Source organism: Acinetobacter defluvii (assembly GCF_001704615.3).
GTDB lineage: Bacteria > Pseudomonadota > Gammaproteobacteria > Pseudomonadales > Moraxellaceae > Acinetobacter > Acinetobacter defluvii.
In genome coordinates this window covers 1-461,373 of record NZ_CP029397.2, presented here as the reverse complement: position 1 = coordinate 461,373, position 461,373 = coordinate 1, and the positions used below count along the sequence as shown (strand labels likewise).

Below are 461,373 nucleotides of genomic sequence, written 5' to 3'. Positions count from 1 at the left end.
CCTGTGATGATATTAAAAGCATTTTTTGCAACCATCTTCAGTGCATTTTTTTGATGTACATCACTTAACAAATCATCAAAATTTTCAGTATTAATGGCTTGTATATTTTGTTGTTTTAAGCGCATGACTTGCTGCGCTAAACGTTGTTCAAGCTGCCAATAACGGTATAAATATAAATACTCATCATTAAAGACAAATGGTGCAACCTGCTGTTGTTGGGCTTGATTTTCTGTAATGAATAATGATTCTAAACCGTGTAAATCTCGATTTTGTTGTTTTAAGCAACTGTCTCCTTGCAAAGAAGCCATCAAAATGTCACTGATTAATTTAAATGAATTTTCATGTATTTTTTCATCTTGGAATTGGGTTTTTAATAGATAATTTGTCCAGTTGCTAACCCATTGAGGTAATTCATTTTCTAAATTTTGACTATTTTCCACACAGTTATCCTCAGAGTTATCTACAAGGTTTTCAACAAACTTATCCACAAACTAGTGCTTTGTTTATATAGAGATTCATTTAAAATATCATGCAATATTGCTAAGTTTATCCTCAGCAAAATAGCCCAATATTGCATCTAATCGAAGAATAAATTCTGAATTTGGTCGCCAATAATGATAGCCTTGTCCTTCTTGCCCATTCATGCCTCTTAAATACAAATAACTTGCCCCACCTAAATGTTGATCAATCTGATAATTTTCTAATTTAACACTGAGGTAACGATGCAATGCCACGAGATACAACGCTGCTTGTAGCCAATAACTGGCAAAACTCATACTCTCCTGAATCGCAGTACTGCTATATTGTTGCTGATCAGCACCTAAGTAGTTACTTTTATAATCGGCAATATGAAATTTCTGACCATCATAAAATACAAGATCAATTTCACCTTTTAAGTAACGTGCAGCAAAAGCGTCCTTAAACTCAGGCATTTGAATATCATACTCAGCAAATAAAGCATGAATCCGTTGAATAGTCAGCACCCGATCTGCCAATGCCAAATGAAATGGAAATTCGGCTAAGCGCTGAGTATGACTGAGTTTTTTAAGTTTAAAATCATCCAAAATCGGTGTGTCTAAGACATCCAGCAACCAATCTTGCATCATCTGAATCAATATAGGTTCAATGTCTTTTTCATCTTGTGGCTCAGCAAATACTTTTTGATATTTCTCAAGCAATTCATTTTTCAGCTTTTGATCTTCATTGGCAAAACGGCGTTTCAGTTCAGTCGTCCATGTCTCTGGATTTTGAAAATCAAGATGTTCAAAAATCTTATGTAAAAATGTTCCCGCCGTTGTTCCCATCGGAAAATTATCTTTAATCCATGCGATCGGTACAGTTGCTTGCTGAGCTGTTTTAATACGAGGATGGATATAGCTTTCATCTTCTGCAACCGCACTGCTCGGCTCTGTCACTGCCAAGGCATCCTGAATTTGCTGACGCGTCAGATGTTGCGCCAAAGCACTAAAACTGGTTTTAGTTCTAGAATAAAAACGCATATTTGGCAGTGGCATTGCCTCGATTGCTTCAAAGTTTTCAATCACTTTGGCTTTAAGCGCAACTGGTCGTTGGGTCAATAAATCTTCTACAACACAACCCACATGCTGAAAAGATTGCGCAGGATGCCCTCGCCAAAATGCTAAGCCTGTAGTTGATTTTCCAGCATCATCTTGCATCATGGCATACACACGATAGCTGGCACGTGTCAGTGCCACATACCAAAGACGATGATGCTCTGCCAACGCACGTTCGTCATGCTGTTGAATCGCCTCAGGTTTTAAAATATTTTTATCATTCACAGCCACAACACGTTGTTGTTCAATCTGTCCTGTTTGGGGATTTAAAGTTTCTTGAGTAGAAAAATTTAAACTTTTATTGGGTTCACGAAAGTCCTTATCCGCACCCAATAAAAATACGATTTTAAACTCCAAACCTTTGGACTGGTGAATGGTCATCAGCTGTACACCTGCATCATTTGACAGTTTACGCTCTAATTCCCATTCTCGTTCCATCGGTGAAGTCAGTTGCTTTAAATACCAATGATAGAGATTTTGTGCGCCTTGATAGCGCTCACTGTGCTGGCTCAACAGTTCAGTTAAATGACGTAAATTCACCACAACACGTTCATTATCACGGCTTTGTTTAGCAACTAAATTTGTCCAAACCTTAAACTTGGTCAAGGCGTATTGCCAAGCTGTTAAAAAGCCTTGTTTTAGCCACATCTCACGGATCAAATCAAATTGTTCAATATAATGACTTAGACCTTCGGCTTTTTGCTCAAGTTTAATCAGTTTTTTTAAGTCAAATCCCATTAAGCGACTCAGTAAAGCCCGTTTGACTTTGGCTTCATCATAAGGATACATAATAGCAGTCAATACTGCGCCAACATCTTGAGCAAGTGCGCTACTAAATACACTTTTTTTAGCAGGTCGATTGGTACGAATCCCTAAAAATGCTAAGGCAGACTGTGCTTTGTCTAAACCATCATGATTTTTAGATAAAATCGCAATATCATTTTCATCTAAAGCCCGATTGCCATTCTTTTCTTGAAAGTAAAGCTCACCCTGAATGGCTTGATTCAGCAAATCCCGAATCTTCCAAGCAACTTGTTCCGCTTCGGTATTTTTATCCTCTAACTGTAACCAACGTAAAGGTGTAGGATTAATCTGTCCATGATCAATCAAGTCTGGATGTGGGCGACTTCCTGCTTGTACTGGCGTATAGAAAACTTGCTCACCAAAATCGGTTTGACGTTGGAATAATGCGTCTATCACTTCAACCAAAGGCTGAACAGAGCGATGATTATAGACCAAATTGTAGGCATTTCCGTCTTTGCCAAACACATCTTGATGTGCTTTTAAAAAGGTCAACATATCGCCACCACGGAAACCATAAATCGCTTGTTTACGGTCACCCACCATGATCATACATCCATTTTTCACCCGACTCGGATGACGCCAAATCTGTGCCAACATATCGTCTTGGTCTTGGTTGGTATCTTGGAACTCGTCCACAAGAATCAAGGGATAACGTGCATGAATAAAACTGGCAAAACGCTGCCCTTGTTCACCTTGTAATGACTCAGCAAGTGTACGAATTTGCTGGGCAAAAGTGGTTTCACCTTTTTGTTGAAGCACTTGTGGCAAACGTTTTTTGACTTCACTTGCCAGATGAAATTGCAAATAACTGTCTAGTGTGTCCAAATCACCACGGAGTTGTGTCAATGCCTCAATAAATTGTTTTAAGTTCAGGATCACCGCATTTTGTTCAAAACTTTGCAGAATATCCTCAGAACATTTATTTAAAACTTTTTTGGTGGTCAACTCACTTAAGGCTTTTAAGGTATCTGCATGTTGTGCGACAAAGATGCTATAGATACCTTGTTGACGAATTGCAGCGATCAAGCGCGGTAGCTGCTCAGTCAAAAGTGACTGTATTCTGCCATGATCTCGCCATTTTTTACCAATGATCTTATGATGTTGCCCATTTTCTAAATAAAAATCAGACAAACTTTCAATCTGGGTTACATCCAGTGTCAATAAATCCTGAACCTCCTGATCAAATTGTGAAAGATCAATGTGTGGCGGCTGGATTTCTTGTAATTTGGCTGAGGTGAAATTCAGACTATTTTCCACTACTGCTACATACACATCTTGAGATTTGAGTTTTTTATTTAAGATTAAATAATCAATCATATTTTGCGGTTGCTTTTGAATCCACTCTCGCAAAACATCGTGAATGAGTTGAAACGTATAACTTTTTGCATCATCGGTAATTTCGGCACGTTCGATCTTGCCACTTTCAAAGGCAAATTCACGTAACAGTTTTTGGCTAAAGCTGTCTAAAGTCCCAACAAATAATTCATCCAACTGATCAATCACCAACTTTAAACGTTCACAGGCATAAGCAGTTTGTGTCGCAAATGTCACTAAAACTTTGGCAAACAGCGGGTCATTTTCTTGAGCAGCTTTAGCAAGAATCTCTTGTTCTGTCAGACTACGACACCCATCAAAATAACGATAAGTTTCCTGTAATCTTGCTCGAATACGGCTTTTTAACTCGGCAGCTGCTTTACGAGTAAAAGTGGTTGCAATCACTTGATTAGGTAAATATTTTTCAAGAAAAATACGCACCATTAAACTTGAAAGTGTATAAGTTTTGCCTGTCCCTGCAGATGCCTCGATCCAATGTAAACCTGCAAACTGCATGTCTGCAATGGGTTGAATGGATACCTTTTTAGGCGCATTTAATTGGTTTTTCGGTGGTGAAACTGGGTGCATAACTTATTCCTCCACCATAAACTGGTATTGATAAATCGGTTGATACAGTACATAGGCAAATTTTTCACAGGCATATTTTAATAATGCAGTTGCATCTTGTTCTTGTAATATAAATTGCCAATCAGAATGTTTTTTACTCCATTCCATATCTTCTAATGCGAATGGTAAAAATGCATCACTTTTATTCCATTCCTTGAGTAAATCAGGCAAGTTTGCAAGTTGCATTTGAGCTTGCTCATCCTCTAACCACTCCAGTGTTTTGCCTTTCTCAGCCAACAATAACAACAATGCCGCAGGCAACACCAAAGGTTCAGATTGTGCATAAGCATATGCTTTAAACCATTCTGCCAAATATGCTTTGGCTTGTTGTGAGCTTACCCCTGTATTGATAATGGTGATATCACTAAACAAAGCGATTCGTTGCAGTTTTGCCGATTGTGCTTCGTCCAAATTGAGATAACTCAACCAAAGTAAATATTCGAGCCAAACTTTAGCACGCCGACTTGCGCGTCCACTCGATGCATTTAGGCTGACCCAATGCTGGGCAAATTGTTGAGGGACACTGATATTCATCACGACATCAACAGAAATACGCCATTGCCGTTGAGTGGTCGCAGTTACACTGTCTGCATATTGTTTTAAACGTGCTTTTAAGTTGTCTTGTTCCATGACACTGATTTGCCAAGCACTATATTGGGCTTTACCAATCGGCAATTGATCTTGTAGTAAACCAAACTGCTCTTTGTCAGTGACAACTTGATTTTTTTGTAAATACTTTTTTTGTAAATAATCACGAATTTGATACCGTGCCAAACCATCCAATACCAAAGGTTCAACTTGTGCAGGCACATCCTGTGACTTTAAATTCTGTACACCCAAAGTTTTTAAATACAACCTCGCAGGAAATACCATGTCCTGAATCCATTGCCCTGCGTCTAAGATCGTCATACTCTCTTGCACCACAGGATAAGGCGTATTTACCCACGCTTCTCGTTGCTCCAAACTTGATGATTGTTGTAAATATTGGGCAACGTTATACCACTGGTCTTGATAACGCACAGCAGTATTTTCCAAAAAGCCTTGTGGCTCAAAAGGTTGTAATGCATGCACATGATAGAGCGAACGAATATTCTCAGGAATTTCAATGCCATTTATACAGACAAGTTCTGGTATCTTTTCTACAGGAAGATTTGAAGTGTGGCTAATCAAAGCGATATGACTAACCAACTCTTGCAAAACGCTAGAAGGATCACGGACTTCCCCATCATTCACATCAAAGCCATTGTAAAATAACCATAAACTGTCCTGCGCCAACAGCAAAGTATCTAAAAATGCACCTTGATCATCCTCTAAACGCGAACGATCGCCCAATTGTGGACGTAATATTTCCATCAAATCAAAAGGAATATGTTGGTTACGTGTTGGAAATTTACCACTGTCCAAATTTAACATGACCACCAATTTATAGGGCAATGGGCGAATTTGCCCAATTTGGCTGAACGTAATATCACCCGTCGGTAAGGTTTGAGCCAATTGTGTGGATAATGCGGTTTGGATTTCTGCCAACACATAAGGTAAAGGCAAATGAATACCTTTTAAATGATTGGCATCTTGTTGTTGATTACCCAAACGCAAATACGAATGTCGCAGCATTTTATGTTGTAGGTTTAAAGCATCGAGTACCACTTTGAGTACTTCAACACCTGTATCAATGAATTTATAGACCTCGACGCTTAATAAATTCAACCATTCTTCAACGGTTTTACTTTGTCCCAGCTCATGCTGAATTATCCAATCCCGATGTGCTGCAAAATCTTGGTAAATTTCAATCAAGATGCCAATTAGTTCAAAATCACTGGAGAGCACATTTTCAAAACTTAAAGTATCCGCAAAAATTTGATGGGTAGGAATGGCGACACCCAAACTCAAACGATCTAAGGCAAATTTAAAACTAAAACGAAAATCTTGATCATCCTCCGTTAAGCTACGTTGTAAATGCGCTGCATCCAAACCTCGTTTAAAACCTGCTTGGATCAAAAGCGCTAATATGCGTTGAGTATTGGCGACATCCAAGCCATAACGCAGTTGTGTCGCTTCTAAATTAATCCAATCTGAAAAATCTTCAACCGTAAAACGCCCTTGTACCCATTCAATACTGCCCAAAACTGCACGCCAAGCATTGTCCACATCCAGCTGAGTGACACCTGCAATTTTTGCAGGTACATGGATACTATCCTGATGCGGAATATGTGGAAATACACTGCGAATCAACGGCTCTATTTCTTTTAAATTTGGCACTAAAACCAAAACATCACTTGGGCGGCGTGGGTGTTCTTTTGTACTTTGTGAAAGCCAATGAATCAACTGCTCTTTTAAAACTTCCAACTGTCTTAAAGAAGAATGACACACATGGATTTGAATCGAATCATCTTGTGGATCTAAAGCATAAGCATGTGTTTCTGGCTCAAGCAAATACAAAATATCAGATTGCAATTTGCTTAGTAGATGACTCGGTTCTTCATTCACAAACGCATCGACCCACTGCCCTTCCTCACCAGAAGAAAGCTGTGACAATAATGAAAAATGATCTCGTGCTTGCTTACCAAAACGGGTCAGCAAAGGATGACGTGACTCACGAATTTCAGCATTAAAATTTAAGGTAAATTCATCAAAAAACCGCTGTACATCGGCATCTGTAGCTTTGGGGTTTTTAGCAATAAAGCGTTCTTTTACTCCCAAGTCATAGCGTTTTTTCCAGTTTGGATCGACACTGTCTGCCCAATATTCTTGAGATGGGTTGTAATGTAAAATAATAACATCTAAGTACTGCCCTAAACGTCTTAAAAAATCCAACTGCTGTGGCGGCAAATCTAACAAAGTAAATACCACTACTTTTTCAGGCAAACACTGTAAGGCTTTGTGACGTTGATCAGGATTATCGAGAATTTCCCAAAACAAATTATCGATCAAACCCATTTCCACAAAATCATCATGAAAAGTATGCACCCACAGCCAACGTTGCCATTGTTCTAGTTCTTGTGCTTGGTTGAGCTGAAAGGCAGAAAGCTGTTGATCCGTTTTAAAAAATTGCTGTTCAATGTTCAACCCACGCCCTTGTCCCCATTGTCCCAGCCAATTGCTTGGACAGGTACACGGCTCAGCACAACCCCGTTGGCATTGCCCACGATAAATCATGTAGTTACTAAACAGCAAAGACACTTGCTCTGCCACCCAATACAACATGCTTTGTTTTTTGAGCTGTTTTTCTAGACCTTGTTCAAGCTGCGCTGCCGCATCATAAATACGTTGAATAATGGGATGAAGTGGATGCTCTGTGGCTAAGGCATTGTCAGGCGTTTGTATAAATTCTTTTAAAGTCTGGTAAATACGCCATTTCATGATCAAGCGTGGCACGTTGGCTTTACCCACACGGTCATCTTCACCGTTTAAAACCTGTTTATAGGCATACCATTGAAAGCCACGGATTCGTTGATGAAACACAGTATTGGCACTCACACCACGCTGCTCAGATAAGCGTTGTGTAAGCCATTCTTGTACTGCAGGGGTTGGCACAATAAAATGTTGTGGCTTTAAAACTGAAAATGGGTCATTCGAAGCGGTACTGGCACTTTGTAAAACACCTTGAACCAATATATCAATCGATTGGCTTTGAATAACATGAATCCCCATATTTCCTCATTTTCTTTATGTAAATAAACACAAAATCATAAACTTTCATTACTATACATCTTAAACACAATATGCCATTTTTACAGTATAGTTCGCACGAAAATGTTCTAAAAAACCAAGCGAATCAGCTTTGGGACAAAATATTATAAACAGTTTGATGGAGAGTTACTTTTTATGAAAATCGACAAAATTCCTGATTCAATCGATCCAAGTTTAAACTTAGAAAATATTCGAGAGGAATGTTTAGCATTGGTTAAAAAACGGGCGTATTTTTCAGCAGGTGCTGCTGTGATCCCGATTCCTTTTTTTGATGTAGTGATTGATGTTGGTATTTTATCGCAGCTAATTCCTGAGATTAATGCACGTTTTGGCTTAGCGCCAGATCAAATCAGTGTATATGATCCAAAAACCAAACAAATTCATTGGAATGAATTACGCAAACGTGGTTTTGAGTTTTCAGGTTTAGTGGTGGCACGTACTGCGGTCAAATCATCTTTAAATAATGTGGCTGCAAAAGTCATTACCAAACAAGTGACCAAGTTTATCCCATTAGGTGGGTCTCTTGTTGCAGCGAGTTTAGGTTATATCGTGATGAAAAAAGTCGCTGAGGCGCATGTGGAAGAATGTTATAAATTAGCAAAAGGGATTCAAAATAAACAAAAAGAGAAAATTGTGAAATATTCTTGATAGATTTATTGAAGCGTGAAAAGCGGATGATAAATCCGCTTTTTTTCATTTTAAAATTTAAAACTTATTTTCCGAGCAACTGAAAATTGATCAGGTACTTGTTTTTTAGGAAAAATACTTAAGTAAACAATATCCAATGGTAAATCAATCTCGCCACTTTGATTTGCTTTTAAAATTGCTGCTCGCTTAGCATATTTTATACAAAATCCATTTGATTGAATTATATTTAAATAGGTATCAAATGAATTATAAATAGTTAGCTTTTCCACTTGGCTATATAACTCAGCACAATCTCTAAAATCTCGAAATAAATCCAAAAATTCAGCATAAGCATGTTGAACTTCGAACGGTAACTCGAAATCACACGTACTCATATCACTTCGACACCATTCTGCTAAATCACCCACTAACCGACCCGTTCTTAATTCTCTAGCATCCAATATTAAATACTCTGTATTAGCTTTGTGGATTGCCGTTTCAATTTCTTCCTGAGTTGGAAATACATGAGCCTTATTAAAACAGTCAATATCACTTGCCTCAAAAGATCTAGCTAATGCTCTACGGGTATCAAAACTTGCAGACACGCCATTTTCCACTCTTTGAATTGTTCGAATATTTAAATTTGATATTTCAGCGAGCTGCTCTTGTGTCCACTTACGAGCATCTCTCAGCACTTTGACTAATATTGCCAATTCATCATTATTAATTATTCTTGCTTGTTGCTGAGTCATAATAGAATCCTACTTGTTAAGAATAATTCATTCTAGCTATACCTTAATATGACTAACACGACAGACACCCGACAGTAATCTGACAACATTACTTAAAATTTCTAAAACCGTCTAAATGTACTTTAAGGATTTATTTAAAGTATCAATCAGCTTTCAATTGTTTTAAAATCGCCTTTAAAATCTCAATCCGAGCAGTATATTTATCATTGGTCGAAATTACATGCCAAGGCGCATAAAAAGTATGTGTACGTTGCAACATATCTGCTGCTGCCTTTAAATAATCATCCCAATGACTCCGATTACGCCAATCATCTTCCGTAATTTTAAAACGCTTATGTGGGGTTTCTTCACGTGCTTTAAAACGTGCCTCTTGTTCATCTTTACTGATGGCAAGCCAAAACTTCACGATTACATACTGGTTATCAGTTAAATCTTTTTCAAAACGATTAATCTCATCATACGCACGTTGCCATTCAACAGGTGAGGCAAAACCTTCGATCCGCTCAACTAAAACTCGTCCATACCACGTGCGATCAAAGATCGAAATCTTTTCATCTTCTAACAGCTTCGTCCAAAAACGCCATAAATAAGGTCGTGCCAATTCATATTTTTCTGGGGCTGCAATGGTATAAATGCCGTATTCGCGTGGGTCTAATTTTTTGACAATACGCTTAATCGCTCCACCTTTCCCTGCTGCATCCATGCCTTCAAAAGTAATAATCACTTTTCGCTCATCAAAACGCATCGCTTCAGCGACTTTTTTCGTGAGTTTCTTTAATTCGGCTTTATATTCATCCTCATCCATCTCCTCTGTAGAAGGTTTGAGTAATTCATTTGGAATTTCAGCTTGTTGCCATTTTTCTTTTACTTGGGTCACATAATTTGGAAGATGTTTTAAATTTTTTAAAATGTATTGAGCAAATTCTTGATCTCGAATTTCTTCATCTTCACAATCAATAATCAGCCAATCATCAGTAAAACGCTGACGTAACTTCTGCACATTGTCATATTGTTTTTTATTTCGCCAATCCAAACCATGTAGTTTATGCCAACGTTGATCTTCAGCATCCATTTTGTCTAAACGTTTTTGTAACGATTTCCAAGACAAATCAAACCAAACTTTAATGACATCAACGTGATTATTTTTTAAATCTTGCTCAAATGCGTTCATTTGTGCCACATAAGCATCAAACAATGTGTCATCCATCGGTGCAGAAACATGCAAAGCTGTTGATAATAAATCACTGTACCAATTGCCAAACATCACCAAAATCTGCCCTTCTGCAGGAATATAGCGCGCATAAGGTTGCCAAAAAGCGCGATCTTTTTGCATCATGTAAGGAGGATCTGCTTTGACACGTAAATAACGTGGATCTACCCATTCACGCAATTGTTTGACTGCCTCACCTTTTCCTGCAAGTTCAATGCCACTGACCAAAATCACCAAACTTTTGGCATTTTTCTGTCCTCGGGTATTTTTCAAAGCATATTGGGCTTCAATCAACGCTACGGAAAGTTGATCTGCATCAACCAGTTCACATGAAGATTCATTTTTTTGCATGAATTCAGCTCTTTTCTTATGTTTTCGTTATACTTTTTCAAGTTTACAAAGATTTTTTGAGGCTGAATACATTTTTTGTATCACTTTTTATAACGTTTAAACCCCGATAAAATTGCGTAAAACGAACAAAATAGAGAAACAACTGACTTAATTTCAGTCACCTTCAAGCAATACCGTCATGGTTGTTCAGATAAACTGTGATTATGATTTTGTTAAATATATGGAAATTGAGTTCATTTATGTCAAAACTCGCAGCACTCGACCAACTTTTAGAAGAATATAAACAGTTTGATTATCATCAAGATCCTCTCCTAAAAAAGCGTCTGCATGAAGCACAAGACTGGCTCAAAGCACGTATTTTAGACACGCATACTGAGTTATTTAATCGCCCAGAAAATAAACTCATGGCAGATTATTTTATTCATCGTTTATATGGTGGACCTGATTTTGATCCTTTGGCAGTCCAAATTGAGCGCTTACTCAAATATGCGCATAAAGCAGAAAAGATCATTCCTGAGAATGCCATTAAAACGGGTTTAAAATCGATTGGGCTTGCAGTATTGGCAATGCAATTAGATGAACAAGTTGCCAAACAACTGCTCAAGGACTACCCTGCCGATCAAAGCATTGATGATGAAATGATGCGTTTGACTCTAATCAAACTAGATCAAGCCGAACAACGTCTGCAACAACTCAGTTTACTTGATGATTTAGGCGTTGCATTGGATAAGTATATGCGTTCATTTTTAATGCATACCGCATTTAAAATGTGCAAAGGCACAGCCCATAAATACAATTTTCAACTGATGTATGAATTTATTGGTGAAGGCTTTGTGGCTATGAAACCGATGAAATCTGCAGCTGATTTTATTCATGCATTTACGCTAAAAGAGCGTGAAATTGTCAATAATGTACATTCAGGACAAGCCAATCCGTTTAGAATATGATAAGGTTTTAGCAACTTAATGACGGCATACACGTCATACTTTTGTATATTATTGATTGTGTCTGTTGCCAGACTTTTAAATTTTGCATGATGGACGCTGTAAAAAGTCACAAAATCTGTCATCATGCAAAAATATGACAAAATTTCTTATTTTTTGTGTTCAGGAGTGACTCGAATGTCGAATGAAAACCAAAAGCCAACCGCACAAAACGAGTCGGCACAAGACACAGACAAAGTAAGTCCATTTTTAACTGAACCATTACCGCAAGGCACACCACAAGGTCAGCAACAATCTTTACAACAACAATTGACCGATACGCCTGTTTCAGGAAGCGTTCCAAAATATAATCTCCCTCGTGGCGCAAATACTGGAAATGTCGGTGCAACCACACATTTCGGTTATCAAACTGTGAGCAGTGAAGATAAAGCTCAAAAGGTAGCGGAAGTTTTCCACTCTGTTGCAAGCAAATACGACATCATGAATGACCTTATGTCATTTGGTATTCATCGTTTATGGAAACGCTTTGCCATCAATATGTCAGGGGTACGTCGTGGTCAACGTGTCCTTGATATTGCTGGTGGTACGGGCGATTTAGCCAAAGTATTTAGCCGTGAAGTTGGTCCGACAGGTCATGTCGTGTTATCCGACATTAACGAATCTATGCTGAATGTTGGACGTGACCGTCTGATTGATGCAGGTTGTACCAATGTTGATTTTGTATTGGCAAATGCAGAAACCCTAGAACCATTTGAAGATAACAGCTTTGACCTGTTAACCATTAGTTTTGGTTTGCGTAATGTGACCGATAAAGATGCTGCATTGGCTGCGATGTATCGTGTACTTAAGCCAGGTGGTCGTTTACTTATTTTAGAGTTTTCAAAACCAGTTTTTGAGCCTTTCTCTAAACTCTATGACTTGTATTCATTCACTGCATTACCAATCATGGGTAAAATCGTCGCAAATGACTCAGAAAGTTATAAATATTTAGCTGAGTCTATTCGCATGCATCCAGACCAACGTACCTTAAAAGGTATGATGGAAAATGCAGGTTTCCAAAATACCGACTACCATAACTTAACAGGTGGTATCGTTGCTGTTCACCGTGGTTTTAAACTTTAATAAGGTAAATAGCCATGTGGTCGATTCTTGCCTTAGGCGCAGTTGAACGATTCATTCATCAGCTCATTGATTTGGATGCTATTACTCGCATTCAACTCAATGCGTTGCAAGGTAAATTATTACGCGTCGTGATCAACTCACCACAACTCTCCGTTGATGTTTTTTTTGATGAAAATAAAGTCCGACTTGAACCGACTGTAACCGGTCAAAGTACAACACCGTCTATCTTTGAACAACGTCCTTTTGATCAACGTCATGTGATCAGTGAAGCCACAGCGACATTACATGTAAAGAATGCGATTGAATTAATTAAATTGCTCATTTCAGATGATGTGGGCAATATTCCTTTGCAAGGTGATTATCATTTATTGCAGGATATTCAACGTATTATCCAACAGGCTGAGCCTGATTTAGCTACACACTTAAGTCCGTGGATTGGTCCTACACTTGCGCATGAACTCGCCAAAATCCAGCTTGCACCAAAGCATTTAAAGCGTTCTTTACAAAGTCATTTATTTTTTGCTGAAGACTTTTTAAAAGAAGATACGGGCTTATTTGCACCTCGCTGGCAAATGGATGATTTGCAACAACATACCCGAACACTTAACCAAAATATTGATCGACTTGAAGCAAAAGTTCAACAGCTTCAAAGCCAACTCAATCAAGAACAAAATTAGGTAAGAGCATTTATGATTCCGCATATTTCCCGATTACTCGAACTGTGGCGCATAGCAGCTCACTATAGACTCGATACATTGGTTCCTGCGGAAGAATTACCTGAAAAAGCCCGTCATGCTTTGTCGATCATTCGCATGCACCCTGCAGCATGGTCAAGCAAAGAGAAAAAAAATCCGCTAAAACTGAAAAAAGCTTTAGAGGAAATGGGGCCTTTGGCCATCAAACTCGGTCAGTTACTTTCGACTCGTCGTGATTTGATTCCACCTGAAATTTTACAGCAATTGGTATTATTACAAGATCGAGTAAAACCTTTTAGTGTCGATGTTGCCAAAACTCGTATTGAAGAATCACTCAAAGCCAACATCAATACCCTATTTGTCCGTTTTGATGAACAACCTTTAGCTGCTGCATCTATTGCCCAAGTGCATACTGCTGCTTTGCATGATGGACGTGAAGTGGTCGTCAAAGTGACTCGACCTGATATTCGCAGTCAAATTTTACAAGATTTTGAAATTTTAGAATGGCTCGGACATACCCTCGAAAAACGTCTTGAAGCTGCACGTGCTTTTCATTTATCTGAAATTATTCAAGATTATCGCCAAGTCATATTAAATGAATTAGATCTGACTTTAGAAGCCGATAATACACGACGTATGCGCCATTACTTCACTGGCTCAAGCATGATGTATGTGCCAGAAGTATATATGGACAGCAAAGATGTCATGGTCGCTGAGCGCATTACGGGTGTGCCGATTTCAGATATTGCAACATTTGAAAAATTGGGAATGAATCGTCAAGACCTTGCTGAAAAAGGTCTAACGATTTTCTTTACCCAAGTATTCCGTGACAACTTTTTCCATGCGGATATGCATCCGGGCAACGTCTTTGTTGAAACGCTCAATCCAAGTCACCCACGTTATATTGCGCTTGACTGCGCCATCATGGGCGAGTTATCGAAACACGATCAGATGACCGTTGCACGCATGTTACTGGCAGTGATGAACAGTGACTTTATGCAACTGATTCAGATTGTACACCAAGCAGGTTGGATTCCACCAGGAACAGATCAAGATGCTTTAGCGCGTGAAATGCGCCGTACTGTAGGTCCAATGGTGTCAAAACCAATGCATGAATTGGACTTTGCAGGGATTTTAATTCAGGTCATGGATATTGCGCGTCGTTTTCATTTAGAAATTCCGCCACAACTGATGTTATTACTCAAAACATTGGTGCACGTTGAAGGTCTAGGCACAGACTTATATCCTGAGTTGGATATTTGGAAACTTGCGAAGCCGATTCTAACAGAATGGGTCAAAGCCCAAATGAATCCACAAAAGAACTTAAAGGAATTAGGACAAAAAATTCCTGATTTACTTTTAGGCGCGCAGGATTTTCCAACACTGCTGATCGACAGTTTAAATGGTCTAAAAAATCAATCTGCTTGGCATGCTAAACAGTTACATGAATTACAAATGATGCGTTTGGAAGTGGAACATCAACAAAAACGCAGTTGGATGTTTGGCAGTATCATGGCAATTTTATTGTCGATTGCGATTATTGCACCGTGGTATATTTCTATTGTTTTGATTATTCTTGCAAGTATTTTAGCCGTTTGGCGGATTGCAAAGTAAATTAAGAAAAGCATCAAAAATCACATCAAAACTGGTGTGATTTTTAAATCAGAAATACAAAGATAATATAATATGGCTACTCATTCTAAAATAAGCATTCTCCATCCTTCCATCCAAACTATCTTAGATGAAATAAAAAAATTTTATAAAGTTACTGACCAACTAAGTTTACCTGTTGTTCAAGAATGGTATTTTCACGACTACGATAAAAAGACTGATACTATTATCGTTTCATGCAACTACAGTATTCATTGGGTTGATATTGTCTTTAATTATCATGATTTAACAGATCCTCTCATTTTTGATTTTTTAATCTATTTATCAAAAAAATATAAGACCATAATTTTACTTGGTTATCTACAAACTACTAGCGCAGATGCACAATTTATAATACTTGAAAATGGAATTATCCAATACAACATTGCACAGTATTTAATTTAAGATAAAATTGTCATGACTCAAAAATTTGGCTTAGAAAATTCTAATCATATTTTTAGGTCGGACTTACCTGAAGTTGGTCAGGCATTTAATTCAGAAATACAAGAATTCTTAGATTTAGATGATTGGAATAACTTTTTTGACAGCTGTACTCGTGAATATACTTTTGACTATTCACCCCATCTCGAAGAATATTTTCATTTATGTTGGTATAAAGAAAGCCCATGACTCCCAAGTCACCTACTGAAACCTCTCGCCATTGTCCAACAATCCCTCACCACTAAAATAAACCAATCCGTTTGAGTGAGTGAACCCATGACCCAAATTCTACAAAAACGCCCTGCTGCATTAACCATCCAAGCAGGCACACTTGCCAAACAACTCATTCAAAAAGAAGGACTACAATCGCATCATGTCGACATGATTCCTGGTGCGGCAGGTGGTCCTAAAGGCATTGGGTTAATGGGTCTAGACCAAGCCATTTTTGGTGATTTCCTACAACGTGCTAAACAACGTCGCTTTTTAATTGGTTCATCGGTGGGTGCATGGCGTTTTGCAAGTCTCATTGCACAAGGTGAGAAAAAAGGCGCAGACCAACTTGCAGAGTTATATATCAATCTGCCTTTTCATAAAGGCATGAAAATCGCTGAGATTGAAAAAATATCACGTGATATGCTGCATGGGATATTAGGCAATCAATCTGAAAAATTAGTCACTCATCCTGATTATCACCTTACGATTATCGCTGCCAAAGCAGCGCATATTTTCCAAAGTGATCAAAAGCTTGCGCTCTATGGTTCATTATTGGGCATCATTGGTAGCAATGTAATTTCACGTAACCACCTCAATAAATTTATGCAACGGGTGATCTGTCAACCTGAACATTTTCCACAATTTAAAATTCAGGATGATGCCTTTAAAACCCATTATGTCAATTTTAATACTGACAATGTCGCAGATTGGCTGATGGCATCGGGCTCGATTCCTGGTGTGACTCCTGCAGTGAAAAATATCGCCGATGCACCACAAGGTGCATACCGTGATGGCGGTTTGATCGACTATCACATCGACTTGCCTTTCGACAGTAAAGGCATTGTTTTATATCCGCATTTTAGCGACAGCATCACCCCAGGTTGGTTCGATAAAATGTTTAAATCACGCAAAGCTAATCCGATCAATCAAGCTCGTACTTTACTACTTTCACCTTCACAAAGCTATTTGGAATCACTGCCTCTAGGACGTTTACCAGACCGCAAAGACTTTGTGATGAAAGGTATATCGGACAGTGAGCGTAAAAAATTATGGCGACAATCTGTAGCTGAAAGCCAACGTATGGGTGATGAATTTTTAGAATTGGTGGAAAAGCAGAATTTTGTAGATGTGATGGTGGATTTGTAAATACAAATTGCTTATTGATGTAATCTTAATTAATCTAAAAATAAAGAAAAATTGAGATTACATTCTCCATGCTGACTATAAATTTAAATGACAATGCATTTTTAATTGACCAACAAGAATTTCAATTTCCTATTTCAATTCAAGAATTAATTGCTGTATTGGGCGAAGCAAATCGTATTTTAAAATATGATCCCAATACAATCTATGTTTGGGATGAATTGGGGATCTCTGCTTATGTCCCACCAGATCAAACGAGTGACTTTATTACAACAACGTTACAACTTACATTTCAACATCAGAATTATGAGCACTCACCAAAACAACCATTCAATGGACAATTTAAATATAAAAATCAAGATGCTATTTCTTATTTTTTTAAACATCCTGAATTACGAATTCCAATATATGAAGGTGATACTCACAAAGCTTTAGTTGCGCACAATATTTCAGCATGGTTTCATGGCGACCTTAAGCAACATCAAATAGATGGAATAAGTTTTTCACATTATGAAGTGCCATCTCCCCCTGAAGTTTTGATATTAGATACTGAATTTAGGCATTTTGAAAAACTATGGAAAGAAGGGATAAGTGCTATTGAACACGTTGTGCCTAAACATAATCGTTACTTCAATCTGAAACACGGTATTCAAAACCAAGATATCACTGATCTGCAATCCATTCATGATATAAAAATGCCAGACATACTCATTAACTTTTATAAAGTGCATAATGTCTATTGGGATGCTGTGACCTCAGTATTTCAATTCAATGTGAATGGTTGGGGCTATGATTTACTGCCTTTTGAAGATATTTATCAACATTGGCAAAATAATGTTGAACTCAATACAGAAGAAAACCTCGACTCCTCAAATTATCCGAATTACGACCCTCGAACAAAAATAAATGATTACACTAACCCTCTTTGGATTCCTTTTGCCGAAGGTCGAAATGGAGACTACTTACTGATAGATTTAGACCCAAATGAAAATGGTATTTATGGTCAAATCATTGAATTACAAAATGAATCATGGCAAAGAAATATTGTAGCAAACTCTTTGGAAGAACTAATTCACAGGACCATTGAACAACTCAAAGAACCAATAACCGAACATTTCAAATTTATTTTAGAGAATGGTTAATTCCCTTATTCATGAATGCTAAAAATTCTCTTCATTTCGCCATCATCGGGGCAGGTACAGCAGGGCTTGCAACTGCAATCCTACTTGCCCAACAAAATATTCATGTCACGATTTTTGAAAAAGCTGAAAAACTCGAACCCGTAGGTGCTGGTTTACTACTACAACCTTCAGGGCTTGCAGTATTTGAACATTTAGGCGTATTAAACGAAGATTTAAAACTTGGTGCAATCGTGACAGGTTTAGAAGGTCAACTCCCCCAATGGTTTTAAATTGGTCGATAGCCATTATGCACAGGCACATCCTGATTTTTACGGTCTTGGCATTCACCGAGCAACCTTATGCTATGTACTTGAACAAAAATGTCGTGAATATCCTGAACTCATCACATGGCAAATGAACACCGATATTCAAAGGCTTGAAGAATCCACTGATGAAAGTTGTGTTGGTGGTACTGTGAATAGTGAAACTTTCGATCAAGCTTTTGATTGTGTGATTATTGCCAATGGTGCGCGAAGTGAACTCAGACCCCAAACGTGGGTCAAAGTCGATCAAGCCTATCCTTGGGGTGCAAAATGGACGATTGTTCCTGAATGCCTAGACTTTGATACCCAAATTCTGCATCAGTTTTATGATCATTCTAAAATCATGATGGGAATACTTCCTACAGGTGCTATTCCAACTCACCCCAATCAACGGCTTTCCAGTGTTTTTTGGAGTTTACCGACAGATCAATTGGAGAATTTTTTACCAAATAATCTAGCTCGTTCAACTTGGCTTAAAGAGGTTTCTAAACGTTGGTCTGCTGTTGTCGATTGGTTAGAACAAGTCATTGTCCAACCTGAAGAAAAGCAACAATGGCTTTCGGCAAATTACCGTGATGTCGTGATGTCAAGGTTTGGGGAAGGACGGATTGGAGTGATTGGAGATGCAGCTCATGCCATGAGTCCACAACTTGGACAAGGTGCAAATATGGCACTTTTAGATGCATGAGCACTTGGACAAGCAGTTCAAAATTCAAGGAAAAATGAAGCTTTAGACTATGCAAAACTTTGGCAAACTTATCATCAACATCGTCAAAGTTCGACTGCATTTTATCAATTTTTGAGTCGTTTACTCACGCCCTTGTATCAATCAGGACATTGGTAGGCGGGTGGATTGCGTGATCTGACATTTTCATGGATGTACCGAATTCCTTACTTCCGTAAAGAAATGGCGATTACCGTTTCAGGCTTAAAATCAGGCATGTTTAGTCAGATGAAGTATGAAGATATTACCCAGATAAAAGAGTATAAAAATGGATATAAATACGAAAGAAACTCTTGAGAAAATATTCCCCCCATTTTCATTGGGCGAGAATAGATCTCTACTTGAATGTGATTTTTATGATACACACTATCGTTATTTTGACCAAATTGATGATGATTACTTATCTGCCGTTGAAATGACAGCAGAAGATTTACTTCTTAAATGGGGCTTTGATTGGCCTGAATTTTACTTACAGGTTGGACTAGAAGCTGCTCGCTCACGCACTAGACCTCTTGAAGGCATTACAACATGGAAAGATATAAGCTATCAATATTTATATTATTTTGGATACAATTGTAGCTTTTTAAGCTCAGAGGGTTATAAATTATTCTTCCCTGCTGCTGTATATCATTTTTTAACAACTGATCAAAATAAAGCTTATATAGATTGGTTCATTTTTAGATTAAACTCGCAATGGGAAAAAGATAATCACGTTTTTAATGATATCCAAAAAGAATTTATCTTTGAATTCGTTAAAGAACACTATAAAGGTTATGTTTCTTGGATTCCTAATAATTAAATAATTTTTAAGATTATCCGCAAATCACTCCAAATCACGTAAACTATAGACCTCTACGTTTCCTACGTAGAGGTCAATTAATTAATTATCTGGTGAAATCCTATGAATAACTTGCAATGGCTCGATGAAGTAAAATTTAACGAACAAGGACTCATTCCTGCTATTGCGCAGCATCATCAAACTGGACGCATTTTGATGGTGGCATGGATGAACCGTGAAGCTCTGCAACTGACTGCTGAAAAAATGCGTGGTGTTTATTTCTCACGTTCACGCAATAAACTGTGGTTTAAAGGTGAAGAATCAGGACATTTCCAAACCGTTTATGAAATCCGTTTAGATTGCGATGCCGATGTGATCGTGTTACAAATTGAACAAGAAGGTGGCATCGCTTGTCATACAGGGCGTGAGTCATGCTTCTATCGTAAACTCACACCAAATGGTTGGGAAATTGTGGATGTCCAACTCAAAGACCCAAATGTGATTTATGCTGATAAAGCCAAACCATCAACAAATCCACATACAATTGCCATGAATGCCTCAGATGCTCAATCTGAACAAGTTGAAGTCTTAAACTACTTAGGCAAAATGATGGCTGAACGTAAAGCTGCCAATCCTGAATCATCATATGTAGCCAAGCTTTATCACAAAGGTTTAAATAAAATTTTAGAAAAAATTGGCGAAGAAAGTTTTGAAACTGTGATTGCGGCGAAAGAATATCAAGCACATGCCAATGAAGACAATAAAAACGATTTAATCTACGAAGTGGCAGATCTTTGGTTCCATACCATTGTGATGTTGGGTTATTTCGACCTTGATGTGCAATTAGTTTTAAATGAATTGGCTCGTCGTCAGGGACTTTCAGGCTTGGTTGAAAAAGCCAATCGCCAACACTAAAAAAATTTTCCAATAAAAAAATAAGCGCTTTATGCGCTTATTTTTGATTCAACATTTTACAAATAAAACTTAACGTTTTTGTTCAATGGCTGCACCTGCACCACCGCCGATTGCACCACCGATTGCTGCACCTGTATTGCCACCGAAGACACCTTTACCAATCGCAGAACCAATCGCACCACCTACACCACTATAGGTTGCATTACGGTTTGAACCATTCGATGTTTTACTCCCAACAGCAGCACCTGCACCACCACCAATTGCAGCACCTGTACCACCACCGACATTGTTCCCCACACCACCACCGATTGCCCCACCTAATGCGGCTGAAGCAACACGTTTATCATTACTCGACATGTTTTCACAGCCTGCTAGCATCAGAGTTGAAAGTGAGGCTACTGCCAATACTGTCATTACTTTTTTCATGTCTTTCTCCATCAGTCCTTTTTAACTGGTTTTATCTTAATCTTATTTCATGGATCGAATCTTAGTGATCTGTTAAGAAACGCAACTTTTCACATATATTTTGTAAAAATAGAGAAATCAAACATAAAAAAGACGCCCTCAGGCGTCTTCTTCATTTTAAATTTTAAATGTATTTCTTAGAAAGTATCTTCATTTAAAGCTTGTGAGAATGCCTGATCAACTTCAGAGAAATCATTTACAAGCTCATGTTCAGCAGCTTCAGCTTCTTGACGACGACGTTCTAAGTGATAAGCCAAACCTGTACCCGCTGGGATCAGACGACCTACAACCACGTTTTCTTTCAAGCCACGTAATTCATCTTCTTTACCTGTTACAGCCGCTTCAGTTAACACACGTGTTGTTTCCTGGAACGATGCAGCAGAGATGAACGAGTCTGTAGAAAGCGATGCTTTGGTGATACCCATCAATTGACGTTCAAACTTCGCAGGGAACTTGTTCTGAGCCAAGATTGCTTGGTTCTCTTGAACAACACGGATGTAATCCACTTGCTCACCTTTGATGAAGCTCGTATCACCACCGTCAGTGATATCAACTTTACGCAACATTTGACGTACGATGACTTCAATGTGCTTATCGTTGATTTTTACACCTTGTAAACGGTATACATCTTGAACTTCATTCACGATGTAATTGGTTAATGCAACTTCACCTTTCAGACGTAAGATGTCATGTGGGTTTTGTGGACCATCAGAAATGGTTTCACCACGATTCACATGCTCGCCTTCAAACACGTTGATTTGACGCCATTTTGGAATCAACTCTTCGTAGATCTCAGAACCATCATCCGGTGTGATCACTAAACGGTTCTTACCTTTGGTTTCTTTACCGAAGCTGACGATACCAGACACTTCTGCAAGGATCGCATGCTCTTTCGGCTTACGTGCTTCGAACAAGTCAGCTACACGTGGCAAACCACCGGTAATATCACGTGTACGTGACGTTTCTTGTGGAACACGACCAATAACATCACCGACACCAATCGTTTCACCATCACGGACAGTTACGATTGTGTTTTGTGGCAAGAAGTAGAACTGTTCTCCGCCATCGGTTGTATCCAACACGATCGCAGGACGTAAATCTTTACCAGATGCAGGACGTGCAGTCACTGGTAAGATTTCAACAGTGGTCATACCTGTTGCATCATCAGTTTTCGAGGTTGCAGTTACACCATCAGCGATTTGACTGAAACGTGCTTTACCCGCAACTTCTGTTACCAATGGATGTGTATGCGGATCCCAAGTTGCAACGATACCCCCCCCCTCTACAGCTTCACCATCTTTAATCAAGATGCTTGCACCATACGGAAGTTTATAACGCTCACGTTCACGACCTAAGTCATCTGCAATACCAATTTCACCTGAACGTGAAACAGATACCAAGTGACCTTTGGCATGTTGTACAGTTTTCACATTATGGAAACGTACTGTACCTTTATTACGCACTTGAACACTATTTGCAGCAGAAGTTCGGCTCGCAGCACCACCGACGTGGAAGGTACGCATGGTTAACTGGGTACCTGGCTCACCAATAGATTGAGCAGCCATTACACCGACAGACTCACCTGGATTCACCAAGTGACCGCGTGCAAGGTCACGACCATAACACTTCGCACATACACCGAAGGTAGATGCACAGCTCACCACTGAACGCACTTTAACTTCATCAACACCAGCATCTTCAAGGTATTGAGCAAGTTTCTCATCAATTAACGTATTACGTGGCAGAATAACATCATCTGAACCTGCTTTTTTCACATCTTCAGCGGTTACACGACCTAATACACGTTGACTTAATGGCTCAATAACATCACCACCTTGAATGAATGGTGTCATGACAAGACCATCATAAGTACCACAATCTGGCTCAGTGATCACTAAGTCTTGTGCCACGTCAACCAAACGACGTGTCAAGTAACCAGAGTTCGCAGTTTTAAGTGCAGTATCTGCCAAACCTTTACGTGCACCATGCGTCGAGATGAAGTACTGAAGTACGGTCAAACCTTCACGGAAGTTTGCTTTAATCGGTGTTTCAATGATCGAACCATCTGGTTTCGCCATCAAACCACGCATACCTGCAAGCTGACGAATCTGTGCTGCCGAACCACGGGCACCAGAGTCAGACATCATGTAGATACTGTTGAATGACTTTTGTTTCTCGTCTTCACCCTGTTTGTTTTTAACAGTGGTAAATGACAAGTTATCCATCATGGCTTTTGCAACTTGGTCGTTGGTACGCGCCCAAATATCGACCACTTTGTTATAACGTTCACCCGCAGTTACGAAACCTTGCTCGAACTGTTGTTCAATTTCACGAACTTCAGTTTCTGCTTTGTCGATAATTGCTTGTTTTTGTGGTGGAATAACCATGTCTTCCATACCGACAGAAACACCTGAACGTGTTGCTTGACGGAAGCCCAAGTACATCAATTGGTCAGCAAAGATAACCGTATCTTTCAAACCGAGTTTACGGTAGCAAGAGTTAATTAACTTAGAAATGTTCTTTTTGGTCATTTCCACATTAATTTGTTGGAAATCCATGCCTTCAGGAACAACTTCCCAAAGTAAGCAACGACCTGGTGTTGTGTCTACAACAATGGTTTGATGCTCACGATTACCATTTTCATCAATTACAGTTTGATGTACACGTGCTTTAACGCGCGCATGCAAATCCACTTGACCTGTTGCCAACGCACGGTTTACCTCATGCGTATCCGCAAACACCATGCCTTCACCTTTGGCATTGATTGCATCACGTGTGATGTAATACAAGCCCAAAACCACGTCCTGAGAAGGTACGATGATCGGCTCACCATTTGCAGGTGATAAGATGTTGTTGGTTGACATCATTAACGCACGTGCTTCTAACTGTGCTTCGAGTGTTAATGGTACGTGTACCGCCATTTGGTCACCATCGAAGTCGGCGTTAAACGCAGCACATACGAGAGGGTGGAGACGGATCGCTTTACCTTCGATCAAGGTCGGTTCAAATGCTTGAAGACCTAGACGGTGAAGTGTTGGCGCACGGTTCAACATGATTGGGTGTTGACGAATCACAGATGCTAGAACGTCCCAAACTTCTGGTGTTTCACGCTCAACCATTTTCTTCGCAGCTTTAATGGTGGTTGCTTGACCTGAAGCTTGTAGTTTCGCAAAGATAAATGGTTTGAACAATTCAAGTGCCATTTTCTTCGGAAGACCACATTGGTGTAAACGTAATGATGGACCTACTGTAATTACCGAACGACCAGAGTAGTCAACACGCTTACCAAGCAAGTTTTGACGGAAACGACCTTGTTTACCTTTGATCATATCTGCCAAAGATTTAAGCGGACGTTTGTTCGAACCAGTAATTGCACGACCACGACGACCGTTATCCAACAATGCATCTACAGACTCTTGTAACATACGTTTTTCGTTACGTACGATAATGTCTGGTGCTGCAAGATCAAGAAGACGTTTCAAACGGTTGTTACGGTTGATCACACGACGATACAAATCGTTCAAGTCAGACGTCGCAAAACGACCACCTTCAAGTGGTACAAGTGGACGAAGATCTGGTGGAAGAACTGGAAGTACAGTTAACACCATCCATTCAGGCTTATTATTTGAATCGTTGAATGCTTCCATCAATTTCAAACGTTTAGAGGCTTTTTTAAGCTTCGTCTCAGACGTTGTATTTGGAATCTCTTCACGAAGACGTGTAATTTCAGCTTCAAGATCGATGTCTTTCAACAAATCTTGAACTGCTTCAGCACCCATTTTCGCGCTGAATTCATCACCGTGTTCTTCTAACGCTGTAAAATACTCTTCATCATTAAGAAGTTGATATTTTTCAAGCGGTGTCATACCCGGATCTGTTACCACATAAGATTCGAAATACAATACACGTTCGATATCACGTAAAGTCATATCTAAAAGCAAGCCAATACGGCTTGGTAATGATTTCAAGAACCAAATATGTGCAACTGGAGATGCAAGCTCAATGTGACCCATACGTTCACGGCGAACTTTCGCAGTTGTTACTTCAACGCCACATTTTTCACAAATGACGCCTTTATATTTCATACGCTTGTATTTACCACACAAGCATTCATAATCTTTGACCGGACCAAAGATTTTGGCACAGAATAAACCATCACGTTCTGGTTTAAACGTACGATAGTTAATTGTCTCAGGTTTTTTAACTTCACCATGAGACCATGACTTAATCATTTCTGGTGACGCAAGACCAATACGGATGCGATCAAACTCTACAGGAGCATGACCGTCTGAATCCGTCTTTTTGCGCATGATATCGAGCAAGTCTTTCAATTTTTTTCTCCGTGTGTTGTGGAGATTTTCACTCTACAACTGGGTCACAAATATTGTTTTTTCACTGACAAATCCCCCTTGCCCCTCTTTATTAAGAGGTGAGAAGCATTGCTTCGCAAGGGAGATTCAATGGAACTAATTAGTCACCATTTTTCAGTTCAATGTTGATACCTAAAGAACGGATCTCTTTGGTCAATACGTTGAACGATTCAGGCATACCTGGGTCCATATAATGGTTACCATCTACAATATTCTTATAGATACGGGTACGACCTTCAACGTCATCCGACTTCACAGTAAGCATTTCTTGAAGTGTATAAGCAGCACCATAAGCCTCAAGTGCCCAAACCTCCATCTCACCGAAACGCTGACCACCGAATTGAGCTTTACCGCCCAATGGTTGTTGTGTAACAAGAGAGTAAGAACCTGTAGAACGCGCATGCATTTTGTCATCAACCAAGTGGTTCAACTTCAGCATATACATGTAACCAACAGTTACTGGACGGTCAAATTGCTCACCTGTACGACCATCATACAATACAGTTTGACCTGTACGTGAAATATTCGCAAGTTCAAGTAAGTCTTTGATTTGACCTTCTTCAGCACCATCAAATACTGGAGTCGCTAAAGGTACACCTTTACGTAAGTTACCTGACAATACCAAGATTTCTTCATCAGTTAAGCTATCAAGATCTTCTTGCTCGCCACCCACTTTGTTATAAATCTTGTCTAAGAACTCACGTAACTCAAGGATCGTACGTTGTTCTTGTAACATCTTGTCAATCTTGTCACCAAGACCTTTGGCAGCCATACCTAAGTGCGTTTCAAGAATCTGACCCACGTTCATACGAGATGGTACGCCAAGCGGGTTCAATACGATATCTACAGGTACACCGTTTGCATCATGTGGCATATCTTCGACAGGCAAGATGTTTGATACAACACCTTTGTTCCCGTGACGACCCGCCATTTTATCACCCGGTTGGATACGACGTTTCACAGCCAAGTACACTTTCACAACTTTCAATACGCCAGTTGTAAGCTCATCACCAGTCGAAAGTTTGCGTTTTTTCTCAGCAAACTTCTCATCAATTTCAAGACTCTTCTCTTTTAAGAATACTTGAATTTGCGTTAAACGCTCTGCAATAGCTTCGTCAACAGGCTGAATTTCAAGAAGATCAACAAGCTCTAAACTAGACAATAAATCTTCAGTGATTTTTTGACCACGTTTAGTGGTACCGCCACCATTTGACTCTTGACCATTCAACAAACGAACAATACGTTCGCGTGCTGCTTCTTCAAAGATTTTGTATTCTTCTTTCAAGTCTTTACGATAAGCATCAAGTTGTGCTTTCTCAATCGCTTGAGCACGCTCATCTTTCTCAATACCATCACGAGTGAAGACTTGAACATCGATAACAGTACCTTTCACACCAGAAGATACACGTAAAGATGAATCTTTTACGTCAGCCGCTTTTTCACCAAAGATTGCACGAAGCAATTTTTCTTCAGGTGTTAATTGCGTTTCACCTTTTGGTGTTACTTTACCTACAAGGATATCGCCTGCGGTAACTTCAGCACCGATGTAAACAATCCCTGATTCGTCAAGTTTAGACAGCGCTGCTTCACCTACGTTAGGAATATCGGCAGTGATTTCTTCTGCACCTAGCTTGGTATCACGTGCAACACATGACAATTCTTGAATGTGAATCGAGGTTAAACGGTCTTCTTGGAGGACACGTTCAGATAATAAGATCGAGTCTTCGTAGTTATAACCATTCCAAGTCATAAATGCGACACGCATGTTTTGACCAAGTGCTAACTCACCACCATCAGTCGATGGACCATCAGCCAGTACATCACCACGACCTACTTTATCACCAAGGCTTACAAGCACTTTTTGGTTAATACAGGTGTTTTGATTTGAGCGGGTGTATTTAATCAAGTTATAGATATCTACACCTGCTTCACCTGCGATCATTTCGTCTTCATTTACACGAATTACCACACGAGAAGCATCCACGTACTCTATACGTCCGCCACGTTTTGCAATCACACATACACCAGAGTCATGCGCTACGTTTGCTTCCATACCCGTACCAACAAGTGGTTTGTCAGCAAGTAAGGTAGGAACAGCCTGACGTTGCATGTTTGAACCCATCAATGCACGGTTGGCATCATCGTGTTCAAGGAATGGAATCAATGATGCTGCTACAGATACAACTTGCTGCGCAGAAACATCCATATGCGTCACTTTTTCAGGAGGCATACGAACAAAATCACCTTGATGACGTACAGATACGAACTCTTCTTGTAAGTTGCCATCTTGATCTACAATGGAGTCGGCTTGTGCAATGACAGTCCCTACTTCTTCAATCGCAGATAAATATTCAACGTCATCTGTTACACGACCATCGACCACTTTACGATATGGTGTTTCCAAGAAACCGAAATTATTACATTTCGCATAAACGGATAGTGAGTTGATCAAACCAATGTTTGGACCCTCAGGAGTCTCAATTGGACATACACGACCATAGTGAGTTTGATGTACGTCACGTACCTCAAAGCCCGCACGTTCACGTGTTAAACCACCAGGACCGAGTGCTGATACACGACGCTTGTGTGTAATTTCAGACAATGGGTTGTTTTGATCCATGAACTGAGACAATTGGCTTGAACCAAAGAATTCTTTGATCGCAGCAGCAACTGGTTTGGCATTGATCAAATCTTGTGGTGACAAATTATCTGTTTCAGCTTGGCTTAAACGTTCTTTTACAGCACGCTCAACACGAACAAGACCTACACGGAATTGGTTTTCTGTCATTTCACCAACAGAACGCACACGACGGTTACCTAAATGGTCAATATCGTCGACTTCGCCTTTACCGTTACGGATTTCAACCAATGTTTTTAATACATCAGTGATATCTTCGTTCGATAAGATACCTTCAACTTCACGTGATTTTTGGTCAGTACCCACTTCATATGGACGACCTAAACGACGATTAAACTTCATACGACCCACTGGCGACAAATCATAACGCTCAGTTGAGAAGAATAAGTTATTGAATAGATTCTCAGCCGCTTCTTTTGTTGGTGGCTCGCCTGGACGCATCACTTTATAGATTTCAACAAGTGCTTCTTCACGACCTGTTGTTGTATCTGCACGTAAAGTATCTGCAACGAATGGACCACGGTCGATATCATTGGTATACAATACGTTAAATTGTTTAACGCCGCCTTCAGCGATTTTTACCATCACTTCATGACTAAGCACTGTATTTGCTGCAATCACTTCACCATCATGCAAAGTAATGTCTTGTGCAACAATACGCTCATACAAGTATTCATCAGGAACAGGGAGCTTAGTTAAACCTGCTGCTTCCATTTGACGTACATGACGTGCATTAATACGCTTGCCCTGTTCAACGATCGCTTTGCCATCATTATCAAGGATATCAAATTGTGCCATTTCACCACGTAGGCGCTCTGGAACAAGGTCAATTTGATAGCTGCCCATATCAAGATATACCGGAACTTTCTCATAGAACATGTCTAGAATTTGTTCATTAGTATAATTCAAGGCACGTAAAACCACAGTCGCAAGCAATTTACGACGACGGTCAATACGGACATAAACTAAATCTTTCGCATCAAATTCAAAGTCTAACCATGAACCACGATAAGGAATAATACGTGCTGAATACAACACTTTACCGCTTGAATGGGTTTTACCTTTATCATGGTCAAAGAATACACCTGGTGAACGATGTAACTGAGATACGATTACACGCTCAGTCCCGTTAATCACAAATGTACCGTTCTCAGTCATGAGTGGCATTTCACCCATGTACACTTCTTGCTCACGAACGTCTTTGATTGATTTCGTTTCACGATCTTTAATGATCAAACGAATTTTTACGCGCATTGGTGCCGCATAAGTTGAGCCGCGAAGAATACATTCACGCACATCAAACTCAGGTTTACCAAGGCTATACTCAACGAATTCTAAAGCAGCATTGCCAGAATAACTTTCTATTGGAAACACTGAACGAAATGCGGCTTGGAGACCGATATCTTCGCGGTTTTTTGGAGTTTTGCCATCTTGTAAGAATGTTCTGTACGAGTCGACTTGGATCGCGAGCAGGTACGGAGCATCCATAACTTGGGGCAATTTACCAAAATTCTTACGGATCCGTTTCTTTTCGGTATATGAGTATGCCATCTGGAGTCCTCGGAAAGTAAACTAAACCCGCCTGCAGAACGGATTTAGAAGGAATTACGCAGGTCGATATGACCACCACCTTTTACAAATGCTGCAATTTTCAGTGGTATAAAACGCTTAACAATATTTTTAAAATGGAAAAATATTGTTAAGCGTTTGATTTTATTTGCTTATTTTTAAAATTGATGATTTTTATATCATTCAATCCAAAATCGAGCCGATTATTGTAACGCAAAAAGGCTGATAGCCCAAGAGCTATCAGCCAATTTGTGGAGTCGATTTTTAAATAATCGACTCCCTAAGCGATTACTTAAGTTTAACTTCAGCACCAGCTTCTTCAAGTTTTTTCTTAAGTTCTTCAGCTTCTTCTTTAGAAACGCCTTCTTTAATTGCAGAAGGAGCGCCTTCAACAAGATCTTTCGCTTCTTTAAGACCAAGACCAGTTGCTTCACGAACTGCTTTAATTACAGCAACTTTGTTCGCACCGAAGCTAGCAAGTTCAACTGTGAATTCTGATTGCTCTTCAGCAGCAGCAGCACCAGCACCTGGAGCAGCAGCTACAGCTACAGCAGCAGCAGATACATTGAATTTTTCTTCGAAAGCAGAAATTAATTCAACAAGTTCAAGAACAGTTTTTTCAGCAACTGCGTTTAGGATTTCTTCGTTAGTTAAAGCCATGAGAGTAACTCCAAATGGATATTGAATGGTGTGTAAATAGATTTAAGCTTATGCAGCTTCTGACTCGTTTTTCTCTTTGAGCGCTGTAATAAGGCGACCCAATTTCGAAATAGGAGCTTGAAGAACGTTTGCAAGCATAGTAAGCGCTTTTTCTTGGTTTGGAAGATTCGCAATCACGCTAACTTCAGCACCTTGATAAACTTTGCCATCAAATGCAGCAGCTTTAAGTTCAAATGCTTTGTTCGTTTTAGCGAATTCTTCAAACAAGCGTGCAGCTGCACCCATGTCATCTTCAGAAGTCGAGAAAGCTAAGATTGTTGGACCAACAAGGTTGTCGCTCAAGATATTAAATTGAGTATCTTGAAGCGCACGTTTCGCCAAAGTATTACGTACAACACGTGTAGCAACACCAAGTTTACGCGCTTCAACACGAAGAGCAGTTAATTGCTCAACAGTTAAACCTTGATAGTCAGCAACAACAGCAGCATACGCAGTTGAAGCAACTTCAGTTACTTCCGCTACGATCTGTTTTTTGTCTTCGATAAGAAGAGCCATTGTAAAACCTCCTAACGGTGATTTATGCATCTACAAAAGATGATGCACTCCCAATTCGTAAATCTTTCGATTTACACGCGGAGGATGAACAAATCACACCACCGCGTCTACTCAGACTGGATTTTTAAGAAGTCACTTCGAAAAGCGACCTCGCCTGAGGTCTTTGACGCTGATAAATATTTATTTATCAATTCAAAGTTCGCCTAAGCTTGCAAAATACGACAGAGCGTTTCTTGCGCAAAATTCAAAGTAGCACTTTGACTTCTACTCAGGGCTTTAAAATTCTTTTATCTCGTCAAATAAGCCAAAACTTATTTAGAAACGTTTGTTACATCAATTGTAAGACCAGGACCCATAGTTGAGCTCAAAGTGATCTTTTGAATGTAGATACCTTTAGAAGTTGCTGGTTTTGCTTTCTTAAGGTCAGCAACAAGTGCTTCAACGTTTGAACGAACAGCTTCAGCAGTAAAACCAACTTGACCGATCGCAGCGTGAATGATACCCGCTTTGTCTACACGGTAACGCGCTTGACCCGCTTTCGCATTTTTAACAGCGTTTGCTACGTCAGGAGTTACAGTACCCACTTTAGGGTTTGGCATTAAGCCACGTGGACCAAGAATCGTACCCAATTTACCAACAACACGCATTGCGTCAGGCGCAGCAATGACTACGTCGAAATCAAGGTTACCCGCTTGGATACTTTCAGCAAGATCATCAAAACCAACAACGTCTGCACCTTCAGCTTTAGCAGCTTCAGCAGCAGCACCTTGTGCAAACACAGCAACACGTACAGTTTTACCAGTACCTGCAGGAAGTGTAGTCGCGCCACGAACAACTTGGTCAGATTTACGAGGATCAACACCTAGATTTACAGCGATATCCAAAGATTCTTTGAATTTTACTGCAGGAAGGCCGTTAAGAACTGCAACTGCTTCTTCCAAAGTGTAAACTTTGTTTGCTTCAATAGCAGCAACAATGGCTTTTTGACGTTTAGTTAACTTTGCCATGTCTTATAGCTCCACTTCCAAGCCCATAGAACGTGCAGAACCAGCGATGGTACGAACACGTGCGTCTAAATCAGCACCAGTTAAATCTGGTTCTTTAGTAGTCGCAATTTCTTCCAATTGAGCACGAGTCAACTTACCAACTTTAGTTTTGTTAGGTACAGCTGAACCTTTTTGGATACCCGCAGCTTTCTTAAGAAGAATCGCAGCAGGTGGAGTTTTCATGATGAATGTGAACGATTTATCGTTGTACACAGTAATCACAACTGGAATTGGCAGACCAGCTTCAACTTTTTGTGTTGCAGCATTGAATTCTTTACAGAATGCCATGATGTTCACACCACGTTGACCTAGTGCAGGACCAATCGGTGGAGATGGATTCGCTTTACCAGCTGGAACTTGCAGCTTGATATAGCCGTCAATCTTCTTAGCCATTATCTATTACCTCTGGGTAGTAACGCCGCTAGGCTCCCCATTTATTCACACAACAAACAGTTTGTTGCGATAATAACAATGCCCGATTAAATCGGGCGCTTTTCAACCACTGAGAGTTAAATTGTTTTTTCGACTTGGCGAAATTCCAATTCCACTTGCGTTGGTCGATTAAACACGTTAATCGTTAAGGTTAAACGTGATTTATCGTATATAACTTCTTCCACCACACCCTTAAAGTCTGTGAATGGACCGTCAATCACCAATAATTCTTCGCCTGGCTCAAACATCGTCTTAGGACGTGGTGCTTCACCCGTATTGCGTACACGTGCAAGAATCGCATCAGCTTCTTTTTGCGTAATCGGTGCAGGTTTTTCTGCTGTACCACCGATGAAACCTAATACTTTTGGACATTCTTTCACGATATGCCAAGTCTCATCATTCATTTCCATTTCAACTAATACATAGCCCGGAAAGAATTTACGCTCTGATTTACGTTTCTTACCATCCTTCATTTCCACTACTTCTTCAGTAGGGACAAGAACTTCACCAAAGCTATCAGCAACAGCGCTACGCTGGATTCGATCATTAAGTGAACGCATCACTTGTTTTTCATAACCAGAATAGGCATGAATAATGTACCAACGTTTCATAGCTCTCTTACCCGATAATAAACTTCATAAACCAACCAATGATGTAGTCAAAACACCACAGAATGATTGCAGCAACTACTACTACCAGCAGGACTTGCCATGAAGTTGTGACTGTTTCATGTTTCGTCGGCCAAGTCACTCGACGTAATTCTAATCGAGCATCTTTCAACAAACGAACAAAGCCTTTGCCTTGATGGGTGGCGTATAATAAACCTAAAGCCACTACGATACAAGCTATAATTACCCCAATACGCACCCAAATACTATTTGCAGGCGCCCAATATGCAGGTAAAAACTGATTTACCAACATTGCACCGACCAACAATACCAATGCGACAATCCATAACACCACATCAAATGGTGTACCAGAACTGACTACTTCAGCAGGGTTATTTCTTTGAGGAATTGGCGCGCCGCCCATTGCGTCACGCGATTTATCATTCGACATTCTTTTACTCGTCGTAGGATTCGCGACTTATTATATGACCAGATCAGTCGGCATCAAGCTTTTTATTTAAAAAATATGGCAGGTCAGGAGGGACTCGAACCCCCAACATTCGGTTTTGGAGACCGACGCTCTACCAATTGAACTACTGACCTATAATACAAACCGAGAATCGTAATCCTCGGTTTGAGATATAATGATTATGCAGTAACTTTAGAAACTACACCAGCACCTACTGTACGACCACCTTCACGAATCGCGAAACGTAGACCTGGGTCCATTGCGATTGGGTGGATCAATTCTACTGACATTTCAACGTTGTCACCAGGCATTACCATTTCAACGCCTTCTTTCAACTGGATTGCACCAGTTACGTCAGTTGTACGGAAATAGAATTGTGGACGGTAACCGTTAAGGAATGGTGTATGGCGACCACCTTCGTCTTTAGAAAGTACATATACTTCTGCGTCGAATTTAGTGTGTGGTTTGATTGAACCTGGTTTAGCCAATACTTGACCACGTTGTACGTCTTCACGTTTAGTACCACGTAGAAGAATACCACAGTTCTCACCCGCACGACCTTCGTCAAGAAGTTTACGGAACATTTCAACGCCAGTTACAGTTGTTTTAACCGTGTCTTTGATACCTACGATTTCAACTTCTTCGCCTACTTTCACAATACCTGATTCAACACGACCAGTGACTACTGTACCACGACCAGAGATAGAGAATACGTCCTCGATTGGCATTAAGAATGCTTTATCGATCGCACGTTCTGGTTCTGGGATGTAAGTGTCAAGTGCTTCAACAAGTTGAAGAACAGCTGGAACACCGTATTGACCGTCTTCACCGTTAAGTGCAGCTAAAGCTGAACCACGGATCACCGGAGTGTCATCACCCGGGAAGTCATAAGTAGAAAGAAGTTCACGAACTTCCATTTCAACCAATTCGATTAACTCTTCATCATCAACGATGTCACATTTGTTTAAGAAAACAATAATGTAAGGTACACCTACTTGACGAGAAAGAAGGATGTGTTCACGAGTTTGTGGCATTGGACCATCAGTCGCTGAACATACAAGGATCGCGCCATCCATTTGAGCAGCACCTGTGATCATGTTTTTAACATAATCGGCGTGTCCTGGGCAGTCTACGTGTGCATAGTGACGGATTGGAGAGTCGTATTCTACGTGAGACGTATTAATTGTAATACCACGTGCTTTTTCTTCTGGTGCAGAGTCAATTGCAGCGTAATCTTTCGCTTCACCGCCAAAAGTTTTTGCACATACAGTTGCAATTGCAGCTGTTAAAGTTGTTTTACCATGGTCAACGTGACCGATTGTGCCCACGTTTACGTGTGGCTTATTACGTTCAAACTTAGCCTTAGCCATGTTTATTTTCCTCGTTTACGTCGAACACAGTTCTAAATACAACCCATCGACATATTGTCTAAAAACCAGACACCCAATACTTGAAAAGCAGACTAATAAGCCTGCTTTTTAAAAATTTTTGTAGATTTCAATCTACTAAACTGTAATCTGGAGCTCTTATCGAGATTTGAACTCGAGACCTCTCCCTTACCAAGGGAGTGCTCTACCACTGAGCTATAAGAGCAATCATCTTCGATTGGAGCGGGAGACGAGGGTCGAACTCGCGACATGTAGCTTGGAAGGCTACCGCTCTACCAACTGAGCTACTCCCGCTTAATGTTGGTATAAACCACTTCAATCAAAGTTAATGGTGGTGAGGGAAGGATTCGAACCTTCGAAACTTTCGTGGCAGAGTTACAGTCTGCTCCCTTTGACCGCTCGGGAACCTCACCAATTACACTTACTTTCAGTGCTGAACCTTTACTACTATATCACAAAACTTTAAGATGGTGCCGGCACACGGATTCGAACTGTGGACCTACTGATTACAAGTCAGTTGCTCTACCAACTGAGCTATGCCGGCGTTTCTTTTGTTTCGTACGTTTCGTATCGGAACGGTGTGCAGTTTAGCAAAAACAAAAATCCTTGCAAGTGTTTTTTTAAAAAAAATTGCGAAAAACCTATAAAATCAATCCATTTGATGATAATTCAACCGCTTTGATCACTGCACGAGCTTTTATTTGGGTTTCATTCCACTCAGATTCGGGATTTGAGTCATAAACTAAGCCAGCTCCAGCCTGTACATAGACCTTATTTTCACGAATTACGCAGGTACGGATCGCAATCGACATGTCCATTTCACCATGCCAGCCTAAATAACCAACAGCACCACCAAAAATTCCACGTTTTACAGGTTCAACTTCGTCAATAATTTCCATTGCACGGATTTTAGGTGCGCCTGAAAGTGTTCCAGCAGGGAAAGTTGCTTTAAAAACATCCAAAGCATCGACATCATCCAACACTTCTCCTTGCACATTCGAAACAATATGCATGACATGCGAGTAACGTTCGATCACCATTTGATCAGTCACTTTGACTTTGCCAATTTTTGAGACACGACCAACGTCATTACGCCCCAAATCAATCAACATTAAATGTTCTGCGATTTCTTTTTCATCAGAAAGTAAATCTTGCTCAAGTGCCAAATCTTCTTCTTTGGTTTTTCCACGTGGGCGTGTACCTGCAAGTGGTCTTACTGTGGCAATACCATTTTCCAAACGGGATAAAATTTCTGGTGACGAACCGACTATATGGAAGGGTTGATTATTTTCTAAAGTCTGCCCTTGTACTAAGAATAAATAGGGTGATGGGTTTAAATGACGCAATGCACGGTAAACTTGTAAAGGCTCACCATCGAAATCCGATACCATGCGATGCCCAGGTACCACTTGCATGACATCGCCTGCACGAATGTATTCTTTGACTTTTTCAATCGAAGCCAAATAACGTTCTTTGCCTGTTAAGGATTCAAAGTGTGGTGCTGTGTGTGTTTTGGCTTGTAAGCTAATCGGTGTTGCCAGCAAAGCTTCTAATTCATCTAATTGTTGCTGTGCTTTTGTATACGCTTCTGCATCATGAACATCTGCATGCACAATTAAAAATAAGGTGTCTTTTAGGTTATCAAATACGATTACTGTTTTAGACAACATCATCCATAGATCAGGCAGCCCTACAGGGTCAGCTTCAGGCATATTGCTTAAACGGGGCTCAATATAGCGCACAGAATCATAACCAAAGTACCCCACCAATCCCCCTGTGAATTTTGGCAACACTGGAATTAAATCATGTGATGGCACTTTAAACTGCGCTTGAAAATCTCGAATGTATTGAAATGGGTCTGAGCAAGCTTGTTGGCTCAACTCACCATTGGCATGTTGAATAGTTAGTTGTCCTGCATTACAAGAGAAAACTGTTGATTCGCCTAAACCAATGATTGAATAGCGTGCCCAATTCTCACCACCCTCTACAGATTCAAATAAATACGCTTGTTTATGATCTTTTATTCGTGCAAACACAGATAGTGGTGTATCTGTATCTGCAAGGCGTTGGCGATAGATAGGAATCAGGTTGTAGCCTGCCGTTTTTAATTGCTCAAATTGATTGAATGTAGTCATCAGGAAATTTTCTCTTTTTCGATTTTACTAAGTTGATTGAAATATGGATTGCACTTAGTGTCGCCATCGAAAAACTTGTTTACTGTTCATTCCTCTTTCCTTTTCATCAATTTATTTTTGCAGGCTCTAGTGTAAGGAGTCACATGATTTTAAGCGAATAATTCCATGACATTATCAATCACTTGTTGTGGCTGACACAATTGAATATCTTCACCATGATTATAGCCATAGCTGAGCACAACACAATCAACCTGCGCACGACGTGCAGCCTCGACATCATTACTTGAATCACCAATCATTAAGGTTTTTTCAGCCGATGATTGATAGCGCTCTATGCAGTAGTTTAACTGTATCGGATCAGGCTTCCGTCGATCAAAGCGATCCCCACCGACCACATCTACAAAGTAATGATCCATCTGTAGTATTTCTAAAATTTTTCGTGCAGGTTGCTCGGGCTTATTGGTCACACAAATCAGTTTCTTATTATTTTGTATTCCCCATTGTAAAAATTCTAAAACACCAGGAAAGGGTTTCGTGTCCACACAAGGATCAGCATTATAAATCTCTAAAAATGTCGCCAAAAGCTGTTGCTGTAAACTTGGATCAACCTCCCCTTTTAAGTAGCGCAAAGTGCTTTCACAAAACAATGCTGTACCTTTTCCAATCCAAATACGCACTTGCGCTTCTGTGACCAAAGGCAATCCTAAACGCTCTAAACTCAGATTCATTGCTCGATATAAGTCAAAGGCAGAGTCAACCAACGTGCCATCCAAATCAAATAAAATAAGTTCTCGTTGATCCAACTTTGCAACATTCATACTTTACATCCAATGATCACTGATAAAACAAAGGCATGCGATTGCATGCCTTGATTGTAAATCGAAAACAAGGCTTATTTAAAAAATAGCCAAGCTATCACTGCTAGAATCACCAAAGCAATGATGGTAATTAAACCGATTTGTGCATTTTTTTGCGTTTCAGCTTCTTTCTCTACACAAACATCAGGTGTTTTAATATCACATGCTTCTGGTGTGCTTGGTGCATGAATATCCACATCTTTTGGAATTGGTGCAGGTTTTGGCACACCGATATGGGTTGGCATACCATCACGAGAGAGTTGAACATTCTCATCTCGTGCAGAAAGCTCAGACATACCTTGCTCATTCATTTGTTGTGCAGCTGTCTTTTCTACATCTTTTTGGTCAATTTCTGAAGTCGCAATCGCTTCTACAGGTTGTATAATTTCTTCTACAACGTCTGGAACAACAACGGTTGATGCCTGTTCAGGCATCACCTCTGCTTGTACAGCAGGAGCATAGACATGAAACTTTAAACTGGCAAATTGAACAATATCATTATCTTTTAATAGTTTTTGATCATCGACACGAACATCATTTACAAATGTACCATTGGATGATTTCAAATCTTGAACCCAAAGTGCATCATCTTTTACTAAAAAAGCAGCATGGCGGCGAGATACTTCAGCCGATTGCAATTGAATTTCTGCATCTTGATGACGACCCACCAACATATCTTTGTTAATGAGGACTTCTTTGCCTTCAAGTTCTGCGCTAATTGCCTTTAATTTCCAAGTCATGATGATCTTCTCATTCTGATTCAAAAACATATTAACATGTGAAATTCAGTTTTTAATAGTACTAACAACCGCACATCACACTGAATCCCACATCATTCCTATATAAAAACTAGTTGCGCTAGAATTTAATTGATCTTTTGTTGCTGAATTTGTGACTGATCTTCCGCTACTGGTGTTGTCACAGCTTGATTTTTACCACCAGAAGGCACTTGCTGATAATTTTGTGGCGCAGGTGCAGGCTGCACTATCTTTGGCTGAGCTTGAGAGTTTGAGGTAAAGGGTAAACGCTGTTGATAGATATCTTCAACTTGAGCAGGCAATTTAGCAAAGTTGCCATCTTTATCCATCGCCAATTGCAAACCATATACTTGATCATAACGCTGCTGCGTTAAACGACGCATATCATTATTGTCATCCACGATGGTTGGATGAATAAAGATCAACAAATTGCGTTTTTGATTGTTGTTATTGTCCGATCGAAATAAACGCCCTAAGCCCGGAATCGCCCCTAAGAAGGGTACAGACTGACGACCTACTGTAGTGTCATCTGAAATTAACCCACCCAAAACGACTGTTTGCCCATGGTCTGCCAATACCGTGGTTTTAATCGCACGCTTACTGGTCACCAAATCTGCTGCTTGACCACGATTATTTTTAACATCAGAAACCTCTTGCTCAACAGCTAGACGCACTGAACCACCCTCTCCGATTTGTGGCGTCACTTTTAAGGTAATCCCGACATCTTTACGTTCAATTGAAGTATAAGGATTTGCAGTACCTCCCGTTGTACTCACCGAACCTGTAACAAAAGGAACGTTTTCACCCACTACGATATAGGCTTCTTCATTGTCCATGGTTACAATAGAGGGAGTAGACAATAGATTAGACTTGGTCTTCTGTTTTAAGGCTTGGATCATCGCACCATAGAGTTTACGTGAACCATTTGCCCCTTCTTTATAGTCACCTAAGATTAAAGATGTACCTGCACCTTGATTACTATTTCCAGCCATTGCAGCACCAATCCCTGCCGCGCCACCTGTTAAATAACCTGCTGCAAGATTTGCCAAACTTGAACCCACATTAGAGAAGTTAATCAAGCCTACACCCGTACTCAAATCTCCCATCGCCCACTGTACACCGAGTTGATCGGTATCACTCCCTTCAATTTCAATAATCGCAGCTTCAATCAAAACTTGTTGACGACGCAGATCTAATTGTTGAATCGCAGTATCAATTTCACGCATAAGTTGCGGTTCAGCTTTTACGATCAGTGCATTTTGGGTACTGTCCGCAATAATACTGACACCATTGGCATTAAAACTACTGATATTGTTTTGGTTGTTATTGGATGAATTACTATTTAAATTAATTGATGAACCTGTAGTACTTGATCCACTTGATGTATTACTGATCGAAGAGCCGCTACTACTGCTATTGGTTAAGCTACTCATTGAAGTATTGCTTGTGCCATTATTATTGTTAGTGCTTGAATTAACTGCTTGTCCTGTGACAAGACCTTGTAAAATTTCAGACAGATTTTTAGCGTTGGCATATTTTAATTTGAATACTTTTAATCCGCCTAACAGATCTGCTGAAGGTACATCCAGCATTTCTACCATATGACGTAAACGCTTACGTGAAGTTGGATCACCTTTTAAGATAATACGATTGGTGCGTTTATCCGCAATAATTCGCACCCGAGAACCTGCAAAATCTTTTGAAGCACCTGTGGCTGCCATAGAGTCGAGTAAAGTAATAATTTCCTCTGCTTGGCTAGACTGCAAAGTAATTGCTTCAATATCATTTTGCCCCGTACCATCTAAGTTACGGATAATGGTTTCAATTTGATAAATATTACTAGCACGATCTGAAACGATTAAAGCATTCGTCCCTTGAATCGCTGCCATATGTGCAAATTGTGGCATTAAAGGACGTAATGCTGGAATCAAATCATTGGGGTTGGTATTTTCAAGCCAAATCACCCGTGTCACGATCTGATCGCCTCGTGCATTATTACGAGGATCATACTGTACACTTGAGTTACGGATATTACTGTCTGGAATTAGGCGAATGGTGTTGCCTGAAGGCACAGCCACCACACCATTGACATTCAACACACCTAAAAATAAGTCATAGACTTCATTTTTATTTAATGGCTTGTTTGAAATCACAGTCACATTGCCACGTACACGAGGATCAACTGCAAAGTTTTTACCTGTGATGTCCGCAACTTCATTAATAAAAGCTGTTAAATCCGCATCACGTAAGTTGATTTTCCACGTTTGTGCATAGCTTGCCGTACTGATAACCGTCATTAAAGGAGCAGCAGCTACGAGAGCCCAGACTGGTCGATGATTCAAAAAAGCCATAACTTATTATCTTTCCTAGTTCTATTTGTAGTTCTGATCACTTACAAACTTTGCTGAATGGTCATCACCTGATCACCACGCTTAATTTCGATTCGTACTTTGCCATCGCGTTTTGCTTGTTCTAGCAGTTGTACATCACTTTGTCCTTGACCTACAGGCTGCCCATTTAAAGAAATAATGCGATCACCTGATCTTAAGCCTAATTTATTACGGAGTGCTGAAGGGGTTTGGTCTGTAACCTCATATCCCTGCCCACCTTGCGTATTGACACCCATATTTTTTAGATATTGATCTTTGTCTTGATTCATTTTCTCAATTGCTTGCGTCAGTGCAGTTTGACTATTACTTGGCGAAGACTCTTGGGTAGGCTGCGCTTGTTGTTGTAGTGGTGCGACACCTGCCGAAGCTGTTGGATTTGGCTCAATCGGCTGATACAAATTACCTAAGCTATTAAATTTCAACTCTCGTGTTGCACCGCTAGCTTGACGTAAAATAACCCGATCCCAATACACTTCCGATAATTGATAACCACTATTTTCAATCTCTTGCCCTACCACAAAACGATCAGCCACTTCATTCACCTTGATCACGGCGGAAGAATTACGGCTTGGATAACCCACCACAACCCCTTGGAGCTGCATAGGAATAGTCTCATCTGCTTGTGCTTGGCTTTGATTCGCTTCATAAAACAGCGCAAAACTTGAAATATTCGGGACTTGGGGTTGTTGTGCCCCTAACTGTACGGTTTCAGGCTGCATCACTTGCGGTGGTGCAATTGTCCACCAAAACATAGCTGCTAATTTCCAACATAACGCCAAAATAAGCAACAACAAAACCACAGGTGCAAGATGATCTAGTTTTTTCCAAGAAATGTGTTCAAATTGTTGTTTAATATTCATCGTTATACCCCACCTTGCAACAAGGGTTGACGACTACTAATCACATAGGTATCCAAACCCGCTTTACCATCATAAGACGGAACATTCAACAAAAAGCGCTGTGTTAATTGGACATCTAACATCATACTGGGATCAAGCGTCAGATTAACCATTTTCTGGCTACGTTGATCTTGGATATCAAAAATAAGTTTTCCAGCTTCATCTTTCAACTGACCATTCAGTGACGGCATATTCATACGATCTTGACGTTGTGCATAGGTGTAAATGAGTTCACCCCCTGCCCATTGTAACTGCCCATCACTATCACTAAAGCCTATGTCTTTTTTAAATTTAAAACTGACATCTTTAAGTTGAATGGCATTGGTAGGCCATTGCCAATCCACAATAGTTTTTAACGTTTCAGGGGCGATTTGTCCTGTCATATTTTTAATCGTAATGCGTTTCCCCAAACCATATGCAGCAACTCCTTTGAGTTGTGTTTGTCCGCTATGGATTTCAATATTTGCACCCGCACGTAATAAAATTAAATCTAAAGGACGCGTGCGCCAAGTGATAGAACCGCGTAAATTGCCTTTATGCCAATCGGCTTGACCTTGCCAAATATTACCGCTGACGTTTTGTAAGCTTTGATTATTTTTATAAAATTTCGAAATTAACCATGTCGCTGGAACTTGTAACAATACAAAAACAAAAAAGGCAATGATGCCAATCATCCACCAAGTTAACTGTTTTGATTTTTTATTCATCTAGCCATACCAACATATTCATTTATTCTTCCATGCAAGATGATGCCCTAGCTACACATTATGCATAATTTTTGAATATCTCCAATTCACTCTTATAAAAAAACCAAGCAGATTTGCTTGGTTTTTGGATTTTATGATCATTGAATGACATTAAGATGAAGATTAGATCAAGAAATCTTCTAATTTTGCACCTTTTTCAATTTCAGCAACTAACCAACGTGGTTGTTTGCCACGCCCTGTCCACGTTTCTGAAGCATTATTCTTATTGCGATAACGTGGTTCTACTGCTTTACGTGTAGTTTTTTTACGTTTGTGTGAACCATACTCAATAAATTGCTCTAAAGTTAAACCTGCGGATTCAGCAATTTCTAAAATTTTATTATAAGCGTCTTCAATTTTTTGATCTTTTTTTGATTCAATCAATGCCTCTGCTTGTGCTGTTAAACGCTCTAACTCTTCTACTGAAAGATTACTAATATCCGGCATCATATTAACTCCATAGTCAATGTAATAATTATTTGAAATAATTCTTGCTTATAATATTTTTAATCATATTAATTAGCAATACTTAACCTTCTACCCACTCACATAAATAAACAAAAAAATAATATAGCCTGCGGCTTTATAAAACCAAATAAAAACACTTAATATTTTAAAATACCTAGGTTTTATTCATTTTAATTTAAATATTTAAGAGCCAAACATAATATAAACTAAATTAAATTTTACGCATTGACTAAAAAAATATTCTATTTCAAATAATTCCCAACCTGACTTTCTAAAGCCATTATTTTTTGTCTTAAACTTTCAGGAATAGCCATTTTTTTCATATTTATTTTATCCACAAAGACAACTACAGCCTCGCCGTCCGCAACGATTTGCTGTTGTTGTTCACTATATAAAACATAATGCATACGAATCGCACTATTTCGCATTTCATCAGTTCGAGTATATATTTTTAATTGATCTGGATAAAAAACGGGTTTTAAATATTTACATTGACTTGAAGCAACCACTGTTAAAGTTTCTTCCGCAAATACATTTAAGGCATCGAAATATTCAATTCTTGCGCTTTCAATATAACGATAATATTGCACATTATTCACATGACCAAATGCATCCATATCACCCCATGCAACTTTTTGTTCATAAATAACTGGATAATGCGATAGTTCAATCATGAATTGTCCTTAAATTTTAAATTTCACAAAATTTGCATCATTTTCAAAAATTGAGTTTAACTGTAAAATCAGTGTCTCATCACCTTTTAAGGTCGATTTAATCCTTAAATAATTCATTAAAATATCATCTGGATATAAAGACAATAATTGTTCAGCTTGCTCAATTTTCCCTGTTGCAGTATAGATATGCCATTTGGCAAAAGCAAAAACAGGCATACCTAAATATTTCTTCTCTAAAGCGTCAATTTGCTGCTCAATATATTCATAATCTGGATTTTGACGCAATAAATGTTGTTGGAACAACAAATAAAATACATCTTGATCAAATTTTTCATTTAATAAATGCAAAGCTAGATTTTGATGCTGTTGCGCCATTTCAGGATAACGAGTTAATAATTTTAACCAGAGCACTTTTATTGCATAAGGCAACATCTCTAAAGAAGGCATTATATTTAAATAGCGCTGCTGAATAAGCTCGTTTTCCTCTAAGCTTGCATTTTCAATTTGAGATAATAATTCAGTTAACCACTGTTGTTTGGCTTCTAAACTTAATAACTTTCCAAATTGAGTAGAATGTAAATACTGAAATGGATATTGAATAGCAAACTCGCCCCATAATGCTTGTAATTTATGTGCATAGGCATCACTGACTTGGTTTAACCAAGGGGAGAGTTGATGTCCATTTAAAAACTCTAAATGAGTCAGTGCGTGTTGGGCTTGATTTTGTGCCAAATGAATTTCTATGCGTTGGATTTCTGCCAACTCAAAAGCAGCAGTTGAACTTTGCTCAAGTATCTTTAATGCTGCTGCATAATCTTGTTGTCTAAACAAAAGACGAGCCTGAACAATTTGTTTTAATAAAGCAGACTGATTAAATATCGTTTCAATAAAATCTTGTTTATCTCGTTCACCTTCTAATAACCAAACCACACCCAGTTGTTCATAAGGATGCAATCGACTAAAGCTTAAGGCATTTTCAATTTTACGACGCTCTCGATTAACATAACGTTTAATCAAATACCAAGTGGCATGTGCAATAAAGCTTAAAATGAGAAAGAAAAACACCATTATCCAAATATTGGTTTGGATTTGTATCGTGTGCCAATAGATATAAATATAGCCCGCCCCTGCGGAATAACTGAACAGACTCAGCAATGCCAATATAATTAAAGCAATAAATCCATACACTAAAACAATTTGCTTCATCTACTCACCCCAATACCGTGGCTGTATTGAGTTTAGGGGCCGTCAAAATTGGTATTTGCTGTATTTTGATTAACTGTTGTTTGAGCTTTTGACTTTTAGCATCAGGTAACTGGTCTAATTGCTGAATCACCAGTTTTAATATATTTTGGTATTCAACATATTCACCACGCAGCAACGCTTGCTGTGCCAAGATAATTCTCAACTGACTTTCTTTTAAAATCAGTCTGCGATTTACCAGTTCTGGAGTGTGCTGATCTACTCGTTGAACCTGAAACCAACGTTGCCAGAAATGCTCAGCATTAGGTTGAGCAGGACTTAAATTTGGATGTTGAATTTCACTGTGAATATCATGGTCGAATTGGTGTAGCACATTATTTAACTGTTGCTGTTGTTCTTGACGTGCTTGACTAAACTTTTGAATACTTTGTATATCTTGTTGAATCGCTTGATGCAAACTTCCTTTAAGTGCTTCTGCTAAATTGTATTGATCAAGATTTTGATTTAGCGAAACCAATTGTTCTAAAGCAAAAATATACTGCTGTTGCTGCAAGGCAAACTTAACCAATTCTAACTGTTGCTTAATAACAGTTGAAGCTTGAATAGTTTGCGTTTCAGGCTGTTTAGGTACAATAGTATTTTGTGTGTTTTTAGCAGGTGTTGCTCTGTTCGCTGTAGGATCTCGCTGTAGTGCGACCACCTGATCATTCAATGTAGCACTTTTTTGCTCACTTTGATGCAAACTATTTTGAATCTCTGTGAGCTGTTTGGATACATGATAAAAGTCATAACTAAGTTTAATCAGCCATGCCATCGCTATAAAAAATAAGAGATAGATAAACTTTTTCATACATTCCTTTGCAATTGCTGAATTTGCTGCAACACTGTGCTGGCTTTTAAATTATCAAGGATGCTGATATTAAAACACATCCCAGCTTTTCTCTTATGTTCTTGCAAAATTTGATACAAACGTTCACCCAATACCAAATAATGACATTGCGGAATCAAGTTTAAATTAGATACATTTAAATCTAGCCAGTTTAACCAGCTCGCCTCACTACTGATGCAAACTACATAAGGCACAGAGAAATCAGACAATATCAACAACATGGCAGTATATTTTTCTAATGTCGTCGCTGGTAAATGGCGCTCATATAAAACAAAGTTTAACACTTCGATCTGACGACTTTGGCAATGTTGCATCATAAACTGACGTCCACCCTCACCACGCCAAAATGCAATTTTTTTTAGATTTTCTCGATTTTCAAAAATACTCAACCCCAACATTCCTTCGGAGGTTTCTACAGCAGGAACTAAACTTTCAATCTGATATTTTTTTAAGGCTTGCGCTGTCGTTTGCCCCACAGCAATCCACTCAATATGCTCTAATTGTGCTAGGTGCAAGCCACTTTGTTGTAAATATTGCATCCCAATTTCAACAGCAGTTGGGCTGACCACCACAATCACATCAGTATCACACAACCGTTGATACAATGTTTGCAATTCTGGCGAAAAGGGACGAGCAGACAACACCAATAAAGGCAATTCAACAACCGCCACCCCTGCCTGTGTCAGACATTGGGTTAATGTCTGAGCACGGTCAGTCGGTCGCGTATTTATAAATAACATTAATCTTGATGATAGAGTGCTTTAAGTAAATCACCTGCACCCAGTGCAAGTAATGCTTTACCGAGTTGTACACCCAATTGCTCAGCTTGATCGGCATGACCTTGAACTTGTTGTACCAATAATGTTTGACCGTCAGGACTCCCGACACGTCCTTCGAGCTGAATGGTTTGACCATCTAAAGTTGCATAACCTGCAATCGGCACTTGGCAACCACCTTCCAAATATGCATTGAAAGCACGCTCTGCACGTACACAGACATTAGTTTCATGATGCATTAAAGGCAGGATCAAATCTAAAACCTCTTGATCATCACGACGGCACTCTAAGCCTAAAGCACCTTGTCCTACCGCAGGTAAACTTATTTCAGGTGCAAGTGTATGACGAATACGCTCATCTAAACCTAAACGCTTTAAACCTGAACTGGCTAAAATAATGGCATCATATTGCCCCGCATCTAGCTTTGATAAACGTGTACCGACATTGCCACGCAGATCAATCACCTCTAAATCTGGACGCTGTTTTAGAACCTGACATTTACGGCGTAAACTTGAAGTACCGAGCTTTGCACCGTGTGGTAGATCTTCAAATTTTTCATACTGATTTGACACAAAAGCATCAAATGGGTCTTCTCGCTCACAGATCACCGCAAGCTCTAAACCCTCAGGTAATTGCATTGGTACATCTTTCATGGAATGTACAGCCAAGTCAGCACGCCCATCCAACAATGCCGCTTCTAACTCTTTAACAAATAACCCTTTTCCACCTATTTTTGCCAATGGCGTATCCAAAATTTTATCGCCCTGTGTCACAAAGGTCACCAACTCCACAGAAATGTGCGGATGAAGTGCTTCTAATCGGTCACGAATGTGTTCTGCTTGCCACATCGCCAGCGGACTTTGTCTGGTCGCTATTTTCAGGGTTTTCATCATTTCAGCTTTGCCAAAGGTTTAAACACTCTAAACTTAACGTCCTGCTCTAAAAATGCAAGTAAATTATGTGAGAAAGTATAACGCAAGCACATTATAAGTTTTGCATACGCTCTCTTAAACTCGGTAAATGTCGGCGACTCACGGCTAATTTTTCACCTAATTCTCGACAACGAACTTGGTATTGCCCAGATGCCACCATTTCCAAACCATCTAAATAATCTAAAGAAATTAAAGCATTACGATGGATACGAATAAATTTATCAGCAAACTCCTGCTCTAAATCTTTTAAAGTTTCATCGATAAGCACGCTGCCATTTTTATGGCGTACAGTGACATATTTTTGATCCGCTAAAAAATAATAAATATTTTCAATGGGTATCAATTCCAGACCACGATAAGTTTTTGCAGCAATTTGCTGTCTTTGCACTTTTTCTTCCATGAGTTCTTTTTTTTCTAAGTTAGTTATTTGGGCTTGAGTTAACTTGGTTAAACTCTCCAATACCGCATTTAAATCGTCTTTCGCGATTGGTTTTAACAAATATCCTTTTGCTTGAGATTGAATCGCCTGTAATGCATGCTCGTCATAAGCTGTGCAAAAAATAATTGCAGGCATTGGGTCAAGTTGACTTAAATGTTTGGCACACTCCAAACCATCCATTTCAGGCATTTGGATATCCAACAAAACCACATCAGGTGCATATTGTGCTGCGAGTTCTAATGCTTGTTGACCATGTTGCGCAGTGGCAACCACATGATGCCCCAATTGCGATACTAACCGTGACAATCGCTCAACTGCTAGAGGCTCATCATCACAAATTAGGATGTCCATTTTCCCTCCTTTTACATCATCATTATTTTAATGTATTCATCACGAATTGTATTACTTATATTGATATTGCATGACTGTGGTAAAACGTCCATTTCCTGCAAAATTTCGAAATTGAACAGAATCCCCAAAGTGCGCATATAAGCGCTGTTTTACATTTTCCAATGCAATACCATGTCCTTCTCTCAAATTCATTCTATCTTGTATAAATGGGTTAGTAATGACTATAGTGACTTGATTTTGCAATATTTCAACCAGTATCCCAATTTTTGCATTGATATGTTTCTTTTCAACCCCATGAAAAATACTGTTTTCAACCAAAGGTTGTAAGGTTAATAGAGGAATTTTGACTTTATGCAACAGCTCGGGTTGTTGAATATTCCATTCAACATTTAAACGCTCTCCCAGTCGAATTTGTTCAATTCCTATGTATTTTTTAGATAATTCAATTTCTTCTGCCAAAGTCACCAGTTTTAATTCTTGAAAACTGACCCGAAATAATTTCGACAAATCAATGAGCATCTGCTCTGCTTTATCAGGATCAATACTAATCAAACTCACCACACTGTTTAAACTGTTAAATAAAAAATGTGGGTGAATACGTGCTTGCATGGCTTGTACACGCGCATTTAATTCGCTGTTTTGTTGTTTAAACCATTGTCCACGCATATAAATATAACGCAGACAAAACGCCCCCAAGAGTGCGCCATAACTCAAATGTAAAATGACATTTTCAAAAACAATATCGCTGCTTAGTTGGCTTAATGAAAAATGCCCCCCCCAGTGTAAGACAATATTTAAAACAACTGTAGTCACCCAAACAATCAACTCAAGCAAAACAAATCCAAAAATTGCAGCTTGGACATCACTCATTTTTTTTAGTATATGTTGAAAAAAATCAATCCATGCCGTAAATGCCAGTAGCACCCAATTAATATATAAAATATATTGCAGCACATGATTCAATTGTAAGTTTGACCATGCCTGTGCCTCAGCCAATGCCAACAGCAAAGCCAAGACATTACTGCCAATAAAAAGCTCAATAAAATATTGCCATTGGCTGATTTTGCTAAAAAAATGTGAGCGATTTTGAGCATTTTGCATATTTAAACCAGTTTCATGTTACTGCATTACGGAAAGTAAGCTTGAATTTGCTATACTCTTTTCCAGTTCTACTGCTTTTTAAATGAGCCGACATGACCACATCTTCTAATTCCTCAAATCCGTCACAAACCCAAACTTCGGGTATGTGGGGCGGTCGTTTTTCTGAAGCAACTGATGCTTTTGTTGCTGAATTTACAGCATCTGTGCAATTTGACCAACGCTTTTATAAACAAGATATTGCAGGTTCAATTGCGCATGCCACCATGCTTGCGAAAGTTGGCGTTTTAACAGAGCAAGAGCGTGATGACATTATCAATGGTCTGAACACAATTAAAGCTGAGATTGAAGCAGGTCAGTTTGAATGGCGCATCGACCTTGAAGATGTGCATATGAATATCGAATCACGCTTGACGCAGCGCATTGGTATTACAGGTAAAAAACTCCATACAGGACGTAGCCGTAATGACCAAGTTGCAACCGACATTCGTCTTTATGTGCGTGATGAAATTGATGAAATCTTAAAATTATTAGAAAAATTACAAAAAGGTATTTTGGCTTTAGCTGCAAAAAATACTGACACCATTATGCCTGGTTTCACCCATTTACAGACGGCTCAGCCTGTGACCTTTGGTCATCATTTGATGGCATGGTTTGAAATGTTGGTGCGTGATTCTGAACGTTTAATCGATTGCCGTAAACGTACCAACCGCATGCCGTTAGGCTCTGCTGCACTTGCTGGCACTACCTACCCGATTGACCGTGCTTATACAGCAGAACTATTAGGCTTTGAAGCAGTTACAGAAAACTCACTTGATGCCGTTTCTGATCGTGACTTTGGTATCGAATTTAATGCTGCTGCATCTCTCATCATGATGCATTTATCACGCATGTCAGAAGAAATGATTTTATGGACATCAGCACAGTTTAAATTTGTGAATATCCCTGATCGTTTCTGTACGGGTTCTTCAATCATGCCACAAAAGAAAAACCCAGATGTACCTGAGTTAATCCGTGGTAAAACGGGTCGCGTATACGGTGACTTAATGAGTCTATTAACACTCATGAAAGGTCAACCACTCGCTTATAATAAAGACAACCAAGAAGACAAAGAACCTTTGTTTGATGCAATTGATACAGTTCGTGGCTCACTCATGGCATTTGCGGACATGATCCCAGCCTTAGTTCCAAATATTGAAATCATGCGTGAAGCAGCACTGCGTGGCTTCTCAACGGCAACAGATTTAGCTGACTACTTGGTTAAAAATGGCGTTGCCTTCCGTGATGCACATGAAATTGTCGGTAAAGCAGTTGCTTTGGGCGTTCAAGAATCTAAAGATTTATCTGAGCTCACCTTAGAACAACTGCAACAATTCTCTGACTTGATCCAAGCGGATGTCTTTGAAAAAGCATTAACTTTAGAAGCCTCAGTAAATGCACGTAACCACATTGGTGGAACTGCGCCTGCACAAGTTGCAGCGGCAATTGAACGTGCCTATACACGTTTAGAAAAACTTTACGCTTAATTTTCTTAATTCAATTTGGAGTATTGATATGTCTCGACAAGTATTTTGCCGTAAATATCAAAAAGAAATGGAAGCTTTAGATTTTGCTCCATTTCCGGGTGCAAAGGGTCAAGAGTTATTTGACACGGTGTCTAAACAAGCTTGGCAAGAATGGCTCAAACATCAAACCACTTTAATTAATGAAAAACGCTTAAATGTGTTTGAAGCAGATGCGAAAAAGTTTCTTGAAGAACAGCGTGAGAAATTCTTCAACAATGATGAATCATTGGAAAAAGCGGAAGGTCTAAAGCCTGAGTAATTTTTAGAGTGCTACGCTAAAAATTACGCAAAACAAGGACAAAGTTCGCGTAGTTTCCAAGATCAAGAAGGAGTCTAAGCAGGCTCCTTTTTAATGCCATAAGAGCACTGCTCCGCTATATTGCAAGACGAGAAGCTCTACCATTTTAAAAAACACATTATGCAATATAACTACACAATGACTTTAATTGAGCTAATTACATGCTGAAATGCAATTTTACATTCAACACACACGAGTCATCATGATTGTTGCATAGTTTTTTCGTATGATAACTACATCAGCTAATGAAACTATTGTTTCCCCAAGGCAATAAACATTAGGTAAATATTCTCCAGAATATTTCTGTTTTCTTTCCTAGATTTTCCCCCAAAAATCTAGGAATTTTTTTGTCTAAAATTTTTATATTGCAGATCTCTGTTTCTATTTAACTAAAATAAAAAAAGCCCTAGTTTTTCACTAAGGCTCTTGTACACAAGTACAAAACTGAAACTTTATTTTCCTTGTACTTTTTCTTCAATTTCTTCAATGTTAGTATGGCGCACATCATATCCTTTTGCCATATAAATCACTTGTTCTGAAATATTTCGCGCATGATCACCAATACGTTCTAAAGAACGCAATACCCACATTACATTGATCACACGACTAATATGACGAGGATCTTCGATCATATAAGTCATCAAGGTACGTGTTGCAGACTGATATTCGCGATCAATATCCGCATCTGCCAATAAAACTTTTAAAGCTTGTTCGGCATCAATTCGTGCAAAGGCATCTAGAGCATCATGAATCATGACACGTACTTGGTTTCCAATATGACGTGTTTCCATATAACCGCGTGGCGACTCCCCTTCTTCACATAGGGTTTGCGCAATACGTGCAATTTTTGCTGCCTCATCCCCAATACGCTCTAAATCAGTATTGGCTTTACTCATCGCAATCACCATGCGTAAATCAATTGCCGCTGGATGGCGACGTGCCAAAATCAAAGTTAAAGCTTCATCAATTTCGCGTTCAAACTGATTTACTGCATTGTCTTGAAACTGCACATCAATGGCAAGGTTCGCATTGGTATCCAATAAGGCATGAATTGCGTTTGCAACTTGTTGTTCAACCAATCCACCCATTGTCATAAATTTTGTATTTACAGCCTGTAAATCTTCATTAAATTGTGAAGAAATATGGTGTCCTAATGCAGGATTATTTGGGCTCAAAGTGTTTACTCCACAACAAGTGAAATGGCATGATAAAGAAGTTGCCATATTTAAGCATACTTATTATGAAGTTTTGATGACAGATTTTAATTGTCGATATAAATGCTTTTATTAGGATACATTTTTGACTAATTTTATCTTGAAAACTTGATACGATGTAACGCATTTAAGCCATAAAGCTACAAAATATTGCATACCTTGATGCAGTTTTAAGTAACAATATGCTTAGTAAAAATCTCTCCCCCCCGTTTATCTCAAATGATCGCATGAATTTAAATTTATTTAATAATCTAAAGTCACTGAGTATCATTGTCAGCGTTTGTGCTGTGCTTTTGGCATGTCAAAAACCTGAACCTGAGATCGTCGTAGAAACCCAAACAACCCCTAAACCTGAAAATGTTCAACCTGATCTCACCTTAATTTGTGAAAATTTAAAACAAGAAATGTTGGCAATGACGCCACAACGCACAACTTTAGCCATTGAACAGGTGAACCAAGACATTCGTTTATGTTTACCTTTAATGGAATGGGCTGAGCAAAAGCAGCTTATAGATCTATCCAATCAGATGTATAAACAATTTTTAACGATTGAGCGCACTCCCTTAGAACAACTTGCCTTTGAAAATTATGCCCTCGACAAATCTGAATATCCTACGATTCAACAGAGCCATTTTGAACAACTAAATATTCGTGATCAATATCTGATTCGTCATCAAGGTCAGGCATATATTGAATTGGTAGATCAAGGACCACAAAATATATATTACCGCCGTCATCCACAATATTTAGCCAAGGTTTTTGCACCTTATTTACCTGAAGCGGAAAAAGTTTTTATTGAACACTTGGCATTACAGAACAGTCATCCATTATTGCAAAATCAAAAACTGAACATTAGCCCCAATGAAATTGTACAGCGGGCAATTTTCTGGGAAAGCTATATCAAAAACTATCCTAAGAGTAGTTATCTTAAAGATGCGCAATATCTAGAACAAAGCTATCGTGCTTTATTATTTAAAGGCACAGAGAACTCCCCTACCTCTGTTCAGTATATTGATCAAAATGACATTTCAACTTCAGTCTGGCTAGAAATTGAAGCATTGGCTCAGCAACAAAATAGCATCTTAGCAAAACAAGCCAATCAGTTTATTCAATATGTCAATATGACACCTGAACAGCGCCTTGAGAAAATAAAGCTACCTGCTGCACAATTGCAGAAAGTTAAAAATGATCCACACCAATTGGCTGTTGCACAGTTAAATCAATTGTTAAATTTAAAAAACATTCACTTGACTGCAAAAAATCGAGATTGCTTTAGCGATTCTATTTGTATTTCGCCTCAAAGCTAAACTAAAAACCCTCATAATTATGAAAGATGAGCTTATCTGGAAGTCAAAAATAAGATATGCTGCTTCTCATATTTAAATAATACATTTTAAAATCAAAGCTTTTATGATGAAAAAAATAGTCTACTGCACGCTCAGTTTTATTGTTTTAGCTGCCTGCCACCAAAAGCCAACTTCAACCGCACAACACCACGAAACCCAACAAAAAGCTAAAGCGGAGCTGATCACTCAAGTAGATTGTTTTGCTGATACCCATGAAATTTTATCTCGAATTAGCCAAGAAAGCTCTATTCAACAGCTTAGCGCTGCCAATACAGCAGTCAAAAAATGCACACCAAAACTGAACAATACACAAATTTATCAACTACTTGAAAGCACAGATCTAATGTATCAACGGTTTTTGACCACAGCTTCAGGCGATGAGTCGATGGAAGGTCTAAATGCCTATGGTTACGCCAAAGCTTATCCTGAAAATGCAAAAGATTTGGGTTATGAAAATGCAGCAATTATCAAGAAAACTTTACCACAACGTGATCAATATTTAATTGATCACATCGGTAAACAATACATTCAATTTTTAGATATTGGTGAAGGTTATTTTGAGCTTAAACAAAATCCCCAATACGCAGTAGATATGTTTGTTCCCTATTTACCCAAAGCCGAAGCGCTGTTCATTCAACGCATGGCAAAGGACAATTCTGATATTTTATATTCTGATGCAGCGATTGCGATTCCTTGGCAAGAACTCGTTGAACGTGCCCTGTTTTGGGAAAAATATATTCAACAATATCCCAAGAGTTATTTTATTCAAGATGCACAATTGTTGTTTAAAGAATACGAATATTTGAGTTTTATGGGTTCAGACAACTCCGATACTTTTGGTTTTGCAAATGGACACTATTTTGTTGAAACTAAAGAGGTCAAACCCGCATTGCTGTGGCTTGCCCAACAACCCCATTCAAAACTCTCTGAAAAAGCAAAGCTTTTTTTAAAGCATACGTCGAACTACTACCCTGATTGGAAACAAGATGAGTATGACAAGCAACGTGATTCGCTGATAACGCTCTTACAATTAACACCCTCTGATTTTCATCGAGATTGTCATCGTGCTGCGTTATGCAAAAATTCTCCTTAAAGCGATTTCGATCAATTTTTTTGAAAATAGCATAAGGTTTAAGCGCAATGGGAAAAATGAAGATGAGCAATAAAATGCGTTTAGTCTATTTATTAGCAATGACTTGTGTAATCACTGCTTGTCAAAAAACAGAAAAACATACTGAGCAAACAGAAGATGCACAAAAAACGACAGCAACTGTTTCTACAAAACAGAATGCCGAACAGCAACTCACAGCCAAATGTCAAAGCCTTAATTTAAAAATCAAGGCATTAACAAACAAATTTGCGCCAAAAAAACTGAATGAATTAAACCAATCCTTAAAAACATGCATTCCCCATGTTGCTTTAGAAAAACGCTATCAATGGATTCAAGACAGTGAACAAATCTATGCCAATTTATTGGCAAAATCTTCTACTGAAGTCTATCAATATATGACCGATACGATTGGCGATCGTGAAGAAATGACTACAGCGTCTAAAAAAGCGTTATATGCCCAACTTAAGCCTGAAGAGCAATATCTTGTGGACCATGCCAAAGCATTATATTTAGAAAAATATTATGTGGGTGAGGGTGAATATACATTTGTACAACATCCGCAATATTATATTGATCTTTTTGTCCCTGATCTTGAAAAAGCTGATCAAATTTATTTCAAACAACTTCGCAAAGAATATACAGGTTCCAATTATATTTTAGATGCAGGACTTGCAATTAGCTTTGATGAGGTCGCACAGCGTTTAATGTTTTGGGAAAATTATCTACAGCATTATCCCAAAGCGCACTATAGTCCCCAAGTAAAAGCACTGATTTCGAGCTATCGTGATGATCTATTTCATGGACATGAAAATACCCGTACACTTTGGTTTGACCAGGACAAAATTGCAGATCATGATGCCTTAAAAGCCATTGAAAAACTTGCTGCCAGCCACTCTTCTAGCAATCAAACGGCACAAAAGTTTTTAAAATTGATTCAAGCAAGTGAAGCACAATGGCAGCAACTGCCGAAACCTTCTCAACCAAATGATGATTATGATACTCCCGAGCAACAGCAGATTCGGGCACAAAGAGCACAGTTACAAGAAAAGATTCAAAATGCGGTTGATCAACTATTAAAAACAAAAGCTTAAAACAAAATACCCTAAAGAATTTTGGCTTAACGTAATTTGATACAACATTCAGCACTATTTCAATCTGATCATGTTAGTATCTGCGTATCGCTTGACGGAGCGCGAGTAATTTCTCGCTGAGATTAGATCAATTTTGCATCTCCTTGCCAAAGTTTAAATCTAAGTACCGTTGAACCTGATCAGGTTAACACCTGCGTAGGAATCAAGCCTCTAAAAACCTTAGCCTTCGTTTATCTATTTATTTGGATTATTTTATTTCAAATCCGTATAGATCAACTGCCACGTTTTTGGTCGTGCTTGATTCGTTGATGTCATTCATAAGGATCATTGCAATGAACCAATTAACGAATCTTTCTTCCCAAGAAATTTCAGCTCAACATGAGCAAGATGCTAAAGATCTCACTCGAATTTTACCTGCATCCCAAAAAATATATATCCAAGGTTCTCGCCCTGATATTCAAGTCCCAATGCGTGAAATTGAACTAACAGATACTCCAACAGGTTTAGGTGGTGAAAAAAATCCACCACTTTGGGTATATGACACATCAGGCGTTTATACCGATCCCAATGTACAGATTGATTTAAATCAAGGCTTACCCAACATCCGAGAAACTTGGATTGCTGAGCGTGCAGACACTGAACGCTTAGACACGCTAACCTCTGCTTTTGGTCAAGAGCGTCTGAAAGACATTCGTACTGCTGAAATCCGTTTTGCACACATCCAAAAGCCTCGTCGTGCCAAAGTGGGCAAAAATGTTACCCAAATGCATTATGCCAAACAAGGGATTATCACCCCTGAAATGGAATACATTGCGATTCGTGAAAACCAACGTCAACGTGAAGGCGTAGATATGCGTCAGCATGCAGGTCAGAACTTTGGCGCACGCAACTTGATGGAAATCACGCCTGAGTTTGTGCGTAAAGAAGTGGCTGAAGGTCGTGCGATTATTCCTGCCAACATTAACCATCCTGAATGTGAGCCGATGATCATTGGACGTAATTTTTTGGTCAAGATTAATGCCAATATTGGTAACTCGGCACTCGGCTCATCTATTGATGAAGAAGTGGCAAAAATGACATGGGCGACCCGTTGGGGCGCAGATACCATCATGGATTTGTCGACTGGTAAAAATATCCATGAAACCCGTGAATGGATTATCCGTAATTCTCCTGTACCCATCGGAACTGTGCCTATTTATCAAGCCTTAGAAAAAGTCGATGGTGTGGCAGAAGATTTAACTTGGGAAATATTCAAAGACACGTTGATCGAGCAAGCCGAACAAGGTGTGGACTATTTTACCATCCATGCAGGCGTGTTACTGCGTTATGTGCCTTTAACTGCGAATCGTTTAACGGGCATTGTCTCTCGGGGTGGTTCAATCATGGCGCAGTGGTGTTTGGCGCATCATGAAGAAAACTTCTTATATACGCATTTTGATGAAATCTGCGAAATCATGAAAGCCTATGACGTTTCATTCAGCTTAGGGGATGGTTTACGTCCAGGGTGTATCCAAGATGCCAATGATGAAGCGCAATTCTCTGAGTTACGCACTTTGGGCGAGTTAACCCATCGTGCTTGGGAACATGATGTACAAGTCATGATCGAAGGACCTGGACATGTGCCTATGCATATGATTAAGGAAAATATGGACTTGCAACTTGAAGTCTGCAAAGAAGCACCTTTCTATACCCTTGGACCTCTCACTACGGATATTGCACCTGGTTATGACCATATTACTTCGGCAATTGGTGCAGCCATGATTGGTTGGTACGGCACAGCAATGCTGTGCTATGTAACCCCGAAAGAGCATTTAGGTTTACCAAACAAGAAAGATGTTAAAGACGGTATTATTACCTATAAAATCGCAGCACATGCCGCAGATCTTGCCAAAGGTCATCCAGGTGCACAAGCTCGCGATAATGCACTTTCCAAAGCTCGCTTCGAGTTCCGTTGGGAAGATCAATTTAACTTAAGCCTTGATCCAGATACAGCTCGCAGCATGCACGATGAAACCATGCCCAAAGAAGCCCATAAATCAGCACATTTTTGTTCCATGTGTGGACCTAAGTTTTGCTCAATGAAGATTACACAAAATGTGCGTGATTATGCACAAAATCAAAATAAAGTTGAGCAAAATACTCAAGTTAATCCTGAGATTGAAGCAGGTCTCGCTGCTATGAAAACGGCGTATCAAGAACATGGGCAAAAGTTGTACCATAAAGTCTAAATTCTGTGAAAAAATGATTTGTCTTTAATCAATTCTCCGTTAGGATGGAACGACTATGTTTCATCCTAACCCTGATTCATGAATATTATCCAACACGCAACTTATTCACACCAAGATGTTGAAGTTCAGTCACGCAAAATCCTTTATTCTGGCTTTATTCAGGTCGAAAAAGTCAGCTTAAGACATCGTTTATTTAATCAAACTGAATATACCTCAGTCATTCAGCGGGAACTCATCCAGCGTAAACAAGCGGCAGGTGTATTGATTTATAGTGATTTACAACAAAAATTTGCTTTAATCGAACAGTTTCGTATAGGTGCTGTAGATGATGAGATCTCACCTTGGCAACTTGAGGTTATTGCGGGGGTATTGGATGGGGATGAGTCACCTGAAAGCTGTGTTCGTAGAGAGAGTTTAGAAGAATCTGGTTGTGAGGTTAAGCAATTACAGCATATTTTCAGTTTTTATCCCTCCGCTGGTGCATGTGATGAGATTTTTCATTTATATACCGCACAAGCGAATTTACCTGAAACTGGGGGAATATTTGGCGTTGCTGATGAAGGTGAAAATATCCAATTACACATTTTAGAGTATGCAGTTTTGGATGAGTTACTTGCAGGTTCACGTTTACGCAATGCCCCCATTATTATTGCATTGCAGTGGCTAAAACAACATATTGCATCGCTGAATATAAGTTAGGAGATCACCATGTCAGCCCATCAGGTAATCTCAAATCCTCACAATCCCATTATTATTCAGATTTCAGACACCCATCTGATGACTGATCCGAATGACAGTTTTATTGGCATCAATCCTGAACAAAATTTTCATGCCGTTATCACGCAAATCTTACAAGAACATTCACATATTGATGCGATTTTGCATACAGGTGATGTTGCACAGCAAGCGACTGTTGAAACCTATCAACGTTACCAAACTTATATGCAAAGCTTAGGGATTCCTTTTTTTCAAATCCCAGGCAATCATGATGATTTGGCAGTGTTTCCGTTCTTAAATTCTCATCCAGAGCCAACTGTGGTGGATTTAGGTGACTGGTGTCTGATTTTGCTAAATAGTGCAGTAAAACATCAAGTCGATGGGTGGATTCAGTCTGAACAATTAGTCCATTTAGAAAAAATCCTCAATACGATCCAAGATAAGTTTGTGATTTTGGCATGTCATCATCATCCATTTGAAATGAAGTCACAGTGGATTGATCAACATAAACTTAAAAATACCGAACAACTCACCCTACTGTTGTCACAATTTACAAATATTAAAGCCGTATTGTTTGGGCATGTACATCAAGAATCAAAAGTACTTTGGGAAAATATTGCATTTTTATCGGTGCCTGCGACATGCGCACAATTTAAACCACGCAGTAATGAGTTTGCATTAGATGATCTGGCACCTGGTTACCGTTATTTACATTTAAAATCCGATGGGCAAATTGAGACAACAATTTATCGCCTCAAAGACTATAATCAAAGTATAAATAGCGAAATTTCAGGTTATTAGCTTTTCATTTTAGTTGTTTTGCTTTAAGTTATTCCTCCTCTAAGGAAGTTTGAGCACAAAATTGAAAACTTCACTGCTTTCATCTTTGTGAAAAAGTCTATATGATGACGACCCCCGATAGCAGCATTCTATCGGTAGCGATAAAAATACTTGCATATCACCATATTTTTTACGTATAAACATACGTATATGATGAGGAATGCCCTTTATGGCGAATGACAACCAAAATCCAGTCTTGGACGAACAAACTGATGTTTTAGACGAAAAGTCTGTAAAACGTGTACGTAAAACCAAGCCAAAAGCAACTGAAGGCGGTAGCACTGCAAGCCTTTTTGGTATTGAGCCTTATCAGCCTAAGAAAAATGAAGAATACATGTCTGAGGGACAACTTGAGCATTTCCGTAGCATTCTACAAGCGTGGAAAGCGGAACTCATGTCGGAAGTGGATCGTACTTTAAACACCATGCAAGATGAGTCTTCTTCTCTGCCTGATGTAAATGACCGTGCAACCCAAGAAGAAGAGTTTGCAATTGAATTACGCACACGTGACCGTGAACGTAAATTGATTCGTAAAATCGAGCAGTCAATCGAAGCCATCAAGAATGATGACTATGGTTTCTGTGAAACCTGTGGTATCGAGATTGGTTTACGTCGTTTAGAAGCACGTCCAACTGCGACTTTATGTATCGACTGCAAAACGCTTGCTGAGATCAAAGAGAAGCAAAATAACGGTTAATGATGACTGTTGAAAGTTTAGCAGCCAAGCATAGCTTGGCTCTTGCGCAGCGGCGAAACAATGTTTCGCTTAATCGCTACTCAGGTCGGTTTGCGCCATCGCCAACCGGCCCTTTGCATTTTGGCTCTTTAATTACGGCAGTAGCCAGTTATTGTGATGCCAAAGCGCACCACGGTCAGTGGATCGTGCGGATTGAAGATACCGATATTCCTCGGATCTATCCCAACAGTGAACAACATATTCTACAATGCTTAGATGCATTTGAATTTGAGTCTGATGTTGAGATTATTTATCAAAAAGAGCGTTTAGACATTTATGACAATGTCATTCAACAACTCAAACAAACAAACTTGGTTTATGCCTGTGAATGTACCCGCAAAATGTTGGGTTCAAATCATGTCTATGTCGGTACTTGTCGGGAAAAGCATTTAAATTTTCAAGACCAAGCCATTCGACTCAAAGTTTCAGATGCATTAATTTGTTTCGAAGATCGTCTTCAAGGTCAGCATTGTTCAAATTTACAACGTGATTTAGGTGATTTTGTTTTAAAACGCCGTGATGGCATTATAAATTATCAACTTGCTGTGGTGGTCGATGATTATCTACAAGGCATAACGCATGTGGTGCGTGGCGCAGATCTTCTAGATAATACTGAACGCCAAATTTGGCTTGGACAATGTCTTGGTTATCCACAACTGAATTATATGCACCTTCCTCTTGCCATGAATGATCAAGGACAAAAACTCTCTAAGCAAAACTTAGCACAAGCCCTCGATATTCAACATGCGCCACAATTGCTCAGACAAGCTATTTTAACACTGGGACAATTACCTATAGATCTAGATCAGCCGCATAAAATGTTGGCTCAGGCAGTCGCTCAATGGGATATTCAACGTATTCCCAAAGGTACACAGATTCAAGGTACTTTTCAGTAACACGGATCAACTGGTTTTAATCAAGAAAAATCCATTATATTGATCGTATCTTGTTTTTATTTGAGCATTTGTATGTTGTTTATTTTTGGAATATCACCGAAAACTGTTAAAACGGATCAAGGGCAATTTGTCTGCCCGATTTGTAAAACGCGCAGTGCTTATGAAATTAAAACGCAGCGTAATTATTTTTCATTATTTTTTATTAAACTTTTTCCAGTATCCAAACCAAGAGAAAGTGCTGTAGTATGTTTAAATTGTGGTACGCATATGCCAAAAATGGTGCTAGACCATTAAGTCATCGCACCATTTCTAAAACAAAGTTTAAGTAAAAACTTAGAAACTTGATTGTTCTCGCGCAGGATTTTTCTGCTGGGTTGTTGCATCAATTTTTAACATTAAACTGATCATTACCGCACACATAATCAATGATGACCCCCCATAACTAATAAATGGCAAGGTAAGACCTTTGGTCGGTAACATTCCCATATTCATGCCTGCATTGACCAAAATCTGCAATAAGAAAATGATGCTAATCCCATACGCCAAATAACCTGCACGTAGGTATTGATGTTTCAAGGCACGATGCGCAATACGAATACAACAAAACAGCATACCAAACGATAAAACCAAAACTGTGGCAATACCAAAGAAACCAAACTCTTCACCTAAAATTGCCAACATAAAGTCAGTATGTGCTTCAGGTAAATATGACATTTTTTGGATACTGTGTCCCAAACCAACCCCTGTCCATTCCCCTCGACCAAATGCCATCAAGGCATTGGAAAGCTGATAACCTGTACCCAGTGGGTCTGCCCAAGGATTAGAAAATGACATCAGTCGTTCATAACGATATGGCTCAAAGATGATCAAGAATACAAATGCACCCACAATCGCACCAAAGGCAATACCAAATTGGATCAAGGGTGCACCCGCCAAGAAAAATACTCCCAACATCGACACCGCAATCACCACCGTTGCCCCTAAATCTGGCTCAGCGATAATTAAACCTACAGTGAGGAGCATGATGATCCCTAAACGAATCAAGCCTTTAATGTTGTTTCTCACCTCTTCAGCACGACGCACCACATAATCAGCGGTAAAAATTGCCATCATGACTTTAGCAATCTCAGTGGCTTGCAAACTAAAACCACCAATACTGATCCATCGGGTTGAACCATTCACCTCTCGTCCAACTACCAATACGGCAAGTAACAAAGCAATCGTAATCAGCCATAAAGGAAAGGTGTTATTAAACCAAACATTCAACGAGACACGATATACACAAAATGCAGCCACTGCTGCAACCACAATCGAAATTGCATGACGAATCACATAATGAAAAGGTGCCTCATGCATCCGTTCTGCATAAGGCATAGATGCCGAAGCGACCATCACTGTACCAATACACAGTAATGAAATGACGCAGAAAATAAGTACATTTCGAGGCGTAATTTCGGTTGGAAGTTTGGGAATCCAACGTTCAAAGACTTCACTAATTTTACTGACCGTTGTCTGAGCTAACCCAGCCATACTGTTATCCTTATGATTCTTTTAGTTTAGTGCATTTACAAATTCTACAAAGCGATGACCACGCTCTGGATAACCTGTAAACATATCAAAACTGGCACATGCAGGCGAGAGTAAAACCACATCATGTGCATGGGTATTTTGTTGGCACAATTCTACCGCTTCTTGTAAAGACTCGGCATGTAAAAGTGTTGTAGTTCCTTCAATGGCTTTTTCGATCATTGAGCGATCCTCACCGATCAATACAGCGACTTTGGCATATTGAGTTAAAGAATCACGTAAAGCAGTAAAATCTTGCCCTTTACCCTGCCCACCTAAAATAATGGCGACTTTACCTGCTTGTGCTTCAATCGCCGCACCTAAACCATCAATTGCAGCTAAAGTTGCACCAATATTGGTACCTTTTGAGTCGTTATAATAACGAACACCCTGCACTTCTTTTACAAATTCACAGCGATGCTCTAACCCCTTAAATGTTTTCAATGTTTCAAGCATTGTCTCTAATGGCAAACCAATCGCTTCCCCCAACGCTAAACATGCCAGAGCATTTGCGACATTGTGTGTACCTTGAATGTACATGTCAGCGCTTTTCAACAAACGCTCACGTCCACGCGCTAGCCAAATGGTACCATCATTGTCTTTTAAAATGCCGTATTGATTGAGATCAGGTGCATTCAAACCAAAGCTTTGCATAGGTGTCACATCAGGTACAAGTGGGCGTGTCAAAGCATCATCACGATTAAACACCACTTTTTTCACGCCTTGGAAAATACGATGTTTTGCAGCATGATAACCAAACATATCGCCATGACGGTCTAAATGGTCTTCACTCATGTTTAAAACTACCGCGACTTCAGCATTTAAGTTTGAAGTCGTTTCGAGCTGAAAACTTGAAAGCTCAAGAATATATACATCAGGATCATCATGGATTAAGTCTAAAGCTGGACGCCCTAAATTACCCCCGACCGCAGCTTTCACACCTGCATCTTGTGCCATTAATCCAATCAAAGTCGTTACCGTACTTTTGGCATTGGATCCCGTAATGGCTACAATCGGTTTATCGGTTGCACGGCGCAAAATCTGTATTTCACTGATCACAGGGATACCTTTGGCAATTGCAGCTTGGATTTCAGGTAGTTTCGGGTCAAGCCCCGGACTGATCACAATTTCTTCAGCTTGTAATAATAATTCTTGATCAAAATGCCCAAAACGGGTTTGTACCTCATTTGGAATCTTGTCATGCCCTGGTGGTACCTCACGTGAGTCAGTTACTGCAACACGATAGCCATGTCCATGTAAAAAATTAACCGCTGAAACACCAGAAATACCTAGTCCAGCAACGACTTTTAAGCCACCACGTTGAATTAACATTATTGTCCCACTCGAAGTAAATTTTGAAACTCGCAAAATGTTAGCACTTTGCCGATTTGAAAGCTTTTTCTGTTTAGGCTTTCTTGAAATTATTTTGTGTCAGGGCGTAAAAAAACAGTCATATAAAACAAAAAAGCCACTCTATAATCAGAATGGCTTTTTTAAACAATTCAACTTTTTATTTCCATTTGACCGCTTGGACTTCAGTTTTTTTGGGTGCTTCAGACTCGCTACTTGAACATCCACAACCACCACAGCCACTCAACATCGCAGGTTGTAACCAATTGGCTAAACGTGTCCAACCTTTGGCTCTACACGCCTGAGAAAGCACCATAAACACTTTATATGCCGTTTTTGGAAATACTTTTTTAAATACAAAAATAGCACTCCAAACCACCAAAGCTGTAATAATCAATAACTCAACCATTTCAGACTCCTTATTCGCTTATAAGCCGAAATAACGTGTCGCAACTTGATAAGTAAAGAATGACATTAAATAAGCCAAACCAAACAAATAAACTGTCATTCCAAACACAGTTCTCAATGAACCTGTTTCACGTTTTACGGTTGCCAAAGTCGCCAAACAATGTGGCGCATAGATAAACCATACCAGCAATGATAAACCAGTTGCCAATGACCAGCTTAGATCCCCCGTCGTAATCAAACTTTCTAAACCTTTTGCCACAGCATCTTCATCAGTTACCGACAAAGCATATACCACACCTAATGACGACACCAATACTTCACGTGCTGCCATTGCAGGAATCAATGCAATACAAATTTGCCAATTAAAACCGAGTGGCGCAAAAATCGGTTGCATGACATGCCCTAACATCCCCGCAAATGAATAATCAATCGCAGGTAAAGTGCCTCCCTCTGGCGGTTGTGGGAAAGTACACAAAAACCAAAGTAAAATAGACAAGGCAAAGATAATGCCACCGACACGTTTTAAGAAAATCTTGGCACGATCAAGCAACCCGATCCAGACACTTTGCAGATCAGGGAAACGATAGCTTGGCAGCTCCATGAGTAAGGCATGTTGTGATTTGTCTTTTTGGAAAAACTTCAGCACAGTCGCAACCAGCAATGCACTGACTATCCCTGCCATATACAAACCAAATAGTACCAAACCTTGTAGATTTAAAAATCCCCACACGGTTGTTGATGGAATAAAAGCAGCAATCAACAACGCATACACAGGTAAGCGTGCTGAACAGGTCATCAAAGGCGCAACCAAAATCGTAACTAAACGATCTCGTGGGTCTTGAATGCTGCGTGTTGCCATAATCCCAGGCACCGCACAGGCAAAACTAGAAAGTAAAGGAATAAATGCCCGACCACTTAAACCCGCTTTAAACATGAGTTTATCGAGTAAGAACGCCGCTCGTGGTAAATAACCAGACTCTTCTAAGACTAAGATAAAAAAGAATAAAATCAAAATTTGTGGCAAGAACACCACGACACCACCAGCACCAGCAATCACACCATCGACAACCAAACTATTCAGTAAGGGTTGGGAAATAACTTGTCCAACTGTTTCACCTAACCAGCCAAAGAAAGCTTCGATCCAGTCCATAAATGGTGCTGCCCAAGCAAATACCGCTTGGAATACGATGAACATCATCACAGCAAGCGTGATCAAGCCCCATACAGGATGCAAAAAAATCTTATCCAGTTTATCAGTGCGTTTGTCTTCATGATCTACAAAAATCACTACATCTTTTAAGATTTGAGTGACTTTCTCATGATTGCTTCCCGTTAAGTTAACATCACTTAATTCAGTACTTGGCTTACGAAACTTCTCTTGATCCAGTGCCGCCATCAGGTTCTCAATGCCTGCATTACGTACTGCAACCGTTTCTACCACAGGAATACCTAAACGCTGAGACAACTTTTCAGAATTGATTTGCATACCACGACGACGGGCTTCGTCCATCATGTTCAGCACAAGTAAAATGGGTTTACCCTGTGCAATGACTTCTAGCACCAAACCCAAATGTAGCTTTAAGTTCGTGGCATCCACCACACACAAGAAAGCATCTTGTGCTTGCTCTTCGGCAATTTTACCCAACACTACATCACGCGTAATTGCTTCATCAGGACTGGTTGCATCTAAACTATAGGTACCAGGCAAATCCAATACACGTACAGCACGCCCAGAAGGTAAATTAAAACTACCGACTTTACGTTCTACTGTTACACCCGCATAGTTCGCTACTTTTTGACGTGTACCTGTCAGATGGTTAAATAAAGACGTTTTACCGCAGTTAGGATTTCCGACCAAAGCAATACGTAAAGTTTCGCTCATGCGGGAACTCCTTCAGTGCTTAAGTCAATTTCAACTTTCTCCGCTTCAACTTTACGTAGCGCAAAACGTGTAAAGCCAATTTGAATAAGGATAGGGTCACCACCAAAAATACCTTTGGTAATTACTTGCACAGTTGTGCCTGGCACAAATCCCAAGGTTTCTAAACGACTCGCAACGAGATCGGTTTGACTTGTATTATCAGCCAATGTTCGATTGACCTTAGTGATAATAGCAGTCTGCTTTACTTTCAATTCTGACAAACGCACTGCAATTGACCCTAAAAAGGAACTGGTATTTGCGCTAATTATACATACAAATGAGAATAATTACCAAGTAAGGTTTGATTACAATTCTCATTTCCCACCCATATTCGACTTCTTGATTTTTTTGGTCTACATTGCCTCAATAGATGAAAAATTTAGCCCCTATTAATCATGCTCAATAAAAAACCACGTACGCCTGCTGCTGTCACCATTCCAGAAAAACTGAGTTTTTTAAATGGGTATAAAGACTATCTCATTGCACAAACTGTGAGTCCACATACACGCAATGCGTATCTTTCCGACCTAATCCAATGCAGTGAATGTTCTAAACACTACCTGCCAGAATGGTCACATGAGGATATTTCCGATGTGATGATTGCGTTAACCAAACAGGGTAAAAGCCCACGCTCTATAGCCCGTTGTCTTTCAGCATTACGTTCATTTTATAAATTTTTACGTGAACAAAAAATCCGCTTAGATAACCCCATGGTGGCGCATAAAACCCCAAAGTTAGGACGTGCCTTGCCAAAAGATTTGTCTGAACAGGATGTCGAAACATTGATTCAAGCCCCTGATTTAAGTACAGCTTTAGGCTTACGTGATCGGGCAATGCTAGAAGTGCTGTATGCCTGCGGTTTACGGGTCAGTGAGTTGCTCAATTTACGTTTAGATTTGATTAATTTAAAGCAAGGCTATTTAAGAATTTTAGGGAAAGGTAATAAAGAACGTTTGGTTCCTTTAGGACAAGTTGCTTGTGAATGGGTCGAACAATATTTAACAGATGCACGCCCACAATTGTATAAATCCTCGACTGATTATTTATTTTTAACCCAACATGGTGGCATCATGAGCCGACAAAACTTTTGGTATGCGATTAAACGCTATGCTTTGCAAGCCAATATTCAAACAGAGCTGTCACCTCACACTTTGAGACATGCTTTTGCTACACATTTACTCAATCATGGTGCAGACTTGCGTGTGGTACAGATGTTACTTGGACACAGTGATTTATCTACGACACAAATTTATACCCATGTGGCACAGGTACGTTTACAACAGCTACATGCACAACATCATCCACGAGCATAATCACTTAACAATGAGGGCAATCTTGATAGCGTTCATTTAGTACCCTTAATCAAGTTTTAAAGTACAAGTGATAATTTTTTGCTATGCTTAGTGATTCAAAATATATTTTCAAAAATCATGCAGAACAACCCAAAGAGTGATTTATGCAATTAAAACGTTCGAAATTGATGCTAGCGTGTATGCTCGCAAGTGGACTTGCGCTCAGTGCTTGTTCAAAATCTCCTGATACAAAAAAAGAGGACACTTTAACAGCGACAGCACCTGCAACGGGCGAAGCATCGAATTTGACTGAACGTAATGCGCAACAACGCCTCATCCAAACCTTACAAGGGCATTTAAAGAAAGCCAACATTGATGCCAAAATTTTAGATGTCAAACCCACTGAAATGCCAAATTTATATTGGGTCAGTTTAGAAGGGATGAGCTCAGTCTATGCTACAGGTGATGGAAAATATTTAATCCAAGGTGATGTGATTCGCTTAGGTGATAAACAACTCAGCAGTATCGGGGATTCATTGCAAGCTGCCGAAAATAAAAAACATTTAGCACAATTAAAAACAGAAGATTTACTGGTCTACCCTGCCAAAGGCAAAACCAAACATGTAATTTATGTCTTTACCGATGCAAGTTGTCCATACTGCCACAAACTGCATGAGCAAATTCCTGCGATCAATGCCAAAGGTATTGAGGTGCGTTATATCGCATGGCCTCGTGGTAAACAATTTATGCCTGCGATGGAAAGTGTCTGGTGTAGTGCCAACCGCCAAGAAGCTTTTGATCAAGCCATTGCGGGAGCGCAACTTCCACCTGCAACGTGTCAAAATCCTGTTCGTGCCCAATACGATCTGGGCTTAAAAATGGGTGTAAATGGTACACCAGCGATTTATAATGCAGAAGGTGAACATATTGGTGCCTATATGACAGCAGATGAGTTAGCTGCTCGCCTTAAATAACCAACATTTATAAGTTAATTTACTATTTTTTATAGCAAAATATAAAGATGCGCCAACCTCTAGAGTCTGGCGCATTTTTTAGCTATGATCTAATCCGAATAAAATTTTTTATATATTTTGGAGTGTGACGTGAAACCAGTACGTCTGGCAATACTCGGTCTTGGAACCGTAGGTGGTGGTGCCCTTAAACTATTACAAGAAAACGCTGCTGAAATTAGACGTCGCACCGGTCGAGAAATTGAAATTACCCATGTCGGTACACGCCGTCCACGTCCTGATTTAAATTTGCCTGCAAGTGTGAAGCAAAGCGCTGATCTACTCGACATCGTGCGTCAACCAGATGTCGATGTTGTTGTTGAAGTTATGGGCGGTATTCACCCTGCTTATGAAGTGATTATGGAAGCCATCAAGCACGGCAAACAAGTTGTGACAGCAAATAAAGCATTGCTCGCTGAACACGGCAATGAACTCTTTAAAGCTGCAGATGATCACTCTGTCCAAATCGCGTATGAAGCTGCTGTTGCAGGCGGTATTCCAATCATCAAAGTCATCCGTGAAGGTTTAGCTGCCAATAAAATCGAATGGCTTGCAGGCATCATTAACGGTACAGGGAACTTTATCCTGACGGAAATGAGTGAAAAAGGTCGTGCTTTTGCAGATGTATTAAAAGAAGCTCAAGAACTCGGTTATGCTGAGGCTGATCCAACGTTTGATGTCGAAGGCATTGATGCTGCACATAAGCTAACTATTTTAGCGTCATGTGCATTTGGTATTCCATTACAGTTTGACAAAGTCTATACCGAAGGCATTACCAAAGTGACGGCACAAGATGTCAAATATGCAGCTGAATTAGGCTATAACATCAAACACTTAGGTATTGCACGTCGCACGCCAAAAGGCATTGAGCTACGAGTACACCCAACCTTAATTCCAGAAGAAGAATTGATCGCTAATGTCAATGGCGTGAAAAATGCAGTCCTTGTCCAAGCCAATGCGGTGGGTCCAACACTGTATTATGGTGCGGGTGCGGGTGCGGGTCCAACAGCTTCTGCTGTGGTTGCGGATGTGGTTGATATCGTTCGTGACATTATCTATACAGAAGATGGCTCAGGTACGATTCCTCAACTGGCATTTGAAGCACTTTCAGATTTACCGATTTTAGAAAGTGATGAAATGACAACAGGTTATTACATCCGCATCAATGCCGAAGACCAAACCGGCGTATTGGCAGATGTCACCACGATTTTAAGTCGTGCAGGCATTAGTATTGATGCCATTATGCAACAGCCTCGTTTGAAAGACTTGATTCCTATTGTGATTTTAACTGACCCAGTAGTTGAATCTAAAATGAACGAAGCTTTGTCTCAAATACAAGCTTTACCAGTGATTCATGGCGAAATCGTACGAATTCGTTTAGAATTGCTTGATAACTAATCGGGTTTTAAATTTTCCTAAAACTCCTCTTATTGCTAAGGGGAGTCATTATGCAAATAAATTCATTGAAAATGCGTAGTTTAGGAAAATTAACAAATATCACTATTTGCTCTACACAACACTTGGAACACCCTCATGTCTAATGCAAATCGCTATACAGGACTTGTTGATCGCTATCGTGACCGCTTACCAGTATCTAAAACTACACGTGCTATCTCGTTAAATGAAGGTAATACGCCGCTCATTAAACTGGACAATATTCCACGTTTGATCGGTAAAAATGTTGAAATCTATGTGAAGTATGAGGGCTTAAACCCGACTGGTTCATTTAAAGACCGTGGTATGACCATGGCTGTAACCAAAGCTGTAGAAGAAGGTTCTAAAGCCATCATCTGTGCATCTACAGGGAATACATCAGCGGCTGCGGCTGCTTATGCTGCACGTGCAGGCATCAAAGCCTTTGTTTTAATCCCAGAAGGCAAAATTGCCATGGGTAAAATGGCGCAATCCATGATGTATGGTGCGGTGACTTTACAAATTCATGGCAACTTCGATGATGGCATGCGCCTGGTAAAAGAAGTTGCTGACCAAGCACCTGTCACCATCGTAAACTCAATCAACCCTTTCCGTTTGCAAGGTCAAAAAACCATTGCTTACGAAATCGTAGATGCTTTAGGTCGTGCGCCAGATTATCACTGCTTGCCAGTAGGTAATGCTGGGAACATCACTGCACACTGGATGGGTTATACCGAAGCTTTAACTGAAAATTTCAGCTTTGAAAAAGACCAAGTGGTTTATGATGCAGAAGCAGATGCTTTCACAGGTCAAACTCCAATAGGTCGTCCAATCATGGTCGGTTACCAAGCATCTGGCGCAGCACCATTCCTACGTGGTGGTCCTGTAGAAAATCCAGAAACTGTTGCAACTGCGATTCGTATCGGTAATCCACAAAGCTTTAACCATGCCAAAGCAGTAGTACGTGATTCAAATGGTTGGTTTGATGAATTGACTGATGCTGAAATCTTAGAAGCACAACGTATGCTTTCAATGTATGAAGGCGTATTCGTTGAACCTGCTTCTGCTGCGTCTATCGGTGGTGCGATCCGTGACATTAAAGCAGGTAAAATTGCTGAAGGTTCTGTGATCGTATGTACTGTGACAGGTAATGGCTTGAAAGACCCTGATACTGCCATCAAACAATGTGAAGATGCAGTGATGTTATCAATTGATGCTGAACTCAACCAAGTTCGTGATTCTATTCTTTCAAATATGTAAAGTTTGAATACATCAACAGAGGATCTCCTCTGTTGATGCTAAAACAATCAGAATAGTAAAAAATTAATAAATATACATATTTATTAAACAAAAAATTAAAGTAATTTAAATAAACTAGGAAAAGAAGAAATGATGTTTAAAAGTTTAATAATAATTTTAACTATGGGGTTATCTGCATGTGTCACAAGACCTTTAACAAATTACCCAACCTATACTGCAGAAAATACCATTTCTATTTCATCCAATGCGATAAGCAAAGCACGATATGGTAAACCTGCAGATAAATCCATTGCAAATTCTCAAGTTTTAATTGGCCCATCTCCGATTAACCCTCCAAATAGCGGTATAGCACCATTAACAAGTTTAATAACTACTATCGCATTTTCAGGCACGGGAGCAAATAAAGGCACTTATAATAAGCTTAATTTTTTAAATTCCTTAAACTTTTCAAATCAGGTGGAAGAAAGAATTAAGCAAAATTTTCCTGAGCAAAATATTCATTTAAAAATTATTCATTCTGATCAACCCGATTTAAAAATAATTCCTTTTGTTTTCATCTCATCTTCGCCAAAAGATTTTTTCTTAGATTTCACTCTAGTATCTGAAATTAAAAATAAAATCAAACTTTATAAATATAGAGATCGTAGTTTCAATAAAGTAGAAGATATCAATGAAGAAAAGTTTAGAGTTATTGCAGACACTGCTTTAAATGAGTTAGTAGAATTACTTGCAATGGATTTAAATAAAGAAATTGATCTTAAAAAGCTTGATCAAAATCTACAAACAAAATGTGAAAAAATATCAGGGAAAACTTGGGGAAAAATAACGCCAATCAATAAAGTTAACTTTTACTTCATAGAAAATAAGAAAAATTATTGTATAGCAGCATTAAAAGACGGTCTTGGAGGTACATTTCCTCAAGTATATATATTTAATCAAAAATTGGCCTCATCTTAAAAAAGAGGCCAAAAATTATTAAATACGTTTCGGTAAATTACTCACCCAATTCAACAAATTGGTAGCATCATTGGTACGAGATTGCGAAGTGCTTGCACCTAATAAGACCACAACCGCAGGACGACTATTTACAGTCGTATGCATCACCACACAGCGACCTGCTTCATTAATATATCCTGTTTTAGAAATATTAATATTCCAACCACCATTACGCACCATCGCATTGGTATTATTGGATTTTAATACACGATAACCCAAGTTAAAGTCATAGTGAGCAGTCGTTGAGAACTGACGAATCAAACCATACTGAGAAGAGGCACTGACTAAAATACCAAGATCACGTGCTGAAGAAACATTACGAGGGTCTAAACCCGTAGACTCTGTGTAATAGGTTGAATGCATTCCAAGTTGACGTGCTTTCGCGTTCATTGCTGCGACAAAAGCAGGACGACCGCCTGGGTAAGTGCGTGCTAAGGCTGCTGCTGCTGGGTTCTCAGACTTCATAAGTGCGAGTAATAACATCTCAGCACGGTTCATGGTATCGCCAACTTTTAAAGTTGAGCTAGAGTTTTTACCGCCTGCACCCGCAAAATCGATGGATTGCAAGGTAATGTCTTCAGACATATTTAAACGTGCATCCGCAGTTACGACCGCAGTCATCAGCTTAGTGATTGACGCAATTGGCAATGCCGTATTGGTATTTTTACTGTATAGCACCTCACCTGTATTGGCATCCATCACCAAAGCAGCACGAGCACTCACAGAAGGCTGATTCAGATAACGATTGGTATCTGTAATTTGAACTGATCGCTGAACTGGAGCAACGTTTGTTGTAGAATAAGATTTGCTAGGAGGAGTAGATAAATAGGTAACAGAACCTGGTGGAGATGGCGCCTCACCTTCATTACTGATTGAAACATCACCATTTAACAATTGGCTTGCATCGTCAGTTGACCAGCTCATAGAAGCACGTTGTGTCCCCCCTGAAGCATTCATCACAAGATCTGCGAAGCTTGCTGAACTCAAACTGAGTAGCACTGCGGCAGACAGGGCATGCATTAACGTTTTTTTAGACTTTTTCACGGTAACTTACTCATTCAGGGAGGCTTTTTGCGCTATTGCTTATTGCCTCAATTATGACTTACATTTATACCTAAACATGACTAATATTGAAGAAACAAATTAGTGACGTCATTGTGCATAAATATTTAAGAAAGATTACGACTAGCATTGCTAATTTTGTTATGGCTTTGCAAGTACTTTTTGCTTTGTGTAACAAAAAAGTTGCTTTTTGCAAAATATAAGGAGGTCTTAGTGATCACGGTTTTAGTGGTAGATGACCATGAATTAGTCCGCACAGGTATTTGTCGCATGCTTGAAGATCAGTCAGATATTCAAGTGATCGGACAAGCTGAATCTGGTGAAGAAGCGATTGCAATCGTTCGTCAGCAACATCCTAATGTGGTGTTATTAGATGTCAATATGCCAGGTATTGGCGGTGTGGAAACAACTCGCCGTTTACTACAAACAGCACCCGAAACGAAAGTCCTAGCAGTCAGTGGTTTAGCAGAAGAACCTTATCCTTCATTATTATTAAAAGCTGGCGCACGCGGTTATATTACAAAAGGCGCACCGATTTCTGAGATGGTGCGAGCGATCAACAAAGTGATGCAAGGGGGTAAGTACTTTAGTGCAGATATTGCCGAACAGCTTGCAAGCTCTTATTTATCAGACAATCAAAGCTCGCCTTTCGATGCTTTGTCTGAACGTGAAATGCAAGTTGCAATGATGGTGGTCAATTGTATTAGTGCGCAAGAGATTTCAGATAAACTTTTTGTCAGTGTCAAAACCGTCAATACCTATCGTTATCGTATTTTTGAAAAATTAGGCATTGATAGCGATGTTAAATTGACTCATTTAGCCATACGTTATGGACTAATCAAACCATAAAATAACATGAAAATGAATACAACGTGGCCTACGACAGCAACAACTTCCTTACAACAAACGATTTATCGTCTAGGCACATTGTATTCCGTTTATCGACTTACTTTAGCCGTATCCTTAGTTCTTATTTTTGTGCTAACTGCTGAGCATAATACTCTTAATTATCCCCACAGTTCTTTATATTTTGATGGTTTAGTCACTTTTATTGTTGTCAGTCTTGCTCAGCTATTACTTCTTAAATTTTTTACTAAATTTATTTCTGAACAACTCTTTGCTATTTTTTTAGTTGATATTTTATTTTTAAGTACCCTGACTTTTGCTTTGGGTGGACCAAGTCTATCCATCAGTCTACTGTTTGTAATCATGGTTTTTTCAGCCAATTTTTTACTCAAAAAAAATGAAGCTTTAATTGTTACTTTAGTTTCTGTTATTGCAGTTATCTATCAGCAATTTGTAGGGAGCTTTTTTGACGCTTCTAATTTAAATAATATTAGTAATAGTGCCTTACTGGCTTTTTTATTTTTTATTGTTTATGGGATTGGTCAAATTTCCATTCAACGCTTTAGAGTGCTTGAAACTATTAATTCCTTACAATCTCTAGAATTACTACAATTACAAAATATTAACCGTTATATTTTAGAGCAAATTGAGCTTGGCTATTTGGTTTTAGATGAAAATTATCGAATTGTGGTGTCTAATCCTGCAGCTTGCTCTTTGATCGGTATTGCCCCCCTCTATGCCTATGCACACGAACAGTATTCTTTAATTAAATTTCAAAAAGAGCTATATGACCTTTTGCAGAATAAATCCTTAGAAGAAGGACAACGCTTTGAGTTTAAATCGAGTCAAAGCCATTATACTGTAGATATCCGAGTCCAAAAGCTGATCGTGCCGCATCAAGCTTTGACTTTACTCACACTAGAAGACTCACAAAAAATTAATCAAAAAGTACAGCAGTTAAAACTGGCGTCTTTAGGACAACTTTCTGCCAGTATTGCGCATGAAATTCGTAATCCTTTGGCAGCAATCGCTCAAGCCAATGAACTTAGCTTAGATGCTGAGCCGGAACAAAGACTCATGCTCAATCAAATGATTGATAAACAAAGTCATCGAATCAATCACATCATTCAACAAACCTTAGACATGGCAAAAAATAAAAAAACCTGTATGTCAGATATTCATTTGGATGTTTTTTTTAAAGATTTATTTAACAATGATTTAAATGATGTAAAAAATCAAATTGCCTTAAGCCTCCCTAAGCCTTTTGTGATTCGATTTGATGACTCACAATTAAGACAAGTGTTAATTAATCTCATACGAAATGCACTCCACCACAATGCACCTGATGCTGATTTTATCCAAATTCTGGTGCATGCAGAGGCTCAACATCTGTATATTGATGTGATAGACTTCGGTGAAGGTATTGCGCGACAAAATCTTGCACAACTCTTCCAACCCTTTTTCACTACGGAAATTAATGGAACTGGATTGGGTTTATATTTATCACAAAGTATTTGTGAAGCAAATCAAGCAAAATTGATTTATATAGAGCAAAAACAAAAAGGGGCATGCTTCAGAATTGAGTGCCTATTGAAAACTTAAGTTAGGTTATTGGGGATATGGCCACAAAACAACCATTGGTTCTACTGGTAGATGATGAACATGACTTGTGCGTACTGATGCAAATGACATTGGCACGAATGGGAATCAAAACCCATATCGCACATCATCTACAACAAGCAAAACTGTTCTTTAGTGAACACAAATACAATGCATGTATTACTGATCTCAATCTTCCTGATGGAAGTGGCTTAGATTTGGTTAAACACGTCACGCAAAATTATCCTAAAGTCCCTATAGCGGTACTTACCGCTTATGGCAACATGGAGATCGCAATTGCCTCACTTAAAGCAGGTGCTTTTGATTTCGTCAATAAACCGATTAATCAACAGCATTTACATCAACTGCTGACCAAAGCTTTACATGTACCTTTGGTCGACTATAGTGAAGATAATTTGCAACTTGAGCATCAACTTTTAATCGGTGAATCTAAACCTATGTTGAAGTTGAAAGACACCATTAAAAAAGTAGCTCGTTCTCAAGCACCTGTTTTTATTTCTGGTGAATCAGGCACAGGTAAAGATGTCGTTGCTCATTTGATCCATAAACTCAGTAACCGCAGTGACAGCCCTTTTGTGGTGATTAATTGTGGCGCAATCTCCGAAGAGCTTATCGAAAGAGAGTTATTTGGCTATGTCAGCCACAGCTTTGCAGGTGCGACCCAAGATAAACTGGGACTGATCCAATCTGCCAATGGTGGTTGTTTATTCCTAGATGAAATTGCTGAGCTTTCCTTAACCACACAAAGTAAATTATTACGTGCTTTACAAGAAAAGAAAATTCGCCCATTAGGCTCTGAACAAGAAATTGATGTAGATTTTCGAATCATTAGCGCCACCAATCAAAACCTGGAAGAACGCGTCCAACAAGGCAAGTTCAGACAAGATTTATTTTTCCGTATTCATGTGATGGACTTACATTTACCGCCTTTACGTGAACGTGGTAAAGATATCCTATTGCTTGCAGAGCATTTTATAAAAAATATTTGTTTAGAATGGGATATTCCAAGCAAAGAGTTAGCCGAAGAAAGTAAACGTTTTTTACAAAACCAAAGCTATGCTGGAAATGTGCGTGAACTACGCAATATGATTGAACGTGCCATTACCTTATGCGATGGTCAGATTATTGGTCTAGAACATTTACAATATTCGCAAAAGCGTAATTTTAGTGCCCCTCTCGTAGAAGCCCCGTTAAACTCAGAAAGCCTTTCTAATACACAAGAAAGCTCTAATCAAATTCCATCTGAAGGCTTAGAACAGTTCTTAGAAAAAGTTGAAAAAGAAGTTTTATTAAATGCCTTAAACCAAACGCATTGGAATAGAACCTTAGCCGCAAAAAAACTCGGCATGACCTTCCGTTCTTTGCGTTATCGTTTGAAAAAATTCGGCTTAGACAGCGAGGATGATTAAGTTTTAACTTACGAAACCTTAATTAACGATGTTTCAATAAAAGTTCAGACACATTATTTAAATATGTGTCTTCTTTCATTTCCAAAGGCCACACATATTCTTGATTTGGTGCAATTCCAGAGCCATCAATCATACTGCCTTTCGGTGTAAAATAATGTGATACTGTCATTTGCAAGGCTGCGCCATTGGGTAATGGGAACAGTTTTTGTACCACCCCCTTACCATAACTTTTCTCACCGATTACCCAAGCACGTTGATGTTCTTTCATCGCTGCAGTAAACACCTCAGCCGCAGATGCTGAACGATTATTAATTAAAATTCCCATTTTAACATTAGGAAATTCATTGCCCGGCAATGCTTGGAATTGTTGATTACCTTCCGAACGGCTTTTAGTAGACACGATCGTGCCTTGATTTAAAAATAAATCAGCCGTTTCTACTGCTGCAGACAGCAATCCACCGGGGTTATTACGCAAATCAATCAGAACAGCTTTTAACCGTGTTGTATCATACTCTTCAAGAAGACGCTTCACTTCATTAGCTGTATCTTGCTGAAAAACTTTAACTTTTAAAACTAAGACTTGATTATGCAACATCACAGGTTCGATATCTGCAATTTCTAATTTTTTGTTGCGTAATAAAGTAATGGCAGGACTTTTGGGATTGAGTTGCAACTGGAAGCTTGAACCGATTGAACCATGTAATAAATCTTCAACCTGTTCGGCATTTAGATTTTTTAGTTCTTGATTATCGATTTTAAAAACACTAAAACCATTTTTAATACCTTGTTTAGTAAGATCTGTATTTTCTTTTAAGTTGCTAATTTGCCATTGATGCGTATGTGAATCAAAAATCAGTTTGAAATCAACCGTTGCCAAATCAGCCTCGGTATATTGAATCAATTGCTTATATTCTTCAGCACTAAGATAACGTGAGTAACGATCTAAACCACTGACCAAACCTTTGATTGCTTGCAAAAACAAAAAATCATCAGACTTTTCCTGTACATAATTATCTTTAACAATGCCATAAATTTGCACAAATTGTTCAATGGACTCGATCGGTACTTCTGCAGTGCTTTGTTCCATTTCATCATCAAAATCTAGCACTGCGGATCGCTCCGCAGCCCAAAGTGAATGGCTTGTACTTGCAAGTAAAGCGCTTAAAACAACACCATATTTCCAAGTTTGAGCCATGCACTTACCTTCTTTATTGATCTTATGTTTAGTGATGTTATGAACTTAACGTAATCAGATTACGCCCTTGCATTTCTTTGGGTGCAGGAATATTCATGAGGTGCAGTAATGTAGGCGCAACATCCGCCAATACACCACCCTCTGCAATCGTCGCCGAGGTTGGACCAACATAAATAAAGGGTACAAGTTCAGTGGTATGTTGTGTATGCACTTGCCCACTGACATAGTCCTGCATTTGTTCCACATTCCCATGATCAGCAGTAATCAGCATGTGACCATGTTTTGCCATCACTGCTTCATATAAGCGACCTAAACTGACATCAACCGCTTCAACTGCTTTCACCGCAGCATCAAATACACCTGTATGACCAACCATATCACCATTGGCATAGTTAACTACCAATAAGTCATACTCACCTGAATTAATCGCAGCCACCAATTGCTCAGTCACTTCTGGCGCACTCATTTCAGGTTGTAGATCATAAGTTGCCACTTTTGGTGAAGGAATTAAAATACGCTTTTCACCAGGATATTCATCTTCACGTCCACCACTAAAGAAGAATGTTACATGCGCATATTTCTCAGTTTCAGCAATACGTAATTGAGTTTTACCAAGTGTAGATAAATATTCACCGATTGAATTTTTTAATTCTTCTGGCATATACGCCACAGGTGCATCAATGGTTGCTTGGTAGCGCGTCAACATCACATATTTAGATAAATTTGGTACAACTTTACGCTCAAAACCAGCAAAGTCTTTTTCAACAAAAGCTTTGGTAATTTCACGGGCACGATCTGCACGGAAATTCATAAATATAACGCTATCACCATCAGCAATTTTAGCAATCTCACCGATGCGTGTTGCTTTGACAAACTCGTCATTTTCATTGGCTGCATAGGCTTGTTCCAAGCCTTCCACTGCAGAGTTTACAACACGAACTGCTTCACCTTCGGTCATTAAACGATAGGCTTGCTCAACACGCTCCCAACGATTATCACGATCCATGGCAAAGTAACGCCCGATCATCGTTGCGATACGACCTTGATTTGGATATTGTGCAAATAAAGCATCCAGCTTTTCTAAAGAAGGCTGTGCGCTACGTGGTGGCGTATCACGACCATCAAGGAAAGCATGTAAATAGACTTTTGCACCACGTTTAAGTGCCAATTCACACATCGCAACAATATGATCTTCATGAGAATGTACGCCACCTTGTGACAATAAACCCATGATATGCACTGCACCACCCGCTGCTTTGGCTTTTTCTACTGCATCAACCAAAACTTCATGTTCAAAGAAATCACCTGTACGAATATCTTTGGTAATGCGGGTAAAATCTTGATACAGCACACGACCTGCGCCCAAGTTCATGTGCCCCACTTCAGAGTTGCCCATTTGTCCATCAGGCAGACCGACATCTTCACCTGAACCAGAAATTAAACTATGCGGATGCTTGTCTTGCATCATGGTTAGATTTGGCGTTTTGGCTGCTAAAAACGCATTATCTTCGACCGCTTCACGATGACCCACACCATCCATGATCACAAGAACGTGAGGGATTTTGCCAGCAGTTGCATCCGTCATGATTTACACTCTTTTCTGTTTACAAATTCATCGGCATATCTTACCTTTTTTTTAGATAAGACTCTATCTTCTATCAATGGCAATAACTTATGTACCATTATTTTTTTAAATGAGAAAGATGATTACCTTGCTCGATATAATAAATAACTGCCTACGCCAAACATCATTACAATTGGTACAAATACAAACCATGCAGGCGATGGTGAATATACCAAACTCGCATAGCCTAAAAAGTCTTGGATATAATAAAAACCAAGTCCCACAAATAAGGCGATCACTAAGCGAAAGCCCATCGACTGTTGACGTAATGGTCCAAAAATAAAAGAGCAAGCAATGAGCACTAATGCTAACAAAGCAAATGGCGAACCGACATTTTGCCAAAATGCCAATAAATACGTTTTTGGTACTTGGCTGTATTGTTCCATATAGCGCATAAAACTGATCAACTGACTTGGTGCTAAGTCTTCAGGATCAATCGTGACCATATGCACATATTTTGGTTGTAATGCCAAAGCTAAATTATGTTGGCTGTCTTGATTGATTGTTGCTCTTCCATCCTCTTGAAGGCGGACTTGTGTAGCTTGAGTCAGATTCCATTGTCCATTTTTGACAAAATTACCTTGCTCAGCATTTAACACGGATTGCATACGATAATCTTGATCAAAATCCACCACTTGTACTTGCTTTAAATTCCCTTTAGAGTTGGCATAGTCAATATAAATAAAACGTTGTCCTTCACGTGACCAATAGCCTTTAACCTCACCTAAAGCGGCTACACTTTTTTTACTTTTAATACTTTTGGCTTGTTCATTGGTATATGGCACTACAAACTGACTCAGCACAAAGGACAAAACGACTAACAACATCGCAGAACGCATCACCCAACCGACAATACGCCACAGACTGATTCCTGACGCTCGCATCACGATCAGCTCACTGTTCGATGCCAAAGTACCCAAACCGAGAACTGCACCAATTAAAGCGGAAATGGGTAAAATTTCATAGAGGTATTTTGGTGCGCCCCACAACACATATTGCAACGCATTCCAAGCACTATAACCTTCTTTTAAATCACCCAATTCACCCAAATAGGTAAATAGAATTTGCAGGACAGATAATACTGCTGTTGCACCCAACATCGCGAGTGCTGTTGTATTGACCACATGCTTGGCGACAATTTTACGTGCTAACATTATGATTTCACTCGCTGAATTTGTTTTTTGATTTTAGGGGCTAATTTTTGTTTACGGGAAAATAATGCAGCAGCAACTGCATAGAATACCAACACCGTAGGATATGCCCATATACCGATTTCATCTTTACTGATACGCGTTTTGATCGCCATCAACGCTACAATCAAACTGGCAAAAATAAGCAATGCTGGAAAAAGTTTTAAATAACGTCCTTGACGTGGACTCACTTCAGACAAAGCGGTTGCTAACATAACCGCCACAATCATGCTAAAAGGGACAAAGATACGCCAACCCAACTCACTGCTCACCACAGGGTCATCTCTATTTTTGAGCAATTTAGAAAATGGCAACGCTTCTACATCAGCACTTTCAAACTTCGCTTCTTTGTCATTTTCCAAACGTAGGCGATAAGACTGAAACTCAGCTTGGGTATATTTGGGTGTGCCTGGATAAATCTCGTAACGACGCCCTTGCAATAAATCTACGACATTGGCAGTATCATCTGCAACTTCAACTCGAGTCGCCTCTTTTGCCAAAATCATGACATCAGGCTTATCTGCTTTTTCTGCACGCTGATAAAAGAAAATGTCTTTTAAATTCTTACGGTCATCTGACAACGACCCTGCATAAATCGTATAGGGTCCTGAAGAAATAAATTCTTTGGGGCGTACCAAATCAAAACCTGTGCGTACTGCTTGTGTGGAGACTAATTTTTCATATTCACGAATTCCCCAAGGCGACATCCAAATCATTAACACACTTTGTACTGCCAAATACACCACAGTAAGCGGAATCAGTAAGCGTGATAACTGAATTTTACTCACGCCACTGCCGTTGAGTACTGCCATTTCATGATCCACATAAAGACGACCAAAAACCAGCATTAAACCAATAAAAAATCCAAGAGGAAGAATTAAAGTCAAAAACTCAGGTAAACGGTAACCAATAATGCTAAATAAAATCGTGGCATCCAAGCGCCCTTGAGCTGCGACACCAAAATACTTGATCAAACGTCCACCCATCATGATCAGGGTGAGCAATGCAACAACAACCAAAGATGTTGAAACAACTTGTTTGACGAGATAACGTCTTATAATCAAGAGAATCTTCCAAAGTGAGTTGGGGGAATAGCGTTTAAGTATTTTACCCGAATGTTAAAAATATAAAACCACATTGAAATTCTATCATTGGTAGTGATTCAATGGTTTAATGTTTTAAAACGTGTTTAAAAGGCATATAGATCGCATATGAAATTAAGTTTAAATACTGCACCAGCCAACAGTAGTACCAGCCAAGCACTTTTTATTTTGGCGAGCACTGAGAACCTAGCAGAACTAAAATCCAACTATCAAATCAATGGTTTAGACAATTTAATCGCAGCAACGCAATTTAAAGCTGGCATAGCTGAAACCCTACCTTTGCTTGGTCAAATTGCGCAAAATCCACATAGTATATTAGTGGGTATTGATAAAGCTGCTGAATTAAAAGCTGCAAAATTAGCAAAAATCGCACAAATTATTATCAAAGCGTCACAAAAAAAATTCAAACAAATCAGTATTGATATTTCCGCTTTGCCAAATGAGTTGCACTATCTATTTGCATTGAGTTTGACACAAGCGGCTTATGGTTACGATGAGTTTAAAAGCAAAAAAAATAATTTTGTCTTGGAACAAATTGAATTGATTGCTGCATCCACAAGTTTAGATGTTGCACAAATCAGTTTGATCGAAGCAGTACAACAAGGTCAAAACTTTGCGCGTGACTTAGGCAACTGCCCTGCAAATATTTGTTTCCCTGAATACTTAGCAGAGCAAGCACGTGCTTTAGCGGCTGAATTCCCCAATGTTTTGAAAGTAACGGTACTTGAAGAACAGCAATTGGCGGATTTGGGCATGCATTCATTCCTCGCTGTGAGCAAAGGTTCAGAACGCCCGGGGCGTGTAATTACCCTTGAATATAAAGCCAACTCTGATCAAGCACCTGTGGTCTTAGTCGGTAAAGGTATTACCTTTGATACAGGCGGTATTTCACTCAAACCAGGCGTCGGTATGGATGAGATGAAGTACGATATGTGCGGTGCTGCTTCAGTACTAGGAACATTGCGTGCTTTATGTGAAGCAAATCTACCTATCCATGTGGTTGGTACCATTGCTGCTGCAGAAAATATGCCATCGGGTCATGCAACACGTCCAGGTGATATTGTCACCACAATGAGTGGACAAACCGTTGAAATTTTAAACACGGATGCAGAAGGTCGTTTGGTACTTTGTGACACACTGACTTATGTAAAACGCTTTAATCCTGCGGTGGTGATCGATATTGCGACCTTAACAGGTGCATGTGTGGTTGCACTCGGTAAAGTGTTAAGTGGTTTATTTACGCCAGATGATGAACTGGCGCAAGAAATCAATGTTGCTGGTGAAGAAAGCTTTGACCGTGTATGGCGCTTACCTGTCATTGATGATTATCAAGAAATGTTGGACTCAAACTTTGCCGATATTGGCAATATCAGTGGTGCAGGTCCACAAGCAGGCGCAATTTTAGCGGCATGTTTCTTAGAACGCTTCACGCGTGAATACCGTTGGGCACATTTAGATGTGGCAGGAACAGCATGGTTATCAGGTGCAGCCAAGGGCTCTACAGGTCGCCCAGTGCCGTTATTAATGCAATTCATTGCCAATCGTGCCAAAGCGAATGGCTAAGATTAGCTTTTATCTGTTTGAAAAAAGCCCAGAACGACGAGTGCAGAGCACTTGTCGTCTCTGCCGTAAAATTTCAAAACAACATGCCAAAATCTGGATTTATTGTGCTGATGTAGACACACAGCAGCAACTTGATGACTTATTATGGGAATTTGACCCTAGTAGTTTCCTTGCACATGGCATTGATCAAGACACAGCACCAATTTGTATTTCTGCCCGTTTACCCAACGCATCTGAGTGGATTGTGTTTAATTTTAACAATCAAGCACTTGAACAGGTAGCACAATTTAGTCACATTATTGAAATCGTTGAAAATGATGAGTTAGCCAAACAACTTGGTCGTGAAAAGTATAAAACATACCGACGTTTAGGCTTTACCCCTCAAACATTTAAACTCTAAAAGTATTTTCAAATCTCAACAAGGAGATGCGTGGTGGCATTAAATGTAGGTCAAGATTTTAAAAAACGTTGGTTGGATGCGCCTGAGGCAGTCCGCCAAACCTATTTAGATGATCTCAATCGCATCTGTGATTTATTAACCCCCGAATCCAATCTCCAAGCATGGCTAGACAATGACAAACGTGCTATGCAAGTGGCACAACTTAAAGTTGAACAAGCCTATGCTGATCTCAAAGCACAATTGATCGAAGAGGCTCGTGTTCGTAAACAATTGGCTTTAGAGAAATCTTTGGCTGAAAAGCGTGCCCTCCAACAACAATATAATCAACAGCTTATAGATGATGAAATACGTCAATTTCAACAACAAACTGTATCTCTTGCAGCCATGCGCGAAGATATTCAAAGTGAAATTATAGAATATACTGCACGCTATACTGAAAATCCAAGCACTCCTGCACCAGATTATGCCAATAATCATTTTAAAGTTGCAGATCATCAGATTATGTCTGAACTTGAAAGTGTACGCTTACGTTTAGAACTTGAAGCAGAAACTTTTATTGAACACGCAGTGCAAGACTTTAGAGCAAAACTTAAAGCAGCCTCAGATGAGGAAATCAAGTATATTCTCAAAAACAGTAAGTTTTCAGACACCTCAGAATAACTCTAGTAGTCATCATTTAAAGTTAAAATGTCATAAAACTGACATATAAATGTCACACCATAGTCATGTTTTAAATATCTTTATGATAAAAAACAGTTTTGGAAATTCTAAACTGAATGACTAGGAAAAATGAATATGTTAAACAAAATCTTTGAGCAAATTGCAGTGCTGGATACTGGTGAAAAGTGGACAGTTTCTGCTCAAGATTTACTGATCAGTCGGGCAGATTTTCATTCTATTTTTGTGTATTTGCTCCGTGAAGCTGAAAAAGGTCTTTTTTCAATTGACCAGCAAACGCCCAAAAATCCATGGTTTGAACAAACAACTTTAACCATCACCAAAAATTAATTTTTATTTTTAACCAAGTTCGATATGTATATTGCGCTTGGTTATATTTTATCTACATAAATTACAACACATCTAGCGTATATGAGATTAAATTACCCGTGCCATAACCAATCCCTAGCAATAAACCAATCCAAATAATCCCGCCAACGATATTGAAAAACATAAAATTACTCATTTTCATCCGCCCAGCCCCTGCAGCAAAAGGCGCAAATGAACGTACAAAAGGAATAAAACGTGCCATCATAATGGTCTTACCGCCATGTTTTAGAAAATAGGCGTTGGTTTTTTCAATATATTCAGGTTTAAAAATTTTAGGATGCTTTTTAAAGAATCGAAAACCCAGTGCTCGCCCTGTATAATAATTAACAATATAGCCTAAAATAGACGCAGCAATCAGCAAAATCCCCATATAGCTCAAATGTACCGCTTCTGCTGTTGAGCACAAAGCACCAATGGCGATCAGCAAACTATCACCCGGTAAAAAGAACATAAAGACTGATCCTGTTTCTGCAAAAATGATCAAAAATAAAATGGCATAAATCCACAAACCATACTGATCAAGCAATACAGGCAATAATTGTTCTATATGCATTAAAAAGTCAATCAATAGAAAACTCTCTGCTAGTGATTCACAAACATACTCATTTTAACGACTGAGCAAAAAATCAAAACAGCCTAAAATTAGGCTGTAAAATACCAGTGTAAGCGAAATTTATTTCAAAAAACCATTTTGTGCTAAAAATTCCATACTGAGTTTTGACTCAGCTTTAACTTCAGCCGCTTTATCACCGAGCAATAGCCGCTCAATATAACGTGCCAAAATATCTACTTCCAAATTTACTTTTGTACCGACTTTCCAAGTGCCAATATTGGTGCGTTCTGCAGTATGCGGAATCAAATTTAAACTGAGAATATTTCCACGTAAATGGTTGATGGTTAAACTAATACCATCTACTGTAATTGAGCCTTTTTCTGCTAAATATTTTGCAATTTCAACAGGTGCTGTCACTTCAAAATACAATGAACGTGCATCACTGCGTACTACAGTAATCTCACCAACAACATCAACATGCCCACTGACGATATGCCCCCCAAAACGTGTGGTTGGCAACATAGCTTTTTCGACATTGACCGCTTGACCTACTTTCCAATCAGCCAAAGTTGAACGATTCAAGCTCTCCCGTGAAACATCTGCAGCGTACCAATTTTCTCCCCAATCAATCACAGTCAGACAAATGCCATTGGTTGCAATCGAATCACCCAAATGCACATCAGACATATCTAAGTCGGTATGAATACGCAAACGCACATCACCGCCTACGCTTTGTAAACTTTCTACTTTACCTAAACTTTCAATAATGCCTGTAAACATGTTTCACCTTTCATTTGGGTTACAGTGCTATTCTAAGCAAGAATGTTATTTAATTCGATCTTTTCTTTGCAACTATGCTTGCTAAGCATTAATTTAAAATATTTATAAGCTGTAGCAATTTCACAATCTATATCGATTCTAGCTACTTTTAAATGCTATCCATTGATTTCTCAACGCAAAAAAGATGCTGTTTTCAAGCATCTCTTTATTTCACCTTACCATAAATCTAACTGGGTACTCACTCCAGAAGTATCTACTCCGCCTAATTCAGCAAAATGATACAACTGGCTGAGTAGTTGACGCAGAGGTGGTCCAGATTTGGCGTGGGTATCGGTAATCACAATAAACTCTAAAACCCGTGCACGCTCAGACTGACGTTGTTTACTAACACGATAACGTGGCACATCTTGGGTTAATAAGGTCACTTTGCCACGTTTTAGATTGGCTTCAAGTAAGTCTTTCGCCTCAATATTACCGTCCGTAGAATAACTGGTTAAAATATAACGCGCATTAATAGTCGACAATAATTTCTCATAGGCTTCTTGTGCATATTTTGAAGAATTATAAGGACTTGGGCGCTCTTTACGCCAAGCACGGTCAATGCCACTCTTAAAACCTTTGGTATCTGGTGTCGGTAAATCGACCTGATCCCATAAAGTTAAAGAGTTTAAAACATGGTAATTACTGCTATACGCATGCTGGTTATAAGGTGGATCAAGATAGGCAACATCTACCTCAAAACCACTCATTTGATTGGCGAGATGCTGTGCATCGACACACCACATTTCAGCCATCGGTGTGTTTTGTTTGGTATCTGAACCAATTTCACAAAAACGGCTGGGCATGAGCCACAATAAAGATTCGATACGTTCCAACGCTGATTGCGTACGCCCTCCCCAACCATGATGGAAGCTTTTAAACACGCCACTGGTATTACTCACAAAACTTGCTGAATAGAGTAATGGCGCAAGTAAGGCACTCATTTCGACATCATCAATTGCGCCTTGTGCTTGCCATGTCGCAATTTGCTGGCGAATCGCATCAATGCGCATGCCATTACGACGCTTGAAGAATAAACGGTCACGACTCGGATCATAAACTTCATCATTTCTCGGACAAAGATTATGTGTCACCCAACCTTTGACTTCAGGCAAACGGTTTAAATAATCAATGGCTTTTTGATAACCGCCTAACTCTTTAAAGGCAGGCGCATCAGTACAGGCTAAAATCGCATGATTCAATGCATGACTATAAGGTTCCCAATCATTAGCGATCACACGGTAACCATTTTGTCGTGCTAAACGTGATACCACGCCACTGCCTGCAAAAAAATCAGCAAAGATCGGAGCTCTTTTGCTTTTACGATGCAAAGTTCCTGTTTGCTCAAGCGCTTCTAAAATCAGATGTAACAATCGGCGTTTATTGCCCAGATAGGGCACAAGTTGATTGAATAGATATTCATCCGTCGTACGGGCAGCGTGGCGACGTTTGTGATATACCGAAGAAGTCTCTGAATTCATACTGACTCTTGCAAAGGAGTTAATCTTAAACGGATGTCTTGACCAAGTTGGATTACATCCTCAAGCTTAAAACGAAGTTGTTGTGACATCTGTTCAAAGTTTGCATTGAACATAGCACGTGCGGATTGACCTAAAAATGTGGGCGCAATATAACTGATGATTTCATCTATCAAGTTTTCTTGTAAAAAAGCAGAGGATAATGTTACACCAGCTTCGACCATCACATCGTAGATTTGAAAATCTTTGAGGGTCTTGAGTAAGTCTGCTAAAGATTGAATCTCTAACTGTACCACACCCAATTGTGCAAGCTCTTGACGAAAAGGCCCCATGACCATCACCGTTTCAGGCTGCTTGAGTATCTGCGCATCTAAAGGTAAACGCCCTTGTCGATCTAAAATTACTCGTTGCGGTTGTACAATATGGTCCATATTTACATCAACCAACTGACGCACATTTAACTGTGGATCGTCAGCTAAAATTGTTTCAATCCCTGTGACCACAGCCCCTGAAATTGCTCGCCAATGTTGTACATCTTGACGAGCTTCGCTACCCGTAATCCATTTTGATTCACCGGATGCCATCGCTGTACGACCATCTAAACTTGAGGCAACCTTCAAACGTACATAAGGCATGCCTGTTGCCATCGCTTTTAAAAAGCCTTTATTTAACGCCTCAGCTTCTGCTTCACAAACGCCCAGTTCAACCTCTATACCTGCATCTTTTAAAATTTGCACACCCTTTCCTGCAACCAAAGGATTTGGGTCTGAACATGCCACCACCACTTTTACCACACCTGCCTCGACCAAACCTTTGGCACAAGGCGGGGTCCGTCCATAGTGTGCACAAGGTTCCAAAGTCACATAAGCAGTTGCCCCTTTCGCCAGTTGCCCTGCTTCACGTAAAGCAAACACTTCCGCATGTGGCTGACCAGCTTTAGGATGAAAACCTGTTCCTACAACTTTTCCATCTTTGACAATCACACAACCAACATTTGGATTTGGACGTGTGGAATATTGCCCCTGTTGTGCAAGTACAATGGCTTGTTGCATCCAATATTGATGCTGTGCATATTGCTCAGAAGAAGTAAGACTCATAATTTTCTCAGACATTGACCATCAATCTTGCTTTTCTTGATCTCGATGTTGCATCAATTCAATTTGACGACGAAATGCTTCCACGTCTTGGAAATCTTGATACACTGACGCAAAACGTACATAAGCGACATGATCGAGTGCAAATAACGACTGCATAACAATTTCCCCAATCGTACGTGAACGTACATCACGCTCTCCCAATCGGCGAATTTTTAGTTGAATGTCACTAAGCACCGTTTCAATCTGTTCTTGAGTCACAGGACGCTTTTGCAAAGCATGCATCAGTGAACGACGCAATTTTGATTCATCAAAGGGCTCACTTTTACCATCCGATTTATTTACCCGCGGCATCACTACTTCATAGGTTTCAAAAGTGGTAAAACGTTCTGCGCATTTAATACATTCACGACGTCGACGGATCTGACAACCTTCGGCTGCCAAACGTGAGTCGATCACTTTACTGTCTGCGGCGTTGCAAAATGGGCAATGCATAGGCGTTGAAAAGACTATATTTGAAGGATTTGTTTTAGTGTATCAAAAAAATGGATGGTTGTTGAGTTTTACGCAATATATAGAAGAAAAACAGCCCAATTGGGCTGTTTTACACAATATATAGTGCTGCTTTGGATAAATGTTATTTTAAGCTTTATTCAATACGTTCGCCATGCTGACTTAAATCCAATCCCATACGTTCATCATCTGTACCCACTCTGATGCCGACCACCAAATCAATGATTTTCAAGATGATAAAAGTCATCACTGCTGAATAAATGATTGTCGCTAAGACACCTTCAACTTGCACCCAAAGTTGATGCATCATATCAGTAGGGACTTTATCACCCATGATAAACTCACTTGCAAATACTGCGGTTAAGATCGCACCGACAATACCGCCGACACCATGTAGACCGAAGGCATCCAAAGAGTCGTCTGCTTTAAGTAAGCGTTTTAAACCTGAAATGCCCCAGAAACATACCACGCCACCGATCAAGCCCATGACCAATGCACCACCGACAGTCACAAAACCTGCTGCAGGCGTGATCACGACTAAGCCTGCAACTGCACCCGATGCTGCACCCAATACTGATGCTTTACCACGAACCAGTTTTTCAACCAATAACCAAGCGAGTGCAGCTGCCGCTGCGGCAACTTGTGTTGTCACCAAAGCATATGCTGCTGAACCATTTGCACCTAATGCAGAACCACCATTGAAACCAAACCAACCGATCCAAATCAAACTTGCACCGAGTACAGTTAAAGTTAAGTTGTGTGGCGCCATTGATTCTTTACCGAGCCCAATACGTTTATCAAGTAAATATGCGGTGACTAAACCTGCCACACCTGAGTTGATATGCACCACCGTACCACCTGCAAAATCAAGCGCACCATCATTCATTAACCAACCACCACCCCATACCCAATGGGCAATCGGCGCATAGACAATCACCACCCAAACCGTAATAAATGCAATATAAGCACTAAATTTCATACGCTCAGCGATAGAACCACTAATAATCGCCACCGTAATAATGGCAAAAGTCATTTGAAAAATTACAAAGAGAATTTCGGGAATAGAGCCACTGAGTGCATCAGTTGTAATGCCAGAAAGCATGACTTTATCTAGACTACCAATAAAGGTATTGCCTTCACTAAATGCTAAGCTATAACCAACCACGACCCAAACAATACTGACAATCGCAGCAGCCAGTAAACTATGTGCCATCGTGCTGAGGACATTTTTTTTACGAACCATTCCTCCGTAAAATAAAGCTAAACCAGGAATAGTCATGAGTAAAACTAAAGCGGTTGATACCAAAATCCAAGCGGTATCACCTGTATTTAGGGTTGGTTTTTGTTCTGTGATTACCGCAACTTCGGTAGGAGTAATATTTTCAGTTGTTGTAAGCGAAGCAGACGATGTAGCAGCATTTGATTCACTCACTGCTGTAGCGGTGGGTTCAGTTACGCTTTCTTCAGCCCACGCAACTGATCCACCAAGGAGTGCGCCAGACAGGCTGAGCGCAAGTAGCATTTTTTTCATTCGTATCCCCCAACCAAGTTTTTCTGAGTTATGTGTTACTCAGCAAACTTCATGCCAAATTAAACAGCATCCGCACCAGTTTCACCTGTACGAATACGAATGACTTGTTCTAGATTAGTGACAAAAATTTTCCCATCACCAATTTTTCCAGTGCTTGCAACACGTGTGATTGATTCAATTACTGAATCTACCATTTCGTCACTGATTGCGATTTCAATTTTTACTTTTGGTAAAAAATCAACGACATATTCAGCACCACGATAAAGTTCAGTATGACCTTTTTGGCGACCAAAACCTTTCACTTCAGTGACGGTGATCCCTTGAACGCCAATTTCAGACAATGCTTCACGGACATCATCTAATTTGAATGGTTTTACAATTGCTGTTACGAGTTTCATGTTGTTTTCCTTCGGCTTTTCTCACCAGTAAGGTTTTATGTTCAATTTTCATGCCAAGATGTCTTAACGGTTGGGGGGAGTTAAGTCACTTTGGATGAAATCGCCTTATCATGGTCTATTTTATACGTTTTCTCAGCGTTTTCACTTGAATAATTTTATATTTGTGATTGATTTTTTGTATTTTATTATTAATTCATCCGATGCAGTTGTGTTAATGCTAGGGTCTACTACAAAGCAATGTTAAACTAAGCCGATTCTTCAAATTTTTGGACATTGCCATGATTGAAACACTATTACAAGCAATTTTGGAACAGGTTGACCAACCCAAGAAAGATTTAGAGCATAATTTACGTGCCTTATTGAATGAAGCAGTGACAAAAATGGATTTAGTGTCCCGAGATGAGCTTGAACGGCAAAAAACTGCACTACAAAATGCCAATAGCCGTTTGGCGGAGTTGCAAGCTCAAGTGAAAACCCTAGAAGCATCGATTCAAAAGTAAAATTAGGCATTTTTGCACAAAAAAAGTGCATAAAAATAATAAAACGATTAAAAATAAAGCGAACTGGAATAATAAAATGTCTTTTGCAAAAATTTATACCCGAGGTTTACTCGGGTTGCATGCGCCACAGATCGAAGTTGAAGTGCATGTCAGTGCAGGTTTACCTTCTTTAACCATTGTGGGCTTGCCTGAAGCTGCGGTCAGAGAAAGTAAAGATCGAGTGCGCTCCGCCATTATTAACAGTGGCTTTCAATTTCCTACCAAACGTTTAACCATTAATTTAGCACCTGCGGATTTACCTAAAGATGGTTCACGCTTAGACTTGCCGATTGCGATGGGTATTTTGATTGCAACAGGGCAAATTCCTGAAAATCAAACAGATGATTTTGAATTTATTGGTGAATTGGCACTCGATGGGCATTTAAGACCAACCACAGGCACATTAACCATTGCGATGGCATGCCAACATGCGCAGCGTCGGTTAATGCTCCCTAAAGAAAATGCTGAAGAAGCAGCACAACTTCCCGATATCGAAGTGTTTGCAGCCTCTCATTTAAAACAAGTCTGTGAGCATTTTACTGAAACTCAAAAAATTGCAGCTACTGAGAATATCAGTTCGATTTTACAACAACACTATAAGTTTGATTTGGCAGATGTGAAGGGGCAAATTCGTCCACGTCGTGCTTTGGAAATTGCAGCAGCAGGTGGACATTCGATTTTATTTAAAGGTCCCCCTGGTACAGGCAAAACCTTATTAGCTTCACGTTTACCCAGTATTTTACCCCCATTAAATCATCAAGAGAATTTGGCAGTAGCGAGTATTTATTCCATCGCCAATTTACAACATCATTTTGGACAACGCCCTTTTCGTGCTCCACATCATACGGCTTCTGCAATTGCTTTGGTCGGTGGTGGTTGTCATTTCTAAAGAACTATGCGACATTACAAACAACTATGCGACAAAAACAATATAAAAGCGAACTCTCCTTACAAAACTATTGAATTTATCACTAACTCTTGAAATAAGTAGTTCTTAAAATTCGAAAGAATAAGTATAAAGTTGTTAAATTAAGAAGTGTATATCACACCTAAAATCTGCCACGTATTTCACTACAAAACCAGCCACTCTTAAAGAGTGGCGATTTCATCAAAAGATCCGATTTTTCTCATCGAGTCTCCACTAATTTCGAATGTATAAGAGTTATGAATAATTCGATCTAAAATTGCATCAGCAATCGTAGGGTCATTAAATTTCTCATACCAAATATCATAAGAGAATTGGCTTGTAATAAGTAAACTGCCTTGCATTGAAAAATTATCAATAAAATCTAATAAAATTCCTTCTACAGCTGATGGAATAGAGGTAAGCCCAAAATCATCAATTATGAGCAAATCAAATGTCATTAATTTTTTGATTAGCTGCTTATCAATTGTATTGTCTACAGCCTTTTCAAATAAGGCAATAAACTCTTAATATTTAAAGAATTTAGTCTTGTAACCTTTCGAGCAAGCTTTAGTTGCAAAAGCACAAGCAAGCCATGTTTTGCCAATACCAGTTGAACCTAATAAATTCATATTTTTGTGATTATGAATCCAAGTGCATATTCCTGCATAAACATACCAGTCATTCCTGTTCGTACCATACCAGTCATTCCTATTCGTGCTATACCACAGCAATCAAAATAATAAAGGATAGAACTGATTTAAAGCTAAACACTAATATTGACTATACTAATCCGAATATCTATTCAAAAGACTGGACTTCACAAATAGATCAGACATACCAGAGTGAAGTAGCATAAAAAATAATTTACAGGCTCTAAAATTCATTCAACCTATGATAGGTTTCATAATCTAACGCTCCTATCTCTGTTGTACCTAGCTTAGGATATCTTCAATGAACTGAATTGAAAATCACTCAAGAATCTCTTGCACTTCAATGTGGAATTGATCGGAGCTATATGGGGCGTATTGAACGTGGTGAGGTCAATCTCACTGTCGAAAAACTTTATGAAATTGCAGAAATACTCAAGATTAATCCTCGAGAGCTATTGCCAACATTAGAGTTTTAATTTTCATCATTTTTTATCGAATATCAAAAGTATCCTTAAAAAAAGGATGCCATTAAAATAAAAATCTATACTTCTTTACTCGAAATTTCTGTTAGACCGCATTAATACAAAGTTTAGACTTTTTCATGAATGAAAAAATGTTGATTGTTGAGTTATCAAATACACCTAAATTTAATAAAATGGTTAATCGAACGTATTTAAAACTAAAAAAATAATGTAGATTACTAAGAAATATAAATTTTTGGTAAAGTTTATGTGGTCTGATATAGAATCAAAGGTAGATTTTTTAAACTAACCTGAGTTCGATCAAAAAAAGAGTAGAAAAAAAGCCCTAAAGTTTGTAACGTATTGGTTCTCAAGACAAAACATTACAACCTAAGGCTTTCTATGGATCATATTACAGAATTATTTTGTCTTTTAGATGATTTTTGCAAAATATTTGATGAATCTTTAGAAAAATCTCTCATTCCACATCAAAATTTAAGGTTACAGAAGTCTGCCCTAAGCTTATCTGAAATCATGACAATCGTGATTTTATTCCACCAATCTGGATTTAGATTCTTTAAATATTTTTATTGTCATATGGTCATTCCTTTTTGGAAATCTGCTTTCCCTAAACTTCTTAGCTATAACCGTTTTGTTGAAATTATGCCTCGTTGCTTGCAAGCACTTAGCTGTTTCTTTAATCAAATTAAAGGAGCAGATACAGGAATTTGTATCATTGATTCAACTAAGCTTGTTGTTTGTCATAATCTTAGAATTAAACGACATCGTGTGTTTAAAGACCTTGCGAATCGTGGAAAAAGTAGTACAGGATGGTTTTACGGTTTTAAATTACATCTTGTGATCAACAACTTAGGAGAGATTATTAATTTAAAAGTCACATCAGCCAATGTTCACGATGTTGCAGTACTTGAGGAGCTTACTTCAGAATTTAAAGGTATCCTGCTTGGTGATAAGGGATATTTAAGTAAAACAAAAAAAGATGCTTTAATCGCAAGAGGGTTAAAATTATTAACACCTTCACGAAAAAATATGAAGCAGAAAGAGTCACAAACATTATTTGAAAAGCAATTATTATCACGACGTGGTTTGATAGAAACAGTGAATGACCAATTAAAAAATTTGCATCAAATAGATCATTCACGTCATCGTTCGGTTAATAATTTTATGGTGAATATTATGTCGGCAGTAGTCGCCTATTGTTTAAATACTAGCAAACCAACTTTTAAAAATTTGATTGCAAACTAATAATATTCATCGAACTCAGGTTAAACTATTCTGAAGCATCAGAAATTATTATTAATGTTCTTCAGAATCCTCAAATGTTACCTATTTCAATAGGTGTATTTGGGTCATGGGGAACTGGTAAATCTACAATCTTAAATCTAATTCAAAACAATCTAGAACATATTGAAAATCATGATGATTATGTAATTATTAGATTTGATGCTTGGTTATATCAAGGTTTTGATGATGCTAGGGCTTCACTATTAGAGGTCATTAATACTGAAATTTCTAAATTAGTTAAACAAGATGAAAAATTATATGAAAAAGCATTAAGTATTGGAAAAAGAATTAATAAATTGCGAGCTTTAGGTTGGGCTGCTGAAGGGACTGCTTTAGCTTTTGGTGTTCCTACATTTGGTCTACTTTCAAAAGCGATTGACTCTATTGGTAATGGAATCAGCGGTAGTGCTGGGGAAGAAGATGCAAAGAATATTACTGATACTATTAATAAAGGAAAAGAAAGCCTAAAAGATATTCTTAATGAGGAAAAAAGCTCAGCACCAAAAGAGATTACGGCTTTAAAAAATGAATTTGAGGATTTGTTGGAATCTTTGAATAAAAAAGTTATTGTTTTTGTTGATAATTTGGACAGATGTCTTCCAAAGCAGACAATTGAGACACTTGAATCTTTAAGACTATTTTTATTCATGAAGAATACAGCTTTTGTTATTGCTGCTGACGAAGAAATGGTTAGATTTGCTGTCAAAGATCATTTTAATGGGATCGATGAAAGGCATATTACTGATTATCTAGATAAACTCATCCAATTTCCCGTAAAAGTACCTCGTATAAGTACTCGAGAAGTACGTGCCTACTTATTTTTGTTATATGCATCAATCCATCCAATATACGGAATCCAGCAAGAAAAATTGGAGAGTCTTCGCAAAGGACTTGAATCAAATCTAAGACTATCTTGGAAAGATGATCCTATTAAGGTTAACGATGCTCTTGCCCTATTAGATGCAAATGCTGTTAGTACACAAAATCTCTCTACTAATTTTTATGTCTCTGACCGTATAGCGCATCTTCTAGCTGAGAATAAATACATTGAGGGTAATCCAAGAATTGTAAAAAGAATGCTTAATGTTATTAGTACGCGTCAAATCATTGCTAGTGCTAGGCAAATGCCAATTGATATTAGTCTAATCACCAAAATGGCATTATTTGAAAGATGTTGTAATTCAAAAAGTATTTCATATCTATACAATTTAATTAACAGTTCCTCAGATGGTAAACCTAAAATTTTAGAAGAGTTAGAAGAATTAACCAATGATATAGATGGTTTTAAAGGAAAACTTCCTAAGGAATGGGAAGATCATTATGATTTTTTACTAAGCTGGTTTGGCTTGGAACCAAAATTCAAAAATGTAAACCTAAGACCATTAGTATATCTAAGTAAAGAAACCGTGCCTTTAAGAACTGTATCAAAAGGGTTATCTAGTGATGGTGAAACTGCTTTTAATACATTATTAAAAATTAGAAATACTTCTTCTAAAGCAGCACCAGAAGCTATAGGTGATATACCTGTAGGTGAAGAAACATTAGTGATGGATCTAATCTTAGGTGAACTAAGTAAACATAATAATTGGGAGTCAAAGCCAAATGGCTTCATGGGAGCATTTTTATTAGCTAAGGAACTTGAAGAGACTAGACCTCAGTTTATAAGTTTTATGAATACAGTCATGGTTGAAAAAACTCCGTGGTTTAATTTAATGATGAAAAAAGAAAGCTGGTTTCCAAAAAGTTAAGGGGGAGATAAATTATGGGAACATCTACATCAAGTAAAGGTCCACATGGTACATCACCGCTCGTTCCTTCATGGGCAGATAGTGATGGTCAAGGACCAGGTAATAATCAATTAGAACAACGTTTCAGAGGATTTAGAGCAGCCTTAGGACAAGCTGCTTCAGCTGGGGGCGGGAATACAAGTGACCTAAAAAAAGCCCTTGGTCATTATGCAAAGAGTGCCACTGGCGGTAAATCTAACGGAGCTAGAAGATTTAGCTCTATGATAGGAGCTGGAGGTAGTTTATTTGATGCCTTAAGGTCTCTACAGTCAGGCTCAGATACTAACTCTTTAAATATTTCAGATTTACAAGGTCAACCTGTAGATGTCGTAATAGATAAAATTATTGATTCTATTATTGACGTCAATGGAGATTCTGAACGTATTAGAGCGGCAATGAATGAAGCTTTAGCAGAGGCTTTAGATGGATTCTCCACATTCGATTTTTCAAAAATTACTGATGATATTATCGTAGATATGATGATTAACTATCTCACCCAATGTATTTTTGAACAAATTATTTTAGATTCTAAAACAGCATTCGATAAAGCGGATACACCAGAAAAAGTAGAAATGATTGAATCAAGCTTATTGGAGTTAATTAAGACATCAGTGGATTTGAATTTCGGAACTCATTTAGAAAACATCAATACACTTAACAAACAAGACATTGAAACAATACAAAAAAATGCTATCCAAGATATTTGGGGTGAATGGGAGGATCACTTAAATGATTGAACTATATTTTGATACTGACACCACTCAACTACCTGCTTTATCAGACAGTTTGATTCCTGTGCATTTATATGGTCCTCCTGCACAAAATGGGGAATATGCAAGTATTGGTCGCCCTTTATTAAATGAAATAAAAAGGATTAAAGAGGATTTAGATGAAACAGCACTAGATTTCTTGACTATAGCAATGGCTATTACAGCAGCCGATACATTTGTTGAGAGAAATAAACAAGCTGAGGATGGATGGTGTCGAGAGTTTAAGCTTTCAATTCCTCTTATCAATCCAAGTGTATGGATTCCGCAAATTGAGTTGTTGAAAGAAATTTTGCACTTTTTGAGTGGTGACTTGTGGCATTTTCAATTTAGGACAGGGAATTTTGTTTGGCCAGATAAGATCAAACGCGGCCGTAAAATACCTTTGGTTGGGCATGACTCTGCATGTCTTTTTTCAGGTGGCTTAGATAGTGCTATTGGTATTATTGATTTAACTTCAAAAAAAATTAATCCAGTGCTAATTAGTCATGCCTATGCTAGGGATAAATCTAAACAAGATAATCTGTATAATTTATTGGGCTTAAAAAATTCAAAATTTCAAGTTATTGCATATCCAAGAAAGGCTGGTGATATTCCAACTGATGTGCAAATGCGTACTAGGAGCTTTAACTTTATTGCTTTCGGTACATTAATCAGTACCGCAATAAGCCAACATTATCAAGCAGGCAAATTAACGACCTTATACGTTCCAGAAAATGGTTTGATTTCAATTAACCCACCCCTTACTCCGCGTCGAATTGGTTCACTGAGCACTAGAACAACGCATCCTCATTATATGAGTTTATTAAACGAATTGTTTCATCGAGTGCATTTACCTGTGATTCTAGATAATCCTTACCAATTTATGACTAAAGGAGAGATGATGAAAAACTGCTCAAATACTATAGTTTTGGAGCAGATAGCTAAAGATACGGTGTCTTGTGGTAAATGGAAAAGGACTGGAATTCAGTGCGGGAAATGCGTTCCATGTATAATAAGGAGAGCTTCGTTCCATTCAGCCGCGATGCCTGATCAAACAGTAAATTATGTTTATAACGATTTGGGTTTAGTAATAAAGGATCCAGACAATCGCGATGATCTTATGTCAATGATTCTAGCTATTAGAAAATTGAAAAAGGTAAAAAATCCTAAAATTTGGATCTCTAAGTCAGGAGCACTGCCTACTGATTTAAAGATCAGAAGGCAAATTTTAGACACAGTGGTTCGAGGATTTAAAGAGGTCGAAGACTATTTAAAGTCACAATCTTTAGGTGTTAATATTTGATTTACCCTTACATTGATTTTCATTGCCATTTAGATTTATATGATGACCCACATGCTGTAGCCAAAGCATGTGGAGATTCTAAAAGCTATATATTATCAGTAACCACAACGCCTAAAGCGTGGTTTGGCACTGATAAACTAACTCGTCATAGTTCAAGAATCAAAACAGCATTGGGTTTACATCCGCAGCTAGCTCATGAACGTTATGACGAACTTGCGCTATTTGATTCATTAGTTAATCAAACTAGATATATTGGTGAAATTGGGCTAGATGGCTCCCCTAACTTTCGAAATCATTGGGAAATCCAAAAAAAGGTTTTCTCACATATTTTGAAAAAAGCCAACAACGAATCACCTAAAATTTTAACCATACATAGTCTTAGAGCAACACGGCCTGTTATAGAACTCCTAAGTGAAAATTTTGATAATGGTATACCAGTGCTACATTGGTTTACAGGCAACCTTTCTGAGTTAAGAGAGGCCTTGAAAGCTGGATGCTGGTTTTCAATAAATGAGCGAATGTTGAAAACAGAAAAAGGGAGACAATTAGTAAAACATATACCTAAAAATATGATCCTTACTGAAACTGATGGTCCTTTTATCGTGAAAACAGGTACACCTTTACTACCAGCTCAGGTTCAACCAGTTATTAATGAGCTTGCAGATATATGGGAAGTCGATGCCAATGAAGTTGCTGCTCAGATCTATGAAAACTTTAAGCATCTCTTAATCAACAATTAATATAGAATGATCATATTTGATGTGCGCTGAGATAACAGGAGACTTTTACTTGGAGCTTCTATGTTACTAAGCTATAAAAGTCCTCTGTTATTTGATTTCGTATCTTAAAATTCAAACCCTTTTAAATTCTGCTTTGATTATAAACAAGCATATTATGACTACAATATTGACCTCATCCCTTCTAACGTTCTAATTATTTATTAGGTACTGTTACGACCTGAATGCTATGTATATTTTGACAATTCTATTTTATATTAGGGAAATACCTGAGTTTGACCGAAAGGTTTTGGAGGTGTTACGGCAACCTTTGGAATCTAGAGAAATTGTCATTTCTAGAGCTTCACGACAAATTACCTTTCCTGCCGATTTTCAACTGATTGCTGCCATGAATCCTTGTCCATGTGGTTATGCGTTTAATCAAGACAGTCGTTGCCAATGTTCAACTGAAGCAATTAAGCGTTATCAAAATCGTATTTCAGGACCATTACTAGACCGTATTGATTTACATATCGATGTGCCGCCTTTAAAAGCACAAGAGTTACAAAGTACAGGAAATGTCGAAAACTCAACAACTGTCAGAGAACGGGTTTTACAAGCGTATCATTTTCAAATCCAACGACAAGGAGTCAGTAATCAAAGTCTGTCACCACAACAACTTGAAGCACATGCCCAGCTCAATACAGCCTCTAAAAATATGTTGGAAATCGCACAACAACGTTTAAATTTATCCGCACGTGCCTACCATCGGATTTTGCGTGTGGCACGTAGTATTGCTGATTTATCTCAAAGTGCTGATATTGAAACTGCACATTTAAGTGAAGCATTGTCTTATCGTCAGCAAGAAGCTTAAACAGAATAAGTAACTTTAAGATTAAAAAATAAAAAATCCCTCCTCTTGTGCAAGAGAGGGATGGAGAAGATATTTTTATTTGCCACTTATTTTTATGATGTTTTTTATTTTTTTGTTCTTAGAATGCTTTGGTTAAAGTAAACACTGTACCTGTTTCCAAGCCTCGTTCAGTTTGATGGTCTAAACCCTCTGTATCAATATTTGTACAGACAGCAGCCAATTCGGCACTTAGACCTTGTACTGATTTAAAAGCGTAATTCACCGCCACTTTCCAGTCGACATAATCATCTGTGCCATCTGCTAAAACTGCTTTATCCATGGTGGTATAGCCTACATTTGCCAAAGCACCAAAACCTGTATCTGCAATCGGTGCAGAATATCCCACATTTACATTCCAGCTTTTACCACCCACGTCTGCCCAGTCATCTGTATAGTTGACATTGGTCAGTAAACTGCTGCCTTTCACCCCAACATCCGCAATAGTCAGTTTGATATATCCTTCCGTCCAGTTAAAATCCTCTGTTGCACTTGGATAGTTATAGACCACCGCCCCAATATCCAAAGTCGATTTAAAGTTATCTGAAATATTTAAAGGAATTAAAACACCTACCGATGGGTCAAGCTCTAAATGTGGTTCAGATACACCAAAATTCACATTTGAACCAAAGGCACTAAAATATACCCCTGTCTTATGTGCTAAAGTAAAACTTGCTTGCACAGCAGGGTCTGACAAGGTTTGCGTCATCCCACGAAAGCGATAATCGCTGGTCACTGCAGCATTACCTGCAAAGCTTAAACCTAATTTTGATAATGTTGTATCTTCAGCCATAGCCATACTTGTGCTTAGTGCCAACATCCCGAATGCTAAAAATTTAGTGGTAAATTGCATGTCTAGTACTCCCCCATCATTCGATGTTTATTTTGCTTAGATTTGTTAACTCATTTGATATTTAGCAATTGCTATGCCAACCTGATTCAAAAGGCGTTATTTATTTTTATAAATTTAAATAAAATAATTATTTTCAAATATTTGAAATAATTAAAAATATAAAATTGAGGCTGTCACTGAGTAATCTTATATTCTGAAGATTCATTTGTAATATTCATATTGAGCATAAAAAATTCATGGAGTATTTATAAAAGCGAGCAAGTGATTATGAGGAAATATTTAATTTTATATTTAAATTACAATTACTTATAAATTTTAAAGTTTAGTTTTTAAATATTGATTTGAAATTCCCCCCTAAAAGTAAAAAAACTGTCACATTTTTAAGCATAATTTAATTTTTCAGTTCTGTAGCGCATAAAAAAAGTGCATTTCCGTTGAGAAATACACTTAATCCAACTATTTTAAAATTTAAAGTTCAAATAATAAATCTGCTTAGAAATGATAATTTAACCCAAAAACCACATGATTATCAAAGTCTTCACCTAAGCGATCTTCACCCCCTAATATATAGTCCAATGATGCAACCACGCTAGATTCGGCAAGGCTTTTGCTCAGCCCAATACGTGCTTCATTAAAAGCAAAGTCTTTAGTTGTTTGGACAATCTCATCATCACGACCGCTGTTGTAAACAGAGCCACCCACAGAGGCATTTAAAATAAAATTTTTAGGCAATGGATGATTATAAGCTGCACTCAAGTACATATCTCCAGCATTACCAAAAGAAGCATCCGCCAGTAGTACAGAGGCAGCAAAAGTGAATTCTTTATAGGCAAGTTCGCCTAACACATCAAAAGCAGTGGTTTTACGTTTATGCGCATCTGCATAAACCGTTCCCCCATGCTGATAGATATATGCTGTGGCTTGTAAGTTATAGCTTAAATCGGCGTTGATTTCGTCCCCATAGGCGATATAAAGATCATGTTCAAAGCCATGCGTACGATTTTCATCTGTTGCATCATAATCAAGCGTTGAGCCCCAATATCCCACACTAACTCCACTTTTATGGGCATACTCTAAAGCTGCCTGGAATGCCACATCATCATTTTCGACTCCACCGCGATAGATATATTTAGACACTGCACCAAAATCGCCAGATAAAATACCATTTGAGGTCACCAATGCGGTATTTTCAGCATAGATTGAAGTAGAAACGAAGCATAACAATGGCAAAGCCATCATGTTTTTGAATGAAAATATTGTCATTTTTGTGGGATATGTACACAGGGAGAAAGAGAGCAAAATTCTACTGCTTTTTACAACTTTTGGTAAATTATTCAATGATTTTTTGATTAAAAGCTATACAGGGCTTGGCATTAAGCCAAAACAAAAATAACAGTCATATTCTTAAAAATAACAAAAAAATTGTTACAAATACTAGTTTTTTTGTAAATAAAATATACAATTCACGCAGTTTAAATATTTTGAAACAAATACAGTAAGAGGCAAGCCGAATGCTAACCCCACATAAACTTACATTAGCAGTGCTCATTCAGGCTGCTCTTCTTTCTTCTGCTTATGCAAGCGAACAAAGCGAAGCAAAAGGCTTTGTCGAAGATGCTGAAGGATCAGTTTTATTCCGTACTGGTTTTATTCATCGTGATAAAAAAAATGGCAATCCAGATCAAAGCTCTTATGCACAGTCTGCTATTGTTGAATTAAATTCTGGTTTTACCCAAGGTGTTGTTGGTTTTGGCGTAAGTGTATTGGGCGATGGCTCAATCAAACTCGGTTCAAATAACAATGCTAACAATAACATGATCCCAAAACACAATGATGGTTCAGCATATGACCATTGGGGACGTGGTGGTGCCAATGTAAAAGCACGTTTCTCTAACACGACTGTTGTTTATGGAACACAAGTGCTTGATTTACCTGTACTTGCAAGCAATACAGGTCGTATGGTTCCTGAATACTTCGAAGGTACATTGCTAAAAAGTCGTGAGATCAAAGGCTTAGAGTTAACCGCTGGTAAATTCACTAAAAATCAAATGTCGGATCAAATCAACAGCGATGGCAATGAATTAGATAGCGCGATCGTTTGGGGTGCAAAATACAAATTTGATGATCAACTCAGTGCAGCGTATTTTGGTTTAGATTCTAAAGATGCTTTAGAACGTCATTATGTTAATGCCAACTATAAACTTCCACTTGCAGACCAAAGTTCTTTAACATTTGACTTTAGTGGTTATCACACAGAGTGGGATAAAGACGCAGACACTTATTCATCTACTATTGGTAATAGCGATGTTGATGGTCGTAGCAATAACATTTGGGCATTATCAAGCGCTTATAACCAAGGACCGCATACTCTAATGTTGGCTTACCAACAAAATACTGGTAACACGGGTTATGACTACAACATGAATGCTGATGGTTTCCAAAGTATTTATCTACCAAACTCATATTTGTCTGACTTCATTGGTAACCATGAAAAATCAGCGCAACTGCAATATAACTTAGACTTCGGTGGTTATGGCGTACCTGGTTTAAATTGGACAACTGCATTTGTTTATGGTTGGGACATTAAAACCAATGGTGTAGATGATGCACAAGAACGTGAATTCTTTAACCAAGTTAAATATACCGTTCAAAATGGTTTTGCTAAAGATGCCAGCTTACGTGTACGTCATTCTTATTACCGTGCAAGCGATGCTTACCAAGACACTTACATTGGTGACACCAATGAATGGCGTTTATTCTTAGATATTCCTGTTAAATTATTTTAATTTTTAGCTCTCTAAAAGACTTAACCCACATTGCGATGTGGGTTTTTTTATCACTGCATAATTTGATATCACAATGTATTTCCCAATAAAAAACAATCTGCTCATTCAAATATTTTTCTTCGAATAACGTCAATATTTTATGATTGGGCTTTTAAAATATGCACGGTCGCAGTACGCCCTGCCACGAAAGCCAAAGAATCATGAGGCACTTCATCCAAGACAATTTTAACAGGCACACGTTGCGCCAAACGTACCCAACTAAAAGTTGGATTTACATTGGCTAATAAACCCGATGAAGTGGTACGTTCACGATCTTCAATTCCTGAGGCAATTCCTTGCACATGACCTTTATATTTTACTGAATCGCCCATTAACTGTACAGAAGCAGGATCACCCAAATGGATCTTATTTAATTTCGTTTCTTCAAAATATCCCACAACATACAACTGCTTACGATCAAGCAAGGCAGCAACTGCTTGCCCCACTTTGACATAATTCCCTGCACGCATATCAAAATTGGATAATGTACCATCGGCTGGTGCAATCACTTCAGCACGATGCATATTTAACTCAGCCAAATGTAAATTACTGGTGGATGCTTCAACCAATGCCTTTTGCTGTTTAATATTGGCTTGTGCTTGCTGAATCGCTGCTTGAAATTGTTGATGCTCTGCATGCGATTGGTCACGTACTGCAAACATTTGATCTTGTTCTTGTTTTGAAATTGCACCATCCATTAAATCAGAATAACGGCGTGCATTTTTATCTGCAAGCTGAAGATTGGCTTGTGACTTAATTAAACTGGCTTGTGCTTGCGCAAGTCCTGCTTCTGCTTCTGCTAAGCCTGATTTGGCTTTGGCTAAATCAGATTTGGCTTGTTCAACATCTAAAGTTTGACGCGCAAGGTCGATTTTAAATAACGGCTGTCCTTTTTTTACGGTCTGATTGTCTTGCACTAAAACTTCAGTAACCAAACCTGCGATATCGGAAGACACCTGAATCACATCTCCACGTATACGCCCATCACGTGTCCAAGGCTCGGCATTATAATAATTCCAAATATGCCTTGCACATAAAATAGCGATAATAACCACAATCACCAAAGAAATAGGTTGTATTATTTTACGTAGATCAAACGTTTTCATTTCAGTTATCCAATCATCAAATTTTAACACACGGTTTAGCCAACAATTTTGAGTAGAACCCAATCTCTCCTTTATGTATTCATGATCTAAATAAACAACCAATGAATGAGCCACAATAAAATCAAATACACAGCGAGATTAAAAATACTCGGTAATGCAATCCAGTCCTGTTCAATCAAACGGTCGGTACCCAAACACACCACTCGCCATACGCCATACGCCATCACCGCTTGGATAAGAAAAATAGGCACGTAAACACCATAAACATTCAGTTCTCCCATTTTTACACTCCAACTAAAATTGCTGAATTTTCAGCAGTTACCGTGGGGATATGACATATACTATTTCGAATATTATTAATAGAAATTTCAATACGATGCCGTATATCTTCATCCCCTAAGCTTTGGGCTTGCTCAAGGATTTGATCGAGTTGTCGCACAATAGAGGTAAATAGTTGCTGATCATTTTTCCCTTTTTCTTTTAAGCCAAACCATTGATTTAAGTATTTTTGTAATTGAAAAATCGAAGCAACTACGGGCGACTCTGTAGAGAGTTTTTTAACCAACTCTTGTAAACGGGTTAAATCAATCACAGCACTCGATTCAATCAAAGCAGCATTAATTTCTGCACTTAAATGTTCAGATTGCACCTGTTTGGTATTTAACACACCGATACGATCCAACATACTCCGCAGATGAATCCGAAAGCCCGTTCCATAATCCATCCAAATGCTTTCTCGTAGCGCTTTATAATGTAATGCCAAAATCCGCTGCACGGCCATATCAGGCGACATGGCACGTACCATATGCACCACACAAATCGAAATAATTGGACCAATGATGGTTCCGAGGGAAAAGTCCAATACTAAATTTGGGTCCATAAAATAATGATTTTGAACATTTGATCCCATCACCGTGCCCATAATCAAAGGTAGACCAAAACCGTTTAAAGGCGGATGCAAAAATAACAATAAACAGAACATTAAAAATGGTGCAAAAACCAATACCAATTCAAAAAATGAACTGACCTGTGGAAATATGCCGAAGGCATAGATAAAAACAAATACCGCTGCTACCGTTGTCGCTTGAATAAACATTTTTAAAGCAGGCACAGGATTATCTAAAAATGTCAAAATACACGCACTGATTGCTGCCATTTCCGCCATCATGAAGCCATATTTCCAACCGCTTAAAATCCAAAAAGCACAAGCAATCAGAATAGTGAGAAAAGCAGAAATACCGCCCCGAATTGCCACGCCATAATCACGATGTAAACTTGGATAAGTGGTTGTCAGACTGACCACAGACTCAGGTAAGTTTGTTTGTCCATTTTGAATAGATTGCCAAATTAAACGTACCGTTTGCACATTTTGGATACAGTGACGAATGTCCATTTTCAAACTCCCCAAAACAATACGCTGCTGTGCTTTGGCATGTTTCACAATCTCATCAAATGTGCGATCAAAATTTGTTGGTAAATGTTTTAATTGATCTTGCTGAATCGTATGATGAGCCTCTAAGAAAGCATCCACCTGTTGATGAAAACGCTGCAAATACTGACGATATCCCAAATCAATTTCATCGAGCTGCTTAATCCTTTCAGACATCGCCACCAAGTTTGCAAGCAACATGGTCATTTGATGGAGTAACTCTTGCAAAGGCTTGGTCATTCCCTTAAGTTTTGATTTTTCATAACTTAAATGAATCGCCATGGTGTGAATATCAGTCGTATCACGAGTAATACTTGCCAATAACTGCGTATAGTTATCCTGATGTTTCGGGTCTGACAAAATCGCATCAAAAACAGTTTTAATATCTTTTAAGCTTTTGCTCACTCGCATTTCCACGACAGGACCAATATTCATAGGAAAAATTGTCGTAGTAACAACAGCACTACACACGACGCCTAGAGAAATTTCGAGGAAACGCCCAAGTGCCATATCAAAGATTGAAACAGTTTCAATATAAAAAACTGCATTAAAACAAATAATAACAGCGGTATAGCCTGCCAACATCGTAATATAACTACGTGGCGTACGATCTAACAAAGATATATACAAACACAGTGCTACCCAGCTCGCCAAAACAAAACTAAATAGCCACGGCGTATTAATCAAATAAGGCGTAACAGCGACAGCAAAACATGCGCCACCTAAAGTCCCCAAAATCCGATAGATACTTTTTGAGGCAGTCATCCCTGAATACGGATTAGCAATCACAAAGACCGTACCCATCGCCCACATCGGATAACTCAAGTTCAATGAAAATGCGATATATAAAGCCAGCATGGCTGCAATAAAGGTTTTAGTTGCAAAAATCCAATCTAATTTATTGGGTCTAAAAGCCAATAACTGTCGAATAAATAACATCATCATCCTTTATTTGCTAAATGCCAGTGAATACGCCTCTCTACGTTTTGTATCAGCCACTCAAGCACCGCTCTATAAAGCCGAGATCATGAGCCTAAATAAGCAAAACGATGATATTGAATTACGAGGAGGGAAAATATGCTTAACACCACGATCAAAATTTAATTAAAAATAAATTCATGATGAGATATTTTTAAAGTTATTTTTTCAAAAAAAATATTTTTAGTCAATAAAAATATCCAATAGCGATAATACACCCATAAATCAAAGATAAATTTATACAAATATCTTGCCTTGTAGGCATAGACTAGATTTCTCTTATATTTTCAAAAAGAGCAGTTTGGCTTTTTAGATAATGAGGCATACTTTTGGCTAAATTTGTGGTGATTTTCTAAATCAAACAGTTTTATGATTAAATTCAATTTTTTTTCATTTTTTTTTGTTATAAAGTAACATGATAAATTTTCTTTTCTGGTCTATAGGTACTAAGTAGGTAATCAATGGCGCTTTCAAGTTTTGGTAAAATTCTCACCGTATTGGATTTATTCTCGGTGTCACGCCCCGTGATTAATGTTGATATTATTTGTGAAGAATTAAATCTATCAAGACCAACAAGTTATAGATATTTAAAAGAACTCGTTTCAGCAGATATTTTACAGCGCTTGAGTGGTACATCAGGAGACTATACCTTAGGTCCTAAAATTGCAGTGATGGATTATATTTCTAGAACGACTGATCCTTTAGTCCAAATCAGCAAACCTTTTATGCAGGAAATTTCTGAACGCACCGAACTGTGCTGCCTACTCACCCAATTGAATGATCATTATTGTATTGATGTGCATCATGAAGTTTATCGCGATGAAACCTTGCTCACCTATGGTCGTGGCTGCCCTCGTCCTGTCTATATGGGTTCATCACCGAAAGTCATCATGGCGCATTTATCAAAACAGCATATTCAAAATTACTACACTCGCTTTCAGACACAACTTGCAGAAGTTGGCTTTGCGGAGAACGAAGATATTTTTATTCAAAAAATGAAGAAAATCAAAAAACAAGGTTACTATTTTTCTCAAGGTGAGCTTGATCCCAATGTGTCTGGCTTGTCAATTCCCATTAAGTTTTCAAGCAAAGAAGCACCTTTGGCTTTAACTGTTTTAGCCTCAAAAAATCGCTTTGATTTTTTAAATTTGCAAAAGTTAATTGAAACGTTACAAGACTCGGCTGAACAAATCGAAAAACGCTATCAAGCCTTGTCTGAAAATGATCAATTGTCTGAATTAAATCCAACTCCGAAGCATTTTCAAGTCAACATTCAAGGTTCTATTTGATAATCGAAAGAAATTTTACAATTTATAAGATTGTAAAATCACCATAATTCTCATAATATGATTTTGTTCTCCAGCAGTTTATCAAGTTAGCGAAATTATTTTTACGGAAATAATTCGCACTCAGAGGGATGCCAGTTGATGTGTCATGAACTGGCATTTTTTATGTCTGTACTAAAACTCATCTGTGCTAAGCATGTCGAAATTTACCTTGTAGACTTTGAAAATCAATTTTGGGTAATTGGCGATTTAGATCATTTGGTGAATAATTCCAACAAGCAATAACAACAGCACCTATAAAATTTCGGAAAATACAACTCATGAATATTTTGATTGTCCATGCTCATCCTGAGCCACTTTCTTTTACCAATTCCCTTAAAAACACTGCGATTGACGTATTACAAAAACTTGGACATGAGGTTGAAGTTTCTGATTTATATGCCATGGGTTTTAATCCTGTGGCATCTGCTGCGGATTTTACTGAACGTGGTAATCCTGATTATTTAAATTATGCTTTGGAACAGCGTCATGCCAGTAAACATCATGTTTTGGCAGATGACATTCAAACTGAGATTGAAAAAGTTCAAAAAGCAGATCTCTTGATTTTAAATTTCCCCATGTATTGGATGTCGATGCCTGCCCTATTAAAAGGTTGGATTGATCGGGTATTTGTGTCAGGTATTTTTTATGGCGGTAAACGTTTTTATAATCATGGCGGCATGGCAGGTAAAAAGGCGATGTTATGTTTCACATTAGGGGGGCGTGATCATATGTTTGGAGAAACTGCGATTCATGGTGCAATGGAAAATATCTTGATTCCGATCCAACGTGGTACTTTGGCTTATGTTGGTTATGAGGTTTTACCGCCATTTATTGCTTATCATGTACCGTATATTTCACAGGAAGCGCGTGAGCAGATGTTGGTCGATTATCGTCAGCATTTACATAATATTGAGCATTTACAACCGATTGAGTTTGCAACTTTAGAACAGTTTGATGACAAGCTTTATCCATTGGCAAAGGGATAAATTTATAACTCAACTTAAGTGAAATACCTCTCTTTTTATAAGAGAGGTTTTTAGATCATTTGAACATTTCACTTTAAATTAATTTGCATAAAAATATCGAAAAGTTAAATTAATCCTCGGTTGTAAAACCTTGGTGGTTTTTGCTAAACAATGTTTCCAATACTGCTGTGTCTGCCCTCGCATGACAATCAATTGTCCACGCTGTAACTGTAAATCGACCTTTGCAGCGGTGGTTTTATGCTTAAAACTAAACTTTCGGGTTGCACCAAAACTTAAAGAGGCAATCACTGTTTCTAAACCACGCTCAGCCATAAAAACAGGCTCATCATCACTGTGCCATCCCATGCCTTGTGTGCCATCATCATATAAATTGGCTAAACAAGTATTAAATGGATGCCCAACCAGCTTCTCAATATGTTGTTTGAGCCGAAATAATGCAGGCTGCCAAATTTGAGCTTGTTTCACCATGCCTGAGTAACGATATTGATAATGCTCATCGCCATACCATGCAACTTTACGTTCCGTTTGGTGATATTGCCCCAAAATAAACACTTCATCCTGTTGCCACGCCAAATGCTGTAAAAAGTAATTTAAATATTTTTGGCTCTGTTCATCATTCAGGATTAAGCCATAATCTTTTACGATGCCGTCATAAGGTAAAACATTTTCATTTTCTTCAGGCTGAAATAGATCTAGATTCATCGCTATTAACCCTATTTTATTATTATATTTTAATGCAATTTCCTTATTCACAATTCAAAACATTGTAGAAGCTTGTGACAAAATGATTTCAGAATTAGACTAAAATCAGCTTCCCAATAAAAACAAGTGTCTATGAATCTTTGGCAGTTATTTCAAAAATTACGTCCTTTTGTCAGTCCCTATCGTTGGTTAGTCATTGCGACATTGCTTTTGACGCTGATTGGCTCACTCACTGCTCAGGTGAATGCCCTCACTTTGCAATACGCAATTGATAGCATCAATAAATTAGTTGAGGCAGGACAAGGACTTAATGCAGGCTGGCATATTCTGATCACTATCACAGTCATTTTATTAGGTAAAGAAATTATTAGTGCAATTGTACAGTTTGGGCAAAAATTTTATGGGGAAAAGCTGCGAATTTTAGTATCACAAGATTTGGCACAAGGTATTATTGAAAAGTTTCTGACTTATCGTTTGGCTTTTTTTAACGATGATAATAACCAAGCAGGTAAATTACAGACCCGTATTGATCGAGGGATTGGCTCACTGACTCGTTTGGTACAAATATTTTTTATTGATATTTTACCGCTATTTACCAGTGCAATTGTCGCTTTGGGACTGATGTACTACGCCAACTTTTGGGTGGGTTTGGTGGCAACCGCAATTGTACCGATTTACTTTTGGCTGACCTATAAACAAGCGCAAAAACTGGGTGGCTGGCGCAGAAATTTACGTGATGGACGAGAAAAGAAAAGTCAGGGCATTTTAGGCATTATCAACTCGATTACCGTGATCAAGTCCTTTAATCGTGAAGCGATTGAGGCGGAAAAGCAGCTCAAACTACAAAAAGAACTCACTGAAAACCAAATGCATACCCGTCAAACCAGTTTTATATTTGACGGTTTAAAAACGTTTATTGAGCAAATTGGTATTGTATTGATCATTATCCTGACCGCTTATTTTGTCTTGGATGGGCAAATGAGTATCGGCATGATCATGTACCATGTGTTGTTGTTTAATAATGTGTCCGCGCCAATTCGTTCATTGCATCGGATTTATGATGAAGTGAATGATGCAATGATTTATTCAGAAAGCTTCTTCAAAATCCTTGAAGCTGATCATGAAATTGAATCAAGCGGTTCACTAAAACCGCAAATTCAAGGCAAATTTTCTTTGGAAAATGTCAACTTCAGCTATCCAAACGGACATCAAGCACTATACGATATTAACATGACCATTCAACCCAATAAAATTACCGCTTTGGTTGGTTTATCGGGTGCAGGTAAGTCAACTTTGATCAGTTTATTGGATAAATTTTATGTGCCTGAATCGGGCTGTATTCGGTTGGATGGGATTGATTTAGAGGATATTGATACACAATACTTACGTGATCATATCGGTTTGGTATTACAAAAAAATCATATTTTCCAAGGCTCTATTTTTGACAATATCCGTTATGGCAAAACCGATGCAACACTTGAAGATGTGATGAATGCAGCGAAAAAAGCATCTATTCATGAGCAGATTTTAAAGCTGCCGCATGCTTACGATGCCGATGCCTTGATGCTGTCAGGTGGGCAACAACAACGCATCGCCTTAGCACGGATGTTCTTGAAAAATCCACCGATTATTTTTCTTGATGAGCCAACTGCAAGTTTGGATGCCATTGCCGCTGAACAAATTAAGCAGAGTTTGGATGAGATCAAACAAGGGCGGACAGTGATTATTATTTCACACAGTTTATCGCAAATTATTGATGCGGATTATACCTATGTCATGAAAGAGGGACGTATTGCAGAACATGGCGAGCATGATGATTTGTATCATCAAGATGGTGTGTATAAAGAGATTTTTGATGCGATGGCAAAGAGTTTAAATATTGAAAAAATCGCCAAGACTTTTGAAGATGATGCAGAGGAAGAAACGCATAGTTAGAGATTATTTTCATATAAATAGCACAATATTCGAGATCAAAAATGATGTTGAGTGACTTTACACGATTGGATGATTCTAAAAATATGCTTGAATGGTTTTCAGAAAATCCATATCAAGACATTCTTGATTCTGTTGAGGATATGTTTGTTCAGCAATCTGCAAGTACACAACTCCTAGAGTTCAAAATCAGCAGTGAACCTGAATGGCTTACAGGTGGAAGATCAAGTGAGGATCCAAATAAAATCATCTTAGTTCGCAGTGGATTTGCTGCTCATTGTGATTTTTCACTGAAAGATGACAGTAGAATATATGATTTAACAGGTATTTTTACATGGGTTGCCACACATTTAGATCAAATTCCAATCACTAAAATGTGGATGGATTTAGATGGGGATATGCAAACTTTTGGAAAAAATGGCGTATTGGCTGAAAGGATTTATGCACTGGACTAAAAAATAGCTCTGTTAAAAAGCCCTTATTTCTAGAAATAAAGGCTTTTTAAATCTGCAATCTATAAGATGATTAAGGCTGTTTTAAATACGGCCAAGCTGCTTTTAAGTAAATAAACATCGACCACAACGTAAGGATGACTGCGGTATACAATAACGCATAAGCAACCAATTCAAGCGGCTGCCAATTCAATAAAAATACTGTGATCGCAATCATCTGAAAAGCGGTTTTGTATTTACCCACCGTTGAAACAGCAACGTTGGTACGTGCACCTAATTCTGCCATCCACTCACGCAGTGCAGACACGGTTATTTCACGGGAAATAATTACAATCGCCGCAAATGCCATCGCAATACTCGGTTTCCATTGCACTAAAACGATTAAAGCTGCAGCTACCATCAACTTATCTGCCACTGGGTCTAAAAAGCGTCCAAATGCAGAAGTTTGATTTAAAGTTCTAGCCAAATAACCATCAAACCAATCTGTCACCGCAGCAATCACAAAAATTGCAGTAAGAATAACATGACGTGTCATGCTACCTTCATGCCCACCGACCCCAATCGCAGGTGGCCAATATGCAATGATTAAAAATACAGGTATTAACGCAATACGTGCCAGCGTCAAGATATTTGGAATATTCAGGATACGACCTGTAGTCATAGACACCGCCAGTAAGTCCCCTATTTGCCTATGAATAAGGCAAACGATCATGTAGAGTGAAGCTCTATTTGTGCTAATACTTTAAACGATTCACATGAAACTGTCGACTAGACAAATACTGTAACAGTTTGTCTTGCTATCGCAATCAGGCGATTTTCTTGATCCCATAAGTAACTATGTTCAGTTGCATAACCATGCTCAGCATGATCTGTGATCACTTGATATTTAAACCAATCATGCAGTTGGTGTTGCAACGGATGAATGAACGTCACCTGCCAAGTTAAACTACTGGCAGGGGCAGGCTGTTTAAACATAGGCAATACGCCTGGTGGCCAAACATCCATTAGGTTCACAATATCAGCAAGGGTCATGCTGCGTTGTGTATGTCGTTCAGGGTCAAAACGACACCAACCCGCAAAATCAGGTTGTTTACTGGCTGTAATCGGATAACTGCCATGTGTCCAAGCCAGTTGGAAATTTTGTACACATTCAGGAAATGGTAAGTACTTCGGAACAATATGGATCTGATCTAATGTTGGAAAATCAGGTATTTGTGGTTGTAAAGCCACCTGAATCTGTGACTCTCGTTGACTGCCAAAACTGGCAATTAAAATACTTTGTACTGCATCATTTTGCCAAAGCCGAACTTCAATGCTGGTGACAGATTTACCTTGACGTAAAATTTCAGCACTTAACCTTACAGGTGCTTGTTCCACAGGTCCAACAAAAGTGATGCTACAGCTTAATAGCTTTTTCAATGGATCGTTGATCGTGACTGTGGCTTTATGAATCAACATGCCCGCAACCAAACCACCAAAAATGGTGCGCCCTTGTAACCATCCTGCTGGTAATTCAATCCATTCTTGCTGTTCGATCTGAGTAAATAAATCCTTTAATGGCATGATCATTCTCATTACATTTTTATTGCTAGACATCTTGCCTATTTAAACTTTAGTTGTGAATGATCAATGACTGTGGAGTCAATGCACTTTATGGCAAATCATTTTTACAATGGTTCTAAATTCAAAATTAAATATTAAGCCTAAGTACACACATACTCAGTATGTACAACACATTCATCCTTACAAGCAAAGGATGAATCGATATGACACAATCATTCACTGCTATTCGCTTCTTAAATGCATCTAATGATCGATAAGTATGACAACTTTACTCATGCAAAACTTTATAAATCGTTCTCGCCATAACTTCGCCTAAGCCTGGAACAAGCTTTAGATCATTTTCGGAGGCTTTTAACACGCCCTGAATCCCACCAAAATGGGTCAACAAATCTCGACGACGCTTTGGCCCCAATCCAGGAATCGCTTCCAATACTGAGCCACCACGACGTTTGTCGCGTTTCGCCCGATGACGTGTAATCGCAAAACGATGCGCTTCATCACGGATTTGTTGAATCAAATGCAAGGCTTTATTGTCCTCAGGCAATTGAATTTTTGTGCCGTCGGTAAAATGCAATGTTTCTAGACCGGGTTTACGTCCCTCGCCTTTGGAAACTCCAAGCATAAAAGCGTCTAAACCAAGATCTTGCATGACTTCCATTGCCATGTGTAACTGTCCTTTCCCACCATCAATTAAAAGCAAGTCAGGCAACATGGCTTTCTTATAACGTCGGGTTAAGGCTTGGCGCATTGCGGCATAATCATCGCCTGCGGTAATGTCATTGATTGCAAACTGACGATAATCCCGCTTCCTTGCCCCCCCTGCATCAAAGACCACACAAGACGCAATCGTCGCCTCACCCATGGTATGGGAAATGTCAAAACACTCAATGCTATCAATTGGACGGGCGCAGACTTTTTCAAGTTGATGAAAACGTTCATTCAACTCTAAATGATTGGCTAATTTACCTTTAATGGCATGCTGAACATTCATTTCAGCAAGTTCTAACCATTCTGCACGTGTTTCTCGAACATTGGGTTTGATTTGAATTTTCTTCTCAAATTGTTGCTGAAATGCCGCCTCTATTTCTTTTCTATTGGGCAAGTCGACATTAATAATCAACTCATTTGGTACTTCATCGGCGACTTGGAAATAAAAATTTGCCATAAAATCAGATAACATTTGCCCAAGATCATCGCCTAGCATGTCTGGAAAATAACTTTTCCCACCCAACATTTTTCCGTTACGTACATGCATGATCTGGACGCAGGTTACTCCAGCTTGATAGGCAATCGCCAAAATATCTGCTTCGCCTTTGACTTTATAAATCGCTTGCTGTGCTTGTACATCACGCAATAACGCCATACGGTCACGATAAAATACTGCTTTTTCAAACTCTAATTTTTCAGCAGCTTGTTCCATCTTTTGAATTAATTCTTGGTTCAGCTCTTTGGTGTCACCATTTAAAAAACGAATCGAATTTTTGACATCTTCTTGATACTCTTCAGGGCTGATGAATCCAACACAAGGTGCAGTACAACGTTTGATTTGGTACTGTAAACATGGGCGCTTACGCTGCGAAAAATAGCTATTTTCACACTGGCGTACGTTAAATAATTTTTGTAAAACCAATAAGGTATCTCGAGCATTATAAGCACTCGGATAAGGTCCAAAAAATTTACCGGTTTGATGTTTACCTTTGCCACGTCCTGATGCGATGCGTGGATAAGGCTGATCCGCAGAAACGAAAATATAAACGTAAGACTTATCGTCTCGAAGCATAATATTGTAAGGTGGGCGATGCAGTTTAATTAGATTTTGTTCAAGTAATAATGCTTCAGTTTCAGAACGCACCACCAAAGTTTCAATATCATAAATTCGAGCAACCAACGCCTGTGTTTTGGGATGCTCTATCGTTTTGACAAAATAACTGGACACACGATTTTTGAGATTTTTGGCTTTGCCAACATATAACAACTCGCCCTCTTTGCCCAGCATTTTATAAACGCCTGGCAAAGTAGTCATATTGGCTAAAATCTTTTCGATATTTTCTCGTGCGTTTTCGTTCACTGTCTGCTTTTTAAACTTTGGAATATATCAGGATGATGTCGTCTGATCATCCTTTTTTCAAGTCTAAGAAAGTGAATTTTAATCTTCAAAAGCTATGAAACTGGTGTATTTAATTTTTCAAAAGGTTTGTTTACCACTTTGTAAGCAGTCTCATTCATCAAATCACACTTTAACTCACTTGTATTAGGTACTTTATTTTCATGACTTGCATAATAAAGTCCCCAGTAATCTTTACCCTCTATGGTCAACTTCGTATTTGGAAAGTCGGTTAAATCTTTATAACGAATCCATGCAACTTTATTCCAAGTCCCTGTATGCTCAACCTCCGCTTGCGTAAATAGTTCAGAATAATCAGAGCTCATATTAAATTGAATATAGTCTTGATTACTCCTCGAAGATAGCAATTGCCAACACATTGAACCTTTTGAAAAGATATCAGCATCCGTTAAGTCTTTAATGCCTAAGAGCCCTGCTAAAATTAAACCACCTGTACTACTGTACATAATCCGTACAGGATTATTGGCATCGTCACGAATCGCTCGACCCGAGACATCAATTTGTTTATACATTTTTGTCAAAATCAACGGCTTTTTAGGATCAAAATTACTCACCGAATATTGTAATTTTTCACCATCAAACGAGGCATTTTCACCCAAAATATACGTTTTTTCATCTATTTGAGGGGGTGAAGTTGTAGAAAGTCCATCCGCTGTCGCATAGTTTTTAGCAATTCCTTCTGTTGATTCATTTTGAACTAAGAGCTTTTTATCTCCATCTAAATGGTACTTTTTAAAACCTATGCCTATTCCTGAACCATTATCAACAAAAGCATACAACATATTTGGTGCATTCTGTTGATTCGCTTGGTCATCTGAGGCATCAGAACCACCTCCACATGCGGTTAATATGAACGAGCTGGTTGCGATCAATACTATTTTTCTCATTATTTGTTCCACATCACTTATTTTTTTAAACATTATTAATGACTATTCTACGCTATAGGTAAAAAATCTAACAAATTAAAGTGTTCCTTGTAACGATCATCTGATTGTTAAAAGCTATTAGTATCAAAAAATAATTTTGCTATGCTGAGCATGTCGATTGCTCCTAGGTTCAACGCTGAATGACTATTGAAAATGCTGCTATCCATTTCGTCAAATCAACCCTGTCAAACCAAACTCAGTCTGAAAAAAATCATTTGATGGGACAACCGCGTTTTCATTTTGAACCTCAAACTGTCATGCAACATTTACGTCAAAAAATTATTGGACAAGATGCAGCACTGAATGAAATAGAAAAAATGTTACACGTGGTCAAAGCAGACTTTTCTGCACCAGACAAACCACTTTCAGTGACGCTGCTACTTGGACCTACAGGCGTAGGAAAAACCGAAACGGTGCGCTTAATTGCCGAAGCAATCTATGGTCGCCCTGATGCTTTTTGCCGAATCGACATGAACACTTTAGCACAAGAGCATTATGCAGCAGCAATCACAGGCGCACCTCCGGGTTATGTCGGCTCCAAAGAAGGTCATAGTTTATTTGATGAAACTGCCATTGCGGGATCACATACTCGCCCTGGAATTATGCTGTTCGATGAACTTGAAAAAGCATCTACCGAAGTGATTCGTGGTGTAATGAATATTTTAGATACCGGAAAATTGACTTTAACCGCAGGTACCAAAAGCATTGATTTTCGTAATTGCATGATCTTTATGACCAGCAATGTTGGGGCACACGCAGCACAGCACTATTTAGAAAAATTACAATTTTTACCGAAGAAATTACAGGATATTTGTTTAAAACGAGTATCGACCCAAACAGTGATTGAAAAGATGATGTATCGTAAATTTGATCCTGAGTTTTTAAATCGGATTGATCGCACTTTACATTACCAAGCCATTCAAGCAGATACCTTACCTCAGCTCGTTGAGATTGAACTCGCAAAACTGAATCAACGTTTGCAACATCAAAAACGCAGTGTGATGCTCACAGAATCAGCAAAAGCTTATTTTTATCAAAAGCATGATATTCGTTTTGGCGCACGTCATTTAGCTCGCAAAATGCGAACTGAGCTTGAACCGATTTTAGCGATTTATTTTTTAAAGCATCCTGAAAAAATGATCCTCAATATAGATGCTGATACAGAAAAATTACTGTTAAAAGACTAAGTCGCTGATAATTTAAAATCGCTTTTTGGATATTTTATAAACAATCCTATGCTAAAAAACGCTCCATTGTTGATGAAAGTTGAATTTCTTCAGTCTATTCCTAATGATTTTCCTTTTTACATCTCTACCCACTCCACTTTAAAAAAACATTACCATTTTTTGCAAGCACCAATCAATATTATTTACTCAAAGAATTGATTGATTCAAAAGGCGATTTTTTAAAAAGTATCTTAAACAGCTCACATTAAAGATAAACAACAAAAAGCGTAGATTGATCGTTTGCAGAGAAATATTTATTTAAAAACATTCTACACAGCCACTTCTATCTTTGAGTTTTTCTGCTGCAATGCTTGATAAAACTTTTGCGGGTTTCGAGGAGAAACTAAAATATATTTGGATTTACCCTCGTTTAAATATTCAATTTTTAAACGATTTAAAGACAATGCAGGAGAAGAAATAGAATGATTCGTTTTACTTATTTTTTCAATATTTACGATAGGAACCCTCCATTTGAACAACAGACAATGAATGGTTAAAGTATTTTCGCCCACGACATAACGTGTATTCAATATAGGCCACCATAGCACTGCAATGGTTATGATATATACTGCGGTATGTTCGGTATATTCTTGCATCGTCCCCTTTGCATACATGGTCACCAAAAGCTGTAATAACAGTCCCGTCATGGCAATAATAAAACCTAAAACCCACCAATCAATTTTACTTCGAAATGTCTGCATGTTGTTTTGCTCTATTCGCATCATCAAATATTTAGTACTGCTATTCTAGCCAAATCCCTTAATATTTTCATGGATTTATTTCAATTCACCTACATTGTTTAAAATAGAAAAAAATGCCCTTTCGGGCATCTTAATCACATGCTCTTGAAGACTTAATTCTTTAAATAACGCTCAAAAATTTCAGAGAAATCGTAATTTTCAATTTCTTTAATACGTTGATTCGCATACTCTTCAACTTGGTGTGAGGTCTGATTGATAATTTCTGGTAAATTTAAAATCACCTGTTCACTCAGCTCACGTAGATTAAACATTTTCTGCACATTTTCGTTGCTTTGCAGCAAGATATTACGCTTACGATTGATCTCTCGACAGGTTTCACCAATTGTAAATAAAGCCTTATACAAATCACGAATTTTTTCGATTTGTTTTTTATCAATATCAATCGAGAAAGTTTGCTCACCCAATTGAAATTTGATTTCTGCATCCAAATCAACTGTGCCCGCCGTTTCAAGCAATACATTTTTGATCGGATGATGTTTATATAAATAACGATATAGCATGCGTTTTTTGCTCATAGCACTTTTACCATCTAAATGCATAAACGCAACATTGGTAAAACAATATTCATCCGTTTTACTTTTGATCACAAAGAAAATTTTTTCATTGTCTTCATGAAAAATATAATCATCAATATCGGTTTTATTAAACTCATGTGGTTCAACAATGACTCCAATATCACTTGTTCCCATGACTTCAGAGGCTAAATTTTTAAACATCTAGAGATTCCATCTTATTGCTTTGTCTTAAAAATTTAGCAGTTTTACATGCTCACTCAAGTTGATAATTGTTATTCATTTATGTTGAATCCGCCATTCATAAAAAAACGCCTTGACAGGCGTTTCAATCATAAAAATGAATTTAGTCAAAAACATAAGGTCGAATAAAAATGAGGAAGAATAGTCCTAACATCAGAAACCATTTTAGAAAGTAGTACAGTGAGCGATTCGTTTTTTTCAATGCTTTGGCTTTAATTCGAACTTGATAAACATAACCAAAGACTTTGTTTAAGCCACCAGTTTGATCACCTGCTTCATTAGGTGAGCTTGCCGCAGTCATGACTTTTTTGCCAAACCAATGATTAAAAGCTTCCATCCAACCTGCAGTTAATGGTCGCTCAACATCTGCAAAGAAAATGATACGATTTTGATCGGTTTTATTTTCAGCATAATGAATATAAGTTTCATCAAATACTACACTTTCACCATCACGCCATGAATACTTTTGACCATCTACATCAATAAAACAACGATCATCGTTTGGAGTCATTAAACCTAAATGGTAACGCAATGAGCCTGCATATGGATCACGATGACGTACTAAACGACTGTCTGGTGCCAGTTCCGTAAACATAGCGGCTTTAATAGTGGGTAATGTTTTCAATAATGCTGTAGTTTTAGGGCAGAGTTCTGACGCAGATGGATGTGCTGAGTCATACCATTTCAGATAAAAACGCTTCCAACCTGTTTTAAAAAATGAGTTAAAACCTAGATCATCATAGCTACTTGAAGCCTTAATACCACCTTGAGCATACAGGGCTTGTGCTTCATCTCGAATCATTTCCCAATTTTCATCTAATACTTTCAAATCTTGAAAATATTGGGTGTCGATATAGGGTTGATTCGGTACTTTCGAAAACATATACATTAGAAAGTTAATTGGTGCGAGCAGCGTAGAATGGTCAAAAAATTGCCGATAAAACGAATGACGCACTGTTCCGCGATTTTGAATATATAGCGCTGAAATCACAAAAATCGCCAATATGATCCATTTAATCATAAGGTACTCTTTTCAAATATTCAGGGGAGTCTTTCATTATAAACCAAGACAGGAGTTCAAAATATTAAACTCAAGGTATATAAATTCTAGCAAAACTAAAACATTAAAATTCAGTTATTTTCTCATAAAAAGAGATTTATCAGTAAGAAAATATGATTAATATTAAACAATTAAAGCTAACAATACAGAATAATTTTAAGGATCAAAATTTATCAGAAATAATTTAGGTTACATATGATGTAGTACACTGTTATCTCTTGGTAATATTTTTTGTTGCCTGTATTGACCTAAATGACCAGTTTACCACTGCAATAAGTACAATACAAAGTTACAAAAATGATTAAACTCCGCTCAAAAAATAAAATAAATATCAATTAAAAACAAAGTCTTAAATTGTAAAAACCCCATCCGCTTTTACTCTAGGCATGCATTACTTATAGCACATTATAAAAAAATTCATGACCCTTGCGTCACGGCTTGATACAACTTGTTAGGTTATTTTTGGATATAGTTATCGTAAGATTAGAGAAGTCGAAATGTGTGTAGAAAAAATACACATGCACTTCAAAACATCAACTTAGAAGTCCTCCAAAAAAAGGAGATCAGGGCATGATCCACGCTGGCAATGCCATTACCGTCCAAATGCTTTCGGACGGAATTGCAGAATTCCGCTTTGACTTACAAGGTGAGTCGGTTAACAAATTCAACCGTGCAACGCTTGAAGACTTTAAAGCTGCTATCGAAGCTGTAAAAAATAACAGCGAAATAAAAGGCTTAATCGTAACAAGTGGCAAATCTACATTTATCGTCGGTGCAGACATCACTGAGTTTGGTGAAAACTTTGCACAAGGCGAACAAGCGATTGTCGATTGGGCAATGCCTGTACACGACATTTTCAATGCTTTTGAAGATTTAGAAATTCCTAAAGTTGCTGCAATCAATGGCATCGCATTAGGCGGTGGTTTTGAAATGTGCCTCGTGTGTGACTACCGTGTCATGTCTGAAGCTGCAACTGTAGGCTTACCTGAAGTTAAACTCGGGATCATTCCTGGTTTCGGTGGTACAGTCCGTTTAAGTCGTGTGATCGGTATCGACAATGCGGTTGAGTGGATTGCAACATCTGCGAACAAACGTCCTGAGGCTGCACTCAAAGATGGTGCTGTAGACGCGGTTGTTGCTGCCGATAAACTACAAGAAGCTGCGATTGACCTTGTAAAACAAGCAATCTCTGGTCGTTTAGACTGGAAAGCAAAACGTCAAGAAAAATTAGAGCCTGTTAAACTTGACATGCTTGAACAAATGATGGCGTTTAACTCATCTAAAGGTGTGGTTCTTGCGAAAGCAAATCCTGCTCAATACCCTGCGCCGAAACTTCTCCTTGATTCACTTCAAGCAGGTGTCAGCCAAAAACGTGATGAAGCGTTAAAAGCTGAAGCTGAAGCATTTGCTAAAGCTGCGGTAACGCCACAAGCAGGTGCATTGATTGGTTTATTCATCAATGACCAAGTTGTGAAAAAAGCATCGAAAAAACATGAAAAAGGTGCGCATCCTGTAAACCAAGCGGCTGTTCTAGGTGCTGGTATCATGGGTGGCGGTATTGCTTACCAAGCGGCGAGCAAAGGCACACCAATCATCATGAAAGACATCGGTAACCCACAACTTGCATTAGGTATGTCTGAAGCGAACAAATTGTTGACTAAACAAGTTGAACGTAAAAAGATGACCCCTGCAAAAATGGGTGAAACGCTTGCACGTATCCGTCCAACTTTAAGCTATGATGAGTTTAAAGAAGTGGACATCGTGATTGAGGCAGTCACTGAAAATCCAAAAATCAAAGAAGCTGTATTGAAAGATACTGAAAGCAAAGTACGTGATAACACGATCATTGCATCTAACACGTCGACGATTTCAATTACGCGTCTTGCAAATGCATTGGCTCGTCCTGAAAACTTCGTCGGTATGCACTTCTTTAACCCAGTGCACATGATGCCACTTGTAGAAGTCATCCGTGGTGAGAAGACTTCTGAAGAAGCAATCGCAACCACTGTTGTTTTAGCGCAAAAAATGGGTAAAACACCAATCGTAGTGAATGACTGCCCAGGCTTCCTTGTAAACCGTGTCTTGTTCCCTTACTTCGGTGCGTTTGACCTTCTTTTGAAAGACGGTGCAGACTTCCAGCAAGTGGATAAAGTGATGGAAAAATTCGGCTGGCCAATGGGTCCTGCATACCTCATCGATGTGGTTGGTATCGACACAGGTGTACACGGCGCAGAAGTGATGGCAGAAGGTTTCCCTGACCGTATGAAGCCAGACTTCAAAGGTGCGATCGATATCATGTATGAAAACAAACGTCTTGGTCAAAAAAATGACGTTGGTTTCTACAAATATGAGTTAGATCGTAAAGGTAAAAAAGCCAAAGTAGTTGATCCAACTGCGTACGAGCTTGTTGCATCTATGGCGACAACTGCAAAACACGAGTTTGATGCTCAAGAAATCATTGACCGTATGATGCTTGCTTTCTGTAACGAAACTGTTCGTTGCTTAGAAGACAACATCGTATCTACTGCTTCTGAAGCAGATATGGCAATGATCATGGGTGTAGGTTTCCCTCCATTCCGTGGTGGTCCATGCCGTTACATCGACCAAACTGGTGTTGCTGAATATGTTGCGCTTTGCGACAAATATGCACACTTAGGTAAGGCTTATGAAGCGCCACAAATGTTGCGTGACATGGCTGCTAACAACAAAAAATTCTACGGTTAAGGAGCAACGTGAATGGCTACTTTAAATCCACGTGACGTTGTCATCGTTGATGGCGTACGTTCTGCAATGGGTAAAACCAAAAACGGTATGTTCCGTAATGTACGTGCTGATAGTATGTCTGCTGAACTCGTACGTGCTTTAGTTGCTCGTAACCAGTTTGATGTCAATGAAGTTGAAGATGTCGTTTGGGGCTGTGTAAACCAAACTTTAGAGCAAGGGATGAACATTGCTCGTAACATCGTGCTTTTAGCGGATCTTCCTAAAACTGTTGGCGGTCAAACGGTTAACCGTCTATGCGGTTCATCTATGCAAGCAATCCACACAGCTGCTGCTCAGATCGCAACTAACCAAGGTGATATTTTCATCATCGGTGGTGTAGAGCATATGGGTCACGTAGGCATGATGCACGGCATTGACCTGAATCCAGAAGCATCTAAGCACTATGCCAAAGCATCGAACATGATGGGCTTAACTGCTGAAATGTTAGGTCGTATGAATGGCATTAGCCGCGAAGAGCAAGACAAGTTTGGTGTTGAATCTCACGTTCGTGCTTGGACTGCAACGCAAGAAGGTCGTTTTAAAAATGAAATCGTGGGTATTGAAGGTCATGATGCGAATGGCTTCAAAATCCTGTGCGATGTGGATGAAGTGATTCGCCCAGATGCAAACTTAGCTGCATTTGAAGCGTTACGTCCTGTGTTTGATCCGAAAGGCGGTACAGTAACAGCTGCAACTTCTTCAGCTTTGTCTGATGGTGCATCTGCAATGTTGCTCATGTCTGCTGAACGTGCACAAGCTTTAGGTCTTAAGCCTCGTGCTGTGATTCGCTCTATGGCAATTGCAGGTTGTGACGCTGCGATCATGGGTTATGGTCCTGTTCCTGCAACGCAAAAAGCACTTAAACGTGCTGGCTTGAGTATGGATGACATCCAAACTATCGAGTTAAACGAAGCGTTTGCTGCGCAAGGTCTTTCTGTCATGAAAGGTCTTAATATTTATGACAAGCAAGACATCATCAATCACAATGGTGGTGCTATTGCTTTAGGTCACCCACTGGGCTGTTCTGGTGCGCGTATCACAACAACTTTATTGAACGTGATGGAACAACAAGATACGCAAATTGGTCTTGCGACCATGTGTATTGGTCTTGGTCAAGGGATCGCGACAATTATCGAACGTGTTTAATTCTTAATTAAATACTGAGATATAAAGAAACCCCGCTGAGTGCGGGGTTTTTTAAATCACGGTAAAACCATCATCATGAAAAGGTTCAAAGCCTTCAGGCCATAAAGTTTTCATTTCACACAAGATTCGAAATTGAGAAGGTGCATCATGATTCACTTTGACTACTGAAAACTCAACGGTTTGATTATTATCAAAGGACAACAATTTTTTTAAATCACGACATAAATAATGTGGTAAATAACCTACCTTAACTTTCTGATCTTTAAGTAGAATCGTAGCATCGGAATCTACACCATTAGAATTATCAAATTGATAATTTAATTCATCTCCTGCACAAATTAGCTTTAAAGACTCCTTTTCATCTACTGTTAGATAATTAATACTACTAATAAAAAATTTTACACAATAATAATTATTATGCTTTTTAGGAATATCAACGATACGAAAATGATCAGTCTTTTTTTCACCACCAGAAATAGCTAATAACTCTAGATAGTCTTTAGAATCAGGAGACAAACCAGACCACTCGAACATACTATCATGTTCGGGTCTACTCTCTGGGATCAATCTATTTTTGAAAAAAGTGAATAACTTCTCTGACTTATATTGTTTCTCCTTATTTTCCATGCTAGGGAAATAAGTAAAATTTTTATGTTCAGCGCCTTTAGTGTAATTAAAGATATATTCAAGTTCAGATTTTTGAGTCAACTTAGCAACTGGATACCACATTCTTGTATCTGCTGTATCCTGCCAAAGTACGAAAACACTTTTCATCATGACATTTTCACCCTAAACATCTTTACTAAACTCTTTATTCAATTGTAATAAATTCTCTTTATTACAAATGATTAATTCCAATGTGAATCTCTTTGCAATATCTGACATTAATTGATCAGGTATTTTATCAATAATACCCCTTATTTGATCAGAATCGATTGATTGCAATTTATCTAACCAAGTTAAAGCAGCCTTCTTCTCTATTAAAGCATATTGCCTAAAAGCTTCAAGTAACTTTAGCCGCTTGCCCGTTAATGGGTCTTGAAATTGTGATTTAGCCTTTCTTACATAATTTGTTACTAGTTGTCCTTTATCTCTACTTTCAAGTCTCAGTTTTCTAGTTTCATCACTCTCATTTCTAGCAAAACCAGCACCATGATCATAACTTGGAGCCAAATGAGTATCACCTTTTGAAGTCATAATCATTCCCCAATTTTCATTATGCCTGTCTTGGTTAGAAATTAGTGCATCAAACATTAGATACCCTACAAAAAAATCACTCGCAGTTTTAATATTCGATAAACTTGAAAAACCTAAAGGCTTTCTCTCAATTTTATCATTCATTACTTTATAAACATGCTCTATATATTGAATATTAGGGTTCTCTACGCCTAATTGTAAAATATGTTCCTGTAGTAACTCATTTCCTGTTGTAAGTGACTCAGAGCGTTGTGCTAAATTCTTATTGATGAAGTTTTTTGTGATAACACCGCGTACCCCTTTATAAATAGCTAATTCATAGTGGGCATGTGGTAGGCTTAATAGTTCAGCAAGTTCACAAGCTATTTTTTCCGCCCAATCTTCACCTAACCGTTCACCTGTACTTGACGTAACACTTTTAAATAAATACTCATCATCCTGATTTACATACCAGAATTTACTCTTAGTACCCAATTGCTCCAAAGAATCTGAATCAAATTCAGAAATATCATATATTGCATATTTAATCTCAACATCTTCCTGCATGATCCCTCTAGATTAATTTTTTAAAGTTAAAAAAAGAAGTAGTTTACGACACAGTTTGTCGTTATAAATAAAATTTCATTCTAATTTTGATTATTAACATAATTTTACTATTTCTCCAAATTAAACAAAAAAGCCAATCAATCGATTGGCTTAAAATTTATCTCAAAACTCCCCTTCAATCTCTTCAGCATTCTGTTTTTTCTTCTGCTCAATCTCTTTATTTAACTTTAAAACATCCTGATACAAAGCATTAAACTGCTTCACTTGAGCATCCTTTTGGAACATGATTTGCCCATTTTCCTTATGCCAATCATTCTCTTTCAATAACACAAACATCTGTTCCGTCTTATCTAAAATTTGCAACTCCACCACAATCAAAGCGCTTTCCTGATCTAACTTTAGATTTTTCTCTAATTTTTCCTGTAAAGGTTGTTGCAACATATGATCAATGTCTAAAGTCTTCACTTTTGCCAAAGCATCTTGCTTATCTGCCAGATTTTGACGTTGATACTGTGTCATGATCCGACGCACCGTTTGTAACATTTGCTCAGTTTCAACGAACTTCTGCTTACGATCAGCATCTAAACGATTCACATCTAAAACGTGATTCCATTTTGCAGCTTCCAAATCCCTTAAATACGTATTACGAGTTTCAATATTATTTAGCCAATAATTTAAAATAAACTCAGACAAAACCTGATAATCCCCACTTAAACGTGCATCATGCACATCCATCGTGACAGGCTTCGACCAATCTTGCGCAACATCATATAAAGTCTGCATTTTTTCAGTCATGACCACATCAAACATTTGCCGTTGTGCCTCACTCTGTTTCAACTGATAATGCTGATAACCCAAATAAGCAACAATCGCTAAAATAACCACAACAACAATGCTCATGATCCGACGCATAAATCTCTCTTTCATAAGGAATAATCATTAGATTAACCTAAATTTTATAAACTGTATAATTTTCATGCACATTTATAGATAAAATAGATAAATCAGTACTCAATCCCAATTCCGTCAATATCTCTCACTAAAAAAGCTTTAAATCCTGAAACGATGAGGCTACCCTCTTACTTAATTAAGCCATTTAAGGAATCCCCATGCGTGTAGATATTTGGTCAGATGTCGTTTGCCCATTTTGTTATATCGGTAAAAAACGCTTAGAAGCCGCAGCACAACAAGCCGAGATCGAACTTGAAATTCATTGGCATAGTTTTGAACTCGATCCTGAAGCTCCAATTCGTCAAGAAATTTCTAACTCTGAGCGCCTTGCACAAAAGTATGGTCGTACATTGGCTGAAGTCGAAGACATGCAACGCAATATTGCAGCGATGGCAAAAGAGGAAGGTATCGAGTTTAATTGGGAAAATGCCAATTCAGGAAATACGTTTAATGCACATCGTATTATTCACCTTGCGCAAAGCAAAGGACTTGGTTCAGAAGCCAAAGAAGCTTTTTTCTATAGCTATATGACACAAGGTTTACCAATTGGTGAGCGGGAAACGATTGAGGATGTCGCTTCACGAATTGGCTTAAATCCTGTTGAAGTCGATGATGTATTGAACTCAGATGAATTTGCAGACTTTGTCAAATTTGACCAAGAAGTTGCGCGTGAACAGCTCAAAGTCACAGGTGTACCTTTCTTTGTATTTGATCAACGTATTGCCCTTGCTGGTGCACAACCACGTGAGGTTTTTATACAAGTACTCGAACAAGCATTATCCACGACGTCAAACCAAGAGCTCGAAAACTCACAAAGCGATATTTGCAATGAGGACAGTTGTGAAATAGTCGATCAAAAATAATCTAACCGTCTATAATCAAAAAAGCCCACAGCATTGTGGGCTTGGCACTCAAGATCATTTTTGACATTGATTCGATTATTCAACCAAGAAACTTACTTTTAAATTCACACGATATTCAGTAATTTTATCCTCTCTTACGATGACTTTTTGTTCGTTGATCCAAGCCCCTTGGACATTTTTTACAGTTTCAGTGACTTTTTGGATACCTGTTTGAATAGCATCTTCAAAACTTTTATTACTGCTTGAGTTTACTTCAACAACTTTTGCTATTGCCATGATTTATACTCACTTTTTATTGGTAAAAACTTATCATAATTGATTATTTTGCTATTTTTAATTCGTTTAAAAAATAAACACTTTTTAGCAACATGATTGTCACATAACTAAAAATATGCCGTCTTTATGTAAAGTTAAATGATGAAACTGTATATTTAGTATGCAATTGATTTTTTTATTAATGTGCTTTTTTTGGTCAGATTACAACAAAATTTTGTTAAATAACAATAACTTTTAAAATAGAGTTTTATAAAAAAATATCGTTAAATCAATTATATTTTTATAATATATATGTAAAATACATTTTCTTATTGCGCCAAAAATGACTTAAATTTGTCAGTTCTCATTATTTGCTTAACTTTGATCCGTATTTTAAAGACTATTCATCGCACGCAAGTTGCTATATTCTATGCGACAGAATTTAGTTAACCAAATTCATGCGCTGTAAGTTTTCTTTTATTTTTCTTATTTTATAAGACTAAAAATCCTCCTTTATGGAGGATTTTTAGTTTCTAAGGTTTTAAAAACAAAAATTGTCCGCTTATTTATTTGTATTCAATTCAATACTTCTCTGCTATTTACAGCTTTGTACATTTTGTTTACGCAGTGCAATTTAGCTTAACCAAAAGGCGGAATAACTTACAGCTAAACTACAGCTTAATCAGTCTATTCCATCTTATGGTAGTTACATCGGTTCATGTGAATAACAATTTCAGCATGAAATTTTTCATCCATTAACGTAGAGAGATATTATGACTGATACAAACCCAAATTCAGAACTATTGACGACAGATTCAAATAATTCTTCCCATACAGAAAATGCCCAGCCCAATAAAAAATCACGTTTCTCACCGACTGTTAAAGGTGCATTAATTGGTGCAGTTGCGGGGAGTATTCTTCCTGTATTTGGCACATTTAGTGGTGCATTGGTGGGTGGTATTGCAGGCAAAGTTTATGAAAAGAAATATTGTCCTCATTCCGCTTAGCTTTTAAAATTTGTACAATCAACCAAACCTCTTCTATCTAAATAGAAGAGGTTTTTTATAGTCTGCATTTCAGTGAAGGTTCTAATTTTGTAATCGACAGGTAAATTGTAAGAAAATATTCATTACTTGCTTGAAAAATCAACTATAATTTCTGTATTCATCCTAATGATCGGACTGAACCCATATTTATATTTTAAATCAAATAGTTGGATACAGAACATTATGGAAAAAATTATATACTCAGTTCCATTTTATAAAAGCTCTATCCTTTTACTTGTTTGTCTAGCGAGTACGTATGGTTATGCGCAAAATACAAACTCAACGACGAGCACAAATACTGCACCAATTTATATCCCTTCGCCACAGTTTGAAGGTGATTTTAATGTATTAGAATATATTCCAAAGTTATTAGATGCCACGCCTACTGTTTTACCAGAAGAATCGGATGAGCCTATTGTCCCTTCTACACAGCAAACAGAAAATGCCACATGGATGGATCAAAAGCAAAAAGGTGTTCGAAATTGGGCGGATCGAACAGCTACTCGTATGAATAATTGGTTTGGTGAAAGCGATCCAAATGATCCAGCGTCAGCCACTTTACGAATTTTGCTCGATAATCGTTGGAATGAACATGATGGTTATGATATCAAACCGCGTATTCGAGGGAAAATAAAATTACCCGCATTAGAAAATCGTCTGAGTCTGGTTTTTGGTGATGACTCCTTAGACAATGAAATAACAAATAATATTGCCATTACCAATGAAAACCCAAGCGGCAATCCAGATAAATCCGTAGATGGTAAACGTATCCGTGATGACAATAGTTCCATTGCATTACGTTGGTCACAGTTATCGAAGAAATTACCTTTTGATGTAGATGCAGACCTTGGTATTCGCTCTGGTGATGATATTTACGCACGCTTAAAAGCAGAGAAAGACTGGCAACTCAGTCATGATTTCACCTTCCATGCTGAGCAAATTTATCGTTATGGCATCGATAGTGAAAATTATCTACGGACAAATTTAGAATTAACCCATGCGCGTCCTAATCAAGCCTTTTTATCTAATCAATTGAATTTAACCTACGCTGATGAGCAAGATGATGATTTAACTTGGGATAATCGTACTTATCGCCAACATCAATTTTTTAAAGGCAACCGCTTTAACTATGGTATTTATACAGGTGGTTTTTATAATAATGACGATTTGCGTTTAAATAGTTGGGGACCCTTTGTTTCTTGGCGTCAACCTTTAGGACGTGAATGGTTTTATATTCAAGGCGATTTAAACTACTTTAATGATCACCGTGAAGACAAAAGTCATTATTTAAGTACTTTAGTCCGTTTAGAAGCATTATTTTAAAGCGTGATTTTAATGATCTGTGGATAAGTAAAGACTTATCCACTCATGTTTTTATGTTATCCACAATTGTATTTTTTTCATCTAATTTTTCAACAAAAAATAACGCCAGCACATAAAAAAGCCCATCGCTCACGACAGGCTCTTTTTCAGCAGCATTGCTTATTTTAACAATAAATTATTAATACGTTTTACATATTCCGCAGGGTCATCAGGTAAACCACCTTCTGCAATCACCGCTTGATCAAAGATCACGTTGGCAAGATCATCAAATTGTGCTGAACCTTCCAATTTTTTTACCAATGGATGCTCTGGATTAATTTCAAGAATCGGTTTTGACTCCGGAACAGCTTGTCCTGCTTGTTTCAACATACGTATCAATTGTGGAGAAAGCTCACCTTCACTGGTCACTAAACATGCAGGAGAATCCACCAAACGTGTCGTTACACGTACTTCTTTGGTTTTGGCTTTAAGTGAATCAGACAATTTTTCAACGACAGGTTTAAACTGCTCTGCAGCTGCTTCAAGTGCTTTCTTCTCTTCAGCATCTTGTAAATCACCAAGATCAACTGCACCTTTTGCCACGTTTTGCATTGGCGTGCCATCAAACTCATGCACGAACTCCATTGCCCATTCATCCACACGATCTGCCATAAGCAAAACTTCGATGCCTTTTTTACGGAACAATTCCAGTTGTGGTGAGTTTTTCGCTGCTACCAAGCTATCTGCCGTCACGTAATAAATGGCTTTTTGCCCTTCTTTCATACGTGCTTTATAAGCTTCTAGTGAAGTCGACACCTCATCATTGGTCGATGTTGCAAAGCGCAATAATTTTAAAATACGTTCACGATTAGCAAAGTCCTCGCCCAAGCCCTCTTTAATTACTGAACCAAATTCAGCATAGAAGGTTTTGAATTTCTCTTGGTCTTTTTCATCTTCTGATTTTGCCAACCCATCCAACATGGTGAGAATACGGCGAGTATTTCCTTCACGAATGGTTTTAACATCACGACTTTCTTGTAAAAGTTCACGGCTAACGTTAAGCGGAAGATCCGCACTATCGACCACACCTTGTACGAAACGCAAATAATTTGGAATCAAGTTATCCGCATCATCCATAATAAAAACACGTTTTACATAGAGTTTAATGCCTGCTTTGGCTTCACGTGTGAAAATATTACCTGGTGCTTTGCTCGGCACATAAAGCAATTGCGTATATTCCGTACTACCTTCGACACGGTTATGCGCCCATGCCAGAGGTGCTTCAAAGTCATGCGTTAAATTTTTGTAGAAATCAACATATTGCTCTTCGCTGATCTCATTTTTGTTACGGGTCCACAACGCACTTGCAGAATTAATCGCTTCCCATTCATCAGTTTTCACATACTGACCGCCTTTAGGCTCTTCACCTTCAGCAACCTCTTCTTCCTGCCATACTTCTTTTTGCATCTCGATTGGCAAGCTGATGTGATCCGAATATTTATTGATGATTTGTTTAACTTTATAAGATTCTAAATATTCAAGTGCATCATCACGTAAATGCAAAATAATGTCTGTACCACGACTCTCTTTGTTGATTTGCTCAACTTCAAAATCACCTGTTCCTGCGCTAATCCAACGTACACCATCAGTCGCTAGTTCACCTGCACGGCGTGATTCTACTGTAATTTTTTCAGCAACGATAAAGCCTGAATAAAAACCTACACCAAACTGACCAATCAACTGTGCATCAGATTTCTGATCGCCAGTGAGTTTGGACATAAAGTCTTTGGTACCCGATTTTGCAATGGTTCCTAGGTTATCAATCGCTTCTTGTTGAGTTAGACCAATCCCATTGTCAGAAATGGTAATCGTCTTTGCCTCTTTATCTAAGCTGACACGGACATGCAAATTTGGATCATTTTCATAATAATCAGGATGGTTAATCCCTTCAAAACGCAATTTATCACATGCATCTGAAGCATTTGAAATCAATTCACGTAGGAAAATTTCAGGGTTTGAATAAAGTGAATGTGTCACCAAATGTAAAAGCTGTGCAACCTCAGCTTGGAAACTATGCTTTTGTGCGCTTTGCTCACTCATAAATCACTCCTTAAACTCATAACACTTTTTTATTGAATGCTTTAGAAATGGAGTGACTTAAGAATATTTCAATAGGATAAACTAAAAAAATTTAAAATGGTCCTTGTTGATAGACACGCTCCATGTATATATCAAGTTTTTGTTGACGCATTTTATAGACATCACTCAAACACGTTACATTGTCTTGGCATTGATCACGTAAACGTAACCATTTGACTTGTTGATCTTGAATCGCACTACGTGTTCCCATGGGCACTAAACGTTTAATGATGTTATAGGTTGTTGCCATTTTGACATCAGCATCATTTAATGTACGATGTTCGCAAATTGCATGTTCTGTTTTGGTTTTTGCATTTTCGCATTTAAAACTTGCTGCATGGACATTTGAAAATAAAAATAAGCCATTTAAAAGCACAGCCATACCTAAAAATTTATTCGTCATTTTCACAGTGCTCTTTTCAAAAGTTATTTGATTAATCATAAGAAACTTCACTGTTTTTGAATATGATTTTTTGTCTCATTCTGGTAATTTTCAACTTAATTTCTTAAGTCTATTTCATAAAAAAACCTCAGATTAATCTGAGGTTTTTAAGGAACAGCTTAATTCTAAAACTTAGAATCTGTAGCTATAACCCAGTGTATATACCATTGGGTCGATATCTAAATCAAATTTACCACCACCTAACTCATCAATTAAAGTCACTTCTGGACTCAATTGTGCATAACGGGCATCAAAGAATACCCCCCAGTTTTTCGCATCAGCAGGTTTAAAGTTCACCCCAATCTGACCTGCAAAACCAAAGTCTTCTTTGACTTTCTTCGCAGCACCAGACTCATCCCATGCAATAAAAGCTGTACCACCGACACCAATATAAGGTGTGAATGGAGAAGAGTTATTCAAATTATATTTAAAAGTTACTGTTGGTGGAAGATGTTTAATTTTTGCAGCTTTATTACCGTCTAATAAAACATCATGACCAATTGGTGCTGCCAATAACACTTCAGCAGAGAATGGAGTTTCACCAAAGATATATTCTACTGAAGGCGTAAATGCGAACTCATGATCGGCTTTCACCACACCTAAAGCTGTATTTGTATCTTGAGTAGGAGAAATAACAGAGCCACCTACTTTTACTTGCCAATCCGCAAAAGATAAAGTTGAAATTCCCATTAAAGAGACTAGAGCAATTTGTTTTAACATTTTAATACCCCAAGTAAAAAATAAACCTTAGCATTATTAAACACAGCATTTAATTATGTTGCAAGTCACATTTTTAAATATTTTGTAATATTATTTTTAAGGTATTGATTATAATTTAATTTTATTTTAAATCATAGTTTACAAGTTGGTTTTAATTCCAACCTAATTACTAAACTTTAATATTGCTTATATTTAATAGTTATATGCTTTTATTATTAAATCATTATATTAATAATGACGACATCTTTGCAAACAATTCTCATTTTTATAAACGAAAAATTGATAAGATGTCATCATGATTTAGAACGTTTTTAGAGATTAAAGTACCATTGCTGCAACCCAACCAAAGATCAATAATGGAATATTAAAGTGTAAAAAGGTAGGAACAACACTGTCTTTCATATGATCATGTTGACCATCCACACCTAAACCCGCTGTCGGTCCTAAAGTTGAATCAGAAGCTGGCGAACCTGCATCCCCTAATGCTGCTGCTGTACCAATAATGGCAATCGTTGCCATTGGACTGAATCCAAATTGGATACATAAAGGCACATAGATAATGGCTAAAATTGGCACAGTAGAGAAGGAAGAACCAATGCCTAAAGTAATCAACAAACCAATCAAAAGCATCAAAATCGCAGCCAGTCCTTTACTGTTACCTATCCACTCAACCGATGCCGCAACTAAGGTAGGAACTTGATTTGTTGCCTCTATCACAGATGCAAAACCTTGTGCTGAGATCATGATAAAACCCACCAAAGCCATCATACGCATACCTGAAACAATGACATCATCTGCCTCATTCCACTTAAAGATACCGGCACAACTTAAGATCGCAACACCCACCAAACCCGCTAAAATCATAGATTCTGAATATAGCTGTACGGACAAGGTGGCGACTATTGCAAACAGTGCCATGATCAATGTAAAAGTTGCAATCTGTGGTTTTCCATCCTGACCTGCTTTGACTTCATCTGCAATTTTTTGTGTTTTATTTTCAACTTGAATGTCTTGATAATGTCTTGGCTTACGATAACTGACAAATAATGCAAATAATAAACCCACAAACATACCCAAGACGGGGATTGCCATTGCTTTTGGAATTTGATCATAAGTAATAGCAAATCCATAAGGTTTACCAAAAGTGTTAATGTTTTGACCTAATATATCATTTAAGAAAATTGCACCAAACCCTACTGGTACTAACATATAGGTTGCACATAAGCCAAAAGTCAACAAACACGCAACAGCCCGACGATCTAAGTTTAAGTGATTAAACACGCTCAATAAGGGGGGAATAAGTACTGGAATAAATGCGATATGCACAGGAATTAAATTTTGTGAAGAAATGGCAGCTAATGCAATGGTAAAGAAAATTACAAACTTCACTGTTTTCTGTGCTGATGCATTGGCATCTGCTTTTAATGCCTTAATAAGTTTGTACGCCAATAAATCAGGTAAGCCTGATTTCGCCAGTGCGACAGCAAAAGCACCTAATACACCATAAGCAAGTGCAATTTTTGCACCACCACCCAAACCATTATTAAAAGCTTCTAAAGTTCCTTGTAACCCAAGCCCTGCCAATAGTCCGCCTGTCATTGCACCTATAATTAAGGCAAAAACCACAGGTACACGAGCTAAAGCTAGTCCAAACATGACTACAATAGCAGCAATAATTGCGATCATAAGATGAGATGAATAGAAAAAGGGGGCATTTTAACAGAGATTCTGGATAAAATTACCCCCTTCTATCGAGTTATTATTCAACTTATTTTTGGGTACATTAACCTTGCTTCTTGTTGGCAAACTCAGCAATATACCTTGCAATTTCTTGTGGACGACTCAATACAGCCCAATGGTTTGCGTCCACTTCGACACGTTCAAAATCCGCCACCCACTTCGGCATCTCATCAATTAGCTCTGGACTGACAAACTTATCACGTTTTAATACCACAGCCTGCACAGGACAAACTGCATGACGCTGGCGAGGTTTGAGCAAACGTGGCGCAAAGTTGGCACGATACAATGCAATTCCATGTTCACCATCTTTAGAAATATTTGGATTTAATGGTAAATCTTTGGTTTTTTCCAATTGACTCAGCACCATGCCCCAACGATCAGGATTAAAGAAATGCCAAATGGTGGGTGCGACTACAGGTAATTGAAAAACTACGATGTACCAAGACTTAAATAATTGTTTAAAAAATTTACTTTTTTCATTTAAAAACTGATCACGCATCCAAAACGCTGCATGGTCTAAACACGGTCCTGATATCGTGGTATAAGATAAAATACGATCTTTGAATTTTGCTTCAGTTACGGATTCCCACGACTGAATCGAACCCCAATCATGCGCTGCCAAATGAAAAGCCCGATTGGGTAATAATTCATTGACGACACATTCTAAGTCCAAAGATAAACGCGGTAAGGCATAATCACGAATACGTTTTGCCACTGAAGACTGCCCTGCACCACGGACATCATAAGTCACAATGTAAAAATCTGTGACTAATTGTTCAATGATCGGTTCCCATACTTCTTGATTATCAGGGTAACCATGCACCAAAACCAAAGCAGGCTTTTCAGGCTTACCCCATGTTTTTGCAAAAATTTTTTGTTGATCTTGCGTTAAAATCCAATGAGTTTGTGCTTGCATTTAAATACCTTTTTTGTTTTCACATTGACTTTGCAATGACTGTACTGTGCATTTTGATCAATGTCACATCACTTTTGATTATTTATTATGAGCTAAAAATATCGAACTAGAATTGACCATGATCAACGTTATCAAGAAACTACAGACAATCCCATTTATCTCTAAATTTTTCCTGAATCATTATTCACCTTATAAAGGTGCAGGGATCGAAATCGAAAAGATTGATCTGAAAAATTATTATGTCCGTGTCAAAATGCCGTTAACGCATAAAAATCAAAACATTGTTGGTACGCATTTTGGCGGTAGTTTGTATTCCATGATTGATCCATTTTATATGCTGATCTTGATGCATCATTTGGGTGATAAATATATTGTTTGGGATAAATCTGCGACTATTCAATTTTTGCTACCAGGACGTAGCACAGTTTTTGCAGACATTCGCTTAGATTTTGCTGAAATTGAACATGTTAAATCTTTAGCTGAAAATTTTGCACCTGTGCATCGCTCTTATATCTTGAATATTTTTGATGAATCCGGCTCAAGAATCGCTGAAGTGCATAAAACCATTTATATTCGCAGAAAGAAACCTCGTGCATTTCAGCGATAACTGCTATTCACCTCAATAAGCTCTTTTCTGTTCGCTCAAAGCTAGGTGAAGTACTCTCATCAAATTTAAGCATTCTTCTTGGTTAATTTTTGCTATGATGGTGTATTCCATTTTTGCATCATTCAAAGAATTTTTAATACTGTGCCTGATATTTTCAAACCCACCTCAGAACAAAATTTTGCAATTGCAGAAGCTCAAAAAGGTCAATCTTTTAAAGTGATTGCTTATGCAGGCACAGGGAAAACCACCACGTTAAAACTGATCAGTGATGCCATGCCACAGCGTCGTGGCATGTATTTGGCATTTAACAAAGCGATTGCCAGTGAAGCACAACATAAATTTCATCGTAATGTCGACTGTCGTACTTTTCACTCTTTGGCGTTTCGCAGCGTTCCACGTGGAGTTACCGATAAGCTTCGCTTGCCACGCTTAAGTCCAAGTTTCATTGCCAAAGAATATCGTTTAGAACCGATCACTCTACGCCGCATGATGGGCGGACGTTATGAAAAATATGTGCTGATGCCAAGTCGCTTGGCGAGTCTTGTTGCCAATGCTGTCAGTTATTTCTGTTCGACTAGCTCGCAGTATCCCGCACCTCGACATATTCAAGCCCCAAACTGGTTACACCCTGATGATGTAGAAAGCTTACAAAAACATCTTTATCCTGCAGTTGAACGACGTTGGTTGGAGTCAATTGATCAAGATCATCAAGCAGGTATTGGACATGATATTTATTTAAAATTATGGGCACTGTCTGATCCAGTTATTCCAGCCGATTATGTGTTGTTTGATGAAGCGCAAGATGCTGACCCGTTGATGCTCGGGATTTTATTGCGTCAACGCAGTACTCAAGTCATCTATGTGGGTGATGCCCACCAACAAATCTATGCGTGGCGTGGTGCAGTCAATGCCATGCAACAAATGCCTTTACCTGAGTCACGTCTGACTACTTCATTTCGTTTTGGTGAGTCTGTTGCCGAAGTTGCCAATAGTTTATTGGGTGCGTTGAATGAAACTGTACCGTTGTTAGGCAACCCTGACTTAAAATCGACTGTGGTCAATAAACCACATACTAAAATGCGTGATGCAATCTTATGCCGTACCAATGCCCGTGCGATGGAATTGCTATTGTCAGGTTTAGTACAAGGTGACAAAGTCAGCTTACAAGCCGACCATGCTCGTTTAAATCGTTTTGTCGATGCCGCAAGTTTGCTTAAACAAGGTAAACGTGTTACCGATGTACCTGAGCTGGCGTGGTTTAATTCTTGGCATGATGTACATGAATATTGTGAAACCAATGATGGGAGTGATATCAAACCTTTAGTTAAACTGGTCGATGATCATGGCACAGATCCACTTAAAAAAGCACTTGCCAAAATCACCCCGATAGAGCAAGCTGATTATGTCATTTCGACTGCCCATAAAGCCAAAGGTTTGGAATGGAATCGGGTACATCTTGAAGATGATTACCAGTTTAAAATCAATGGACTTGAACATAAAATCAGTGATGAAGAGCTGCGCTTATTGTACGTGGCTTGTACCCGTGCCAAAGTAAGTCTAAATATTCATCATATTTATGACCTTATTCAACAGTTAAAAGCCCGTTAACTTTAAGAAATCAAGCGACTGCATAACTTTTAAAACGCTTATTGATATTTGCAGGTATAGTATGAAACTTCTCTCTCTTCATCTGCGTCACGTTTATCATTTTGCAGATTTAAAACTAGAGTTAAACCCAGCCCAGCAGCCACTTACAGTCATTTTAGGTGCGCAGGCTTCAGGTAAGACTGCTATTTTAAAAAGTATTTATCAATCATTAACATGGTTTGCAGCTCGTTTTAAGGACTTACGCACACCTGGCGTAGTCATGTTAGATCAAGACATTATGCAAAATCGCTTACAAGCTAAAATCGATATTGCGATCCAAATTCCGCATGAATTAGGCACATTGCCAGAAAGTAGTGATTCAAATGCACAAGATCATTCAATTTGCTCATGGCAACTCTATAAAACCTTAAATGCCAATGGTATAGGTATCAGTCGCACGGAAATTACTCAGCTTGAACAATTGGTCGCTTTATACTTAAAAGCCATTCAGCAAGACCCTTTACAGGGTTTACCTATGATTGCGTATTATCCTGTAGACCGTTTTATTAATGAAGTTAATTTACTCAATAAAAATAATCCTGCGGTGATGCAAAGTAATGCAGCCTATGAATTAACAGCAATTTCATTCACCACTTTTGCACGTTTTTTTGAATGGTTTCGAGAAATCAGTGACATTGAAAATGCACAAGCAGCGCAGCTATTTCAACAAATTTTACATAAAAGTGAACGCTCAACGCTACCAAGTGATTCAGTTAAAACCGACTCAAATTTTCAAAGCGCTTTGTTGCAAGCGCGTAGTCATTTACATAGCCCAAACCTACAAGCTCTGAAACAAAGTTTAAATACCGTCCTGCCTGAACTCACGGATATTTTTATAGAATATCAACCTAAGCTGCAATTAATGGTGACGTATCAACATAAAACCCAACCTTTTCAACAACTTTCAAATAGTATTAAAAACTGGATCGCTTTGGTTGGGGATATCGTACGGCGCTTATGTTTGCTGAATCCGTTGAGTTTATACCCATGTTTAGAAGGTGATGGAATTTTACTGATTGACCAAATCGATATCGATTTAGATCAAGAACATGCACAACTGATTTTGCCTCGTTTGCATCAGGCTTTTCCACAGCTTCAAATTATTGTGAGTACCTTACATGAATATTTATTTGAATCTGGTGAAAATATACAGTGCTTACAACTTCAGCAACAAAAAATTCAAGAAATTAAACTCGAACAATATCAGGCGGATTTAGAACAGCTTTATATGCGTTTACAAGACCAAGCTTCCGACAATACTGAAGCAGAACACATTGCAGAAGAAAACTTATCTACCGTAGATCAACTCTTTGCTCAATTCCAAACAATGTCAGCACAAGAGCAACAACACTTACGTGCATTATTGCACATTGATGATGACCAAAATTCTCAAAAGTCTGTGTTGTAATCAGATGTATGCGAATGAAGTAAAAGTCTGCTTTTGCCCATTGCAAGAAATACGCATATTTCTCAAATCATGAATATCGCCTTAGTGTCTATTGTCCTAAGAAAAAGTCAGTTCTTGGCGACAGCATATTAAAACTTTACGCTTGTTGAATAATTTTTAAACAAATTTATTGTTGCATAAGACGTATAATCATACGTGTTTGTGCAAAAACTAACAAAATAAATTGATGTTGAACTGCTCATGTAATAAGATGAAAAAATCAATATGAATTAGATTTTTCAATTCATATCGATTTTTCAATCGTTTTATCAAGTTGTGCAATACAACTTATTTTTTTGTTTTTCTAACATATTTTCGGCTTTCAAGATTTAAGTCATTGGATGGTTCTTTGCTTTCCTCAAATCATTGAAAGATAAAATTCACTATAGGTTTCATCACCTATTCACGACAATGGATATACGTGTGCTACCGATTATCATATTGCTACCGCTCATACTCGGCACGACCCTTGTCTCTTGGCTAAAACATGTCTCGCGAGGGGCTACAGCTTTAGGGGCGATTGGAGTCAGTTTAACCAGTTTCATCTTGTTACTGACTCAAGCAAAGCAAGTCGTTCAAGGTTCTGTGATTTCACAAAGTTGGCAATGGTTGCCACAAGTAGGGATTGATTTAAGTTTCCGTCTTGATGCGCTCGGTTTGATTTTCGCTCTGTTGATTACAGGCATCGGTACACTGATTTATATTTACGCTTATTTTTATCTCAGTCCTAAAAACTCTCTCAGTAAGTTATATTTTTTGCTCATGCTGTTTATGGCAGCGATGTTGGGCATTTCATTATCAAATAACCTAATTATTTTACTGGTATTTTGGGAACTCACCAGTATTTCCTCCTTTTTATTGGTGGGTTACTGGAGTAATTATGAAGCAGCGCAACGTGGTTCACGTATGGCGCTGACCATTACAGGCATGGGTGGTTTAGCCATGCTGGGCGGTTTCGTGTTATTGGGACAAGTGACCCAAACTTATCAAATTGACCAAATTTTAACGATGACTGATACCATTCAAAACAGTCATCTATTTGTTCCTATTCTAGTGCTGATTTTGCTGGGTGCATTTACCAAAAGTGCACAATTTCCCTTTCACTTTTGGTTGCCAAATGCCATGGCAGCGCCTACCCCCGTTTCGGCTTATTTGCATTCTGCAACGATGGTTAAAGCAGGGATTTTCCTGTTGGCACGTTTATTACCCATCTTTGTCGGTTCCGCACTGTTTCATAATATTGTGACCAGCATTGGTCTGTTTACCCTATGCATGGCAGCATTTTTTGCCATTTTCAAAGAAGATTTAAAAGGTTTATTGGCTTACTCGACCATCAGCCATTTAGGTTTAATTGTTTGTTTGCTTGGAGTCGGTTCACCGCTTGCAGTTGCCGCAGCCATTTTCCATATCATTAACCATGCCACCTTCAAAGCTGCGTTATTCATGATCGCAGGAATTATTGACCATGAATCTGGTACACGAGATTTAAGAAAACTCAGTGGCTTATGGCAATTATTACCTTTCACTGGCACATTGACCATGATCACGGCTGCTTCGATGGCAGGCGTTCCATTGACTAATGGTTTCTTATCTAAAGAAATGTTCTTTACTGAACTTTTAGCCAATCTTTCTGGGGCTTATGTGGTACTGGCAGCCATCGTTGCTACCTTGGCAGGTTTATTTGCTGTAGCCTATTCAACCCGCTTAGTACATGGCGTATTTTTCGATGGTGATCTGGGCAAAGATGTACCTAATAAAGATGCACATGAACCCCCAATCGGGATGCGTTTTCCTGCGATTTTATTGGCAATTTTATGTATTGCAGTAGGCTTATTACCTGCTCTTTTGGTTGAAAATATTGTCAATGCAGGTACACGTGCAAGCACGCAAATGGCAGACTTTGCTGGGGTGCATTTAGCCATTTGGCATGGTTTAAATTTACCGTTACTGATGAGTGTAATCGCTTTAATCGGCGGTGTGATTTTCTATTTTGCTTTGGCTAAAGGCAGCCGTATCCGAGAAATTGACCTTGATCCAAAACTTGGACGACTGCAAGGTTATTTAATTTTTGAAAATTTTCTCAAATATTTATTACGTTTTGCACAAAAGCTTAAACGTTCCACCGAAACAGGCTCTTTACAAACGTATTTATTTTGGATTGTTGCATTTAGTATTGTCATCGTTGCTACTCCAATATTTAATCAAGGGCTCAGTACAGGAACGCGTGAACTAACCCATGCACCATTTGTTGCCATCGTTTTATGGCTTGTATTGTTCTCTGGCTGCTGGATGATGCTCTGGTTTCACCATGAACGTATCAAAGCAGTTTTGATCAGTGGTGCTGTTGGCTTAGTCGTGACGATGGTTTTTGTGAGTATGTCTGCACCTGATTTGGCATTAACCCAAATCACTGTCGATGTCGTGACCACTGTACTTTTATTAATGAGCTTATCGTTATTGCCACAGCTCACGCCTTATGAATCAAGTCGTACACGGCGTTGGCGTGATGCTATCTTAGCCATCGGCGGTGGTTTAGGGGTGGGTTGGATTGCATGGTTACTTTTAACCCGTGACCATAATTCGATCTCCTGGTTCTTTGCACAGCAGTCAATTCCGTTAGGTGGTGGTTCAAATATCGTCAATGTGATCTTGGTGGATTTCCGTGGCTTCGATACCTTTGGTGAAATAACAGTATTGGGCATCGCTGCGATTGGTGCATTGTGTTTGATGGATGGTATGCGTGCGCACGGGACAACCATGACCCAAGGCTTAACTTTCCGCTTTAACCCTTCACCCTTAATGTTCCGCATGACTGCATCATGGGTATTGCCACTGGCTTTGGTGGTAAGTCTGTATATTTTCCTACGTGGACATAATTTACCTGGTGGTGGCTTTATTGCTGGTTTAATTACCTCAATGGCATTGGTGATTCAATATATCGGTTTGGGGCAAGACAAAGCTGAACAATTATTACGGGCTAAATCAGGTCGATTATATGAAATCTGGATTGGTACAGGTTTAGTAATTGCAGGTTTAACAGGGCTTGCAGCATGGCTGTGGGGACGTCCATTCCTTACTAGTGCACATATTTATGTTGAAACCAGTATTTTCGGTAAATTCCATCTCGCTTCCGCAGCTGCATTTGACTTAGGGGTCTACATCTGTGTAGTGGGTGCAACAATGTTGCTTATTTCAGTTCTTGGCGACTCTCGACATTCAAGTATGTCTGGTCCTGTACCTAAGGAGTAAATCATGATCAGTTTAGAGTTTTTACTCGCTTCTTCTATCGGTTTACTGGTTGCCACTGGCATTTACTTACTGTTACGTGCACGTACTTTCCCTGTGGTTTTAGGTCTAGCCATGATCGGCTATGCGGTGAATCTATTTTTGTTTGCCATGGGCAGGATACATATCAATGCGCCTGCTGTTTTAACAGACCCATCAAAAATCACAGACCCTTTACCACAGGCTTTGGTTTTAACCGCAATTGTGATTGGTTTTGCCACGACTGCTTATATCGTGCAACTTGCTTTACGTAGTCGTTATGAATCAGGAACAGACCATGTGGACTCTAAGGATGAACCGAGTAACTTTGACCCACGTGAGGATACGCCATAATGAGTTTTCTTGATTTTTGGCTGTCTCATACTCCTATTTTCAGCATTTTAATTCCTGCATTTACAGGCTTTATCCTGATTTTATTAGGCAATCCTGGTTCTGGCTCTTTAGCCCATGACTGGCGACAACCTTGGCGACGCAGTATCAGTTTAATTTCTGCAGTGTTGGGTTTTGCCACCGCACTGTACTATCTCTATCAGGCGAATACGGGACAAATCTTTGTTTATCAGCTCAGTGAATGGTCTGCGCCATTTGGGATTGTGTTGGTCTTAGACCGTTTATCCGCTTTAATGTTGGTGTTAACTTATGCACTTGCCACACCGCTACTCTGGTTTGCAAGTAAAGAATGGGATGAACGTGGACGTTATTTCCATGCCATGTCACATCTGTTACTTATGGGTGTGTGTGGGGCGTTCTTAACAGGTGATTTATTTAATTTATTCGTCTTTTTTGAAATTTTGCTCATGGCATCTTATGTCTTATTGTTACATGGGCAAGGGAAAGCACGTTTCCAACTTGGTATTCATTACGTCACCATTAACCTTTTGGCTTCAGCACTGTTTCTGATCGGCTTAGGCATGATTTATGGCAGCGTGGGTAGCCTAAATATGGCAGATGTTGCTCGGATTATTCCCACACTAGAAAATGACCAACATACACTGGCTGTTGCAGGTGGCTTACTGCTGTTTGTCGTCTTTGGTATCAAAGCAGCCATGCTACCTGTCGGTTTTTGGCTACCAAAGACCTATGCAGTTGCAGCAACACCTATTGCCGCATTATTTACCATCATGACCAAAGTCGGAATTTATTCATTTTTAAGGGTCAATGGTACAGTTTTTCAGGATGCATGGGCACAACAAATTTTCAGTAATTATTTATTGCCAATCGGACTGATTACATCACTATATGGTGCAATCGCAGCAATAGGTGCTGAACGTTTAAGACGTTTTGTTGGCTTTATGATTTTATCTTCAGTCGGAACAATTTTAGTTGCGATTGCTTTGCTCAATGAAACTGCATGGTCAGCAGGTTTGTATTACATGGTACACAGCACCATCATCGCTGCATCTTTCTATTTACTCTGTGGCTGGATCACCTCTCAACGTGGCTCATTCAAAGATAATTTGAAAGTTGCACCAAAAATGAAGCAAGAAAAAGCTGTTTCTATTAGCTTTTTTATTATTGCACTCATGATGGCAGGTTTACCGCCTTTTAGCGGTTTCTTAGGTAAAGTTTTGATTTTGCAAGCAACCGCAGGTTCAGCATATCAATTATGGATTATTATCATTGTCTTATTGGTGAGCTTGCTTAGTATCATTGCATTTACCCGTGCAGGCTTCGTGCTGTTTTGGCGAGCAACCACACCTGAAAATAATCCCAAAGAAGAAGCCTTTGCAGCCTATCAACAATTACCTGAAAAAGCACCAGCACGAAATGATAAAACCATTTATCTTTTATTGTTAGGTTTGATTTTGTATGTGGCATGTGCGCAGCCGATTGTGCATTATTTAGAGTTAACAGCGAAACAATTAAAAGATGCAGAACTGTATCAACATAGCATCTTAAAAACGGATGAAAAAAATCAAGTCATTAGCGTACAGCCATTTGATCGCAACTATTTACCAGAAACCAAATATGGTGGCGAAAGTCCTGATGCCAATGCCTACGTTATACCGTATATCGTTTCACCAAAAACATTAGAAGGTGAACATATTTCTGAATACAAACAGCGTCAAATCCAACACCAAGCGCAAGAAGAAACGCCACTTGGTGACAGCAAATTACAGCCAATGGAGCAATAAATGGAAAATAAAGTTTCATTCCTTGACCGTTGTTTTCCCCATCCTTTTGTTTCATTGGTGGTGGCTTTAAGTTGGCTCATGCTTGGGCATAGTTTTGAGCTGTTTGATATTTTCTGTGCGCTACTTTTAGGGCTGATCATTCCTAAATTGGTACAACCTTTTATTGTGCGTACACCGAATATTCAGTGGGTTTTAGCCATAAAACTATTTTTCGTCGTGCTATGGGATATTATTCTATCCAACATTCGTGTAGCAAAACAGGTGCTTGGTCCCACCAAAAACTTACATCCAAAATGGTATCGTGTGCCTTTAGACACAGATCATGAACATGTAAATACTCTGTTGGCGATGATCATTACTACAACGCCAGGCACAGTGACTGCAGGAATTGATCAAGAACGTGGTGATATTTTGGTTCATTCTTTAAGCTCAGACGATCCTGATGCCGAAATCTATGAGATTAAAACACGTTATGAAATGCCTTTAATTGCCATTTTTAATGCAAATCAAGGAGATAACTCATGACTATTTTACCCTTTGCCTTGGGAATTAGTTTATTGGCATTGAGCATTTCCATGTTATTTTGCCTATACCGCTTAATTATTGGACCATCTATCGTTGATCGTTTGTTAGCCTTAGATACTTTATTTTTAAATGCAACCTGTTTGGTGGTAATTTTAGGCATTTATTGGGCAAGTACCAATTTATTTGAAGGTGCATTATTGGTGGCAATGCTGGGTTTTGTCTCAACTGCAGCATTGGCACGTTATTTTACCATTGGTCATGTGATCGATTAGGAGCGAATGATAATGAATATGCAACTCATCATGGAAGTTATCGTATCATTTTTCTTAATTGTGGGTGCATTCTTCCTCTTGGTGGGCGGAATCGGTATGGTTAAATTACCCGATTTATTTATGCGACTGCATGCACCGACCAAATCCAGTACTTTAGGGCTAGGAAGTTTCTTGTTGGCAGCGATGATTTATGCCGCTTTTCAAGGACGTTTTGGTTTTGCAGAATTATTAATTACCCTATTTGCTTTTATTACTGCACCTGTATCGGCAAATTTGATTGCGCAAGCCGCAATTCACTTACGCTTACGTTCAACTTCAGGGGAAGTTCCTGAGGCACTCGATCGTCCACTTCCTTGGCAACGCCAACGTAAACTCAAAAAAATTAAAGATGATACGCTTTGATGCGTTTCATTGATTTTTTAGAATTTCAAACAAAAAGCCAATGATCAACATTGGCTTTTTAAAATCAATTTTTTATATCCAAATTTTAGCTGTACAAGGGTGGATGAGCTTCTTCTTGGAAACTTTCCATATGATATTCATCTGCTAATTTTTCCTTCCAGTATGCCACTATCTTGGTGTAATCAATCTCTGAAGGATGAAAATCTGCTTTGTAATAAGACAAATACTCAGGAATTAATGAAATCAACATTTTTGAAATCATATAAATACCAAAAAGATTTTGTGGCACTTTTGGCAAACTCTTACGCCAATCCTGCATAAACAAACGGGTTGCAGAATAAAACGTTAGACTGGCAAAACCTGTAGTCACATTACGCATCACAGTACGACGCGTTTTATCATCATGATAAATCGTTTGATAAACATCGAAGGCGACTGCACGATGTTCAATTTCTTCAATCGCATGCCAAACCCAAAGTTTAATCGCATCCTCATCTAAGGTTTGCAGTACTTCAGGGTGACGCAAAATATACCCCCCTAACAATGCAGTAAAATGCTCAAAAGCACAGGTTACCGCTAACTGGAGTTTAGGATGAACACTTTTTATAAATGCATCACGACGACCTAACCATGCTTGGAAACTATCGAGATTATAATCATCACGACGCCAAGCATCATTAAACTCGGCATGTGCTTTAGAGTGCATCGCCTCTTGTCCAATAAAAGCCGCAATTTCAGCTTGTAACTTTTCATCCGTAATTTTGTCACGCACATTTCGTACACTGTGAACAAAAAACTGCTCACCAATCGGAAATGTAGAAGAAAGTGCAGTCAATAAATGTGACATCACAGGAGAGTTCGCAAAGAAATGTCTACGAATATTTTTAGGGTTAAAGCTAGGCTTACGTACTTTAATCCCAATCGCTTTTGGGCGGTTTAAATATGATTTTTCTTTCGCCATTTGTGCAACTGTCATCGGGATAATCCTACATTTGTTGGAATTTAAAACTATACTGACAGATCAATTAAAATTGTACATTGCCGAAATGATCACACAATTGACTAAAATGTTAATTCTGTCATTTCAGCCAATTTAGTACTATTTATCTTCTGATGAATAAAAATATAAACCCATGAAAATAAAAAATAATTTACAAATTATTTAGATGAGAATATTTTTACACTTTATCGTACCTTTTATCGTAAAAAAAAAAAACCCGCATCACTGCGGGTCTTGGAAATGGGTCTTTGGAATTTAAACGTTATCGTCCAATCAAACGTCAAGGTAATCCAAAATACCTTCTGCTGCTTGTCGGCCTTCATGGATTGCAGTTACAACCAAATCAGAGCCGCGTACCATGTCACCACCGGCAAAGATTTTCGGATTAGATGTTTGGAATTTATATTGTTGCTGTTCAGCAGCAATCACTCGACCTGAACCATCAAGATTGATATTCGTAGTTGCAAACCAATCTGCCGGCGAAGTACGGAAACCAAAAGCCAGTAACACAGCATCGGCAGGCAAAATTTCTTCTGAACCTGGTACAGGCTCTGGACTACGACGACCACGACTATCAGGCTGACCGAGTTGCGTTGTGATAAATTTCACACCCGTTACTTTACCGTTTTCACCCACGATCTCGGTCGGTTGACGGTTGAATTGGAACTCAACCCCTTCTTCACGTGCGTTGGTCACTTCACGACGCGAACCTGGCATGTTCTCTTCATCACGGCGATACGCACAAACGACTGATTCAGCACCTTGACGAATTGAAGTACGATTACAGTCCATCGCAGTGTCACCACCACCGAGTACAATCACCTTTTTGCCTTCAACACTGATATATTCTGATGGATCTTTTTCCCAACCTTGACAACGGTTAACGTTCGCAATCAGGAAATCAAGTGCATCAACTACCCCATCAAGGTCTTCACCTGCAAAACCGCCTTTCATATAAGTGTATGTTCCCATACCCATGAATACAGCATCATAGTCTGCAAGCAACTGATCAATGGTGATATCTGTACCAATTTCAGTGTTTAAACGGAATTCAACGCCCATGCCTGAAAAAATCTCACGGCGACGTTTCATCACATCTTTTTCCATTTTAAATTCAGGAATACCGAAAGTGAGCAAGCCACCGATTTCAGGACGCTTATCGAATACAACTGGTTTCACACCATTACGCACAAGGATATCTGCACAGCCAAGCCCCGCAGGTCCTGCACCAATGATCGCCACTTTTTTATTTGTCCATTTCACATGAGACATGTCTGGACGCCAGCCTAAAGCGAAAGCGGTGTCATTGATATATTTTTCTGCATTACCAATCGTGACCGCACCAAAACCATCATTTAAGGTACAAGCCCCTTCACATAAACGGTCTTGTGGGCAAACACGACCACACACTTCAGGCAAGGTATTGGTTTGATGGCACAATTCGGCTGCTTGGAAAATACGACCTTCTGCAATCAGCTTTAACCAGTTTGGAATATAGTTATGTACAGGACATTTCCATTCACAATAGGGATTACCACAACCTAAACAACGGTGAGTCTGATTCGCAGCCACTTCCGCAGTAAAAGGTTTATAAATTTCCACAAACTCAGCTTTGCGGACAGCAATATCTTTTTTCTCTGGATCTTGACGTGCTACATCCAGAAATTGAAAGTCATTGTTTAGGCGTTCTGCCATGTCAATCTCCGTGGGTGAGTATGGATAACTTCTTTATCTTGTGTATATCGTCGAAGTTATCCACACCTACCTAAAATTTGAGTCGTAAAAATTATTGTGGATCAGCTTTGGTGGTTTTTAACAAAGTCTGCAAATTGGCAGCTTTTGGTTTCACCAGCCAGAATTTACGGCTATAGAAATCAAACTCATTGCGGATCTTATACGCCCAAGCACTGCCTGTTTCAGTGATATGTTCATCTAAAATGCGAGTTAAGAATTCTTGATGTTCTTCCATCGCTTCAGTCGAAATACGATTGAGTTCAATCAATTCATGATTGTAATGGTCAACAAAGTCATTATCCAAGTCAAGCACATAAGCGAAACCGCCTGTCATCCCTGCACCGAAGTTATGACCCACTTTGCCGAGTACCGTCACGATACCACCCGTCATGTATTCACAGCAGTGATCGCCTGCACCTTCAATTACCGCAAATGCGCCTGAGTTACGTACCGCAAAACGCTCACCTGCTGTACCTGCAGCAAACAATTTACCACCTGTTGCACCATATAAGCAGGTATTACCAATGATTGCCGTTTCTTGCGTTTGGAATGGAGAACCTTTTGGTGGGAAGATCGATACACGACCACCTGCCATGCCTTTACCCACATAGTCGTTGGCATCACCTTCTAGTTTGATATGCAAACCGCCTGCATTCCATACCCCTAGTGACTGACCTGCTGTTCCTTTTAAGTTCATCTTAACAGGATGCGCTTCCATGCTCAGGTTACCATAGCGTTTGGCAATCTCACCTGAAATACGTGCACCAATTGAACGGTCACAGTTACCCACAGTAAAATTAAACTCACCGCCTGTACTTGCTTCGATTGCAGGCAACATTTCAGCTACCATTTTCTCAGCCAAAACACCTTTATCAAAAGGTGCATTACCTTGAACTTGGCAATATTGTGCTTTGCCGTCTGCGGCAGGATGTGATTCCAATAACGCACTGAGATCAAGATGCGCATGTTTCTCAGTTTCGCCCGGTAAAACCTCAAGCAAATCTGTACGACCAATCAAATCTTTTAATGATGCAACACCTAGTGCCGCTAACCATTCACGCGTTTCTTCTGCAATAAAATGGAAGAAATTGATCAGCATTTCAGGTTCACCGATGTAGTGTTCCTGACGCAAATGATCTTGTTGCGTTGCAACACCTGTTGCACAGTTATTTAAATGGCAAATACGCAAGTATTTACAACCTAAAGCAATCATCGGAGTAGAACCAAAACCGAAGCTTTCAGCACCGAGAATCGCTGCTTTCACCACATCAAGACCTGTTTTCAAACCACCATCAGTTTGTACACGCACTTTACCACGTAAGTCATTGACACGAAGCGCTTGGTGCGCCTCGCTCAAACCTAACTCCCATGGTGAACCTGCATGATGAATCGATGATAATGGTGATGCTGCTGTACCCCCGTCATAACCCGAAATGGTAATGAAATCGGCATAGGCTTTTGCTACACCTGCTGCAATCGTACCTACACCTGGTTCAGACACCAGTTTCACCGAGACCATTGCTTGCGGATTGACTTGCTTTAAGTCAAAAATCAATTGTGATAAATCTTCAATTGAGTAAATATCGTGGTGTGGAGGTGGAGAAATCAAGGTTACGCCTGGCACAGAATAACGTAAACGTGCAATTAAGCCATTCACTTTACCACCTGGTAGCTGACCGCCTTCACCTGGTTTTGCACCTTGCGCCACTTTAATCTGCAACACTTCCGCAGACGTTAAGTACGCAGGCGTTACACCGAAACGACCTGATGCAATCTGTTTGATTTTCGAGTTACGAATTGTGCCATAACGTGCAGGGTCTTCACCGCCCTCACCTGAGTTTGAACGACCACCAATGGTGTTCATTGCAATCGCTATCGCCTCATGTGCTTCAGGTGACAATGCACCCAAAGACATACCGGCAGAATCAAAACGTGGCAGAATTTCTTCGACAGATTCAACCGCTTCCAAAGGAATCGAATTGTCTGTTTTCAATTTGAATAAATCACGAATCGTTGCAATCGGACGCTGATTGACCAACTCTGCATATTCTTTAAAGTCTGCATAGTTACCTGAACGTACAGATTTATGCAATGCATTGATCACGTCTGGGTTAAATGCATGATATTCCTTATCAAAAACGAATTTCAGCAAACCACCTTGATCGATCGGCTTACGTGATTTCCACGCAGTTTCAGCGAGTTTTTTCAGATCATTTTCAAGGTCAACAAAAGTCGCTCCTTTGATACGGCTTGGAACGCCTGTGAAGCATTTCGCAACCACTTCATCAGACAAACCGACTGCTTCAAAGAGCTGACCACCACGATAAGACGCAACTGTTGAAATCCCCATTTTAGACAGGACTTTCAACAAACCTTTTTCAATGCCTTTACGGAAATTCGCTTGTGCATGGATTGGATCGCCCAACAACTCACCTTTGGCAATCAAATCATTGATCACGTCATAAGCAAGATATGGATAAATCGCCGTTGCACCAAAGCCTAAGATCACCGCAAATTGATGCGGATCACGTGCAAGCGCAGTTTCAACAATGATGTTGGCATCGGTACGCAAACCCACTTCGATTAAATAGTGGTGAATCGCACCTGTGACCATCGTCGCATTGGCAGGCAAGAAACCTTCACGGATTTTCTTGTCTGAAATCACCAATAATGTTTTGCCATTACGAATCGCTTGTGCAGCCTCTTCACAAATACGTGTAATCGCTGCTTCTAAACCTTCGTTTTCAGCATAGTTCAGGTCAATGTCTGCAATTTCGTAGCCCTTACGACCGAGTGTACGAATTTGGTGCATTTTTGAATTGGACAACACAGGGCTTGAAATGATCAAACGGTCTGCATGTTCAGGACCTTGCTCAAATACATTTTGCTCACGACCTAAACAGGTTTCCAATGACATCACGATCGATTCACGTAATGGATCGATTGGTGGGTTGGTCACTTGGGCAAACTGTTGACGGAAATAATCAGTCACATGACGTACTTGGCGTGACAATACTGCCATTGGCGTATCATCCCCCATTGAACCTACTGCTTCCTGACCGCTTTCAGCGATTGGGCGCAGCAATTGATCACGTTCTTCAAACGTCACCATGAACATTTTTTGTGCAGCTTTTAGCGCATCACCTTTTAAACCTTGATCACATAAATATTCTTCAAGCTCAGGGCTACCTTGCACACGCACTGAATTTTCACGTAACCATTCACGATATGGACGCATTTTTTTCAAGTGGTTGCTGACATCTTTAGTGTCGAGCATTTTGCCTGTAAAGGTATCTACAACGAGAATTTGACCCGGTCCAACACGACCTTTAGACACCACATCTTCAGGCTCATACCCCCAAACACCGATTTCCGATGCAAGTGTGATATAACCATTCTTCGTGATCACCCAACGTGCAGGACGTAAACCGTTACGATCCAACATACAAATCGCATGACGACCATCCTGAATCACCAGACCCGCAGGACCATCCCATGCTTCCATGTGTTTTGAGTTAAACTCATAGAACGCACGCAAGTCAGCATCTAAAGTTTCCACGTTCTGCCAAGCAGGTGGTACGAGCATACGCAAGGCACGGAACAAGTCCATCCCACCGCCAACTAAGATTTCAAGCATATTGTCCATACTTGAAGAATCTGAACCTGTACGGTTAATGATTGGATTCAGCTCAGTCAAACCAGGTAATAATGGGTTTTCAAACTTAGGGGTACGTGCTGCTGCCCAATTACGGTTGGCAGTAATGGTATTGATTTCACCATTGTGTGCCAAATAACGGAACGGCTGCGCCAACGGCCAACGTGGTAAGGTGTTGGTCGAGAAACGCTGATGAAACACCACAATGTGTGATGCTAAACGCTCATCTGCTAAATCTGTATAAAATTCAGCAATGTATGCCGGCATCATTAACCCTTTATAGGTAATGACAGTTGAGCATAGCGTAGTCACATAGAAATATGGGTCGTTACTGATTTGTTGTTCTGCACGACGACGCGCCATAAAAAGTTTACGGTTGAATTCCACTTCGGTCACACCCATTGGGCAATTGACAAAAATTTGCTCAAATGCAGGTAAGGACTGCATCGCAATCGAACCCAACGCATCATTGTTGGTTGGAACCACACGCCAGCCAATGACACGACAACCTTCTTCTTCGATTTCTTTGGTTAGAATTTGTTTTGCATGTGCCGCTAAAGCAGGATCTAAATTTAAAAATACTGTACCAACAGCAAAAATTTCACTCAGGGTAATATCACTGATTTTTTTCGCTTCTTCACGGAAAAATGCTTTTGGCATCGCCAATAATAATCCGCAACCATCACCGGTCTTACCATCTGCCGCAATACCACCACGGTGCGTCATACAACTTAAACTATGAATCGCGGTCTTGACTAAGTCATGACTTGCATCACCCTGCATATGGGCGATCAAACCGAAACCACAGTTATCTTTAAACTCATCAGGTTGGTATAAACCTTGAGCGGGAGCTACAGTATTAGGCGATGGCATGTGCATAGCGTACCCTTCTTTTAACAGAGGCCCATTAGGGCAAATTTCTAATATCTAAAACCAGTGAGCATATGGGCTTATCATTAGTCATACACTTTCGGTTGTTACTACTGCCAGTGTGTTTTAAATTTAATTACAAAAACATTTCTATAATTTGACTTTTGCACTTATTTAAAGCAATACAACTGGTTTAAATCGGACACTAATTCAAATCTCTTGCGCCAAAACAGGGACAATTCACTTAATTAGCACACCAATAAAGCAATAAATATGCCAAAACTTATTTCCATTCACTAAATAAAGTAAATCTTATAAAAATAAAGCTTCTTTAAAAAATTCTTTTTCAATTGGTTTATACAATATCGCACCAACTCTGTGCAAATATTTTTATTTAACTTTAATTTCGCTCTATTTTAGTACCATTTAGTTAAATGGGTCACTAATTTCATTATTACTCGGTTTTCTTTCTGGCATTGGTATTGTATTGGGGTTAGCTGGAGCTGTAGGTGCTGTATTCGTCGTTGGTGTTCTTGTAGTTGCAGGGCGTTTTGGTTCTGTTGTTGTACTTGTGGTACTCCCAGATACTACTGGAGGATTAGGCGTTGAAGAACTGGGTTGAGTTATGCTTCGTGGCTGTTGCACTGTTGGTTTAGGTTGTACAAGCAATGTTTCATCGATGATGGGCAAAGCTGCTGGTTTTAAATTAATTCCATAAAGCCTATTGCCACCTAGCATTTCTTCTGAGCCTAAGTCATTCACTAAACTTGCATATGTCTCTAAGTGAATGACTTGAGGTTGAATCGTGTTTGGTAATTTTAATGTATTCAGTTGTTGTAATGCTGCTTTTGCAAGATCAGCATTTTTATAAACACCATAAGCTATCACATATTGCTCGGGTTGATCTTCTTCGCTTAAACGAAAATAAATCAAATTCTTACGATCTGTTTGTTTCACTAAAAAGCCACGAATTACATCTTCATTTGATGATTTAAATAATTCTACAATGTAGTTTTTCTTATTTTCTTCAAAAAATTTATTTCCTCGAAACTCAGGTTCGTGATTTCCTGATGCAACCACACGTGTCGTCATTTCAAGTGGTCGGACTTCATCCATTAATGCACCAAGATGGGTCGTTGCTGCCACTTTTTCAGGCTGAATCTGTACTTGAGTTTCTTCAATGGGATTGCCGACTTCAACCAGTTCTTTGGTATCGGTCATTGCCCAAAAAATGACTGCTGTAAGAAAACACAGCAATCCTAGAATTAACCAAATATATTGTTGAATATTTTGCCAATTTGAACGAATTGCTGCCATTAACTTAACCTTTTATGCTTGGTTAGCAAGAATTGCTTGTTTCATCAATTCCACATCAAAATCTTTAGTAATTATTGCTTGTCCAAGTTGCTTCATCAACACCAAACGCAACTGACCGTTCAGCACTTTTTTGTCATGAGACATATATGCTAAAAACTCATCAAGTGGAATTTGAGGACATACTATAGGTAATTTTGCACGTTGTATGATTTTTTTTGTACGCGCTAAATCAGCTAGCGAAATCCATCCCATACGCTGAGATAAATCAGCTGCCATCACCATACCTGTTGCAACTGCCTCACCATGCAACCATTCACCATAGCCTAAATAGGACTCAATCGCATGACCAAAAGTATGACCTAAATTTAATAATGCACGCTCACCTTGTTCTTTTTCATCATTGGCAACAATACGTGCTTTATGCGCACATGAACGATAGACCGCTTCCGCCAATAAAGTAGCATCTTGTGCAAGTAAAGCTTCCATATGTTGCTCAAGCCATAGGAGAAACTCCGCATCCCCCAACAAGGCATACTTAATCACTTCCGCTAAACCTGCTGATAACTCACGCGGAGGCAAAGTGCGCAGTTGTGCCATATCTGCTAAAACGACTTGAGGTTGCTGAAAAGCCCCAATCATATTTTTTCCAAGTGGATGATTAATTCCTGTTTTACCACCAACACTCGAGTCTACTTGTGACAATAATGTGGTTGGCACTTGGATAAAATACACACCACGTTGGAAACAAGCAGAAGCAAAGCCCGCCATATCTCCAATGACACCCCCACCCAATGCCAATACAGTTGCATCGCGGTTAAATCCATTTTCCAGCAAAGCATCAAAAATTAAATTTAAGTATTCAATAGTTTTATACTTTTCACCATCTGGCAGAATACAAGTTGCAACTTTTTTACCTAATTTCTCAATTGATTCAACATAATGCTGTAAATACAAAGCCTGTACAGTGGTATTGGTCACCAACATCACCTGCTGCCCTTTAATATAAGGTTCAAGTAATTCTTGAGGTTTTAAGTGACTCCCGATAAAAATAGGATAACGACGATCACCAAGTTCAACATGTAACGTTTGCATGAATACCTATACCTAACCAGCAGTATTAAATAATTTCTTTAGACATAATCAATTGTAAAATGCGTTGCGCTAAATCTCGTGCTGCGCCTTGATTGGTTTCAATAATATAATGGGCAACTTCTCGATATAAAGGATCACGAATATTCAGCAGATCTCTTAATTTTTGCTCAGGATTTTCAACTTGCAATAAAGGACGATTTTTATCCCGATATGTTCTTTGTAATTGAAGCTCAACAGGGGTATATAAGTAAATAACGATTCCACGTTGCTTTAAATATTCTCGATTTACAGCTTGTGTGACTACTCCACCACCTGTAGCAAGTACTAAGTTTTTCTTGGTGGTTAACTCATTAATGACAACGGATTCACGAGTACGAAATCCTTGTTCACCTTCTTTTTCAAAGATCCAAGGAATTGTTGCACCAGTTTTACGCTCAATCTCATGATCACTGTCTAAAAACTCACGACCTAACAGATCCGCCAAGTGTCGACCAACAGTAGTTTTTCCTGCTCCCATGGGCCCTACCAAATATAAATTTGGTAGGGACTCAAACTCTTTGCTTGGCAAGGAGTCACCTATTGAATTGCTTTCATTAAAAGTATATTAATGATTTCTCGCACTGCTGTCATTAATAATTCGAGGTGTTACAAAGATTAACAGCTCTCGTTTATTTTCAATTTTGGCATCATTACGGAATAAACGCCCAATATAGGGTAAGTCACCAAAGAATGGAACTTTCGTTGTTGTATTCTGGGTTTCTTGTTCAAAGATACCACCAAGTACCACTGTTTCACCATTATCCACCAAAACATTGGTATTGATTTCGTTCTTATTCAAAATCACTTCACCATTTGGTGCAGTATCCCCACGAGAGTCACTGCTGATATTCAGTTGCATTTGCACTTTACCATCTGGGGTAATACTCGGTGTTACATCTAAACTCAGCAACGCATCTTTAAACTCAGTGGTCGCTGTTGAGCCGGCAGCAGAGTTCGTAGTGGTGGTATAGGGAATTTGTTGACCTGAAGACACTTTAGCTTTTTGTTTATCTGCGGTCATGACTTTTGGTGTCGAAATTACCTCACCATAACCATCGGCTTGTAATGCCGATAACTCTAGATCCAACATAAAGTCAGACAAGCTAATTAAACCAAAGGCGATTTTACCTGCAGCGTTTGCTACACCCAAATCAACGTTTAAGTTCTGTGGCGTAGTAATTGTATATTTACCGTCATCATCAGGTGTTTTCAATTCCCATAATGTTTCATTACTACCGCCAACAAGTAAGTCATTATTACGTGTTACCCCTTGCGATAGAATCCCCCACTTTACCCCCATTTCTTTTGAAAAGCCTGTCGATGCTCGAACAATGCGCGCCTCAATCATGACTTGCTTGACCGAAACATCGAGTAAATCCACCATTTTTCGGACTTTATCAATATTTTTTGCAGTATCATTGATGATTAAATATTGGTTCGAATATCAGCCACTGCACTACCACGTGAACTCAGCAAGCTTTCTAAGGCTAAGGAGTCAGTGTTGGTTGTTCTATTATTTTCGGCACCTTTTCCATCTCTCGAATCTTCTAAAAGTTTTAATACATCTGCGACTTTGGCATAACTTAACTGGATATATTCAGTTTGAATTGGAGCAAGTTTAATACTTTGCGCAATAGCTTTTGCTTCATCTTCTTCGGATTTAATCAACTCAGGAACAGGTGCAATCCAAATTACATCCCCATTACGGCGCTTATCTAAATTTTTCGTTTTAAGAATAATATCTAGTGCTTGATCCCAAGGAACGTCTTTTAAACGCAGAGTAATATTGCCTTGTACTGAATCGGCAGCAACCATATTCACCCCCGTAAAATCAGCCAATAATTGTAGTACACGACGCACTTCAATATCTTGGAAATCTAGGGAGATTTTCTTACCCGTATAAGATTGACTCGATGAAGGTTTATTTGGACGCGTATCTTCTGGGCGTTTTAGACTAATGGTTAGCTTATCTTCAGCTTGATAAGCCATGTATTCATAGCTGCCTGTAGACTGAATGGTAACCACACCGTTATTACCATCATTATGCGCATCAATCGTTGCCACGGGTGTCGCAAAATCATTGACATTTAAACGACGAATTAGATGCGTTGGGATTTTATTCCCCAATACACGTACGACAACTTTACTGCCTTGTTGCTGTACATCCACAGGAGTATTCACCCCTGCTAAATTAATGCTCACCTGACCTTCACCTTTGCTACCACGTTGGAAGCCGATATCTGCGATACCTTGAGCGGGTTTGGTAACAGTCGGTCCTAAGTTTTCAAGACCACCGTTTTGGTTTGCATTATTTATTTTTAAAATAAATGTATTGCCTTCTACACGCGTTGTAAAAGCACCACTATTATTTAAATTTACAGTTAAGCGTGAGCGCTGTGCATCCGATGCAACATTGACTGAAGATGCCTCTGCGCTTGCTACTGGAATTGATGTTTGTGTTAAACCTTGTTTTGTATCATTAAAGTCCAACACTAAACGAGAAGGTGATTCTAATTGATACGCTTGTGGCTGTGGAGGTAAACCATTGAACATGACACGAATCTCAGTACCTTGTCCTGCTAATTGCATTGGTACTACATTGGTCATTGTCACTTGTGCAGCTGCGGCTTGCATCACCGCAATTGATACTGCTGCCATTGAAAATTGACGTAAATAAGTGTTCATAAATATGCCGTCCCCACCCCAAAAGTTTTTAATGCTCTTTTTCATTTTTATTCCTTCATTCATTCTCAATCTAATTGACCGATCAATACTAGACTTCGTGGTCTTTCGATATAACCGTCTCGCCCATCTGGTACGATCTCTAACAGATCAATTCGGGTTGGAGTGATTGAAATAATTCGCCCCTGATTCATTCCCAAATAGTTTCCTGTTTGCACACGTTCCACTTCTTTATCTGGTGTCTGAATCAGACCAACAATTTTCCCATTATTTGATTTCATACTGCCTTTAAAACTCAAAGTTTCAAGCGCATAACTTTCTAAAGGCTGAGGCTGTCGTGAGAAGTTTGGATAAACACGTTTCCCAGACATAATTTTTAGCTCATTGGCCAATGAACTTGGTAAAAATGGGCTACGCAATTGCTGTGCGGAATAATTAAAACTTGGCACAGGATCAAATGTTGGTGCAGGCTCAATCGGTAAAGGTGGCTGACTACGAATCGCTGCCATTTGCTGATTGACTGCATCAATTCTGGAATCACATCCAACCAATAAAGCAGCAAGAGAAATTCCGCTCATTAACTTAAATAAATTCATGCTTATTTTCTCCCCTTTTTACTTGTTGTTTGTGAAGAGTTATTTGAGCTTGAGGCTGTACCTGTCGTTGCTGCATTTGTACTTTGAGGAACATTCTCTGTTGTTGCTGTTTCAACATCTGTACCAATATAACGATAGGTTTTTGCATTTAAAGTATAATTTACTAAAGGCATATCAGATTTGGCATCCTTTGGTGCTTCAGCTGTAATGGTAAAATCATGCAAGGTAACAATTCGTGGTAAAGCAGCAATGCCACTCACAAAACCACCAAATGAATGATAATCCCCTGTTGCTTCTATTGAAATTGGTTGCTCAATAAAGAATTCTTGCTGCACTTCGTTTTCTAGTTTGATATTTTTAAATTTCAAACCAGAGCTTACGCCAGTCACGTTAATGTCTTCAACCAAACCTGGAATTTCAGTTTCTTTGGGTAGCTGTTCCAATTGTTGATTAAAGTCCATTTGCATTTGTTGTAACTGTGCTTGATATTGCTGAAGATTTCTAAGTTTCGAATCTTTTTCTTTAAACTCATTTAACAACGTTTGCTCTTGTGCACGGGCCGAATCTATCGCATCTAGCTTCGGTTTCATCACAAGAAAATAACCGATCGCACCAACCACGAATAAGATAAATAACCAACAGGTAATCTTGACCGACATTGGCCAACTACCATAGTTATTCATATCTAAGGTATTAAATTGCTGGAAGAATTTATCTACCGTCATTTTTTTCTTTTGTGGTGCATCTTTGACTGAATCTGCTTTTTCAAGATCTAAACGACTCATTTAGCACCCCCATTCGCTTGCGCTTGATCTGCATCAGGTTTCGCAGCCTGTGCAATTTCCCCAATATCAACGCTCACAACAAAACTTCCATAAGATTCTTCAGCGCGTGGCACGACTGAAGTTGCTGGTTTATTTTTATTTTCTTCTGCTGCCAAGAACGAATTCATGAACGCATTTCTATACCACTCAGATGCTTCCAATCCACGCAATAAATCCGCGACAGTGTTTGGACTCTCTGCTTTCCCTTCGATGGTAAATTTATCTCCAGTACGGCTAAATTTAGTGATATACATGGCTGGCGGAACCACACGTACTAACTCATCGACTAAACGTACAGTCACAGGTCGCTGACCTTGTAAACCTTGAATCAACTTCATACGTTCAATAATCGCATTACGCTGTTCTTGTAAACCATCTAGTGTTTTGAGTTGAGTATCTAAGTTTTGATTGGTACTTACAACTAACTGGTTTGCTTGCTCTTGATCTTCTAATCGCTGATTAAAATACATCCAAGCCAACAATACAATGATAAACCCCAATATAGCGATACCAATACTAATCGCAACAAATTGCTTTTTTCGTTGTTCTCTTAGTTCTTCACGCCACGGGAGTAAATTAATCTTTGCCATTAATCAAAACTCCTCATTGCTAAGCCACACGCAACCATTAACGATGGCGCATCATTTTCTATTTTTTTTAGGTCGATTTGGGGTGAAAAACCCATTTGTAAAAATGGGTTTGCTACAGTTACACGATAACCCAGTTTTTGTTGTAATAATTTCGCAAGTCCAGGAATATTCGCATTCCCCCCAGCCAGCAAAATATGATCAATTTCATTAAACTGCGAAGAGGAGAAAAAGAATTGTAGAGATCGTGCTGCTTGTTGAACAACAGCTTCCAAAAATGGCATAAGAACTTCAGTTTCATAGTCATCAGGCAAGGTTCGATCTTTTTTCGCACGACCCGCTTCTTCATAAGACAAACCATAACGGCTTTGTACATCCTGAGTAAGCTGCTTACCACCAAAGACTTGTTCTCGTGTATAGATAATCTGACCATTTTGCATAACTGAAAGCGTAGTCATGGTATGACCAATATCTAAGATACCGACTATATTGGCACCGATGGGTAGCGTATCTGAGAACACTTCAAAAGCACGTTCCATACAATAGCTTTCTGTATCGACCACTTTTGCAGTCAAACCTGTCATCTCAAGCACTTCAACCCGTGCATCGACATTCTCAGTCCGTGTTGCGACAAGAACTACATTCACTCGATTTGGGTTCGGCAGCTTATCAGGTAAAACCTCAAAATCTAGACTCACCTCATCCAATGGAAATGGAATATATTGCTCTGCATCCATACGAATTTGAACTTCGCGCTCATCATCGTTCATGTCTGCATCCATTTCGATGACTTTTTGAATCACCATGGAGTTGGTTACTGCAACAGCCGCATTCATAGATTGGGGATTTGCAATATTCACCGCACGCTCTAAAGCATCTGATACTGCCTCTGGGTTGAGAATATTCTTCTCCACCACACTTCCGTCTAACAATGGACTTAATCCATAGCTTTCCACCCAATAACGACCGTTTTTAACAGAAAGTTCTAATATCTTTACAGAGGTCGAACTAATATCCACCCCTATAAGCCCCTTAGCTTGCTTACGACTGATTCTAAGCACGATTAAATTCCTATTATTTTTATCCCCAAAAAACGTCACAAACTGATTGCAATTGGTCTAAATTTTTTATAGATACAATAAGTCATCTAACAATCTGTTAAATGAAAAGCTATACTGACCATCAATTAGTTTGCTATTAGCTCTTATTAAAACTTACTTGTTATGAAAAAGCTATCTCGTTCAGGGTATGTTCACCCATTTTTTTTGCTGATTATCATTATTTTAATAGCAATCCCGATGGGTTTTTATGGAATGTACCTCTATATTGCACCATCTTTACCAGAAATGGGCTCCTTAAAAAAGGCGCCATTACTTAAGCCTTTGCAAGTATATACTGCGGATAATCAATTAATTGCAGAATATGGGGGTAAGCTTTCTGTCCCTGTCGAGTACAACCAAATACCCAAAAACTTTATTCATGCATTCTTAGCAGCGGAAGATTCATCTTTTTTTGAACATAGCGGTGTAAGTTTTAAAGGTTTAGGACGTGCGGTAAGTGAATCTGTGACTGGCGGTGCACAAACTGGTGGTTCAACCATCACCATGCAGGTTGCAAAAAATTATTACTTGACCCCTGAACGAACATTAAAGAGAAAATTAACAGAAGTTTTTTTAGCAAGAAAAATTGAACAAAATCTATTTAAAGAAGAAATTATGACGCTCTATGTCAATAAAATCTTTTTAGGTAAAAATGCGTATGGTATTGCAGCAGCTGCAAAAATTTATTATGACAAAAGCTTAGATCAGCTCAGCATTGCCCAAATGGCAATGATTGCAGGTTTACCCAAAGCTCCATCAAAATACAACCCAGTGGTCAACCCTGAACGTGCTTTAGAGCGTCGTAACTGGATTTTGGGTCGTATGCTGCAACTAGGGTATATTAACCAAACTCAATATAATAAAGCCGTTGCTGAACCTGTCAGCTTAAGTATGCCTAACCGTGGCATAAATAATAAATTCCCGTATGTGGGTGAAATGGTTCGCTCAGAACTGGTAGAAAAATTTGGTGAGCTCGCAATAGACTCAGGGTACAAGGTCTATACGACGATTGACAGTAAACGCCAGCAATATGCAGAAGACGCTGTACAAAAAGGGCTAGAGGATTATGACCGCCGTCACGGTTGGCGTGGTCCTGAAGCACATGACAAACCACTGAAAGACTTTCTACCTTATGCCAACACCTATCCTGCCGAAGTGGTGAAAGTTTATGCCAATAGCTTTGATGCTTTAATGCAAGATGGCTCTAAAGTGACTGTACCTTGGTCAGGTATGTCATGGGTACGTCCCTATCGTAATGCCAACAGTGTCGGTGGTGGCTTTAGTCGTGCTTCACAAATTGTTAAAGTTAAAGATATTATTCGCTTACGACCAAATGCTGAAAAAACGGCTTGGTCACTGGTTCAAGTGCCGAAAGTTCAAGGACAATTGATTGCGATTAATCCAAATGATGGTGCAATTGAAGCTGTTGTGGGGGGGTATAATTTTTATCAGTCTAAATTTAACCGTGCTTTACAGGGTTGGCGACAACCTGGTTCAACCATTAAACCATTTATCTACGCCTTAGCACTTGAGCGTGGCATGACACCATATAGTATGGTCAATGATAGTCCAATCACAATTGGTCGTTGGACGCCTAAGAACTCTGATGGTCGTTATTTAGGAATGATTCCACTACGCCGAGCTTTGTATTTATCCCGAAATACCGTTTCAGTACGTTTATTGCAAAGTGTGGGTGTAGAGCGTGCACGTCAATTGTTGATGGACTTTGGTTTACAAGAAGATCAAATTCCGCGTAACTTCACCATTGCCCTAGGTACACCGCAAGTATTACCTGTACAAATGGCAACAGGCTATGCAGCCATTGCCAATGGTGGTTATCGCGTACAACCGCATTTCATCAGTCGTATTGAAGATGCCTATGGCAAAACCATCTATGAAGCAAAACCTGAGTATGCATGTATTTCATGCATCAATCAAAAAGGTGATGTAGTTGATGCTGAAGCAAGCACACCAGATGATGAAGTTATTGAAATGACCAATCAAACACTGGAACAAGAAGCTGAATCAACAACTACCAAAGCGTTAAGCAAAGAAGAACAAAGTCAGTACCGCCAAGCACAACGTATCTTAAAATCACAATCTGCTTATGATATGGCTAATATTTTACGTGATGTAATTGTACATGGTACTGGTCGTGCGGCTTTGAAAATTGGTCGTAGTGATATCGGCGGAAAAACAGGAACAACCAATGATGCCAAAGATGCATGGTTTGCTGGCTTTAATGGCAAACTAGTAACCATTGCTTGGGTTGGGTTTGATAAACCTTCAACACTCGGTCGTCGTGAATATGGTGGTATTGCAGCCTTACCAATTTGGACAAACTTTATGGGTAAAGCACTTGAAGGGACACCATCAGCTTGGGTGCATTTTGATAAAAATGCCAAAGATCCTATTTCAAGAGAACAACGTGGTCATATTGCAACAGAAGACACCTCTCAAGCGAAGAAAGATGAATATCGTACCTCACCACCATTAGCACGACCAATTTATCGTCCTGCGCCAGTTACACCTGCACGCAATCCATCAAATGACTTTGATGACTTGCCTGGTGAAAGCAATGATGTGGAAAAAATTCTGAATCCAACCCGTCAAGCGCCTCCTGCAATGAACCGTCCTCAAGCAACGACACCTCGACAAGAACCGCATGATTCTTTAGAAAGCTTGATTAATGAAGTGCAATAAAACTTTTTTTAAATAATCCCAAAAAGAGCGTATTTGATATACGCTCTTTTTATTTATGCATCTTTGTGTGCCAGATATTTTATAAATAGGTCAATCTATTCCAGATATTATTCAAAGCATCGCGCTATCTCATTGATCTAACCAGTTAAAAGGCAAAGGTCTGCTGATTGACTGCTTCAGAAAAATAAAGATTCATTACACATCTTCCATCGGCAAAAAATAAGCTGCATAACGCAGCTTATTTAATCAATCCTATTTTTTAAACAGTATGCCTGTTAGTCATCATCTTGAGGTTTTTGCAATGCAACAATATGAACTTTATCAATCTTATGCCCATCCATCGTGACGACTTCAAACAGATAACCATCCGCTTCAAACTTCACACCATTTTCAGGCAAACGACCTAAATGAAATAAGATATAACCTGAAAGTGTTGAATATTGTTCAGATTCATCGACTAAATCACATCCTAGCAATAAGGAAACATGACGGATATCGGTCGAACCTTCCAGCATTAATGAGCCATCTTCCAAGCTCTCTGCAGCAGCCTCCATTTCATCTTCATCAGGGAATTCACCTGCGATCGCTTCTAATACATCAATCGGGGTTGCAATCCCTTCAATTGAGCCATACTCATTCAGTACAATCGCCATTTGTAGGGGGGCTTGACGGAGTTGTTCCATGACCATGAGTACTTGCGCATTTTCATGCACAATCACAGGTTCACGAAGATGTTTGTCAAAATCCAAAATACCCGTTTCGATATAGTCATTCAGCACTTTATGTGTTGGCACAATCCCTGCGATATTATCAAGTTCGCCATGCGCTAAAATTAACCGTGAATGTGCCATCGACATTAAATTTTCTTTGATTGTCGCTTCATCCTCATCTAAATCTAACCATTCTAATTCTGGACGAGGGGTCATGACTGATTTTACAGGACGCTCAGATAACCCTAAAACACCTTGTACCATCACACTGTGATATGCACTATTTTCAGAGTCAAAAATCTCATCTGCCAACGCTTGTGTCGCCAATACATCTTCAGACTTACTATTTTGACTATCAGAACTTGTTGCCGTTTTGCCCCCCAACATTCGCATTACAGCCGATGCAGTACGGAAGCGCAAATCTGTCGTTGTGACTGTTTTTTCTTGGTTTTTACGCATGGTTTGGTTAAAGAACTCGATCATGACCGAGAAACCAATTGCTGCATATAAATAACCTTTTGGAATATGATAACCAAAGCCTTCAACAATGAGTGAGAAACCAATCATCATCAAGAAACATAGACATAAAATCACGATGGTGGGATGCTTATTTACAAACTCCATCAATGGCTTAGATGCCCACAGCATGATTCCCACAGCAATCACCACAGCAATCATCATGACTGATAGCTCTTTCACCATCCCCACAGCAGTAATCACACTGTCCAAAGAGAACACGGCATCAAGCACGACAATTTGGACAATGACCATCCAAAAAGCCGCATGCACAGGATTTTCTTCTTTAATCGGCCCATGCCCTTCCAACTGTTCACGCAGCTCCATCGTACCTTTGAACAACAGGAAAATACCACCAAACAACAAGATCAAATCTCGTCCTGAAAATGGATGTTCCAAAATATGAAAAAGCGGTTTAGTGAGGGTAATCACCCATGCAATAGACGCTAACAGCACCATACGCATACAGAGTGCTAACATTAAACCGATAATACGTGCTTTATTACGTTGTTCGGGCGGTAGTTTTTCCGCAAGAATGGCAATAAAAACCAGGTTATCAATCCCAAGAACGATTTCTAGAATAACCAGTGTTGCCAAGCCCACCCATGCCGATGGGTCAGACATCCATTCTAAAATCATGATTGTGCCTCCCTATTCAAGAGAGACAATTGACTGCTGAATAAAATAGACGTGAGCTTCAATTGATAGAATGCTTTTGTTATAGGAAAAAAATGTATTATTTCGGAGCGACGACAACCACTACCCATGTTGATTCATTTGTTTGTTGTAAAACAGATTTCAATTATATCAAGACTATTTGGGAATTCATCCTTTTTTTCAAAATCAATAAAAATCTCAGCAAATCGCACGTATTGCAGTGGTTTACATTACAAAACATTGCAAACAAAACATAACTCTATCTCAACTTGTCATATTTATGCCGTAGAATCATAATGAAAAATAAAGATTTAAAGATCATGAAGGTGAAAGAATAATTTATGAATAATGCATTTATGAATCCGCTAGAAAGCATTTTAACCACAGAAAATAAAGCAACTCAGGTTCTCATTGCCCTGTATTGTGGTTCACGTTTTGGCAATAATCCGATTTATCAAGAAACAGCGATTCAATTGGCAAAAGGGATTGCGGAACACGGTTTTGGCATCGTATATGGCGGTGCAAGTATTGGCTTAATGGGACAGGTGGCTGATACTGTTACTGAGCATGGCGGTGAGGTCGTAGGTGTCATTCCTGAGTTTATATTGGACTATGAGGTTGCGCATAAAAATTTAACTGAGTTGCACATTGTCACCAACATGCATGCAAGAAAAGCCATGATGGCGGAACGTGCCAGTGCTTTTGTTGCGCTTCCTGGTGGTTTAGGCACTTTTGAAGAAATTCTTGAGATTGCCACTTGGGGACAACTGAATCAGCATCAAAAACCCATGATGCTTTATAATGTAAATGGCTTTTATAACCATATGATTGCCCAACTTGATCATGCGGTTCAGGAAGGTTTTTTACCTCCACAGCATCGGGCAAAACTAATCGTATGCGACACCGAAGATGAGATTTTCTCTGCTATTCGGAATTTACATACACCCAAAAGATTCGTGATCTAAACCGAGATAATATAAAAAATCGAGCATTTAGCTCGATTTTTATTTGATGAATGATTTATTTTGATCAACTTATTTCAGGTTGATTTGGTACACCGCAGTAGAACCACTGACTTCATTGCCCACAATCAGCATTGGCTTGGCATTTGGTGAGTCTTTGGCTGCGACAAATGTTAAACCTTCTGGTCCTAAATCACCTTTTTCAATCAAAATCTGCTTGCCCTTCTGATCTAAAATCGGTTGACCTTTACTGTCTTTGAGGACTTGATCTTGCTTAAAACTACGGTCATTAAAGTACTGTACAAACATTGGCTTTTGTGGATTGCTGATATCATATACCATAATGCCACTTTGACGCTCTAAGCCGATAAAAGCAAAAGTCTTTTTGCCAATTTTTCCTATCGTCAAACCTTCTGGTTCAGGCCCTTTATTGTCACTACGATCATCAAATGCCACAGCAGCATGATCAGTATTAAAAGTATTTGGGAAAAGTTCAGCTACTTTACGCTCAAACTCGCTCCCCGAATCCCAAACCAATTGACCTTGTGCATCCCAAATGCTGAATGAACGTGCGCCATAGGCATAAAGCTTTTTATAGGTTAATAATCCATTTGCGTCTAATTTTGGTGAACCATCCGCATTGGTTTCATACCCCATATTCCATGCGATATTTAAACGTCCAAGTTGCTCATCATCACGGCATTTACCTGCTTCAGTTGCTGTTGCACCACAATACGCAAAAATCGTTGGATCAAGTTTTGCACCTTTTATCCCCTTGGCGATTTGTGCGAGATGTGCAGGATAATCCCCTTCAGCATTAAAACCTTTTTTGTTAAATAAGTGCTTCATACGAATGGATTCAACATAGCCTTTGCTCGCATCTCCTGTAAAATAGGCAGCTTCATCACTGAACCATTCACGGGCATCGCCTTCATTGGCAGTCACTAAATAGGTTTGATTATTTGCAGTATATTGTGCAATTGCGTCAGGCTGATACATGCCAACCAAACCTTGCCATGCTTGGATATTTATTTTTTCATCTTTATCACTCACATCCAAAGCATTAGTTGTAAGTCCATGATCTTTAAAACCCAGTGGATAAATGTTTGTCACTTTTTTCGCTGCAATATCAATTTTTGCAATCGCATTATTTTCTTGTAAACTTGCCCAAGCAGTTTTACCATCGTCGCTAATGGTGATGTATTCAGGCTCTAAATCTTGTGCAACAGTTGCATTGGGTCCAAAAATACGCACACCTGATTGGATCAATTCTGCTTTTTTGGTATTCCATGCTTTAAAATCAGCAGTACTTGCCACGGGTTGATTGATATTTGAAACATCAATAATGCTCACCGAACCTTCTGGATCAATACTATAGTCATCATTCGGTTCAGCTTCATTTGCAACCAATACCGTTTTACCATCTGGGGTAAATGTCAACATATCAGGCAATGCCCCAACATTGACTTTGCTAATAAACTTCAAATCCTTAGCACTAAAAAACGCCACGATACCTGGATCAGTTTTCTTTTCAGCCTGTACTGCCAGTGCCACAATCCCATTTTTAACAGAAACAGAGTTCACTTCAGAGTTTGCCAAATGTTCTCGTGCTGACAATTCACCGATATGTACTGGTTTTTCAGGCTGGGATGCATCTAAAACATCAATTACACCTTTTTTAGCATTCACAACAAAAATGCGTTTTGATGCTGCATCGTATGCAGGAATTTCTGCAGCACTTTCTTCAAATACACCCGTTTCATAGCTACCTAGACGGCTTAAACTGATCGTTGCAGGGGTTACTTCTTCAACAATAGGTGGTTTGTCATGGGTTGAATTGTCTTTATCCTCATTACATGCCACTAACCCCATCGAAAGCATTGCCAGACACAATGCTGAAATTTTAAATTTCATTTATTTTCCATTCTTCACTTAAATTTTGAGTAATTTATGCAACTTGAATGAAATCCTTATGACAAATCGGTGACAAAATGATTGCAGTTTATTGACCAACAACACAACACGCTTTTTACAGATTTAAACTCACGATTACTTTAGAATATTGAAAAATTAAACTTTTGAAGAAATATGACAGCCACCCCATTACATCAAAAATTACAGCCTGAGTTTTACCTACTGGTCTTTTTGGTGTCCATTGGCTTTTTCATGCAAGGTTTAGATACCACCATTATCAATACCGCCTTACCTGCAATGGCGACTAGTCTACAAGAGCACCCTTTGCGTATGCATGGTGTGGTCATCAGTTATGTCCTTTCAGTAGCCGCATGTATTCCTTTAAGTGGTTGGCTCGCCGATCGTTTTGGGGTAAGAAATACCTTTTTTGCTGCCATCGTGATTTTTACACTTGCCTCTCTTGGCTGTGCTTTATCCAATGATTTTAATCTATTAATTGCATTTCGCGTATTACAAGGCATCGGTGGTGCATTGTTACTGCCTGTCGGGCGATTAGCGATGCTACGCATTATTCCACGTGAACAGTTTTTGTCTGCAATGAGTTTAATGAGTTTGGCGGGTTTAATGGGACCTTTGATGGGACCAACATTAGGCGGCTGGTTGGTTGAATACGCTTCATGGCATTGGATTTTTTTGATCAATCTCCCCATTGGGCTATTAGGGATGTTTGTAACTTTTAAAGCCATGCCAAATACCACCGAACCTTCAGTGAAAAAATTCGACTTGAGTGGTTTTATTTTACTGGTGATTGCGATGGTTGGAATGGCATTGGGCATTGAAAATATTGCCAGTCGAGAGGTATCCAGAAGTTTTAGTCTTGGTTTATTTATCACGGGCTTTATTGCTGCGCTGATCTATGCTTATCATGCGCATACCCATCAAAATGCTTTATTTCGTAGTAAATTATTTAGAAACAGAATCTATGCCATTGGGATTTTAGGTAACTTTTTTGCTCGTTTTGGAAGTAATGCTATTCCTTTTATTTTGCCTTTGATGTTGCAAGTTGCCTTTCAGATGGAACCATTCATGACAGGGATTATGCTAACGCCTATGGTATTAGGTTCATTATTTTCAAAACCCATTATCCGCCCAATGATTTCCAAAGTCGGCTATCGTAGACTTTTACTGATCAATACCTTTTTGGTCGGGGCATGTATTGCAAGTTTTGCACTGACTACAGCAGATACACCGACATGGCTTAGAGCTGTGCATTTCTTTGTATTTGGGACATTAAACTCTTTACAGTTTGTTGCGATGAATACCTTAACCCTCAAAGACTTACCACAACAAGATGCCAGTAGTGGTAACAGTTTTTTGTCGATGATTATGATGTTGTCGATGAGTATCGGAATTGCATTGGCAGGGACTTTACTGAATGTATTTACAAACCATTTAGGTGAAGCACAAATCACGCAAGCATTTCATTACACATTGATTTGTTTAGGTTTAATTAACATTATTACCGCGATTATTTTTTATCAGATTCCCAAAAACCAAGAGATTTAAAATATAACAGATCTCGCATAGTCTTGTGATAAGGTTCGCATTAAAATGACTGCTTCTCTATATTTAAAATGATGATGCCAAAACATTTAACCAAGATTTCAGCAAATTTTTGTCACAATCGTGTCGCATTGACGATTGTGATCGTTGGCTGCCTGATCAGTTTGGCTTTGGTAATTGTCCACTATAATGCGGCTTCCGCTGAACCTTATCCAATCAAAGGTTTTGATGTGTCACATCATCAAGGTCAAATCAACTGGAAACAAATTTCTCCACAGCAATATCAATTTGTCTATCTGAAAGCTACTGAAGGTGGGGATTTTAAAGATACGTTATTTCAAAACTATTGGCTCGAAGCACGTGAACGTGGCATGCGTGTAGGTGCCTATCATTTTTTTCGTTTATGTCGTGAAGGCAATATCCAAGCACAAAATTTTATCGATACGGTGCCAAATAAATCCGATGCACTACCGCCCGTGATGGATTTAGAATATGACAGCAATTGCATTAATACCTTTACCAAAGAACAATTACTGAAACAAATCAAAATCATGCATGATCGCTTGCAAGCTCATTATGGCAAACAGCCAATTTTTTATACCTCAAAAAATTTTTATAATATTATTTTGCTTGGTGAATTTAACAATACGCCGATTTGGATTCGTGAATATCACGACAAACCTGATTTGAAAGATCAACGTGGTTGGATATTTTGGCAGCAGACCAATCAAGCTAAGATTTCAGGGATTCATAAAAATGTCGATTTAAATGTATTTTATGGTGATGAAAAAGAGTGGCAGCAATTTTTGCAGGAGAATCACCTGCAACCTTGATATGAAGGTCAAAAGTCGTATTTTGTCGCAGAAAATTTTGTAAAATCAGATTTAAAGATGAGTCCTTTCTCCAATTCAGTTAAGATAAAAACGATCTGGTCAATTTGACTTGAAAATATGAGAAAAATCATTCATATCGACATGGATGCTTTCTACGCTTCAGTCGAGCTACGAGAGCGTCCTGACTTGAAACATTTACCTGTGGTGATTGCCTCGCATCATCCACGCGCAGTGATTGCGGCTGCATCTTATCCTGCACGTGAGTTTGGTTTACGCTCTGCCATGTCGATGTCACAAGCCAAAAAATTGTGTCCCCATGTGGTCGTGATCGAACCGAATTTTGAAAAATATCGGGAAGTTTCTGCACAGATTCATCAAATCTTTCAACAATACACAGTACTGATCGAACCCTTATCCTTAGATGAGGCGTATTTAGATGTCACTGAAAACTTACAAAATATCCCAAGTGCAACCGAAGTTGCGGAACGGATTCGGGCAGACATCGTTAAACATACGGGACTGACCGCCTCAGCAGGCGTTGCACCCAATAAATTCCTTGCTAAAATTGCCTCAGATTGGCATAAGCCCAATGGCATTTGCATCATTAAACCTCGCCAAGTCCAACATTTTATTTATGATCTACCACTCAAGAAAATTCCTGGCGTTGGTAAAGTGACCCAAGAAAAACTTAAAAATTTGAATTTGCAAACGCTCGGAGATTTGCAACAAGTTGAGGAGATTTTTTTAATTCAGCATTTTGGAAAATATGGCAAGCAACTGTTTTTATATGCACAAGGTATTGATGAGCGTCCTGTGCAAGTCGAGCGACAACGACAACAGATTTCCAATGAAACCACCTTTGATGATGATCTGACTTTAGCGCAATGTTTGCCTTATTGGGAGAGTTTAATTGCACGTGTTTGGCAAAGTTTAGTCAAAAAACAAATCCAAGCACGTGGCGTGACGGTCAAATTAAAATTAAAAAATTTTCAGGTTTTACAACACAGTAAAAGCTTTAAACATGCGCTCAATTCACAACAAGATATGCAAAAGGCGGTACACATTCTTTTATCAGAAATGCAAATACCTGAACATTTTCAATTTCGTTTAATCGGTGTAGGGCTGTACCAGCTCTCTGAACAGCAAGATGAATCACAACTTTCATTGTGGTGAACTGTCTATTCAATATTAAAGTGAAAAAGAGTCGTTCATTTTTCAGACAAAAGAATTAATTTTAATCAAATACTCTCCCACCTTCACCAAAATTAGAGTAATCTATTTCTCGCAATACATTATCCATGTATCTGCTGAGTGAGTAAAAGTCACCAATACTTTTACTCTGCTGTCCTGTGATTGGCGTGACGATCAAATCCGAATATTACAGGGCGCTCAGAATGTCACATGAATAATTGCCCTCCTACTTTTTAAATGCTGCACGCTCCCTTTCTCAAAGTTCACACAAACTTCACTTAAATTTCATTCGCCTATCAATGTGATTTTCAGTACACTCGAAGCGATTCCTTGAAATTTACAATCCAATGAATAATAAAAAACATATTTTATGTGTTGAAGATGATGCCGCAATTGTAATGCCTTTACGCTATGCACTTGAACGTGAAGATTGGCAAGTCACTTGGGCAAATACAGGCACGCAGGCGATTGACTATGTGCAAGAGCAAAGCTTTGATTTTATTATTTTAGATGTGGGTTTACCTGACATCAATGGTTTTGATGTCTGTAAAAAAATTCGCCATTTCAACCATACACCTTTGCTTTTTTTAACAGCACGTGATGATGAAATTGACCGAATTATTGGCTTAGAAATTGGAGCAGATGATTACTGTGCTAAGCCTTTTAGCTCACGAGAAATTGTGTCAAGGATCAAAGCTATTTGGCGAAGAATGGAAATTCAAAATCAATTAAAAAATGCGCAATCCAATGAAATAAAAGATAATCCACAGCAAACATCTCAAGTTTGGCAATGTCATGACGAGTGCTTACAGATTTATTATTTGGGTACGCTGCTGCAACTGACTCGTTATGAATATCGTTTGTTGAAATTGTTGATTGATCATCCTGAACAGGTATTTAGTCGCCAACAATTGATGGATCATATTTGGGAACATCCCGAACATAGTTTGGAGCGTACTGTAGATACGCATATCAAAAGTCTAAGACAAAAGCTCAAACACATTTCAACTGAACACGACCCGATTCAAACGCATCGCGGTTTTGGTTATAGCTTAAAAAGAATGAGTTAAACTATAGATCAAAGGATAGATAAAGTGGCTGTTGATTTGATCAACCTTGGATTATTTATTTTAGTTCCTGCTCTTGCTAACCTGTTCATTTGCATATTCTTTTTTATTTCACAAGTGTATAACGAGGATTTCTATGTTGAGGATGATGAACGAACACCTCAAACCCCAATAGAAAAGTTCTTCGATCTTACGTTTAAATTTAGTTTCATCGCTTGCTGTCTAAGTGCTTTTATTTTTGCTATAGCAATGTATTTTAAAACCTTTTATTTACTGACAATTTTTCTAATATTGGCACCCCTTTGGCTATTGTGGGGATATTTCAAAAGTGAATAAATATCTCCAATATTTATTTGAATTATTCATCAAGTTAAATGGGTAATACGATGTCCATTTTTATACGCATTTGGTTTTTCTTTGGTTTAATCATTTTACTCGGACTGTGGTTTATGTCCTACACTTTTAATCAACAAGTAAAACCCAATGTACGCCAAGTGGTTGAAGATACACTTGCAGAAAATGCCAATATTATCGCCATGTTAGTAGCTGAAGATGTATATGAAAATCACGTCAGTACGCCCCAATTTGATCAAAAAATTCAACAAGCTTTAAATCGCAAACTGAATGCCACGATTTGGCAACACAATAAAAAGGAAATTAACCAACAAATCTATATTACTGATGCAAAAGGCATTGTCATTTATGATTCACAAGGGATTGCCACGGGGCAGGATTATTCACAATGGAATGATATTTATCTGACTTTAAAAGGAAAATACGGTGTCCGTTCTACACGCAGTTATGACCTGAAAGGCAATGATTTGGGGAGCAATTACAGCACTATGTTTATTGCAGCACCTATTTATTATCAGGTCAATCAACAGCAGCAACTGATCGGCGTGGTGAGCATCGGCAAGCCCAATCGTTCTGTACAACCTTATATTCAACGTTCAGAAAATCAACTTTTCCGTCAAGCAGCTTGGATCGCATTATTGAGTTTGTTTCTTGCCAGTTTGGTGGCGTATTGGCTAAAACACAGTATTGACCGTGTCCGTAAATATGCCCAAGCACTCGCACCTGTCAATCAAGCGCCACACTTTCGTTCTGCGCAAGAGCTTAACTTAGTTTCACAAGCGATTGAAACCATGCGAGAAAAACTTGAAGATCGTGCCTATGTTGAACACTATGTCAATACGCTCACCCATGAGTTGAAAAGTCCACTTACAGCGATTCAAGCCAGTGCCGAGTTACTCAAGGAAGACTTACCTTTAGCAGATCAACAACAATTTGCCACACATATTTATCAACAAAGCCAACGCTTAAAAACCTTGATTGATCGGATGTTACTGCTGACACGTTTAGAAAAATCCAAACATCAACTTGAACTACAAAATTTTGATCTTTCCCAACTAGTCCAACACGTCTTACAGCAATACGCCAGTCAAATTCAAAATAAAAAAATTCAATGTTTACTAGACATTGAAAATGAATGTCTGATTCAGGCTGATCGTTTTTGGCTACAACAAACTTTTGCGAACTTACTGGATAATGCTTTGGATTTTACGCCCCATTCAGGCAAGATTTTGCTTCAACTGCATCAACATCATCACCAAGGCATTGAGTTTAAAATCTTTAACGAAGGTGAATGGATTCCAGAATATGCCCTCAAGCAAGTTTTTGATACTTATTTCTCCTTGCCACGTCCAATTTCCCAGCAACGCAGTTCAGGTATTGGATTAAGCATCGTGAAGCAAGTGATTGAACAACATCATGGGCAGATTAAAATTGAAAATATGAATGAAAATCAAATTGGTTTAATACAACCCCATCGACAAGGTGTTGGTGTCACGATACACCTCACTTAATTTTAAAATGTATTACAAAACTGATGCCAAGATGCATCATTTTCAACTTCACCCAAATTTCACATAAAACTCAAAAACAACTCAAATAAAAAACATCTACTTTTTACACACTATTGAGATCTACATATATTTAAGGAAATTATGATGAGATCTCATTTTCTTACATTTAAAATCATTGCTATTTTTATATTGATTGGCATATTTGGCATTGGTTTACTCTTTATCCAAAACCTCGTTTCCGAACGTCAAAGTTATCAACAAGACTTCATTCGAGATATTTCCAGTACCCAAATTAGACCACAAACCATTATTGCGCCCTATGTGCAAGTTCCCTATACAGAACAAAAAACCTGTCTGGATGATCAAAAAAAGCCATTTCCATGTACCGAACAATATTTTATGTACTTAGGTGCTGACAGTACCGATTGGACAGCTAATTTTAATGTATCGGATAATAATTACAGACGAACGATTTATCGTGCGATTGACTATCAAGCAAATTTGTCTGCGAAAGGTGCTTTTTATAAACCTGAACTGGATCAAAAAAATTATGAATGGAATAAGGCGCAAATCATTTTTCCTTTACATGATCCACGCGGCTTAGAAAAACAACCTTCCATTAAAATTAACAATCAAAATTACACATTTCAAATAAACGAACAAGCGAAGGATCAATCAGGTTTTGATTTTATGACAGTTTCTGTGCAAAAACATCCTGAAATCTTGCAAGCGATTCAAAATGGTTTTGAATTTAACTTACAACTTCAAACGAAGGGTTTAAGTAAATTCAACTTGATTCCAACCAGTCATCACGTCACTTATAACGCAAAAGGTAATTGGGCAGACACCAAATACGATGGACAAAGCCTACCTTATGCAAAAATGAGTCAAACTGAACAATTTAGCGCACAGTGGAAAAATATCGCACTGGGACAACAAAATCTTAATAAAATCGCCAATTGTGAAAATAGTGATTGTATGCGCCAACTCAGTCACGCTTACTTAACTCGCAGTAGTAATGAAGCAGTCACAGCCTATGAAAGTGGACAAAATATAGAAAAAATTGGACTTTCAACCGAGTTTCTAGAATCTGTCAATGTCTATACCCAAACTGACCGTGCAATTAAATACGGTATCGTTATTATCATCATTACTTTTGGTTGTTTCTTCTTGTTTGAAGTCATGAAAGGCTTGCGAATCCACCCGATTCAATATGCTTTAGTGGCAATGGCACAAGGCATTTTCTTTGTCCTATTACTCTCAATCAGTGAATATTACGCCTTTGCTTGGGCTTATATAGTCGCAGCAATCGCCTGTGTAGGTTTGATGACATGGTATCTATTCTTCGTAATGCGAGGAATCAAAGCTGCTGCAATCTTTAGCCTGATTTTAAGTACGCTTTATGCAGTGATGTATTTATTATTGCAATCATCAGGAAAAACCTTCCTTATCGGCTCAGTGATTTCCTTTATCGTCCTTGCTGCTGTGATGTTCATCACCCGACATATCGACTGGTATCAAGTCGGTACAAAACCCAAATCCGAGCTTAAAAATTACACCCCTTCACAGTACTAAAAACAGTTAAAGATGGATGCGTTTTCGCATCCATTTCCATTTCATTTGTAGGTGAGAACATGAAAAATATACCTTTAAATAGCACCAGTACAGCAGTACTTCCGCAACTTTGTCCTCTTCAAAGTTCCATTGCATTTTGCTTAAATCAGCTGCGTCAAGCCGAGATTTGCTTTTTAAATTTAGGGAATATTGTCGTGTGTCCAGAACAACGCTTAATTCTCATTTTTCAAGCAAAATACCTAAAGCAAATAGAACCGCTGTATGCGTTTGCATAAAAAACCATATTCATAATGAAGATGTTCACGTAAACTTTAATGATAAAAATATGTGAGAATCCGCATGACTGTACAACGTATGCACATTAGCCCACGCTTTTCAGAAATTGCAATTTCGGGAAACTTAGTTCATTTAGCTGGTCAATTAGCCACCGACCTCAGTCTTGATATTCGAGGACAAACGCAACAAACGCTCGCTGCAATCGATACTTTTCTTGCGGACGCAGGTACTAACAAAAGTCACATCCTGTCTGTAATGATTTTTTTTAAAAGACATCGAAAATGATTATGCGAGTATGAATGAGATTTGGGATGCTTGGTGTTCTGATATGCAAGCACTTCCACGCACTTGCGTTGAAGCAAAAATGTATAAACCTGAAGTTTTAGTTGAAATGACAGTCGTTGCGGTTAAACCTTAGCTTAAGCACTTTATTTAAAATAATTTTATTTGCTTAAGCTACTTGCTAACTACCCATTTACTTAGCGCATGATTCACATGCGCATTTACAATTAACCATAAACACGCGAGCGAGCTAAACGTTCAGCATAAGCGTCTAGATTTACTGTTGCTTGTGTCGTGAATGTATCGTGAATATTGGCATAATCTTGCATAAAATCTTCACGTAATTGTTGATACTCTGGCACACCTTGATAGCGAATCACTCGATACCCCGCCATTTCTAGCAGAGTATCTTGATTTCGATCGGTATTTATCCATTTCATCGCATTTGGATCATCTAAAGTAATCACTGCCATCACTTTAAACTCTTGATCTAATACCACAAAATCTGCAAACATCTTTTGATATTTACGACGAGTATGTAAATATTTTGTGGTAAGCAATGCATCGAAAGATACATGTGCTAAAATATTTGCAGTCGGTAAAATTTCTTTAATACGTGCATAAGTGATTAATTCATTTGAATTAAAAACTGCACGCTGTCTTAAAGCACTATCTAGTTTCTGCTTATTTTTCAGTCCTTTATAAGCAATCATACTGACTACTGCAAGTATAGTGAGTGTCGCAAGAAACATTAAATCCATGAGTTGCCTTCCTTATCTATTTTTATAATTTGTCTCTTTTTATACCGCTTTTTATTTCACTTTTCCACAAATAAGCTGAATTATTTGGCTAAACTATCAAAGTTTATCATCGCTTTTAAATTAGACAATTGACTTATTGTGAATAAGAGTTTTATTTAGCTATTTAACATGTGTATTTTCCAAGCTAAAAATACTCATTTCTTATGACAAAAAGATGACTATTTCATCTATCATTTATAACGACAATTATAAAAAGATTCAACTTTTACCGACAAAATATGCTAGATTTTGTCTGACAATTTGCATATTTTTGATCGATATCCCCTACGCTTTAGTTCCTTTAAAGACGTATTAAATATATAGATACAAATCCGCCTATATCTTAACTATTTAAAAAGACAATCATTTTTATAAAAACCAATCTTATCCAGTTGATTAAAATAAATATTTTGCTATTAGTAGTTGGTATAGCCTACAGCCCTGAGGAGAAAAATAGAATTAAATATCATTTAGATGCAATGTTTCATGGCTACTATCAAAGATGCAGTATCAACAAGCGAAAAAAGCAGACTCAAAACATAGATTCTGGTATTCGGGAGTTAGAATGAATAACAGCGCCAATTATGTAAAACAAATCAAAAATGCTAAACGTGGTGGATATACCCCAACCATCGCAAAGGACATCAATAAACATAAAGTACAAAAAGCAATTCGCTTAATTGAACAATGGAGAAAATTAGCAAATGAGCTGAAGCCACAAATGCAAATAGACATGGCACTTACCTTAGAAGAATGCGCTCAAGACCTAGACCAAGTTTTAAGGAGCAAATAAATGCTTATTTTTAGATCCACATGTATATATTTAAAACTTTAATGTATCTTCATCTTTTTAAAGCATATTAATATTCGACATAGCCCGTAAATAAATACGGGCTATTTATTTAAATTTACTAAATGAATAATAAAATTAATCTTTATAATAACATTATATTTAAAATATCTTAACAATTAAATATACATTATTTATATAAATTTAATTATTTTAATTAAAATAAAATCATTAAAAAACAATATATTAAATAATAATTTAAAATTATTTATATATTTTATTTTCCTAATGTTTACAAAATCAGTCAACTTTGATAAAAATAATGACAACTCAATCACATAAAGAAGAAAAATATGAAAAATTTAACCATGATTCTATCTGCTGCACTTTTTATGCACAATGTAGCATTCGCAGATTCAAATGTATTGAATACTACTACCACAACAAAATTAGCATACGATTGCCAATCTTTGGCATGGAATTTGGCGGCTGCGAAGAAAGATGATATTGAAGCACAATATCAAGTCGGAATGAAATATTTTAATGGGGAAGAAGTTCAAGCTGACCAAAAGCTTGCCTATCAATGGTTAAAGATGGCAGCTAAAAATCATCATATTCAAGCCCAATATCGTCTTGCGACCATTGCAGAAATGGGTCTAATCGGTACAAAAAATGAAACAGAAGCCTTCCAATGGTACCTAAAAGCTGCCAATCAAGGTGATGCAAAAGCACAATTTAAGGTAGCTCAAGCATATCGCCTAGGCATAGGCATTGCCAAAGACCAATTGCAGGCACAACAATGGTTGCAAAAAGCAGCACAATCGAATCATGCTTTAGCACAGCTTACTCTGGCAAAACTATAAGTTTATTTTAAGCATTTCAATGTGATGAGAATCAAAATATGTATCAAATCTCATCACTCTAAAAATAAATCACTCACATAGTTCAAGTGCTTATTTTTTGGCTTGCAATATCGTCATTTTTCTGTAGAATTCTCGCCACGTTGCCGGCATAGCTCAGTTGGTAGAGCAACTGACTTGTAATCAGTAGGTCCACAGTTCGAATCCGTGTGCCGGCACCATTTTACTTAACCTCGCTTTTTAGTGAGGTTTTGTTGTTTTTAAATACTAGTTTTTATTTTACTTTTTCTTTTCTATGGCGTGTGTAAAGTGCTGAATATCTTGATTTAAAATATCCCATTGACTTGCATGACTGGTAAATATTTCAAATTTAGGTCGAAACATATTAGGATCATCCAAAGTTCCAGCACGAATTGAAATCAGTTCTGCCGCAATTTCTGGTAAACCAAATAAATTTGAACCACAATTGCCACAAAAACCACGTTTTATCATTTTCCCTGAAACACCCAAAGATTGATAATACTTTACATCGCCCTGAATATTGAGTTGTGATTGAGCAAAGAATGCGATCGGTGCATAGGCTCCACCACTAGACTTTTGACAATCTCGACAATGACAATTAAAACTGACTTTCGGTTCAACTTCAGCGTGATAACGAACTGCACCACACAAACAACCACCTGAATATTTTACTGACATGTTATTGCCCTTATTATTTTCATTGCCCTTTTTGAGCGGTAATCTGAATATAACGTACTAAGCCATCCGTATACAGTTTATTACAGAGCTTGGCGGTCATTTTTATTTTAAAACTATCGAGGAGATGCTTATGTTCTCCAGAAAACTTTCGCTGTGAAATATAGTCAGCAAAGCCCAGTAAAACTCGCTCAGACAAATCATCAATCTGTATATTCTCCAACCGATACTGCTGCATGATCTGTTGAATATCAGTCTGAGTAGGTAAATGCTTGATCTGAACATCTGCTGATTTCAGCAATAAACGATATTTTTCTTGTTCAAAGCTCGACAAGTTTTGCCATTTGTCAGTTAACATTAAGTAATGAAAACCGATTCGCCCTTTTGAATTTAAAAAAGGTCGCACAGACGCTAAAAATAAATTTAAATCGCTGTGATAAGCAGCATCCACGCAAAGCACAACATCAAAATGCGTATCCGATAAAATATTTTTTAAATTTAAAAATGAACCTGAGTAAAACTGAATGTTTGAATTTAGATTATGCTGTAGTTGATCAATGCAGTGTTGTTGCATATCTACTGCACTGAGTCTTTGAGTTTTATAATAATTTTTCCAGTGCAAAATACTTGCACCTCGTCCACAGCCTAGATCTAAAAGGTGATCGCTTGAATTTAAATCAACTGCTTGTGCCAACTGATCTGCCAATTGGCGACAAGCTTGTGGATAGGACTGCGTGGTTGCAGTCCAATATCCTAAATTTGTCCAAGCATACAGCGCATCATCACCTAAGATTTTTGCATTAATAGCATATTTATGTTGTGAAAATTGTTGCTGTATTGCTTGAATCCAGTTCATAACACATCAGTAGCCGAGTTGGGGTGCAACCTCAACTTTAGGTTTTAAACCCATAAATGGCAATGGCGCACCAAAAATTTCTGCAATATGCATGGCAGAAGTCACCGCAGATTCTAAAATTGGTAAGCCATTACATGACCAAGAACCACAATAGAAGACTTTACGGTTGGCTTGCAGATGGCGTTGTTGTAATTCTTTGTTCAATGCCACGGTTTCAGAATTCACCACAGCGCGGGTCAACGTTACACTTGAAATGACCTTTTTCGGATCAATTGCAGTAATCGGTCGCCACGTTTGGAACACAGGAGATTTACCCACAAGGCTTGGCTCAACTGAGTTGAGCCATACCGTAAATTGTTGCTGAGTAAATTTACGATCCATCATATAACTGAGCACACACCAATCTTTGCGGTTAGGCGGCATCACTGTTGCATCGGTATGCATGACCAATTCACCTTGTTCAAACTTGAATTGTTTTAATAAGGCAATATCTTCTGCAAACTGTTCAGCATTTAAAAAGCTTTCTAATTTTGTGGTTGGGGTAGCCACGATCACACGATCAAAATAAAGCTGTTCACCCTGCTCATTTTCCACTAAAACTTGTTCACCTTGTTGCTCAACCCTGGAAACTGCCGAACCGCTATGAACATCGATCCCTTCTACCAGTTTATCCACTAAAGCAGGTGTCCCCCCATGCAAACGCAATAAAGCATCACCATCCGTCAGTTGTCTTAAAAACACCAACAACGGTTTTGCAGGCCACTCACCAATAGTTTTTGGGTCACAAGTGCAAATGGTATACAGCACAGGCATCACCGCTCCATGCCAAAATACCTCTTCAATATCATTGTGATTAATAAATTCAGCCAACGTAATATCTTGATTTTTAGATTTAAAAAATTGGTGAATGGCGGTTTTTAGTTGCAACATACCTTTCACTAAACGCCAACCGTATTGCTTAATGCCTTTGCGATTATTAATAATCGGGAAATTACCAATCCTTGACCGTGTAGTGGTTAACCATGTTTCAGTTTTATCTTCAAATAACCAACTGCATGCCATAAATGTGCGTACAGGAAACGTTTTAATACCCAAATGTGTGGCTAAACTTAACGTATTTTTCCATAAATGCGGATTCATCACACGTAATGGCGCATCAATCAGACCACCTTCAAACGCTAGACTATGGCTATCCATTCCACGACCAGGTAAAGCTTCAAAGATGGTGATGCAATGTCCTGCATCTTTCAGAATTCTTGCGGTAGCAAGCCCAGCCATGCCGCTACCAATCACTGCAATATTCAAAGTTATTATCCAAGCGTTAACCATTTTTTTTATTATGAATGAAGCATCTTAAAAATAGGCTATTAAAAAGTTCCAGTTTTTATGGTTTTTCACTATTAGACCGTTTTTAAATCAACAATTAGAAAAATATTTTAGTTTAAATTTCCACAACATAGTGGATAACTTATTTTTTTATAAAGATATTTTTAATTTTACAATAAAATCCATTTAAAAATATGTAGATAAATTCACTATTTTACCTTTTATTCTATTTACAAATAAAAACGCATTCAGTATTATGGGCGGCATAAATGATAACTAATTCACACATTTACTTAAGTGAATGTATGAAAAGTATAAAGAAAACTTACAGCGTAATAGAGCTTCTATAGTGTGGGATAGAAGCTCTTTTTTTTATCTAAAAATTTCACCTGTTAAAAATTAATCATTGATACATAAAAAAAGCGGATCATTTGATCCGCTTTCATTTAACTTTGGACAGGAATTACACCAAATTTACCACTATTAAAGTCATTAAACGCTTGAATAATTTCCTCTTTCGTATTCATCACAAATGGACCATAACCTTGGATTGGCTCATTCAAAGGTTTACCCGTCAATACCAAAAATTTAGCATCTTGGATTGCTTCAATTTGAATATGTGCTTCAGCATCTTTTGCAAACATTACAATCGAATGATCTTCCACATGCTGAGTTGCATTTATCATCAATTCACCTTTGAGTACCACCAGTAAAGTATTATGATCCACAGGTACAAAAATGTTTTCAACATGCTCTGCACTTAGTTCAACATCCCAAACATTCACTGGGCTGAACGTTGAAGCTGCACCCTGATGCTCAACATATTGCCCTGCGATGACCCGAAGTTGTCCTGCGTTATCGTCAAATTTCACTACAGGAATATCCGTTGCTTCAATCGCTTGATATTTTGGTGCAGTCATTTTATCCGCTGCAGGTAAGTTTACCCAAAGCTGTACCATTTCAAACAGACCACCTTTTTCAGCAAAAGCTTGTGAATGAAACTCTTCATGAACCAAACCTGCACCTGCAGTCATCCACTGCACATCGCCTGTTTTAATAGTTCCGCCACCACCCGCTGAGTCTTTGTGGCTGACTTCACCTTGGTAGACAATAGTAACCGTTTCAAAGCCACGATGCGGATGTGATCCTACTCCGTGTTGTGCAGTCGTAGCATCAAAATGATATGGTGCTGCATAATCTAACAATAAAAATGGGCTAATCGCCTGACCTAAGCGATCATAAGAAAATAGATTTTTTACTGGAAAACCATCACCTACCCAATGCATATTTTTATTGCGGTAAACGCCTATCACTTTTTTCATTTCAAACTCCTATCTCTAGGACTAAACATGGTCTTATTTTAATTAATTTCAATCGCTTCACCCAGTACTTTCCTAGCATGCTCTATCTCACTGACAGGACAATACAAATCAAAATAACAATTTCAAAACAGATTCAGATATTTAATCGACTATCTTATTTATAAGATTATTTATCTTAAAAACTCGTCTTTTTCTTTAAATATTTTAACCCTAGTATAAAAGCGTATTCATCTAGGTACCGATCCAATTTTACCTCAGTATCTAGATCATTTTTAAATAACATAGGAATAATTCAAATGGGAAAACCATACGTTCGTTTAGACAAAGACAATGCTGCTGTATTACTCGTTGACCATCAAACTGGTTTATTATCATTGGTACGAGATATTGATCCAGACAAATTTAAAACTAATGTATTGGCTGTTGCAGCAGCAGCGAAATATTTTAATTTACCCACAATTTTAACTACAAGTTTTGAAAATGGTCCAAATGGTCCTTTGGTGCCAGAACTGAAAGAAATGTTCCCAGACGCACCATTTATCGCACGTCCAGGTCAAATCAATGCCTGGGACAATGAAGAATTTGTTAAAGCAGTCAAAGCCACAGGCAAGAAACAGTTAATTATCGCAGGTGTAGTCACAGAAGTCTGTGTTGCCTTCCCTGCCCTGGCTGCACTTGAAGAGGACTTTGAAGTTTTCGTTATTACTGATGCTTCTGGTACATTTAATCCCTTAACACGTGATGCTGCTTGGGACCGTATGTCGAGTGCAGGTGCGCAATTGATGACATGGTTTGGTATGGCATGTGAATTACACCGTGACTGGCGTAATGATGTGGAAGGTTTAGGGGCTTTATTCTCCAACCATATCCCTGATTATCGCAACCTAATGAATAGCTATAGCTTCTTTAATACTGAAGACAAGTCAGTATAAAAAGCTTATGAAAAGGCGATCTTTGGATCGCTTTTTCTTGTTTATAGGATAAATCTCTTTATTTTTCAGTTATGCTAATGCTTATTCAAACTGGTTTTTAGGACAATATATGCATTCTTTTGATGATTATTACTACTTTTATTTGGTCGTCAAATATGGTGGATTTAGTGCAGCCAGTGAAGCAACAGAGATTACCAAATCCAAACTGAGTCGACGAATCTTGGACTTAGAGGCTAAATTTAATGTCACTTTAATTCAACGCTCCACTCGTCATTTTAAAGTGACTGCTTTGGGACAGGAGTTTTTTGAAGAATGTAAAAAAATCATTGAACATGCGGATCATATTGAAAATATTTTATTAAAACAAACCACCATTGAACCACAAGGTTTAATCAAATTTAGTTGTCCACCGATGATGATGCAACATCAGATTCAACCGCTTTTAACACAATTTTTAAAAAAATATCCAAAAGTAAATATTGAGATGGAGCTTAGCAGTCGCAGAGTGGATGTATTAAATGATGACATTGATTTAGCGATTCGAACTAATTTTTCTGAAAATGAAGATTCAAGCATTATCGTGCGGGATGTCATCAAAACTACGCATTGCTTGGTCGCAAGTCCGATACTTTTGCAAGGTCGAGAACTTACCCATATCACTGAACTCTATGACTTTCCAAGTATTGCTTTAGGCAGTCAAAAACAATCATCACAATGGCATTTACATAATATGGAGCATGTAGAACAGATCGACATTCACCTACAGCCTCGAGTGAAAAGCAATGATTTGTCAGGGATTTACTATGCAGCTTTAGCCGGATTAGGTATTGCTGATTTACCTTATTTAACGGTGGAAAAAGATATAAAAACAGGTCACTTGATTCATCTTTTACCTGAATGGTGTTCCAATGTGGGCACTGTACAACTGGTCTATGCCTCACGCAAAGGTCAACGTATGGTGATGGAAGAATTCATTGAGCATATCATTCAAGGTATGCGTGATTATGCTGATCAACATCGAGGTTATTTAACTTAAATACTAAAAATCCAAAGCCAAAACTTTGGATTTTGATGATCGATCGATTTAAATGTTTAGGCTCTAGACGAGCAAATTTGACATTTATATTTTGCCAATCAAATCAATTGAAGGTGCAAGAGTTGCCTCCCCTTCTTTCCATTTTGCAGGACATACTTCACCAGGATGTGCATGTACATATTGTGCTGCTTTTACTTTACGAAGAAGTTCTTGCGCATCACGCCCAATGCCACCAGCATTGATTTCGATAATTTGGATTTTACCTGCTGGATCAATCACAAAAGTTCCTCGATCTGCTAAACCTTCAGCCTCAATCAACACTTCAAAATTTTTTGCCAATGTCCATGTTGGATCGCCAACCATTGTATATTGAATTTTTTTGATCTCATCTGAACTATCATGCCAAGCTTTATGCGTGAAATGGGTGTCGGTGGATACTGAGTAAATCTCTACACCCATTTTTTGGAACGCTGCGTAGTTATCTGCAAGGTCGCCCAACTCAGTTGGACAAACAAAAGTAAAATCAGCAGGATAGAAAAATACAACAGACCATTTACCGATCATGTCTTTTTCAGAAACTTCAATAAACTCACCATTTTTATAAGCATTTGCATGAAATGGCTTTACTTCAGTATTAATCAAATTCATGTTATTTTCCTTCAATTCGTTTCAGGGATTGCTTGTCTGTGAAACTAGAATAGGAAAAATAGTTAAATTGGTAAAACCGAAGTTTTACATGAAATTAATCTATTTTTTAGATTATAAATATAAAGATTAATCATTTTTATAGATCACTTTGGAAAATAAGCAATCGCACGCCATGCCGTTTTTGCAAATATGTGTTTATAGACTTGTGGTGAGGTTTTCACTTTATGAGATAACCACGCACGACAATAATTCTCTGTTGAACCTATTACCAAAGACAACAACAAATCATGAGGAATATGGGCTAAATGCTCAACATCCGTTTGTTGTTGTAGCCATTGCAGTAAACTTTTATTACGTGAATGATTACGCTTTTTCAAATCTAGATCTTGTGCAGTTTGTGTTATTATAAATCTGGCTGCATATAAAAAACGCGCAAAATCAGGATAATCCGTCACCCAATCAATATAGCCTTCTACCATTGCCATAATGCCATGCTGCATATTTTCAGTGTTTTTTAAAGCATTTTCTCGGTACTGCGCTTGATCATCTAATGCTGCAAAAAATAACGCTGCAATGATACCTTCTTTATTTTTAAAATGATGATAAATAGCTCCTACACTGGTATCCGCCTGTTCACGGATCATTTCAATGGTAGTCGCCTCTAGTCCATTTTCCAAAAAACACAATAGAGCTTGATTTAGAATATGGCGTTTCAATTGTGCACGTTTCCCACTATAAATGCGCTCTAATAATTCTATATTTTCCAATTGTTAGTTCCATCACAGTGCTTTGACCAATTTTAAGCTAAATTTGTCTTCTCAGCCAATAACAGAATATTATTCTGCATTAGAATCATATCCTATATGCGATCAAAATAGGAAATAACAATGAGCCAAGCATTGAAAATCTGGAACACCCTCGTCAACAAACCTGCTGGAAAATGGACATTTTCCAAGCTGATTTGTCTAAAAGCCCCTTATTTCAGCAGTATTTCACCTGTATTTGAAACACTTAGAGCAAATTATTGTGAAATTAAAATCAAGAAACAGCGTTCTGTGTTAAACCACATTGGAACAGTTCATGCGATTGCGATGTGTAATATGGCTGAACTTGCAGGTGGGACCATGACTGATGCTACTGTTCCCTCAACTCATCGTTGGATTCCTAAAGGCATGACGGTAGAATATTTAAAGAAAGCAGAAACGGATTTGATCGCAATTGCAACGCCTGTTGAGCCAAATTTTCAGTGGAATCAAGGCCGTGATTATTTGGTGAATGTGGAAGTGAAAGATCTCCATCAAAATACAGTATTTAAAGCCGTGATTACCATGTGGGTGTCAGCGCAGAAATAGCTTTGAATACAAAAGCAAAAAACCCTCTGTTTTCACAAAGGGTTTGGATGATGATTTACCATTTTAGTCTAGAACGGAAGGTCATCATCTAAATCAGCAGGTGCTTGTGCAGGTGTCGCAGCAGGTGCTGCTGGTTTAGGGGATTGGAAACCTTGGTTTACATTGTTGCCTGCATTGCCATAGTTACCTTGGTTGCTATTGCCTTGATTACCGTAGCTACCTTGATTGCTCTGATTACCATAACCGCCTTGGTTATTATTAAACCCACCTTGCTGATTATTGTTATTAAAACGTGGTTGCGCATAACCGCCGCTATCACCACCAAAGCCTTGACCTTGTTCACTTTGTTGACGTGAGTCAAGCATCTGCATTTGTTCGCCACGGATTTCAGTTGTATAACGCTCTTGACCATTTTGGTCTGTCCATTGACGAGTACGCAATGAACCTTCGATATAAACTTTTGAACCTTTACGTAAATATTGCTGTGCAATTTCACCTAAACGGTTGTGCAATACGATACGGTGCCATTCTGTTTGTTCTTTTCTTTCGCCCGTATTTTTATCTGTCCACGATTCGCTTGTCGCAATTGAAAACTGAGTCAGAGAACCCCCATTTGGGAAAGTTTTGGTTTCAGGATCACGACCTAATGTACCCACTAAAATGACTTTATTTACACCACGCATCAGAGATTATCTTCCTATTCGATTCTATGTTTTACTTTATAAGAGTTATGTTTAAATGGCTACCTCTTTACCAAACAAGTGCGTTAAATGTTGTCGCCCAGCATCATCGATTTGCTGTTTATCAACCTTTATATATGCCACTTGTTGGTCAGACATCACCACGACCTCTTCAATACCACGAATTGCCAGTAATTGAGAAGTCCAATCATCGGTTTGTTTATCCTCGGGTAGACGCAAAACGATTGAGGTCAAATAACGAGGCTGTGCCAAACCGAAACTGATTAGCAGCCAAATTATAGCAATAGCGGTTAAGACACTCCAACCCATCGCAGTATTATTTAACAAAATCAGTTGACCACCCAAAGTTCCCCCAAAAAATGCGCCTAAGAACTGCCCACTGGCATTTACACCCATGGCAGTTGCTTTAGATTGGATCGGTGCAGCTTTAGAAAGCCAAGATGGCAATAGTGCTTCCATGACATTAAAAGCAATGAAAAATAAGCCTAAGCCCAATAAAAGAATATATTTAGATTCGTAACCAAAAATTAAAATCGTTAAACCTGCAATAATCCCTGCAATTGCAGTCAGGAAAATACCCCGCATTTTGCGATACTTTTCAGCCAAAATAATGCTTGGAAACGCAAAGAATAAACTCACAACCAACAATGGCAAATATACAACCCCATGTTTTGATAAAGGAATATTCGCAAAATCAATTAACTGCGAAGGGATGTACACAAACATTGCTGTAAGTAATAAATGTAATGAAAATACAGAAACATGCAAACGATTTAAATCGCCCATTTTCAAAACTTGTTTAAGTTGTTTGATATAGCCCTGTTTAAAATTTTTATGATGGCGTGTGGTTTTAGGCACTAAGAATAAAGTCAAAATCGCCAACAATCCCATCAAGGTCGTGACCCAAAATAAACCTGAAATCCCTACTAATGTCGTGAGCCAAGGTCCTAAACTAAAAGCAATTGTAAAAGATAAACCAATACTCATGCCCATCACTGCCATGGCTTTGGTTCGGTTTTCCTCACGGGTCACATCTGCAAGCAGTGCCATGACCACTGCCGACACAGCCCCTGCTCCTGCAATCGCACGTCCGATGATCACACCATAGATCGTTTCTGACATGGCAGCCACTGCGCCACCTAAGGCAAAGAGTAATAAACCAAAGACAATAAGTGGCTTACGACTAAAACGGTCTGCCCAAAGGCTAAAAGGAATTTGTAAAAGTGCTTGACTTAAACCATACACTCCCACCGCCAAACCGATCAATGTTGGCGTAGCATATTGATATGACTGTCCTGCGATAGCAAAGACAGGAATGATCATGAATAACCCCAACATGCGTAAGGCAAAAATACTACTTAATGCAAAAGTGGAACGACGCTCTATGGAATTCATCATATCAATAAACTTTTCAAAACTTTTTTCACTTTATTTGTGCCCTATCATCGCATATTGCCACCAGTTTGTGGGAGTTCTACGCATAAAAAAGGACGTATAAATACGCCCTCATGATATTCACTTTTCTTAAAAAAGCATTAATGCTGTGCAATCCGTTTATTGTATTGAATCGATGCAATCACCGCCCACACAATAAATGCCACCCCAATCAAACCAGTCACTACTTCAGGTACATGCACCCCTGTACCACTGGCAATCATAATAAATGCCAATGCACCAATTGCATAATGTGCACCGTGTTCAAGATAGATATATGCATCTAAAGTACCTTTTTCAACCAAATAAATGGTCATCGAACGTACGAACATTGCTCCGATTGCAAGACCAAGCATGATGATCACGACATCTGAAGTAATTGCAAATGCACCAATGACTCCATCAAAACTAAAGGAAGCATCTAAAACTTCAAGATAAATAAAACCACCAATCCCTGCTTTGATTGCACCCGTTGGTGCGCCAGAAGCATCATGACCAATCGCATTCCCATTTTCGTCGACTTCAGGCTCACCACCAAGTAAATGACTCAGTACTTGGACGCCGATATAAATCACGATGCCCCAAATCCCAGCCATCGTCACCACAAGGCGTTTTGCCTCTTCAACATTGGCAGCCATGATCAATAAAGCAATCAACGCTAAAAATACTGACATCGCAGGCACATTGGCCAAGTTGGCTAAACGTGCTTCAAGCCATTTAAACCAATGTGTATCTTTGCCTTCATCTAAGAAGAAATTCAGAAAAACCAACAATAAAAATGCACCACCAAAGGCAGCAATCTCAGCATGATGAGCAATCAAACGTGCTGAATAATTTTTCGGATCATTGAGTGCCATATTCACCACCTCCATCATGCCCATGTCTGCTGTTGCAGCCACGATCACAATCGGGAAGATTAAACGCATCCCAAAGACAGCAACCAAAATACCAACGGTTAAGAAAATCATTTTCCAAAAATGATCCCAACCACGCAAAACCGAAGCATTAACGACAGCATTGTCAAACGAAAGTGAAACTTCCATCACCGCTAAAATTGCAGTAATGGTTAATGCCGTGAACATTGTCTTTATGCCAGCTTCTGGACCATGGTGAAAACCCCAGTACGCAGAAATAGCCAGACACACGACCGTAAAAATGATTGAGAAACCAAAATGTTTCCACATGATAAATCGACCTATGAATAATTTTTTATCTACTGATAAATGAAGAGTACTTAAAGTAGGTTTAAGCGAGATAAGCTAATTATGACAAGTTTTATCTAGGATACTTAAATTCTTGGTATGATTTTTTTAAATGCTCTCTTTGATTTAAACGGTTTTTCAGGTCGTAAATTTTTAATTTTTTGTTATATTTAAATTATTATTTATAAACAATTTGGAATCATTACATGTCATTTTCTCAAGATGTTTGGCAGCGTAATCACGCACTTTATCAAAAAACCTTGGCACTGCCTTTTAACCAAGAACTCGCAGCAGGTACTCTAGACAAAGCCGCTTTTTGTCACTATGTCATTCAAGATGCACATTATTTAGTGGCGTATGGTCGTGCTTTGGCCGTGTGTGGTGCGAAAGCATTTGATGCCGATGATATTATTCAGTTTACTCAAGGTGCCAAAGAAGCCATTGTGGTTGAGCGTAGTTTGCATGATGGTTTTATGCAAGATTTTGGTATCAGCAAAAATGATTTTGAAAATACGCCTTTGACTTTGGCGTGTCACCATTACACTTCATTTTTAACGGCAACCGCTTGGTCTGAAAGCTATCCTGTGGTTTTAGCTTCTCTTTTACCTTGTTTTTGGATTTATGCTGAAGTCGGTAAAGATATTGTCAATACTTCTGTACCAAACAATCCTTACCAAGCATGGGTCGATACTTATTCAGGTGAAGAGTTTAATGAAGCAGTAAAAAATGTTTTGCTCACTATTGACCGTATTGCAGCACGTTGTGATGCCGACACCATTGAAAAAATGCATCAAGCCTATACCAAAGGTGCTGAACTTGAATATTTGTTTTGGGATGGCGCTTATCATCAAAGACAATGGTTAAGTTTGGATGAAAAATAATTAAAAACTTATTTAAAAGCATTTCATGTTAAATGGAATGCTTTGTTAAATACAACTCCTAAGCCAATCTCAACTTTTACTTGAGATTTCAAGCTATAAAAATGAATTTCCTCATGAAAAAATTTTGATAAAACGCATGTATTCAACTTCATAAATATTTGATATTTAAATTTTAAATCTGCAAAATAGAAAGATACGCTTTGAGTTACCTGACCTTATTTTCACTAAAACTCCTCGACTTTAAAAAACAGCATTCACAGATACGACTGACATAATTTGTCGTTTAAAAACTATTTTTTACAGCTTGAACAAATTTAAATCGCTATCATATATACCCTACATTTGCACAATTCCGAGAAAGTCTTTATGAGCCAAAGTCATATCCGTATTCGAGGCGCACGTACCCATAATTTAAAAAATGTGAACCTTGATATTCCACGAGACAAGTTTGTGGTGATTACGGGGCTTTCAGGTTCAGGTAAATCATCTCTGGCTTTTGATACCTTATATGCTGAAGGTCAACGTCGTTATGTTGAATCGTTGTCTGCTTATGCGCGCCAGTTTTTATCACAAATGGAAAAACCTGAAGTTGATTCGATTGAAGGTTTAAGTCCAGCCATTGCCATCGAACAAAAATCAACCAGTCATAACCCACGTTCAACTGTGGGAACAATCACGGAAATTTACGATTATTTACGTCTACTTTATGCCCGTGTCGGTACACCGTATTGCCCTGAGCATGATCTGCCAATGGTGGCGCAGACGATTTCGGAAATGGTCGATGCGGTTAAAACCTTAGAGGAAGGCACAGCGTTAATGTTGCTTGCACCCGTTGTTCGTGAGCGTAAAGGCGAATACAGTAACCTCTTTGAGCAATTACAAAGTCAAGGTTTTGTACGTGCTCGTGTCGATGGTGAAGTGATCGATATTGACACACCGCCAGAACTGGATAAAAAGAAAAAACATACCATTGAAGTCGTAGTAGATCGTTTTAAAGTACGTGATGACTTAGGTAATCGTATTGCTGAAAGCTTTGAAACAGCTCTGCGTTTAGGGGGGGATATTGCGATTTTATCGTGGATGAAAGGTGAACAACCTGATCGTATATTTTCAGCAAAACATTCATGTCCTGAATGTGACCGCGCTGTTGCCGAGCTAGAACCACGTCTATTTTCATTTAACAATCCATTTGGTGCTTGCCCTGTCTGTGATGGTTTAGGTACACGTAGTCATTTTAGTGCAGAAAAATTAATTCCAAATCCTGAAGTTTCTGTCAGTCAAGGTGCGATTCGGGGTTGGGACAGACAACGTCCGTATTATTATTCAATGATTCAAAAAGTAGCGGATCATTTTGGTTTTTCTTTGGATACGCCATGGAATGAACTCGATGCCGATACCAAAAAGAAATTTCTCTATGGGACAGGCAAGGAAAAAATTGACCTCAGTTATGTCGATGAGCGTGGTCGCAAACATAATCGAGTGCAGCCCTTTGAAGGAATTTTGCCGCATTTAGAACGTCGTTATCGTGAAACAGAGTCAAATTATGTCCGTGATGACTTGGCGCAATATTTATCCAATGCTGCCTGCGATGCCTGTGGAGGTTCACGCCTGAATGAAATTTCACGTCATGTCCGTGTCAAAGACAAAACCATTGCCGAAATTACCAAAATGTCGATTGGGGATGCGGAAAGCTATTATCAAGATTTAAATCTTGAAGGGGCTAAAGGTGAAATCGCCGATAAGATTTTTAAAGAAATTCGTGAGCGTTTGCATTTCCTTGTTTCTGTGGGTTTAAACTATTTAAGCCTGTCACGTTCTGCGGAAACCTTATCAGGTGGTGAAGCACAGCGTATTCGTCTAGCTTCGCAAATCGGTGCAGGTTTGATGGGCGTGATGTACGTCCTCGATGAACCCTCGATTGGTTTGCATCAACGTGATAATGATCGTTTGCTTGAAACCCTCGTGCGTTTACGTGACCTCGGCAATACGGTATTGGTCGTTGAGCATGATGAAGATGCGATCCGTGCAGCAGACCATATTATTGATATCGGTCCAGGTGCAGGTGTGCATGGGGGTCATGTGATCGCTGAAGGTACTTATGATGAATTGGCTGCGAATCAAGACTCATTAACAGGACAGTACTTATCTGGAAAATTAAAAATCGAAGTGCCGAAAGCCCGTGTGCAGCCTCCAAAACCTGAAGAGCGAATCAAACTGATGGGTGCAGCAGGTCATAATCTGAAAAATGTCGATTTGACGATTCCTTTGGGTGTGATGACCTGTGTTACAGGCGTGTCAGGTTCTGGTAAATCAACCTTAATTAACCGTACTTTATTGCCTTTGGCTGCAACCCAACTTAACGGTGCAACAACCTTAACGGCTGAAAAATTTGACTCGATTGACGGCTTACAATTCCTCGATAAAGTTGTCGATATTGACCAAAGCCCGATTGGTCGTACCCCACGCTCTAACCCTGCAACCTATACAGGTTTGTTTACCCCAATCCGTGAACTCTTTGCACAAACCCCTGAAGCCAAAGCACGTGGTTATGCTGCTGGTCGCTTCTCCTTTAACGTGAAAGGTGGTCGCTGTGAAGCCTGTGAAGGTGATGGCATGATCAAGGTTGCGATGCACTTCTTGCCTGATATGTATGTGCCTTGTGATGCATGTCATGGCAAGCGTTATAACCGTGAAACTTTAGAAGTTGGCTATAAAGGCAAAAATATTTCTGATGTGTTGGAAATGACCGTTGAAGATGCGATGCATTTCTTTGATGCAATTCCTGTGATTCATCGTCGTTTGGAAACTTTAAACCAAGTAGGTTTAGGCTATATCCGTTTGGGGCAATCTGCCACCACACTTTCAGGGGGTGAAGCACAACGTGTCAAACTCGCGCGTGAACTTGCTAAACGTGATACGGGTAGAACTTTGTATGTACTGGATGAGCCAACCACAGGCTTGCATTTCCATGATATTGCGAAACTTTTGGATATTCTTCATGAACTCCGTAATAAGGGTAATACCATCGTGGTGATTGAGCATAATTTGGATGTGATTAAAACTGCGGATTGGGTGATTGATCTCGGTCCTGAAGGTGGTGCAGGTGGTGGTCAGATTATTGCGGAAGGCACACCTGAAGACGTAGCGAAGTCGAAAGTTTCACATACAGCGAAGTTTTTAAAACCGATGTTGAAATAAGAATCTCTCCCCTAGCCCCTCTTTTAAAAGAGGGGAATTCCATCTTTTTCAAATGAGGGTTGCGGAGGATTTAATTTAAAATTGAAAATTAAGCTGTTTTTTATTTACGATGTTCTTAGTATGCTTTTCTTTAAATTTTCTCCAAGTCCTAAGTTGGTCTGATTCTATTTCTATATTTTGATCATCGAAAAGTGATCTTTGAATGGTATAAATTCTCTGAAAAACCCTACCACTTTCATAAAACCATGAATATGACATATTCATAGAATATGCTGTTTGCATACGAGAGGTATAAAAACTATGTGAGAGTTTTAAAAAAGCTGCAATTTTTGAATATCCTAACTGCCTAATTTGCTGATTAAAATTTTGCTCATATTCTTGGTTTTGTTCTAATTGTTCAAGTTTCTTTAATGGCTCTAAAGTTTCATCTGCAAATAGCGTTTTAAGTACAGGGTGTTCCTTTTCTTCAAAAGAATTGCGATGATAGGGCTGATCAATTTGTACTGCATATTTTATATTCTTCTCCGTATATTTCACTAATTTTTTATCTATTACGCCATATAAATACTTCCAATCATTTTCATCCTGACTATTAAAAATAGCACCATTCTTCCATTGATGACATGCAAATAACCAAGCCTCATTTATTACATCATCAATCTCTAATTCTCCTGAACGATTTGCAATATTTTTCCACAATGATCGACGCTTTTGAATTTCAGTATGAAGGTGTAACTGATATTTTTCATCCATATTATTGATGTTATTTCTTAATTTCTTACTTTTTAACAATCCAATTTTTAAAAATGATGAAATTTAATATTTTAAAAGCTTTTAGTTATAAGATTAAGCTGTTTTTTAAATTCAATCACAGAATATATAAAAGATTATTAATGCAGCATTTTAATCTTAAATATTTAGCAATACGGTAATTAGTTGTGAACAATAGATTATTTCAATCTCCACCCCTCTCACCCATGCACCACATTTTTACCTTGTGCTTTTGCACGAAATAAAGACTGATCTGCTTGCATAAACAACTCATTCCATGAGCTCGCCCCCACAGCAACACCAAGACTCACCGAGATATGAATACTTTTATCTGTATCAGGAATAGAAATTTTTAAAGCGGCAATAGCAAAACGGATCTGCTCAGCAAGTGTAAGCAATTGCGCCAAAGGCTGCCCTTGAACCAATACTAAAAATTCATCACCACCAAAACGCACAATCAAATCTGCATTTTTTACACTGCGTTGAACAGTATTTGCCACTTGTTCAATCACACAATCCCCAACAATATGCCCATAGTGATCATTTACCGTTTTAAAATTATCAATATCCACCATAATCAAACCTAATTGTAAGAACTGGCTCGGATTGATTGCCATCGTATCGAGATAATTTTCCAATGCTAAACGATTGGATACACCTGTTAAGCTGTCTGTATTTGCCATATTTTTCAGTTGAAATTCAAATTCGGCACGCTGATTTAACATATTACTCAATCGATCAACAGCTTCATTCAATGAATGTGATGTCATTAATTTTTGTTCTTTCTCTGTATCAATATCATAATGTTGAATCAGCTCTAAAATTTTGTCACGTGCATGAATCAAAGGAGAGAATACTCTTTTTTGTGCATAAATCATGGTAAATAATGCAGCAAATAAAGAAATCATAGAAATCAAACTCACCAAAATTAATTTTTGCTGCGCTTTAAATGCTTGTTTTTGTGCAACCTCAATACTTTGATTTAATAAATATTTTTGTAAATCTATAACAGTCGAAAATTTATCCGAAACAGCATAACTCAATTCCACACCAGTCAAATGATAAGATACTCCCCTGTTATTTTCATCGATCAACTGAATAATGATCGGAATCCCTTGATCAATAAACTGTGTTTTAACCAATTGATAACGCTGCTCAAATTCAGGAGTTTTATAATTTTCAAACTGGATGGCATTGACCAAATACCACAAATAATTCACCTGTTTTTGAGTCTGCAACGCTTGAGCAATATTATTACTGGGCAAAGGTTGTTGATAGGATACATACGCCATAATATTCGATGCCACTCTTCCCGCCTGATCTCTCAAATCAGCCAAAACTAAAGTCAACGTATAATAATTTGCTACATCACCTTGTTTATTTTTCGCCTGCATCACCACATTTTTCAATAGACTGTATGCCTGATCCCAAGCACTAAACATGCTTTGAATCGCATGATCATAATCATGTGCATTACGCTGATTTTGTTGCATTGATAAATATTGATCTACCGCTTGACGACCTTGGATCAAACTTGGCACTACATGTAACTTGAGTTCGTCAGCCAATGTGGTTGCGCCAGTTCTTTGGAAAGTATTTAAAGTAAATTCGATTTGACTATCCACAGTCTGACGATATTTAACTAATTCCTGAATATTTTTTTGCTTATCCTTAGCCGCACTTGACATCGCAACATTAGAAGGTCCTCGCTCACGCGATATTTTATTGGCTAAATCAGCTACAATACTTAAGCTATTGATTTCCATTAATGTTCTTTGAGTTTTTTGATATTCAAAAAAACTATTGATAATCAGCGGAATCGAAATAGATAAAAACGAGATGATAATGATGAGCATCGACAGCATTAATCGCTTCGTTATTTGTTCAGAACGCCGATTGAACATTGAGAAACTGCTTTCCTTTAAGTAAAAAGATGGAGAAATGCTGTCAAAAACTGAGCAATATGCCGATGCTTAATGTAAAACATATTTAAATATTATGAAATACTTAACAAAACTCAGAATAAACGATTTAAAGGATAATATTTTTGCATAAAAGATAGTTTTATTAAGATACATTAAACAATTATCGATTTTTCAAATCTTAATAATCAAAATTCTCTGTTTTACATATATCAAAAAACCAAATATATTAATCATATTAAATTGATAACTTATTTTTATCTATATCGCGCTGTAAGTTTCTTGTTATACCTTTTCAGCCCAGTCACCTCTATCGACTGGGCATTTTTTTGCCTATGCTTTTATCTATCTTAAGTAACTATAGATATTTAACTTATCCAAAACGTCCAAAGTCAGTTGTTTTCGCTCTGTCGCATCATCGCCTTTTTTCATTTGCATATTTAAGGAAAATGCTGTGATTTTTCCATGACCATTATCCACCCAACCTGTATACCAACCGACTTGTGGTTTAACATCCATCCCCCAACCACTTTTGGCATAGAGTTTTAAATCGCCACGTTGCTCAATTAAAAGCATTTGTTTTACCTGTTGTTGTACTTTTATATCAAAGGGCAATTGTTCTGTCGCTAAACGATACACAAATTCTGCTTCTTGTTGTGGTGTGATTTTTAAAGGACCTTTGAGCCAAAATTGCTCTACTTGTGTACCAATCTCAGCATTACCAAAACCAATACGTTTAACTTCGCTTTGCATTAGCTCTAAACCAATACGTTTGGCTAATTCTTGATAAACAGGTACAGCGGAAGCTTGCATTGCTTGTGCCAAAGTCAAGTCTTTTTCCCAACTCGAAAATGCACGTTTCTGACCTTCCCATTTAAAGACCTCAGTGATACTGACTTTTTCATGTTGTAAGCCAATCAATGCATTTAATATTTTGAAAGTAGATGCAGGAATAAATGCTGTATTGGCTCGGCTTAAATCATTACCCACCTGTTTAAACTGCTGTCCATCATAAAGCACCACAACCGCTTGTGTTTGAGCTTGATCAAATAAATGCGGAATCTCTTGCGCTCTCGTATGATTTTGATAATGCGAGGTTACTCTAAGGTCTGATGACTTCTCTATTAAGCTTTGATTTGTACATGCAGTACTGAAGATTATTAGAGTCAGAATAGCAATTTGATTGATACAACGCATTATGCTTCCATCACTTTGGTGTATATCGGCATCATAGTGGCATACATTTCAAAGAATGTAGCGTTTTATAAAATAGGATGTAAGAAAATATTTACAAGTGCAACAATTAAGTGCATAATGCACTCCATTAGGGCGATTTAGAAATATTCCTCAGCAGAATTTCTAAATTTTCCGAAGATTTTGGCGAAAAATCCCAATTTTGATAAGAAGTTGGGATTTTTTTTGTCCAAATAAAATGATAGTGTTTTTTATTTGCACCAAAATAGAGCAATAAAAATTTAAATAATTTATCCCTTTAATTTCTAAATCTAGATTGTGCTATTTATTAACTTAAAGTTTAAAATGAACATCATTATTTATATTTTTTAAATATTAATTTACTCAATATTTAAACAAAAAAAGCCCAATCTTGGGGAAAATTGGGCATTAAAAAGTAAAACATGGAGAAATTAATCAAATCTGTCATATAAATTTGATATAAGAATTATGTAAAAAATAATCAATAAAGTAAAGCCGATTGTTTTAGTATGAATTGAAATGTATCACAACTGAAATTAAAATTATGTTGAATATCACACTATATTTTTCATATGTTCATTTTTCATTCATCTTGTCATTTTATTGCAAAAAACAGGCTTTAAATTTACAAATAAATATATTTATAAATATTTTAACAACTGATTTAAACAAAACCAAAATAATCAATTATTTCAATTAAATTTTAAAAATCAATCTATAAAAACAATTAAAATATGAAAGTAATTTGACTACTTTCAGCCTATATTCTGTGGATTTACATAGTTTAGTTAATTGTTCTGATTGATATTTTTACTCGGTTGACTTTAACTCAATCATTTGATTGTTTTTTAATCTCTAGCACTTTCACTTGTTCAAATCAAATATAATATCTTTATACATCATTGACTTAATATATTGTTACAATACAATGCAGCAAGTTTATCCCCATTTCAACAACTGGAAATGATTATGAAAAAACTCGGTTTAGCCACTGCTTTACTATTAGCCATGACCGGTGCTCAAGCGTATCAATTTGAAGTTCAAGGTCAATCTGAATACATCGATACAACTGTAAATGACAAAGATTTTACAGGTGGTATTCAAGCGACTGTTTACCTAAAAGATGTTGACGCTTCAAAAGGTCCATTGGCTGAAGCTGCATTTTTAAACCAGGCTTCTAACGTTTCGCTTGCTTATAACTATGGCGAAGTGGGTTCAAATGGTGTGGACATCATCGCACATAATTTTGGTGCTAAAGCGGAAGCATATCTTCCAACAAAATTTGTACCCGTTTATGCAAGTGCTGCTTATAGCCACACGATTTTAGACAGCAAAAATCAAAATCGTACTGACGACAATGGTGACCGTTATGCCTTAGAAGTTGGTGCGCTTGCGACTAAAAACTTCTTGGTAGCTGTGGGTTATACAAGTGTTGCAGATCAAACTGCGCTTGATGCATTCAATGTCATGAGCAATGGTGTTGCAAAAGCTGTTGCAGAAGCAGCTACTATTGGTGAAGACCAAGATGCTTTAACTGCACGTACTAAATATGTAGGCAACATCGATGGTACCAATATGGCAGTTGGTTTTGAAACAGGTATCGTTTATGGTGATGATACTGCGTATCAATTAAAAACTGATTTATATTTGAACCCGCAGTTAAGTGTGGGTGCATCTTATGCAGAATCTAGCTTTGACGCTACACCTGATTCGGCTTGGGGCGCAAACGTAAATTATTTCATCACACCTGCAATTGCAGTGGGTGCAAGCTACGTAAATGCAAACTCTAAAGCTGCGAATGACACCCAAACTGTTGGTGTGAATGCAAAATTCCGTTTCTAAGAATGAGTCTTTCATAGAGTTAATTCTGAAAAAAGCAGATCATTAGATCTGCTTTTTTTTGTCTTAAATTGTATGATTCTAATCATTAGATCTTGCTGAAATTGAGAATAATCGCTACAACATTACAGCATGATATTTTTGAAAATAAATTTAGGACAACCACATGAGCGTATCTGTTTACGATATTCCTGTCAAAACCATTCACGGTGAAGATGTCACCTTAAACCAATACCAAGGCAAAGTCCTTTTATTGGTCAATGTTGCATCGAAATGTGGATTAACACCACAATACGAAGGTTTAGAAAAACTCTATCAAGATAAAAAACAGCAAGGTTTGGAGATTCTAGGCTTCCCTGCCAACAATTTCTTAGCACAAGAGCCGGGCACAAATGAGGAGATTCAACAGTTTTGCGCACTAACCTACGATGTACATTTTCCACTTTTTACCAAAATCTCAGTGGCAGGGGATGACAAACACCCACTATACGACACCTTGATTCACGCTATTCCTGAACGTATCGGGGAAGGTCCATGGTGGAAAGACTTGGTGGACTATGGTTTAACGCCAAATCCAAAACCAGAAGTATTGTGGAACTTTGAAAAATTCTTAGTCAATAAACATGGTGAAATCGTGGCACGTTTCGCCCCAGATATTACCGCCGATGACCCACGTATTGTACAAGCCATCGAAGCGGAACTTGCTAAAGCATAATTACTCGCATACTCAAAAAGATGACTACGGTCATCTTTTTATCCACTTAAAATACTAAAAATATAAATAGAGTAATCAACTGTTATTCATTTGCAACAATCCTATCTTTATCCATAATTCAGTTTTATATTGAAAATCATAAGATTATTGTTGGATTTGGATGTTATGAAAAAGCTACTTCAAGGTGCTTTGCTTCCGTTTATTATTTTTAGCTCAGGCATGCTTCTACTTGGCTGTAATCAAGCTGCTGAACCACAACAACATACTGAACCGTTTGAACAAGCTGAAACCTCACAAAATAAATCCAATCAAAATACCACCTTAGCAACAGAAGTTGAAACCGAAGCTACACAAGTCCAAAATAATCAAAATTTAAAAAGTGGCAATATGTTTTATATTGCACGTGATGTTGCCGATGTTCAGCTTAAAACAGGAACATACATCGAGAAATTACAACAAGCACAAACTGACTTACAGACTGCAATCAATAACAAAGACCAACAACAGCTACAAGAAACAGCCAAAAGTTTAAGTCGCGAGTTACAAGGTTTTAATACTGCATTGATTTCTTTGGATTTAAAAAGTCAAGAAATCGACAATATGCGTCAACAAGTCTTATCAGCGAATAAACAAGTTTTAAACTCTGCACTGTTAAATGGTGAAGTTGATTTTACAAAAATTGATTTTGATAAAATCGAAAAACAAATGGGAACAATCCAATCTGAAATGATCAAACTGGCAGGGATGATGATTCCTAAAGGTGGGTCTACAGACAGTCAAAATAGTTAATTTTCATCACCTCCAAATTAATTTTCTTTTAAATAGGATATTCGCTGCAATGCTGAATATCCTGTTTTCATAATATTTTTAAATTCTAAACTTAGTTTTGTGCTTTAAACGCTTGTTGCATTGCTTGTTGAATCTGTTCAGAAACCTCACGTTGTTCTAAAAATGAAAAATCACCACGATAGCTTTGTTGAACGATTTCTTGTGCAAAATCTTCTAAAAATTGTCGTCCATTTTCTTGATACAACAACTCATCTTTCGCATCTAAATGAATATACCAGCAGGACACCACCGAGCTCATGTCGATGGCAATAGCAAAATAATACTGTGCATCATCCTGATACAATTCCCAAAATTGTGCTTGTTGTTCAATCAATTTCATCATAATCTATTTTACTTTTAGACTTTCTTCTAAAATACGTGTAAACGTCTCAGCGTCCAATGCAACTTTAGCGGTACAACTTTGACATTTTCAAGTGAGATTGTCTTTATGATTTGAAGCATGTTTAAAAAATGACTCAGCAATTACAGAAAGATTTTCTATAAACCATAAAAAACCGCCCTTTCGGACGGTTCTTTAATCTCAAACCAACAATTACATTGCACGGTTTTTGATTTTGCGGATGGTTTCCAACTGTGCAGCAGTTTCTGCAAGTGCAGCCAAAGCAGCAGCTGAGTCCAAGTCGCTCTTTTGATTTGCAAGCAATTGTTCAGCATTTTTACGTGCTTCAATAATTGCCGCTTCATCTAAGTTTTCAGCACGGACAGCAGTATCTGCTAGAACCGTAACCACATGCGGTTGAACTTCAAGTACACCACCAGATACATAGATTAACTCTTCTGTACCGTTCTCAAGCAGAACGCGAATTGCACCCGGCTTAAGCAAAGTCACTAGCGGTGCATGACCAGGCATAATACCTAACTCACCACCAGCACCTTTTGCGATTAGCATTGTTACAGTGCCTGAGTACAAAGACTCTTTTACACTTACAACGTCACATTGCATCGTAGACATGAGAATCTCCTAAATTAGGGAACTAATTAAAGTTTCTCAGCTTTAGCAATCACTTCGTCAATACCACCAACCATGTAGAACGCTTGTTCTGGGATGTGATCGTATTCACCAGCTAAAAGACCTTTAAAGCCACGAATCGTTTCTTTAAGTGGTACAAGTTTACCAGGTGCACCAGTAAACACTTCAGCTACGTGGAACGGTTGAGAGAAGAAACGTTGGATCTTACGTGCACGGTATACAGTAAGTTTGTCTTCTTCTGACAATTCGTCCATACCAAGAATTGCGATAATGTCTTTCAATTCTTTATAACGTTGAAGAACGTTTTGAACTGAACGTGCGATTTCGTAATGCTCAGTACCTACAACTAAAGGATCTAACTGACGTGAAGTTGAGTCAAGTGGATCGATCGCAGGGTAAATACCTTGAGAAGCGATATCACGGCTCAATACTACAGTCGCATCTAAGTGAGCGAATGTTGTCGCTGGAGATGGATCCGTTAAGTCATCGGCTGGTACATATACCGCTTGGATAGATGTAATAGAACCAGACTTAGTTGAAGTAATACGTTCTTGAAGAACACCCATTTCTTCTGCAAGTGTTGGTTGGTAACCTACTGCAGATGGCATACGACCTAGAAGTGCTGATACTTCAGTACCCGCTAGTGTATAACGATAGATGTTGTCAACGAATAATAATACGTCACGACCTTTACCGTTTTCATCTTTTTGATCACGGAAATACTCAGCCATGGTCAAACCAGTTAACGCTACACGTAAACGGTTACCAGGTGGCTCGTTCATCTGACCGTAGACCATTGCTACTTTGTCAAGAACGTTAGAGTCTTTCATCTCGTGATAGAAGTCATTCCCTTCACGAGTACGCTCACCAACACCAGCGAATACAGATAAACCTGAGTGCGCTTTTGCGATGTTGTTGATCAACTCCATCATATTTACGGTTTTACCAACACCCGCACCACCGAATAAACCAACTTTACCACCTTTCGCAAACGGGCAAAGTAAGTCGATGACTTTAATACCAGTTTCTAAAAGGTCAGTAGACGCAGCTTGTTCAGCATAAGAAGGTGCTTGACGGTGAATCGGTAAACGATCTTCAGTTGCAACTGGACCAGCTTCATCGATTGGGCGACCCAGAACGTCCATGATACGACCTAAACACGCAGTACCTACAGGTACAGAAATCGGTGCACCAGTACTTGTTACGTTTAGACCACGTTTAAGACCTTCAGTAGATCCCATTGCAATAGTACGAACTACGCCATCACCAAGTTGTTGCTGAACTTCTAACGTAGTTTCAGTACCGTCAACGTGGAGAGCGTCATAGATCTTAGGAACGCTATTGCGTTCAAACTCGACGTCGATAACCGCGCCGATGATCTGAATGATACGACCGCTACTCATTGCTGTCTCCTCAATTCAAAATAATGTTAAACGGCAGCGGCACCACCAACGATCTCAGAAATTTCCTGAGTAATCGCGGCTTGACGCAGCTTGTTATAAATGAGTTGTAGGCTCTTGATAAGCTCACCTGCGTTATCCGTTGCAGCTTTCATTGCTACCATACGTGCAGATTGCTCACATGCGATGTTTTCAATCACACCTTGATACACCATCGACTCGATGTAACGAACCAATAAACCATTTAAAAGCTCTTCAGCTTCTGGTTCATAGAGATAATCCCAACCGTATTGACGGTTTAGATCCTCACTTGTATCAGCCGCAGCCAAAGGAACAAGTTGTTCGATCTTTTGATTTTGAGTCATGGCATTGACAAAGCCGTTTGACACTAGATAAATACGATCTAATTCGCCTTTATCAAACGCGTCTAACATCACCTGTACAGAACCAGTTAACTGTTCAAGACTTGGAGCATCACCAACTTGTGTTGTCGCACCAAGTACCTTACCGCCGTAGTTTTTAAAAAACGCAACCGCTTTTTGACCAATCAAAGCAAATTGAACTTCAATTGACTGCTCTTGTTGCTCTTGGACGTGTTTGACCACTTTTTTGAACAAGTTAATGTTCAAACCACCAGCAAGACCACGATCTGAAGACACAATGATATAGCCAACGCGTTTTACAGGACGTTCAACCATATAACGATGTTTATATTCAGGATTCGCTTGTACCAAATGAGCAATTACACGGTGCATATTTTCGGCATACGGACGGCCCTGAGCCATGCGCTCTTGCGCACGACGCATCTTAGAAGCTGCTACCATTTGCATCGCGCGAGTAATTTTCTGCGTGCTCTTGATACTAGCTACTTTGGCGCGAATTTCTTTTAAATTTGCCATACGCTTAACCTAGTATTCGAAAGCCCTTTCGAGCTTCCGAAGGTTGATCCGTGAACCAAACCTTAACTAGATTCAATCTCATTGAATCTTAGTAAGTTTGAGTCGCTTTAAAGCTTTCAATACCTGCTTTGAATGCAGCTTCGATGTCTTTGTTCCAATCACCAGTTTCATCGATTTGTTGCATTAACGCAGCATGTTCTGCACGGAAGTAAGAAATTAACGCAGTATCGAAGTCTACGATTTTCTTCACTTCAACGTCAGCCATATAGCCTTCGTTAGATGCATATACTGATACAGCTTGGTCTGCAATTGAATATGGAGCATATTGTTTTTGCTTCATAAGTTCAGTTACACGTTGACCATGTTCAAGTTGCTTACGTGTTGCTTCATCAAGGTCAGAAGCAAACTGAGCAAACGCTGCCAATTCACGGTATTGCGCTAAAGCGGTACGGATACCACCAGACAATTTTTTGATGATCTTCGTTTGCGCAGAACCACCAACACGTGATACAGAGATACCCGCGTTCACAGCAGGACGAATACCTGCGTTGAATAATGATGTTTCTAAGAAGATCTGACCGTCAGTAATCGAAATTACGTTGGTTGGTACGAATGCAGATACGTCACCCGCTTGAGTTTCAATGATTGGTAATGCAGTTAAAGAACCAGTTTGACCTTTAACTTCACCATTCGTGAATTTCTCAACATAGTCAGCAGATACACGAGAAGCACGTTCAAGTAGACGTGAATGAAGATAGAACACGTCACCTGGATAAGCTTCACGACCTGGTGGACGACGAAGAAGCAATGAAATTTGACGATAAGCAACCGCTTGTTTAGACAAGTCATCATAAATGATAAGCGCATCTTCACCACGGTCACGGAAGTACTCACCCATTGTACAACCAGCATATGGAGCTAAATACTGCATTGCTGCAGGATCAGCTGCAGCGGCTGCTACAACAGTGGTGTACGCCATCGCACCAGTTTCTTCAAGCTTACGCACAACGTTTGCAATTGTTGATTGTTTTTGACCAATCGCAACGTATACGCATTTAATACCTGATTGTTTTTGAGCAATGATCGCATCAATCGCCATTGCTGTTTTACCAGTCTGACGGTCACCAATGATCAACTCACGTTGACCACGCCCCACAGGGATCATTGTATCTACTGATTTATAACCAGTTTGTACAGGTTGATCCACTGATTGACGCCAAATTACGCCTGGTGCTACTTTTTCAACAGCATCAGTCAGTTTTGCATCAATAGGGCCTTTACCATCAATTGGATTACCCAAAGCATCTACGACACGACCTAGAAGTTCAGGACCAACTGGAACTTCTAATACACGGCCTGTGCAACGTGCTTTTTGACCTTCTTGAAGGCTTAAGTAGTTACCTAAAACAACGGCACCCACTGAATCCTGTTCTAGGTTCAGTGCCATACCGTATAAGCCGCCGTCGAATTCGATCATTTCACCGTACATTGCATCCGCAAGGCCGTGAATACGCACAATACCGTCGGAAACCATAACAATGGTTCCTTCGTTCTTAGCGGTCGCGCTGGTGTCCAGATCGCCGATACGCTGTTTAATGAGCGCACTGATCTCGGATGGATTCAGTTGTTGCATTGCGCTATACCTCAATCTTTTTTAAGTTCAGTCTTCTTTTACGCTGTAATTCTTTAGAAATAATTACGCAAGAAGACGAGTCCGCATTTTTTCAAGCTTGTTAAGCGCAGAATCATCTATCACTTGGTCGCCTGCACGAATAACAACACCAGCGATTAAAGCTGGGTTGACTTCCACTGTTACTTTCACAGCACTGTTAAAACGTTTTTCAAGTGCATGTGCAAGTTTTTGTTCTTGTACTGAATCAAGCGGAAAAGCCGATTCAATTACAACATCAACAGTATTGTTATTCTGTGATTTAAGCTGTTCGTATTCTTCAGCAATTTCAGGAAGAAGAAGCAAACGATCATTTTCAGCAAGTAAAGTCAAAAAGTTTGACACTTGCGTCGTTTGTACATCACCTAAAAGTTTAGAGAACACACCTACTTGTTCAGTAGGAGTCAGCTCAGGGCGATTTAAATAAGCGGAAAATGCTTCGTCTTGCACCGCAGCACTTAACATCTGTAATGCATTTGACCAAACGTCAGTTGCATTTTGTTCAGATGCATAAGCAAAAGCTGCTTTAGCGTACGGGCGTGCCAACGTCAAGAGTTCAGCCATATTCGCCTCTCTTAAAGTTTAGCAGCCAGCTGATTCAGCATGGCATTATGAGCTTCTGCGTCAACTTGTTGGTTCAGAATTTTCTCTGCACCAGCAACTGCAAGAGCAGCAACTTGTTGACGTAATTCTTCACGTGCAGAATTGATTTCTTGATCAACAGACTCTTTCGCTTGTTGACGAATACGCTCGCCCTCAGCAGATGCTTGAGTGCGTGCCTCTTCAACCAATTGTGCTGCACGACGGTTCGCTTGTTCGATCAATTGAGCCGCTTGTGCTTTTGCTGCATCAATTTCTTGCTTCACTTGAGCTTGCGCATCGGCAAGGTCAGCTTTTGCTTTTTCAGCAGCATTTAAGCCATCAGCGATACGACGCTGACGCTCACTAATCGCATTGATTAGTGGTGGCCATACAAATTTCATGCAGAATGCGACAAAAATCGCAAATGCAATCGCTTGGCCAATCAATGTGAGGTTGATATTCATTGCAAATTCCTCAATGGTTTAATTTAGGAATTAAGCTGATTAACCTACAAATGGATTTGCGAAGATGAAGAACAAACCAATACCAACGCCGATCATAGGCACAGCATCAAGAAGACCCGCAATTAAGAACATACGAGTTTGAAGTTGTGGAGCCAATTCTGGTTGACGAGCAACAGCTTCAAGGAAGCGACCGCCTAAAAGACCAAAACCAATCGCAGTACCTAAAGCACCAAAAGCGATCAAGATAGCAGATGCAATTGCAACTAGACCTAAAGTGAGTTCCATGATAATTCCTCAGAGGTTAGGTGTATACCAAATTAAGTTAAAAAAACTGTACCTAACCACCGATTGATAGTTAGGTAATACCATTAATGCTTTTCGCTTGCCATGCTTAGATAAACGATGGTGAGCATCATAAAAATAAATGCTTGCAGGGTGATAATCAAAATATGGAAAATCGCCCATGGCACAGACAATGCCCACTGGATCCAGAACGGTAATAATGCGATTAAGATGAAAATTAATTCACCTGCATACATGTTACCGAAAAGTCGGAGAGCCAAAGAGATTGGACGTGCAAGGAAAGTTACCAATTCCAAAAGCAAGTTAAATGGAATTAAAAGCGCTTTAGCGATTGGATTCTTAGGATTGAATGGATTAAGTGCCAATTCACCCACAAAACCGCCCACACCTTTTTCACGAATACTGTAGAAAATAATGAGAGCAAATACAGATAAAGACATACCAAGGGTAATGTTAGGATCTGTCGTAGGTACAATTTTGAAATACACACTATGAGGGTCAACACCCAACATAGATCCAATAACTTGTTGACCAAGATACGGAATCCAGTCAACAGGTATTAAGTCCATCAAGTTCATGAGGAAAATCCACACGAAGATGGTCAAAGATAATGGTGCAATCAAACGTGACTTTCCGTGGAAAGTATCACGAACACTTGAATCTACAAACTCAATAATCATTTCGATTGCAGACTGGAACTTGGTCGGAACACCAGAGTTAGCAGCTTTCGCCACACACCAGAACAACAAACAGAAAATTAAACCAAGTCCGATAGACCAACCCATTGAATCCAAGTGAATAGCAGTGAACCCCATCTGTTGAGCTTCAGCACCACTTTCAGCCAATTTCCACGTACCGTCTGGCATTTTGCCATAGGTCATATTGGTCAAGTGATGCTTGATATACTCGGTCGAAGTAAGGGCATGTTCTTCAGCAGCCATAAATCACACCTGGTCAATGTAAAAAAACTAATAGAATAAAACGAATATCGCGTGCTGCTTGATATCTCGCCTATTCCTGAAAAACTTTTCAATTTTTGCTGTGTTTATACTCATTTTTGTAAACGGGTTGCCCAAAAAGGAGCGATCCACGTCATGGCTTGTACAAGTATAAAACCACAAAACAACGCAACCGGGGATAACGGCTTGACATTGCTTAAAATTAAAATGAATCCAACGATCACGATTGCAAATTTGCCCATCATGCCCCGATACATGTTCGAAAGAACTTGTTTCGATGCTCGCGCGCCTGCTGCTCGAAATGACTGCCAAGAAAAATAACAACTGGCTAGCCAACATATGAATGCACCCAAAGCTGCACTGAGAGCCGCAGTCGAGTCTTTCAAGACCCACCCTATCAAGGCTGAAACAGGAATCATTAACGCTTGTAAATAGACCAAAGCTTTCGCTAATCGTCGGTCAATCATGCGACTAGTTCGGCTCATTTTTTATCCACTTACAGCATAAATGCTTGACAAGTTTAGCTGATGATCGTTTTTAATCGCAGGCATTATAGAGTTACCCCCCTGAACATGCAATCTTTTCCCGACCTTAGTCGTGTTTTTTTCACATATTCAACTGCTTTTGATCTGTACACGAGTTGCTTATTATTTGCATCATTTTCGTGCATTTAGTATACATGCTTGTGTTTGTGCTGCCAAAGTTTGCCATGCGACCACAAAATCTTGTTGCTTTGCCAAAGATTCATCGACAGATTGAAAAGAAATTGCGCCTAATTTTTTATATTGACTTGGGCTTGCACTGGCTTCTGCAAGTAAGCACATTTTTTTATAAGGGCGATTGTCATTTAAGTATTTAATCTGTGCAATCGTCGGTGCAACATGCGGATCATCCGTCATTGCGCCTGCAAATTTTAGATTTAATGAACGCTCCAAATATTGATAAGCATCATGATATGCCCAATAAGGTCGCATTACACCTTCTCGGCTATATTTCTGCGATGCCAACAACATTTCGTTGGCAAGTTTTTTAGCATTATTCCAATATGCTGTTTTATTTTCAGGATGTTGCTGAGAACGCAGTGCTGCAATAAAAAATCCAATCCGTACGGCATTGTTGGGATCAAGCCAAACGTGAGTATCGACTGTGTCTTTTAAGGCTGCACCACGTGGACTTCTTAAGGGCAAAGCCTGAATAATTCCTGACTCTAAAATAGAAATCGCATTCGGATTATCTTTTAACACTTTTTCTAAAGGTGCTTCATGCGCTTTGCCTAACCAAACCACCAAAGATGCATCTTTCATGGTTTTGCGATTTAGGGGAGTCAATTGCACATCATGCCCGCTTTGATTGTCTAGCAGTAAGACAGGCTCTTCTATACCTTGTGTGATTTTTTTTGAAATCAAATAGATAGGATGTGTAGATACGACCAAAGGTGCTTGCGCCCAAGTGATGCCAGCAAATAATGCGCCAATACACAAAGCAAAAAAGCGTTTCATGCGGAGATTTTTATCCAAGATATTTAAATGTTATATTATAACAAATCTTAAAAAAAACCTATGGTATTCGTAACATGATCGGGCTTCATGTTACTATTTGTGATTGTCCATTTCTTTAAATGTCTTTCGAGGTGTGTAATGAACCTATGTTCACACGAGCATCATGATACTTTACATGGCGTGCATGACCATCAAAATGTCGAAACTCGCTTATTGGAAGCAGAGAGTATTTGTGCTGCTGCAGGTGCTCGTCTTACACCTTTACGAAAAGAAGTCTTGGAACTGATCTTAAATGCCACAGGTCCTGTGGGGGCTTATGATTTATTGGCCAAACTCAAAGGCGCTTCTGAACGCCCTGCTGCCCCACCTACAGTTTATAGAACCTTAGACTTTTTATTAGAAAAAGGTTTTATTCACCGTTTAACTTCAATCAATGCGTATATTCCATGTTGTCATCCTCGTGCTGGACATCAAGCTGCCTTTTTGATTTGTTCAGGCTGTCATACAGTGAAAGAAGCCTCAGCAAAAGGCTTAATCGAACAACTTGACCAACTTGCGGATTCTGATGGATTTAAAGCGCACCATAGTATTATTGAGATTTCTGGACTATGTCAGCAGTGCTCGAGCAAGGCTTAATGTCATTACCGCCTTCGCTAGTTCAATTAGAACAAATTAATGTTCGAATTGATGAGCGAGAGATCTTAAAAAATGTTGATTTCTCTTTACATGAGAAAGAAATTGTCACGCTGATTGGTCCAAATGGTGCTGGTAAATCTACCCTGATCAAGGTGTTATTGGGCATTGTCAAACCCAACTCAGGTAAAATCATTAGCTCTAAAAAGTTAAAATTGGCGTATGTACCTCAAAAATTCAATCCTTCGCATAGTTTACCGCTACGTGTAAAAGACTTGCTAAATTTAGAAAAATGCGAAAAAACAATTAAAGCTGAAATTATTCGAGATACAGGTATTGCCAAACTAAAAGACTCAAAAGTACAACAGCTTTCAGGAGGTGAACGTCAACGTGTACTCTTAGCACGTGCTTTGTTACGTCAACCTGATGTTTTGGTTTTAGATGAACCCATGCAAGGTTTAGATATTCAATCCGAAGCTGAACTTTATGATTATGTGCGGAGTTTACCTGAACGTTATGGTTGCTCGATTCTGATTGTTTCGCATGATTTGCAATGGGTCATGCAAGGTACACAACGTGTAATTTGCTTAAATAAACATATTTGTTGTAGTGGCTTACCTGAAAATATTCAACAGCATCCTGAGTATCAAGCGATTTTCGGGACAAATCGTGTACCTTATCAACATCATCATGATCATTGTGCACATGGCGACACAGCCAAAACCTGTGAACATGATACTCGCCCACATATCCACCCTGAACCGGAAGCCTAAAACATGATGGAATGGTTACAACTGCTGTTACCTGCATGGATCATGGGCACACTTTTGGTTTTTTTAACTGCACCTTTAGGCTGTTTAATGCTTTGGCGCAGAATGTCTTTTTTTGCCGATACGATGGCACATGGGACATTGCTGGGTGTGGCTTTGGCTGCTGTGCTGACTTTGCCACTTTGGGTGGGTGTAAGTTTTACTGCGATTCTATTAGTGGGGATTCTTTGGGTTTTGCATGATCCACGTTTACCGAATGATGCACTTCTCGCCCTATGTTCTGCGACTTTACTTTGTTCAGGTTTACTGTTGATTCAGCATTTACCTGCTTTAAGACCCGAATTATTGAGTTATTTGTTTGGTGACTTACTGACCATTGAATGGTCGGATTTACCCGTTTTTGTATTGATTATTGCTGCCGCATTGGCTGTGTTGTTTAAATATTGGCAAGCCCAAATTCAAATTGCCATCGACCCAGATATTGCAGTCAGTGAAGGAGTCAATGCGAAATGGCAACGCTTAGTATTTATGTTGCTTTTGGCTTTATTTACCGTTTTAGCATTGCGTGCTGTGGGTTCTTTGCTCATGGGTGCATTGTTGGTTATTCCTGCATTAACCGCACGTTTAGTTTCCCACTCTCCTAAACAAATGGTCATTGCTGCATTTATGATTGCTCAAGTTGGTGTGACTGCCGGTTTATGGTCAAGTGCCGGGTTAAATATTTCCACAGGTTTAAGTATCGTTTTAACCATGTCAATTTTATTTGCTGCTGTGTTTATTATTCAAAAAGTTAAAAAGCTAAGTTAAAAATGTATGATCTTAAATCACTAAACCGACTGACCCTCTTTAATGGGTTGTGTTTCATGATTTGTGTACTCATTCACTTGTATAGCTTCTTTTCTTATTTACCATTTTCTTTTGGGATTCTTATCAGCTTAGTTTTACCCTTATTTTCAAATGCCTTTTGGATCCTTCTAAAGCAGCAAAATCATGACCGTCAACCTTTAGCATTTTTCAATTGGTCGACTACTTTCCAAAGTATTTTTATTCTTTTACTTATTTATGCACTGATCCAATTATTTATTTTCTATAAACTGGTGGGTAATTTTCGGGTTGAAAAAGCTGATAATACTTATCATTTATTTGAAAGAGTTCGATTTGTCGCTGAAGTGAGTCAACTTGAATATCAAAAATATTGGGCAAGATCTGCAAGGCTTTTAAGTAGTTATTTGATTTTATTCTTCGCTTTTACTACCTATGCCTCCAGACAATCTAAATAAGGTCATATTGAAAAGTTAAAATATGACCTAAATCTTACATACTCACATCACATACTAGAATCGTTCGTTTTTGTTTATCTTTAGAAATAAAAGCTTTAAACTCTTGTTCTGCATCTGCTTTAAAATTTATGCTTTTAAGCCTCTGAAGTTGTGCAGCATTGAGTTGACCAAAAACTAAAGTTCGTCCTGCTAAACCACTTGCTGTACCTGAATACACAGTAAAAGCTTTCAGAGGTAAGCCATAAAGTGTGGCATTTTTTAAAGGAATCGTAACTTCGATATATTGCTCACCATCATTATAGAGTTTCGATTTTGCAGCAAGCATATCATGCTTATAAGGTGCAATCACATTCGCATAACTGCCTTTTAGTGCTGAGTTACGCACAAAAGTATCTGGTGTAGTGCCATGTTCTGTCCAAATACTTTTATCCACGATATGTTGTAATAGTTTTGAATCGGCACATCCATTTTCAAAATTTTTAAATACAGGTGTCCAATCAGCAGCAACAGCACTTGCACTCACAAATACTGTATATGCAATCAAAATACTTTTAAATTTCATTTTTATTCTCCAAATTTAGCTAAAAGCATTCTATAAAATTCTATTTTTTAAAACCATTATTTTTACTGATGCACCAAACTCAACAAAGCTGCGGCACAGCTAAATAATACGGCAAAAGTACGATTCATATATTTTTGCTGCTTTGGTGATTTGAGTAAGCGTAAAACTTTCGCTGCCAACCCTGTATAACCCGCCATCACGATCAGATCAATCATAATCATGGTAATCGCCATGATCACATATTGAATCCACTGTGGCTTTGATAAATCCAAAAATTGCGGTAATACTGCCAATAAAAATACAATTGCTTTAGGGTTACTCATATTGACCAAAAAACCATGCAAAATCAGCATTGGAACGGTTTTCGGTTTATTTTCTGTTTTTACTTCAATGGATTGAATGGGAGCATTCCACTGTAGATATGCCAAATACAACAGGTACAACACCCCAAACCATTTCACCACTAAAAATGCCCAAGGCGTGGTTGCAAATAACACCCCGACCCCAGCCGCCACAATGCCGATTTGTACAATCAACGCCAGTTGTAAGCCAATTGCATTCCAATAACCACGTCGAAAACCATAGCTTAGACCACTCGACATTGAGGCGATCGCACCTGCACCAGGAGAAACACTAATTACCCAGCATGCCAACATATAGGCAAACCAAATTTGATAGGACATAACAATGTGAGTGCATTTTTAAAAAGTGTATTATAACGATTTTAATACAACACTTTTCGATTAATTTAATCGCTAAAAAGATTCCTCTTTACTACCTTATATGCACTGGATCATGCACAATAGTAGGAGAATAGACAATAATTTGAGGAGCCATCGTTAAAATGACAGCCCAATCCGTAATTTTGCCATTACCTTCAAATCACGCACGTTTTATTGTTTTAAACTTAAAAGATCTCCCTATTGATGCTTTAAAAGAACAACTGAATGATTTTTTCACCACACGAGATCGTTTAATCACCCAACATCCTGATGCAGAAATCAAAACTTCAGTGGCTTTTGGTCCTGAACTGTGGACAAAACTTTATCCACAAAATCCAGAAGGCTTTAAGCAACTTGAACCCATTCAAGGTTCATTTACGATGCCAGTTGTCCCTGCTGACGTATTAATCCACATTGCATCGGCACGTACCGATATTTGTTTTGCTTTAAGTCAGTCTTTCTTTGACGGTATTCAAGACCAAGTCGAAGTTTTAGATGAACGGGTGTGTTTCCGTTATTTAGATGGTCGTGACTTAACAGGCTTTATTGATGGTACAGAGAACCCTCAATTTCCTGATGATCGTGCAGAAACTGCGCTTTTAGGTGAAGATGCGGGCATTTTTGCGGAAGGTTCTTTTGTTTTTGCACAGCGTTACGTCCATAACTTAGAAAGCTGGAAGCGTTTAAAAGTCGATGTACAAGAACATGTAATCGGACGAACCAAATTAGAAAGTATTGAACTTGATGATGATCTGAAACCTGAGAATGCGCATATTGCCCGTACAGTGATTGAAGATGATGAAGGTGAAGAGTTAGAAATCTTACGTCATTCACTACCTTATGGTGATGGTCAAGGTGAACAAGGTTTATTCTTTATTGCCTATACCAAAGATTTAACGCGCATTGATCAAATGCTGCTGCGTATGTTCGGTACGAGTGGTGATGGTATTCATGATCGTTTATTGCATTTTGTCACTGCGGTGGATGGTGCATATTTCTTTGCACCCAATGAAGATTTGCTTGAAGAGGTCTTGGACATAAAATAATTTATTCTATCTCATCAATCTCTCCTTTCCCAAGGAGAGTATTTTATGCTGGTCTTTAAAAAGCATGACCGTTCTGTACGTCCAAAGCTGTGATAGCCTGTATTCTTATGTTATACTCAATAGATCTTTTAAGCTGCCAACCCCATTATATTCAATGTCTTGAATTCGCATACAGTTTTGCTGCATACGCATTTTAAAATCTATAAATTGTCCACCGACTTTGAGCTTTACACGATGCTCAGTCGCTTCCAAAACCCGGACAGAAGTATCATCAACCACATTTTGTGTATTACTTAAAATATTAAAATCTAAATGACATTGATCATGTGTTTTTGCCGCACACTTTTGCTCAGCTAAAAAAAGCTGCACCAGATTTGCATCAAAATAATGACGTAAAATATGGCGAGGCTCACCTGCAATATCTTTGTCTGATTGCACTGGATAATCCCGATACAATTCGGAAATTAGATCACGACTGCTTTGTACACACGAAATGTTATGTGCAAACGCCTGCGTACTGCTCAACAGCACAATCAAAACTAAATATTTTTCATGATGTTTTATTTGCTGTTATCATCAAAAGAATAACGGGTTAAATCTATACCACTTTGAAAAATATGTTGAATCAAAATATTAGGTAATTTTGGATTATTCCCCAAAGCAGCACATTTTAAATCTACGCCATACTGATTGGCTGTTGCTGTCGGTTTAAAAGCATTATCTACAAAGGAATATTTGCCTAAATCTCTAAAAAATCCATATAAGTTATTCGATGAATCTCGAATAATTTTAAGATCACTCAAATCATTTTTATAATAACCTTTATAAAGCGTATATTTTTGCTGTCCCACTTGGATTACATCACAGTCATCCGTTGCCATCCATTGTGGATTATCAGGATTTAAATGCAGTTTCTTTAACAATTGCACTACTTTTGCATCATCCCAAATAAAAGCACATGTTTGAGATTTTAGTTTTTGTATTTGAATAGCTTTTGCTCGTTCAGCTTGCCACAATTTTTCACATAAATTTTCTTGTGAATATGCGTTCGAAACTACCAAACAAGTGCTTAGGGCTAAAATTATTTTTTTCATGAATCAATCACTATAAATATTGCGCTAAAAGATAAAAATGGAGTCTATTTAGACCCCATCTTATGTAATTTTATGGCAAACTCAACTTAAAAAGGAATGCGTTTATACTGACGATATTCAGGTGTCCAGAAGTTTTCCTCAATACGGCGCTGCAAATGTTCATCACTAATTGCTAAGGCGACACCATCTTCAATCGCTGCTTTCGCCACTTTAAAAGCAATAATTTTAGATACTTTTTGCAGCTCATTCAGATCAGGCAATAAGTCTGCATGAATGTCTTGCAATTTCGGTGAACAATCTGCCAAGGCATTACTAGATGCCATGAGCATACGATCCGTGACACGTCTTGCTTGCACTGCAACGATCCCTAAACCAATGCCTGGGAAGATATACGAGTTATTGCACTGTGAAATATTAAAAATCTGACCGTGATAATTGACAGGTGCAAATGGACTTCCTGTTGCGATCAATGCACGCCCTTCTGTCCACTCAATAATATCTGCAGGTACAGCTTCTACACGTGAAGTAGGGTTGGATAATGGCAACACAATCGGATGTTCACAATTTGCAGCTAAAGTACGAATAATTTCTTCGGTAAATAAACCTGGCTGCCCAGATACCCCGATTAAAACTGTCGGTTTGGCATTCTTCACCACATCCAGCAATGAAATCACTTCATCTGCATTGCCCCAGTGTGCAACCTCCTGCGTTTTCTGCGCCAATTTACGCTGGAAATCCAATAAATTTGGCTGATTTTCAGTAATTAAACCAAAGCGATCCACCATAAATACACGGGCACGTGCTTCTGCATCGGTCAAACCTTCTGCCACCATTTGTGCAATGATTTGCTCTGCGATACCACAACCTGCCGAGCCTGCACCTAAAAAGGCAACTTTTTGGTCTTTCAGTTGTTTGCCTGCCGCCCGACTTGCTGCAATTAAGCTTCCTACTGAAACTGCGGCTGTCCCTTGAATATCATCATTAAAACAACAAATCTCATTACGATATTTCTCCAATAACGGCATTGCATTTTTTTGTGCAAAATCCTCAAATTGAATCAAAGCCTTTGGCCAACGACGTTTGATTCCTGCGATGACTGCATCAACAAAGTTGTAATATTCTTCCCCGCCGATACGAGGCTGATTCCAACCCAAATATATTGGGTCATTTAACAATTGTTGATTATTGGTTCCCACATCTAAGGTAATCGGTAAAGTGTAGGCTGGGCTTATACCACCACATGCGGTATATAAGGATAGTTTTCCAATTGGAATACCCATCCCACCGATGCCTTGATCACCTAAACCTAAGATACGCTCACCATCTGTGATCACGATGACTTTGACATTTTTTTTATTCACATTATGTAAAATATCATCGATACGATCACGGTCAGGATAAGAGATAAAAATCCCCCGATGGCGACGATAGATATCCGAAAAACGTTGGCACGCTTCCCCGACCGTAGGCGTATAAATGATCGGCATCATTTCACTGAGATGATTTTCAATGAGGTGATAAAATAAAGTTTCGTTGGTGTCTTGAATATTTCTTAAATAAATATGTTTATTGATTGCATCATTAAAATCACAATATTGCTTATATGAGCGTTGGCTTTGTTCTTCAATGGTTTCTATCACGTGTGGAATTAAACCATCCAGATTAAATCTGCTACGCTCTTCTTCTGAAAAGGCTGAACCTTTATTCAAAAGAGGGAGTTCGAGTAAGGTATTCCCTGCATAAGGGAGATATAATGGTTTTTTAGCTTTCAAATTTTCTGCGGTCATGTCCTATCTCATTATGTTTAGATCTAGATTTAAATCCTGACAAAAATAGTAGAATTTCATCTATATCAATGTATAGATTAGTCCTTTTTTGCATCATTTTGGCATTTAGTAAATTGATAATGATATCGGATAGATTTAGGCATGTAATAGCGCTTTAAAAACAATAAAACTGCTTATTTATGAGGTTGATTGGGTGACATATCAACCAATAATCCTGTAATTTTTCTCACAATTGGCAATACAATCAATACAATAGGATAAGCCACTAACCAAGACATCATCCATGCAGAAAAGAAAACAGAAAATAAATTTTCAATCCAACCTAAATTCTTCACAGTATTTATAAATGAAATGATACCACTCATTAATCCTGATAAAAATAAAGGCAAAATCCAAGCTGCATATTTTCCTGGAAGCTTAGGAATATTACCAATAATCATAGGTTTGTTCTGGTTCATAGTGCTATCTTTTAAGTCAGTTTAAACATTATACAATAATTGAAAGTGTTTAAGTTTTGAATAGTTTTAAGCATTTATTATATTTTAAGCGAAAGCTTTACTTCATCTTTTGATATTTGCGTACAAATGGTTTTACCTAAAGACTCTGAAATTTGCTATATTTGCTGTTTTTCTGCGACATTTATTTCTTGATAGATTATGAATACGGCAATACAAGCAGCTCTTGATCATGCAGTGCAATCCCTAAAAGCTGAAGGGACTCTTCCATCTGACTGGAACAATACCAGCGTTTTAACGCGAACCAAAGACCGAAGCCATGGGGACTTTGCGTCAAATATTGCCATGATGGGTGCAAAAGTTGCAGGTATGAAGCCACGTGATCTTGCAGAAAAGATCTTGGCAAATTTGCCTGAAGTTGCAGACATCAGCAAAGCTGAAATCGCAGGACCTGGTTTTATTAACTTCTTTTTAAATGCAGATCAACGTTTTGCAGTGCTTGATCGTATCGAAGCACAAAAAGAACAGTTTGGTAAAACTCAAGCGAATGCTGCGAAGAAAGTCCAAGTTGAGTTTGTATCTGCCAACCCAACGTCAAGCCTTCACGTGGGTCATGGTCGTGGTGCAGCCTATGGGATGACTGTTGCTAACCTACTTGAAGCCACAGGCGCTACAGTTGACCGTGAATACTATGTCAACGATGCTGGGCGTCAAATGGACATTTTGGCAACTTCAACCTATTTACGCTATTTAGAGCTGACTGGACAAACTTTAGTTTTCCCTAAAAATGCTTATCAAGGCGATTATGTAAAACAAATCGCACAAAGCATTATCGACAAAGATGGCGATGCGCATGTACGCCCTGTTGCAGATATTTATAAAGATGTCCCTGAAGATGTGCAATATGCGGCAGAACTCGATGCTGAAGGCAACAAAGTCGTCCTTTCAGGCGATAAAGAAAAACACATTGATGGTTTAATTCATAATTCTCAAAACCATTTAGGCGCAAGTTATCGTGTTTTCCATCAAGCAGCTTTACATGCCATTTTAGATGACATTAAAGATGACCTTGGTGAGTTTGGTGTAACCTTTGATCAATGGTTCAGTGAAGCGACATTGACTGAAAAAATTGATGAAGCCTTACAAACTTTAGATCAACGTGGTTTCCTTTATGAAAAAGATGGCAATATTTGGTTTAAATCCACTGAATTTGGTGATGAAAAAGACCGTGTAGTCAAACGTCGTAATGGTCAAACCACGTATTTTGCTTCTGACATTGCTTATCACTTGAATAAATTACAACGTGGTTATACTGATATCATTGATATTTGGGGTTCAGACCATCATGGCTATATCGCACGTGTTAAAGCTGCGATTGATGCAATGGGTTATAACTCTAAAAAACTGACTGTATTACTTGTGCAATTTGTGAGTTTATGGCGTGGCGGTGAGATGGTACAAATGTCATCTCGTTCAGGTCAGTTTGTGACTTTGCGTGATCTGCGTAAAGAAGTCGGCAATGATGCCGCTCGTTTCTATTATGTGATGCGTAAGTCTGAACAGCATATTGACTTTGACTTAGACCTTGCTGTATCACAAAGTAAGGACAATGCAGTGTATTACATCCAATATGCACACGCCCGTATTTGTCGTATGCTTGAAAAAGCCGTAGCAACTGGTATCAATTTTGATACAGTAAATGCACGTCAGTTTGCTGCAAAATTAGAACTTGATGCAGAAACAGAAATTTTAGCAAAACTCGCAGCTTATCCAGAAATTGTGGTGCGTGCGGCGAACCATTATGAACCACATCAAGTGGGGAATTATTTAAAAGAATTGGCTGCTTTATTCCATGGCTGGTACAACGAGCATAAAGTACTGAGTGACGATGCTGAATTAACCCAAGCACGTTTGTTACTCTCTAAAAATGTTCAACAAGTGGTACTCAATGGTTTAGAGTTGCTAGGTGTTTCTGCACCTGAGGCAATGTAATAAGGTATACACTTTAATACTGTAAAAATCTATTGAGTATTGCCCACCGTGACGGTACTCAAAGACGTTGTCATATATAACGTTGTTTATTAGTAAGAGGAATTCCACGTGTTTGGAAAAACGCAACGCGGCGTGTCTGAACGACCCAACAAACCCCAAAAACCATTGGTTCCAAAGTGGTTAGGGATGCTTGTTGTCATTTTAATCATCCTCAGTTTTGCTGTGGCTTTGCTGCTTTGGAAACCGTGGGCACCAGTGAAAACACGTAGCAACGAAGTTACTTCTGATCACTATCAAGAAGATACGAATAAAGACTACCGTTTTTACGACCTCTTACCCAATCAACAAGTGACACCCATTCCTGAACAAGCTGTACCTGAAACACAAACCCAATCTCAACCAGTAATTGTGGAAGCTCCAGCTACACCACGTGATGAAGAAGTGGATGTGGGCTTAGATGTATCTGAACAAGCTGCTGCACCTATCCAGCCTGAATATATTTTACAAGTACGCAGCTATCCCGATCCTGATAGTGCCGATGCGCGTCGTGCTGAAATTATTTTAAATGGTCTATCTGCAGATGTAGTGAAAACGACAGAAGGTGGGCAAACCTGGTATCGTGTGATTTCAGGTCCATATGATTCACAAAATGCAGCCGTGATTGCACAACAAACTTTGCAACACAGTGGTATTGATTCAATTGTCGTTAAACGTTAGTAAAATAAAAAATGGATGCTTTTAGCATCCATTTTTACCATAGAAATAACAAAAAGCTAGACTTTCTTCTCTTCGATATTAAGCGCACTGATCGCCAACACTGCTTGGGTACGATTTTGCACGCCCAATTTACGGAAAATCGCAGTAACATGCGCTTTAATCGTTGCTTCAGAAACTTCTAACTCATAGGCAATTTGTTTATTCAGCAAACCTTCTGCCACCATCATCAACACACGGAACTGTTGTGGGGTAAGAGATTGAATACGTTCAGCCAATGCTGCTTCATCTGCAGCACGAGGGTCGAAATTCATATTGGCAGGTAAGTTTGGTGGCAACCAAATATCACCTTCTAACACCTGACGGATTGCTTCACCAATATGACTTGGATGTGCTGATTTTGGAATATAGCCCATCGCCCCATGTGCAATCGCACGTTGGATAATCGAGGTTTCTTCATGCGCTGAAACCACAATAATCGGCAATGAAGGATATTGTGCACGCACATGCACCAGTGCAGAAAACCCAGATGCACCCGGTAAATTTAAATCTAACAGAACTAAATCAGGTTCAGGACCATTCTCTAAACGCTCATAAAATTCATTCACTGCGGCAGTTTCATGAATTTGAGCTTGGGGTAAACTATAACGCACTGCTTGAATTAAAGCATGGCGAAACAGTGGATGATCATCAACGATTAAAATATTCATAAGCGAAGTGAGAGCTCTCTAGCACAGTCTTTCATTTTAACCGTACTATTGCTGTTAAAGATAATTAAATATAACGAATTTTTAATAATTTTGTCGCTTTAAATATAAATTCCCTACACATTTTATGTTATTTATCATTTTTTATATTTCTTTATCGTTTTTAAATATAAATTTTAGCTGCATCAGTGAATTACTTATTCTTGTTAAAACTATATAAATATATCAATCTTTTAAAAATAAAAATGGCAATAAAATTTTTACTCCTCATTTATATCTAAAAATCTGATAATTAATCTATTTTTGCTTATTTTACAGAATATATTGAATATTGATTAATAAATGTCATTACGAAATTCAATTTTTAGGTTAATGATATGTCATTTATTCAACACAAGCCCTTAAATATTGTTGCTGTGTCAGGCGGTTTAAATCATCCATCAAAAACAGAAGCATTAGTTCAAGCGATTTTAGATGAATTGGGAGAGGCAACCCCGATCCATGTACATTTGATTAAATTTAGCGAAATTGGACAACTCTTAGGCGGTGCAATTTACCGTCATCAACTGCCACAACGTGTACAAGATGACTTGGCTGCGGTAGAAGCGGCAGATGTTTTGATTGTCGGTACACCTGTTTATCGTGCATCATTCACAGGATTGTTCAAACATTTCTTTGACTTTATTGAACAGACTGCATTGGTCGATGTTCCTGTTTTGCTTGCAGCTTCAGGTGGCTCAGACCGTCATGCTTTAGTACTTGAACATCAATTACGTCCTTTATTTAGCTTTTTCCAAGCCCAAACTTTACCGATCGGCGTATATGCCACAGATCGTGATTTTACACCAGAATACACCATTCAGAGTGAGTTCTTACGTGACCGTATCACGCTGGCTGTTGCGCGTGCTTTACCCATTTTGGAATGGGCACCAGCCAAAGGTCAACGTGCCGTTGTGGTTAAAGAAAAGTCTCAACAGGCTTCACAAAACTTAGGGATTAATAAGCAAATTGAGCAAGAGGAAGTTTTACCGTCTGCTGCTGTGCCAAGCTTAGATGCAGCAGAAGCACGCATACATCATAAAAAGCAAAAAACACACGTAGCATGATTATCTAACATTCTTGAGGACCTACTTATGTCACAACATGATAAAAACATTAGGTTTGCCTATTGGGTACCCAATGTCAGTGGTGGTTTGGTGGTGAGTGACATTGAACAACGCACAGATTGGAGTTATGACTACAATGTCCGTCTTGCTCAAGCGGCTGAAAAAAATGGCTTTGAATATGCCTTAACTCAGATTCGTTTTACTGCAGGATATAACGCAGAAAATCAGCATGAGTCCGTCAGTTTTAGTCATGGTATTTTAGCGAAAACCGAAAAACTGAAAGTCATTGCTGCCATCTTGCCTGGTCCTTGGAAACCTGCACTGGCTGCAAAACAGTTGGCAACTATTGATCATTTAACGCATGGGCGTATTGCAATCAATGTGGTCAGTGGTTGGTTTAGAGGAGAGCTTGATGCGATAGGTGAGGAATGGCCTGAACATGATCAGCGCTATGCACGTTCTGAAGAGTTTATCCACAGTTTAAAAGGTATTTGGACACAAGACCATTTTAGTTTTAATGGGAAATATTACCAATTTAAAGACTATACATTAAGTCCTAAGCCTGTACAAAAACCACATATTGAAATCTTCCAAGGCGGTAGCTCTCTTGCAGCACGTGACATGGCATCTCGTGTATCAGATTGGTATTTTACCAATGGAAATACCCCTGCTGAGCTGAAAAAACAAATTGATGATATCCATGGAAAAGCCAAAGCCAACAATCACCAAGTGAAGATTGGAGTAAATGCTTTTTATTATCGCTCGTGATACCGAAGAAGAAGCACAAGCAGTGTTACAAGAAATTATTAACAAAGCGAACATCAAAGCGGTCAATGCGTTTAGTGATGCAACTCGTGAAGCAGGTGCAGCTTCTAAAGAAGGTGAAGGTAACTGGGCAAAATCTACTTTTGAAGATTTAGTGCAATACAATGATGGCTTTAAAACCAATCTGATTGGCACACCACAACAAATCGCTGAACGTATTATTGAACTCAAACATGTCGGTGTCGATTTAGTACTTTCAGGCTTTCTACACTTCATCGAAGAAGTCGAATATTTTGGTGAAAAAGTTCTACCTTTAGTTCGTGAATTAGAGGAGGCAGAAGACAATCAAATCAATGCAGAATCAGCTTAATTTTGATGGCAAAACAACAATAAATAATCAAAAAGTTGTGGAACTTTTCCCTCTTGACTCGGCTTGAGGGATTTTTTTATGCTCAACTCAGCATCATTTAAACGCCTAAAACTATAAGCTTTTATCTTGGTTCATACTAAAAAGCCACTTCTATGGTAAGTGTGTCTTTATATGTCCCCACAACTGAAGGATTACTTGCATCATCGATAATTTTAGCAGTATAAGCATAGCCTTGAACAGCAGAACCATCATAAATACCTGGGTTGAATGTAGCGTCTGCACTTGCCCAACGTTCAGTGCCTAAATGCCCCCAGCGATTAGTTGTAGTATGTTTATAAATTTCATACGGTAAATAACCACTGCCTGTTGTATTTAGCATACGTCTGGTTTGATCAAAGTTTTGTCCATCACTCAACCCAACACTATAAGGCGTTTCTGCTGAACAGGTGATCTGTACTGTACCTGTGACAGGATTAAACTTGGAAACTAGGGGAGCCTTACCAAAATTAATATTTTGTGCATTGATCTTACAGTCTTTATCTACGATTAATTGAAGTGGAATGTTAGAGTCTTCGCCAGTACCCCATCGCACCAATCCTACAAAAGGCAACCATAAAGTACCAGGACTCTTATAAGTCCAAAGGTTAACACCACCGATTCCAACAGCACCAATGTAATAATACCATTTCATTTTTAAGGTACCCGTATAAACTCCAGGTTTTAAATTAGTTGTTTCATTAATAGTAATTTTAAAAGCAATACTATTATCAGGTCCGTTAAATGCAGATAGCCAATCCCATTCGCTGAGATCTTTTTCAAAATTATTTTTTAAAATAGTATTTTGAGAATCTCTAATGATAATCTTTGCCTGATTTATCCCATTCTCGTGAATCAAAGCTGCAGGAATATCCATAACTTTATATTTTATATATTGTGTTGAAAGGGCGCTCAATAAAATCTCGCAGGATAATCCTCCTGACATGATTTGTTCTCCTATAGATGGGATGTCAAAAGAACTTTCAGGTCCCAAAAGTACGCCAGATGTATAAGTCGAGCAACCTAGTGCAAACGCCTGTTCTACAGGTAAACCTAAGAATCCCACAGCCAACAAAGAAAGTAATTTATTTTTCATCCTTCTTCTCCTACCTACACACGACATCTGAAATGGTAATGATCTGTTCTTGATCTAACTCTGCGGCAAACTGAGCTGTACAGGACTGTCCATACCCCAAATCTACTTTTAAAATATTCCGCTTTTCCAATTCTTCAATATAAACAATACTGTCTAGACCCACATAGGTAGGTTGACGACCTTCTTGATAAACCACAGCACCTGCGGGTAAGGGCTCACCATTTTCACGCTTTAAGTAAATACTACCTGCTTGTACTTTTTTAACTGGAAAATCAACCACAATCCCTGTACCCAGTTTGGCTGCTGTACGTTGCTCTACCACAGGCGTTGCATAGTTCGAAGAAAGATTAAGTGGATCGATAGAATATTTAGCACCATAATAAGGCGTGACATTTGGCACAAATAAATATCCCTTTTTATTGGTTTCACCAATCAAGTTATTTTCATAACGAATCGGGATATTGGCATGTCCATTGGTACTGATCAGAGAAAATGATTCCCCAAGTCGATTGGCTGCAAAAATAGTATTTTTCATCCAAATCAAAGAACCTGCTAAACCATACCATTGGTCATAATTATCATCTCCAGAAATACCCGCTTGAAGGTTAAAATAACGATTACGATAATTGACTTGGGCTTGATTATAACCATCTGAGCCTTCGTTATAACGATGTGTTAGGTTGACACCAAAACCGCCCTCTGTAGGCATTTGATAATTATAGTTTACATACGCAGAGTTACGCCCATCTTGCTGATATTGATAACCTGTATTTAAATAACTTCGTGTTTGCCCCCAAGGTATGGTCAGTTGAACACCAGCATTCCACGTATCTTGCTTTAAATCTCGATTGGCAGATAAAGATAAAGTTGCACCTTTTAACTCGCTCGGCAATACAGGTGCCCACGATAGACTTAATAACTCTGAATCATCAAAACCATCACGTTTAATGCCAAAATAACCAATACCAAACGCACCAGATTTTTTTGTGGAAAAGTGCATATTGGCAACAGTACTTTCTTGTGCATTAATCGAAATCAAACCATCTGTATAATAGTTCGCCACTCTTTTAAAGTTTTCACTTTGTTTAGAGTGTAATGCGTTAAAACCAAAATGAGGTTGTTGATATTGATAACCAACCGTCCACTGATGCCCACTGACATCATGCTCTAGGTTGTGCTGATTAGCATTGGCTTGGCTATACGAATAAGACGTATTTAAAACACCAAAATTGTAGAGCTTGAACACTTGTCCAAAACCCATATTCCATACATCATTGTTTCCTTCAGCATGTGCTTCCGCAGTCAACCAAGGAGTAACCCCATAGCGCCCATCAAAACTTCCAATAAGATCACCATAATCAAAGTTTTTTATGCCATAATTCTCACGTAATTTTCCTGCTGAGATAGAATAGTCAAAAAGTTTAGGTTGAAGTAAATCGCCTGAAACATAAAAAGGAACTGTGGTCGAAACTTGCCGACCAACAGCATCCGTCGTTACCACAACCGCTTCACCACGACCATTAATAAAAGGGACACTGTTTAAAACATATGGCCCCGGTTGAATATGATCGGTTGAGCTTTTTAAGCCATTAATAAATAAATCCACCGTACTCGGCAAGGCTGATTCACCAGTAAACTGTGGTAAAGGATAAGTAATTAAATCTGGACGAATACTATAATTTCGCCGCAACTGAATGCCTCCTAAGCGCACAGATTGCGTCCAACTATTTTTCCTAGCAGAATAAATATCACCTATTTCTAGGGTTGCAATATTGTCTTCACTGTCAAATTGCCAATGTGTGTCGTAACGAATGTAATCATTTTCTGTCTTTTGATTGATCGAATTTTTAAAGGATCTGAAGTTACCTGTATTTTTCAAAGAACCGTAGGGACTAAAAAACCGCTGTTCAGTAAGAATATTATATGAGGTTGATTGGTGATGAGGCTTCTGCACATAAATATCATAGTTATTTAACAACCCCATTCCACTTTGTGCAGTTGTACGCTTATACCAATAGTCTTTACCTAATTGTTGCTCAGGTAACCAATTCGAGGGCATTTCCAATAAAATTTGCTGGTGACTTGCGTTATAAGCAGTTTTTATTTCGGATTGTTGATCAAGTTGTACCCATTCATCAGGCTGAGAATTAATCCCAAGATGCAACAAATCTTCACTTTTCAGCGCTTGCTGCGTATGAAAATGCTCAGGATTAATATCTAAGTCATTTAGCACTATTTTTTGTAAATAGTAGTGATCATCAACCGCGATGATGGTGACAACTTTTTGAGTTGAATAAGAGTTAATCACCAAATCCAAATATAGCTTAATCGGTGGAATTTCTTGAATGGTTTGAACTGCATCTGGAATTTCTAAAAAAGTTTCAGCATGCAAATGAAAACTTGGTGCACAAAAAATAATGATAATACATTGGGCAAGCGTACTTCGCTTCAAACTCACATACTCTTTCATTTGGCAAACACCTATTGTTTTTCAATAGTCACCGTTTCTTTCTTTGAACCCACTACCGCTTCTAATAAATTATTTTTTAAAAGTTGATTTTTGAGATCAGCATTTAAATTAAAATAAATTTTGCTATTAGGCAGTACATAGCCATATGCATTATTTGCTGCCTGTGCTTTAAAAGACTGACCTGCACTTTTAAACTCAGAAATTCTTGCGACCATTGCCCCAGAATTACTCACCTCAAGAACATCCTTCGACTCGTGCTGCGCCAAATTCCATTTTAAAATAGGTTTTGCCAAGGGATTTCTTGCATTTTGCTTTTGGGTTTCTTGATTTGAACCACTTCCAATCCCTTGACCATAAGTAAATAATGGAATGGAATAGCGCATTTTAAAATTCACACTGGTGGCTTTATTTTGATCGTCTGTTGCGACAGGAAGTTCATCCACAATGACGCGATAAGCATGTTCTTTCAGTTCAGGCGTCGCCACTGCCCGTGTCAAACGAATCATTTGCTTCGTCCCCGCAGGAATTTTTACAATCGGGGGACTCGGGATAATTTCTTGTTGGGTTGAAAACTGTTCTTTGTGTTGATCTTGACTCCACTTAAATACTCGGACTTGAACCGTTGCAGGACTATCTCCGACATTTTCTAACCATACAGCGACCGCTTTTTGATTATTTTCAATCACAGGATAAATCGGCCAAATGAGAAAATTCGCTTGGCTATATGCCACAGCAGGACTCAACATCGCAGCAACAGTAACAACGCGTGTCAATAACTGGTGAATGGAAGAGGGTTGCTTAAAAAAGTTTTTCATTAATCTCACCATGTAATCGTAATTAAAACGTCATCTGTATATTGACCAGGCATTTTATTCACTGCCCCTTGACTTAAATCCACCACACCATAAATTTGAAAGTCGAGTAAATAGTTTTGTGTTGTGCTTTGCTTGGTTAAAGTATTATCGCTGGTAGTGCCTATGGGCTGGCTTAAATTAGCATCTTGGTACAACATATAATCCAGATAATGCTCAGCAGAGTTATGCTTAAGTCGTCGGTTTTGTGTCTGGGTATTTACACTTTTTCCATTTCCAAAAGTGATATTGACGGGTGTATTCGGCGTACACTCAATTTTCCACGTTTGCTGTGTATTACTTATATTTGCTGTTACTGTGCTTTCTTGAGCAGTTGACGCATGTATCCCAAAATTCAGCCCTATGGGTGATTGTTGAAAAACACAACCCGCCTCAATTTGTGCACTGACCTCAATCGTGGCTGATGGTTCAGCAACACATGCCATTGAATAAAATAATAAAAAAATAGGCGTTGTCATTTTTAATAGCTGTTTAAACATAGACATCTACCCTACTATTAAAAACTAGTCGTTAAAAATTCACACTAATCGTAATTTGGTCGCTATATTCACCTTTGGAAAGCGACTGTAGATTTACAGCTTCCGCATAAATACGAAAAACATATTCATCTCCCCCTAAAAAGTCGAGGGATGCTTCGGGTGTAAGCACCTTTCCAGCTTTATTATTTTCATAAATCTGATATGCAATATATTCTCCAGCGCCATTCGCCATGGCACGTTGGTATTCAGCTGCAAACTGAGGAGGAACTTGTGTTGCATTTAATCCTGCATTAAACACGACTTTTACATGGCTACCTTCAGGACATAAAATAGAGATCGCATTATTAAATTCATTACTTAAAATCGCTGATGCATGGGTAAAAGCTGAACCTTGTTCACCAAAATCTAATAATCCTAATTGAGGAATATGCTCACCTTGCAAAGCGTTCTTTTGGTTAATCAAGCACGCAGGCTCTAAAGTAATTTCACTTTTTAAGCTCACACTTCCAGAACCTGCATACACAAATTGGGTATTTAAAAAAACACATCCACTCAAGCAGAGGGTTTTGAGTTTCATGCTTTTAAACATACCCAACTCCTTACCTTTTTGAAATTAGAAAGAAACTGTTACAAGTAAAGTATCTTTATAATCCCCTTCTGAAACTGCAGTAGCATTTGCAGGTACTGCACCAAACATTGGGACTTTTACTGGCGTATTGCCCGTACCTACAGTAAAAGGTACATTTTGATCAATTGCGTAAAGTTGAGTACGTCCGGCATCTTGATACACATTATAGTTAACGGTATCAGTCGCATTGGATAATGTACGATTACTACGTTCACCACCATTTACGCTAACGTTAAATTGTCCAACACTCTCATCACACACAACAGTTAAGTCACCACCATCGCCCGCAGATGCGACCTCAGCGGTTAATACGTTTGCCCAAGTTGATGAAGATTGACCGAAATCAAGCACACCAAATTTGTTCATGTTACCTTCGACTTCAGCATTTTCTACAGTACAACCCGCAGAAATTTTTAACTTTACATCTACTTGTCCTGTAATCGCTGCCATAGCAGGCGCTGCAAGTAATGAAGAAGCAACCAACAATCCAGAAGCCAATACATGAGTCTTTTTCATAAAATCACCCGTAGTTAGGTAAAAAAATATGTTATCTATATTGTATTATTTTGTACTTTTGTGAATCATTTCAAATCAATGTACATTATTTAACAATAAAATAAGATAAAAAATGTATAAGATTGAATTTTTAAATTTTATTATTAATATGAATATCAATAAAATACGTTTAAGCAAAAATATAATTATCAAATTAAAACAAATAATTAATACAAAAATAATATAAGTTGAGAAACAGGATTAGAATAATATTTTAACAATAATTATTACACAATATTTCACATGATTTTGTATATTAATTTAAAACTGATAAGATTCCAATAGCCCCCAAGTCATTAGCGCCAACTCTTCTTTTAAATGCTCAGGTGGGGATTTCGTCTGTCCGAGTAACCATGATTTTGCATAATGTTCAGTCACCCCCAAAACTAGAGAAGGAATCAACTCTTTGGGGATATGTTGCACATCTTGTATATTTTGAGGAATAGAAAACCAATTAATCAGTCTTTTTCTATACATACTTTTTCTTTTTTTAAAGCTTTCAGCATGTTCACTGTGCATAATATCTAATTCACGTGTCAACATAATTTCAGCAAAATGTGGATGGTCATCAATCCAATCAATATAACTAAAAATCACCGCAATCACACTTTCCTTGGAGTTATGGGATTGAATTAGTTGCTGTTCTCGCACATGATTGAGATCATCAATCGCTGCAAAAAATAATGCAGCTAAAATTCCTTCTTTATTTTTAAAATGGTGATAAATCGAACCAATACTCATATTCGACTGTTGTTTGATCATTTCAATCGTGGTGCTATCTGCACCAAATTGAGTAAAACATTTTAAGGCATCATAAAGTATCGCTCGTTTGACTTCATTTTTTTTACTCGGAAAAATTCGTTCTAATAAAGCTTGCTCTTTCATTTATTCCTCAATCTTCATTCTCAGAAGCGCTATCATTTGAAATAAAAAGGAATTCAGTATTAACATTTAATTATAATAATATATTATTTTTCCGTTAAAATTTGAGCTTTTTGTAGGGCAACTTAAAAAGACACTTGCATATTTTTATTCAACTAATTTTTATAATTCAATACTCACCTCTGTAAAAAATAAAAATTAAATAAAATTATAAAGTTACATATATTTCTATAAAATTATAAAATTCCAACTGATTTTATATGATTTTAAAATAATAAAATTTAAACAAAATATTACATCAGTACAAAAACACACATTTGCCATTTTTTAGGTTACATCTTGTAGTTTTATGGGTAACTTATTTGAATGGTTATGTGATCAAAAAATTGAATCCATATTAAATCAATCTAAAAATAGACATAATCTTGTGCTATGTTCGCCTTCTAAAAATATAAATTAAGCCATAAAAAATACCGCTAGAAATGTTCTAACGGTATTCAACACAGATTAAAACTGTAAAAACTATGGATGTGCTTGTACTTCTTTGATTAATTGATCGACCACACTTGGATCAGCCAAAGTCGAAGTATCGCCTAAACTGTCCAGCTCATTGGCTGCAATCTTACGCAGAATACGGCGCATGATTTTACCTGAACGGGTTTTAGGCAATGCAGGTGCCCAATAGATCGCATCAGGTGTTGCCACAGGTCCTAAAACTCTACGTACCCAACTTACCAACTCTTTACGCAACTCATCGGTTTCATTGGCATCAGCTTGTAAAGTCACATAGGCTGCGATTCCTTGACCTTTAATATCATGCGGCATACCCACCACAGCAGACTCTGCGACCAATTCATGCGCAACCAAAGCACTTTCTATTTCTGCTGTACCCAAACGATGCCCTGAAACATTAAGAACATCATCTACCCGTCCTGTGATCCAATAATAACCATCTTTGTCACGACGTGCACCATCACCTGTAAAGTAACTCCCTGGATAAGTAGAGAAATATGCCTCAATAAAACGCTCAGGATCGCCCCAAATGGTACGCATTTGCCCTGGCCAAGAATCTTTAATAATTAAATTGCCTTCAGCTTCGCCTTCAAGTTCAACCCCATCAGCATCCACCAAAGCAGGTTGCACCCCAAAGAATGGACGTGTTGCCGAACCCGGTTTGAGTGCAGTTGCACCCGGCAAAGGTGAAATGAGAATCCCTCCTGTTTCCGTTTGCCACCATGTGTCCACAATTGGGCAACGACTTTCACCCACCACAGTATAATACCAATTCCACGCTTCAGGATTAATCGGCTCTCCTACCGACCCTAGTAAACGTAAACTACTACGATCACTTTCACGAATATATGCATCACCCTCACGCATCATGGCACGGATGGCAGTGGGTGCAGTATATAAAATCGTGACATGGTGTTTGTCAACGATATGCCCTGTACGTGCCCACGTTGGATACTGTGGAACCCCTTCTGAAATTAAAGTGGTTGTTCCATTAGAAAGTGGTCCATAAAGCACATAGGAATGCCCTGTAATCCAGCCTACATCAGCAGTACACCAAAAAACATCATCTTGTTTAATATCAAAAATTTCACGAAATGTACAATTCACGTAAGTCAGATATCCCCCTGTCGTATGTAATACACCTTTGGGTTTACCTGTTGAACCTGAAGTATAAAGAATAAATAACGGATCTTCAGCATTCATCGGTTCAGGCGGGCAATCATCCGTGACGGTCATGATTTCCATGTGATACCACAAATCACGCCCTTCTTTCATCTCGATGGGTTCACCTGTGCGATACACAGTAAGCACAGTTTCAACCGATTCTGTTCCTTTTAAATTCAAAGCTGCATTCACATTTTCTTTGATCGGAATGGGTTTGCCACCACGCAGTCCTGAATCTGCTGTAATAATTAATTTTGCCTGACTGTCTTCAATTCGGCTCGCCAACGAGTCGGGTGAAAACCCCCCAAAGACCACGCAATGCACTGCACCAATACGCGTACATGCCAACATTGCAATGGTTGTTTCAGGTACCATTGGCATATAGAGTACGACACGATCGCCTTTTTTTACTCCATGTTTTTTTAAGACATTGGCAAAGCGACAGACTTCATCATGCAATTCAACAAAAGAAATAATTTTATGACGTGAAGGATGATCGCCTTCCCAAATGATTGCAGGCTTTAATGGATGTTCTTTTAAATGTCGATCCAAACAGTTTGCACTGACATTAAGCTGCCCATCTGCAAACCATTCAATTTTAAAATTCTCTCGATCATAACTGGTATTTTTGACTTGGGTAAATGGTTTGATCCAATCCAGTTTCTTTGCAGCTTCTGCCCAAAACATTTCAGGATCATCAATAGACTGTTGATAACGCTCAAAATACTGCTGTTCATTGGTTCTTGCTGTTTTTACAAATTGTTCTGGTACAGGATAGATCTCTTTCATATTCTACGTCCTTCCTTGATATTATCATCCCATCACAGGATGTATGCCTACGTTATTGGTTTTATTTGCTGCATGTTTTCAGTATTACGATAGTATATTTTGCATAGCAATTGTGCTTTGATCGTAGATGGGCTATCCACTTTAATCATCGGAAATTGCTGCGTCATTTGCAAAAACATCCGAATTTTCAATATCTCTGGTACTTTTTTGATCTTATAATTTAGTGCTGTTCGTGTGTACCTGCGAATTGTTATGTTTTTTTGCTCAACTGTGCTTTTCTTATTTTGTTGGAATGGGTGAAACGTAAAAACTCAAGTAAAATCCTTCAACAAAGCACAGTGTATTTTTAACGAAACACAACAGTTATTCGACTGATTGTGAGCCTCTCCCTTGTTACAGTTTATTTTGTCAAAATTTCAGACAGAATAATTTAACCTTCTATTCTATTGGATTTTATAGTGGCTGAAGAATCAACCAAGTTAAGTGAAGTCGCCCAAGATACTACGCAACTGCTACACGATGCAGGTGAAAAAACTGCTGCAACCGTCATTAAACACACGGCAAAGTATAATGATGCCTATACCACCATCGACAAAATTATGGATGGTTTTTGGGAGCGTGTACCTTATTTCTGCATTGCGTTTGTAGTACTGATCATTTTCTGGTTACTTTCCAAAGTATTTAAATTATTTGTGCGTAAAACTTTAGAAAATCGCTCTTATACTCGACAAAATTTAGTATTAGTGCTGAACCGTGTTGGTAGTACCTTTATCATTTTCTTTGGTTTTCTGATCGCCATGGTGATTGCTATTCCTGGTTTTACGCCTGGTCAATTGATGAGTGCTTTGGGAATTGGTTCAGTTGCGATTGGTTTTGCCTTCAAAGACATTTTCCAAAACATGTTATCAGGTATTTTAATTTTGCTTGGCGAACCCTTTAAAATTGGCGATAGCATTGTGGTCAATAATCTAGAAGGAACTGTTGAGGATATTCAGATTCGTGCGACTTTTTTACAATCTCCCGATGGTCGCCGTATCGTAATTCCAAATGCAACGGTTTATACCAGTGCGGTTATTGTGAATACCGCCTATGCACGTCGTCGCTGTGAATTTGTGGTCGGTATTGGCTATGAGGATAATGTTCAAGAAGCCAAAAACATTATCATGAAAATTTTGGATCATGATCAAACCATTCTTAGCCAGCCTATCTTTAGTGTCAACGTGGCTGCTTTGGCAGATTTCTCTGTAAATCTCAAAGTACAATGGTGGGTAAATACCACTGAAACTACGACCTCTGCATCCGTGAGCAAAGTACAAGAGGAAGTCGTTCGCTCTTTTGCTGAGCATAATATTTCAATTCCTTATCCTGTTCAGGAAGTCAAAGTCTATCGTGGTGAAACGGATCAAGATGATGATTCAGGTCGTGCCAAACAAACGCCCTAATGCATAAGCAATCACCGTTTCAGTACGGATAATACGGCTGCCTAAGCTCACAGCTTGGCAGCCATTTTTAACAAGTAAATCAATCTCATATGGAATAAAGCCACCTTCAGGTCCAATGATGATCGTACAGGCATGATTAATTGCACAAGGCATTTTTGCTGTGACATAAGGATGTGCCACAAAAGCAGGTTTTTCCTGAGTTATCAATGTCGGTAAGATATCTTCCACAAAAGGTTTAAAGCGTTTATGCTGTTCAATTTGCGGTGCTATGGTATCGCCTGCTTGCTCTAAACCTAAAGTTACATAATGCTCAAGTTGTTGTAAAAATGGTGTTTGCCAATAACTCTTATCCACCCGATAACTATGTAAAAGAATAATTTTTTCTACACCTAAGGTCACAGCATCCATGATCAAACGACGCAAAACTTTGGGTCTAGGCATTGCCACAATCAAAGTTACAGGTAATTTGGCAGGAACGCCTTGTTGTTCAATCTGTTGAATTTCAATAGCATTTTCTGAAACATTTACAATCTCAGTCAAATAACGTTTTCCTTCACGAATACCAACTTTTAAAGTATCTCCAACCTGAACCTCCACATGGTTATGTAAATGCTCAAGTTGTCTTTTTGAGGTGATTGTCCATGTTTCAGACTGCGTTTGTCGTGGGTCTAATAGGACGATATTCATAAATAGGTATCAATCACTGCAATATGCTTATGCAAAGAACCTTTATTTTGATTCAACACACAATCTGCCTGTTGAGTAAGCTCTTGTGCAAACTCGGGTTCATCGACACAACGCAAAAGCAATACCACGACATCTTCAACAGACGCGGCAACTTTGACTGCATCTGCCTGTAAAAACTCATCGACAATCACTTGGAAATTAAAATAATTCGCACCAATCACAGTCGGCACATGTAGCGCCATCGGCTCTAAAATATTATGCCCACCACCCGGTTCATTCAAAGAACCACCGACAAAACAGGCTTGGCTTAAAGCATACCATTGCCATAACTCGCCCATACTGTCTCCCAAATACACTTGTGTATTGGTTTGAATCTTTTCATTTAAACTACGGCGCTGTGTGACTAAATCCAAGCTTTGTGCAACTGCAAAAACTTCATCAAAACGTTCAGGATGACGAGGTACGACCACACACACTAATTCAGGTCGTTGTTGTAAATATGGCTTTAAAGCAGTAAGTAATTTTTGTTCTTCTGGTGCATGGGTACTGGCGAGGGTGATAATTTTACGTGAATTTAAATTCCACTCTTGCTGTAACTGCCGTGCTTTTTCAATAAAAATATCAGGTGCTGAAATATCAAATTTAATACTGCCGACGACATTGGCAACATTTTCAGATAAACCTAAGACAATAAAACGCTGTACCGTTGCTGCATCTTGTGCCAATACACGATCTAATTTTTGCAACATAGGACGGGTCAAATTTGAGACTTTGCCATAGCCTTTGGCTGACTTTTCCGAAAGTCGAGCGTTGACGAGTAAACATGGCACAGCAAACTGTTTGGCTTGATCAATCAAATTTGGCCAAAGTTCTGTTTCTACTAAAATTAATAATTTCGGTTGATATTTTTTATAAAAATCAACGATTAAATATTTTTGATCCGCAGGTAAATAAACTGCCTGAAATAATGACGCAAAAGGTGGTTTTAAAAATAAGGACTTGGCACGTGCCTGACCTGTTTTGGTGGTATTGGTGACCAAAACAGCATGTCCTTGTTTTAAATAATGCTCAATCAAGGGTTGTGCTGCGTTGGTTTCGCCCACTGATACACAATGAAACCAAATTGCTTGGGTATTTTTTACGGCTTGAAAAGGACCAAATCGCTCAAGATATTCCTGTTGATATGCTGCAAAATCTGTTGCACGCTTTTTAATGCGCCATTGATACAAAGGTTTGATGATCGCAAGCGCTGCGTTATACCAAAAAGGAGTAGCCAAGCAAAATTTCTCATCTAAAGATCAATGGGCAAATATAACAGAGCATTATTCAGTTGTTAATCTATTCACCCAAGTTGATACAATATAGATCATTTTTAATGCGATCAGTTTAAATATTAAGCTACCCTTTTTTGTTGTATATAATAGTCCAACAAAGCAAAAAAGTGGTCATATTGGGAATCTCAGATACTGCTATTTTAAAAGAATTACCTCGCACAACCTTTTTCTGTATATAAAAAAAGCCGTTCTCAATCCCGAAATCTTCGACTTCAGCATAAGTGAGCATTTTATTTTTATAGGCAACGCCTGAAGCTGAAACTTTTAATACGCCAAAAGTTAGACTACTTTTTTCCTGTAAGGATTTTTCAATTTGTGATTGTAAGTTTTTCAACTCGATTTGAATCAAATGTTCTCTCAAGTCCTCTATACCTTTAAAATTACTATTAGCTTTAATCTGTTGATGAGCATTTTTCACAGTAATATAAGTATGTTGACCTGTGGGTATACCTTGTATATTCCCTTGTACAAACTTATAAAAAATATTCAGTTCGAGCATTTAATGGTACAGATACACGACCAAACAAACTCTCTTTATGCAGTTCATGTGGTAATAAAATAGTTTTTGCTTTAAAACCTCATAGCTAGACCAATATAAGGCTCAACATACTTACTCCCACGACCAGTGTTTCTGATGACCCTAAAAAAGCGATAAACAACAATAGACCTGTTGTCATAATTATTAAAATAAAAGTTTGCCGATATTCCGCAATGATTCGATTTCGCATTATTTTCCCCAAGTTTTAATCGTTTTTCTAATTTTTACAACATTATTGGTGCGGTCGCTGCAACAAGTCAGCGAATAGAAATTTTATATGAACTCCATATTTATATAGTTTTCTTTGGTTAAACAATAAATATTTTTAAATAAAAAATTAGTTAAAGGTTAAAGACTCTCTTTTAAAGCTTCATTCATCTCATTCTGTACGGCATACACATTCACAAGGCTTGACTATGGGTGCATAAAAATCATCTTTAATGCTAAACTCAACCATATAAAAGTCTATTTTAGCTATTCACTCCATCATTTATATAATGACCATCGTTATATCTCGGTGAACTTCTATATTTTAAGAGATAAAAAAAGGGAGTCTTGTCGACTCCCTGTAAAACCGATAAAAGTAAAACTACAGCACTACGTATATTCAAATCTATTCGGTAAGATGAAATTTACACTGATTATTAACTAGAATATTGACAAAAAAAACTTATTTTTATGACAATTCACGACAGAACATCTCATTTGTTGAGTTTAGGACAGTTTAATATTTTCGCTAATCTGAGGCAGTTGTTTTGGTCGAGCCCATTTGACAGGAAAAACTTTTTCAACGTGATGCGACAACCATTTTGCTGCGCTATTCGGTAAAATAACTCCTAAAGGATTTTGTTCTTTTAAGTCTGCCGAAGACACGACACGCGTACCTAAAAGATAATCAAACCAAGGCTTAGTCACACACCAATTGGCATCTTGATTTGAATTCATATGATGGTCATAGTGCCAAGGAATTTTCTTTTTCGCCCATTCTGGCGCTAGATGCGCACGACGATGAATATAATAATAGTTGCAAGCGCTGTATAGTGAAGCAACCACCATACCTTTGGAAATAGGATAAAAAATTAAGCTTGCTGCACCCGCGACAACTGCTAAAGACATGATTTCATTTCTTGTGCGCCAGTTTTTCACCCCTTCAACATAACCATGATCATGAAATTCAGTTTTACGAACTTCACGGTGATGTTCCCAGTGTGACTGCATACTTTTAGGTACTGGGCTAAAGCGTGCTTGTCCTACACGATGTGTGCCATGCAAAATATATTTGTGTGCAACCCATTCAAAGCCATTGGCAACAATAATGCCTACAACAAAACCTTTTATCATATGTGTTCTTCCTCAAACTTTATACTTAATATAGAAGAGTTCTACACAAAGATATTGACCTAAAAAATGGCATAATTGACAAATTGCGACAAATTTTTACTTTTTTGTTGTGTGCTCTGTGTACAGTCTTGTCCTACCCACCCCCCCGTGTTTAAATATTAAGTAAATTAATACGATTTGAAAAACAACAACGATGCAACAACTTAAAGACTATACAGGAACAGTGTATGGTGGCTTAGGGCAGCTTCTTTATGTCTATGCACAAGCCAAAAACTTGGAAATTTCAGATAAGCTGCAACGTGTACAAAATCTTGAGCGTTTTGAATTTCAGGTTTGGCGTGAGCTATTAGATGAAATCAACGCGCAAGTCCATTCTTCCGCGCTTGGCTTAGAAATTGCTGAATATATTCAGCCTAAACATTTAGGTGTAATTGCCTACATTACGCAATCCTGCGATACCCTTGGCGAAGCGATTACACGTTATTATGATTTTCATCGTTTAATTTATGATGGCGGTCCATTAAAAGTAGAGGCTCAAGGTGATCTATTGTCTATCCGTTGGGAGGTTTTGCCTGTAGACCTGACAACCCAAATTACGGATGAAATCGCATTAGCAATTTTGGTACAGTTTTTACGATTGTATATTCAACGCGAATATATCCAAATTGAAGGGGTGAATTTCATTCAGCCAGCGCCTAAAAATATTCGAATTTATCAAGATTTTTTTAACGCACCTATTAAGTTTTCACAAGCGAAAGTCGAATTATTATTTTCTTTAAATTTTTTTTCTGCCCCATGTAAAAATCCAGATTCAACCCTACAGCAGATTATGCAGCAACAGGCGCAAGAACTGTTAGCTAAACTGCCAAACAGCACACAAATTGATGAACGTTTACAACACAGTATTTTAAAAGGATTACAAAAAAATAATTATCAAATTGAAACCATTGCAACACAGCTACAAATGTCTGTACGTCAATTGCAGCGACATTTACAACAACAAGAAACTACCTATCAAGAACGTGTTCAGGAAATCCGTCAGTTACTTGCTAAACAATATTTGCAAGATCCTCATCTGAGCTTACATGAAATTGCAATACTTTTAAGTTATTCAGAACAAAGTGCTTTTCAACGTGCCTTTAAACTTTGGTCAGGTTTAACGCCACGCCAATGGCGCAATAGTCAATTAAAAAACGCAAAAAAACCAATTTTAATCACTAAATTGTGATATAAATCACAATTTATAATATTTAATATTATTTAAAGAACAAAAGGTATAGGTCATGAATAAATATTTAGCAGAATTTCTCGGAACATTTTGGTTAGTTTTTGGGGGATGTGGTAGTGCTGTGTTAGCTGCTGCATATCCAGAGCTTGGAATTGGCTTTGCAGGTGTAGCACTTGCATTTGGTTTAACAGTACTAACTGGTGCATATGCGTTTGGGCATATTTCAGGTGGACATTTTAACCCTGCAGTCAGTGTGGGGTTGTGTGTGGGTGATCGTTTTGATGCGAAAGACTTAGTGCCTTATATCATTTCACAAGTAGTCGGCGGGGCTTTGGCAGCGTTCATTCTTTATATGATTGTCCAAGGTCAAGCGGGTTTTACGGGAGTGGGGAGTTTTGCAACCAACGGTTTTGGTGAGCTATCTCCTGGGAAATACTCAATGGTTTCTGCTTTGATCATTGAAATTGTACTGACTGCATTTTTCTTAATCGTGATCATGGGCTCTACAGACAAGCGTGCACCTGCAGGCTTTGCACCCATTGCGATTGGTTTAGCGCTTACGCTCATTCATTTAATCAGTATTCCAGTAACCAATACGTCGGTGAACCCAGCACGTAGTACTGCAGTGGCACTTTTTGCTGAAACAGCAGCATTAGGTCAACTGTGGTTGTTCTGGGTTGCTCCAATTATCGGGGCAGTGATTGGTGCGGTCATCTATAAAGTCGTAGGTGGAGAAGAACAGAAATAATACTCGTATCGCGTCCTCATTAAAAAACCTGCTGATGCAGGTTTTTTATTTTTATGTCATCATACTTAAACTTAAATGATCAACCTTATAAAAATGGATTCTCAATTTCACCTTCTACTTGTGTAGTGACTTTCTCTGGCAAGTCCGAGGTTTGTTCTAAGGTTTTTACAATATCATTTAGATAAGCTTGTAAAACTTTTGCAGCTTGTAAACCATCTCGGTCTTTGCCGATCTGTAAATTTCCATAAATATTGATACGATCTTCGCCATTTTCCAAGGTTAAATCGTGGATAGAATGGGATTCTGTACCATTTTCAAATGCCTTAAACATATTTTTCTCTTATTTTTTAATCTGATTTAATGAGAAAAGTATAAGGACTTTTCTCATTTTAACGAGTGAGATTATTTCAAAATTTGTAATAAATATTGTAGCAATGCCTCAACTAATTGTTTCACTAAAGCATCCTGAGTCTGTTGATCAACCTGAGGTAAATCGACAGAGGATGTTGTGGAACTCTTCTGAGGTTGGAACTGTTTCTGTAAAGCTTTGAGTTGATCTCTCGACACATTTGGCGCACATTGACTTTCAGCGTCCCAGTGAGAATATTCAATTTTGCTACTGGCTTTGACCTGATTTGCAGTCAACGGTAATTTATATGTATTGCGTTTTTGCTCTTCAGTTAACTGAGGAAATAGATTTATGCCTAACTGTTCTTCTAAGGCACATACACTCACCACCTTCACCTTCAAACTATTGTCATTCGGTGCATAGTACGCCCCTATAATACCGTCTTTGGGTAAATATATTGCCTTATATACTGCGGTAGGAACAATCACACCATTGCCAATGGTTTTTAATTTTTTTCCTGAGAATACCGGACCTGTCACCACATATACATCTTTTTTCTGCTTGGTGACGATCGCACGAGTAGCTTCTTCTAACTCACGCCATACTTGCTGATTATTTTTTGGTGCCTGCGGTACCATATTCGCCAGTGAAAAGCTGTCATATTGTGAGGCTTTGTCTGGCATATCTGCGTTTGGTGACATATGTCCTCGATCATAGCCCGAAGCTTTGTAGTCAGAAAGTAATGCGCGATGACTTTGACTGACACGCGTTTCCTCGTGAAAATTATCTTCACGTTTAATTTTTTGGCTTAAACGCTCTGGTGATAAATACTCTGCTGTCCATAAAGGGGTTTTTGAAACCCCTGAATACATCACGTTAAACCCATTAAAACACAAGGGATAACTATTTTTCTGCAAACTGTCTTTAACTAAAAATGGCGGCTCATCCCGATAAAACTGTTTTAAACATTCAGATGAGTTGGAACCTACAAAAGGAATAAATTGAGTTATTTTCTCTTGACCAAATGCAATTGCAAAACTACCTGTAGCAACTAAACCTAAAACAACTTTTACCACTGAATTATTCAAAAAATCTTTTCCTAAACTTGTACTACGATTACCACGTTTTTTACGAGCCATGACACGATCACATGAGTATAAATCAGCTTATCAGGCTAATTTTAAGAAAGAAATGTGCTTAGTTTTCAATTGAATAAATCTTCTACAATTACTCAAATTACATATTCTTGCAGAGTAATGTTTTGTTGTCTTTGTAAAAGACTTCCTCTAGAGAATCTGTATTGTTCAGTATCTTTGGTTGAAATCAGCTTTTGAAGTATGACATTTTGCAGAGGTCAAATCCATGATTAAACGACATAAAATGTCGTGATGAATTGTATTTTACATACAAAGAGGAAATGAATATGCGCTTAAAATTATTGGGTTTAAGCTTTTTAACGGGTCTTTCTATGGCAAGTGTAAGTGCATTTGCTGAACCTCCGATACAACCTGGTGAAACCATCGAAAGTTTATCTAAAGTCAGATTTTTGACACCTGAAAATCAGCAAATCGCGGCTGCACCAGAGGCATTAACACTGCAAGATATTCCAGCTCAACTGGCTGCACCAGAAGCTTTAGCGCCACAAGATATTCCTGCACAAGCAGCGCCAGAGGCATTAGCACCGCAAGATAGTCCTATGCAAGCTGCACCAGAAGCTCAATCACCAACAGCTGATCCTGCTGCAAATGTACAGGGCATACCTTTCCAAGACCCAGCAGTCAATTAACAATAAATTGATGATGATCTTACATAAAAAGCCAAGGGGAATGCCTTGGCTTTTTATCTACTTATTTCTTTCAAACACGCAGTCGTATTTAAATCTCGATTTGGCTGCCCATTTCTACCACACGGTTTGGTGGAATTTGGTAGAAGTCACTCACAGGGCTGGTATTACGCTGCATCGAAATAAACAATTTTTCACGCCATGGTGCCATTCCATCTCCAATGGTATGAATCAAACGATCACGAGAAATAAAGAAACTAATCTGCATCATGTCATACGGAATTCGTAATTGACCATAAGCTTGTTCCAAAGCTATTGGAATATTCGGCTGATCTTTAAACCCATAATAAACAAAAACTTGTTGAAAACGATCATCTAAAACTTCAACTCGAATACGTTCTTGATTAGTGACATAAGGCACATCACGGGTAATCACCGTCACCATAATATTACGCTCATGTAAGACCTTGTTATGCTTAATATTATGTAACATTGCATGGGGTACGATATTGGTATTTCCCGTTAAGAAAATCGCTTGTCCAGGTACATAAATGGTTTCATTACTCAAGCTGACACTTTTAATAAACAAACTTAAAGGCAAAGCATCTTTTTCTAATTTGCTGTATACAATTTCTCGACCATCTTTCCAAGTCATTAAAATAGTATAAACAATGGCACCGATTAAAATTGGTACCCATCCACCCGATGCTATTTTTAAAGAGGTGGATGCAACAAAAACCAGATCAATCAATAGAAATGGTACAGCGAATAAAAGCACTTTCCATAATGGCCAACGCCATAAACCATAGGCTAAAACCGAGATTAAAATTGTACCGCACAACATGGTCATAGTAACTGCGACACCGTATGCACTAGCAAGATTGGCACTATTTTCAAACAGTAAAATCAGGATAAGTACAGAAATAAATAATATCCAATTAATAAAAGGCAAATAAATCTGTCCCTGTTCCACATCTGAGGTGTGATGTACAGTTAAACGCGGTAAATAGCGCAGTTGAATCGCCTGATTCACCATTGAAAAAACCCCAGTGATCACAGCTTGAGAAGCAATAACGGCTGCTGCTGTTGCCAAACCAATCATTGGGTACAACGCCCATTCAGGAATCAATAAATAAAATGGGTTTTCAATTGCTGCTGGATTTCTTAGCAATAATGCACCTTGTCCAGCGTAATTCAGTAACAATGAAGGCAAAACAACGGTAAACCATGCCAATTTAATCGGCAATCGACCAAAATGCCCCATGTCTGCATACAATGCCTCGCCACCTGTCATGGTGAGAATTACTGCTCCCATGGTTAAAAAAGCCACATAGGGCTGATGGAAAATAAAATTTAACGCCCAATGCGGACTCATCATGGTGAGAACAAATGGGGTTTGGCTGATACTCCAAATCCCAATAATCCCAATGGATACAAACCAGGTGAGCGTGATTGGACCAAAGAATTTTCCCATCGTGCCTGTGCCATGTCGCTGCACCAAAAATAAGCCTGTCAAAATCCCAATCGCAAGTGGCATTAACCATTTATTAAAAACAGGTGTGGCAATACTCAGACCTTCGATCGCAGACAAAACCGAAATGGCAGGCGTAATAATGCCATCACCAAAAAATAGGGATGCACCGATGAAGCCCAACGCAATGAGGTAAATTTTTTTATTGTCTGCAATACGGTTGGAACGTAAGTTTAATGCCAATAAAGACATGATCCCACCTTCACCATTGTTGTCTGCACGCATAATAATGGTGACATATTTAAAGCTAATGGTGAGCATCATGCACCAAAAGATCAGTGATAATATTCCTAAAACTGAGGCTTCTGAAATCGCAAGATGTGCAGTTAAAAAGCATTGTCTTAAAGCATATAAGGGGCTGGTTCCGATGTCCCCAAAGACAACACCGAGGGCAGCTAAGGTAATGGCAGGTAATGCCGCTTTTTTCGCAGTACTTTGCATAAAACGTCTTCTAAAAGTAGACACTATTTTTTCGCAATCATAGCATTGCCAAAAAACTTTTGCTCTAAATCAATTGTTTCAACTTGGCAGAATTGATTTTTTTGGTTATTATCGCTCGCCTTGGTGAAGTGTCCGAGTGGCTGAAGGAGCACGCCTGGAAAGTGTGTATACGTTTATAGCGTATCGAGGGTTCGAATCCCTCTTTCACCGCCAAATTAGCTTCCCGTAGTATCCAATGGGGTACTGAAAGGCTTAAACTACATAGGTTTAAGCCTTTTTTATTATTTTATAAAATCCTAGCACATCCATTGCAATCCCCCATATCGTGGGGGATAATTGGGGGACAAATTTTTTAAGTTATTTTTCGTCCCCCAATTTGCACGGATACTATTAAAAATGCTTACTGATGCTCAAGTTAGAAAAATAAAAGCCCTTGATAAAAAAAAGCGATACTCAGACGAAAAAGGATTATATCTTGAGGTCACTCCATCTGGTGGAAAGTTCTGGCGTTTAAAATATCGGTTTAATGGCCGTGAAAGCACTTTAACTATTGGCAGCTATCCAGAAATCACACTTGCTCAAGCTCGCCGTGCACGTGATGAAGCACGTATTCAGCTTTACAATGGTATTGATCCGAATGCCATAAAGAATGAGCGCTTACAACAAACTGATGAAAGTACTCTTTTCAAATCCCTCGCTATGGAATGGATGGAAGATCGAAAGCCTGTTATTAAAGAAGGGACATATTTACGAGACTTATCTGTTTTTGAAAAGGATCTTTTCCCAGCATTAGGGCATATGCCTATTGATCAGATTAAGGGTAAAGATATCCTTGCTTGTGCTAAACAGATTGAAGCTCGCGGTGCACAAGAGATGGCGAAACGCTCTATACCTTTAGCAGGACGTATTTTCCGTTTTGCAATACGTAAAGGTCTGATCGAGAATGACCCGACTCCTCATCTTCAGGAAGCACTAAAGCCCCGTAAAGTAAAACATATGGCTCGCTTAGATATTTCTGAATTTCCGCCTTTCTTAGAACGAATGGATCACTATCACGGCAATATCTTAGTTAAGACAGCATTACAGTTTATGACTTTAACTTTTGTGAGGACAGCTGAGCTCATAAACATGGAATGGGATGAAATTGATTTTGAAAATAAGTTATGGCGCATCCCAGCTTATAAAATGAAAATGGCTCTCCCCCATATTGTTCCTTTATCTCGACAAGCTATTGTACTCATCGAAGATCTAAAACCCCTTACAGGTAATAAACAATTTGTTTTTTATAATCACAGTACTGCAAAGCCCTTAAGTAACAATGCCCTTTTAAGTGCCATTCGTACGATGGGTTATACAGGTAAAATGACAGGACATGGATTTCGTGGGCTTGCCTCTACAACTCTACATGAGCAAGGTTATATGCATGATGCGATTGAAATTCAACTAGCTCACACCGTTGGTAATGCTGTTTCTCAAGCATACAATCATGCACAACATTTAGAGTATCGAACCAAGATGATGCAGGAATGGTCTGATTTTATTGATAGCTTGAGGGATAAAATTGTACCTTTTCCTAAGAATAGAAGAGCTTAATTTCAGTGCTTAGGATGCATAAAACTTATTTTCTCAAGCGATACCTTTGCTTCGGACTTTTCGGCTTATCAGGAATAGTACGTTCCATCAAGCCAGCTGCGATTGCTAGATTCAGATAATTTTTTTGGAATGTTGCTCGATGGGTTAAACCTACCAATTGCATCAACTCAGCCAAAGTGTAGTCTTCTTGCTTCATTGCTGAAATCAAACGTTGTACTTGATCGCTCACTTGTACGTCAGCATGAGCGGTAACATGATCGCTATCTTGAGCGGTGTCATTTGAGCTGAGGATTGCATCTAAAATCATCTGCAAAATAAATTCTATAAAAGGTGCTGAATCAACACGATCAGTACTTGCTTGCAATGCTTCGTAATAAGCTTTTTGATTTTGATAGATCAGGCTCTCAACTGGGATATTGGCAAAGATTGGATTCCATCGACTCAAAATTAACGTTTGCCATAGTCTACCCATACGCCCATTACCATCTGCAAATGGATGGATAAACTCAAACTCATAGTGGAAGACTGAGCTTTGAATCAGTGGATGTATATCGCTGTCATTCAACCAATCAAGTAAATCAGTCATCAAACGATTAATCTGATTCGCAGGTGGAGCCATATGCACTACTCGATCACCTGACATTACACCGACACCACCATGACGATACTGACCGACTTCATCAATTAAGCCTGTCATTAAAATTTGGTGCGCTTGTAATAGGTCTTTTTCTTGGCTTGGTTGCCACTGCTGAAATGCTTCATAGGCTTTAATGGCATTACGTACTTCCTGAACTTCTTTCGGAGGTGCAATCACAGTCTTACCATTTAGAATCGCCGTGATTTGTTCTGTACTTAACGTATTCCCTTCTATTGCAAGAGAACCTTGAATAGTACGGATACGATTGGCTTTTCTGAGTTTTAAGCTGTCCTGAATTTCCTCTAAAACAGTCAAACGCCCTATATTTTCACTGATCTGAGCAATCAGATGAATGATTTTTGAGGTGATGGTATAAGGCGGTTGGTATTTCATAATAGACCTACTTTGGTAAATTTATTTTTGAATGAAGTTCACAGCTTTCACCCCAAGCAATTAAGCGTCCTTCAAACTCAGGAACTAAAAATTCAATAAATTGATTTAAATCATGTTTATAAATTTTAAACTCTTCTGGCTGTTGAACATATTTTTTATAACGCTCTTTCCATTTACCCGAACTATCTCTCTCGTTTAATAAATCGGGTTTGCCTGTTACTTTTAAAGTAAGCATCAAATGCTTAATGTAAGCTGGATGATGTTCCATCAAGTTATGAGCTACACTCACCATATCATTAATATTGTTACCTACAACGTAACCAAATTTTGCACTTAAAATTGAGTTGACCACTGTTTTATAGGGTGCATGTAAAATGTATTTAGGTGTACTAATACCCATTAGCTCAAGCTCTTTACGGATGGAAAACCACTGAAAGTTGAATTGACTATCGGTAAGGTAATGAGTTTTTATCCATAGTTTAGTAAACTCGACCAATAATTCAGATTTAGTTTTTGATGGAACTTTTGTATCAAGATCAACCTGTTCTAGTGATTCGATATATTTCTGAACTTTTAGTTTATCTTTTTGATTCTTACTCTCTTGTAAATAACTATGACGTAAGCCTAATTTTTGCTTTAGCTTTTGATATTCAGCTTCATAATCAAAAAAGTATATTTGCTTTGTAGCTTCGTTCTGGACTAAGTTTTGGAATTCGACGAACTCAGTATTCCACTGATTAATGATTTGATTATTCTTTATTTCAGGCTTTAAATAATGACACTCTAAAGTAAAAACTTTTGTTTTAATTGATTGAGCGACTGTAGAATCATTCACTACAAAGGCATTTGCATTATTGTTGTAGTAAATATCTTGCATTGACTGCTTCTTCGCTTTTTCTGTTGGTTCAAAATGATTAAAAATCCACAGTAAGCAAGCATTGTTATCTTGATAAAAAATCTTACGATCAATAATCACATTCAAAAAAGTTGTAGAAAGTTGTCCTTCAAAAACAACTAATTGCTTTTTATATAATGAAGATACATCTGGTCTACGCCATTGCTTTAGATCAATACTTTTACGAACTTGCTCAATATGAATATCACTAAAAGCTTCATCTACTTGAAGGCTTTTATATATGTTCTCTTTCAGCAATTTATGTTGTTGAGTTTCTTTCGCAATTTGATACTTTAGAGCAGTTTTTTCTTGCTCTGATAACTGTTTGATATGCTTTACAGGACATTGGAAGTTTGGATTATTTTCCAACTCAGGAATATGTTTAAAAAAAAATGTTGCCGAGGAATTGATCTCCATGTGATCTGTACGTCTGGCAAGGGTCACTGGGGATTGGCACCAAGCGCAAGTAAAATGAGGCTTGTTTTTATCCCGTTTATATCGCTCCCTTATTTGACTACGCCATTGAGTCAGCTCCATTTCAGACTGTTGAAAGAATACATTCACATCAATCCACATATTTTGATCTTTATCAACAATATGAACCAACTTCATGTATCCCCTCAACTTGCTTATTAAGCCAACATTAATATTGCCTTTAATCTAACCTTTACTAGCCTTTTTACCAATAACATTTTTAATAATTTCAACGACTTTCTCACTCTCAAATTGAGTTTTAAAAACAACCTCTACATCATCTCTTACATTTTTAAATAAAAGCTCAGCATGTTTTATCTTACGCTGTTCTTCTTCAGATAGCGTATAACTAGCCTTATCCTTGGTTTCAATTAATAAATTCAAAGTTTTCTTACCACTTTCATACTCAACAATATAGGCAAAGTCTGGAGAATAGGTTCCACCACCTGCTATAGGAATACGAATTGAGTTTTTAGGAATCTTTGTGAATACAGACACTTCAGAAACTTTTTCACAGATATTTTCTTTTTCAAGAGGTGAATCATAAAAGAGTTCATTGAATAAATAATTATCTGCAATATTTAAAGCCTCAGTCATTCGACCTAAATTGGCACTTTCTATCTCAACTAATGGCTCGCCTGTTTCATTGGTGAATACAGTAGGGTGAACCGTATTAGATACATCCGTTAAACCAATCTGATAGCTTTGAAATGACTGTTTAAGTAAATAATCATTAAAACCACTTCGAATAGAGCGAATTGTACTTTGGCTTAGATATTGATTTATATCCAAATGCTTATCTGTACTTTGCAATAACTCAATAAAAACCTGATGTAATGTATTACGATTCACTTTTAAAGAGATAGCTAACTCATGTAAGAATTCACCATAGGTCATGGTTTGAATCGGTAAAACCTCTTCATGAATCGAATGCTCAACCTGCTGTGATGCCAAATTATTTTCAATAATTAAAGTATGCTTTTTGGTGAAACTTCCTGTCTTTTTAAAGCTATCTAAATTCGCCGCAAAATAACCTTTGAGCAAAGCATGAAATTGCTCTTCAGAGTCGATTTTGTATTCCAAAATCACTTTACGGTTAAGAGTTTCCCACATTTCTTTAAGCTCAGCATACTTAGCAAGACGCATAGTTGCTTTCTGCTTTGTATCTCCAGCATTACGTACTTTATTTGCTTTTAGACCTTGAGCAAAGACTAGAGGGAACTCTTGCTTTAACTTCGCCAAACCGCCTTCTTTAAAGTCATTATTACGCTTAATTGCATCAAGACCATCTAGGTGCTCTAGTAAAGCCTCTTCATCGTTGAACTGATTTGAATATTTATCAAGAATTTGAGCAATTAGTTCATTAGTCAGTTTAGTTTCATCAAACTCAACTAATGATTTGCTGTTGATATCTTCCACTAACTCTTTTACAAAATCTTTTTCTGTAAAATCAACATAGTAATGCAACTGAAAGTTTTCATTTTTAACGCGTTGCATAAACTCATTTACTGGCAAACGTAAGCCACGGCCAACTTCTTGCAGCTTACTAGTTTTACCACCACTAGAGCGCAATTTACAAATCTGGAATACATTCGGATTGTCCCAACCTTCGCGTAATGTCCATTTTGAAAAAATGAAACGACGAGGGTTATCTAAACTGAGTAAGCTTTCTTTATCATGCAGAATTTCTTCAATCTCTTTCTCGATTTTGTCATCTTTTTCAGAGTTATCTTGAGAAAAATACCCCCCGTGAGACTGAGAAACATCTTTTAAAGTTTTCTCTAAATATTCTCGATACGCTTCGTGCTTTTCAGTTTTTAAAAGTCGAGTGACATGCAGTTTAATTTCATCTTCAACAAATTCAGCTAAAGTCCCTTTTTCTCCTTCTTTACCACGATAACTTTCAATATTATCAATGAAGAAAAGGCTTAACGGTTTAATCCTAGCAGATGGGCGAGTCATTAATTCCTTTTCCATTTCGAAATGATTCGTAATTGCTTTACGTATCATCTTCTCCTGCAATGTTTCATTGTAGGAATATGGATCAATGACATCATTTTTTTTCAGTTCTAAACCGTTAGATAATACCACTGTGGTTTTATTTAGGTTATCAATGGTTAAGCTACCAAAATTCTGATCGACCTTACTCAAAGACTCATTTTTAAGTAAATGAACTTTTTCGGTAACTTTCCCTCGTTTGACTTGGAAAATAGCCTCTTCTTTCTTTTTGTTGCTCGTATCAATTTCAATCAGTTTAATAGACGTATCTTTCGCACCTGCAAATTCTTCAATATAAGCCACTACACCTTTAACTAAATCTTGGTTAAAAGCATCTACGGCAGTTAATTGATAGATGAGGTTAGAGTAATCTTCATTAAAGGTTGCTCCATAACGAACAATAAACTGCCCACCTAGTTTTTGAATGTTACCCCAAGTCTTTTGCGCGGTTGAAAAGCGATGTGGCTCATCAATAATAATCATTGGGGCAATTGAAGCAATTGCGTCAAAAGGCGTGTTAAATTGATCAAATACAGCACGATCATATTTTTTACTAATTGTGTCTGAGTTAATCATACCTGCATTAATTACAAGTACATGGATCGTCTGACCATCATTAGGAGCTTGAACAAAATCTAAAATACTTTGAGGCATCAAATCTTTTTTAGATTTCTTGCTTGACTGACTTTCGACAATATGACACCGAATTAACTTATTCTGGTAATTAGTTTCGAAATGTTCTTGTGAAGCCTGAGACTTTAGAAAATTAACTGTACCTGCCTTAATCGGCAGAGTAGGTACAACGACGATAAATTTGAACAGCTTCAGTCGTGCATTTAGCTCAAACATCATCTTGGTATAGGTATAAGTTTTACCTGTACCTGTTTCCATTGAAATATCGAGTACATTGCTTTCAGGTTTAGCTATATGTCCTAAAATTTCATTGTGTTTTTGCACCGCTTCAATAGATTTCGCATAGGCTGATAATCCCAGTTGCTTATCTTTGGGTGCTAATGGATTACTTACTAAAGCCATTTGCTGATTAGGTTTAGTAAATGTTACCGTTTCCAGCACAGCAAGAATACTATCTACCGCACGTTGTTGATGTGGCAAGTTCCCTTCAAAATGAAACTGTTTTGTTTGCTGTGTTGCAAATAAAGGTAATGTTGCATTCATTATTAGTATCTCACCACAACATCAACAGGAATCGACTTTTTATTATTGTAGTTTTTCATCGCTTCATCGATTTCACGTTGAGATTTACTATCAAAGTGATGACCGAGGATGACCAATTTAGAAACTTGGAATTCATGTTCATCATCAAGTTTTTGAATCAAGTCTTTTAAGGCATCTGTGTTAAAGCCTTTATTGACCAAATACAAGACATGACCAAAACTATAGGTTAGATAATCGCCGAGACTTACAGTATTGAGATTTTCAGACAATAAAATTTTATCCAAACCTTTCCACGTGGTTAAAATATCTTGCAGTTGAGCTTTATCAAAGGCAGTTGTAGCAGGAAGAGTATCTGACTGAGATAGAGTGAGTTGCTTTAATTCTCTATAATTTGATGTTGGAAAAAAGTTGTCACAGGTTTTAAAAATTTTGAATCCTACTAGCTCTTCACTATTATGAAAAACACTATTTAATCGATATTTAGTCAATTCAAAAACATTAGGACGTAATGAGTTTTGAGTACAAAAATTTAGTGATTCCTTATTTTCTTTAACTGTTTTTATTTCCTCATCTAGTTGAACTAATATAAAGGATACTTTGGTATTATTTTCAACATTATAATCATGAACAGCATGACCAGTTGTCCCACTGCCACCAAAAAAATCTAAAATAATGTCATCATTTTTTACCTGTAAAGAGAATAGTAAGGTTTTTATCAAGCTTGTAGGTTTAGGGTAAGGAAAAACTGATTTTTTTCCAAATATTCTTTCTAATTCTTGTCCCCCATCACTCTTAAGTGAAATAATAGATCTCAATAAGAAATATTCAACGTCTTTTAAATATTTGATTGAACTAGGTTGTGTATTTTCATCTCTGGCAAACCAAATATTTTTTGTACGTACGCTACCATCATGCAATACTTGTACATCGGTATATTCACCATTAACTCGTCCTGACTCTTTATCAAAGGTTCTTTCAACCCATCTCCACCCTCTTTCTGGCACTTTTACATTTTCACCAGTTAATGGATGTTTCACATCATACTTATCACCAACAGTATTAGCATTAGGCCAACTAAGGTTTATTTTCCCCCATAGCTCATAATTGTCATCCAAATTATTATACAAAGTTATTCCTCGGTCATAACTTTGTTTTTTATAGAATTTTTTTAACTGTTTTTCACTTTCTTTAATATCAATATTATCTCTTTTAAGTTTATCAATATATTCATAAATATCATCTAAGCCATGTTTAGGCATGATAAATTCTTTTTTTTCAGTAGAATTTTTTGTATAGACTAAAATATACTCATGAATATTACCTATACCTTTATCATTTTTGGGAATTCTTTTATTCCAAGTGATGCATTCGATAAAATTAGACTCACCAAAAATCTCATCACATAAAAATTTTAGCTGTGATTGTTCATTTTCATCTATTGAAATAAAAATCACCCCATCATCTTTAAGTAACTGTTTTGCAATATAAAGACGTGGGTAAATAAAAGTGAGCCATGCACTATGACTATTAGCATTGCTTTGTGTGAAATCTAAAACTCGTTTAGCCTCTTCCAAGTCTACACCTGCAAGCGCAGCAAATTGTTCAGGCGTAAAGCTACGATCATCTTGATATACAAAACCATCTGACCCCGTGTTGTATGGTTATATACACTTAAAATCAATTAAACTCCACGTAACTAATTGTTTAATTTAAAAAATAAATGATATAAATTTACAATACATTAAGGTTTTGTAAATTTTAATCCAAATACTTTAAATAAAACACTATAAATTTACACTTTAAGCAACTGAGTCAATGGCATTCTAAAACTGCGGCCAACAACTGAAGATAAGTTTTACTGGAGCAGTTTAGAATTAGCCAAAAATTTAAATTTATAACACTTCAATGTATGGATACGCTGAATACAACTATGCGTATTCTTATTTAAATGAACAGGCTTTCTTATTTTAAGTTGGATGCCTGTTCTTATTTTACTTGGACAACAAGTATCTAAATCTGCTGCCAATCATCAGCTATCTCTTTCCAATCTACACTACGAGTAACTGTATTTCCATTCTGATCTTGTCCAGTCCATACATTCCAGTAGTCAGGATCGTCTGATCTTGGTCTATGTTCAGCCGAAAGATGATTCATTTGAACTAATACGGGTAATTCCGAAGCCCAACCAAGTAGTATTGCATTTCTGGAAGGTAACGAGGGTAAATCTCTCAATAATCCTCGGAGATTATCAGGCACCAATTTGTGTATCAGTTCTTGATCCCGTTCATTGCTAATCCGATGAAGTAAGAAACTATTACACTGAGAAAGAACAGTCGGTGAGAGTTCACTAGGTCTTTGTGACGAAAGCATCATACCTAATCCAAACTTTCGCCCTTCACGAGCTATTTTTTCAAAAACTTGACAACATATAGATGATGAATTGTGATATTCGGTATCATCCTTATACCGTTTCACAAAAGTATGAGCCTCCTCCATAACTAATACTGTAGGAAGTACTTGCCCTTGATTCATTCGACGATATCTTTGTAAGGATTCCAATGTCATTCGAGCTATAGTAGCTGCAATGATATGTGCAATTTCTGCTGGAACTAATGAAAGGTCGATAACTGTAACTGTTCCATTTGAAGCATTGTTATCCCCGATATAATCAGAAAGCCAACCATCCAAAGTCATTTCTTTTGAACCGTCAATCTGACTTGTTAAGACTTTCATTCGAGTATCTGAGAGAAGAGTCTTAATTCTCATTTGCATGGTATCAATATATTCTGAGACACCTAGCAATTCGGCATTTCCTTCAATACTTTTTAAGAAATTTTCACCAGAAAATGGTCGTGGAATATCTGCATCAATAGGTAAGATGTCCATCTCACTACCGCCAAAGGCTGTATGAGCGACTTTCAGTAATTGTAAGAATTTGTCTATCTCTATTTTATTAAATTCATACCTTGGATATGTTCCAGTTCGAGTATTTTCAAATTCACTAATTTTATCTCTAATTGCTTCCAAAGAATTATTTTGGCGATCGTCAAATACAGTGCTGTTCTCTATTCCATCACGCCATACTTTTAAACGTTCAAAAAAATTCTTTGGATTAGGGAATCTTCCCCATGGTGCACCAGAGCGAATTTCAATTTCAGTAATATTCACAAGTGTTTGCAAATATCGTTTCATTGCATGATGAGTGGATAGTTCTGCATTAAATATACCTTCTCGGACGGAGCGAAGCGCTTGAATTAATGCAGGTCGTTGGGTTTTGGGACTTGCTTGTGTAAAAGAAACCCACTCAGAACTATTCCAAAGCCATAAAGGAACTTGAAGTTGCTTTATGACTTCATCTTTTGGCTCTACAGAAAATATTCGAACATTTTCTTTGTCTTTAAATGTCTCTGAATACTCGCCATTTGGATCTAAAACGATAAAGCGAGCATTTGGTTGACTACCTTTCACTTTTTCAGCAGCATCTAAAGACCAGCGAATTAAGCCAGCTACAGAACAAGATTTTCCACTTCCTGTATTACCCAATACTGCTAGATGTCTTCCAAAAAGGCGATCTGGGTCAATCATTACTTTTGCACCATTTGCCAACGGACTTGTACCAATACAAACTCTTCTATTATCTCCAGATTCAACAATATCCTTTAACTGATCTTGAGTAGGTAAAAGAACAGGTGTTCCAACGGTAGGATAACTTTCTACGCCCCGATGAAATTTGTAATGAATACGATCATATTCTTCTTTATCGTAAGTTAAACAACCAAGTGGGTTTAAACTCATTTTTCTTAGAGGATAAGGCAAGTCAACTAAGCCAAAGTCTTGCATCCCCTTTCTTTTAGGATATTGTGAACGCTCTATTGTTATCCACTCAATTTGACCAACTAAATATCCATTATCACTAGCTATAAGAACATATCCATTAACTTTGGGAAATGCTCTTGGCGTGCCTGTGTTTAATGCAGTTCCTTCGGGGGCTTCAATATCGAGTAAAACTTTAATTTCGCTCGGTGAAACAAAATCCACAGTCCCTATTCTTAGTGAATCTGCATAAGCTAATGGAGAAATACTCATAATGTAATATTTCCATTAGTTTTATCTAAATTTTCTGGAATGGATTCTTGATTTGAAGGTAATCTTTGTTTTAAAAGTTCACTCATACGAGAAGTTGTTTTATCAATTGCAGCTTTAGGTAAATAATATTGTGTTAAGTTTGTTAGATCTGCTAGTGCAGGACCTATAAGTAAACTAATTTGAGAATGACGTCCCAACTCTTCATACAATTTCATGATCCTTCCCATATCGTCATCATAAGAAATAATGACCAAATGAGTCGATGGGATCGTTAACATATCTCGAATAACCCTATTGATATGATCATCACCGAAACTATACCCATATGTAACTAGAGTGCTATTAGGACGACAAATAGCAGCAGCTAGATCACGAAATAATTCAACATAAGGATAGTTTGCTGTTTCTTGATCTTTTGCTGAGTTTGGGTAAATCATTAATTCATGTGGGGTCATATCATCATAACCTGCCACTTCAAGAAATGGGGCAATTGATTTTGCTCCAAACGGCAAACCAATACGCCGAATATCTTTATTAACTTGTAGCCAATCTACTGATCCGTGAAGTTTTGTATACCGAACAACCCCTTCAAGGTAACGAGGTTCTCCACGGATACCAGGGGGATTATAGTGCATGTCTAAATCTAAACGAGATGACCTAAAAATAGGCATTAAATTGCCTAAAAATCTATCAAGTAAGTGAATACCTGCTAATTCTGAACCAGCTTCGATAAGTCGATCATAGTTCGTTGTAAAAATATTTAACCTATCTCGTACACCAGTACGACTAGCAAAGCTCATTAGAAATGTAACTAAGATATTGAAAGCATTTTCTCTTTTTTCAAAATTTGCTGTGGCAATACCATTTTCACTAACTAATATTGAATTAGCAAAACTTTGCATTGCCATATCTAATTCTTTTTTAAGGGCAACAGCTTTATCATCATTCAAAATTTCTAGCCCACGAAGCAATTCATTTGCTACACGTAATTGATCTTCTAAGTTACCATTTTTACGACCAGTCGCTTCAGATGATTTTTTTGCCGCCTGATTTACTTCATCATTGAAATTATTAAGTGTTAAAGCATTCATACCCGTAGCAGCTTTTTCTGCTGCTAAGTAATGAACTGCATGAGTTAAACCAGAACCCGCAAGCAAAGAAAGATGCTCTGATTGAAATAGAGCCGTAAGCCATGGTTCAATTCTTGATCGAAGTTCTTTATAAGAAAATGATTCATTAGCGTTGAGCCAAGAGCACTCAATACCTTCACATAAAGAATATTTTGCAGAACCAGTAGAATCCTGTTGAAATTGAATAGGTGAGTGATCATCCCTAACTTTAATAATATTAATCATATATTTATCCTTAAATTTAATTATCTCAACTCAATCTCTTTCTTAAACTTATTGTATTGATAACTCATGATCTGCCCATTTACTAGCAACTCAACAGCTTGCTGAATTACTTCTAAAGGTGCAATAAACCATTCTTTCGGTTGATGATTTTTACCATCTTTATCTGCGACCAATAAATCAAGGCAAGATTCACCGAAGAAAGCATGTAAGTAATATTCAAACTTCTGTGGATTAATATTAAAAGCTTGATATTCAGCAATGACTTCAACATCAGCCATCAAATAAGTAGGCTCTTTTTTTGCATTCGCAATACGTTTTTCAACAGTTGTTGTGGCGAAACCAATTTTGTAAAGATGATCGTATGATTGGATACGTGAATCTGTACTTTTAGATTTCAGAATATAAATATAGCCTGTGGATGTATCATCATCAGTGATACCACTAAAATTAGTATAAAAGTTAGAGTTTTCTTGCTCATTGGTTTCTGAAACAATGCGCCCATCTTTATACAATGCTTTAGCCAATGAGCGATAAAGCATAGTTGATTCGGTGCCATTCTCAAAGATAGTACGGGTACGCCCATCTTTACGGAAACGCTTACCATCAACTGTTTTCGCTTCAGAAGTAAAATTAATATCTGCTAGATAAACTAATAAGCCATTTAAAACATAGTAATTACCTTCAACCAGTTGATAACCCTTATCATTAAAGGGTAAAAGCTTACGCTTTCCTTCTCGAAGCTCTCTGTGAACATCTTTAAATAGATGCTCAAATTGATCAAAATCCTTACAACGTTTACGTTTAGCAACTTCATCTGCTGCTGCTCGTTGGACAGGCACATGCTTGATTTTAAAGATGTCCCCATCTTTACCATCATCAAGCAAACCTAGATCATCATCGTTAAAAATATCTTCAAGTGATTTAATATCTGACATATTTTAATCCTGATGTTGTGGTAACAAATTATGTTCATCATAATCAGCTAAAGCCATGTATTGCTCTGGATTGGCTTTCATTGCATCTAAGCGAGTCGCAAGCATATATTCAGTAATATTTGCCATATTTTTCTCAGGCACACGCCCATGCTGCGTCACAAAATTATTAATTTCATTAAATTTAGAGACTAATTGTTCATCAGCCGTTAGAGCAGACGTCTTTTTCTTTACGTTTAAAAGACCTAAGTCATCATCAGCAATCATATCTTGAAGCCAGCTAAAATCTTCCACGTTTTACACTCCAGCTCGTCTACGTTGCTCACGAATATAGATTAGGCATTCGGCTAATCGTTTTTCAATTAAGTTATTTGACTCTAGACTAGGCTCACGACCAAACTGAACTTTGAAGGCTTTTAACTTAGGCCATAGCTCAATGGCTTCCTCTTGAGTCATACTAATCTTAGTTGCTTCAATTGCTTCCTTAATCAATTTGAGCACATTGACTGTGACTTCTTTTGATAGGATTTCAAACGCTTTTTGGAATGGATTCACAGATTGAATTAAATCAATATTCAGGTCTTCGATATTGATAAATTTATCCGCCATACGAATAAATTTTTTATCACCAACTTCTTTGACTTCTGCTGTGCTAATCACTGAGTCAACGACTAAATATTGACTCACTTCTTCAAGTTCAGCTTTCGTTAAGTCAGGGTATTTGGTTTGGATGATCTTAGGGATAAGGACTTTATTCACCACTTCAGGCTCAACCTTACCTGCTGAACCTGCAATCACTTTAGCATCTTGAAGAATCGCTGCTTTTAGGTCCACAAGATCATTTTCAATAATCGCCTTTGTTTTTGCTGTACTTGGTTCTTTAAAGCCTTTGATTGTAAGTGTACCCGGTGGAACAATATCTTCATCATCACGTTTAGTTTTGAACTTAAAGTTTGGTGCAAGTATTTGTTCCATTAACAAAGATGCAGTAATTGCTTTTAGCATGTTGTTTACTGCAAATTTAACTTCAGTATCCTGTGCATCAGGTTGAGCGATAAGGTTGGTAAATTGTGCATGTGATTTGTTCGAGCTATCTCGTGTACAACGTCCCACAATTTGCACAATTTCAGTTAAAGAGCCACGATAACCAATCGTTAACGCATGCTCACAGAATTGCCAGTCAAAGCCTTCCTTCGCCATGCCTAGGGCAATGATAAGATCAAGGTCATCTACGGTTTTAATGTTACGTAGATATTCAACAACTTTATCCCGACCATCTTCTTCAACTAGGTCTGCTACTTTTAAAATCTTACCATCTGGGCGTTTAACGGTAATAATGCCCGTATTAGGATCTTTAGCAACAAATTCACCAATGATTTCGAGGATCGCATCCACCTCATCATATTTATCTTTGGTTGATTCACCTGAATTTACGTTTGGAATATGAATGATGGTTTTTTTATCGGTATCTAGTACTTCTGCAATTGCAATAACGCCTTCATCATCTTTTGCAAAGTAACGTCCTTTATAGAAGTGATAGCCAATACCTAAAGACTTTAAATAGGTATAGCCATTAAGTTGTTCGTAATAGTTAAAAGAAACTTTATCAAACTTTGCTTCGTCTTCAGGCGTAAGTACAGGAACGCTATCGCCACGGAAGTATGAACCTGTCATTGCAACAATATGAGCCGTGGTATTGTCCATCAAAGATTTAAGAACAGTACCTAGAATATTGTCAGCATCGGCTGAAACATGGTGGAATTCATCAATTGCCACTAATGTATTGTCAAATACATGATCTTCAAGCTCTTCAAAAGCGAATCTTAAGGTCGCATGGGTACACACCAAAATTTGGTCTGTGCCTTCCATAAAGCGTTTAAAGGCTTTTACTTTGCTCTTATCGCCTCCAGCAGTACATAAATTATTTTCAGGTTTGATATCCCAATCTGCAAAAAAGCCACTTTCGCTCAGCTTCGTACTGGCAAATGAACCTCCAATAGAGCGTTCAGGTACGGCTACAACAACTTTGCTCAACCCTTGGTTGTGTAGTTTGTCTAAGCCCAAAAACATTAAAGCACGGGATTTACCTGAAGCTGGAGGGGCTTTTAACAGTAAATACTGACTATTACGAGATTCGAAGGCGCGAGCTTGCATAGCCCGCATCCCCATATTATTAATTGAGGTGCTTTCCCCAGTTTGTTGATAATTTACTTCTACAATATTTTGCATAGTAGTTCACTTATTTTGTCATTTTAATATAGTTTAAGAATAAGATACGTAATCGGTCTTCATTTGATTTAAACGGGCTAGCTTTATACAGTTTCTCGACTTGTATATCATTTTCTTCATGAGCTTCTTTCAAGTCATTTGGCATTAGATCTGGATCGTATAAGTCTGCCAATGTTAAATGACTATAATTTTCTCTGATAGCTAAAATATTAATAGCAGTTAAAGTTAACTTTTCTTTCATTTGAGCATCAATTTTAGGCACTGGGAATGTGTTATAAACAATAGAAGCAGAATATCGATAATCTGTTTTTAATCGTCCTCCAACAATTTTCACCCATTGCATATGCATTCGAGAAGTTAAAATTGAAAACAACCAAGGCTCAGCATCATAGATTGCTAAAGCGGAGTCTGAAATAATATTTTCTTCACCTAAAAAACCGATAGGTATATATTCTCGTCTTTCCGAGGAAACTCTAGGCATAATAATTGCTGAACTGTATCTATATCTATTTTCAGCAAATGCATAAGGAGTATTAGCTAATTCTTGAGTAGCCTCACGATCACTAGAGAGTCGATGTTGTTTTACGGATTCAAATCTAGTGTTGAAGAATGGAATTTTATTTAGTTCCTCATACCCTAATTGATCCGTCCAGATACAGTAGCGATCAATTCCTCGAATAAACTCAACGGAACCAAGAACTTTTTTAATATATTTCATTGCTTGAGGGATTTGTTCTTGAATTAGTGTTTTTTCTTCATTCGTTAAGAATAAATTTCCCCCATCATTCGCCATACTGCCAAATGACATTTTAGGTATGTTTGAAATAGGTTTGCTCTTTTTTTCAATGAATATATTTGGTAGGTTAATTAAATAAGGATTTATATGATCAACAGTTTCAATAACTTCATCTGAAATTAAATATTTATTTTTTATATTTTCTGATGAAGCCATGCCAATGATAGCTACTGTAACCCCAGCATTACTTCTTGCATTGTTCGACCACTTAAATGAAGTATAGGCAAAAGATATTTCTATACTATTTTGTAAAAGCTTAGGCCATAAAACAGATACTTGTTCACCTTGAGTTATTGAATTCGTAGTAACAAACGCTAGTTTCGCCTTAGAGGCAGAGATCATCTCTACACCTTTTTTAAACCAGCAACTAATATAATCAAGATTGTTACTACCTTTTAATGATCCAAAAAGTGATTTAACATCATTTTTTTGTGCTGTAGTTTGAAGACGAGCACCTAAGTATGGTGGATTACCTAGGATATAAATTTCACCATCATCACCACAGACATTGATCCAATTTTTAGCTAAAGAGTTTCCTTGAATAATTTGACCAGCTTGTTTTAAAGGCAAGGAAGGAAGGAATGCCCCAAACTCATCTTTAAACATTATATTCATCTGATGTTCAGCTAACCATAATGACAAAATCGCTATTTCATGCGCAAAATCATCAATTTCTATCCCATAAAATTGAGAAACCTGAATTACTGAAAATGGTTTTGAAAGTTGACCTGTTTTTTCTAGTTCTAATTCTTGAATACGTTTTAAAAGCTCCATTTCAAATTTACGAAGCTCTTTATACGCAATAATAAGGAAGTTACCTGAACCGCAGGCAGGGTCAAAAATTTTAAGTTGACCTAAACGTTGCTGTAATTTTAATAGCTTATTAATGCTGTCTTGGTTTTTCTCTAATTCTTCATACAAGTCATTTAAGAATAAAGGCTCAATTACCTTCATAATATTGGGAACAGAAGTGTAATGTTGTCCCATCGTGCTACGCTGTTCAGTATGAACAACCGCTTGGAACATAGAACCAAAAATATCAGGGTTGATATCGGACCAATCCAGTTCTGCACCACACTCAATCAAAATTCTACGTGATTTACGAGTAAATTTTGGAACTTGAATATCATCTTTAAATAAACCGCCATTTACATACGGAAAATCTGCTAAGTAGTCAGGTAAATCTGCTTCACGATCTTCAGATGATTGGTTTAATACTTTAAACAAACGTCCTATTAAAGCCGATAAATCTGATCCATCTTCATTACTCTTGGATATTGCCGAAGTAAACTGTTTGTCCTTAAAAATCTCTGTATCTTCAGCAAAGTAACAAAATAGCAGTCGAGATAAGAAAATATTAAGGTGATGTAAGTTCTCTTTATTGTTTAAGTCGTCTTCATTGAAATTATCGGCTTTAATTTCGTCAAATAGCTTTGCTAGTTTTTCAGCAGCCTTAACATCCGCAGGGTTTTCACCTTGATATACAGCTTTCTCCATCCCAGCCCATGGTAAGAAGAAATCAAATTTTTTAGCTAAATCACCAAAAGGAACATCCAATGTATCTTGTGTTTTAGTATCTACTGCTAATAGAGTTTTGAAGTCAGTTACGATCAAGAAGCGAATCTTATTGCTTTCCGTTCGCTTTTCATTCTTCATTTGATCAATCAAACCATGCAAATCATGCTGTTTTGCAATTTTGAAGTATATTTGGCGCTTCCAAAAAACGGTGTTTTCTTTATCTTCCGCTAAATTACGCTCACCATTACGCACTCGTCCAATAGATTGACTACGATGTCCATAAGCTAAAAGTAACTCATAGATAAAGTCTTGTTTCTTTAGCTCATCTTGCGCAATTTTATGGATGAGCTGTTTAACATTTTCTTCGATTTGAACGATATTCATTTGTATAGATGACCGTATTAAAGCTAATAATTAGTTTAAGGAAACAATAAGTTATTTAAACTATCGAATTTTAAATATGCGACATATATTGTCGTACATTTAACATATAATTTTCTATGTCAAAAAAGAAATTAATCTGTCTGTTGTCGATCAATTTGTAATAGGCCTTTATTTAGATTTTCACGAGATATCCCATGTTTATAAGCGTTGTACTGCCAAACAACAAACTGTTCTAATAAGGCAGCATTTTCTCTCTCTAATCGCTCAACCTCACGGGTCAAACGTGCGATACGCTGAGCTGCAACTGCAAGAGTTGTTGGAATCTTTAAATCCTTGACATCATTTTTATGTCGCTCTTTAGCTAGTTTGTAAGCTCCAGCAACTCGACTAAACTTATGTAAGGTTTGTCTAGTAGGCTTAAAACCTATAGCTCCAACACAAGCTTCACAGAGAGCCTCCCAAGTCAAACTACCATCCCATCCATCAAGTAGCTCTATAATGCGCTCAATATCATTATCAGTTAGATGGCGTGATTTTTTTCCCACTATTAATCCTCTATTAATAAACGTGCTTTATCAAGAACAGCTTCATTGTTTTCAGCTTTACGTGCTCGAGCATCTATTGCTCTTTTTATAGGACTGTACTCCTGAGAGTTATGAAGCTTAATCACAGAGCCATTGGGTACTCCTGAGTCTTTTAGGATGCAAAGTAATTGTTCCGCTCTTTGTAGTGTCATTTTTGTATGCTCATACCACCTATCTACGCCAGCTATGCCTTCAGAAATATTAATATCCATCTTTTCTAACAAGGCTTTATTGTGTTCATAAATTATCTGAATATTTTCAAGGCGCTTATCACCTTTGATACATACCTGCTCAGTACAATTCAAACAGTCAAGAAACTTTTGGCATGGAGACATTGTGTAGTCATGGATACAGTAGCCAATTTCAGTGATATGGGCAGTAGGTATAGCTAGAATATTGAAAGCTTTTCGATCAATAGGAAGTTTTTCAGAAATTTTTTGCCTTAGCTCCTCCAAAGGACTATCCACTATCAGGTCGCTATCTCTACTTCGTATCATGTCAACAATCTCAAATTCTGACATATGATCATAAACACGGTTTTGTTTTACTTCGACTCGACCAGACCATCTAGCAATATCAATTTGGCTCATACCGCCTCTTTGAGCCATCGTGTTAAGTAAGTGTCGTAGCGCATGCGACTTTAAGCGTACAGGTGTACCATCTTCATTTTTATACCCATGACGCTCAAAGAAGCTCCTAGCCATTGAACCATTTTCAGAAATCCGTGAGATTAAAGTATTACTATTGACCCTATATACATGAACTTTAGAAATATGACGCTCACCCGAAGGTGCAAGCTGATTTTTTTGAAAACAAAATAATGCTTCTGAGAATTTAATGTTTCTACTTTTATCAAAGAATGGAAAATCTTTGGGCTGCTTTTTCATTATCTCTTCTTGAATAATAGATAAAGTAGCTTCCTTCATATTCATAATCTTATTATCAAAAACACCGATAGCTTGAATCTTTTGCTTAACTGTTAAGTACTCATCGTCACTAACATTAGGGCACTCGCTATGTCTATAAAATTTATTTGGATTTTCTTCATACCATTTAGATATTTGCCTTGCTTCTTCTGTTATAGAACGAATCCGTCTAATAGCCTCTTGAGCCAGACTAACCATAGCAGTAGGCACCCATTTAATTTGAGGAGGTGCTCCTTTCCCTGGCATAAACCTAATACCATAGGCTTTTGTGCCATCACGTTTAGTTTCATGTACTTCACAGTTTACGTGTAAAGATAACACTTCACTTACACGCGAAGGCACGCATAACATCAATGCACAAGTAGATGTCGTAAATATATCACTAGGTACGCTTGGGTTATTGGCAAACACTTCCGCTAAAGCATTTAATGCTATTTGCGTCGGTAGTTTTTTCTGTCTTATTTTTTCAGCCTTTAACCCCGTCCTTACGGTATCAGCAGCTCTAGGATTGGGATTAGTCCATTCAATATGATTTGGAATTAGTTTTTTCTCGTTAAGAAACTCTACCAACTTCTGTAAATTCCTACCAATATGATAGCAACTACTCGGCGTATAACGCTCTCGGGCTAGCTCAGCAGCCCGATCAAGTATCGCAGGTGTCAGAAGTGATATATCTGAAGACAAGCTGGATTCCATAAAAGCTTTCTCCAAGCATTTAAATATAGTCCCTTCATATCGTGCTTTGTGTTGCTTCTTAAAACTAAATGTATAACGAACATAAGATTTGGCGAAATCTAGCAACGGCTGTTTTAGTACACTTGGAGAATCTTTTTTATTCGTTGAAACATCCCAATTACCAAAAAAGATGGATGCATCAGCCCAGTGATTATTCTCCCAAGAAAAGTTTGGTGAGAATAAGGTAAGCTCATGCCTACAAAACCTAATAAAATCGGACATATTTTTACTTGATTTTGCTTTGTTTTGAGGGGTGAATATTAAAATATTACTCATCACTCACCCCACTGTTGCAATTTTTTAAAGCCAATTTCCTTTCATTACACAATTCTACAACCTGGCTTACAGCAAATATTGTTCTATCATTAACGGAGGCAATCGTTTTATCCTGAGTTCTTGCAAGTATTTCTTTTCTTTTTGCTATTAAACTTTCAAGAATAGCTTCATGTGGGCCATCCAGCCATGGCTGAAAGTGATAGCATGTATAACATGCAATAGGGGCCAACGCTGAGCAAAAACTATGAGTTCCACAAGTTCCTACACCTTCACCAGTATCCCTATTCATTATCCTGCTAGATATTTCATTGCCACGATTAGCATATTTTTCATGGATTACAAGCGTTCCAGCGAAGGCTTGTGCTATAGGTGCTAATTGCATTGCCAACGCCTTATCAAGGCTAGTCAGATGCTCTGGTGTATTCTCAGTATAGATATGAGCACTTTGAGTGTCAGCATGATCGAGTAGTCTGGCTATTATGAGTAAACCATAGCCCTCTCTTGCAGCCCTTGAGGCCAAAGTTCTACGAAGCCTAAGTGGAAAGATTTTTATAGGTTCCCCAGTTCTTTCTGAAACAAGCCCTATATGTGATACTACTTTATTTAGTATGTCCCTTAAATGATCCGCAGTTGCATGAAATAAATCTGTTTCAAGATATTCATTCATACTAGAACAACCATTTTCTTTAATATGAATGTCTATTTTTTCCCAAGAAGGGAAAAGAGGCAGCATATCTAAATCAAAGTTTGATATAGGTATGAGAGATTTAGCTTTAACTTCTAAATCGCATATGTATGTTCTAAGCAGATGCCCCAAATCGGGAGACAAAGCGTAATCACTAAATTTTTTTCGCCAAATATCTCTTTGCTTTACTTTTGGTACCCTTAATAAGTCAAACTTATTTCCATCAATAACGGTAACACCTACAAAATCTTTAACTTTCAAATTTGCTATCTGGATTGGACGCCTACCAGTTGCTAAAAATAGTTTGGCAATCACCATCTCTTTCAGACTAATCTTGCCTTCTTCAAATTCTTTAGATAACCCACTGTATAGTCCTTCATACTCCAAATCAGACAAAGGACCTTCATATGGGCAAAGTAGTCTAACGGCCTTACCTTTTTCAGCATTTTTAACTCGTAACTCTTTGATTACCTCAAGGACATCGGTATTTATGCCCTCATAACCAAATTCATGCCATTTCTTCAGAAAAGTTAGCACTTGGGCTATATTATGTTTTTTATTAGGAGCGAGCGAAGAATAGTAATTAATAACATGCCGACCTGAAACTAAAGATATTAATCTTCCGTCAGCATTCGCACAAAACTGAAAAAATAATTTTGTATAGTGATTTATGGCTTTAGCGTACCCAGCAGAATTATTCTGAACATAATGCAATAAAACTCTCTTATAGTTTTCATGAAACTTAAATTCGAGTACAGAATAAATCCAATTAAAGTTTACTGCACAAACCTTAGATACAACCCAACGTTCATCATGATAGTTAAATTCATACCCATTCCTAGATAGCAGCTTTTCTGTATTGTGAATGGATAAGGAGGAAGCATTACTACTTATTTTTATTGATTCCATCATCAATTTCCTTTTGTAATAATATACTTACCTGATGTGCCTTTTTCTCTATATGTCTTTGGGTATAAGTCTTTGAGGTACCAGAACCTTCTGCCCACCCCATGAGATTAGATCTTAGCTTTTCTTCTTCCGCTTCAGATATACCTTGCTCATCCACTTTCTCTGAGAACATATCATTCCAAGTGTGGCGAAATATATGTGGTGTTAAATCGGACAGATCATCAATACTTTCACGAACCTGATTTATGATTTTATAAAGCCCACTTGATGATAATGGTTTTCCATAATATGGCCCAGACTTGTAAGTAACGAACAGAAAGTCATGCTTATTAGCTCCAACTACTTGAGACCTTTCTCTAAGTATATAGTCATGTGTTCGTTCTGCTAGCTTTCTGCTAATAGGCAACAATCTATCAAAAGTTTTAGCAACTGGCTGTTTTAACCTTGGATCATAAACATCATCGTGACGTCTATGTATATGCAGTGTGTTGTTTTGAAAATTAAAGTCTGAAATTTTTATTGATAAAAGCTCTCCTAGCCGTATTCCTGTCTTATACAAGATTTCAAATATTAGGCTATCACGCTCTTTTGTCTCCGTGGAGAAAGGTAAATCTATGCTATTTGGATTAATAATTCTTAGCACTATTTCTCTTTGATTGTCTGCTAATCCTTTTTTAGGATTTCGAGAAGAAATTGATCTTGTTGGTCTCCTAGCTTTCAAGCTTCTTACCATACGTGAAATACTGTGTGATATATCACTGTTTATGATTTGATTTCGCTCACTTATAACTTGTTTTGCAAGCCAATCTATATACTTAGCAACATAAGATATTCTTATATAAGCGGTTGAGCTAGAAACTGATTCTTCATTTCGAATTTTGGCTCTATGCAGTTCTTTCCTTTGTATCTTGGGTCTTTTAAAGTCTTCATAGATTTGTTTATCTTTTTTCTCTTTCAGATAGATACAAAGGTGTTCTATTTGCTCAGTTGTTAGAAACTGCTTCGCTGAGAAAATTTCTTCTAGAACAATATTTGATGAATGACTCCATTCTATTAGCAACTTTATGGCATTTAGATGTGCTTCTATTGTATTTGGTGCTTTTGCGGAATTCCTGAGTTTGCTCGTAGCAAAAAGTGTTGGATACCAAATAGGCATTCCTTTGTCATCTACCAACAGTGAGTAGCGTTCACCTGACTCGAATTTAGTCCTGATGAGTTTCATTGTTATGACTACAAAATTTACATAATTACATGGTATATCATTACCAAATTTATTCAATTATTATTTTTACTCTTAATTTTTTATTGTATTTTACAATATCAAATAGTTATCTATTAAAGTTTACATTTTAATCATTGGTATATATAAATATGGGGGGTCAATGTAAATCATTTTAATCTTTTCACTATAAGCCCCTTTCAGATGCTTTAACACCTCAAGGTTATCGCCCTGAATCAATAAGTTATGACTGTTTTTATTTTGTTCTTGTTGATTATGCTCAATATCTTCCGACAGCATAGTTCTGATCGGTTCATTAGCTAAAACACGTGCATAAGACTTGCCTAACCAATTTAGACTATAGCTTTCACGGCTAACATCTACCCCATCAGCTTGCAAAATTTCCTGCAATTTTGAAACAAGAAATTTACCCTGTTTATCAAAGCATTGAGGAAAGTTGTTTTTTAAAACAGTCAGTTGCTCACTATTCGCTGTGATTTTTTCAGTGGGTAAGGTCTGTTCGGTTTTCATATAAAATGACAAGGTTCTTAACACAAATTTGCAAATATTCTAACATTTAAGAAGAGAAAATATTTGACTAATTTACAAGCAAAATATTTGAAAATTTTGTAAGATAATTTAAATATATCAATATACTAATGCTTTCCGCACTTATAGAGTAGAGGAAAATTTATTTTGGCAGAAATTAAAACTATAAAAACCGCAAACCCTTTAGCTGTTGTTCAACGAGAAACAGCAGGTGCTAGCACTTATGGGAAATACGAATATCAATATCATTGGGCTTTAGGTCGAGTTTTAGATGAGCATTCAAATTCAACTGACTATGTTGTTTTTATCGAACTGCATGAAGATGTTGTTTATTGTTCATCAATAGATGGATCTAAAGTGCAATTTGAATTCAATCAAGTTAAAAATAAATCTTCCTCAAAATATACAAATAAGAGTCTAACTAAACGTACAAAAAAAGACCCTAATTCAGTATTAGGAAAAATGTTATTAGGTATTAAAGATAAACCCTATCGCGATAAATTAATCAGTTTAAATTTAGTGGCAACTTGTGGATTCTCACTTCAACTTAATGGTGAACCTTTAAACCTTGAGGTCATCAAAATCGGTGATTTACATGAAGAATGTATTAATGACATTCAAGTTGCTATTGATACAGAAATCGGCGATAAAAACGTACCTGATACACTTTCATTTATTACCCCAACTTTACCAGCAAAAGGATTTCAACAATACACAATTGGGCAAATCACAAGTTTAGTTAACAAAATTAAGGCTGGAGCAAATCATAACGCCGAATCTATCTATCGCTTATTAATGGATGAATTACGCATTAAAGGTGCTGTTACATATGACTATAAACTCTGGGATGATCTAATCCAAAAAAAAGGCTTAACAGGCATCACCGTCGAGAACACCATTTCTCAATTTACACAAAGCAATGACCTTCAAGTTCGCGAGAATGAGCTTACTGAAATCCTTAATGAGCTAAATTTCAAACACCATGAAAAAGCAAAAATTAGAAAAGAATTTCATCGTTATCATTCCTCTTCCTTACAAAGGAACCTTGTAGTACTCCAAGACCATGAAATAATGAAAAATATTGTAAATATCAATTATTCAGTTTATGAGGATGAAGGATTAGAAACTTTCATAGACAAAACAATGGAACAACTGCTTAAAAATGACAAGATTACATCAAGTCATGATAATGTAATCAAAGCTGGGCTTTTTTATGAGTTGATTTGTAAAAATGAAGAACACTAAGCCAAATAACGAAAATTTCAAACTTTTGATCAGGAACCTAAGAATTGGACAACATAATAAACTTATCGTTCAAACAACTGACAATCGTGTCAAATTCCCAAAAGTCCGCAAATCAGTTCAACTTCCACCCAAAATTTAATTTGATTACAGGGGATGATAATAGTATTGGCAAATCCACTCTTGCTAAACTACTCCTTTGGACTTTAGGTTGCTCAACCCATCATGATCCCACATGGAAGTCTTTCGATATAAGATCCTTATTAGTTTTTAATATCGGTAATAGTGAATATGCAGTTGGTCGATATAATGATATTATTTTTATAAAACAACCAAGTAAAGGTTGGCAAAAATTTGAAAAGATCACTGGTGCATATTCAAAATTATTTGCTGAAATTGTTGGCTTTAAAGTTTTACTACCGAACAAAAAAGATACAACAAAACTTGAAATACCTCCTCCAGCATACTACTTTCTTCCTTTCTACATTGATCAAGAATCAAGCTGGACTCAAACATGGAGCGGCTTTACTAATCTTCAGCAATATCGTAATTGGAAGCCCATGGTGATTAAATATCACACAGGTTATATAAACTCCGAGTACTTTAGAATTCTTGAAGAAATTTCTAAAAACCAATTTGAAAAAAAATCTGTTGAAGAAAAAGTTAGGACTATTGAAACTAGCATTAATGTTATTACTGAATACCTACCAACTAGCCCTAAAGTTATTGCATTAACATCTAGCCAGCTAGAAGATCTATATCAAACAGTAAATGAAGATCTTAAAGCATTACAGCAACAACAAGAAGATTTTTTCAAAAAAATAAGTGAATTAAATGCTGATAAAATCTACTTCCAAAATCAACTAGATTTAGCTTTAATTGCTTCTCAAGAACTTGAAAAAGATTACCAATTTTCTGTTGAAAACATAGAGTTCGAGAACATTTCTTGCCCAATTTGCGGCACAAAACACGATAACTCGTTAGTTAATAGGGCATCTATTCTAGCCGATAAAGTTGAAGCTGAACGTCAAATCGAAACTATTAAAAATAAACTTGGCGTACTTAATAGAAATTTAATGAAAAATAATGGAACTTTAAAAGAAATTGAAACTCAAATTCAGTTAATTCATGAAAAATATGATAGCTCACTTTCTACAAATGAAATTTCTCAACCCAATAAACCAAATATCCTCGAAGAAATTGCTACCAGTACAATACATAATAGAGTTCAAAAAACAATTGAAGATAGTCATATCCAAATAAAAAAATACGACAGCGAAATTCGCTCCTCTAAAAAAGAGCAAACCAAATTATTAACAAAAGAAGAAAAAGATAAACTAAATTCAAATTTCAAATTAAGTTTAAGCAGTTATATTGAAAAACTTGATGCTACAGCGGTAAACCTTTCTAATATATCCTCATCTAGTGATTATAGTAAAATGCATGGGAATGGTGGAGCAGCTGAAAGTACTCGTGGTCTTTTAGCATACTACTATGCTGTTTTAAAACAAATTCATAATGCAGAAAATGAAGTTTTTGCCCCAATCATAATCGATACTCCAAATCAACAAGAACAGGCTGACTTCAACTATTCCAAAATTATTAATTTTATTATTCAGCATACACCTAATTCCGCTCAGCTCTTCATCTGCGCAATGAATCGAGAGGAAATTAAAACTTATAAAGAGCAAGCGAATACTATTTTCCTGACTGAAAACAAGTTGCTTGATACTAAAAAATATGAGGAACTAAAAGACTTATTAAATTTCGAAAGTTATGACTTTGCATAAGGGGAGTAATCCCCCCTTATATTCTATTGAAGTTAATATGAATATTTTTATCGTACTCAAGACACATCAGTTAATTGCCCTCACACTCCCCTGCAATCCTTTCTGTATATCCTGCACAAATCCATCCTCATGATTCGACTTATCTTTTACTTTAGCTCTCGTCATTGTTAAAGGCTGCGCTTGTTCAATATTAGTCTCTTGATTTTCATCCATATAAAACTCCTCTACTAAATCCAAGCCCTCCTCTGCATTGACTTCAAACTGTGCATTGGCAAAACCCTGCCTTGCAGTCTGATCTAACGCCGTTTGATTAAAACCTGCTTGTTTACTTTGCTGGTCAATCTCTTGCGCCATTTGAATAGCTTGTTGCAGATTAACCCCATCTTTCAATGTTAAATCCACATAGTACACAGGCGTACGATAGCTTTGTGTGGTGGACTTGCCTCGTAGTATAATTTGCAGTGGTAGGCATGAAAGCAAGCCATTCGATGCAGCGTGGTAGTAACTCAGTCGTGCTGCCAAAGTCCGAATGCTGTTAAAGCCAGTGGTTCTAAAAATAAATGTACCGAGTTCATCCGATTCATCTAAGTTCACATGCAAACGCCCATAAGGCTTACAGTTGCCTCCTTGAGCTAAAGGACATAAATCAGGCGATGGACATGGATGTTGTTCTACACCTTGATTGGTGAGTCTCTGACAGGTTTCACCATTCCCTACACAGATAGGCCGTCCTGTTTGTCGATCAAATAAGCTGTACTCAGCCCTTAGATTTAGGTCAGGATCATTGAAGATCATCCGTACTGGAATGGTTCGGAGTTTTTGATTTGGTGCTTTACTGCGTAATTGCTCATCAAGCGGATGCTTAATCCACCCTTCCTTGCTTTGAATTTGACTGGTAATGGTAAATTGGTCGTCCTTTTCAGGCAGTCGTTTACCGTTCTTTTCAACGACTTTACCAATACTGATACGTCCAAGGATCGGTGGTGTAATCGCTAAACCTTTAATCATGATATTTTTCCTCTAAATAAAATTTTACTGTTGACCCTTTGTTATGTAAGCAAATACAAAACCGTTTAAAGATCAGATGAAATGCAAAGACCGCCATTGTTGGCCTACCGCTCCTTCGGGAGTCGGTAGGTCGGGGGTGGTTTTTTGCGCTTTTTTGAAGATTGGAAATATCGACGTGATGGATTCAGTCATCGGTATAGATCTGAAAACGTCGTGTCCCTGCTTTGTTTTGCGGAAACTGTTCAAGCATTTCTGGGTGAAGTTTGAGTAAGGCTTTGCTGTCTAAGCCGATTGAGTCTTTGGATTTCTTCCACGTCACTGAACCAGTGGCAAAGGTTGCTCGTTCAGCATCCTTCATCAACATCTGGATTTGATGCTTAGTTTCATCAAAGTTATTTTGATGCTGCTCAATGTGATGCTTTTCTTGAATCAGTTGAGCAAACAATTGATTGGCTTGTTCGTTATGACTCAAGTCTTCAACAGTCAACGGAATATGTTGTGGATAAAGCTGCTGTATGGCTTTGGCTGCCGACTCACTGGCATCTGCATCAGGTGGCATATCTTTTTCCACACAATCCCAGAAGTAACGTTCCGCATTGATGATATGTTTGATCACGGATTCGGAGCGCGTCACTTTGAATATTTTGGTTTCATGCCCACAAATCAGCACACAAACATGTGCTGCTCGTTTGCCTGTCACTGCCAATTGATGTTGTACCTGACACAAGACATATAAAGGCACACCATCTCGCCAAAGTTTTGCGCCGTACTCTCCTGCTGTTTTGCATTCCAGAATTTGGACTTCATCACTACCCACAACGGAGTAATCCAAATTGGCAAGCATAAAATGCTTATCAGGATCTGGATGCTGAAGCACTGCATTGATTCTGCGTACCTTGTTATTGGTATGCATGCTGTAGTACTCAGCCACCAATGGCTCTAGCTGCTTGCCCCAATAAAGTGGAGCGATACCTGAACTTTCATCTTCAATCGATTGTCTGACTCGCCCTGTCTTGATCATCCAAAGTTCGAGCATCGACATATAGGGATTCAATCCACAGGCTGCTGCACAATCACTACTTCCAATACCTTGTCGTCTGACTTCAAGCCATTCAGATTGAGTCATGTTTTTGGTATTGACCAAGCGTTTTGCTGTAAACAATTTTGGGGCAATAAAGGGTGTACTTGCTTGTTGAATGGATGGGTTTAATATTGCTGTATTCATAGCTTGCTTCCTCATTTTTATATGGGTCATGGCAAATAAAGGGCATAAAAAAACCACACCCGAAGATGTGGTTTAATTATTTTGAAATGTAGATTTATATTTAAAATATAAATAGATAGGTCTAACTTTCCATTGCAAGAAACTCAAATTTCTACGCTATGACACCATACGCAAAGCCTGTTCGAGTCCACGTTGCTTGATCGCTGCTCCTGCACCAAACCAAGCTGAATCGAGTCGATGATCTGTACTCATGGCACGTCGTTCATGATCAATAAATTCTGTAATTGAACACAGTAATCCATAGGCTGTTCCTTTAGCAGAACTCAACTCTGCACCACGTCCCTGACCATTAAACATGTCCATTGCTTTTGTCATCGCCTTGGCATTAGGTTCAGCTTTTTCCTTGCCATTGGCTTGGGCTTGTGAGGCTACATCACGGTAGAATTGAATGATGTTATCCTCCTGATCTAATACATTGTTCATAGTGCTGTTATTGAATACAGCATCAAAATAAGCTGAGGCTTCCATCTGACTAACCTTACGCTGTGTTAGTTGTTTCATTTCATACATATGTTCATCCCATGCATGTACTGAAATGCCGAGTTGCTGTTTGACCTTATCTGCATCAAATTTAGTACTGTGTGGAACTTTGACCACACCTGAACTGCTGTTCTGTCCTTTTAAGGCAATCGCTAAAGTGTTGTTACACACCACTCGGATCGAGGTAAATTGTGCGGTGGTGGCAAGGGTTCCGTCACATGCTGTTGCCAAGAGCATATAGCCATTACTGACATCTTTTCCTTTTAACATCGAGGTTTGTCCAGTCCGTGCCAATGCCCAGAATTTCTTTCCACCTTTGAGTACGCCTGCTGTTTCTAGTTCAAAACCTGATTGCTCAGTGAGGTCTCGATAGAATTCTAAAATTTCTCGTGGTTGAACTTCCTGAAAGCGTTGACTAACCACTGATAGTGGTGCATGAGTATCAGAGCGATATAAAACTCGTTGTTCTTCATAGGGCATGATGATGCTTTGCCCTCGCTCATTCTGTGCCATATAACTGACATTGGATGATTCAATGCGCCAGTCCATACCTGCTTGTTGTGCCCAGACTTCTATCGGTTGGTTTTGGGTGAGTTGATTCCCTAGTCCATGCCAAGGGGTTTCTCCGACATACGCCATTTGTTCAAGTTGATGTGCCATGGTTGTATTCCTTTTAATTTGAAAATTAAATTTTGAATCTGTGTTAATACTGACTTTAATTAGTGCAGAAGATGCGTTGGAAATTTTTGGTAGCAGTTGTGGCAGAAGCACAAATTCTGCGGTGGTGGTGCACTAGTTTCGGTGAATGAATTCAATACACTGCCTATTACTGTTCCTGCGATCCCACCGATGATCGGTGGTAGATTGAAAGACTTTGCGACTGTGGTTCCCAATGCACCTAATGTGGTAGGTGTGACCAAGCTGGATAAGGTGGTATTGGATTGTTGTGTACTTGCGTCAACCAACATGACTTCAGTTGAATGACAAAAGGGGCAGCTCAAGCTCATGGCTCGACTCCTTAAATTTTGGGCATAAAAAAGCCTGCTCGATGGCAGGCTTTGTTTTCATATTTTCATGTGATCTCAAAAGAGCTTCATGATTCTCATTAGGATGTTATGTATTTGAAATTATTTAGGATGCTTATTCCGAAACATGTGCTACTTTCATTTTTTTGATATTTTCCCGCCAACTGCTTTGCTAATATTTTATCGAGCAAAGTCTATATTACTCCTATGCTAAAGAGGAGCTAATCATGGCTAATTTATATCAATGTGCCGAATGCTGTACAACACTCTACGGAGATGCGTTACCCGAAGGAGAGCATTACAACTATATTGTAAATGGTGATCTATGCTCATCATGTCAGGCTAATCAAGATAATCACTTATACGACGATGATGATGATTGAAATGAAATTTTCCAACAATAAAGACATTCATCAATTCATTTCCAAGCTTTTAAAGCAAGAGTCCATTCATTTGACTAAAGGAAAGAAGCATAACTTTTTAATGATCAGAGACAGAAAGTTAGCCATACCATCTACTCCGAGTGATTTTAGAAGCTTTCAACAATTTAAACATGATGTAAATCGATTTTTAAGAAGAAACTAATATGCAAACTCCAACATTACAATTCCCTACTGGCACGGCTCTTCTCAGAGAAATGGCAAATCATTTTGGTTTAAAGAACTATACTGGTCTAGCAAAGCAAGTGGATGAATATACAGATAATATTCACTATCCGCATTATTTTGAAGAGAGCTTTATCAAAGCACTTTTTAGTACCAAATATTTCTCAGCAAAAACTCAAAGCAAAATGATTCATGCATTCAAGCAAGCGATGCAGGAATTTTATAGTTTCCAATTATTGTTCAGCCTGAATGGTGATGCTCATCAAAAGACCACAGATGACTTTCTGAACTTAATGATCTCAGTAAAATTTATTCCTATCTTGAAGAAACATTTGGTTTCACTTGGACATGTGAGCAAAAAGCAAAAAACTCATTTTTTGCGTGAGCTTCTGAAGCAGAATTTTGATGCTAAGAAATTGGATAAAGAGCTCCGAGATCGATTCCGAGTATGGGGTAATTTAGAGGAATTACCTGATCCCCAAAGCCTACAACTTATTGTTAAGGAGCATATCCATTTTACCAAGCAGATCGATACTCTCTCTGCTCTTTTAACCGCTAGAGCTTTAGACAGCCTTTATAAGAATGGCGTAACTGAGAAGGAAATATCAGATCAAGAGTTTGCTCCTTTTATTCAGCAACACCTCAAGACTGAAAATGAATCCGTATATATACATTTGTCTTTAAATGAGTTTATTTTCTCATCTTTATTACAGATCCCCAAAGACAATATTATTTTAGATGAATACAAAAGTAATGCGGAAGGTACGTTAGCACTATTACATAAACGTATTCAGGGGCTATCTGACCAACTTCGCTTTAGTCTCACCAATATTGATTTATTTATGGAGTCAATCGACCTTCATCCAGACTTTGAAAGCCTTCGCTTTAGTGGTCATTGGGCTAGAGCACGTTATTGCCTATTTACTGGCAAGCTGGATGATGCAATTCAGAACTATCTAGAATGTGTGGAATGTTGTATGCGTTATGATGGGCGTAACCTAGGGCAAGTTTTGACTGAAGCCTTCACCGCTTGTTCTCTACTTCAAACTCCTAAAAATGACATACTTAGAAAATTCGCCAATATCGCCATTCGTTATAATCTACGTTTATCTAAAGTTGATTTAGATTTCGATAACCTTCCGCAAAAGTTTAAATTGGAAAATGTGTTCGAGACATGGGAACTTAATGCTTTTAGAGCAAGTACATATGAAGTCTTCAATGAAGAATTATTCATTGTTGAAGCATGTGATTTCCTAAAAAATATCCCGAAGCAAAAATTTCTAATCTTGAAAGACAATTTAAGAATTGACCTGAGTCGACCGAATAAGGTTATCAAAGTCGATAGTCAAAATACTGTAAAAATGCCTCAATTGTTACATGCAATTCAGGTACGTGATGTTAAAGCAGTTAAAGCCTTACTCGATGCAGGTGCAGATATTAATCAAATGAGTAGCAACAACGATTCTGCTCTTACCATGTGCTTAAATGATAATATCCTTGAATTAACTGCTGAGCAAAGACAGATCTTATCCATGCTCTTGGAGCATACTTTTTTACCAGCAACATTAAACACGGTCACTTCAAAAAAACGTTTAAGTGCTCTTCATCTAGCCATTCAAATTGGTGATCTTGAATTAGTTAACACACTTATTCAAATGGGCTGCAATATCAATTTACTCGCAGATATTGATCATCATAGCCCCTTGCACATCACCTTGAAACTGCTTCATCTCTCGCAGAGGAAGGTTACTTTTGAAGACATGATTAAGCAGACCTTATTACATCCTGAGCAAAGCCAATACAGCCTACACCAGCATTCTGCGGGGAAACTCAAATTAGATGACGTTTTGAAAAATCTAAACTCATCTATGGGAAGGAAAATTGGTAAAGAACTATTTGAAGTCATGAAACCTAAAGCATCAACGGAACAACTTAAAAAAATAGTCTTTACCTTACTGAATGCAGGTGCAGATGTTAATCAACCTGCAAAGTTACCTATCTCAGGCTACACACCGTTTATGTTGGCTTTAGAAGGTGATGAATATGAAATTGCCAAATACATGCTAGACCATTGCAAGGCTGACATGAATAAATCCTATATAGATCCGCGTCATGGCCAATTGATATTTCCTTCCGACATTATGAATCACTTTGAATCAACACAGTGTAAACAACTGATTCACTAATGAATCTAATTTAAATAACTCTATAGTCTTGCTGTGGATCAGCAAGACTTCTTTAACAATAACTAGCATAACCTATAATCAACATACACTTTACCAATATGCCTTTAAATTAATTTATCAATTCTAGTACCTTACCAATTGATTACTAAGATAAAATCATTAAGATTAATCAAAACTTCTATCACGACTTTAAAACTATGACTCAAATACGTATTGCCAGTTTTTGTGAAAAATATGGCTTCTCATCACATCAAATTAGACATGCCACTCGTTCAGGAAAATTAGCTAAAATTACCAATGGCTTTATTGATGAAGAACAAGCTCTACAAGTCTTAGTAAACATCCAACCAAAAATGAAGGGCGTGATTGCATTACAAAATGAAGTCACTGAATTAAAAAAACTATTGCAGAGCACGCTTGATCTGAAAAACTATTATGAGGCGGAACTTAATAAACTTGGGATATTCCCACCACAAGTAGCTAAAGTCCCATTATCCCCTGAAGCCTCTATGAAAAAATTAAGTAATCATCCTGTTATTTCTGAAGAGTGGATGAAAGATCAAATGCAACAAATACCTGAATCCGAAAGAATGTTTAAATCCCGTAAAATACCGATTCCTCCAGAGGCATTTACCTCTAGCCTTCCAGATAAAGAATAATAAATCCATATCTACACGCATCCAATCAGAATGCCTAACACTGTTAGGCATCTGCAAAAAATCAACGCTCCTATCTTTGATTTTACTTATTTTTTAAAATCAGATTTTTATAAGCTTGATTGACTAAACCCCACCTTAATTTTATCATTCAACTGCTGACCTACATTGTCAGTCGGTTTTGACAGACCGTTTAGCCAAAGCACACTAAAAAGTCTATCTTTTTGGTGGGCGACCCTGCGTGTCCTCCTCTGCGGCGGAACGGGAGGGGGACACCTTTCGGTGTGCTGATCCTTTGGCTATCAGTCTGTCAACCCTCTTTCGTTTCGCCACCATTATTTGACAGTAATCTGGTGGAACTTCTTTCATAGCCAAAGGAGTCATATCCATGACTAAGCATTTTCTATTTTTATTATTTTCTCTAAAACGATTTTCAACTCCATTGTTGCCCTAGGCATCATTAATAAATTTTATTGCTCATTCAATTGTTCTAAAGGACAAGCTTCCTTTATAGGCTTTGTTCTGCCTATTGTTCAGTAAATTAAGCAATATTAAAAACATATCAAATATCACAATAAAAAATCGGGGGAAAATATGAAAATCCAAACTTCACTTTTAGCTATCACACTTACACTTTTAGCATCAGGCTGTAGTCAGAACCATGAACCATCTTCAGGGAGTGAACAAAGTCAGTCCACTGAAACTGCTGCCACAAGCAAAGTAACTCAGTCTATCTATGCACCCTACACCGAAGAAGAAGTAAAGGTCAAACTCCACGATATGGAAATGATTGTGGAAAATGGACACGTATATTTGCCTGCCGAGGTCAAAGAAGCTGAGTCTTATATCAATGGCTGGAATAAATTTCCAGATGTACTCAAAGCCATGATGGAAACTGATCTTAACCCGAACAATACACAGGAAGTTGCTGACATACCCCTTGAAGATGAACAGCAAGCTACAATTAGTGCTAGAGGAAGGATCACTGCCCAAGAATCCCAATCAGCGTTTAATGTGCCGGGTGCGATGGAATATTTTATTGAAATTCAATCAACCAATGAACAACCTTTTACCTTACAAGGTCTAAATATTAACCGTGGTCGCTGTGGATTTAGTACAGGCGATTTTTATAGCAAAATGCCTGTGACTATGAACTACAGTCAAACTGTCAAATATTTACTAAAATGTAAAGGCGATCAAGTCCTTGAAGCTGAACTCATTACTGATCAAGGGAGTTTAAGTATCACATTTTGATCTTAGAACAGTTCCAATAACGAGAGCACTTTTAATGATTAAGTGCTCTTTATTAGAAGCTACTTTTTAATCATAACTATCGTTCAACAAAAGTAAAATCTTTTTCACTTTTTATAAGCGAAGATAGATTAATCACTTCGGTTTGCAAATTTGGTTGTCTGAGAATCTGAGGATAATCAACTTGTTTTATTCTATTCTTTAAAGCCTTCTTTATTGGATCATATGAAAAAGAAAGATCTTCCATATGAGTTGAATATAAGATATCAATCTTGTCGCTATCATTACTATAGTGTGTTGGATTCAATTTATAGTGATAGTAATTTTTGTGCTCTTTCAAATTAAGTAAGTCGTATAAAAATTGGTTAAAACTATTGGGAATTGTTACCTTTTTATGCGCGCGATATTCCATTTCTTTGAAAAAGTTAAAATAGTGCAAGATTAAACTTTGAAAGCTTACGATTAGGGATTTTTCTTTTGGATGTCGTGTTTGAACTTTCGTAGTCTTGTCCGATAAAAATTCAATCATATTGGTGAGTTGTTCTAATTGGAATGGAATATGCTCTAAATTACCTTCACTAAGCTGTCGCCCCAAAATACTGTGCACATCAAGCAAAGAGAAATACATTGCATCATAGAATGAGAGCCCTTTATCTAGTGCAACTTGAAACGTTAATTTTATTTCTGGAATAGTGGCTGTATTCTCATCAATTTCTTCACCATTTAAAATACGCTGTGCTAATTTATTTTTTGGTTGTGCCCATACTTTATTCTGATCTTTTCTCAATGTATCCAACGGTGTCAAAAAATTAATCAATGAATGATAATGAATTAGTGACTCATGCTGAAAAGGTAATCGGGAAAAAGTTGTATGAAACTCTAAACACAGTGGCATTAAGAATTTGAGCGGATCAAATTGCATTCTAAAACTTAAAGCAGCTAAATCATAAATATCTGTAAGTGAGAATGCGCTCTCAAATAATTGATTATATTCTTTATCACCTCTAATAAAGTTCAAAGTTTGAAAGGCTCTGTCTCTAAATTCTTGATTCGAAATAATCTGAAAAAAATCTAAAATGGATGATTTAAAATCAGATCCATATTGAGTATCCCCCCAAAATACAGCCAATAACTCTAACTCAAAAAACTTTTTGGAATCAAATTTCATAAAATTTGCAACAAACTTCATTTCAGGATGTTGTGCTAGAAAATCATTATATAAACTAGATTCTTCTAATTTTTTTTCTAGAGTCTCTTGATTCAATTCATTTTCAACAAACTTTTCTGATTCAATTTTCCTTTCAGAATGATGTGGTAAAAAATTACCAACCGCACCGATCTTTTGAGACATTCTCTCTACGATTAATTGATTTAATTCATTCAAGTCATTTAACTGTTTCTGATAGCGATGCATGAATGCATAACGCTCAAATTCCTGATCAATGAATTGTTTGGTACGAATGAAACATGCCGTTTTAAGAAATTCTATTGAATTTTTTTTCATACTTCCCCGTTTGGAATTACATTCGCTGTTTTTTTTCCAAAGATACGTTGTTAATTTTGGCTTATTCAATCACGGAGTCAAATCTTATGCAATCTAATACATTACAACCACCTACAATCCATCGACTAAAAAAGGTCATTGAAATTACAGGTGTAAGTCGTTCTGTCATATATGAAAAGATAAATGAAAAATCGAAACGTTATGATCCAACGTTTCCAAAACCTATCAAGCTTAGTTTGAACGCTGTAGGTTGGTTTGAGCATGAACTCATTCAATGGCTTGAGCTTAAAGCTGAGCAACGTTTTACCTGCTAACTTTCCAAATCGACTTTCGATTATGAAAATCGATATTACTGAGGAAAAGATGAAATGGATTATTGAAATCATCGTTGTCATATTTTTCAATAATTTAGGATTTTATATTTAATTAATAAGTAATTAATAAGTACTGCTAATCAATATATTCTATTGATAAATAATACATTTAATTAAATTGATTATCATTCATCTTACTTCTCATCTAAACATCAACCAATCGTATTAGCACTCATACCAAGGCTACCCATGCCTTGGTATGGATTCACTCACTTAAAATTTACCTAAAAGAGAATTATATGAACACAGACCTAAATGATTATCCTGACGATAATTATGAAAAATATCAAATTTATGAGATAGATGAAGAAAATATTGTAATTATGGATGATGATGAAGCAAGACATAAAGATAATGTCATTCAACTCATTAAAAAGATGTTAACGTATGGAAACAACCATGTATATGAGTCTCATTCCCAAAAAAAGCAATGGTACAAAATAAATCATAGATCTTTACATAATGCATTAAAAAACATTGATCCAAGATTTATATTTGATGTCAAATACACAAGTGCTGAGAATGACCTATTTCGTAAGATCTGCGTAGAGTGTCTACCTTCACATATTGTAAATGATACATCTACAAACTTTTGGCAACTTGCTCACAATGAACCAATAGCGATCAGTACAACTCATTACAAGTTCAAGGCTCAAATTTTAAACGAGTTCTACCAACGTTTCTTCGAGGCATTATCGAATGATATCGACTATAAAAAAGCAGTGGAACTACGCAAAGAAAAAAGCTTAAATCAGAATAAGAAAGCCAAACGACTAATTAATAAATTAATTAGTAAATTTAGTAAATTACTGGTGATCAGAATTGATTTTTCGATTTATAGAAAATTTGAAATCACACTTGAACTAATGAAAACTTACTTAAGCATTTTCTTAAAAAAACTCCATACACCAAATGATAAAGTACCTCCAATTGTCGGTTATATCTGGAAATTAGAATATGGAATAAAAAAAGGCTATCACTATCATTTTATTTTTTTTATGGATGGGAATATCTATAAAAATCATACTTTCTACGCTGATCTACTTGGTAACTTGTGGAGAAAAATTACTCAAGATAAAGGCACGTATCATAGCTGTAACCACAACAAAGCCGCTTACAAAAAACTTGCCATTGGTATGCTTGTTCATGATGATCAAGAAAAAGTTGACATACTGTTCTCCGTTGTAGATTACATCACTAAAGTTGATCAATTCATCATCGAGAAAACGCTTACCAACTATCGTACGTTTGGGTATAGCACGCGTAAGTTTGAAAAAAGCAAAGCAGGAAGGCCTCGTCAGATCACCGCAGGATCAATATTAGTCTAATTCAAAACATCCCACAGATGCTCTCAACCTTAGAGAGCACAATACCCATATTTGAAAAAAACGAGACCATTATGAACATGTTAATGCAACCTACCAATACGACAGAAAACACCAATTTACCTTATTTTTGTCGGGGTGAGTTTAACCTATCCATTATGCAAAAAGTTTCAGAAATCGTAACCAATCCCTACTATCAGCCTTTCAAGCGAAAAACCAAAAAAAATGCTCAGACCGTTATCCAATACTGTGTGAGTAATAGCCCACATACAGATCATGCTTTTTATTATTTGCAATCTATTTACCCTATCAGTACTCCGCTATTACAACATCCTGCTTTCAAGGTCAGTCAGAGTGTAAAGGCTGTAAATCAGGCATATACAAACTTGGGTTACGTTTCAGATGGACCTATTAATCCAATGCTATTACACAATGAACATTATGTTGAGCAGATAAAACCTATTGTAGATGCATTCGTATATGAATTGAAAAGCCATTCAACCAGTAAAAGTGCAATTGACGATCGTGATAAACGAATTACGTTAATCAAAGAAATACGCAAAGCAAATGTACCTGTGATGAAAAAGCTGTTTAAAACTCAACAACGTTTTAATCTTCATCACTTTATCTATACGTTTAATATGGAGAAATGTGAGTTGCGTGATAAAGAGTTTGTAGAGCAAGGACTTGTGAAACAAATTTCAAATATGATTGAAAAATTTCATGAAAATCATCAATCTAAAATTTTGGCTTTATTTTTTTGCGTACAACGTAATTTATCAAACAATTATGTTTTAAATGTATATTCTGCGACAGATATTGAACATGAACAGCTTTCAATGAAAGATTGCATTCAATTACGAAATGGGAATTATATGATTGTTGCACCAACCTCCAATATTTCGTTAAGTATTCATGAATTCAACTACCCAATGGATCTTCAAGACGCAGACGGCATGAATGAAAAAAAATGGAAAGTTATTTTTGGACAACAAGTTGAAAAATACAACTATATCTATTATGAATCTGAATTCGTATCACCAAAATTCATATATCTAGAGTGTGACAGCAAAAAATAAAGACGAAGGGCTGAATGCCCTTCTTTTATTTTCTTAGATTTCTAAAACAGTTTGATAGGGCTTAAATCCATCCAATACAGCAGCAGCGACCAAATTATTAAATGGTTCACTATTACCATAGCGTCTTAAATCAATACTTTTATAAAATGGGGGACGATTGGGGGATTAAATAAAATGAATAATTATTTATTTTATTTTTATCATAAACTTATTTTTTAAATATGACTCCCTCTTTCCCGCCAAATTAGCTTCCCGTAGCATCCAACGGGGTACTGAAAGGCTTAAACTGCAAAGGTTTAAGCCTTTTTTGTTGCCTACGAAATGACAGGTAATCTATTGCAATCAAGGTATATGTGGAGGTATAAATGGGGGTATATTTTCAATCCTTTATTTTTTACCCCCCCAGAAAAATGAGTAAAAATCTCAAAAATGCCTAACTTTCGACAAAGTTGGGGGTATAAATCTCAACTTACTGTTTTTATCAGCCACACATCATGCCGTCCACATCAGTCTTTAAAATACAAAACGCCCAATGAAGCTCATTGGGCGTTTGGTTAAATAAAATAGTGTCGACCTATTTGCTATTTTAGAACGAAGTATTCCATTTGATATTAGTGGTCAGATGCACCAGAAATACCAATACCTGTCTGTGAGCGTACAAACTGTGCATCAAATGCTTTACGTTCTGCTTGCGCACGTGGTGAGTTATCAGTAACTGAGAACAACCAGCAGCAGATGAATGCTAATGGCATTGCAAAGATTGCAGGACCGTTAAATGAGTTGATTGGTGTATCAGAAATACCCAAAGTATCTACCCAAACCGCTTTAGATAAGATAATTAATGTCACTGCTGTTACGAGACCAACAACACCACCAATTACTGCACCACGAGTTGTTAAACCTTTCCAGAACATTGAAAGTACAAGCACTGGGAAATTTGCACACGCTGCGACAGAGAATGCTAAACCGACCATAAATGCAACGTTTTGTTTTTCGAACAAAATACCTAAGATCATTGCAAAGATCGCAAGACCTAAAGTTGCGATTTTAGACATACGAAGTTCAGATTCAGGGGTTGTTTGACCTTTTTTCAATACGTTGGCATACAAGTCATGAGAAATTGCAGATGCACCAGACAATGTTAAACCTGCCACTACTGCAAGAATTGTTGCGAATGCTACTGCTGAAATAAAGCCCATGAACAAGTCACCGCCTACTGCGTCAGACAAGTGAACCGCCGCCATGTTATTACCACCAACAAGTTCTAATTTGCCAGTGACTGCCATTTTTGCAACATCAATGAACTGTGGATTGTTTGAAACGAAAAGAATCGCACCAAACCCAATGATGAATGTAAGTAAGTAGAAATACCCAATGAAACCTGTTGCTACCACCACTGACTTACGTGCTTCTTTAGCATCTTTCACTGTAAAGAAACGCATTAGAATATGTGGTAAACCTGCTGTACCGAACATCAATGCTAAACCAAGAGATAAAGCATCTAGTGGATTTTTCGCTAAACTGCCTGGTCCCATGATTTCAGCTGCTTTTTCAAAGCTAACGTCATGTACTTTAGAGAATACTTGGATCGACTGGTTAAACATTTCAGCAAAACTAAAGCCAACAGCTTTCATGACCATAAATGCCATGAATGTTGCACCAGAAAGCAACATGACTGCTTTAATGATCTGTACCCAAGTCGTTGCCAACATACCACCGAAGATTACGTATGCCATCATCAGAAGACCTACGATTACTACAGCAATATTATAGTTCAAACCAAAGAGAAGTTTGATCAGCTGCCCTGCACCGACCATTTGTGCGATCAAATAGAATGCAACAACCACTAAAGAACTGACTGCAGCCAATGTACGGACAGGCTTTTCTTCTAGGCGAAACGACACTACATCAGATAAGTTAAACTTACCTAAGTTACGTAAACGTTCAGCAACCAAGAACAATACGACTGGCCAACCCACCATGAAACCCAGTGAATACAACAAGCCATCAAAGCCTGAACTAAACACCATTGCAGAAATACCCAAGAACGATGCGGCTGACATATAGTCACCTGCGATCGCTAAACCGTTTTGAAAACCTGAGATACCACCACCTGCAGTATAGAAATCAGCAGTATTGGTGGTTTGTTTTGCTGCCCATTTAGTGATGAATAAGGTTAAACCCACAAAAATGGCAAACATGATAATCGCATGCCAGTTAGTAGCTTGTTGTTCTGCAGCACCTAAGTCTGGACCAGCCTGAGCAACAGTAGAAAGCAACGCAGTTGATGCAAGCGCAGCTTTAGCTTTGAAAGAATTCCATTTCTTCATCTTAGTGTAGTCCTTTTTCGTGGGCAATTGCCTCTACTTCACGCATTGCTTCTTCATTTAATTGATCAAGCTTGTTATTGGCAATGTACGAATACACACCACACAGAAGAAAAGATAAAACGATAATACCCAAGCCTAAAGGAATCCCCCAAGTCGTCACACCACCTGGTGACACAGGGGTTAATAGAAACTCTTTGTTATAGCCAACCAAAAGCATAAAACCAACATAAACAAACAACATGATTGCAGTTAACGTCCAGCTTAAATTTCTTTTCTTAGCCACCATTTCTTTGAATTTTGGATTTTGTAGAATCGCCTCTACCTGTCTCTCATCCATAATCTTGCTCCTTGATTTGCCACCAGTCCACTGATTGCAATTTTTAATCATTATTTTGATGAGCTAAAATTAACAATCTTATGGCAAAACGTAACTTAGACTTTGGTCGTTAAATTTTGAACGGAATGAGTATGACTATTCATGGATGCGCTATCATAAGGGCAGATTTTTAAACTGTAGTCGCTATGAATAGTTGGTTGATTATTGGGGTTCTCGCCCTTTACATCATAATTTTATTTGCCTGTGCATTCTTTGGCGAAAAACATGCGAGTCGTTTGAGCACAAGAGGGCGAATGCTTCTCTTTAGTCTAACATTAGGTGTGTATTGTTCTTCTTGGACATTTTATGGCGCAACAGGTGCAGCCGTTCGTGAAGGCATTATTTTCCTTCCGATCTATTTAGGGCCACTCCTTTTTGTCGGTTTAGGCTATGACATTTGGCGACGTTTAGGTCGAGTACGTCAGCACCATGCGATCTCCTCGATTGCTGACTTTGTTGCCGCACGTTATGGCAAAAGCGGTACGTTGGCATCCTTAGTAACTATTCTTGCTGTCATCGCCATTATTCCCTATTTAGCCCTACAGTTACGTGCTATTGCTCTTAGTGCTTCAGTCATGCTGGAACATAATACGCAGGTCATTTCTACCACTACCAATGGTGTCCTCGGCTTAACTGCTGTACTTGCCATTTTAGCCATGATGTTTGGTACACGACAAATCGCCAATACGGAACAACATGGCGGTTTGATGCTCGCTGTAGCATTTGAGTCTTTCGTCAAACTCTTTGCTTTACTCTGTGTTGCTTTCTTTTTTATCTTTGAAAATCCAGCTAATTTAATACAAATTTCTAAAGATGTGACGAAAACTTTCCATGAAGTACAGTTGTTTGGCGTGCCTGAAACATTTTGGATTCAGACCTTACTTGCGGCTTTAGCAATTATTTGTTTACCTCGCCAATTCCACGTTGCAGTGGTTGAGTTACGTGATGAAAAACATATTCGTGGTGCACGGCGTTGGTTTGCAACTTATTTAATTTTAACCATTATTGCAATTATTCCCATTGCCAGTTGGGCCTTACATGCAGCACCTGCTTATTTAAGTATTCCCGATGTTGCTGTGCTTTCGCTGCCTTTAAGTTATGGACAGGATTGGCTGACATTATTGGCATTTTTAGGCGGCTTTTCTGCTTCCACAGGAATGTTATTGGTATCTTCGGTTGCCCTGTCGATCATGCTGAGCAATGACTTAATTATGCCTGCGCTTTGGCGCTTGAATCTGCTTTCGCGTCATGACAAACGCTTACCTCAAGTCCTAAAATTTACACGCCGTATTTGTATTCTTGCGGTCATGTTTTTGGGCTTTTTATTTTTCCATTTTTTTAATGATATTGATCAATTGTCCACTTTTGGTTTACTTGCCTTTAGTGCAGTTGCGCAATTTTCACCTGCTTTGATTGGTGGTTTGTACTGGCGTGGGGGTAGTCGTCAAGGCGTGTATGCAGGCTTGGTGGTTGGCTTTATTTTATGGACATATACTCTGCTTTTGCCGACGGTATTACGTAGTTTACCTACAGAATATAGTCAGTTTGCCCAGCAGTTTTTAATGCATGGACCATTCAATATTCAATGGTTACGTCCTGAGGCATTGTTTGGCTTTGAATCATTTGCCCCACTGACACATGGTGTGACATGGGCATTAGGCTTAAATATTACTCTATATATTTGGGTTTCTCGGATTTACCGTCCATCTGTTGCTGAACAAATTCAGGCAGAAAGTTTCTTCTATTATGAAACTAAACCTTTGCCTGCCCAAAGCACCTCAACTGACATCAGTTATTTAAATCACGATGTAGCACGATTAAAAGTAGGAGATTTGATTGCATTAGCCAAGCGTATTACAGGCGAAGGGCCAACCATTCAGGCTTTTCGCCAATTTTGTATCATGAATAATGTGGTACTGAATGAAAATAGCAGTGCCAATGGCATGTGGTGGCGTTTCACCGAGCAGTACTTAGCAGGTACGATTGGTGCAGCCTCCGCCCGTACCTTGCTTACCACAGCAATGGTCAATAACGGCTTAGCCTTAGGACAAGTTGCCAATATTCTGGATCAAGCCTCACAATGGCAACGCTTCAACCAAAACCTGATCATGACCATGATCGACCACATGACGCAAGGTGTCAGTGTAGTCGATGAAAATATGTGTTTGGTGGCTTGGAATAATCAATATCTAAAACTTTTTGATTATCCAAAAGATTTGGTCTATGTCGGTTGTCCAATTGCCGATTTGATTCGTTATAACGCTGAACGCGGAGAATGTGGTCCAGGCTCAATCGAAGAACATGTACGAAAACGTATTCACTGGATGAAAGTCGGTAGCGCACATGAGTTCGAGCGGATTCGTAAAGATGGTCGTGTGATTCAAATGCGAGGTAATCCAATCGAAGGCGGTGGTTTTGTGACAACCTTTGCCGATATTACGGCATTCCGTGAAAATGAAGCTGTGCTTGAGGCTCGCGTTTCTGACCGTACGCAACAATTGGCAAACGCGCTTGCAGAGCAACAATTGGCACGAGAGCAAGCCGACAAAGCCAATATGTCAAAAAGTCGCTTCATTGCCGCAGCCAGTCATGACTTGTTACAGCCGATGCATGCTGCACGTTTATTCAGTACCGCCCTTGAGCAAAGTGTACAAACAGATGAGGATCGTAAAACATTACAACAACTTGATCGTGCCTTGCATGGTGCTGAAAGTATGCTTTCTGCACTTTTGGACATTGCCCGTTTAGAAGGCGGAACGATTCAACCGAAACGGCAAATTTATCCATTGCATGATTTACTCAGTGACTTGGAACTGCAATTCAAATCCATCGCAGCACAGCGCAATATCAAACTGGTAGTACATGATGCACAGTTTTGGATTGACACGGATCCACAATGGATTCGTCGTATTATTCAAAACTTTGTCAGTAATGCTTTACGTTATACTGCCAAAGGTCGTGTTGTGGTGGGTGTATTACGTTCTGCAGCGCATAGCAAACATATTCGCATTGGGGTCTGGGATACAGGTCCAGGCATTGCAGAAGAACAACGCATTAAACTGTTCCAAGAGTTTGAACGATGTGGACATACGTCACCGTGGGGTGAACAAGGTTTAGGACTTGGCTTAGCCATTGTGCAACGGATGACCAGCTTACTCGGTTATCCTGTTCATGTTTACTCTGAACTCGGAAAAGGCTCATGCTTCATGATCGAAGTACCGATTGTTGATGCGCCCAAAGTGATCGCCACACCTGTACAAGCTGTACCATTGCGTACCAAAGCCTATAAGATTTTATGTTTGGATAATGATGAAACCATTTTAGAAGGTATGAATACCTTACTGACCAAATGGGGCTATCAAGTCTTTAAAGCCACTGAGCCTGAACAAGCTTTAGAGATCATTCAACAGGAAAATATCCAAGTATGGTTAGTCGATCAACATTTAAATGACCATAAAATTGGGCTAGATTTTATTATAGAAAATCGTCAGGAAAATGTACCTGTGGCATTGATTACCGCAGACTCTGACCCTGAACTGCCACAACATTTAAAAGACCTAAATATTGTCTTGTTGAAAAAACCACTAAAACCTGCTTCATTACGTTCATGGCTATCAGGTTTAAAAATCTCAAAATAGCCTTTTTAAACTTTTTGAAAATATGTTTTGATACATTTATAGCGCTTAAAAATAAATTTTTAAGCGCTTTTTTTAAGTGAAATGACCACATTTTTAGCACATTTAGGCAAAAGTGATCAAAAAATTGATGATTTAGGCAACATCTATTGACCAAAAAATTCAACATGCTGTTTTCTATGGCAAATTCAATCAAATTTATTACTATACACTTGTACACTTAGTTACAATTATTCAAATACCTGATTTAAATCAATATAAAACCAATAAAACCACATCTAATACTTTAGTCTTATTCCTATTGCATCTTAGATAAATCATAAATCCTAAATATTGGTTAGATAAATTTGCATTAGGAATGATGCAAACACAAAATTTTATAAATAGGAGTTTTCCATGAATATTTCAGAAGCAGTTCCTCACGGTATTCACCAAACCCAACAATTCCACCGTCAATATGGTGTTAATGCGATATTGCCTGAAATTGACTGGACAGCAGTTTTCCCACAGAGCAAACTTGATGATGCACAGTTACATGCCTTAAATGCGCTCTATCAAACCGCAGTACCTTTAGCACTCAAAGTGTTTGAAGATCTGAAGTTTGATGTATTCTCCCCGATTGCCTATCAACCCCAAGGTTTAGGTTTATTTGACAAGATTGCGCAACAAGAAGAATTACTGATTCAAGAGCTAAAAGATGAATGTAAATCTTTGGATGATGAAACCCGTCATCAAATTTGGAGTATGTTGTTACGTGGCGGTGCCGTACTGGTGTTTAAAGCATGGTTAGGTAAAGTTAAAACTGGTGCAGATGTACTTGATCTTACGCAGTTCGATGAATTATCTGATTTGCTTTTTGTGAAAACCTCACCAACTACATTGGCACAGCGTTTAAATGTTGATACCCATGCAGCTTATGACCATGTGTTTTTAATGTATGGCGATGATATTTTCCTTGATCGTTTTAATAGTCTAGAAACGGCTGCGCTTTTTGTAGACCTTGAAGTTTATGATGCTGCTTTCCTAAGCCTACGTGATGACCGTGTGGCAGAGTATTTAAAATCTAAAGGTTATGTAACCCAAGAACAAATAGAAGATTTAAAATGTGCACTCAATCCATTGGGTTGCCCAGATTTAGTGTCTAAACAAGATTGCTTAGCTTAAAGTTAATATATTTTTGCCATGAGGTGAAATTCAAAATGCTCAATACTGATTGGGCATTTTCTATTTAATCTTTTCAATAAAATCTAAAATCAATGCTGAAACTTGATCCGCATGAACATTTGCCAAATCATGCTGTCCTTCTTCAACCACAAATAATGCAGCATTTGGCATTTTTTGTTGTAAATATTGACCTACAGCAACAGGACTAATCGGATCGCTGTTTCCCCAAATCAATAATACCGGACATTGAATATGGTTAAGTTGTTCAGTCAAATCTGAACGATGTGCTACAAACCATTCTGGTACAGTAAAACTCAGTTGGTAATCCTCTCGCCAATCTGCTACAGCAAAAGAACTTAAATCAATACCACCTGATGTCACCACCAATACCAAAGCTTGAACCAAATCAGGTTTTTGTAAAGCAGCTTGCACAGCAAAAATCCCGCCCATTGACTGTGCAACGAGAACACTAGGCTGCTGAATGTGTTTCAGTACATATGCTTGTAAATCTTCAAAGCTTTGTATTTCTGCATGATCAGGATGACCACCAAAACTCGGATAAGCAAGAACTGATTTTTTTAAATGGTTGGGTAAAAGCTGCTTCACAGGTTGCCAAAAATCTGTACTTCCCGAAGCACCGGGTAAAAATATCAGATTCATTTTAACGCATCATTTTTTAATTTAGCTTTCTGATAAGCAGGACGTTGCTGTATGCGAGCGATATATTTTTGAAGCTGTGGATATTGCCCCTTGACTCGTTCCTGTAAAGCCATAAGTGGAAAACTCATTTGAATATCAGCAAAAGAGAATTCACCTGCAAAATAATCATGATGCTTTAAATAATTCTCTAAAAACGCAATATGGTCCGTCAGTCGAGGCTGAATAAACCCACCTTTCACCCCGTTGACAATTTGTTTTGCCATAGGTCGGATCAAAAATGGCACATGCTTTGGCACATTATTCATTACCAAACTAAATACCAGTAATGGCATCAAAGAACCTTCTGCATAGTGCATCCAATAACTGTATTGCAAACTATCGGCTGAATCAGATGGCTTGAATTTATTTTTCAGATCATAGGTTGCTTGTAAATATTCTAAAATTACCGCCGACTCTGCAATCACCAAATCAGCATCTGTCAAAATCGGTGCTTTACCTAAAGGATGAATATTTTTGAGCTCTGGTGGTGCTGCAAAAGTTGGTAGTCGTTTGTAGTATTGGATTTGATAATCAAGCCCAAGTTCCTCTAGCGCCCAAAGAATACGAATCGAGCGTGATTGTTGCAAATGATGGAGTGTAATCATTGTTATTGCCTATATTTTTTATACTTTGACTATCACGGATTCACATGACAAAAAGACACCTTGTATCGTAACAAGGTGTCATTATATATCTCAGCCACCGCACGATAGGTTTAAATAATCGAGGTATTGATCTCAACACTACGTAATAAGGTTTTAGTCACAGGGGTTTTTTGGCAAATATCTAGAACTTTTTGCTTTAACTCATCCGAAAGTTCTTGTTCAAAAGATAAACGGCGCTCAATCCACTCTTTACCTTCTTTATTGGCATTAAAATCTGCTTCAACACGAAATGCACCAAAATCAATCTCTTTATGCTGTGCATACATGCGTAACGTAATCATCGTGCATGAAATCAAACCTGAACAAATGAAGTCATATGGCGCTAAACCTTTATCTTGTCCACCAAAAGACTCTGGCTTATCTGTAATCAGTTGATGTTTACCACTGGTCACTTCCCCTGACCATGCTTCAGGAAAAGTTTGTACTGTTGCATTTGCGATAATTGCCATTGTTATTCTCCAGACAGATTTTAAATATTTTTTAGGGTTATAGCTTTTAAAACTCAGCGCACTTTGGCACTGAGTTCATGTCAAAAACGTAATTCTTATTTTGAAGGACGCATTTTATCTGGGAATGCAGGTGCTTCTAAACGTGGACCTTCATAATCAGGAATAGAGCCAAAACGCGGATCTTGGTTGATCCATTGTTCACGTGCAATTTTTAATTCCTCTTGTGTACGTCCAACCAAATTCCACCACAATAAAATCGGTGACTCAAATGGCTCGCCTCCCAACAGTAACAAACGACTACCTGCATGCAACTGTACTTCAATATCATTTAAGCCGGGCTCTAGCACCACCATATTGTCATCGGTCAGCTCATGCCCATTGATGGTTGCTGTTCCTTCTAAAGCTAAGAAACCATATTCAAACTTGGGATTTAACGGAATACGTGTGGTCGTTGATTCGTGGGCGGTTAAGTCCACTCCTAAAAGCTCGCTATGTACTTTCACTGGAGAAGTGGTCTCTAGATATTCACCGACCAACACGGTAAATTCAACACCCTCTCGTGTTACTACAGGTAACTCTGGATAATGATCAAACTGCGGTGCCATATTAAGTTTATCATCAGGCAAAGCAATCCACAGTTGTGCAGCATGCATTTTAGTTTCTGACTCAGGCGCAACTTCTGTATGCGAAATTCCATAACCTGCGGTCATTAAGTTGACTTGTTTCGGACGAATTAGCTGCTTTGAGCCGATACTGTCGGTATGCATCATGGTACCTTCAATCATCCAGGTAAATGTCTGCAAACCGATATGTGGATGCGGTCCAACATCTAATCCATCACCTTGTGGGAAGCTGACTGGACCTGCATGATCCAAAAAGCACCACGCACCAATCATGCGCTTGTGACGACTCGGTAATGCACGTTTAATGACGGTGCCTTTGCCGATCTCTGCAGAACGAATTTCGAAGTCTTGAATAAATTTATTCACATATTTTTCGCAATCGTCTGAATTTGAAATCTCGGTATAATTGGTATTGGTCATATTTTTATCCTAAATTACTACTACACAAAATCTTCATGGCGATGCCGATAGGTTACATTGTAGTCACTTTTAAATGCTTGACCTAGACTACAATTAATACGCTGAATATCAAGGATAGGACAATAGTAGAATTGTTTTTGTTGTAAATTTTCTTTTAAAGTTGATGCAGCTGCGCAATATTTGCACAGGCAAATACTTAAAATAGGGATTAGAGATATAGCTTTCTATTACAGCATGCGGTCTTGTATTTTAGTTTTTTTGCATACGCTTTTGCTCGACCAAAAGTAACTGCGCAATATCTGTAGGATTCTGCGGTAGACGCAAACACATTTGACAGCCGAGTTCATGACTATTTTTTTGTATCACTAAAATTTCCGATAATACCTCTATCGGACGACCAATCTCAAAATCAGTTTTAATTAAACTTTCTCCAAACTTTTGAGCATAATTTGGTTCTAATTCTGCGATTTTAATCTCATTTAACAACACTTGAATGTGATATTTTTCTTGAGAGGTTTCAGGTAAACGTTGTAAACGGACTTTTTTATATATGGGTTGCATGGTCGGTTTTAACATCAGTTCCGTGATAATTTTACGCTGCATCGCATGAGTTAATTTCAGCATATAATCAAAGCTATCCAAATCTTCTAGCAATAAAGGATGATCACGGAAAAACATATCACGTTCAAACTGATAACGTTGCCAACGCCGCTCATCTAGCTGCTGTATTATAAAAAAACCAAGTACAACGACGATGACTACCAAAACTAAAAAAAGCATGTATCCATTCACCTAAAACCAATCAACCGACAAAAATAAGGAGCCAACGCTCCTTACTCTACATCATTATTTTTACGGTCTTAAATCCCATATTTGATACGATACGCTTCCATCTTTGCCAAAGCTTCTTTTTCGCCTTTAGCATCTAAGTAATCCATCAAATCTTTCATAGTAATTAAAGCATGTACAGGGATTTCAAGCTCTTTTTGTACTTCTTGAATTGCAGAAAGTTGACCTTGACCTTTTTCTTGACGATCTAAAGCCACCAAAACACCAGCAATTGTCGCACCAGCATTTTTCAAGATAGTGACAACTTCACGAATCGCAGTACCCGCAGTGATTACATCATCAATAATCCACACTTTTTTGCCTTCAACTGCTGCACCAACCAGCACACCACCTTCCCCATGATCTTTGGCTTCTTTACGGTTAAAGCCCCAAGGTACACTGATCGCATGATTTTGTGATAATGCCACAGCGGTTGCTGCAACAAATGGAATACCTTTATATGCGGGACCAAAAATCACCTCAACATTGTTACATTGTGTGAGTTTATCTGCATAACCTTGCGCTAACAGCGATAATGCTTCACCGTCATTGAGTAAACCTGCATTAAAAAAATAAGGGCTCACACGACCTGATTTTAAAGTAAACTCACCAAATTTAAGCACACCACGTGATAATGCAAGTTCGATAAAAGTTTGTGGGTTAAACTGAGCTGGCGTTGACATGAGGTGCTCCAAATATTCTGTAATAGAGGTAAGACTTGCGCATGATACCAAAGAGTAGCTATCCAAGTGATCAAAAAATTTTACGTGTTGTCTCCATTAACGTAAATGGTTTACGAGCTTCAGTCACCAAAGGTCTACTTGAATGGATGGAACAATCCGATGCAGATGTGATCTGTATGCAAGAAAGCCGTATTACCCATGCACAATGGACTGAAAAATTTCGCCCTGAAGGTTGGTATACCCATTTATTTCCAGCAGAACGTGCCGGCTATGCTGGCACTGCGATCTATAGCCGCCTACCTTTTGTTTCCATTACAGATGGTTTGGGATTTGAATTAGCCGATTCTCAAGGTCGCTTTATCAGTGCTGAGTTTAATTTAGGTCTGGCACATAATGTACATATTTGTTCATTATATCTACCTTCTGGTTCTTCAGGTGAAGAGGCACAAACGCGTAAAGACCATTTCTTAGAACAATATAAAGCCATTTTAAAACAATGGCGTGATGACAATAAATCTGTCATCGTTTGTGGTGACTACAATATCGTACATAAACGTATTGATATTAAAAACTGGTCAGGTAACCAAAAGTCTTCGGGTTGTTTACCTCATGAGCGTGCTTGGCTTGATCATATTTATGATGAATTGGGTTATGTTGATACTTTCCGTGAAGTGCGTAAAGAAGCAGAACTTTACTCGTGGTGGTCAAACCGTGGACAAGCACGTGCTAAAAATGTCGGTTGGCGGATTGACTATCATGCTTGCTCACCAGACTGGAAAGAACGTACTGTCAATGCATGGGTTTACAAAGATACATGGTTTAGCGACCATGCACCTGTGATTATTGACTATAAGCTTTAGGCTAAATAAAAACACAAATAATTTAAGTGAACGATCGTTCACTTAATATATGCAAATATCGTACATGAGATGTCGTGTTATCGTATTTTTTATTTTACCCAATAAGCGCATTATTGTCTTACGGCACAGGGACATTGTCAGGATGACAGCAAAGGGATAGGACGCCGTAGGACGGAAAGAAAATATTTACGTAAGTTTATATTTTTAATGGATTTGACATTGGACGTTGTATTGAGACCCGCATAGTCAGGATGATTAGATGCGGGTTTTCTCTTTTTTAAACCAATTATTTATTATTCTCAAGTTTTTTCGTTGTTGATCTTTATTCAGTTTTCTTTAATTATTGTTTATATTGCTTAATATAAACAATCAATCTTTCAATTTTATGACAATCTTTCTTTTCAATTTGTAAATTTTATAGCAGTTCAATCCTACTGCCTTTTTTGTTAAGCTAAAACTGTGTATTTAAAAGTGGAAAGGAGAAGGCACGCTATGCTGAAAATTTATGGAATTAAAAATTGTAATTCAATGAAAAAATCATTTGATCTATTGAATGAATTGGCTTTACCCTTTGAATTTCATGATTATAAAAAACAAGGCATTGCTGCAGAAACAGTAAAAGTTTGGTTAGATCATTTGGGACAAGATATCGTACTGAATAAAAAAGGGACGACTTGGAAAAAACTATCCGAACAAGAACAACAAGATGCTCTGTCTAATCAAGATAATCTAATTCAAGCTTTAGTCACTCATACCAGTATGATCAAACGTCCTATTATTGAAAAAGATGGTGCATATGTCGTAGGTTTTGATGAGAATCAAATCCGTAACTTGAAATAACTCATCCGCAACACATGGGTTTGATGAATAGGGACTCATGCAAAACTTTCTATCTGATATCATTGAGTTTCAGGTGTTAAGCATCCGAATGTACTTCAAAAAATATGACTGTCTTTTATCCACTATATCAATATCACAAGATATTGAAAATTTAGTAAATTTATTTTATCTGTTTTTAATTTTTGTATTGTTAGATTTGAGTAGCATACAATTTAGAACACTACCTAAAGATTTACTCATAAAAAACTCGATATAATCTATCGAGTTTTTTCAATTAACTGGCTATATAGGATTAGTTAGCACGAATCCAAGTTTGATTACGACCTAAAGCAGCAACCCCCATATAACCACGAAGGTTGAGTTTATTTCCTGCAAGCTCGCCTTTTAATTTGTAGGTTTTGCCATTTTTCGGATCTAGAATCGTACCGCCTTCATATTTACCATTAACATTTTTTAAGCCATAAACAATCGTTACACCTTTCAATGATTTATTATGGTATTTCCCCTCACATTTAGTACAAGCATTTTCTTCACCTGGTGTTAAAACACTTTGAATACTTGCTGAAAGTGTACCATTCTTCTGCTCAGTAAATTTCACCACAGCTTTTGCTTGCTTGGTTTCATCATCAATGGTTTTCCATACTGTACCATTAAGTGGGTCTGCGGCATTGGCGAATGCTGTTGCTGTAAGCAATCCAACCATGAGTGCAATTTTTTTCATTTTTTTGATTTCCCTAGTCATAATTGACATATGATAGTATTCAAAAATTGCAACAAATATGCAATTTTTCAATGTGACTATTTAGTGTAGCCTTGTAAATAATGTTGATTAATCAACCTATAAAAATAGTAAAAAGCAAACAAAATGGAAAAAGCATGAAGATTCACCCATTAATGAAACAATTCGTTACTGAAGCAGTTTTAAAAACTAGCTTTAAAATGCCAAGTCGTTTAAATCTTCCACCCACTGCATTACGTTTCGCAATTGAGCAACTTACACGTGTTTTTCCACAACCCAAACATGTTGAGTTTAGAACACTACGCATTGCAGGAATTCATGCTGAAGAGATCAAACCTCAACATCAAACCACGCAAATGATTTTACATATTCACGGTGGTGCTTTTTTTGTAGGCTCATTAAAAACGCATCGTGCTTTTTTATCTGAAATCGCTGTTCGTACACAAATGCAAGTGCTACATGTCGATTATCCTTTAGCACCTGAACACCCTTATCCTGAAGCAAGTGACGCTATTTATGATATTTATCAAATGCTGATTGACCAAGGGGTACAGCCCAAAGATATTATTGTGTCAGGTGATTCCTGTGGAGCAAATCTAGCTTTGGCTTTGGCGCTTAAATTAAAAAAAGAAGACCCTAAACGCATGCCAAGTGGTTTGATTTTAATGTCACCTTTTTTAGATTTAACCTTGACCAGTGAGTCTTTACGTTATAATCAAAAACATGATGCTCTACTGTCTGTAGAAGCACTTGAGGCAGGTATTAACTATTATGTACCTAAGGGTATAAATGCAGCCATGCCTGAAATTTCACCTATTTTTGATGATCTTGAGGGTTTACCACCAACTTTAGTGCAAGTGGGTTCAAAAGAAATCTTAATGGATGATGCTATTCGTTTTGAGAAGAAAGCCAAAAAAGCGGATGTAGAGGTTAGCTATAAACTCTACACAGGCATGTGGCATAATTTCCAAATGTTTAGTCCTTGGTTTGATGAAGCTAAAAAAGCATTGGCTGATATTGCGGAGTTCGCACACAAACTGGATCAAAGTTAAAATCCTTTTTGATGAATAATCAGCATCTTATTGCTGATTATTCAAAATCAGAATAAAGTAAGTATCAAGTTAATACCAAATAATGCAAATTTCATCACATTTATATCCAAATCATCTAGTTTAAAAATTCATTTCGTTTATAATTTAAGTTCTTAGTTTTTTACATGTAAGGCAAGTGTTAGAACAATAAAAGTATACAATCCATTCTAATTAAATCAGTTTTAATAAATTGATATGAAAAATTTTCATGCACTCATGGCATATGAAGATTATGCTTCACTTCCTACATATCATTATATTCCTTTAATTTTTTTATAAGAGACTCAAAATAATATTTATGACTAATTTATCTAAAACGATACTGAACTATATCCAATCTACAATAATTATGCGTTGGACAAATATTCAAAAATGTATCTTAGTTTTAGTTTTAGCTATTCTTATGCATTTACTTTGGATCGTATGGAAGCTTTATATCATTATAACTCCTGATATTTGGCAATGGGTAAATCTACCTTTAATTAAAAAGCAACTTCAAGTTAATATTATTTCTATCATTTGTTTAATCATACTGATTTGTATTAGTATTTTTAACTTTAAAAAAGATTGGGTAAATTATTATTTTAGCTATTTTATCATTACAACCTTTATTCTTATTTTAATTTTAGATGGTTACTTTGTGGGGATTTATAGTCCTGCCACTATTTTTACCAGTGTTTGTGTCACAGGTATTGGTTTAGTTTTATTTAGTAAGAAAATTATTTATTTTAACCTTATTATAGCCACCTCCATTTTCTCCGTATTAATTTATCTTACTACACAAAATACTATTTCTTATGCCCCTATTTTTAGCTCAAAGCTATTAAGCAATACTCTCTATCACAACTACTTCTGGGTTTATAGTATGATTTATTTCATTATCCCAGTCTTATTTGCTGGTTTATTATTTTTTGAGTTGCTTTTATATCAATGGCGTTATCGTGAATCATTATTCGAAAAAATCAGTCAAATTGATCCTTTAACCGAATTATATAATCGTCGTTTTTTTAATGAAAAAATTAATGAACTCAAGGAACAACAAACATCTTATATTATTATTATATTAGATCTCGATCACTTTAAAACAATTAATGACTCCTATGGGCATCATACAGGGGATGCTGCACTCATACAGATCGCCAAAACCTTATCACGAACTGTACGTAAAACAGATATTGTCGCGCGGTATGGAGGGGAAGAATTTATTTTATTATTATCCCATATTACAATTCATCAAGCCTTAGAAATTGCAGAAAAATGCCGCAAAACCATAGCGGATGAGCCATTAAAATTAAATAATGAGCAAAGTATTCACATTACTGCAAGCTTCGGAGTAGGAATGAGTACAACTGATTCAACTCTTGATCAAGCTCTTAGGTTTGCTGACCAAGCTTTGTATCATGCGAAGCAATCGGGACGTAATCAGGTACAATTATTTGATGGAACCACTTTTCAGAAATTCCACCCTAAGACTATTTATTAAACAAAACTACTCCACTTATTTAGCCCTAGTATCTGTATTTAAAAATGGATAATCTGTATATCCTTCAGCCACTTGTGTGCCGATCATATTTTCCAGTACCAACGCATTTAAAGGTAAGTTTTGAACTAATCGCGCATACAGATCTGGGTTAGCAATATAAGCCTTACCAAAAGATACCGCATCTGCTTTGCCCGACGCCAATAAATCAATCGCATCAGCACGGCTGAGTTTCATATTGGCAATGTACGGTATACCGCCAGAACGCTGTTTCATATAATGACTAATACTATCATCGGCTAAATATTCACGTGTGAAAAAGAAAGCAATCTTACGTTGTCCTAATTGCTGCATCACATAGCCAAATGTTTCACGTGGATCAGCATCGCCCATGTCATGTTCATCACCCCGTGGTGCTAAATGGACTCCCACACGACCAGCACCCCATACTTCAATCAAAACGTCCATGACTTCAAGTAATAAACGGGCACGATTTTCTACAGAGCCCCCATATTCATCTTGACGTTGATTGGTTGAACTTTGCAGGAATTGATCAATCAAATAGCCATTGGCAGCATGCAATTCCACACCGTCAAACCCTGCAGCTTTGGCTTTGATTGCGGCTTGTCTAAATTGTTCAACAATGGCTTTAATTTCAAAAATTTCTAAAGGACGTGGTACAACATAATCACGTTTGGGACGCAATAAACTCACTTGTCCAGCTTGCTGTACTGCACTAGCCGATACTGGAGTTTCACCATTGAGTAAATCAGGATGCGATACACGCCCGACATGCCAAAGTTGTGCAACGATTAAACCACCTTGGTCATGTACTGCTTGAGTCACTTGTTTCCAGCCTTCGACTTGAGCATCACTAAACAATCCTGGGGTATTACGATAACCGTTCGCTTCTTCAGCAATCACAGTCGCTTCGGAAATGATTAAGCCTGCACTAGCACGTTGTGCGTAATATTCTGCCATCATCGCTGTAGGTACACGATCTGCGGTTGCACGACTACGAGTCAGGGGTGCCATGATGACACGATTTTTGAGATGTAAATCACCTAGAACAAGGGGAGAATTGAGTTCAGCCATAATTGCCTCATGACTCACTTCTGTCTTCACGAAGAAGTTAAAGTGAGTGATTTAAATAGTCAATATATTGTTGAATTAAAGCTTCATTTCGAGAAAAATAAGACCATTGCCCATATTTTTCCGCTTGAATTAAACCTGCTTGTTGTAAAACAGATAAATGATTTGACATGGTCGATTGGGAAACATTACCAAGTTTTTCGATATTTCCTGCACATACACCACGGGCAAAGCCTCCGCACTGCTCTTCTGACAAATATTTCTGTGGTGCTTTCAACCATTGCAATATTTGTCGGCGAGTCGGATTAGCCAATGCTTTAGAAATTAAATCAATATCCATACTTACAACTCATTAGACATATTTAATTCAAAGCAAAGCTTAATTCAGCATCTTCAAAAACAATATATCGTATTTTTTCGATTTTAATATCGTATTTTTTAGATATATTGTAAAAAATGATCAAGCCTTTGCTTTGATTAAATTTTTAAGTTAAAGCCCTTGCTTCAAGCTTGCCTCAATAAACTTATCCAAATCACCATCAAGTACTGCACCTGTGTTGGAATTTTCGACACCTGTGCGTAAGTCTTTGATCCGTGAATCATCGAGCACGTATGAGCGAATCTGACTGCCCCAGCCAATATCAGACTTAGAGTCTTCCAGCGCTTGCGCTGCTTCGTTACGTTTGCTCATTTCCAACTCATACAGTTTTGCACGAAGTTGTTTCCACGCATGGTCACGGTTAGCATGTTGTGAACGCTGGTTCTGGCATGCGACCACAATCCCCGTTGGCGCATGAGTTAAGCGTACCGCAGAGTCAGTTTTGTTAATGTGCTGACCGCCCGCACCTGACGCACGATACGTATCGGTACGTACATCGGCTGGGTTAATATCAATTTCAATATTATCATCGACTTCAGGTGACACGAATACTGCTGAGAATGAGGTATGACGGCGATTACCAGAGTCAAAGGGTGACTTACGTACTAAACGATGTACACCTGATTCGGTACGTAACCAACCATAAGCATATTCACCTTCTACACGAATTGTTGCAGACTTAATCCCTGCCACATCACCGTCTGATTCTTCCATCAATTCTGCTTTGAAACCATGACGTTCGATCCAACGCATATACATACGTAACAACATTGATGCCCAATCTTGTGCTTCTGTCCCCCCCGAACCCGCTTGAATTTCCACATAACATGGGTTTGGGTCCATCGGGTTGCTAAACATACGGCGGAATTCAAGTTTAGCTAACTCTTCCTCCGCTGAATCAAGCTCTGATTGAACATCCACAAGCAAACTTTCATCATCTGCTTCAACAGCCAAGTCCAACATCGCTTTGGCATCTTCAAGCTGGTTCGCTAAACCTTCCAAAACGTCAATCACGTTTTCGAGTTCGCCCTTTTCTTTTGCCATGGCTTGTGCACGGTTTTGATCATTCCAAATCGCAGGGTCTTCTAACTCACGGAGAACCTCTTCTAAACGCTCTTTCTTTAGATCGTAGTCAAAGATACCCCCGTAGTGTTAGACCACGGTCATTTAAGTCTTTTAATTGGTTTAGAAATGGATTTATTTCCACGTGCCTTATCCTATGTATCACAGTTTATTTGAGGGCATTCTACCACAGAGCTTATAGACTTGAGTAAGTGCTTTTATGGGTGCAATTTTTGACTACTTGCATGTTTTTAATCGTAACTTGTACATTTCATTCAAGAACCATAATGCTTAATTTCAATTAAAGTCTGAGGCTACTTCATGCCAGTGTAACTATCATTTTCAAGATTAAGTTTTTTAAAGTAACAAAGTTTGGGTCTGTCAAAATGCTTTTCTGTTACATTTTTTGTTTATTTATAAAGCAATTTTTAAGTTTCTACATACTCTCTACATAATTTTAATAAAACAGAACATATTTTTTAAATTTAAAAAATCAATAACTTATAATTAAAAAATTACATAACATTACTAATATTACAGTTCTATTACTTTACAGTGATTGACGAGATTTTAATTTTCCTTAGACTGAAGTTGTAACAAAAGATTTAAAACGATGAAACTATATTTCTTTCAGAGGGGAGAAGAATCCATGAAAAAATTAGCAATCGCTTCAGCAATCGCACTTTCAGCGATCGCAGTTTCAGGCACTGCAAATGCTTATCAAGCAGAAGTAGGCGGTTCTTATACTTATACTGATTGGGATGATTTTGATGCAACACATCAATTCGGTGTAGATGGAACTTATTACTTCAACCCAGTACAAACACGTAATGCACCTTTAAATGAAGCAGCATTCCTTGACCGTGCAAGTAATGTAAAAGCACATGTGAATTATGCTGACAATGATGGTGTTAAAGATTCACAATATGGCGCAGGGGTTGAATACTTCGTTCCTGGTAGTGACTTCTACTTAAGTGGTAATGTTGGTCGTGATGAACTTGAAGTAGATAATACGAACATTGATTCAAAAATTACAACTTATGGCGCTGAAGTTGGTTATTTACCTGCACCAGGTTTATTACTTGCAGTAGGTTTAACCGGCTATGATGCTAAAGATGGTGATGATGGTGTAGACCCAACTGTACGTGCAAAATATGTCACTCAAGTCGGTCAGTATGATGCGAACTTTGAAGCATATGGTGCATTTGGCGACTTAGATGAATATAAAGTACGTGGTGACTTATATTTAGACAAAACTTTAAGTGTTGGTGCTGACTACTACAACAATGACCTCACTGAGCGCGATGAGTTTGGTATTTCTGCGAAGAAATTCTTAAATCAAAATGTCAGTGTTGAAGGTCGTGTAGGCTTCGGTGATGACTACAATACTTATGGCGTACGTGCAGGCTATCGTTTCTAAGATTAAATAAACTTAGCAAAACAAAAACCGCTCAACTTTGAGCGGTTTTTTATGGAAAATGAAAAATAATTTACTGTTGTAAATGCAACATTCGCAATTGCACACTGACATTGCCATTGAACTGATTTTTATCCAACTCATATACCAAATGCACATAAGTTTTTGCAGGATCAAAGTCAAACTGATCTACAGCATTAAATGCAATCGCATCCACAGATTGTCCATTTTCCAGTGCCAATTTCAGTTTTAAATGTACGTCTTTGAGCCAACGATGTTCCAACACCCGAAACCGTCCCTCAAACACAGGTGCAGGGAATTTTTGCCCCCAAGGTCCTAAATTTTCAATGATATTCACGGTCGTCAGTCGAATATCATCTAATGGCAATTCACCATCAGTCCATAACGTTGCTTGAAATAACTCATCTTCAGATTGAGCAATCAGCTCAGTAAAAACCCGTTTAAACTCTTGAAAATGCTGTTTTTTAATGGTTAAGCCTGCCGCTGCTGCATGTCCTCCAAAAAAACTGACCAAATGCGGAGATTTTTCTGCAACTTTTTCAATACAATCACGAATATGCACTCCTTCGATGGAACGGGCTGAACCTTTGATATGAATACCATCGTTATCCGCAGCAAAGACAATACTGGGACGATGAAACTGCTCTTTTAAACGTCCAGCCACAATTCCAATGACGCCCTGATGCCAATTTTCATCAAACATGACCAAAGCTGCGGGTAAATTGTTCTGATCAAATTGTAATTTGTCCATCTCAAGCAAAGCATCTTGCTTCATTTGTGATTCGACCTGACGACGTTCTAAATTTAAATCATTGAGTTGGCGTGCCAAAGCATAAGCTTTTTGTGCATCGGTTGCCAATAAACACTCTATTCCGATGTCCATCGTATCCATGCGTCCTGCCGCATTGATGCGAGGACCCAGCACAAAGCCCAAATCAGAGGCTTTCAATTCAGCAGGATTACGCCCTGCGATATCAAGTAATGCACTGATGCCGACTCGACATTGATTTTGCTGAATGCGTTTTAAACCTGCATCAACTAAAATACGGTTGTTATAATCTAAACTTGCCACATCGGCATAAGTTCCCAATGCGACTAAGTCTAAATACTGTGTCATTTTTGCAGTCGACTTACCTTGTTGAGCACGATAACTGCTTAAATTTGCAAGTAAATAGAATGCAACCCCGACCCCAGCCAGCGCTTTACTTGGAAATTCACAACCTAATTGATTTGGATTAACGACTGCTTCTGCTTCAGGTGTTGCTTTGGTGGTTAAATGGTGATCGGTAATAATCACTTGCATACCGTGTTGTTGTGCTTGATCAACCCCTGCATGACTAGAGATTCCATTATCTACAGTAATGAGCAAATCTGGGGTATAGCTTACAAATGCTAAATCAGCAATTGCAGGTGTTAAGCCATAACCATATTTAAAACGATCAGGTACGAGATAATGCACATCTGCCCCCATTTCAGTGAGGGCAAGCACCATTAAAGCAGTACTGGTTGCACCATCGGCATCATAGTCACCGACGATCACAATTTTTTTATTTTCATCAATACATTGATCAATGATCTCTATCGCTCGTTGCAACCCTTTCAATGTCGGTGCAAGTAAATATTTAAGTTTTAAATCGAGTTCCTGCTCAGACTGTACGCCACGTCTTGCTAAAATTTCCGCTGCAAAATGAGGTAATTTTGGAAAAATACGAGGAGAGCTTAATAATGGTCTTTGTCGAATTGTAATTTTATTCACTGCATTCACATATCATTTCAATTATACGAGATTATAAAGAGTTCTATTTTCATTCAGCAAGCTCAGGATTTTTATAGATAACCAAATAGCGAAATATATGAATTATTTTTCCTTTAGATATTAAATAATTCAGATATTTACAGTAAAGTAGCAACAAATTTATTCAAAATAATCAATCAAAATTTTATGACGGGGACGCTATGAAAAAAATTCTTTTGGCATTAGGACTATGCAGCTTGCAATATGCACATGCTCTACCTACTACATTGACTGAAGAAGTCTATTTAAAATCATTTGTTTGTGGTGGCGACAGTTGCTATTTATCTATGGACATTGCCAAAGTTGATAATATCCAACTTTCTACTTTTTGTGGTGATCGTAAATACTGTAGCCAATACTATTCAGCTTATGAAAAGATGATGAAAAATGTTGCGGAAGATGAATATCAGGAATATGAATTAAATGGACGTAAAGCACGTGTCACGCTTAAATTGGTAGATAATCCTTATTCAGGACAAAAAATTTATGAAACTCAAAGCATAGTCTATTTAAAAGATTAAAATCCAAAAATAAAAAAAAGAGATCATCACAGATCTCTTTTTTATGAGCGCATAGAATTTCTATGAAATATTCATTTTAATCATATATTCAAGGCATTAAGCGTTGTATTTGCCAAGCTGAATCAATTTTTTCATAAGTCAAACGATCATGTAAACGATTTGGACGACCTTGCCAAAATTCATAGTAATGAGGTTCTAAACGATACCCCCCCCAAAACGCTGGCTTGTTCAACTCTGTTTGTTGCTCAACGCGAGCATATAACTCCTGAAAACGTTGTTGAAGTAATTCACGACTTTCAATCACCCCACTTTGCGGAGTACTAATATGCGCTGCGATTTGACTATCACGTGGACGTTTATGGTAATAATCTGTTGACTCTTCTACAGAAATTTTGGTGACATGTCCTGAAACACGTACCTGACGCTCTAATGCTGACCAATAAAATAAAATTTCAGCATAAGGATTAACCGCTAAATCTAAACCCTTTTGGCTATCATAGTTAGTATAAAAATCATAGCCTGCTTCAGTTGCACCACGTAATAACACAGTGCGTACATGCGGTCGCCCTTGGGCATCTGCTGTCGCCAAAGACATGGTATAAGGTTCATGTAATTTCGTTGTTAAAGCCAGATTGAACCAATTTAAAAATTGCTCATGTGGATTGAGATCCACCTGATCTTCATGGAGTTCACCTTTTTCATAAGATAGACGTAGCTCACTTAAATCTTTAATTACATCACTCATGAACCTTCCCCTTACAGATTAAGCGTTGGCATTTTGACGAACTTGATCTGCCAAATGATTTGCAAGATCAGTCACTTCTTGTTGATTATCACCTTCAACCATAACACGAATCACAGGCTCTGTACCTGATTTACGAATCAAAATTCGACCACGCCCTTTGAGTTGCGTTTCTGCTTTGTCAAACTCCACCACCAATGCAGGCACTGCAAATGGATCGTACATTTCTTCTAAACGTACATTCACCAACACATTCGGCAGAAGTTTAAAGTCAGTGATTAACTCATCCAGTGCTTTATCTTGTTCAACCATCACGGTCAATACTTGCAAGGCTGCAATGATCGCATCACCTGTTGTACTTTTATCTAAAGTCAAAATATGACCTGAAGGCTCACCACCGATCACCCAATGATTATCTTCAAGGGCTTGTAATACATAACGGTCGCCAACTTTAGCACGCACAAATGGGACTTGCGCTTTTTCAAGTGCAAGCTCTAATGCCATATTGCTCATGACCGTACCCACGATGCCTGCAGGTTTTGTCGATGCTTGGGTTGCCAAGATATATAAAATCGCATCCCCATCGACCAAGTTACCATGACGATCTACCAACACAACACGGTCAGCATCACCATCAAAAGCGATGCCTAAATCCGCTTGATGTGCGACAACAGCTTTTTGTAGATTTCCAGGATGGGTTGAACCACAATTTTCATTGATATTTAAACCTGTTGGTTCGTTATAGAGTGCAATAACTTTTGCACCTAACTCACGAAATACCGCAGGACCTACGCTATAGGCTGCACCATGCGCACAATCCACCACAATTTTTAAATGACGTAAATTAAAATGGTATGGGAATGTCGATTTACAAAATTCGATATAACGACCATTGGCATCTTTGACACGCACACTTTTACCTAGATTTGCATTGTCTTCAATCACGATGTCATTTTCTAATTCTTGATTAATCGCTTCTTGAATCGCATCGGGCAGTTTTTTACCTTCATCTGAGAAAAATTTAATCCCATTATCAAAATAAGGATTATGCGATGCTGAAATGACAATGCCTAAATTAGCATGTAATGCTCGGGTTAAATGCGCGATTGCGGGGGTAGGCAAAGGACCTAGTAAATGCACATACACCCCTGCTGCGTTTAAACCCGCTTGCAAAGCTGCTTCTAAAATATAACCTGAAAGACGTGTATCCTTACCTAAAACCACAATAGGTTTGGTTTTTGGACTCAATTGCTTTAATACTTTACCTGCCGCAAAACCTAATTTTAATGCAAATTCTGGGGTAATTGGGAGTTCACCAAATTTTCCACGAATCCCATCTGTACCAAAATAACTCATTTTTTACCCACTTATTTATCGTGTTGTTTCACAGTTAATTTTCAATCGCATTACTTTACACCAAAATAAAAAAACCGTCATGAAATGACGGTTTTTAAATGCAAAATTACAACGAAAGAATTAACCTACACGATAGTTCGGTGCTTCTTTAGTAATCGTAACATCATGGACATGTGACTCTTGCATACCTGCTGCAGTAATTTTTACAAACTTCGCATTTTGACGAAGATCATCAATGGTTGCAGAGCCTGTATAGCCCATAGACGAACGTAAACCACCCATCATTTGATGTACGATATTGCCCATCGGACCTTTGTACGGCACACGACCTTCGATGCCTTCTGGTACCAGTTTTTCAGCGCCTGCTTTAGAGTCTTGGAAATAACGATCTGCAGAACCTGTTGCACCTGCCATTGCACCCAATGATCCCATACCACGATACGCTTTGTAGTAACGCCCTTGGAAAAATTCAACTTCGCCAGGTGCTTCTTCGGTACCTGCCATCAATGAACCCACCATGATGGTGCTTGCACCTGCGCCAATCGCTTTTGCCATGTCGCCTGAGAAACGAATACCACCATCCGCAATCAAAGGAATTTGCTCTTTAAGTGCATTAGCAACACTGTCAATCGCAGAAATTTGCGGCATGCCGATACCTGCAACAATACGCGTGGTACAGATTGAACCTGGTCCAATACCGACTTTTACTGCATCTGCACCCGCATCTAACAATGCCAATGCAGCATCACCTGTTGCAATATTCCCCCCAATCACTTGAACTTGAGGATAATTGGCTTTAACCCAACGTACACGTTCAATCACACCTGCGGAATGACCATGTGCCGTATCCACCACAATGACATCGACACCCGCATCCACCAATGCTTCCACACGGCTTGGTGTTTCAATGCCAGTACCTACAGCAGCACCAACACGTAAGCGACCTAAATCATCTTTACAACTGTTTGGATAAAGCTCAGCTTTACGAAAATCAGTGACCGTAATTAAGCCTTTTAATTCATTGCTTTCACCGACAACGATCACCTTTTCAATACGATGTTGTTGTAAGAGCGCTTGAATGTGTTCTTTAGATTCATTTTCACGAACCGTCACCAGACGATCCTGACCCGTCATGATATTACTTACAGGTTGTTCAAGATTGGTTTCGAAACGTGTATCACGCCCTGTTACGATCCCAACCACTTTACCGTCTTTGACAACTGGCACACCACTAATATTGTTTGCTTGAGTAATTGCAATCAACTCACGTACAGTCGTTTCTGGTGTCACCGTAATCGGGTCTTTCACCATGCCTGCTTCAAATTTTTTCACACGGCGCACTTCAGCAGCTTGTGCAGCAATATCCATATTTTTATGTAAAATACCGATACCACCATTTTGTGCCATTGCAATTGCCATACGTGACTCAGTCACAGTATCCATTGCTGCTGAAACTAAAGGAATATTCAGTTGAATGCCGCGGGTAAGGCGTGTCTTTAGAGAGACATCTTTTGGAAGAACAGTAGAATAGGCAGGGAGTAATAAGACATCATCGAAGGTAAGGGCTTCTTGAACGATGGTCAACATAACAGTCTCGCTGGTAATTTCCGTGAGCCATTATATACAAATTTCAGTTTAAATTTCATTTTTATTCTAAATAAAACAGTTTAATTAGAGATAAAACCAATACAAAGCATTGTTGTATTGGTTTTATTTAAACATAAAAATATTAATAAACCCTAAAACTGACTATCCATACATCAGTGCAGGTTCTGGGCAACGAAATACTCGTTTCTCCATCAAATCCACACCACAAGGCAAATCCCATAACCAATCTAAAAACTGATCAATGGTTTCACGCCCTACAAAAGGTGCGCCATGTTGCGGAACGATCATCTCAATATCCATATCTTTCACCATATCGACCCAATAACGTAAAATTTTATTGGAACACATATAGCGTTGATGAAATCCTCGCATACTGGCGAGATGTGCTTGCATATTTTTAACAGGTTCTTCAGGATTCCCTACAATGGATGCACCCAAATCTCCTGAAAAAAGTACTTTAGAAATAGAATCATAAAATTGAAAATTCCCTACAGAGTGCAAGAAATGTGCAGGAATACTATATAATTCACTATTTCCCAATCTTAAACTCATTCCCTCATCAGGTAACTCAATCAAGCGATCAAACCATTCTCCTTCCATTTTGTTTGAGGTAAATGCAGAGTTAAGATGAGGTAAGAACCTTGCCCATAATTTTGATGCAACAATTTGTGCTTTGGTATGCATCAACCAACGTGGCATAGAGGTAATAATATCGGGGTCTTGATGTGAACCAAATACATATTTAATATTTTCCAAACGAATGTATTTAAATAACTCCATCGTTAAGGGGGTATAGGTCAAATCCCCACCTGGATCAATAATTGCATCTTCTGCCCCATTGATGATCAAAAATTGATTGGCTTGTATGCCTTCACCTTGGACCAAACTGGTGAATACAATACATTTATGCACCCCATTATCAAACAATACATATGATGTCGTCTTTGACATATTTTTTAATCCTTTTATTCATTATTTTGCGTTAGCTTTATTTTTTACGCAATTTCAGTATAACGAATAATCACATATAAAAAATATGGTTTTAAATATTTGTTACAACCTTATGTAATATAAAAGTTTATATCAGCTCCCACTTGAAGTAGTGCTTTAGCAAACTTGATCAAAATCTTCATCATTACTTGGGAGTACAGGCTCAATTTCAATCAATGGAATCAATCCATGTGCACTACGTGCTTTATTACACTGTGCATCACCCGCTTGGACTTCCTTACAACTTGAGCTGCGCTGTTCATACATGCTGCAACTTACTTGTTGCCCAATTTCACCTGATAACATCACGCAACGTGGATTTTTCTGATTGGTGCCTTTCATACATGCATAAACTGGAGTTAATTCTTCAACCACATCATTCGGCATGATTTCGCCTTCTGCCCAATAAAATGACACTCTAAAAAAGGCGCAGCATGCTCCACAGCTTAAGCACGCATCTTGTGTGGGGATTTGAGACAACATATTTTTAAAATTCTCGTGGTCAAAAAAACCTCTTTCACTTTGATGCAGTGAAAGAGGTTTAAAGTCGATTTTGGCGATTCAAATATTAAAAATTTTTTTTATTCAACTCAATCTTTTTTTCTAGATTTTTTGTTCATTTATTGTGGGCAGGTAAACACCATTTCATCCATCAAGTCGATGCCACACTGTAAATTTTCAATCCAATCTAAAAACTCATTAATCATCTCTTTACCGACAAATGGCGTTCCATGCTGCGGCACGATCATCTCAATGTCCATTTGGCGTACCATTTTTACCCAAAGGCGAATCACACGATTCGAGCACATATAACGCTGATGGAAACCTTTCATGGTTGGAATATGCTCTGCAAAACTGGTGATTGGGCGAGCAGCATCTTTCACCATTGAAGCCCCCATATCCCCTGAGAATAAAATTTTTGCAATTGGATCGTAAAACTGAAAGTTTCCAACAGAGTGTAAAAAGTGTGCAGGCACAGCAATAATTTTACTTTCCCCTAAAGTAATCGCTGCACCTTGATCAGGTAGTTCAATTAATCGTTCTAACCATCCACCTTTCATGCGATCACTCATAAACGCAGAGTTTAAATGGGGTAAAAAACGTGCCCATAACTTCGAGGCAACAACTTTGGCATCGGTATAAACCAACCAACGTGGCATAGAAGTGATAATGTCAGGGTCTTGATGGGATGCCATGACATAATCAAGATTTTGTAAGCGTGTATATTTGTTTAACTCCATGGTCAGTGGCACATAGGTTAAGTCACCCCCAGGATCTAATACTGCCGCTCGATCATGATCAAGAATTAAAAACTGATTGGCTTGTACACCTTCACCTTTAACTAAACTCGTAAAACTAATACATTTATGTGTACCATTATCGAACAGTACCTGCGATGTGGTGCGATCTAAAGCCATACCCCAACCCCTACAAAATATTCATCTATATCGCTTCTTTCATTTCTCTACAAAACACACGACATTTTTTATATCGAAATTTCCTGTATAAAATTATAGATAAAAAAATCCAATGAAAGAATGTGAAAAAACATACTTTTTATTCCTTATAATCTATAAGGATTCAAACCAAATTACAATTAAAACCCAATATAACTTATCGAAAATTTTATTTATATGCCAAGTAAAAGCGCATTTACCGCATAAATTAAGTAAATGCACTTTTAAAATAAAGCTTAGAAAAAGTAATGTTGTACTAAAGCCGCTACACCAATGATCAAGAAAATGAGTGCACCAATTTTATGAATCAGTGAAATCGGTAATTTTTCTGCCAATTTATTGCCTATAAATACCGCAGGTGCATTGACCAACATGATACCGAGTGTAGTACCTAAAGTGACCCAACCAATACTGTCAAAACGTGCAGCGAGGGCAACTGTGGCGATTTGAGTTTTATCACCAATTTCCGCAAGAAAAAATAAGACAAAAGTTGCACCAAATACCCCATACTTTTGCCACTTATGAATACTTTCAGACTCATCGTCCAACTCATCTGGGATCAACATCCACCCAGCCATTGCAATAAAGCCAAGGGATACAATCCATAATAGAACGGTAGGACTTAAAACTGTGGTAATCCATTGTCCAAGCAAGGCTGAAACACCATGATTGACAACAGTTGCTAAAAAAATAGCGATCAGAATAGGGACAGGTTTTCGAAATTTTGCAGCAAGTAGTAAAGCAAGCAGTTGGGTTTTGTCCCCCATTTCGGATAGGGCAACCACCACAAGCGAGATCAGGAAGGCATATAACATGTCATTTTCTCTGGCTAGCAATATTTCCCAATGACTTACCCCTCCTGCTAGCCTATATGAATAGTCACCTATTCAATGCGGAGTGATAAATCAAAGGTCTTGCCAACAAAAGAAATGCTTTAAACAAGCAAATTGGTTCTTTGCTATGATGACCATGTTCTGTTGAACAATTATGTTGACCATCACCTATTCACAGATCAGGTCGATTGTGAATAGCGGCTACTCCCCAATGAAGTGTGGGCTCTATCTTAATAGGCTTTATGTTTATTTTCAATGAAATTCATCTGAAGCTTTTTAGCAAGCGCACTCTGATTAACATTTAATACAAAAAACCCCGCCGTAGCGAGGTTTGGATTTATCTTGATAACTTCAAACTTAAAGTAAAATGTTACGAATATCTGCTAAAAGTTTGCTGAGTTTATGAGTAAAACGTGCCGCATCTGCACCATTAATCACACGATGATCATAGGATAATGACAATGGCAACATCAGTTTTGGATCAAAACTTTCACCATTCCAAACAGGTTGCATGGTCGCAGGTGAAATACCTAAAATCGCCACTTGCGGCCAGTTCACGAGCGGTGTAAATGCTGTCCCACCAATAGAACCTAAGCTGGTAATGGTAAAGTTTGCACCTTGTAAATCCTTTGGAGAAAGTTTTTTGTCACGTGCTTTTTTACTGAGTTCACCAAGTTCAATCGCAATTTGCTTAATTGATTTTTGGTCAGGATTACGCAGTACAGGCACAGTCAAACCATCAGGCGTTGCCACTGCAATCCCCATATGAATTTCATTGCGGAGTACAACAGATTTTTGATCATCCGCCAAGTGCCCTGCAAAATATGGCTCTTCTTTCAGAAGGAAAGCCACTGCTTTGGCAATGAACGCAAGAATGGTTAAGCTAATACCATCTTGTTTAAATTTGCCTTTGAGTTCACCACGCCAAGCTTCAAGCTCAGTAATATCAGCCAAATCAAATTGTGTCACTTGTGGGATGAAATTATTCAATGACAATTGCGGTACAGACACTTGCTGTAAACGCGTCATTGGTACAATTTCACTACCACCAAATGCACTGAAGTCAGGTAATGCAGGCAAGCTTGACGCAACTGGGGCAACTGCTGTTTGTCCTGTAGATTGTGGCGCAGTCAAACGAGATTTAACATAAGCAAAGACATCTTCTTTCATCACACGATCATGTGGACCTGAAGACTCAACTTGAGCCAATAATACACCGAGTTCACGAGCAAGTTTACGTACCGCAGGACCTGCATAAACTTTGGCATTTTCTGCTTGTTGCGCTTTGCTGAGTTTATCCGAACCATTCGCTACAGGTGCTTGTGGCTCAACAACTTTTTCAGCTTTTGGCACAGCTTTACTCTCAGCTTTAGGTGCAGCCGCTTGTTCTTTAGCAGCTTCCGATGGCTGTACATCCGCAACACCTTCAATAGTCACCAAAGGCATACCTTGTTTGACTTCTTGATTGTCACTGACATGAATCGCTTTGATCGTACCTGAAACTGTACTTGGCACTTCAACTGAAGCCTTATCAGACTCTACTACAACTAGGCTTTGATCTTTTTCAACACGATCGCCGACGCTGACCAAAATTTCAGACACTGAAGCCTTGTCCACACCCAAATCAGGCACAGCAATGTCCACAGAACCCGATTTTGCAGATTTCACTTCCGTTTTTGGTGCTTCAGCAGATGCAGAAGGAACAGGTGCTTGTTTGGTTTCGGTAACTGGTGCTGTGGTTTGAGTAGAAGTTGTTTTAACCGTGATTAAAACTACACCTTCTTTCACGTTATCGCCTTCTTTCACGATCACGCTTTCCACTGTACCTGCCACTGTACTTGGAACTTCTACAGTGGCTTTGTCAGATTCAACCACCACAATACTGTCATCAACTGCGATTTCATCACCTGCCTTAACCAGGATTTCACCGACAAGGGCTTTTTCCACGCCAATATCAGGAACTTTCACTTCAACAGTTTGTGATGTTGTCGCAATAGAAATCGTTTCTGCTTTTGATTGTTCAGTTACTGTCTCAGCTTTTGTAGGTGCTGCTTCCACTGTTTCTTCGGTTGGTGCAGACGCTGATTGTGTGGTTTCCGCTTCCGCAGATTCAACTTCAATCAATACTGCACCTTCTGAAACTTCATCACCTTCTGATACAGCAATGCTTTTGACCATGCCTGCTGAAGTGCTTGGCACTTCAACAGAGGCTTTATCTGACTCCAGCAACACAATGCTGTCATCGACTGCAATCGTATCACCCACTTTCACCAAAATTTCAGCGACAGTGGCTTTATCTACACCAATATCAGGAGTTTTAATTTGCATTATTTATTCTCCTCAGTTGGTTCAGCATAGGCTGCAACGTCTTGTACGGATGGATGTGCTTGCGGCAACCATGCTACAGGACGATCTACATCAAGCTCAAAAGTCGAAATTGCATCTTTCACTAAGCGTGCATCGACTTCGCCTTCATCTGCCAATTTTTTCAGTGTTGCTACCACAATGTGTGCCGCATCTACACCGAAATAGCTACGCAAATTGCCACGGGTATCCGAACGACCATAACCATCTGTACCCAAAGTCACATACGGACGACTGTCTGGTAAGTACGCACGAATTTGTTCACTATACGCACGGATATGATCTGTTGCTGCAACCACGATCCCATCTGTGCCACGCAGTTGTTGCGACACCCAAGACTCTTTACCATCTTCAAGCGGATGTAAACGGTTATATTCTTCAACCGCCATACCATCACGTGCCAATTCATTAAAGCTTGTTGCACTCCACACATTGGCATGGATTTGATATTCATCTTTCAATATTTGCGCAGCTTTAATCACTTCACGCAAGATCACGCCTGAACCAATCAATTGAACAGTGGCTTTTTCATCTTGCTCAAATAAATACAGACCTTTTTTAATGCCTTCAATGGCTTCTTGTGGCAATGCAGGCTGATCATAGTTTTCATTCATCAGTGTTAAATAATAGAACACACGCTCTTGATTCACATACATGCGTTGTAAACCATCGTGAATGATCACAGCGAGTTCATAACCAAAGCATGGATCATACGCCACACAGTTCGGAATGGTATTCGCCAAAACATGAGAATGACCATCTTGATGCTGCAAGCCTTCACCGTTCAATGTCGTACGACCTGCAGTTGCACCAAACAAGAAGCCTTGTGCTTGAGAATCACCCGCTGCCCATGCAATATCACCAATACGTTGGAAACCAAACATTGAGTAATACATATACATTGGAATCATTGGCAAGTTATTAGTTGAATAACTGGTGCCCAATGCAGACCAAGCACTCATTGCGCCTGCTTCATTGATCCCTTCTTGCAACATGTGACCATCTTTGGCTTCACGATAATTCATGAGCTGTTCTTGGTCTTCTGGCGTATAGTTTTGACCATGTGCCGCATAAATACCGAGTTGACGGAACATGCCTTCTAAACCAAAAGTACGTGCTTCATCAGGAACAATGGGCACAACACGGTCTTTAATCGCTTTTTCTTTGAGTAAAGCTGCAATCAAACGCACCATCACCATGGTCGTTGATTGCTCTTTACCACCACTGCCTTTTAACACACCGTCAAATACTGAAAGTTCAGGGATTGCCAATGCTTCACTTTCTTTACGGCGTGCAGGTAAATAACCACCCAATGCTTCACGGCGTGCTTTCATGTATTTTAATTCAGGAGAATTTTCACCTGGGCGATAGAATGGTAATTCTTCAAGATCTTCATCTTTAAATGGAAGATTGAAACGATTACGGAAATATTTTAACGATTCCAAATGCATTTTCTTGATTTGGTGGGTTTTATTGACCGCTTCAATTTCTTCTGACAGACCATACCCTTTAACTGTTTTCGCCAAAATCACGGTAGGTTGACCATTACTAGTCATCGCTGCAGCATAAGCAGCATAGACTTTGTATGGATCATGACCACCACGATTTAGATTTTCAATATCTTCATCGCTGAGAGTTTTCACTAATTCTTCAGCTTCTGGGTATTTACCAAAGAAATGCTCACGGGTATACGCTCCCCCTTTGACTTGATAACGCTGATAATCCCCATCCAACGCTTCTTCCATACGGGCTTTTAATGCCCCTGATGCATCTTTATCAAGTAGAGGATCCCAATGACGCCCCCAGACGACCTTAATTACACGCCAGCCAGCACCTCGGAACAAGGATTCAAGCTCTTGGATAATTTTACCATTACCACGCACAGGACCATCGAGACGTTGTAAGTTACAGTTCACCACCCAAATCAAATTATCGAGTTTTTCACGACCTGCAAGGGAGATTGCGCCTAAACTTTCAGGCTCATCCATCTCACCATCACCGAGATATGCCCAAACTTTACGATCTTCTTCTTTGATCAAGCCACGGTTCATTAAATATTTTTGAATATGTGCTTGATAGATCGACATGATCGGACCCAAACCCATTGATACAGTTGGGAATTGCCAATAATCAGGCATCAAATAAGGATGCGGATAACTTGAAAGCCCTTGACCACCGACTTCACGACGGAAATTATTCAACTGATCTTCAGTCAAACGCCCTTCTAAATAAGAACGTGCATAAATCCCTGGTGCACAGTGACCTTGGTAATAGATCATATCTCCACCAAAATGATCACTATTAGCACGGAAGAAATGGTTAAAGCCAACATCATATAAGGTTGCTGAAGATGCAAAACTCGCCAAGTGACCACCTAAATCGTCACCTGTTTTATTAGCACGTAGTACCATTGCCAATGCATTCCAACGAATCAGCGCACGGATACGACGCTCCATATCCGAGTCACCTGGCATAGCAGGTTGTTCTTCTACTGGAATGGTATTTAAGTAAGGGGTATTTAGTCGCTGAATAGGTACATGCTTCGAAATTGCTTGTTGATATAATTTTTCGAGCAAAAAAGCAGCACGATCACTGCCCATATGTTGTAACACAGAATCAAAGGCATCTTGCCATTCTTGTGTTTCTTGCGCGTCAGTATCACCGTAATACGCCATGTTTCACCTACTCCTTAGACTCATTTTCTATATCTTATATGTATCATGTTTTAAGGGTGTTAAGTTATCGTTACAGATGAATGTAGGCATGCCGTATTATTTAGTAACTAAATACACATTGACCAAAGCTTACACAAAGCAACAAAAAACCGCCAATAATGGCGGTTTTTTATACATTTAAAATTTTATTTGATGATAGTCTATTGTAATAAACACTTAGCCATGAACAGAACACAAGCGTGAAGCATTATTATTGCTAGATAGAATTCGCTTAGTATTATGGCAACATTGCTAAGTAAGTTGATGGATTTTTACGTTGTCCATCTTTAACAACTTCATAATGTAAATGAGGACCTGTACAACGACCTGTACAGCCAACATTGGCAATATGCTCACCCGCTTGAACTTGATCACCAACACGCGCAATTAGACGTGATGCATGTGCATAGCGTGTGATGTAGCCATTACCATGGTTAATTTCTACATATTGACCATAACCTGTACCCCAACCTGATTTGGTCACGATACCAGGACCTGTTGCATAAATTGGTGTACCACTTGGTGCAGAAAGGTCTAAACCTGAATGATGTTCAGCACGACCACCCATGGTACGACCACCAAAGTCCGAACTTACACGTTTCATGTCTGGTAATGGGTGTGCCATTAACCATGAATATGGAGAACCTGCTGAATAGCGAGATGCTGTAGAGGTGGAGCTTGAAGAAGAAGAGAGTGTTGCTGAACCGTATTTTTTAGCAATTGTAGCATTGTTAAGTTCAATGGGTTTCTCATTTTGACTACGCAAATGCGGTTGGAAAGTCACACTGCCTGGTATATCCATATCATCGGGGTGTGTATAAGAACCTTGAGATAATGTTTTTGAGAGCTGCTCTAAACGATCTGGAGCTGAAGTATGAGAAGCGTCTAGTTGAACTAAATCTGCGAATGCAACCGATACAGCAGAAGCTGCTAAAGAAAATGCCAATAAAATACGTCGCGAATGCATAAAAACCTCTTTTAACTGTTCTTAGTCAAGTTCCTTGAGTGATCTCGTCCTTGATATCTACTGAAACGAGGGCTTAAGATAAGACATAACTATGTAGGAATAATGTATGTCTGAACCTAAAAATCTCTTTCATCAAACAAGACAACACATAAAAACAGGAAACTTATCGTTTCTTAAAAAGCAAGTTGCCGAATGGCAAAGACTTACTAAATTAATTCAACCCTTATTACCTCAACCCGAAGTATGGCAGGTCGTCTGTTATCAATATGGTATTTTGACGATTACCGGTGAAAATCAAGCCATGATTAGTCAACTCGGCTACCTTCAAAAACAATATATTTCTCAATTGTCACAATTAGAAGAATTTAAAGATTTACAAAAGCTACAAATTCGACTGCGTGATAAAACAAAGCAAATTCAAACTTCTTATAAACCTGTTCAATCTCTCGATCCAGCAACGCAGGAAATGTTACAACACGCTGCGAGTTTTGTGAACGATGCTAAGCTTAGCCAAGCTTTGTTACGTTTGGCAAGCAATAAAAAGTAAACAAGAAAATAAAAAAGCAAATATTGTAGTTACAAAAAGCTTACCAAGTCACATTTTTAAATGTTATCTTATAACATTACCACCTAAAAGCAAGGACTTATAAGACTTGTACATATTGGATAGGACAGGACTTCATGTCATCAAATGTTACAATTTCATAGCTGCTTGGATCGTTTTTAACATTGCGTAAAAGCTGATTATTTAAAGCATGTCCTGATTTATATCCATCAAATTTAGCAATAATTTGATGTCCGAGCAAATATAAGTCGCCTACTGCATCTAAGATTTTATGACGTACAAACTCATCGGCAAAGCGTAAACCTTCCTCATTCACGACACCTGTATCATCTAGACCTACTGCATTATCTAAACTTGCCCCTAGCGCCAAATTATGTGATTTCAGATAATCCAAATCTTTCATAAAACCGAAAGTTCGTGCGCCACTGACTTCATAAACAAATGTTTCTGTAGAAAAATCAATCGTTGCTGACTGAAACTCTTTGGCAAAGGCAGGATGATCAAAATCAATTTCAAAGTTGATTTGGAAACCGTCATGCGGTGAAAAGATCGCTTTTTTATCATCAATAAAAGCTGCAACGGGTTTAAGCATGCGAATGAATTTCTTTGGTGCATCCTGCTCAACCAGACCGCCCTGCATGAGTAGGTAAATAAATGGACCCGCACTACCATCCATGATTGGAATTTCAGAAGCAGATACTTCAATAATTAAATTATCAATACCCAAACCTGCAATTGCACTCGTTACATGTTCAATCGTACCTACTTTGGCATCATTTTCTACCAAGTTTGAGCACATAAAGGCTTCTTGTACCAACATGGCATCGCCACGAATTTCTACAGGTGGATTTAAATCAATGCGACGAAACACAATACCCCCATCAGCAACATGCGGCAAAAAGTTAATCATAACTTTTTGACCACTATGCAGTCCGATGCCACTCGCTTTCACGACACGTTTCAGGGTCCGTTGTTTCAACATGCTAATTCGGTCTTCATTCTCAAATCCGCTATACGTTAGCACATTTAGCCATTGATAAAAAACAAAAAAGGCAGTGAAAATCACTGCCTTTATCGATAATGTTTATTCTTTATTTAAACAATCAATTACTTACGTTGTTGATTCTTCAAATAATCTTGAATACTCATTGGCGTAGAACGTGGTGATGCACTTGAGCTTGCAGCAGGAACATCATTATTTTGACGCTTACTGATCGCTGGAATATCATCTTCATCTACAGGATTTTGAGCAGATTGTTGAGCATTTGCTGCAACATTTACAGGAGTACGACGTTTTACTTCTGCCTCATTGGCATTGCGTGTTAAACCTGTTGCAATCACAGTCACACGAATTTCATCACGTGCGTCTGGATCAAACACAGTCCCGAAGAACACTTCGCCTTCATCAAGATCAACGATTTGGTTGACAACATCCGTAATAATTTCTGTTTCACGCAGGGTAACATCTGCACCACCGGTAATATTAATCAAGACACCTTTGGCGTTCATGATATTTACATTATCGAGTAATGGGCTGCGAATTGCCAAACGAGCAGCTTCTTCAGCACGATCTGGACCACTGCTCTTACCTTCACCCATCATGGCATAGCCACGTGTGCTCATTGCAGTTTTCAAATCCGCAAAGTCAAGGTTAATGTGACCTGGGCGAACCACCAGATCAAAAATACTACGTACAGCATTTAACAATACGTCATCCGCTTTACGGTAAGCATCTTGCATAGAGATGTCACCATAAACACTAAGTAAGCGTTGGTTTGGAATAATAATCAATGAGTCTACATGCTGCTCTAAAGCTTCAATGCCTTTTTCTGCTGAGCGTTGGCGACGACGACCTTCAAAGTTAAATGGCGTTGTAACCACACCCACAGTCAAAATACCCATTTCTTGTGCTATTTCAGCAACAACGGGTGCAGCACCTGTGCCTGTACCACCGCCCATTCCCGCAGTGACAAAGACCATATCCGCACCTTCAAGGTGCTGACGGATCAACTCACGACTCTCTTCAGCAGCAATTTGACCTACATCCGGATTTGCACCTGCACCCAAACCACGGGTACTTTGTTCACCAAGTTGGATTTTAAACGGTGCATTCATACGGTCTAAAGCTTGTTTATCTGTATTTGCACAAACAAATTTTACGCCTTTAATGTCCGATTGCACCATGTGTTGCACGGCATTCCCACCACCACCACCTACACCAAAAACAGTAAAACGGGCTTGACCGTTACTATCGGTTTGTTCATCTTCTAAAAATTCGAATGAGGCCATGACCTTTAGATTTCCTACTTAATGTGTGGCAGTCACTTAAGCCCGTATACTGCCTTGATCTTCAATAAAAAAATTGTTTTTAGGATGATGTGCATTGTTAAACTTGTCAAGTATAGGACGATACGCTTACAACTTTTTAACAATACTCCCAAAAAACCACACCTAAAAAATACCTTTCAATTTGTTATTCATCGCAGTCCAACCATTTGCAATACGCTCCCACATTGAACGTTGCTTATTGACTTCTGGTTCTTCTACAGCATCTTGCATATCGCCTTGACTGAATAACAACAAACCCGATGCAGTGGCATACATAGAACGACGTAAAGCAGATAGATGTTGATCATCAGCATAAACATTCACAGTTGGATTGCCCAAATGAGCAGAAACCCCCAACATTCTACGTGCTAACGTTACCATACCTTCGATTTGACATACATCTCCAGTAAGTACTACACCGTGATATAAACTTTGTAATGCACCACGTTGTTCTAATTCATGACGAACTAAGCTTAAAATTTCTTCATAGCGTGCGATGATAATCTCAGCTAGCTCGATCCGACTAATGGTCTGTGGACCATCAATCGCTTCAAACTGAATCATATGTTCAGGCTTCACTTGATGAATATCTACACACCCATAGAGTAACTTAATTCGCTCTGCTTCTTCTGTAGTGGTTTGTAATACAGCTGCAATATCACGCGTAACGTTCTCACCCCCCCGTTGAATGGTATGTGCAAGCACCAAATGTCCTTCAATATAAACTGCGATATTGGTTGTTCCTGCGCCAATATCCAGCAAACATACGCCATATTCTTTTTCATCTTTGAGCAAACTGCCTTCAGACGTTGCCAAACATGACACCACCATTTTTTCTACAGAAATATTTGCCCCTTTCATCGCACGGTCTAAATTTTGCATCGTCGCAATCGGCATCATCATCAATTGATAATGTGCTGTCATGCTGTGTGCCGTGAGATTAATCGGATTTTGCACCCATTCTGTTGAATCATCTAATTCAAAGCCAAGCGGTACGGCTGTTGCCAAATAATGATCCGCCGTCATATGACTGGCTTTAGCTAATTCTAAAGCACGAACCACTTCAGAAGTGGTAATAATACGGTCTGGGTTAGCAATCGGAGTACGACCGATTGCATAATAACTCTGTAATTCTGTACTTGGAATAGATACCCATGCCGAATGTACACGACATTCTGCCATATCTTCTGCTTCTTGCACGGCTTGTTTAATGGCAGTTATTACTTTATCTAGGCTGACAATTTTGCCTTTATTCATACCTTTATTGCGTGCACTTGCCATGCCAATGACCTGAATATTATCAGGGGCATGCACTTTACCTATTAGAACTGAAACTTTATGTGTCCCAATGTCTATCGCAACAACTGAGGGAACAGCTTCACTCATCACTTCACTACCATTATCTTCATTGTTTATCTTTGGCTTAGCGCCTTATAAAGCCATCTATTATGGCTGTACTACCCTTGTATCTGCAACGCTTAGGTCATTGTTGGTTACAACAAAGCCACCATTTAAAATTTGTGGTGCTTTAGAACCTTTCCATTGAATCGCAAGACCATTTCGATAACGCAAATCAATCGCTGAAATATTTGACCAAACAGGTTTTAAGTCTGTTTGTGCCAAATGACTTAGGCGCTGTAATTTACTCATGGTTTGATCTTGATCGACAATAATACGTAAACCTGAATCAAACTGCATAAACCATGTCATTCGTTCTGTTAAATAAAGTTCTTTTAACCGAAGATTGGCAGGATGAAAAAGTTGATTAATTTCATTATAACGACGCATCATCACTTTAGATTGGCTTAATGGACCATGTAAAAGCGGTAAGTTGTTATGATTTTGTATTTGTGCCTCACTATATACATCACCATTATCACTGAGTAAACGTCCTGTCCCCCAACGAGCAATCGCATGACGTGGCATCACTCGAACACGAATACCATTTGGCCATGCACGTGAGACAACAACCCGATCCACCCATGATACCTCTAAAGCCCGATCTCGAATTTGCTCTAGATCAGAGGTGAAGTAATTATCCTTCACCACAGGCGATAAATGCTGTGACAAAACTTGATTTTCTAGTGCTGAGTTTGTTCCTACCACTTGTAAAGTCGCTACTTTGGCATCTGTTATCACTTTATATAAGCCAAAAAAACCCACCATCAACACTAAAAAAGCGACCAGCATTAATAGCCACCCACCCGCATTAATTAACTTATCTTTACGCGTTGGTGGCTTGTCATGTATTGATGTAATCGCCGCACGTTTACGGCGCATGGAAGCAGGTAGTTGAGCCATAAATTAGTGTGTATCACCCAAAGTTTGTTCCAAAATTGCCACGCAGAGTTGATCAAAACTATAACCTACTGCTTGCGCTGCTTTTGGGACTAATGAATGACTGGTCATACCAGGTACAGTATTGACTTCAAGTAACCAGAAATTGCCTTGCTCATCTAACATGGCATCAATGCGCCCCCAACCACTTGCACCTACAGCTTGAAAAGCACGTAAACAAAGCTCTTGTAGTTGTTTTTCTTCAGTTTCACTCAAACCACATGGAATACCGTATTCCACATCGTTGCGATTGTATTTTGCTTCATAGTCATAGAAAGCAACATCCGCAGGCGGTTGTAGACGAATGACAGGTAAAGCCTGCCCATTTAAGAAAGCAATGGTGTATTCTCGTCCTGTAATCCACTTTTCAGCCATCACCACTGCATCATGAATTGTGGCTTTTTCAATGGCTGTAGCTAGATCTTCTGCTTTTTCAACCTTACTCATCCCTACACTTGAACCTTCATGTACAGGTTTGATAATTAAAGGTAAACCTAGGCTTTCAACGATTGCTTTTAAGTCTGAATCTTTATTGATAATGCGATATGGTGCAGTCGGCAACGCTGAACCTTGCCAAATTTGTTTGGTTTTAACTTTGTCCATGCCAATCGCAGAACCTTGAACGCCAGTCCCCGTATATGGAATATTTAACCATTCCAAAACACCTTGAATCTGACCATCTTCACCACCACGACCATGCAACACAATAAAAGCACGATCATAATTTACCAGTTCCGTCACACTACGTTCTTGGGGGTCAAAGCCTTCAGCATTCACTCCTGAGCGTAATAATGCTTCTAATACAGCTTTACCACTATCTAATGACACCTCACGCTCAGCAGATTTACCACCAAGCAACACCGCTACTTTGCCGAATTTAGAAGCATTTGACACGTTTAAATCCTTAAACTTATATGTTAGTCAATTTAAATTAAAATACTGGGTTTCACTGCTTTTATGTCCAACAATCAAACCCAACATTGTAAGTTATTTTAAATAAAGTTGGTTTTGAGCCAATTCTACCGAAATTGCACCCACGTTACCCGCACCTTGTGTTAATAACAAGTCATTTGCTTGTAACACTTTTTGTATAACATTTTGCAAATTTCCTTCGACAGGATCAATCAAGATCGGCTCAACCTCACCACGTAAGCGAATACTACGTGCCAATGCGCGACTATCTGCGCCTACAATTGGTTTTTCACCTGCTGCATATACTTCTAATAAAAGCAATTGATCCACTTGAGATAACACATCGACAAAGTCATCAAAACAGTCACGAGTACGACTAAAACGATGCGGCTGGAACATCATCACCAAACGACGATCAGGATGGCTGGCACGAGCAGCTTTAATCGTTGCTTCGACTTCTTTTGGATGATGACCATAATCATCTACCAATTTTACATTGCCTTCACCTAACGCATATTCACCTTGAACTTGGAAACGGCGACCAACACCACTAAAGCTCTCTAAAGCACGTGCAATCGCAGCATCCGAAACGCCTTCATCAGTTGCAATACCGATTGCAGCGAGTGCATTTAAGATATTGTGCAAACCTGGTAAGTTAATCGTTAAACGCAAAGGCTCACGATCTTTACGCAACACAGTAAAATGTGACTGCATGCCTGTTTGCTCAATGTCTACCGCACGAATATCATTATCTTCATTAAAACCATAGGTTAAAACAGGACGACCAATACGTGGCATGATTTCACGAATATCTTCATCATCACCACAGACTACAGCCAAACCATAAAATGGTAGTTTTTGTAAAAATTTTACGAAAGTATCTTTTAAGTTATCAAAACTACCGCCATAAGTGTCCATATGGTCTGCATCAATATTGGTCACAATCGCAGCCATTGGCTCTAAGTAAAGGAATGATGCATCAGACTCATCCGCTTCTGCCACGATGTAACGACTTGCACCCAGTGCAGCATTTACACCTGTACGATTCAACAAACCACCGATCACATAGGTCGGATCCATGTTTTCTTCAGCCAGCATACAAGTAACAAGGCTTGTGGTTGTAGTTTTACCATGTGTCCCTGCAACTGCAATACCATGACGATAACGCATGAGTTCACCGAGCATTTCCGCACGGCGAACGACAGGAATGCGGTTTTCAATTGCAGCTTTGATCTCTAAATTTTCATGGTCGATTGCAGTTGAAACCACCAATACGTTTGCATCTTGAATATTTTCAGCAGCATGTCCGATATAAACTTTAATGCCATTTTCTTCGAGCTGCGCAGTGATTTTTGAGACTTTAATGTCTGAACCAGAAACTTTATAGCCTTGGTTTTTCAACACTTCTGCGATACCGCACATTCCCGCACCACCGATTCCCACAAAGTGGATATGTTTAATACGGCGCATTTCAGGAACTTTAATCAGGTTTTTTGCTTTATCAGCAGGGCTTGTTGCAGACATAATCAACTCTAACTTACAAATCTTGAATTAAACCAACCACACGTTGTGTTGCATCTGGTTGTGCTTGTTGACGGGCTTTTACTGCCATTTCCATTAATATTTGACGATTCATCAATGGCGTGAGTAAGTCCTTTAAAGACTCAGGTGTCATATTGGCTTGTGGGCAAATTTTTGCAGCACCTGTTTTTTCTAAAAATCGGGCATTGGCAGTTTGATGATCATCCACAGCGCTTGGTAATGGCACAAATACGGCTGCTACACCTGCTGTTGCCACCTCAGTCACAGTCAATGCACCTGCACGGCAAATGATTAAATCGGCATTGCTATACGCTTGTGCCATATCCTCAATAAAAGGGCGTACTTCCACCTGCAAATTGTCTGGTGAGTTGGCATAAAACTGTTGCGTATGTTCTTGTTTATTTTGACCACATTGATGGAACACTTTTAATGGAACACGCAACTGTTTCAATGCTTGTGGTACACATTCATTTAATGCTTGCGCACCGAGTGAACCACCGACAATTAAAATATGTAAAGGTTCATTTGAATTTTCACGTTCTTTATAGCGGTAAGATGGATTATAAATGGCAGTAATCTCTGCACGTACAGGATTGCCTGTCGTCACCACTTTTTCACTGGCAGGAAAGGTATCTGGAAACGCCTGGCAAACTTTTTTGGCTACACGTGATAACTGTGTATTAGTAAAGCCTGCCACAGCATTTTGTTCATGAATAATGACAGGAATACCCAATACACGAGCAGCTAAACCACCTGGACCTGCAACATAGCCACCAAAGCCTGCAACTGCATCAACTTTAAGTTGTTTCATATAGCGCATTGCGCTTAAAGTCGCCTTTAAGATCTTGAAAGGTGCAATTAATTTGCGTACCACACCATTCCCACGTACACCTTGAATATCAATTTGATACAAAGGAATATCATGTTGTTGTAATAAACGGTTTTCCATCCCGGTTGGAGTCGCTAACCAAGACACTTGGCAACCTTGTTGTTGCAATTCTTTTGCGACTGCCAATGCTGGAAATACGTGCCCACCTGTACCTGCCGCCATCATCATGACGTGTTTAGGAGCACTTTGTTGAGGTCTAGTCACAATCTAATTCTTCAATACCGAAAATAAAAATAAACGAGTCTTAAGCAGACAATTGTAATCACAAACAATGAGAGGGAAAAGTTTATTTACTTTTTTTCACCTTGCACTTCATTGTTTTTTTCTACCGATTTGAAAGTTTAAACTAGTTTTGTTATTAATCTATCAGAAAATGCTGATTTTTGTACGATTTATATATTTAAAGACAACAATCCTGTATTTAAATAGAAACCCAAAATCTTTTTAAATATATTTTATTTTTCAAATAAAAAACACCAACAATACTGTTGGTGTTTTAGACAAGATTAGATTAAAACTATTCGCGACCCGCTTCTAGCACAGCAAATAAATCATCCGCGATAGATGTACCAAATTGTGTATCAATCTCACGAATGCAGGTTGGACTGGTCACATTAATTTCAGTGACGTAATTTCCGATCACATCTAACCCCACAAAAACTAATCCTTTTTCTTTTAAAAATGGTCCAACTTTGGCTGCAATCACCTTGTCATTTTCAGTGAGTGGACGGGCTTCACCTAAACCACCCGCCGCCAAGTTACCACGTACTTCACCATTTTGCGGAATACGTGCCAAGCAGTAAGGCACGGGTTCACCATTGACCATCAAGATACGTTTATCCCCATCAATAATTTCAGGAATATAACGTTGTGCCATAATTGGTTGTTGTCCCATTTCAGTGAGCATTTCTAAAGTTGAACCAATATTTGCACCCTCTGCGGTTAAGCGGAAAATACCCGTTCCGCCCATGCCATCCAAAGGTTTTACGATCACATCGCCATGTTCTTGTAAAAACTCACGAATTAAGCTTTGTTGTGATGTGACCAAAGTCGGCACTTGTAGCTCAGGAAATTGCGTTGCAAAAAGCTTTTCATTACAGTCACGTAAACTTTGAGGTTTGTTAATGATCCACGCACCTTCACGTTCTGCTTGTTCTAGAATATACGTGCTATAAACGAAGTTCATGTCAAACGGTGGATCTTTACGCATCAACACCACATCGTATGCTGCGATGGATTCTTTTTGTTTTTCACCCAACTCATAGTAATGATCATAGTCTTCAAATACTTTTAAAGGTGAGATTAAACCAAATGCTTTGCCTTGATCGATATATAAATCTTGTTGTAGGGCATAACCTAATTCATGCCCACGTCGTGATGCTGCCCATAACATGGCCATGGTTGAATCTTTTTTGAGATTTACATTTTCAATCGGGTCCATCACTACAAGTACACGCATATTGATGCTCTTTTTCAATTTTCAAATTGGTTTTAGTATAGCGGAGATTTTTCTTGCATTTCCCTGATTTTTAGTAAACCTTAGATGATATTGTGCTGAATGTTTTGGAGAATAGGATGCAACAAGCAATTGTTGGTTTTTATTTGGATGTTGAAGATCATTGGGTGGCTGATCTTGCATCCGGTCATACGCAACATGTTCGGCATACGCCACCTTGGCAAAATCGCCCGTGGGTCATGACTGAAGAAGGGCGAAAAGAAAAAATTGGGATGATGTTGGAATGTAAAGAGTGTGACCAGATAAATAAAAATTAAATTTAGAATTCTCTATAATGTATACACTCCAATATAAGATATTGAAAAATTTTGATTTTTAATGATATAGTTTAATGAGGGGAATGATGATCAAAATTAATAAAATTAAAGAAATTGGAAACTTTTCAATTTTTAAAGACTTTTATTGGCATCAGAGTCTTGAACTTGGAAATAATAAGACTTACGACTTTAAAGATATTAATATTTTTTATGGTCGGAATTACTCTGGTAAAACTAGTCTTTCTAAAATCATTCGATCATTACAAAAACAAGATACTCCACCTAGATATGATAACCCTAGCTTTAAAATTGAACTTTCAGATGGTTCTATTATTTCACAAAATAATTTAACGGCATTCACTCATCCAGTTCATGTTTACAATTCAGATTTTGTTAAAGAAAACCTAAAGTTCATCCATGATGAAAATGCAAATATCGAATCTTTCTCAGTCACGTTAGGCGGTGAAAATCAACAAATTTTGGATCGCATTCAAGAATTAAAAAGTGAGTTGGGTTCAAATGAAGATAACATCAAATCAGGACTTTATCTAAATATTCATAATAAAAATAATGAAATAAAGAATGCTACAGAAAATCACAGCACTAAAAACCGTGATTTAGAAAAGTTACTCACTGATAGAGCAACACGTAATTCAGATTCAATTAAAAATCAGCATTCTTTATTTGGTGATATTAATTATAATGTAACGAAACTCAAAAATGAGATAACTGAAGTTCTAAGTTCTAGTTTTCAAATATTGACCGAGGAACAAATAAGCATAAAAAAAACTCTAATAAGCCAAAATGAATTACCCAAACCTCCTGAACTTTCGACTTACACTCTAAATTTTTCGCAACTTATAGAAATAACAAATGAAATTCTAAAAACTGTTGTCGGTGGTTCAAATAAGATTGAAGAATTACAAAATAATCCTTCGCTAAACTCGTGGGTACAAACAGGTCATTCATTACATAAAAATCGTACTCATTGCGCATTTTGTGTAAATGAAATTTCTGCTATAAGACACCAAGAACTAGCTCAGCATTTTGACCACGAAACTCAAAATCTTCAAAGCCGCATATCAAAAGGTATTGGACATTTAACAAGCTTACTAGATGGAGAAAACTTCAAAATCAATTTTGATATCAATCAATACTACACACAATATCATGCTGAACTTTCGCAACTAAAAATAGATCTACAATCTACTTTAGACCAACAAAAAAAATCTGTTGAAGAAATTATAAGAATATTGGAACAAAAAAATGGAAAGCTGTTTACTGAATTAGAAGCTACATATCCTCAAGATCATTCAGTTGAAATCAAAACAATTCTAGGAAAAATTTCAAAAATTCGGTCTGAATGCATTCAACAAAACACTCAACTAGCAACCCAACAAAAAGAGGCAAAAAATGCCTTACGCCTAAACCACGTTTATCATTTCTTACAAGATATTAATTACGCTCAATTAAAAATAGATCTAGACCTAGCTTTTCAAGAGATTGATCCTCTAGAACAAGCCTTAGGCATTCTAAACACAAGAAAAACTGCAATTGAAGGTGAAATTAAAAGTGAAGAAGATAAGTTAAAATCTGAGGGCGAAGCATGTACTCGTATAAATAATATTCTTAATCATGACTTTGGACATCAAGCATTAAGTTTACAAGCCATTGAAAACGCTCATGCTCAAAATATTCATTTTGAAATTCAACGTAATGGAGCTAAAGCTCACAATTTAAGTGAAGGAGAGCAAAGTCTTATTTCTTTTTGCTATTTCTTAGCAAAAATTCAAGATGATTTAGATCAAGATAAAAATCCTATCATTTGGATTGATGATCCAATTTGCAGTTTAGATAGTAATCATATTTTCTTCATTTATAGCTTAATTAATGAAAAAATTTGTCTTTATGGTAGGTTTTCACAATTATTTATTAGCACCCATAATTTAGATTTCTTGAAATATCTAAAAAGGCTAAATAAAAAAGTTCAACGAAATGAAAAAAATATAGACTTGCAAGTTGCTAAATATCACATTTCTAGATCAGCAACTAACTCTCAGATAAAACAAATGCCTAAATACCTAAGTGAATATGCAACGGAATTTAATTACTTATTTAAACAAATTCATATTTGTGCCAGCACTGACATATTAAGCGATGAGAATCATACTGTGTTTTATAATTTCAGTAATAACGCTAGAAAATTTATAGAAATCTACTCTTTCTTTAAATTCCCTAATTACTTTAAATATGATGATGACCGATTAAAAAATTTTTGGAATGACGAAATTTATAGGTTGTTTATTGGAAGAATAAATAACGAATATTCACATTGTGCAGGCGTTTTAGAACGAGGAATGTCACTCATGGATGTTCCTGAAATGCATCGAGTTGCTAAAGCAATTATTCTAAAAGTAAAGGAAGATACCCAACAGTATGATGCTTTATTGGAAAGCATATCAACTTAAAATACAACATACCATTAAGCATAAAAGGACGCCTAGGCGTAATGCCAGTCAGTTAAGCAAAAAAAGTTAAAATGCTGTAAAAAGAGTGTATGTAAATACGCTCTTTTTTTTATGAAATTATCTCAGAATTTAGATATAACATTACAACAAACCTTGCCTTCACTTTCTCAATTTAGTGAGTTAATTGATTTAAACTGGATTGAAGATTGCTTAAATCAAACAGGTAAAGCATCCATTCGAAAAAGAAAACTTCCTGCTGAACATGTTGTTTGGTTAGTCATTGGACTTGCTCTATTTCGAAACCAACCAATTTGGTATGTAGTTCAGCAATTACAACTTGTTTTCGGTACAACAGAATACTGTGTACCTAGTGCATCGGTACAGGCAAGACAGCGCTTAGGTTTAGAACCTATGAGTGCTTTATTTTCAACATTAAGTCAGGCATGGCTTAAAGACTCACAACAACAATATAATAACTTTCATGGTCTGTGCGTTTGTGCTGTAGACGGCGTGGTTTGGTCTATGCCTCATACCGAAGAAAACTTTAAGCACTTTGGCTCTTCTAAAGGGAAAACAGCAGTTGTTCCTTATCCACAAGTTAGAGCAACTTGTCTTGTGAATACCAATACACATGAAATGATCGATGCCCAAATTGGCAGTATGGATCAAGGTGAATTAACCTTAGCTAGTCAATTAAAAGCACCTGCTCATAGTATTACCTTATTTGATCGTGCTTACTTCTCTGCTGATTTTTTAGTGAGTTGGCAATCTCAGGCAGAAGAAAGTCATTGGTTGATGCGTGCAAAAGATAACCTTCGTTATGAAGTTATTCACAATAATGCCGCCCATGACTTTCAGATAAAAATGCCTGTTTCACCAAGAGCAAAAAAGATCAATCCAGCATTAGGTGATTATTGGGAAGCCCGTTTGCTTGAAGTTGAATATGCAGGAAAAACGAGGCGTTACATTACATCATTGACAGATTCTAAAGCGTATCCATTCAAAGACCTTGCGATGCTTTATATGCAGCGTTGGGAAATAGAAATGTGTTATCGAGAAATTAAAAGTGATTTACAGGATTCAAAGGTTTTAAGAAGTAAGCAACCTGATTTGGTGTATCAAGAATTGTGGGGTGTATTTATAGCTTATAATATTTTGAGACGACAGATGAAATTTATCGCCCAACATGCAAATGTCAGTCCTTTAAGGATCAGTTTCCATATTGCATCCATAGGTATTATCAATATCTTAAGACATACGCCTTTAGAGTCAGCAGGAAACTTACCTAAACATTTAGCACAATTATTTGAACAATCAAAAATATTTGTATTACCTGAAAAAAGGCAGAGAGAATGTTCACGAGTCGTGAAAATTAAAGCACAAAAATATCCAAGAAAATGCCAGTCAATTTCTTAACTGACTGGCATTACGCCTAGGCGTCCTTTTTTAGATAATTTCCGTAAGGAAATTACTCCCACTCAATCGTCGCTGGTGGTTTAGAAGAAACGTCATACACCACACGAGAAACGTCTTTGATCTCATTCATGATACGTGTTGAGATTTTATCAACCAACTCATAAGGAAGATGTGCAAAACGTGCAGTCATAAAGTCAACAGTTTCAACCGCACGAAGCGCAATCACCCACGCATAACGACGACCATCACCAACCACACCCACAGATTTCACTGGTTGGAATACAGCAAACGCTTGCGCAGTTTTATCATACCAACCGCTTGCACGAAGCTCTTGCATAAAGATGTCATCAGCTAAACGTAAAATGTCAGCATATTCTTTTTTCACTTCACCCAGAATACGCACACCCAAACCAGGACCAGGGAATGGATGACGATAAAGCATTTCATGTGGTAAACCTAAAGTCGTCCCTAAACGGCGTACTTCATCTTTAAACAAATCACGAATTGGCTCAACCAATTCAAAAGCTAAATCTTCAGGTAAACCACCCACGTTATGGTGTGATTTGATTACATGCGCTTTACCATTTTTTGTTGCAGCAGATTCGATCACGTCAGGGTAAATTGTACCTTGAGCCAAGAAATTTACCCCATCAAGCTTACGTGCTTCTTCAGCAAAGACTTCGATGAACTCACGCCCAATGATTTTACGCTTTTTCTCAGGATCAACTTCACCCGCAAGTGCAGACAAGAAACGATCTTCAGCATCAGCACGAATCACACGAATACCCATGTTTTTCGCAAACATGTCCATCACTTGCTGACCTTCATTTAAACGAAGTAAGCCGTTGTCTACAAATACACAAGTCAATTGATCACCAATGGCTTTATGTAAAAGTGCAGCAACCACAGATGAATCTACACCGCCTGAAAGACCTAAAAGTACTTTCTGATCACCAATTTGCGCACGAAGTTGTTCAACACGTAAGTCGATAATATTTTCAGAGTTCCATAAATTACGGCAACCACAAATACCATGTACAAAGTTCGACAATAACTCAGCACCTTTAGCAGTGTGTGTCACTTCTGGATGGAATTGCACACCATAGAAACGACGTGCTTCATCAGATACTGCCGCAAATGGACAGCTTGGTGTACTTGCCGTCACCTTAAAACCTGCTGGGATCGCAGAAACTTTGTCGCCGTGACTCATCCAAACATTCAGTTTGTCATCGCCATCATTTAAGTCACCAAGCAATGGATCACGAACCAATACATCGACAGCCGCATAACCAAACTCATGCACTGTACCTGGCTCAACTTTACCGCCAAGTTGTTCTGACATGGTTTGCAGTCCATAGCAAATACCCAATACAGGAACACCCAATGTAAATACGCATTCTGGTGCACGTGGGCTGCCTTCTTCATGCACACTTTCAGGGCCGCCAGACAAGATAATTCCGTTAGGATTAAATGCACGAATGTCTTCCTCAGACATATCAAAAGCATACATTTCAGAATATACACCAGCTTCACGAACACGGCGTGCAATCAACTGGCTATATTGAGAACCGAAATCCAAGATGAGGATACGATCTTCAGTAATTTGGGTATTGGTCGTCATGGGTCTACAACTATGCTGGCAAACGAAATTAAGCGCCATATTCTAGCATTTTTAAAAGCTAGACGCATACCATTGCAGAAAATTTGCATAACTTTTAACAAGGATGCTTATTCTCATCAAAGAATATTGATGTAGTAGTTCTAATAATATAACTGTGTCTTTATATTTATACTTCTAATTAAGTCAATAAGTATTAACCTATTTTCTTTCATAAACTTATACATTTTTTGGATGACAAAAAATTTTAAAATACAAAAAGTCAGCAAAATGCTGACTTTTCAACATCAAATGACTTATAAATCCAAAGTAATTTCTTTACCTTTAGCACGTGATACACAGATCATCATACTTTGTTGCGAGGCTTTTTCATCATCATCTAAATATTGGTCAAAATGTTCTGCTTCACCTTGTAAAATTGCCGTTTCACAAGTACCACATACACCTTCACGGCATAAACATTCAACATCAATATTTAAAGACTCAATAGCTTGCAAAATCGTTTGATCCGCCATCACTTCAATACGTTGATTCGATTTAGCGAGAACCACAGTAAATGATTCAGCATTTTCAGGTGCACTTACTGCAAACTGTTCCCAATGAATATATTCATCACGATAACGATGTTGATTGCAAGTATTAATCACTGCATCAATCATCGGTTTTGGTCCACAAACATACACATGTGTACCTTTATCTTGCTGACCAATTAAAGCATTTAAGTCTAAATGCGAACCTTCACTGTCAATATAACTATACACATGTTCTGCATGAATACTTTGTTTTAAATCATCCAATAAAGCTGCATGCTCAGGTGAACGGAATGCATAATGCAACTCATAATTTGCACCACGTTCAGCCAATTCATCCATTTGCGGTAAGAATGGAGTAATTCCGATACCACCTGCAATCAGAATATGTTTTTCACCTGTTTGTGCCAATTCAAAAAGATTTTTCGGTGAAGAAATCTCAAGTTTAAAATCTTGCACACAGTGATCATGCATAAATACCGAGCCACCTTTTCCGCCCACGTCTTTACGGACACACACTTGATAGGTCGATAAATCATTAACATTACTCATTAATGAATAAGCATTGGAGAGTTTGTCATTCATTTTAATAATGATATGACTTCCGCCCGTAAATGCTGGAAAATTTTCACCATCTTGGCGCTTAAAAGTAAAACGTTTGATCAATGGCGTAAGTTGTTCAACTGCTGTAACAACAGAGGGAAACATTTGATAACTGTCAGTCATCTGTAAATCCTGATTTTTAGCATAAGACACTGTATGCACAGTCTTTAATTTTGAAAAACATATTTTCTAAAAGCTTGAATGACTCTAGTTAAATGTTATTCAAGCTTTAGAAAATTAAGCGCAATAAGATGATTATTTAAAAGAAATAAGAAATTAAACCGCTAAACATAAATATTTAATGGTCATAAATTCTTCCAAACCATATTTAGAACCTTCACGCCCTAGACCTGATTGTTTCACGCCACCGAATGGCACAACTTCATTGGAAATTACCGTTGAATTCATGCCAACCATGCCATATTCAAGTTGCTCTGAAACTTTGAAAATACGAGAAATATTTTCGGTATAGATATAAGCTGCTAAGCCGTAAATTGTGGCATTGGCTTGTTCAATCACTTCTTCATCAGTTTCAAAACTGATCAATGGTGCAACAGGTCCAAAAATTTCTTCAGACACAATCTCCATGCTTTGATCCACATGGGTCAAAATCGTTGGCTCAAAAAAGCTATGACCTAATGTATGACGCTGACCACCACAGGCAATTTTTGCACCTTTGCTGCATGCTTCATCAATCAATTTTTCAGCTTTAAGTACAGCTTTTTCATTGATTAATGGCCCAATTTGCACACCTTCATTCAAACCATTGCCAATTTTTAAAGCCTGTACCGCTGCGACAAATTTTTCAGTAAATGCAGCATAGATATTTTTATGTACATAAATACGGTTAGCACATACACAGGTTTGTCCTGCATTACGGTATTTTGCTAACATTGCACCTTGAACCGCTTTGTCTAAATCAGCATCTTCAAATACAATCAGTGGTGCATTACCACCTAGTTCTAGCGCAAGTTTTTTAATAGTTGGCGCACATTGTTGCATGAGCAAACGCCCCACAGGTGTTGAACCTGTAAAGGTCAATTTTTTCACTTTTTCATGTGTGGTAAAAATAGAACCAATCGCCTCAGATTTACCAGTTACAACGTTAATTACGCCCGCAGGAATACCTGCTTTTTCTGCCAATTTTGCAATGGCTAATGCGCAATACGGCGTTTCATTGGCAGGTTTAATCACAATCGTACAACCTGCTGCAAGTGCTGGTGCAGCTTTACGTGTAATCATTGCCAATGGAAAATTCCACGGCGTAATTGCAGCAACAACACCTACAGGTTCTTTGGTCACTAAAAAGCGCTGACCAGCATTGGTAGTTGGAATCACATCACCATAAACACGCTTGCCTTCTTCGGCAAACCATTGAATAAATGAGGCTGCATATTTCACTTCACCTAAAGCTTCCGCCAATGGTTTACCTTGTTCAATGGTCATGATTTGAGCAAGTTCATTGGCATGTTCTAGAGTGAGCTTGTGCCATTCCAATAATAAATCGGCACGTGCTTGAGCAGTTAATGCTTTCCAAAACTGTAAAGCGTCATAAGCACATTCAACCGCTTTTTGTGCTTCGGCTTGTCCCATATTTGGAATTGAACCGATTTCTTCATCTGTAGCAGGGTTGGTGACAATCACATGGTCTTGATCATCGGCATTAACCCACTGTCCTGCAATAAATGCAGATTGTTGGAATAAAGCGTTTTCTTGTAATGCTGACATTGTTTGATCCTACAGTTAGCGTCTTGGGTTGAGAAATAAGAATGGGCTTATTCCCAACCCAAAAGTGTTGTTCATCAAATTATTGATGATGTTTGGCTACAAGACTTTGGAAATAAGCAATCCCATGCTCACTGATACCTGAACGTTGTTTATCGGTCATGATCCGACCTTGACCACGATAACCACGTGATTTCAAACCACGTTGTACGCTTTCAACAAGATTTAAATCCTCTGGACGGAAGACATGTTTGTACCATTCGATCAAATCTTTTTGATCTTGGGTCAATTCTTCATTTAAGAAATAAATATCGTAGTGCTGTAATGTGGTTTCTTCATCCACTGGGAATTCATAAATTGCAGTCATGAAATCGCCACCTGGTGGTACGTTGAACATGGTGCTTGGCCAAGTCCAGAAACCACTGAAAGATGGATCAACAATAGATGGATCTAATTTGAATGATTTTTCAGAAGAACGTGCATACCCAAACTGTAAAGTCCAATTTTCATGAATGGTGTGCCAGTATTTATCTACTTGTACTGAATCAGAGAAACCAGGATGCGCAGGGCCACAGTGGTAGCATTCCATATAGTTATCTACGATCAGCTTCCAATTGGCTGCGGTGTCTGTGACAAAACGTGCTGCAAGTTTAAGGTCTTTTACGACTTTACATGCTTCATCTAACTTTTCAGCGAAACCTGGCAATTGATCAGCAACACATGTTGCTTCAGGGTCCATATTGATGAAGATAAAACCTGCATGTTCTTCAACTTTTAAAGACACAAGGTTTGAACCTTCTTTGTCAAAGTTGGCAACATTTTCACAGTTACGTGCCAATGCCAATGAACCATCCAATTTAAATGTCCAAGCATGGTATGGGCATGTAATCACATTTTTAGATTTGCCTGCACCTGTCAATAACTCATGTCCACGATGTGGACAAACGTTATAGAACGCACGTAATACACTGTCTTTACCACGAATCACAATGATATTTTCACCGATAATTTTACGTGTGAAATATTGGTTCGATGTTGCAACTTCGCTACCATGTCCTACACAAATCCAGCTTTTTGCATAGATTCTCTCTTTTTCTACTTCAAATACTTGCTTAGATGTGTAATACGATTTTGGAACTGTCCAAGCATTATCTGCATCCTGACAAAAATCTTCAGGTAATGTTTCCACTGCTTCTACAGTAGGAATTTTATTAAGTGAATTCATCGCATTCTCCTCACTAAAAATTGAATTTTGATTTCTTAAAAATTAGGTTGTAAAAATTTTAGTAATGCCTCATACACTGAAGCAACTTCATGGCAATCACGTAGTAAAGGCAAGCAATTTCCCTTTAAACCCATGCCTGTATAAACTTCCACTTGCGTATTGCACTGCTGTAATTGTTGCAATAACACTGCATTTTCCGCGTGGCATACATCGTATTGTGTCAATGCAATAAAGCTGCGTGGCATAGAATGTTTCAGCTCAGGTACAGTACGCAAAGCCTGCTGTGCTGATACCCCTGTCCACGTTTGCATTAATTGTTGATCTTCGACTTGATAAACCAAACTTTGTCGCTCAGTAGTGCTGTGTTGCGAGAAAAATGATGGGAAAATCAAAGCCAATGCCTGTGGCTGCTGTTCTACCAACAACTGTTGTTGTACTTGCAGTGCAAGTGCAGCACCTGAACCATCCGCAACAATGCTTCCTTTTGCAGTATTGATGTTCCATGTCGCTGACTGTTGCAAAATAAGCAGATAAGCATCAAGGCAGTCTTGCTGTCCTTGTGACCACTCAAACTCAGGCACTAAACCGTATTCAACTAACAAGACTTTGACGTTAAGATCACGTGCTAACTGACGTGCAATGTACTCATGTGAGTCAGCACTGCCTACGACATTGCCACCACCATGTACATAGAAAATCCACGACCAACCTGTTTCTGGAGCATTCTCTTCAGGTGTAAACACACGCATATCAATGCAATGTGTTGCTAGTATCAAAGTATGATCTTCAATACGCATGCCTTCAGTTCTTGGCAAAGTATAATGTTGCTGAAATGCATCATAAGCAGCGCGCAAAGAGTCAATGTGTTGATCAGCAGGACTATACACTCCACTCCAATAATCAAACATTTGCATTTCTTCGGTTAACATCGGCTGATTATTTTCCATCACACAGACTTCCTTTCATGCTCAGAATTTAATTCACCATTCAAGGCATTGGCATTCAATGCTTGTTGAATCAGTGCTTCATTACTTTCTTGAATACGTTTGAGCGTGTCGCTTTTCTCACCTTTTTCAATCATATAAGATGGCAATTTGGCATAGTCCTCACGTAACCAACGCACCAAACCAAATGTCTGTACCAAAATAATGATAATGAAAGGTAAAGCAGTGACGATGGTTGCAGCTTTCATGGTATCTAAAGGCGCTTTGGAGAAAATCATCGCCAATGGCACTAAAGTCAGCATCACACACCAGAACAGACGCACATTTTGTGACGGATCTTGTCCTTCTTGTAAGCCTTTAGAACAAGTTGCTGACACCGCATAACCGACAGCATCCATGTGTGCAGCAAGGAAAATCACCATGATTGCCAAGAAGATCCACATCATCAAGGTACCACCTGGTAAAAGGTTCAAGAGCTGTGCAATTGCAACCTCGCCACCTTGAGTACTCAAAACTTCAGGGACATTTACCACACCATGCAAGAATTGGTAAATACTGTAATTTTCCATGATACCGAAGAAGATCCACATGCCCGCACTACCACCGAGTACCATCGCAAGTAAAACTTCTTTAATGGTGCGCCCTTTCGATACTCGGGTGACAAATAACGCTACACCTGGTGCATAAGACGTCCACCATAACCAGTAAAATACCGTCCATTCACGGGTAAATTTGCCATCACCCAATGGGTCAGTAAATAAACTCATGCTGACAAAATTGCTAAACATCAAACCAATACTGGTAATGGTATTATTTAAAATGAACTGGCTAGGACCAAAGAAGAAAACATACAATGCAAATAGAAAAACTGCGTAACACACCATTGAACTCAGGCGTTGCATACCTTTGTCCATGCCCACATAAGAGCTCAATGCAAATAAAATCGAAACAAAAAGTACAATAATCGCATTGGTCATGAAAGTATTTGGAATACCTGTCAATGCCGATAAAATATTGGTAAAAGTAATTGCGGTAAGCACCAATGAAATGGTCAAAGCACCAAACATACACAACAAGAACAGTAGGTCAATTGAACGTCCAACAATGCCTGTAGCTTTAAATCCTGTGATGGACTCGATAATTGATGCCAAACTCAAGCCTTTATTTTTACGCACATGGAAGCTATAACACACTGAAATAGATGCTAAGGCATAAATAGACCACGCACTGATCGTCCAATGAAACATGGTATAGGGCACACTATATTTCAATGCTTCAGGTGTTTTTGCTGCAATATTTAAACCTGGTGTTTGGTAGTAATACGCCCAGTCCAAAAAGCCCCAATACAATGTTGATGAACCTAAGCCTGCCAAAATAAACATGAAAATCCACGAAGACGTGCTGTATTCAGGCTTTCCCTCACCAAGTTTGATGTGTCCATATTTACTAAATGCTAAGCCAGCCACAAACACACAGGCAAAAAAACTAAACAACAGAACTGGCGCCGAAAAAAGAGAGGTACTCCAAAATAAAATCTTTTCTGCAAATGCAATCGATTCTTTCGAATACACTGAAAGCGCAATGACCGAAAGGAAAACAATAGATAAGCTGACTGTTGCCAGCACTTTATCCATCTTGACCTTATTGGGTTTACTGTCCATATTCATAAAATCCTTATTGATGCGCACAATCACAGTTGATCAACCTTACAAATGCCCTATGATTGATACTCTCATTGCATCGATCACGTCATCCGTTGCTAGCCTACGTCAAACTGATAGTTGTAACGCCATGAATGAATACATGTGCAAGCGCCTACATCATGTCTTAACTGACAAACTCAAAAGCAAAATGGTATTGCGTTTCACATCATAAAAATCAAAATAGATTAATCTTAAATATCAAGAGAAATATTACTTTTACCCTTAGTGACAGCACTTCAACCCAATTGATCTAGATCAATGATCTTTACTCACTGTATGCCTTATGGTAAAACCCTCTACAAATCCCCTCATCTGTCATCGTTACGATTTTCCAGATCTTTGCCACATAACCACTTTGCTTCTTAGTACATTCCTCAGGCGCTAAGATGCTTTTTCGGGCATCAAAGATCAACAAGGTAATCATTAACCCAATGGACACGAATCGTGAATAATCTGCCAAACCTTTCAGACCTAAAGGTCTTTTGTGTCGTTGCGAAACGAAAAAGTTTTGTTGCTTCAGCAGATGAATTAGGTGCATCACCTGCTTATGTCAGTAAACGGATTAATATTTTAGAAAATAATTTGAACTGTACATTGTTCCACCGGAGTACCCGACATGTCAGTTTGACTGAAGATGGAAAATTAATTTTGGAGCGAGTCTCCAATATTTTAAATGAATTTGATGAGCTCAGTGATTTGATTAATAACCCACAAAATACCCCCACAGGACGAATTGATATTGTCAGTAGTTTTGGTTTTGGACGCAGTCATGTTGCCCCGATTTTATCGAAACTGATGACCATGTATCCTGAATTAGATATTCAGTTCAATACCATTGACCACACAGTAGATCTAATTCAACACAGTTTGGATTTAGATATTTTTGTCGGCAATGATATTTCACCGAATATGATTGCTAAAAAATTACTGTCGAATTTTCGGATTTTGTGTGCATCGCCACGTTATTTACAAATAAACAGTGAACCTGATGATTTAGATGAACTTACCAACCACACCTGTTTAGCGGTTCAAGAGCGTGATCAGTCACGCCATGCATGGAAATTACGCAGTCCGATGGAAGATGTTTCGGTTGCCATTACACCAAAATTCACCTCAAATAACAGTGAAATCATCAAACAATTGGTGATGGATGATCAAGGCATTATGCTCTGTTCAATCTGGGATGTGATGGAAGAATTACACACAGGAAAACTTCAGCACATCTTAACCAGTTACTGGCAAGATGCTGATATTTGGGCAGTTTACCCTTCACGCCTGCGTAGTTCATCAAAACTCAAAACTTGTATTTTGTTCATCCAAGCGCAATTGCTCAACCGACTACAGCATTTAAACACCTTAACACGAGGTAAACCAGTTTTAGCCAAACCAGAACAAGTCAGCCTTCCTCCTGAAAAAGTGTTCTTATAATTTTAATATGTCTTATTTCGCTTTATAAATAGGGTAACTCGTTGCCACGAATTACCCATTTTTTATTAGTTTTCAGAATCAGATCAACTGTTCAAACTAGAAATAATAACCAACTGCTAAATATAGAAGCTTGTTCCAATCATGATTATCTCCTTCCGCTAAAGCTTTTGAGCTTCCACCGATCATGGCATCATTTCGTGACCAGATATATTCTGCTTGCACGCCAACTTTTTTATAGTTAAATGCTAAACCCGCAATAATACGGTTTGAATCTTCAGAGCCCGATTCATCTTTAAAAAATTGACTATATGATAAATAAGGCTTAATTCCTGTGACTCCTTTAAAGTCATCTTTGATACTATAATTCAGCTCAGCCATGGCATATTTACCATCATTGGCAATGTTATACGCATAGTCAAACGCACCCAATGTCGAACTGTTTGGCATCAAATGATCTTTGTTATTGATCTTCTGTTGTCCAACCAATAGCATCACTTGCCAATCTTGATAGTTGGTGGTGCTAAAAATATTCCAATTGCTTTTATGTCCCGTTTCATCGGTTTTTTTATTTTCTAAATCCGAATACCATACTGAACCTCCAACTTCTGAAGAAAAGCGATTTTCAGTATCCCAAGTGATATTTTTTGAAGCACGTGCAACCCACATATTTTTTTCTTGAATATGTGTACCATGATCTAAATCATCTGCTTCAACAAAGTTACCTGTATAACGACTTGCATCTTTGGATGTACCTTTGAAATTGCCACCATCCGCTGGGTAATAGCCTAAAGTTAAATGATAATCTTGTTGTTTGAGTTGATATTTTAAACCCAAATTATGCACATCTTCATAACCCAAAGTATTAAATAAAGTTTCGTAATAACTACTGCCCCAAAAACGCCCAAATCCAAAATCAACAGGTTGAAGACCTGCACTGATCGTCTGTTGATCATCAATTTTATAACCTGCCCATGCACTGTGTAAAAAAATCGCATCACACAAACGGTTGTATTGATAACAGCGCATATCACTTTGCGCCAACCAATTTGGATTTTCGTAATTTACCACTAACTTTAAATCGGCAAGCTTCCAATCTCCATTGGCTCCCTCACTTGCATCGTCAGCAAAATCTTTGTGTTGATAGCGTGTCCGTACTGCACCTGATACGGTCAACTGCCCTGCTTCAGCTTGCTTATCACCCCAAGTTAAACCATCTGCATAACTCAAAGAACTACTCAGCAAAGTTGCTGTTGCGCAATAAAGCCATAATTTTTTCATATTAAACATCCCTGACAAAAGATGCACAAGTTGAATAATTTTAGCTATTTAATCAATGCATTATCTATAAACCTAGTCTTCACGTTATGTGTTTAATTGTTGCATACTTACATAACAGTAGATTTTATCTTAGGATAATTCTAAGCAGCCAACTTAGGAGCATAAGACAATAAATTTTCATATAATCTATTTCTCAAATATAAATCTAAATCTCTAAGATTTAATTATGTAAACCTCATCAATATTTTCACTCTATTCAAGAAATATCAATTAAATCAACAATAAAAAAGCCCCCATCTTTCGATGAGGGCTTTTTGAATCTGGAGCGGGAAAGGAGACTCGAACTCCCGACCCCAACCTTGGCAAGGTTATGCTCTACCAACTGAGCTATTCCCGCGGAGTCTGTTCAATTTTTTAAATAAAAAACTGAATGAAAAAATTTTTGGAGCGGGAAAGGAGACTCGAACTCCCGACCCCAACCTTGGCAAGGTTATGCTCTACCAACTGAGCTATTCCCGCGGAGTCTGTTCAATTTTTTAAATAAAAACTGAATAAAAAAATTTTGAGCGGGAAAGGAGACTCGAACTCCCGACCCCAACCTTGGCAAGGTTATGCTCTACCAACTGAGCTATTCCCGCATGGGGCTTATAATACATTAAGATAAATTAGGGTCAACAATTTTTTGTTATAAAATCGCTTATTTGCATAAAATTAACACAGATGACTTAATTTTTTGCTAAATCACTGCGTTGGCTAACGTTTTATGAATCACCATAAAAAGACTTTTCTTTTGATTTAAACGGAAATTAGGGGCAAAAAATATAATCCGCTATACTCAAGTCAAATTAAATACGCGAGGAACTGTAAAATGGGTCTTGAACAACAGCTGATTGAACAATTACAAATATTAAATCCAACGCATTTAGAAGTGATCAATGAGTCGGCAGGACATGGGGGATATTTTCCTGGTAAAGAGTCACATTTTAAAGTGATCATTGTCAGTGAGGCTTTTGCCGGTTTACGTTTAGTACAACGCCATCAAAAAGTTTATGCAGCAGCCAAAGAGTTACTCAGTCCAGGTAAAATTCACGCTTTAGCCATCCATGCTTATTTGCCAAGTGAATGGCAAGGTGAAGCACCTGCAAGTCCAGTATGTGCGCATGCACCTAAGGTATAAGATAAGTTATGGATACACTTTTATTTATGCAAACTCTACATATTGCCAGTGCAGTATTGGCATTGTTGGTTTTTGTGTTACGAGCATTTACTTTATTTATAGGCACGCAAAATCAGCAACCAAATCCTAAAGGTCGTGTCGCATTTGTTGCTGTGCAGCATTTATCTTATACACTACTCGTCATCACAGGGGTAGCTTTATTGGTAATGAATCAATTCCAAGTACACGCTTGGTTCTACGCAAAAATTTTACTCTTTTTTGTGTTGTTATCATCGCAAATCAAAGCCTATAAAAAAGATGAAACGATTTTGCTGGCACAACGTCGTGCAGGTTTAGTGCTAGGCGCAATTGCTTTTGTTTCAATCATTGGACTGATCATGATTAAGCCAGTTTTTGGTTGATTGTTAGACATTTATTTCCTACTTGTATGCAGTCTAGGTTAAACTGCATACAAGTCAAAAAATAATGAATTTGAGGGAAATTATGCTAACACGTGTGGTATTTAACCAAAAAGGTGGTGTAGGTAAGTCGAGTATTACGGTAAATTTAGCAGCCATGAGTGCCAATGCAGGTCTTAAAACTTTAGTAATCGACTTAGATCCACAAGCCAATTCTAGCCAATATCTTTTAGGTGATGATGCGACCTATTCTGCGGATAAGACTGCACTTGAGCCTAATATTGAAAACTTTTTCCAAGATGTTTTAGGCAATAACCAACAAAAAGGCTTATTGGGCAATGCCATCGGCTCAATTTTAAAGTCTAAAAATAAAGGCTTTGATCAATATATCCATCATTCCCCTTTTGCAAATTTAGATGTATTACCTGCAAGCCCAACTTTGGGCAGTTTAGAACATGCTTTAGAAGCCAAACATAAAATCTATAAATTACGTGATTCGATTCAAACCCTTGTAGGAACATATGATCGTATTTTTATTGATACACCACCTGCATTTAACTTCTTTACTTTATCAGCATTGATCAGTGCAGATCGTGTACTGATTCCATTTGACTGCGATGTATTTTCTAAACGTGCCTTACAAACGTTAATTGAAAATGTCATCGAAACCCAAGATGATCACAATGATCGCTTAGAAATTGAAGGCATCATTGTCAATCAATTCCAAGCACAAGCGAAATTACCACGTGAAGTGGTCCAACAACTCAAAGATGAGAATCTTCCTGTACTCGACAATATGTTGCCACCATCGGTGATTATGAAGGAATCACATCATAAAAACTTGCCACTCATCTATTTTGCTACAGATCATAAATTGACGCAGGCATATCAATCATTGTTCAATGAGATTGAGCAAAAATAAGATCGAGATGTAACATGAAGCTAACTTCTTTAAACGGTTTTAAATGGGCTGCCTTAATCTTAGGTTTACCGTTTTTAACTGCATGTGCGACCATGGTAAAACCGAACTATGTTTCGCCAACCCAATATCAAGCCATGAATTGTGCGCAACTGGCATCGGAGTTTCAACGCATTCAACAGTACATCAATAATGGCGTACAACCTGCGAAACGCACTGGTGTGGGTGTTGGTGTTGGGCTCGGGGGTGGTTGGGGCAGCGGTGGTTTTGGTTGGGGCATTGGTCCAAGTATTTCGGTAAATATGGGGCAATCGTCCAATACTAAAAATACTGAACTTGCCAACTTATATGGTCAACAAGATGCTATTTCTCAGGCTGCCCAATTTAAAAACTGCCCTTATGTGCCTAAGCGCCAAGAAGTGAAAAAGTAAAATATACTGGATGTGAGGCCAACTTTGACTCCACATCCATTTTAATGTTTAGCAAAATATTACAAGATTAATTTAAATAAAAATAAGCATTTAGCTTTAAACAACTAAAATTAATTCTATTTAAATCAGATAAAATAGTCACTCTTTACTTGTCATGGTTTTATATTTTCGTTTAAGGTGTGCGCCTGATTAACTGATTCAAAAACACTATATGATTGAAAATTGGTTATTTATTGCAGCAATGTTGGCTGTACTTCTAATTCCTGGGCCAACCAATGCATTATTAGCCAGCTCAGCGCATCACCAAGGTGTGATTAAAACATTTGCCCTCGTTCCTGCACAGCTTTTTGGTTACCTTTACGGCATTAGTATCTGGGCATTGCTCATTCATTTAACTTTGCCTATTTGGCCTTTGCTGATTGATATTTTACATATTGCAAGTATGGCGTATGTTTTATGGTTAGCATTTCATTTGTGGAAAGCCTCACATTTACAAAATCATAGCCAAGTGCATAGAACCTTAAGCCCTTCACAGTTATTTATTTCCACATTAAAAAATCCAAAAACCATACTATTTGCAGCTGGAATTTTTCCTATAGAAACTTGGGATTCATATTTACATTATTTTATAGTGATTGGCATATTTATTCTGTGCTTAATCCCCTGTGCATTATTTTGGATCTATTGGGGGCGTACAGTTTTGGCAGGAAAGCTAAAAGGTGTCAGTGCCGACCGTTTATATAAAGGATCGGCATTATTTCTGATTTTATGTATGTTGCCTGTCGTGGTACGATTTTTCTAAGCTTTTTCTTTATTGAAAAATTTATGACGAATAAAACCAATCAAGCCTGGTAATATACTCAGGAAAATAATACCAAACACCAAATGTGTAAAGTTATCTTTGACCAATGGATGTGCGCCAAATAAATAACCCAAAGTGATAAATGAGCCTACCCAACAAATCGCACCTACCACATTATAAGTGAGGAAATATTTATAATTCATACTGCCTGCACCTGCCACAAATGGCGCAAAGGTACGCGCAAAAGGAATAAAACGTGCAAAGATAATGGTTTTGCCACCATGTTTTTCAAAAAATTGAGAGGTTTTGATTAAATGTTCTTTATTAATAAACCGAGAGTTAATTTCAAAAACACGAGGTCCGATATATTTTCCAATATGATAATTTAAAGTATCCCCCAGTACCGCAGCAATAAACAGTAAAATAACCAATAACACAGGATCCATTGCACCCGTTGAAGCAGCTAATGCACCTGCGGCAAAAAGTAAGCTGTCACCTGGCAAAAATGGCATGACCACTAAGCCTGTTTCAACAAAAATAATTAGGAATAAAATTCCGTAAACCCAATAACCGTAATTTGTTATAAATTCAAATAAATGCTGGTCAACATGCAAAATAAAATCAATGAGATTCATGAAATAAAAGCTAAGCTAAATCGTGTACAAATCCTAGCAGCCTAAGCCATGAAAGTCAGTATTAAAAAGTAAATAAATAAACCCATTATCGTTTCATTTATAAAACGATAAGTCTGTTTTTTGCATATTTATCGAAAAAACAGACGGTATTATTATGACATCATTGTTTAAAAATAATGTGTATTAGGTCTCATCATGTTAAATCCAAATGTTGTTGTAAAAAATATCGTTAACTCAACCAATACTGATGCAACACTCGCATTGATTGCTCGTGCATTTATGGCATATATCTTTATTGTTGCAGGTTGGGGAAAATTAACAGCTTATAGTGCCACTGTTGGCTATATGGAATCTATGGGTGTTCCAGGTGCGATGTTACCCTTAACTATTTTGGTTGAATTAGACGGTGGTTTGGCATTACTTTTGGGTTTCCAAGCACGTTTTGCTGCGCTTGGATTAGGTGTTTTTAGTTTGATCACTGCTTTCTTGTTCCATAGCGGTACTGAAGATGCAATTAATTTTATGAAAAACTTTGCTATGGCGGGGGGATTATTTTTCTTAATGTTACATGGTGCAGGTAAATTTAGCCTTGATCATATCATTGAAAAATAAATTGATTTTTAAAAAGCCAGATAAATATCTGGCTTTTTTGATGTTGATTAAATCACAATATATTCATCAGTATCTTGAAAAATCGTATAGTCAGGCTATTTCGGAATAGAATCACTCGCTAAATACGTAATTTGTTCTGGACGCATCTGGTTTAAGAATACCGTATCATAGCTATTATTGAGATGCCCGATATCTAATGCTCTAAAACCACGATGATGTAATCTTGCTGCCAATACTGTTCCTGTTGGACCTAAAGCAATTAGAAATAAATCCACCTGTTTTTGCTCAATACATTGTTTCATCACATCATCAATCTCTGCATAAGCATCTTGATTTTTAGAATAAATATAGCTGGCACATGTGATATTAGAAAAAATAGTATGCGCTGCATTTAAACGTGAATTTTTTCCCGTAATAAAACAGACTTTTTTACCTTCCCAAATCGTTTTCCATAAATCAACAATTTCATTGCCATAGAAGTAAAATGCTTCAGGTCGTGTGATCATGGCATCACCTAACTGGGGGTGCTTTAAATAAAATTTACATTTTGCCCAAAATTCTAGCCAAAACTTATTCCAAAATGAATCTTCAATTAATAAACTCGGGTAACACACCATAATCCCCATATCATTGCGGCTAATATCTCGCAATTCTTGCATTAATTTCCAATCATGCTTTTGAAAAACACAACCGCCTGTGGTGACCATACAACGAATTTCACCATCACCAAAACGCGCTAAGCTCAGTTCTTTTTCTTTAATTTGTATTAATGTTTCTCGAATGCTTAGAAATTTATCACTTAATGTATTTGCCATATCTAAATAAATTTCATTCATTTGAGTGGCTTTAAACTGTTTATTTAACTGTATAACTTGATCGTTCAATGTATTGAGTAAATAATTTTGATTTTGTGTATACGCCAATAATTGTTTGAGTATTTTTTCAATGACTTTATCAATATCAGGTGTATACTCAATATTTAAAAAACTGACTAAGGTTTTATTTTTAGCATAAATTTTTAATCTAAAATCTATGAAGCACTGAAAGTATTGTGATAAAAATCTCTGTGTTTCTGGATTCCGACAAACTAAAAATATTTCATATTGTTGGTTAACATCCAACGCAAAAAATAAATTTTCAGTTTTAATATCAATATAGACCACCTGATTTTTATATATTTCAACCCGTTCAACATATTGCATATATAAAAATTTTTCTTTTAGTTCATTCAACAAATCATTTAAAAGCATCGTTATTCAATCCATAAAATCAATGTTGAAAAATTAGAACGCTCTATTATTTTGCATATTTAAAATAATATCGGCTTGTTGTATAAATTCTAATTTCTGTAAATTCTGAATTAAGTTTTTGACATCCAAGTAATGGTCTTTTTTGATCAAATCTTGATAATGATCAAGTTGATGAATTACACGATTAACCAAACCTTGTGAGGCATTTTGAACGAGTGCTTTAAAGGCAGTATAAGCTTGCTCTATATGACCTAACTGAAAAGCATTAATACACAGTTCGTAATGGCACCAGAACTTATAAATATCCTGATTTAAAAACAATTTATTGCCTGTTGGTAGTTTCAATTTTTGTGCACGTTCGGCATAACACAGCGCCAAATGATAGTTTTTATCCCAATTATTACGGCGTGCAAGGTGATACCAACATTCAGCACGCTCAGGCACCACAGAAACACCACATTGCCAATAATATAATGCTTGCATGGTCTGTTTTTTAGCTTCAAATAAAGATCCTAAACGCATAAAGCTGATATAGATTTCCTCTTTCCAATCACCCAGTGTGGTACGTTTTTGATACCATTCGATTGCCTTTTCGGTTTGACCCGCATCCTGATAAGACTGTGCACAATAAAAACTATAACGTGCCTCTAACTCTGGATCTACTTTATCTGCAATCTCTTTTTCAAGTAACTGAGCATCTTTCAAATATTTGTTGGGGTCTAAACTTCTATTGCCTTTACGACCTGAAACAACTGCATAATTCCCTTCGACAGTATCTGTAGAATAGTCGGCTTTACTCGACAAAAACTCATGTAACACCCCTTTCCAAAAAAACTGACCATTGTTTTTAATAATGAGTTTTCGGAGATATTTTGTACTCCCCCCTTCATTGGTCATCTTGAAAAAATAACTGTCTTTTTGCAAAACAGGTAATTTAAAATCACCTGTAAAATGGTCGTCTGCATCAAAAAATAAAATGTAATCACTTTTACCGACACATGCCTGCAAAGCAGCATCTCGATTATGACCAAAATTCACCCAAGCTTGATGCTGAATTTCACCTTGAATATTTTTTTGTTTAAAAAAATCTTCAATAATTTCGACGGTATTATCTGTTGAGCCTGTATCTGAAATTACCCAATAATCTAACTGAATATTTTGGCAAATATTTTCTAATGTCTCAGCAATAATATGACTTTCATTTTTAACAATCATATTGAGGCAAATGGTGGGCATATTCCTTCCTCTATAATCTCTGTAGATAAAATAGAAAAAGAGGCTCTTTCGACCCTCTTTTTCTATTTAGCGATAAATTAAAATAATTGACCGTTATTAATCAATTGATCTAATAACTCATCAGTTTTTGTGACACCCTGTAAAACAAGCAACTCTGTTGGGTTATAAGTTGTATTGTCTGCTGAACCATCACGATCAATAGATAAAATCGTATTGCCCTGACCATCATCTTTCACACTGATATAATCTTTTAAATCAGTGCTACTTCCTGACAATAAAGCACTGATATTGATCATATCTGCATCAGCATCAGTTTTCACATCACCAACATGGAAATCCGTCCATGTATCTATACCATTACCACCTGTTGCATCAAAGCTTTCTAACAATTCAAAAATCAAGAGGTCATGTCCTGCGCCACCTGAGATTTGATCATTACCCGCACCTGCAATAATAAGATCATCACCTGCACCTGCATCGATGACATCATCACCATTACCACCTCGGATTAAGTCATCACCTGAACCTGATTTAATGATGTCATTGCCATCCATCCCATAGATACGCAAACTTTCTGTTGAAAGTGAGTGATCAAGCATATTTGCTTGTTGATCACCTTCAATAATATTTTTCGCAGCACTATTGAATGACTGTGCATTGAGAAGATTTAAGCCTAACAATTGTGCAACATCACTTGAACTTGAAGCACCTTGTGTATCCGTTGCAGTGATTTGAATGCTATTAATAACATCAAGATTCAGCACACTACCTGTCAGTAATGTCCCTCCTTGTGCTGTCAGATAAATACTACTTAATAATTCATTCACTGCAAGATTATCAATTTTGCCACCATCAATTGCAGTAATGGTCAATGTTGAACTTGGTGCAATCAAACCTAAAAGACCATCATCATTTCTCAAGACAATTTTGAGTCCAAGTTCCGCTGCAAGTGTTTCCGAAGCATGTAGTTCTAAAGGTGTTAGACTGACAGTAATAATTGGTTGATATTTCACTTCAACTTTTTCTAAGTTGTTGTTTTCATCATACGCTGTTAGATATTGGTCACTTAAATTAATCAGCCCCAAAGCATCCAAATTAATTAATCCAAGTAAACTCCCCACTTTCGCTTGTGTTACAGGTGCTACATTGTTCGGATCAAACTCTTGATCTGGAATATTTGAGGTGTCAATCGAAGATTCACCCGTATTGACCACATCACCATCAGCATCTACGACCTCTGCTGAGATATTAATATTCTGATCTGTTAATGCACTTGCATCAAACTCAGCAGAATCTACAACCAGTTTACCTGTATTCAGCAGCTCACTGATGATTTGTTGATCATTAGAATATTTAGAAACCAGATCAACACCTTCTAACACAATGATTTGATCTGTCTTACCTGCAAGTGTGTCATTGTATCCACCGATATAATGACCCTGAGTACTGATATGAATTTCTGTACTCACCGTTCCATCAGCATTTGAGATCAATACAAAATGTAAATAGTTGGTTAAATTACCTGTACTTGAACCGATACGCCCTTCACCTTTGAGCAGACCAGATAGATCTAAAATGTCCCCACCTGAACGAATGGCTGAGGTATTAAAATCAAGCACCGTATCTCTACTAATACCCACCTGACCTTGATCAGGAATTTGGTCGTCTGCTTCCCACTTAAATACATCACTGAATTGTTGGGTAGGATCTGCAAGATCATCACCTACAAGAGTGTCATTGCCTCGACCACCGATCAAAATATCACGCCCAACCCCACCTTCGAGTCGGTCAATGCCTGCACCACCACGTAATAAGTCATTACCTGTCAAACCATATAAAGTATCATTACCTGCATAACCATATAATCGGTCATCTTTTGATAACTCACTTTGATCTCCAGAAATTATATTATCTGCTGCTGTTCCCTCTTGTAGAATACCTGAACTTTGTAATTTAACTAATTCACCTAAACCTGCGAGTACACCGACATCTGCGACATTTACAGTAGTATCTGAACCTTGTGAACCATTTTGATCTGTTGCAGTAATGCCTTCACCTGCGAGTAACTTGACATCCAAAATTTGTCCTAATCCTGAAACAAGTTTCACAGTACCTAAAAACTCATTTAAACGATCTAGATCCATCACACCATTTTTAGAGGTAATCGTGATTTGTGCAGGCGTAATCAACACTGCTGCTATAGTTTTGATCTCAAAACCAAACTCATCTGCTAAAGCTTTAGAGTATTGATAATGTAAACCTAAATCTAAGTTGAGTAAGGCAGCCTTATTAATCACAACCTTAGTGATATTATTGTTCACATCATTCACGGTATAAAGCTGACTACTACTTAAATCAATCAGACCTGCAACATTGAGATTCGCAGTACCGAGCAATCCCCCTTTATTACCTAAGTTCGCCATTGGTTTTTCATTTTGCTCAGGTGTGACTGTAATACCATTTGCAGCAACTTCATACGCACCCGTCTGCATATCTACAGTCACTGTATTACCATGTACTGTTGTTACAGTAAGGAGTTTTGTGCTGTCTGAATAACTATATGCATAAATGTTATCTGCATTACCGTACTGCTGAACAGTATTACTTGCTGCATCAAAGACATAAGTATTGCCTTCGATCGTCACTGCTTGTAGATGTCCACCGTCTATACCAAAACTCTCAACCAGTTGACCATTTACAACACCAACCTCCGTTAAATCCACTGTCATTGGGGCAGAAACAACAGGCACATCATCATGAATCACGACATTTAACTTACCATTCGTTACGCCTGTCGCATTGGTTAATTCAAATGGAATCTCAATCGTTTCAAGATTTTCAACCAAATGATCCGCGCCTTTGGTCATGGTAACAGTATAAGCACCTGTGATACTGTCCACTGTAATCTCTAGCGTTGCTTGAGATTCACCTGCAATCGTTCCTGTTAATGTTTGACCATCTGCAGAAACTGTCCATACCAAATCTTCACCCGAAAACTTGGTTGTTGTATTGGTTGGTTCAAGTAGTTTGACCTCTGTACCAACGCCAATCGCTAACTGACCTTGCACCGTTGGATAAGTTGTCACTAATTGTTGAATAATATTTCCATTGATATCTTTAACTGGATCACCATGAGCATCCAACAAATCAACCAACTCAACTTTATAATCAGCTTCTTTTAATTCTGCTGTTTGTGATAAATCAACAATTAAGTTTTTCTCGACTGTGGTGAGGTTACCAGCAGCATCGGTAGCATTTACCTCCACTAGATATTGACCTGAACCTAAACCATTCAAGTCCGCTTGTGGAATCGTTAACGTCCATTTTCCATCTGCACCAATGTTTGCAGAATCAACTGGATAATCTTTACCGTTAAACGTTACAACCAATGTTGGCATTGGATCTTCGACTGAAACTGTACCCGAAATTGTAAGATCTGAACGTGCTTCTACTGCATCTAGTACATCATTTCCTGCAATCAGATCCAGTTTCACCACTAGTGCGACAGTATCAACCACCAAGTCAACTTTTGCAGCATCGGATGGATTACCCGCTTTATCTGTTTCAGTGACTTGTAGACGATGTACACCATCAACCAATGGTGTGGTCAAATCTACACTCCATGTACCATCTGCTTTCACGACTGTTGTCGCAATAATATGCCCTTGCATATCTTGAATCGTAATAATATTGCCAATCTCTTGCCCTTTACCCGAAATAGTTGGCAAGTTGTCATTGGTATGGTTTTTAATCAACTGATTATTACTATCTACTGCATATAAATCTTGTGCTGTACCTATCTCACCCAATGCATTGATATTATCTGTGATCACAATGTCAGTTGGTGCTGAAGGTGCGATCAAATCTGTTGTAAATGTTCGCGTGGTTAATGGGTTACTAGAAGTCAGTTCATCATAGACTTCTATGGTATATGTTTTTCCATGCTCTAAGGTAGAAACAAAGGAATTTGGTAAATCAACAGACCAGTTTGTATCATTCGTAACACGTAAATAATTAACAAGAGTTCCTAACTGTATAGTTTGCCCAGAACTGTCTTTGATATAGAGATATGAAGAATTATCTAAGAAAGACTTATCAGCAAATGTTCCTAAAATTTTTACTGTACCTAAGTCTTTTTCAGCAATATTAATAATATCGTCACCAGTGACTGGAGCAATTGCTATTGACTCACCTTTCACTAAGTCGACATTATGGCTTACATTACCTGATTGATTTCCAGCACGATCTGTTGTAAACGCAGTAATGTTAGATGTGATTAAACCTGATGAAGGGAATGCTGGTATCTCACTTTGTGTAAATGATGCACTCCATTCACCAGAAGCATCTGTCATCACTGACTTTTCTGTATTACCCCATTTCACAGTCACTGTTGAATAAGGTTCAGCAGTACCAGTCACCACTTCACCATCGACAGCTTCAGCAGATGAAACTTTATCATCACCAGCAACAGTCTTAATCACAGGATTTTCAGGCGCTTGAGTATCTATATTTAATACAAAATCATTCGATTGAAGTGATGGATTACCTGCTTCATCTAAAGCAATCGCATTAATAATGTACTGTCCATCTAGTAGTGCATTGGCAACAGGTAGCTCAAATGACCATTCACCATTTGTCACGGCGACAATGTATTTTTCACCATTAATCGTCAGTACAACCTTAACAGCCTCAGCTGGTGCATGTCCTTTTAGAATTGGTGTTGTATCATTGGTAAATGCACCATTTTCCAAATTTGTTACAGGTGTATCTCCATTGTCTTCTGCACCTAGAATCACTGGTGCAGCAGGTACTTCTGTATCTATTTCAAATGAACCACTGCCGATTGGCTGTTCTTCACTGACATTACCTGCTTTATCTGTTTGACGTAAAACAATGTCTTCTCTGTTGTATGAACCATCAGCTAAAGGAATGATATTTCGAGCATCACCGATCGTCCAAGTGCTTCCACCATCAAGTGAATATTCCCAAGAACTCAATTCTGACTCTAAACCACTCACCTTGAGTTGATTATTGTCTTTGCCTACTCCTAAAGCTGCTGTAGGTGCATCTGGTCGTGTCAAATCAATTGTCACCGCATCAAGTTTCGTGATCACTTGATTGCCTGCAGCATCCACTTGCATGATTTGTACATCATCTTTGGCAAATGTTTTCGAAACATCTGTTAATTCAAAACGACCACCTGTAAATTCAGTCCATGTCACGCCAGCATCTAAAGAGTAGAATTGTTGAGTACCAGATTCTATGCCTGATACACTGATTGTTGCATCATTGGTATAACGGTCTTTATTTGAAATACCCGTATCTACTAAGCTTTCTGTTAATTGACGTGGTGTAGAGGTATCAATTGTAATTGCTTGCGTATTACTTGTTTCACTGATATTACCAGCTACATCTTCAACTTTGATCACAATCGAACCAGATGCATAAGCGCCATCTTTTAAATTAAAGCTCGTGCCTGTACCTAGCGTCCAATCTTTTCCACCATTGGTTGAATAAGACCATGTTGCATCTGTATCAAGATCTTTGATATTCACTTGTGAATTTGACGTAATACCATCATTGTCGGTGCCCACTACTGTATTAACATCAACTATGGCAAATGTATCACTGTCTAATTCCAATGTTGGTGTTGTAATTTGTGTATCAATCTCAATTTCAAAAATTTGACCATTGACTACAATTTCAAACTGACCATCTGCTAACTCAATCGCAGGTGCTTTGGCTAAATCAAGCAACCATGTTCCATCAGCAGTTACAGGGACTTGAAGAGTATGCAATGTGCCAGAAGCATTTTGAATCACGACTGCAACATCTGTACCAAATTCACCTGTTCCAACCAATGTTGGCGATTTATCATTGCTAATACCGCCGCTTACAATCATTTCATTATTGGCAGCACTACTGTCATATTCAGGATTTTGACCTGTAGATTCCACATTATCAAATACAGCAATGAGTTTGACTGGACGCGATAGACCAAAGCCGTTGCTAGCATCAAACTGACTTTCTCTACCTGCATTTCCAGCAAGATCTGAATAAACAGCATCAGTAATTGTGATACTTGGTGCTTCAGAACCTTCTTGTATAAATGTGGCAGTCCAAGTGTTCTCATTTACTTTGTTAAAGTTAGATAACTTACCACCAACTACAATCAGGTCAGCTTCTTCAAAACCATCCACAGCTTCACTGAAATTAAACGTAATTTCTGTTGTTCCACCTTCTATCACTGTTTTTGGATTTGCACTGATCTCTAATGTTGGTGCAACAGTATCTACCGTTACAGTCAAGCTGCTTTCATCAACATTACCTTCTGCATCGGTATGACTGACTTGAATTGTGTTTTCGCCTTCTTGTACAACGACATCAACGCTGAGTTTGCCTACATCAAGTTCTGCTTGCGTTAAGCTGTAATCTTGTCCATCGACTGTGATCACATCACCCACTTTAGCATCTGTACCTAAAACAATATCAACTTTGACACTTTGATCTGTACCAAGTTCTTCTTTGTTGATCTTGCCATCTGTATTGGTGTCTTCGCCTTGTGCCAAGCTCACATCTGCAACAACATCTGCTGCAACAGTATCTACCGTTACAGTCAAGCTGCTTTCATCAACATTACCTTCTGCATCGGTATGACTGACTTGAATTGTGTTTTCGCCTTCTTGTACAACGACATCAACGCTGAGTTTGCCTGCATCCAGTTCTGCTTGCGTTAAGCTGTAATCTTGTCCATCGACGGTGATCACATCACCCACTTTGGCATCTGTACCTAAAACAATATCAACTTTGACACTTTGATCTGTACCAAGTTCTTCTTTGTTGATCTTGCCATCTGTATTGGTGTCTTCGCCTTGTGCCAAGCTCACATCTGCAACAACATCTGCTGCAACAGTATCTACCGTTACAGTCAAGCTGCTTTCATCAACATTACCTTCTGCATCGGTATGGCTGACTTGAATTGTGTTTTCGCCTTCTTGTACAACGACATCAACGCTGAGTTTGCCTACATCAAGTTCTGCTTGCGTTAAGCTGTAATCTTGTCCATCGACGGTGATCACATCACCCACTTTAGCATCTGTACCTAAAACAATATCAACTTTGACACTTTGATCTGTACCAAGTTCTTCTTTGTTGACCTTGCCATCTGTATTGGTGTCTTCGCCTTGTGCCAAGCTCACATCTGCAACAACATCTGCTGCAACAGTATCTACCGTTACAGTCAAGCTGCTTTCATCAACATTACCTTCTGCATCGGTATGACTGACTTGAATTGTGTTTTCGCCTTCTTGTACAACGACATCAACGCTGAGTTTGCCTGCATCAAGTTCTGCTTGCGTTAAGCTGTAATCTTGTCCATCGACGGTGATCACATCACCCACTTTGGCATCTGTACCTAAAACAATATCAACTTTGACACTTTGATCTGTACCAAGTTCTTCTTTGTTGATCTTGCCATCTGTATTGGTGTCTTCGCCTTGTGCCAAGCTCACATCTGCAACAACATCTGCTGCAACCGTATCTACCGTGATAGTCAAGCTGCTTTCATCAACATTACCTTCTGCATCGGTGTGGCTGACTTGAATTGTGTTTTCGCCTTCTTGTACAACGACATCAACGCTGAGTTTGCCTGCATCCAGTTCTGCTTGCGTTAAGCTGTAATCTTGTCCATCGACTGTGATCACATCACCCACTTTGGCATCTGTACCTAAAACAATATCAACTTTGACACTTTGATCTGTACCAAGTTCTTCTTTGTTGATCTTGCCATCTGTATTGGTGTCTTCGCCTTGTGCCAAGCTCACATCTGCAACAACATCTGCTGCAACCGTATCTACCGTTACAGTCAAGCTGCTTTCATCAACATTACCTTCTGCATCGGTATGGCTGACTTGAATTGTGTTTTCACCTTCTTGTACAACGACATCAACGCTGAGTTTGCCTACATCAAGTTCTGCTTGCGTTAAGCTGTAATCTTGTCCATCGACTGTGATCACATCACCCACTTTAGCATCTGTACCTAAAACAATATCAACTTTGACACTTTGATCTGTACCAAGTTCTTCTTTGTTGACCTTGCCATCTGTATTGGTGTCTTCGCCTTGTGCCAAGCTCACATCTGCAACAACATCTGCTGCAACAGTATCTACCGTTACAGTCAAGCTGCTTTCATCAACATTACCTTCTGCATCGGTATGACTGACTTGAATTGTGTTTTCGCCTTCTTGTACAACGACATCAACGCTGAGTTTGCCTGCATCCAGTTCTGCTTGCGTTAAGCTGTAATCTTGTCCATCGACGGTGATCACATCACCCACTTTGGCATCTGTACCTAAAACAATATCAACTTTGACACTTTGATCTGTACCAAGTTCTTCTTTGTTGATCTTGCCATCTGTATTGGTGTCTTCGCCTTGTGCCAAGCTCACATCTGCAACAACATCTGCTGCAACAGTATCTACCGTTACAGTCAAGCTGCTTTCATCAACATTACCTTCTGCATCGGTATGGCTGACTTGAATTGTGTTTTCGCCTTCTTGTACAACGACATCAACGCTGAGTTTGCCTGCATCCAGTTCTGCTTGCGTTAAGCTGTAATCTTGTCCATCGACTGTGATCACATCACCCACTTTGGCATCTGTACCTAAAACAATATCAACTTTGACACTTTGATCTGTACCAAGTTCTTCTTTGTTGATCTTGCCATCTGTATTGGTGTCTTCGCCTTGTGCCAAGCTCACATCTGCAACAACATCTGCTGCAACAGTATCTACCGTTACAGTCAAGCTGCTTTCATCAACATTACCTTCTGCATCGGTATGGCTGACTTGAATTGTGTTTTCGCCTTCTTGTACAACGACATCAACGCTGAGTTTGCCTACATCAAGTTCTGCTTGCGTTAAGCTGTAATCTTGTCCATCGACTGTGATCACATCACCCACTTTAGCATCTGTACCTAAAACAATATCAACTTTGACACTTTGATCTGTACCAAGTTCTTCTTTGTTGATCTTGCCATCTGTATTGGTGTCTTCGCCTTGTGCCAAGCTCACATCTGCAACAACATCTGCTGCAACAGTATCTACCGTTACAGTCAAGCTGCTTTCATCAACATTACCTTCTGCATCGGTATGGCTGACTTGAATTGTGTTTTCGCCTTCTTGTACAACGACATCAACGCTGAGTTTGCCTACATCAAGTTCTGCTTGCGTTAAGCTGTAATCTTGTCCATCGACTGTGATCACATCACCCACTTTAGCATCTGTACCTAAAACAATATCAACTTTGACACTTTGATCTGTACCAAGTTCTTCTTTGTTGATCTTGCCATCTGTATTGGTGTCTTCGCCTTGTGCCAAGGCTATATGATCAATTACATCACTTGTTGATCCTGTTTCACCGGTAGAGCCAGTTTCGCCAGTAGATCCAGTTTCACCGGTAGCGCCAGTTTCGCCAGTAGATCCAGTTTCGCCGGTAGCGCCAGTTTCACCGGTAGAGCCAGTTTCGCCGGTAGATCCAGTCTCGCCTGTAGATCCAGTTTCACCGGTAGATCCAGTTTCACCGGTAGAGCCAGTTTCGCCGGTAGCGCCAGTTTCGCCGGTAGCGCCAGTTTCGCCAGTAGATCCAGTTTCGCCGGTAGAGCCAGTTTCGCCGGTAGAGCCAGTTTCACCGGTAGAGCCAGTTTCACCGGTAGCGCCAGTTTCGCCAGTAGATCCAGTTTCGCCGGTAGCGCCAGTTTCACCGGTAGAGCCAGTTTCGCCGGTAGATCCAGTCTCGCCTGTAGCGCCAGTTTCGCCGGTAGCGCCAGTTTCGCCAATAGATCCAGTTTCGCCGGTAGAGCCAGTTTCGCCAGTAGAGCCAGTTTCACCGGTAGAGCCAGTTTCGCCAGTAGAGCCAGTTTCACCCGTTGATCCTGTTTCACCGGTAGATCCAGTTTCACCCGTTGATCCTGTTTCACCGGTAGATCCAGTTTCGCCAGTAGAGCCAGTTTCACCGGTAGAGCCAGTTTCGCCAGTAGAGCCAGTTTCGCCGGTAGAGCCAGTTTCACCCGTAGAGCCAGTTTCGCCAGTAGAGCCAGTTTCACCGGTAGAGCCAGTTTCGCCGGTAGAGCCAGTTTCGCCAGTAGAGCCAGTTTCACCAGTAGATCCGGTTTCACCAGTTGATCCAGTTTCGCCGGTAGAGCCAGTCTCGCCTGTTGATCCAGTTTCACCAGTTGATCCAGTTTCACCCGTAGAGCCGGTCTCTCCAGTCTCGCCAGTAGGTCCGGTTTCAACCGTAGAGCCAGTTTCGCCGGTAGAGCCAGTTTCACCGGTAGAGCCAGTTTCACCGGTAGAGCCGGTCTCTCCAGTCTCGCCAGTAGGTCCGGTTTCACCCGTAGAGCCAGTTTCGCCGGTAGAGCCAGTCTCGCCTGTTGAGCCAGTTTCACCGGTAGAGCCAGTTTCGCCGGTAGAGCCAGTTTCACCGGTAGAGCCAGTCTCGCCTGTTGATCCAGTTTCGCCGGTAGAGCCAGTTTCACCGGTAGAGCCAGTTTCGCCAGTAGAGCCAGTTTCGCCCGTTGATCCGGTTTCGCCAGTAGAGCCAGTTTCACCGGTAGAGCCAGTTTCGCCAGTAGAGCCAGTTTCACCCGTAGAGCCAGTTTCGCCGGTAGAGCCAGTTTCACCAGTAGAGCCAGTTTCACCGGTAGAGCCAGTTTCACCGGTAGAGCCAGTTTCGCCGGTAGAGCCAGTTTCGCCGGTAGAGCCAGTTTCACCGGTAGAGCCAGTTTCGCCAGTAGAGCCAGTTTCGCCGGTAGATCCAGTTTCACCAGTAGATCCGGTTTCACCAGTAGAGCCAGTTTCACCGGTAGAGCCAGTTTCACCAGTAGAGCCAGTCTCGCCTGTTGATCCAGTTTCACCGGTAGAGCCAGTTTCACCGGTAGATCCGGTTTCGCCGGTAGAGCCAGTTTCGCCAGTAGAGCCAGTTTCACCGGTAGATCCGGTTTCGCCAGTAGAGCCAGTTTCGCCCGTTGATCCGGTTTCGCCGGTAGAGCCAGTTTCGCCAGTAGAGCCAGTTTCACCGGTAGATCCGGTTTCGCCAGTAGAGCCAGTTTCACCGGTAGAGCCAGTTTCGCCAGTAGAGCCAGTTTCACCGGTAGAGCCAGTTTCGCCAGTAGAGCCAGTTTCGCCGGTAGAGCCAGTTTCACCGGTAGAGCCAGTTTCGCCAGTAGATCCGGTCTCACCAGTAGGTCCGGTTTCACCGGTAGATCCATTCACATCAGGTGCGGTAACTTCTGTTTTATCTGATACATTGCCTGAAGGGTCTTTGGCGGTAACCTCTACCTTTTCACCATTGGTTAAAGGTTCTTCTAATTCAACAGTGAAATTACCATCTTGATCGGCTGTACCTGAACCTAGAACATTCCCATCTTTGTCTTTGATTTCAACTGTAGCGCCTGCTTCAGCTTTTCCTGTCACCGTTGTGCCGTCTGCACTGATCACTACATCTGTGGGTGCATCTGGAGCAGTCGTATCAGGTGCGGTAACTTCTGTTTTATCTGATACATTGCCTGAAGGGTCTTTGGCGGTAACCTCTACCTTTTCACCATTGGTTAAAGGTTCTTCTAATTCAACAGTGAAATTACCATCTTGATCGGCTGTACCTGAACCTAGAACATTCCCATCTTTGTCTTTGATTTCAACTGTAGCGCCTGCTTCAGCTTTTCCTGTCACCGTTGTGCCGTCTGCACTGATCACCACATCTGTGGGTGCATCTGGAGCAGTCGTATCAGGTGCGGTAACTTCTGTTTTATCTGATACATTGCCTGAAGGGTCTTTGGCGGTAACCTCTACCTTTTCACCATTGGTTAAAGGTTCTTCTAATTCAACAGTGAAATTACCATCTTGATCGGCTGTACCTGAACCTAGAACATTCCCATCTTTGTCTTTGATTTCAACTGTAGCGCCTGCTTCAGCTTTTCCTGTCACCGTTGTGCCGTCTGCACTGATCACTACATCTGTGGGTGCATCTGGAGCAGTCGTATCTTGATTGTTATAATTTTTCTCATGATCAGAGTTGTTTGCAATCCATGCTCCTGTAGCAATTGCACCAGCTACACCTGCTGCAAAAGGCAATACTCCTGTGGCATCCTCGTATAGCAAAGGTTCAATCCGCTCAAGACCAGCATAATTAATAGTATCTAATGCAACATGATTTAAATCATTAAATTGCACCCAAAGTAACTCATTATTATTTTCTAGAACTAAGCTATTATCTAAAACAAAGAAGTTTTCAATTTGAATTACTTCACCGTTTTTTAAAGTAACAATTAAATGATTACCATTTTTTTCAATATTCTGTATTTCTTCTTTACGACATTTTAATACAACAACAGAAGATTCATTTAAAGAAAAACTTGGATTCGTAATATCAATTGAATTCCATGTGTGTTTAGACACTACTGATATATTAAGCATTTTAAAATCACCGTTATCAGTTAAGCACTGACTAAAAAAATATTTTAAAATGTTAGCATAATATTTTTATATTAAAATCACACAAAAAAAATACCAATTTAATATAAATTAACAAACAGTTAAAAAATATTAATATTAATATTAATATTTTATAAAATACATTTGTAAAATATTAAATATTTATGAAAATTTTTAAATAAATATTTATATATTTATCAATAATTTACTCTCAATTAAAACCTTAAAAAGGTTAATGGTATTAGATTAATTTAAAAATCTTTAAAATTTAAATTAAATATTATTTTTTCAATTATTTACACTTTTTTAAATCAAATAATTATGTGAGCAATTATACATTTTTATGCAAATAATAAAACCACTACAAATATATTTTTTATTATGCATAATTTTTATTAATAATATATTTACATTTAAATACTGACTTATGCTTTACCGATATATTAAACATAAAAAAAGCCAGCATTAAATGCTGACTTTTCTTTTAAAAATATCCTGCTTTATTTATCTTTCTCTGAGCGCTTCTTGGGCTTTATTAAATGGTTTTAATAAATATTCCATAATGGTTTTTTGCCCAGTACGAATATCAACTGTTGCAACCATACCTGGCGTAATGGCAAAGCTTTGTCCTGCTTTATTAACCAATTTATCAGCATCAGTACGGATATATACTCGATAATAGAACTGATCTTGTTTGACTTCATCACGTATTGTATCCGGGGAAATCACCACGACTTTACCGTCTAATCCACCATAAATTGAATAATCATACGCTGTAATTTTGACTAAAGCAGCTTGCCCAGGATGGATAAACGCAATATCACGTGGAGAAATACGTGCTTCAATCAGTAGTTTTTCATCCAAAGGCACTAAGGTCATCAGTTTACCATTTTGTGGAATGACACCCCCAATGGTCGTAATCGCTAACTCTTTCACTACCCCACGTACAGGTGCATAAAATACAGAACGTTTGACTGAGTCATTTCGACCAGTCACTACTTGTTGTAAAGACTTAATATCGGCATTGGCTTTGGCGAGTTCTTCCCGTGCTTTCACATAATAATCATTACGCTTGTCATTGATTTGATTTTCAAAATTATTAATATCTCGTTTTAAACGCAATACTTCAACTTCTGATGCAGCGCCTTTGGCTACCAAAGGTTCTGTCATCTGTAATTCATTTTGCACCAAAGATAAGGCATGGCGTAAACCTGCAATCGACTCCTCCAAATTTGAACGTCTAGAGGTATAAAGTGCTGTTTCTTCATTCACCAAATTTGGAATATCGCGCACTTCTTTTGGAAAGCTTAAACGTGTGCCATTCACTTCAGCTTCTAAACGTGCTGCCGTTGCCTGCATCGCACGTAGTTTACTTAAACTTTCACCGACTTGTGATTCAAAACGAGTCGGATCGATTTGTGCAAGGATTTGCCCTTTTTCAACAATATCACCCTCTTTCACTTCAAGTTTAGTCACCACGCCACCATCTAAAGACTGAATGGTTTGTTCTTTTGATGATGGGATCACTTTACCTGTACCTGTCGAAACTTCTTCGAGTTTGAACATACATGCCCAAACAATAAAAGCAGCCAAACCAAGCGCCACAATCCAAATGACTAAACTAGCTTTGGGTAGAGGAGGCTCAGAAAATTTGAGTGCAGAAGGATTACTTGGACGCTTTAATGTATCGAAGCCATTGTCTTGTTTTGTATTATTTTCAGGTAATTGTGCTGAACTCATACTGAAGTGCCTCCTGCATTATTTTGATGCGGATTCAAAATTTCATCACGAGGACCATCTTTCACAATTTTTCCATCATGAATCACAATAATACGATCGACCAACTGCAATACCGCAGGGCGATGGGTCGCTACAATCAAGGTACGATGTGCCGCCCATTGCTTTAAATGCTCAATCAAACTCCGTTCAGACACATCATCCAATGCGGCAGTAGGCTCATCAAGCAGTAAAATATTTGGATTACGTAAAATTGAACGTGTTAATAACAAAGATTGGCGTTGACCACCCGAAAAGCCTGTACCACCTTCTAAAACAATATGATCCAAACCTTCTTTTTTCTGTTCCACAATATCGAGTGCATTGGTTATTTTTAAAGCATTAAGAATGTCTTGATCAGTGGCTAATGGTGCGCCCAAAGTTAAATTTTCACGAATCGTCCCGTAAAAAAGTTGTGCATTTTGATTCAACAACGTCATATCACGGCGAATATCATCAGGATCAATCAACGATTGATCTACCCCATCAAGGCTGATTTTACCTTGCTCAGGAATTTGCATACCTGCCAAAAGCTGTAATAAAGTTGATTTTCCTGCACCATTACGACCTAAAATCGCAATTTTCTCCCCTGCATTAATTTTGAGTTGAGGAATCACCAAAGAAGGACGAGGGTCATCTTCAGTATATTTGAACACCACCCCTTTAAACTCATAATTACCTAAAATCACTTTACGATGAATCAGTTGTGCACGATCAGGACGATCCACAGGTTTTTTCATTAACTCATCTAAACCTTGTTTTGCTACTTTGGCTTGCTGCCAACGTCCTAATACACCTGTAATTTGTGCAATCGGGCCAAGCATACGTGATGATAAAATCGAACATGCCACCAATGCCCCTGTAGTCATATCACCTTTCATTACGGCAAAACACCCCACTAACACTACAATGGCATAAGTCAGACCTTGGATTTTTTGCGTCCAGGCATTGAGCCAACCCGTAATTTTACGTTGTCGCATACTGATGTCCGCAGACACTTCATTCATGTGATTCCATTGATTTTGAAATCGAGCTTCGGCACGTAATAATTTAATATCTTCAATACCCTGTACCGCTTCAACCAAAATCGCATTACGGATTGCCCCTTCACGCATACCTTCTTGAGCAAGTTGAGCCAGTTTTTTTTGTGCCAAAATTCCTGGAATAACCATGAGTGGGACAACAACCAACATCACCCAAAAAAGATTGCCCCCAATAATCCAGAAAATCGCAAGGAATAATAAGAAAAATGGTAAATCTGCCATTGCACTGATGGTAGTCGAAGTCACCAACTCACGTACGCCTTCTAATTCACGAATCTGTGAAATAAAAGAACCTGTTGATTTAGAGCGGTCTTTATTACGAATACGCAACGCATGCCCGAAGACACGATCTGATATTTTTAAATCCGCACGTTTACCAATAATATCCGACAAATACACCCGTGCCACACGCAACGTAAATTCAAAAATAGCAGCGATCAGCACACCACCTGCCAATACCCATAAAGTCGGAATCGACTGCGAAGGCACGACACGGTCATAGACTTGCATCGAAAAGATAATGGTTGCCAATGCCAAAATATTGGCCACCATGGATGCGAGCATGATATCGGTATAACGCTTCCAATCTTTGAGGACAATATCCCAAAACCAACTTTGCTCATAAGGCTTAATATATTCATCCACACGTGCATCGGGAATAGAGCTTTCAGGTCGGAAAATAAAAATCTGTTTGGCATTTTCCTGCAATGCTTTGAGATCAAATGTTTGTGATAAGCCCTGATCACCACTGAGCTGCAAACTGGCATTACCTTGTTGGTCGACCTTTTCAATCACAGCTACTTGACCATCTTGAAACTCGATGACCACAGGTAAACGCCAAGGATTGAGTACATCCGTTGAGAACTCAGCACGGCGATAATTTAGACCCAATTGCTTGGTCACAATTTGCAATAAATCTTCAATATTCTGATACTTATTCCAATCTAATTGTAAGCGTATCTGCTCTTCTGAAGGCTGAATACGATAATGTTGAGCAACCGTTAAAATGGCTTGTAGCCAAGGCTGATAATTGAGTGTGTGGTTCATTGCTGTACTTCAAACCCTTGAATTTTCGTATTATTAAGTTGGTAAATATCTCGACTCTTACCCATTACATTGATATACATTGCCAGCATGTCATAAATATCGTAGCGAGCAGATTCACGTTCAGCCCGAGAACTATGAAAGGATTGTTCAGAACTCAACAAATCTAAAATCGAACGTTTACCCAATTTATATTGCTCTTCATATAACTCACGGGTTTTTGCTGTTGAACGTTCACGATCAATCAACACCCAAATTTGCTTGTCCATATTTTCAATATTTTCACGGGCAATTTGGCTAGAATCCATGATATTTAAATAAGTTGCATTGAGCTTAGAACGTGCCGCTTGTTCTGCATAAGTAGCTGAACGAATCTGTGAACTGACTGCACCACCTTGATAAAAATTACTACTCATTGAGATACCAATCGAGCTATCGGTATCGTCTTGTTTGCCTGTATTTGGATTTTTACCATTCAATGCCTGATTTAAAGACGCTGTCAATGAAACCGTCGGATAACGACTCAATTCTGTTTGTTTTTTCTGACTTTTGGCAACTTCAATTTCTGCTTGAGCAGCAATCATGCTAGGAATGGTATTTAATTGAGGTGTATTATAAAGATCTGATTTTTTTAAGAATTCGTCATGAATAATAAAATCTGTACGACTGACCTCAAAGCCCAATAACGTTCTCAGTTTTTGTTCTTCTTGGCGCAATTTATTTTGCTGTGTCAATAAATAGGTTTTGGCATATTCCACATAACTTTGCGCCTGCACAGGATCGGCATAGCTACTAATGCCTGCATCCGAACGCAAACGCGCAATTTCATGTAAACGGCTGACACCTTTTACTTGATCTTGAGCAATACTCAACAATACCCGATAACGTAACACGGCAATAATTGAACGTGCAGTTTGTGTCGCAATCTCATCAATATTTAACAAAACATTGGCTTGTTCGGCTTCTAATTTATTTTTCTGTGTATCAACACTCGATTTCACTTTACCAAAATCATAAAGCAATTGATTGGCTTCAACAGTGTATAACTGACGCCCGCGATCACTTGAAGTAAAATCACCCGTACTTAACCCTGCTTTTAACTGTGGATAATATTGCGCCTTCGCTACATCAATATTGGCATTTTGTGCCGCTAGATTTGCCAATGCTTGAGAAATGACAGGATTACGTTTTACCGCAATCTGTATCGCTTCTTGTAAGCTCAAACGGCTTTGGACTTCTGCTGAAGAATAAGCGTTGTTCAACACCGCAGGAGTATTAGCATCAGGACGTGCACCCACTACAGGCAATTGCTGATAAAGCGGATCAGGCTGAACTTGAAAATTAGACAACTGACTGAATTGCACCGTACTAAAAGACTCATCGGTTTTAGGACGAATTAAATTGCCTATATTGTGTTGAATATCTTGAAAATAACCAGACTGAGTTTCTGCATAAACGATACTGTTTAAACTTAGACTTAGCCCAATACAAGTACTCAATTTTTTAAGAGAAAATGTGAAATATTTCGCTTTACACATGTGTAAACTGTACCTAGAAATAATATTGAATTCTCTGTAATACTTAATCAAAATTTTCCGATGTATATTGCATATTCATCTAAAAATAAAAAACCATTTCCTGATTAAAGTTTAATATTGTAAACAGTTTAGCTCAGAGTACTTACATTGAAATCAACATCATGATTATCAATTTAAAAATCAATCCAGTAAAATCCCACCGATTAAATCATAGATTGATTAAAACAAAACCCAAACTTTAAATATTTATCAGACTTTATAAAACCAATATTCATTTATTATAAAAAATGTGATAAAAATCATAAAAAACATTGATTTACTCATCACTCTTAGAGATTATTTAATAACCAAATTTAAAAATTTTAAATACCTTACAATTCATAATTAAAAAAGTATTAATATCTACTGTTTAATTTATGATAAGAAAAAATTTATTATTTCTAAACAGTATTTTTAGACTTAAAACAGTTATTTATTTTAAATTTTTTCATTAAAATAGAATTAACAGTTTCTCAATAAAATTAATATGATCACAGCTTGATCATCAACCTTTACTTTTAATTGAAATAGAATAAATACGCTATGAAATATTTAATCAGTGCTTGTCTAGTTGGTGAAAATGTCCGTTACGATGCAAAAAACTGTTTACATCTCGCCTTAAAACAACTGATCGAACAGCAGCGAGCTATTTGTATTTGTCCTGAGATTTCAGGTGGTTTATCCACACCACGCTTAGCGGCAGAAATTCGAGGTGGCAACGGTTTTGATGTCTTGGCAGGAAAAGCACAGGTCATCACATCACACGGACAAGATGTCAGTGATGAATTTATACAGGGTGCGAAAGCAACTTTAGCATTGGCGCAACACCACCAAGTCAGCCATGTTATTTTAAAGTCCAATAGCCCCTCTTGTGGTTCAGATTTTATTTATAATGGTTCATTTACAGGAGAAAAAATTCAAGGGGTGGGCGTCACTACTGCGTTGTTACAACAGCATGGTTTTGTTGTCATGACGGAAAATGAATTTCTCAATCAATGAACCTCACCATAGAAACTTTTATGCTGCTGATAAAAAGAGCGCAAAATGCGCTCTATCAATAAATTACATCATGCGACTAGGGGGTCACTTTTCATTCAGTATATCTTTCGCATTTCTACTCGCCCAATAAGTCGCTAAAGCAGGACCGGAAATATTATGCCATAAACTAAAAATCGCACTGGGCACAGCAGTGACAGGAGATGCTGCGAAATGTAACGCCGCCAGTGCAACACCTAAGCCAGAGTTTTGCATTCCTACCTCGATTGCCACGGCTTTGCTATCTGCATAAGGCAGTTGAAACAAGCGACTTGCCCAAAAGCCGAACAAATACCCCAAAGCATTATGTAAAATCACCACAGCCAGAATTAAAGCGCCAGACTGTAAAATGGCTGCTTTACTGCCCGCAATAATTGCTGCCACGATTGCTACAATTGCTACGACAGAAATCAAAGGCATCACTTGAATATATTGCTCTACTTTTTGTTTTAATACTGAACGTGTCATTAGTCCTAAAATGATCGGAACTAACACCACTTGTAAAATAGATATAAACATGGATGCAGCATCGATTTTTAACCATTGGCTTGCCAATAAATAAAAAATCGCAGGTGTTAATATCGGCGCAAGTAAAGTCGATACTGAAGTACATGCCACAGACAAAGCCGTATTGCCTTTTGCCATGTAGGTAATCACATTCGAAGCTGTTCCCCCTGGACAGCATCCTACCAAAATCACGCCTACCGCAATCTCAGCAGGTAATTGAAACAACTTACACAAAATATAAGCCAAACTTGGCATCACGATAAACTGAGCCAACACCCCAATACCGACTGCTTTGGGACTTTGTAATACTCCTTTAAAGTCATTCACAGTCATGGTCATGCCCATACCAAACATGATAATACCTAGCATCCATGTAATATAGGCTTTTAGCCAAACAAAAGCGTCAGGGAGCAACATTGCAATACCTGCAAAAAGCACCACCCATAAAGCAAAAGTTTTTTGAATAAATTGGGTGAAGCGCAAAAAGGCTGTCATCAAAAATCATCCCTAATTCATGGTCTTTTAAGCTGCTAAGCCAACAGGTTCAGTCAAAATACTGAACGCTGTCAGCAACACTGCATCATTTCACTATATTAAAAATAGAATTAAGCATTTTTTAGTTTTAATCTTGCCCACTCTGTAAAATATGTGGAGATACTGTCCGCCTTACCCCATTTGCTAACATCTCTTGCCATGCATGTTGCAATGAACCATGCAAGTCAATCGCTTTGGTTGCATCCGAAATCACATAAGTTTCAAAACCTAATTTTGCAGCATCTATTGCCGACCATGCCACACAAAAATCCGTTGCAATACCCACGATATAAACCGTGTCAATACCTCGCTCTTTTAAATAACCTGCCAAACCTGTGGTCGTTTTACGATCTGCTTCCATAAAAGCAGAATAACTATCAATCTGAGAATCAACACCTTTGCGGATAATCAATTGGGCAGTCGTAATCTCTAAATCAGGATGAAAATCTGCATCCTGTGTGCCTTGTACACAATGACTTGGCCATAAAACTTGTGTGCCATAATTCACTTGGATAGTATCATAGGCTTTTTTATTGACATGATTTTCAGCAAAAGAAATATGATTATGAGGATGCCAATCCTGTGTCAAAACCACATTCTTAAACTTTAAAATCAGTTGATTAATCAAAGGAATAATTTGTTCAGCATTGGCAACAGCAAGGTTTCCACCTGTAGTGAATCCATTTTGTACATCAACCACAATCAGTACTGAATTTTTTTGCATCGTATTTATCTTAAAAATCCTGTTTCATGCACTTTAACATATCGTAAAAATGAACGTGAATTGTAATCCACCCAAATTTTCAGACCATTTAAGCCATAAAAAAACCCGCATCACTGCGAGTTTTATTCAGATCAAAGCATCTTGTTTAATTAAGCTTTCAAACGACGAATCAAAATCAACATAAAGATTGCTGAAATCACAATACATGGAATCGCTGCTGAAATTACCCCTGCTGCACCAAAACCTGCTGCGAGTAACTGACCTGCTATCGTGGGTCCTAACATCGCACCAATCCGTCCGACTGCCGAAGCCATACCCACACCCGTACCACGTACTTCAGTTGGGTAGACGATACTGCCAAACGCATATAACACGCCTTGACAACCAATCACGAAAGCACCCACCAATGCAGAAGCCAAGTACATTTGCGTAAGTGAACTTGCCATATTCAGCGCAAATAAACCTGCTAAAATGCCTCCATACATTAAAATAATAACGTAAGCTTTTTTCCAACGATCCGTCAGCATCCCTAAAATAACCGTACCAATCGTTGCACTCACCATAAAATAAAACTGTGCCGTTGCACCCTCTTTACGAGTAAAACCAAGCTCTGTAAAGAGTGAAGGCAACCAACTTAGCATGATGTACACCACCATCAAGGTAAAGAAGTAACTTACCCAAATCAGTATTGTACGTGCTAGATTTTGTGTATTAAATAAATCTTTAAATGTCGCTTGTGGTTCTGCAGCACCTGTACCCACTTTTTCTTGTGCTTTTAAATATTCTTTAGACTCTGGCAAAAATAGAATCATGATTGGAATGACGATGATCGGTAGCAAACCACCTAAATAGAAAATATTTTTCCATTCAGCACCAAAACTGGTACTTGCCACCAAAGACAAAATCGCAGCACCCACTGGCATACCACAATACATTAATCCTACTGCTCGACCACGATTTGCTGGTGAAACCGCTTCTGATGCTAAAGTGATCAAAATTGGCATTGCAGCGCCTAAGCCTGCACCTGCTAAAAAGCGTACGACCAATAAACTTTGAAAACTATTTACCCATACCGTGCATAAAGTAAAAATCGCAAATACAGCAGTTGACCAGATCAGAACTTTTTTACGACCAATCCGATCAGCAAAACGACCACCCAGCAAAGCGCCAGGCAATAGACCCAAAATCCCTGCACTAAAGAAAATACCTAATTGACTACTATCTAAGCCAAAATACTCACGGATACCCGCAGCCGCAATCCCTGCCGCCTGAATATCCAAACCCTCGATAACTGCGATCAAAAAACAAATCAATACCGTAACTGTAGAATGTTTTTTATCCTGTTGCCTAACCGATATATCCATCTTTGAAAATCCTTGTATAGATGCTGCTGGATCATGAAGATCGCATCATCCCGTACAAGCAAAAATGGAATAACTAGCAATAAGTGTTAGAACAAGTAATGGAAATAAACGGAAAACTCAAAATAGTCCATTTTATTTAAAAATCAATATAGTCATAAAAACAATAATTTGATTAAAAACCCAACCATTTAGCTCAAGAATCACTGCATTATTTTTAACAAATTCTCATAGGGTAATAACATCCTATACAGAGCCTATAACTAAAAACGATCAATCACAGTCTAAGTTAGACACAGTGATGATCTTTTTTCGCTGTTATTTAAGTCAAAAATCATCTTATACAATCAGTATTTCATCTTAAAATACAACCTCTATCACAATAATTAGGGATCAAATGATTTTTTAAAATTGAATTTTAGTTTTTATAATATGTATAAATGATAAAAAGTGAGAGTATTTTAGACATGCACCAACGACAAACTCACATGTGTTGTATTTGTTGCTTTTTATAAAGTTTTTCATTGCTTTGACTAAAGCATATTGTTCTCAATCGCTGAATCAGTCATAATTTGCATAAGCATTACTCAATCGCAAAGCATGATTGTATTTTGCTCAAATCAAAATACTGCAACCATCCCGATCTTATTTTTAAATCAGTATATGCGGGTGGACACATAGGATATTTTTTCAAAATGACTCAGCAAGCACAGATTCAAGGCTCAATTGTCGCAATCGTCACCCCAATGTTAGAAGATGGCAGCGTAGATTGGAAGGGTCTCGAGAAGCTCGTTGAGTGGCACATAGAACAAGGCACTAATAGTATTGTGGCAGTCGGTACAACTGGCGAAGCCTCTACTCTTAGCATGGCAGAACACACAGAAGTAATTAAAGAAATTATCCGTGTTGCCAATAAACGTATCCCCATTATTGCCGGTACTGGTGCAAACTCAACACACGAAGCGATTGAGCTCACCAAAGAAGCAAAACAACTCGGTGCAGACGCAGCACTGTTAGTGACCCCTTATTATAATAAACCCACCCAAGAAGGCTTATATCAACATTATAAGGCTGTAGCTGAAGCTGTTGATTTACCTATTATTTTGTATAATGTACCAGGTCGTACAGGTGTAGATATGCAAAATGAAACGGTGATTCGTTTGGCGGATATTCCTCATATTGTTGCGATTAAAGACGCAACGGGTGATGTACCTCGTGGTAAAGCGCTGATTGATGGTCTAAAAGGCAAAGACATGGTGGTGTATTCAGGAGATGACGCAACAGCATGTGACCTTATTGCAGTGGGTGCAAAAGGAAATATCTCTGTTACTGCCAATGTTGCACCGAAAATCATGAGCGAACTGTGTGCTGCTGCAATTGCGGGTCAAATGGATGACGCAAAAGCAAAAGATGCACAAGTTGCAAAATTAAACAATATTCTATTTTGTGAATCGAACCCAATTCCAGTGAAATGGGCATTACATGAAATGGGATTAATTGGTACAGGTATCCGCCTACCATTAACTCCGCTTGCAGAACAATACCGCACTCCTCTGCGTGAAGAACTCAAAGCAGCGGGTGTCATTTAATAAGAGCTTAGTATTATGCGATTACGTTTTGGTTTAACCCTTGCCCTTTCAGCTTTGAGCTTAGCGGGTTGTAGTTCACTTGGGATCAAAAATGGTTCTTTGGATTATAAAAATACAACTGATGTAGAGCAGCTTAAATATCCTGAAGGCGCAACTGTTAGACCTGCAACGCCATTATATCCTGCTCCAGTGGTTGACCCGCTTGCGATTCAACATGCACCTAAGTTTGAAAATAAGCGCGGCAACCGCTATGACGTACCTCGTCCAGCGTCTACACCAGCAAATTCTGTTGAACAAAGTAACAATAATGCATCTGCAAGCGCAGGTCGCCCACAACTTTTAACCGATGGAAATGGCAATCCATTGCTCAAAGTTGATGGAGATTCTGCTATAATTTGGCAGTATGCATTAGCCACATTGAGTAGTTTAAATTACAACGTTGTGGGTGAAAGTAAAAATGTGACTGAGGTGACATTTAAACTTGACAATACCACCTATGTTTTAAAACTTAATTCTGTGGGTTCAAGCAATACCATTGCTTTGTTTAATGCAAACAATACTTTTGCAGACAAAGAGAAAGCTGCTGAAGTATTGACCCAGATATACCAAAACTGGCCAGCCTAGTCGTTCTAGGCAATTTTTTTTTGCAAAAGGTTCCCCCATGTTAAAACAAACCTTGCTCTATACTGGTAAAGCAAAATCCGTTTATGAAACAGATAGCGCAGATCATCTAATTCTAGTTTTCCGTGATGATGCTTCGGCATTCAATGGTGAAAAAATAGAGCAACTAGATCGTAAAGGTAAGGTGAATAACCGTTTTAACGCCTTTATCATGGAAAAATTGGCTGCGGCTGGTATCGAAACACATTTTGAAAAATTGCTTTCGCCAACTGAAGTTTTGGTTAAAAAATTAAAAATGATCCCTGTAGAGTGCGTCATGCGTAACTATGCAGCGGGCTCATTGTGTCGCCGTTTAGGTGTTGAAGAAGGTTTAGAGCTTGTTCCCCCTACTTTTGAATTGTTCTTCAAAGATGACGCTTTAGGCGATCCAATGGTGAACGAATCTCAAGCAATTGCTTTAGGTTGGGCGACTGCTGACCAATTGGCACAAATGAAAGAACTCACTCAAAAAGTAAATGTTGTTTTAAAAGACTTGTTCGCACAAGGCAACATGCTACTTGTTGATTTTAAACTTGAATTTGGGGTGTTCCATGACCGCATCGTACTAGGTGATGAATTCTCTCCAGACGGTTGCCGTTTATGGGACAAAGACACCAAGAAAAAACTCGACAAAGACCGTTTCCGTCAAGGTTTGGGTGGTGTTGTTGAAGCTTATGAAGAAGTTGCTGCACGTATCGGTGTAGATCTTTCAGATATCTAATTTTAGAGTTTGATTCTTCACAAAAACCGAGTTTTAATACTCGGTTTTTATTTTTAAACACTTCTCAAATGTGTGACTACTTCGCTACTATAGCTACGCTCTAACAAATAATTCACTCTACGTCATTTGAATTCAACAAAGTTAATCTAAGCATCTGATTCAATCTATAAAACCATCACTGCTGTTGCTGATTTTGCTGCCAACGTCTTTGTTGCAAACGTTCACCTTCGACTTCACGTTTATTACGTGCAGATTCATATAGTTTTGTACCTTTTAGCTCAGGCGGCATATAGTCTTGTAATACAAAATGCTCAGGATAATTATGCGGATACAGATACTTTACCCCATAACCTTGCTCTTTCATCAGCTTGGTAGGTGCATTTCGCAAATGCAACGGCACAGGCAAATTTGCAGTTTTTTCAGCGAGTTCAAGTGCTTTATTGATCGCTAAATAAGTACTATTACTCTTAGCACTGGTCGCTAAGTAGACGGCACATTGCCCCAAAATAATTCGACATTCTGGCATACCTACAGCTTGTACTGAACGAAAACATTCACCTGCAAGCAATAATGCATTTGGGTTTGAATTGCCAATATCTTCAGATGCAGCAATCAACATACGACGTGCAATAAATACAGGGTCTTCGCCACCTTTAAGCATACGAGCCATCCAGTATAAAGTTGCGTCTGGATCACTGCCTCGGATCGACTTAATAAAAGCCGAAACTAAATCATAATGTTGTTCACCTGATTTGTCATAACGGGCAATATTTTGCTGTGCAACTTTCACCACAACAGCATTATTGACAATATTTTCAACTTCAGGCTCAAAGGTGCTTGCCACTAAATCGATTAAATTAAGTGCCTTACGTGCATCGCCTGCCGCAAACTGAATCAAGGCATCATATTCTTCGATTTGAATATAGCGATCTTTTAAAAATTGATCTTGTTGAAGCGCATTTATGATTAAAGTTTGAATGGCTTCATTGCTTAACGCATTTAAAGTGTAGACTTGGCAGCGTGACAGCAGTGCGCTATTTACTTCAAAAGATGGATTTTCAGTCGTTGCCCCAATCAAAGTAATTTTACCTTTTTCAACTGCATTGAGTAATGCATCTTGCTGGGACTTATTAAAACGATGAATTTCATCAATAAAAACTACAGGAGTAAGCAAATCGCCACTTTGTGCAATCACATCACGTAGTTCTTTGACCCCTGTATTTAATGCCGATAAACTAACAAAAGGTCGATCTACCGCTTGCGCCAATAACAGTGCAATCGTCGTTTTCCCAACCCCAGGCGGTCCCCAAAAAATGATTGAAGGCAAGTGCCCCTGATCAATCATTTGACGTAAAGGTGCTTGTTCCCCAAGTAAATGATCTTGCCCAATAATTTCAGACAAATCACGAGGACGAAGGCGTTCAGGTAAAGGAATATGAGTGTCTGACATAATGGTTTTTGCAAAATAAAAGCTATTCATAGTCTACTATGGAATATGATCGAACACGCAAATTTCTCTAGGCAATTTTTGACATAACCGTGTTACAACATAGTAAAAAATGCTGCTTACAATCACCTTACCCAACGTACCACATACTCATCAATTTCTTCTTCATCCACCTCAGTTTCAGAAATACAACGCCCTGCTGCTGATTTTCTTGCTTGGATAATATTTTGTCTTGAACCTGTATTTAAGTGATGCCACGCAGGTAGTTTTTTACCCTCTTTCAAACGTTGATAGGCACAACTCGAAGGCAACCAATAAATATCTTGTAATTTTTCTGGAGTAAGTTGAATACAATCTGGAACATGCTGCATCCGATTTGGATAATCGGAACATTGTGCCGTCTGACAATCCAGTAGCTTACACGCCACTTTGGTATATGCCACCTCATTGGTTTCATCATCTTCTAATTTGACCAAACAGCATAAACCGCAACCATCACATAGCGCTTCCCATTCGGTGGGATTAAGCTCACTTAAGGTATATTTTTTCCAGAACTCGGGACGTAATTGATCAGGCATATGCATTGTTAAACTGTGATTTTAGGATGAATCATAACATTTTTAAATGAGAATTATTTTACATTTTTAAATTACAAATCATTTACTTAAATTAATAACATTTTATACCTCTGCAACAAAATGCAGCTATTCCAATAATTTTTATCTTCCTATACTGATAACCGAACACTATAAAAACATGGAGAAAATAATATGTTTCGTTGGGCTATCATCTTTGCAGTCATTGCACTTATCGCAAGTCTTTTAGGTTTCGGTGGTGTGGCAGGACTCTCAAAAGAATTCGCAGTAATCTTACTTGTTGTTGCTGTTATTTTAGCAATCGTGGGATTTATTTCACGTGGACGAGTCTAGGTTATTCTAGGTCATGCTGTAGAAAAAAGAAGGAATATTCCTTCTTTTTTTATGCCAACTTGCAACCCTTTGTATAAACTTTCTCCTTCTCATTTTCTTGATACGGTTAAAACTCTTTCATAAAAATCACGATCATGTGATTATTCCACCAATAGAATCTATCTATGTGCATGCCCCAAGAGAATAATAAATTCTCACATTTCTCTGCAAATTATTGTAGCTAAAGTCATTTTAAAATAAAAAAACTATGCTTTAATCAAAGCATTCTCATAATTATATAAGGATTTATGGCATCACAATGACGATTACAACACGTGAAATTTCTTATCAAGCCAAAGACGGAACAACATTGATTGGTTATTTTGCAAGTCCTGTTTCTGATGCACCCGTCGCAGGTGTGATCGTTGCTCCCGAGTGGTGGGGACGTAATGCATATACTGAGCAACGTGCACGTGAGCTTGCAGAACATGGCTATGCTGCGTTTGCTATTGATATGTATGGTGATAAAAAAACCACCACCAATGTTCCTCAAGCAAATGAATGGATGACCCAAACATTTCAACATGCCAATACCATCGTTGATCGCGCGCAAGCAGCTTTAACCACATTCGCGACACAAGCTGAAGTGGATGAAAATCGTTTAGCAGCAATTGGCTTTTGTTATGGTGGCAAGGTTGTTTTAGACCTTGCACGTACAGGTGCGCCATTAAAAGCTGTTGCAACGTTTCATGCTGCCAACGTTTCTCCCCGTGTGGAAAATGATGCTGAAAATATTCAAGCAGAATTACTTATTTTACATGGTGAAAAAGACAGTATGTTGTCTTTAGATGCAATTGAAAGCTTTAAACAAGAAATGACTGCTGCACAGATCAAACATGAAGTGATTGTTTTTAAAGATGCTAAACATGGTTTTAGTAATATCTTGGCAGATCAAAGAGCTAAAGAATATGATGTTGATTTAGGATATAACCCTGAAGCAGAACAACAAAGCTTGGCTGCCATGTATGCCTTACTAGAACGTCAACTCGGACATTAAGTCTGTAGAGAGATAAAGAGAAAAGAGATCAGATGACTTTAAAGAGGATATTCACATGACTGAACTTAACTGCCCATATTGTAATTTTGATGAATACGATATTATTGATAAAAATGATTTTGGTGTAATTTTACCTGAGCTTGATCCCCTGTCTAAAGGACATTCAGTTGTCATTCCTCTACGTCATGTCACTTCTTTTTTTGATGTTTCTGATAAAGAGCGCAAAAGCTTATCATCACTATTAGAATTGGCGCGAAATGAGCTCAAAATTCGCCATCAACCTGAAGGTTTTCATATCGCATTTAATGATGGTGATGTCTTTGGTGATGAGCACACTGAGCATTTTCATATCCACATTATTCCACGTTATAAAGATCAAGCATTGATTTTAGATAAACGTTGGGGAGTGCTTTCTGAAAAATAATGCTGTTCCTCAACATAAAATATAAAGACGCTATGGCGTCTTTTTTATTCTACATTCCCTCACATGAAAGTTCACAAGATTGGGTATACTAATCTCCTCTTTTTAGATCGAAGCTGGCATGTCGCAATTTTCATTTTCAGATGCTCTCCTCACTTGGTTTGATCAACATGGTCGTCATGATTTGCCTTGGCAAGTTGCAGATGACCCCTATAAGGTGTGGGTGTCTGAAATTATGTTGCAACAGACCCAAGTTAAGACAGTTTTAAAATATTTTGATCGCTTTATTGAACGCTTTCCAACGGTGGATGATTTAGGCAAAGCCTCTTGGGATGAGGTCGCACCGTACTGGGCGGGTTTAGGTTATTATGCACGGGCACGAAATTTACATAAAGCTGCGGCTGTGGTCAGTCAGCAGGGACATTTTCCAAATAGTTTAGAAGAATGGATGCAGCTTTCAGGGATCGGACGTTCCACAGGCGGCGCACTGATGTCTTTGGGTTTACGTCAATATGGCGTGATCATGGATGGTAATGTGAAACGGGTTCTAGCACGTTTTTTTGCCATTGAAGATGATTTATCAAAACCTGTGCATGAGCGTGAAATGTGGCAACGTGCAGAAGAATTATGTCCAACTGAACGCAACCATGACTATACCCAAGCCATTATGGATTTAGGGGCAACCATTTGCACTCCTAAAAAGCCACTGTGTTTATACTGTCCAATGCAGCAACATTGCCAAGCACATCAGCAAGGTTTAGAAACTGAATTACCCTATAAAAAACCCAAAAAGCCAGTTCCCATCAAAACAGGTACAGTGTTATTGCTTGAAAATGCTGGAGAATGGCTATGGCAACAACGCCCCAACAAAGGGTTATGGGGTGGACTGTGGAGTTTGCCTATTTTTGAAAATGACATGGCATTTAGCCAAAAGTGCCAAGAATATAATCTCAACCCAATCCAAAAAACTGCTCAAATCACGCATCATTTTACCCATTTCACTTGGATTTTAACCGCCCATATTGTGCATGTAGATACTGATCAAAAAGAGCATCTTCTAGCTGAATTCGGCGGTGAGTGGCTCACACCACAAAAAGCTACACAATTGGGTATTCCGACTGCCATGAAAAAATTGATCTCTGTGGTGGAGATATGACATAGTCAAACACGGGTATTCGCTTCAAATCTTCAATTTTAATCTGTGCGTTTAAACTTGAAAAATTAATTGTAAGGATTTCTCGTGGCTATTTATTTTCGATATTGCTTGATTCTGTGTTTTACACTGGTGCTGAATGCATGTACTACCGCACCTAAAAAGCCAACGCCATTGCCACAAAATGCCATTTTAAAATTAAAATCTATGCCCATGCCAAACCGCCTGCCTATTCCTGTAGAAGGCGTCAGAGCCAAAAATCTTACAGATACTTGGGGTGCATCACGTAGCTCAGGACGTACCCATGAAGGAATCGATATTTTAGCTCCACGTGGAACAAAGGTATATAGTACGACTGAAGGTATAATTGCCAGTTTAAAAAGTAACAACTTGGGGGGCACAGTGATTTGGCTCATTGGTCCAAGTGGTGCTTGGCATTATTATGCACACCTAAATGCACATAAACGTGGCTTAAAAGAAGGTGACTATATTCGCAAAGGCGCTTTAATCGGTTATGTTGGGAATACAGGAAATGCACGTCATACTGCACCGCATTTGCACTATGGTTTGTATCTGAACGGGAAAGGTCGTGGTGCGGTAAATCCTTATCCCTATTTACGTTAATTATTGAGAAAAAAGTTTAGGAAAATTTCATGTCAGAAGCGTTGATTGAGCGTTTAGTTGAATTTGCAGAATCAGGCAATCAGCAGAAAATTGCTTTAAATGGGCAAGTCTATCAAGGCTGGATTATGGAAATTAGTGATGAAGCTTTACTGATCAGTACAGGTTTTGCCGATAAAGCAGGCAAAGATATTTGGGTGAAATTCACTGATTTAACCCAAGCAGCACTATGGTATTGGGACAATAAAAATGACCAATGGATCGAATTTAAACTTTAGAAAATAGCTTCAGGAGCATTTAAAAATGACAAATAAACGTTGTGGTTGGTGCTCCGATGACCCAATTTATATCGCTTATCATGACCATGAATGGGGAAAGCCCAATCGAAATGAACAACATCTATTTGAAATGCTCTGTTTAGAAGGTCAACAAGCAGGTTTATCTTGGATTACGGTATTAAAAAAACGTGAATGTTATCGTGAACATTTTTTTAATCATTCGATTCAACATATTGCTGACTTTACAGATGAAGACTTGGCTGAAAAATGTAAAGATGCTGGGCTGATTCGCCACATTGGTAAACTTAAAGCCATTCGAGACAATGCTATCGCATGGCAAAACATGCAATCGCAAGGTATCGACATGGTCAATTGGCTGTGGGATTTTGTTGAGCAAACGGTGCAAGTCAATGCTGTACCTGATTATAAACTTGCACCAGCCCAAACCGAAGTGAGTTTAAAACTCTCAAAGACACTCAAGAAAAATGGTTTTAAATTTGTAGGACCAACCACTATTTATGCCTTTATGCAAGCGGTGGGGATGGTCAATGATCATGAAAATCACTGTGCATTTCGCTAAATATTGATACTTAAAAATAAGGACGGATTCATGTCAGAAAATACCATTCATAGCTATGCTGCCCTAGAAGCAGGCGCACCTCTTACTCCCTATGCATTTGATGCAGGTGAGTTACAAGCGCATCAGGTTGAGGTTAAAGTCGAGTATTGTGGACTCTGTCATTCTGATGTTTCAGTGATTAATAATGAATGGGGCAATGCAATTTATCCTGTCGTAGGCGGTCATGAAATTATTGGAACAATCACCCAACTTGGTTCAGAAGCCAAAGGCTTAAAAGTTGGACAACGTGTGGGGATCGGCTGGACTGCAGAAAGCTGCCAACATTGTGATCCCTGTGTCAGTGGACAACAAGTGCTTTGCACAGGTGGAAAAACAGCGACCATTGTAGGGCATGCTGGAGGGTTCGCTGACAAAGTACGTGCAGGTTGGCAATGGATTATTCCGCTTCCTGAAGACTTAGACCCTGAAACTGCAGGTCCATTACTCTGTGGTGGTATCACTGTTTTTGATCCCATGTTAAAACATCAAATCCAAGCCATTCACCATGTAGGGGTGATTGGTATCGGTGGTTTAGGTCATATGGCAATCAAATTACTCAAAGCATGGGGCTGTGAAATCACCGCATTTACCTCAAGTTTGGATAAGACTGAGGAGCTCAAAGCGATGGGCGCAGACCATGTGGTAAATAGTCGTGATGCAGATGCACTGAAATCACAACGTGGTAAATTTGATTTATTGCTATGTACCGTAAATGTGAGTTTAGATTGGAAAGCCTATTTAAATACGCTTGCACCAAATGGCACGATTCACATGCTCGGTATGGTGCTTGAGCCGATGCCAATTCCTGCGGGAACACTGATCAGTGGAGCAAAATCTGTAACTGGTTCTCCAACAGGCTCTCCATTTGCCTTGCGGCAGCTTTTACAGTTCGCTGCACGTAAAAATATTGCACCACAGATTGAGTTGTATCCGATGTCAAAAATTAATGATGCGATTGAGCGTTTACATTCAGGGCAAGCGCGTTATCGGATTGTGTTGAAGGCGGATTTTTAATAATCTCCCCTACTCCCTCTTTTCAAAGAAGGGGAATCTTGTGTATCTGATATATATGATTTGCAAGGCTCCTCCCTTTGAAAAAGGGAGGTTGGGAAGGATTAAAAAATGTATGAATCCTAAGCCACTTTATTTTCAGACAATTGCGCTCTCACCCAATCCGCCAACAACATAATGGCATCCTGAATGTCCTGTGATAGCTCATGCCCTGCATTTAAACGAATACAGTTGTTATAACGCCCTTCTTCCCCAAAGACCAAACCGGGTACGATATTAATACTGTGTTGCTGGGCGAAGTAATACATTGCCAAGCCATCAATCTGTTCAGGAAATTGCAACCATAACGCATAGCCCCCTTGCGGATGACTCAAGCGCATATCAACCTCATAAAAAGCGTCAATCAAAAATTGACGATATTGTTCAACTTGTAACATCAGTTTTGGGCGTAATTCTGTTAAATGCTGCCGATATGCACGACTATAAATCAAATCCACCAAGCCCAATTGTAAAGGTGTATTCACTGCAACATTCTGAGTCATCAAAGCTGCATGCAAATGTTTTAAACGTTGTGGCATGCAAAACCACCCTACCCGATAAGATGCCGACAAGGATTTTGAAACTGAACCACAATAAATCACATAACCAGCTTGATCCCAATACTTAATCGGCAAAGGTCGCTGTGCATCAAAACTACATTCTGCATAAATATCATCTTCGATCACATAACACTGATATTTTGCTGCCAGTTGTGCGATCTTTTCCTTGTCTGCATTACTCAAACAAAAACCCAATGGATTTTGGAAATTTGCCGTCAGTAAACAAACTTTCGCACCTGAATTTTGCATGGCTTGTTCCAAACGCCCCAAATCAAAACCTTCCGTATTGGCTGGAATTTCAATAATTTTTCTTTTTAGTAAAGCCAACAATTGCAACTGACCATTAAAATTTGGTGTAGGTAAAATGATGCTATCTCCCACTTGGCTAATATTCTGAATAATCACCGATAAGGCAGGCATACAACCATTGCTGATATAAATATCATCCTTGGCAATATAAAAACCATCTTCTGCCCAATGTGCTGAAAATGCTTCTCGCAACTGTACATTGCCCTGCCGATCGCTATATAAAAAATCTTCAGGCTTGGTATGTTTTAACGCACGCTGAATAGAACGTCGCAGAGCCTCAACAGGCACTAAATTGGGTGAAAGTTGCACTGAGCCTAAATGGATCAAATCATTATTAATCGCAGCTTCATGAATCTGCATTTGCAGTTCTAAGTTAGAAACTTTTCGTGGCTGTGACTGAAAATCTGGATGATTGGGTAAAGCAACTTTCTGTATTTTTTGCTGGGTTTTTACAAAATATCCAGACTTTTCTTTGGCATAAATCAAACCTTGTGCTTCTAAAAGCTCATAACAACTTTTGGCAGTATTCAAACTAATGTTTTGCTGTTTGGAAAATTGGCGGAGTGAACTGAGGCGTTGTTCTGCCACTAACTCACCTTGATAAATTTTTTGAGCGATTTGCTGTGCCAAGCTTTGATATTGAAACGTCATATCTGTGCCTATTTTTTAATATTTCTTGTATCTGTACCTATTAAGCTAACAGATTTATCTTTTCTTTGCAGCGAAATCATCAGAAAAGGAGAGAAAAAGTGAGAATAATCGTGTTATTAGCAACTGTATTTTTACTGAGCGCTTGCCAACCTCAAACCATCAACCAAACAGCGCAACAACAACATTTTATCTGTAAGTCGTTAATCGAAGGTTTTTTAAAAACACAACATTTGAGTGAATATCAACTCGATCATTTGCAACCCACCTTACAACATACGGCTGCGAGCAGAGCTTATACTTATCGTGTCAGCAGTGATGTCAACATGCGCATTAACATACCCAAACAACAAAACTTAAATTTTGAATGTCAGCAAAAATCAGCTCAACATTTTAATGTTCAACTGATTGATCAGAAACAAAGTACAGTCCAAAACGTATTGAGTTTAAATTTACCATCACAAAAAACTATCGATACTTTGACAGCTTTTGCGCTAAAAACTCAATAAATAAACGGACACGTTTCGGCAAATGCTCTTGCTGATAATACACTGCATGGATGCTCTGATTATAGATCTCGATTTGCTCTTCAAACAAAGGGATTAAACGTTTTTGTTGAATATCTTGATGTATTAAAAAAGCAGATAAACACGTAATCCCTAAACCTTGTAATGCCATTAAGCGCACCGTTTCACCATTAGATGCTTTAATTTTAGGTTGAACAGTTAACTTTTCACCCTCCACATAAATTGGCCAGGTATTCAAATGCGCAACTTTACTAAAACCAATTAAACAATGCTTTAAAATGTCTTGTGGCTTTTCAGGATAACCATTTTTTTCCAAATATTCAGGACTTGCCACGATATACAAGCGACTTTGACAAAGTAATCGTGCATGTAAACTCGAATCAGTCAATTCACCAAAGCGAATTGCGACATCAGTTTTTTGTTCAAGTAGATCAATTATTTGATCATTACTGTTCAGTTCAATCTGAATATTTGGATATAGGCTGATGAATTCTGGAATAAGTGGCGCAATCACATGTAACACGAAAGGCGTTGCCGAATCGACCCGTACTAAACCTGAAGTATCATTATCCGACTTTAACAAAGCCTCCTCAGCTTCATTCAGATCGTGGACAATTTTTCGGGCTTTATCTAAAAATAACTGCCCTTCCTGTGTGAGTTTCAACTTACGTGTCGTGCGCTCTAACAAGGTTACATTCAGTTTATTTTCAAGACGTTGTAAAGCACGACTCACACCTGATGTGGTTTGCTGTAAATGCTCAGCCGCACCAACAATAGAGCCACTATCAACAATGTAAATAAATGCCTGTAATTCTTCTAGAGTAGATTTCATGGAAATACACTAATTATTGCGTTTTAATCAACAATGTTTTGCAGATTATATGCTTTTTTAGCAACAATAAAAATCACAAAATAGCAGTATCTAAAAATATGAAGTTAAAATACATGGTCATACAACGCAAATACAATGGGCATCAAATCAGGACTAAAAATCTAGCACCTACATGGGATGAAGGAAGTCAATGATATGAAGATTAACTTTCCTCTCCTCGCCTTAGCCATCGGTGCTTTTGCCATAGGTACAACTGAGTTTTCTCCAATGGGCTTTTTGCCTCAAATTGCAGAAAATTTGAATATTTCCATTCCTACTGCAGGGATGTTGATCACAGCATATGCGTTGGGTGTCATGCTGGGTGCGCCAATTATGACCTTATGGTTTGGACACTTTTCACGACGAAAAGCCTTAATCCTTGCCATGAGTATTTTTACTGTGGGGAATATATTGGCGGCAATTGCACCGAATTATTGGGGTTTAATGGGTGCTAGAATACTCACCAGCTTAAATCATGGTGTTTTCTTTGGGATTGGTTCTATTGTTGCGACGAGTGTCGTCGCAAAAGATAAACAAGCCAGTGCTGTTGCCATGATGTTTATGGGTTTAACCATTGCCAATATTGGTGGCGTACCACTGGCAACATGGGTTGGGCAAAATATAGGTTGGCGCATGGCATTTGCAGCCATTGCGCTACTCGGTGTCATCTCCATGTTAGCACTTTGGAAAGCGTTACCAGAAAGCACTGCGGGACAACGTCCAAATGTCAAAGCTGAACTGCAAGTTCTAACCCGTAAGCCTGTGGTACTCGCTTTGCTGACTACAGTGATGAGCGCAGGTGCAATGTTTACTTTATATACCTACATTGCACCCACATTACATAGCATCACCCATGCTAGCCCTAGTTTTATTACCTTGATGCTGGTATTGATTGGTATAGGTTTTTCTATTGGAAATCATTTAGGCGGTAAATTTGCCGATGTGTCACTGACCAAAACTCTGATAGGTTTTTTATTTTTGTTAATGGCAGCCATGTTGTTCTTTCCAATCCTTGCACAAACTAAAGTTGGTGCAGCTTTGGCACTGCTTGTCTGGGGTGTAGCCGCTTTTGCTGTAGTACCGCCACTACAAATGCGAGTGATGTCCGTTGCGCATGAAGCACCTGGGCTTGCCTCATCGGTCAATATCGGCGCATTTAATTTGGGCAATGCTGTTGGTGCAGCCGCAGGTGGTGCTGTCTTGAGTATGGGAATGAGCTATGCAGCCGTTTCGATTACAGGTGCAGTGCTGACTGCTTTGGCTTTACTTTTAGTCTTTGTTCAAATGAAAATGTCAGAACAAACAACAACGAAACAATTGTGCTAATTTACATAAAAAATCCCATCATATTAAAAATAGCATGGGATTTTTTATCTATTTTGACTTAAAAATTATTTCAAAACTTCAGGCAAAGCAGGCAGTGATTTATTTTTTGCAAGCTCTGCTTTCATTTTTTGCAACATTTGATAAGGCTGTTGTTCAACCAACATATTGGTCACACTTTGCGGGATAGAACCTTCAGGGTCAGCAAATCCTGTGGTACTGACTTTGACTTTATTGGCTGAAATTTTTTGGAAAGTCCAATCACCTTCATAATTTTTTAAGCGCACCAAATTAGCATCGAGTGCTTTGCCTTGTGTAATGGCTTTATTTTTAATGCTAATCAGACCATTGTTATCTTTAGATATTTTACCTTTCACTACCATATCTCGGTCTTTTAAAGGAAATGGAAAATCTAAAACCATATATAAAGTAAACTCTCCTTTGTGATCATCACGAGAAAGTACTTCAGCTTTTGCCACATTTGGTACCCATTTCGGAGCATTATTCACATCTAAGACCAATGCCACTGCCCGCTCAATCGGAACATCAAAAGTCGTTTCAGCTTTATAAGACATGACCGTATTTTTAGGGTCTTTAAATGTCCATACTTTAATGTTGTTTTTGTCGAGCGTCAGTTTTGCATTGTTTGGCAAAGCTGCTTGTGTAGTCAGGCTCATAGCACTGACTACACCTGCAAGAAACATCACTGTTTTTTTCATTTTTTTATTCAAATTAATTTACTTGTTTTAGATCATAACGGATTGTGCTTTAAGCTTGAAGATCATTTAAGCCCAAAACATCTTTCATATCGTATTTTTTTGCATCTTTCCCTACAACCCAAGCAGCAGCACGTACCGCACCTGAAGCAAAGTTCATACGGCTGGTTGCTTTATGTGTTACTTCAACACGCTCACCCTCCCCGATAAACATCACGGTATGTTCACCTACGATGTCCCCCCCACGAATGGTTTCAAAACCGATGGTTTCACGATCACGTGGACCTGTATGCCCTTCACGCCCATAGACTGCTACTTTTTTCAGATCCCGACCTAAAGTATCCGCAACGGCTTCCCCCATCATTAAGGCTGTACCTGAGGGTGCATCCACTTTATGACGGTGATGTGCTTCAATAATTTCAATATCAACCGTGTCACCAAATACCTTTGCAGCAAGCTCTAACAGTTTAATCGAAACATTGACACCTACAGAATAGTTTGCCGCATAAACCACAGGTGTTTTAGTCGCTGATTCATTTAAAATTTGTTTTTGCTCATCTGAAAAACCAGTTGTTCCGATCACCATCGCTACGCCTGCTTCACGGCAAAGTTTTAAGTTATTTTCAGTTGCCGCAGGTGCAGTAAAATCAATGACTACATCAACGTCTTTAAGTGCTTCTTCTAAGCTGCCAATTACCTTGACACCCACTGCACCAATGCCAGCAAGCTCACCTGCATCTGCACCAATTAATGAACTTTCTGGGCGTTCAACTGCGGCTGCTAATTGATAGCCTGCTTGTTGTACTGCTTGGATCAATGTACGACCCATACGACCGCCTGCACCCAAAATACCAATGCGTGGAGTAGCTGACATGTTGATCTTCCTAAATCACTGTTTAAAATTTTCTCTACTATAACAAAACTCTGCGATTAGGCTAAGTCGGGTTATTCAAAATCCAGCAAAAATATTTACATGCTTCATAAAATAAACTGCCTTCAAATATGTATGTTTTGAGCTCGAATCTGCTTGTAAATTTATATGGGTTCTTCTATATTTTTGTCGAAGTTTAAATTATAGACAAAATGAAAACTTCACAATCAAAATAAATATCTAGGAATTTTCCATGAATTTTAAAAAAATTATATTCACACTTTTCATCACCAGTATTATGTCAAGCGCTTGGGCAGAAGCAGCACTTGATGCAGCTTTAGTAGCAGCCGAAGCGGTTACAGCAGCAAATGATGCAACGAGCACTGAAGCACCTACAACAGAGGATACATCAGATACAACATCGATTGATGCACCAGTTATTGACGATGCGGCTGAATAATCATCTTTAAATCTGTTAAAAACTGCTATTCACTCCCTCATCTACGACAAAGAGCATTTCGATGTTCTTTGTTTAAATTTCACAAGAATTCTTTGATGGGTGTTGAGTTGTAATCACGCTGCCCTATTTGAATCAGATTCAGTTTAATATATTCAAAGCTCACTTTTTGATCTTAATTATGCGTCTCGACTTTTTTGACTTACATTTATTTTTAAATATTGTGGATACGGGTAGTCTGACCAAAGGCGCTGAACGTTCTGCAATTTCATTACAGGCCACCAGTGAGCGCATTAAAAAACTCGAACAACAATTTAACACGCGCCTTTTTACCCGTCATGCTATGGGTGTAAAATTAACTGTTGCAGGTCAAGTATTTACCGAACAAGCGCAACAACTGATTCAACAAGAACAACAGCTCCACCAAGCAATGTCACCCTTTGCACAAGCCTTAGCCTCTCAGGTGACTTTATGGTGTAATTCTTCTGCACAAAGTGAATATTTACCGATACTTTTACCGCAATATTTGGTTGAAAATCCGCATATTCAAATTGAACTCAAGGAAGCGGAAAGTCATGACATTATTCAAGCCATTGAAAAAGGAACAGCGCAATTGGGGCTGATTTCGAGCTTTTTTAATTCAAACAGCTTAAATACGCTCGCATTTTCTCATGACCCTTTGGTGTTAATTTGTCCTCAGCAACACATTCTTGCACAAGAAAAAACTTTAAATTTATCAGAGGTTTTAAATTATCCTTTTGTAGGTTTAATGCAGCATCACTCATTACAACAATCCATTGAAACACAAGCCAAGTTACTAAATTGTGTTATGCAATATCGCTTACGTTTACCTAATTTTGCTGGCATTGCCCAAGTGGTTGCCGATGGTGTGGGTATTGCGATCATGCCAAAACGTGCCGCTCAGCATTTAAATAAATTATATAAATTTCACCAAATACAACTGACAGGTGCTTGGGCAAATCGTCAGTTATTATTGGCAGCACAACAGTTTGATGCACTTCCAACTGCATATCAGCACTTCGCCCAATTTCTGATCTCACAAAAAAGTAAGTTTATGATGGACTAGCGAACTCTTTTTAAACCACACCCAACTGATGTACTACCGCATAAAGCCCAAAAATCACCAAGCCGCAAAAGAAAACTTTACGAAATTTTTGCTCAGAAATTCGGTAACGGATCTTTGTTCCAAACCACATGCCGATTAAGGCTGGAATTAAAGCGATCAATGAAAGTTGATAATTGATCGAGGTATGATCATCGACTGGATTAAAATATAAAAATGCAGCCAAGCAAAATGTAGATACCGTAAAAGCGAGTCCTAAAGACTGCACCAAATCATCACGTTTCAATTGTAGTGATTGTAAATAAGGTACAACTGGAATCACCACCACGCCTGTTGCAACGGTTAAAGCTCCACCTAAATATCCAACCAATGGAGATAACCATTTTTCATATGGTGCAAGATTGGGCATATTCTTGGAAAACAAACCATAGATGCCATACAGTGCCAACATTGCACCCAATAAAGCTTCACTGTGAAAGTGACTATTGCTATGTCCTAAAGTTGGAAAAACACTCCACATTGAACCTAGAATAATCCCCAAAAGTAAGGGATAAAAACGACAGATCAAACGCCATACCTGCCCTTCAGCAAAAAGTTGCCAGATATTGGTCACCAATGAAGGGATAATCAATAAAGTTGCAGCCTGAAATGGGCTAATCACTAAAGTCAAAAGTCCCATAGAAACCGCAGGCAGTCCCAACCCAATAGTCCCTTTGATCATGCCTGTAATCGCAAATACAGCAATAACAAATCCAATCATTTGCATGTCTCTTTGAATGTTTCAAGCCATGCTATAGAAAATTTATTTGATGAAAAATCATCTTTTTTAGAAGCCAGCCTCAAGCAAAGGTTGAGGCAAATAAAAGATGTGCGCTAAGTTCGGGTGAATATATTGATAAATTTTATACAAATAACTATAAGACATGGATTGAAAAACAATTACAACCGCAATGAAAACGAACAATTTGAGCAGGTTGAACTTTTTTATCTGCTCTTTTTGCAATTGAATTTTCAATTTCAATCGCACGCTTGATTTCATTGATTTCTTGGCGTGAAAGTCGCTTATTGTTTCCTGTTGCGCTTCTTTCTCTTTCACCCCCTATTTTTACGCCTGACATTGTGTATTTTCCTAAGCCAAGATTATTGTTTTAAGGTCGAATTTCTTTTAACTCACGTTGAATAAAATGCTGAATCATTTCACGATAAATTTTTTCAACTAAATCTGGATCGGTATGCAACTCATTGGCTTTTTCACGGACTTTATTAATCACCTGTTGCACACGTTCAGGAGATTGCACATCTTCGGCAGTACGTTTAAAGCGTGTGGCTTGATCAACATAGAACTGGCGTACTGCGATCATTTCAATTAAAGCCTGATCGATTTCATCAATATGCCCTCGGGCTTGTTCAAGTGATTCACATTTTTGTTTTTTCATCGCTGAGGTGTTCTGCATCTTTTAGCTCTGCATCATTATCACTTTTGTACTTCTGTTCTAACACATTACTGAAAATACTTTCAATCATCCAAACACGATATAAACTATTAAATACGTAACGCTTTCCTTCAATTTCTAATTCTAATACAGGAAAATCGGGTTGATGCTTCTCTGCACAGCGTTGATCATTTTCTTGTAATAACGCCATTACATCCAACTCTACTAAATCTTCAATGCCGAGCTCTTGTTGGATTTGTTGCAAATGCGCTTTAAAAGACAAGTCTTTGCCCTTCGTCCACACGGCTTCCAAGATGGTATACATCGCTTCAATACGTTGTTCTTCCGCAACACTATAAAAAAGTTGTGCCATTTTTAAAATACCATCCGCAGTTGGACGACAAAATGGTGTAAATTTAACCTCTGTCCGCTTGGACAAACGCGTTGCCAAACTCCAGTCAAAAAAGTCACGCCCATGATAACTTAAAGGGAAAACATGCAACTGAATATTATAATAATCTGCTAATTCTTCTTTGATATAAGCCAATAACAACCAACTGATGGGATCTTCGAGCGCAATATACAAATTTAGCTCAGGATGCATGGCTTGAATTTCTGTAAGCTCCTCCGCATCGCTCATGAGGTGTTCACGCCATTCAATGTGATTAATCAGAAAAATAGGATTATCAATCAATAATTTTTGCTGTTTTAAACGGCGTGTTAAACGTAATAAATCATCTACAGCATGGTATTTACGTCCACCAAATTCAAAATAACTCTCTAAAACAGGTATGTGATCAAAGATTCTTTCTGGAAAATGTTGTGGTTTTTGCTGTTTACTCGCCATCACAAACAACATCCGTAATTTGCCATATTGTTGCTGCCATAGCATATGAAACACATCTTCAAGTAAATACAGAAAATTTTGACCTGTTAATGGGGTATTTCTAAGAATGGTTTCGGCTTGTTGTAAGGCTTCTTGTGTAGGTTGTTCTGGTTTTTCTTCATCATAACTAAAACGGTGCTGATTGGCTAAAATCTTGGCATCATTTAAGCTGTAATTTCGCCATTCTTCGATGCTCATGCCATTAGGCGGTTCTGCTGTAGTATCTGAAATAATAATTTTCAGGGGTTTCAGTGCATCACTTAAAATATCATCCAATTGCGTCAACTGTTGCACAGCCAAATAACTATATACATCATCTAAACGCAAATAAATGCGTAGCCCTTGTTCCGTAGGTAACACCTCTTGACGGGTCGGTTTTTCATAAAACCAACTCGATCGGATCGGATCAAACCAACGGCGTAACAGTGACATGAGAATAGCCTCAGAAAATAAAAAACCATATGCGTTTCAATGTGTCTGCTTGAAACGCATACAAGAATAACACTCATTGCAATGAGATGCTTTTTAAAATGAAATAAGCCTGCTGCAAAATTTATAACAATTCAGACTCAAATATTCAATGTCCGTTTGCTTAAAGCTCTAGGTTCAAATCGGTCACTGCACCTTTTTCCGCACCTGTGGTTAATTTAGCAAACTTCGCCAAAGCACCATATTGATAATTGGCTTTTGGTTTGACCCAAGCCGCTTTACGTGCTGTCAGTTCTTCATCCGAAATATGTAAAGTCATTTCACGTGTTTCAGCATTAATCGAGATTTTATCGCCATTTTTAACCAAACCAATCGGACCACCTGCATAAGCTTCTGGTGTCACATGTCCAATCACAAAACCATGACTGCCCCCTGAAAAACGTCCATCGGTGATCAGCGCCACAGATTTCCCTAAACCTTTACCAATAATCGCAGAAGTTGGCTTTAACATCTCAGGCATGCCTGGTCCACCTTTCGGACCTTCACCACGAATCACCACCACTTCGCCTTCTTGTACTTGCCCATCTAAAATGCCACGCATTGCACCAATTTCACCCTCAAACACACGGGCAGCTCCTTCAAAATACAGACCTTCTTTTCCTGTGATTTTTGCAACTGCCCCCGTAGGTGATAAATTACCTTTTAGAATAACCAAATGAGAATCTTTTTTAATCGGGGCATCGAACGGTAAAATAATTTGCTGACCTTCAGGATAATCCTCAACATCTGCCAGATTTTCAGCCAAAGTTTTACCTGTCACGGTTAAACATGAACCATCTAACATACCGGCGTTAAGCATGCGTTTCATCAAAGGTTGAATACCCCCAATCGCAATCAATTCAGACATTAAATATTTCCCAGATGGACGGACGTCTGCGACTACAGGAATATTCTGACCTATCCGAGTAAAATCATCTAATGACAATTCAACACCTGCGGTATGTGCCATTGCCAATAAATGCAGCACGCCATTGGTCGATCCTCCCAAAGCGATCAGTACTTTAATGGCATTTTCAAAGGCAGCTTTGGTCATAATGTCACGTGGTTTAATGTCCAAACGCAACAAATTCATCACCGCTTCGCCTGCACGTTGGCAGTCTATTTTTTTATCTTCGGATACAGCTTCTTGTGCTGAAGACCCCGGCAAACTCATGCCCAAAGCTTCAATTGCTGAAGCCATGGAGTTTGCAGTATACATTCCACCACATGAACCCGGTCCTGGTAATGCAACTTCTTCGATTTGTTTGACCTGAATTGCATCGATTTCACCTTTGGCATGCTGACCTACCGCTTCAAATACTGAAATCATATCAGTATGTCCTGCACCTGGTTTAATCGTCCCTCCATAGATAAACAGTCCCGGACGATTTAAACGTGCCAAGCCCATAATACAACCCGGCATATTTTTATCGCAGCCTCCAATGGCAATCACACCATCATACGCCTGACAACCCACTACTGCTTCAATCGAATCGGCGATAATTTCACGGCTGAGTAATGAATATTTCATGCCTTCTGTACCATTAGAAATGCCATCAGAAATGGTAATGGTATTAAAAATAATGCCCTTGCCTTGAGCTGCATTGACACCTTTTTCAACTTCTCGTGCTAAGCCATCAATATGCATATTACAGGGTGTGACATTTGCCCAAGTTGAAGCAATCCCAATAAATGGTCGGGTAAAATCTTCATCTTTAAAGCCTGTAGCACGCATCATCGAACGCGCTGGTGCATTCTCAATCCCTTCATACACAGCGGCAGAATGTTCTCGGAGGTTGTCTTTACTCATTGTTATTCCTTAGCGATGGCTGTCTTTAATTTTCGACATTTAATTTTCAAAAAAGTCTTTTGCTTTTATTGTATAGAATTGGAACAGTGTAATACAGTTCTTCACGTATGTTCTAAAACCTACTTCTTATGAGAAAATATTTGCGTCTGAAATCAGACCGCAATATATCGCTTAAAATGAGTCGTATAAGTGTTTGCATTTACCAATAAAAAAGCACTCATGTTTTGAGTGCTTTTCGATGTTATAAAAATGATGGCTTAAATTTCACGGACTGCGCCTTTAGCAGCACTAGTCGTATGCATTGCATACGCTTTTAACGCTTTTGAAATTTTACGTGGACGTTCTTCAACAGGATGCCAGCCTTTTGCTTCTTGTGTTTCACGGCGTGCTGCCATTGTTGCTTCATCCACAGCAAGGTGGATCGTACGATTTGGAATATCTATTTCGATCAAATCACCATCTTCTACCAAACCAATCGCACCACCTTCAGCCGCCTCTGGTGATACATGACCAATAGAAAGACCTGATGAACCACCTGAAAAACGACCATCGGTAAGCAAGGCACATTCCTTACCTAAACCTTTTGATTTTAAGTAACTGGTTGGATACAACATTTCTTGCATTCCAGGGCCACCACGTGGTCCTTCGTAACGAATCACAACCACATCACCTGCTTTGATTTCATTACCCAAAATTGCATCTACTGCTGAATCTTGGCTTTCGAATACACGTGCAGTTCCGTTGAATTTTAAGATTGAATCATCAACCCCTGCCGTTTTGACGATACAACCATCCAGTGCAATGTTGCCATAAAGTACAGCTAAACCACCGTCTTTAGAGAAAGCATGTTCTACATTACGGATCACGCCATTTTCACGGTCACCATCTAATTTTGAATAATAACGATCTTGTGAAAATGCGGTTTGAGTCGGTACACCGCCTGGTGCTGAACGGAAGAAATTATAAACCTCTTCATTTTCAGTACGGATAATGTCCCATTTGTCTAAAGCATCTTTTAGCGATTTTTCATGGACTGTACCCACAGAAGTATCAAGTAAACCTGCACGATCAAGCTCACCTAAAATCGACATGATACCACCGGCACGGTGTACATCTTCCATATGCACATCATTTTTCGCAGGTGCAACTTTACACAATACAGGAACTTTACGAGATAATCGGTCAATGTCATCCATGGTAAAGTCAACGCCTGCTTCGTTTGCAGCAGCGAGCAAGTGCAGTACGGTATTGGTAGATCCACCCATCGCAATGTCTAAAGTCATGGCATTTTCATACGATGCTTTGGTGACCATTTCACGTGGTAAAACACTATAGTCATCTTGTTCATAATGACGTTTTGCCAATTCAACAATCAATGAACCTGCACGTTCAAATAATTTTTTACGGTTGGCATGAGTTGCAAGTGTCGAACCATTGCCCGGCAATGATAGCCCTAAAGCTTCAGTTAAGCAGTTCATTGAGTTTGCAGTAAACATCCCCGAGCATGAGCCACAGGTTGGGCATGCTGAACGTTCATACTCTGCAACTTCTTCATCGGTATAATTGTCGTCTGCGGCAACAATCATCGCATCAATCAAGTCAATGGCTTTATCATTACCACGGATTTTAACCTTACCCGCTTCCATTGGACCACCAGACACAAATACTACTGGAATGTTTAAACGCATCGCTGCCATTAACATGCCCGGTGTGATTTTGTCGCAGTTTGAAATACAAACCATCGCATCGGCACAGTGTGCATTCACCATGTATTCCACAGAATCTGCAATCAAGTCACGTGATGGCAATGAATACAGCATACCATCATGCCCCATCGCAATACCGTCATCGACTGCAATCGTATTGAATTCTTTTGCAACACCACCTGATGCTTCAATTTGGCGTGCAACAAGTTGACCTAAATCTTTTAAATGCACATGACCTGGCACAAACTGAGTAAATGAATTCACCACTGCAATAATGGGTTTACCAAAATCTTCATCTTTCATTCCAGTCGCACGCCATAAGCCACGTGCACCCGCCATGTTTCTTCCGTGTGTTGATGTTTTTGAACGATAATCAGGCATGTTCTATTTCCAATGAAGTTTATGCTTGAGTAGAGTATCTGAACTTACTCTGGCTAAATAATATAAATATGTGAGCTTAAATCTGTTGAAATTTGGAGCATTATACTACAGCTCTGCTATGAACCCATGAGCAGATCCAGCATTTCAGGACAATGATGTATTGCATCTTAGATAATTTAAGAAAATATGAGACTGAAGTTAATATAACGCTATACAACTAAATTAAATACCAAACTTTCATGAATAATTTTTAATTTTTTTATAATTATTAGTTATCAAAATTCATGAAGAACTTTGATAACTGTATTACAAATTATGGATTTTCAGGACGAATATAAACAGGACAATTTTTTCCTAATGAATCGACACAGAAGTAAATTTTTTCATTTGATTGCTTCTTCAAAAAATTTACTGTGGACATCCCCGCTTGATTCTGAGCACTCCCCGTACAATCTGCTTTTTGATTATCTGTTTCAAACTGGATCGCAACAGCAGGTAATTCGAAAGATTTTTCAGAAGTGAGTACACTATAACGCCCTGTAATCACTTCTTGATTACCCTTGATTTCCACAGCACCATCATCTGAAAACTTATAATGTTCAATACATGTCGTATCAGATCGGATCAATCCCCAATGATTTGAAGACAATAAGGAAGATAACGATGGGGATTCTATTAATTCAGCAAAACTGACTGAACTCATGAACATTAAACCCAATGTTGTTAGAAATCGCATCTTTCTCTTCCTTATCACTTTATATTAAATCAAATTACCATTGTACATTTACGCGACGATTCGGTGCTAAACATTGAATTAAGCGTGTTGTTTTGGCACCTGCTTGGCATTGTTGATAAATCGTGGTTGAACCATTGCCTTGTAAAGAAATAATGTCTGGATTTACCCCTTGTTGTACCAACAGTTGTGCAACAGTATTTGCACGGTTAGCAGATAGTTGTTGATTATAGGCATATTTACCTAAACGGTCTGCATAACCCGAAACATCTACACGTTGTGGATTGTCTGCCTTGATTTGTTCAGCAATGCTATAGACTGAACTATAACCCTGATCAATCGCTTGTGGGTCATGGCGATCAAATGCAAATAATACGTTAGCATTTTTACGCTGTTTATCAATTGGGTATACTGTGTGTGGTGGGACTTGGTTATTTGCACCATAGATCATCAAGCCCTGACATTCTTCACCTTTCCAATATAAATTTTCAGATAGCCTATCTTTATTAAAATCTACACGTAATTGGCAACGCTTATATTCATTACTATTCGGCTGACGAATATCTAAAACGTAATTCCATGTTTTTACAAAGAATAAGCCTTCATTAAACTGAGGGTTACCTAAAATAAACCGAATTTGGTCTTTGGTTAATCCTTTATCTAAACGAGCAACTTCATCATACTCATAACGGTGTACTTGTTTTAAATAACTGTGTTTCACTTCTGGAAAAGTGATTTCTTCTGGTGTGTTTTGTGGATCAATTTCAGCTGCATAAGTCAGGGTTGTCACTAGACCACTGAGCACACTGAACATCAAAATTGTGTTTAATGTTTTCATTTATTTATCTCTCTGAGTATAGGGAAAATAGAGGAAGTTCAGCAGAACTTCCTCGTCTAGTGAAATTAGTCAATTACACCGCTGATACCGATACGAACGCTTGGATCACCTTCACTTGCTGCTGCAATACCACCCGTTAATGACCAACGACCATTGTCAGCAGTTTTACGTAAGGTCACACCAATTGCACTTTCACCACCATGGTAAGCGGCACCTGCTGCATAGGTGTATTTACCAGGAATATACGGTGCATTTTCTAATGACATTGCCGCTGCAATACCTGCATTTGCACGTTTTTCAACATCATCAATACGTTGGTTCGTTGAATAGAACGCTTGTTCTAAATTATTACTTACCTGATTGATTTTGTTACCTAGCTCTTGATCTGCTTTATTTAGAGCATCAATTGCACCGCCTACATTGTTATACTTGCTGTCACCAACCGTATAAGAAGGTGCTTGTGTAAAGCTGCCTGTAATATTGTCAATTGCTGCACCACCACCTAAGTACTCAACAACTTTTTGGTTTGTTTCGACTTTTTGTGCATGAAGCTGTGAACCATTAATCGCATCTTTTGAAGTTGCATTAATCGCACCATCTTTCACACCAGTGATCACACGATCGCCATCTTTACCAGCCATGTTAACCGTTGTACCACCTGTGTTCTTACCTACAGTGATGTCTGCTTTTGAGCCACCTGTTTGTTGTACTAAACCAAGTGAGCCATTGTTAATCTCATTTTTGATATTACTAATATCAGTCGTGTTTTGATTAACTTTCTGTTCAATATTCCACAATTGACCGCCATTTACAGCATCTTTAGAACCTTGTGCAACTTTACCATCAGCAACATTGGTTAATGTCGTGCCTTTATCACCACCACCTAAAGTGACACTGCCTTTATTTACAGTACCATCAGTATTTTTATCATACTGCACAGCATTGTTATTGGCTTGGTCAACTTTATTGTTAATGTTAGTAATTGCATTGTCTAATTGACCTTTGTTCACAGCATCATTGTCTTTTTGACCTGCAGCAACATTCGTAATGACTTTATTACCTGCATTAATACCTGCTGTTGTTACACTTGGACCATTTTTAATCACAAGCCCAGTACCACCAAGTTGAACGGCTTGACCAATAGATACACCGCCAGTATTAATAATCGTATCGCCAGCTTTTAATTGCTCAATATCCAATTTCTTGTTCAATTGAACAGCAAGCTTCGCATTACCATCTTTATCATCATTCTCTTGAGTTACAGTGACATTGTTATCACCCACAAACTCAACAGATGCTTTTGGTTTAATGGTTTGTGATTTATCACCTGCTTTCACTGTCCAGCCTGCATTAGCAGTCGTATCTACATTAGTAACAGCCTTATTAAGCGCATCTAATGCATCACCAACATTGCTTTGAGTACCGCCACCAACATTATAAGTTGGCCCTGTAATCGTACCATTTTGTTGGTCAACTTTAGCACCACCACCTAAACTGTCTACTAAGCTCTGTTGTGTAGTTGTCACTTGATGATCTACAGCTTTCAACTGTGCAACGTTTACAGCATCTGAATTCGCTGTACCCGCTGCAACACCAGTGATTTGACGGTAAATGGCTTTACTTGCATCACCAACTGCGACAGCACCTGTTGTACTTGTGGTTTTCTTAATTGCATCGCGATCATCAGCTGTTGCCTGAGCCAATGCATAACCTGCAACATTTGCCCCTGTAGTTGCAGCAGACTTGTTACCAAGAACTACTGATCCTTCAACAGTTTGTGTTACATCATTACCCAGTACAAAAGTATTGTCTGTCTTAACAGTATTATTATTACCTACAGAGTAACTATTATTACCATCAACTGTGCTTGGGTCACCCAATGCACCAGAGTTGTTTCCTTTGACAATATTGCCAGTACCAATACTGATAGACTGATTGCCTAGCGCTTGTGCACCATGACCAATTGCAATCGTTGATATTCCACCGACTTTAGAACCAGAGCCAACGACTACCGAATCCGTAGCTTGAGCAGAAGCTTGTGTATTATGACCAACAGCGACAGTACTTGTTGCTCCATCAGCAATAATAGCATTTACACCAATTGCGGTAGAGTTTTTACCTGCAGCACTTGAGTCATTGGTTTGACCAATTACACCACCTTCAACTTGTTCATCCACTGCATTGGTATGGAAATACTTAGCACCTTTGGTATTAATATTGGTTACAGTTTCAGCAATATTACGGCGATCAGTAGTCTGTTGACCTGAAACATTATAAGTTTCAAATAACTGACTTGGCTTGCCATCTGTGGTACCAATAATATTCGTCACATCATTTTCAATTTTTTGATTTAAGACTTTATTTAATTGGTTCACATTCACAGCATCAGTATCAGCTGTACCAGCTGCAACATTCTTGATCTGAGTGTTTCCAGCATCAATACCTTTATTTGATATTGAAACGTTTCCGACCTTCACTTGATCAAAGTTTACATTTTTCGCAGTAGCAACCGCATAGTTCGTTGAGCCATCAGCGTTCGTACCGCTTGTCACGGTAATATTATCACCTGCTGTTACAGTTGTTTTGGCTTTGTTCGCAGCAGTATTTACATTCTTAATCGCATCATCGATGTTGGTCGCACCTGTTCCACCAATGTTTTGAACAGTGTTGGTCACGTTGCCTTTGTTGTCTACATACGCATCTTTACCGACCAGATCATGAATCTGACTACCATTCACAACATCTTTCGAACCGGCACCAATTGAGCCTGCTTCAACACCCGTAATGGTATTGGTTTTGCTGTCTGTAACAACATTACCAACCGTTACCTTGTCAAATTTCACATCTTTCTTGGTAGCTACGTTGTAGTCGGTTGAACCATCTGCATTGGTTGTCGAAGTCACAGTAATGTTGTCGCCTTCGCTTACTGTTGTTTTCGATTTCTTCGCTTGGTCTTCTATCGCTTCTGCAATCGTATTGTAGCTGCCACCATTGGTTGTGAATGGACCTGTGATGTTGCCTGCATTGTTGGTTACACCACCACCAATAATATTTTTGGTGCTGTCTTGTGCTGTATTTAACTGGTTACCTGTGATCGCTTCAGTTGAGCCTTTTGCAACCGTACCATCAGCTAAGCCACTGATCTTGTTCGTCGTCGCATCGGTTACAACATTGCCTACAGTGACTTTATCAAAGTTAACGTCTTTCGCTGTTGCAACGGTATAGATCGATTGTCCATCTTTACCTTTTACTTCTGAAACAGTGATGTTGTCACCTTGTTTAACTTCAGTCTTCGCAGCTTTCGCAGTGGTATTTACATTTTTGATCGCATCATCAATGTTGGTCGCACCTGTTCCACCAATGTTTTGAACAGTGTTGGTCACGTTGCCTTTGTTGTCTACATACGCATCTTTACCGACCAGATCATGAATCTGACTACCATTCACAACATCTTTCGAACCGGCACCAATTGAGCCTGCTTCAACACCCGTAATGGTATTGGTTTTGCTGTCTGTAACAACATTACCAACCGTTACCTTGTCAAATTTCACATCTTTCTTGGTAGCTACGTTGTAGTCGGTTGAACCATCTGCATTGGTTGTCGAAGTCACAGTAATGTTGTCGCCTTCGCTTACTGTTGTTTTCGATTTCTTCGCTTGGTCTTCTATCGCTTCTGCAATCGTATTGTAGCTGCCACCATTGGTTGTGAATGGACCTGTGATGTTGCCTGCATTGTTGGTTACACCACCACCAATAATATTTTTGGTGCTGTCTTGTGCTGTATTTAACTGGTTACCTGTGATCGCTTCAGTTGAGCCTTTTGCAACCGTACCATCAGCTAAGCCACTGATCTTGTTCGTCGTCGCATCGGTTACAACATTGCCTACAGTGACTTTATCAAAGTTAACGTCTTTCGCTGTTGCAACGGTATAGATCGATTGTCCATCTTTACCTTTTACTTCTGAAACAGTGATGTTGTCACCTTGTTTAACTTCAGTCTTCGCAGCTTTCGCAGTGGTATTTACATTTTTGATCGCATCATCAATGTTGGTCGCACCTGTTCCACCAATGTTTTGAACAGTGTTGGTCACGTTGCCTTTGTTGTCTACATACGCATCTTTACCGACCAGATCATGAATCTGACTACCATTCACAACATCTTTCGAACCGGCACCAATTGAGCCTGCTTCAACACCCGTAATGGTATTGGTTTTGCTGTCTGTAACAACATTACCAACCGTTACCTTGTCAAATTTCACATCTTTCTTGGTAGCTACGTTGTAGTCGGTTGAACCATCTGCATTGGTTGTCGAAGTCACAGTAATGTTGTCGCCTTCGCTTACTGTTGTTTTCGATTTCTTCGCTTGGTCTTCTATCGCTTCTGCAATCGTATTGTAGCTGCCACCATTGGTTGTGAATGGACCTGTGATGTTGCCTGCATTGTTGGTTACACCACCACCAATAATATTTTTGGTGCTGTCTTGTGCTGTATTTAACTGGTTACCTGTGATCGCTTCAGTTGAGCCTTTTGCAACCGTACCATCAGCTAAGCCACTGATCTTGTTCGTCGTCGCATCGGTTACAACATTGCCTACAGTGACTTTATCAAAGTTAACGTCTTTCGCTGTTGCAACGGTATAGATCGATTGTCCATCTTTACCTTTTACTTCTGAAACAGTGATGTTGTCACCTTGTTTAACTTCAGTCTTCGCAGCTTTCGCAGTGGTATTTACATTTTTGATCGCATCATCAATGTTGGTCGCACCTGTTCCACCAATGTTTTGAACAGTGTTGGTCACGTTGCCTTTGTTGTCTACATACGCATCTTTACCGACCAGATCATGAATCTGACTACCATTCACAACATCTTTCGAACCGGCACCAATTGAGCCTGCTTCAACACCCGTAATGGTATTGGTTTTGCTGTCTGTAACAACATTACCAACCGTTACCTTGTCAAATTTCACATCTTTCTTGGTAGCTACGTTGTAGTCGGTTGAACCATCTGCATTGGTTGTCGAAGTCACAGTAATGTTGTCGCCTTCGCTTACTGTTGTTTTCGATTTCTTCGCTTGGTCTTCTATCGCTTCTGCAATCGTATTGTAGCTGCCACCATTGGTTGTGAATGGACCTGTGATGTTGCCTGCATTGTTGGTTACACCACCACCAATAATATTTTTGGTGCTGTCTTGTGCTGTATTTAACTGGTTACCTGTGATCGCTTCAGTTGAGCCTTTTGCAACCGTACCATCAGCTAAGCCACTGATCTTGTTCGTCGTCGCATCGGTTACAACATTGCCTACAGTGACTTTATCAAAGTTAACGTCTTTCGCTGTTGCAACGGTATAGATCGATTGTCCATCTTTACCTTTTACTTCTGAAACAGTGATGTTGTCACCTTGTTTAACTTCAGTCTTCGCAGCTTTCGCAGTGGTATTTACATTTTTGATCGCATCATCGATGTTGGTCGCACCTGTTCCACCAATGTTTTGAACAGTGTTGGTCACGTTGCCTTTGTTGTCTACATACGCATCTTTACCGACCAGATCATGAATCTGACTACCATTCACAACATCTTTCGAACCGGCACCAATTGAGCCTGCTTCAACACCCGTAATGGTATTGGTTTTGCTGTCTGTAACAACATTACCAACCGTTACCTTGTCAAATTTCACATCTTTCTTGGTAGCTACGTTGTAGTCGGTTGAACCATCTGCATTGGTTGTCGAAGTCACAGTAATGTTGTCGCCTTCGCTTACTGTTGTTTTCGATTTCTTCGCTTGGTCTTCTATCGCTTCTGCAATCGTATTGTAGCTGCCACCATTGGTTGTGAATGGACCTGTGATGTTGCCTGCATTGTTGGTTACACCACCACCAATAATATTTTTGGTGCTGTCTTGTGCTGTATTTAACTGGTTACCTGTGATCGCTTCAGTTGAGCCTTTTGCAACCGTACCATCAGCTAAGCCACTGATCTTGTTCGTCGTCGCATCGGTTACAACATTGCCTACAGTGACTTTATCAAAGTTAACGTCTTTCGCTGTTGCAACGGTATAGATCGATTGTCCATCTTTACCTTTTACTTCTGAAACAGTGATGTTGTCACCTTGTTTAACTTCAGTCTTCGCAGCTTTCGCAGTGGTATTTACATTTTTGATCGCATCATCAATGTTGGTCGCACCTGTTCCACCAATGTTTTGAACAGTGTTGGTCACGTTGCCTTTGTTGTCTACATACGCATCTTTACCGACCAGATCATGAATCTGACTACCATTCACAACATCTTTCGAACCGGCACCAATTGAGCCTGCTTCAACACCCGTAATGGTATTGGTTTTGCTGTCTGTAACAACATTACCAACCGTTACCTTGTCAAATTTCACATCTTTCTTGGTAGCTACGCTGTAGTCGGTTGAACCATCTGCATTGGTTGTCGAAGTCACAGTAATGTTGTCGCCTTCGCTTACTGTTGTTTTCGATTTCTTCGCTTGGTCTTCTATCGCTTCTGCAATCGTATTGTAGCTGCCACCATTGGTTGTGAATGGACCTGTGATGTTGCCTGCATTGTTGGTTACACCACCACCAATAATCGTACTGGTACTACCTTGTGCAGCATTGAGCTGTTCTTCTGTCGCTGCACGACCTTGTGTCGCAAAGTCTGTTACTTTTAGATCTTTATTCGTTAAACCTTCCAATGTGCCTTTGGTTGCATCCAACGCAAGCGTATTTGTACCATTGCTAACTTGGACATTACCTTCACCAATCGTAGTTACTTTACTGCCTTCGGTTACCGTCAAGCCATCTTTGTTCAAGACAGTCTTGTCTGAACCTGTACCTGTCGTCACACTCTTAAGGTCTTTCAGCTCTTCGGCTAGTTTAACGGTCAACTTGTTGTTTGTTGTATCTGCAACTACACCAATGTTGTTATCTGTTAATGTACCCGTTGCTCCACCATCAATTTGTAAGGTTTCGCCCAACTTACGATCAACTTTAACCGTAGCATCATCACCTACAAAGCTGAGTGGTTTATTGCCCAGGTTGGTCACCGCAGTCGTAACATCATCGATGTTAGCTGCATTGGTACCTGTACTACCACCGCTGGCAACATTGGTAATTTGTTGTCCACCCGCACTGATACCAGTATCTGTCACTTTCACAACTTTCGCTGGATCTGTGTTGTTAATGGTTAAGCCGCCATTTTCTAGCTTACTGTTGCCTGTGGTAATGCTAGTTGATACAAGATTCGGATTCGTCGCAATGGTCAGGTCTTTACCATTTTGAGTGATCGCAATGTTGTTACCCGCTGTGAATTTAACTTCTTCACCTGGCTTAACTTGGCTAGATGCACTGCCAGTCGCTGTACCTGTACCTGTTTGAGCTGTATTTACCTGCCATCCTTGGTTGGCATTGTTGGCAACATCACTCACAGTTTTTAACTGATCTTCTGTCGCAGCTTGTCCTGATACTGCTGTGCCATTCCAAGTCTTATTGGTTAAGCCATTTATCGTACCTGCAGTCCCATTGATGGTGACTGGGTTTTTGCCTGCACCTGCGCCCACGGTGATGCTGTCCGCACCGATCGTGGTGTTGCTTGTGCCTTCTGTTACCGTCAAGCCATCTTTGTTCAAGACAGTCTTGTCTGAACCTGTACCTGTCGTCACACTCTTAAGGTCTTTCAGCTCTTCGGCTAGTTTAACGGTCAACTTGTTGTTTGTTGTATCTGCAACTACACCAATGTTGTTATCTGTTAATGTACCCGTTGCTCCACCATCAATTTGTAAGGTTTCGCCCAACTTACGATCAACTTTAACCGTAGCATCATCACCTACAAAGCTGAGTGGTTTATTGCCCAGGTTGGTCACCGCAGTCGTAACATCATCGATGTTAGCTGCATTGGTACCTGTACTACCACCGCTGGCAACATTGGTAATTTGTTGTCCACCCGCACTGATACCAGTATCTGTCACTTTCACAACTTTCGCTGGATCTGTGTTGTTAATGGTTAAGCCGCCATTTTCTAGCTTACTGTTGCCTGTGGTAATGCTAGTTGATACAAGATTCGGATTCGTCGCAATGGTCAGGTCTTTACCATTTTGAGTGATCGCAATGTTGTTACCCGCTGTGAATTTAACTTCTTCACCTGGCTTAACTTGGCTAGATGCACTGCCAGTCGCTGTACCTGTACCTGTTTGAGCTGTATTTACCTGCCATCCTTGGTTGGCATTGTTGGCAACATCACTCACAGTTTTTAACTGATCTTCTGTCGCAGCTTGTCCTGATACTGCTGTGCCATTCCAAGTCTTATTGGTTAAGCCATTTATCGTACCTGCAGTCCCATTGATGGTGACTGGGTTTTTGCCTGCACCTGCGCCCACGGTGATGCTGTCCGCACCGATCGTGGTGTTGCTTGTGCCTTCTGTTACCGTCAAGCCATCTTTGTTCAAGACAGTCTTGTCTGAACCTGTACCTGTCGTCACACTCTTAAGGTCTTTCAGCTCTTCGGCTAGTTTAACGGTCAACTTGTTGTTTGTTGTATCTGCAACTACACCAATGTTGTTATCTGTTAATGTACCCGTTGCTCCACCATCAATTTGTAAGGTTTCGCCCAACTTACGATCAACTTTAACCGTAGCATCATCACCTACAAAGCTGAGTGGTTTATTGCCCAGGTTGGTCACCGCAGTCGTAACATCATCGATGTTAGCTGCATTGGTACCTGTACTACCACCGCTGGCAACATTGGTAATTTGTTGTCCACCCGCACTGATACCAGTATCTGTCACTTTCACAACTTTCGCTGGATCTGTGTTGTTAATGGTTAAGCCGCCATTTTCTAGCTTACTGTTGCCTGTGGTAATGCTAGTTGATACAAGATTCGGATTCGTCGCAATGGTCAGGTCTTTACCATTTTGAGTGATCGCAATGTTGTTACCCGCTGTGAATTTAACTTCTTCACCTGGCTTAACTTGGCTAGATGCACTGCCAGTCGCTGTACCTGTACCTGTTTGAGCTGTATTTACCTGCCATCCTTGGTTGGCATTGTTGGCAACATCACTCACAGTTTTTAACTGATCTTCTGTCGCAGCTTGTCCTGATACTGCTGTGCCATTCCAAGTCTTATTGGTTAAGCCATTTATCGTACCTGCAGTCCCATTGATGGTGACTGGGTTTTTGCCTGCACCTGCGCCCACGGTGATGCTGTCCGCACCGATCGTGGTGTTGCTTGTGCCTTCTGTTACCGTCAAGCCATCTTTGTTCAAGACAGTCTTGTCTGAACCTGTACCTGTCGTCACACTCTTAAGGTCTTTCAGCTCTTCGGCTAGTTTAACGGTCAACTTGTTGTTTGTTGTATCTGCAACTACACCAATGTTGTTATCTGTTAATGTACCCGTTGCTCCACCATCAATTTGTAAGGTTTCGCCCAACTTACGATCAACTTTAACCGTAGCATCATCACCTACAAAGCTGAGTGGTTTATTGCCCAGGTTGGTCACCGCAGTCGTAACATCATCGATGTTAGCTGCATTGGTACCTGTACTACCACCGCTGGCAACATTGGTAATTTGTTGTCCACCCGCACTGATACCAGTATCTGTCACTTTCACAACTTTCGCTGGATCTGTGTTGTTAATGGTTAAGCCGCCATTTTCTAGCTTACTGTTGCCTGTGGTAATGCTAGTTGATACAAGATTCGGATTCGTCGCAATGGTCAGGTCTTTACCATTTTGAGTGATCGCAATGTTGTTACCCGCTGTGAATTTAACTTCTTCACCTGGCTTAACTTGGCTAGATGCACTGCCAGTCGCTGTACCTGTACCTGTTTGAGCTGTATTTACCTGCCATCCTTGGTTGGCATTGTTGGCAACATCACTCACAGTTTTTAACTGATCTTCTGTCGCAGCTTGTCCTGATACTGCTGTGCCATTCCAAGTCTTATTGGTTAAGCCATTTATCGTACCTGCAGTCCCATTGATGGTGACTGGGTTTTTGCCTGCACCTGCGCCCACGGTGATGCTGTCCGCACCGATCGTGGTGTTGCTTGTGCCTTCTGTTACCGTCAAGCCATCTTTGTTCAAGACAGTCTTGTCTGAACCTGTACCTGTCGTCACACTCTTAAGGTCTTTCAGCTCTTCGGCTAGTTTAACGGTCAACTTGTTGTTTGTTGTATCTGCAACTACACCAATGTTGTTATCTGTTAATGTACCCGTTGCTCCACCATCAATTTGTAAGGTTTCGCCCAACTTACGATCAACTTTAACCGTAGCATCATCACCTACAAAGCTGAGTGGTTTATTGCCCAGGTTGGTCACCGCAGTCGTAACATCATCGATGTTAGCTGCATTGGTACCTGTACTACCACCGCTGGCAACATTGGTAATTTGTTGTCCACCCGCACTGATACCAGTATCTGTCACTTTCACAACTTTCGCTGGATCTGTGTTGTTAATGGTTAAGCCGCCATTTTCTAGCTTACTGTTGCCTGTGGTAATGCTAGTTGATACAAGATTCGGATTCGTCGCAATGGTCAGGTCTTTACCATTTTGAGTGATCGCAATGTTGTTACCCGCTGTGAATTTAACTTCTTCACCTGGCTTAACTTGGCTAGATGCACTGCCAGTCGCTGTACCTGTACCTGTTTGAGCTGTATTTACCTGCCATCCTTGGTTGGCATTGTTGGCAACATCACTCACAGTTTTTAACTGATCTTCTGTCGCAGCTTGTCCTGATACTGCTGTGCCATTCCAAGTCTTATTGGTTAAGCCATTTATCGTACCTGCAGTCCCATTGATGGTGACTGGGTTTTTGCCTGCACCTGCGCCCACGGTGATGCTGTCCGCACCGATCGTGGTGTTGCTTGTGCCTTCTGTTACCGTCAAGCCATCTTTGTTCAAGACAGTCTTGTCTGAACCTGTACCTGTCGTCACACTCTTAAGGTCTTTCAGCTCTTCGGCTAGTTTAACGGTCAACTTGTTGTTTGTTGTATCTGCAACTACACCAATGTTGTTATCTGTTAATGTACCCGTTGCTCCACCATCAATTTGTAAGGTTTCGCCCAACTTACGATCAACTTTAACCGTAGCATCATCACCTACAAAGCTGAGTGGTTTATTGCCCAGGTTGGTCACCGCAGTCGTAACATCATCGATGTTAGCTGCATTGGTACCTGTACTACCACCGCTGGCAACATTGGTAATTTGTTGTCCACCCGCACTGATACCAGTATCTGTCACTTTCACAACTTTCGCTGGATCTGTGTTGTTAATGGTTAAGCCGCCATTTTCTAGCTTACTGTTGCCTGTGGTAATGCTAGTTGATACAAGATTCGGATTCGTCGCAATGGTCAGGTCTTTACCATTTTGAGTGATCGCAATGTTGTTACCCGCTGTGAATTTAACTTCTTCACCTGGCTTAACTTGGCTAGATGCACTGCCAGTCGCTGTACCTGTACCTGTTTGAGCTGTATTTACCTGCCATCCTTGGTTGGCATTGTTGGCAACATCACTCACAGTTTTTAACTGATCTTCTGTCGCTGCTTGTCCTGATACTGCTGTGCCATTCCAAGTCTTATTGGTTAAGCCATTTATCGTACCTGCAGTCCCATTGATGGTGACTGGGTTTTTGCCTGCACCTGCGCCCACGGTGATGCTGTCCGCACCGATCGTGGTGTTGCTTGTACCTTCGGTTACCGTCAAGCCATCTTTGTTCAAGACAGTCTTGTCTGAACCTGTACCTGTCGTCACACTCTTAAGGTCTTTCAGCTCTTCGGCTAGTTTAACGGTCAACTTGTTGTTTGTTGTATCTGCAACTACACCAATGTTGTTATCTGTTAATGCACCCGTTGCTCCACCATCAATTTGTAAGGTTTCGCCCAACTTACGATCAACTTTAACCGTAGCATCATCACCTACAAAGCTGAGTGGTTTATTGCCCAGGTTGGTCACCGCAGTCGTAACATCATCGATGTTAGCTGCATTGGTACCTGTACTACCACCGCTGGCAACATTGGTAATTTGTTGTCCACCCGCACTGATACCAGTATCTGTCACTTTCACAACTTTCGCTGGATCTGTGTTGTTAATGGTTAAGCCGCCATTTTCTAGCTTACTGTTGCCTGTGGTAATGCTAGTTGATACAAGATTCGGATTCGTCGCAATGGTCAGGTCTTTACCATTTTGAGTGATCGCAATGTTGTTACCCGCTGTGAATTTAACTTCATCACCTGGCTTAACTTGGCTAGATGCACTGCCAGTCGCTGTACCTGTACCTGTTTGAGCTGTATTTACCTTCCAACCTTGGTTGGCATTGTTGGCAACATCACTCACAGTTTTTAACTGATCTTCTGTCGCTGCTTGTCCTGATACTGCTGTGCCATTCCAAGTCTTATTGGTTAAGCCATTTACCGTACCTGCAGTCCCATTGATGGTGACTGGGTTTTTGCCTGCACCTGCGCCCACGGTGATGCTGTCCGCACCGATCGTGGTGTTGCTTGTACCTTCGGTTACCGTCAAGCCATCTTTGTTCAAGACAGTCTTGTCTGAACCTGTGCCTGTCGTCACACTCTTAAGGTCTTTCAGCTCTTCGGCTAGTTTAACGGTCAACTTGTTGTTTGTTGCATCTGCAACTACACCAATGTTGTTATCTGTTAATGTACCCGTTGCTCCACCATCAATTTGTAAGGTTTCGCCCAACTTACGGTCAACTTTAACCGTAGCATCATCTCCTACAAAGGTTAATGGTGTATTGGTAACAGTTTGAACTTTACCATCTACATAGGTTTTATTCGTAACATCTGTACCATCAGTTGGTGCATTGTTTACTGTAATACTGTCATAAACTGGTTTTGCTACACTGCCTATCGTAATGTCGTTGCCGTTACGTTTAATCTCGACATTTGTTCCATTTAAGAACTGAACTGTATCACTGGCTTTAACCGCTGAAGCACCATCTCCATTCGCTTGCAATTTCCATGTTTGGTTTTGCAAGTTGGTGATGTCACCCGCATTTTTGGTGATGTTAGTAGTATTAGTCGCTACGTTTTGGTTGGTTGTAAATAACTGACTACCATTCACCGCATCCGTAGATACCGCACTTAAATCACCTGCTTTCACATTTTTTAGTTCAATAGAATTTTTTGTCGAACCATTAGCATCTTGTAATCTAGTTGAAATATTAGATGCTAGGACTTCTGTTGGAGAGCCTATCTTATTACCACCAGCATCGACAGAAGAGGATGAGTACCATTTACCATCATTCGCTTTAGTTACTTTATTACCTAAAACATCTGTATAAACTATTGGCGATGTAGACTTTGTTAATTGAATTTGATCTATTAAAGTATTTGTAACAGCATAAACCTGACTACCATTTAATGCATCAGTAGAAGTAGCTGAAATAGCCCCAGCTGCTACATTTTTAATTTGACGCTCATTACCTACATTTCCAACAGAAACCTGACGACCTGTATCTGAAGCATCCCCAGCAAAATTTGTTCCACCTGCAAAATTTAAAAAATTAACTCCATTTATCTTTGCTTCAGTAACTTTACTAGCATTAGTCGCAGTGGTACTACCAGCACCCAAAGCAACTGAACCATCCTTAGAAGCATACGAACCTACTCCCAAAGCGACGCTTGCTATTCCTTGAGCATTTGTTCGTGTACCAAATGCTGTTGCTAAATCCCCTTTCGCTGTAGATTGTACTCCTAATGCAACAGCTCCATTTCCGGATTCAGTATTAATATATTGATGTCCAACTCCAGTTTTACCATCATAGTTAGCAATTAGATTATCACCTGTTAATTTTTTATATGTTTGTGCAGCAACAGTATTATTAGATTCACCAGCTACTTTATTAAGATCATCCCCACCAATAGATATAGAAGAGTTCCCCTTTGCATATGTATTTGCACCAATTGCTAGAGCCTGATCACCAGGCGCACATGCATATGTGCCTATAGCCACACTTTGACCAGCCGTTCCAGCCCAACCAGATCCGTTACTATCTGTTGGATTACAATTTAGATAAACACTTCCCCCATCCAAAGCTCCAGCTAATACAGAGGATGAAAACACAACACTTATTGAAAAAGATAATATATTTATATACAATATTTTATTAAAAATTTGATGGTTACAAGGCAAGATAGATAATTTTTGAATATTTTTTACACCACTTTTTGTCTTGCCTTTACCTTTAGTAATCTCAGACACCGCCACCCAAGCACCTAAGGTTGTATTCCAGATTACTTTATAAATCTTATTCATTTAGATATTCCTCTAAGGTGACGCCGAGAGCCTACTTTAGAACTCTTACAAAAGCGTCTATCTATAAATCACACAAAATTAATTACAATTAAATAACGAACCACATCAAAAAGCAATATAATTACGTGAATTTGCTCACACTTTTATGATTTTGTTCCAAACCATTCTTTACTAGTTTGTTATTTAACCATAATTTTATGGAAATAACTATTATTCATATAGTTAAGAATAATTGAAAGTTTAGTTATTTTTGTGCAGAAAAATTAAACTAATGTAATAAATATTTTAATTATGATAAAGTTAGAATTTGATTTTATTAAAATTAACATAACTTGTTTTTTATTATCTTTTAACTTTCTAATTCAAACTAAAATCGCTGAAAAAAGTCTGATTTGGTCTAGCTTTGCTATAATTATGCAAATTTTGTCTATGAGTCTAAGCTTTGAAAATCATATTTGCAGGAACACCTGAATTTGCAGCACATACGCTTGCAGCACTGTTAAAAACAAATCATGAAATTGTGGCAGTTTATACTCAACCAGACCGTAAAGCAGGTCGTGGACAAAAACTGACAGCATCTGCAGTTAAACAGTTGGCTTTAGAACACGATCTACCTGTTTATCAACCTTTAAATTTTAAAGCATCGACTGAAGAGGGTTTAGCCGCTCAGCACGCTTTGGCAGATTTAGATGCAGATGTGATGGTGGTTGCAGCTTATGGCTTGATCCTCCCACAAGCCGTTTTAGATACGCCAAGATATGGTTGCTTAAACATTCATGGCTCACTCTTACCACGTTGGCGAGGTGCAGCACCAATCCAACGTGCCATTGCTACGGGTGACAATGAAACAGGTGTCACTATCATGAAAATGGCAGCGGGCTTAGACACGGGCGATATGATGTTCAAAACCATTTGCCCAATTGAAGCGAATGATACTTCTGCGACTTTGCATGACAAATTGGCATTACAAGGGGCGGAAGCAATTTGTACGGTACTGGCTTCTGAGCAAAGTTTACAAAAATATTTAGCAGAGAGAGAAGTACAAGATGAGGCGCTAACTGTCTATGCCACTAAACTGTCCAAAGCTGAAGCACATATCGACTGGTCGCTCGCAGCGGTGGAGATTGATCGTAATATTCGTGCCTTTAATCCTTGGCCCGTGGCATTTACCCCAATCGATGAAAATCATAACTTACGAGTATGGAATTCTGTTCTTTCACCTTTGGATGCGAGCAATAAACAAGCTGGTGAAATCATTGCATTAGACAAAAATGGCGTACATGTGGCATGTGGTGATCAGAAAGCCATCTGCATCACAAACTTACAATGGCCAGGTGGTAAAGCGCTAAATGCCGTGCAAATTAACCAAACTCAAAAATTAACTGTAGGACAAATCTTCGCATGAGCCAAAAACATCCCACTGCAAAACCAACAGTGAATTTACGTGCGCAAGTGGTTCGTACTTTACTTTCTGTACAAGATGGCAAGTCTTTAAATAGCTTTCTTCACCAAAATTTGGAAAATATGGCTGAACGTGATCGTGCTTTATTTCATGAGTTAGTATTAGGAACTCTACGTCAATGGTATGCACTGAAAGCCATTACTTTACCTTTACTGAATAAACCATTAAATAATGCTTCGATCGAAACGTGCTTGTATCTCGGTTTATATCAGTTGCTCTGTACACGTATTCCTGCGCATGCAGCGATTTCTGAAACCGTGACTGCAACGAAGCAATTAGGTTATGAAGCTATGGGCGGCGTGGTGAATGCGATTCTACGTCGTGTTTCACGTGAAACCTCAGAATTCCAAACTGCGTTGGATCAAGCACATGGCTTGCCAAGTTGGTTGTTTAAACGTTTAAATAAAGATTGGTCTGAGTATACAGATGAGCTGTGTCATAACTTAAAACAAACTGCACAACTCACGCTACGCATCAATGAACGTCAAGTCAGTCGTGATGAATATCTAGATATTTTGGATGAGGCTGGGATCAACGCACATGCCTGTGATTTATCCGCTGTTGGTATTGTACTTAAGCAAAATACCAACATCACTCATTTACCTGGTTTTACAGAAGGTGGCTTTTCTGTTCAGGATGAGCATGCGCAATTCTGTGCAACATTGCTTCCAAATTTAGATGATAAAATCGTGGTCGATGCTTGCGCCGCACCCGGTGGAAAAACTGCACACATTTTGGAAAAATTCCAACCCAAAAAACTGATTGCTCTTGATCATGATGCCAAACGTTTAGTGCGTGTGTCAGAAAATTTAGAGCGTTTACAACTTAATACTATCAGTGAAGTGGAAATTTTAACTGCGGATGCTACCACATGGACTGCACCCGAAGCGGTGGACTGTATCGTGTTGGATGCACCATGTTCAGCGATTGGGGTGATGCGCCGCAATCCTGATATCCGTTTACTCCGCCAGTCAAGTGACATCCAACAAACTGTCGATTTACAAAAACAAATTTTAAATCAGATGTGGCAGCAACTCAAAGTTGGAGGCACTTTGCTGTATATCACTTGCTCGATTTTAAAAGCTGAAAATGAACAGCAAATGGTGAATTTCTTTGCCGAACATACCGATGCTCAAGAAATTAAAATTGAAGAAAAATGGGGTTTAAGTCAAATTCATGGTCGTCAACTATTACCTGAAACTGGTTTTGGTGATGGTTTTTATTATTGTAAAATCCAAAAAATTGCCTAATGATTTGCTAATACCAATCAATAAAAGTTTTATAATATATCTTTGGAATGATTTTTTCTGCTTTTAATCATAAATTGAGACGCGAAAACGTCATCCGTAATTGTTTGAGGCAGGACTACCAATGATTGATCATGTTTTTGCAATACATTAATCAATTTGCGGTATTTGTCGAGTTTTACGGTGAGGAGCAACGCTCCGCAAGGTGGTTTTCTTGCGAAGTTTCACTTCTCATTTTGTCGAAACAAAAGTAGGTCGAGCCGAAGGCTTATCTCTAAATACAAACTTTAGATGTAAAACTCCGTCAAAAACAAACCACTTATGTTATTTTCCAAGAATGGTATAACTTAAAATTTTATTTTGAAAACATCATAAAAAAATGCCCAATCACATGATCGGGCATTTTTTTATATTTATTTAATCAATAATTTAATCTTCAGCTTCATCAGGATTTTTAACCAGATGAATCGTTGCGAGAATCAAACCACCCCACAGTAAAACTATTGATAAAATCATCATCACAATCGCAGATGTATTCATCTTAATTCTCCTTAGACGTCGTATCTTTCATCAAACTCAATATGATTGCACCAAGGGCAAAAAATGCCACGACACCACCGCCAATTAACCATAAAGTTGATGCAGGATAACCGCCATAACCATCTGTAATGATCGCTTTAATGGTGAGTAATAATGCAATGAGTAATGAGATAGGTGTGATGACAGTTAGAAGAAAATTCCAACCTACACCCAGCTTAATGCTAGAGTACTGGTTAACATGTGCTTGTAATTGAGCCATCAATGGGCGACGGAACCAAGACACTAAAATGATCGACAATAAACCACCACCCACAATACCAATGTTATTGGCAAAGTAATCAATGATGTCCACAAAAGTAATGGCACTGTGTGTAGAGAATAAAATCGTTGAAATCACCGCAGAAACACCACCAATGATGGTCACTGCTTTATTTTTAGACCAACCAAATTTATCCTGAAATGCAGCAATCGGCACTTGTAAAATACTCACCATGGAAGTGATGCCAGCCACTACCAATGAAGCAAAGAACAAGAAGCCAAATAAATCACCGCCTGATCCCATACTTGAAATGATTTTCGGGAAAGCAATAAAGGCTAAACCAATCCCACCTGAAACTACGTCTTTTACAGGAACACCTGAGCTTTGCGCCATGAAACCAAGTGCTGCAAAAACCCCGATCCCTGCCAAAATTTCAAAGGATGAATTGGCTAATGCCACCACAACACCTGAACCTGTCATATTGGCTTTTTTGTTGAGGTAAGAGGCATACGTAAGCATGATCCCGAAGCCTACAGAGAGTGAGAAGAAGATATGACCAAAGGCAGCCAACCATACTTTATAGTTTGCCATCGCTTCCCAGTTTGGCGTAAAGAATGCATTTAAGCCTTCTGTTGCACCTGGTAAACGTAATGCTTGAATCACCAAAATCGAGAATAAAATGACCAACAAAGGCATAAAGATTTTATTGGCAAGTTCAACCCCACGACGCACACCGCCATAGAGAATAAACATTACCACTGCCCAAACAATCACCAAACCAAAGAACAAAGTCGGCACAAAACCAAATGCAAGACCTTCACCGTTTGCTAAATACGTTTTAAAGAAAAAATCTTCTGTATTACTGCCCCATCGTTGACCAACGGAGTAGAACATATAACTGCCTGCCCATGATAAAACACTGGCATAGTAAATCCCGATGACCAACGTCACCATCACTTGCCACCACCCCAATGCTTCACTATTCATTAATTTTTTATAGGCAATCGGGGGTGCTTTACGATATTTATGCCCCACGGCATAGTCTAAGAATAACAGTGGTAAACCTGCTGCAAAAATTGCAATCAAGTAAGGCACTAAAAATGCACCACCACCATTTTCATAAGCAACATAAGGGAAACGCCAAATGTTCCCCAAACCTACGGCTGAACCAATTGCCGCTAAGATAAAGCCTGATCGTGCTGACCAGCTTTCACGATGATCTGACATAGAAAAATACCTAAAATTCGTGGGCTCTCCATTGCCGCATATTGTCTTTATCGTGTGCTTGCAAAAAAGAGTCCAATTCCTAAATTCTTTGTTGTTTGAATAAAACAGCACCTTGTGAGCACTTTGTTGTTATCTCAAACCAACATTTTGTTGTGATTCCTTGCTTAAAGTAAATCTTAAAAAATGTTGTTTAATGGCGCAACAATACCTGTTTTCCTTGCCTTTTACTGTAATTTCTACACAAAATTTGACTTGATGATGAAGTTTTTTTATTAATTGATTATTTTTTTATCCCTTTTCCTCCTTTTTCAGACTCGTGCACGATAACGTCTTGGTTTCACTTTACAGAGTTGGGAATCCGATAATGCCCCGTAATTTTATATTCATACAAAATATCATTTTCTCGTGTGCCTTGACCAATATTGTGAATAATCAACGGTGTTTTTGACAACATGGTGGTCTTATCAGACACAATCCCAATATGTACCAAACCTTTGCCAAGATCCCAAGTGACAATATCCCCTGCCCGATAGTTTTGGTCTTTGACTGCATAACCTTGGCGTTGAAAATATGTCATGATATTGGGCACTCGGCGATGATCAATATTTTTATCTGTGCCTTTTAAGCCCCATTTTTGTGGATATTTTTTAAAATTAGCTTGCATGTCTTCATGAATACGCTTTTGTAAATCAATGCTTTGATGACGCAAAGCTCGAATCACCACATCAGTGCAAACACCTTTAATTATAGGGACATCTCCCATTGGATACTTCAATTGAGTATAGGCAGGATCGTAATACAGCGTTTTCCAAATCTGAGAACGTGCATCTTGTACCAGTTTTTGTGGCTGAAATGCCCACAGCCATGTGGAAAGACTCAACAAACAAAGTAATGTGAAAGTTTGGAAAATTAATTTTTTCATTATTTTCTACCCCTAAAGAGATAAAGAGGTTATTACCTCTTTATCTCAAATGAATTTTATTGCTTGATGGCAAGTAAGCGTTCTTCTTGCATATCCCGAATCGCAGACTGAATCCCTTCTCGTCCTAAGCCAGAATCTTTTACTCCCCCATAAGGCATATTATCGACACGGAAAGTTGGAATATCGTTGATAATCACACCACCCACATGTAGATGATCCCACGCATATAACATTTTATTTAGATTTTGCGTATAGACACCTGCCTGTAAGCCAAAACGACTCTTATTAATAATGGAAATGCCTTTCTCAAAATCTTTATATTTTTCTAAAATCGCCACAGGACCAAAGGCTTCATTTTGATAAATATCTAAAGATTCATCGACATTTTCTAGTAAAGTGGGTTCAAATAGCACACCATTTAAACTACCACCACAGAGAATCTTCGCACCTTTTTTCTCAGCTTTATCGACCCATTTTTTCAGACGCACTGCTTCAGATTCTTTGATCATCGGTCCAACCAAAGTTGTATCTAAGGTTGGATCGGCTGCTTGAATTTTTTTCAATTTCGCAAGCAACTTTTTCTTCAATTCGGTATAAATATCGGCATGTGCCAAAATACGTTGCACACTGATACACACTTGCCCTGCATGCCCATAAGCCCCGCCGATTAAACGATCCACCAATGCATCTGTAATTTCGGTATCGGGCTCGATGAGCACCGCAGCATTGCCACCCAACTCTAAAGTGACTTTTTTACGTCCTGCGCGCGCTTTCATGTCCCAACCGACCACATCTGAGCCCGTGAAACTTAATAATTTAAAACGATCATCTGTCACTAATACATCAGCATGTTCACGTGGACATGGCAAGACTGAAAAAGCAGCTTTAGGTAAGTCCGTTTCTGCTAAAACTTCAGCAATCTTTAAAGCAGAAATAGGCGTTAAGCTCGCAGGCTTTAATACAAATGGACAACCTGCCGCAATCGCAGGCGCAATTTTATGTGCGGTTAAATTTAATGGAAAATTAAAAGGACTAATCAATGAAACTGCACCAATGGGGACATGCTGAATCATACTTCGATACGCTGCCGCTGCAGGTGTCACAGCTAAGGGCATTAAACGTCCATCATCCAACTGTGTCACTGCATCTGCTGCAATTTGAAAAGTATTAATCAACCGTTCAACTTCTGCTGCAGCGGCATTTTTCGGTTTTCCACCTTCAATAATCAAAAGTGTGGTTAATTCCTCTCGAAGTTCATTAAAACGCTTCACACAATGCAAGAGTATTTTTTGCTTTTGAAATGGTTTTAATGCTGCCATTTCCTGTTCAGCCTTAACTGCTGAACTGATTGCTTTCTCTAAGGTTTTTGCATCTGCCAAGGCAACTTTGGCATAAACTTCGCCTGTAAACTTATTTTCAACTTCAAGCCACTGCTGTGTTTTTGTGGCTTTACCGGCTACATATAATGGAAACTCTAACACTGCCATCATTTATCCTCTTTCATTTATTCTGATAATGCAAAATCATTTAAACCCCTATATCATGCGCTCAGTTTGCACAACTATGAAATGTATTTAAGTAACAATCTGCCCAAAATACATATTTTCAGCCAGAGGAACGTATGAAGTTAAAACAATTATCTATTTTTGTTGCTATTTTAGGATTAAGCTCATTTGCTCAAGCCGACTTTATTGGCTTAAAAGGGGATATTAGCTATTGGAATGTGGATGGAACTTCTCAAATTAAATATCCAACCAGCTCAATGAGTAATTCAGGAAATGACTTATTACTTGATCCTTATGCAGGATTAAATTTAAAAAATGATTTAGATACCAAAGGAGCTGTACAAATTTCTGCCGCTTTTGAACATCCTGTTCCAATTATTCCAAATGTAAAAGTAAAATATACAAAATTAGATATTGATACTGAAACAAATACTGCGCCAGAAAAATTAGAAAAAACTGAAATTAATTTAGATCATACAGATCTCATTTTATATTATGAAATTTTGGACAATATCATCAAAGCAGATATTGGTGTGGGTGCGACCCGTTTAAATGGGGATGTAAAACAATTTGGCACATCTGTGGATGTAGATGAATATTCACCTATTATTTATGCAGAAGTGGGTGGAAAGCTACCATTTACAGGCTTAAGCGCAAAAGCTGAAGCGACTTATACCAATGTCAATGATGTCAAAATCACAGATGCTCAAGCAGAAGTACAATATAACTTTGTACAAAGCATGTTATTAGATTTGGGTGCAAAAGTCGGTTATCGTGTTATGAATATTGAACTAGATGACATAGATAAACGAGATATGAAGTTTGAGTTCAAAGGTCCATATATCGGTTTAGATGCACATTTCTAAGTGTGTTATATACCAAAGCAAAAATAAAAGCAGATCTGATGGTCTGCTTTTTTATGGCACTTTGTAGGAAATAACCTACATAAATTACAGGAAATATCGTCTAGCGACGTTTTTAAAAACTGCCTATTCTATAGACATAGGGAACAGGAAGTTTCCCAGACACAAAACAACAATAATCGGTCTGAGCATCAGGAACGTGAGATTAGACAGGAGTCAAATCTAACTAACCAATACAAAGAAACCCCGTCAGGATGATGGGGTTTCTTTTTATGTTTTATTATCCTAATAGACTTTTTAAATACCCAACGATCTCTTTATTTTCAGCCATTTCTGCAAGTGCTAAAGCAGTATATTGTGATTTATAGTGCAGATCTGCACCTTGCTCAATTAAAAGTTTTACAACATTTAAATGATCATTTTCAGCAGCAGCTTGCAATGCGCTATAACCTTCTTCATCTGTAGTATTTGCATCTGCACCAGCAGCAAGACACTTTTCTACTTGCTGCAAATCACCTAAAGATGACCAATAAACAAGTTCAGGTAAATGCAGCTCAGCATCATCCTCAGGGAGAGGAGAAAATGAATTTAATTTCATTATGACAACTCAATGATAAGAATATTTATATTATGTATTTGTTAAGCTCAGAGCAACATTGAAATGTTGTTGCAATTCTAAGATTCTGTAAACCTTCAATCTATAAAACGTTTTATAAATAACAAACTATTTTTAAAATTCTCTAAAACCAAATCTAAAAATTAAAAAGCCTCCAATATATGGAGGCTCTAAAGGTCAGTTCAATTAAGCTTTTGCAGCAACACTTGAACTTACACTTACTTTTTCAACTTCATCATCATTCACAATTAAAGCTACAGCAATTGCTGTGATTAACACAGGTAATCCGACTGCAATAAAATTAAAATGTGCAGGCAAATTCATACCTAATAAACCACCAATTAAAATTGGTCCTACAATTGCACCCATACGCCCAATCGCTGAAGACCAGCCAATCCCTGTTGAGCGAATCGCAAGCGGATAATATTGCGCAACATAGCTATATAACAGCATTTGTGAACCAATTGATGCTGCACCAGCCAAGAATACTAAAATGTATAATAGGAATTGATTTGATTGGAAGCCCATTAAACTCATCACAATTGCGCCTACAATACCGAGGCACATTAAAACAGGTTTTAAATGAAAACGGTCTGCTAAAACGCCACCACCCACAATGCCTACAACAGCACCAACATTCATCACCATCATAAACATGAGACTGTTATCCATTGAATAACCAGCTGCCATCATTAACTTCGGCAACCAACTGCTCAATGCATACATGGTTAATAGGCATGTGAAAAATGCCAACCAAAATAAAAGCGTATTGGTTGCCCGCCCACGACGGAACAAACTTACTACGTTTGCCGCTTCAGGAACTTCAACTTTAGGTAAAGTAAAGGTTGTATTTTCTGTTAGGGTTAAGTTTGGAGCCAAACGACGTACAATAGTTCTGGCTTTTTCCTGTTTATTTTCTTTCACTATAAATGCCAAAGATTCAGGTAAAAACTTCCAAATCACAGGCAATAAAAACAAAGGAATACCTGCGATAAAAAACATAATTTGCCAACCAAAATTTGGAGTAAACCATGCACCCAATAATGCAGCCATGACGCCACCCACAGCATAGCCACTAAACATAGTAGTAACTAATGTGCTACGCATTTTCATCGGGGCATATTCAGAAGTTAGCGCAACGAGGTTCGGCATTACCCCACCAATTCCTAAACCTGCTAAAAAGCGTAAAATTGCAAACTCAGTTGGATTAGAAGCAAAACCACCTGCAAAAGTAAGACCACTAAATAACACAATGCAGATCATAATGACTTTTTTACGACCAATTTTATCAGCCAAAGAGCCAAAAAACATTGCACCAAACATCATCCCTGCGAGTGCTGTACTTGCCAACATACCTGCTTGTACCGCAGATAATCCCCAATCTTGCATTAAAAGAGGCAAAACCACCCCATTAATTGCTAGATCATAACCATCAAATAAAATAATCAATAAACACCAAGCCACTACATTGAAGTGAAACGGAGTGAATTTCGCCTTATCGACTACAGAATTAATATCGATGTTTTCCATTGTCATCGTTCTCATCTCCCATGAGTACTTGTCCAAAATTTCACATGAATTTTTTAGTAAAATTCAAAGTTGGCGAAATATACATAAGCCTCTTTTTATGAACAATTAGACATAGGGATAATAAAAATTTATAGACATATAAATTACATAAATATTTAATTTACAAACAGTTAGTATTCTTTTAACTTTCTCACAATACGATTTTAAATACTTCATTTTTACGATTTTAGGCACATTTTAAATTATAAATATCTTGATATTTTCTAAAAAATTTTATATTTTTCTGAATTGATTTCATGAATATCAATAAATCATTCGAGTGTTAAGAAGATCTATTCACTTAAAATAAATTCAGATGCTCAATACATTAAATCTTAACTCTCTTTTTTGTACTTTTTGCATATTGCGAAATAATGTATAGCTTGAGTATTTCCTTGCTTTGCTGACTCATTAAACTCACTAAAGGCTTTAGAATATTAGAATATTAGAATATTAGAATATTAGAATATTAGAATATTAGAATATTAGAATATTAGAATATTTTTTTAGCATAGGCTTGTAAGCCCTCATCAACATCAGTACATACGTGTTGAATTCCAAGGAATAAATTAAATATAAGTACAATATATAATCTTTTATGAATCATTCTATAACCTGTTTGTCTTATTAATGGCTATTCTAATTGATTATATTCCAACTTATTTTATCCCTATAAAAAAACACCCTCTGTCTTTTGACAGAGGGTGTTTTAGATTTAAAAGCTGGCGATGACTTACTCTCACATGGGTAACCCCACACTACCATCAGCGCAAAGAGGTTTCACTTCTGAGTTCGGGAAGGGATCAGGTGGTTCACTCTTGCTATTGTCGCCAGCAAACTGCTTATGATTAATCACTTGGTCTTAATTACGATGCTTTGTGCTTCGATGTGCCTAGCTTTGGTCAAATGAGTTATTAACAGAAATTTATTTGAGTTGGTATTGTAACTAGCTTTTTAACTAAATCAAGTATCTTTGATCTTTTATGAATCGATTGATGCTCACTTCTTTCGAAGTTCATATACAACTGTTTGGGTGTTGTATAGTCAAGCCTCACGAGCAATTAGTATTGGTCAGCTTCATACGTCGCCGTACTTCCACATCCAACCTATCAACGTCCTAGTCTTGAACGGCTCTTTAGGAGGCATAAAGCCTCGGGGAAATCTTATCTTGAGGTAGGCTTCCCGCTTAGATGCTTTCAGCGGTTATCCCTTCCGAACATAGCTACCCGGCGATGCGACTGGCGTCACAACCGGTACACCAGAGGTTCGTCCACTCTGGTCCTCTCGTACTAGGAGCAGATCCTCTCAAATTTCCAGCGCCCACGGTAGATAGGGACCGAACTGTCTCACGACGTTCTAAACCCAGCTCGCGTACCTCTTTAAATGGCGAACAGCCATACCCTTGGGACCTGCTTCAGCCCCAGGATGAGATGAGCCGACATCGAGGTGCCAAACACCGCCGTCGATATGAACTCTTGGGCGGTATCAGCCTGTTATCCCCAGAGTACCTTTTATCCGTTGAGCGATGGCCCTTCCATACAGAACCACCGGATCACTAAGACCTACTTTCGTACCTGCTCGACTTGTGGGTCTCGCAGTTAAGCGCGCTTTTGCCTTTATACTCTACGCGTGATTTCCGACCACGCTGAGCGCACCTTCGTACTCCTCCGTTACTCTTTAGGAGGAGACCGCCCCAGTCAAACTACCCACCAGACATGGTCCTCGTCCCGGATAACGGGACAGAGTTAGAACCTCAATATTACCAGGGTGGTATTTCAAGATTGGCTCCACCGAAACTAGCGTCTCGGTTTCAAAGCCTCCCACCTATCCTACACAAGTAAGATCAAAGTTCAATGTCAAGCTGCAGTAAAGGTTCACGGGGTCTTTCCGTCTAGCCGCGGGTACACCGCATCTTCACGGCGAATTCGATTTCACTGAGTCTCTGCTGGAGACAGCGCCCCCATCATTATGCCATTCGTGCAGGTCGGAACTTACCCGACAAGGAATTTCGCTACCTTAGGACCGTTATAGTTACGGCCGCCGTTTACTGGGGCTTCGATCAAGAGCTTCGCTTACGCTAACCCCATCAATTAACCTTCCAGCACCGGGCAGGCATCACACCCTATACGTCCACTTTCGTGTTTGCAGAGTGCTATGTTTTTAATAAACAGTTGCAGGGGCCTAGTTTCTGTGGCTGCCAGCAGCTCAAGAAGCAAGTTCTATCACCACCGGCAGCGTACCTTCTCCCGAAGTTACGGTACCATTTTGCCTAGTTCCTTCAGCAGAGTTCTCTCAAGCGCTTTGGTCTACTCGACCTGACCACCTGTGTCGGTTTCGGGTACGATTCCTGTGTAACTGAAGCTTAGAGACTTTTCTTGGAAGTATGGTATCAGCCACTTTACTGTACAAGTACAGCTTGCTATCAGTTCTCAGCATAGAGTACCCCGGATTTGCCTAAGATACATGCCTACAACCTTTCACCTGGACAACCAACGCCAGGCTGACTTAACCTTCTCCGTCCTCTCATCGCATTACACAGAAGTATTGGAATATTAACCAATTTCCCATCGACTACGCCTCTCGGCCTCGCCTTAGGGGTCGACTCACCCAGCCCCGATTAACGTTGGACTGGAACCCTTGGTCTTTCAGCGAACGGGTTTTTCACCCGTTTTGTCGTTACTCACGTCAGCATTCGCACTTCTGATACCTCCAGCAGACTTCTCAATCCACCTTCATCGGCTTACAGAACGCTCCCCTACCACGTATACATAGTATACATCCGCAGCTTCGGTACTATATTTTAGCCCCGTTACATCTTCCGCGCAGGCCGACTCGACTAGTGAGCTATTACGCTTTCTTTAAAGGGTGGCTGCTTCTAAGCCAACCTCCTAGCTGTCTATGCCTTCCCACATCGTTTCCCACTTAATATAGATTTTGGGACCTTAGCTGGCGGTCTGGATTGTTTTCCTCTTGACTACGGACGTTAGCACCCGCAGTCTGTCTCCCGGATAGTACTCATTGGTATTCGGAGTTTGCATCGGTTTGGTAAGTCGGGATGACCCCCTAGCCGAAACAGTGCTCTACCCCCAATGGTATTCGTCCGAGGCGCTACCTAAATAGCTTTCGGGGAGAACCAGCTATCACCGAGTTTGATTAGCCTTTCACCCCTATCCACAAGTCATCCCCTGGCTTTTCAACGACAGTGGGTTCGGTCCTCCAGTTAGTGTTACCCAACCTTCAACCTGCTCATGGATAGATCACCCGGTTTCGGGTCTATACCCAGCAACTATGCGCCCTATTAAGACTCGATTTCTCTACGGCTCCCCTATTCGGTTAACCTTGCTACTGAATATAAGTCGCTGACCCATTATACAAAAGGTACGCAGTCACCGAACAAGTCGGCTCCCACTGCTTGTATGCATGCGGTTTCAGGATCTATTTCACTCCCCTCACAGGGGTTCTTTTCGCCTTTCCCTCACGGTACTGGTTCACTATCGGTCAGTCAGGAGTATTTAGCCTTGGAGGATGGTCCCCCCATATTCAGACAAGGTTTCACGTGCCTCGCCCTACTCGTCATCATTATATGTGCCCTTTCGTGTACGGGACTATCACCCTCTACGGTTGCACTTCCCAGAGCATTCCGCTAAAACACATATAACTTAATGGGCTGATCCCCGTTCGCTCGCCGCTACTGAGGGAATCTCAATTGATTTCTTTTCCTAAGGGTACTGAGATGTTTCACTTCCCCTCGTTCGCCTCGCATGACTATGTATTCATCATGCGATACCTACCTTATGGTAAGTGGGTTTCCCCATTCAGAAATCTCCGGATCACAGGATATTTGCCGCCTCCCCGAAGCTTATCGCAGGCTATTACGTCTTTCATCGCCTCTGACTGCCAAGGCATCCACCACATGCACTTAATTACTTGACTATACAACCCCAAACAGTCGTTAATCCCTACAAGTAGGATTAAGACAATTTAATAAATATTCATATTTATCAAACCTACAGTTTGTTGTCTGTGCACTTAAGCACTGTACAGCTTCAATCTAAATTCATATACCAAAACGCTTGATTCAGTTTTATCGCTAGTAACTCAATTTCTTTCAAACATTCAAACATGTCACTTGCGTGTCATATTCTTATGTTTAATTGAAACGAGTATGAACAATTTATTTCAACTCAAATATATTCTGTTAATGATTAACTACTGCCTCGTCAGCACGTAGTAAACTGTGATAAATCACAGAAATTAATCAATTCAATTTTCATCAAATTCATTAATTTCTATAATCTATTTTAGCTCGTACTCTTGAAAGTACTTGGTGGAGACTAGGAGAGTCGAACTCCTGACCTCCTGCGTGCAAAGCAGGCGCTCTACCAACTAAGCTAAGTCCCCAGCTTAAGACCAATATATCTAATTTCCTGCATTCAATACTTAAACTCTCATTCAAATATTTTGTTAGTCAGAATGGTGGGTCTGACAAGACTTGAACTTGTGACCCCACGCTTATCAAGCGTGTGCTCTAACCAACTGAGCTACAGACCCTCAGATACATCAATGAAGAACAACTTGTTGTGGATTCTTACCAATCGTCAATCTTTCGTTAAGGAGGTGATCCAGCCGCAGGTTCCCCTACGGCTACCTTGTTACGACTTCACCCCAGTCGTCGACCACACCGTGGTAAGCGTCCTCCTTGCGGTTAGACTACCTACTTCTGGTGCAATAAACTCCCATGGTGTGACGGGCGGTGTGTACAAGGCCCGGGAACGTATTCACCGCGGCATTCTGATCCGCGATTACTAGCGATTCCGACTTCATGGAGTCGAGTTGCAGACTCCAATCCGGACTACGATCGGCTTTTTGAGATTAGCATCCTATCGCTAGGTAGCAACCCTTTGTACCGACCATTGTAGCACGTGTGTAGCCCTGGTCGTAAGGGCCATGATGACTTGACGTCGTCCCCGCCTTCCTCCAGTTTGTCACTGGCAGTATCCTTAAAGTTCCCATCCGAAATGCTGGCAAGTAAGGAAAAGGGTTGCGCTCGTTGCGGGACTTAACCCAACATCTCACGACACGAGCTGACGACAGCCATGCAGCACCTGTATGTAGATTCCCGAAGGCACCAATCCATCTCTGGAAAGTTTCTACTATGTCAAGACCAGGTAAGGTTCTTCGCGTTGCATCGAATTAAACCACATGCTCCACCGCTTGTGCGGGCCCCCGTCAATTCATTTGAGTTTTAGTCTTGCGACCGTACTCCCCAGGCGGTCTACTTATCGCGTTAGCTGCGCCACTAAAGCCTCAAAGGCCCCAACGGCTAGTAGACATCGTTTACGGCATGGACTACCAGGGTATCTAATCCTGTTTGCTCCCCATGCTTTCGTACCTCAGCGTCAGTATTAGGCCAGATGGCTGCCTTCGCCATCGGTATTCCTCCAGATCTCTACGCATTTCACCGCTACACCTGGAATTCTACCATCCTCTCCCATACTCTAGCTTCCCAGTATCGAATGCAATTCCCAAGTTAAGCTCGGGGATTTCACATCCGACTTAAAAAGCCGCCTACGTACGCTTTACGCCCAGTAAATCCGATTAACGCTCGCACCCTCTGTATTACCGCGGCTGCTGGCACAGAGTTAGCCGGTGCTTATTCTGCGAGTAACGTCCACTCTCTATAGGTATTATCTATAGGAGCCTCCTCCTCGCTTAAAGTGCTTTACAACCATAAGGCCTTCTTCACACACGCGGCATGGCTGGATCAGGGTTCCCCCCATTGTCCAATATTCCCCACTGCTGCCTCCCGTAGGAGTCTGGGCCGTGTCTCAGTCCCAGTGTGGCGGATCATCCTCTCAGACCCGCTACAGATCGTCGCCTTGGTAGGCCTTTACCCCACCAACTAGCTAATCCGACTTAGGCTCATCTATTAGCGAAAGGTCACAAGTGATCCCCTCCTTTCCCCCGTAGGGCGTATGCGGTATTAGCGTCCCTTTCGGAACGTTGTCCCCCACTAATAGGCAGATTCCTAAGTATTACTCACCCGTCCGCCGCTAGGTCAGTTACCGAAGTAACTCACCCCGCTCGACTTGCATGTGTTAAGCCTGCCGCCAGCGTTCAATCTGAGCCATGATCAAACTCTTCAGTTAAAATCATTTGTGCCTTTATTATAGAATAAGACACCAATTCTGGCTCATCAATTACTGACAAATTCTCTCAAATAAACTTCGAGTAATTTAAACCAATCAATCAATGATAATATTTCGATTAATCAATCAGTAAAAATCCACACAAGTTGTTCTTCATATACTCTTAATGATCTTCTTAATGCTTCGTCAGCATCAAGCTAGGTCGGCTATATTACTCTCTTAAAGTAGAAAGTCAACATGTAATGAAAATTATTTTCAACCCCTCTTCCTAAAACCCAACTTAACCACTTAATGCTAAGCCACTGTTTTAGCAGAAGTTTTAATCTTCATCACCGCCGATGGATGTGCATTCTACAGTATTTCAAAACAGACGCAACCCCTTTTTTAATGCTTTTTGCTCGTGTGGATATTATTTCGACTAAAACACGCAAAAAGAGCTTTTTTCACCTATTTTTTGAGCATTTTTATAAAAAAATCCCGCACAAATGCGAGATTTTTTATTGTTGAACTCATTTTCAGAAAACTTAGAAACCCATTTTTCCTGATATTTTGTATTTCACAGACATTTCTTCTTCTAAATGCTGTAAAACTGCATTGACATGTTCAAAGGGTTTGAAACATGCTTGACGAATAATCACTGCAAAATCGCCTGCGCTCAGTTTATTTAAACTATGTAGCTGGTTTTTCACCTGTGCTTCATTCACTTCAAGATGAAGTTGCTCGCAAACATTTTCTAATAATGTCAAACGCTGTGCATAATTTAAGAAATCAAAATGCATTTTAAAGTCAAAACGGCGTAAAGCAGCTTGGTCTAATTCTTCAAAGCGATTTGTCGTTGCTACAACAATGCCATTAAAGCTTTCCATCTGCACCAAGAACTCGTTGACTTGAGAAATTTCCCAAGATTTTGTTGCTTGGCGTCGATCTTGTAACAAACCATCGACCTCATCTAGCAATAAAACCGCTTGTTGTTCCTCTGCATCACTAAACGCTTTTGCTAAGTTCTGCTCGGTTTGTCCCACCCAAGGTGAGATCAAATCTGAACCACGTTTTACCAAAAGCGGTTGATCCAAGTATTCCGCCAACCAACGTGCAAATGCGGTTTTTCCCGTACCTGATGCACCATATAAGCACAAACGACCAAAACCATGTTGCTGTATCCCTTTCGCAATCTGTTGGAGATCAGCTTTGGTATTGATGTAATTTAGATCGTAAAATTTAGGCAAAGCATTGCTGTCTTGCAATTTTACCGCCTGAAATCCTTGTGCTTTCAGCGTATTGGAAATAAGTTTGCGCATACTGGCTTGTACCGCCAAAGTTTCATTTTGCATTTTCGCCATTTTTGCTACTTTATAGCTACGATTTAGAATCGCAGGCGAAAGTTGCTCAACATTGGCAAATGCTTCTTGATACAGTGGATCAACGTCATCAGTACATTGTTTTGAAATAAATTGCAGTCGTTGTTTTTTCGGAGGTACTTTGATTTCAAGTACCAGATCAAAACGACGTATAAATGCAGGATCAAGTTGATCGGAATTTGAAACCCAAATCGTGGGGGTACGATTCTGCTCTAAGATACGGTTGACCCAAGCTTTACGACTTTGCGCAGTGCTTTTCATGCCCATGCCATTTTCAGTGTCATTAAAAACATCTTCGATTTCATCAAACATCAATAAAGCCGACTGACTGTCAAAAATACACTGTGCCGCACGATAGGCACATAAACGTCCTGTCGCAGAAATGGCATCTCCGTCTTCATCCTCATAAGAGATTTCAAACAGTTGTACAGCAAGTTGCTTAGCGATCACTTTGCATAACTGGGTTTTTCCTGTACCAGAACTGCCGTATAGGAAAATATTAACCCCTTTTTGTTTGTTATTTTTGACTTGTTTTAAGTACGCTAATAACAAACTTAAATCTTTTTCAAGATGTGGATAATCCTGTAATGTCAGTTCAGCAGCATCACTTTTATTAATCGTACCAGCAAATAAATCCATGACATCATTGGCTTGAACCAATAATTTATCCACCAACTGGTTAGAAACCAGACTTAATTTGCCACGTAAATAGTTGCGGTAATGCTGCTGTATGCTGATCAAACCACTCCGATGCAAACGCCCTTGCACCGACAAAGCTTGACGAATGTCGTCATAAGGCACTTTCAACACCACAGTCATAGCACGTAAAGTTTTAGATGCTGTTAACTCACCAATAGTATCAGCAATATCATCAAGTAATTGTTCACTATTTAACAGCACCACAAAAGCCAATATCAAACATTCAACATCATTTAAATCTAGCAATTGCTGTAAAAGCTTTAAATTAAATTGCAATTCAGCACTGAGCTGAAATGGTTGTCTTAAATGTTGTTGCTCAATATTTTGATAGAGTTGATTTAACTCTTGATGTGCCAATTGCTCATTAAACTGATCTGTACATAAGCCTTCTGAAAAACCTAACTGTTTTGCAATCCATTGATGACTAAAACAATTATCACAAATAAATTCTTTTGCACCGCCCAACTCCACCAAGAAACGCAAAGCCCATAGCTTCGCCAGTGGATGAATTTCAGAAAAACTATCCACTTCACCTTGTTGCATATCATCAGCAAAAGGTTGATTAATATATGTATTCATATGTTCACTAACAATTTTCAAATGTGAGTACATTGCATTTTTCTAGGCAACACAATGTACTGAAAACATTTATATTCTTTCAAAGTTTCTAAGTTCTACACGCAATTTAGCGCATTTAGTTTTATATGGTTTTATCGTAAACCAGCATAGATTACTTGAATAAACAACATGATTTTTCTCCCGAATATTCCAAATAGACATGCTTTTGGATCAATGAAAAGGCGGGTTAAATCAAGATATTATGGTCATCCTGCAACCAGTAAGGTGGAGATTGTGATCTTGTCAAAGGCAACGCTACAAGATCAATAAAAAGTAAAGCTTAAAGTTGGATTCATTATTGATTTTAAGCCACCACGGCTTATTTTGGGCGTTATTCTAATTGTGCATTTTTCAAACTGCAAGTTATTTTCTGTATAAAAAACAAAAATCCTGCTAGGCAGGATTTTTGTAAGGTTCAATTTATTGGGTTTGCGTTTTCGCAACATCAACAAACTGTTGAGTACTATATGCTTCTGTTGGCAATTTATTAATTTTCTTTTGTCCTATTTGTCCCGCCAAGCCTTGCGTATACTTTAAAAAGGCTTCGGCATAATCCAAACCGACATTGGAACGACGATCCCCAGTAATACTACTTAAAGTCGTATAACCGTCTTTACCATTTGCCAAGAAATCAATCGTCACGATTTTATAGGTTTTATTTAAATCTAAAGCATCATATTTACCATCTTGATTGCGGACTTGAAGCTGGGTTAAACGCTGACCTTTATTTTTGCTAAAATCAACATTCCAACGTAAACCGCCCGTATATGGATAGCTGCCTGTATTATTGGCAATTACACTGTCGATCGCATCTTCTAAAGTGGCTTTGACTTCTGCACCCGTTAGATGCAGTTCAACCAAGGTATTTTTAAATGGTAATACACTATAAATCTTACCCACGGTGACATTGCCTTGTGCAACATCTTCACGTACTCCCCCACCATTTTGGATGGAAATATCTGCACCAAAGAACGCTTTACCTTGTTGTAAGAAAGCTTCAGCAATGATCTGTTGAATATCACCACCATGTTGATCGACATGGGTGTTTTTATTACACACATCCCCCAAAGTCGAACGTCCCACATCACGTTGAGTACCTGGCACACGGCGTGAACACAAATTATCTGTCGCTTGTCCAACGACTTCTTCTGCAAACTTTTGTTTTTGGGTTTGATACGGTTTTAGCACATTTAACGTTTTTGGATCAGGCTGAATAAAATTAAATGGCACTTGATCTGCTTTAATTTGATTTAAAATAAGATCTTTTTCAGCCACACTGATATTGGGAATCTCATCACGATTATAGATTTTTTGCTGTGCTGGACTTTTACCCGCATTAAATTGCATTAAATCCGCATTATATTTTTTAATGTCTGCGGTACGTTTAATGTCTTCGCCTAGAAGTAGATGTGGTGTCCCTGTACAGCTGGCAATTTTCCCATCTTTGTCAAATTTCACATTTAACTCACCGACAATATTGCTATATTCCCAAGCTTGCGCAACACAAACTGCCTCACCATTTTTATTTTTAAGTTGGGTTGGATAAGCGCCTTCAGGACTTAAACTATATTTTTTTAAACTTTTTGGTCCAAGTAAGGTATGTGAATCTCCCCCTACAATCACATCCACATCAGTCAACGCAGTCGCTAATTTCTGGTCAAGGTCATAACCGACATGCGTTTGTAAAATAATATTTTTAATGCCTTGCGCTTTTAACTGATCAATTTCTTTTTGTGCAGTCACAATCTCATCTGCGAAAGTCGTATCTGAGTTAGGTTGTGATGAATTTTTGGTTTTTCCTGCAATGGTCAAACCAATCACCGCAAACTTCACTCCATCTTTTTCAAAGATTTGAGATTTTTGAATACGATTAGTTTTATATAAGGGTGAAGATGCACCAAAGCTCACATTGGCAGATAAAATTTTAGTTTTTTCCTTACAATTGCCTTGATCTAAAAAGTCTATAAATTTTTTCAAACCAACATCGGTCGAATCGAACTCGTGATTACCCAAGGTAAAAGTGTCAAAACATACTGTATTCATGGCATCAGCATCCGCCTTGCCATCGGTTAGGTTATAATATAAATCACCTGTAATCGCATCGCCTGCATGCATTTTAAAGACATTTTTCTTTTCAGCTGCCAACTGATTGATCATCGCAGTAACACGCGCAAAACCTCCTTTGCCTGCATTAAAATCTTCATCGCCATGTCCCACATTGGCTTTTAAGGCAAAACCATCTTTGTCTTCATCTAAATGTGAATGATGATCATTGATATGTAGAATATTTAATTCTAAGCTTTTATTTTCAACAGGCGGTTGAACAACTACAACATCTTTGTCGTCATTACATGCGGTAAACATCACGCATAAAGGTAAAATAGCCAAAACTCTTTTTTTATTTAAATATTGCATAAGGCACTCTAAGATCATTTTGTATATAAACTCATTGTGGCGTGAAAATATTTAGCTTTTATGAATATAATTTGAACATTTATTTAAAATTTTAATTTTAAAAATATCAGTTAAAATCATGTATTTTAAAAATTAATTAAAATATTTTTTAAAACAAATACAACTTTGCACTTAAGCTAATCAGCCTCTTTGATCTCCATTTCGTTTTCGCAACTTAGATTCAATACGACCGCTCAGCGCATAGTATTTGATCAGTTACTTACTCTATGCTAAAACAGATAAAAATGTGTAAATTCAGATGGATAAAATATTAAGGAAATAAAAATGAAAAATAAATTATTTTTGATATGTAGTTTAGGTCTATTCATATCACCTTTAGCTCAAGCAAAACAAAATGTTTGCGTATTTGATTTACTGGGAAAAGCAGGTGAATCCTATAAAATTATGGAAGAATGGGCCTTAGCTGCTAAAAATTGGGGTGCAGACATTAACCTCATTGCATATAAATCAGAAGAACAAGCAGATAATGATTTTAAAACTGATAAATGTGACGCGGTTGCCATGACCACAATGCGCTCACGTGAATACAATAAGTTTGGAGGATCATTAGATGCTTTAGGCAGTGTGCCAAGCTACTCTATTGCCGAAAAAGCCATTGTTTATGCTTTAGATCGACGCAATGCACAAAGACTCACCTCTGTTAAAAATGGAGTTAAATATGAACTCGTTGCAATTAGTCCTATTGGTTTAGCTTATATTTTTGTACGTGACCGTGCAATGAACAATATAGATAAAGCCAAAGGTAAAAAAGTGGCGTATTTAAGCTATGACATCGCTCAGAAAACAGCTATTGAACGGATTAATGCGGTTGGGGTTCCTTCTAATATCTCAAATTTTGTAAATAGATTTAATAATGGCGAAGTAGATGCTGTACCTTCACCAGCATATGCATTTAAACCACTTGAAATACATAAGGGTTTAGGAACAAAAGGCGCGATGTTTACTTATCCTGTATTGCATGTAACGGCAAATGTCATTATCAAAGCAGATAAATTTCCACTAGGTTTTGGTAATAAGTCTCGTACTTGGTCAACAAAACGTTTGCCGCAATCTTTTAAAATGATCCAACGCTTAGAGGCAGAAATTCCTGCAAAATATAAACTTACCATTTCTAAAGAAGATCAAATCCGATATCAAAAATTATTACGGGATGGACGAATCGAATTAACTCAACGTGGCGTCTACGATGCAACCATGATGTCCGTACTAAAAAGAGCACGTTGTACAGTAGATCGCACTAATTTTGAATGTTCATTAACAGACGAATAATGTTTAGTTTTCATATTTTTAAGATTGAATAATCCCTATCAGTCGCAAGCTGATCAGGCAGGTGACTGATGAGGATGGAAATAAAAATAGATTTTTATATAATCAAAAACAAAATGTTACGATTATTTTATTTTAGTTTTTAATATTAAAAACTAACATTTATCTAAAAAACAATCATGAAAATAAATTATATGATTAAAATACAGCATCTTAAATATAATTGTCTATATATACCTCATTATCTCTTAACGTGAAAAATAAAATAATGCAATGGTTCAAAATATACAAAAAAATGGAGTAAAAGCTCTATTTTTTTTAAAAAAAGTTGATTAATATGACGGTTAAAAGAAACTCCAATTATGGATGTATAATTGACAAGGACCAAAATATGAAAAAAATAGCTTTAGCTGCCGCTACAATCTTAGGTTTGAGTACAACAGCTGCAAATGCTGCAATTAATGTTTGTGTATTTGATTTATTAGGTAAATCTGGTGAATCTTTCCAAATGGCTCAAGAGTGGGCATTAGCTGCAAAAGGTTGGGGTGCAGATGTTACTTTAATTCCGAAACAAGACGAAGCTGTTGCAGATAACGATTTTAAAGCTGGTAAATGTGATGGCGTATTCATGACTGCAATGCGTGCTCGTCAATACAACAAATTTGTTGGCTCGATCGATTCTCTAGGTGGTGTACCAAGTAATGCAATCGCGCAAAAAGCAATTACTTTCGCTTTAGATGCGCGTAATGCAAGCAAAATGGTGTCTAACCTTGGCGGTAAAAAATACGAAGTTGCAGGTGTGGCACCTTTAGGTTCGGCATTCATTTTTGTTCGTGACAAAAATATCAACTCAATTGAAAAAGCTGCAGGTAAGAAATTCGCAGTTTTAGGTTATGACCAAGCACAAAAAGTGATTGTTCAACGTGTCGGTGCGCAAGCAGTTATTTCTGATATTTCGAACTTTGCTGCGAAATTTAACAATGGTCAAGTGGATATGATTGGTGCGCCAGCATATGCATACAAACCATTAGAGTTAAACAAAGGTTTAGGTTCAAATGGTGCAGTATTCAACTTCCCTGTAATGCAAATTACAGCTGATTTCTTGATTCGCCCAGAAAAATTCCCTGCAGGTTTTGGTCAAAAATCACGTGATTACTTTGTGAAGAACTTGCCGAAGAGCTTTGCAATGATCAATCGTTTAGAAGCATCGATTCCTGCAAAGTATAAAGTCAACTTAACTGCCGATGACAAATTAAAATATCAAAAAATGATGCGTGACGGTCGTTTAGAATTAACTAAAATGGGTGTTTACGATCCTAGTATGATGTCGGTACTTAAAAAAGCACGTTGTTCTGTCGACAAAGCGAATTTTGAATGTAGCTTAGCTGGCGAATAATGTTGATTTAAAACGAAAAACCCAGAATTTGTTCTGGGTTTTTTTCTGTTTTTAATTTGTCATTTAAGTCATTGTTGCATAAATCATTAACACTTAATCTTATACCATCTGCCTGAGCAAGAAAATTCCTTAGGCCGTACATATTACAAAAATAATTTGATCATGGAATGGAAAAATAAAATGAAATACTCCAAAACCCTGTTAGTGGCTGCAAGTTTATGTGCTGCAGTTTCTACCGTACAAGCCAAACAAGTCATGTGTGTATTTGACTTAGTCGGTAAAAATGGTGATGTTTTTAATCTTATGAAAGATTACCAACTCGCTGCAAAATCTTGGGGCGCTGACATAGAGCTCAAAGTTAATCAAAATGAAGCCGTGATCGCAGAAGACTTCAAAGCTGGGAAATGTGACGGTATCAGCGTAACAGGTATGCGTGGTCGTCAGTTCAACAATTTTACAGGTTCTTTAGATGCAATTGGTGCTATTCCTGATCTAAATCTTGCAGTAAAAATTATGCAGGGTTTAACCTCACCAAACTTTGCAAAACATATGACTAATGGACAATATGAAGTGGTCGGTGTCATCCCTGTGGGTGATGCCTTTTTAATGGTGAATGACCGCAATATTAATACGGTTGCTAAAGCTGCTGGTAAAAAAATAGCAGTGCTCGACTATGACCAAGCACAAAAAATCATGGTTCAACAAATCGGTGCGCAAGCAGTGAGCGCAGATGTCACTAACTTTGGTGCAAAATTCAATAATGGACAAGTCGATATTATTGGTGCACCTGCTGCGGTATTTAAACCTTTAGAATTACATAAAGGGTTAGGTAGCAAAGGCGCAATTGTAAATTATCCAATTTTACAAGTCACAGGTAACTTAATTATCCGTAAAGATAAATTTCCAGAAGGTTTTGGACAAAAGTCACGAGATTGGGTAAAAGGACAACTGCCACGCGCTTTTACGATTCTTGGAAAAATGAAAGCTGACATTCCTGCAAAATATTGGATGCAAGTCCCTGCGGGTGACAAACCTGGCTATCAAAAACTGATGCGTGAGTCTCGTATCAGTTTGACCAAGCAAGGAGTTTATAATAAACAAATGATGAAATTATTATGGCAATTCCGCTGTAAGAATGACCCTAAAAATTTTGAATGTGCCTTACAAGATGAAAACTACAAGTAATTTGAGTTAATACCCAACAAAATTACTCAGAATTCACTTTAAAGTTCACAGACTGACCATATATTGAGTATACTATATATGGTCTTTTTATTTGAAAAAGACACTATTCAAACTCGTTTGAGGAATATCCCCCATGAATGCCCAAGCTCTTGAACTAACTGATAATGCAGCGAATAAAGTTCGTCAACTTCGTGATAGTGAAGGTAATCAAGAACTTATGTTACGTGTATATGTAACAGGTGGTGGCTGCTCAGGATTTTCTTATGGTTTTAATTTCGCAGAAAGCATGAATGACGACGATGCTGAATTTAGTAATGGTGATGTCAAAGTATTGGTGGACTCTCTTAGCTATCAATATTTAGTAGGTTCAAAGGTCGACTATATCGAAGGTTTGGAAGGTTCTCGCTTTATTGTAGATAATCCAAATGCGACAACCACTTGCGGTTGTGGTTCTTCATTCTCGATCTAAGATCAGAACATATTTTTATCATGCCCTCAGATTTGAGGGCATTTTAATTTATACAACAGTTTAAGCTACAGCTTCTAAAATGTATGCGCTGAGTTCTTTGGCATTTTGTACAGGAATCCAATGCGTTGCATCCATAATAATTTCTTTATAGGGTGCTTTGACAAATCGGTGATTCAACGCCACGCTTTTTGCCCCAACAGCACTGTCATGTTTCCCCCAAATAAATAAAGTGGGTACAGTGATCGGTTTTAGTAAATTTCGATTAGAGCTAAACGGCAAACCGCGATACCAATTTAATGCAAAAGTTAATCTTTTTTCATCTACCATTTCTTTTTTAAAATTATCCAATTGCTGCTGTGTCATTCCTGAGTTTTTGAGCAATCCTAATCCTATTTTTGGAAATTTTTCAAACAGTAATTCAGGAATTTTAGGGAGTTGAAATAAGCCCATATAATAGGATTTGAATAATTGATTACTTTTCAACATTGCTTGCATAAATGCTGCTTTATGCGGTACTGAAACGGTAATCAGATGCTTGATTTTCTTTGGATAATGCTGTGCCACATCCCAAGCCACCACTGCGCCCCAATCATGCCCAACTAAATAAACAGGCTGTCCGATCAGATCAAGTAAAGTATTGATATCTTCAAGCAAAGCTGAGCCACGATAATCACAGCGTTTTTGAGGTTGTGCGCCCAAACTATAACCACGTTGATTGACTGCTAAAGTCCGATAACCTGCCTGATTTAAAATTTCAGAAGTTTCCTGCCAACTTTTATTGGTTTCAGGGAAACCGTGTAATAACACGAAAATTTGTCCATCTAATGTTCCTGTATCAATCACATCAAAACTTAGATTTTCTCGTTGAAATGATGTGATGCGTTGTTTTGAAATATCCATTTTTTACTTCTTATTTGGCGATAAATATTACTTTTAACACACTAACAGCAAAGCAAAGGTCAAAATTGTTCAACAACATTGACCTTGAGGATAAGATTTAAAAAATCATACTGCCGTGATCGTACCTAAAATACGATAACCACTTGCACCTGTGACAGCGGGTAAATTAGCACTGAGTTGATGATCAAAGCGCATCGCTAGCCATGCAAAAGCTGTTGCTTCCACCCAGGTAGGAGAAAGTCCCAAAGCAGATGAAGTTTGCACAGACCAGTTATGTTTACGCAAACGCCAGCGCAACTGTTCTAACAAATGCGAGTTATATGCTCCTCCCCCACAAACATAGACTTCACCTGTATCTAAAGGCGAACGGTAAATCGCTTTTTTAATCGCACGAGTAGTCAGCTTCATCAAAGTTGCTTGGATATTTTCAGGTGTATCTTCCAACTCATTATATTCAATGTCATTACGCCAATCTGAAATCTGTTCATCTAACCATTCTAAATTGAAGTCTTCACGCCCCGTACTTTTAGGTGGTTCTTTTGAAAAGAAATCATGTGCTTGTAAGCGATCCAACAAACTACGAATCGGTTGTCCATAGGCTGCCCAATTGCCATTTTCATCATAAGGCTGCCCTGTATAACGATGACACCAAGCATCCATCAAAATATTGGCAGGTCCTGTGTCAAAGCCATAAACACCTTCTGGATTGCCAGCAGGCAATAAACTGACATTCGCAATCCCCCCCAAATTTAAAATCACACGATGAATGGTTGGATGTTGAAATAAGGCTTGATGAAATGCAGGAACCAATGGTGCACCTTGTCCACCTGCTGCCATATCTCGACGGCGAAAATCTGAAATTACAGGAATTTGCGTGATTTCAGTGATGATATTTGGATCACCGATTTGCAGAGTAAAACCATGTTCCGGACGGTGACGAATGGTTTGCCCATGTGAGCCAATGGCTTTGATTTGTGATTTATCTAAATTATTTTCTGCAATCAGTTGGTTGATGGCATTTCCAATCATGCTTGCAAGCGCAACATCTGCTTTGCCCATTCGATCAATTTCATTGTCACTTGGTAAAGTCAATGCCATTAATTCATCCCGTAAATCGGGATCAAAAGGCATCGTCAAAGTGGCATGAATCTGTAAAGGATCAAATGAAGCGGCAACAAAATCGACGCCGTCCATGCTGGTTCCAGTCATTACGCCAATATAGATTGTTGTCATGAGATATTCTTCGCCTGCATTTTGCTGAAAAAATGTTAGTATATCGCACAAATGAAATAACTGATGTATTGGATTTTGTGATGTCTAATTTCCTACCCGCGGAAGAACAACTTGCCCTCATTCAACGAGGCACCCACGAAATTATTTCTGAAGAGGATCTTTTAAAGAAACTCAAGGAAAATCGTCCCTTAAAGATTAAGGCAGGCTTTGATCCAACTGCACCCGATTTGCATTTTGGTCATACGGTATTGATCAATAAATTAAAAACCTTCCAAGATCTAGGTCATGAAGTGACATTCTTGATTGGTGACTATACTGCAATGATCGGTGATCCATCAGGTAAAAGTGCAACTCGCCCACCTTTGTCACGTGAACAAGTTGAAGCCAATGCAAAAACTTATCAAGAACAAGTGTTTAAAATTCTTGATCCAAATAAAACCAAAGTGCGTTTTAACTCAGAATGGTTTAATCAACGTACTGCGGCAGACTTAATTCAGCTTGCATCTCAACAAACTGTTGCACGTATGTTAGAACGTGATGATTTCACCAAGCGCTATAACAGTCAGCAACCCATTGCAATTCATGAGTTTTTATATCCATTGGTTCAAGGCTATGACTCGATTGCACTTGAAGCTGACGTCGAAATGGGCGGCACAGACCAAACCTTTAACTTGCTGATGGGGCGTACTTTGCAAGGTCGTTATGGTCAAGAGTCGCAAGTGTGTATCACTGTACCGATTCTTGAAGGTTTAGATGGCGTCAATAAAATGTCTAAATCTTTGGGCAACTATATCGGTGTATTTGATGCACCAGGAACGATGTATCAAAAAGTGTTGTCTATGCCAGACAGCTTAATTGAGCGTTATTTTGATCTTTTGAGCTTTAAATCATTAGATGAAATTGCGGTTTTACTGAAAGAAATCGAAGATGGTCGCAACCCTCAAGAAGTGAAGAAAATTCTTGCACTTGAATTGGTTGAGCGTTTCCATGGTGCGGAAGCAGCTGAACATGCACATAAAGGCGCAGGGAATTTAATTACTGAAGGTGAGCTTCCTGAAGGCACACCTGAAATTACGATTTCTCGTGCTGAATTTGGCGGTGAAGTTTCGATTATTTCAATTCTGCGTGCAGCAGGTTTAACCAAAAACTCAGCGCAATCGAAAGATGCTGTTTCACGTGGAGCCGTGAAAGTCGATTGGGAAGTGGTTGATGGGAGTTACATGGTCAAAGAAAATGTAACTTTAATCATTCAAGCAAGTAAAAAAGCCATTGCAAAAGTGACATTTACTGACTAGAACGTATTTATAGCATGAAATAGCGACCTTAATTTTAGGTCGCTATTTTGATATGATGTAGTTAAAAAATAAACTTTATCACTTTTATATTTATATAAGTTTTTAATCCACTTCTCTTATTCATCCATTAAAGAACATTCAAAGTTTGTACGGTCAATTGTACATCTTGCTCTTTTTAATACCGACATCATTTGCTGATCATAAACGCCTTGTTTCGTAAGCTCTATGCGAGCTTCTCGTATCACCATTTGATATTTAATAGTTTGCTCTTTGGTCAAGTTGAGTTTGTATTTCGCAGGGATGTCCCGCTCTGTCCTGTTCACATACTGTAATGTTCTCGGTAGATTTTTGATGAAAATTTCTCTTGAATTTACACCAAAGTTTTGAGGGAACTTATCTGGGCGCACAACCATGAGCATGGTTACATTTACCACAGGAAATACCACCACAGCACCCTTCGCCCCTAAACCTTTATGCATTTCAAATGGTTTATATAAATAAGCAGGTGCAGCTGTCATATCCACTTGATTATTATTAAATTTGGAAACCAAATTAGAAATTTCTGAGGATACTGGTATCGCTTTAATTTTTCTTAACATATATCTTTGTGCAACATCATAGCCCAAAAACGAAAACTTCTGCCCTTCCAAATCTTTGATAGGGTCTTGTGGATTTTTAATTTGATTATATTTTACAAATAAATAAGCAGTTCCTATTTGATCAATTCCAGCAACTTCAAAACTCTCGCCATTCACCTTAGACAACATACGTCTAGCATTTCTTTTATCTAAGGCATAGCGAATGGCTTTTTCAGCGATGCTAATGTTGGGTACAGCACCTAAAGCATCAATAGAACCCGCAAATTTATTATAATATCGTGCTCTCAATGATGTTAGATAAACACCATCACATTTACCTGCTTTAAATGCAGCATCGGCATCTTCTTCTTTAGGATACGGAATGAGTTTAATGTCAGCATTCACTTTCTGTGATGCTAAAGCCCACTCTTCCATTCCTTTAAAAATATCACCTGAACGCCCTTGTACGTCAAACACGCATACTGTTTGTTTTGCTTGTGCAAATGTTGAGCTCATTAACACACCAGAAAGTAATGCACTCGCACTTAATATTTTTATATTCAACACAGATGATTTCTCCTTTTTTAAATTTTCATTCCGTTTTAATTAAGACTTGTATCACAAATAAGCATATTTATGTATATTTATCTAAAACTTATAGATAAAACGCAGCAATGTCCTTTCTCATTTTACTATTCAACATCAAGTAAATATTTTTATTACTTTGGTACAAACTGATTTATCTATTAAAATAGCACACCTAATTCCCAGTATAGTTTTTATTCATGATCCAGTTAGAACAACTTTCTTTACGCCGCGGTGGACGTGTTTTATTTCAAAAAGCATCCATGCAACTTCATCCAGGTTGGAAAATTGGTTTAACTGGAGTGAATGGTGCAGGCAAATCCACTTTATTTTCAGCATTGTTAGGTGGAATCGAGTCTGATAGCGGTAGCCTCACTCGTCCAAATGTTTGGACTGTGGCACATATGGCACAAGAAATCAAGGCCTTAGACATGAAAGCCATTGATTTTGTTCTGTCTGGTGATGAAGAATATTGGCAAATCCAACACCAACTCAATGATCCTCAAAATTTAAGCGATACTGATTTAGCACATTTATATAGCCGTTTTGATGAAATTCACGGCTATTCTGCTCCCTCCAAAGCATCGCAACTGATGGCAGGTTTAGGCTTTTTTGAACATCAATCTGAACTTTTGGTATCGAGTTTTTCAGGTGGCTGGCGCATGCGCCTCAATCTCGCACGTACGCTGATGAGTCGTTCAGATTTGCTATTACTCGATGAACCAACCAACCATTTAGATTTAGATGCTATTTTATGGTTAGAGGATTGGTTAAAAGCCTATGAAGGTACACTCATTCTGATTTCGCATGACCGTGATTTTTTAGATGCAATTACTGATCATATTCTACATATTGAAAATCAAGAATTAACATTATATACAGGGAATTATTCAACTTTTGAAATTACACGTGCAGAACGCTTAGCACAACAACAACAAGCATTTGAAAAACAAGAAGAAGCCAAAGCACATTTACAGAAATTTATTGATCGTTTTAAAGCCAAAGCCACTAAAGCTCGTCAAGCACAAAGCCGAATCAAACAACTTGAGCGTATGCAAGAACTTGCACCTGCGCATGTAGATACACCCTTTACCTTTAGTTTCCGTGAGCCAAGTAAAATGAGCTCACCTTTGTTGACATTGGAACATGCTGATATTGGTTACGGTGAAAAACTGATTGTGACCAATGTAAATTTACAAATCACACCAAGCAGCCGTATTGGTTTGTTGGGAATGAATGGTGCAGGTAAATCAACTTTAATTAAATCTCTAGTTGGTGATTTGACTTTAATCCAAGGGATCCGCAAACCGTCAGAATTATTGAATATTGGCTATTTTGCACAGCATCAAATGGATGCACTCGATGGCAATGCTAGCCCAATGCTGCAATTGGCACGTATTGCTGATCCTAAAATCAGTGAAGCAACTTTACGTTCATTCCTAGGGAGTTTTGGTTTTAGTGGTGAACGCATGGATACACCGAGTGAAAGTTTCTCAGGGGGGGAACGTGCGCGTTTAGCTTTGGCACTCATTGTTTGGTTAAGACCCAATGTGCTGATCTTAGATGAGCCTACTAACCATTTAGATTTAGATATGCGTCATGCTTTAACCATGGCATTACAAGATTTTGAAGGTGCTGTGGTATTAGTCTCACATGAACGTCAATTAATCGCCTCTGTTTGTGATGAGTTGATTTTGGTACACAATGGGCAAAGCAAAGAATTTGATGGTGACTTGCAAGATTATGCCCAATGGTTACGTCAAGCACGTGCTGAGATGATGAAAAATGGTCAGCAAACCGCTGCTCCTTTGAAATCGCAAGTTGAAGCAAAGCCTCAAGTATCCAAAATCGATAAAGAAGCTCAACGCAAATTAGCAGCTCAACGCCGAGAACAAACCCGTCCTATTCGTAAAAATATCGAAAAAATAGAAGCCCAAATCGGTAAAATTCAACCGCGTTTAGCAGACATCGAAGTATCTCTTGCAGATACAGCGCTATATGATGCCAGTCGTAAAGATGATTTACTTCAACTGATGAATGAACAGACTGAATTAAAAAATAAACTTGAGCAAGCAGAAGAACAAATGCTTGAACTCATGATGGAGCTTGAAGAACTGGAAAGCACTTTTAATGACTAATCCTTTATAAATCATCTTTTATCTAGAGAAAGCAGTTTAAAACTTCTTTCTCTTTTTATTTTCCCCATCTAATAATTAATTATCCTAAAAAAAAATTTATTTTCTATCTATTTCAGTACTATAAATCCAACCTAAACAATAAAAATTAACATATAAATTTTAGTTATGATTTAAACCTAAAACCGTGGAACATATTTAAAATACCAATATAAGATAAAACCCACTTATCGCTAAAACATATTAATAAATTATAACACTACTGTATCTAATTTTAAATTCATTTAATTTATCAACACACCACACCCTATGTTTTTGAATTCATTTTCACTGCTGAAGATTTACCATAAATAGATATAATTTCAGATAAGAAAGTTCATTTTTTATTTTTTTGCTCAATAATTTTGTTTAATTTTGGCTATTTTAACTAGATATTTTAAAGTTATCCACAGTTTATTTAAGATTTTTTGATTATTTTTAAATCAATTTACTCTTGGTTTTACGTCTTATTTATAAGAAAAAAGCACCTTAAAAATTACATTTAAGGTGCTTTTTTAACTTGCTCAACATCATAATCTGGCACTATTTTCCATTTCACAAAATCTTAACTCGGTGATTTTCCAATCTTCTTGAAAGATCCATTTTTCCTGAATAACTGTACTTTCATTTTCTAGGAAAATTTGTACTAAACATGCGGTTTGATCACGATTAAACTCATAATCTTCACTTTGGACATTCGGTTTTTGAGGTTTCCACACACCATTTTTAACCGCATGTGCGATCTTTTCATAACGGGTAAAATTACTTTCTACACGCCCTTCTTGCTCGTAGATCACCTTAAAATGCTGATCTTCGTACTGCGCTAAGACTTCATAATTGCCTGTAAAAAAAGCATTCACCCAAATATCACGGGTATACTCCAACCGATTATCCATAATTCTAGCCTCTTGTTTTATATACGATTATCTAAAAAATAATAGTGACATAAAAATAAGTCATTTTTATAAAAAAATCATGAATATACAAAGATTCTAAAGACGGATACAAAAGATAAAAAAATCCCTCTGAATCAGTGAATATTCAAAGGGATAAATTAAATAAAAGAAAATTAATTAAGCATCAATATCTGCATTTAAAGCATTTTCTTCAATAAACGCACGGCGAGGTTCAACATCATCCCCCATTAAGCATGCAAACATACGATCTGCTTCGATTGCATCATCTACAGTCACTTGCAGCATGTTACGGTTTTCAGGATCCATCGTAGTTTCCCAAAGCTGCTCCGCATTCATTTCACCCAAACCTTTATAGCGTTGGATCATCATGCCGCGGCGTGAATCAGAAAGAATATGCTGCCAAACTTGGTGGAAGTTGGATACATTAATTTTGCGCTCACCTTTTTGTAAATAAGCACCATCTTCAAGCAAGGTAAACCAACTTTTCGAGTTTTTCAGCAAACGAATATATTCACCTGAACCTAATAAACCAGCATCAAGTAAATAATGATGTGGCAAATTATGCACATAAATGGTCATGCGTGGAAAATAAACCGTTGAGCGAATACCTTCTGGATCTTCACGATCAAAACTTTCAAGGCTGAATTCTGGACGTAAACTTGGTTGTGCAGTTGCAATCGCTACACGTAATTTTTCCGCCCATTCTTTCACATAATTTTGATCATGATTTTGATCAAGCTTAAATGCATCTAAGCCCAATAAACCATCCAATAAAGTTGCAGGATAACGTACAGTCAAACGCTGCAAACTCTTTTGAGAAGTTTGATAATCCGCAATCACATTTGCCAACGCTTCACCACGAATCGCAGGTGCTTCTGCACTAATATGCAACTCTAATTCATCAATCGCATTTGAAATGAGGAAAGTTTCCAATGCCTCATTGTCTTTGATGTACTGTTCCTGTTTACCTTTTTTCAACTTGTACAATGGTGGTTGTGCAATATAAATATGACCACGTTCCACAAGCTCAGGCATTTGACGGAAGAAGAATGTCAATAACAATGTACGAATATGTGAACCATCTACATCCGCATCGGTCATGATAATGATTTTGTGATAACGCAATTTATCAGGATTGTATTCTTCACGCCCAATCCCACAACCTAATGCGGTGATCAAAGTACCAACTTCTTGCGAAGAAATCATCTTGTCAAAACGAGCACGTTCCACATTTAAGATTTTACCTTTCAACGGTAAAATCGCCTGCATCTTACGGTTACGACCTTGTTTTGCAGAACCGCCTGCAGAGTCACCCTCGACTAAGTAAAGTTCAGATAATGCTGGATCTTTCTCTTGGCAATCTGCCAATTTACCCGGTAAACCTGCAATATCTAAAGCACTTTTACGACGTGTCATTTCACGTGCTTTACGCGCTGCGTCACGGGCACGCGCTGCATCAATGATTTTGCCGGCAATCGATTTAGCCGCTTGTGGGTTTTCCAATAAATATTCAGAAAATGATTTATTCATCGCCTGCTCAACAGCAGGTTTTACTTCACTCGACACCAATTTTTCTTTGGTTTGAGATGAGAATTTTGGATCAGGTACTTTCACAGATACAATTGCAGTTAAGCCTTCACGTGCATCATCACCTGTGACTGCAACCTTTTCTTTCTTAAGAATATTTTCGCTTTCAAGATATTGGTTTAATCCCCGTGTTAATGCTGCACGGAAACCTGCCAAATGTGTACCACCATCTTTTTGTGGAATATTATTGGTAAAACAACGCACATTTTCTTGATAGGTGTCATTCCACTGTAAAGCGACTTCAACCGTAATCCCCGATTCAGCGATTTGTGACGTGAAATGGAAAATATCATTGAGATGGGTTTTACCTTGGTTAATATATTTTACAAACTCCGACAAACCACCTTCAAAATCAAAAATATGCTCAGCATGGATACGCTCATCACGTAAAATGATACGCACACCGGCATTTAAGAATGAAAGTTCACGCAAACGACGCGCTAAAATATCAACATTAAAAATCGTTTGGCTGAATGTTTCTGCACTTGGCCAAAAACGTACAGTGGTTCCTGTCAGCTCTGTATCACCAATAATTTTTAACGGATAAACGGGATCACCATGTTTATATTCTTGTTGGTGAATATGTCCTGCACGTTGAATGGTCAGTTCTAATTTGCTCGATAAAGCATTGACTACTGATACACCCACACCATGCAAACCGCCCGACACTTTATAACTGTTATCATCAAACTTACCGCCTGCATGCAGAATGGTTAAAATCACTTCTGCCGCAGACACCCCTTCTTCAGGGTGAATATCTGTAGGAATACCACGTCCATTGTCTGACACACTGACGGATTCATCTTCATGAATAGTCACGACAATTTCATCACAGTGACCTGCTAACGCCTCATCAATGGCGTTATCGACGACCTCAAACACCATATGGTGCAAGCCTGAACCATCATCTGTATCACCAATATACATTCCGGGACGCTTACGGACTGCGTCTAGACCACGTAATACTTTGATACTAGAGGAATCATAAGCCTTGTCAGTGGTTGGATCTGTTTGAGAAGCGATTTGATCTTCTGAACTCATGGTTTCTCCCTAGTGAAAAATAGGTCTAAATGAATTAGCGTAAAATAAAAAATCATGGCACAACACGTTGAACTTGACCGTTATCAACACTGAATAATTGGTAGGAAATAGACAAATCATGTAAATGTTTTTTTACTGAATCTTGATCCAAAGTCGTCAAAAAAACCTGACTTCCAAGTTGGCTTAATCGTTCAATTAAACGCTGTTGTGCAGTTAAATCTAATTCTGCTGTCACATCATCTAATAATACCACAGTTTCCTTATTACAGGCATGTAACATGGCAATTTGTGACAGTTTTAATGCCATAATGAGTAACTTCTTCTGTCCTCTGGAAAGTACTACATCCGCATCCCCTGTTAGGGTTTTTAAACGCAAGTCTGCCCGATGTGGACCGTACTCGGTATAGCGCCGCTCGATGTCTTTTTGATGGTATTGAATCAAATCCTGAGCCAAACCATGTTCCACATGGAACCCTGCACTATAGTCCATTTCAATACGTAAATTTGGTAATAACATCGCCAAATCCGCAGCCAAATAAGTTTTCCACTGTTCAACGATTTCTATGCGTTGTGAATGTAAAATTTCCCCGTACTCACTCAACATTTTATTCCAGGGTTCTAAATCATTTAAGCTGAGATTACGCTGGGTTTTTAGTAAACTATTGCGTTGCTTCAATGCACGTGAATAATATTGCCATGCATGATAAAAATCGGGTTCCACGTGAAACATGAGCCAATCTAGCAATTGTCGTCTAGGTTTTGCCCCATGATCAATGATATCGGTACTCAAGGGATCAATAAGCTGCAAAGGTAAAATTTTCGCTAGCTGTCCTTGGGTCGCAACCGAGTCACCATTGACCTTAATCACTTGCTCACCACTGAGTAATTTCTGCATCCCAATCTTTTCAGTTGAAGATTGTGCAAAAACCAAGGCATCAGCAGTTTCATTTTGGATGTAGTGTTTTGGCATATGTGTTCGAAACGAACGCCCTGTCGCCAATAAATGAATCGCCTCTAAAATAGAAGTTTTACCTGAACCATTTTTACCATAAAAGACATTAAACGGCTGCAACTCATGGAGTGCAACCGTTTTTAGATTTCGAACACGCTGTATATTAAGCCGTGTAATATGCATAATATCGAACGTTATACGTTAAATTAGACACGCATTGGCATCACAACATAAATTTGATTGTCTTGCGTTGGATCTTGTACCAATACGGACTGATTTGCTTCAGTCATGGTCATCGACACATCATCACCATCTAACACACCCAATACTTCTAAAATGTATTGCGCATTAAATGACATTTCCATCGGTGTATTGCTGTATTGGATCGCTAAATCTTCAACTGCTTCATCTTGCTCTGGGTTATTGGCACGTAATTGCAAAGAATCAGCGTTGAAATTTAAGAACACCCCACGTAATTTCTCATTACTTAAAATCGCTACACGCTGTAAAGATTGTTTAAATACATCATGTGCAATCAACACATTTTTATCGCCACCACGCGGAATCACACGGCGATAATCAGGGAATTTACCATCGATTAATTTTGTAGTGAAACGTACAGTAATATCACCTTGCTCTTTGTCACGGCTTGGTGCTTGGATGGTGACATTTAACAATTCACGCCCAATTAATAAAGTCAATTGGTCGTCTTCAATACTGAGTAAACGCTGTAATTCAGCAACTGCTTTACGTGGCACAATCGCTTGTACCAATTGCGTTGCAGTCGATTCAGCCAATGTTTCACACATTGCTAAACGGTGACCATCTGTAGTCACTGCACGTAATTGATTTTGATCAATTTCCAGCAAGGTACCGGTTAAATAAAAACGCACATCTTGTACTGCCATTGCAAAAGCAGTTTTTTCAAATAAGCGCTTTAACTCTCTTTCAGTCACTTGAACTTGGGTACCTTGACTATTTTCAGTGGTCAATAATGGATAATCTTCCGCAGGTAAAGTACCTAACACAAAGCGACTATTGCCAGATTTTAGGATACAACGCTGGTCTTCTGTAATTTGTAAATCAATCAATGCTGCTGTTGGTAAAGATTTACAAATATCCATGAGCTTACGTGCAGGCACAGTGGTTTGCCCTGCTTGAATACAAGCACCTTCAGCAAGGGTAGTACTTGCAACCAACTCCACTTCCAAGTCTGAACCAGTAATCGTCAAAGCTTGCTCTGTCGCTTGGATTTTAACGTTTGAAAGAATGTTTAAAGTATGGCGGCGTTCAACTGCGCCAACCACATTTGATAAAACATTGAGTAAGCTCTCTTTCGCGATTTTCAAACGCACGGTGGAATTCCTCTAAACTCTAAAATTGAAGATAGGTAAATAATAATATAGTTTTTAGCCCTGTACTATGCGGTAGATTATACCGCATTGCAAGAACAGAGTTTGATCAAAAATTAACTTTGAAGTAAGCGCATGAGGTTTTTATAATCCTCATTAAAAATCGGGTCTTCATTGCACAAGCTTTGCACTTTTTCACACGCATGCATCACAGTGCTATGGTCACGCCCACCAAATGCCATCCCGATCTCAGGAAAACTATCCCCTGTCAGTTCACGTGCTAAGCCCATTGCCAACTGGCGAGGACGTGCATAGATTCGTGTGCGTTTTGGTCCTACCAACTCTTTGAGTGGAATACGGAAATATTCACTGACCACACGCTGAATATTTTCAGTACTGATGGTACGTGCACGAATGGCAAGTACGTCCTTTAACGACTCACGCACTACATCCAGATCAATCGCTGAACCTTTGAAACGTGAAATTGCCACAACTTTATTTAAAGCGCCCTCCAACTCTCGCACATTGGCAACCACTTGTTGAGCGATAAATAAAGCACAATTTCGTGGTAAATCAATACCATTACTTTCGGCTTTTTTCAGCAAAATTTCGATACGTGTTTCAATATCTGGTGGCTCAACTCCAACCGATAGCCCCCAAGAAAAACGTGAAACTAAACGAGGATCAAGCTCTGTGAGTTCTTTCGGGTAACGATCTGAAGTCAAAATAATTTGTTTTGATTCATCCAGTAAGGCATTGAAAGTATAGAAAAATTCAACCAAACTTGCTTCTTTACCTGCCAATAAGTGAATGTCATCCACTAAAAGCAAATCTAATGAGCGACAATTTTTCTTAAACTCTTCAACTTTACCTTTTTGTAATGAGCTGACAAAATCTTGAACAAAACTTTCAGCAGTCATGTACATGACACGTGCATTGGGTTTTGCTTGCAACAAAGCGTTACCCACTGCTTGCATCAAATGGGTTTTACCCAAACCGGTAGGTCCATACAAAAACAACGGATTATGCTGGGATTCACCAAGTTGCGTGAGTACTTTACGACAGGTTTCTGCCGCCATTTGGTTAGATCGCCCTTCCACAAATAATGCAAAAGTAAACAGTGGGTTTAATAATTTCTTTTTCGCACTTTTCGTTGCAACAAGTTCTGACTCTTTGTCTTTTTTAGGTCTAGCACTTGGAATTACGACAGGTGTACTCTCCAAAGCAGCAGTGGTTGTAGCGGGCTGCTCAGCTGCTGACAAAATCGCACCCGGACGAGAATCCACCAAAATTTCAACTTTACGAATGCGCCCTTCAGAAAGTTGCTCAGCCAAAATGGTGATCAGTTCCAGATGATGCTCTTGAATATAGCGTGTCCAATAGGGATTGGGTGCATATAGCTTTAATGTATCGTCTGTCTCATCTGCAACCAAAGGACGAATCCACATGGCAAAGACATTATCAGAGAGCTCTTGTCGCAAGCGATTTAAGCAGTCTGTCCAAAGCAT

374 protein-coding genes, 12 tRNA genes, 3 rRNA genes, 9 pseudogenes and 2 riboswitches (1 of these 400 only partly in view) are annotated in these 461,373 nt (G+C 38.5%); of the genes and pseudogenes, 155 read left to right on the top strand and 243 right to left on the bottom strand.

Annotated elements, in window-relative coordinates; genetic code table 11:
- The 3 genes from recD to DJ533_RS04500 all read right to left on the bottom strand — a co-directional run.
- Positions 1-440, bottom strand: partial view of an exodeoxyribonuclease V subunit alpha gene (gene recD, locus DJ533_RS04510; RefSeq protein ID WP_065994018.1) — the 5' end (the start) only. The gene continues 1,312 nt to the left of window position 1, outside the view; 440 of the gene's 1,752 nt are visible here — the first part of the coding sequence; the start codon lies at positions 438-440; its stop codon lies beyond the left edge, outside the window.
- Between the two features lie 87 nt (positions 441-527).
- Entirely contained in the window at positions 528-4,280 is a 3,753-nt protein-coding gene (locus DJ533_RS04505) for a UvrD-helicase domain-containing protein (RefSeq protein WP_065994017.1), read from the bottom strand.
- A gap of 3 nt (positions 4,281-4,283) precedes the next feature.
- Positions 4,284-7,970: an exodeoxyribonuclease V subunit gamma gene (locus DJ533_RS04500; protein WP_065994016.1), complete on the bottom strand. Its 3,687-nt coding sequence runs from the start codon at positions 7,968-7,970 to the stop codon at positions 4,284-4,286.
- A 174-nt stretch (positions 7,971-8,144) separates the two neighbouring features.
- On the opposite strand from DJ533_RS04500, the gene DJ533_RS04495 reads away from it, so the two are divergent.
- Entirely contained in the window at positions 8,145-8,657 is a 513-nt protein-coding gene (locus DJ533_RS04495; protein ID WP_065994015.1) for a hypothetical protein, read from the top strand.
- A 50-nt stretch (positions 8,658-8,707) separates the two neighbouring features.
- On the opposite strand, the gene DJ533_RS04490 is transcribed toward DJ533_RS04495, so the two are convergent.
- Both DJ533_RS04490 and pap read right to left on the bottom strand, forming a co-directional pair.
- Positions 8,708-9,388 carry a helix-turn-helix domain-containing protein gene (locus DJ533_RS04490; protein WP_065994014.1) on the bottom strand — a complete coding sequence of 227 codons (681 nt, stop codon included), beginning with the start codon at positions 9,386-9,388 and terminating at the stop codon, positions 8,708-8,710.
- 142 nt (positions 9,389-9,530) lie between these two features.
- Complete coding sequence (pap, locus tag DJ533_RS04485) at positions 9,531-10,949, bottom strand: polyphosphate:AMP phosphotransferase (protein ID WP_065994013.1); 1,419 nt, start codon at positions 10,947-10,949, stop codon at positions 9,531-9,533.
- A gap of 239 nt (positions 10,950-11,188) precedes the next feature.
- Between pap and DJ533_RS04480 the strand changes: the two genes are divergently transcribed.
- The 11 genes and pseudogenes from DJ533_RS04480 (at position 11,189) to hisIE (ending at position 21,018) form a co-directional block, all read left to right on the top strand.
- Positions 11,189-11,896 carry an FFLEELY motif protein gene (locus tag DJ533_RS04480; RefSeq protein WP_065994012.1) on the top strand — a complete coding sequence of 236 codons (708 nt, stop codon included), beginning with the start codon at positions 11,189-11,191 and terminating at the stop codon, positions 11,894-11,896.
- Between the two features lie 174 nt (positions 11,897-12,070).
- A complete protein-coding gene (gene ubiE, locus DJ533_RS04475; RefSeq protein WP_065994011.1) occupies positions 12,071-13,015 on the top strand; it encodes a bifunctional demethylmenaquinone methyltransferase/2-methoxy-6-polyprenyl-1,4-benzoquinol methylase UbiE in 945 nt (314 codons plus the stop codon).
- Between the two features lie 14 nt (positions 13,016-13,029).
- Positions 13,030-13,692: a ubiquinone biosynthesis accessory factor UbiJ gene (locus DJ533_RS04470; protein WP_065994010.1), complete on the top strand. Its 663-nt coding sequence runs from the start codon at positions 13,030-13,032 to the stop codon at positions 13,690-13,692.
- 12 nt (positions 13,693-13,704) lie between these two features.
- The gene (locus DJ533_RS04465) at positions 13,705-15,324 is read left to right on the top strand and encodes an ABC1 kinase family protein (RefSeq protein WP_065994009.1); all 1,620 of its coding nucleotides are present in this window, start codon (positions 13,705-13,707) and stop codon (positions 15,322-15,324) included.
- A gap of 72 nt (positions 15,325-15,396) precedes the next feature.
- Positions 15,397-15,765, top strand: coding sequence for a hypothetical protein (locus DJ533_RS04460; protein ID WP_065994008.1), 369 nt, complete (start codon positions 15,397-15,399; stop codon positions 15,763-15,765).
- A gap of 12 nt (positions 15,766-15,777) precedes the next feature.
- Positions 15,778-15,990, top strand: coding sequence for a hypothetical protein (locus DJ533_RS04455; protein WP_065994007.1), 213 nt, complete (start codon positions 15,778-15,780; stop codon positions 15,988-15,990).
- An 87-nt stretch (positions 15,991-16,077) separates the two neighbouring features.
- Positions 16,078-17,160 (top strand): patatin-like phospholipase family protein, encoded by a 1,083-nt coding sequence (locus DJ533_RS04450; RefSeq protein WP_065994006.1) that lies wholly within the window; start codon positions 16,078-16,080, stop codon positions 17,158-17,160.
- 68 nt (positions 17,161-17,228) lie between these two features.
- Entirely contained in the window at positions 17,229-18,299 is a 1,071-nt protein-coding gene (locus tag DJ533_RS04445) for an SMI1/KNR4 family protein (protein ID WP_065994005.1), read from the top strand.
- Positions 18,300-18,310: 11 nt separating this feature from the next.
- A pseudogene (locus DJ533_RS04440) lies at positions 18,311-19,622 on the top strand (FAD-dependent oxidoreductase).
- Positions 19,594-20,124: a hypothetical protein gene (locus tag DJ533_RS04435; protein WP_065994004.1), complete on the top strand. Its 531-nt coding sequence runs from the start codon at positions 19,594-19,596 to the stop codon at positions 20,122-20,124. The pseudogene DJ533_RS04440 and the gene DJ533_RS04435 overlap by 29 nt, the downstream one beginning before the upstream one ends.
- Positions 20,125-20,226: 102 nt before the next feature.
- Positions 20,227-21,018 (top strand): bifunctional phosphoribosyl-AMP cyclohydrolase/phosphoribosyl-ATP diphosphatase HisIE, encoded by a 792-nt coding sequence (hisIE, locus tag DJ533_RS04430; RefSeq protein WP_065994003.1) that lies wholly within the window; start codon positions 20,227-20,229, stop codon positions 21,016-21,018.
- Positions 21,019-21,087: 69 nt separating this feature from the next.
- Here hisIE and DJ533_RS04425 read toward each other — a convergent pair whose 3' ends face one another.
- From DJ533_RS04425 to DJ533_RS04285, 29 genes are all read right to left on the bottom strand, one after another.
- Positions 21,088-21,444 (bottom strand): DNA transfer protein p32, encoded by a 357-nt coding sequence (locus DJ533_RS04425; RefSeq protein WP_065994002.1) that lies wholly within the window; start codon positions 21,442-21,444, stop codon positions 21,088-21,090.
- Positions 21,445-21,620: 176 nt separating this feature from the next.
- On the bottom strand, positions 21,621-25,814 hold the full coding sequence (gene rpoC, locus DJ533_RS04420; RefSeq protein ID WP_065994001.1) for a DNA-directed RNA polymerase subunit beta': 4,194 nt from the start codon (positions 25,812-25,814) through the stop codon (positions 21,621-21,623).
- A 139-nt stretch (positions 25,815-25,953) separates the two neighbouring features.
- On the bottom strand, positions 25,954-30,042 hold the full coding sequence (gene rpoB, locus DJ533_RS04415) for a DNA-directed RNA polymerase subunit beta (RefSeq protein WP_065994000.1): 4,089 nt from the start codon (positions 30,040-30,042) through the stop codon (positions 25,954-25,956).
- Between the two features lie 306 nt (positions 30,043-30,348).
- Positions 30,349-30,720, bottom strand: a complete 372-nt coding sequence (gene rplL, locus DJ533_RS04410; RefSeq protein WP_065993999.1) for a 50S ribosomal protein L7/L12 — start codon at positions 30,718-30,720, stop codon at positions 30,349-30,351.
- 48 nt (positions 30,721-30,768) lie between these two features.
- Positions 30,769-31,275 (bottom strand): 50S ribosomal protein L10, encoded by a 507-nt coding sequence (rplJ, locus tag DJ533_RS04405; RefSeq protein ID WP_065993998.1) that lies wholly within the window; start codon positions 31,273-31,275, stop codon positions 30,769-30,771.
- Between the two features lie 311 nt (positions 31,276-31,586).
- Positions 31,587-32,282 (bottom strand): 50S ribosomal protein L1, encoded by a 696-nt coding sequence (gene rplA / locus DJ533_RS04400; protein WP_065993997.1) that lies wholly within the window; start codon positions 32,280-32,282, stop codon positions 31,587-31,589.
- A 3-nt stretch (positions 32,283-32,285) separates the two neighbouring features.
- Positions 32,286-32,714: a 50S ribosomal protein L11 gene (rplK, locus tag DJ533_RS04395; RefSeq protein ID WP_004868049.1), complete on the bottom strand. Its 429-nt coding sequence runs from the start codon at positions 32,712-32,714 to the stop codon at positions 32,286-32,288.
- Between the two features lie 116 nt (positions 32,715-32,830).
- On the bottom strand, positions 32,831-33,364 hold the full coding sequence (nusG, locus tag DJ533_RS04390) for a transcription termination/antitermination protein NusG (RefSeq protein ID WP_065993996.1): 534 nt from the start codon (positions 33,362-33,364) through the stop codon (positions 32,831-32,833).
- Between the two features lie 7 nt (positions 33,365-33,371).
- The gene (gene secE / locus DJ533_RS04385) at positions 33,372-33,812 is read right to left on the bottom strand and encodes a preprotein translocase subunit SecE (RefSeq protein WP_065993995.1); all 441 of its coding nucleotides are present in this window, start codon (positions 33,810-33,812) and stop codon (positions 33,372-33,374) included.
- A 76-nt stretch (positions 33,813-33,888) separates the two neighbouring features.
- Positions 33,889-33,964 (bottom strand) — tRNA-Trp (locus DJ533_RS04380).
- A gap of 45 nt (positions 33,965-34,009) precedes the next feature.
- On the bottom strand, positions 34,010-35,200 hold the full coding sequence (gene tuf, locus DJ533_RS04375) for an elongation factor Tu (protein WP_065995613.1): 1,191 nt from the start codon (positions 35,198-35,200) through the stop codon (positions 34,010-34,012).
- A 148-nt stretch (positions 35,201-35,348) separates the two neighbouring features.
- Positions 35,349-35,423: transfer RNA gene (locus DJ533_RS04370), tRNA-Thr, on the bottom strand.
- A 13-nt stretch (positions 35,424-35,436) separates the two neighbouring features.
- Positions 35,437-35,512 (bottom strand) — tRNA-Gly (locus DJ533_RS04365).
- A 35-nt stretch (positions 35,513-35,547) separates the two neighbouring features.
- Positions 35,548-35,631 (bottom strand) — tRNA-Tyr (locus tag DJ533_RS04360).
- A 55-nt stretch (positions 35,632-35,686) separates the two neighbouring features.
- Positions 35,687-35,762, bottom strand: a tRNA-Thr gene (locus tag DJ533_RS04355).
- Between the two features lie 97 nt (positions 35,763-35,859).
- A complete protein-coding gene (gene trpE, locus DJ533_RS04350) occupies positions 35,860-37,353 on the bottom strand; it encodes an anthranilate synthase component I (RefSeq protein ID WP_065995171.1) in 1,494 nt (497 codons plus the stop codon).
- Between the two features lie 149 nt (positions 37,354-37,502).
- A complete protein-coding gene (locus DJ533_RS04345; protein WP_065995170.1) occupies positions 37,503-38,171 on the bottom strand; it encodes an HAD-IA family hydrolase in 669 nt (222 codons plus the stop codon).
- Positions 38,172-38,245: 74 nt separating this feature from the next.
- Positions 38,246-38,950 carry an FHA domain-containing protein gene (locus DJ533_RS04340; RefSeq protein WP_065995169.1) on the bottom strand — a complete coding sequence of 235 codons (705 nt, stop codon included), beginning with the start codon at positions 38,948-38,950 and terminating at the stop codon, positions 38,246-38,248.
- A gap of 125 nt (positions 38,951-39,075) precedes the next feature.
- Complete coding sequence (gspD, locus tag DJ533_RS04335; protein ID WP_065995168.1) at positions 39,076-41,319, bottom strand: type II secretion system secretin GspD; 2,244 nt, start codon at positions 41,317-41,319, stop codon at positions 39,076-39,078.
- A gap of 41 nt (positions 41,320-41,360) precedes the next feature.
- A complete protein-coding gene (locus DJ533_RS04330) occupies positions 41,361-42,218 on the bottom strand; it encodes a type II secretion system protein N (protein WP_065995167.1) in 858 nt (285 codons plus the stop codon).
- Between the two features lie 2 nt (positions 42,219-42,220).
- Positions 42,221-42,964, bottom strand: coding sequence for a type II secretion system protein N (gspN, locus tag DJ533_RS04325; protein WP_065995166.1), 744 nt, complete (start codon positions 42,962-42,964; stop codon positions 42,221-42,223).
- A 162-nt stretch (positions 42,965-43,126) separates the two neighbouring features.
- Complete coding sequence (locus DJ533_RS04320; protein ID WP_065995165.1) at positions 43,127-43,453, bottom strand: H-NS histone family protein; 327 nt, start codon at positions 43,451-43,453, stop codon at positions 43,127-43,129.
- A gap of 260 nt (positions 43,454-43,713) precedes the next feature.
- The gene (locus tag DJ533_RS04315) at positions 43,714-44,145 is read right to left on the bottom strand and encodes an acyl-CoA thioesterase (protein ID WP_065995164.1); all 432 of its coding nucleotides are present in this window, start codon (positions 44,143-44,145) and stop codon (positions 43,714-43,716) included.
- Between the two features lie 9 nt (positions 44,146-44,154).
- The gene (locus DJ533_RS04310; protein ID WP_065995163.1) at positions 44,155-45,351 is read right to left on the bottom strand and encodes a hypothetical protein; all 1,197 of its coding nucleotides are present in this window, start codon (positions 45,349-45,351) and stop codon (positions 44,155-44,157) included.
- Between the two features lie 4 nt (positions 45,352-45,355).
- Entirely contained in the window at positions 45,356-46,198 is an 843-nt protein-coding gene (locus DJ533_RS04305) for a hypothetical protein (protein WP_065995162.1), read from the bottom strand.
- A complete protein-coding gene (locus DJ533_RS04300; protein WP_065995161.1) occupies positions 46,195-46,977 on the bottom strand; it encodes a uroporphyrinogen-III synthase in 783 nt (260 codons plus the stop codon). The genes DJ533_RS04305 and DJ533_RS04300 overlap by 4 nt, the downstream gene beginning before the upstream one ends.
- Complete coding sequence (gene hemC, locus DJ533_RS04295; protein WP_065995174.1) at positions 46,977-47,903, bottom strand: hydroxymethylbilane synthase; 927 nt, start codon at positions 47,901-47,903, stop codon at positions 46,977-46,979. Before hemC ends, DJ533_RS04300 begins: the two co-directional genes overlap by 1 nt.
- 94 nt (positions 47,904-47,997) lie before the next feature.
- Positions 47,998-48,735 carry a LytR/AlgR family response regulator transcription factor gene (locus DJ533_RS04290; RefSeq protein WP_065995160.1) on the bottom strand — a complete coding sequence of 246 codons (738 nt, stop codon included), beginning with the start codon at positions 48,733-48,735 and terminating at the stop codon, positions 47,998-48,000.
- Between the two features lie 51 nt (positions 48,736-48,786).
- Complete coding sequence (locus tag DJ533_RS04285; RefSeq protein ID WP_065995159.1) at positions 48,787-49,836, bottom strand: sensor histidine kinase; 1,050 nt, start codon at positions 49,834-49,836, stop codon at positions 48,787-48,789.
- Positions 49,837-49,928: 92 nt separating this feature from the next.
- On the opposite strand from DJ533_RS04285, the gene argH reads away from it, so the two are divergent.
- Together argH and DJ533_RS04275 are read left to right on the top strand one after the other, a co-directional pair.
- Positions 49,929-51,359, top strand: coding sequence for an argininosuccinate lyase (argH, locus tag DJ533_RS04280; protein WP_065995158.1), 1,431 nt, complete (start codon positions 49,929-49,931; stop codon positions 51,357-51,359).
- Positions 51,360-51,387: 28 nt separating this feature from the next.
- A complete protein-coding gene (locus DJ533_RS04275) occupies positions 51,388-51,657 on the top strand; it encodes an oxidative damage protection protein (RefSeq protein ID WP_065995157.1) in 270 nt (89 codons plus the stop codon).
- A gap of 491 nt (positions 51,658-52,148) precedes the next feature.
- Here DJ533_RS04275 and phoU read toward each other — a convergent pair whose 3' ends face one another.
- Positions 52,149-52,871 (bottom strand): phosphate signaling complex protein PhoU, encoded by a 723-nt coding sequence (gene phoU / locus DJ533_RS04270; protein ID WP_065995156.1) that lies wholly within the window; start codon positions 52,869-52,871, stop codon positions 52,149-52,151.
- A gap of 266 nt (positions 52,872-53,137) precedes the next feature.
- Between phoU and DJ533_RS04265 the strand changes: the two genes are divergently transcribed.
- The 9 genes from DJ533_RS04265 (at position 53,138) to DJ533_RS04225 (ending at position 62,169) form a co-directional block, all read left to right on the top strand.
- Complete coding sequence (locus DJ533_RS04265) at positions 53,138-54,217, top strand: hypothetical protein (RefSeq protein WP_065995155.1); 1,080 nt, start codon at positions 53,138-53,140, stop codon at positions 54,215-54,217.
- Positions 54,218-54,320: 103 nt separating this feature from the next.
- The gene (locus tag DJ533_RS04260) at positions 54,321-55,349 is read left to right on the top strand and encodes a hypothetical protein (RefSeq protein ID WP_148245825.1); all 1,029 of its coding nucleotides are present in this window, start codon (positions 54,321-54,323) and stop codon (positions 55,347-55,349) included.
- A gap of 62 nt (positions 55,350-55,411) precedes the next feature.
- A complete protein-coding gene (locus DJ533_RS04255; RefSeq protein ID WP_228716511.1) occupies positions 55,412-56,458 on the top strand; it encodes a sigma-S stabilization anti-adapter protein IraP in 1,047 nt (348 codons plus the stop codon).
- Between the two features lie 85 nt (positions 56,459-56,543).
- Positions 56,544-56,677, top strand: a riboswitch (TPP riboswitch).
- 113 nt (positions 56,678-56,790) lie between these two features.
- Positions 56,791-58,686 carry a phosphomethylpyrimidine synthase ThiC gene (gene thiC / locus DJ533_RS04250; RefSeq protein WP_065995152.1) on the top strand — a complete coding sequence of 632 codons (1,896 nt, stop codon included), beginning with the start codon at positions 56,791-56,793 and terminating at the stop codon, positions 58,684-58,686.
- Positions 58,687-58,764: 78 nt separating this feature from the next.
- Positions 58,765-59,385, top strand: a complete 621-nt coding sequence (locus tag DJ533_RS04245) for an NUDIX domain-containing protein (protein ID WP_065995151.1) — start codon at positions 58,765-58,767, stop codon at positions 59,383-59,385.
- Between the two features lie 9 nt (positions 59,386-59,394).
- Positions 59,395-60,204, top strand: a complete 810-nt coding sequence (cpdA, locus tag DJ533_RS04240) for a 3',5'-cyclic-AMP phosphodiesterase (RefSeq protein WP_065995150.1) — start codon at positions 59,395-59,397, stop codon at positions 60,202-60,204.
- 208 nt (positions 60,205-60,412) lie between these two features.
- Positions 60,413-60,940, top strand: coding sequence for an RNA polymerase-binding protein DksA (gene dksA / locus DJ533_RS04235; protein WP_065995149.1), 528 nt, complete (start codon positions 60,413-60,415; stop codon positions 60,938-60,940).
- A gap of 2 nt (positions 60,941-60,942) precedes the next feature.
- Positions 60,943-61,875, top strand: a complete 933-nt coding sequence (gene gluQRS / locus DJ533_RS04230; protein ID WP_065995173.1) for a tRNA glutamyl-Q(34) synthetase GluQRS — start codon at positions 60,943-60,945, stop codon at positions 61,873-61,875.
- A 72-nt stretch (positions 61,876-61,947) separates the two neighbouring features.
- A complete protein-coding gene (locus DJ533_RS04225) occupies positions 61,948-62,169 on the top strand; it encodes a zinc-ribbon domain-containing protein (protein WP_065995148.1) in 222 nt (73 codons plus the stop codon).
- A 39-nt stretch (positions 62,170-62,208) separates the two neighbouring features.
- Here the strand turns inward: DJ533_RS04225 and ftsW are convergent, their stop codons facing one another.
- The 5 genes from ftsW to DJ533_RS04200 all read right to left on the bottom strand — a co-directional run bounded on the left by ftsW (position 62,209) and on the right by DJ533_RS04200 (position 67,347).
- Positions 62,209-63,405, bottom strand: coding sequence for a putative lipid II flippase FtsW (gene ftsW, locus DJ533_RS04220; protein WP_065995147.1), 1,197 nt, complete (start codon positions 63,403-63,405; stop codon positions 62,209-62,211).
- A gap of 21 nt (positions 63,406-63,426) precedes the next feature.
- Positions 63,427-64,773, bottom strand: a complete 1,347-nt coding sequence (gene murD, locus DJ533_RS04215) for a UDP-N-acetylmuramoyl-L-alanine--D-glutamate ligase (RefSeq protein ID WP_065995146.1) — start codon at positions 64,771-64,773, stop codon at positions 63,427-63,429.
- Positions 64,774-64,951: 178 nt separating this feature from the next.
- The gene (locus DJ533_RS04210; RefSeq protein WP_065995145.1) at positions 64,952-65,200 is read right to left on the bottom strand and encodes a DUF6587 family protein; all 249 of its coding nucleotides are present in this window, start codon (positions 65,198-65,200) and stop codon (positions 64,952-64,954) included.
- Between the two features lie 18 nt (positions 65,201-65,218).
- Positions 65,219-67,081 carry a ferrous iron transport protein B gene (feoB, locus tag DJ533_RS04205; RefSeq protein ID WP_065995144.1) on the bottom strand — a complete coding sequence of 621 codons (1,863 nt, stop codon included), beginning with the start codon at positions 67,079-67,081 and terminating at the stop codon, positions 65,219-65,221.
- A complete protein-coding gene (locus DJ533_RS04200; RefSeq protein WP_065995143.1) occupies positions 67,078-67,347 on the bottom strand; it encodes a FeoA family protein in 270 nt (89 codons plus the stop codon). Before DJ533_RS04200 ends, feoB begins: the two co-directional genes overlap by 4 nt.
- A gap of 168 nt (positions 67,348-67,515) precedes the next feature.
- Here DJ533_RS04200 and xerD point away from each other — a divergent pair, with 168 nt between their 5' ends.
- From xerD to DJ533_RS04175, 5 genes are all read left to right on the top strand, one after another.
- Positions 67,516-68,433, top strand: a complete 918-nt coding sequence (gene xerD / locus DJ533_RS04195; protein ID WP_065995142.1) for a site-specific tyrosine recombinase XerD — start codon at positions 67,516-67,518, stop codon at positions 68,431-68,433.
- Positions 68,434-68,576: 143 nt separating this feature from the next.
- Complete coding sequence (locus DJ533_RS04190; RefSeq protein ID WP_065995141.1) at positions 68,577-69,386, top strand: DsbC family protein; 810 nt, start codon at positions 68,577-68,579, stop codon at positions 69,384-69,386.
- A 129-nt stretch (positions 69,387-69,515) separates the two neighbouring features.
- Positions 69,516-70,820: a homoserine dehydrogenase gene (locus tag DJ533_RS04185; RefSeq protein WP_065995140.1), complete on the top strand. Its 1,305-nt coding sequence runs from the start codon at positions 69,516-69,518 to the stop codon at positions 70,818-70,820.
- Between the two features lie 135 nt (positions 70,821-70,955).
- Positions 70,956-72,095, top strand: a complete 1,140-nt coding sequence (thrC, locus tag DJ533_RS04180; RefSeq protein WP_065995139.1) for a threonine synthase — start codon at positions 70,956-70,958, stop codon at positions 72,093-72,095.
- Between the two features lie 129 nt (positions 72,096-72,224).
- Entirely contained in the window at positions 72,225-73,052 is an 828-nt protein-coding gene (locus DJ533_RS04175) for a hypothetical protein (RefSeq protein ID WP_065995138.1), read from the top strand.
- Positions 73,053-73,070: 18 nt separating this feature from the next.
- On the opposite strand, the gene DJ533_RS04170 is transcribed toward DJ533_RS04175, so the two are convergent.
- Entirely contained in the window at positions 73,071-74,135 is a 1,065-nt protein-coding gene (locus DJ533_RS04170; RefSeq protein WP_065995137.1) for a serine hydrolase, read from the bottom strand.
- 231 nt (positions 74,136-74,366) lie between these two features.
- Here DJ533_RS04170 and gacA point away from each other — a divergent pair, with 231 nt between their 5' ends.
- From gacA to DJ533_RS04155, 3 genes are read left to right on the top strand one after another with little or no spacing between them, the layout of a single operon-like run.
- A complete protein-coding gene (gacA, locus tag DJ533_RS04165; RefSeq protein ID WP_065995136.1) occupies positions 74,367-75,002 on the top strand; it encodes a response regulator transcription factor GacA in 636 nt (211 codons plus the stop codon).
- 12 nt (positions 75,003-75,014) lie between these two features.
- Complete coding sequence (locus tag DJ533_RS04160; protein ID WP_065995172.1) at positions 75,015-76,601, top strand: sensor histidine kinase; 1,587 nt, start codon at positions 75,015-75,017, stop codon at positions 76,599-76,601.
- 17 nt (positions 76,602-76,618) lie between these two features.
- Entirely contained in the window at positions 76,619-78,028 is a 1,410-nt protein-coding gene (locus DJ533_RS04155; protein WP_065995135.1) for a sigma-54-dependent transcriptional regulator, read from the top strand.
- 22 nt (positions 78,029-78,050) lie between these two features.
- Here DJ533_RS04155 and DJ533_RS04150 read toward each other — a convergent pair whose 3' ends face one another.
- From DJ533_RS04150 to lptF, 4 genes are all read right to left on the bottom strand, one after another.
- On the bottom strand, positions 78,051-79,223 hold the full coding sequence (locus DJ533_RS04150; RefSeq protein WP_065995134.1) for a S41 family peptidase: 1,173 nt from the start codon (positions 79,221-79,223) through the stop codon (positions 78,051-78,053).
- 37 nt (positions 79,224-79,260) lie between these two features.
- Positions 79,261-80,808 (bottom strand): 2,3-bisphosphoglycerate-independent phosphoglycerate mutase, encoded by a 1,548-nt coding sequence (gene gpmI, locus DJ533_RS04145; RefSeq protein ID WP_065995133.1) that lies wholly within the window; start codon positions 80,806-80,808, stop codon positions 79,261-79,263.
- A gap of 122 nt (positions 80,809-80,930) precedes the next feature.
- Complete coding sequence (lptG, locus tag DJ533_RS04140; RefSeq protein ID WP_065995132.1) at positions 80,931-82,001, bottom strand: LPS export ABC transporter permease LptG; 1,071 nt, start codon at positions 81,999-82,001, stop codon at positions 80,931-80,933.
- On the bottom strand, positions 82,001-83,101 hold the full coding sequence (lptF, locus tag DJ533_RS04135; protein ID WP_065995131.1) for an LPS export ABC transporter permease LptF: 1,101 nt from the start codon (positions 83,099-83,101) through the stop codon (positions 82,001-82,003). Before lptF ends, lptG begins: the two co-directional genes overlap by 1 nt.
- 147 nt (positions 83,102-83,248) lie before the next feature.
- Between lptF and DJ533_RS04130 the strand changes: the two genes are divergently transcribed.
- The 4 genes from DJ533_RS04130 (at position 83,249) to DJ533_RS04115 (ending at position 86,111) form a co-directional block, all read left to right on the top strand.
- Positions 83,249-84,703, top strand: a complete 1,455-nt coding sequence (locus DJ533_RS04130; RefSeq protein ID WP_065995130.1) for a leucyl aminopeptidase — start codon at positions 83,249-83,251, stop codon at positions 84,701-84,703.
- Positions 84,696-85,103 (top strand): DNA polymerase III subunit chi, encoded by a 408-nt coding sequence (locus tag DJ533_RS04125; protein WP_065995129.1) that lies wholly within the window; start codon positions 84,696-84,698, stop codon positions 85,101-85,103. Before DJ533_RS04130 ends, DJ533_RS04125 begins: the two co-directional genes overlap by 8 nt.
- A gap of 33 nt (positions 85,104-85,136) precedes the next feature.
- The gene (blhA, locus tag DJ533_RS04120; RefSeq protein WP_065995128.1) at positions 85,137-85,763 is read left to right on the top strand and encodes a cell division protein BlhA; all 627 of its coding nucleotides are present in this window, start codon (positions 85,137-85,139) and stop codon (positions 85,761-85,763) included.
- A 129-nt stretch (positions 85,764-85,892) separates the two neighbouring features.
- Entirely contained in the window at positions 85,893-86,111 is a 219-nt protein-coding gene (locus tag DJ533_RS04115; RefSeq protein ID WP_065995127.1) for a hypothetical protein, read from the top strand.
- A 61-nt stretch (positions 86,112-86,172) separates the two neighbouring features.
- On the opposite strand, the gene DJ533_RS04110 is transcribed toward DJ533_RS04115, so the two are convergent.
- The 7 genes from DJ533_RS04110 to glnK form a co-directional block, all read right to left on the bottom strand.
- Complete coding sequence (locus tag DJ533_RS04110; RefSeq protein ID WP_065995126.1) at positions 86,173-86,718, bottom strand: VTT domain-containing protein; 546 nt, start codon at positions 86,716-86,718, stop codon at positions 86,173-86,175.
- Positions 86,719-86,823: 105 nt separating this feature from the next.
- The gene (locus DJ533_RS04105) at positions 86,824-87,483 is read right to left on the bottom strand and encodes a riboflavin synthase (protein ID WP_065995125.1); all 660 of its coding nucleotides are present in this window, start codon (positions 87,481-87,483) and stop codon (positions 86,824-86,826) included.
- A gap of 215 nt (positions 87,484-87,698) precedes the next feature.
- Positions 87,699-89,003, bottom strand: coding sequence for a DNA adenine methylase (locus DJ533_RS04100; RefSeq protein WP_065995124.1), 1,305 nt, complete (start codon positions 89,001-89,003; stop codon positions 87,699-87,701).
- Entirely contained in the window at positions 89,000-90,097 is a 1,098-nt protein-coding gene (ribD, locus tag DJ533_RS04095) for a bifunctional diaminohydroxyphosphoribosylaminopyrimidine deaminase/5-amino-6-(5-phosphoribosylamino)uracil reductase RibD (RefSeq protein ID WP_089024804.1), read from the bottom strand. The genes DJ533_RS04100 and ribD overlap by 4 nt, the downstream gene beginning before the upstream one ends.
- Positions 90,098-90,118: 21 nt before the next feature.
- Positions 90,119-90,589, bottom strand: a complete 471-nt coding sequence (nrdR, locus tag DJ533_RS04090) for a transcriptional regulator NrdR (RefSeq protein ID WP_065995122.1) — start codon at positions 90,587-90,589, stop codon at positions 90,119-90,121.
- A gap of 154 nt (positions 90,590-90,743) precedes the next feature.
- A complete protein-coding gene (locus tag DJ533_RS04085) occupies positions 90,744-92,138 on the bottom strand; it encodes an ammonium transporter (protein ID WP_065995121.1) in 1,395 nt (464 codons plus the stop codon).
- A 59-nt stretch (positions 92,139-92,197) separates the two neighbouring features.
- Positions 92,198-92,536, bottom strand: coding sequence for a P-II family nitrogen regulator (gene glnK / locus DJ533_RS04080; protein ID WP_004650081.1), 339 nt, complete (start codon positions 92,534-92,536; stop codon positions 92,198-92,200).
- 278 nt (positions 92,537-92,814) lie between these two features.
- Here glnK and DJ533_RS04075 point away from each other — a divergent pair, with 278 nt between their 5' ends.
- Complete coding sequence (locus DJ533_RS04075) at positions 92,815-93,036, top strand: accessory factor UbiK family protein (protein WP_065995120.1); 222 nt, start codon at positions 92,815-92,817, stop codon at positions 93,034-93,036.
- Positions 93,037-93,112: 76 nt separating this feature from the next.
- Positions 93,113-93,952 (top strand): annotated as a pseudogene (locus DJ533_RS04070) (YifB family Mg chelatase-like AAA ATPase); the annotation flags it as partial.
- Positions 93,953-94,164: 212 nt separating this feature from the next.
- Here the strand turns inward: DJ533_RS04070 and DJ533_RS04065 are convergent.
- Positions 94,165-94,611 (bottom strand): annotated as a pseudogene (locus DJ533_RS04065) (ATP-binding protein).
- Positions 94,612-94,943: 332 nt separating this feature from the next.
- Between DJ533_RS04065 and DJ533_RS04060 the strand changes: the two are divergent.
- From DJ533_RS04060 to DJ533_RS04030, 7 genes and pseudogenes are all read left to right on the top strand, one after another.
- Complete coding sequence (locus tag DJ533_RS04060; RefSeq protein ID WP_089024803.1) at positions 94,944-95,108, top strand: helix-turn-helix domain-containing protein; 165 nt, start codon at positions 94,944-94,946, stop codon at positions 95,106-95,108.
- Positions 95,109-95,495: 387 nt separating this feature from the next.
- On the top strand, positions 95,496-96,359 hold the full coding sequence (locus DJ533_RS04055; RefSeq protein WP_109849250.1) for an IS982 family transposase: 864 nt from the start codon (positions 95,496-95,498) through the stop codon (positions 96,357-96,359).
- Between the two features lie 74 nt (positions 96,360-96,433).
- Positions 96,434-98,146, top strand: a complete 1,713-nt coding sequence (locus tag DJ533_RS04050; RefSeq protein WP_267285738.1) for a KAP family P-loop NTPase fold protein — start codon at positions 96,434-96,436, stop codon at positions 98,144-98,146.
- Positions 98,147-98,160: 14 nt separating this feature from the next.
- The gene (locus DJ533_RS04045; protein ID WP_109849249.1) at positions 98,161-98,922 is read left to right on the top strand and encodes a hypothetical protein; all 762 of its coding nucleotides are present in this window, start codon (positions 98,161-98,163) and stop codon (positions 98,920-98,922) included.
- On the top strand, positions 98,915-100,237 hold the full coding sequence (gene qatC / locus DJ533_RS04040) for a Qat anti-phage system QueC-like protein QatC (RefSeq protein WP_065995607.1): 1,323 nt from the start codon (positions 98,915-98,917) through the stop codon (positions 100,235-100,237). The genes DJ533_RS04045 and qatC overlap by 8 nt, the downstream gene beginning before the upstream one ends.
- Entirely contained in the window at positions 100,234-100,977 is a 744-nt protein-coding gene (qatD, locus tag DJ533_RS04035) for a Qat anti-phage system TatD family nuclease QatD (RefSeq protein ID WP_065995606.1), read from the top strand. The genes qatC and qatD overlap by 4 nt, the downstream gene beginning before the upstream one ends.
- A gap of 259 nt (positions 100,978-101,236) precedes the next feature.
- A pseudogene (locus tag DJ533_RS04030) lies at positions 101,237-101,827 on the top strand (ATP-binding protein); the annotation flags it as partial.
- Between the two features lie 118 nt (positions 101,828-101,945).
- Here the strand turns inward: DJ533_RS04030 and DJ533_RS04025 are convergent.
- Both DJ533_RS04025 and DJ533_RS04020 read right to left on the bottom strand, forming a co-directional pair.
- Entirely contained in the window at positions 101,946-102,716 is a 771-nt protein-coding gene (locus DJ533_RS04025) for a TorF family putative porin (RefSeq protein ID WP_065993354.1), read from the bottom strand.
- 492 nt (positions 102,717-103,208) lie between these two features.
- Positions 103,209-103,952 carry a TorF family putative porin gene (locus DJ533_RS04020; protein WP_228716510.1) on the bottom strand — a complete coding sequence of 248 codons (744 nt, stop codon included), beginning with the start codon at positions 103,950-103,952 and terminating at the stop codon, positions 103,209-103,211.
- Between the two features lies 1 nt (position 103,953).
- Between DJ533_RS04020 and DJ533_RS18620 the strand changes: the two genes are divergently transcribed.
- Together DJ533_RS18620 and DJ533_RS04015 are read left to right on the top strand one after the other, a co-directional pair.
- Positions 103,954-104,109, top strand: a complete 156-nt coding sequence (locus tag DJ533_RS18620; protein ID WP_171488524.1) for a hypothetical protein — start codon at positions 103,954-103,956, stop codon at positions 104,107-104,109.
- 118 nt (positions 104,110-104,227) lie between these two features.
- Positions 104,228-105,502, top strand: coding sequence for an OprD family outer membrane porin (locus tag DJ533_RS04015; RefSeq protein ID WP_065993352.1), 1,275 nt, complete (start codon positions 104,228-104,230; stop codon positions 105,500-105,502).
- A 137-nt stretch (positions 105,503-105,639) separates the two neighbouring features.
- On the opposite strand, the gene DJ533_RS04010 is transcribed toward DJ533_RS04015, so the two are convergent.
- The 3 genes from DJ533_RS04010 to DJ533_RS04000 form a co-directional block, all read right to left on the bottom strand.
- Positions 105,640-106,647, bottom strand: a complete 1,008-nt coding sequence (locus DJ533_RS04010; RefSeq protein ID WP_065993363.1) for an HlyD family secretion protein — start codon at positions 106,645-106,647, stop codon at positions 105,640-105,642.
- Between the two features lie 86 nt (positions 106,648-106,733).
- Positions 106,734-106,928, bottom strand: a complete 195-nt coding sequence (locus DJ533_RS04005; RefSeq protein WP_065993351.1) for a DUF1656 domain-containing protein — start codon at positions 106,926-106,928, stop codon at positions 106,734-106,736.
- A gap of 2 nt (positions 106,929-106,930) precedes the next feature.
- On the bottom strand, positions 106,931-109,015 hold the full coding sequence (locus tag DJ533_RS04000) for an FUSC family protein (protein ID WP_065993350.1): 2,085 nt from the start codon (positions 109,013-109,015) through the stop codon (positions 106,931-106,933).
- A gap of 500 nt (positions 109,016-109,515) precedes the next feature.
- Here DJ533_RS04000 and DJ533_RS03995 point away from each other — a divergent pair, with 500 nt between their 5' ends.
- Together DJ533_RS03995 and DJ533_RS03990 are read left to right on the top strand one after the other, a co-directional pair.
- Positions 109,516-110,343 (top strand): IclR family transcriptional regulator, encoded by an 828-nt coding sequence (locus DJ533_RS03995; RefSeq protein ID WP_065993349.1) that lies wholly within the window; start codon positions 109,516-109,518, stop codon positions 110,341-110,343.
- Positions 110,344-110,660: 317 nt separating this feature from the next.
- Complete coding sequence (locus DJ533_RS03990) at positions 110,661-111,368, top strand: NAD(P)H-dependent oxidoreductase (protein ID WP_065993348.1); 708 nt, start codon at positions 110,661-110,663, stop codon at positions 111,366-111,368.
- A 78-nt stretch (positions 111,369-111,446) separates the two neighbouring features.
- Here DJ533_RS03990 and DJ533_RS03985 read toward each other — a convergent pair whose 3' ends face one another.
- Positions 111,447-112,070 (bottom strand): alpha-ketoglutarate-dependent dioxygenase AlkB family protein, encoded by a 624-nt coding sequence (locus DJ533_RS03985; RefSeq protein ID WP_065993347.1) that lies wholly within the window; start codon positions 112,068-112,070, stop codon positions 111,447-111,449.
- A 132-nt stretch (positions 112,071-112,202) separates the two neighbouring features.
- Between DJ533_RS03985 and DJ533_RS03980 the strand changes: the two genes are divergently transcribed.
- Together DJ533_RS03980 and DJ533_RS03975 are read left to right on the top strand one after the other, a co-directional pair.
- Entirely contained in the window at positions 112,203-114,005 is a 1,803-nt protein-coding gene (locus tag DJ533_RS03980) for an ABC transporter ATP-binding protein (RefSeq protein ID WP_065993346.1), read from the top strand.
- Positions 114,006-114,046: 41 nt separating this feature from the next.
- Positions 114,047-114,457, top strand: a complete 411-nt coding sequence (locus tag DJ533_RS03975; protein ID WP_228716509.1) for a hypothetical protein — start codon at positions 114,047-114,049, stop codon at positions 114,455-114,457.
- A gap of 70 nt (positions 114,458-114,527) precedes the next feature.
- Here DJ533_RS03975 and pgsA read toward each other — a convergent pair whose 3' ends face one another.
- From pgsA to DJ533_RS03955, 4 genes are all read right to left on the bottom strand, one after another.
- A complete protein-coding gene (gene pgsA, locus DJ533_RS03970; RefSeq protein WP_065993344.1) occupies positions 114,528-115,115 on the bottom strand; it encodes a CDP-diacylglycerol--glycerol-3-phosphate 3-phosphatidyltransferase in 588 nt (195 codons plus the stop codon).
- Between the two features lie 107 nt (positions 115,116-115,222).
- Positions 115,223-116,017 (bottom strand): thioesterase family protein, encoded by a 795-nt coding sequence (locus DJ533_RS03965; protein WP_065993343.1) that lies wholly within the window; start codon positions 116,015-116,017, stop codon positions 115,223-115,225.
- Between the two features lie 268 nt (positions 116,018-116,285).
- A complete protein-coding gene (gene uvrC, locus DJ533_RS03960) occupies positions 116,286-118,085 on the bottom strand; it encodes an excinuclease ABC subunit UvrC (protein ID WP_081406078.1) in 1,800 nt (599 codons plus the stop codon).
- A 92-nt stretch (positions 118,086-118,177) separates the two neighbouring features.
- Positions 118,178-119,029 (bottom strand): hypothetical protein, encoded by an 852-nt coding sequence (locus DJ533_RS03955; protein ID WP_065993341.1) that lies wholly within the window; start codon positions 119,027-119,029, stop codon positions 118,178-118,180.
- A gap of 179 nt (positions 119,030-119,208) precedes the next feature.
- Here DJ533_RS03955 and DJ533_RS03950 point away from each other — a divergent pair, with 179 nt between their 5' ends.
- Positions 119,209-120,255: an AAA family ATPase gene (locus DJ533_RS03950; RefSeq protein ID WP_065993340.1), complete on the top strand. Its 1,047-nt coding sequence runs from the start codon at positions 119,209-119,211 to the stop codon at positions 120,253-120,255.
- 308 nt (positions 120,256-120,563) lie between these two features.
- Here DJ533_RS03950 and DJ533_RS03945 read toward each other — a convergent pair whose 3' ends face one another.
- The 3 genes from DJ533_RS03945 to lpxO form a co-directional block, all read right to left on the bottom strand.
- Positions 120,564-120,995, bottom strand: a complete 432-nt coding sequence (locus DJ533_RS03945; RefSeq protein ID WP_065993339.1) for a PH domain-containing protein — start codon at positions 120,993-120,995, stop codon at positions 120,564-120,566.
- Positions 120,996-121,147: 152 nt separating this feature from the next.
- Entirely contained in the window at positions 121,148-121,771 is a 624-nt protein-coding gene (locus tag DJ533_RS03940; protein WP_065993338.1) for a PH domain-containing protein, read from the bottom strand.
- Positions 121,772-121,913: 142 nt separating this feature from the next.
- Positions 121,914-122,831 (bottom strand): lipid A hydroxylase LpxO, encoded by a 918-nt coding sequence (gene lpxO / locus DJ533_RS03935; protein ID WP_065993337.1) that lies wholly within the window; start codon positions 122,829-122,831, stop codon positions 121,914-121,916.
- A 609-nt stretch (positions 122,832-123,440) separates the two neighbouring features.
- Between lpxO and fadB the strand changes: the two genes are divergently transcribed.
- On the top strand, positions 123,441-125,594 hold the full coding sequence (fadB, locus tag DJ533_RS03930) for a fatty acid oxidation complex subunit alpha FadB (RefSeq protein WP_065993336.1): 2,154 nt from the start codon (positions 123,441-123,443) through the stop codon (positions 125,592-125,594).
- 12 nt (positions 125,595-125,606) lie between these two features.
- The gene (gene fadA / locus DJ533_RS03925) at positions 125,607-126,779 is read left to right on the top strand and encodes an acetyl-CoA C-acyltransferase FadA (protein WP_065993335.1); all 1,173 of its coding nucleotides are present in this window, start codon (positions 125,607-125,609) and stop codon (positions 126,777-126,779) included.
- Positions 126,780-126,830: 51 nt separating this feature from the next.
- On the opposite strand, the gene DJ533_RS03920 is transcribed toward fadA, so the two are convergent.
- The 3 genes from DJ533_RS03920 to DJ533_RS03910 form a co-directional block, all read right to left on the bottom strand.
- Positions 126,831-127,556, bottom strand: coding sequence for an HIRAN domain-containing protein (locus DJ533_RS03920; RefSeq protein ID WP_065993334.1), 726 nt, complete (start codon positions 127,554-127,556; stop codon positions 126,831-126,833).
- Between the two features lie 12 nt (positions 127,557-127,568).
- Positions 127,569-128,522, bottom strand: a complete 954-nt coding sequence (locus tag DJ533_RS03915) for a HipA domain-containing protein (protein WP_065993333.1) — start codon at positions 128,520-128,522, stop codon at positions 127,569-127,571.
- Between the two features lie 162 nt (positions 128,523-128,684).
- Entirely contained in the window at positions 128,685-129,434 is a 750-nt protein-coding gene (locus DJ533_RS03910) for a hypothetical protein (RefSeq protein ID WP_065993332.1), read from the bottom strand.
- Between the two features lie 197 nt (positions 129,435-129,631).
- On the opposite strand from DJ533_RS03910, the gene DJ533_RS03905 reads away from it, so the two are divergent.
- Positions 129,632-130,336, top strand: a complete 705-nt coding sequence (locus DJ533_RS03905; RefSeq protein ID WP_065993331.1) for a DsbA family oxidoreductase — start codon at positions 129,632-129,634, stop codon at positions 130,334-130,336.
- Positions 130,337-130,411: 75 nt separating this feature from the next.
- Here the strand turns inward: DJ533_RS03905 and DJ533_RS03900 are convergent, their stop codons facing one another.
- Positions 130,412-130,612: a dodecin family protein gene (locus tag DJ533_RS03900; RefSeq protein ID WP_065993330.1), complete on the bottom strand. Its 201-nt coding sequence runs from the start codon at positions 130,610-130,612 to the stop codon at positions 130,412-130,414.
- A gap of 749 nt (positions 130,613-131,361) precedes the next feature.
- On the opposite strand from DJ533_RS03900, the gene DJ533_RS03895 reads away from it, so the two are divergent.
- The gene (locus DJ533_RS03895) at positions 131,362-131,598 is read left to right on the top strand and encodes a hypothetical protein (RefSeq protein ID WP_407647741.1); all 237 of its coding nucleotides are present in this window, start codon (positions 131,362-131,364) and stop codon (positions 131,596-131,598) included.
- A gap of 222 nt (positions 131,599-131,820) precedes the next feature.
- Complete coding sequence (locus tag DJ533_RS03890; RefSeq protein WP_065993328.1) at positions 131,821-132,960, top strand: hypothetical protein; 1,140 nt, start codon at positions 131,821-131,823, stop codon at positions 132,958-132,960.
- A 159-nt stretch (positions 132,961-133,119) separates the two neighbouring features.
- On the opposite strand, the gene htpG is transcribed toward DJ533_RS03890, so the two are convergent.
- From htpG to DJ533_RS03865, 5 genes are all read right to left on the bottom strand, one after another.
- Complete coding sequence (htpG, locus tag DJ533_RS03885; RefSeq protein ID WP_065993327.1) at positions 133,120-135,039, bottom strand: molecular chaperone HtpG; 1,920 nt, start codon at positions 135,037-135,039, stop codon at positions 133,120-133,122.
- A gap of 91 nt (positions 135,040-135,130) precedes the next feature.
- Positions 135,131-135,460, bottom strand: coding sequence for a lysozyme inhibitor LprI family protein (locus tag DJ533_RS03880; protein WP_065993362.1), 330 nt, complete (start codon positions 135,458-135,460; stop codon positions 135,131-135,133).
- 192 nt (positions 135,461-135,652) lie between these two features.
- Positions 135,653-136,240: an OmpW/AlkL family protein gene (locus DJ533_RS03875; RefSeq protein ID WP_065993326.1), complete on the bottom strand. Its 588-nt coding sequence runs from the start codon at positions 136,238-136,240 to the stop codon at positions 135,653-135,655.
- A gap of 318 nt (positions 136,241-136,558) precedes the next feature.
- Positions 136,559-137,926, bottom strand: a complete 1,368-nt coding sequence (locus DJ533_RS03870; protein WP_065993325.1) for a Na+/H+ antiporter family protein — start codon at positions 137,924-137,926, stop codon at positions 136,559-136,561.
- A gap of 97 nt (positions 137,927-138,023) precedes the next feature.
- The gene (locus DJ533_RS03865) at positions 138,024-138,896 is read right to left on the bottom strand and encodes an alpha/beta fold hydrolase (protein ID WP_065993324.1); all 873 of its coding nucleotides are present in this window, start codon (positions 138,894-138,896) and stop codon (positions 138,024-138,026) included.
- Positions 138,897-139,014: 118 nt separating this feature from the next.
- On the opposite strand from DJ533_RS03865, the gene DJ533_RS03860 reads away from it, so the two are divergent.
- The 9 genes from DJ533_RS03860 to DJ533_RS03820 all read left to right on the top strand — a co-directional run bounded on the left by DJ533_RS03860 (position 139,015) and on the right by DJ533_RS03820 (position 149,216).
- Positions 139,015-139,503, top strand: coding sequence for a PaaI family thioesterase (locus DJ533_RS03860; protein ID WP_171488529.1), 489 nt, complete (start codon positions 139,015-139,017; stop codon positions 139,501-139,503).
- A 141-nt stretch (positions 139,504-139,644) separates the two neighbouring features.
- The gene (locus DJ533_RS03855; RefSeq protein ID WP_065993323.1) at positions 139,645-141,111 is read left to right on the top strand and encodes a UvrD-helicase domain-containing protein; all 1,467 of its coding nucleotides are present in this window, start codon (positions 139,645-139,647) and stop codon (positions 141,109-141,111) included.
- A 61-nt stretch (positions 141,112-141,172) separates the two neighbouring features.
- Positions 141,173-142,558 (top strand): AAA family ATPase, encoded by a 1,386-nt coding sequence (locus DJ533_RS03850; protein ID WP_065993322.1) that lies wholly within the window; start codon positions 141,173-141,175, stop codon positions 142,556-142,558.
- A gap of 450 nt (positions 142,559-143,008) precedes the next feature.
- Positions 143,009-145,846 carry a monovalent cation/H+ antiporter subunit A gene (locus DJ533_RS03845; protein ID WP_065993321.1) on the top strand — a complete coding sequence of 946 codons (2,838 nt, stop codon included), beginning with the start codon at positions 143,009-143,011 and terminating at the stop codon, positions 145,844-145,846.
- Between the two features lie 3 nt (positions 145,847-145,849).
- Complete coding sequence (locus DJ533_RS03840) at positions 145,850-146,215, top strand: Na+/H+ antiporter subunit C (protein WP_065993320.1); 366 nt, start codon at positions 145,850-145,852, stop codon at positions 146,213-146,215.
- Complete coding sequence (locus tag DJ533_RS03835; RefSeq protein WP_089024777.1) at positions 146,212-148,017, top strand: monovalent cation/H+ antiporter subunit D; 1,806 nt, start codon at positions 146,212-146,214, stop codon at positions 148,015-148,017. Before DJ533_RS03840 ends, DJ533_RS03835 begins: the two co-directional genes overlap by 4 nt.
- Positions 148,018-148,542: a Na+/H+ antiporter subunit E gene (locus DJ533_RS03830; RefSeq protein ID WP_065993318.1), complete on the top strand. Its 525-nt coding sequence runs from the start codon at positions 148,018-148,020 to the stop codon at positions 148,540-148,542.
- Positions 148,539-148,814 carry a monovalent cation/H+ antiporter subunit F gene (locus DJ533_RS03825; protein WP_065993317.1) on the top strand — a complete coding sequence of 92 codons (276 nt, stop codon included), beginning with the start codon at positions 148,539-148,541 and terminating at the stop codon, positions 148,812-148,814. The genes DJ533_RS03830 and DJ533_RS03825 overlap by 4 nt, the downstream gene beginning before the upstream one ends.
- A gap of 18 nt (positions 148,815-148,832) precedes the next feature.
- Positions 148,833-149,216: a Na+/H+ antiporter subunit G gene (locus DJ533_RS03820; RefSeq protein ID WP_065993360.1), complete on the top strand. Its 384-nt coding sequence runs from the start codon at positions 148,833-148,835 to the stop codon at positions 149,214-149,216.
- 85 nt (positions 149,217-149,301) lie between these two features.
- Here the strand turns inward: DJ533_RS03820 and DJ533_RS03815 are convergent, their stop codons facing one another.
- The 11 genes and pseudogenes from DJ533_RS03815 to DJ533_RS03765 all read right to left on the bottom strand — a co-directional run bounded on the left by DJ533_RS03815 (position 149,302) and on the right by DJ533_RS03765 (position 164,673).
- Positions 149,302-150,192 (bottom strand): metal-dependent hydrolase, encoded by an 891-nt coding sequence (locus tag DJ533_RS03815; protein ID WP_065993316.1) that lies wholly within the window; start codon positions 150,190-150,192, stop codon positions 149,302-149,304.
- A gap of 297 nt (positions 150,193-150,489) precedes the next feature.
- Positions 150,490-151,911 (bottom strand): FAD-dependent oxidoreductase, encoded by a 1,422-nt coding sequence (locus DJ533_RS03810; RefSeq protein WP_065993315.1) that lies wholly within the window; start codon positions 151,909-151,911, stop codon positions 150,490-150,492.
- Positions 151,912-152,002: 91 nt separating this feature from the next.
- Positions 152,003-156,478 carry a glutamate synthase large subunit gene (gltB, locus tag DJ533_RS03805; RefSeq protein ID WP_171488528.1) on the bottom strand — a complete coding sequence of 1,492 codons (4,476 nt, stop codon included), beginning with the start codon at positions 156,476-156,478 and terminating at the stop codon, positions 152,003-152,005.
- A gap of 423 nt (positions 156,479-156,901) precedes the next feature.
- On the bottom strand, positions 156,902-157,792 hold the full coding sequence (locus DJ533_RS03800) for a hypothetical protein (protein ID WP_065993313.1): 891 nt from the start codon (positions 157,790-157,792) through the stop codon (positions 156,902-156,904).
- A gap of 12 nt (positions 157,793-157,804) precedes the next feature.
- Positions 157,805-158,884: a 3-dehydroquinate synthase gene (gene aroB / locus DJ533_RS03795; protein ID WP_065993312.1), complete on the bottom strand. Its 1,080-nt coding sequence runs from the start codon at positions 158,882-158,884 to the stop codon at positions 157,805-157,807.
- A 25-nt stretch (positions 158,885-158,909) separates the two neighbouring features.
- A complete protein-coding gene (gene aroK / locus DJ533_RS03790) occupies positions 158,910-159,452 on the bottom strand; it encodes a shikimate kinase AroK (protein WP_065993311.1) in 543 nt (180 codons plus the stop codon).
- A gap of 36 nt (positions 159,453-159,488) precedes the next feature.
- A pseudogene (gene pilQ / locus DJ533_RS03785) lies at positions 159,489-161,608 on the bottom strand (type IV pilus secretin PilQ).
- 65 nt (positions 161,609-161,673) lie between these two features.
- Positions 161,674-162,201, bottom strand: a complete 528-nt coding sequence (locus tag DJ533_RS03780) for a pilus assembly protein PilP (protein ID WP_065993310.1) — start codon at positions 162,199-162,201, stop codon at positions 161,674-161,676.
- A gap of 2 nt (positions 162,202-162,203) precedes the next feature.
- Positions 162,204-162,986, bottom strand: coding sequence for a type IV pilus inner membrane component PilO (locus tag DJ533_RS03775; protein WP_065993309.1), 783 nt, complete (start codon positions 162,984-162,986; stop codon positions 162,204-162,206).
- Complete coding sequence (locus DJ533_RS03770; RefSeq protein WP_065993308.1) at positions 162,983-163,615, bottom strand: PilN domain-containing protein; 633 nt, start codon at positions 163,613-163,615, stop codon at positions 162,983-162,985. Before DJ533_RS03770 ends, DJ533_RS03775 begins: the two co-directional genes overlap by 4 nt.
- Positions 163,615-164,673, bottom strand: a complete 1,059-nt coding sequence (locus DJ533_RS03765) for a pilus assembly protein PilM (RefSeq protein ID WP_065993307.1) — start codon at positions 164,671-164,673, stop codon at positions 163,615-163,617. The genes DJ533_RS03770 and DJ533_RS03765 overlap by 1 nt, the downstream gene beginning before the upstream one ends.
- A gap of 162 nt (positions 164,674-164,835) precedes the next feature.
- On the opposite strand from DJ533_RS03765, the gene ponA reads away from it, so the two are divergent.
- Positions 164,836-167,415, top strand: a complete 2,580-nt coding sequence (ponA, locus tag DJ533_RS03760) for a penicillin-binding protein PBP1a (protein WP_065993306.1) — start codon at positions 164,836-164,838, stop codon at positions 167,413-167,415.
- A gap of 275 nt (positions 167,416-167,690) precedes the next feature.
- On the opposite strand, the gene DJ533_RS03755 is transcribed toward ponA, so the two are convergent.
- Positions 167,691-169,280, bottom strand: a complete 1,590-nt coding sequence (locus DJ533_RS03755; RefSeq protein WP_065993305.1) for a TerC family protein — start codon at positions 169,278-169,280, stop codon at positions 167,691-167,693.
- 359 nt (positions 169,281-169,639) lie between these two features.
- Between DJ533_RS03755 and DJ533_RS03750 the strand changes: the two genes are divergently transcribed.
- The gene (locus tag DJ533_RS03750) at positions 169,640-170,263 is read left to right on the top strand and encodes an LOG family protein (RefSeq protein ID WP_228716508.1); all 624 of its coding nucleotides are present in this window, start codon (positions 169,640-169,642) and stop codon (positions 170,261-170,263) included.
- Positions 170,264-170,332: 69 nt separating this feature from the next.
- Here the strand turns inward: DJ533_RS03750 and DJ533_RS03745 are convergent, their stop codons facing one another.
- Positions 170,333-172,174: a choice-of-anchor I family protein gene (locus DJ533_RS03745; protein WP_065993304.1), complete on the bottom strand. Its 1,842-nt coding sequence runs from the start codon at positions 172,172-172,174 to the stop codon at positions 170,333-170,335.
- A gap of 174 nt (positions 172,175-172,348) precedes the next feature.
- Here DJ533_RS03745 and mdtD point away from each other — a divergent pair, with 174 nt between their 5' ends.
- The 9 genes and pseudogenes from mdtD to DJ533_RS03700 all read left to right on the top strand — a co-directional run bounded on the left by mdtD (position 172,349) and on the right by DJ533_RS03700 (position 180,962).
- Positions 172,349-173,740 (top strand): multidrug transporter subunit MdtD, encoded by a 1,392-nt coding sequence (gene mdtD, locus DJ533_RS03740; protein ID WP_065993303.1) that lies wholly within the window; start codon positions 172,349-172,351, stop codon positions 173,738-173,740.
- Positions 173,741-173,814: 74 nt separating this feature from the next.
- Positions 173,815-174,570: a glycoside hydrolase family 25 protein gene (locus DJ533_RS03735; RefSeq protein WP_081406080.1), complete on the top strand. Its 756-nt coding sequence runs from the start codon at positions 173,815-173,817 to the stop codon at positions 174,568-174,570.
- 117 nt (positions 174,571-174,687) lie between these two features.
- Positions 174,688-175,743 carry a DNA polymerase IV gene (gene dinB, locus DJ533_RS03730; RefSeq protein ID WP_065993301.1) on the top strand — a complete coding sequence of 352 codons (1,056 nt, stop codon included), beginning with the start codon at positions 174,688-174,690 and terminating at the stop codon, positions 175,741-175,743.
- A gap of 365 nt (positions 175,744-176,108) precedes the next feature.
- Positions 176,109-176,831, top strand: coding sequence for a two-component system response regulator CreB (gene creB / locus DJ533_RS03725; protein WP_065993300.1), 723 nt, complete (start codon positions 176,109-176,111; stop codon positions 176,829-176,831).
- Positions 176,832-176,855: 24 nt separating this feature from the next.
- Positions 176,856-177,164, top strand: coding sequence for a hypothetical protein (locus tag DJ533_RS03720; protein WP_065993299.1), 309 nt, complete (start codon positions 176,856-176,858; stop codon positions 177,162-177,164).
- A 50-nt stretch (positions 177,165-177,214) separates the two neighbouring features.
- On the top strand, positions 177,215-178,693 hold the full coding sequence (gene creC / locus DJ533_RS03715) for a two-component system sensor histidine kinase CreC (protein ID WP_065993298.1): 1,479 nt from the start codon (positions 177,215-177,217) through the stop codon (positions 178,691-178,693).
- 144 nt (positions 178,694-178,837) lie between these two features.
- Positions 178,838-180,268 carry a cell envelope integrity protein CreD gene (creD, locus tag DJ533_RS03710; protein WP_065993297.1) on the top strand — a complete coding sequence of 477 codons (1,431 nt, stop codon included), beginning with the start codon at positions 178,838-178,840 and terminating at the stop codon, positions 180,266-180,268.
- A gap of 59 nt (positions 180,269-180,327) precedes the next feature.
- A complete protein-coding gene (locus tag DJ533_RS03705; RefSeq protein WP_065993296.1) occupies positions 180,328-180,543 on the top strand; it encodes a hypothetical protein in 216 nt (71 codons plus the stop codon).
- Between the two features lie 64 nt (positions 180,544-180,607).
- Positions 180,608-180,962: pseudogene (locus DJ533_RS03700) on the top strand (RidA family protein).
- 91 nt (positions 180,963-181,053) lie between these two features.
- Here the strand turns inward: DJ533_RS03700 and DJ533_RS03695 are convergent.
- Positions 181,054-181,587 (bottom strand): DUF2726 domain-containing protein, encoded by a 534-nt coding sequence (locus DJ533_RS03695; RefSeq protein ID WP_065993295.1) that lies wholly within the window; start codon positions 181,585-181,587, stop codon positions 181,054-181,056.
- Between the two features lie 604 nt (positions 181,588-182,191).
- Here DJ533_RS03695 and DJ533_RS03690 point away from each other — a divergent pair.
- The 3 genes from DJ533_RS03690 (at position 182,192) to DJ533_RS03680 (ending at position 183,497) form a co-directional block, all read left to right on the top strand.
- On the top strand, positions 182,192-182,419 hold the full coding sequence (locus tag DJ533_RS03690) for a hypothetical protein (RefSeq protein ID WP_065993358.1): 228 nt from the start codon (positions 182,192-182,194) through the stop codon (positions 182,417-182,419).
- A gap of 350 nt (positions 182,420-182,769) precedes the next feature.
- Positions 182,770-183,279 (top strand): tetratricopeptide repeat protein, encoded by a 510-nt coding sequence (locus DJ533_RS03685; protein WP_065993294.1) that lies wholly within the window; start codon positions 182,770-182,772, stop codon positions 183,277-183,279.
- Positions 183,280-183,421: 142 nt separating this feature from the next.
- Positions 183,422-183,497, top strand: a tRNA-Thr gene (locus DJ533_RS03680).
- A gap of 58 nt (positions 183,498-183,555) precedes the next feature.
- On the opposite strand, the gene DJ533_RS03675 is transcribed toward DJ533_RS03680, so the two are convergent.
- The 4 genes from DJ533_RS03675 to DJ533_RS03660 form a co-directional block, all read right to left on the bottom strand.
- Positions 183,556-183,975, bottom strand: coding sequence for a GFA family protein (locus DJ533_RS03675; RefSeq protein WP_065993293.1), 420 nt, complete (start codon positions 183,973-183,975; stop codon positions 183,556-183,558).
- Positions 183,976-183,994: 19 nt separating this feature from the next.
- Complete coding sequence (locus DJ533_RS03670; RefSeq protein WP_065993292.1) at positions 183,995-184,828, bottom strand: SAM-dependent methyltransferase; 834 nt, start codon at positions 184,826-184,828, stop codon at positions 183,995-183,997.
- 6 nt (positions 184,829-184,834) lie between these two features.
- Positions 184,835-186,133, bottom strand: a complete 1,299-nt coding sequence (locus DJ533_RS03665) for an FAD-dependent oxidoreductase (protein WP_065993291.1) — start codon at positions 186,131-186,133, stop codon at positions 184,835-184,837.
- 467 nt (positions 186,134-186,600) lie between these two features.
- On the bottom strand, positions 186,601-187,476 hold the full coding sequence (locus DJ533_RS03660) for a pirin family protein (protein WP_065993290.1): 876 nt from the start codon (positions 187,474-187,476) through the stop codon (positions 186,601-186,603).
- 296 nt (positions 187,477-187,772) lie between these two features.
- Between DJ533_RS03660 and ycaC the strand changes: the two genes are divergently transcribed.
- Both ycaC and DJ533_RS03650 read left to right on the top strand, forming a co-directional pair.
- Positions 187,773-188,408 (top strand): isochorismate family cysteine hydrolase YcaC, encoded by a 636-nt coding sequence (ycaC, locus tag DJ533_RS03655; RefSeq protein WP_065993289.1) that lies wholly within the window; start codon positions 187,773-187,775, stop codon positions 188,406-188,408.
- Positions 188,409-188,517: 109 nt separating this feature from the next.
- The gene (locus DJ533_RS03650) at positions 188,518-189,444 is read left to right on the top strand and encodes a LysR substrate-binding domain-containing protein (RefSeq protein WP_065993288.1); all 927 of its coding nucleotides are present in this window, start codon (positions 188,518-188,520) and stop codon (positions 189,442-189,444) included.
- An 84-nt stretch (positions 189,445-189,528) separates the two neighbouring features.
- Here DJ533_RS03650 and ahpC read toward each other — a convergent pair whose 3' ends face one another.
- Together ahpC and DJ533_RS03640 are read right to left on the bottom strand one after the other, a co-directional pair.
- The gene (gene ahpC / locus DJ533_RS03645; protein ID WP_065993287.1) at positions 189,529-190,092 is read right to left on the bottom strand and encodes an alkyl hydroperoxide reductase subunit C; all 564 of its coding nucleotides are present in this window, start codon (positions 190,090-190,092) and stop codon (positions 189,529-189,531) included.
- Between the two features lie 143 nt (positions 190,093-190,235).
- Positions 190,236-190,859: a TetR/AcrR family transcriptional regulator gene (locus tag DJ533_RS03640; protein WP_065993286.1), complete on the bottom strand. Its 624-nt coding sequence runs from the start codon at positions 190,857-190,859 to the stop codon at positions 190,236-190,238.
- Between the two features lie 120 nt (positions 190,860-190,979).
- Here DJ533_RS03640 and DJ533_RS03635 point away from each other — a divergent pair, with 120 nt between their 5' ends.
- Positions 190,980-191,444 (top strand): hotdog fold domain-containing protein, encoded by a 465-nt coding sequence (locus DJ533_RS03635; protein WP_065993285.1) that lies wholly within the window; start codon positions 190,980-190,982, stop codon positions 191,442-191,444.
- A gap of 68 nt (positions 191,445-191,512) precedes the next feature.
- Here the strand turns inward: DJ533_RS03635 and ssb are convergent, their stop codons facing one another.
- The 3 genes from ssb to DJ533_RS03620 form a co-directional block, all read right to left on the bottom strand.
- Complete coding sequence (gene ssb / locus DJ533_RS03630) at positions 191,513-192,127, bottom strand: single-stranded DNA-binding protein (protein WP_065993284.1); 615 nt, start codon at positions 192,125-192,127, stop codon at positions 191,513-191,515.
- 51 nt (positions 192,128-192,178) lie between these two features.
- Complete coding sequence (locus DJ533_RS03625; RefSeq protein WP_065993283.1) at positions 192,179-193,543, bottom strand: MFS transporter; 1,365 nt, start codon at positions 193,541-193,543, stop codon at positions 192,179-192,181.
- A gap of 137 nt (positions 193,544-193,680) precedes the next feature.
- Positions 193,681-194,763 carry a DUF475 domain-containing protein gene (locus DJ533_RS03620; protein WP_065993282.1) on the bottom strand — a complete coding sequence of 361 codons (1,083 nt, stop codon included), beginning with the start codon at positions 194,761-194,763 and terminating at the stop codon, positions 193,681-193,683.
- Positions 194,764-194,987: 224 nt separating this feature from the next.
- On the opposite strand from DJ533_RS03620, the gene tenA reads away from it, so the two are divergent.
- Positions 194,988-195,662 (top strand): thiaminase II, encoded by a 675-nt coding sequence (gene tenA, locus DJ533_RS03615; RefSeq protein WP_065993281.1) that lies wholly within the window; start codon positions 194,988-194,990, stop codon positions 195,660-195,662.
- Positions 195,663-196,028: 366 nt separating this feature from the next.
- A complete protein-coding gene (gene uvrA / locus DJ533_RS03610; protein WP_065993280.1) occupies positions 196,029-198,860 on the top strand; it encodes an excinuclease ABC subunit UvrA in 2,832 nt (943 codons plus the stop codon).
- A 75-nt stretch (positions 198,861-198,935) separates the two neighbouring features.
- Here the strand turns inward: uvrA and DJ533_RS03605 are convergent, their stop codons facing one another.
- The 3 genes from DJ533_RS03605 to blaOXA form a co-directional block, all read right to left on the bottom strand.
- Positions 198,936-199,613 carry a hypothetical protein gene (locus tag DJ533_RS03605; RefSeq protein WP_065993279.1) on the bottom strand — a complete coding sequence of 226 codons (678 nt, stop codon included), beginning with the start codon at positions 199,611-199,613 and terminating at the stop codon, positions 198,936-198,938.
- 218 nt (positions 199,614-199,831) lie between these two features.
- Complete coding sequence (locus tag DJ533_RS03600; RefSeq protein WP_065993278.1) at positions 199,832-201,535, bottom strand: GGDEF domain-containing protein; 1,704 nt, start codon at positions 201,533-201,535, stop codon at positions 199,832-199,834.
- Positions 201,536-201,898: 363 nt separating this feature from the next.
- Positions 201,899-202,750 carry a class D beta-lactamase gene (blaOXA, locus tag DJ533_RS03595; RefSeq protein ID WP_065993277.1) on the bottom strand — a complete coding sequence of 284 codons (852 nt, stop codon included), beginning with the start codon at positions 202,748-202,750 and terminating at the stop codon, positions 201,899-201,901.
- Between the two features lie 987 nt (positions 202,751-203,737).
- Here blaOXA and omp33-36 point away from each other — a divergent pair.
- The 3 genes from omp33-36 (at position 203,738) to DJ533_RS03580 (ending at position 206,111) form a co-directional block, all read left to right on the top strand.
- Positions 203,738-204,610: a porin Omp33-36 gene (gene omp33-36, locus DJ533_RS03590; protein WP_065993276.1), complete on the top strand. Its 873-nt coding sequence runs from the start codon at positions 203,738-203,740 to the stop codon at positions 204,608-204,610.
- A 163-nt stretch (positions 204,611-204,773) separates the two neighbouring features.
- Positions 204,774-205,322, top strand: a complete 549-nt coding sequence (locus DJ533_RS03585) for a glutathione peroxidase (protein ID WP_065993275.1) — start codon at positions 204,774-204,776, stop codon at positions 205,320-205,322.
- 165 nt (positions 205,323-205,487) lie between these two features.
- A complete protein-coding gene (locus tag DJ533_RS03580) occupies positions 205,488-206,111 on the top strand; it encodes a hypothetical protein (RefSeq protein WP_065993274.1) in 624 nt (207 codons plus the stop codon).
- 91 nt (positions 206,112-206,202) lie between these two features.
- Here DJ533_RS03580 and DJ533_RS03575 read toward each other — a convergent pair whose 3' ends face one another.
- The 11 genes from DJ533_RS03575 to DJ533_RS03525 form a co-directional block, all read right to left on the bottom strand.
- Positions 206,203-206,490, bottom strand: a complete 288-nt coding sequence (locus tag DJ533_RS03575) for a hypothetical protein (protein WP_065993273.1) — start codon at positions 206,488-206,490, stop codon at positions 206,203-206,205.
- 213 nt (positions 206,491-206,703) lie between these two features.
- Complete coding sequence (locus tag DJ533_RS03570) at positions 206,704-207,123, bottom strand: F0F1 ATP synthase subunit epsilon (protein WP_065993272.1); 420 nt, start codon at positions 207,121-207,123, stop codon at positions 206,704-206,706.
- Positions 207,124-207,149: 26 nt separating this feature from the next.
- Entirely contained in the window at positions 207,150-208,544 is a 1,395-nt protein-coding gene (atpD, locus tag DJ533_RS03565; protein WP_065993271.1) for a F0F1 ATP synthase subunit beta, read from the bottom strand.
- 26 nt (positions 208,545-208,570) lie between these two features.
- On the bottom strand, positions 208,571-209,440 hold the full coding sequence (gene atpG, locus DJ533_RS03560; protein WP_065993270.1) for a F0F1 ATP synthase subunit gamma: 870 nt from the start codon (positions 209,438-209,440) through the stop codon (positions 208,571-208,573).
- Between the two features lie 88 nt (positions 209,441-209,528).
- Positions 209,529-211,073 (bottom strand): F0F1 ATP synthase subunit alpha, encoded by a 1,545-nt coding sequence (gene atpA / locus DJ533_RS03555; RefSeq protein WP_065993269.1) that lies wholly within the window; start codon positions 211,071-211,073, stop codon positions 209,529-209,531.
- Positions 211,074-211,136: 63 nt separating this feature from the next.
- Positions 211,137-211,673 carry a F0F1 ATP synthase subunit delta gene (locus DJ533_RS03550; protein WP_065993268.1) on the bottom strand — a complete coding sequence of 179 codons (537 nt, stop codon included), beginning with the start codon at positions 211,671-211,673 and terminating at the stop codon, positions 211,137-211,139.
- An 11-nt stretch (positions 211,674-211,684) separates the two neighbouring features.
- On the bottom strand, positions 211,685-212,155 hold the full coding sequence (locus DJ533_RS03545) for a F0F1 ATP synthase subunit B (RefSeq protein WP_065993267.1): 471 nt from the start codon (positions 212,153-212,155) through the stop codon (positions 211,685-211,687).
- Between the two features lie 39 nt (positions 212,156-212,194).
- Complete coding sequence (gene atpE / locus DJ533_RS03540) at positions 212,195-212,440, bottom strand: F0F1 ATP synthase subunit C (protein WP_000424060.1); 246 nt, start codon at positions 212,438-212,440, stop codon at positions 212,195-212,197.
- Positions 212,441-212,523: 83 nt separating this feature from the next.
- Positions 212,524-213,399, bottom strand: a complete 876-nt coding sequence (gene atpB / locus DJ533_RS03535; RefSeq protein ID WP_065993266.1) for a F0F1 ATP synthase subunit A — start codon at positions 213,397-213,399, stop codon at positions 212,524-212,526.
- 110 nt (positions 213,400-213,509) lie between these two features.
- Positions 213,510-213,902 (bottom strand): ATP synthase subunit I, encoded by a 393-nt coding sequence (locus DJ533_RS03530; protein ID WP_065993265.1) that lies wholly within the window; start codon positions 213,900-213,902, stop codon positions 213,510-213,512.
- 171 nt (positions 213,903-214,073) lie between these two features.
- A complete protein-coding gene (locus DJ533_RS03525) occupies positions 214,074-214,916 on the bottom strand; it encodes a metal ABC transporter substrate-binding protein (protein ID WP_065993264.1) in 843 nt (280 codons plus the stop codon).
- 138 nt (positions 214,917-215,054) lie between these two features.
- Between DJ533_RS03525 and DJ533_RS03520 the strand changes: the two genes are divergently transcribed.
- The 4 genes from DJ533_RS03520 to DJ533_RS03505 are packed head-to-tail and all read left to right on the top strand — an operon-like array spanning position 215,055 to position 217,599.
- Positions 215,055-215,552: a transcriptional repressor gene (locus DJ533_RS03520; RefSeq protein ID WP_065993263.1), complete on the top strand. Its 498-nt coding sequence runs from the start codon at positions 215,055-215,057 to the stop codon at positions 215,550-215,552.
- A complete protein-coding gene (gene znuC / locus DJ533_RS03515) occupies positions 215,525-216,322 on the top strand; it encodes a zinc ABC transporter ATP-binding protein ZnuC (protein ID WP_065993262.1) in 798 nt (265 codons plus the stop codon). The genes DJ533_RS03520 and znuC overlap by 28 nt, the downstream gene beginning before the upstream one ends.
- 3 nt (positions 216,323-216,325) lie before the next feature.
- On the top strand, positions 216,326-217,126 hold the full coding sequence (gene znuB, locus DJ533_RS03510) for a zinc ABC transporter permease subunit ZnuB (protein WP_065993261.1): 801 nt from the start codon (positions 216,326-216,328) through the stop codon (positions 217,124-217,126).
- Between the two features lie 56 nt (positions 217,127-217,182).
- Complete coding sequence (locus tag DJ533_RS03505; RefSeq protein WP_065993260.1) at positions 217,183-217,599, top strand: hypothetical protein; 417 nt, start codon at positions 217,183-217,185, stop codon at positions 217,597-217,599.
- 34 nt (positions 217,600-217,633) lie between these two features.
- On the opposite strand, the gene DJ533_RS03500 is transcribed toward DJ533_RS03505, so the two are convergent.
- Both DJ533_RS03500 and DJ533_RS03495 read right to left on the bottom strand, forming a co-directional pair.
- The gene (locus DJ533_RS03500; protein WP_065993259.1) at positions 217,634-218,161 is read right to left on the bottom strand and encodes a hypothetical protein; all 528 of its coding nucleotides are present in this window, start codon (positions 218,159-218,161) and stop codon (positions 217,634-217,636) included.
- A gap of 62 nt (positions 218,162-218,223) precedes the next feature.
- On the bottom strand, positions 218,224-218,844 hold the full coding sequence (locus DJ533_RS03495) for a LysE family transporter (protein WP_065993258.1): 621 nt from the start codon (positions 218,842-218,844) through the stop codon (positions 218,224-218,226).
- Between the two features lie 161 nt (positions 218,845-219,005).
- On the opposite strand from DJ533_RS03495, the gene DJ533_RS03490 reads away from it, so the two are divergent.
- Positions 219,006-219,929 (top strand): Dyp-type peroxidase, encoded by a 924-nt coding sequence (locus DJ533_RS03490; RefSeq protein ID WP_065993257.1) that lies wholly within the window; start codon positions 219,006-219,008, stop codon positions 219,927-219,929.
- 105 nt (positions 219,930-220,034) lie between these two features.
- Here the strand turns inward: DJ533_RS03490 and DJ533_RS03485 are convergent, their stop codons facing one another.
- The 4 genes from DJ533_RS03485 to DJ533_RS03470 form a co-directional block, all read right to left on the bottom strand.
- A complete protein-coding gene (locus DJ533_RS03485) occupies positions 220,035-220,454 on the bottom strand; it encodes a hypothetical protein (protein WP_065993256.1) in 420 nt (139 codons plus the stop codon).
- 35 nt (positions 220,455-220,489) lie between these two features.
- Positions 220,490-221,023: a hypothetical protein gene (locus tag DJ533_RS03480; protein WP_065993254.1), complete on the bottom strand. Its 534-nt coding sequence runs from the start codon at positions 221,021-221,023 to the stop codon at positions 220,490-220,492.
- Positions 221,024-221,109: 86 nt separating this feature from the next.
- Positions 221,110-222,810 (bottom strand): NAD-dependent malic enzyme, encoded by a 1,701-nt coding sequence (locus tag DJ533_RS03475; protein ID WP_065993252.1) that lies wholly within the window; start codon positions 222,808-222,810, stop codon positions 221,110-221,112.
- 173 nt (positions 222,811-222,983) lie between these two features.
- A complete protein-coding gene (locus tag DJ533_RS03470) occupies positions 222,984-223,268 on the bottom strand; it encodes a DUF2798 domain-containing protein (RefSeq protein ID WP_065993249.1) in 285 nt (94 codons plus the stop codon).
- Between the two features lie 198 nt (positions 223,269-223,466).
- Between DJ533_RS03470 and argS the strand changes: the two genes are divergently transcribed.
- Together argS and DJ533_RS03460 are read left to right on the top strand one after the other, a co-directional pair.
- Positions 223,467-225,257: an arginine--tRNA ligase gene (gene argS / locus DJ533_RS03465; RefSeq protein ID WP_065993248.1), complete on the top strand. Its 1,791-nt coding sequence runs from the start codon at positions 223,467-223,469 to the stop codon at positions 225,255-225,257.
- A gap of 108 nt (positions 225,258-225,365) precedes the next feature.
- Positions 225,366-225,974 carry an SPOR domain-containing protein gene (locus DJ533_RS03460; protein ID WP_065993247.1) on the top strand — a complete coding sequence of 203 codons (609 nt, stop codon included), beginning with the start codon at positions 225,366-225,368 and terminating at the stop codon, positions 225,972-225,974.
- A 56-nt stretch (positions 225,975-226,030) separates the two neighbouring features.
- Here DJ533_RS03460 and DJ533_RS03455 read toward each other — a convergent pair whose 3' ends face one another.
- On the bottom strand, positions 226,031-226,681 hold the full coding sequence (locus DJ533_RS03455) for a response regulator (RefSeq protein WP_065993244.1): 651 nt from the start codon (positions 226,679-226,681) through the stop codon (positions 226,031-226,033).
- A 374-nt stretch (positions 226,682-227,055) separates the two neighbouring features.
- Here DJ533_RS03455 and msuE point away from each other — a divergent pair, with 374 nt between their 5' ends.
- Positions 227,056-227,784 carry an FMN reductase gene (gene msuE / locus DJ533_RS03450; RefSeq protein WP_065993243.1) on the top strand — a complete coding sequence of 243 codons (729 nt, stop codon included), beginning with the start codon at positions 227,056-227,058 and terminating at the stop codon, positions 227,782-227,784.
- Positions 227,785-227,811: 27 nt separating this feature from the next.
- Positions 227,812-228,919 (top strand): annotated as a pseudogene (gene sfnG / locus DJ533_RS03445) (dimethylsulfone monooxygenase SfnG).
- 136 nt (positions 228,920-229,055) lie between these two features.
- On the opposite strand, the gene DJ533_RS03440 reads toward sfnG, so the two are convergent.
- The 8 genes from DJ533_RS03440 to acs form a co-directional block, all read right to left on the bottom strand.
- The gene (locus tag DJ533_RS03440; protein WP_065993237.1) at positions 229,056-230,051 is read right to left on the bottom strand and encodes a Csu type fimbrial protein; all 996 of its coding nucleotides are present in this window, start codon (positions 230,049-230,051) and stop codon (positions 229,056-229,058) included.
- 10 nt (positions 230,052-230,061) lie between these two features.
- The gene (locus DJ533_RS03435) at positions 230,062-232,521 is read right to left on the bottom strand and encodes a fimbria/pilus outer membrane usher protein (protein WP_081406076.1); all 2,460 of its coding nucleotides are present in this window, start codon (positions 232,519-232,521) and stop codon (positions 230,062-230,064) included.
- Positions 232,522-232,532: 11 nt separating this feature from the next.
- Entirely contained in the window at positions 232,533-233,336 is an 804-nt protein-coding gene (locus DJ533_RS03430; protein ID WP_065993236.1) for a fimbrial biogenesis chaperone, read from the bottom strand.
- Positions 233,337-233,341: 5 nt separating this feature from the next.
- Positions 233,342-233,872: a Csu type fimbrial protein gene (locus tag DJ533_RS03425; protein WP_065993235.1), complete on the bottom strand. Its 531-nt coding sequence runs from the start codon at positions 233,870-233,872 to the stop codon at positions 233,342-233,344.
- Between the two features lie 31 nt (positions 233,873-233,903).
- Positions 233,904-234,461: a spore coat protein U domain-containing protein gene (locus tag DJ533_RS03420; protein WP_065993233.1), complete on the bottom strand. Its 558-nt coding sequence runs from the start codon at positions 234,459-234,461 to the stop codon at positions 233,904-233,906.
- A 24-nt stretch (positions 234,462-234,485) separates the two neighbouring features.
- On the bottom strand, positions 234,486-235,016 hold the full coding sequence (locus DJ533_RS03415) for a Csu type fimbrial protein (RefSeq protein ID WP_065993232.1): 531 nt from the start codon (positions 235,014-235,016) through the stop codon (positions 234,486-234,488).
- A gap of 300 nt (positions 235,017-235,316) precedes the next feature.
- Positions 235,317-235,940 (bottom strand): TetR/AcrR family transcriptional regulator, encoded by a 624-nt coding sequence (locus DJ533_RS03410; protein ID WP_065993231.1) that lies wholly within the window; start codon positions 235,938-235,940, stop codon positions 235,317-235,319.
- 519 nt (positions 235,941-236,459) lie between these two features.
- Complete coding sequence (acs, locus tag DJ533_RS03405; protein WP_065993230.1) at positions 236,460-238,403, bottom strand: acetate--CoA ligase; 1,944 nt, start codon at positions 238,401-238,403, stop codon at positions 236,460-236,462.
- 458 nt (positions 238,404-238,861) lie between these two features.
- On the opposite strand from acs, the gene DJ533_RS03400 reads away from it, so the two are divergent.
- Complete coding sequence (locus tag DJ533_RS03400; RefSeq protein WP_065993229.1) at positions 238,862-239,845, top strand: mechanosensitive ion channel family protein; 984 nt, start codon at positions 238,862-238,864, stop codon at positions 239,843-239,845.
- Here DJ533_RS03400 and DJ533_RS03395 read toward each other — a convergent pair.
- The 4 genes from DJ533_RS03395 to DJ533_RS03380 all read right to left on the bottom strand — a co-directional run bounded on the left by DJ533_RS03395 (position 239,819) and on the right by DJ533_RS03380 (position 243,745).
- Entirely contained in the window at positions 239,819-240,532 is a 714-nt protein-coding gene (locus DJ533_RS03395; RefSeq protein WP_065993228.1) for a 16S rRNA (uracil(1498)-N(3))-methyltransferase, read from the bottom strand. The two genes, DJ533_RS03400 and DJ533_RS03395, sit on opposite strands and share 27 nt — an antisense overlap.
- Positions 240,529-241,809: a 3-deoxy-D-manno-octulosonic acid transferase gene (locus DJ533_RS03390; RefSeq protein WP_065993227.1), complete on the bottom strand. Its 1,281-nt coding sequence runs from the start codon at positions 241,807-241,809 to the stop codon at positions 240,529-240,531. The genes DJ533_RS03395 and DJ533_RS03390 overlap by 4 nt, the downstream gene beginning before the upstream one ends.
- A gap of 121 nt (positions 241,810-241,930) precedes the next feature.
- Positions 241,931-242,365 (bottom strand): DUF6585 family protein, encoded by a 435-nt coding sequence (locus DJ533_RS03385; protein WP_065993225.1) that lies wholly within the window; start codon positions 242,363-242,365, stop codon positions 241,931-241,933.
- A 753-nt stretch (positions 242,366-243,118) separates the two neighbouring features.
- The gene (locus DJ533_RS03380; RefSeq protein WP_065993224.1) at positions 243,119-243,745 is read right to left on the bottom strand and encodes a sterol desaturase family protein; all 627 of its coding nucleotides are present in this window, start codon (positions 243,743-243,745) and stop codon (positions 243,119-243,121) included.
- A 193-nt stretch (positions 243,746-243,938) separates the two neighbouring features.
- On the opposite strand from DJ533_RS03380, the gene DJ533_RS03375 reads away from it, so the two are divergent.
- Both DJ533_RS03375 and aqpZ read left to right on the top strand, forming a co-directional pair.
- Positions 243,939-244,973 (top strand): AraC family transcriptional regulator, encoded by a 1,035-nt coding sequence (locus DJ533_RS03375; RefSeq protein WP_065993222.1) that lies wholly within the window; start codon positions 243,939-243,941, stop codon positions 244,971-244,973.
- A 55-nt stretch (positions 244,974-245,028) separates the two neighbouring features.
- Positions 245,029-245,721 carry an aquaporin Z gene (gene aqpZ / locus DJ533_RS03370; RefSeq protein ID WP_065993220.1) on the top strand — a complete coding sequence of 231 codons (693 nt, stop codon included), beginning with the start codon at positions 245,029-245,031 and terminating at the stop codon, positions 245,719-245,721.
- A gap of 85 nt (positions 245,722-245,806) precedes the next feature.
- Here aqpZ and DJ533_RS03365 read toward each other — a convergent pair whose 3' ends face one another.
- Together DJ533_RS03365 and DJ533_RS03360 are read right to left on the bottom strand one after the other, a co-directional pair.
- A complete protein-coding gene (locus DJ533_RS03365) occupies positions 245,807-246,052 on the bottom strand; it encodes a hypothetical protein (protein WP_065993218.1) in 246 nt (81 codons plus the stop codon).
- Positions 246,053-246,123: 71 nt separating this feature from the next.
- Positions 246,124-247,209, bottom strand: coding sequence for a DNA/RNA non-specific endonuclease (locus DJ533_RS03360; protein ID WP_065993216.1), 1,086 nt, complete (start codon positions 247,207-247,209; stop codon positions 246,124-246,126).
- 284 nt (positions 247,210-247,493) lie between these two features.
- Here DJ533_RS03360 and DJ533_RS03355 point away from each other — a divergent pair, with 284 nt between their 5' ends.
- Entirely contained in the window at positions 247,494-247,856 is a 363-nt protein-coding gene (locus DJ533_RS03355) for a hypothetical protein (RefSeq protein ID WP_065993215.1), read from the top strand.
- A gap of 88 nt (positions 247,857-247,944) precedes the next feature.
- Here the strand turns inward: DJ533_RS03355 and DJ533_RS03350 are convergent, their stop codons facing one another.
- Positions 247,945-249,825 (bottom strand): potassium transporter Kup, encoded by a 1,881-nt coding sequence (locus tag DJ533_RS03350; RefSeq protein ID WP_065993214.1) that lies wholly within the window; start codon positions 249,823-249,825, stop codon positions 247,945-247,947.
- Positions 249,826-249,947: 122 nt separating this feature from the next.
- On the opposite strand from DJ533_RS03350, the gene DJ533_RS03345 reads away from it, so the two are divergent.
- Both DJ533_RS03345 and DJ533_RS03340 read left to right on the top strand, forming a co-directional pair.
- A tRNA-Ser gene (locus DJ533_RS03345) sits at positions 249,948-250,038 on the top strand.
- A 183-nt stretch (positions 250,039-250,221) separates the two neighbouring features.
- Positions 250,222-251,418 carry a tyrosine-type recombinase/integrase gene (locus DJ533_RS03340; RefSeq protein ID WP_058644667.1) on the top strand — a complete coding sequence of 399 codons (1,197 nt, stop codon included), beginning with the start codon at positions 250,222-250,224 and terminating at the stop codon, positions 251,416-251,418.
- Positions 251,419-251,443: 25 nt separating this feature from the next.
- On the opposite strand, the gene DJ533_RS03335 is transcribed toward DJ533_RS03340, so the two are convergent.
- The 16 genes and pseudogenes from DJ533_RS03335 to DJ533_RS03265 form a co-directional block, all read right to left on the bottom strand.
- Positions 251,444-252,448, bottom strand: a complete 1,005-nt coding sequence (locus tag DJ533_RS03335) for a Fic family protein (RefSeq protein ID WP_065993213.1) — start codon at positions 252,446-252,448, stop codon at positions 251,444-251,446.
- A gap of 7 nt (positions 252,449-252,455) precedes the next feature.
- A complete protein-coding gene (locus DJ533_RS03330) occupies positions 252,456-253,955 on the bottom strand; it encodes a DUF6035 family protein (RefSeq protein WP_026444247.1) in 1,500 nt (499 codons plus the stop codon).
- A gap of 48 nt (positions 253,956-254,003) precedes the next feature.
- Positions 254,004-256,991, bottom strand: a complete 2,988-nt coding sequence (locus DJ533_RS03325; RefSeq protein ID WP_065993212.1) for a type III restriction-modification system endonuclease — start codon at positions 256,989-256,991, stop codon at positions 254,004-254,006.
- A gap of 2 nt (positions 256,992-256,993) precedes the next feature.
- On the bottom strand, positions 256,994-257,260 hold the full coding sequence (locus DJ533_RS19050) for a hypothetical protein (RefSeq protein ID WP_267285740.1): 267 nt from the start codon (positions 257,258-257,260) through the stop codon (positions 256,994-256,996).
- Between the two features lie 348 nt (positions 257,261-257,608).
- A pseudogene (locus DJ533_RS19045) lies at positions 257,609-258,592 on the bottom strand (site-specific DNA-methyltransferase); the annotation flags it as partial.
- Between the two features lie 409 nt (positions 258,593-259,001).
- A complete protein-coding gene (locus DJ533_RS03315; protein ID WP_065993210.1) occupies positions 259,002-261,077 on the bottom strand; it encodes an ATP-binding protein in 2,076 nt (691 codons plus the stop codon).
- Complete coding sequence (locus tag DJ533_RS03310) at positions 261,074-262,432, bottom strand: SIR2 family protein (RefSeq protein ID WP_065993208.1); 1,359 nt, start codon at positions 262,430-262,432, stop codon at positions 261,074-261,076. Before DJ533_RS03310 ends, DJ533_RS03315 begins: the two co-directional genes overlap by 4 nt.
- Positions 262,433-262,452: 20 nt before the next feature.
- A complete protein-coding gene (locus DJ533_RS03305) occupies positions 262,453-263,367 on the bottom strand; it encodes a GIY-YIG nuclease family protein (protein ID WP_065993206.1) in 915 nt (304 codons plus the stop codon).
- Between the two features lie 3 nt (positions 263,368-263,370).
- Complete coding sequence (locus tag DJ533_RS03300) at positions 263,371-263,658, bottom strand: hypothetical protein (RefSeq protein WP_065993204.1); 288 nt, start codon at positions 263,656-263,658, stop codon at positions 263,371-263,373.
- Positions 263,659-263,661: 3 nt separating this feature from the next.
- Positions 263,662-265,593 (bottom strand): DEAD/DEAH box helicase, encoded by a 1,932-nt coding sequence (locus DJ533_RS03295; protein WP_065993202.1) that lies wholly within the window; start codon positions 265,591-265,593, stop codon positions 263,662-263,664.
- Positions 265,594-265,603: 10 nt separating this feature from the next.
- Complete coding sequence (locus DJ533_RS03290) at positions 265,604-268,291, bottom strand: class I SAM-dependent DNA methyltransferase (protein ID WP_065993201.1); 2,688 nt, start codon at positions 268,289-268,291, stop codon at positions 265,604-265,606.
- A gap of 131 nt (positions 268,292-268,422) precedes the next feature.
- On the bottom strand, positions 268,423-268,836 hold the full coding sequence (locus DJ533_RS03285; protein WP_065993199.1) for a hypothetical protein: 414 nt from the start codon (positions 268,834-268,836) through the stop codon (positions 268,423-268,425).
- A gap of 2 nt (positions 268,837-268,838) precedes the next feature.
- Positions 268,839-270,812, bottom strand: a complete 1,974-nt coding sequence (locus tag DJ533_RS03280) for a hypothetical protein (RefSeq protein ID WP_065993197.1) — start codon at positions 270,810-270,812, stop codon at positions 268,839-268,841.
- A complete protein-coding gene (locus DJ533_RS03275; protein ID WP_065993196.1) occupies positions 270,805-272,406 on the bottom strand; it encodes a site-specific integrase in 1,602 nt (533 codons plus the stop codon). The genes DJ533_RS03280 and DJ533_RS03275 overlap by 8 nt, the downstream gene beginning before the upstream one ends.
- Positions 272,384-273,685 carry a tyrosine-type recombinase/integrase gene (locus DJ533_RS03270; protein WP_228716507.1) on the bottom strand — a complete coding sequence of 434 codons (1,302 nt, stop codon included), beginning with the start codon at positions 273,683-273,685 and terminating at the stop codon, positions 272,384-272,386. Before DJ533_RS03270 ends, DJ533_RS03275 begins: the two co-directional genes overlap by 23 nt.
- A 63-nt stretch (positions 273,686-273,748) precedes the next feature.
- Positions 273,749-274,156: a hypothetical protein gene (locus DJ533_RS03265; RefSeq protein WP_065993193.1), complete on the bottom strand. Its 408-nt coding sequence runs from the start codon at positions 274,154-274,156 to the stop codon at positions 273,749-273,751.
- Between the two features lie 165 nt (positions 274,157-274,321).
- Here DJ533_RS03265 and DJ533_RS03260 point away from each other — a divergent pair, with 165 nt between their 5' ends.
- Together DJ533_RS03260 and DJ533_RS03255 are read left to right on the top strand one after the other, a co-directional pair.
- Positions 274,322-275,419, top strand: coding sequence for a DUF4297 domain-containing protein (locus DJ533_RS03260; protein ID WP_171488527.1), 1,098 nt, complete (start codon positions 274,322-274,324; stop codon positions 275,417-275,419).
- A gap of 86 nt (positions 275,420-275,505) precedes the next feature.
- A complete protein-coding gene (locus DJ533_RS03255) occupies positions 275,506-277,206 on the top strand; it encodes a synaptonemal complex protein 1 (RefSeq protein ID WP_228716506.1) in 1,701 nt (566 codons plus the stop codon).
- 66 nt (positions 277,207-277,272) lie between these two features.
- Here the strand turns inward: DJ533_RS03255 and DJ533_RS03250 are convergent, their stop codons facing one another.
- The 4 genes from DJ533_RS03250 to DJ533_RS03235 form a co-directional block, all read right to left on the bottom strand.
- Positions 277,273-278,214 carry a recombination directionality factor gene (locus DJ533_RS03250; protein ID WP_065993186.1) on the bottom strand — a complete coding sequence of 314 codons (942 nt, stop codon included), beginning with the start codon at positions 278,212-278,214 and terminating at the stop codon, positions 277,273-277,275.
- A 184-nt stretch (positions 278,215-278,398) separates the two neighbouring features.
- Positions 278,399-279,439: a YqaJ viral recombinase family nuclease gene (locus DJ533_RS03245; protein WP_065993184.1), complete on the bottom strand. Its 1,041-nt coding sequence runs from the start codon at positions 279,437-279,439 to the stop codon at positions 278,399-278,401.
- Between the two features lie 156 nt (positions 279,440-279,595).
- A complete protein-coding gene (locus DJ533_RS03240; protein WP_017400752.1) occupies positions 279,596-280,639 on the bottom strand; it encodes a DUF932 domain-containing protein in 1,044 nt (347 codons plus the stop codon).
- Positions 280,640-280,698: 59 nt separating this feature from the next.
- Entirely contained in the window at positions 280,699-280,986 is a 288-nt protein-coding gene (locus DJ533_RS03235; protein WP_080592093.1) for a hypothetical protein, read from the bottom strand.
- 245 nt (positions 280,987-281,231) lie between these two features.
- Between DJ533_RS03235 and DJ533_RS18615 the strand changes: the two genes are divergently transcribed.
- The 4 genes from DJ533_RS18615 (at position 281,232) to DJ533_RS03210 (ending at position 285,705) form a co-directional block, all read left to right on the top strand.
- A complete protein-coding gene (locus DJ533_RS18615; protein WP_171488526.1) occupies positions 281,232-281,387 on the top strand; it encodes a hypothetical protein in 156 nt (51 codons plus the stop codon).
- A 203-nt stretch (positions 281,388-281,590) separates the two neighbouring features.
- Entirely contained in the window at positions 281,591-283,795 is a 2,205-nt protein-coding gene (locus DJ533_RS03225; protein ID WP_065993182.1) for an ankyrin repeat domain-containing protein, read from the top strand.
- A gap of 197 nt (positions 283,796-283,992) precedes the next feature.
- Positions 283,993-284,454, top strand: a complete 462-nt coding sequence (locus DJ533_RS03220) for a hypothetical protein (RefSeq protein ID WP_065993180.1) — start codon at positions 283,993-283,995, stop codon at positions 284,452-284,454.
- A gap of 597 nt (positions 284,455-285,051) precedes the next feature.
- Complete coding sequence (locus DJ533_RS03210; RefSeq protein ID WP_456054921.1) at positions 285,052-285,705, top strand: hypothetical protein; 654 nt, start codon at positions 285,052-285,054, stop codon at positions 285,703-285,705.
- Positions 285,706-285,781: 76 nt separating this feature from the next.
- Here the strand turns inward: DJ533_RS03210 and DJ533_RS03205 are convergent, their stop codons facing one another.
- Complete coding sequence (locus tag DJ533_RS03205) at positions 285,782-287,206, bottom strand: hypothetical protein (RefSeq protein ID WP_065993176.1); 1,425 nt, start codon at positions 287,204-287,206, stop codon at positions 285,782-285,784.
- Positions 287,207-287,292: 86 nt separating this feature from the next.
- Here DJ533_RS03205 and DJ533_RS03200 point away from each other — a divergent pair, with 86 nt between their 5' ends.
- From DJ533_RS03200 to DJ533_RS03190, 3 genes are all read left to right on the top strand, one after another.
- Positions 287,293-287,520, top strand: a complete 228-nt coding sequence (locus DJ533_RS03200; protein WP_017400743.1) for a helix-turn-helix transcriptional regulator — start codon at positions 287,293-287,295, stop codon at positions 287,518-287,520.
- A 299-nt stretch (positions 287,521-287,819) separates the two neighbouring features.
- Entirely contained in the window at positions 287,820-288,908 is a 1,089-nt protein-coding gene (locus tag DJ533_RS03195; protein WP_058644653.1) for a YagK/YfjJ domain-containing protein, read from the top strand.
- 71 nt (positions 288,909-288,979) lie between these two features.
- The gene (locus tag DJ533_RS03190; RefSeq protein WP_065993173.1) at positions 288,980-289,984 is read left to right on the top strand and encodes a hypothetical protein; all 1,005 of its coding nucleotides are present in this window, start codon (positions 288,980-288,982) and stop codon (positions 289,982-289,984) included.
- Positions 289,985-290,595: 611 nt separating this feature from the next.
- On the opposite strand, the gene DJ533_RS03185 is transcribed toward DJ533_RS03190, so the two are convergent.
- Entirely contained in the window at positions 290,596-292,314 is a 1,719-nt protein-coding gene (locus DJ533_RS03185; protein ID WP_065993171.1) for a cation acetate symporter, read from the bottom strand.
- Position 292,315: 1 nt separating this feature from the next.
- Complete coding sequence (locus DJ533_RS03180; protein ID WP_065993169.1) at positions 292,316-292,651, bottom strand: DUF485 domain-containing protein; 336 nt, start codon at positions 292,649-292,651, stop codon at positions 292,316-292,318.
- A gap of 185 nt (positions 292,652-292,836) precedes the next feature.
- On the opposite strand from DJ533_RS03180, the gene DJ533_RS03175 reads away from it, so the two are divergent.
- The gene (locus DJ533_RS03175; RefSeq protein ID WP_065993167.1) at positions 292,837-296,328 is read left to right on the top strand and encodes a PAS domain-containing hybrid sensor histidine kinase/response regulator; all 3,492 of its coding nucleotides are present in this window, start codon (positions 292,837-292,839) and stop codon (positions 296,326-296,328) included.
- A 393-nt stretch (positions 296,329-296,721) separates the two neighbouring features.
- The gene (locus DJ533_RS03170; RefSeq protein ID WP_065993165.1) at positions 296,722-297,489 is read left to right on the top strand and encodes a hypothetical protein; all 768 of its coding nucleotides are present in this window, start codon (positions 296,722-296,724) and stop codon (positions 297,487-297,489) included.
- A gap of 60 nt (positions 297,490-297,549) precedes the next feature.
- Here DJ533_RS03170 and DJ533_RS03165 read toward each other — a convergent pair whose 3' ends face one another.
- The 6 genes from DJ533_RS03165 to pyrE form a co-directional block, all read right to left on the bottom strand.
- Positions 297,550-298,149 carry an alpha/beta fold hydrolase gene (locus tag DJ533_RS03165; protein ID WP_065993163.1) on the bottom strand — a complete coding sequence of 200 codons (600 nt, stop codon included), beginning with the start codon at positions 298,147-298,149 and terminating at the stop codon, positions 297,550-297,552.
- Complete coding sequence (locus DJ533_RS03160) at positions 298,146-298,793, bottom strand: glutathione S-transferase family protein (RefSeq protein WP_065993156.1); 648 nt, start codon at positions 298,791-298,793, stop codon at positions 298,146-298,148. Before DJ533_RS03160 ends, DJ533_RS03165 begins: the two co-directional genes overlap by 4 nt.
- A 110-nt stretch (positions 298,794-298,903) precedes the next feature.
- A complete protein-coding gene (locus tag DJ533_RS03155; RefSeq protein ID WP_065993154.1) occupies positions 298,904-299,302 on the bottom strand; it encodes an OsmC family protein in 399 nt (132 codons plus the stop codon).
- 95 nt (positions 299,303-299,397) lie between these two features.
- On the bottom strand, positions 299,398-300,345 hold the full coding sequence (locus DJ533_RS03150; protein WP_065993152.1) for a pirin family protein: 948 nt from the start codon (positions 300,343-300,345) through the stop codon (positions 299,398-299,400).
- 249 nt (positions 300,346-300,594) lie between these two features.
- A complete protein-coding gene (locus DJ533_RS03145) occupies positions 300,595-301,125 on the bottom strand; it encodes a hypothetical protein (protein WP_065993150.1) in 531 nt (176 codons plus the stop codon).
- An 80-nt stretch (positions 301,126-301,205) separates the two neighbouring features.
- Complete coding sequence (gene pyrE, locus DJ533_RS03140) at positions 301,206-301,856, bottom strand: orotate phosphoribosyltransferase (protein WP_065993149.1); 651 nt, start codon at positions 301,854-301,856, stop codon at positions 301,206-301,208.
- A gap of 41 nt (positions 301,857-301,897) precedes the next feature.
- Between pyrE and DJ533_RS03135 the strand changes: the two genes are divergently transcribed.
- Both DJ533_RS03135 and DJ533_RS03130 read left to right on the top strand, forming a co-directional pair.
- Entirely contained in the window at positions 301,898-302,716 is an 819-nt protein-coding gene (locus DJ533_RS03135; protein WP_065993148.1) for an exodeoxyribonuclease III, read from the top strand.
- Between the two features lie 492 nt (positions 302,717-303,208).
- Positions 303,209-303,556, top strand: coding sequence for a Spx/MgsR family RNA polymerase-binding regulatory protein (locus DJ533_RS03130; protein ID WP_065993147.1), 348 nt, complete (start codon positions 303,209-303,211; stop codon positions 303,554-303,556).
- Between the two features lie 292 nt (positions 303,557-303,848).
- Here DJ533_RS03130 and DJ533_RS03125 read toward each other — a convergent pair whose 3' ends face one another.
- Positions 303,849-304,277, bottom strand: a complete 429-nt coding sequence (locus DJ533_RS03125; RefSeq protein WP_065993146.1) for a DUF2147 domain-containing protein — start codon at positions 304,275-304,277, stop codon at positions 303,849-303,851.
- Positions 304,278-304,432: 155 nt separating this feature from the next.
- Between DJ533_RS03125 and DJ533_RS03120 the strand changes: the two genes are divergently transcribed.
- Together DJ533_RS03120 and DJ533_RS03115 are read left to right on the top strand one after the other, a co-directional pair.
- Positions 304,433-305,347: an alpha/beta hydrolase gene (locus DJ533_RS03120; protein WP_065993145.1), complete on the top strand. Its 915-nt coding sequence runs from the start codon at positions 304,433-304,435 to the stop codon at positions 305,345-305,347.
- A 337-nt stretch (positions 305,348-305,684) separates the two neighbouring features.
- A complete protein-coding gene (locus tag DJ533_RS03115; protein WP_065993143.1) occupies positions 305,685-306,869 on the top strand; it encodes a GGDEF domain-containing protein in 1,185 nt (394 codons plus the stop codon).
- 15 nt (positions 306,870-306,884) lie between these two features.
- Here the strand turns inward: DJ533_RS03115 and DJ533_RS03110 are convergent, their stop codons facing one another.
- From DJ533_RS03110 to prfB, 3 genes are all read right to left on the bottom strand, one after another.
- A complete protein-coding gene (locus DJ533_RS03110; protein ID WP_065993141.1) occupies positions 306,885-307,961 on the bottom strand; it encodes an alkene reductase in 1,077 nt (358 codons plus the stop codon).
- 37 nt (positions 307,962-307,998) lie between these two features.
- Positions 307,999-308,298, bottom strand: coding sequence for an ArsR/SmtB family transcription factor (locus DJ533_RS03105; RefSeq protein ID WP_065993139.1), 300 nt, complete (start codon positions 308,296-308,298; stop codon positions 307,999-308,001).
- A 150-nt stretch (positions 308,299-308,448) separates the two neighbouring features.
- A protein-coding gene (gene prfB / locus DJ533_RS03100) for a peptide chain release factor 2 (protein ID WP_100249694.1) occupies positions 308,449-309,544 on the bottom strand; the annotation gives its coding sequence in 2 pieces (ribosomal slippage) (positions 308,449-309,471 and positions 309,473-309,544; 1,095 coding nt in all).
- A gap of 504 nt (positions 309,545-310,048) precedes the next feature.
- Here prfB and DJ533_RS03095 point away from each other — a divergent pair.
- A complete protein-coding gene (locus DJ533_RS03095) occupies positions 310,049-310,819 on the top strand; it encodes a putative porin (RefSeq protein WP_065993135.1) in 771 nt (256 codons plus the stop codon).
- A 70-nt stretch (positions 310,820-310,889) separates the two neighbouring features.
- Here DJ533_RS03095 and recJ read toward each other — a convergent pair whose 3' ends face one another.
- Positions 310,890-312,593, bottom strand: a complete 1,704-nt coding sequence (gene recJ / locus DJ533_RS03090) for a single-stranded-DNA-specific exonuclease RecJ (protein ID WP_065993355.1) — start codon at positions 312,591-312,593, stop codon at positions 310,890-310,892.
- Between the two features lie 200 nt (positions 312,594-312,793).
- Here recJ and DJ533_RS03085 point away from each other — a divergent pair, with 200 nt between their 5' ends.
- Positions 312,794-313,153 (top strand): hypothetical protein, encoded by a 360-nt coding sequence (locus DJ533_RS03085; RefSeq protein ID WP_065993133.1) that lies wholly within the window; start codon positions 312,794-312,796, stop codon positions 313,151-313,153.
- A gap of 88 nt (positions 313,154-313,241) precedes the next feature.
- Here DJ533_RS03085 and pdxH read toward each other — a convergent pair whose 3' ends face one another.
- The 10 genes from pdxH to DJ533_RS03035 form a co-directional block, all read right to left on the bottom strand.
- Positions 313,242-313,898 (bottom strand): pyridoxamine 5'-phosphate oxidase, encoded by a 657-nt coding sequence (pdxH, locus tag DJ533_RS03080; protein ID WP_065993131.1) that lies wholly within the window; start codon positions 313,896-313,898, stop codon positions 313,242-313,244.
- Positions 313,899-313,916: 18 nt separating this feature from the next.
- A complete protein-coding gene (gene glmM / locus DJ533_RS03075) occupies positions 313,917-315,251 on the bottom strand; it encodes a phosphoglucosamine mutase (RefSeq protein ID WP_065993129.1) in 1,335 nt (444 codons plus the stop codon).
- Between the two features lie 120 nt (positions 315,252-315,371).
- On the bottom strand, positions 315,372-316,838 hold the full coding sequence (gene guaB / locus DJ533_RS03070) for an IMP dehydrogenase (protein WP_065993127.1): 1,467 nt from the start codon (positions 316,836-316,838) through the stop codon (positions 315,372-315,374).
- 162 nt (positions 316,839-317,000) lie between these two features.
- Positions 317,001-317,810 carry an oxygen-binding di-iron domain-containing protein gene (locus DJ533_RS03065; protein ID WP_065993125.1) on the bottom strand — a complete coding sequence of 270 codons (810 nt, stop codon included), beginning with the start codon at positions 317,808-317,810 and terminating at the stop codon, positions 317,001-317,003.
- Positions 317,811-317,966: 156 nt separating this feature from the next.
- Positions 317,967-318,332, bottom strand: coding sequence for a YkgJ family cysteine cluster protein (locus DJ533_RS03060; protein WP_065993123.1), 366 nt, complete (start codon positions 318,330-318,332; stop codon positions 317,967-317,969).
- A gap of 137 nt (positions 318,333-318,469) precedes the next feature.
- Entirely contained in the window at positions 318,470-319,267 is a 798-nt protein-coding gene (locus DJ533_RS03055; RefSeq protein WP_065993113.1) for an oxygen-binding di-iron domain-containing protein, read from the bottom strand.
- A 275-nt stretch (positions 319,268-319,542) separates the two neighbouring features.
- Positions 319,543-320,121, bottom strand: coding sequence for a TMEM165/GDT1 family protein (locus tag DJ533_RS03050; RefSeq protein WP_065993111.1), 579 nt, complete (start codon positions 320,119-320,121; stop codon positions 319,543-319,545).
- A gap of 88 nt (positions 320,122-320,209) precedes the next feature.
- Positions 320,210-320,361: riboswitch (yybP-ykoY riboswitch) on the bottom strand.
- Between the two features lie 135 nt (positions 320,362-320,496).
- The gene (locus DJ533_RS03045) at positions 320,497-322,467 is read right to left on the bottom strand and encodes a 2-oxo acid dehydrogenase subunit E2 (RefSeq protein WP_171488525.1); all 1,971 of its coding nucleotides are present in this window, start codon (positions 322,465-322,467) and stop codon (positions 320,497-320,499) included.
- A complete protein-coding gene (aceE, locus tag DJ533_RS03040; protein ID WP_065993107.1) occupies positions 322,467-325,178 on the bottom strand; it encodes a pyruvate dehydrogenase (acetyl-transferring), homodimeric type in 2,712 nt (903 codons plus the stop codon). Before aceE ends, DJ533_RS03045 begins: the two co-directional genes overlap by 1 nt.
- 277 nt (positions 325,179-325,455) lie before the next feature.
- A complete protein-coding gene (locus DJ533_RS03035) occupies positions 325,456-326,184 on the bottom strand; it encodes a M23 family metallopeptidase (protein ID WP_065993105.1) in 729 nt (242 codons plus the stop codon).
- A gap of 106 nt (positions 326,185-326,290) precedes the next feature.
- On the opposite strand from DJ533_RS03035, the gene DJ533_RS03030 reads away from it, so the two are divergent.
- Positions 326,291-326,731, top strand: coding sequence for a DUF721 domain-containing protein (locus DJ533_RS03030; RefSeq protein ID WP_065993103.1), 441 nt, complete (start codon positions 326,291-326,293; stop codon positions 326,729-326,731).
- Positions 326,732-326,828: 97 nt separating this feature from the next.
- Here the strand turns inward: DJ533_RS03030 and lpxC are convergent, their stop codons facing one another.
- The 8 genes from lpxC to gshB all read right to left on the bottom strand — a co-directional run bounded on the left by lpxC (position 326,829) and on the right by gshB (position 336,216).
- On the bottom strand, positions 326,829-327,731 hold the full coding sequence (lpxC, locus tag DJ533_RS03025) for a UDP-3-O-acyl-N-acetylglucosamine deacetylase (protein WP_065993101.1): 903 nt from the start codon (positions 327,729-327,731) through the stop codon (positions 326,829-326,831).
- A gap of 125 nt (positions 327,732-327,856) precedes the next feature.
- Positions 327,857-329,038, bottom strand: a complete 1,182-nt coding sequence (ftsZ, locus tag DJ533_RS03020; RefSeq protein WP_065993099.1) for a cell division protein FtsZ — start codon at positions 329,036-329,038, stop codon at positions 327,857-327,859.
- 162 nt (positions 329,039-329,200) lie between these two features.
- The gene (ftsA, locus tag DJ533_RS03015; protein WP_065993097.1) at positions 329,201-330,463 is read right to left on the bottom strand and encodes a cell division protein FtsA; all 1,263 of its coding nucleotides are present in this window, start codon (positions 330,461-330,463) and stop codon (positions 329,201-329,203) included.
- 60 nt (positions 330,464-330,523) lie between these two features.
- On the bottom strand, positions 330,524-331,378 hold the full coding sequence (locus tag DJ533_RS03010) for a cell division protein FtsQ/DivIB (RefSeq protein ID WP_065993095.1): 855 nt from the start codon (positions 331,376-331,378) through the stop codon (positions 330,524-330,526).
- A 3-nt stretch (positions 331,379-331,381) separates the two neighbouring features.
- The gene (locus DJ533_RS03005; RefSeq protein ID WP_065993093.1) at positions 331,382-332,308 is read right to left on the bottom strand and encodes a D-alanine--D-alanine ligase; all 927 of its coding nucleotides are present in this window, start codon (positions 332,306-332,308) and stop codon (positions 331,382-331,384) included.
- A 93-nt stretch (positions 332,309-332,401) separates the two neighbouring features.
- On the bottom strand, positions 332,402-333,850 hold the full coding sequence (murC, locus tag DJ533_RS03000) for a UDP-N-acetylmuramate--L-alanine ligase (protein ID WP_065993091.1): 1,449 nt from the start codon (positions 333,848-333,850) through the stop codon (positions 332,402-332,404).
- Positions 333,851-333,863: 13 nt separating this feature from the next.
- A complete protein-coding gene (murG, locus tag DJ533_RS02995) occupies positions 333,864-334,961 on the bottom strand; it encodes an undecaprenyldiphospho-muramoylpentapeptide beta-N-acetylglucosaminyltransferase (RefSeq protein ID WP_065993089.1) in 1,098 nt (365 codons plus the stop codon).
- A 313-nt stretch (positions 334,962-335,274) separates the two neighbouring features.
- Complete coding sequence (gene gshB / locus DJ533_RS02990) at positions 335,275-336,216, bottom strand: glutathione synthase (protein ID WP_065993087.1); 942 nt, start codon at positions 336,214-336,216, stop codon at positions 335,275-335,277.
- A 116-nt stretch (positions 336,217-336,332) separates the two neighbouring features.
- On the opposite strand from gshB, the gene DJ533_RS02985 reads away from it, so the two are divergent.
- The 3 genes from DJ533_RS02985 (at position 336,333) to DJ533_RS02975 (ending at position 340,414) form a co-directional block, all read left to right on the top strand.
- Positions 336,333-336,530, top strand: a complete 198-nt coding sequence (locus DJ533_RS02985; protein ID WP_065993083.1) for a DUF3565 domain-containing protein — start codon at positions 336,333-336,335, stop codon at positions 336,528-336,530.
- An 86-nt stretch (positions 336,531-336,616) separates the two neighbouring features.
- A complete protein-coding gene (locus DJ533_RS02980; protein ID WP_065993081.1) occupies positions 336,617-338,998 on the top strand; it encodes an AAA family ATPase in 2,382 nt (793 codons plus the stop codon).
- Between the two features lie 111 nt (positions 338,999-339,109).
- A complete protein-coding gene (locus DJ533_RS02975) occupies positions 339,110-340,414 on the top strand; it encodes an IS4 family transposase (protein WP_109849248.1) in 1,305 nt (434 codons plus the stop codon).
- A gap of 52 nt (positions 340,415-340,466) precedes the next feature.
- Here the strand turns inward: DJ533_RS02975 and guaA are convergent, their stop codons facing one another.
- From guaA to DJ533_RS02940, 7 genes are all read right to left on the bottom strand, one after another.
- Positions 340,467-342,035: a glutamine-hydrolyzing GMP synthase gene (gene guaA, locus DJ533_RS02970; RefSeq protein WP_065995491.1), complete on the bottom strand. Its 1,569-nt coding sequence runs from the start codon at positions 342,033-342,035 to the stop codon at positions 340,467-340,469.
- Between the two features lie 293 nt (positions 342,036-342,328).
- Positions 342,329-343,288 carry a carnitine monooxygenase, reductase subunit CntB gene (cntB, locus tag DJ533_RS02965; protein WP_065995490.1) on the bottom strand — a complete coding sequence of 320 codons (960 nt, stop codon included), beginning with the start codon at positions 343,286-343,288 and terminating at the stop codon, positions 342,329-342,331.
- 153 nt (positions 343,289-343,441) lie between these two features.
- Positions 343,442-344,893 carry an NAD-dependent succinate-semialdehyde dehydrogenase gene (locus DJ533_RS02960; RefSeq protein ID WP_065995489.1) on the bottom strand — a complete coding sequence of 484 codons (1,452 nt, stop codon included), beginning with the start codon at positions 344,891-344,893 and terminating at the stop codon, positions 343,442-343,444.
- Positions 344,894-344,972: 79 nt separating this feature from the next.
- A complete protein-coding gene (gene cntA, locus DJ533_RS02955) occupies positions 344,973-346,115 on the bottom strand; it encodes a carnitine monooxygenase subunit alpha (RefSeq protein WP_065995488.1) in 1,143 nt (380 codons plus the stop codon).
- A 35-nt stretch (positions 346,116-346,150) separates the two neighbouring features.
- Positions 346,151-347,062 carry an alpha/beta hydrolase gene (locus tag DJ533_RS02950; protein ID WP_065995487.1) on the bottom strand — a complete coding sequence of 304 codons (912 nt, stop codon included), beginning with the start codon at positions 347,060-347,062 and terminating at the stop codon, positions 346,151-346,153.
- Positions 347,062-348,720: a BCCT family transporter gene (locus DJ533_RS02945; protein ID WP_081406163.1), complete on the bottom strand. Its 1,659-nt coding sequence runs from the start codon at positions 348,718-348,720 to the stop codon at positions 347,062-347,064. Before DJ533_RS02945 ends, DJ533_RS02950 begins: the two co-directional genes overlap by 1 nt.
- 307 nt (positions 348,721-349,027) lie before the next feature.
- Positions 349,028-349,222: a hypothetical protein gene (locus DJ533_RS02940; protein WP_148245824.1), complete on the bottom strand. Its 195-nt coding sequence runs from the start codon at positions 349,220-349,222 to the stop codon at positions 349,028-349,030.
- Here DJ533_RS02940 and DJ533_RS02935 point away from each other — a divergent pair.
- Positions 349,207-350,190, top strand: coding sequence for a LysR substrate-binding domain-containing protein (locus tag DJ533_RS02935; RefSeq protein ID WP_065995486.1), 984 nt, complete (start codon positions 349,207-349,209; stop codon positions 350,188-350,190). The genes DJ533_RS02940 and DJ533_RS02935 overlap by 16 nt on opposite strands.
- A 96-nt stretch (positions 350,191-350,286) precedes the next feature.
- Here DJ533_RS02935 and DJ533_RS02930 read toward each other — a convergent pair whose 3' ends face one another.
- From DJ533_RS02930 to DJ533_RS02915, 4 genes are all read right to left on the bottom strand, one after another.
- Positions 350,287-351,468, bottom strand: a complete 1,182-nt coding sequence (locus DJ533_RS02930; RefSeq protein ID WP_065995485.1) for a hypothetical protein — start codon at positions 351,466-351,468, stop codon at positions 350,287-350,289.
- A gap of 321 nt (positions 351,469-351,789) precedes the next feature.
- Positions 351,790-351,865: transfer RNA gene (locus tag DJ533_RS02925), tRNA-Gly, on the bottom strand.
- Between the two features lie 46 nt (positions 351,866-351,911).
- Positions 351,912-351,987: transfer RNA gene (locus tag DJ533_RS02920), tRNA-Gly, on the bottom strand.
- Between the two features lie 46 nt (positions 351,988-352,033).
- Positions 352,034-352,106: transfer RNA gene (locus tag DJ533_RS02915), tRNA-Gly, on the bottom strand.
- A gap of 230 nt (positions 352,107-352,336) precedes the next feature.
- Between DJ533_RS02915 and DJ533_RS02910 the strand changes: the two genes are divergently transcribed.
- The 5 genes from DJ533_RS02910 (at position 352,337) to DJ533_RS02890 (ending at position 355,195) form a co-directional block, all read left to right on the top strand.
- A complete protein-coding gene (locus DJ533_RS02910; protein ID WP_065995484.1) occupies positions 352,337-352,645 on the top strand; it encodes a BolA family protein in 309 nt (102 codons plus the stop codon).
- Between the two features lie 8 nt (positions 352,646-352,653).
- Positions 352,654-353,046: a SirB2 family protein gene (locus DJ533_RS02905; protein ID WP_065995483.1), complete on the top strand. Its 393-nt coding sequence runs from the start codon at positions 352,654-352,656 to the stop codon at positions 353,044-353,046.
- Positions 353,047-353,128: 82 nt separating this feature from the next.
- Positions 353,129-353,965: a ParA family protein gene (locus DJ533_RS02900; protein ID WP_065995482.1), complete on the top strand. Its 837-nt coding sequence runs from the start codon at positions 353,129-353,131 to the stop codon at positions 353,963-353,965.
- Positions 353,966-353,979: 14 nt separating this feature from the next.
- The gene (locus DJ533_RS02895; RefSeq protein WP_065995481.1) at positions 353,980-354,393 is read left to right on the top strand and encodes a hypothetical protein; all 414 of its coding nucleotides are present in this window, start codon (positions 353,980-353,982) and stop codon (positions 354,391-354,393) included.
- Positions 354,394-354,604: 211 nt separating this feature from the next.
- A complete protein-coding gene (locus DJ533_RS02890) occupies positions 354,605-355,195 on the top strand; it encodes a LysE family translocator (protein ID WP_065995480.1) in 591 nt (196 codons plus the stop codon).
- On the opposite strand, the gene DJ533_RS02885 is transcribed toward DJ533_RS02890, so the two are convergent.
- Complete coding sequence (locus DJ533_RS02885) at positions 355,192-355,830, bottom strand: DedA family protein (protein ID WP_065995479.1); 639 nt, start codon at positions 355,828-355,830, stop codon at positions 355,192-355,194. The genes DJ533_RS02890 and DJ533_RS02885 overlap by 4 nt on opposite strands.
- Before the next feature lie 195 nt (positions 355,831-356,025).
- Here DJ533_RS02885 and DJ533_RS02880 point away from each other — a divergent pair, with 195 nt between their 5' ends.
- Positions 356,026-356,442, top strand: a complete 417-nt coding sequence (locus DJ533_RS02880; RefSeq protein WP_065995478.1) for a DoxX family protein — start codon at positions 356,026-356,028, stop codon at positions 356,440-356,442.
- Between the two features lie 95 nt (positions 356,443-356,537).
- Here the strand turns inward: DJ533_RS02880 and DJ533_RS02875 are convergent, their stop codons facing one another.
- The 6 genes from DJ533_RS02875 to DJ533_RS02815 all read right to left on the bottom strand — a co-directional run bounded on the left by DJ533_RS02875 (position 356,538) and on the right by DJ533_RS02815 (position 376,817).
- Positions 356,538-357,692: a GT-D fold domain-containing glycosyltransferase gene (locus DJ533_RS02875; protein ID WP_065995477.1), complete on the bottom strand. Its 1,155-nt coding sequence runs from the start codon at positions 357,690-357,692 to the stop codon at positions 356,538-356,540.
- A gap of 33 nt (positions 357,693-357,725) precedes the next feature.
- The gene (locus DJ533_RS02870; RefSeq protein WP_065995476.1) at positions 357,726-358,928 is read right to left on the bottom strand and encodes a glycosyltransferase; all 1,203 of its coding nucleotides are present in this window, start codon (positions 358,926-358,928) and stop codon (positions 357,726-357,728) included.
- Between the two features lie 77 nt (positions 358,929-359,005).
- Complete coding sequence (locus tag DJ533_RS18775; RefSeq protein ID WP_215900544.1) at positions 359,006-371,398, bottom strand: Ig-like domain-containing protein; 12,393 nt, start codon at positions 371,396-371,398, stop codon at positions 359,006-359,008.
- Positions 371,399-371,920: 522 nt separating this feature from the next.
- The gene (locus tag DJ533_RS02825) at positions 371,921-373,156 is read right to left on the bottom strand and encodes an HlyD family type I secretion periplasmic adaptor subunit (RefSeq protein ID WP_065995403.1); all 1,236 of its coding nucleotides are present in this window, start codon (positions 373,154-373,156) and stop codon (positions 371,921-371,923) included.
- Positions 373,153-375,282, bottom strand: a complete 2,130-nt coding sequence (locus tag DJ533_RS02820) for a type I secretion system permease/ATPase (RefSeq protein ID WP_065995402.1) — start codon at positions 375,280-375,282, stop codon at positions 373,153-373,155. The genes DJ533_RS02825 and DJ533_RS02820 overlap by 4 nt, the downstream gene beginning before the upstream one ends.
- Positions 375,279-376,817: a TolC family protein gene (locus DJ533_RS02815; protein WP_065995401.1), complete on the bottom strand. Its 1,539-nt coding sequence runs from the start codon at positions 376,815-376,817 to the stop codon at positions 375,279-375,281. Before DJ533_RS02815 ends, DJ533_RS02820 begins: the two co-directional genes overlap by 4 nt.
- 582 nt (positions 376,818-377,399) lie before the next feature.
- On the opposite strand from DJ533_RS02815, the gene DJ533_RS02810 reads away from it, so the two are divergent.
- Positions 377,400-377,855 carry a DUF523 domain-containing protein gene (locus DJ533_RS02810; RefSeq protein WP_065995400.1) on the top strand — a complete coding sequence of 152 codons (456 nt, stop codon included), beginning with the start codon at positions 377,400-377,402 and terminating at the stop codon, positions 377,853-377,855.
- A gap of 84 nt (positions 377,856-377,939) precedes the next feature.
- On the opposite strand, the gene DJ533_RS02805 is transcribed toward DJ533_RS02810, so the two are convergent.
- From DJ533_RS02805 to mhpT, 3 genes are all read right to left on the bottom strand, one after another.
- Positions 377,940-378,893, bottom strand: a complete 954-nt coding sequence (locus tag DJ533_RS02805; protein ID WP_065995399.1) for a bile acid:sodium symporter family protein — start codon at positions 378,891-378,893, stop codon at positions 377,940-377,942.
- Between the two features lie 127 nt (positions 378,894-379,020).
- A complete protein-coding gene (gene pncA, locus DJ533_RS02800) occupies positions 379,021-379,656 on the bottom strand; it encodes a bifunctional nicotinamidase/pyrazinamidase (RefSeq protein WP_065995398.1) in 636 nt (211 codons plus the stop codon).
- Between the two features lie 149 nt (positions 379,657-379,805).
- Positions 379,806-381,020: a 3-(3-hydroxy-phenyl)propionate transporter MhpT gene (mhpT, locus tag DJ533_RS02795; protein ID WP_065995397.1), complete on the bottom strand. Its 1,215-nt coding sequence runs from the start codon at positions 381,018-381,020 to the stop codon at positions 379,806-379,808.
- Positions 381,021-381,712: 692 nt separating this feature from the next.
- On the opposite strand from mhpT, the gene dapA reads away from it, so the two are divergent.
- From dapA to purC, 3 genes are read left to right on the top strand one after another with little or no spacing between them, the layout of a single operon-like run.
- On the top strand, positions 381,713-382,606 hold the full coding sequence (gene dapA, locus DJ533_RS02790; protein WP_065995396.1) for a 4-hydroxy-tetrahydrodipicolinate synthase: 894 nt from the start codon (positions 381,713-381,715) through the stop codon (positions 382,604-382,606).
- Positions 382,607-382,621: 15 nt separating this feature from the next.
- Positions 382,622-383,230, top strand: coding sequence for a lipoprotein-34 precursor (NlpB) (locus tag DJ533_RS02785; protein ID WP_065995395.1), 609 nt, complete (start codon positions 382,622-382,624; stop codon positions 383,228-383,230).
- 37 nt (positions 383,231-383,267) lie between these two features.
- On the top strand, positions 383,268-383,987 hold the full coding sequence (gene purC / locus DJ533_RS02780) for a phosphoribosylaminoimidazolesuccinocarboxamide synthase (RefSeq protein ID WP_065995394.1): 720 nt from the start codon (positions 383,268-383,270) through the stop codon (positions 383,985-383,987).
- Positions 383,988-384,162: 175 nt separating this feature from the next.
- On the opposite strand, the gene DJ533_RS02775 is transcribed toward purC, so the two are convergent.
- Together DJ533_RS02775 and DJ533_RS02770 are read right to left on the bottom strand one after the other, a co-directional pair.
- The gene (locus DJ533_RS02775; RefSeq protein WP_065995405.1) at positions 384,163-385,437 is read right to left on the bottom strand and encodes a replication-associated recombination protein A; all 1,275 of its coding nucleotides are present in this window, start codon (positions 385,435-385,437) and stop codon (positions 384,163-384,165) included.
- Positions 385,438-385,559: 122 nt separating this feature from the next.
- Positions 385,560-386,012 carry a YcgN family cysteine cluster protein gene (locus tag DJ533_RS02770; RefSeq protein ID WP_065995404.1) on the bottom strand — a complete coding sequence of 151 codons (453 nt, stop codon included), beginning with the start codon at positions 386,010-386,012 and terminating at the stop codon, positions 385,560-385,562.
- Positions 386,013-386,204: 192 nt separating this feature from the next.
- Here DJ533_RS02770 and DJ533_RS02765 point away from each other — a divergent pair, with 192 nt between their 5' ends.
- The 8 genes from DJ533_RS02765 (at position 386,205) to ahr (ending at position 391,505) form a co-directional block, all read left to right on the top strand.
- Positions 386,205-386,363, top strand: coding sequence for a DUF1328 domain-containing protein (locus tag DJ533_RS02765; RefSeq protein WP_065995393.1), 159 nt, complete (start codon positions 386,205-386,207; stop codon positions 386,361-386,363).
- 292 nt (positions 386,364-386,655) lie between these two features.
- Positions 386,656-387,399 carry a dienelactone hydrolase family protein gene (locus tag DJ533_RS02760; protein ID WP_065995392.1) on the top strand — a complete coding sequence of 248 codons (744 nt, stop codon included), beginning with the start codon at positions 386,656-386,658 and terminating at the stop codon, positions 387,397-387,399.
- A gap of 55 nt (positions 387,400-387,454) precedes the next feature.
- Positions 387,455-387,823, top strand: coding sequence for an HIT family protein (locus tag DJ533_RS02755; RefSeq protein WP_065995391.1), 369 nt, complete (start codon positions 387,455-387,457; stop codon positions 387,821-387,823).
- Positions 387,824-387,941: 118 nt separating this feature from the next.
- A complete protein-coding gene (gene mutY, locus DJ533_RS02750) occupies positions 387,942-388,976 on the top strand; it encodes an A/G-specific adenine glycosylase (protein WP_065995390.1) in 1,035 nt (344 codons plus the stop codon).
- 84 nt (positions 388,977-389,060) lie between these two features.
- Complete coding sequence (locus tag DJ533_RS02745) at positions 389,061-389,597, top strand: M23 family metallopeptidase (protein WP_065995389.1); 537 nt, start codon at positions 389,061-389,063, stop codon at positions 389,595-389,597.
- 29 nt (positions 389,598-389,626) lie between these two features.
- A complete protein-coding gene (locus DJ533_RS02740) occupies positions 389,627-389,872 on the top strand; it encodes a hypothetical protein (RefSeq protein ID WP_065995388.1) in 246 nt (81 codons plus the stop codon).
- A 25-nt stretch (positions 389,873-389,897) separates the two neighbouring features.
- Positions 389,898-390,452 (top strand): DNA-3-methyladenine glycosylase I, encoded by a 555-nt coding sequence (locus DJ533_RS02735; RefSeq protein WP_065995387.1) that lies wholly within the window; start codon positions 389,898-389,900, stop codon positions 390,450-390,452.
- Between the two features lie 30 nt (positions 390,453-390,482).
- Positions 390,483-391,505, top strand: a complete 1,023-nt coding sequence (gene ahr, locus DJ533_RS02730) for an NADPH-dependent aldehyde reductase Ahr (RefSeq protein WP_065995386.1) — start codon at positions 390,483-390,485, stop codon at positions 391,503-391,505.
- Between the two features lie 119 nt (positions 391,506-391,624).
- Here the strand turns inward: ahr and DJ533_RS02725 are convergent, their stop codons facing one another.
- Entirely contained in the window at positions 391,625-393,061 is a 1,437-nt protein-coding gene (locus DJ533_RS02725) for an aminotransferase-like domain-containing protein (protein ID WP_065995385.1), read from the bottom strand.
- A 98-nt stretch (positions 393,062-393,159) separates the two neighbouring features.
- Here DJ533_RS02725 and DJ533_RS02720 point away from each other — a divergent pair, with 98 nt between their 5' ends.
- The gene (locus DJ533_RS02720; RefSeq protein ID WP_065995384.1) at positions 393,160-393,567 is read left to right on the top strand and encodes a hypothetical protein; all 408 of its coding nucleotides are present in this window, start codon (positions 393,160-393,162) and stop codon (positions 393,565-393,567) included.
- Here DJ533_RS02720 and DJ533_RS02715 read toward each other — a convergent pair.
- On the bottom strand, positions 393,527-394,417 hold the full coding sequence (locus tag DJ533_RS02715) for a LysR family transcriptional regulator (protein WP_065995383.1): 891 nt from the start codon (positions 394,415-394,417) through the stop codon (positions 393,527-393,529). The genes DJ533_RS02720 and DJ533_RS02715 overlap by 41 nt on opposite strands.
- Positions 394,418-394,612: 195 nt before the next feature.
- Here DJ533_RS02715 and DJ533_RS02710 point away from each other — a divergent pair, with 195 nt between their 5' ends.
- Positions 394,613-395,782, top strand: coding sequence for an MFS transporter (locus DJ533_RS02710; RefSeq protein ID WP_065995382.1), 1,170 nt, complete (start codon positions 394,613-394,615; stop codon positions 395,780-395,782).
- A gap of 65 nt (positions 395,783-395,847) precedes the next feature.
- Here DJ533_RS02710 and DJ533_RS02705 read toward each other — a convergent pair whose 3' ends face one another.
- Both DJ533_RS02705 and dapB read right to left on the bottom strand, forming a co-directional pair.
- Positions 395,848-396,498, bottom strand: coding sequence for an START domain-containing protein (locus DJ533_RS02705; protein WP_065995381.1), 651 nt, complete (start codon positions 396,496-396,498; stop codon positions 395,848-395,850).
- 49 nt (positions 396,499-396,547) lie between these two features.
- A complete protein-coding gene (gene dapB, locus DJ533_RS02700) occupies positions 396,548-397,369 on the bottom strand; it encodes a 4-hydroxy-tetrahydrodipicolinate reductase (protein ID WP_065995380.1) in 822 nt (273 codons plus the stop codon).
- 250 nt (positions 397,370-397,619) lie between these two features.
- On the opposite strand from dapB, the gene DJ533_RS02695 reads away from it, so the two are divergent.
- Positions 397,620-397,826: a hypothetical protein gene (locus DJ533_RS02695; RefSeq protein ID WP_065995379.1), complete on the top strand. Its 207-nt coding sequence runs from the start codon at positions 397,620-397,622 to the stop codon at positions 397,824-397,826.
- A 178-nt stretch (positions 397,827-398,004) separates the two neighbouring features.
- Positions 398,005-398,910: a LysR family transcriptional regulator gene (locus tag DJ533_RS02690; RefSeq protein ID WP_065995378.1), complete on the top strand. Its 906-nt coding sequence runs from the start codon at positions 398,005-398,007 to the stop codon at positions 398,908-398,910.
- Positions 398,911-398,920: 10 nt separating this feature from the next.
- On the opposite strand, the gene DJ533_RS02685 is transcribed toward DJ533_RS02690, so the two are convergent.
- The 9 genes and pseudogenes from DJ533_RS02685 to DJ533_RS02645 form a co-directional block, all read right to left on the bottom strand.
- The gene (locus DJ533_RS02685; RefSeq protein ID WP_065995377.1) at positions 398,921-399,667 is read right to left on the bottom strand and encodes a sulfite exporter TauE/SafE family protein; all 747 of its coding nucleotides are present in this window, start codon (positions 399,665-399,667) and stop codon (positions 398,921-398,923) included.
- A 154-nt stretch (positions 399,668-399,821) separates the two neighbouring features.
- Complete coding sequence (locus tag DJ533_RS02680; RefSeq protein WP_065995376.1) at positions 399,822-400,025, bottom strand: hypothetical protein; 204 nt, start codon at positions 400,023-400,025, stop codon at positions 399,822-399,824.
- Between the two features lie 30 nt (positions 400,026-400,055).
- The gene (locus DJ533_RS02675; RefSeq protein WP_065995375.1) at positions 400,056-400,343 is read right to left on the bottom strand and encodes a chorismate mutase; all 288 of its coding nucleotides are present in this window, start codon (positions 400,341-400,343) and stop codon (positions 400,056-400,058) included.
- Positions 400,324-401,658, bottom strand: a complete 1,335-nt coding sequence (locus DJ533_RS02670) for a hypothetical protein (RefSeq protein WP_065995374.1) — start codon at positions 401,656-401,658, stop codon at positions 400,324-400,326. The genes DJ533_RS02675 and DJ533_RS02670 overlap by 20 nt, the downstream gene beginning before the upstream one ends.
- A 160-nt stretch (positions 401,659-401,818) precedes the next feature.
- Positions 401,819-403,504 (bottom strand): dihydroxy-acid dehydratase, encoded by a 1,686-nt coding sequence (gene ilvD / locus DJ533_RS02665; protein WP_065995373.1) that lies wholly within the window; start codon positions 403,502-403,504, stop codon positions 401,819-401,821.
- Positions 403,505-403,761: 257 nt separating this feature from the next.
- Positions 403,762-405,591, bottom strand: coding sequence for a dihydroxy-acid dehydratase (gene ilvD, locus DJ533_RS02660; protein ID WP_065995372.1), 1,830 nt, complete (start codon positions 405,589-405,591; stop codon positions 403,762-403,764).
- A 313-nt stretch (positions 405,592-405,904) separates the two neighbouring features.
- Positions 405,905-406,327, bottom strand: coding sequence for a hypothetical protein (locus DJ533_RS02655; RefSeq protein ID WP_065995371.1), 423 nt, complete (start codon positions 406,325-406,327; stop codon positions 405,905-405,907).
- A 34-nt stretch (positions 406,328-406,361) separates the two neighbouring features.
- Positions 406,362-407,162, bottom strand: a complete 801-nt coding sequence (gene tpgA / locus DJ533_RS02650; RefSeq protein ID WP_065995370.1) for a trimeric autotransporter adhesin/peptidogylcan-associated protein TpgA — start codon at positions 407,160-407,162, stop codon at positions 406,362-406,364.
- 65 nt (positions 407,163-407,227) lie between these two features.
- Positions 407,228-421,381 (bottom strand): annotated as a pseudogene (locus DJ533_RS02645) (YadA-like family protein); the annotation flags it as partial.
- Between the two features lie 487 nt (positions 421,382-421,868).
- On the opposite strand from DJ533_RS02645, the gene fmt reads away from it, so the two are divergent.
- Entirely contained in the window at positions 421,869-422,831 is a 963-nt protein-coding gene (gene fmt / locus DJ533_RS02640; protein ID WP_065995526.1) for a methionyl-tRNA formyltransferase, read from the top strand.
- Positions 422,828-424,138: a 16S rRNA (cytosine(967)-C(5))-methyltransferase RsmB gene (rsmB, locus tag DJ533_RS02635; protein WP_065995527.1), complete on the top strand. Its 1,311-nt coding sequence runs from the start codon at positions 422,828-422,830 to the stop codon at positions 424,136-424,138. Before fmt ends, rsmB begins: the two co-directional genes overlap by 4 nt.
- A gap of 426 nt (positions 424,139-424,564) precedes the next feature.
- On the opposite strand, the gene DJ533_RS02630 is transcribed toward rsmB, so the two are convergent.
- The 4 genes from DJ533_RS02630 to DJ533_RS02615 form a co-directional block, all read right to left on the bottom strand.
- A complete protein-coding gene (locus DJ533_RS02630) occupies positions 424,565-424,675 on the bottom strand; it encodes a methionine/alanine import family NSS transporter small subunit (protein ID WP_081406165.1) in 111 nt (36 codons plus the stop codon).
- A 1-nt stretch (position 424,676) separates the two neighbouring features.
- Complete coding sequence (locus DJ533_RS02625; RefSeq protein WP_065995528.1) at positions 424,677-426,161, bottom strand: sodium-dependent transporter; 1,485 nt, start codon at positions 426,159-426,161, stop codon at positions 424,677-424,679.
- 337 nt (positions 426,162-426,498) lie between these two features.
- Positions 426,499-427,083 (bottom strand): DUF1287 domain-containing protein, encoded by a 585-nt coding sequence (locus DJ533_RS02620; protein WP_065995529.1) that lies wholly within the window; start codon positions 427,081-427,083, stop codon positions 426,499-426,501.
- Positions 427,084-427,139: 56 nt separating this feature from the next.
- Positions 427,140-428,573, bottom strand: coding sequence for an aldehyde dehydrogenase family protein (locus tag DJ533_RS02615; RefSeq protein ID WP_089024814.1), 1,434 nt, complete (start codon positions 428,571-428,573; stop codon positions 427,140-427,142).
- A gap of 131 nt (positions 428,574-428,704) precedes the next feature.
- Between DJ533_RS02615 and DJ533_RS02610 the strand changes: the two genes are divergently transcribed.
- Positions 428,705-429,454: a TIGR04219 family outer membrane beta-barrel protein gene (locus DJ533_RS02610; RefSeq protein ID WP_065995530.1), complete on the top strand. Its 750-nt coding sequence runs from the start codon at positions 428,705-428,707 to the stop codon at positions 429,452-429,454.
- 277 nt (positions 429,455-429,731) lie between these two features.
- Here the strand turns inward: DJ533_RS02610 and DJ533_RS02605 are convergent, their stop codons facing one another.
- From DJ533_RS02605 to DJ533_RS02565, 9 genes are all read right to left on the bottom strand, one after another.
- Entirely contained in the window at positions 429,732-430,049 is a 318-nt protein-coding gene (locus tag DJ533_RS02605; protein WP_065995531.1) for an ankyrin repeat domain-containing protein, read from the bottom strand.
- A 204-nt stretch (positions 430,050-430,253) separates the two neighbouring features.
- Complete coding sequence (locus DJ533_RS02600; protein ID WP_065995532.1) at positions 430,254-431,603, bottom strand: aromatic acid/H+ symport family MFS transporter; 1,350 nt, start codon at positions 431,601-431,603, stop codon at positions 430,254-430,256.
- 753 nt (positions 431,604-432,356) lie between these two features.
- Positions 432,357-432,471, bottom strand: a 5S ribosomal RNA gene (rrf, locus tag DJ533_RS02595).
- Positions 432,472-432,676: 205 nt separating this feature from the next.
- Positions 432,677-435,569: ribosomal RNA gene (locus DJ533_RS02590) — 23S ribosomal RNA — on the bottom strand.
- A 392-nt stretch (positions 435,570-435,961) separates the two neighbouring features.
- Positions 435,962-436,037, bottom strand: a tRNA-Ala gene (locus DJ533_RS02585).
- Between the two features lie 73 nt (positions 436,038-436,110).
- Positions 436,111-436,187, bottom strand: a tRNA-Ile gene (locus tag DJ533_RS02580).
- A gap of 59 nt (positions 436,188-436,246) precedes the next feature.
- Positions 436,247-437,785: ribosomal RNA gene (locus tag DJ533_RS02575) — 16S ribosomal RNA — on the bottom strand.
- Together the 16S, 23S and 5S rRNA genes with 2 tRNA genes alongside form the textbook arrangement of a ribosomal RNA operon.
- Before the next feature lie 524 nt (positions 437,786-438,309).
- Positions 438,310-440,421: an AAA family ATPase gene (locus tag DJ533_RS02570; RefSeq protein ID WP_065995227.1), complete on the bottom strand. Its 2,112-nt coding sequence runs from the start codon at positions 440,419-440,421 to the stop codon at positions 438,310-438,312.
- Between the two features lie 459 nt (positions 440,422-440,880).
- Positions 440,881-442,875, bottom strand: a complete 1,995-nt coding sequence (locus DJ533_RS02565) for a 5'-nucleotidase C-terminal domain-containing protein (protein ID WP_065995222.1) — start codon at positions 442,873-442,875, stop codon at positions 440,881-440,883.
- 324 nt (positions 442,876-443,199) lie between these two features.
- On the opposite strand from DJ533_RS02565, the gene DJ533_RS02560 reads away from it, so the two are divergent.
- From DJ533_RS02560 to erpA, 4 genes are all read left to right on the top strand, one after another.
- Positions 443,200-444,204, top strand: a complete 1,005-nt coding sequence (locus DJ533_RS02560; RefSeq protein ID WP_065995221.1) for a putative solute-binding protein — start codon at positions 443,200-443,202, stop codon at positions 444,202-444,204.
- Positions 444,205-444,592: 388 nt separating this feature from the next.
- Positions 444,593-445,597, top strand: a complete 1,005-nt coding sequence (locus tag DJ533_RS02555) for a putative solute-binding protein (protein WP_065995220.1) — start codon at positions 444,593-444,595, stop codon at positions 445,595-445,597.
- 180 nt (positions 445,598-445,777) lie between these two features.
- Positions 445,778-446,782: a putative solute-binding protein gene (locus DJ533_RS02550; RefSeq protein WP_065995219.1), complete on the top strand. Its 1,005-nt coding sequence runs from the start codon at positions 445,778-445,780 to the stop codon at positions 446,780-446,782.
- Positions 446,783-446,915: 133 nt separating this feature from the next.
- Positions 446,916-447,251 (top strand): iron-sulfur cluster insertion protein ErpA, encoded by a 336-nt coding sequence (erpA, locus tag DJ533_RS02545; protein WP_065995218.1) that lies wholly within the window; start codon positions 446,916-446,918, stop codon positions 447,249-447,251.
- 60 nt (positions 447,252-447,311) lie between these two features.
- Here erpA and DJ533_RS02540 read toward each other — a convergent pair whose 3' ends face one another.
- Positions 447,312-448,151: an alpha/beta fold hydrolase gene (locus DJ533_RS02540; protein ID WP_065995217.1), complete on the bottom strand. Its 840-nt coding sequence runs from the start codon at positions 448,149-448,151 to the stop codon at positions 447,312-447,314.
- A 105-nt stretch (positions 448,152-448,256) separates the two neighbouring features.
- Complete coding sequence (locus DJ533_RS02535) at positions 448,257-449,384, bottom strand: anhydro-N-acetylmuramic acid kinase (RefSeq protein ID WP_065995216.1); 1,128 nt, start codon at positions 449,382-449,384, stop codon at positions 448,257-448,259.
- Positions 449,385-449,464: 80 nt separating this feature from the next.
- Here DJ533_RS02535 and tyrS point away from each other — a divergent pair, with 80 nt between their 5' ends.
- On the top strand, positions 449,465-450,679 hold the full coding sequence (tyrS, locus tag DJ533_RS02530; RefSeq protein ID WP_065995226.1) for a tyrosine--tRNA ligase: 1,215 nt from the start codon (positions 449,465-449,467) through the stop codon (positions 450,677-450,679).
- 116 nt (positions 450,680-450,795) lie between these two features.
- Here the strand turns inward: tyrS and DJ533_RS02525 are convergent, their stop codons facing one another.
- On the bottom strand, positions 450,796-451,821 hold the full coding sequence (locus tag DJ533_RS02525) for a putative solute-binding protein (RefSeq protein ID WP_171488584.1): 1,026 nt from the start codon (positions 451,819-451,821) through the stop codon (positions 450,796-450,798).
- A 221-nt stretch (positions 451,822-452,042) separates the two neighbouring features.
- On the opposite strand from DJ533_RS02525, the gene DJ533_RS02520 reads away from it, so the two are divergent.
- Positions 452,043-453,980: an ATP-binding cassette domain-containing protein gene (locus tag DJ533_RS02520; protein WP_065995215.1), complete on the top strand. Its 1,938-nt coding sequence runs from the start codon at positions 452,043-452,045 to the stop codon at positions 453,978-453,980.
- Between the two features lie 566 nt (positions 453,981-454,546).
- On the opposite strand, the gene DJ533_RS02515 is transcribed toward DJ533_RS02520, so the two are convergent.
- From DJ533_RS02515 to dnaA, 5 genes are all read right to left on the bottom strand, one after another.
- Positions 454,547-454,912: a hypothetical protein gene (locus tag DJ533_RS02515; RefSeq protein ID WP_065995214.1), complete on the bottom strand. Its 366-nt coding sequence runs from the start codon at positions 454,910-454,912 to the stop codon at positions 454,547-454,549.
- A 177-nt stretch (positions 454,913-455,089) separates the two neighbouring features.
- Positions 455,090-457,561 carry a DNA topoisomerase (ATP-hydrolyzing) subunit B gene (gyrB, locus tag DJ533_RS02510; RefSeq protein ID WP_065995213.1) on the bottom strand — a complete coding sequence of 824 codons (2,472 nt, stop codon included), beginning with the start codon at positions 457,559-457,561 and terminating at the stop codon, positions 455,090-455,092.
- A 52-nt stretch (positions 457,562-457,613) separates the two neighbouring features.
- Complete coding sequence (recF, locus tag DJ533_RS02505) at positions 457,614-458,696, bottom strand: DNA replication/repair protein RecF (RefSeq protein WP_065995212.1); 1,083 nt, start codon at positions 458,694-458,696, stop codon at positions 457,614-457,616.
- Positions 458,697-458,719: 23 nt separating this feature from the next.
- Positions 458,720-459,868, bottom strand: a complete 1,149-nt coding sequence (dnaN, locus tag DJ533_RS02500; protein WP_065995211.1) for a DNA polymerase III subunit beta — start codon at positions 459,866-459,868, stop codon at positions 458,720-458,722.
- A gap of 113 nt (positions 459,869-459,981) precedes the next feature.
- Complete coding sequence (dnaA, locus tag DJ533_RS02495) at positions 459,982-461,373, bottom strand: chromosomal replication initiator protein DnaA (RefSeq protein WP_065995210.1); 1,392 nt, start codon at positions 461,371-461,373, stop codon at positions 459,982-459,984.

Excerpts from the sequence above, each read along its gene's own strand:
- DJ533_RS04505 (WP_065994017.1), bottom strand. The coding sequence starts at position 4,280 with ATGCACCCAGTTTCACCACCGAAAAACCAATTAAATGCGCCTAAAAAG.
- DJ533_RS04500 (WP_065994016.1), bottom strand. The coding sequence starts at position 7,970 with ATGGGGATTCATGTTATTCAAAGCCAATCGATTGATATATTGGTTCAA.
- DJ533_RS04495 (WP_065994015.1), top strand. The coding sequence starts at position 8,145 with ATGAAAATCGACAAAATTCCTGATTCAATCGATCCAAGTTTAAACTTA.
- DJ533_RS04490 (WP_065994014.1), bottom strand. The coding sequence starts at position 9,388 with ATGACTCAGCAACAAGCAAGAATAATTAATAATGATGAATTGGCAATA.
- pap (WP_065994013.1), bottom strand. The coding sequence starts at position 10,949 with ATGCAAAAAAATGAATCTTCATGTGAACTGGTTGATGCAGATCAACTT.
- DJ533_RS04480 (WP_065994012.1), top strand. The coding sequence starts at position 11,189 with ATGTCAAAACTCGCAGCACTCGACCAACTTTTAGAAGAATATAAACAG.
- ubiE (WP_065994011.1), top strand. The coding sequence starts at position 12,071 with ATGTCGAATGAAAACCAAAAGCCAACCGCACAAAACGAGTCGGCACAA.
- DJ533_RS04470 (WP_065994010.1), top strand. The coding sequence starts at position 13,030 with ATGTGGTCGATTCTTGCCTTAGGCGCAGTTGAACGATTCATTCATCAG.
- DJ533_RS04465 (WP_065994009.1), top strand. The coding sequence starts at position 13,705 with ATGATTCCGCATATTTCCCGATTACTCGAACTGTGGCGCATAGCAGCT.
- DJ533_RS04460 (WP_065994008.1), top strand. The coding sequence starts at position 15,397 with ATGGCTACTCATTCTAAAATAAGCATTCTCCATCCTTCCATCCAAACT.
- DJ533_RS04455 (WP_065994007.1), top strand. The coding sequence starts at position 15,778 with ATGACTCAAAAATTTGGCTTAGAAAATTCTAATCATATTTTTAGGTCG.
- DJ533_RS04450 (WP_065994006.1), top strand. The coding sequence starts at position 16,078 with ATGACCCAAATTCTACAAAAACGCCCTGCTGCATTAACCATCCAAGCA.
- DJ533_RS04445 (WP_065994005.1), top strand. The coding sequence starts at position 17,229 with ATGCTGACTATAAATTTAAATGACAATGCATTTTTAATTGACCAACAA.
- DJ533_RS04435 (WP_065994004.1), top strand. The coding sequence starts at position 19,594 with ATGGATATAAATACGAAAGAAACTCTTGAGAAAATATTCCCCCCATTT.
- hisIE (WP_065994003.1), top strand. The coding sequence starts at position 20,227 with ATGAATAACTTGCAATGGCTCGATGAAGTAAAATTTAACGAACAAGGA.
- DJ533_RS04425 (WP_065994002.1), bottom strand. The coding sequence starts at position 21,444 with ATGAAAAAAGTAATGACAGTATTGGCAGTAGCCTCACTTTCAACTCTG.
- rpoB (WP_065994000.1), bottom strand. The coding sequence starts at position 30,042 with ATGGCATACTCATATACCGAAAAGAAACGGATCCGTAAGAATTTTGGT.
- rplL (WP_065993999.1), bottom strand. The coding sequence starts at position 30,720 with ATGGCTTTAACTAACGAAGAAATCCTAAACGCAGTTGCTGAAAAAACT.
- rplJ (WP_065993998.1), bottom strand. The coding sequence starts at position 31,275 with ATGGCTCTTCTTATCGAAGACAAAAAACAGATCGTAGCGGAAGTAACT.
- rplA (WP_065993997.1), bottom strand. The coding sequence starts at position 32,282 with ATGGCAAAGTTAACTAAACGTCAAAAAGCCATTGTTGCTGCTATTGAA.
- rplK (WP_004868049.1), bottom strand. The coding sequence starts at position 32,714 with ATGGCTAAGAAGATTGACGGCTATATCAAGCTGCAAGTTCCAGCTGGT.
- nusG (WP_065993996.1), bottom strand. The coding sequence starts at position 33,364 with ATGAAACGTTGGTACATTATTCATGCCTATTCTGGTTATGAAAAACAA.
- secE (WP_065993995.1), bottom strand. The coding sequence starts at position 33,812 with ATGTCGAATGATAAATCGCGTGACGCAATGGGCGGCGCGCCAATTCCT.
- tuf (WP_065995613.1), bottom strand. The coding sequence starts at position 35,200 with ATGGCTAAGGCTAAGTTTGAACGTAATAAGCCACACGTAAACGTGGGC.
- trpE (WP_065995171.1), bottom strand. The coding sequence starts at position 37,353 with ATGACTACATTCAATCAATTTGAGCAATTAAAAACGGCAGGCTACAAC.
- DJ533_RS04345 (WP_065995170.1), bottom strand. The coding sequence starts at position 38,171 with ATGAATGTTGCAAAGTTGGATCAACGAGAACTTATTTTATTTGATTTG.
- DJ533_RS04340 (WP_065995169.1), bottom strand. The coding sequence starts at position 38,950 with ATGACTTGGAAATTAAAGGCAATTAGCGCAGAACTTGAAGGCAAAGAA.
- gspD (WP_065995168.1), bottom strand. The coding sequence starts at position 41,319 with ATGGCTTTTTTGAATCATCGACCAGTCTGGGCTCTCGTAGCTGCTGCT.
- DJ533_RS04330 (WP_065995167.1), bottom strand. The coding sequence starts at position 42,218 with ATGAATATTAAACAACAATTTGAACACATTTCTTGGAAAAAACTAGAT.
- gspN (WP_065995166.1), bottom strand. The coding sequence starts at position 42,964 with ATGAATAAAAAATCAAAACAGTTAACTTGGTGGATGATTGGCATCATT.
- DJ533_RS04320 (WP_065995165.1), bottom strand. The coding sequence starts at position 43,453 with ATGATGCCGGATATTAGTAATCTTTCAGTAGAAGAGTTAGAGCGTTTA.
- DJ533_RS04315 (WP_065995164.1), bottom strand. The coding sequence starts at position 44,145 with ATGATTGAACTATCGCATTATCCAGTTATTTATGAACAAAAAGTTGCA.
- DJ533_RS04310 (WP_065995163.1), bottom strand. The coding sequence starts at position 45,351 with ATGAAGCAAATTGTTTTAGTGTATGGATTTATTGCTTTAATTATATTG.
- DJ533_RS04305 (WP_065995162.1), bottom strand. The coding sequence starts at position 46,198 with ATGAAAAAGTTTATCTATCTCTTATTTTTTATAGCGATGGCATGGCTG.
- DJ533_RS04300 (WP_065995161.1), bottom strand. The coding sequence starts at position 46,977 with ATGTTATTTATAAATACGCGACCGACTGACCGTGCTCAGACATTAACC.
- hemC (WP_065995174.1), bottom strand. The coding sequence starts at position 47,903 with ATGAAAACCCTGAAAATAGCGACCAGACAAAGTCCGCTGGCGATGTGG.
- DJ533_RS04290 (WP_065995160.1), bottom strand. The coding sequence starts at position 48,735 with ATGGACATCCTAATTTGTGATGATGAGCCTCTAGCAGTTGAGCGATTG.
- DJ533_RS04285 (WP_065995159.1), bottom strand. The coding sequence starts at position 49,836 with ATGCAAAATGCTCAAAATCGCTCACATTTTTTTAGCAAAATCAGCCAA.
- argH (WP_065995158.1), top strand. The coding sequence starts at position 49,929 with ATGACCACATCTTCTAATTCCTCAAATCCGTCACAAACCCAAACTTCG.
- DJ533_RS04275 (WP_065995157.1), top strand. The coding sequence starts at position 51,388 with ATGTCTCGACAAGTATTTTGCCGTAAATATCAAAAAGAAATGGAAGCT.
- DJ533_RS04265 (WP_065995155.1), top strand. The coding sequence starts at position 53,138 with ATGAATTTAAATTTATTTAATAATCTAAAGTCACTGAGTATCATTGTC.
- DJ533_RS04260 (WP_148245825.1), top strand. The coding sequence starts at position 54,321 with ATGATGAAAAAAATAGTCTACTGCACGCTCAGTTTTATTGTTTTAGCT.
- DJ533_RS04255 (WP_228716511.1), top strand. The coding sequence starts at position 55,412 with ATGAGCAATAAAATGCGTTTAGTCTATTTATTAGCAATGACTTGTGTA.
- thiC (WP_065995152.1), top strand. The coding sequence starts at position 56,791 with ATGAACCAATTAACGAATCTTTCTTCCCAAGAAATTTCAGCTCAACAT.
- DJ533_RS04245 (WP_065995151.1), top strand. The coding sequence starts at position 58,765 with ATGAATATTATCCAACACGCAACTTATTCACACCAAGATGTTGAAGTT.
- cpdA (WP_065995150.1), top strand. The coding sequence starts at position 59,395 with ATGTCAGCCCATCAGGTAATCTCAAATCCTCACAATCCCATTATTATT.
- dksA (WP_065995149.1), top strand. The coding sequence starts at position 60,413 with ATGGCGAATGACAACCAAAATCCAGTCTTGGACGAACAAACTGATGTT.
- gluQRS (WP_065995173.1), top strand. The coding sequence starts at position 60,943 with ATGACTGTTGAAAGTTTAGCAGCCAAGCATAGCTTGGCTCTTGCGCAG.
- DJ533_RS04225 (WP_065995148.1), top strand. The coding sequence starts at position 61,948 with ATGTTGTTTATTTTTGGAATATCACCGAAAACTGTTAAAACGGATCAA.
- ftsW (WP_065995147.1), bottom strand. The coding sequence starts at position 63,405 with ATGGCTGGGTTAGCTCAGACAACGGTCAGTAAAATTAGTGAAGTCTTT.
- murD (WP_065995146.1), bottom strand. The coding sequence starts at position 64,773 with ATGTTAATTCAACGTGGTGGCTTAAAAGTCGTTGCTGGACTAGGTATT.
- DJ533_RS04210 (WP_065995145.1), bottom strand. The coding sequence starts at position 65,200 with ATGGTTGAGTTATTGATTATTACAGCTTTGGTGGTTTGGAGTGCTATT.
- feoB (WP_065995144.1), bottom strand. The coding sequence starts at position 67,081 with ATGAGCGAAACTTTACGTATTGCTTTGGTCGGAAATCCTAACTGCGGT.
- xerD (WP_065995142.1), top strand. The coding sequence starts at position 67,516 with ATGCTCAATAAAAAACCACGTACGCCTGCTGCTGTCACCATTCCAGAA.
- DJ533_RS04190 (WP_065995141.1), top strand. The coding sequence starts at position 68,577 with ATGCAATTAAAACGTTCGAAATTGATGCTAGCGTGTATGCTCGCAAGT.
- thrC (WP_065995139.1), top strand. The coding sequence starts at position 70,956 with ATGTCTAATGCAAATCGCTATACAGGACTTGTTGATCGCTATCGTGAC.
- DJ533_RS04175 (WP_065995138.1), top strand. The coding sequence starts at position 72,225 with ATGATGTTTAAAAGTTTAATAATAATTTTAACTATGGGGTTATCTGCA.
- DJ533_RS04160 (WP_065995172.1), top strand. The coding sequence starts at position 75,015 with ATGAATACAACGTGGCCTACGACAGCAACAACTTCCTTACAACAAACG.
- DJ533_RS04155 (WP_065995135.1), top strand. The coding sequence starts at position 76,619 with ATGGCCACAAAACAACCATTGGTTCTACTGGTAGATGATGAACATGAC.
- DJ533_RS04150 (WP_065995134.1), bottom strand. The coding sequence starts at position 79,223 with ATGGCTCAAACTTGGAAATATGGTGTTGTTTTAAGCGCTTTACTTGCA.
- gpmI (WP_065995133.1), bottom strand. The coding sequence starts at position 80,808 with ATGACGGATGCAACTGCTGGCAAAATCCCTCACGTTCTTGTGATCATG.
- lptG (WP_065995132.1), bottom strand. The coding sequence starts at position 82,001 with ATGTTAGCACGTAAAATTGTCGCCAAGCATGTGGTCAATACAACAGCA.
- DJ533_RS04130 (WP_065995130.1), top strand. The coding sequence starts at position 83,249 with ATGAAATTAAGTTTAAATACTGCACCAGCCAACAGTAGTACCAGCCAA.
- DJ533_RS04125 (WP_065995129.1), top strand. The coding sequence starts at position 84,696 with ATGGCTAAGATTAGCTTTTATCTGTTTGAAAAAAGCCCAGAACGACGA.
- DJ533_RS04115 (WP_065995127.1), top strand. The coding sequence starts at position 85,893 with ATGAATATGTTAAACAAAATCTTTGAGCAAATTGCAGTGCTGGATACT.
- DJ533_RS04105 (WP_065995125.1), bottom strand. The coding sequence starts at position 87,483 with ATGTTTACAGGCATTATTGAAAGTTTAGGTAAAGTAGAAAGTTTACAA.
- DJ533_RS04100 (WP_065995124.1), bottom strand. The coding sequence starts at position 89,003 with ATGAATTCAGAGACTTCTTCGGTATATCACAAACGTCGCCACGCTGCC.
- ribD (WP_089024804.1), bottom strand. The coding sequence starts at position 90,097 with ATGAGTCTTACTTCTTCTGAGCAATATGCACAGCATCAATATTGGATG.
- nrdR (WP_065995122.1), bottom strand. The coding sequence starts at position 90,589 with ATGCATTGCCCATTTTGCAACGCCGCAGACAGTAAAGTGATCGACTCA.
- DJ533_RS04085 (WP_065995121.1), bottom strand. The coding sequence starts at position 92,138 with ATGAAAAAAATGCTACTTGCGCTCAGCCTGTCTGGCGCACTCCTTGGT.
- glnK (WP_004650081.1), bottom strand. The coding sequence starts at position 92,536 with ATGAAACTCGTAACAGCAATTGTAAAACCATTCAAATTAGATGATGTC.
- DJ533_RS04075 (WP_065995120.1), top strand. The coding sequence starts at position 92,815 with ATGATTGAAACACTATTACAAGCAATTTTGGAACAGGTTGACCAACCC.
- DJ533_RS04055 (WP_109849250.1), top strand. The coding sequence starts at position 95,496 with ATGGATCATATTACAGAATTATTTTGTCTTTTAGATGATTTTTGCAAA.
- DJ533_RS04050 (WP_267285738.1), top strand. The coding sequence starts at position 96,434 with ATGTTACCTATTTCAATAGGTGTATTTGGGTCATGGGGAACTGGTAAA.
- DJ533_RS04045 (WP_109849249.1), top strand. The coding sequence starts at position 98,161 with ATGGGAACATCTACATCAAGTAAAGGTCCACATGGTACATCACCGCTC.
- qatC (WP_065995607.1), top strand. The coding sequence starts at position 98,915 with ATGATTGAACTATATTTTGATACTGACACCACTCAACTACCTGCTTTA.
- DJ533_RS04025 (WP_065993354.1), bottom strand. The coding sequence starts at position 102,716 with ATGCAATTTACCACTAAATTTTTAGCATTCGGGATGTTGGCACTAAGC.
- DJ533_RS04020 (WP_228716510.1), bottom strand. The coding sequence starts at position 103,952 with ATGGCTTTGCCATTGTTATGCTTCGTTTCTACTTCAATCTATGCTGAA.
- DJ533_RS18620 (WP_171488524.1), top strand. The coding sequence starts at position 103,954 with ATGTTTTTGAATGAAAATATTGTCATTTTTGTGGGATATGTACACAGG.
- DJ533_RS04015 (WP_065993352.1), top strand. The coding sequence starts at position 104,228 with ATGCTAACCCCACATAAACTTACATTAGCAGTGCTCATTCAGGCTGCT.
- DJ533_RS04010 (WP_065993363.1), bottom strand. The coding sequence starts at position 106,647 with ATGAAAACGTTTGATCTACGTAAAATAATACAACCTATTTCTTTGGTG.
- DJ533_RS04005 (WP_065993351.1), bottom strand. The coding sequence starts at position 106,928 with ATGGGAGAACTGAATGTTTATGGTGTTTACGTGCCTATTTTTCTTATC.
- DJ533_RS04000 (WP_065993350.1), bottom strand. The coding sequence starts at position 109,015 with ATGTTATTTATTCGACAGTTATTGGCTTTTAGACCCAATAAATTAGAT.
- DJ533_RS03995 (WP_065993349.1), top strand. The coding sequence starts at position 109,516 with ATGGCGCTTTCAAGTTTTGGTAAAATTCTCACCGTATTGGATTTATTC.
- DJ533_RS03990 (WP_065993348.1), top strand. The coding sequence starts at position 110,661 with ATGAATATTTTGATTGTCCATGCTCATCCTGAGCCACTTTCTTTTACC.
- DJ533_RS03985 (WP_065993347.1), bottom strand. The coding sequence starts at position 112,070 with ATGAATCTAGATCTATTTCAGCCTGAAGAAAATGAAAATGTTTTACCT.
- DJ533_RS03980 (WP_065993346.1), top strand. The coding sequence starts at position 112,203 with ATGAATCTTTGGCAGTTATTTCAAAAATTACGTCCTTTTGTCAGTCCC.
- DJ533_RS03975 (WP_228716509.1), top strand. The coding sequence starts at position 114,047 with ATGATGTTGAGTGACTTTACACGATTGGATGATTCTAAAAATATGCTT.
- pgsA (WP_065993344.1), bottom strand. The coding sequence starts at position 115,115 with ATGACTACAGGTCGTATCCTGAATATTCCAAATATCTTGACGCTGGCA.
- DJ533_RS03965 (WP_065993343.1), bottom strand. The coding sequence starts at position 116,017 with ATGCCATTAAAGGATTTATTTACTCAGATCGAACAGCAAGAATGGATT.
- DJ533_RS03955 (WP_065993341.1), bottom strand. The coding sequence starts at position 119,029 with ATGAGAAAAATAGTATTGATCGCAACCAGCTCGTTCATATTAACCGCA.
- DJ533_RS03950 (WP_065993340.1), top strand. The coding sequence starts at position 119,209 with ATGACTATTGAAAATGCTGCTATCCATTTCGTCAAATCAACCCTGTCA.
- DJ533_RS03945 (WP_065993339.1), bottom strand. The coding sequence starts at position 120,995 with ATGCAGACATTTCGAAGTAAAATTGATTGGTGGGTTTTAGGTTTTATT.
- DJ533_RS03940 (WP_065993338.1), bottom strand. The coding sequence starts at position 121,771 with ATGTTTAAAAATTTAGCCTCTGAAGTCATGGGAACAAGTGATATTGGA.
- lpxO (WP_065993337.1), bottom strand. The coding sequence starts at position 122,831 with ATGATTAAATGGATCATATTGGCGATTTTTGTGATTTCAGCGCTATAT.
- fadB (WP_065993336.1), top strand. The coding sequence starts at position 123,441 with ATGATCCACGCTGGCAATGCCATTACCGTCCAAATGCTTTCGGACGGA.
- fadA (WP_065993335.1), top strand. The coding sequence starts at position 125,607 with ATGGCTACTTTAAATCCACGTGACGTTGTCATCGTTGATGGCGTACGT.
- DJ533_RS03920 (WP_065993334.1), bottom strand. The coding sequence starts at position 127,556 with ATGATGAAAAGTGTTTTCGTACTTTGGCAGGATACAGCAGATACAAGA.
- DJ533_RS03915 (WP_065993333.1), bottom strand. The coding sequence starts at position 128,522 with ATGCAGGAAGATGTTGAGATTAAATATGCAATATATGATATTTCTGAA.
- DJ533_RS03910 (WP_065993332.1), bottom strand. The coding sequence starts at position 129,434 with ATGCGTCGGATCATGAGCATTGTTGTTGTGGTTATTTTAGCGATTGTT.
- DJ533_RS03905 (WP_065993331.1), top strand. The coding sequence starts at position 129,632 with ATGCGTGTAGATATTTGGTCAGATGTCGTTTGCCCATTTTGTTATATC.
- DJ533_RS03900 (WP_065993330.1), bottom strand. The coding sequence starts at position 130,612 with ATGGCAATAGCAAAAGTTGTTGAAGTAAACTCAAGCAGTAATAAAAGT.
- DJ533_RS03890 (WP_065993328.1), top strand. The coding sequence starts at position 131,821 with ATGGAAAAAATTATATACTCAGTTCCATTTTATAAAAGCTCTATCCTT.
- htpG (WP_065993327.1), bottom strand. The coding sequence starts at position 135,039 with ATGAGTGAGCAAAGCGCACAAAAGCATAGTTTCCAAGCTGAGGTTGCA.
- DJ533_RS03880 (WP_065993362.1), bottom strand. The coding sequence starts at position 135,460 with ATGGCTGTGCTTTTAAATGGCTTATTTTTATTTTCAAATGTCCATGCA.
- DJ533_RS03875 (WP_065993326.1), bottom strand. The coding sequence starts at position 136,240 with ATGTTAAAACAAATTGCTCTAGTCTCTTTAATGGGAATTTCAACTTTA.
- DJ533_RS03870 (WP_065993325.1), bottom strand. The coding sequence starts at position 137,926 with ATGATCGCAATTATTGCTGCTATTGTAGTCATGTTTGGACTAGCTTTA.
- DJ533_RS03865 (WP_065993324.1), bottom strand. The coding sequence starts at position 138,896 with ATGCAAGCACAAACTCATTGGATTTTAACGCAAGATCAACAAAAAATT.
- DJ533_RS03860 (WP_171488529.1), top strand. The coding sequence starts at position 139,015 with ATGATCAACGTTATCAAGAAACTACAGACAATCCCATTTATCTCTAAA.
- DJ533_RS03850 (WP_065993322.1), top strand. The coding sequence starts at position 141,173 with ATGAAACTTCTCTCTCTTCATCTGCGTCACGTTTATCATTTTGCAGAT.
- DJ533_RS03845 (WP_065993321.1), top strand. The coding sequence starts at position 143,009 with ATGGATATACGTGTGCTACCGATTATCATATTGCTACCGCTCATACTC.
- DJ533_RS03840 (WP_065993320.1), top strand. The coding sequence starts at position 145,850 with ATGATCAGTTTAGAGTTTTTACTCGCTTCTTCTATCGGTTTACTGGTT.
- DJ533_RS03830 (WP_065993318.1), top strand. The coding sequence starts at position 148,018 with ATGGAAAATAAAGTTTCATTCCTTGACCGTTGTTTTCCCCATCCTTTT.
- DJ533_RS03825 (WP_065993317.1), top strand. The coding sequence starts at position 148,539 with ATGACTATTTTACCCTTTGCCTTGGGAATTAGTTTATTGGCATTGAGC.
- DJ533_RS03820 (WP_065993360.1), top strand. The coding sequence starts at position 148,833 with ATGCAACTCATCATGGAAGTTATCGTATCATTTTTCTTAATTGTGGGT.
- DJ533_RS03815 (WP_065993316.1), bottom strand. The coding sequence starts at position 150,192 with ATGACAGTTGCACAAATGGCGAAAGAAAAATCATATTTAAACCGCCCA.
- DJ533_RS03810 (WP_065993315.1), bottom strand. The coding sequence starts at position 151,911 with ATGGCAGAACGCCTAAACAATGACTTTCAATTTCTGGATGTAGCACGT.
- gltB (WP_171488528.1), bottom strand. The coding sequence starts at position 156,478 with ATGCCATCGCCTAATACTGTAGCTCCCGCTCAAGGTTTATACCAACCT.
- DJ533_RS03800 (WP_065993313.1), bottom strand. The coding sequence starts at position 157,792 with ATGGCAGCAATTCGTTCAAATTGGCAAAATATTCAACAATATATTTGG.
- aroB (WP_065993312.1), bottom strand. The coding sequence starts at position 158,884 with ATGCAAACGTTACATGTTGAACTTGGTGATCGTCGTTATCCTATTTTT.
- DJ533_RS03780 (WP_065993310.1), bottom strand. The coding sequence starts at position 162,201 with ATGAATTTATTTAAGTTAATGAGCGGAATTTCTCTTGCTGCTTTATTG.
- DJ533_RS03775 (WP_065993309.1), bottom strand. The coding sequence starts at position 162,986 with ATGAGTCGTTTAGATCTTGAAAAAGCAGATTCAGTCAAAGATGCACCA.
- DJ533_RS03770 (WP_065993308.1), bottom strand. The coding sequence starts at position 163,615 with ATGGCAAAGATTAATTTACTCCCGTGGCGTGAAGAACTAAGAGAACAA.
- ponA (WP_065993306.1), top strand. The coding sequence starts at position 164,836 with ATGAAAAAGCTATCTCGTTCAGGGTATGTTCACCCATTTTTTTTGCTG.
- DJ533_RS03755 (WP_065993305.1), bottom strand. The coding sequence starts at position 169,280 with ATGATTTTAGAATGGATGTCTGACCCATCGGCATGGGTGGGCTTGGCA.
- DJ533_RS03750 (WP_228716508.1), top strand. The coding sequence starts at position 169,640 with ATGAATAATGCATTTATGAATCCGCTAGAAAGCATTTTAACCACAGAA.
- DJ533_RS03745 (WP_065993304.1), bottom strand. The coding sequence starts at position 172,174 with ATGAAATTTAAAATTTCAGCATTGTGTCTGGCAATGCTTTCGATGGGG.
- mdtD (WP_065993303.1), top strand. The coding sequence starts at position 172,349 with ATGACAGCCACCCCATTACATCAAAAATTACAGCCTGAGTTTTACCTA.
- DJ533_RS03735 (WP_081406080.1), top strand. The coding sequence starts at position 173,815 with ATGCCAAAACATTTAACCAAGATTTCAGCAAATTTTTGTCACAATCGT.
- dinB (WP_065993301.1), top strand. The coding sequence starts at position 174,688 with ATGAGAAAAATCATTCATATCGACATGGATGCTTTCTACGCTTCAGTC.
- creB (WP_065993300.1), top strand. The coding sequence starts at position 176,109 with ATGAATAATAAAAAACATATTTTATGTGTTGAAGATGATGCCGCAATT.
- creC (WP_065993298.1), top strand. The coding sequence starts at position 177,215 with ATGTCCATTTTTATACGCATTTGGTTTTTCTTTGGTTTAATCATTTTA.
- creD (WP_065993297.1), top strand. The coding sequence starts at position 178,838 with ATGAGATCTCATTTTCTTACATTTAAAATCATTGCTATTTTTATATTG.
- DJ533_RS03705 (WP_065993296.1), top strand. The coding sequence starts at position 180,328 with ATGAAAAATATACCTTTAAATAGCACCAGTACAGCAGTACTTCCGCAA.
- DJ533_RS03695 (WP_065993295.1), bottom strand. The coding sequence starts at position 181,587 with ATGGATTTAATGTTTCTTGCGACACTCACTATACTTGCAGTAGTCAGT.
- DJ533_RS03690 (WP_065993358.1), top strand. The coding sequence starts at position 182,192 with ATGAATAACAGCGCCAATTATGTAAAACAAATCAAAAATGCTAAACGT.
- DJ533_RS03685 (WP_065993294.1), top strand. The coding sequence starts at position 182,770 with ATGAAAAATTTAACCATGATTCTATCTGCTGCACTTTTTATGCACAAT.
- DJ533_RS03675 (WP_065993293.1), bottom strand. The coding sequence starts at position 183,975 with ATGTCAGTAAAATATTCAGGTGGTTGTTTGTGTGGTGCAGTTCGTTAT.
- DJ533_RS03670 (WP_065993292.1), bottom strand. The coding sequence starts at position 184,828 with ATGAACTGGATTCAAGCAATACAGCAACAATTTTCACAACATAAATAT.
- DJ533_RS03660 (WP_065993290.1), bottom strand. The coding sequence starts at position 187,476 with ATGAAAAAAGTGATAGGCGTTTACCGCAATAAAAATATGCATTGGGTA.
- ycaC (WP_065993289.1), top strand. The coding sequence starts at position 187,773 with ATGGGAAAACCATACGTTCGTTTAGACAAAGACAATGCTGCTGTATTA.
- DJ533_RS03650 (WP_065993288.1), top strand. The coding sequence starts at position 188,518 with ATGCATTCTTTTGATGATTATTACTACTTTTATTTGGTCGTCAAATAT.
- ahpC (WP_065993287.1), bottom strand. The coding sequence starts at position 190,092 with ATGAATTTGATTAATACTGAAGTAAAGCCATTTCATGCAAATGCTTAT.
- DJ533_RS03635 (WP_065993285.1), top strand. The coding sequence starts at position 190,980 with ATGAGCCAAGCATTGAAAATCTGGAACACCCTCGTCAACAAACCTGCT.
- ssb (WP_065993284.1), bottom strand. The coding sequence starts at position 192,127 with ATGCGTGGTGTAAATAAAGTCATTTTAGTGGGTACATTAGGTCGTGAT.
- DJ533_RS03625 (WP_065993283.1), bottom strand. The coding sequence starts at position 193,543 with ATGATGAATTCCATAGAGCGTCGTTCCACTTTTGCATTAAGTAGTATT.
- DJ533_RS03620 (WP_065993282.1), bottom strand. The coding sequence starts at position 194,763 with ATGTGGAAACATTTTGGTTTCTCAATCATTTTTACGGTCGTGTGTCTG.
- tenA (WP_065993281.1), top strand. The coding sequence starts at position 194,988 with ATGTCATTTTCTCAAGATGTTTGGCAGCGTAATCACGCACTTTATCAA.
- uvrA (WP_065993280.1), top strand. The coding sequence starts at position 196,029 with ATGAGCCAAAGTCATATCCGTATTCGAGGCGCACGTACCCATAATTTA.
- DJ533_RS03605 (WP_065993279.1), bottom strand. The coding sequence starts at position 199,613 with ATGGATGAAAAATATCAGTTACACCTTCATACTGAAATTCAAAAGCGT.
- DJ533_RS03600 (WP_065993278.1), bottom strand. The coding sequence starts at position 201,535 with ATGTTCAATCGGCGTTCTGAACAAATAACGAAGCGATTAATGCTGTCG.
- blaOXA (WP_065993277.1), bottom strand. The coding sequence starts at position 202,750 with ATGCGTTGTATCAATCAAATTGCTATTCTGACTCTAATAATCTTCAGT.
- omp33-36 (WP_065993276.1), top strand. The coding sequence starts at position 203,738 with ATGAAAAAACTCGGTTTAGCCACTGCTTTACTATTAGCCATGACCGGT.
- DJ533_RS03585 (WP_065993275.1), top strand. The coding sequence starts at position 204,774 with ATGAGCGTATCTGTTTACGATATTCCTGTCAAAACCATTCACGGTGAA.
- DJ533_RS03580 (WP_065993274.1), top strand. The coding sequence starts at position 205,488 with ATGAAAAAGCTACTTCAAGGTGCTTTGCTTCCGTTTATTATTTTTAGC.
- DJ533_RS03575 (WP_065993273.1), bottom strand. The coding sequence starts at position 206,490 with ATGAAATTGATTGAACAACAAGCACAATTTTGGGAATTGTATCAGGAT.
- DJ533_RS03570 (WP_065993272.1), bottom strand. The coding sequence starts at position 207,123 with ATGTCTACGATGCAATGTGACGTTGTAAGTGTAAAAGAGTCTTTGTAC.
- atpD (WP_065993271.1), bottom strand. The coding sequence starts at position 208,544 with ATGAGTAGCGGTCGTATCATTCAGATCATCGGCGCGGTTATCGACGTC.
- atpG (WP_065993270.1), bottom strand. The coding sequence starts at position 209,440 with ATGGCAAATTTAAAAGAAATTCGCGCCAAAGTAGCTAGTATCAAGAGC.
- atpA (WP_065993269.1), bottom strand. The coding sequence starts at position 211,073 with ATGCAACAACTGAATCCATCCGAGATCAGTGCGCTCATTAAACAGCGT.
- DJ533_RS03550 (WP_065993268.1), bottom strand. The coding sequence starts at position 211,673 with ATGGCTGAACTCTTGACGTTGGCACGCCCGTACGCTAAAGCAGCTTTT.
- DJ533_RS03545 (WP_065993267.1), bottom strand. The coding sequence starts at position 212,155 with ATGAATATCAACCTCACATTGATTGGCCAAGCGATTGCATTTGCGATT.
- atpE (WP_000424060.1), bottom strand. The coding sequence starts at position 212,440 with ATGGAACTCACTTTAGGTCTAGTTGCAATTGCATCTGCTATCTTGATC.
- atpB (WP_065993266.1), bottom strand. The coding sequence starts at position 213,399 with ATGGCTGCTGAAGAACATGCCCTTACTTCGACCGAGTATATCAAGCAT.
- DJ533_RS03530 (WP_065993265.1), bottom strand. The coding sequence starts at position 213,902 with ATGAGCCGAACTAGTCGCATGATTGACCGACGATTAGCGAAAGCTTTG.
- DJ533_RS03525 (WP_065993264.1), bottom strand. The coding sequence starts at position 214,916 with ATGAAACGCTTTTTTGCTTTGTGTATTGGCGCATTATTTGCTGGCATC.
- DJ533_RS03520 (WP_065993263.1), top strand. The coding sequence starts at position 215,055 with ATGAACCTATGTTCACACGAGCATCATGATACTTTACATGGCGTGCAT.
- znuC (WP_065993262.1), top strand. The coding sequence starts at position 215,525 with ATGTCAGCAGTGCTCGAGCAAGGCTTAATGTCATTACCGCCTTCGCTA.
- znuB (WP_065993261.1), top strand. The coding sequence starts at position 216,326 with ATGATGGAATGGTTACAACTGCTGTTACCTGCATGGATCATGGGCACA.
- DJ533_RS03505 (WP_065993260.1), top strand. The coding sequence starts at position 217,183 with ATGATTTGTGTACTCATTCACTTGTATAGCTTCTTTTCTTATTTACCA.
- DJ533_RS03500 (WP_065993259.1), bottom strand. The coding sequence starts at position 218,161 with ATGAAATTTAAAAGTATTTTGATTGCATATACAGTATTTGTGAGTGCA.
- DJ533_RS03495 (WP_065993258.1), bottom strand. The coding sequence starts at position 218,844 with ATGTCCTATCAAATTTGGTTTGCCTATATGTTGGCATGCTGGGTAATT.
- DJ533_RS03490 (WP_065993257.1), top strand. The coding sequence starts at position 219,006 with ATGACAGCCCAATCCGTAATTTTGCCATTACCTTCAAATCACGCACGT.
- DJ533_RS03480 (WP_065993254.1), bottom strand. The coding sequence starts at position 221,023 with ATGAAAAAAATAATTTTAGCCCTAAGCACTTGTTTGGTAGTTTCGAAC.
- DJ533_RS03475 (WP_065993252.1), bottom strand. The coding sequence starts at position 222,810 with ATGACCGCAGAAAATTTGAAAGCTAAAAAACCATTATATCTCCCTTAT.
- DJ533_RS03470 (WP_065993249.1), bottom strand. The coding sequence starts at position 223,268 with ATGAACCAGAACAAACCTATGATTATTGGTAATATTCCTAAGCTTCCA.
- argS (WP_065993248.1), top strand. The coding sequence starts at position 223,467 with ATGAATACGGCAATACAAGCAGCTCTTGATCATGCAGTGCAATCCCTA.
- DJ533_RS03455 (WP_065993244.1), bottom strand. The coding sequence starts at position 226,681 with ATGAATATTTTAATCGTTGATGATCATCCACTGTTTCGCCATGCTTTA.
- msuE (WP_065993243.1), top strand. The coding sequence starts at position 227,056 with ATGTCATTTATTCAACACAAGCCCTTAAATATTGTTGCTGTGTCAGGC.
- DJ533_RS03440 (WP_065993237.1), bottom strand. The coding sequence starts at position 230,051 with ATGAAAAATAAATTACTTTCTTTGTTGGCTGTGGGATTCTTAGGTTTA.
- DJ533_RS03435 (WP_081406076.1), bottom strand. The coding sequence starts at position 232,521 with ATGAAAGAGTATGTGAGTTTGAAGCGAAGTACGCTTGCCCAATGTATT.
- DJ533_RS03430 (WP_065993236.1), bottom strand. The coding sequence starts at position 233,336 with ATGAAAAACTTTTTTAAGCAACCCTCTTCCATTCACCAGTTATTGACA.
- DJ533_RS03425 (WP_065993235.1), bottom strand. The coding sequence starts at position 233,872 with ATGTTTAAACAGCTATTAAAAATGACAACGCCTATTTTTTTATTATTT.
- DJ533_RS03420 (WP_065993233.1), bottom strand. The coding sequence starts at position 234,461 with ATGTTTAAAAGCATGAAACTCAAAACCCTCTGCTTGAGTGGATGTGTT.
- DJ533_RS03415 (WP_065993232.1), bottom strand. The coding sequence starts at position 235,016 with ATGAAAAAGACTCATGTATTGGCTTCTGGATTGTTGGTTGCTTCTTCA.
- DJ533_RS03410 (WP_065993231.1), bottom strand. The coding sequence starts at position 235,940 with ATGAAAGAGCAAGCTTTATTAGAACGAATTTTTCCGAGTAAAAAAAAT.
- acs (WP_065993230.1), bottom strand. The coding sequence starts at position 238,403 with ATGAAAGAGATCTATCCTGTACCAGAACAATTTGTAAAAACAGCAAGA.
- DJ533_RS03395 (WP_065993228.1), bottom strand. The coding sequence starts at position 240,532 with ATGAATATCGTCCTATTAGACCCACGACAAACGCAGTCTGAAACATGG.
- DJ533_RS03385 (WP_065993225.1), bottom strand. The coding sequence starts at position 242,365 with ATGCTCGAACTGAATATTTTTTATAAGTTTGTACAAGGGAATATACAA.
- DJ533_RS03380 (WP_065993224.1), bottom strand. The coding sequence starts at position 243,745 with ATGATAAAAGGTTTTGTTGTAGGCATTATTGTTGCCAATGGCTTTGAA.
- DJ533_RS03375 (WP_065993222.1), top strand. The coding sequence starts at position 243,939 with ATGCAACAACTTAAAGACTATACAGGAACAGTGTATGGTGGCTTAGGG.
- aqpZ (WP_065993220.1), top strand. The coding sequence starts at position 245,029 with ATGAATAAATATTTAGCAGAATTTCTCGGAACATTTTGGTTAGTTTTT.
- DJ533_RS03365 (WP_065993218.1), bottom strand. The coding sequence starts at position 246,052 with ATGTTTAAGGCATTTGAAAATGGTACAGAATCCCATTCTATCCACGAT.
- DJ533_RS03360 (WP_065993216.1), bottom strand. The coding sequence starts at position 247,209 with ATGGCTCGTAAAAAACGTGGTAATCGTAGTACAAGTTTAGGAAAAGAT.
- DJ533_RS03355 (WP_065993215.1), top strand. The coding sequence starts at position 247,494 with ATGCGCTTAAAATTATTGGGTTTAAGCTTTTTAACGGGTCTTTCTATG.
- DJ533_RS03350 (WP_065993214.1), bottom strand. The coding sequence starts at position 249,825 with ATGCAAAGTACTGCGAAAAAAGCGGCATTACCTGCCATTACCTTAGCT.
- DJ533_RS03340 (WP_058644667.1), top strand. The coding sequence starts at position 250,222 with ATGCTTACTGATGCTCAAGTTAGAAAAATAAAAGCCCTTGATAAAAAA.
- DJ533_RS03335 (WP_065993213.1), bottom strand. The coding sequence starts at position 252,448 with ATGAAATACCAACCGCCTTATACCATCACCTCAAAAATCATTCATCTG.
- DJ533_RS03330 (WP_026444247.1), bottom strand. The coding sequence starts at position 253,955 with ATGAAGTTGGTTCATATTGTTGATAAAGATCAAAATATGTGGATTGAT.
- DJ533_RS03325 (WP_065993212.1), bottom strand. The coding sequence starts at position 256,991 with ATGAATGCAACATTACCTTTATTTGCAACACAGCAAACAAAACAGTTT.
- DJ533_RS03315 (WP_065993210.1), bottom strand. The coding sequence starts at position 261,077 with ATGAGTATTTCTCCATTAGCTTATGCAGATTCACTAAGAATAGGGACT.
- DJ533_RS03310 (WP_065993208.1), bottom strand. The coding sequence starts at position 262,432 with ATGATTAATATTATTAAAGTTAGGGATGATCACTCACCTATTCAATTT.
- DJ533_RS03305 (WP_065993206.1), bottom strand. The coding sequence starts at position 263,367 with ATGTCAGATATTAAATCACTTGAAGATATTTTTAACGATGATGATCTA.
- DJ533_RS03295 (WP_065993202.1), bottom strand. The coding sequence starts at position 265,593 with ATGCAAAATATTGTAGAAGTAAATTATCAACAAACTGGGGAAAGCACC.
- DJ533_RS03290 (WP_065993201.1), bottom strand. The coding sequence starts at position 268,291 with ATGAATATCGTTCAAATCGAAGAAAATGTTAAACAGCTCATCCATAAA.
- DJ533_RS03280 (WP_065993197.1), bottom strand. The coding sequence starts at position 270,812 with ATGAGTAATATTTTAATATTCACCCCTCAAAACAAAGCAAAATCAAGT.
- DJ533_RS03275 (WP_065993196.1), bottom strand. The coding sequence starts at position 272,406 with ATGGAATCAATAAAAATAAGTAGTAATGCTTCCTCCTTATCCATTCAC.
- DJ533_RS03265 (WP_065993193.1), bottom strand. The coding sequence starts at position 274,156 with ATGAAAACCGAACAGACCTTACCCACTGAAAAAATCACAGCGAATAGT.
- DJ533_RS03250 (WP_065993186.1), bottom strand. The coding sequence starts at position 278,214 with ATGATTAAAGGTTTAGCGATTACACCACCGATCCTTGGACGTATCAGT.
- DJ533_RS03245 (WP_065993184.1), bottom strand. The coding sequence starts at position 279,439 with ATGAATACAGCAATATTAAACCCATCCATTCAACAAGCAAGTACACCC.
- DJ533_RS03240 (WP_017400752.1), bottom strand. The coding sequence starts at position 280,639 with ATGGCACATCAACTTGAACAAATGGCGTATGTCGGAGAAACCCCTTGG.
- DJ533_RS03235 (WP_080592093.1), bottom strand. The coding sequence starts at position 280,986 with ATGAGCTTGAGCTGCCCCTTTTGTCATTCAACTGAAGTCATGTTGGTT.
- DJ533_RS18615 (WP_171488526.1), top strand. The coding sequence starts at position 281,232 with ATGGCTAATTTATATCAATGTGCCGAATGCTGTACAACACTCTACGGA.
- DJ533_RS03225 (WP_065993182.1), top strand. The coding sequence starts at position 281,591 with ATGCAAACTCCAACATTACAATTCCCTACTGGCACGGCTCTTCTCAGA.
- DJ533_RS03220 (WP_065993180.1), top strand. The coding sequence starts at position 283,993 with ATGACTCAAATACGTATTGCCAGTTTTTGTGAAAAATATGGCTTCTCA.
- DJ533_RS03205 (WP_065993176.1), bottom strand. The coding sequence starts at position 287,206 with ATGAAAAAAAATTCAATAGAATTTCTTAAAACGGCATGTTTCATTCGT.
- DJ533_RS03200 (WP_017400743.1), top strand. The coding sequence starts at position 287,293 with ATGCAATCTAATACATTACAACCACCTACAATCCATCGACTAAAAAAG.
- DJ533_RS03195 (WP_058644653.1), top strand. The coding sequence starts at position 287,820 with ATGAACACAGACCTAAATGATTATCCTGACGATAATTATGAAAAATAT.
- DJ533_RS03190 (WP_065993173.1), top strand. The coding sequence starts at position 288,980 with ATGAACATGTTAATGCAACCTACCAATACGACAGAAAACACCAATTTA.
- DJ533_RS03185 (WP_065993171.1), bottom strand. The coding sequence starts at position 292,314 with ATGAAGAAATGGAATTCTTTCAAAGCTAAAGCTGCGCTTGCATCAACT.
- DJ533_RS03180 (WP_065993169.1), bottom strand. The coding sequence starts at position 292,651 with ATGGATGAGAGACAGGTAGAGGCGATTCTACAAAATCCAAAATTCAAA.
- DJ533_RS03175 (WP_065993167.1), top strand. The coding sequence starts at position 292,837 with ATGAATAGTTGGTTGATTATTGGGGTTCTCGCCCTTTACATCATAATT.
- DJ533_RS03170 (WP_065993165.1), top strand. The coding sequence starts at position 296,722 with ATGAATATTTCAGAAGCAGTTCCTCACGGTATTCACCAAACCCAACAA.
- DJ533_RS03165 (WP_065993163.1), bottom strand. The coding sequence starts at position 298,149 with ATGAATCTGATATTTTTACCCGGTGCTTCGGGAAGTACAGATTTTTGG.
- DJ533_RS03160 (WP_065993156.1), bottom strand. The coding sequence starts at position 298,793 with ATGATTACACTCCATCATTTGCAACAATCACGCTCGATTCGTATTCTT.
- DJ533_RS03155 (WP_065993154.1), bottom strand. The coding sequence starts at position 299,302 with ATGGCAATTATCGCAAATGCAACAGTACAAACTTTTCCTGAAGCATGG.
- DJ533_RS03150 (WP_065993152.1), bottom strand. The coding sequence starts at position 300,345 with ATGACCAATACCAATTATACCGAGATTTCAAATTCAGACGATTGCGAA.
- DJ533_RS03145 (WP_065993150.1), bottom strand. The coding sequence starts at position 301,125 with ATGCTTTTTTTAGTTTTGGTAGTCATCGTCGTTGTACTTGGTTTTTTT.
- pyrE (WP_065993149.1), bottom strand. The coding sequence starts at position 301,856 with ATGTCAACGCCAGCTCAGTTTAACCCACAAACTTTTATCGAACTTGCA.
- DJ533_RS03135 (WP_065993148.1), top strand. The coding sequence starts at position 301,898 with ATGATACCAAAGAGTAGCTATCCAAGTGATCAAAAAATTTTACGTGTT.
- DJ533_RS03130 (WP_065993147.1), top strand. The coding sequence starts at position 303,209 with ATGCTGAAAATTTATGGAATTAAAAATTGTAATTCAATGAAAAAATCA.
- DJ533_RS03125 (WP_065993146.1), bottom strand. The coding sequence starts at position 304,277 with ATGAAAAAAATTGCACTCATGGTTGGATTGCTTACAGCAACAGCATTC.
- DJ533_RS03120 (WP_065993145.1), top strand. The coding sequence starts at position 304,433 with ATGAAGATTCACCCATTAATGAAACAATTCGTTACTGAAGCAGTTTTA.
- DJ533_RS03115 (WP_065993143.1), top strand. The coding sequence starts at position 305,685 with ATGACTAATTTATCTAAAACGATACTGAACTATATCCAATCTACAATA.
- DJ533_RS03110 (WP_065993141.1), bottom strand. The coding sequence starts at position 307,961 with ATGGCTGAACTCAATTCTCCCCTTGTTCTAGGTGATTTACATCTCAAA.
- DJ533_RS03105 (WP_065993139.1), bottom strand. The coding sequence starts at position 308,298 with ATGGATATTGATTTAATTTCTAAAGCATTGGCTAATCCGACTCGCCGA.
- DJ533_RS03095 (WP_065993135.1), top strand. The coding sequence starts at position 310,049 with ATGAAAAAATTAGCAATCGCTTCAGCAATCGCACTTTCAGCGATCGCA.
- DJ533_RS03085 (WP_065993133.1), top strand. The coding sequence starts at position 312,794 with ATGAAAAAAATTCTTTTGGCATTAGGACTATGCAGCTTGCAATATGCA.
- pdxH (WP_065993131.1), bottom strand. The coding sequence starts at position 313,898 with ATGAGTGATGTAATTAAAGATTTAAGTGAGCTACGTCTATCTTATGAA.
- glmM (WP_065993129.1), bottom strand. The coding sequence starts at position 315,251 with ATGAGTTATTTTGGTACAGATGGGATTCGTGGAAAATTTGGTGAACTC.
- guaB (WP_065993127.1), bottom strand. The coding sequence starts at position 316,838 with ATGTTGACCATCGTTCAAGAAGCCCTTACCTTCGATGATGTCTTATTA.
- DJ533_RS03065 (WP_065993125.1), bottom strand. The coding sequence starts at position 317,810 with ATGTCAAAGACGACATCATATGTATTGTTTGATAATGGGGTGCATAAA.
- DJ533_RS03060 (WP_065993123.1), bottom strand. The coding sequence starts at position 318,332 with ATGTTGTCTCAAATCCCCACACAAGATGCGTGCTTAAGCTGTGGAGCA.
- DJ533_RS03055 (WP_065993113.1), bottom strand. The coding sequence starts at position 319,267 with ATGGCTTTAGATCGCACCACATCGCAGGTACTGTTCGATAATGGTACA.
- DJ533_RS03050 (WP_065993111.1), bottom strand. The coding sequence starts at position 320,121 with ATGTTATATGCCTTCCTGATCTCGCTTGTGGTGGTTGCCCTATCCGAA.
- DJ533_RS03045 (WP_171488525.1), bottom strand. The coding sequence starts at position 322,467 with ATGCAAATTAAAACTCCTGATATTGGTGTAGATAAAGCCACTGTCGCT.
- aceE (WP_065993107.1), bottom strand. The coding sequence starts at position 325,178 with ATGGCGTATTACGGTGATACTGACGCGCAAGAAACACAAGAATGGCAA.
- DJ533_RS03035 (WP_065993105.1), bottom strand. The coding sequence starts at position 326,184 with ATGCATTCGCGACGTATTTTATTGGCATTTTCTTTAGCAGCTTCTGCT.
- DJ533_RS03030 (WP_065993103.1), top strand. The coding sequence starts at position 326,291 with ATGTCTGAACCTAAAAATCTCTTTCATCAAACAAGACAACACATAAAA.
- lpxC (WP_065993101.1), bottom strand. The coding sequence starts at position 327,731 with ATGTTGAAACAACGGACCCTGAAACGTGTCGTGAAAGCGAGTGGCATC.
- ftsZ (WP_065993099.1), bottom strand. The coding sequence starts at position 329,038 with ATGGCCTCATTCGAATTTTTAGAAGATGAACAAACCGATAGTAACGGT.
- ftsA (WP_065993097.1), bottom strand. The coding sequence starts at position 330,463 with ATGAGTGAAGCTGTTCCCTCAGTTGTTGCGATAGACATTGGGACACAT.
- DJ533_RS03010 (WP_065993095.1), bottom strand. The coding sequence starts at position 331,378 with ATGGCTCAACTACCTGCTTCCATGCGCCGTAAACGTGCGGCGATTACA.
- murC (WP_065993091.1), bottom strand. The coding sequence starts at position 333,850 with ATGTCTGCAACAAGCCCTGCTGATAAAGCAAAAAACCTGATTAAAGTT.
- gshB (WP_065993087.1), bottom strand. The coding sequence starts at position 336,216 with ATGCGTGTACTTGTAGTGATGGACCCGATTGAAAATGTAAATCTCAAA.
- DJ533_RS02985 (WP_065993083.1), top strand. The coding sequence starts at position 336,333 with ATGCAACAAGCAATTGTTGGTTTTTATTTGGATGTTGAAGATCATTGG.
- DJ533_RS02980 (WP_065993081.1), top strand. The coding sequence starts at position 336,617 with ATGATCAAAATTAATAAAATTAAAGAAATTGGAAACTTTTCAATTTTT.
- DJ533_RS02975 (WP_109849248.1), top strand. The coding sequence starts at position 339,110 with ATGAAATTATCTCAGAATTTAGATATAACATTACAACAAACCTTGCCT.
- guaA (WP_065995491.1), bottom strand. The coding sequence starts at position 342,035 with ATGACGACCAATACCCAAATTACTGAAGATCGTATCCTCATCTTGGAT.
- cntB (WP_065995490.1), bottom strand. The coding sequence starts at position 343,288 with ATGACTGACAGTTATCAAATGTTTCCCTCTGTTGTTACAGCAGTTGAA.
- DJ533_RS02960 (WP_065995489.1), bottom strand. The coding sequence starts at position 344,893 with ATGTCAGCATTACAAGAAAACGCTTTATTCCAACAATCTGCATTTATT.
- cntA (WP_065995488.1), bottom strand. The coding sequence starts at position 346,115 with ATGAATTCACTTAATAAAATTCCTACTGTAGAAGCAGTGGAAACATTA.
- DJ533_RS02950 (WP_065995487.1), bottom strand. The coding sequence starts at position 347,062 with ATGGAAAATAATCAGCCGATGTTAACCGAAGAAATGCAAATGTTTGAT.
- DJ533_RS02945 (WP_081406163.1), bottom strand. The coding sequence starts at position 348,720 with ATGGACAGTAAACCCAATAAGGTCAAGATGGATAAAGTGCTGGCAACA.
- DJ533_RS02930 (WP_065995485.1), bottom strand. The coding sequence starts at position 351,468 with ATGAAAAAATTATGGCTTTATTGCGCAACAGCAACTTTGCTGAGTAGT.
- DJ533_RS02910 (WP_065995484.1), top strand. The coding sequence starts at position 352,337 with ATGGGTCTTGAACAACAGCTGATTGAACAATTACAAATATTAAATCCA.
- DJ533_RS02905 (WP_065995483.1), top strand. The coding sequence starts at position 352,654 with ATGGATACACTTTTATTTATGCAAACTCTACATATTGCCAGTGCAGTA.
- DJ533_RS02900 (WP_065995482.1), top strand. The coding sequence starts at position 353,129 with ATGCTAACACGTGTGGTATTTAACCAAAAAGGTGGTGTAGGTAAGTCG.
- DJ533_RS02895 (WP_065995481.1), top strand. The coding sequence starts at position 353,980 with ATGAAGCTAACTTCTTTAAACGGTTTTAAATGGGCTGCCTTAATCTTA.
- DJ533_RS02890 (WP_065995480.1), top strand. The coding sequence starts at position 354,605 with ATGATTGAAAATTGGTTATTTATTGCAGCAATGTTGGCTGTACTTCTA.
- DJ533_RS02885 (WP_065995479.1), bottom strand. The coding sequence starts at position 355,830 with ATGAATCTCATTGATTTTATTTTGCATGTTGACCAGCATTTATTTGAA.
- DJ533_RS02880 (WP_065995478.1), top strand. The coding sequence starts at position 356,026 with ATGTTAAATCCAAATGTTGTTGTAAAAAATATCGTTAACTCAACCAAT.
- DJ533_RS02875 (WP_065995477.1), bottom strand. The coding sequence starts at position 357,692 with ATGCTTTTAAATGATTTGTTGAATGAACTAAAAGAAAAATTTTTATAT.
- DJ533_RS02870 (WP_065995476.1), bottom strand. The coding sequence starts at position 358,928 with ATGCCCACCATTTGCCTCAATATGATTGTTAAAAATGAAAGTCATATT.
- DJ533_RS18775 (WP_215900544.1), bottom strand. The coding sequence starts at position 371,398 with ATGCTTAATATATCAGTAGTGTCTAAACACACATGGAATTCAATTGAT.
- DJ533_RS02825 (WP_065995403.1), bottom strand. The coding sequence starts at position 373,156 with ATGAGTTCAGCACAATTACCTGAAAATAATACAAAACAAGACAATGGC.
- DJ533_RS02820 (WP_065995402.1), bottom strand. The coding sequence starts at position 375,282 with ATGAACCACACACTCAATTATCAGCCTTGGCTACAAGCCATTTTAACG.
- DJ533_RS02815 (WP_065995401.1), bottom strand. The coding sequence starts at position 376,817 with ATGTGTAAAGCGAAATATTTCACATTTTCTCTTAAAAAATTGAGTACT.
- DJ533_RS02810 (WP_065995400.1), top strand. The coding sequence starts at position 377,400 with ATGAAATATTTAATCAGTGCTTGTCTAGTTGGTGAAAATGTCCGTTAC.
- DJ533_RS02805 (WP_065995399.1), bottom strand. The coding sequence starts at position 378,893 with ATGACAGCCTTTTTGCGCTTCACCCAATTTATTCAAAAAACTTTTGCT.
- pncA (WP_065995398.1), bottom strand. The coding sequence starts at position 379,656 with ATGCAAAAAAATTCAGTACTGATTGTGGTTGATGTACAAAATGGATTC.
- mhpT (WP_065995397.1), bottom strand. The coding sequence starts at position 381,020 with ATGGATATATCGGTTAGGCAACAGGATAAAAAACATTCTACAGTTACG.
- dapA (WP_065995396.1), top strand. The coding sequence starts at position 381,713 with ATGACTCAGCAAGCACAGATTCAAGGCTCAATTGTCGCAATCGTCACC.
- DJ533_RS02785 (WP_065995395.1), top strand. The coding sequence starts at position 382,622 with ATGCGATTACGTTTTGGTTTAACCCTTGCCCTTTCAGCTTTGAGCTTA.
- purC (WP_065995394.1), top strand. The coding sequence starts at position 383,268 with ATGTTAAAACAAACCTTGCTCTATACTGGTAAAGCAAAATCCGTTTAT.
- DJ533_RS02775 (WP_065995405.1), bottom strand. The coding sequence starts at position 385,437 with ATGTCAGACACTCATATTCCTTTACCTGAACGCCTTCGTCCTCGTGAT.
- DJ533_RS02770 (WP_065995404.1), bottom strand. The coding sequence starts at position 386,012 with ATGCCTGATCAATTACGTCCCGAGTTCTGGAAAAAATATACCTTAAGT.
- DJ533_RS02765 (WP_065995393.1), top strand. The coding sequence starts at position 386,205 with ATGTTTCGTTGGGCTATCATCTTTGCAGTCATTGCACTTATCGCAAGT.
- DJ533_RS02755 (WP_065995391.1), top strand. The coding sequence starts at position 387,455 with ATGACTGAACTTAACTGCCCATATTGTAATTTTGATGAATACGATATT.
- mutY (WP_065995390.1), top strand. The coding sequence starts at position 387,942 with ATGTCGCAATTTTCATTTTCAGATGCTCTCCTCACTTGGTTTGATCAA.
- DJ533_RS02740 (WP_065995388.1), top strand. The coding sequence starts at position 389,627 with ATGTCAGAAGCGTTGATTGAGCGTTTAGTTGAATTTGCAGAATCAGGC.
- DJ533_RS02735 (WP_065995387.1), top strand. The coding sequence starts at position 389,898 with ATGACAAATAAACGTTGTGGTTGGTGCTCCGATGACCCAATTTATATC.
- ahr (WP_065995386.1), top strand. The coding sequence starts at position 390,483 with ATGTCAGAAAATACCATTCATAGCTATGCTGCCCTAGAAGCAGGCGCA.
- DJ533_RS02725 (WP_065995385.1), bottom strand. The coding sequence starts at position 393,061 with ATGACGTTTCAATATCAAAGCTTGGCACAGCAAATCGCTCAAAAAATT.
- DJ533_RS02715 (WP_065995383.1), bottom strand. The coding sequence starts at position 394,417 with ATGAAATCTACTCTAGAAGAATTACAGGCATTTATTTACATTGTTGAT.
- DJ533_RS02710 (WP_065995382.1), top strand. The coding sequence starts at position 394,613 with ATGAAGATTAACTTTCCTCTCCTCGCCTTAGCCATCGGTGCTTTTGCC.
- DJ533_RS02705 (WP_065995381.1), bottom strand. The coding sequence starts at position 396,498 with ATGAAAAAAACAGTGATGTTTCTTGCAGGTGTAGTCAGTGCTATGAGC.
- dapB (WP_065995380.1), bottom strand. The coding sequence starts at position 397,369 with ATGTCAGCTACTCCACGCATTGGTATTTTGGGTGCAGGCGGTCGTATG.
- DJ533_RS02695 (WP_065995379.1), top strand. The coding sequence starts at position 397,620 with ATGAATTTTAAAAAAATTATATTCACACTTTTCATCACCAGTATTATG.
- DJ533_RS02690 (WP_065995378.1), top strand. The coding sequence starts at position 398,005 with ATGCGTCTCGACTTTTTTGACTTACATTTATTTTTAAATATTGTGGAT.
- DJ533_RS02685 (WP_065995377.1), bottom strand. The coding sequence starts at position 399,667 with ATGATTGGATTTGTTATTGCTGTATTTGCGATTACAGGCATGATCAAA.
- DJ533_RS02680 (WP_065995376.1), bottom strand. The coding sequence starts at position 400,025 with ATGTCAGGCGTAAAAATAGGGGGTGAAAGAGAAAGAAGCGCAACAGGA.
- DJ533_RS02675 (WP_065995375.1), bottom strand. The coding sequence starts at position 400,343 with ATGAAAAAACAAAAATGTGAATCACTTGAACAAGCCCGAGGGCATATT.
- DJ533_RS02670 (WP_065995374.1), bottom strand. The coding sequence starts at position 401,658 with ATGTCACTGTTACGCCGTTGGTTTGATCCGATCCGATCGAGTTGGTTT.
- ilvD (WP_065995373.1), bottom strand. The coding sequence starts at position 403,504 with ATGAGTAAAGACAACCTCCGAGAACATTCTGCCGCTGTGTATGAAGGG.
- ilvD (WP_065995372.1), bottom strand. The coding sequence starts at position 405,591 with ATGCCTGATTATCGTTCAAAAACATCAACACACGGAAGAAACATGGCG.
- DJ533_RS02655 (WP_065995371.1), bottom strand. The coding sequence starts at position 406,327 with ATGCGATTTCTAACAACATTGGGTTTAATGTTCATGAGTTCAGTCAGT.
- tpgA (WP_065995370.1), bottom strand. The coding sequence starts at position 407,162 with ATGAAAACATTAAACACAATTTTGATGTTCAGTGTGCTCAGTGGTCTA.
- rsmB (WP_065995527.1), top strand. The coding sequence starts at position 422,828 with ATGAGCCAAAAACATCCCACTGCAAAACCAACAGTGAATTTACGTGCG.
- DJ533_RS02630 (WP_081406165.1), bottom strand. The coding sequence starts at position 424,675 with ATGAATACATCTGCGATTGTGATGATGATTTTATCAATAGTTTTACTG.
- DJ533_RS02625 (WP_065995528.1), bottom strand. The coding sequence starts at position 426,161 with ATGTCAGATCATCGTGAAAGCTGGTCAGCACGATCAGGCTTTATCTTA.
- DJ533_RS02620 (WP_065995529.1), bottom strand. The coding sequence starts at position 427,083 with ATGAAAAAATTAATTTTCCAAACTTTCACATTACTTTGTTTGTTGAGT.
- DJ533_RS02615 (WP_089024814.1), bottom strand. The coding sequence starts at position 428,573 with ATGATGGCAGTGTTAGAGTTTCCATTATATGTAGCCGGTAAAGCCACA.
- DJ533_RS02610 (WP_065995530.1), top strand. The coding sequence starts at position 428,705 with ATGAAGTTAAAACAATTATCTATTTTTGTTGCTATTTTAGGATTAAGC.
- DJ533_RS02605 (WP_065995531.1), bottom strand. The coding sequence starts at position 430,049 with ATGAAATTAAATTCATTTTCTCCTCTCCCTGAGGATGATGCTGAGCTG.
- DJ533_RS02600 (WP_065995532.1), bottom strand. The coding sequence starts at position 431,603 with ATGACAATGGAAAACATCGATATTAATTCTGTAGTCGATAAGGCGAAA.
- DJ533_RS02570 (WP_065995227.1), bottom strand. The coding sequence starts at position 440,421 with ATGAATACATATATTAATCAACCTTTTGCTGATGATATGCAACAAGGT.
- DJ533_RS02565 (WP_065995222.1), bottom strand. The coding sequence starts at position 442,875 with ATGCAATATTTAAATAAAAAAAGAGTTTTGGCTATTTTACCTTTATGC.
- DJ533_RS02560 (WP_065995221.1), top strand. The coding sequence starts at position 443,200 with ATGAAAAATAAATTATTTTTGATATGTAGTTTAGGTCTATTCATATCA.
- DJ533_RS02555 (WP_065995220.1), top strand. The coding sequence starts at position 444,593 with ATGAAAAAAATAGCTTTAGCTGCCGCTACAATCTTAGGTTTGAGTACA.
- DJ533_RS02550 (WP_065995219.1), top strand. The coding sequence starts at position 445,778 with ATGAAATACTCCAAAACCCTGTTAGTGGCTGCAAGTTTATGTGCTGCA.
- erpA (WP_065995218.1), top strand. The coding sequence starts at position 446,916 with ATGAATGCCCAAGCTCTTGAACTAACTGATAATGCAGCGAATAAAGTT.
- DJ533_RS02540 (WP_065995217.1), bottom strand. The coding sequence starts at position 448,151 with ATGGATATTTCAAAACAACGCATCACATCATTTCAACGAGAAAATCTA.
- DJ533_RS02535 (WP_065995216.1), bottom strand. The coding sequence starts at position 449,384 with ATGACAACAATCTATATTGGCGTAATGACTGGAACCAGCATGGACGGC.
- tyrS (WP_065995226.1), top strand. The coding sequence starts at position 449,465 with ATGTCTAATTTCCTACCCGCGGAAGAACAACTTGCCCTCATTCAACGA.
- DJ533_RS02520 (WP_065995215.1), top strand. The coding sequence starts at position 452,043 with ATGATCCAGTTAGAACAACTTTCTTTACGCCGCGGTGGACGTGTTTTA.
- DJ533_RS02515 (WP_065995214.1), bottom strand. The coding sequence starts at position 454,912 with ATGGATAATCGGTTGGAGTATACCCGTGATATTTGGGTGAATGCTTTT.
- gyrB (WP_065995213.1), bottom strand. The coding sequence starts at position 457,561 with ATGAGTTCAGAAGATCAAATCGCTTCTCAAACAGATCCAACCACTGAC.
- recF (WP_065995212.1), bottom strand. The coding sequence starts at position 458,696 with ATGCATATTACACGGCTTAATATACAGCGTGTTCGAAATCTAAAAACG.
- dnaA (WP_065995210.1), bottom strand. The coding sequence starts at position 461,373 with ATGCTTTGGACAGACTGCTTAAATCGCTTGCGACAAGAGCTCTCTGAT.